This window comes from Sphingomonas sp. CFBP 13728 (assembly GCF_014841895.1).
GTDB lineage: Bacteria > Pseudomonadota > Alphaproteobacteria > Sphingomonadales > Sphingomonadaceae > Sphingomonas.
The window spans coordinates 918,561-1,370,706 of sequence record NZ_JACYUS010000001.1 but is presented as its reverse complement, the minus strand read 5'-3'; the positions used below and the strand labels follow the sequence as shown (position 1 = coordinate 1,370,706).

420 protein-coding genes, 5 tRNA genes and 1 pseudogene (2 of these 426 only partly in view) are annotated in these 452,146 nt (G+C 65.9%); 209 read left to right on the top strand and 217 right to left on the bottom strand.

Annotation, left to right across the window (positions count from 1 at the left end):
- The 3 genes from IFT67_RS06110 to IFT67_RS06100 all read left to right on the top strand — a co-directional run.
- Positions 1 to 829: the 3' portion of an ROK family protein gene (locus tag IFT67_RS06110; RefSeq protein ID WP_192145538.1), read on the top strand. 86 nt of this gene lie to the left of the window's left edge; only the last 829 of its 915 coding nucleotides appear in the window; the start codon falls outside the window, past its left edge; it ends in the stop codon at positions 827 to 829.
- A gap of 90 nt (positions 830 to 919) precedes the next feature.
- Positions 920 to 2,824 carry a putative bifunctional diguanylate cyclase/phosphodiesterase gene (locus IFT67_RS06105; protein WP_192145536.1) on the top strand — a complete coding sequence of 635 codons (1,905 nt, stop codon included), beginning with the start codon at positions 920 to 922 and terminating at the stop codon, positions 2,822 to 2,824.
- Positions 2,824 to 4,710, top strand: coding sequence for a sensor histidine kinase (locus IFT67_RS06100; RefSeq protein ID WP_244647182.1), 1,887 nt, complete (start codon positions 2,824 to 2,826; stop codon positions 4,708 to 4,710). The genes IFT67_RS06105 and IFT67_RS06100 overlap by 1 nt, the downstream gene beginning before the upstream one ends.
- A 35-nt stretch (positions 4,711 to 4,745) precedes the next feature.
- Here the strand turns inward: IFT67_RS06100 and dinB are convergent, their stop codons facing one another.
- On the bottom strand, positions 4,746 to 5,828 hold the full coding sequence (gene dinB, locus IFT67_RS06095; protein ID WP_107961528.1) for a DNA polymerase IV: 1,083 nt from the start codon (positions 5,826 to 5,828) through the stop codon (positions 4,746 to 4,748).
- A gap of 100 nt (positions 5,829 to 5,928) precedes the next feature.
- On the opposite strand from dinB, the gene IFT67_RS06090 reads away from it, so the two are divergent.
- Positions 5,929 to 7,353 carry a phospholipase D-like domain-containing protein gene (locus IFT67_RS06090; protein WP_192145534.1) on the top strand — a complete coding sequence of 475 codons (1,425 nt, stop codon included), beginning with the start codon at positions 5,929 to 5,931 and terminating at the stop codon, positions 7,351 to 7,353.
- A 58-nt stretch (positions 7,354 to 7,411) separates the two neighbouring features.
- Here IFT67_RS06090 and ctrA read toward each other — a convergent pair whose 3' ends face one another.
- From ctrA to IFT67_RS06070, 4 genes are all read right to left on the bottom strand, one after another.
- A complete protein-coding gene (ctrA, locus tag IFT67_RS06085; RefSeq protein WP_093398904.1) occupies positions 7,412 to 8,113 on the bottom strand; it encodes a response regulator transcription factor CtrA in 702 nt (233 codons plus the stop codon).
- A 152-nt stretch (positions 8,114 to 8,265) separates the two neighbouring features.
- Positions 8,266 to 9,357: an AI-2E family transporter gene (locus IFT67_RS06080; protein ID WP_192145532.1), complete on the bottom strand. Its 1,092-nt coding sequence runs from the start codon at positions 9,355 to 9,357 to the stop codon at positions 8,266 to 8,268.
- A 389-nt stretch (positions 9,358 to 9,746) separates the two neighbouring features.
- Entirely contained in the window at positions 9,747 to 11,465 is a 1,719-nt protein-coding gene (mqo, locus tag IFT67_RS06075) for a malate dehydrogenase (quinone) (RefSeq protein ID WP_192145530.1), read from the bottom strand.
- A 248-nt stretch (positions 11,466 to 11,713) separates the two neighbouring features.
- Entirely contained in the window at positions 11,714 to 12,619 is a 906-nt protein-coding gene (locus IFT67_RS06070; protein WP_192145528.1) for a LysR family transcriptional regulator, read from the bottom strand.
- A gap of 260 nt (positions 12,620 to 12,879) precedes the next feature.
- On the opposite strand from IFT67_RS06070, the gene IFT67_RS06065 reads away from it, so the two are divergent.
- The 3 genes from IFT67_RS06065 to IFT67_RS06055 all read left to right on the top strand — a co-directional run bounded on the left by IFT67_RS06065 (position 12,880) and on the right by IFT67_RS06055 (position 14,946).
- On the top strand, positions 12,880 to 13,599 hold the full coding sequence (locus IFT67_RS06065; protein WP_192145527.1) for a pirin family protein: 720 nt from the start codon (positions 12,880 to 12,882) through the stop codon (positions 13,597 to 13,599).
- Positions 13,600 to 13,716: 117 nt separating this feature from the next.
- On the top strand, positions 13,717 to 14,319 hold the full coding sequence (gene wrbA / locus IFT67_RS06060; RefSeq protein ID WP_192145525.1) for an NAD(P)H:quinone oxidoreductase: 603 nt from the start codon (positions 13,717 to 13,719) through the stop codon (positions 14,317 to 14,319).
- Positions 14,320 to 14,430: 111 nt separating this feature from the next.
- The gene (locus IFT67_RS06055; RefSeq protein ID WP_192145524.1) at positions 14,431 to 14,946 is read left to right on the top strand and encodes a YciE/YciF ferroxidase family protein; all 516 of its coding nucleotides are present in this window, start codon (positions 14,431 to 14,433) and stop codon (positions 14,944 to 14,946) included.
- Between the two features lie 63 nt (positions 14,947 to 15,009).
- Here IFT67_RS06055 and IFT67_RS06050 read toward each other — a convergent pair whose 3' ends face one another.
- A complete protein-coding gene (locus tag IFT67_RS06050; RefSeq protein WP_192145523.1) occupies positions 15,010 to 15,390 on the bottom strand; it encodes a hypothetical protein in 381 nt (126 codons plus the stop codon).
- A 117-nt stretch (positions 15,391 to 15,507) separates the two neighbouring features.
- A complete protein-coding gene (locus IFT67_RS06045) occupies positions 15,508 to 16,182 on the bottom strand; it encodes an OmpW/AlkL family protein (RefSeq protein WP_192146528.1) in 675 nt (224 codons plus the stop codon).
- A 166-nt stretch (positions 16,183 to 16,348) separates the two neighbouring features.
- On the opposite strand from IFT67_RS06045, the gene hemN reads away from it, so the two are divergent.
- Complete coding sequence (gene hemN / locus IFT67_RS06040) at positions 16,349 to 17,671, top strand: oxygen-independent coproporphyrinogen III oxidase (RefSeq protein ID WP_192145522.1); 1,323 nt, start codon at positions 16,349 to 16,351, stop codon at positions 17,669 to 17,671.
- Positions 17,661 to 18,362 carry a Crp/Fnr family transcriptional regulator gene (locus tag IFT67_RS06035; RefSeq protein ID WP_192145521.1) on the top strand — a complete coding sequence of 234 codons (702 nt, stop codon included), beginning with the start codon at positions 17,661 to 17,663 and terminating at the stop codon, positions 18,360 to 18,362. Before hemN ends, IFT67_RS06035 begins: the two co-directional genes overlap by 11 nt.
- On the opposite strand, the gene IFT67_RS06030 is transcribed toward IFT67_RS06035, so the two are convergent.
- Together IFT67_RS06030 and cydD are read right to left on the bottom strand one after the other, a co-directional pair.
- Positions 18,359 to 19,957, bottom strand: a complete 1,599-nt coding sequence (locus tag IFT67_RS06030; RefSeq protein ID WP_192145520.1) for an ATP-binding cassette domain-containing protein — start codon at positions 19,955 to 19,957, stop codon at positions 18,359 to 18,361. The genes IFT67_RS06035 and IFT67_RS06030 overlap by 4 nt on opposite strands.
- The gene (gene cydD / locus IFT67_RS06025; RefSeq protein ID WP_244647181.1) at positions 19,954 to 21,636 is read right to left on the bottom strand and encodes a thiol reductant ABC exporter subunit CydD; all 1,683 of its coding nucleotides are present in this window, start codon (positions 21,634 to 21,636) and stop codon (positions 19,954 to 19,956) included. Before cydD ends, IFT67_RS06030 begins: the two co-directional genes overlap by 4 nt.
- Positions 21,637 to 21,760: 124 nt before the next feature.
- On the opposite strand from cydD, the gene IFT67_RS06020 reads away from it, so the two are divergent.
- The 4 genes from IFT67_RS06020 to IFT67_RS06005 all read left to right on the top strand — a co-directional run bounded on the left by IFT67_RS06020 (position 21,761) and on the right by IFT67_RS06005 (position 25,401).
- Positions 21,761 to 23,344: a cytochrome ubiquinol oxidase subunit I gene (locus IFT67_RS06020; protein ID WP_192145519.1), complete on the top strand. Its 1,584-nt coding sequence runs from the start codon at positions 21,761 to 21,763 to the stop codon at positions 23,342 to 23,344.
- A 16-nt stretch (positions 23,345 to 23,360) separates the two neighbouring features.
- Positions 23,361 to 24,500 (top strand): cytochrome d ubiquinol oxidase subunit II, encoded by a 1,140-nt coding sequence (gene cydB / locus IFT67_RS06015; RefSeq protein WP_192145518.1) that lies wholly within the window; start codon positions 23,361 to 23,363, stop codon positions 24,498 to 24,500.
- 13 nt (positions 24,501 to 24,513) lie between these two features.
- Positions 24,514 to 24,618, top strand: a complete 105-nt coding sequence (gene cydX / locus IFT67_RS06010) for a cytochrome bd-I oxidase subunit CydX (RefSeq protein ID WP_107961542.1) — start codon at positions 24,514 to 24,516, stop codon at positions 24,616 to 24,618.
- 72 nt (positions 24,619 to 24,690) lie between these two features.
- Complete coding sequence (locus IFT67_RS06005) at positions 24,691 to 25,401, top strand: Crp/Fnr family transcriptional regulator (RefSeq protein WP_192145516.1); 711 nt, start codon at positions 24,691 to 24,693, stop codon at positions 25,399 to 25,401.
- A gap of 4 nt (positions 25,402 to 25,405) precedes the next feature.
- Here the strand turns inward: IFT67_RS06005 and IFT67_RS06000 are convergent, their stop codons facing one another.
- Positions 25,406 to 25,990, bottom strand: coding sequence for a hypothetical protein (locus IFT67_RS06000; protein ID WP_244647180.1), 585 nt, complete (start codon positions 25,988 to 25,990; stop codon positions 25,406 to 25,408).
- On the opposite strand from IFT67_RS06000, the gene ubiM reads away from it, so the two are divergent.
- Positions 25,990 to 27,231: a 5-demethoxyubiquinol-8 5-hydroxylase UbiM gene (gene ubiM, locus IFT67_RS05995; RefSeq protein WP_244647179.1), complete on the top strand. Its 1,242-nt coding sequence runs from the start codon at positions 25,990 to 25,992 to the stop codon at positions 27,229 to 27,231. The genes IFT67_RS06000 and ubiM overlap by 1 nt on opposite strands.
- A 72-nt stretch (positions 27,232 to 27,303) precedes the next feature.
- Positions 27,304 to 28,062: a sterol desaturase family protein gene (locus tag IFT67_RS05990; protein ID WP_192145514.1), complete on the top strand. Its 759-nt coding sequence runs from the start codon at positions 27,304 to 27,306 to the stop codon at positions 28,060 to 28,062.
- Positions 28,063 to 28,068: 6 nt separating this feature from the next.
- On the opposite strand, the gene IFT67_RS05985 is transcribed toward IFT67_RS05990, so the two are convergent.
- The 4 genes from IFT67_RS05985 to IFT67_RS05970 all read right to left on the bottom strand — a co-directional run bounded on the left by IFT67_RS05985 (position 28,069) and on the right by IFT67_RS05970 (position 33,583).
- Positions 28,069 to 30,225: a histidine kinase dimerization/phosphoacceptor domain -containing protein gene (locus IFT67_RS05985; protein ID WP_192145512.1), complete on the bottom strand. Its 2,157-nt coding sequence runs from the start codon at positions 30,223 to 30,225 to the stop codon at positions 28,069 to 28,071.
- A 169-nt stretch (positions 30,226 to 30,394) separates the two neighbouring features.
- On the bottom strand, positions 30,395 to 31,963 hold the full coding sequence (locus IFT67_RS05980) for a phospholipase D-like domain-containing protein (RefSeq protein ID WP_192145510.1): 1,569 nt from the start codon (positions 31,961 to 31,963) through the stop codon (positions 30,395 to 30,397).
- Between the two features lie 52 nt (positions 31,964 to 32,015).
- A complete protein-coding gene (locus tag IFT67_RS05975; protein ID WP_192145508.1) occupies positions 32,016 to 32,501 on the bottom strand; it encodes a heme-degrading domain-containing protein in 486 nt (161 codons plus the stop codon).
- The gene (locus IFT67_RS05970) at positions 32,498 to 33,583 is read right to left on the bottom strand and encodes an oxidoreductase (protein WP_192145506.1); all 1,086 of its coding nucleotides are present in this window, start codon (positions 33,581 to 33,583) and stop codon (positions 32,498 to 32,500) included. Before IFT67_RS05970 ends, IFT67_RS05975 begins: the two co-directional genes overlap by 4 nt.
- A gap of 422 nt (positions 33,584 to 34,005) precedes the next feature.
- Between IFT67_RS05970 and IFT67_RS05965 the strand changes: the two genes are divergently transcribed.
- On the top strand, positions 34,006 to 35,862 hold the full coding sequence (locus IFT67_RS05965) for a putative bifunctional diguanylate cyclase/phosphodiesterase (RefSeq protein WP_342450566.1): 1,857 nt from the start codon (positions 34,006 to 34,008) through the stop codon (positions 35,860 to 35,862).
- On the opposite strand, the gene IFT67_RS05960 is transcribed toward IFT67_RS05965, so the two are convergent.
- The 3 genes from IFT67_RS05960 to IFT67_RS05950 form a co-directional block, all read right to left on the bottom strand.
- Positions 35,828 to 36,442 (bottom strand): helix-turn-helix domain-containing protein, encoded by a 615-nt coding sequence (locus IFT67_RS05960; protein ID WP_192145504.1) that lies wholly within the window; start codon positions 36,440 to 36,442, stop codon positions 35,828 to 35,830. The genes IFT67_RS05965 and IFT67_RS05960 overlap by 35 nt on opposite strands.
- 116 nt (positions 36,443 to 36,558) lie before the next feature.
- Positions 36,559 to 37,161, bottom strand: a complete 603-nt coding sequence (locus IFT67_RS05955; RefSeq protein WP_244647277.1) for a response regulator — start codon at positions 37,159 to 37,161, stop codon at positions 36,559 to 36,561.
- A 104-nt stretch (positions 37,162 to 37,265) separates the two neighbouring features.
- On the bottom strand, positions 37,266 to 37,892 hold the full coding sequence (locus IFT67_RS05950; protein ID WP_192145500.1) for a M17 family peptidase N-terminal domain-containing protein: 627 nt from the start codon (positions 37,890 to 37,892) through the stop codon (positions 37,266 to 37,268).
- Positions 37,893 to 38,195: 303 nt separating this feature from the next.
- Between IFT67_RS05950 and IFT67_RS05945 the strand changes: the two genes are divergently transcribed.
- Positions 38,196 to 41,162, top strand: a complete 2,967-nt coding sequence (locus IFT67_RS05945; RefSeq protein WP_244647178.1) for a sensor histidine kinase — start codon at positions 38,196 to 38,198, stop codon at positions 41,160 to 41,162.
- Between the two features lie 47 nt (positions 41,163 to 41,209).
- Here IFT67_RS05945 and IFT67_RS05940 read toward each other — a convergent pair whose 3' ends face one another.
- Positions 41,210 to 42,052, bottom strand: a complete 843-nt coding sequence (locus IFT67_RS05940; protein WP_197982983.1) for an alpha/beta fold hydrolase — start codon at positions 42,050 to 42,052, stop codon at positions 41,210 to 41,212.
- 380 nt (positions 42,053 to 42,432) lie between these two features.
- Between IFT67_RS05940 and IFT67_RS05935 the strand changes: the two genes are divergently transcribed.
- Positions 42,433 to 43,038, top strand: a complete 606-nt coding sequence (locus IFT67_RS05935; RefSeq protein ID WP_244647177.1) for a TMEM175 family protein — start codon at positions 42,433 to 42,435, stop codon at positions 43,036 to 43,038.
- 20 nt (positions 43,039 to 43,058) lie between these two features.
- Here the strand turns inward: IFT67_RS05935 and IFT67_RS05930 are convergent, their stop codons facing one another.
- The 6 genes from IFT67_RS05930 to IFT67_RS05905 all read right to left on the bottom strand — a co-directional run bounded on the left by IFT67_RS05930 (position 43,059) and on the right by IFT67_RS05905 (position 49,136).
- Entirely contained in the window at positions 43,059 to 45,422 is a 2,364-nt protein-coding gene (locus tag IFT67_RS05930) for a TonB-dependent receptor (RefSeq protein WP_192145496.1), read from the bottom strand.
- Positions 45,319 to 46,293, bottom strand: coding sequence for a FecR family protein (locus IFT67_RS05925; protein WP_192145494.1), 975 nt, complete (start codon positions 46,291 to 46,293; stop codon positions 45,319 to 45,321). Before IFT67_RS05925 ends, IFT67_RS05930 begins: the two co-directional genes overlap by 104 nt.
- An 81-nt stretch (positions 46,294 to 46,374) precedes the next feature.
- A complete protein-coding gene (locus tag IFT67_RS05920) occupies positions 46,375 to 46,875 on the bottom strand; it encodes an RNA polymerase sigma factor (RefSeq protein WP_342450565.1) in 501 nt (166 codons plus the stop codon).
- An 82-nt stretch (positions 46,876 to 46,957) separates the two neighbouring features.
- Positions 46,958 to 47,140: a hypothetical protein gene (locus IFT67_RS05915; RefSeq protein WP_192145492.1), complete on the bottom strand. Its 183-nt coding sequence runs from the start codon at positions 47,138 to 47,140 to the stop codon at positions 46,958 to 46,960.
- Positions 47,137 to 48,327 (bottom strand): glycosyltransferase, encoded by a 1,191-nt coding sequence (locus IFT67_RS05910; protein ID WP_192145490.1) that lies wholly within the window; start codon positions 48,325 to 48,327, stop codon positions 47,137 to 47,139. The genes IFT67_RS05915 and IFT67_RS05910 overlap by 4 nt, the downstream gene beginning before the upstream one ends.
- Entirely contained in the window at positions 48,324 to 49,136 is an 813-nt protein-coding gene (locus IFT67_RS05905) for a DUF2334 domain-containing protein (protein ID WP_192145488.1), read from the bottom strand. Before IFT67_RS05905 ends, IFT67_RS05910 begins: the two co-directional genes overlap by 4 nt.
- 235 nt (positions 49,137 to 49,371) lie before the next feature.
- Between IFT67_RS05905 and IFT67_RS20555 the strand changes: the two genes are divergently transcribed.
- From IFT67_RS20555 to IFT67_RS05885, 5 genes are all read left to right on the top strand, one after another.
- Positions 49,372 to 50,292 (top strand): hypothetical protein, encoded by a 921-nt coding sequence (locus tag IFT67_RS20555; protein WP_244647176.1) that lies wholly within the window; start codon positions 49,372 to 49,374, stop codon positions 50,290 to 50,292.
- Entirely contained in the window at positions 50,289 to 50,804 is a 516-nt protein-coding gene (locus IFT67_RS20550) for a DUF2141 domain-containing protein (RefSeq protein WP_446740795.1), read from the top strand. Before IFT67_RS20555 ends, IFT67_RS20550 begins: the two co-directional genes overlap by 4 nt.
- 209 nt (positions 50,805 to 51,013) lie before the next feature.
- A complete protein-coding gene (locus IFT67_RS05895) occupies positions 51,014 to 51,931 on the top strand; it encodes an endonuclease/exonuclease/phosphatase family protein (RefSeq protein ID WP_192145486.1) in 918 nt (305 codons plus the stop codon).
- Between the two features lie 152 nt (positions 51,932 to 52,083).
- The gene (locus IFT67_RS05890) at positions 52,084 to 54,204 is read left to right on the top strand and encodes a TonB-dependent receptor (protein WP_192146512.1); all 2,121 of its coding nucleotides are present in this window, start codon (positions 52,084 to 52,086) and stop codon (positions 54,202 to 54,204) included.
- A gap of 1 nt (position 54,205) precedes the next feature.
- Positions 54,206 to 55,282 carry a PepSY-associated TM helix domain-containing protein gene (locus IFT67_RS05885; protein WP_192145484.1) on the top strand — a complete coding sequence of 359 codons (1,077 nt, stop codon included), beginning with the start codon at positions 54,206 to 54,208 and terminating at the stop codon, positions 55,280 to 55,282.
- Positions 55,283 to 55,339: 57 nt separating this feature from the next.
- Here the strand turns inward: IFT67_RS05885 and IFT67_RS05880 are convergent, their stop codons facing one another.
- The 9 genes from IFT67_RS05880 to IFT67_RS05840 all read right to left on the bottom strand — a co-directional run bounded on the left by IFT67_RS05880 (position 55,340) and on the right by IFT67_RS05840 (position 73,449).
- On the bottom strand, positions 55,340 to 58,093 hold the full coding sequence (locus IFT67_RS05880) for a DUF5695 domain-containing protein (protein ID WP_192145482.1): 2,754 nt from the start codon (positions 58,091 to 58,093) through the stop codon (positions 55,340 to 55,342).
- A gap of 513 nt (positions 58,094 to 58,606) precedes the next feature.
- Positions 58,607 to 58,906, bottom strand: coding sequence for a hypothetical protein (locus IFT67_RS05875; protein ID WP_192145480.1), 300 nt, complete (start codon positions 58,904 to 58,906; stop codon positions 58,607 to 58,609).
- Positions 58,833 to 59,765 (bottom strand): hypothetical protein, encoded by a 933-nt coding sequence (locus tag IFT67_RS05870; protein WP_192145478.1) that lies wholly within the window; start codon positions 59,763 to 59,765, stop codon positions 58,833 to 58,835. The genes IFT67_RS05875 and IFT67_RS05870 overlap by 74 nt, the downstream gene beginning before the upstream one ends.
- A 532-nt stretch (positions 59,766 to 60,297) precedes the next feature.
- Positions 60,298 to 62,211, bottom strand: a complete 1,914-nt coding sequence (locus tag IFT67_RS05865; protein WP_192145476.1) for an alpha-L-fucosidase — start codon at positions 62,209 to 62,211, stop codon at positions 60,298 to 60,300.
- A gap of 19 nt (positions 62,212 to 62,230) precedes the next feature.
- Positions 62,231 to 64,546 (bottom strand): GH92 family glycosyl hydrolase, encoded by a 2,316-nt coding sequence (locus IFT67_RS05860; protein ID WP_192145474.1) that lies wholly within the window; start codon positions 64,544 to 64,546, stop codon positions 62,231 to 62,233.
- Entirely contained in the window at positions 64,543 to 65,973 is a 1,431-nt protein-coding gene (locus IFT67_RS05855; protein WP_192146510.1) for a glycoside hydrolase family 125 protein, read from the bottom strand. The genes IFT67_RS05860 and IFT67_RS05855 overlap by 4 nt, the downstream gene beginning before the upstream one ends.
- Positions 65,974 to 65,984: 11 nt before the next feature.
- Positions 65,985 to 68,519: a glycoside hydrolase family 3 C-terminal domain-containing protein gene (locus tag IFT67_RS05850; RefSeq protein ID WP_192145472.1), complete on the bottom strand. Its 2,535-nt coding sequence runs from the start codon at positions 68,517 to 68,519 to the stop codon at positions 65,985 to 65,987.
- Entirely contained in the window at positions 68,516 to 71,101 is a 2,586-nt protein-coding gene (locus IFT67_RS05845) for a beta-mannosidase (RefSeq protein WP_192145470.1), read from the bottom strand. Before IFT67_RS05845 ends, IFT67_RS05850 begins: the two co-directional genes overlap by 4 nt.
- Entirely contained in the window at positions 71,101 to 73,449 is a 2,349-nt protein-coding gene (locus IFT67_RS05840; protein ID WP_244647174.1) for a beta-N-acetylhexosaminidase, read from the bottom strand. Before IFT67_RS05840 ends, IFT67_RS05845 begins: the two co-directional genes overlap by 1 nt.
- Before the next feature lie 250 nt (positions 73,450 to 73,699).
- Here IFT67_RS05840 and IFT67_RS05835 point away from each other — a divergent pair, with 250 nt between their 5' ends.
- Complete coding sequence (locus IFT67_RS05835) at positions 73,700 to 74,437, top strand: GntR family transcriptional regulator (protein WP_107961565.1); 738 nt, start codon at positions 73,700 to 73,702, stop codon at positions 74,435 to 74,437.
- 19 nt (positions 74,438 to 74,456) lie between these two features.
- Complete coding sequence (gene galA / locus IFT67_RS05830; RefSeq protein WP_192145468.1) at positions 74,457 to 77,369, top strand: beta-galactosidase GalA; 2,913 nt, start codon at positions 74,457 to 74,459, stop codon at positions 77,367 to 77,369.
- Positions 77,370 to 77,527: 158 nt separating this feature from the next.
- Here the strand turns inward: galA and nagE are convergent, their stop codons facing one another.
- From nagE to IFT67_RS05800, 6 genes are all read right to left on the bottom strand, one after another.
- Complete coding sequence (gene nagE, locus IFT67_RS05825; protein ID WP_192145466.1) at positions 77,528 to 79,231, bottom strand: N-acetylglucosamine-specific PTS transporter subunit IIBC; 1,704 nt, start codon at positions 79,229 to 79,231, stop codon at positions 77,528 to 77,530.
- Positions 79,228 to 81,723, bottom strand: a complete 2,496-nt coding sequence (gene ptsP, locus IFT67_RS05820; RefSeq protein ID WP_197982908.1) for a phosphoenolpyruvate--protein phosphotransferase — start codon at positions 81,721 to 81,723, stop codon at positions 79,228 to 79,230. The genes nagE and ptsP overlap by 4 nt, the downstream gene beginning before the upstream one ends.
- Before the next feature lie 52 nt (positions 81,724 to 81,775).
- Positions 81,776 to 82,918, bottom strand: coding sequence for an N-acetylglucosamine-6-phosphate deacetylase (gene nagA / locus IFT67_RS05815; protein WP_192145464.1), 1,143 nt, complete (start codon positions 82,916 to 82,918; stop codon positions 81,776 to 81,778).
- Positions 82,915 to 83,931 carry an SIS domain-containing protein gene (locus IFT67_RS05810; protein ID WP_244647173.1) on the bottom strand — a complete coding sequence of 339 codons (1,017 nt, stop codon included), beginning with the start codon at positions 83,929 to 83,931 and terminating at the stop codon, positions 82,915 to 82,917. The genes nagA and IFT67_RS05810 overlap by 4 nt, the downstream gene beginning before the upstream one ends.
- A gap of 156 nt (positions 83,932 to 84,087) precedes the next feature.
- Positions 84,088 to 84,897 carry a copper homeostasis protein CutC gene (locus IFT67_RS05805; RefSeq protein WP_342450564.1) on the bottom strand — a complete coding sequence of 270 codons (810 nt, stop codon included), beginning with the start codon at positions 84,895 to 84,897 and terminating at the stop codon, positions 84,088 to 84,090.
- A gap of 26 nt (positions 84,898 to 84,923) precedes the next feature.
- Entirely contained in the window at positions 84,924 to 85,916 is a 993-nt protein-coding gene (locus IFT67_RS05800) for a glycosylasparaginase (protein WP_446740794.1), read from the bottom strand.
- A gap of 270 nt (positions 85,917 to 86,186) precedes the next feature.
- Here IFT67_RS05800 and IFT67_RS05795 point away from each other — a divergent pair, with 270 nt between their 5' ends.
- The gene (locus IFT67_RS05795) at positions 86,187 to 89,318 is read left to right on the top strand and encodes a TonB-dependent receptor domain-containing protein (protein ID WP_244647172.1); all 3,132 of its coding nucleotides are present in this window, start codon (positions 86,187 to 86,189) and stop codon (positions 89,316 to 89,318) included.
- A gap of 149 nt (positions 89,319 to 89,467) precedes the next feature.
- On the opposite strand, the gene IFT67_RS05790 is transcribed toward IFT67_RS05795, so the two are convergent.
- The 7 genes from IFT67_RS05790 to rhmD form a co-directional block, all read right to left on the bottom strand.
- A complete protein-coding gene (locus IFT67_RS05790; RefSeq protein WP_192145458.1) occupies positions 89,468 to 91,057 on the bottom strand; it encodes an MGH1-like glycoside hydrolase domain-containing protein in 1,590 nt (529 codons plus the stop codon).
- Positions 91,057 to 92,646 carry a glycoside hydrolase family 43 protein gene (locus IFT67_RS05785; RefSeq protein WP_192145456.1) on the bottom strand — a complete coding sequence of 530 codons (1,590 nt, stop codon included), beginning with the start codon at positions 92,644 to 92,646 and terminating at the stop codon, positions 91,057 to 91,059. Before IFT67_RS05785 ends, IFT67_RS05790 begins: the two co-directional genes overlap by 1 nt.
- The gene (rhaT, locus tag IFT67_RS05780) at positions 92,643 to 93,755 is read right to left on the bottom strand and encodes an L-rhamnose/proton symporter RhaT (protein WP_192145454.1); all 1,113 of its coding nucleotides are present in this window, start codon (positions 93,753 to 93,755) and stop codon (positions 92,643 to 92,645) included. The genes IFT67_RS05785 and rhaT overlap by 4 nt, the downstream gene beginning before the upstream one ends.
- Positions 93,752 to 94,684, bottom strand: a complete 933-nt coding sequence (locus tag IFT67_RS05775) for an amidohydrolase family protein (RefSeq protein ID WP_192145452.1) — start codon at positions 94,682 to 94,684, stop codon at positions 93,752 to 93,754. The genes rhaT and IFT67_RS05775 overlap by 4 nt, the downstream gene beginning before the upstream one ends.
- A gap of 76 nt (positions 94,685 to 94,760) precedes the next feature.
- Entirely contained in the window at positions 94,761 to 95,522 is a 762-nt protein-coding gene (locus IFT67_RS05770) for an SDR family NAD(P)-dependent oxidoreductase (RefSeq protein WP_192145450.1), read from the bottom strand.
- Positions 95,519 to 96,376, bottom strand: coding sequence for a 2,4-didehydro-3-deoxy-L-rhamnonate hydrolase (locus IFT67_RS05765; protein ID WP_192145448.1), 858 nt, complete (start codon positions 96,374 to 96,376; stop codon positions 95,519 to 95,521). Before IFT67_RS05765 ends, IFT67_RS05770 begins: the two co-directional genes overlap by 4 nt.
- 10 nt (positions 96,377 to 96,386) lie before the next feature.
- Positions 96,387 to 97,571, bottom strand: coding sequence for an L-rhamnonate dehydratase (rhmD, locus tag IFT67_RS05760; RefSeq protein ID WP_192145446.1), 1,185 nt, complete (start codon positions 97,569 to 97,571; stop codon positions 96,387 to 96,389).
- 127 nt (positions 97,572 to 97,698) lie between these two features.
- Between rhmD and IFT67_RS05755 the strand changes: the two genes are divergently transcribed.
- The 5 genes from IFT67_RS05755 (at position 97,699) to IFT67_RS05735 (ending at position 105,530) form a co-directional block, all read left to right on the top strand.
- A complete protein-coding gene (locus tag IFT67_RS05755) occupies positions 97,699 to 98,514 on the top strand; it encodes an IclR family transcriptional regulator (RefSeq protein WP_192145444.1) in 816 nt (271 codons plus the stop codon).
- Positions 98,515 to 98,526: 12 nt separating this feature from the next.
- Entirely contained in the window at positions 98,527 to 99,291 is a 765-nt protein-coding gene (gene lra1 / locus IFT67_RS05750; protein ID WP_192145442.1) for an L-rhamnose 1-dehydrogenase Lra1, read from the top strand.
- 2 nt (positions 99,292 to 99,293) lie between these two features.
- Positions 99,294 to 100,439, top strand: coding sequence for an FMN-dependent L-lactate dehydrogenase LldD (gene lldD / locus IFT67_RS05745; RefSeq protein ID WP_192145440.1), 1,146 nt, complete (start codon positions 99,294 to 99,296; stop codon positions 100,437 to 100,439).
- A gap of 306 nt (positions 100,440 to 100,745) precedes the next feature.
- Positions 100,746 to 103,895 (top strand): TonB-dependent receptor domain-containing protein, encoded by a 3,150-nt coding sequence (locus IFT67_RS05740; protein WP_244647171.1) that lies wholly within the window; start codon positions 100,746 to 100,748, stop codon positions 103,893 to 103,895.
- A 69-nt stretch (positions 103,896 to 103,964) separates the two neighbouring features.
- Positions 103,965 to 105,530, top strand: a complete 1,566-nt coding sequence (locus IFT67_RS05735; RefSeq protein WP_192145438.1) for a rhamnogalacturonidase — start codon at positions 103,965 to 103,967, stop codon at positions 105,528 to 105,530.
- Here IFT67_RS05735 and IFT67_RS05730 read toward each other — a convergent pair.
- Together IFT67_RS05730 and IFT67_RS05725 are read right to left on the bottom strand one after the other, a co-directional pair.
- On the bottom strand, positions 105,527 to 106,660 hold the full coding sequence (locus tag IFT67_RS05730; protein ID WP_192145436.1) for an endo-1,4-beta-xylanase: 1,134 nt from the start codon (positions 106,658 to 106,660) through the stop codon (positions 105,527 to 105,529). The two genes, IFT67_RS05735 and IFT67_RS05730, sit on opposite strands and share 4 nt — an antisense overlap.
- Positions 106,661 to 106,833: 173 nt before the next feature.
- Complete coding sequence (locus IFT67_RS05725; protein WP_192145434.1) at positions 106,834 to 107,670, bottom strand: helix-turn-helix transcriptional regulator; 837 nt, start codon at positions 107,668 to 107,670, stop codon at positions 106,834 to 106,836.
- Positions 107,671 to 107,764: 94 nt separating this feature from the next.
- Here IFT67_RS05725 and IFT67_RS05720 point away from each other — a divergent pair, with 94 nt between their 5' ends.
- From IFT67_RS05720 to IFT67_RS05700, 5 genes are all read left to right on the top strand, one after another.
- Complete coding sequence (locus tag IFT67_RS05720; RefSeq protein ID WP_192145432.1) at positions 107,765 to 108,667, top strand: SDR family oxidoreductase; 903 nt, start codon at positions 107,765 to 107,767, stop codon at positions 108,665 to 108,667.
- Positions 108,668 to 108,870: 203 nt separating this feature from the next.
- The gene (locus tag IFT67_RS05715) at positions 108,871 to 111,372 is read left to right on the top strand and encodes a PAS domain-containing hybrid sensor histidine kinase/response regulator (protein WP_192145430.1); all 2,502 of its coding nucleotides are present in this window, start codon (positions 108,871 to 108,873) and stop codon (positions 111,370 to 111,372) included.
- A 136-nt stretch (positions 111,373 to 111,508) separates the two neighbouring features.
- Positions 111,509 to 112,189: a haloacid dehalogenase type II gene (locus tag IFT67_RS05710; RefSeq protein ID WP_192145428.1), complete on the top strand. Its 681-nt coding sequence runs from the start codon at positions 111,509 to 111,511 to the stop codon at positions 112,187 to 112,189.
- Between the two features lie 76 nt (positions 112,190 to 112,265).
- The gene (locus IFT67_RS05705) at positions 112,266 to 112,586 is read left to right on the top strand and encodes a hypothetical protein (protein ID WP_181321057.1); all 321 of its coding nucleotides are present in this window, start codon (positions 112,266 to 112,268) and stop codon (positions 112,584 to 112,586) included.
- Between the two features lie 89 nt (positions 112,587 to 112,675).
- Positions 112,676 to 113,236 carry a YkgJ family cysteine cluster protein gene (locus tag IFT67_RS05700; RefSeq protein ID WP_192145426.1) on the top strand — a complete coding sequence of 187 codons (561 nt, stop codon included), beginning with the start codon at positions 112,676 to 112,678 and terminating at the stop codon, positions 113,234 to 113,236.
- A gap of 127 nt (positions 113,237 to 113,363) precedes the next feature.
- Here the strand turns inward: IFT67_RS05700 and IFT67_RS05695 are convergent, their stop codons facing one another.
- Complete coding sequence (locus IFT67_RS05695) at positions 113,364 to 114,098, bottom strand: SDR family NAD(P)-dependent oxidoreductase (protein ID WP_192145424.1); 735 nt, start codon at positions 114,096 to 114,098, stop codon at positions 113,364 to 113,366.
- Positions 114,099 to 114,185: 87 nt separating this feature from the next.
- Here IFT67_RS05695 and IFT67_RS05690 point away from each other — a divergent pair, with 87 nt between their 5' ends.
- Positions 114,186 to 114,560 carry a winged helix-turn-helix transcriptional regulator gene (locus IFT67_RS05690; protein WP_192145422.1) on the top strand — a complete coding sequence of 125 codons (375 nt, stop codon included), beginning with the start codon at positions 114,186 to 114,188 and terminating at the stop codon, positions 114,558 to 114,560.
- Positions 114,561 to 114,578: 18 nt separating this feature from the next.
- Here IFT67_RS05690 and IFT67_RS05685 read toward each other — a convergent pair whose 3' ends face one another.
- Both IFT67_RS05685 and IFT67_RS05680 read right to left on the bottom strand, forming a co-directional pair.
- Positions 114,579 to 115,535: a bifunctional methionine sulfoxide reductase B/A protein gene (locus tag IFT67_RS05685; protein ID WP_192145420.1), complete on the bottom strand. Its 957-nt coding sequence runs from the start codon at positions 115,533 to 115,535 to the stop codon at positions 114,579 to 114,581.
- Between the two features lie 73 nt (positions 115,536 to 115,608).
- Complete coding sequence (locus IFT67_RS05680; protein ID WP_192146498.1) at positions 115,609 to 117,075, bottom strand: PAS domain S-box protein; 1,467 nt, start codon at positions 117,073 to 117,075, stop codon at positions 115,609 to 115,611.
- Positions 117,076 to 117,255: 180 nt separating this feature from the next.
- On the opposite strand from IFT67_RS05680, the gene IFT67_RS05675 reads away from it, so the two are divergent.
- The 3 genes from IFT67_RS05675 (at position 117,256) to IFT67_RS05665 (ending at position 118,564) form a co-directional block, all read left to right on the top strand.
- Positions 117,256 to 117,525, top strand: a complete 270-nt coding sequence (locus IFT67_RS05675; RefSeq protein WP_093400148.1) for a GlsB/YeaQ/YmgE family stress response membrane protein — start codon at positions 117,256 to 117,258, stop codon at positions 117,523 to 117,525.
- Between the two features lie 68 nt (positions 117,526 to 117,593).
- Complete coding sequence (locus tag IFT67_RS05670) at positions 117,594 to 117,905, top strand: hypothetical protein (RefSeq protein WP_192145418.1); 312 nt, start codon at positions 117,594 to 117,596, stop codon at positions 117,903 to 117,905.
- Between the two features lie 23 nt (positions 117,906 to 117,928).
- Positions 117,929 to 118,564: a hypothetical protein gene (locus IFT67_RS05665; RefSeq protein WP_192145416.1), complete on the top strand. Its 636-nt coding sequence runs from the start codon at positions 117,929 to 117,931 to the stop codon at positions 118,562 to 118,564.
- Positions 118,565 to 118,627: 63 nt separating this feature from the next.
- Here the strand turns inward: IFT67_RS05665 and IFT67_RS05660 are convergent, their stop codons facing one another.
- The 4 genes from IFT67_RS05660 to IFT67_RS05645 all read right to left on the bottom strand — a co-directional run bounded on the left by IFT67_RS05660 (position 118,628) and on the right by IFT67_RS05645 (position 121,252).
- Positions 118,628 to 118,882, bottom strand: coding sequence for a hypothetical protein (locus tag IFT67_RS05660; protein ID WP_192145414.1), 255 nt, complete (start codon positions 118,880 to 118,882; stop codon positions 118,628 to 118,630).
- 71 nt (positions 118,883 to 118,953) lie between these two features.
- Positions 118,954 to 119,457 carry a ferritin-like domain-containing protein gene (locus IFT67_RS05655; protein WP_060525249.1) on the bottom strand — a complete coding sequence of 168 codons (504 nt, stop codon included), beginning with the start codon at positions 119,455 to 119,457 and terminating at the stop codon, positions 118,954 to 118,956.
- Positions 119,458 to 119,540: 83 nt separating this feature from the next.
- Complete coding sequence (locus IFT67_RS05650) at positions 119,541 to 119,999, bottom strand: hypothetical protein (RefSeq protein WP_192145413.1); 459 nt, start codon at positions 119,997 to 119,999, stop codon at positions 119,541 to 119,543.
- Positions 120,000 to 120,079: 80 nt separating this feature from the next.
- Entirely contained in the window at positions 120,080 to 121,252 is a 1,173-nt protein-coding gene (locus IFT67_RS05645) for a zinc-dependent alcohol dehydrogenase (RefSeq protein WP_093400153.1), read from the bottom strand.
- 320 nt (positions 121,253 to 121,572) lie between these two features.
- On the opposite strand from IFT67_RS05645, the gene IFT67_RS05640 reads away from it, so the two are divergent.
- Positions 121,573 to 121,710, top strand: a complete 138-nt coding sequence (locus tag IFT67_RS05640; protein WP_192145411.1) for a hypothetical protein — start codon at positions 121,573 to 121,575, stop codon at positions 121,708 to 121,710.
- A 231-nt stretch (positions 121,711 to 121,941) separates the two neighbouring features.
- On the opposite strand, the gene IFT67_RS05635 is transcribed toward IFT67_RS05640, so the two are convergent.
- Together IFT67_RS05635 and IFT67_RS05630 are read right to left on the bottom strand one after the other, a co-directional pair.
- Positions 121,942 to 122,190: a hypothetical protein gene (locus tag IFT67_RS05635; RefSeq protein WP_192145409.1), complete on the bottom strand. Its 249-nt coding sequence runs from the start codon at positions 122,188 to 122,190 to the stop codon at positions 121,942 to 121,944.
- Positions 122,187 to 122,483: a hypothetical protein gene (locus IFT67_RS05630; protein ID WP_446740793.1), complete on the bottom strand. Its 297-nt coding sequence runs from the start codon at positions 122,481 to 122,483 to the stop codon at positions 122,187 to 122,189. The genes IFT67_RS05635 and IFT67_RS05630 overlap by 4 nt, the downstream gene beginning before the upstream one ends.
- A gap of 182 nt (positions 122,484 to 122,665) precedes the next feature.
- Between IFT67_RS05630 and IFT67_RS05625 the strand changes: the two genes are divergently transcribed.
- Positions 122,666 to 122,821, top strand: a complete 156-nt coding sequence (locus IFT67_RS05625; RefSeq protein ID WP_181321059.1) for a hypothetical protein — start codon at positions 122,666 to 122,668, stop codon at positions 122,819 to 122,821.
- 16 nt (positions 122,822 to 122,837) lie between these two features.
- Here IFT67_RS05625 and IFT67_RS05620 read toward each other — a convergent pair whose 3' ends face one another.
- The 3 genes from IFT67_RS05620 to IFT67_RS05610 all read right to left on the bottom strand — a co-directional run bounded on the left by IFT67_RS05620 (position 122,838) and on the right by IFT67_RS05610 (position 124,110).
- Positions 122,838 to 123,485, bottom strand: a complete 648-nt coding sequence (locus IFT67_RS05620; protein ID WP_192145404.1) for an SOS response-associated peptidase family protein — start codon at positions 123,483 to 123,485, stop codon at positions 122,838 to 122,840.
- A gap of 3 nt (positions 123,486 to 123,488) precedes the next feature.
- A complete protein-coding gene (locus tag IFT67_RS05615) occupies positions 123,489 to 123,824 on the bottom strand; it encodes a hypothetical protein (RefSeq protein ID WP_192145402.1) in 336 nt (111 codons plus the stop codon).
- Between the two features lie 85 nt (positions 123,825 to 123,909).
- A complete protein-coding gene (locus tag IFT67_RS05610) occupies positions 123,910 to 124,110 on the bottom strand; it encodes a DUF5818 domain-containing protein (protein ID WP_107961601.1) in 201 nt (66 codons plus the stop codon).
- Positions 124,111 to 124,377: 267 nt separating this feature from the next.
- Between IFT67_RS05610 and IFT67_RS05605 the strand changes: the two genes are divergently transcribed.
- Genes IFT67_RS05605 through IFT67_RS05595 form a run of 3 tightly spaced genes read left to right on the top strand, consistent with a single transcriptional unit; the run spans position 124,378 to position 128,619 of the window.
- The gene (locus IFT67_RS05605; RefSeq protein ID WP_342450563.1) at positions 124,378 to 125,034 is read left to right on the top strand and encodes an ABC transporter ATP-binding protein; all 657 of its coding nucleotides are present in this window, start codon (positions 124,378 to 124,380) and stop codon (positions 125,032 to 125,034) included.
- Complete coding sequence (locus IFT67_RS05600) at positions 125,027 to 127,552, top strand: FtsX-like permease family protein (RefSeq protein ID WP_192145400.1); 2,526 nt, start codon at positions 125,027 to 125,029, stop codon at positions 127,550 to 127,552. Before IFT67_RS05605 ends, IFT67_RS05600 begins: the two co-directional genes overlap by 8 nt.
- Complete coding sequence (locus tag IFT67_RS05595; RefSeq protein ID WP_192145398.1) at positions 127,552 to 128,619, top strand: lipocalin-like domain-containing protein; 1,068 nt, start codon at positions 127,552 to 127,554, stop codon at positions 128,617 to 128,619. The genes IFT67_RS05600 and IFT67_RS05595 overlap by 1 nt, the downstream gene beginning before the upstream one ends.
- A gap of 94 nt (positions 128,620 to 128,713) precedes the next feature.
- On the opposite strand, the gene IFT67_RS05590 is transcribed toward IFT67_RS05595, so the two are convergent.
- The 5 genes from IFT67_RS05590 to IFT67_RS05570 form a co-directional block, all read right to left on the bottom strand.
- Positions 128,714 to 132,304 carry a M1 family aminopeptidase gene (locus tag IFT67_RS05590; protein WP_192145396.1) on the bottom strand — a complete coding sequence of 1,197 codons (3,591 nt, stop codon included), beginning with the start codon at positions 132,302 to 132,304 and terminating at the stop codon, positions 128,714 to 128,716.
- Positions 132,305 to 132,306: 2 nt separating this feature from the next.
- Positions 132,307 to 133,218, bottom strand: coding sequence for an ABC transporter ATP-binding protein (locus IFT67_RS05585; protein ID WP_192145394.1), 912 nt, complete (start codon positions 133,216 to 133,218; stop codon positions 132,307 to 132,309).
- Between the two features lie 135 nt (positions 133,219 to 133,353).
- Positions 133,354 to 134,250 carry a glycoside hydrolase family protein gene (locus IFT67_RS05580; RefSeq protein ID WP_192145392.1) on the bottom strand — a complete coding sequence of 299 codons (897 nt, stop codon included), beginning with the start codon at positions 134,248 to 134,250 and terminating at the stop codon, positions 133,354 to 133,356.
- Positions 134,247 to 135,014, bottom strand: a complete 768-nt coding sequence (locus tag IFT67_RS05575) for an SDR family NAD(P)-dependent oxidoreductase (protein WP_446740804.1) — start codon at positions 135,012 to 135,014, stop codon at positions 134,247 to 134,249. Before IFT67_RS05575 ends, IFT67_RS05580 begins: the two co-directional genes overlap by 4 nt.
- A gap of 118 nt (positions 135,015 to 135,132) precedes the next feature.
- On the bottom strand, positions 135,133 to 135,516 hold the full coding sequence (locus IFT67_RS05570) for a winged helix-turn-helix transcriptional regulator (protein ID WP_192145388.1): 384 nt from the start codon (positions 135,514 to 135,516) through the stop codon (positions 135,133 to 135,135).
- A gap of 90 nt (positions 135,517 to 135,606) precedes the next feature.
- On the opposite strand from IFT67_RS05570, the gene IFT67_RS05565 reads away from it, so the two are divergent.
- A complete protein-coding gene (locus tag IFT67_RS05565; RefSeq protein WP_192145386.1) occupies positions 135,607 to 136,470 on the top strand; it encodes an SDR family oxidoreductase in 864 nt (287 codons plus the stop codon).
- Between the two features lie 159 nt (positions 136,471 to 136,629).
- On the opposite strand, the gene IFT67_RS05560 is transcribed toward IFT67_RS05565, so the two are convergent.
- The gene (locus IFT67_RS05560; protein WP_192145384.1) at positions 136,630 to 138,117 is read right to left on the bottom strand and encodes a deoxyribodipyrimidine photo-lyase; all 1,488 of its coding nucleotides are present in this window, start codon (positions 138,115 to 138,117) and stop codon (positions 136,630 to 136,632) included.
- Positions 138,118 to 138,317: 200 nt separating this feature from the next.
- Here IFT67_RS05560 and IFT67_RS05555 point away from each other — a divergent pair, with 200 nt between their 5' ends.
- A complete protein-coding gene (locus tag IFT67_RS05555) occupies positions 138,318 to 138,515 on the top strand; it encodes a hypothetical protein (RefSeq protein ID WP_192145383.1) in 198 nt (65 codons plus the stop codon).
- 6 nt (positions 138,516 to 138,521) lie between these two features.
- Positions 138,522 to 138,779 (top strand): hypothetical protein, encoded by a 258-nt coding sequence (locus IFT67_RS05550; RefSeq protein WP_107961612.1) that lies wholly within the window; start codon positions 138,522 to 138,524, stop codon positions 138,777 to 138,779.
- 86 nt (positions 138,780 to 138,865) lie between these two features.
- Here IFT67_RS05550 and IFT67_RS05545 read toward each other — a convergent pair whose 3' ends face one another.
- The 10 genes from IFT67_RS05545 to IFT67_RS05500 form a co-directional block, all read right to left on the bottom strand.
- Positions 138,866 to 139,741 (bottom strand): SDR family oxidoreductase, encoded by an 876-nt coding sequence (locus IFT67_RS05545; RefSeq protein WP_192145381.1) that lies wholly within the window; start codon positions 139,739 to 139,741, stop codon positions 138,866 to 138,868.
- A gap of 184 nt (positions 139,742 to 139,925) precedes the next feature.
- Complete coding sequence (locus IFT67_RS05540; RefSeq protein ID WP_446740792.1) at positions 139,926 to 140,756, bottom strand: EAL domain-containing protein; 831 nt, start codon at positions 140,754 to 140,756, stop codon at positions 139,926 to 139,928.
- Complete coding sequence (locus IFT67_RS05535; RefSeq protein ID WP_244647271.1) at positions 140,753 to 141,925, bottom strand: AMP-binding protein; 1,173 nt, start codon at positions 141,923 to 141,925, stop codon at positions 140,753 to 140,755. Before IFT67_RS05535 ends, IFT67_RS05540 begins: the two co-directional genes overlap by 4 nt.
- A 2-nt stretch (positions 141,926 to 141,927) precedes the next feature.
- Entirely contained in the window at positions 141,928 to 143,217 is a 1,290-nt protein-coding gene (locus IFT67_RS05530) for a sensor domain-containing diguanylate cyclase (protein WP_192145377.1), read from the bottom strand.
- A gap of 10 nt (positions 143,218 to 143,227) precedes the next feature.
- Positions 143,228 to 143,542 carry a PAS domain-containing protein gene (locus tag IFT67_RS05525; RefSeq protein WP_244647170.1) on the bottom strand — a complete coding sequence of 105 codons (315 nt, stop codon included), beginning with the start codon at positions 143,540 to 143,542 and terminating at the stop codon, positions 143,228 to 143,230.
- A gap of 348 nt (positions 143,543 to 143,890) precedes the next feature.
- The gene (locus tag IFT67_RS05520; RefSeq protein ID WP_192145370.1) at positions 143,891 to 144,361 is read right to left on the bottom strand and encodes a PaaI family thioesterase; all 471 of its coding nucleotides are present in this window, start codon (positions 144,359 to 144,361) and stop codon (positions 143,891 to 143,893) included.
- Positions 144,362 to 144,404: 43 nt separating this feature from the next.
- Positions 144,405 to 145,370, bottom strand: a complete 966-nt coding sequence (locus IFT67_RS05515) for an aldo/keto reductase (protein ID WP_192145368.1) — start codon at positions 145,368 to 145,370, stop codon at positions 144,405 to 144,407.
- A 93-nt stretch (positions 145,371 to 145,463) separates the two neighbouring features.
- Complete coding sequence (locus tag IFT67_RS05510; protein ID WP_192145365.1) at positions 145,464 to 146,327, bottom strand: alpha/beta fold hydrolase; 864 nt, start codon at positions 146,325 to 146,327, stop codon at positions 145,464 to 145,466.
- 29 nt (positions 146,328 to 146,356) lie between these two features.
- Positions 146,357 to 147,358, bottom strand: coding sequence for an NADP-dependent oxidoreductase (locus IFT67_RS05505; RefSeq protein ID WP_192145363.1), 1,002 nt, complete (start codon positions 147,356 to 147,358; stop codon positions 146,357 to 146,359).
- A 53-nt stretch (positions 147,359 to 147,411) separates the two neighbouring features.
- The gene (locus IFT67_RS05500) at positions 147,412 to 148,188 is read right to left on the bottom strand and encodes an SDR family NAD(P)-dependent oxidoreductase (protein WP_192145361.1); all 777 of its coding nucleotides are present in this window, start codon (positions 148,186 to 148,188) and stop codon (positions 147,412 to 147,414) included.
- Between the two features lie 71 nt (positions 148,189 to 148,259).
- Between IFT67_RS05500 and IFT67_RS05495 the strand changes: the two genes are divergently transcribed.
- The 3 genes from IFT67_RS05495 to IFT67_RS05485 all read left to right on the top strand — a co-directional run bounded on the left by IFT67_RS05495 (position 148,260) and on the right by IFT67_RS05485 (position 152,462).
- Positions 148,260 to 148,835 (top strand): TetR/AcrR family transcriptional regulator, encoded by a 576-nt coding sequence (locus tag IFT67_RS05495; protein WP_197982907.1) that lies wholly within the window; start codon positions 148,260 to 148,262, stop codon positions 148,833 to 148,835.
- Between the two features lie 19 nt (positions 148,836 to 148,854).
- Positions 148,855 to 149,124 (top strand): hypothetical protein, encoded by a 270-nt coding sequence (locus tag IFT67_RS05490; RefSeq protein WP_192145359.1) that lies wholly within the window; start codon positions 148,855 to 148,857, stop codon positions 149,122 to 149,124.
- Between the two features lie 275 nt (positions 149,125 to 149,399).
- Positions 149,400 to 152,462, top strand: a complete 3,063-nt coding sequence (locus IFT67_RS05485; RefSeq protein ID WP_192145357.1) for a TonB-dependent receptor domain-containing protein — start codon at positions 149,400 to 149,402, stop codon at positions 152,460 to 152,462.
- A gap of 165 nt (positions 152,463 to 152,627) precedes the next feature.
- On the opposite strand, the gene clpA is transcribed toward IFT67_RS05485, so the two are convergent.
- Positions 152,628 to 154,946, bottom strand: a complete 2,319-nt coding sequence (gene clpA, locus IFT67_RS05480) for an ATP-dependent Clp protease ATP-binding subunit ClpA (RefSeq protein WP_107961623.1) — start codon at positions 154,944 to 154,946, stop codon at positions 152,628 to 152,630.
- Between the two features lie 143 nt (positions 154,947 to 155,089).
- On the bottom strand, positions 155,090 to 155,284 hold the full coding sequence (locus IFT67_RS05475) for a DUF1192 domain-containing protein (protein WP_056060574.1): 195 nt from the start codon (positions 155,282 to 155,284) through the stop codon (positions 155,090 to 155,092).
- Positions 155,285 to 155,407: 123 nt separating this feature from the next.
- On the opposite strand from IFT67_RS05475, the gene IFT67_RS05470 reads away from it, so the two are divergent.
- The 7 genes from IFT67_RS05470 (at position 155,408) to IFT67_RS05440 (ending at position 162,618) form a co-directional block, all read left to right on the top strand.
- Entirely contained in the window at positions 155,408 to 156,388 is a 981-nt protein-coding gene (locus tag IFT67_RS05470) for an NAD(P)H-quinone oxidoreductase (protein ID WP_192145355.1), read from the top strand.
- Positions 156,389 to 156,740: 352 nt separating this feature from the next.
- Positions 156,741 to 157,625 carry a UDP-2,3-diacylglucosamine diphosphatase gene (locus IFT67_RS05465; protein ID WP_107961626.1) on the top strand — a complete coding sequence of 295 codons (885 nt, stop codon included), beginning with the start codon at positions 156,741 to 156,743 and terminating at the stop codon, positions 157,623 to 157,625.
- 163 nt (positions 157,626 to 157,788) lie between these two features.
- A complete protein-coding gene (locus IFT67_RS05460) occupies positions 157,789 to 158,811 on the top strand; it encodes a glycosyltransferase family 4 protein (RefSeq protein WP_192145353.1) in 1,023 nt (340 codons plus the stop codon).
- A gap of 99 nt (positions 158,812 to 158,910) precedes the next feature.
- Positions 158,911 to 159,588: a DUF1013 domain-containing protein gene (locus IFT67_RS05455; RefSeq protein ID WP_107961628.1), complete on the top strand. Its 678-nt coding sequence runs from the start codon at positions 158,911 to 158,913 to the stop codon at positions 159,586 to 159,588.
- A gap of 302 nt (positions 159,589 to 159,890) precedes the next feature.
- Positions 159,891 to 160,955: an MBL fold metallo-hydrolase gene (locus IFT67_RS05450; protein WP_192145351.1), complete on the top strand. Its 1,065-nt coding sequence runs from the start codon at positions 159,891 to 159,893 to the stop codon at positions 160,953 to 160,955.
- A 34-nt stretch (positions 160,956 to 160,989) separates the two neighbouring features.
- Positions 160,990 to 161,859: a dienelactone hydrolase family protein gene (locus tag IFT67_RS05445; RefSeq protein ID WP_192145349.1), complete on the top strand. Its 870-nt coding sequence runs from the start codon at positions 160,990 to 160,992 to the stop codon at positions 161,857 to 161,859.
- 144 nt (positions 161,860 to 162,003) lie between these two features.
- Positions 162,004 to 162,618, top strand: a complete 615-nt coding sequence (locus tag IFT67_RS05440; protein ID WP_192145347.1) for a glutathione S-transferase N-terminal domain-containing protein — start codon at positions 162,004 to 162,006, stop codon at positions 162,616 to 162,618.
- Between the two features lie 498 nt (positions 162,619 to 163,116).
- On the opposite strand, the gene IFT67_RS05435 is transcribed toward IFT67_RS05440, so the two are convergent.
- The 3 genes from IFT67_RS05435 to IFT67_RS05425 all read right to left on the bottom strand — a co-directional run bounded on the left by IFT67_RS05435 (position 163,117) and on the right by IFT67_RS05425 (position 165,970).
- Positions 163,117 to 163,644 (bottom strand): thioredoxin family protein, encoded by a 528-nt coding sequence (locus IFT67_RS05435; protein ID WP_446740791.1) that lies wholly within the window; start codon positions 163,642 to 163,644, stop codon positions 163,117 to 163,119.
- Positions 163,641 to 165,329 carry a DEAD/DEAH box helicase gene (locus tag IFT67_RS05430; RefSeq protein WP_192145343.1) on the bottom strand — a complete coding sequence of 563 codons (1,689 nt, stop codon included), beginning with the start codon at positions 165,327 to 165,329 and terminating at the stop codon, positions 163,641 to 163,643. Before IFT67_RS05430 ends, IFT67_RS05435 begins: the two co-directional genes overlap by 4 nt.
- A 272-nt stretch (positions 165,330 to 165,601) precedes the next feature.
- Positions 165,602 to 165,970, bottom strand: a complete 369-nt coding sequence (locus IFT67_RS05425) for a hypothetical protein (RefSeq protein WP_244647169.1) — start codon at positions 165,968 to 165,970, stop codon at positions 165,602 to 165,604.
- 187 nt (positions 165,971 to 166,157) lie between these two features.
- Here IFT67_RS05425 and IFT67_RS05420 point away from each other — a divergent pair, with 187 nt between their 5' ends.
- From IFT67_RS05420 to zwf, 4 genes are all read left to right on the top strand, one after another.
- Complete coding sequence (locus IFT67_RS05420) at positions 166,158 to 167,630, top strand: FAD-binding oxidoreductase (protein WP_244647168.1); 1,473 nt, start codon at positions 166,158 to 166,160, stop codon at positions 167,628 to 167,630.
- Between the two features lie 62 nt (positions 167,631 to 167,692).
- Positions 167,693 to 168,478, top strand: a complete 786-nt coding sequence (locus IFT67_RS05415; RefSeq protein ID WP_107952090.1) for a SapC family protein — start codon at positions 167,693 to 167,695, stop codon at positions 168,476 to 168,478.
- 244 nt (positions 168,479 to 168,722) lie between these two features.
- Complete coding sequence (locus IFT67_RS05410) at positions 168,723 to 170,270, top strand: cation:proton antiporter domain-containing protein (RefSeq protein ID WP_192145340.1); 1,548 nt, start codon at positions 168,723 to 168,725, stop codon at positions 170,268 to 170,270.
- Between the two features lie 83 nt (positions 170,271 to 170,353).
- Entirely contained in the window at positions 170,354 to 171,853 is a 1,500-nt protein-coding gene (gene zwf / locus IFT67_RS05405) for a glucose-6-phosphate dehydrogenase (RefSeq protein ID WP_342450562.1), read from the top strand.
- A gap of 119 nt (positions 171,854 to 171,972) precedes the next feature.
- On the opposite strand, the gene IFT67_RS05400 is transcribed toward zwf, so the two are convergent.
- Positions 171,973 to 172,260 carry a hypothetical protein gene (locus tag IFT67_RS05400; protein WP_056047554.1) on the bottom strand — a complete coding sequence of 96 codons (288 nt, stop codon included), beginning with the start codon at positions 172,258 to 172,260 and terminating at the stop codon, positions 171,973 to 171,975.
- Positions 172,261 to 172,288: 28 nt separating this feature from the next.
- Positions 172,289 to 172,519, bottom strand: coding sequence for a hypothetical protein (locus tag IFT67_RS05395; protein WP_056047557.1), 231 nt, complete (start codon positions 172,517 to 172,519; stop codon positions 172,289 to 172,291).
- Positions 172,520 to 172,638: 119 nt separating this feature from the next.
- On the opposite strand from IFT67_RS05395, the gene IFT67_RS05390 reads away from it, so the two are divergent.
- Positions 172,639 to 173,700, top strand: coding sequence for an SDR family oxidoreductase (locus tag IFT67_RS05390; protein WP_192145336.1), 1,062 nt, complete (start codon positions 172,639 to 172,641; stop codon positions 173,698 to 173,700).
- A gap of 170 nt (positions 173,701 to 173,870) precedes the next feature.
- On the opposite strand, the gene IFT67_RS05385 is transcribed toward IFT67_RS05390, so the two are convergent.
- Positions 173,871 to 176,258, bottom strand: a complete 2,388-nt coding sequence (locus tag IFT67_RS05385; RefSeq protein ID WP_192145334.1) for a hypothetical protein — start codon at positions 176,256 to 176,258, stop codon at positions 173,871 to 173,873.
- A gap of 328 nt (positions 176,259 to 176,586) precedes the next feature.
- Here IFT67_RS05385 and IFT67_RS05380 point away from each other — a divergent pair, with 328 nt between their 5' ends.
- The gene (locus tag IFT67_RS05380; protein WP_192145332.1) at positions 176,587 to 177,906 is read left to right on the top strand and encodes a hypothetical protein; all 1,320 of its coding nucleotides are present in this window, start codon (positions 176,587 to 176,589) and stop codon (positions 177,904 to 177,906) included.
- A gap of 303 nt (positions 177,907 to 178,209) precedes the next feature.
- Here the strand turns inward: IFT67_RS05380 and rplL are convergent, their stop codons facing one another.
- Both rplL and rplJ read right to left on the bottom strand, forming a co-directional pair.
- Positions 178,210 to 178,584: a 50S ribosomal protein L7/L12 gene (gene rplL / locus IFT67_RS05375; protein ID WP_056047577.1), complete on the bottom strand. Its 375-nt coding sequence runs from the start codon at positions 178,582 to 178,584 to the stop codon at positions 178,210 to 178,212.
- Positions 178,585 to 178,648: 64 nt separating this feature from the next.
- Positions 178,649 to 179,164 carry a 50S ribosomal protein L10 gene (rplJ, locus tag IFT67_RS05370; protein WP_055879768.1) on the bottom strand — a complete coding sequence of 172 codons (516 nt, stop codon included), beginning with the start codon at positions 179,162 to 179,164 and terminating at the stop codon, positions 178,649 to 178,651.
- Between the two features lie 467 nt (positions 179,165 to 179,631).
- Between rplJ and IFT67_RS05365 the strand changes: the two genes are divergently transcribed.
- Both IFT67_RS05365 and IFT67_RS05360 read left to right on the top strand, forming a co-directional pair.
- Positions 179,632 to 179,898, top strand: coding sequence for a hypothetical protein (locus IFT67_RS05365; protein WP_192145330.1), 267 nt, complete (start codon positions 179,632 to 179,634; stop codon positions 179,896 to 179,898).
- Positions 179,895 to 181,142 (top strand): hypothetical protein, encoded by a 1,248-nt coding sequence (locus IFT67_RS05360; protein ID WP_192145328.1) that lies wholly within the window; start codon positions 179,895 to 179,897, stop codon positions 181,140 to 181,142. The genes IFT67_RS05365 and IFT67_RS05360 overlap by 4 nt, the downstream gene beginning before the upstream one ends.
- A gap of 256 nt (positions 181,143 to 181,398) precedes the next feature.
- On the opposite strand, the gene rplA is transcribed toward IFT67_RS05360, so the two are convergent.
- The 4 genes from rplA to IFT67_RS05340 all read right to left on the bottom strand — a co-directional run bounded on the left by rplA (position 181,399) and on the right by IFT67_RS05340 (position 184,190).
- Entirely contained in the window at positions 181,399 to 182,091 is a 693-nt protein-coding gene (gene rplA / locus IFT67_RS05355) for a 50S ribosomal protein L1 (protein ID WP_056047582.1), read from the bottom strand.
- 4 nt (positions 182,092 to 182,095) lie between these two features.
- Positions 182,096 to 182,527 carry a 50S ribosomal protein L11 gene (rplK, locus tag IFT67_RS05350; RefSeq protein WP_192145326.1) on the bottom strand — a complete coding sequence of 144 codons (432 nt, stop codon included), beginning with the start codon at positions 182,525 to 182,527 and terminating at the stop codon, positions 182,096 to 182,098.
- A 195-nt stretch (positions 182,528 to 182,722) separates the two neighbouring features.
- Complete coding sequence (locus tag IFT67_RS05345; RefSeq protein WP_192145324.1) at positions 182,723 to 182,911, bottom strand: DUF1508 domain-containing protein; 189 nt, start codon at positions 182,909 to 182,911, stop codon at positions 182,723 to 182,725.
- 88 nt (positions 182,912 to 182,999) lie between these two features.
- Complete coding sequence (locus IFT67_RS05340; RefSeq protein ID WP_192145322.1) at positions 183,000 to 184,190, bottom strand: EAL domain-containing protein; 1,191 nt, start codon at positions 184,188 to 184,190, stop codon at positions 183,000 to 183,002.
- 640 nt (positions 184,191 to 184,830) lie between these two features.
- On the opposite strand from IFT67_RS05340, the gene IFT67_RS05335 reads away from it, so the two are divergent.
- From IFT67_RS05335 to IFT67_RS05315, 5 genes are all read left to right on the top strand, one after another.
- Positions 184,831 to 185,484 carry a carbonic anhydrase gene (locus IFT67_RS05335; RefSeq protein ID WP_107961644.1) on the top strand — a complete coding sequence of 218 codons (654 nt, stop codon included), beginning with the start codon at positions 184,831 to 184,833 and terminating at the stop codon, positions 185,482 to 185,484.
- A gap of 256 nt (positions 185,485 to 185,740) precedes the next feature.
- On the top strand, positions 185,741 to 186,688 hold the full coding sequence (locus IFT67_RS05330; RefSeq protein WP_192145320.1) for a hypothetical protein: 948 nt from the start codon (positions 185,741 to 185,743) through the stop codon (positions 186,686 to 186,688).
- A gap of 99 nt (positions 186,689 to 186,787) precedes the next feature.
- Positions 186,788 to 187,567 carry a hypothetical protein gene (locus tag IFT67_RS05325; protein ID WP_192145318.1) on the top strand — a complete coding sequence of 260 codons (780 nt, stop codon included), beginning with the start codon at positions 186,788 to 186,790 and terminating at the stop codon, positions 187,565 to 187,567.
- Between the two features lies 1 nt (position 187,568).
- Entirely contained in the window at positions 187,569 to 188,726 is a 1,158-nt protein-coding gene (locus tag IFT67_RS05320) for a M48 family metallopeptidase (protein WP_192145316.1), read from the top strand.
- An 11-nt stretch (positions 188,727 to 188,737) separates the two neighbouring features.
- On the top strand, positions 188,738 to 189,331 hold the full coding sequence (locus tag IFT67_RS05315; protein ID WP_192145314.1) for a hypothetical protein: 594 nt from the start codon (positions 188,738 to 188,740) through the stop codon (positions 189,329 to 189,331).
- A 296-nt stretch (positions 189,332 to 189,627) separates the two neighbouring features.
- Here the strand turns inward: IFT67_RS05315 and nusG are convergent, their stop codons facing one another.
- The 3 genes from nusG to IFT67_RS05300 form a co-directional block, all read right to left on the bottom strand.
- Positions 189,628 to 190,164, bottom strand: a complete 537-nt coding sequence (nusG, locus tag IFT67_RS05310; protein ID WP_055872668.1) for a transcription termination/antitermination protein NusG — start codon at positions 190,162 to 190,164, stop codon at positions 189,628 to 189,630.
- 13 nt (positions 190,165 to 190,177) lie between these two features.
- Entirely contained in the window at positions 190,178 to 190,375 is a 198-nt protein-coding gene (gene secE, locus IFT67_RS05305; RefSeq protein ID WP_056047594.1) for a preprotein translocase subunit SecE, read from the bottom strand.
- 540 nt (positions 190,376 to 190,915) lie between these two features.
- Positions 190,916 to 190,992: transfer RNA gene (locus IFT67_RS05300), tRNA-Trp, on the bottom strand.
- Positions 190,993 to 191,160: 168 nt separating this feature from the next.
- On the opposite strand from IFT67_RS05300, the gene IFT67_RS05295 reads away from it, so the two are divergent.
- The 6 genes from IFT67_RS05295 (at position 191,161) to IFT67_RS05270 (ending at position 197,773) form a co-directional block, all read left to right on the top strand.
- A complete protein-coding gene (locus IFT67_RS05295; protein WP_244647167.1) occupies positions 191,161 to 192,174 on the top strand; it encodes an alpha/beta fold hydrolase in 1,014 nt (337 codons plus the stop codon).
- Between the two features lie 410 nt (positions 192,175 to 192,584).
- On the top strand, positions 192,585 to 192,956 hold the full coding sequence (gene rpsL / locus IFT67_RS05290) for a 30S ribosomal protein S12 (RefSeq protein WP_010164594.1): 372 nt from the start codon (positions 192,585 to 192,587) through the stop codon (positions 192,954 to 192,956).
- Between the two features lie 53 nt (positions 192,957 to 193,009).
- Positions 193,010 to 193,480, top strand: coding sequence for a 30S ribosomal protein S7 (rpsG, locus tag IFT67_RS05285; protein WP_031393769.1), 471 nt, complete (start codon positions 193,010 to 193,012; stop codon positions 193,478 to 193,480).
- Positions 193,481 to 193,627: 147 nt separating this feature from the next.
- Positions 193,628 to 195,724, top strand: a complete 2,097-nt coding sequence (gene fusA, locus IFT67_RS05280; RefSeq protein ID WP_056047600.1) for an elongation factor G — start codon at positions 193,628 to 193,630, stop codon at positions 195,722 to 195,724.
- A 213-nt stretch (positions 195,725 to 195,937) separates the two neighbouring features.
- A complete protein-coding gene (tuf, locus tag IFT67_RS05275) occupies positions 195,938 to 197,131 on the top strand; it encodes an elongation factor Tu (protein ID WP_031393767.1) in 1,194 nt (397 codons plus the stop codon).
- A gap of 342 nt (positions 197,132 to 197,473) precedes the next feature.
- Positions 197,474 to 197,773: a hypothetical protein gene (locus IFT67_RS05270; RefSeq protein WP_192145312.1), complete on the top strand. Its 300-nt coding sequence runs from the start codon at positions 197,474 to 197,476 to the stop codon at positions 197,771 to 197,773.
- Between the two features lie 103 nt (positions 197,774 to 197,876).
- Here the strand turns inward: IFT67_RS05270 and IFT67_RS05265 are convergent, their stop codons facing one another.
- The gene (locus tag IFT67_RS05265) at positions 197,877 to 198,194 is read right to left on the bottom strand and encodes an endonuclease domain-containing protein (protein ID WP_244647268.1); all 318 of its coding nucleotides are present in this window, start codon (positions 198,192 to 198,194) and stop codon (positions 197,877 to 197,879) included.
- Between the two features lie 266 nt (positions 198,195 to 198,460).
- Between IFT67_RS05265 and rpsJ the strand changes: the two genes are divergently transcribed.
- The 26 genes from rpsJ (at position 198,461) to IFT67_RS05135 (ending at position 214,990) form a co-directional block, all read left to right on the top strand.
- Positions 198,461 to 198,769 (top strand): 30S ribosomal protein S10, encoded by a 309-nt coding sequence (rpsJ, locus tag IFT67_RS05260; RefSeq protein WP_007406109.1) that lies wholly within the window; start codon positions 198,461 to 198,463, stop codon positions 198,767 to 198,769.
- 287 nt (positions 198,770 to 199,056) lie between these two features.
- Positions 199,057 to 199,803 carry a 50S ribosomal protein L3 gene (rplC, locus tag IFT67_RS05255; protein ID WP_056060507.1) on the top strand — a complete coding sequence of 249 codons (747 nt, stop codon included), beginning with the start codon at positions 199,057 to 199,059 and terminating at the stop codon, positions 199,801 to 199,803.
- A 2-nt stretch (positions 199,804 to 199,805) separates the two neighbouring features.
- Entirely contained in the window at positions 199,806 to 200,432 is a 627-nt protein-coding gene (gene rplD / locus IFT67_RS05250; RefSeq protein WP_056047616.1) for a 50S ribosomal protein L4, read from the top strand.
- Positions 200,425 to 200,739 (top strand): 50S ribosomal protein L23, encoded by a 315-nt coding sequence (locus tag IFT67_RS05245; RefSeq protein ID WP_056047618.1) that lies wholly within the window; start codon positions 200,425 to 200,427, stop codon positions 200,737 to 200,739. Before rplD ends, IFT67_RS05245 begins: the two co-directional genes overlap by 8 nt.
- Positions 200,740 to 200,743: 4 nt before the next feature.
- A complete protein-coding gene (rplB, locus tag IFT67_RS05240) occupies positions 200,744 to 201,583 on the top strand; it encodes a 50S ribosomal protein L2 (RefSeq protein WP_055872649.1) in 840 nt (279 codons plus the stop codon).
- Position 201,584: 1 nt separating this feature from the next.
- The gene (gene rpsS / locus IFT67_RS05235; RefSeq protein ID WP_031393761.1) at positions 201,585 to 201,860 is read left to right on the top strand and encodes a 30S ribosomal protein S19; all 276 of its coding nucleotides are present in this window, start codon (positions 201,585 to 201,587) and stop codon (positions 201,858 to 201,860) included.
- Positions 201,860 to 202,237, top strand: coding sequence for a 50S ribosomal protein L22 (rplV, locus tag IFT67_RS05230; protein ID WP_056047621.1), 378 nt, complete (start codon positions 201,860 to 201,862; stop codon positions 202,235 to 202,237). Before rpsS ends, rplV begins: the two co-directional genes overlap by 1 nt.
- The gene (rpsC, locus tag IFT67_RS05225; protein ID WP_055872646.1) at positions 202,237 to 202,944 is read left to right on the top strand and encodes a 30S ribosomal protein S3; all 708 of its coding nucleotides are present in this window, start codon (positions 202,237 to 202,239) and stop codon (positions 202,942 to 202,944) included. Before rplV ends, rpsC begins: the two co-directional genes overlap by 1 nt.
- A gap of 15 nt (positions 202,945 to 202,959) precedes the next feature.
- A complete protein-coding gene (gene rplP / locus IFT67_RS05220) occupies positions 202,960 to 203,394 on the top strand; it encodes a 50S ribosomal protein L16 (protein ID WP_031393758.1) in 435 nt (144 codons plus the stop codon).
- A gap of 4 nt (positions 203,395 to 203,398) precedes the next feature.
- Positions 203,399 to 203,605, top strand: a complete 207-nt coding sequence (gene rpmC / locus IFT67_RS05215) for a 50S ribosomal protein L29 (RefSeq protein ID WP_192145308.1) — start codon at positions 203,399 to 203,401, stop codon at positions 203,603 to 203,605.
- A 10-nt stretch (positions 203,606 to 203,615) separates the two neighbouring features.
- Positions 203,616 to 203,888, top strand: coding sequence for a 30S ribosomal protein S17 (rpsQ, locus tag IFT67_RS05210; protein ID WP_031393756.1), 273 nt, complete (start codon positions 203,616 to 203,618; stop codon positions 203,886 to 203,888).
- A gap of 163 nt (positions 203,889 to 204,051) precedes the next feature.
- Complete coding sequence (rplN, locus tag IFT67_RS05205; RefSeq protein ID WP_031393755.1) at positions 204,052 to 204,420, top strand: 50S ribosomal protein L14; 369 nt, start codon at positions 204,052 to 204,054, stop codon at positions 204,418 to 204,420.
- Positions 204,420 to 204,737 (top strand): 50S ribosomal protein L24, encoded by a 318-nt coding sequence (gene rplX / locus IFT67_RS05200; RefSeq protein ID WP_056047623.1) that lies wholly within the window; start codon positions 204,420 to 204,422, stop codon positions 204,735 to 204,737. Before rplN ends, rplX begins: the two co-directional genes overlap by 1 nt.
- Before the next feature lie 49 nt (positions 204,738 to 204,786).
- Positions 204,787 to 205,350, top strand: coding sequence for a 50S ribosomal protein L5 (gene rplE, locus IFT67_RS05195; protein WP_082441396.1), 564 nt, complete (start codon positions 204,787 to 204,789; stop codon positions 205,348 to 205,350).
- Between the two features lie 128 nt (positions 205,351 to 205,478).
- A complete protein-coding gene (gene rpsN, locus IFT67_RS05190; RefSeq protein ID WP_056015537.1) occupies positions 205,479 to 205,784 on the top strand; it encodes a 30S ribosomal protein S14 in 306 nt (101 codons plus the stop codon).
- 10 nt (positions 205,785 to 205,794) lie between these two features.
- Positions 205,795 to 206,190 (top strand): 30S ribosomal protein S8, encoded by a 396-nt coding sequence (gene rpsH, locus IFT67_RS05185; RefSeq protein WP_031393751.1) that lies wholly within the window; start codon positions 205,795 to 205,797, stop codon positions 206,188 to 206,190.
- Positions 206,190 to 206,723 carry a 50S ribosomal protein L6 gene (rplF, locus tag IFT67_RS05180; RefSeq protein WP_056047628.1) on the top strand — a complete coding sequence of 178 codons (534 nt, stop codon included), beginning with the start codon at positions 206,190 to 206,192 and terminating at the stop codon, positions 206,721 to 206,723. Before rpsH ends, rplF begins: the two co-directional genes overlap by 1 nt.
- On the top strand, positions 206,723 to 207,079 hold the full coding sequence (gene rplR / locus IFT67_RS05175) for a 50S ribosomal protein L18 (protein WP_031393749.1): 357 nt from the start codon (positions 206,723 to 206,725) through the stop codon (positions 207,077 to 207,079). The genes rplF and rplR overlap by 1 nt, the downstream gene beginning before the upstream one ends.
- A gap of 3 nt (positions 207,080 to 207,082) precedes the next feature.
- Entirely contained in the window at positions 207,083 to 207,877 is a 795-nt protein-coding gene (gene rpsE, locus IFT67_RS05170; protein WP_060524133.1) for a 30S ribosomal protein S5, read from the top strand.
- 6 nt (positions 207,878 to 207,883) lie between these two features.
- Complete coding sequence (rpmD, locus tag IFT67_RS05165; protein ID WP_055872633.1) at positions 207,884 to 208,060, top strand: 50S ribosomal protein L30; 177 nt, start codon at positions 207,884 to 207,886, stop codon at positions 208,058 to 208,060.
- Positions 208,061 to 208,168: 108 nt separating this feature from the next.
- Positions 208,169 to 208,711 (top strand): 50S ribosomal protein L15, encoded by a 543-nt coding sequence (gene rplO / locus IFT67_RS05160; RefSeq protein ID WP_192145306.1) that lies wholly within the window; start codon positions 208,169 to 208,171, stop codon positions 208,709 to 208,711.
- A gap of 303 nt (positions 208,712 to 209,014) precedes the next feature.
- Positions 209,015 to 210,379 (top strand): preprotein translocase subunit SecY, encoded by a 1,365-nt coding sequence (gene secY / locus IFT67_RS05155; RefSeq protein WP_055872627.1) that lies wholly within the window; start codon positions 209,015 to 209,017, stop codon positions 210,377 to 210,379.
- Between the two features lie 52 nt (positions 210,380 to 210,431).
- Positions 210,432 to 211,082: an adenylate kinase gene (locus IFT67_RS05150; RefSeq protein WP_192145304.1), complete on the top strand. Its 651-nt coding sequence runs from the start codon at positions 210,432 to 210,434 to the stop codon at positions 211,080 to 211,082.
- Between the two features lie 440 nt (positions 211,083 to 211,522).
- Positions 211,523 to 212,215, top strand: a complete 693-nt coding sequence (locus tag IFT67_RS05145) for a winged helix-turn-helix domain-containing protein (protein WP_274602674.1) — start codon at positions 211,523 to 211,525, stop codon at positions 212,213 to 212,215.
- Entirely contained in the window at positions 212,212 to 213,558 is a 1,347-nt protein-coding gene (locus tag IFT67_RS05140) for a sensor histidine kinase (RefSeq protein ID WP_056486867.1), read from the top strand. The genes IFT67_RS05145 and IFT67_RS05140 overlap by 4 nt, the downstream gene beginning before the upstream one ends.
- Before the next feature lie 172 nt (positions 213,559 to 213,730).
- Entirely contained in the window at positions 213,731 to 214,990 is a 1,260-nt protein-coding gene (locus tag IFT67_RS05135; RefSeq protein ID WP_192145300.1) for an MFS transporter, read from the top strand.
- Between the two features lie 33 nt (positions 214,991 to 215,023).
- Here IFT67_RS05135 and rsmD read toward each other — a convergent pair whose 3' ends face one another.
- Both rsmD and IFT67_RS05125 read right to left on the bottom strand, forming a co-directional pair.
- Positions 215,024 to 215,566 carry a 16S rRNA (guanine(966)-N(2))-methyltransferase RsmD gene (gene rsmD / locus IFT67_RS05130; protein WP_192145299.1) on the bottom strand — a complete coding sequence of 181 codons (543 nt, stop codon included), beginning with the start codon at positions 215,564 to 215,566 and terminating at the stop codon, positions 215,024 to 215,026.
- Complete coding sequence (locus tag IFT67_RS05125) at positions 215,566 to 217,146, bottom strand: pseudouridine synthase (RefSeq protein ID WP_192145297.1); 1,581 nt, start codon at positions 217,144 to 217,146, stop codon at positions 215,566 to 215,568. Before IFT67_RS05125 ends, rsmD begins: the two co-directional genes overlap by 1 nt.
- Positions 217,147 to 217,266: 120 nt before the next feature.
- On the opposite strand from IFT67_RS05125, the gene IFT67_RS05120 reads away from it, so the two are divergent.
- Both IFT67_RS05120 and IFT67_RS05115 read left to right on the top strand, forming a co-directional pair.
- Positions 217,267 to 217,698: a response regulator gene (locus IFT67_RS05120; protein ID WP_056060487.1), complete on the top strand. Its 432-nt coding sequence runs from the start codon at positions 217,267 to 217,269 to the stop codon at positions 217,696 to 217,698.
- An 87-nt stretch (positions 217,699 to 217,785) separates the two neighbouring features.
- On the top strand, positions 217,786 to 219,117 hold the full coding sequence (locus tag IFT67_RS05115; RefSeq protein WP_107961655.1) for an AmpG family muropeptide MFS transporter: 1,332 nt from the start codon (positions 217,786 to 217,788) through the stop codon (positions 219,115 to 219,117).
- 7 nt (positions 219,118 to 219,124) lie between these two features.
- Here IFT67_RS05115 and IFT67_RS05110 read toward each other — a convergent pair whose 3' ends face one another.
- From IFT67_RS05110 to IFT67_RS05065, 10 genes are all read right to left on the bottom strand, one after another.
- Positions 219,125 to 219,601: a DUF6628 family protein gene (locus tag IFT67_RS05110; protein WP_244186687.1), complete on the bottom strand. Its 477-nt coding sequence runs from the start codon at positions 219,599 to 219,601 to the stop codon at positions 219,125 to 219,127.
- A gap of 68 nt (positions 219,602 to 219,669) precedes the next feature.
- Entirely contained in the window at positions 219,670 to 220,989 is a 1,320-nt protein-coding gene (locus IFT67_RS05105; protein ID WP_192145295.1) for a bifunctional folylpolyglutamate synthase/dihydrofolate synthase, read from the bottom strand.
- A gap of 122 nt (positions 220,990 to 221,111) precedes the next feature.
- A complete protein-coding gene (gene accD, locus IFT67_RS05100; RefSeq protein ID WP_056486848.1) occupies positions 221,112 to 221,963 on the bottom strand; it encodes an acetyl-CoA carboxylase, carboxyltransferase subunit beta in 852 nt (283 codons plus the stop codon).
- Entirely contained in the window at positions 221,960 to 222,772 is an 813-nt protein-coding gene (gene trpA, locus IFT67_RS05095) for a tryptophan synthase subunit alpha (protein ID WP_192145293.1), read from the bottom strand. Before trpA ends, accD begins: the two co-directional genes overlap by 4 nt.
- A 124-nt stretch (positions 222,773 to 222,896) precedes the next feature.
- Positions 222,897 to 224,138 carry a tryptophan synthase subunit beta gene (gene trpB, locus IFT67_RS05090; protein WP_132898051.1) on the bottom strand — a complete coding sequence of 414 codons (1,242 nt, stop codon included), beginning with the start codon at positions 224,136 to 224,138 and terminating at the stop codon, positions 222,897 to 222,899.
- A 162-nt stretch (positions 224,139 to 224,300) separates the two neighbouring features.
- On the bottom strand, positions 224,301 to 224,936 hold the full coding sequence (locus IFT67_RS05085) for a phosphoribosylanthranilate isomerase (RefSeq protein WP_192145291.1): 636 nt from the start codon (positions 224,934 to 224,936) through the stop codon (positions 224,301 to 224,303).
- A 63-nt stretch (positions 224,937 to 224,999) separates the two neighbouring features.
- Positions 225,000 to 225,674, bottom strand: a complete 675-nt coding sequence (pyrF, locus tag IFT67_RS05080) for an orotidine-5'-phosphate decarboxylase (protein ID WP_192145289.1) — start codon at positions 225,672 to 225,674, stop codon at positions 225,000 to 225,002.
- Positions 225,674 to 226,036, bottom strand: a complete 363-nt coding sequence (locus IFT67_RS05075) for a lipopolysaccharide assembly protein LapA domain-containing protein (protein ID WP_192145287.1) — start codon at positions 226,034 to 226,036, stop codon at positions 225,674 to 225,676. Before IFT67_RS05075 ends, pyrF begins: the two co-directional genes overlap by 1 nt.
- A gap of 105 nt (positions 226,037 to 226,141) precedes the next feature.
- Positions 226,142 to 228,430 carry a patatin-like protein gene (locus IFT67_RS05070; RefSeq protein ID WP_192145285.1) on the bottom strand — a complete coding sequence of 763 codons (2,289 nt, stop codon included), beginning with the start codon at positions 228,428 to 228,430 and terminating at the stop codon, positions 226,142 to 226,144.
- 36 nt (positions 228,431 to 228,466) lie between these two features.
- Complete coding sequence (locus tag IFT67_RS05065; RefSeq protein ID WP_192145283.1) at positions 228,467 to 229,162, bottom strand: endonuclease/exonuclease/phosphatase family protein; 696 nt, start codon at positions 229,160 to 229,162, stop codon at positions 228,467 to 228,469.
- Between the two features lie 174 nt (positions 229,163 to 229,336).
- Here IFT67_RS05065 and IFT67_RS05060 point away from each other — a divergent pair, with 174 nt between their 5' ends.
- A complete protein-coding gene (locus tag IFT67_RS05060) occupies positions 229,337 to 230,779 on the top strand; it encodes a L,D-transpeptidase family protein (RefSeq protein ID WP_342450561.1) in 1,443 nt (480 codons plus the stop codon).
- Between the two features lie 37 nt (positions 230,780 to 230,816).
- Here IFT67_RS05060 and IFT67_RS05055 read toward each other — a convergent pair whose 3' ends face one another.
- The 5 genes from IFT67_RS05055 to rpsA all read right to left on the bottom strand — a co-directional run bounded on the left by IFT67_RS05055 (position 230,817) and on the right by rpsA (position 235,097).
- The gene (locus IFT67_RS05055; protein ID WP_244647166.1) at positions 230,817 to 231,188 is read right to left on the bottom strand and encodes a DUF4112 domain-containing protein; all 372 of its coding nucleotides are present in this window, start codon (positions 231,186 to 231,188) and stop codon (positions 230,817 to 230,819) included.
- A gap of 59 nt (positions 231,189 to 231,247) precedes the next feature.
- Positions 231,248 to 232,720, bottom strand: coding sequence for an ABC transporter substrate-binding protein (locus IFT67_RS05050; protein ID WP_244647165.1), 1,473 nt, complete (start codon positions 232,718 to 232,720; stop codon positions 231,248 to 231,250).
- Between the two features lie 29 nt (positions 232,721 to 232,749).
- Positions 232,750 to 232,833: transfer RNA gene (locus tag IFT67_RS05045), tRNA-Leu, on the bottom strand.
- A 106-nt stretch (positions 232,834 to 232,939) separates the two neighbouring features.
- Positions 232,940 to 233,218, bottom strand: a complete 279-nt coding sequence (locus tag IFT67_RS05040) for an integration host factor subunit beta (protein ID WP_056060417.1) — start codon at positions 233,216 to 233,218, stop codon at positions 232,940 to 232,942.
- A 160-nt stretch (positions 233,219 to 233,378) separates the two neighbouring features.
- The gene (gene rpsA / locus IFT67_RS05035; RefSeq protein WP_056060414.1) at positions 233,379 to 235,097 is read right to left on the bottom strand and encodes a 30S ribosomal protein S1; all 1,719 of its coding nucleotides are present in this window, start codon (positions 235,095 to 235,097) and stop codon (positions 233,379 to 233,381) included.
- A gap of 275 nt (positions 235,098 to 235,372) precedes the next feature.
- Here rpsA and IFT67_RS05030 point away from each other — a divergent pair, with 275 nt between their 5' ends.
- Complete coding sequence (locus IFT67_RS05030) at positions 235,373 to 235,630, top strand: SemiSWEET family transporter (protein WP_056486791.1); 258 nt, start codon at positions 235,373 to 235,375, stop codon at positions 235,628 to 235,630.
- A gap of 289 nt (positions 235,631 to 235,919) precedes the next feature.
- Here the strand turns inward: IFT67_RS05030 and cmk are convergent, their stop codons facing one another.
- Both cmk and aroA read right to left on the bottom strand, forming a co-directional pair.
- On the bottom strand, positions 235,920 to 236,558 hold the full coding sequence (gene cmk / locus IFT67_RS05025) for a (d)CMP kinase (RefSeq protein ID WP_056051420.1): 639 nt from the start codon (positions 236,556 to 236,558) through the stop codon (positions 235,920 to 235,922).
- Between the two features lies 1 nt (position 236,559).
- Positions 236,560 to 237,894, bottom strand: coding sequence for a 3-phosphoshikimate 1-carboxyvinyltransferase (aroA, locus tag IFT67_RS05020; protein WP_192145279.1), 1,335 nt, complete (start codon positions 237,892 to 237,894; stop codon positions 236,560 to 236,562).
- Positions 237,895 to 237,993: 99 nt separating this feature from the next.
- Between aroA and IFT67_RS05015 the strand changes: the two genes are divergently transcribed.
- Together IFT67_RS05015 and IFT67_RS05010 are read left to right on the top strand one after the other, a co-directional pair.
- Positions 237,994 to 238,320, top strand: a complete 327-nt coding sequence (locus IFT67_RS05015) for a TIGR02300 family protein (protein ID WP_031395784.1) — start codon at positions 237,994 to 237,996, stop codon at positions 238,318 to 238,320.
- 82 nt (positions 238,321 to 238,402) lie between these two features.
- Positions 238,403 to 238,478 (top strand) — tRNA-Ala (locus tag IFT67_RS05010).
- A 46-nt stretch (positions 238,479 to 238,524) separates the two neighbouring features.
- On the opposite strand, the gene IFT67_RS05005 is transcribed toward IFT67_RS05010, so the two are convergent.
- The gene (locus tag IFT67_RS05005) at positions 238,525 to 239,418 is read right to left on the bottom strand and encodes a LysR family transcriptional regulator (protein WP_192145277.1); all 894 of its coding nucleotides are present in this window, start codon (positions 239,416 to 239,418) and stop codon (positions 238,525 to 238,527) included.
- A 108-nt stretch (positions 239,419 to 239,526) separates the two neighbouring features.
- On the opposite strand from IFT67_RS05005, the gene IFT67_RS05000 reads away from it, so the two are divergent.
- The 5 genes from IFT67_RS05000 (at position 239,527) to IFT67_RS04980 (ending at position 245,392) form a co-directional block, all read left to right on the top strand.
- A complete protein-coding gene (locus tag IFT67_RS05000) occupies positions 239,527 to 240,693 on the top strand; it encodes an isovaleryl-CoA dehydrogenase (protein WP_192145275.1) in 1,167 nt (388 codons plus the stop codon).
- Between the two features lie 154 nt (positions 240,694 to 240,847).
- Positions 240,848 to 242,449 (top strand): carboxyl transferase domain-containing protein, encoded by a 1,602-nt coding sequence (locus IFT67_RS04995; RefSeq protein WP_192145273.1) that lies wholly within the window; start codon positions 240,848 to 240,850, stop codon positions 242,447 to 242,449.
- A 4-nt stretch (positions 242,450 to 242,453) separates the two neighbouring features.
- Positions 242,454 to 242,936: a nuclear transport factor 2 family protein gene (locus IFT67_RS04990; RefSeq protein ID WP_192145271.1), complete on the top strand. Its 483-nt coding sequence runs from the start codon at positions 242,454 to 242,456 to the stop codon at positions 242,934 to 242,936.
- Positions 242,937 to 243,095: 159 nt separating this feature from the next.
- Positions 243,096 to 244,934 (top strand): acetyl/propionyl/methylcrotonyl-CoA carboxylase subunit alpha, encoded by a 1,839-nt coding sequence (locus IFT67_RS04985; protein WP_192145269.1) that lies wholly within the window; start codon positions 243,096 to 243,098, stop codon positions 244,932 to 244,934.
- Positions 244,934 to 245,392 (top strand): MaoC family dehydratase, encoded by a 459-nt coding sequence (locus IFT67_RS04980; protein ID WP_192145267.1) that lies wholly within the window; start codon positions 244,934 to 244,936, stop codon positions 245,390 to 245,392. Before IFT67_RS04985 ends, IFT67_RS04980 begins: the two co-directional genes overlap by 1 nt.
- An 18-nt stretch (positions 245,393 to 245,410) precedes the next feature.
- On the opposite strand, the gene IFT67_RS04975 is transcribed toward IFT67_RS04980, so the two are convergent.
- Entirely contained in the window at positions 245,411 to 246,778 is a 1,368-nt protein-coding gene (locus tag IFT67_RS04975) for a sensor histidine kinase (protein ID WP_244647164.1), read from the bottom strand.
- Positions 246,775 to 247,443 carry a response regulator gene (locus IFT67_RS04970; RefSeq protein WP_192145265.1) on the bottom strand — a complete coding sequence of 223 codons (669 nt, stop codon included), beginning with the start codon at positions 247,441 to 247,443 and terminating at the stop codon, positions 246,775 to 246,777. The genes IFT67_RS04975 and IFT67_RS04970 overlap by 4 nt, the downstream gene beginning before the upstream one ends.
- Before the next feature lie 112 nt (positions 247,444 to 247,555).
- On the opposite strand from IFT67_RS04970, the gene IFT67_RS20400 reads away from it, so the two are divergent.
- On the top strand, positions 247,556 to 248,221 hold the full coding sequence (locus IFT67_RS20400; RefSeq protein ID WP_197982904.1) for a hypothetical protein: 666 nt from the start codon (positions 247,556 to 247,558) through the stop codon (positions 248,219 to 248,221).
- Between the two features lie 35 nt (positions 248,222 to 248,256).
- On the opposite strand, the gene IFT67_RS04960 is transcribed toward IFT67_RS20400, so the two are convergent.
- From IFT67_RS04960 to IFT67_RS04940, 5 genes are all read right to left on the bottom strand, one after another.
- Complete coding sequence (locus IFT67_RS04960) at positions 248,257 to 248,478, bottom strand: hypothetical protein (protein ID WP_192145263.1); 222 nt, start codon at positions 248,476 to 248,478, stop codon at positions 248,257 to 248,259.
- A complete protein-coding gene (locus tag IFT67_RS04955; RefSeq protein ID WP_192145261.1) occupies positions 248,475 to 249,608 on the bottom strand; it encodes a PepSY-associated TM helix domain-containing protein in 1,134 nt (377 codons plus the stop codon). The genes IFT67_RS04960 and IFT67_RS04955 overlap by 4 nt, the downstream gene beginning before the upstream one ends.
- 241 nt (positions 249,609 to 249,849) lie before the next feature.
- Positions 249,850 to 250,743, bottom strand: coding sequence for an SDR family oxidoreductase (locus tag IFT67_RS04950; protein WP_192145259.1), 894 nt, complete (start codon positions 250,741 to 250,743; stop codon positions 249,850 to 249,852).
- Positions 250,744 to 250,802: 59 nt separating this feature from the next.
- Entirely contained in the window at positions 250,803 to 252,422 is a 1,620-nt protein-coding gene (locus tag IFT67_RS04945) for an OFA family MFS transporter (RefSeq protein ID WP_192145257.1), read from the bottom strand.
- Positions 252,423 to 252,466: 44 nt separating this feature from the next.
- A complete protein-coding gene (locus IFT67_RS04940; RefSeq protein WP_197982903.1) occupies positions 252,467 to 253,141 on the bottom strand; it encodes a fumarylacetoacetate hydrolase family protein in 675 nt (224 codons plus the stop codon).
- A gap of 107 nt (positions 253,142 to 253,248) precedes the next feature.
- Here IFT67_RS04940 and IFT67_RS04935 point away from each other — a divergent pair, with 107 nt between their 5' ends.
- A complete protein-coding gene (locus IFT67_RS04935) occupies positions 253,249 to 254,343 on the top strand; it encodes a catalase family protein (RefSeq protein ID WP_192145253.1) in 1,095 nt (364 codons plus the stop codon).
- A 1-nt stretch (position 254,344) separates the two neighbouring features.
- Positions 254,345 to 255,130 carry a metallophosphoesterase family protein gene (locus IFT67_RS04930; RefSeq protein WP_192145251.1) on the top strand — a complete coding sequence of 262 codons (786 nt, stop codon included), beginning with the start codon at positions 254,345 to 254,347 and terminating at the stop codon, positions 255,128 to 255,130.
- Positions 255,131 to 255,176: 46 nt separating this feature from the next.
- Here IFT67_RS04930 and IFT67_RS04925 read toward each other — a convergent pair whose 3' ends face one another.
- The 4 genes from IFT67_RS04925 to rpoB all read right to left on the bottom strand — a co-directional run bounded on the left by IFT67_RS04925 (position 255,177) and on the right by rpoB (position 266,394).
- Positions 255,177 to 255,965, bottom strand: a complete 789-nt coding sequence (locus IFT67_RS04925; protein WP_192145249.1) for a hypothetical protein — start codon at positions 255,963 to 255,965, stop codon at positions 255,177 to 255,179.
- Between the two features lie 235 nt (positions 255,966 to 256,200).
- The gene (locus tag IFT67_RS04920; protein WP_192145247.1) at positions 256,201 to 257,385 is read right to left on the bottom strand and encodes a glycosyltransferase family 87 protein; all 1,185 of its coding nucleotides are present in this window, start codon (positions 257,383 to 257,385) and stop codon (positions 256,201 to 256,203) included.
- Positions 257,386 to 257,790: 405 nt separating this feature from the next.
- A complete protein-coding gene (rpoC, locus tag IFT67_RS04915; protein WP_056060318.1) occupies positions 257,791 to 262,077 on the bottom strand; it encodes a DNA-directed RNA polymerase subunit beta' in 4,287 nt (1,428 codons plus the stop codon).
- 162 nt (positions 262,078 to 262,239) lie between these two features.
- Entirely contained in the window at positions 262,240 to 266,394 is a 4,155-nt protein-coding gene (gene rpoB, locus IFT67_RS04910) for a DNA-directed RNA polymerase subunit beta (protein ID WP_060526672.1), read from the bottom strand.
- 377 nt (positions 266,395 to 266,771) lie between these two features.
- On the opposite strand from rpoB, the gene IFT67_RS04905 reads away from it, so the two are divergent.
- Entirely contained in the window at positions 266,772 to 267,254 is a 483-nt protein-coding gene (locus tag IFT67_RS04905) for a hemerythrin domain-containing protein (protein WP_192145245.1), read from the top strand.
- A gap of 205 nt (positions 267,255 to 267,459) precedes the next feature.
- On the opposite strand, the gene IFT67_RS04900 is transcribed toward IFT67_RS04905, so the two are convergent.
- Complete coding sequence (locus IFT67_RS04900; protein WP_244647163.1) at positions 267,460 to 268,206, bottom strand: M15 family metallopeptidase; 747 nt, start codon at positions 268,204 to 268,206, stop codon at positions 267,460 to 267,462.
- Between the two features lie 48 nt (positions 268,207 to 268,254).
- Between IFT67_RS04900 and IFT67_RS04895 the strand changes: the two genes are divergently transcribed.
- The 4 genes from IFT67_RS04895 to IFT67_RS04880 all read left to right on the top strand — a co-directional run bounded on the left by IFT67_RS04895 (position 268,255) and on the right by IFT67_RS04880 (position 271,255).
- Positions 268,255 to 268,974, top strand: coding sequence for an RluA family pseudouridine synthase (locus IFT67_RS04895; RefSeq protein WP_192145240.1), 720 nt, complete (start codon positions 268,255 to 268,257; stop codon positions 268,972 to 268,974).
- 19 nt (positions 268,975 to 268,993) lie between these two features.
- Positions 268,994 to 269,419 carry an alternative ribosome rescue aminoacyl-tRNA hydrolase ArfB gene (gene arfB, locus IFT67_RS04890; RefSeq protein WP_192145238.1) on the top strand — a complete coding sequence of 142 codons (426 nt, stop codon included), beginning with the start codon at positions 268,994 to 268,996 and terminating at the stop codon, positions 269,417 to 269,419.
- Positions 269,420 to 269,584: 165 nt separating this feature from the next.
- A complete protein-coding gene (gene msrC / locus IFT67_RS04885) occupies positions 269,585 to 270,067 on the top strand; it encodes a free L-methionine (R)-S-oxide reductase MsrC (RefSeq protein WP_192145236.1) in 483 nt (160 codons plus the stop codon).
- 126 nt (positions 270,068 to 270,193) lie between these two features.
- Entirely contained in the window at positions 270,194 to 271,255 is a 1,062-nt protein-coding gene (locus tag IFT67_RS04880; protein ID WP_244647162.1) for an RcnB family protein, read from the top strand.
- Between the two features lies 1 nt (position 271,256).
- Here the strand turns inward: IFT67_RS04880 and IFT67_RS04875 are convergent, their stop codons facing one another.
- The 5 genes from IFT67_RS04875 to IFT67_RS04855 all read right to left on the bottom strand — a co-directional run bounded on the left by IFT67_RS04875 (position 271,257) and on the right by IFT67_RS04855 (position 276,608).
- Entirely contained in the window at positions 271,257 to 272,699 is a 1,443-nt protein-coding gene (locus IFT67_RS04875) for a hypothetical protein (RefSeq protein ID WP_192145234.1), read from the bottom strand.
- A gap of 427 nt (positions 272,700 to 273,126) precedes the next feature.
- Positions 273,127 to 274,521 carry a dihydrolipoyl dehydrogenase gene (gene lpdA, locus IFT67_RS04870; protein ID WP_192145232.1) on the bottom strand — a complete coding sequence of 465 codons (1,395 nt, stop codon included), beginning with the start codon at positions 274,519 to 274,521 and terminating at the stop codon, positions 273,127 to 273,129.
- Positions 274,522 to 274,539: 18 nt separating this feature from the next.
- On the bottom strand, positions 274,540 to 274,881 hold the full coding sequence (locus IFT67_RS04865) for an acyl-CoA thioesterase (RefSeq protein WP_056052938.1): 342 nt from the start codon (positions 274,879 to 274,881) through the stop codon (positions 274,540 to 274,542).
- A gap of 44 nt (positions 274,882 to 274,925) precedes the next feature.
- Positions 274,926 to 275,138 carry a hypothetical protein gene (locus IFT67_RS04860; protein WP_056052935.1) on the bottom strand — a complete coding sequence of 71 codons (213 nt, stop codon included), beginning with the start codon at positions 275,136 to 275,138 and terminating at the stop codon, positions 274,926 to 274,928.
- Between the two features lie 117 nt (positions 275,139 to 275,255).
- A complete protein-coding gene (locus IFT67_RS04855; RefSeq protein ID WP_192145230.1) occupies positions 275,256 to 276,608 on the bottom strand; it encodes a pyruvate dehydrogenase complex dihydrolipoamide acetyltransferase in 1,353 nt (450 codons plus the stop codon).
- A gap of 122 nt (positions 276,609 to 276,730) precedes the next feature.
- Here IFT67_RS04855 and IFT67_RS04850 point away from each other — a divergent pair, with 122 nt between their 5' ends.
- Entirely contained in the window at positions 276,731 to 277,186 is a 456-nt protein-coding gene (locus IFT67_RS04850) for a universal stress protein (protein ID WP_107961690.1), read from the top strand.
- A 50-nt stretch (positions 277,187 to 277,236) separates the two neighbouring features.
- Here IFT67_RS04850 and IFT67_RS04845 read toward each other — a convergent pair whose 3' ends face one another.
- Positions 277,237 to 277,908 (bottom strand): PAS domain-containing protein, encoded by a 672-nt coding sequence (locus IFT67_RS04845; RefSeq protein WP_192145228.1) that lies wholly within the window; start codon positions 277,906 to 277,908, stop codon positions 277,237 to 277,239.
- Between the two features lie 189 nt (positions 277,909 to 278,097).
- Here IFT67_RS04845 and IFT67_RS04840 point away from each other — a divergent pair, with 189 nt between their 5' ends.
- The gene (locus tag IFT67_RS04840) at positions 278,098 to 279,381 is read left to right on the top strand and encodes a M20/M25/M40 family metallo-hydrolase (protein WP_192145226.1); all 1,284 of its coding nucleotides are present in this window, start codon (positions 278,098 to 278,100) and stop codon (positions 279,379 to 279,381) included.
- A 31-nt stretch (positions 279,382 to 279,412) separates the two neighbouring features.
- Here the strand turns inward: IFT67_RS04840 and IFT67_RS04835 are convergent, their stop codons facing one another.
- A complete protein-coding gene (locus tag IFT67_RS04835; protein ID WP_192145224.1) occupies positions 279,413 to 281,770 on the bottom strand; it encodes an EAL domain-containing protein in 2,358 nt (785 codons plus the stop codon).
- Positions 281,771 to 281,916: 146 nt separating this feature from the next.
- The gene (locus tag IFT67_RS04830) at positions 281,917 to 283,674 is read right to left on the bottom strand and encodes a fatty acyl-AMP ligase (protein WP_192145222.1); all 1,758 of its coding nucleotides are present in this window, start codon (positions 283,672 to 283,674) and stop codon (positions 281,917 to 281,919) included.
- A gap of 106 nt (positions 283,675 to 283,780) precedes the next feature.
- Between IFT67_RS04830 and IFT67_RS04825 the strand changes: the two genes are divergently transcribed.
- The 5 genes and pseudogenes from IFT67_RS04825 to IFT67_RS20920 all read left to right on the top strand — a co-directional run.
- Complete coding sequence (locus IFT67_RS04825; RefSeq protein WP_342450560.1) at positions 283,781 to 284,407, top strand: regulatory protein RecX; 627 nt, start codon at positions 283,781 to 283,783, stop codon at positions 284,405 to 284,407.
- 163 nt (positions 284,408 to 284,570) lie between these two features.
- Positions 284,571 to 285,122, top strand: coding sequence for a cold-shock protein (locus tag IFT67_RS04820; RefSeq protein ID WP_244647265.1), 552 nt, complete (start codon positions 284,571 to 284,573; stop codon positions 285,120 to 285,122).
- The gene (locus IFT67_RS04815) at positions 285,119 to 285,619 is read left to right on the top strand and encodes a DUF192 domain-containing protein (protein WP_192145220.1); all 501 of its coding nucleotides are present in this window, start codon (positions 285,119 to 285,121) and stop codon (positions 285,617 to 285,619) included. The genes IFT67_RS04820 and IFT67_RS04815 overlap by 4 nt, the downstream gene beginning before the upstream one ends.
- A 443-nt stretch (positions 285,620 to 286,062) precedes the next feature.
- A complete protein-coding gene (locus IFT67_RS04810) occupies positions 286,063 to 286,455 on the top strand; it encodes an NADH:ubiquinone oxidoreductase subunit NDUFA12 (RefSeq protein ID WP_056060269.1) in 393 nt (130 codons plus the stop codon).
- Positions 286,456 to 286,457: 2 nt separating this feature from the next.
- Positions 286,458 to 286,886, top strand: a pseudogene (locus tag IFT67_RS20920) (DUF2155 domain-containing protein); the annotation flags it as partial.
- Positions 286,887 to 286,921: 35 nt separating this feature from the next.
- Here IFT67_RS20920 and aat read toward each other — a convergent pair.
- The 4 genes from aat to IFT67_RS04785 form a co-directional block, all read right to left on the bottom strand.
- Complete coding sequence (gene aat, locus IFT67_RS04800) at positions 286,922 to 287,650, bottom strand: leucyl/phenylalanyl-tRNA--protein transferase (protein ID WP_192145218.1); 729 nt, start codon at positions 287,648 to 287,650, stop codon at positions 286,922 to 286,924.
- The gene (locus IFT67_RS04795; protein ID WP_192145217.1) at positions 287,647 to 288,369 is read right to left on the bottom strand and encodes a ParA family protein; all 723 of its coding nucleotides are present in this window, start codon (positions 288,367 to 288,369) and stop codon (positions 287,647 to 287,649) included. The genes aat and IFT67_RS04795 overlap by 4 nt, the downstream gene beginning before the upstream one ends.
- A 109-nt stretch (positions 288,370 to 288,478) precedes the next feature.
- Complete coding sequence (locus IFT67_RS04790; RefSeq protein ID WP_107962197.1) at positions 288,479 to 288,862, bottom strand: hypothetical protein; 384 nt, start codon at positions 288,860 to 288,862, stop codon at positions 288,479 to 288,481.
- Positions 288,863 to 289,006: 144 nt separating this feature from the next.
- Complete coding sequence (locus tag IFT67_RS04785; protein ID WP_181321065.1) at positions 289,007 to 289,177, bottom strand: hypothetical protein; 171 nt, start codon at positions 289,175 to 289,177, stop codon at positions 289,007 to 289,009.
- Positions 289,178 to 289,365: 188 nt separating this feature from the next.
- Here IFT67_RS04785 and IFT67_RS04780 point away from each other — a divergent pair, with 188 nt between their 5' ends.
- The 20 genes from IFT67_RS04780 to IFT67_RS04685 all read left to right on the top strand — a co-directional run bounded on the left by IFT67_RS04780 (position 289,366) and on the right by IFT67_RS04685 (position 313,549).
- Complete coding sequence (locus IFT67_RS04780) at positions 289,366 to 290,334, top strand: cysteine synthase A (protein WP_192145216.1); 969 nt, start codon at positions 289,366 to 289,368, stop codon at positions 290,332 to 290,334.
- Between the two features lie 59 nt (positions 290,335 to 290,393).
- Positions 290,394 to 290,663, top strand: coding sequence for a hypothetical protein (locus IFT67_RS04775; RefSeq protein WP_244647161.1), 270 nt, complete (start codon positions 290,394 to 290,396; stop codon positions 290,661 to 290,663).
- A 353-nt stretch (positions 290,664 to 291,016) separates the two neighbouring features.
- Complete coding sequence (locus IFT67_RS04770; RefSeq protein WP_342450559.1) at positions 291,017 to 291,544, top strand: division/cell wall cluster transcriptional repressor MraZ; 528 nt, start codon at positions 291,017 to 291,019, stop codon at positions 291,542 to 291,544.
- Positions 291,541 to 292,491, top strand: coding sequence for a 16S rRNA (cytosine(1402)-N(4))-methyltransferase RsmH (rsmH, locus tag IFT67_RS04765; RefSeq protein WP_192145215.1), 951 nt, complete (start codon positions 291,541 to 291,543; stop codon positions 292,489 to 292,491). Before IFT67_RS04770 ends, rsmH begins: the two co-directional genes overlap by 4 nt.
- Complete coding sequence (locus IFT67_RS04760; RefSeq protein WP_192145214.1) at positions 292,488 to 293,177, top strand: hypothetical protein; 690 nt, start codon at positions 292,488 to 292,490, stop codon at positions 293,175 to 293,177. The genes rsmH and IFT67_RS04760 overlap by 4 nt, the downstream gene beginning before the upstream one ends.
- Complete coding sequence (locus tag IFT67_RS04755; RefSeq protein ID WP_192145213.1) at positions 293,174 to 294,892, top strand: penicillin-binding transpeptidase domain-containing protein; 1,719 nt, start codon at positions 293,174 to 293,176, stop codon at positions 294,890 to 294,892. Before IFT67_RS04760 ends, IFT67_RS04755 begins: the two co-directional genes overlap by 4 nt.
- 10 nt (positions 294,893 to 294,902) lie before the next feature.
- On the top strand, positions 294,903 to 296,318 hold the full coding sequence (locus IFT67_RS04750) for a UDP-N-acetylmuramoyl-L-alanyl-D-glutamate--2,6-diaminopimelate ligase (RefSeq protein WP_192145212.1): 1,416 nt from the start codon (positions 294,903 to 294,905) through the stop codon (positions 296,316 to 296,318).
- A 133-nt stretch (positions 296,319 to 296,451) separates the two neighbouring features.
- Positions 296,452 to 297,843 carry a UDP-N-acetylmuramoyl-tripeptide--D-alanyl-D-alanine ligase gene (locus IFT67_RS04745; RefSeq protein ID WP_192145211.1) on the top strand — a complete coding sequence of 464 codons (1,392 nt, stop codon included), beginning with the start codon at positions 296,452 to 296,454 and terminating at the stop codon, positions 297,841 to 297,843.
- Positions 297,844 to 298,914 carry a phospho-N-acetylmuramoyl-pentapeptide-transferase gene (gene mraY, locus IFT67_RS04740; protein WP_056051331.1) on the top strand — a complete coding sequence of 357 codons (1,071 nt, stop codon included), beginning with the start codon at positions 297,844 to 297,846 and terminating at the stop codon, positions 298,912 to 298,914.
- Positions 298,911 to 300,287 (top strand): UDP-N-acetylmuramoyl-L-alanine--D-glutamate ligase, encoded by a 1,377-nt coding sequence (gene murD / locus IFT67_RS04735; protein WP_192145210.1) that lies wholly within the window; start codon positions 298,911 to 298,913, stop codon positions 300,285 to 300,287. Before mraY ends, murD begins: the two co-directional genes overlap by 4 nt.
- A gap of 71 nt (positions 300,288 to 300,358) precedes the next feature.
- The gene (locus tag IFT67_RS04730; RefSeq protein ID WP_060526809.1) at positions 300,359 to 301,540 is read left to right on the top strand and encodes an FtsW/RodA/SpoVE family cell cycle protein; all 1,182 of its coding nucleotides are present in this window, start codon (positions 300,359 to 300,361) and stop codon (positions 301,538 to 301,540) included.
- Positions 301,537 to 302,679: an undecaprenyldiphospho-muramoylpentapeptide beta-N-acetylglucosaminyltransferase gene (murG, locus tag IFT67_RS04725; protein WP_056486645.1), complete on the top strand. Its 1,143-nt coding sequence runs from the start codon at positions 301,537 to 301,539 to the stop codon at positions 302,677 to 302,679. Before IFT67_RS04730 ends, murG begins: the two co-directional genes overlap by 4 nt.
- Positions 302,676 to 304,094 (top strand): UDP-N-acetylmuramate--L-alanine ligase, encoded by a 1,419-nt coding sequence (murC, locus tag IFT67_RS04720; protein WP_192145209.1) that lies wholly within the window; start codon positions 302,676 to 302,678, stop codon positions 304,092 to 304,094. Before murG ends, murC begins: the two co-directional genes overlap by 4 nt.
- Positions 304,095 to 304,144: 50 nt before the next feature.
- On the top strand, positions 304,145 to 305,104 hold the full coding sequence (gene murB, locus IFT67_RS04715; protein WP_192146476.1) for a UDP-N-acetylmuramate dehydrogenase: 960 nt from the start codon (positions 304,145 to 304,147) through the stop codon (positions 305,102 to 305,104).
- Positions 305,071 to 306,054: a D-alanine--D-alanine ligase gene (locus IFT67_RS04710; RefSeq protein ID WP_192145208.1), complete on the top strand. Its 984-nt coding sequence runs from the start codon at positions 305,071 to 305,073 to the stop codon at positions 306,052 to 306,054. The genes murB and IFT67_RS04710 overlap by 34 nt, the downstream gene beginning before the upstream one ends.
- Positions 306,051 to 307,025, top strand: coding sequence for a cell division protein FtsQ/DivIB (locus IFT67_RS04705; RefSeq protein ID WP_107952166.1), 975 nt, complete (start codon positions 306,051 to 306,053; stop codon positions 307,023 to 307,025). Before IFT67_RS04710 ends, IFT67_RS04705 begins: the two co-directional genes overlap by 4 nt.
- Before the next feature lies 1 nt (position 307,026).
- Positions 307,027 to 308,289 carry a cell division protein FtsA gene (ftsA, locus tag IFT67_RS04700; RefSeq protein ID WP_056051322.1) on the top strand — a complete coding sequence of 421 codons (1,263 nt, stop codon included), beginning with the start codon at positions 307,027 to 307,029 and terminating at the stop codon, positions 308,287 to 308,289.
- Positions 308,290 to 308,402: 113 nt separating this feature from the next.
- Positions 308,403 to 309,980: a cell division protein FtsZ gene (gene ftsZ / locus IFT67_RS04695; protein WP_192145207.1), complete on the top strand. Its 1,578-nt coding sequence runs from the start codon at positions 308,403 to 308,405 to the stop codon at positions 309,978 to 309,980.
- Between the two features lie 234 nt (positions 309,981 to 310,214).
- Positions 310,215 to 312,386: a tetratricopeptide repeat protein gene (locus IFT67_RS20540; protein ID WP_192145206.1), complete on the top strand. Its 2,172-nt coding sequence runs from the start codon at positions 310,215 to 310,217 to the stop codon at positions 312,384 to 312,386.
- A complete protein-coding gene (locus tag IFT67_RS04685) occupies positions 312,383 to 313,549 on the top strand; it encodes a deoxyguanosinetriphosphate triphosphohydrolase (RefSeq protein WP_192145205.1) in 1,167 nt (388 codons plus the stop codon). Before IFT67_RS20540 ends, IFT67_RS04685 begins: the two co-directional genes overlap by 4 nt.
- 105 nt (positions 313,550 to 313,654) lie before the next feature.
- Here the strand turns inward: IFT67_RS04685 and IFT67_RS04680 are convergent, their stop codons facing one another.
- Positions 313,655 to 313,948, bottom strand: a complete 294-nt coding sequence (locus IFT67_RS04680) for a hypothetical protein (protein WP_192145204.1) — start codon at positions 313,946 to 313,948, stop codon at positions 313,655 to 313,657.
- Between the two features lie 237 nt (positions 313,949 to 314,185).
- On the opposite strand from IFT67_RS04680, the gene argS reads away from it, so the two are divergent.
- Together argS and IFT67_RS04670 are read left to right on the top strand one after the other, a co-directional pair.
- Positions 314,186 to 315,910 carry an arginine--tRNA ligase gene (gene argS / locus IFT67_RS04675; protein WP_192145203.1) on the top strand — a complete coding sequence of 575 codons (1,725 nt, stop codon included), beginning with the start codon at positions 314,186 to 314,188 and terminating at the stop codon, positions 315,908 to 315,910.
- On the top strand, positions 315,910 to 316,629 hold the full coding sequence (locus IFT67_RS04670; RefSeq protein ID WP_107961713.1) for an SPOR domain-containing protein: 720 nt from the start codon (positions 315,910 to 315,912) through the stop codon (positions 316,627 to 316,629). Before argS ends, IFT67_RS04670 begins: the two co-directional genes overlap by 1 nt.
- Positions 316,630 to 316,855: 226 nt before the next feature.
- On the opposite strand, the gene IFT67_RS04665 is transcribed toward IFT67_RS04670, so the two are convergent.
- Positions 316,856 to 317,128, bottom strand: coding sequence for a hypothetical protein (locus IFT67_RS04665; protein WP_235529827.1), 273 nt, complete (start codon positions 317,126 to 317,128; stop codon positions 316,856 to 316,858).
- 228 nt (positions 317,129 to 317,356) lie between these two features.
- Between IFT67_RS04665 and IFT67_RS04660 the strand changes: the two genes are divergently transcribed.
- The 3 genes from IFT67_RS04660 to IFT67_RS04650 are packed head-to-tail and all read left to right on the top strand — an operon-like array spanning position 317,357 to position 320,266.
- Entirely contained in the window at positions 317,357 to 319,588 is a 2,232-nt protein-coding gene (locus IFT67_RS04660; protein WP_192145202.1) for a ribonuclease R family protein, read from the top strand.
- A gap of 50 nt (positions 319,589 to 319,638) precedes the next feature.
- Positions 319,639 to 319,935: a hypothetical protein gene (locus tag IFT67_RS04655; RefSeq protein ID WP_121884445.1), complete on the top strand. Its 297-nt coding sequence runs from the start codon at positions 319,639 to 319,641 to the stop codon at positions 319,933 to 319,935.
- Between the two features lie 31 nt (positions 319,936 to 319,966).
- Positions 319,967 to 320,266 carry a hypothetical protein gene (locus tag IFT67_RS04650; RefSeq protein ID WP_192145201.1) on the top strand — a complete coding sequence of 100 codons (300 nt, stop codon included), beginning with the start codon at positions 319,967 to 319,969 and terminating at the stop codon, positions 320,264 to 320,266.
- On the opposite strand, the gene IFT67_RS04645 is transcribed toward IFT67_RS04650, so the two are convergent.
- The gene (locus IFT67_RS04645) at positions 320,267 to 321,424 is read right to left on the bottom strand and encodes a saccharopine dehydrogenase family protein (protein WP_192145200.1); all 1,158 of its coding nucleotides are present in this window, start codon (positions 321,422 to 321,424) and stop codon (positions 320,267 to 320,269) included.
- 108 nt (positions 321,425 to 321,532) lie between these two features.
- Between IFT67_RS04645 and IFT67_RS04640 the strand changes: the two genes are divergently transcribed.
- Positions 321,533 to 321,871: a TfoX/Sxy family protein gene (locus IFT67_RS04640; RefSeq protein WP_121904653.1), complete on the top strand. Its 339-nt coding sequence runs from the start codon at positions 321,533 to 321,535 to the stop codon at positions 321,869 to 321,871.
- Here the strand turns inward: IFT67_RS04640 and IFT67_RS04635 are convergent.
- Complete coding sequence (locus IFT67_RS04635) at positions 321,868 to 323,643, bottom strand: ABC transporter transmembrane domain-containing protein (protein ID WP_192145199.1); 1,776 nt, start codon at positions 323,641 to 323,643, stop codon at positions 321,868 to 321,870. The two genes, IFT67_RS04640 and IFT67_RS04635, sit on opposite strands and share 4 nt — an antisense overlap.
- 162 nt (positions 323,644 to 323,805) lie before the next feature.
- Here IFT67_RS04635 and IFT67_RS04630 point away from each other — a divergent pair, with 162 nt between their 5' ends.
- Positions 323,806 to 325,038, top strand: a complete 1,233-nt coding sequence (locus IFT67_RS04630; RefSeq protein ID WP_192146474.1) for a polyhydroxyalkanoate depolymerase — start codon at positions 323,806 to 323,808, stop codon at positions 325,036 to 325,038.
- A gap of 39 nt (positions 325,039 to 325,077) precedes the next feature.
- Here the strand turns inward: IFT67_RS04630 and IFT67_RS04625 are convergent, their stop codons facing one another.
- From IFT67_RS04625 to IFT67_RS04615, 3 genes are all read right to left on the bottom strand, one after another.
- A complete protein-coding gene (locus IFT67_RS04625) occupies positions 325,078 to 325,560 on the bottom strand; it encodes a pyridoxamine 5'-phosphate oxidase family protein (RefSeq protein ID WP_192145198.1) in 483 nt (160 codons plus the stop codon).
- Between the two features lie 399 nt (positions 325,561 to 325,959).
- Positions 325,960 to 327,138 carry an acetyl-CoA C-acyltransferase gene (locus IFT67_RS04620; protein ID WP_192145197.1) on the bottom strand — a complete coding sequence of 393 codons (1,179 nt, stop codon included), beginning with the start codon at positions 327,136 to 327,138 and terminating at the stop codon, positions 325,960 to 325,962.
- A gap of 133 nt (positions 327,139 to 327,271) precedes the next feature.
- Complete coding sequence (locus tag IFT67_RS04615) at positions 327,272 to 327,706, bottom strand: MaoC family dehydratase (protein WP_192146472.1); 435 nt, start codon at positions 327,704 to 327,706, stop codon at positions 327,272 to 327,274.
- Positions 327,707 to 327,863: 157 nt separating this feature from the next.
- Between IFT67_RS04615 and putA the strand changes: the two genes are divergently transcribed.
- The gene (gene putA / locus IFT67_RS04610; RefSeq protein ID WP_244647260.1) at positions 327,864 to 330,911 is read left to right on the top strand and encodes a bifunctional proline dehydrogenase/L-glutamate gamma-semialdehyde dehydrogenase PutA; all 3,048 of its coding nucleotides are present in this window, start codon (positions 327,864 to 327,866) and stop codon (positions 330,909 to 330,911) included.
- A gap of 263 nt (positions 330,912 to 331,174) precedes the next feature.
- Here putA and IFT67_RS04605 read toward each other — a convergent pair whose 3' ends face one another.
- Both IFT67_RS04605 and IFT67_RS04600 read right to left on the bottom strand, forming a co-directional pair.
- Positions 331,175 to 332,350: a mechanosensitive ion channel family protein gene (locus IFT67_RS04605; protein WP_192145195.1), complete on the bottom strand. Its 1,176-nt coding sequence runs from the start codon at positions 332,348 to 332,350 to the stop codon at positions 331,175 to 331,177.
- 11 nt (positions 332,351 to 332,361) lie between these two features.
- On the bottom strand, positions 332,362 to 333,318 hold the full coding sequence (locus tag IFT67_RS04600; RefSeq protein WP_060526812.1) for a DNA topoisomerase IB: 957 nt from the start codon (positions 333,316 to 333,318) through the stop codon (positions 332,362 to 332,364).
- A gap of 182 nt (positions 333,319 to 333,500) precedes the next feature.
- Here IFT67_RS04600 and IFT67_RS04595 point away from each other — a divergent pair, with 182 nt between their 5' ends.
- Positions 333,501 to 334,064, top strand: a complete 564-nt coding sequence (locus IFT67_RS04595) for a type 1 glutamine amidotransferase domain-containing protein (protein WP_107961722.1) — start codon at positions 333,501 to 333,503, stop codon at positions 334,062 to 334,064.
- Between the two features lie 20 nt (positions 334,065 to 334,084).
- Here the strand turns inward: IFT67_RS04595 and IFT67_RS04590 are convergent, their stop codons facing one another.
- Positions 334,085 to 335,419, bottom strand: coding sequence for a putative O-glycosylation ligase, exosortase A system-associated (locus tag IFT67_RS04590; protein WP_192145194.1), 1,335 nt, complete (start codon positions 335,417 to 335,419; stop codon positions 334,085 to 334,087).
- A complete protein-coding gene (locus tag IFT67_RS04585) occupies positions 335,412 to 335,567 on the bottom strand; it encodes a hypothetical protein (RefSeq protein WP_181321067.1) in 156 nt (51 codons plus the stop codon). The genes IFT67_RS04590 and IFT67_RS04585 overlap by 8 nt, the downstream gene beginning before the upstream one ends.
- 96 nt (positions 335,568 to 335,663) lie before the next feature.
- Between IFT67_RS04585 and IFT67_RS04580 the strand changes: the two genes are divergently transcribed.
- The 3 genes from IFT67_RS04580 (at position 335,664) to IFT67_RS04570 (ending at position 339,520) form a co-directional block, all read left to right on the top strand.
- Positions 335,664 to 336,872: a TIGR04063 family PEP-CTERM/XrtA system glycosyltransferase gene (locus IFT67_RS04580; protein WP_192145193.1), complete on the top strand. Its 1,209-nt coding sequence runs from the start codon at positions 335,664 to 335,666 to the stop codon at positions 336,870 to 336,872.
- Positions 336,872 to 337,669, top strand: a complete 798-nt coding sequence (locus IFT67_RS04575; protein WP_192145192.1) for a hypothetical protein — start codon at positions 336,872 to 336,874, stop codon at positions 337,667 to 337,669. Before IFT67_RS04580 ends, IFT67_RS04575 begins: the two co-directional genes overlap by 1 nt.
- Positions 337,670 to 337,951: 282 nt before the next feature.
- Positions 337,952 to 339,520: a spinster family MFS transporter gene (locus IFT67_RS04570; RefSeq protein WP_192145191.1), complete on the top strand. Its 1,569-nt coding sequence runs from the start codon at positions 337,952 to 337,954 to the stop codon at positions 339,518 to 339,520.
- Positions 339,521 to 339,768: 248 nt separating this feature from the next.
- Here the strand turns inward: IFT67_RS04570 and IFT67_RS04565 are convergent, their stop codons facing one another.
- Entirely contained in the window at positions 339,769 to 340,305 is a 537-nt protein-coding gene (locus IFT67_RS04565) for a superoxide dismutase family protein (protein ID WP_192145190.1), read from the bottom strand.
- A gap of 43 nt (positions 340,306 to 340,348) precedes the next feature.
- On the bottom strand, positions 340,349 to 340,906 hold the full coding sequence (gene thpR, locus IFT67_RS04560) for an RNA 2',3'-cyclic phosphodiesterase (RefSeq protein ID WP_192145189.1): 558 nt from the start codon (positions 340,904 to 340,906) through the stop codon (positions 340,349 to 340,351).
- Between the two features lie 122 nt (positions 340,907 to 341,028).
- Between thpR and IFT67_RS04555 the strand changes: the two genes are divergently transcribed.
- The 4 genes from IFT67_RS04555 to IFT67_RS04540 all read left to right on the top strand — a co-directional run bounded on the left by IFT67_RS04555 (position 341,029) and on the right by IFT67_RS04540 (position 343,817).
- Positions 341,029 to 341,778, top strand: a complete 750-nt coding sequence (locus tag IFT67_RS04555) for a Bax inhibitor-1/YccA family protein (protein ID WP_056052897.1) — start codon at positions 341,029 to 341,031, stop codon at positions 341,776 to 341,778.
- Between the two features lie 88 nt (positions 341,779 to 341,866).
- Positions 341,867 to 342,646: a transglutaminase-like domain-containing protein gene (locus IFT67_RS04550; protein ID WP_192145188.1), complete on the top strand. Its 780-nt coding sequence runs from the start codon at positions 341,867 to 341,869 to the stop codon at positions 342,644 to 342,646.
- 80 nt (positions 342,647 to 342,726) lie between these two features.
- Positions 342,727 to 343,026, top strand: coding sequence for a hypothetical protein (locus IFT67_RS04545; protein WP_056051272.1), 300 nt, complete (start codon positions 342,727 to 342,729; stop codon positions 343,024 to 343,026).
- Positions 343,027 to 343,262: 236 nt separating this feature from the next.
- Entirely contained in the window at positions 343,263 to 343,817 is a 555-nt protein-coding gene (locus IFT67_RS04540; protein ID WP_056065323.1) for a hypothetical protein, read from the top strand.
- Between the two features lie 163 nt (positions 343,818 to 343,980).
- Here IFT67_RS04540 and IFT67_RS04535 read toward each other — a convergent pair whose 3' ends face one another.
- The 11 genes from IFT67_RS04535 to IFT67_RS04485 form a co-directional block, all read right to left on the bottom strand.
- Complete coding sequence (locus tag IFT67_RS04535; protein WP_192145187.1) at positions 343,981 to 344,709, bottom strand: extensin-like domain-containing protein; 729 nt, start codon at positions 344,707 to 344,709, stop codon at positions 343,981 to 343,983.
- A 1-nt stretch (position 344,710) separates the two neighbouring features.
- Complete coding sequence (locus IFT67_RS04530) at positions 344,711 to 345,472, bottom strand: NUDIX hydrolase (RefSeq protein WP_192145186.1); 762 nt, start codon at positions 345,470 to 345,472, stop codon at positions 344,711 to 344,713.
- Between the two features lie 202 nt (positions 345,473 to 345,674).
- The gene (locus tag IFT67_RS04525; RefSeq protein WP_244647159.1) at positions 345,675 to 346,646 is read right to left on the bottom strand and encodes an FAD:protein FMN transferase; all 972 of its coding nucleotides are present in this window, start codon (positions 346,644 to 346,646) and stop codon (positions 345,675 to 345,677) included.
- A 25-nt stretch (positions 346,647 to 346,671) separates the two neighbouring features.
- The gene (locus IFT67_RS04520) at positions 346,672 to 347,511 is read right to left on the bottom strand and encodes a DUF4198 domain-containing protein (protein ID WP_192145185.1); all 840 of its coding nucleotides are present in this window, start codon (positions 347,509 to 347,511) and stop codon (positions 346,672 to 346,674) included.
- A gap of 10 nt (positions 347,512 to 347,521) precedes the next feature.
- Positions 347,522 to 348,016, bottom strand: a complete 495-nt coding sequence (locus IFT67_RS04515) for a DUF2271 domain-containing protein (protein WP_192145184.1) — start codon at positions 348,014 to 348,016, stop codon at positions 347,522 to 347,524.
- A gap of 11 nt (positions 348,017 to 348,027) precedes the next feature.
- Positions 348,028 to 348,699, bottom strand: coding sequence for a PepSY-associated TM helix domain-containing protein (locus IFT67_RS04510; RefSeq protein WP_342450555.1), 672 nt, complete (start codon positions 348,697 to 348,699; stop codon positions 348,028 to 348,030).
- Between the two features lie 76 nt (positions 348,700 to 348,775).
- Positions 348,776 to 350,746, bottom strand: a complete 1,971-nt coding sequence (locus tag IFT67_RS04505) for a lanthionine synthetase LanC family protein (RefSeq protein WP_192145183.1) — start codon at positions 350,744 to 350,746, stop codon at positions 348,776 to 348,778.
- Positions 350,743 to 351,888: a phosphotransferase family protein gene (locus tag IFT67_RS04500; RefSeq protein WP_192145182.1), complete on the bottom strand. Its 1,146-nt coding sequence runs from the start codon at positions 351,886 to 351,888 to the stop codon at positions 350,743 to 350,745. Before IFT67_RS04500 ends, IFT67_RS04505 begins: the two co-directional genes overlap by 4 nt.
- A 112-nt stretch (positions 351,889 to 352,000) precedes the next feature.
- Positions 352,001 to 352,903, bottom strand: coding sequence for a hypothetical protein (locus IFT67_RS04495; RefSeq protein ID WP_192145181.1), 903 nt, complete (start codon positions 352,901 to 352,903; stop codon positions 352,001 to 352,003).
- Positions 352,904 to 353,381: 478 nt separating this feature from the next.
- Positions 353,382 to 353,456, bottom strand: a tRNA-Glu gene (locus IFT67_RS04490).
- Between the two features lie 82 nt (positions 353,457 to 353,538).
- Positions 353,539 to 354,912 (bottom strand): class II 3-deoxy-7-phosphoheptulonate synthase, encoded by a 1,374-nt coding sequence (locus IFT67_RS04485; RefSeq protein ID WP_056486578.1) that lies wholly within the window; start codon positions 354,910 to 354,912, stop codon positions 353,539 to 353,541.
- Positions 354,913 to 355,093: 181 nt separating this feature from the next.
- Between IFT67_RS04485 and IFT67_RS04480 the strand changes: the two genes are divergently transcribed.
- The gene (locus IFT67_RS04480; RefSeq protein WP_192146641.1) at positions 355,094 to 355,249 is read left to right on the top strand and encodes a hypothetical protein; all 156 of its coding nucleotides are present in this window, start codon (positions 355,094 to 355,096) and stop codon (positions 355,247 to 355,249) included.
- On the opposite strand, the gene IFT67_RS04475 is transcribed toward IFT67_RS04480, so the two are convergent.
- A complete protein-coding gene (locus tag IFT67_RS04475; RefSeq protein ID WP_192145180.1) occupies positions 355,243 to 356,181 on the bottom strand; it encodes a D-2-hydroxyacid dehydrogenase in 939 nt (312 codons plus the stop codon). The genes IFT67_RS04480 and IFT67_RS04475 overlap by 7 nt on opposite strands.
- 30 nt (positions 356,182 to 356,211) lie before the next feature.
- Positions 356,212 to 357,660, bottom strand: a complete 1,449-nt coding sequence (gene cysS, locus IFT67_RS04470; RefSeq protein ID WP_192145179.1) for a cysteine--tRNA ligase — start codon at positions 357,658 to 357,660, stop codon at positions 356,212 to 356,214.
- A 209-nt stretch (positions 357,661 to 357,869) separates the two neighbouring features.
- Between cysS and rpsU the strand changes: the two genes are divergently transcribed.
- From rpsU to IFT67_RS04455, 3 genes are all read left to right on the top strand, one after another.
- On the top strand, positions 357,870 to 358,076 hold the full coding sequence (rpsU, locus tag IFT67_RS04465) for a 30S ribosomal protein S21 (RefSeq protein WP_055878578.1): 207 nt from the start codon (positions 357,870 to 357,872) through the stop codon (positions 358,074 to 358,076).
- A gap of 129 nt (positions 358,077 to 358,205) precedes the next feature.
- A complete protein-coding gene (locus IFT67_RS04460; protein ID WP_192145178.1) occupies positions 358,206 to 358,778 on the top strand; it encodes an FKBP-type peptidyl-prolyl cis-trans isomerase in 573 nt (190 codons plus the stop codon).
- Positions 358,779 to 358,931: 153 nt separating this feature from the next.
- Entirely contained in the window at positions 358,932 to 359,087 is a 156-nt protein-coding gene (locus tag IFT67_RS04455; protein WP_192145177.1) for a hypothetical protein, read from the top strand.
- A 134-nt stretch (positions 359,088 to 359,221) separates the two neighbouring features.
- On the opposite strand, the gene IFT67_RS04450 is transcribed toward IFT67_RS04455, so the two are convergent.
- Entirely contained in the window at positions 359,222 to 359,455 is a 234-nt protein-coding gene (locus IFT67_RS04450; protein WP_192145176.1) for a hypothetical protein, read from the bottom strand.
- 196 nt (positions 359,456 to 359,651) lie between these two features.
- Positions 359,652 to 360,431 (bottom strand): metallophosphoesterase family protein, encoded by a 780-nt coding sequence (locus IFT67_RS04445; RefSeq protein ID WP_192145175.1) that lies wholly within the window; start codon positions 360,429 to 360,431, stop codon positions 359,652 to 359,654.
- 182 nt (positions 360,432 to 360,613) lie between these two features.
- Between IFT67_RS04445 and IFT67_RS04440 the strand changes: the two genes are divergently transcribed.
- Entirely contained in the window at positions 360,614 to 361,612 is a 999-nt protein-coding gene (locus tag IFT67_RS04440) for a M48 family metallopeptidase (RefSeq protein ID WP_192145174.1), read from the top strand.
- Between the two features lie 3 nt (positions 361,613 to 361,615).
- Here IFT67_RS04440 and wecC read toward each other — a convergent pair whose 3' ends face one another.
- Together wecC and wecB are read right to left on the bottom strand one after the other, a co-directional pair.
- Complete coding sequence (gene wecC, locus IFT67_RS04435; protein ID WP_192145173.1) at positions 361,616 to 362,887, bottom strand: UDP-N-acetyl-D-mannosamine dehydrogenase; 1,272 nt, start codon at positions 362,885 to 362,887, stop codon at positions 361,616 to 361,618.
- Entirely contained in the window at positions 362,877 to 364,010 is a 1,134-nt protein-coding gene (wecB, locus tag IFT67_RS04430; protein ID WP_192145172.1) for a non-hydrolyzing UDP-N-acetylglucosamine 2-epimerase, read from the bottom strand. The genes wecC and wecB overlap by 11 nt, the downstream gene beginning before the upstream one ends.
- 147 nt (positions 364,011 to 364,157) lie before the next feature.
- On the opposite strand from wecB, the gene galU reads away from it, so the two are divergent.
- On the top strand, positions 364,158 to 365,030 hold the full coding sequence (gene galU, locus IFT67_RS04425) for a UTP--glucose-1-phosphate uridylyltransferase GalU (RefSeq protein WP_192145171.1): 873 nt from the start codon (positions 364,158 to 364,160) through the stop codon (positions 365,028 to 365,030).
- A gap of 19 nt (positions 365,031 to 365,049) precedes the next feature.
- On the opposite strand, the gene IFT67_RS04420 is transcribed toward galU, so the two are convergent.
- The 7 genes from IFT67_RS04420 to IFT67_RS04390 all read right to left on the bottom strand — a co-directional run bounded on the left by IFT67_RS04420 (position 365,050) and on the right by IFT67_RS04390 (position 371,609).
- Positions 365,050 to 365,814: a HesA/MoeB/ThiF family protein gene (locus IFT67_RS04420; protein WP_192145170.1), complete on the bottom strand. Its 765-nt coding sequence runs from the start codon at positions 365,812 to 365,814 to the stop codon at positions 365,050 to 365,052.
- Complete coding sequence (locus tag IFT67_RS04415) at positions 365,811 to 366,239, bottom strand: hypothetical protein (RefSeq protein ID WP_192145169.1); 429 nt, start codon at positions 366,237 to 366,239, stop codon at positions 365,811 to 365,813. Before IFT67_RS04415 ends, IFT67_RS04420 begins: the two co-directional genes overlap by 4 nt.
- Positions 366,236 to 366,673 carry a dUTP diphosphatase gene (dut, locus tag IFT67_RS04410; RefSeq protein ID WP_192145168.1) on the bottom strand — a complete coding sequence of 146 codons (438 nt, stop codon included), beginning with the start codon at positions 366,671 to 366,673 and terminating at the stop codon, positions 366,236 to 366,238. Before dut ends, IFT67_RS04415 begins: the two co-directional genes overlap by 4 nt.
- Positions 366,670 to 367,857 carry a bifunctional phosphopantothenoylcysteine decarboxylase/phosphopantothenate--cysteine ligase CoaBC gene (gene coaBC / locus IFT67_RS04405; protein WP_192145167.1) on the bottom strand — a complete coding sequence of 396 codons (1,188 nt, stop codon included), beginning with the start codon at positions 367,855 to 367,857 and terminating at the stop codon, positions 366,670 to 366,672. Before coaBC ends, dut begins: the two co-directional genes overlap by 4 nt.
- Before the next feature lie 9 nt (positions 367,858 to 367,866).
- Positions 367,867 to 369,012, bottom strand: coding sequence for a hypothetical protein (locus IFT67_RS04400; protein WP_192145166.1), 1,146 nt, complete (start codon positions 369,010 to 369,012; stop codon positions 367,867 to 367,869).
- A gap of 4 nt (positions 369,013 to 369,016) precedes the next feature.
- On the bottom strand, positions 369,017 to 370,549 hold the full coding sequence (ubiB, locus tag IFT67_RS04395) for a 2-polyprenylphenol 6-hydroxylase (RefSeq protein WP_192145165.1): 1,533 nt from the start codon (positions 370,547 to 370,549) through the stop codon (positions 369,017 to 369,019).
- 295 nt (positions 370,550 to 370,844) lie between these two features.
- Positions 370,845 to 371,609, bottom strand: coding sequence for a class I SAM-dependent methyltransferase (locus IFT67_RS04390; protein WP_056051226.1), 765 nt, complete (start codon positions 371,607 to 371,609; stop codon positions 370,845 to 370,847).
- A gap of 56 nt (positions 371,610 to 371,665) precedes the next feature.
- Between IFT67_RS04390 and mutM the strand changes: the two genes are divergently transcribed.
- The 3 genes from mutM (at position 371,666) to dnaA (ending at position 374,808) form a co-directional block, all read left to right on the top strand.
- Positions 371,666 to 372,481, top strand: a complete 816-nt coding sequence (gene mutM, locus IFT67_RS04385; protein WP_192145164.1) for a bifunctional DNA-formamidopyrimidine glycosylase/DNA-(apurinic or apyrimidinic site) lyase — start codon at positions 371,666 to 371,668, stop codon at positions 372,479 to 372,481.
- 107 nt (positions 372,482 to 372,588) lie between these two features.
- The gene (gene rpsT, locus IFT67_RS04380; RefSeq protein ID WP_031394736.1) at positions 372,589 to 372,852 is read left to right on the top strand and encodes a 30S ribosomal protein S20; all 264 of its coding nucleotides are present in this window, start codon (positions 372,589 to 372,591) and stop codon (positions 372,850 to 372,852) included.
- A 468-nt stretch (positions 372,853 to 373,320) separates the two neighbouring features.
- Positions 373,321 to 374,808: a chromosomal replication initiator protein DnaA gene (gene dnaA / locus IFT67_RS04375; protein WP_192146466.1), complete on the top strand. Its 1,488-nt coding sequence runs from the start codon at positions 373,321 to 373,323 to the stop codon at positions 374,806 to 374,808.
- Positions 374,809 to 375,031: 223 nt separating this feature from the next.
- Here the strand turns inward: dnaA and trpS are convergent, their stop codons facing one another.
- From trpS to secB, 3 genes are read right to left on the bottom strand one after another with little or no spacing between them, the layout of a single operon-like run.
- Entirely contained in the window at positions 375,032 to 376,039 is a 1,008-nt protein-coding gene (gene trpS / locus IFT67_RS04370; protein ID WP_133030443.1) for a tryptophan--tRNA ligase, read from the bottom strand.
- A gap of 8 nt (positions 376,040 to 376,047) precedes the next feature.
- Positions 376,048 to 377,613, bottom strand: coding sequence for a murein biosynthesis integral membrane protein MurJ (murJ, locus tag IFT67_RS04365; RefSeq protein ID WP_192145163.1), 1,566 nt, complete (start codon positions 377,611 to 377,613; stop codon positions 376,048 to 376,050).
- A gap of 25 nt (positions 377,614 to 377,638) precedes the next feature.
- Entirely contained in the window at positions 377,639 to 378,151 is a 513-nt protein-coding gene (gene secB, locus IFT67_RS04360) for a protein-export chaperone SecB (protein ID WP_107961756.1), read from the bottom strand.
- A gap of 168 nt (positions 378,152 to 378,319) precedes the next feature.
- Between secB and IFT67_RS04355 the strand changes: the two genes are divergently transcribed.
- The 3 genes from IFT67_RS04355 to IFT67_RS04345 are packed head-to-tail and all read left to right on the top strand — an operon-like array spanning position 378,320 to position 380,974.
- Positions 378,320 to 378,967, top strand: a complete 648-nt coding sequence (locus IFT67_RS04355; RefSeq protein WP_192145162.1) for a Tim44/TimA family putative adaptor protein — start codon at positions 378,320 to 378,322, stop codon at positions 378,965 to 378,967.
- Positions 378,967 to 380,355: a murein transglycosylase A gene (gene mltA / locus IFT67_RS04350; protein ID WP_524539093.1), complete on the top strand. Its 1,389-nt coding sequence runs from the start codon at positions 378,967 to 378,969 to the stop codon at positions 380,353 to 380,355. The genes IFT67_RS04355 and mltA overlap by 1 nt, the downstream gene beginning before the upstream one ends.
- A complete protein-coding gene (locus IFT67_RS04345; protein ID WP_192145161.1) occupies positions 380,330 to 380,974 on the top strand; it encodes a Smr/MutS family protein in 645 nt (214 codons plus the stop codon). Before mltA ends, IFT67_RS04345 begins: the two co-directional genes overlap by 26 nt.
- A gap of 44 nt (positions 380,975 to 381,018) precedes the next feature.
- Here IFT67_RS04345 and dapE read toward each other — a convergent pair whose 3' ends face one another.
- From dapE to IFT67_RS04300, 9 genes are all read right to left on the bottom strand, one after another.
- On the bottom strand, positions 381,019 to 382,143 hold the full coding sequence (dapE, locus tag IFT67_RS04340) for a succinyl-diaminopimelate desuccinylase (RefSeq protein WP_192145160.1): 1,125 nt from the start codon (positions 382,141 to 382,143) through the stop codon (positions 381,019 to 381,021).
- Positions 382,140 to 382,811, bottom strand: coding sequence for a glutathione S-transferase family protein (locus tag IFT67_RS04335; protein WP_192145159.1), 672 nt, complete (start codon positions 382,809 to 382,811; stop codon positions 382,140 to 382,142). The genes dapE and IFT67_RS04335 overlap by 4 nt, the downstream gene beginning before the upstream one ends.
- Before the next feature lie 72 nt (positions 382,812 to 382,883).
- Entirely contained in the window at positions 382,884 to 384,314 is a 1,431-nt protein-coding gene (locus tag IFT67_RS04330) for a S41 family peptidase (RefSeq protein ID WP_244647158.1), read from the bottom strand.
- Positions 384,315 to 384,450: 136 nt separating this feature from the next.
- A complete protein-coding gene (gene yihA, locus IFT67_RS04325) occupies positions 384,451 to 385,068 on the bottom strand; it encodes a ribosome biogenesis GTP-binding protein YihA/YsxC (RefSeq protein WP_056052878.1) in 618 nt (205 codons plus the stop codon).
- A 59-nt stretch (positions 385,069 to 385,127) separates the two neighbouring features.
- Positions 385,128 to 386,834, bottom strand: a complete 1,707-nt coding sequence (gene yidC / locus IFT67_RS04320) for a membrane protein insertase YidC (RefSeq protein ID WP_192145158.1) — start codon at positions 386,832 to 386,834, stop codon at positions 385,128 to 385,130.
- On the bottom strand, positions 386,831 to 387,076 hold the full coding sequence (yidD, locus tag IFT67_RS04315) for a membrane protein insertion efficiency factor YidD (protein ID WP_056486507.1): 246 nt from the start codon (positions 387,074 to 387,076) through the stop codon (positions 386,831 to 386,833). Before yidD ends, yidC begins: the two co-directional genes overlap by 4 nt.
- A gap of 180 nt (positions 387,077 to 387,256) precedes the next feature.
- Positions 387,257 to 387,616: a ribonuclease P protein component gene (gene rnpA, locus IFT67_RS04310; RefSeq protein WP_244647157.1), complete on the bottom strand. Its 360-nt coding sequence runs from the start codon at positions 387,614 to 387,616 to the stop codon at positions 387,257 to 387,259.
- 56 nt (positions 387,617 to 387,672) lie between these two features.
- Positions 387,673 to 387,807, bottom strand: a complete 135-nt coding sequence (rpmH, locus tag IFT67_RS04305; protein WP_031393806.1) for a 50S ribosomal protein L34 — start codon at positions 387,805 to 387,807, stop codon at positions 387,673 to 387,675.
- A gap of 87 nt (positions 387,808 to 387,894) precedes the next feature.
- Positions 387,895 to 388,197, bottom strand: coding sequence for a hypothetical protein (locus tag IFT67_RS04300; protein WP_342450554.1), 303 nt, complete (start codon positions 388,195 to 388,197; stop codon positions 387,895 to 387,897).
- A 145-nt stretch (positions 388,198 to 388,342) separates the two neighbouring features.
- On the opposite strand from IFT67_RS04300, the gene IFT67_RS04295 reads away from it, so the two are divergent.
- The 3 genes from IFT67_RS04295 to IFT67_RS04285 all read left to right on the top strand — a co-directional run bounded on the left by IFT67_RS04295 (position 388,343) and on the right by IFT67_RS04285 (position 390,752).
- Positions 388,343 to 389,851, top strand: coding sequence for a YifB family Mg chelatase-like AAA ATPase (locus IFT67_RS04295; protein ID WP_192145156.1), 1,509 nt, complete (start codon positions 388,343 to 388,345; stop codon positions 389,849 to 389,851).
- A 57-nt stretch (positions 389,852 to 389,908) separates the two neighbouring features.
- Positions 389,909 to 389,993 (top strand) — tRNA-Leu (locus IFT67_RS04290).
- Between the two features lie 87 nt (positions 389,994 to 390,080).
- Entirely contained in the window at positions 390,081 to 390,752 is a 672-nt protein-coding gene (locus IFT67_RS04285; protein ID WP_192145155.1) for a cell wall hydrolase, read from the top strand.
- Positions 390,753 to 390,761: 9 nt separating this feature from the next.
- Here IFT67_RS04285 and IFT67_RS04280 read toward each other — a convergent pair whose 3' ends face one another.
- Positions 390,762 to 391,349 carry a DUF1989 domain-containing protein gene (locus IFT67_RS04280; RefSeq protein ID WP_192145154.1) on the bottom strand — a complete coding sequence of 196 codons (588 nt, stop codon included), beginning with the start codon at positions 391,347 to 391,349 and terminating at the stop codon, positions 390,762 to 390,764.
- On the bottom strand, positions 391,342 to 392,028 hold the full coding sequence (gntA, locus tag IFT67_RS04275) for a guanitoxin biosynthesis heme-dependent pre-guanitoxin N-hydroxylase GntA (protein ID WP_192145153.1): 687 nt from the start codon (positions 392,026 to 392,028) through the stop codon (positions 391,342 to 391,344). Before gntA ends, IFT67_RS04280 begins: the two co-directional genes overlap by 8 nt.
- Positions 392,029 to 392,159: 131 nt before the next feature.
- Here gntA and IFT67_RS04270 point away from each other — a divergent pair, with 131 nt between their 5' ends.
- From IFT67_RS04270 to IFT67_RS04255, 4 genes are all read left to right on the top strand, one after another.
- A complete protein-coding gene (locus IFT67_RS04270; protein ID WP_192145152.1) occupies positions 392,160 to 392,876 on the top strand; it encodes a Crp/Fnr family transcriptional regulator in 717 nt (238 codons plus the stop codon).
- A gap of 47 nt (positions 392,877 to 392,923) precedes the next feature.
- The gene (locus IFT67_RS04265) at positions 392,924 to 393,106 is read left to right on the top strand and encodes a hypothetical protein (protein ID WP_192145151.1); all 183 of its coding nucleotides are present in this window, start codon (positions 392,924 to 392,926) and stop codon (positions 393,104 to 393,106) included.
- Positions 393,107 to 393,212: 106 nt separating this feature from the next.
- A complete protein-coding gene (locus IFT67_RS04260; RefSeq protein WP_342450553.1) occupies positions 393,213 to 395,345 on the top strand; it encodes a M3 family metallopeptidase in 2,133 nt (710 codons plus the stop codon).
- Positions 395,345 to 396,634, top strand: a complete 1,290-nt coding sequence (locus IFT67_RS04255) for an MFS transporter (protein ID WP_107952251.1) — start codon at positions 395,345 to 395,347, stop codon at positions 396,632 to 396,634. Before IFT67_RS04260 ends, IFT67_RS04255 begins: the two co-directional genes overlap by 1 nt.
- 121 nt (positions 396,635 to 396,755) lie before the next feature.
- Here the strand turns inward: IFT67_RS04255 and IFT67_RS04250 are convergent, their stop codons facing one another.
- The 5 genes from IFT67_RS04250 to IFT67_RS04230 form a co-directional block, all read right to left on the bottom strand.
- Positions 396,756 to 398,108 carry a sensor histidine kinase gene (locus IFT67_RS04250; protein ID WP_244647156.1) on the bottom strand — a complete coding sequence of 451 codons (1,353 nt, stop codon included), beginning with the start codon at positions 398,106 to 398,108 and terminating at the stop codon, positions 396,756 to 396,758.
- A gap of 10 nt (positions 398,109 to 398,118) precedes the next feature.
- A complete protein-coding gene (locus tag IFT67_RS04245; protein ID WP_107952252.1) occupies positions 398,119 to 398,838 on the bottom strand; it encodes a response regulator in 720 nt (239 codons plus the stop codon).
- Between the two features lie 67 nt (positions 398,839 to 398,905).
- On the bottom strand, positions 398,906 to 399,409 hold the full coding sequence (locus IFT67_RS04240) for an EF-hand domain-containing protein (protein ID WP_192145150.1): 504 nt from the start codon (positions 399,407 to 399,409) through the stop codon (positions 398,906 to 398,908).
- Positions 399,410 to 399,535: 126 nt separating this feature from the next.
- Complete coding sequence (locus IFT67_RS04235) at positions 399,536 to 400,312, bottom strand: thioesterase family protein (RefSeq protein WP_192145149.1); 777 nt, start codon at positions 400,310 to 400,312, stop codon at positions 399,536 to 399,538.
- Positions 400,309 to 401,886, bottom strand: a complete 1,578-nt coding sequence (locus IFT67_RS04230) for a class I adenylate-forming enzyme family protein (RefSeq protein WP_192145148.1) — start codon at positions 401,884 to 401,886, stop codon at positions 400,309 to 400,311. Before IFT67_RS04230 ends, IFT67_RS04235 begins: the two co-directional genes overlap by 4 nt.
- Before the next feature lie 74 nt (positions 401,887 to 401,960).
- On the opposite strand from IFT67_RS04230, the gene IFT67_RS04225 reads away from it, so the two are divergent.
- Positions 401,961 to 402,575: a glutathione S-transferase family protein gene (locus IFT67_RS04225; RefSeq protein ID WP_192145147.1), complete on the top strand. Its 615-nt coding sequence runs from the start codon at positions 401,961 to 401,963 to the stop codon at positions 402,573 to 402,575.
- Positions 402,572 to 403,369 carry an SDR family NAD(P)-dependent oxidoreductase gene (locus tag IFT67_RS04220; RefSeq protein WP_192145146.1) on the top strand — a complete coding sequence of 266 codons (798 nt, stop codon included), beginning with the start codon at positions 402,572 to 402,574 and terminating at the stop codon, positions 403,367 to 403,369. Before IFT67_RS04225 ends, IFT67_RS04220 begins: the two co-directional genes overlap by 4 nt.
- A 152-nt stretch (positions 403,370 to 403,521) precedes the next feature.
- Here the strand turns inward: IFT67_RS04220 and IFT67_RS04215 are convergent, their stop codons facing one another.
- Positions 403,522 to 404,217 carry a glutathione binding-like protein gene (locus tag IFT67_RS04215; RefSeq protein ID WP_192145145.1) on the bottom strand — a complete coding sequence of 232 codons (696 nt, stop codon included), beginning with the start codon at positions 404,215 to 404,217 and terminating at the stop codon, positions 403,522 to 403,524.
- Between the two features lie 448 nt (positions 404,218 to 404,665).
- Between IFT67_RS04215 and IFT67_RS04210 the strand changes: the two genes are divergently transcribed.
- Positions 404,666 to 405,967, top strand: coding sequence for a spinster family MFS transporter (locus IFT67_RS04210; RefSeq protein WP_192145144.1), 1,302 nt, complete (start codon positions 404,666 to 404,668; stop codon positions 405,965 to 405,967).
- A gap of 30 nt (positions 405,968 to 405,997) precedes the next feature.
- On the opposite strand, the gene IFT67_RS04205 is transcribed toward IFT67_RS04210, so the two are convergent.
- Together IFT67_RS04205 and IFT67_RS04200 are read right to left on the bottom strand one after the other, a co-directional pair.
- Positions 405,998 to 406,399, bottom strand: coding sequence for a hypothetical protein (locus IFT67_RS04205; RefSeq protein ID WP_192145143.1), 402 nt, complete (start codon positions 406,397 to 406,399; stop codon positions 405,998 to 406,000).
- A 96-nt stretch (positions 406,400 to 406,495) separates the two neighbouring features.
- The gene (locus IFT67_RS04200) at positions 406,496 to 407,740 is read right to left on the bottom strand and encodes a TetR/AcrR family transcriptional regulator (protein ID WP_192145142.1); all 1,245 of its coding nucleotides are present in this window, start codon (positions 407,738 to 407,740) and stop codon (positions 406,496 to 406,498) included.
- 156 nt (positions 407,741 to 407,896) lie between these two features.
- Here IFT67_RS04200 and IFT67_RS04195 point away from each other — a divergent pair, with 156 nt between their 5' ends.
- The 6 genes from IFT67_RS04195 (at position 407,897) to IFT67_RS04170 (ending at position 413,872) form a co-directional block, all read left to right on the top strand.
- On the top strand, positions 407,897 to 409,180 hold the full coding sequence (locus IFT67_RS04195; RefSeq protein WP_192145141.1) for an acyl-CoA dehydrogenase family protein: 1,284 nt from the start codon (positions 407,897 to 407,899) through the stop codon (positions 409,178 to 409,180).
- Positions 409,181 to 409,309: 129 nt separating this feature from the next.
- Positions 409,310 to 410,392: a Zn-dependent alcohol dehydrogenase gene (locus IFT67_RS04190; protein WP_192145140.1), complete on the top strand. Its 1,083-nt coding sequence runs from the start codon at positions 409,310 to 409,312 to the stop codon at positions 410,390 to 410,392.
- On the top strand, positions 410,389 to 411,453 hold the full coding sequence (locus IFT67_RS04185; RefSeq protein WP_192145139.1) for a phosphotransferase family protein: 1,065 nt from the start codon (positions 410,389 to 410,391) through the stop codon (positions 411,451 to 411,453). Before IFT67_RS04190 ends, IFT67_RS04185 begins: the two co-directional genes overlap by 4 nt.
- Before the next feature lie 125 nt (positions 411,454 to 411,578).
- Entirely contained in the window at positions 411,579 to 412,343 is a 765-nt protein-coding gene (locus tag IFT67_RS04180) for an SDR family oxidoreductase (RefSeq protein ID WP_192145138.1), read from the top strand.
- 15 nt (positions 412,344 to 412,358) lie between these two features.
- The gene (locus IFT67_RS04175; protein WP_192145137.1) at positions 412,359 to 413,156 is read left to right on the top strand and encodes an SDR family NAD(P)-dependent oxidoreductase; all 798 of its coding nucleotides are present in this window, start codon (positions 412,359 to 412,361) and stop codon (positions 413,154 to 413,156) included.
- Positions 413,157 to 413,257: 101 nt separating this feature from the next.
- Positions 413,258 to 413,872 carry a superoxide dismutase gene (locus IFT67_RS04170; RefSeq protein WP_192145136.1) on the top strand — a complete coding sequence of 205 codons (615 nt, stop codon included), beginning with the start codon at positions 413,258 to 413,260 and terminating at the stop codon, positions 413,870 to 413,872.
- A 121-nt stretch (positions 413,873 to 413,993) separates the two neighbouring features.
- Here the strand turns inward: IFT67_RS04170 and IFT67_RS04165 are convergent, their stop codons facing one another.
- The 4 genes from IFT67_RS04165 to IFT67_RS04150 form a co-directional block, all read right to left on the bottom strand.
- Entirely contained in the window at positions 413,994 to 414,611 is a 618-nt protein-coding gene (locus tag IFT67_RS04165) for a septation protein A (RefSeq protein ID WP_342450552.1), read from the bottom strand.
- A gap of 181 nt (positions 414,612 to 414,792) precedes the next feature.
- Positions 414,793 to 415,728 (bottom strand): signal recognition particle-docking protein FtsY, encoded by a 936-nt coding sequence (gene ftsY, locus IFT67_RS04160; RefSeq protein WP_056051078.1) that lies wholly within the window; start codon positions 415,726 to 415,728, stop codon positions 414,793 to 414,795.
- Complete coding sequence (mtaB, locus tag IFT67_RS04155) at positions 415,725 to 416,972, bottom strand: tRNA (N(6)-L-threonylcarbamoyladenosine(37)-C(2))-methylthiotransferase MtaB (RefSeq protein WP_192145134.1); 1,248 nt, start codon at positions 416,970 to 416,972, stop codon at positions 415,725 to 415,727. Before mtaB ends, ftsY begins: the two co-directional genes overlap by 4 nt.
- 329 nt (positions 416,973 to 417,301) lie before the next feature.
- Positions 417,302 to 418,873, bottom strand: a complete 1,572-nt coding sequence (locus tag IFT67_RS04150; protein WP_192145133.1) for a putative bifunctional diguanylate cyclase/phosphodiesterase — start codon at positions 418,871 to 418,873, stop codon at positions 417,302 to 417,304.
- 420 nt (positions 418,874 to 419,293) lie between these two features.
- On the opposite strand from IFT67_RS04150, the gene ffh reads away from it, so the two are divergent.
- The 4 genes from ffh (at position 419,294) to rimM (ending at position 422,178) form a co-directional block, all read left to right on the top strand.
- Positions 419,294 to 420,835 (top strand): signal recognition particle protein, encoded by a 1,542-nt coding sequence (gene ffh / locus IFT67_RS04145; protein ID WP_192145132.1) that lies wholly within the window; start codon positions 419,294 to 419,296, stop codon positions 420,833 to 420,835.
- A 69-nt stretch (positions 420,836 to 420,904) separates the two neighbouring features.
- Positions 420,905 to 421,351: a 30S ribosomal protein S16 gene (gene rpsP, locus IFT67_RS04140; protein ID WP_187504196.1), complete on the top strand. Its 447-nt coding sequence runs from the start codon at positions 420,905 to 420,907 to the stop codon at positions 421,349 to 421,351.
- Positions 421,352 to 421,520: 169 nt separating this feature from the next.
- Positions 421,521 to 421,700, top strand: coding sequence for a hypothetical protein (locus IFT67_RS04135; protein WP_192146640.1), 180 nt, complete (start codon positions 421,521 to 421,523; stop codon positions 421,698 to 421,700).
- Positions 421,678 to 422,178, top strand: coding sequence for a ribosome maturation factor RimM (gene rimM / locus IFT67_RS04130; protein ID WP_192145131.1), 501 nt, complete (start codon positions 421,678 to 421,680; stop codon positions 422,176 to 422,178). Before IFT67_RS04135 ends, rimM begins: the two co-directional genes overlap by 23 nt.
- Positions 422,179 to 422,205: 27 nt before the next feature.
- Here rimM and IFT67_RS04125 read toward each other — a convergent pair whose 3' ends face one another.
- Positions 422,206 to 423,111 carry an NAD(P)/FAD-dependent oxidoreductase gene (locus IFT67_RS04125; RefSeq protein ID WP_192146454.1) on the bottom strand — a complete coding sequence of 302 codons (906 nt, stop codon included), beginning with the start codon at positions 423,109 to 423,111 and terminating at the stop codon, positions 422,206 to 422,208.
- 108 nt (positions 423,112 to 423,219) lie between these two features.
- Here IFT67_RS04125 and trmD point away from each other — a divergent pair, with 108 nt between their 5' ends.
- On the top strand, positions 423,220 to 423,951 hold the full coding sequence (gene trmD / locus IFT67_RS04120; RefSeq protein ID WP_056052865.1) for a tRNA (guanosine(37)-N1)-methyltransferase TrmD: 732 nt from the start codon (positions 423,220 to 423,222) through the stop codon (positions 423,949 to 423,951).
- On the top strand, positions 423,948 to 424,340 hold the full coding sequence (gene rplS / locus IFT67_RS04115; protein WP_031395442.1) for a 50S ribosomal protein L19: 393 nt from the start codon (positions 423,948 to 423,950) through the stop codon (positions 424,338 to 424,340). The genes trmD and rplS overlap by 4 nt, the downstream gene beginning before the upstream one ends.
- A gap of 989 nt (positions 424,341 to 425,329) precedes the next feature.
- Here rplS and IFT67_RS04110 read toward each other — a convergent pair.
- From IFT67_RS04110 to IFT67_RS04085, 6 genes are all read right to left on the bottom strand, one after another.
- A complete protein-coding gene (locus IFT67_RS04110) occupies positions 425,330 to 425,869 on the bottom strand; it encodes a pseudouridine synthase (protein WP_192145130.1) in 540 nt (179 codons plus the stop codon).
- Positions 425,870 to 425,934: 65 nt separating this feature from the next.
- Entirely contained in the window at positions 425,935 to 426,993 is a 1,059-nt protein-coding gene (locus IFT67_RS04105; RefSeq protein ID WP_192145129.1) for a hypothetical protein, read from the bottom strand.
- Between the two features lie 233 nt (positions 426,994 to 427,226).
- Positions 427,227 to 429,254 carry an RNA polymerase sigma factor RpoD gene (gene rpoD, locus IFT67_RS04100; protein ID WP_056051057.1) on the bottom strand — a complete coding sequence of 676 codons (2,028 nt, stop codon included), beginning with the start codon at positions 429,252 to 429,254 and terminating at the stop codon, positions 427,227 to 427,229.
- A complete protein-coding gene (gene dnaG / locus IFT67_RS04095) occupies positions 429,254 to 431,116 on the bottom strand; it encodes a DNA primase (protein WP_192145128.1) in 1,863 nt (620 codons plus the stop codon). The genes rpoD and dnaG overlap by 1 nt, the downstream gene beginning before the upstream one ends.
- Positions 431,107 to 431,589 carry an endonuclease domain-containing protein gene (locus IFT67_RS04090; RefSeq protein WP_192145127.1) on the bottom strand — a complete coding sequence of 161 codons (483 nt, stop codon included), beginning with the start codon at positions 431,587 to 431,589 and terminating at the stop codon, positions 431,107 to 431,109. Before IFT67_RS04090 ends, dnaG begins: the two co-directional genes overlap by 10 nt.
- Positions 431,590 to 431,654: 65 nt before the next feature.
- Positions 431,655 to 432,107 (bottom strand): GatB/YqeY domain-containing protein, encoded by a 453-nt coding sequence (locus IFT67_RS04085; RefSeq protein WP_107952276.1) that lies wholly within the window; start codon positions 432,105 to 432,107, stop codon positions 431,655 to 431,657.
- 140 nt (positions 432,108 to 432,247) lie between these two features.
- On the opposite strand from IFT67_RS04085, the gene IFT67_RS04080 reads away from it, so the two are divergent.
- From IFT67_RS04080 to IFT67_RS04060, 5 genes are all read left to right on the top strand, one after another.
- Positions 432,248 to 433,564, top strand: coding sequence for a carbamoyl phosphate synthase small subunit (locus IFT67_RS04080; RefSeq protein ID WP_192145126.1), 1,317 nt, complete (start codon positions 432,248 to 432,250; stop codon positions 433,562 to 433,564).
- A gap of 101 nt (positions 433,565 to 433,665) precedes the next feature.
- Entirely contained in the window at positions 433,666 to 434,298 is a 633-nt protein-coding gene (locus IFT67_RS04075; RefSeq protein WP_192145125.1) for a hypothetical protein, read from the top strand.
- Complete coding sequence (gene carB / locus IFT67_RS04070) at positions 434,298 to 437,630, top strand: carbamoyl-phosphate synthase large subunit (protein WP_192145124.1); 3,333 nt, start codon at positions 434,298 to 434,300, stop codon at positions 437,628 to 437,630. Before IFT67_RS04075 ends, carB begins: the two co-directional genes overlap by 1 nt.
- Before the next feature lie 75 nt (positions 437,631 to 437,705).
- Positions 437,706 to 438,182, top strand: coding sequence for a transcription elongation factor GreA (gene greA, locus IFT67_RS04065; RefSeq protein ID WP_056052861.1), 477 nt, complete (start codon positions 437,706 to 437,708; stop codon positions 438,180 to 438,182).
- A gap of 5 nt (positions 438,183 to 438,187) precedes the next feature.
- On the top strand, positions 438,188 to 438,838 hold the full coding sequence (locus tag IFT67_RS04060) for a rhomboid family intramembrane serine protease (protein ID WP_056051044.1): 651 nt from the start codon (positions 438,188 to 438,190) through the stop codon (positions 438,836 to 438,838).
- Between the two features lie 465 nt (positions 438,839 to 439,303).
- On the opposite strand, the gene IFT67_RS04055 is transcribed toward IFT67_RS04060, so the two are convergent.
- The 5 genes from IFT67_RS04055 to IFT67_RS04035 form a co-directional block, all read right to left on the bottom strand.
- Complete coding sequence (locus IFT67_RS04055) at positions 439,304 to 439,531, bottom strand: DUF4170 domain-containing protein (protein WP_192145123.1); 228 nt, start codon at positions 439,529 to 439,531, stop codon at positions 439,304 to 439,306.
- Between the two features lie 64 nt (positions 439,532 to 439,595).
- The gene (locus tag IFT67_RS04050) at positions 439,596 to 440,075 is read right to left on the bottom strand and encodes a PLP-dependent aminotransferase family protein (protein ID WP_192145122.1); all 480 of its coding nucleotides are present in this window, start codon (positions 440,073 to 440,075) and stop codon (positions 439,596 to 439,598) included.
- Between the two features lie 104 nt (positions 440,076 to 440,179).
- Entirely contained in the window at positions 440,180 to 440,452 is a 273-nt protein-coding gene (locus IFT67_RS04045) for a phosphatase (RefSeq protein WP_192145121.1), read from the bottom strand.
- Positions 440,449 to 440,802, bottom strand: a complete 354-nt coding sequence (locus IFT67_RS04040) for a phage holin family protein (RefSeq protein WP_244647155.1) — start codon at positions 440,800 to 440,802, stop codon at positions 440,449 to 440,451. The genes IFT67_RS04045 and IFT67_RS04040 overlap by 4 nt, the downstream gene beginning before the upstream one ends.
- Positions 440,803 to 440,806: 4 nt before the next feature.
- Positions 440,807 to 441,295, bottom strand: a complete 489-nt coding sequence (locus IFT67_RS04035) for a hypothetical protein (RefSeq protein WP_192145119.1) — start codon at positions 441,293 to 441,295, stop codon at positions 440,807 to 440,809.
- Between the two features lie 175 nt (positions 441,296 to 441,470).
- Here IFT67_RS04035 and eno point away from each other — a divergent pair, with 175 nt between their 5' ends.
- Positions 441,471 to 442,751, top strand: coding sequence for a phosphopyruvate hydratase (gene eno, locus IFT67_RS04030; RefSeq protein ID WP_121884554.1), 1,281 nt, complete (start codon positions 441,471 to 441,473; stop codon positions 442,749 to 442,751).
- A 193-nt stretch (positions 442,752 to 442,944) separates the two neighbouring features.
- Complete coding sequence (locus tag IFT67_RS04025; protein WP_235518634.1) at positions 442,945 to 443,229, top strand: FtsB family cell division protein; 285 nt, start codon at positions 442,945 to 442,947, stop codon at positions 443,227 to 443,229.
- A 97-nt stretch (positions 443,230 to 443,326) separates the two neighbouring features.
- Here the strand turns inward: IFT67_RS04025 and IFT67_RS04020 are convergent, their stop codons facing one another.
- On the bottom strand, positions 443,327 to 444,151 hold the full coding sequence (locus IFT67_RS04020; RefSeq protein WP_192145118.1) for an alpha/beta fold hydrolase: 825 nt from the start codon (positions 444,149 to 444,151) through the stop codon (positions 443,327 to 443,329).
- Positions 444,152 to 444,276: 125 nt separating this feature from the next.
- Between IFT67_RS04020 and IFT67_RS04015 the strand changes: the two genes are divergently transcribed.
- The gene (locus IFT67_RS04015) at positions 444,277 to 446,016 is read left to right on the top strand and encodes a DUF885 domain-containing protein (RefSeq protein WP_192145117.1); all 1,740 of its coding nucleotides are present in this window, start codon (positions 444,277 to 444,279) and stop codon (positions 446,014 to 446,016) included.
- A 345-nt stretch (positions 446,017 to 446,361) separates the two neighbouring features.
- Here IFT67_RS04015 and IFT67_RS04010 read toward each other — a convergent pair whose 3' ends face one another.
- Positions 446,362 to 447,777, bottom strand: coding sequence for an MFS transporter (locus IFT67_RS04010; RefSeq protein WP_192145116.1), 1,416 nt, complete (start codon positions 447,775 to 447,777; stop codon positions 446,362 to 446,364).
- Between the two features lie 58 nt (positions 447,778 to 447,835).
- On the opposite strand from IFT67_RS04010, the gene IFT67_RS04005 reads away from it, so the two are divergent.
- Positions 447,836 to 449,965: a prolyl oligopeptidase family serine peptidase gene (locus IFT67_RS04005; protein WP_192145115.1), complete on the top strand. Its 2,130-nt coding sequence runs from the start codon at positions 447,836 to 447,838 to the stop codon at positions 449,963 to 449,965.
- A gap of 135 nt (positions 449,966 to 450,100) precedes the next feature.
- On the opposite strand, the gene IFT67_RS04000 is transcribed toward IFT67_RS04005, so the two are convergent.
- Together IFT67_RS04000 and IFT67_RS03995 are read right to left on the bottom strand one after the other, a co-directional pair.
- A complete protein-coding gene (locus IFT67_RS04000) occupies positions 450,101 to 450,643 on the bottom strand; it encodes a glycine zipper 2TM domain-containing protein (protein WP_107961800.1) in 543 nt (180 codons plus the stop codon).
- A gap of 77 nt (positions 450,644 to 450,720) precedes the next feature.
- The gene (locus IFT67_RS03995) at positions 450,721 to 451,014 is read right to left on the bottom strand and encodes a hypothetical protein (protein WP_107961801.1); all 294 of its coding nucleotides are present in this window, start codon (positions 451,012 to 451,014) and stop codon (positions 450,721 to 450,723) included.
- A 345-nt stretch (positions 451,015 to 451,359) separates the two neighbouring features.
- On the opposite strand from IFT67_RS03995, the gene IFT67_RS03990 reads away from it, so the two are divergent.
- Positions 451,360 to 452,146, top strand: partial view of a metallophosphoesterase gene (locus IFT67_RS03990; RefSeq protein WP_244647154.1) — the 5' portion only. It continues 272 nt past the right edge of the window; 787 of the gene's 1,059 nt are visible here — the first part of the coding sequence; it begins with the start codon at positions 451,360 to 451,362; its stop codon lies beyond the right edge, outside the window.

Genomic DNA, 452,146 nt, shown 5'->3' with positions numbered 1-452,146 from the left:
AGAAACCGTACGCATTCCCACGACCCGGCCCGACGAGACGCTTGCTGCGATCGAGGCGGTGCTCGATCGCTGGAGCGGGTTCGTGGCGATCGGTATCGCCAGTTTCGGTCCGGTTTCGATCGATCGTCACTCGCATGATTACGGCCACATCACGTCGACGCCGAAGCCCGGCTGGGCAGGAACCGACATCGCCGGCCGCCTGCAGCGGCGCTACGGCGTACCCACCGGCTTCCACAGCGATGTCGTCGGGGCCGCGCTGGCCGAGGCGTTCTGGGGCGCTGCAAAGGGCCTGCCCGATATCGCCTATGTCACCGTCGGCACCGGTGTCGGTGCCGGCATGATCGCGGGCAACCGTCCGGTCGACGGGCTGACGCATTCCGAACTCGGCCATATCCGCCCCGCGCGGTTCCACGGCGATGACTGGATCGGGAATTGCCCGTTCCACGGCGCCTGCATCGAAGGGCTGGTCGCTGGCCCGGCGATCGCCGCGCGGATCGGCTTCCCCGCCGACCAAGCACCGGCGGACCATCCCGTCTGGGACGGTGTCGCCGACGCGCTCGGCCAGCTCTGTCATACGTTGGTGCTGACCGGGATACCCCGTCGGATCGTCATGGGCGGCGGCGTGATGGGCGCGTCGCATCTGTTCCCGCGGGTGCGGGCGGCGATGACGCGCAGCCTCGGCGGCTATATCACGCTGCCCGAGGTAGCGCTGACCGACACGTTCATCGTGCCGCCCGCGCTTGGCAACAATGCCGGCCCGCTCGGCGCAATCGTGCTGGGTGCTCAGGCACTTGGCCATCAACTCGAAACGTCGTTTACAGCGTCTTAACCGTAACCCACTAGCCCTTGCTGCAATAGCGAGCAGCACAGGGCGTCACCGCGAACCGTGGATGCAGTGCCCACAAGGAGCGGTTTTTGGATGCGTATTCTCATCGTGGACGACGAGCCGGCGATGCACGACAGCTACCGGCGCAGCTTCGCCGGGCAGCGGTCGGACAGCGACGAGGCGCTGGGTGCGATGGCGGCGGAACTGTTCGGTGAGAATACGCCTGTCGGGGAGGGGCTGCCTGATTTCGCGCTGACGCACTGCTGGCAGGGGCTCGATGCGGTCGATGCGGTCGACCGGGCGCATGCGGATGGCGACCCGTTCGCGGTCGCGTTCATCGACATCCGCATGCCGCCCGGCATCGACGGTCGCGAGACCGCCCAGCGCCTTCGCGCGCTCGATCCCGAGATCAACCTCGTCATCGTCACCGGCTATTCCGACTTCTCGCCGGTAGAGATCAGCAAGGTCGCAGGCCCTGCGGACAAGATCTTCTACATCGCCAAGCCGTTCGAGGTCGCCGAGATCACGCAGACCGCGACCGCGCTCGCGAAACGCTGGGAAGTCGATCGCGAACTGAAATCCGCGCGCGAAACGCTCGCGTCGCAGGTGGTCCAGCTGCAGGAACAGGGCGCCGAACTTGCCGCGAACGAGAGTCGCGCGATCCACATCGCGACTCACGACTCGCTGACCGATGCGCCCAATCGGCTCGCCTTCCTGCGCGCGCTGGCCGAGCGGACCCGGACCAAGGGGCTGTTCGCGACGGTGATGGTGGATCTCGATCGCTTCAAGCTGGTCAACGACACGCTCGGGCATCTCGCGGGCGACGCGCTCATCCGCGAGGTCTGCGGCATCCTTGGCCGGTCGTCGCCCGAACAGGCGCTCGTCGCCCGGCTCGGCGGCGACGAATTCGGCATCCTGTTCGAAACGACGGGCGAGGCGGACGCAGTGATGGCGTGCGAACGGGTCGTCGCGGCGTGCTCGGTCAGTCTCCAGGTGTTCGGCAATTCGGTCCAGGGCGGCGCGTCTGCGGGGCTCGTCGTCAGCGAAGGTGGGCAGGGCCGCGATCCGGTCGACGTCATGCGTCGCTCCGATCTCGCGCTCAACGACGCAAAGCGCGGTGGCCGCGGGATCGTCCGGTTGTTCGACGAAAGCATGGACGAGGGGATCCGCTTCCGTCGTCGTGTCGAAGGGGGGCTGAGCCAGGCGATCGCCAAGGGGGAGTTGAGCCTGGTCTATCAGCCGATCGTCTCGCGCGACGTGGTCGAGGTGGTCGGGTTCGAGGCGCTGGTCCGCTGGAATACGCCCGAATACGGGCAGATGAGCCCGGCGACCTTCATTCCGATCGCGGAGGAATCGAACCTCATCCACGAACTCGGCGATTGGGTACTCGGTCAGGCGCTGGAGGTGCTGAAGCAATGGCCAGGCCAGTATGTCTCGGTCAATTTCTCGCCCCGCCAGTTTCGTCGCCACAATTTCGTCGGGCACATCATGAAGTGCGTCCAGCGCGCCGGAATCGCGCCTGCACGGTTGCAGATCGAGATCACCGAGACGGCGATCTTCGATGATGCCGAGCGCGCGGCGGAGACGCTCTACAAGCTGCGCCAGATGGGTTTCCGGATCGCGCTCGACGATTTCGGGACGGGCTATTCGAGCCTCTACAACATCCGCAAGTTCGCGCTCGACTGCCTGAAGATCGACCGTTCTTTCATCGACGGCATGGGCCGCGAACGCGAAAGCGCCGCCATCGTCCATTCGATCATCCACCTAGGCCGCGCCCTCGGCTTGGGTGTGATCGCGGAAGGCGTCGAGACCGAGGCACAGGTTCAGGCATTGCGTCTCGCCGGTGCGAGCCATCTCCAGGGCTATTATTTTTCGCGCCCCGTCTCCTCTGCGATCGCGCTCGAAATGGCCAATGCGCGGTTCATGGGCGGCGAGGATGACACCGCGGGAGATGCGGCGGTGGTGCCACGCAAGCTGGGCGGCGGGGCGCTCGGCTGATGCCGACCATCGGGAGGGGGCGTCTTCCCGCGACGCTCGGTCTTCAGTTCGGCCGCATGCGAAGCCGCACGTCGCTCGGTGCAAAGCTCGTGTTGATCATGACCGTGGTCGGCCTCGTCGCGGCGGTCGCGGTCACGCTTTTGCTGGCAACGATCATCACGCCCAGTTTCACGAAGCTCGAAGACAAGGCAATCGCCGCGCATGTCGAGCGCACCCGTGCTGCGCTGTCCGAATACGCCGCCGAGCTGGAAAGCGCGGTGCGCGACTATGGCGACTGGAGCGACAGCTACGATTACATGGCGCATCCTTACACGCGGTTCGAACGCGAGAGGTTTTCACCGGAGGCGATGCGCAGCATCGACGTTCAGGGCATGGCGTATGTTGCGCCTGACGGCCGTATCGTCATCGCTCGCTGGCGTGATCCGACCAGCGGCGCCGAACGTACCGGCATGCGCGAGCAGCTGACCGCGATGATCGGCCAGACCGATCTTGCGCGCGTCCTTAGAGGGCGCAGTTCTGGGCGGTTCTTTGCGAAAATCGGCGGCAGCGTCGCGGCGATCGGCGTGGCGCAGGTTCGGCGCTCGGACGGCACCGGCTCGGCACGTGGCTACGTACTGATGGCACGGGTCATCACGGCAGGACAGATTTCGGACCTGCTCGGGCTCGACGCGACGATCGACCTGAACACGCACGGTGGTAGCGAGGCCGTCGCTCTCAGCACGCCCAAGATGATGATCGCGGTGCCGATGATGGGTCCGAACGGCCAAGCCATTGCCCGCACGCAGTTCAGCGTACCGCGCGACGTGTTGCTGCTGGGGCGCCGGATGCTGCTCCTCGCGGTCGCCGGTTCGACGGTGCTGCTGCTTCTGATGCTCGTCATGCTGCGACGGATGATCGATCGATCGGTGCTTCGGCCGCTCCACCGGGTGGAGGGACACATGCAGCGCGTCCGCGTGTCTGGTTCGCTCGCGCTGCTCGAAGAGGACGGCCGGCGCGACGAGATCGGCTCGCTCGGACGAAGCTTCAATGCGATGCTGCGCCAGTTGAAGGATCTGCGCGAACGGATCGAGGTGCAGTCGTTCGATCTCGGGCGCAGCGAAAGCGCGGTCGCGGTCATGCACAACGTCCGCAACGCGCTGAACCCGATCAGCACGATACTGAGCCAGGGCATTGCGCAACGGTCGCCGATCGACCGTGCCACGCTCGACCGGGCAATCGCCGAACTGGCACGGGGCGACGTGCCGGCCGTGCGCCGCGAAAAGCTCGCCGCGTTCGTGACCGCGGCGATCGAGGCTGAGGTCGCCAGTCGCGAGGCAACCCGCCGCGAACTCACGATCGGCCGCGAGGCGATGGCCCACGTCCTCGAAATCATCGGCCAACAGCAGAGTGCCGCGCACGAGCGCCCCAAGCTCGAGGTGTGCGACGTCACCGACATCATCGCCCGCAACGCGACGATAGCCCGCTATTCGCAAGATGCCTCGATCGCGTTCAGCTTTCCGGCGGGGCCGACCATGGTGTTGGCAAGTCGGATCATCCTGAGCCAGGTCATCGGCAATCTGTTCGGCAACGCGGTCGAATCGATCGTCGCGCGGGGGCTAGGCAGCGGATCGATCATCACGTCGATCACGAACGCGGAGGGCCGCGTGACGATCCTGGTTCGCGATGACGGAGAGGGGTTCTCGCCTGAAAGTGCGGCGATGCTGTTCCAACGCGGCTTCTCGACGCGCGCTCACAAATCGGGTGGGCTGGGGCTCCACTGGTGCGCGAATTCGATGAACGCGATGAAAGGATCGCTGCGGCTTGAAAGCGACGGGCCGGGGTTGGGTGCGGTCGCGCTGCTCACGCTGCATGCCGGCGATACGCCACCACTGATAGCCGCATCGTAGGAGCTTCTCCGAAGCGATCGCCTACGCAAAAGTCTTCAAAGCAAGCTCGGCTGCACTTCGTCGTCTTCGCCCATTATTCCCGACAGCGTGAGGCCCAGCAGTCGAACCCCGTCGGGTACCGGCAGTTGTGCCATCAGTAGGTCGAGTCCGGCGGCAAGGAAGGCCGCCTTGTCCGTCACGGCAGACGCCGAGGACCGCGCGCGCGTGATCGTGCGGAAGTCGGCGTGGCGCAGCTTCAGCGTGATCGTCCGGCCGCGCGTACCGTGTCGTTCGATCCGGACCCACGCGGCGTCTGCGACCCGGTCGAGTGCTGCGCGCAGGTCTTCGGGATCGCTGAGGTTGGTTTCGAACGTGCGTTCGGCACCGACCGACTTGGCGGCGCGATCGACGCGCACCGGACGATGGTCGATACCGCGCGCCGCGCCGTACAGATAGTCCGCATAGCTGCCGAAATGCGCCTGGAGAAACGTGAGGCTTTGGGCGAACAGATCGGCTCCCGTGAGGATGCCGAGCCGCTCCATCTTCTGCGCGGTGACCGGGCCGACGCCGTGGAACCGCTTCACCGGCAACGACTGCACGAACGCCGCGCCACGCTTCGGCGTGATGATGCAGATTCCGTCGGGCTTGTTCTGATCCGATGCGAGCTTGGCGATGAACTTGTTGTAGCTCACCCCCGCCGACGCGGTCAGGCCGGTATCCGCCTTGATCCTGGCGCGGATCTCCTCGGCGATCGCCGCCGCGGTGCCCAAGCCCCGAATGTCCTCGGTCACGTCGAGATACGCCTCGTCGAGCGACAAGGGTTCGATCAACGTGGTGTAATCCGCGAAGATCGCACGGATCTGGTCTGATACGCCGCGGTAGACGTCGAACCGCGGGGGCACGAACACCAGGTCGGGGCAGCGTCGGATCGCGGTGACCGACGGCATCGCGCTGCGGACGCCGAACGCGCGGGCCTCATAGCTGGCCGCCGCCACCACGCCGCGCGCCCGCGATCCCCCGACCGCGACCGGCCTGCCTCTGAGCGAGGGATCGTCACGCTGTTCGACCGACGCGTAGAAGGCATCCATATCGACATGGATCACCTTGCGCTGCACCGGGGGCTGGGTAGGGGGAAGCATCGAAGCGTTAGATAGGCGCACGGGCGGCGGCGATACAGGGCGTCCACGCAACCAATTGCGCCGCCGCGCATAGTGCCGACGTGCAGACGAAGGGACGTGAATGCAGGTCGGGACGGAATGCTGGCGGATCGAACGCGCCGACCAGATGGCGGTGATCGTCGATGCCGCGGACTATTTCCGCACCGCACGCGTCGCGATGCTGGGCGCCAAGCGCCGCATCCTGCTGATCGGGTGGGACTTCGACGCGCGTATCTCGCTGGAGCCGGGCGTGGACCGTCCGGGCGAGCCCAAGACACTGGGCGGCTTCATGCACTGGCTGGTCGAGCGCGAACCCGAGCTCGAGATCTTCGTGCTGCGCTGGGATACCGGTGCGATCAAGTCGCTGTTCCGCGGGTCGACGCTGTTCACGATGCTCAAATGGATGCGACACAAGCGCATCCATACGAAGCTCGACGGGCACCATCCCACTGCGGCGTCGCATCACCAGAAGATCGTCATCATCGACGATGCGCTGGCATTTTGCGGCGGGATCGACATGACCGGCGATCGCTGGGACACGCGCGAACACCGCGACGGCGATCCGCATCGCGTCCAGCCCTCGGGCAAGCCGTACAAGCCATGGCATGACGCGATCAGCGCGGTGGAGGGACCTGTCGCCCACGCGCTGGGCGAACTGTTCCGCCGCCGGTGGCATCTGGCTGGTGGCATGAAGATGGCACCCGGCGTACCCGGCGGGCGGAGTTGGCCAGAGGGGCTGCCGGTCGACTTCCACAATGTCGACGTTGCGATCGCGCGCAGCGAACCCGAAATGTCCGACCAGGAGCCGGTGTACGAGAGCGAGGCGCTGTTTCTCGGTCAGATCGCGCGGGCGAAGAAATATCTGTACATCGAGAGCCAGTATTTCGCGTCACGCAAGATCGCGGAAGCCGTCGCGAGGCGTCTCGACGAGGCGAATGGCCCGGAAATCGTCATCATCAATCCGACGACCGCGCAGGGGTGGCTGGAGCCGCTGGCGATGGACACCGCGCGGGCGCGGCTGATGGAGGCGCTGCACCGCCGCGACACGCACAAGCGGCTGCGCATGTATCATCCGTACACCGCGGGCGGCGCGCCGATCTATTGCCACGCCAAGATTCTGATCGCCGACGACGACGTGTTCCGCCTGGGTTCGTCGAACATGAACAACCGGTCGCTGCGGCTCGATACCGAATGCGATCTCGCGATCCGTGCAACCGACACGGCGACGTCGAAAGGCATCGCGACGATCCGCGACGGACTGATCGCGGAGCATCTCGGCGTCGAACCGCAGGTGGTGACCGATCTCGTCGCGGAGACGGGATCGCTGATCCAGACGATCGAGCGATTGCGCGGCAAGGGGAAGACGTTGCGCTGTTACGAAGTGCCCGATCTCACCGCGGTCGAGGAATGGCTGGCCGACAACGAGGTGCTCGATCCCGAAGGTCCTCAGGAAATGTTCGAGTCGCTCAGCAAGCGTGGGCTGTTCCGGCGGTGGCGGCGCAAATAGGAAAGGCCGCGGCACCCCCCGGTACCGCGGCCTCAAGCGCTCCCGAAAAACAGGGGAGTTACGCGACCTGGGCTTCGAGCGCCTCGTCGGGTTCGCGCAGGACGTAGCCTCGACCCCAGACCGTCTCGATGTAATTCTCGCCATCGCACGCCAGGCTGAGCTTCTTGCGCAGCTTGCAGATGAACACGTCGATGATCTTCAGTTCGGGCTCGTCCATCCCGCCGTAAAGGTGGTTGAGGAACATTTCCTTGGTCAAGGTCGTGCCCTTGCGGAGCGAGAGCAGCTCCAGCATCGCATATTCCTTGCCGGTCAGGTGGACGCGGCTGCCATCGACTTCGACCGTCTTCGCGTCGAGATTGACCGCCAGCTTGCCGGTACGGATGACCGACTGGCTATGGCCCTTCGAGCGGCGGACGACGGCGTGGATGCGTGCGACCAGTTCTTCGCGGTGGAACGGCTTGGTGACGTAGTCGTCGGCGCCGAAGCCGAAGCTCCGCACCTTCGAGTCCATCTCGTTCACGCCCGACAGGATCAGTACCGGCGTCGACACCCGCGCGACCCGCAAGCGCTTGAGCACATCGTAGCCGTGCATATCGGGCAGGTTCAGATCGAGCAGGATGATGTCGTAATCATACAGCTTGCCCAGATCGAGGCCTTCTTCCCCGAGATCGGTGATGTAGACGTTGAACCCTTCGGTCGTCAGCATCAGCTCGATAGCCTTGGCCGTGGTCGGCTCGTCCTCGATCAGCAGCACCCGCATGCGTCGTCCCCTTATCGCGAGACCGCCCGACACCCCATGTCAGCCGCTCGACTTCGATTCATTAACCACACAACATCTGAAGGCAAAAGGTTAATTTCGAACTAAGGTTGGTACCCGGGTGCCTCCCGATTGCTGCTGACCGCTTGTTTTTCTTACAAATCATCCGCCGGCGGACGTGGTGTGAGATCGGGTCCCAATAATGTTCGGTGTACGGTTCGCGGGATATCCTCACCAAGAACTTCGCGCAGATACAGGCTGCGGACGAGAGTGAAGATCACCACCAGCAGCGCCGCCGAGAAGAATAAGCCGAACAGTCCGAAGATCGTACCGATGCCGATGATCGCGAACACAGTGATCGCGGGCGGGATCGAGATCACGCGGTTCTGCACGTACGGCGTGATGAAATTGGTCTGGACGAGCCGCACGACCGCATAGGTGACGAGCGTGCCGACGATCGACGAGGTCCCCTGCGTCGCCGCGAGCCCGAGCGCGGGGATCATCGCCGCGGTCGGGCCGATGTACGGAATGAACTCGGACAACCCGGCGAGCAGCCCGAGCGCGGCGGCGCTGGGGACGCCCGACAACCACAACCCGATCCCGACCAGGAATCCCATCGTCGTCATCAGGATCAGCGACGAGCCGAGCCACAGCCGCAACGTCGAGCCGACGTCGAATAGCGCATCCTCGACCGCGGCACGCTTCGAGCGCGGGATCAGCAACAGGAAGCCGCGCTCGTACACCTTGGGATCGGCAGCGAAGAACAGCGCGCCGACCAGCAGCAACAGGCAGTTGAGCACGAGTTCGCCCGCGCCCGTCACGAGTCCGCCGACGTCTTGCGCGACCTTCGACCCGGCATAGGCCTGCTGCACGGCGTCGACGAGTTTCGCGCCGACCGCGCTTTGCGAGAGATACGCGGCGAGTTGGTCGAGCAGCGCCGGCGTCTGCGCGATCAGGACGTTGACCTGGCTGCGGAACTGCACGCCGAACAGCCAGACCAGGAACGCGATGATGCCGAGCACGGTGGCGATGCCGAGGCCTAGCGCCGGCTTGCGTGGAACACGGAGATGGTCGCGGTAGAGATCGGCGATCGCGTGGATGACGATCGCGCCGAGCATCGACCCGAAGGCGAGGATGAGCAGGTCGCCCGCCTTGTAGAGCGCGGCGACGACCGCGACGATCACGATCGTGAGTACGACGCGGCGAATGAAGCGCGAATCGTCCGAGTCGGGGGCGAGGCGGTTCATGTGGATACGAGCCGCGCGAGGGGCGTCGTACGAGGCAAAACCGAGTGAAGTATAGAAAGTGTAGACGCTGGGAGAGTATGTACACATCGCGTTCGATCGCTGGACGCGGGCATCTCGCCGTCGGTTTGGCGTTGCAGGGTTTGGAAGGTCGGATCGCTCATCGGTCGACCGTGGCAGATCGTCACGGCGTAGGACAGCCGTTCCAAGGACTTAAGCTATGTTCCGGAAGTGACGGGCGCTGATCCTCCCCCGCCAGGGGGAGATGGCTGGCGCTTGGCAGACGGAGGGGGAGGTTGGCGACGACCTCGGCTCCGTGTCCTCCCCCTCCGTCACCTTCGGCGACACCTCCCCCTGGCGGGGGAGGATCGTGAAGCGACGTCTGGCCTGGCTTACAGCGCGAGGTCGGGGCTGCGGTCTGGCTTTACGCGCATGGCCGCGGGGCGTGGGCTGGCTGCTACGCCGACCGTGGGCGACGGGATCGCGAGTTGCAGCGTGTCCGCGGTCGAGGCCCAATGTTCGGCGAGGACGTCGGGGGTCTCGTTGAGCATCACGCCGTAGGTCGGCACGATCTCGCGGATCTTCGCCTGCCAGCCGGCGGTCGCCAGATGGTTCGGGAACACCTTCTTCAACAGGTTGAGCATGATCGACGGCGCGGTCGAGGCGCCCGGCGAGGCGCCGAGCAGCGCGGCGATCGAGCCGTCCTTCGACGCGACGATCTCGGTGCCGAGCCGCAGCACGCCGCCCTTTTCGGGATCGCGCTTGATGATCTGGACGCGCTGGCCCGCCTGCCACAGGCGCCAGTCGGCGTCCTTCGCACCCGGGAAATACTCGCGCAGGGCATCCATCCGGTCGCTGTCCGACATGATGAGCTGGCCTGCGAGATATTCGACGAGGTCGAAATCATCCCAGCCAACCGCCAGCATCGGCCGGAAATTGTCGAGCGTGACCGACGCCGGAAGATCGAAATACGAGCCTTCCTTGAGGAACTTGGTCGAGAAGGTCGCGAACGGGCCGAACAACAGCGCCTGTTTGCCGTCGAGGAACCGCGTGTCGAGATGCGGCACGGACATCGGCGGGGAGCCGACCGCCGCCTTGCCGTAGACCTTGGCGAGATGGCGGTGCGTGATTTCGGGCTTGTCCGCGACCAGGAACGAGCCGCCGACCGGGAAGCCGGCATAATCGTCGGCCTCGGGGATGCCCGACTTCTGGAGGATCGGCAGCGCGCCGCCGCCGGCGCCTGCGAACACGAAGCGTGCCTTGATCACCTGCTTCTCGTCGGTCTTCATGTCGCGCGCGGTGACGCGCCAGCGCGCCTTCTTGCCGCCGATCGTCTCGCGTTCGAGCGAGCGGACCTCGTGGCCCGTGGTCAGCGTGAAATTGTCCTGCTTGGCGAGCGAGCCGATGTACTGGCGCGTGACCTCGCCCCAGTCGCAATCGGTGCCGAGCGGCGAGCGCGTCGCGGCGAGCTTGGTGCCGGGCGCGCGGCCCTCCATCATCACCGGCACCCACTGCGAGATCTGCTTCGGGTCGGTGGTGAATTCCATGCCGGAGAACAGCGGGCTCGCCTGGAGCGCGGCGTGGCGCTTTTGCAGGAAGGCGACGTTGGCATCGCCCCACACCAGATTCATGTGCGGCGTCGAATTGATGAACGAGCGCGGGTTGGCGAGGATGCCGGTATCGACCTGGTGGCTCAGGAACTGACGCGTGACCTGGAACTGCTCGTTGATCTCGACCGCCTTGGCGATCTCGACCTTGCCGTCAGCCTTGTTGACCGGCGTGTAGTTGAGTTCGCACAGCGCGGAGTGGCCAGTGCCGGCGTTGTTCCAGCCGTTCGAGCTCTCGTCGGCGACCTTGTCGAGGCGCTCGACCATCTCGATCGTCCAGGTCGGCTCGAGCTCGCGCAGGAGGACGGCGAGCGTCGCGCTCATGATGCCGCCGCCGATCAGCAGGACGTCGACCGTCCGCTCGGTGGTCGCGGCGTCGGCGTGCGCTATCGGCAGCGCGGCTGCACCGCCGGCGACGATCGCCGAGCCGAGCAGGTTGCGCCGGGTCACGCCGGTCTTGGATACTGGGGAGATCGTGTCGTTAGCGTCAAACCGCATGGTCATGCCTATTCGTTTCGGCATGGTCCGCTGTCCCGACACAGGCCGAAGACGACGAGAATCCATAACCGGATTATCGGGTCAGCCACGCGGAAAACACGGAATCGATACACGAACTACCGACTGAGCGCGGCCGCTGCTCAAAGTCCTCATCCCGGTATCGGGTGTCGTTGGGATCGCGCTGGGTTGCAAACTCGAGCGTCTATCCAGCCTCTTACATGGCATCCGTCCCGGTTTTGCGCAAGGTCGTCGCGTCAGGCTTGCCCTGCGTTCGGATCGCGGAGGCGTGCGGCGAGGAAGTCTATCAGGGCCTCGACGCGCGCCGGGCGGAGGGGGCTTGGCGGGGTGAGGAGGTGGAGTCCGATCTTCGCGGGTGCCCAGTCCTCCAGGATGATGACGAGCTCGCCGGACGCGATATGCCGGTCGACGATGAAGTCGGGCAGGCGCGCGATGCCGAGGCCGGCGATCAGCGCGGGGACGATCGCCTCGCCGCTGTTGGCGGTGAGCTGGCCCTGTAGCCGCACCGAGACGTCGGCGCCGCCGGGGCCGTGGAAGCGCCACGGGCCGACGACGTTCGAATAGCCGATCAATTGATGCTCGCCGAGCTGTGCCGGGTGCGTCGGGGTGCCGTGCTTGGCGAGGTAACTCGGTGCGGCGACGGTGTGCGCCTGGATGCTGCACAGGCGGCGGGCGCGGAGCGAGCTGTCGGGAAGCTCGGCGATCCGCAGCGCGACGTCGAACCCTTCCGCGACGATGTCGACGCGCGCGTCGGACAGGTGGAAATCGACCTCGATGCCGGGATGCGCGACGAGGAACTCGGCGAGGATGGGGGCGACGTTGGTGACGCCGAAGCTCATCGGTGCGGCGAGGCGGACGCGGCCGGTATGCGCGCTGGCGGCGTCGTGTGCGGACTCCTCGGCGGCGCGGGCTTCGGCGAGGATGCGCGCGGCGTGCTCGGCGAGCGGCTTGCCGGCTTCGGTGAGCGCGAGGCGGCGCGAGGTGCGGTGGAAGAGCGACTGGCCGAGATGCGCTTCGAGGCGGGTGATCGCCTTCGACACGGTCGCCTTGCTGAGCCCGACCGCATCGGCGGCGGCGCTGAACGAGCGGTGCTCGACGACGCTGGCGAAGATCGCCCAGGCTTCGAGATCGGGCAGGCGCATGTGAGGGTCTCCGATACTAGAGCCGTACTGGATTTACCTCCCCGGCGGAGGCCGGGGCCCAGTTGGAAAGGTGGTCGTAACGAAGGACTGCGCTTCGTTATCGACGTTCCGCAACTGGGCCCCGGCCTTCGCCGGGGAGGTGCACTCTATGGGTTCTTTATCTAGAGCTCACGTTAGCCACCGAAACGATCGGTTTCCAGCGTTTCTATTTACGTCATGATCGCAGCACTTATCTTGGGTTCAACCAGTGGAGACATATCATGACGACCACGACCCTTTCCAAAGTCGAACGCCGCCCCTTCGAGAGCCTCGGCTATGCCGATCATGGCTGGCTGAATGCGCGGCATCATTTCTCGTTCGCGAACTATTACGATCCCGCCCGAATGGGCTGGGGCGCGATCCGCGTGTGGAACGACGACCAGATCGCCGCGAACTCAGGCTTCCCGCCGCATCCGCATCAGGACATGGAGATCATTACCTATGTCCGGTCTGGCGCGATCACGCATCAGGATTCGCTCGGCAACAAGGGCCGTACCGAGGCTGGCGACGTGCAGGTGATGAGCGCGGGCACCGGCGTGCGGCATGCCGAGTATAATCTGGAGCCCGAGACGACGACGATCTTCCAGATCTGGATCGAGCCTTCGCGTAAGGGTGGTTCGCCGAGCTGGGGTGCCAAGCCGTTTCCGAAGGGCGAGCGCTCGGGGCAGTTCGTGACGCTGGCCAGCGGGTTCGAGGGTGATGGCGATGCGTTGCCGATCCGGGCGAATGCGCGGGTGCTGGCGGCGACGCTAAAGGCTGGCGACAGCGTCGACTATGCGGTCGGCGAGGGACGCCACGTGTACCTCGTGCCGGCGACCGGTGCGATCACGATCGGCGACGACGCCTTTGCCGCACGCGACGGAGCGGCGCTGACGGGCGGCCAGACGGTGACGATCACGGCTCAAGAGGACGCCGAGATCGTTCTGGTAGACTCGGAGTAAAACTCCCCTCCCGCTTGCGGGAGGGGTCGGGGGAGGGGCTTCCTCCCGCGATCCCGCCCGGAACTGCCCTCCCCTAACCCCTCCCGCAAGCGGGAGGGGAACTCGAAGGAAACACATATGACCAAGGTTCTCGTGCTCTATTACTCGTCCTACGGCCATATCGAGCAGATGGCGGATGCCGTCGCCGAGGGCGCGCGTGCCGGTGGGGCCGAGGTGGACATCCGTCGCGTCGCAGAAACCGCACCGCAGGCGGTGATCGAGGCGGCGCACTTCAAGACCGACACTGCGCATGCCGAGATCGAGGGCCCCGCCGCGCTCGAGCAGTATGACGCGATCATCGTCGGTGCGCCGACCCGCTTCGGCCGGATGCCCGCGCAGATGGCGCAGTTCTGGGACACGACCGGTGGCCAGTGGTTCTCCGGCGCGCTGATCGGCAAGGTCGGCGGTGCGTTCACCTCGACCGCGAGCCAGCATGGCGGCCAGGAAACGACGTTGTTCTCGATCATCACCAACCTGCTGCACCACGGCATGACGATCGTCGGGCTCGACTATGGCTTTCAGGCGCAGATGGGCGTCGACACGGTCAAGGGCGGCTCGCCCTACGGCGCCACGACGATCTCGGACGGCGACGGCAGCCGCCAGCCGAGCAAGGACGAGCTCGACGGTGCGCGCTACCAGGGCAAGCGGATCGCCGAGACCGCGGCCAAGCTGAGCGCATAACCGGCTTCGCTCCGGTGGTGGCCGGCCCGACGAAACTTACCCCAGGGTAGGACGTTGCGCCACCACCGGAGCAGTTCGCTTCGCGTGCATCAGCTATGCGAGGATATGATCATGGGCCTGTTTTCCAAGGACATCGCGACGTTCGAAGACCTGTTCCTGCACCAGTTGCAGGACGTGTATTATGCCGAGCACCAGATCACCAAAACACTGCCGAAGATGACCGACAAGGCGACCGCGCCGGGTCTGAAGGCCGGGTTCGAGACGCACCTGCGCGAGACCGAGGGCCAGATCGTTCGACTCGAGCGGATCTTCGAACTGCTCGGCGAGAAAGCCAAGGCCGTGACCTGCCCGGCGATCGACGGGATCATCAAGGAAGCCAACGAAGTCGCGGGCGAGATCGCCGACAAGGCGGTCCTTGATGCGGCGCTGATCGCGTCGGCGCAGGCGGTCGAGCATTACGAGATCACGCGCTATGGCACGCTGATCGCGTGGGCGAACCAGCTTGGTCGCAGCGAGATCGCGGCGATCCTCAAGGAAACGCTCGACGAGGAATATGCGACCGACGACAAGCTGACCGCGATGGCGACGTCGAAGGTCAATCCGAAGGCCGAGGCGGTTACCGCCTGAGCCTTTCGCGACGTAACCAAAAAAAAGGGCCGGCGATCATGCGATCGCCGGCCCGTTTTTCGTTCAGGCCTTCTTGCGCGCGCGCTTGGGCGCGGCGGCGGCGGCGACGTCCTCTTCCTCGTCCGGCGCATCCTCACCGGCTTCGGTCAGCGCCTCGCCGAGCGCCTTCAGCTTGTCCTGCGACTTGTCGGCCTTGTCGGCGATCTTGGTGGTCGCGGTGCCGAGGCGGTGGAGCAGCGCGTGAACGCGGTCGGCGTCGGGTTCGCCCTTCTCGAGCTGCTTGCGCAACGATCCGAGATCGCGAAGGATACCCTTTGCGCCCGGCGTGTCGAGATCGGCGAGCGCGGCCTCCCAATCCTCGATCATGTCGGCACCCTTGTCCGGCTTGGTCGCGTCGAGCCCGCGATTGATCGCGTTCATCGTTCCTGCAAATTTAACGGCCATTTCCATCCTCTCCATGACGCCTTCTGGCACCCGACCAACGCCGCGGATTGGTGGAAATGTCCTCCCGATATGGGTATCTGCCGGTAAAGTAACGCAGGATACCGTCGCGACTACGGGCTATAGTCGGATGCCCAGGCCGACCCCGAAGACCAGCGGATCGACGCCGAGCTTCACGCACTGCGTGCCCGCAGCAGCGGTGTCGAGGCGAACGGTCGTGTCGATATCGATGTATTTGACGTCGAGGTTGAGGAAGACCTTCGGCGTGATATCGATATCGACGCCGGCCTGCGCAGCCCAGCCGAAGCTGTCCTTCATGCGGACCCGCGTGGAACCGACTGCGGCCTGAAGGCCGTGCGACGCCTTCTCGTTCCAGAAGACCGTGTAGTTGAGCCCCGCGCCGACATAGGGCCGGATGTGGCCGGTCGGCGCGAAGTGATATTGCGCGGTCAGCGTCGGCGGCAATACCCAGGTGCTGGCGAGCTTGCCGATGCTGCCGGTCGTGCCGCTCGTCCCGCTCGCCTTGTGCTTGGTGGTCGAGGCGATCAGTTCGAAGCCGATGTGATCGGTCGCCATGTAGGTCGCGTCGATCTCGGGCATGCCGCTGTCGTTCACCTTGACCTTCTCGCCGGGGAAGGCGGGAAGGATGCTGCCGGATTTCTCGTTGGGTGCCACGACGATCGCACGGACGCGCAACAGCACGTCGCCGGCACGGATGCCGACGCGCGGCGCCGCTTCAACGGGCGCGGCCTGCGCCTGCGCCATCGCGGGGAGCGCGAATGTGCCTGCCGCCATGGCCAGCACTGTGGCTGCACGCTGCGTGATGCTCGTCATATCAATCGTCCTCGTCGTGGTGGGACACCGAATAGGCGCGCACGACGACCGCGCCCTTGACGGCGAACAAGGCGCGGATTGATCGCGGTCAAAGGCAGCGTGATCGCGCGCGCGCATCGCCGTCGGCATGTGGCGCTATCACCCAGAGCTGCTCGCGCGCGCCGTACCGCGCTATACGAGCTATCCGACCGCGGCCGAGTTCGGCGACGACGTCGGCCATGCCGACATGGCGGAGGCGGTGGACGGGGTTGCGGCGGACGCACGCGTGTCGTTGTACCTGCACATCCCGTATTGCCACGCGATCTGCTGGTATTGCGGGTGCAACACCGGGGCGGCCAACCGCGGCGCGCGGCTCGACGCGTATCTGGCGCGGTTGCACGAGGAGATCGACCTGCTCGCCGCGCGGCTCGGCGGACGCGGCAGGATCGGACGGATCGCGTTCGGCGGAGGCAGCCCCAACGCGGTCTCGCCGGACGCGTTCGTGGCGCTCGCGCATCGTCTCCGCGACGCCTTTGCCTGCGACGACGCGACATGGTCGGTCGAACTCGATCCGCGCGGCTTCGATGTCGACTGGGCGCGTGCGATCGCAGCGACGGGCGTGACTCGGGCGAGCCTGGGCGTGCAGACGTTCGACGCGGGATTGCAGGCGAGGATCGGGCGGGTCCAGCCGACCGCGGACATCCGCCGCGCCGTCGACCTCCTGCGGCATGCGGGCGTGGATTCGATCAATTTCGACCTGATGTACGGGTTGCCCGGGCAGGACGAGGCGGCGCTGGCGGCGACGCTCGACACCGCGGTGGCGATGGCGCCGGAGCGGCTGGCGGTGTTCGGCTATGCGCACGTGCCGCAGATGATCCCGCGCCAGCGACGGATCGACGCGCGTGCCTTGCCCGATGCGGAAACCCGGTTCGCGCAGGCGGCGCAGGCGCATGCCCGGCTGACGGGCACCGGCTATCGGGCGATCGGGTTCGATCATTTCGCGGTGCCGGGGGATGCGCTCGCACGGGCCGCGGCGGCCGGCACGCTGCGCCGCAATTTCCAGGGCTTCACCGAGGATCGGGCGGATGTGCTGATCGGGCTAGGCGCGAGCGCGATCAGCCAGTTCCCCGACCGGCTGCTGCAAAACGAGAAGAACGCCGGGCGCTGGCATGCGGCCATCGGGCAAGGGAGGTTCGCGATAGCGCGGGGGCTCCGGCGGACCGACGAGGACCGGGTTCGCGGCGATGCGATCGAGGCGATCCTGTGCAGCGGCGGCGCGAACCTGTCCGACGTGCCCGATCTGGCGGCGGTCGATGCGCGGCTGGGTGCATTCGCGGCGCGCGGGTTGCTGCGGCGGCAGGATACGCGGCTGGAACTGGCGGCGGGCGCGGTGCCGTATGCGCGGGCGATCGCGGCGACGCTCGACGCGTATCGCACGGGAGATCCCGGTCGGTTCAGCAATGCCGTCTGAGCCCGCCTCCGCGATCCCGGCGCGGTGTGCGGCGTGCGCGGCGCGCGATCTGTCGCTGTGCGCAGGGCTGGCGGACGGTGAACTCTCCGCGCTCAACGCGATCGGTCGGCGACGGATACTGCCGGCGGGTCAGGTGGTGAGTTGGGCGGGCGATGCCGCGGAGGTATGCGCCAATCTGGTGTCGGGGGTGCTGAAGGTCGTGCGCGAGGAGCCGGACGGGCGCACCCAGATCGTCGGGCTGCTGTTTCCGGGCGATTTCGTCGGCGAACTGTTCGTGCGGCAGGGGGCCGACACGATCGCGGTGCTCGCCGAGGCGGAGCTGTGCGTCTACCCGCGCGAGGCGCTGGAGCGGACGCTGGCGCAGTATCGGGGGACGGAACGGCTGTTGCTGCGACGGACGCTGGCGACGCTGGCGGCGGCACGGCGCGCGCTGCCGATGCTGGCCCATGCGCGGGCCGATGCCCGGCTGGCGGCGTTCCTGCTCGACATGGCACGGCGCGCGGGCGTGCAGGATGGCGGCGTGGTGATGCTGCCGCTGTCGCGTGGCGAGATCGCCGAGGCGCTGGGGCTCGCGATCGAAACGGTGAGCCGGCACATGACCGCTTTCCGCGACGAGGGGCTGATCGCGCTGTCGGGCCTACGCGGCGTGACGCTGCTCGATCGCGCGGCGCTGGAGCGACTGGTCGGCTAGCGTGCGCCGGCCTGGCGGATCGCCAATCGCCGGGTGCAGAGCGCGAGTAGCGCGGGGCGGTGGCTGACGAGGATCAGGCCCTGTCCGGTCCGGGCGATCCGCGCGCCGAGCCGCGCGACCACCCGCGCCAGCGTCGCCGCATCGAGGCCTTCGCCGGGCTCGTCGAGCAGCAGCCACGACGCGTGCGCGACATAGGCGCGGGCGAGCGACAATCGCCGCCGCTCGCCACCCGAGAGCCGCGCGCCATCGTCGTCGAGCCAGGTATCGAAGCCCTGTGGCAACGCGCGGACCACATCGTCGAGCGCAGCATCGGCCAGCGCGCTCCATAGCCGCGCATCGTCGGCAGCAGGATCGGCGAGCATGAGATTGTCGCGGATCGTGCCGGCGATCAGCGCGGCGTCCTGCGGTGCCCAGGCGAACGTCGCGCGCAGCGTCGCGGGGGCGAGATCGGCGATGTCGATGCCGTCCAGCATCGCGCGTCCGCGCGCGATCGGGCGCAGGCCGAGCAGCATCTCGACCAGCGTCGTCTTGCCGATCCCCGATACGCCGGTCAGCGCGATCCGGTCGCCGGGCGATACGGTGCCGCCATCGATCGTCAGTGTGGGGTCGGGCGTTTGCAAAGGCGCGACGGGCAGGGGCGCTGCCGCCGCGAAGATATCCTCCAGCCGGGTCTCGGCCTCGCGCAATCGCCCGCGTTCGGCGAGTGCGCGAAGCACCGGCGCCGCCGCGTCGATCGTCATCGCCGCCGCCAGCGCCGCGAGCGCGGCGATCGGCGCGCCGGCACCAGTGGCGGTCGCCAGCGTCAACGCAAGCGCGGAGGCCAGGCCGATCGTCGCCGCGTGGAGCAGCTCGATCCGAACCGCCACGCCGGCTTGCGCGATGTGCGCCGCGGCGAGGATGTCGCCCGCAGCGTCGATCCGGGCCGCCGCCCGATCCTCCAGCCCGTAGCAGCGGAGTTCGGCCGCGGCCTCGGCCAGCATCGCCACCTCCTCGCGCAGCAGGCCGGTCGCGCGCTGGACGCGGCGGCCCTGCGCCTCGAGCCGGTGCGCGAGCAGGAGCCCGAGCGACAGCGCACCGCCGAGGCAGGTGAGCGTCGCGAGTGCCGCCGCCCAGCCGGCGAGCAGGATCAGCGCGGTACCCGACACGATCGCCGCACCGACGCCCCATGGTCCGGACAGGCGGACGAAGCGCAGCTCGATCGCGTCGACGTCGCCGATCAGTCGCGCGGTCGCCTCGCCGCGACCGAGTGCCAGCGCGCGGTCGGGCGGGGCTGCGGCGATCGCGCGGAACAACGCGGGGCGCAGGCGGGCGAGCGCACCGAACGCGGCGGCATGCCCCGCCAGTCGCTCGCCGTAGCGTGCGCCGGTCCGGACGATCGCGAGCAACCGGATGCCCGCCGACGGCAGCATGAAATTGAACGCCTGCGCCACCGCGATGCCGCCCGCGCCCGCGATCGCCGCGGCGGTGATGAACCAGCCCGACAGGCCGAGCAGCAGGATCGACGCGGCGGCGACCAGCGCGGCGCAGGTCGCGGCCTGACGCAGCCGGCGGCGTTCGGCACGGCGTTCGCGAGCGAGGAGATCTGACAGCGTCATGCGGCGTCTCCCAGATGCACCGTGCGCGTTGCGATCGCGGCGAGCGCGGCGCTGTGCGTGGCGATCAACGTCGTCCGGCCCGTCATCGCACGCGCGATGGTGGCGATCAGCGCGGCTTCGGCATCGGCATCGAGATGCGCGGTCGGCTCGTCGAGCAGCAGGAACGGCGCAGGCTTCAGCAGAGCACGGGCGAGCGACAGCCGCCGTCGCTCGCCGCCCGACAGTCCGCCGCCTCGCGCGTCGAGCGGTGTGTCGAGCCCCGCATCGAGCCCCGCATCGAGCCCGCGCGCACGGTGCGCGAGCATCGGGCCGAGCCCCGCTGCCTCGACCGCTGCGTGCAGCGCTGCCTCGGTCGCGGTCGGATGTGCGAGCAGCAGGTTCTCGCGGATCGTGCCGGGGATCAGCAGGGGATGCTGGCCCGCCCAGCTCGCGCGGCCCGCCAGCGTGTCGAGCGGTTCGCCGTCGAGCGTGATGCTGCCCGCGGTGAGCGGCGCCAGCCCCAGCAGGAGGTGCAGCACGCTGGTCTTGCCGCTGCCCGACGGGCCGAGCAGCGCGACCGTCTCGCCCGGTACGATCGTCAACGACAGGCCGGATACCGCCGGGTGATCGGACCCTGGATAGCGGATCGATACGTCGCGCAGCGTCAGCGTGCCGCTGGTCGATCCGATCGGCGCGCGAGAAACCGGTTCCGGCATCGCCATCAGCGCATCCGCGGCGGTCTCGGCGGCCTGCTTGTCGTGATAGGCGGCGGCGAGGCGGCGCATCGGCGCGTAGAATTCGGGGGCCAGCGCCAGCACGAAGAACGCCTGGCCGAGCGTCAGCGTCTCGGGTGCGGTGAACGGCAACAGCCCGAGCAGCGCGAACCCGCAATAGACCGCGACCAGCGCGACCGACAGCGCGGCGAAGAACTCCAGCGAAGCCGACGACAGGAACGCGACGCGCAGCACGCGGATCGTCCGCCGTGCGAGATCGTCCGCGGCGGTGCCGATCGCGACCGCCTCGCGGTCCTCGGCGCGGAAGGCGAGCACCACGGGCAGCGCGCGGATCCGGTCGGCGAACCGTCCCGAAAGGCGTGCGAGCGCGGCGAACTGGCGGCGTGATTCCTCCGCCGCGGCACCGCCCGCAAGCGCCATCGCGGCGATGAAGGGAATCAACGTCAGCGCCAGGATCGCGGTCGCGACCCAGCTTGCGCAGGCGGTGGCGAGAAGCACGATAAAGGGCGCGATCGAACTCGCCCGACGCGCGGGGAGGAAGCGCGCGACATGGCCTTCGAGCGCCTCCACCGCATCGACCGCGAGATGCGCGAAGCCGCCGTCGCCGATCGGCCTGTCGGGCGCACGGTGAAGCGCCGCGGCGACGACGAGACCGCGCTGGCGGTGCTTCGCCGCAGCTGCACCGCGTGCGCCGACCTGGATCGCCGCCATCGCCAGGCACCCGCGTGCCGCACCCGCCGCGATGGCGAGCAGCGCCCAGGGCACGACCGCCGCGACGCCGTGCGGCACCGCCACCACGCCGCCGGCCAGCGCACCCGCAAAGCCGATCGCCGCCGCCGTATCGAGCAGCAGCAATCCCGCCGCGCCGCGCTCGCGACCCGCCCCGCCGTGCTCGCGACCCGCTGCCGTACGCAGCCAGCGGGTGCGTGCGCGCGCGTGGATCTTGTCCTGTACCATCGTCGTCATGACCGCGTCCGTCGGACGGCATGCCCGGAGCGTCTTTGACCGCGGTCAATGTCGGTCGCGCCGCACGCCCCTAGCGACGGGGGATGACGGGGCCCGGGGTGGCACTGTCCCAAGGAGAATCGCCATGGATCCGGGGGTCGTCGACCTGTCGCGGCTGCAATTCGCGTTGACCGCTTTGTATCATTTCCTGTTCGTGCCGCTGACGCTCGGACTGTCGACGATGCTGGTCATCATGGAAGCGGTCTATGTGATGACCAACCGCCGGATCTGGCGGACCACGACGCGGTTCTGGGGCAAGATCTTCGGGATCAACTTCGTGCTGGGCGTCGCCACCGGGCTGACCATGGAGTTCCAGTTCGGCACCAACTGGTCGTATTTCTCGCATTATGTCGGCGACATCTTCGGCGCGCCGCTCGCGATCGAGGGGCTGATGGCGTTCTTCCTCGAAGCGACGATGGTCGGGCTGATGTTCTTCGGCTGGGACCGGCTGTCGAAGCTGGGGCATCTGCTCGTCACCTGCATGGTCGCGCTGGGCACCAATCTGTCCGCTCTGTGGATCCTGGTCGCCAACGGCTGGATGCAGAACCCGGTGGGTGCCGCCTTCAATCCCGAGACGATGCGGATGGAGGTGACCGATTTCGGCGCGGTGCTGTTCAATCCGGTCGCGCAGGCCAAGTTCGTCCACACCGTCAGCGCCGGCTATGTCTGCGCATCGGTGGTGGTGCTGGGCGTGTCGGCGTTCTGGCTGCTCAAGGGGCGGTTCGTGCCGGTCGCGCGGCGATCGATGACGGTGGCGGCGGCGTTCGGTCTTGCCGCATCGCTGTCGGTGGTCGTGCTGGGCGACGAGAGCGGCTATGCGCTGACCGACAACCAGAAGATGAAGCTCGCCGCGATCGAGGCAGTCTGGCACACCGAGCCGGGGCAGTCGGGGCTGACGCTGTTCGGCCTGCCCGACACGCTGACGCACAGCACGCGCTACAAGGTCGAGATCCCGTGGGTGCTCGGGCTGATCGCGACGCGCAGCCTGGACGGTACCGTCACCGGCATGTCCGAACTGGTGCTGAAGGCGCAGGAACGGATCGAATCTGGCGTCATCGCCTATGATGCGGTTCAGCATCTGAAGGTCGCGCCGACCGACATCGCCCAGCGGGCGCGGTTCGAGGCGCATCGCAGCGATCTCGGCTATGCGCTGCTGCTCAAGCGGCACATCGCCGACCCGCGCGCCGCGACGCCGCAGCAGATCGAGGCGGCGGCGTGGGATACGGTGCCCGATGTCGGGCTGTTGTTCTGGAGCTTCCGGATCATGGCGTTCATCGGTTTCGCGATGATCGCGCTGTTCGCGACCGCGTTCGTCCTGTGCACGTTGCGCAAGCATACGACCTCGCGGCGGTTCCTGATGCTGGCGGTCGCGGCGCTGCCGTTGCCGTGGGTGGCGATCGAGCTTGGCTGGGTGGTCGCGGAACTGGGGCGCCAGCCCTGGGCGATCGAAGGCGTGCTGCCGACGTTCCTGGCGACCAGTTCGCTGTCGCGCGCCGCTTTGTGGACGACGATCACGGGGTTCACGCTGATCTACGGAGTGCTGGCGGTGATCGAGGTGCGGCTGATCCTCGCCGCGATCCGGCATGGGCCGGAGCAGCCTGACGACCAGCCGACGGAGACGACGGTCGCCGCCACTCGCCCCCCCGGCGTCATTCCCACACCCGCCTGATCAGGAAGGACATATCATGTTCGATTACGAGATATTGCGGCTGATCTGGTGGGCGCTGCTGGGCGTGCTGCTGATCGGCTTCGCGCTGACCGACGGGTTCGACCTGGGGGTCGCGGCGCTGCTGCCGTTCGTCGCGCGAAACGACCCCGAGCGCCGGATGGTGATCAACGCGATCGGCCCGACCTGGGAGGGCAACCAGGTCTGGTTCATCCTCGGCGGCGGCGCGATCTTCGCGGCATGGCCGTTCGTCTATGCGGTCAGCTTCTCGGGCTTTTACCTCGCGATGTTCCTCGTGCTGGCGGCACTGATCCTGCGGCCGGTCGGGTTCAAATACCGCTCGAAGCGGCCCGATCCGGCATGGCGCGCGCGCTGGGACTGGGCGTTGTTCGTCGGCGGCTTCGTACCGGCGCTGGTGTTCGGCGTCGCGGTCGGCAACGTCTTGCTCGGTGCGCCTTTCCGCCTCGATGGCGATCTGCGCTCGTTCTACGAGGGATCGTTGCTCGGGCTGTTCACGCCGTTCGCGTTGCTCTGCGGGCTGTTGTCGGTGACGATGCTGGTGCTGCACGGCGCGGCGTGGCTGACGATCAAGGTCGAGCACGGACCGGTCCACGATCGCGCGCGCACGTTCGGCACGGTCGCGGCGATCGCCTCGATCGTGCTGTTCGCAATCGGTTTCGTGTTCGTCCGCTGGGGCGGGATCGGCTACCGGATCGTCGGCACGGTCGACCCGGCCGGACCGTCCAACCCGCTGCGGACCACTGTTGAGCAGGTCGGCGGCGCGTGGCTCGACAATTTCGCCGCGCATCCGTGGATGATGGTGTTGCCGGTGCTCGGGTTCGTCGGCGCAGGGCTGGCGTTGCTCGGCATCCGTTCGGGGCGCGAGGCGCTCGCTTTCTCGGGCTCGTCGGTGTCGACGGTCGGGATCGTCGCGACGGTGGGCTGTTCGATGTTCCCGTTCATCCTGCCGTCGAGCATCGATGCGCATTCCAGCCTGCTGGTGTGGAACGCATCGTCGACACACAAGACGCTCGGCCTGATGCTGTTCGTGACCGCGGTGCTGCTGCCCATCGTGCTCGCCTACACCGCCTGGGCCTACAAGGTGATGTTCGGCCGGGTCACCGCCGAAGACGTCCGCACCAATCCCGACTTCTACTAGATAGGACACGACGATGTGGTATTTTTCCTGGGTATTGGGCCTCGGTCTCGCGGTCGGTTTCGGCATTCTCAACGGTATCTGGCATGAATTTCACTTGCCCGTAGAAGATGATAGCTGAAAACGGCGTGCAATGACCGGTAATAGGGCGGGAAAGGGCGACAGATCTTCCCGCCTGCTCTACATCAAGTGGATGGGTCCAACCGACATCTGTACCGAGTGTGCGGTGCGCGACAGTGCGTTGTGCGGCAGCCTCGACGATCGCGAACTGCTGACGCTCAACACGCTGGGCCGGCGTCGGCGGATCGTGTCGGGCCAGACGGTCGCCTGGGCGGGCGAGGACGGTGTGATCTGCGGCAACGTGCTGTCGGGCGTGCTCAAGCTGGTCGCCGCGACGTCGGACGGGCGCGAACAGATCGTCGGGCTGCTGTATCCCGCCGAATTCTTTGGCCAGCCCTATGCGGGGCCGACCGACTTCACGCTCGTCGCGCTGACCGATGCCGAGCTCTGCGTGTTCCCACGCGCCGGGTTCGAGCGCGTGCTGGAGGACCATCAGCGGATGGAGCGGTTGCTGCTCCAGCGCACGATGGAGTCGCTCAGCGATGCGCGCGGGCGGATGCTGGCATTGGCGCGCAAGTCCGCAGGCGAGAAGGTCGCGGGCTTCCTGCTCGACATGGCGACGCGGGCGGGGGAGGCGGGGTGTCGCGCCACGCCCGGCGGCCCGGTGACGTTCGACCTGCCGATGACGCGCGGCCAGATCGCCGACGTGCTCGGCATGACGATCGAGACGGTCAGCCGGCAACTCACCAAGATGAAGACGGCGGGCATCATTGCCTTGCCGGGAACGCGCGCGGTGACGATCAGCGACCGTGCCGCGCTCGCCGCCCGTGCCGAAGCCGCCTGAGCCGTCAGCCCTCGCGGCGGACCGACAGGCTGTCGATCAGCATCGTCCGGGCGTTTCGGGTCAGTCGGTGGCCCGCCGAGGCGAGGATCGCGAGCTGCTCGAAATCGATCGCGTGACGACAGCCGGTGAAGAAACCGCGCAACATGTAACCGAGCGCATCCGCCGTCGGCCGCCGGTCGGAGGCGACGGCAGGACCGAGCATGTCGATCAGTTCCTGCGCCGCGGTGGCGTCGTTCATGCACCGGATGCGGATATGATCGAGCAGCGCGGCGCCCAGCGCATCGTCGGCATCCTTGAGCAGCATCGCCTCGAGAGAGGGCTCGCCGCGTGCCGCGATCTCCGCCAGTGCGCCGCAAAGCGCCGCAAGCTCGTAACGCGGGGGCAGCGCGGGCAGGCCATCGCCCACCGCCTCGAGCCGGTCGCACAGTTCGGCGCGCCTGCGCTGCGCACCGATCAGGCGGACCAGGTCGATCTCGTGGATCACCTGCCAGCGCCGCGCGAACGGCACGACGTTTCCGGCAAGCCGCTCATGGTCCATCACCGCCTTCTCCTTGTCATGCGGGATGCGCGGGCCGGGCGGTATCGGCATTGACCGGCGTCAAAGCCCCTGTCTTCGTCACGGCTATGCGGTGCGACATGGAATGCGAAGTGATCGTGGTGGGCGGCGGGCCCGCGGGGCTGGCCTGTGCGCTAGGGCTCGCGGACAGCGGGCTCGCGGTGATCGTGGTGGAGCGACAGCCGATCGCGGCGCTGGCCGATCCGGCGGTCGACGGACGGGCGATCGCGCTGACGCACCGGTCGGTGGATATCCTGCGCGCGCTCGGGGCATGGGCTTTGATCGATCCGGCGGTGGTGTCGCCGTTGCGGCGCGCGTGCGTGCTCGACGGCCGGTCCGATTTCACGCTCGCATTCGATCCCCCGAACGACCGGTTGAGCGAGGACCGGCTCGGCCAGCTCGTCGCCAATCATCATATCCGCCGGGCCTTGTTCGCGGCGGCGACATCCGGAGAGACGGCGGCGGTCACGTCGAAGCTGACGATCCTCGCGGAAAGTGCGGTTTGCGACGTCGTGGCGGATCGAGCGGGAACGGCGGTCACGCTGAGCGACGGGCGCGTGCTGCGGGGACGGTTGCTGGTTGCGGCGGATTCGCGCTTTTCAGGCGTTCGCGACCGTCTCGGAATCGGCGCAACGGTGAACCGTCTCGGGCGGTCGATGCTGGTCGTGGACGTGACGCATGAATGCGATCATCGCGGGATCGCGACCGAATGGTTCGGATACGACCAGACGATCGCGCTGCTGCCGCTGGTCGGGCGCCGATCGTCGGTGGTGCTGACGTTGCCGGAGGACGCGATCGCACGACTTGCGGGGCTGGAGCCGGCGGCGCTGGCGGCCGAACTGACGCGACGATCCGCCGGCAAGCTCGGCACGATGCACGTCGCCGGGCGCGCGCACGTCTATCCGCTCGCGACGGTGTGGAGCCATCATTTCGCCGCGACCCGCGCTGCGCTGATCGGCGATGCGGCGGTCGGGATGCACCCGGTGACCGCACATGGCTTCAACCTGGGATTGCGCAGCGCGGCGTCGCTCGCCAGCCTCGTATCGCACGCGGCCGGGAGCGGACGCGATATCGGGGCCTCGTCGCTCCTGCGCCGGTACGAAGTCGCGCACCGGATCGCCGCGGCACCGGCGTTTGCCGCGACCGGCCTCATCGTCGGTCTGTACACCGACGACCGGATGCCCGCGCGCGTGGCGCGCCCCGCGATCCTGCGCGCCGCCGCCCGCCTGTCGCCGATACGCGCGGGCGTTTCGCGGATGCTGATGCGGCACTGAGCGTCGCATCCGGCAGTCCTCGATTGACCGCCGTCAAACCCGTGCGCCGACGTGCTCGCTAGACGCTGAGGCATGAAGACGCTCTCCACGACGCTGCGGTTCTGGGATCGCACGCACCAGCTAGGCCGCATGGGCCTGCGCGATCTGTTCCTCGCGTATTTCACGCACTACGCGGTCATCGTCTATCTGGTGCTGGCGGGAGCGAGCATCGCCGCGTTCGCGCGGTGGCCGGCGCCGCTCGTGCCGACATTGGCGATCGTCTTGCTGGTCGCGGTCGCCTATCCGCTGGTCTGGTACGTGCTTCACCGCTGGGTGCTGCACAGCCGCTGGATGTTCAAGGTTCCCGCGCTGGCGGGTATCTGGAAACGCATCCACTATGATCATCACATGGACCCTGACCGGCTCGAGATCCTGTTCGGCGCGCTCCACACCACGCTGCCGACATTGCCGCTGGTCGCGGCCTTGCCGGGCTGGCTGATCGGCGGGACGGGCGGCGCGCTGATCGGGTTCGCGACCGGACTGCTCTACACCGCGTTCTACGAGTTCGCGCACTGCGTCCAGCATCTCGGGTGGAAGCCGCGCAACCGCTGGCTCGCGACGATGAAGCGGCGTCACATGGAACATCATTTCCATGACGAGGACGGCAATTTCGGGATCACCAGCTTCGTCTGGGACCGGCTGTTCGGCACGCTCTACACGCGCACTCAGCGTCCGGCGAAGAGCGCGACCGTCTTCAATCTCGGCTACACCGACGCGGTTGCCGCACGCTATCCGGCGGTCGCGAACCGATCCCGTTCGATGCCGCACCGGCCCGGTCGCAGGCGATCGTAGGCGGCGTCATTCGTCGGCGATCGGTGCCGTCACGGTAACCCGCAGGCCGGGATCGTTGTCGGTCTCCTCGATCGTCCCGGCCAGCCGCTTGACCATCGACGATAGCATCCGCGAGCCGAACCCGGCTCCCGTGCCCGTTTTGCCCGCGCCGCGATCGGACACCACCAGCCGAAAGCGGTTGCGGTGCTGTTCGAGTTCGATCGTGATCGGCCCGGAGCCGCCCGCATAGGCGTATTTGTTGGCGTTGATGACCAGCTCGGTCAGGATCAGCCCGACGTTGACCGCGCGCTCGGTCGAGATGAGCACGGGCGCGAGATCGAGCTGGATCGCGTCGCCCCAGGAACGGTCCATCGACGATTTGATCTCCGCACACAGGTCGCCGATGTAGCGCGCGAGGTCGATCGCCTGGAGGTGCTCGTCCGAATGGAGCCGGCGATGGACCATCGCGACCGCGGACAGCCGGCGCTGCGCCTCCGCCAGATGCGCGGTCAACACCTCGTCGCCGACCGCCTTGCCCTGCAATCCGAGGAACGCGGAGACCAGCTGGAGGCTGTTCTGCACGCGGTGATGGACCTCCTTGATGAGGTAGTCCTTTTGCAGCAGCAGGCTTTCGTTGTCGGCGATCGTCGCGGTCAGTTCGCGGTTCACCTCGAACAGGCGGCGGTTCTGGCGCGCCTCGAACATCGTCCGCCGAAGCCGGCTCGCCGCCTCGATCTCGAACAGCGTCCACGGCGCGGACCGACCGCGCACCGCCTCGCTCCAGCTCTCGAACGACGCGCGCGGGCTCAGCGTCGCGGCCGGATCGGCGGGCACGTCCTTGTGCGGATTGCCCGCCCAGTTCACCACCTCGATCTGCTCGGCGCGAAACCAGATCAGGATGGTCGGTTCGTCGGTCGACATGGTCACCGCGAGAACGCCGCTCGCGAGATCCTGATAGGCGACCGCATCGGGAAGCTGCTCGGACAGACGGTCGGTCGAGAAGGGCAGCGTCCTCGCGCGCTCGCCGACATACGCGGCGACCGCCAGCACGTCGGCATGGCGCGGCGAGCGGCCGGCGACGTACAGCTCGCCCCCGCGGACGGCGGCAAAGCTGTCCGCGCCGAGCATCCGGCACATGTCGTCGCCCGCGGTGGCGAAGAACCCGGCGAGCGAGATGTCGCTGCCGAGCCGCAGCACGACGGCATCCTCCGCAGAGCGCAACCGGATGCGCTCGCGGTAGAGTTCGGCATCCTCCTTCGCCCTGATCTGTCGCGACAGGCTGCCCGCCAGCGCGCGGCACGCCATCCGGACGTGGAGGGGCAGGAACCGCGTGGTCGGATGATGGCAGGCGATCAGCCCCCACAACCGGCCATCGCGGACGATCGAGATCGAGGCGGACGCGGTGACGCCCATGTTCTTCAGATATTGCAGGTGGATCGGCGACACGCTGCGCAGCCCGACATCGCTCAGGTCGAGCGAGGCGGCGGCCTGCGGGCGGATCGGGGCGGGCTCGTAGCCGGCATCGGGGATGATCCGGACCCGGTTGCGGACATACAGCGCCCGCGCCTGGCTGGGGATGTCGGAGGCGGGGAAATGCTGGTTGAGGAAACTGTTCGCCGCCGGATCGCGATCCTCGGCGACGACGACACCGGCATCGTCGTCGAGGAAGCGATACACCATGACGCGGTCGAACCCGGTCAGGTTGCGGAAGGCGCGCGCCGCACGTTCGCAGAGTTCGCGGAGCCCGAACGCCTGCTCGAAGGTGGCGGCGGCTTCCTCCATCGCGGACAGGACGTCGATCGACGACGGCATCGAGGCGGGCGCGGGTTCGAGTTCGACGATCAGCTTTCCGAGCGACCGATGCGCTATCGCGACGAAGGTCTGCGCGATCCCCTGGACGTCGTTCAGTGCAACCGTCGACCCGGTCGGGCGGGCATCGAGCTTGTCGGTCACGGCCTGCCGGAGCAGTTCGCCCAGCGGCCTGCCGAGCCAGTCGCGGGCCAGCGACGTCTCGATATCGCCGGCGCCCGCAACGATCGTCAGATCGGGAAGGCTGGCGACCAGCAGGAGGCCATGGGGCTGTATCGATCCGGGGATGTGGATCGGTTCGCGGTCGCATGCGTCGATACCGGACGACGAAGACGACGGGCCGTGCCCCGGCGCGACGATAGCGGAGCTTGGCATCCATGATCCGATCCGCGGGAGGGTAGGCTAACGACCCGGAACCCCGCGTTGTTACGGCCGCGATACAACGTCCGAATGCCGCCGTCTGTCAAATACATGCATAATGATCGGCCCGAAATGGACGTAAGAGACAGGGGGAGCGTCGCCGTCCGGGTACCGGCGCCGATCGCTATTTCTTGTTGAGACGGGTCCAGAGCATCGTGCCGACCAACGCGATGCCGGCGGCGGTCCCGCCTACCGCGACCGCGGCCATGACCGGCGACACGGTGCCGTCGGCGCGGTGCAGGTGGGGACGCAGGTTCTTCAGCAGGGGCTTGCGGCCCGCCAGCCCCTCGAACATCTCGCCGGGACCTTCCGGATCGAGGATCTTGTTGTCCGCCAGCCATTCGCGCACGGAATCGAGTTCGGGCACCTCATAGGGACGCAGCGACCGGCCATCGCCGCGCAGTCGCTCGATCGTCTCGATGATCGAACCCGTCTCCGCGATCATCGTCGCGATCGTGTCCGGATCGCTGTCGAGGTGTTCGGCGAGCAGGTCGTTGCGGATGCTGGCGATCGTATCGCGCTCGCCCGCGTTGCGGGTCCGTCCGGCGTCGATCACGACGTCGCACTCGCTGTCGAGCCGGAGCGAGCGGTTGTTGAAGTTGGACGATCCGACTCGCAGCACCTCGTCGTCGACCACCGTCACCTTGGCATGGACGTAGATCGGCTGCCCACCCGCGGTGAACGGGTGATACAGGCGCAGGCGCTTGTGCGGGTCCTGTTCGTGCAGCGCCTCGACCAGCCGCGCGCGTGCCGAATCCATCGCGATCGGCTCCAGCCAGCCCTCTGCGGTGGTCGGGTGGACGATGACGAACTCGGGACCGTCGGGTTCGCGCAGCCGCTTGCCGATCGCTTCGGCCACCTTGCGCGAGGCGAAATACTGGCTCTCGGCGTAGAAGAAGCGCTTCGTACGGGCGATCAGGTCGACGTACAGCGCCTCGATATCGTGGCGCGGCTCCTGTTCGGCCATTTCGGGAATGGTCAGCGCGATGCCGACTTCGACATCGGTGAAATCCGCGGTCACATGCTCGGGCCAGCAATCGGCGCCACCCGATACCGACTCCAGCGCACCGCCGCCCGAGACCTCCCAGCGGCCGCGGCACATGTCGCCCAGCGCGCGGGCGACGGGGCCTTGCAACATCGTCGTCGCGTCGTGCCACGGGCCATAGACCGTGCCGTCCGGCTCGATCCGGCGCGGCTCGTCATCGGCATGGTCGCGCGTGTCCCAGCGATCGACGGTCATGTCGATCCCGCCGCAGAACGCGACGTCGTCGTCGATCACGACCACTTTCTGGTGATGCGATCCGGCGGGGGGATGATGCCCGTCGAGCCGGAGATGGACCTGCGGATCCTTGATCCACCTGGCGATGCGCAACAGCGTCTGGCCGTGGAACAGCGTCTTGATCGCGCCGGTATCCCAGCGGAGGATATGGATGTTGAGACCGGGCGTACGCTTCGCCAGCCAGCTGATGAACGCGCCGACGCGTTCCGGACCGCCATCGTCGACGTCGCCGCCGAACCGGATGCGCGCGTCGAAATCCCAGCCGACGAGCAGGATCTGCGTCTTGGCCTTCATCATCGCGGCGCGGGCGGCTTTGAAATAATCGTCGGCATCGACGATGACCGTCGCCCGTTCGGCATCTTCGATGCGCCAGCAGTTGCGACCGGGCTCGAGCAGGGTGTCGTGTTTCGTCATCCCGCACGCCATCGCAGGCTTGGCCGGATCAGCCAAGCGCGGGCCGCCGCTTTTACCGATCGATCTCGAACGCGTCGGGGTCCTTGCCGGTAGCCGCGCACACGCTGCGGACCACGAGCATGTGGTCGTCGATCTGCGGCAAGCCCGATACCGCGATGCAGCCGATCACGCCGCAGCCGGCCAGCGTGATCGGGAACGCCCCGCCATGCGCTGCGAAATCGAGCAGGGGCAGGCCGTAGCGTTCCAGCAGCGACGATCCCTTCGCCGCCATGTCCAGCCCGACGCCGTAGCTGGACCGATGATAGCGTTCGACGACGTTGCGCTTGCGGCGCGCCCATTCGGCATTGTCGGGGACCGATCCCGGCAACGCGGCGAAGAACAGCGGACGGTGGAAGAGGCGGATGTCGATCACGATCGGCGCGCGGGTGGCGCGGCCCTGGTCCGCGATCCAGCTCCCCAGTGACCAGGCGGTCTCTTCGTCGAACCGATCGAAGACCAGCGTACGCTCCTGGTGCGCGATCATTTCGACGGGCGTCATGCGCGCCGCTCCTCGTCGGTCAGCGACAGTGCGACCGACGCCTGCGCCAGCGACGACTGCACCGCCGCCTCGACGATCGCCATCACCCATAGCGCCTCGATCGGTGGCACGGGATTGGCGGCCGTGCCGTTTATCGCATCGGCGATGCCGCTATAATAGCGACGCTGATCGCCGGGGAGGGTGGCAACCTCGCGGGGCGGGGCGGTGCCGTCGTAGAAGACCAGCGGATCGGGATCGTCACCCCAGCCCGGCGCACCCGGCACCATGCCCGCCAGCAATTGCGCCTCCTGACGGTCGATCGCGTGCTTGACGATGCTGCCGGCGTCGCCGTGCACCGTGAAGCGGTGCGTGCCGCCGCCGACGAGCATGCCGGCGTGGAGCACGACCCGCCGTTCGCCGTAGGACAGCACGACATGCGCCCAGTCGTCGGCGACCGCCCCGCTACGCTGTTTCGCCAGCGACGCCTGGACGCGGTCCGGCAGGCCGAACAACTGCACTGCCTGGTCGACGAGATGCGGCCCTAGATCGAACCAGATTCCGCCACCCGCGACGTCGTGCTCTCGCCAGCGATCGCGCACCGCGGGCCGGAACCGGTCGAAATGCGATTCGAAATGACTGACGGTGCCGATCAGGCCGTCCTCGATCGCGCGCCGCACCCCGAGGAAATCGCTGTCCCAGCGGCGGTTGTGGAAGACCGACAGGATCACGCCGCGGTGCTCCGCCAGAGCGACCAGTGCGCGCGCTTCCGCCAGATCGAGCGTGAACGGCTTGTCGATCACGACGTGCTTGCCGGCCTCGATCGCGGCGCGGGCAAGGGGCGCATGGGTGTCGTTGGGGGTGGCGATGACGACCAGATCGATGTCGTCGGCCGTCAGCATTGCCGCAGGATCGGCATACACCACCGCATCGGGGAGATCGGCGTTCACCTTGGCCGCATCACGCGACACGACCGCGCAGAGAGACAGTCCGGGTACTGCCCCGATCAGCGGCGCGTGGAACGTCTTGCCCGAAAATCCATAGCCGATCAGGCCGACGCGGACCTGCCGTGCTGGAGTGTTCGGATTGCTGTTTGCCAACGCCATGGTCGTCTCCTCGAGCCCGCCCATACGACTGCGATGGGGGGGCAGGGAAGCGTTTGGGGGAAGGCTGTCTCGTATGGCGGCCCAGCAGATGCTGGCCGATATGCGATTTGGCTCGCCTTCGTCGCGATGAAGAACGGCAGGCGACGGGCGTTCGTGGTATCGACTTGTTTTAAAATATGCCGTCATTTATCCGACGTGCGGAGTATTAAATCTGCAAAGAGGCGGACAAATTACGATGTCGAATTGGTTTTATAATGACCCAATCTGAATTCAACTATCTGGCGACGCTGTATTATATAAGATTTCCGATGATTATTCTTCGATGGCTCGACGCGATCGAAAAAATATCAATGAATCTGCAATAACTTCGGTCATATCACGGCGCGATGGAATCGTATTCTGATACCCCACGAGCGACGGATGTGAACGCCTCCACGAGCGTTTTGCTCAAGCTGCAGAATACGATTCTTGAGATGATCGCCACCGGGGTTGCGTTGATACCGACCTGCGGGCGCCTCTGCGAAGAGGTCGAGACGTTGCTTCCGGGCGTGACCTGTTCGGTTCTGTCCGTCGATGCAGCCGGCTTGCTCCACCCGCTGGCTGGCCCCAGTCTTCCCGAAGTCTATTCGAACGCACTGGATGGCCTCGGCATTGGTCCGGTCGCCGGCTCTTGCGGCACCGCAGCCTTTCTGGGGGTGGATGTTGCGGTCACCGACATCGAAACCGACGACCGCTGGGCCGAATTCAAGCATCTGGCGCTGCCCCACGGGCTGCTTGCCTGCTGGTCGAGCCCGATCGTCAACGCGCAGGGTGCCACGGTCGGCACGTTCGCGTTCTACTACCGCGAACGGCGGGGTCCGACGGCGTTCGAGCGGGACGTGGTGCGCAACTCGGTGCGCCTGTGTCTCATTGCGATCGACCGCCACCAGCGCGTCGTCGAACACGAGCGGCGCGCATTCACCGATGCACTTACCGGCCTGCCCAATCGCGCCGCGTTCAATGCCGCGCTGCTCGACCTCGATTGCAACGCGCCGGGTAGCTGGGCGATCTTCGTGCTCGACCTCGACAATCTGAAGACCGTCAACGACACGTTCGGGCACCATGCGGGCGACTGCCTGTTGCAGATCGCGGGCGACCGGATCGCGGCGGCGATGCTCCCCGGGCGGACATACCGGATCGGCGGCGATGAGTTCGGGATGGTCATCGATCGACCCGATGCATTACGGAACCTCGACCGAACGGCAGAGAGCATACTCGATGCACTGGCGGTGTCCGCCAACTGCGGAGGCCATGTCGTCGTGCCGCGCGCGACGATCGGCGGCGCCGTCCTGTCGAACGACGATCCGGTGGTCGATCGCGTACGCCAGAATGCCGACTTCGCACTATATCATGCCAAGGAGACGGGGCGCGGCGGCTTCGTGCGCTACTGGCCGGGTCTCGGTTCGACGATGACGCGGCGACTGGGGGCGATCCGTGACGTCAACGCGGCGCTGCGCGAGCACCGGATCGAGGCGTATTACCAGCCGATCTTCCGCCTCGACACACGCGAGGTCGTCGGGCTCGAGGCGCTGTGTCGCATGCGGATCGGCAACGCGGTCGTCTCGGCGGCATCCTTCCACGAGGCGACCACGGACGCGCACGTCGCGACGGCGTTGACGGCGCGCATGTTGGCGCTGGTCGCGGCCGACCTGCGCGCGTGGCTCGACATGGGAATCCCGTTCCAGCACGTCGGGATCAACGTCTCGTCCGCGGATCTCAGCGGGGGGGCGATCGAGCGCGTACTGACGTCGGCATTCGAGCGGGAGGGCGTGTCGCTGGAACACGTGATCCTCGAAGTGACCGAAACGGTGTACATGGGCGACGGCGATCAGGCGGTGCAGACTGCGATCAGGGCGCTTCGCGACCGGGGTATCCGCGTGGCGCTGGACGATTTCGGCACCGGCTTTGCCTCGCTGACGCATCTGCTCACCGTGCCGGTCGACGTGATCAAGATCGACAAGACCTTCATCGATCATCTCACGCCCGAAAGCGTAAGCATGACGATCGTCGAAGGCCTGATCCGCATCGCCGAACGGATGAACATCCGGATCGTCGCGGAAGGTGTGGAATCGGAGGAACAGGCGGCGATGCTTCAGGCGGCGGGCTGCGTGCTCGGCCAGGGCTTCCTCTATGCGCCCGCGCTCGATCGCCGGAAGATCACCGCGCTGCTGCTGGACCGGGCGCAGTACGCTACCGCGTCCAACGCTACGAACACCGCCGCCGCTGCTCGTCGGCGGTAACGCCCGTCCCGTGCGTGGCGGCGATCGCGCCCGTGCCGGCGGTTTGCCAGGTGCGGCGCCAGATCAGCGGGGTCACGCCCACCACGCGGCGGAACAGTCGGGTGAGGTGCGCCTGGTCGCTCAGCCCGCAGGCATAGGCGATCTGGCTGAGCGTATCGTCGGTCCGCAGCATCAGCGTCTGCGCACGGCGGACGCGCTGGAGGATGAGGAACGCGTGCGGCGTTTCGCCGGTCGTCGCCTTGAAGGCGCGACAGAAATGGCCCGCGCTGAGCCGTGCGACCTGCGCCAGCGCATCGACGCCGATCGTGCTGCCCAGCCGCTCCTCGATATACAGCACGACGCCGCGCAATTGCCACGCCGCCAGCCCGCCTTTCACCGGCTCGGCTTGCGGTGGCGGAGTGTCGGGCGCGAACATCGCCGCGAGCCGCTCCAGATAATGCCGTGCCATGTGAGGATCGCGGTCCAGCGCGCTGACCGCGTTCGCCACCAGGCTGGCGGCGGTGGTCGGCCCGAAATGGGACCGGCCGGCATGGGACACGGCAGGCTGGGACGCTGTCGCCGAAAGGGGAATATGCAGCATCGCCTGGGTCTCCATCGCAGCCTGTACGATCGAGCATAGCGGATGCGGGCCGGTCGCCTGCGCCCCGGGCGGGGCGGTCGGTCACCCCCCTTTCGTGTGGCGCGACGTGCGCCGGGTTAGAGCTCGATGATGCCGCGCTTCGCTGCGATCGTCACCGCGTGCGTGCGATCCGAGGCGCCGAGCTTGGCAAAGATCAGCTTCATATGGCCTTTCACGGTTTCCTCGGTGACCGCGAGCCGGGCGGCGATCTGCTTGTTCGAATTGCCCGACGCGGCCAGCGACAACACGCCGATCTCGCGCTCGGTCAGCGCATCCTCGATGACGTGGAAGGCGATGCTGGACGCGACCTGCGCGTTGAGGTGCTTGCCACCGGCCTGGACCGAGCGGATCGTGTCGAGCAGTTCCTTGCGGAGCGTGTTCTTCAGCAGATAGCCCGCAGCACCGGCACGCAACGCCCGCAGTGCCTGCGCGTCGCCCGAATAGGTGGTGAGCACGACGATGCGCGCCTGCGGCCAGTGGCTGCGCATGACCGCGATGGTGTCGACGCCGCCGATCCCCGGCATCTGCAGGTCCATGAGCACGACGTCGGGCAGATGCGTCGGATAGAGCGCCAGCGCCTGTTCGCCCGATTCCGCTTCCGCGACGAGTTCGAGATCCGCCTGCGTTTCAATCACGGCCTTCACGCCTTCGCGCAGGAAGGGATGATCGTCGACGATCATGATGCGGATCGGGGGGGAGGGCGGCAACGGGCACTCGCGCAATGGCAGGACGTCGGGCGGATACCCTGCGCCGCGTCCGGCGGACAAGGCAAGGGGCCGCTCCATCAGCGCATCGCCAATCGGTCGAACGCCGCGCAAAACGCGTCGACCCTGTCGTCGAACCGCGCGCCGCCGACGCAGAACACCCAGCGTGACAGCGTCGCTGGCCGGCGATCCGCCAGCGCGTCGAACAGGCCCGCGAGCATCGCTTCAGGAGTGCCGTCGAGCATGGTGGGCAGCAGCCCGCTGTCGAGCAGGCTCGGCGCGAACGCGGCGGAGGCGGCGTCGAGGCGGATCGTCTCGCGCACCGCGGTCGCGACCGCCGGACGCATCGCCGCCGGCGTCCAGGCCGTCGGGTCGCCCAGGCCGATCGCGAGTATCGTCGCCGCATGGATCGGCGGGGCAGGCGCCGACAGCGTCAGCACCTCGCCCGGTCCCGCCCGGAAGATGCCGTCCGCCCGCAGCCGCGTGATCGCGCCGCCGAGTGCGGCGTCGAGATGTCCCAGCCCGCCGCCGGGTCGGCCGCCGGGTCCGCCGCCGGGTCGATCCTGGCCGATCTCGTGGGTGAAGACGCCGACGCTCGCAACCGACACCTCCGCGCTCACCGCATCGCGTGGCGCCACCTCGATGCGGACGCCGCACCACAGCCCGATCGTCGCCGCGTCGTCGGCACCGCCGTTACTCGCCGGCATCCTGTTCTCCCGTCGATCGGGGACCGACCTGGATAGTCCCGTACCACGATGTCGGGATGAATCGCGTGGACGGGACTGACCGATTTTGAACAATCGCGCGGTCGGTGACGAGAATACGCAATACGCGGCGAATGGATCAGGCTACGGCTGTCGGCACTTGCATTTGTTCGTTCCGCAGGCGCAACGTAAATCATCATGACCCTGCCGAGCGAAGTCTTCACGATCGTGCGATCCGGCTTTCTGCGCGCCATGCGTGGACGTGGACGTGGACGTGGACGTGGAGGCAAGGGTAAGCGAGCGGTGATGCGCACGCTGTTCGCGATCCTCTGCTGGGTCGTGATGGCGAGCGGTGCCTCGGCGCTGGATCCGGCGCGGACGATCGCGCAACTACGCCATTCGCGCTGGACACTCGGCGATGGCGCTCCGGGTAACATCCGCGCGATCGCGCAGGGCCGTGACGGCTATCTCTGGCTCGGGACCGCGACCGGTATTTATCGGTTCGACGGCATCACCTTCGAACGGATCGTGCCGGTCGACCAGGATCGGTATCGGTCGCCTCAGATCACCGCGTTGCTGGCGGCGCGCAACGGCGACATCTGGGTCGGCTACGACTTTGGCGGTATCTCCGTGGTTCGCGGCGGCGTGTTGAGCGATGCCAACCCATGGCCCGCGGTGGGGGGCGTGACGACCATCGTCGAGGGGCGCGACGGCGCGATCTGGGTCGCCGGCAGTTCGGTGGACACGATGAGCCTCGCTCGCCTGTCGGCGGGCCGGTGGACGAAGTTCGGTGCCGGACAGGGCGTGCCCGAACGCGGCGTGGGCGACCTCCTGAGCACGGCCGGCGGCATCTACCTCTCGCATGCGTCCCGACTTCTGCGGCTGACGCCGGGGGGCTCGCGCTTCGAGGATGCGGGAGCTGGCAGCGGCGGCGTGCCGGACGATGCGTACGTCGCGCTCGCGCAGGACCGTCGCGGGACGATATGGCGTCGTACCGGTACCCTGGTCGAGGCGGTCGAGCGCGATCCGCGCCGCTATCGCATCGGCCGCGCGACGACGCCCTATGTCCTCGAACGGTCGCTGTTCGACCGCGACGGCAATCTCTGGATCACCGGACAGGATGCCGGGCTGGGGCGAATATCCGCGTCGGCCTTGCAGCACCCCGGCACATCCGGCAGCGTCGCATCGTTCATCGAAAGCCAGGGTCTGACCGCGGCGCTGACGCTGGCGGTGCTGGAGGATCGCGAGGGCAATATCTGGGTCGGCACGGAATCCGGGTTAGACCGGTTTTCACCCAGCAACATCGTCCAGCCGCGACAGACCGAGGCGATCGTTTCGGGCTTCGTCGGCGGCGCCGGCGGCGGCGGGGCGCAGAACCTGTTCATTGCCGGACTTTCCGGGGTCTATCGCATCGGCAGGTCCGGCGTCCCGGCGCTGATCTTCGCCAAGCCCGATATCGGCGTGATGTGCGGCGATGGCCGTCGCCTGCTGGTGATCGGGATGGAGGGCAAATACCTGCTCGACCTCGATCATGCGGGCAATGTCGCCAGGGCGACGCCGGTCGCGGGGCCGTTGTCGATCACCTGCGCGATGGACACGCACGGCGTGTTCTGGACCGGGATCGACACGCTCTACCGCCTCGTCGGACGGCGGTTGCTGCCATATGGCGCGCCCGCCGGCACGCCGAAGGGAACGGTCCACCGTATCCGGTCGGACGGCGCCGGGGGCGTGGTGTTCGGGCGTATCGGGCAGGGTGTTTCCCGCCTTCGCCAGGGCGTCGAAACGTTGCTCTGGCGCAGCCGGGATCAGGTGACCGGCAGGACCACGACATGGCTACCGGTCCGCCAGGGTTTGCTGGTGGTCGGCGATCAGGGACTGGCATTGTACGACGGTACGCGCCTCGTCTCGTTGCGCGATCGGACCTACCCGTTCCTCGCCGGATTGACCGGACTGCTCCAGACCGCGGACGGATCGACCTGGGTGATCGGCGCAAACGGGATCGTCCGGATGCCGACATCGTCGCTCGATGCGGCGTTCGCGCACCCCGGCCTGCCGATCCCGCACGAACGGTTCGGCTATCAGGAGGATTTCCGGGCGCGCTCCAACATGGTCGAGGCGAACGATATCGGGCAGGACGCGGCCGGACGGCTATGGTTCGCCACCAACCGTGGATTGACGATGATCGATCCCGCCAGGCTATTCCGAAACCGGTTGCCGCCGGCGGTGCAGATCCGGTCGCTGGTCGCCGGTGGCGTGGACCGGCCGGCGACGGACACGACGATCGCGCTTCCGCCCGGCACCAACCATGTCCAGATCCGCTATACCGCGCTCAGCCTGACCAACGCCGTCGCCAACCGGTTCCGCTATCGGATGGCGGGCATTGACCCCGACTGGATCGACGCGGGCGAGGCTCGCGAAGCACTGTATACCAACCTCGGCCCCGGCGAATACCGGTTCCAGGTGATCGCCGCGAACAACGATGGCGTCTGGAACCGACGCGGCGCGACGCTGACGTTCGAGATCGCCCCGCGCTTCTACCAGACGCATGCGTTCGCGGCCGCCTGCATCGTGGTCGCCGGGACGCTGGTGTGGCTGCTGTATCGGCGCCGGCTGCGGATCGTTGCGGAGCGGACGCGGGCGCGGTTCGAGACGCAGATCGCGGAGCGCGAGCGGATCGCCCGCGAACTCCACGACACGCTGTTGCAGGGGTTCCAGGGGCTGATGCTGCGCTTCCAGTCGGTGGTCGAGCAACTGCCGCAGGGGGATCGCGCACGGATCAGCCTTGAGAGCGCGCTGGAACGCGCCGACGATGTGCTGCTCGACGGCCGCGACCGGGTCCGGTTCCTGCGCGAGACCATGGAGCCGGTTGCGCTGCCCGCGTTGCTGACCGCCATCGCGGACGACACCGTTGCGCCACCGCTGACCTGGGATCTGGATGTCGAGGGTGTCCTGCAGCCGGTCTGCGCACCGGTAGCGGACGAGATCGCGCAGATCGTCCGCGAAGCGCTCGCAAACGCAGTGCGCCATGCCCAGGCGGATCGCCTGGTGATCGCGATCCGATCGAGCGCCGACAGGCTCGTGATCACCGTGACGGACGACGGTATCGGTATCCCGCGAGACGTCCGCGAGACGGGGCATCGCCCTGGACATTACGGACTGATCGGGATGCGCGAACGCGCCACCGCGATGGGTGGAACGCTCGCGATCCAGTCCGACATCGGGTCCGGCACCGAGATCAGGGTGACGGTCCCGGCGCGTATCGCCTATCGCTGAGCGGGAGGATGACGATCGTCACCCTCCCGCCGATCACGCCGTAGCGCTCAGCCCTTCACGAACGCGAGCATATCCGGGTTGATGACGTCGGCATGCGTCGTCAGCATCCCGTGTGGAAAGCCCTTGTAGATCTTGAGCGTGGCGTTCTTCAGGAGTTTGGCCTGAAGCAGCGCGGCATTGGCGAACGGCACGATCTGGTCGTCGTCGCCCTGCAGCACGAGCGTCGGGACGGTAATCGCCTTCAGATCCGCGGTCTGGTCGGTTTCGGAGAACGCCTTGATCCCCTCGTAATGTGCGAGCGCGCCGCCCATCATGCCCTGGCGCCACCAATTGTCGACCACCCCCTGCGACAGCTTTTCGGTGGGGCGGTTGAAGCCGTAGAACGGCCCCGACGCGAGATCGATATAGAATTGCGCACGGTTGTCGGCGAGCGCCTTGCGCAGGCCGTCGAACACCGAAATCGGCAAACCGCCGGGATTCCCCGCGGTCTTGAGCATCAGCGGCGGTACCGAGCTGACCAAGACGACCTTGGCGACGCGGCCCTGCGGCTGGCCGAACTTCGCGACATAGCGCGCGACTTCGCCGCCGCCGGTCGAGTGACCGATATGCACCGCGCTCTTGAGGTCGAGATGCTCGACCACCGCGGAGGCATCGGCGGCGTAATGGTCCATGTCGTTGCCGGTATCGACCTGCGACGACCGGCCGTGACCGCGGCGATCATGCGCGACCACGCGGTAGCCCTCGGCAAGGAAGAACAGCATCTGCGTGTCCCAGTCGTCCGACGACAGCGGCCAGCCGTGATGGAACACGATCGGCTGCGCATCCTTCGGACCCCAGTCCTTGTAGAAGATGTCGGTGCCGTCCTTGGTCTTGATGAATCCGCTGCTCATGCTGAATACTCCGTGGGGTTTGGGGGCGAGGGGGGAGGCGAACGTCATGGCCGGCAGCATCAGCGCGGCGGCGGCCGTTGCGGCGGCTGCGGTCGAGGCGATGACGACGGCACGCCTGGACAGGTCGGGTATGGTGTTCGGCATATCTTTGTCCCCGATGATGGCGGTCGTGGCCGCACGACGCTGCTGAGACGCCGTGCGTGCGCGGTGGCAGCCTCGGCGGTCACGCTCTGATGCGCGTCCGGCAGCGCGGATTCTTGGCGAACCGGAACGGAATTTGCGCAGGACCGACATATTGCGCGCGAGCGGCCCGGCTCGCGCTGGGATTGCGGAAAACGCCCTGATAGGTCGCTCGCGGGCAATCAGACCGGGGAAAAGCGATGAGCGGGCGTCACATGGGACCGGCACGGCTCGAGGCGTTCACCGACGGCGTGGTGGCGATCATCATCACGATCATGGTGCTCGAGTTGAAGGTGCCCGAAACCGGCGACCTGCGGGGTCTGGCCGGCAGCGCGCCGGTGCTGCTCGCCTATCTGCTGAGCTTCGTGAACGTGGGGCTGTACTGGAACAATCATCACCACATGTTCTCCGCGGTCGAACGGATCGACGGGCGCGTGCTGTGGGCCAACCTGTTCCTGTTGTTCTGGCTCAGCCTGGTGCCGTTCGTGATCCGCTGGCTCGACGAAAGCCAGTTCGCGGCCGGCGCCACGGCGGCGTACGGGATCGTCCTGGGGCTGGCCGCGGTCGGTTATTCGCTCACCGAACGCGCGATCATCGCGTGCAACGGCAAACAGTCTGCGGTGGCGCGCGCGATCGGATCGGACTGGAAAGGCTGGAGCAGCATTGCGTTCTACGCAGCGGCCGTGCCCTTGGCGTTCGCGAGCCGGTGGATCGCGATCGCGCTGTACGTCGCCGTCATCGCGCTGTGGCTGATCCCCGATCGCCGGATCGTTCGAACGGTCGACGACCTCGCCAGAACGCCGTGAACGGCCGGCATCGAGGCGGTTCATAGGCCGATCGCGAGCCGCAGCGTGATCGCGCGCGGGCGGATCGGGACGGTCTGCGTCGTCGTCGCGAGCGTGAACGGGTTGCCGAAACCGAAACTGTTGCCGCGTCCGTCGAGCAGGTTGTCGATGTCGACCGACCAGTGGCGCCGGCCGTCGTCGAGCGTCGCGCCGACGCCGATCGTCGCGTAATCGCCGGCGGGGCGGTCGAGTGCCGGGTCGAAGCTCAGCCGGGTCTGGCCGATGTAGCGTGCCGTGACATAGCCGCTCGCAGGCAGGTCGATCAGCGAGAACCGCCGCGTCAGCCCGAGCCGCGCGGAATAATCGGGGACCACCGGCAAGCGCCGATCGTTCACATCGACCTGACCCTTGGCCGGCGCGGTGAGGCGCGCGCGCTGGATCGTGGTGCCGAAGTCGATCGTGGCGCGCCCGGCGTCGAACCGCCCGCCGAACTCCACACCGTAATTGGTGGCATTCCCTGCATCAACCGTCCCAAACAACCCATCCGAGCCGACCACGTCGCTGCGCAGATGTTCCCAGAACGACCCGAAGATCGCACCGCTGAGACTGAGGCGATCGTCGAGGCCACGGATGCGCCAACCGAATTCGAGGCTCTGCAGTTCGTCGCCGGGAATCCGCTGCTCGGTGGTGGCGATGGCGCGCGTGACGCCGGCCGGCCGGATCGCGCTGGCATAGCGCAACCAGAGCAGCCCGGTATCGTCGCGGTGCCAGCTGAGCGTGGCGCTTGGGGTGACGCCCAGCTTGGTCGCGTTCTGCTCGTTCGGTCCTTGCTGCTCGATATCGTTGACGGTGACGAAGCCGCGCAGGCCGAGCTTGAAATCGAGCGCGGGGGACAGCCGTTGCGTGCCTTCTGCGAACACTGCGGCCTCGAATACCGCTTCCCTGTCGTCGCGCGCGATGACGGTCGCGCCGTTCGACTTGAAGCGTCCATTGAGGCGGGTGGTCGCGTCGAGCACCGACGCGCCGACGATCCAGGGATGACGTGCAGTCGGATCGCTCAGACGGATTTCCTGCGTCACCAGATCGATCGATCGATCCTCGACATAGGCGACCGGCGCGATAGTACCGAGTGCCGCCGCCATGCTGCTGGCGTCGTAGGTGCTGCCGAAAATATGCGAGACGATCGTGGTCGTCGATTGCACGTCCAGGCTGCCGACCGGGCCGTGAATGTCGAGCGTACCTGAAACGAAATCATTGTCTTGCGGTTCGGCGATCGCGGTCGTGCGCGACAGGCCCTTCGTCGCATACTGGCTGTCGCGCGCGTCGATCCACTGGCCGATGCCGCTGGCGGTCGCGGTCCAGCCGTTACCGATCGCCCAGCGCAGTGCCGCGCGGACGCCGGGGCGCGCGGTACGGTTTACGTCTGACTTTCCGCGTCCGGTGTCGTCGATCCAGCCGGGCATCGTCTCGGTCCAGACCGATGCCCGGAGCGCGAGACGTCCGGCCACGATCGGCACGTTGACGGTGCCGTCGAACGCACCGCCGACCGCGCCGTTGTTGATCCCGGTCGCCTCGGCTGCGACGGTGCCCGAGACGTGATCGAGGTCGGGCGCGGTGGTGACGATGCGGATGACGCCGCCGAGTGCGCCGGTGCCGTACAGCGTGCCCTGCGGCCCGCGGAGGATCTCGATGCGATCGATGTCGACCATGCGGAGATCGGGATCGGGCGACGAATAGCCGATCCGCGCATCGTCGATATACAGGCTGACGAGCGACTGGCTGGTGCCGTTGAAGGCGCTGTCCGCGACGCCGCGCAGGAACACGCGGTCGCGGCCGGGGCCCAGATTGGTCGAAAACGCACCGTCGGTGGTCGCGAGCAGGTCGACCAGGCCGCGTTTGCCGGCGAGGCGGTCGAGCGCGTGGGTACCGACGATCGTGATCGACACGGGCAGGTCGGACAGGCGTTCGTCGCGCTTGCTGGCGGTGACGATTATGTCGGCGCCTTCCGCGGTCGGGGGCGGGGTGGGACGCGTCCCGGAGGCGCGCAATCGAGCGGTGCGGCGCGGCTCGGGTTCGATCCGCCAGGTCGTCGCATCGACGCGGATCGCGCGGAGGTGGGTTCCCGACAACAGGCGTTTCAGCGCCTGCGCGACATCCGATGCGTCGATCCTCCGCGTCTGCGTAGCGGGCAGCGTGCCGGCCATGCCGATCGAGATGCCGGTCTGGCGCGCCAGCGCATCCAGCGCGGTGCGGAGCGACCCCGCCGGGATGACGATGGCGGCCGATTTGGCGCCTGTCGACCTAGCGGCGGCCGGACCGCTCCAGATGCACGACGCCATCAGCGCGACGCAGGCGTAGCGGCAAGACCGCGCGAAGCTGATCGAGAAGCCGCGAGCCGTCGCCAATCGTCAAAACCCCGGAAAAATGCAGCCCTGCGGCGGACGGATCGACCACCAGCGGCGCCCCCGCATACCGCGATATGTCGGCAGCAACCAGCGACAACGGCGCGCCGTCATAGCTCAGCCTGCCGTCGCTCCAGTCGGCGACCGACGCTGGGGCAATAGACCGCCGCTCGGCGACTCCGGCGGACGGATCGATGTCGAGACGCTGGCCTGCGACGAGCGTCGTCGGCGCGCTGCCGTCGGGGTCGTGGGGCGCGACGCTGACGCTGCCCTCGGCCACCGCGATCGAGACTTTCCCCTGCGCGTTGGTGACCGCGAAACGCGTGCCGACGTCGCGGATGTCGTAGGCCCCGGCGCGGACGATCAAAATGCGCGACGGATCGTGACGGACCGAGAAGCTCGCCGCGCCGTCCGCGAGTTCGATAAACGGGGTCTTGCCGCCCGTCACCGACACGCGCGACCCGCGATCGAGCTGCATCGCGCTGCCGTCGGCGAGTGTCACCGCACGCGTATCGCCAGCGCTGGTGGCGTAGGTCTGCGCCGTATCGGTGACGGTCGGTCCGACCAGCAGAAACGCGAGACCGGCGGCGAGTGCGCTACCAGTTCCTGCCGCAGCCCATCGCCATCGGTTCGGGCGGGATACCGGTACAGCGTCGGTCGCGTCGTCGTCGTTGGCGGGCAGCAGCGCGCCGATCGCAGGGGCTGCCGCGCCGATCTCGGCATCGAGCAGCGCGATCGAATCATAGGCGGCGCGGTGCAACGGATCGGCGGCCAGCCAGTCGCCAAAGCCCGCCCAGTCCATGTCGGACGCATCGATCCGCGCATGCCAGGTGGCTGCGGCGGCGATCGGGTCCTGCGTCGTTGCGTCCATCATCGCGCCCTCGTTTCGAGCGAATGCCCCCCGCTCACATCATAGACGCCGCCGCTCGGATGGCACCGCAGTTCGCCGTGATACTCAATCATCGAGCGCCTTTCTCAAATGGCGCAGCGCGACTGCGATGTGCTTTTCGACCGCGCTGCGGCTGATAGCGAATTCGGCCGCGACCTCGGCATGCGACAGGCCATCGATCTTGTGGCGGCGGAACACGCGCATCGCGCCCTCGGGTGGTCCGGCCAGCGCCGCGGCCAGGTGCCCGATGCGTTCGCGGCTGGCGACTGCGTCGAAGGCGGAGGGCGCATCGTCGACCGCCTCGGCGCCCGCGATCGATATCGTTGCCTCGACATAGCCAGCGTCGCGTCGGACGCGGCGGCCGTTGGCGCGAACGCGGTCGAGCACGATGTTCATGCCGATCCGGTGCAGATACGCGAGTGGGTTGGCGATCGGGCCTGCGATAGGCGCATCGGTTGGCCGGCCGATATGCAGCCAGATCTCCTGCACGACGTCTTCGGCTTCCGCGACGCTGCCGGTCCGCCCGGCGAAAAACCGGACGAGTTGCGGGCGGTTCGCCGCGAGCACTGCGGACAGACCGGCAGGCTGGGGACTGTCGATGTCGGCTACGGCGAGGCTCCAGGACGCGGGGGCCGCAGCAGATACCGGGTCACGTCGTTCTTGTCGTTATCAAATCCCAACTCCGGTGCAGGAGACGCCAGCCGAGGATCACGCCGATGGCGATGAGCAGGAGCACGCCAGCCACGAACGACAGGTAGAATAACGGTTCGCGCCACGGCGACGCGACGGTCTCGGAGCGAGCCATTTCAAGCGGACGTGCGATCGCGATCATCGGCTGCTCTCCAGTCGACGCATCGGCGTCGGCAGTCCGTCTCCGTAGAGCGCCAGCAACGCGTCGAAATGATCGTCCATCGTCCGAACCGGGCGATCCGGTCGGCCGGCACCCTGCGCGGCGATCGTCTCCGCCACGCGCAGTATCGCGTCGGCAGCGGCTTGTGCATCGCCCGACGCGTACACCGCGCCGTCGTTGGCACGCGCCAGGTCGGCCGCACCGCCGCGATCCGGCGCGATCAACGTCAGGCCGGATGCGATCGCCTCGGCGGCGACGAAGCAGAACGTCTCCGCCTCGCAGCCGTGGATCAGCGCGTCGGCGCTCGCCATCAGCCGTGCCAGCGCGCCCCGCTCCCGGATCGGATCGAGCAGGCGGACGTGCGGGTTGTCGCCGATCGCATCGATCACCCGACGCTGGCGTCCGCCACCACCGATGATCAGCAACCCGACCGGTGCGTGAGTCCCCGCGATCGCCGCCGCCTGCGCGACCATGGCCCAGCGCTTCTCGGGGGCGTGGCGGCCGACGCCGATCAGCAGCAGCGCATCCTCGCCGAGGCCGCACAACGCCAGCATCTCGCGGCGCAGGCCGGCATCGCGCAGTCGTGGCGAGAACTGGCCGGGCTCGACCCCCATCGGATCGGTCATCACTTTCCGCAGCCCGCCGTCGCGTAGCCGCTGCGTCAGACTGTCGCTGGCGCTGACGATATGGTCGAACTGTGCGTCGAGCCGGCGAAGGTGACGCCAGTACCAGTCGAACGCGCGGTCGATGACCTGCGTCGAGGCGACGTTGCCGAACCAGCGATAGGCATAGGCGGAGAGCGGGTCGGCATGCGCGATCAGCGACAGCCGCGCGCGCGATCCCGAGCGCGTCCGCCAGTCCGCGACCATCGACGCGCTGCGCCACGGCGAGGAGACCTCGACGACATCGGCATCCTCCTCGTCGAGCATCGCATGAAGCGCCTCGCGGTCGGCGAAATAGCGGTAGGACCGGTCGAGCGGGAAGCGCGGCGAGCGCAGCCAGCGGACACGCGCGTTGGGACCGCGCTGTTCCTCGCGGTCCTCTTCGCCCGGCGCGATGACGACGATCTCGTGGCCGCGTCCGGCGAGCGCGACCAGCTTGCGGTCGATATAGGTGCGGACGCCGCCACCGGTCGGGGTGTAGAACGCGCACACGTCGACGATCTTCATGCCGCCACCTGCTCGGTCACGAGATCCGCGTACCGCGAAACGGTACGGCGTTCGGCGAGCGTCCGCAGCGTGCGGTCGATGCTCGTCAGCAGCGAATCCTTGGTGACGTCGCCCGGATGGACCGCGACGCGCATCGTCGGCATCCAGTCGGGCATCGCGCGTGCCACCGCGGCGACCGCGAGCGAACTCGCGGTGCGCGCAGGCGTCCGGCTCGCCCAGGTGACGACCGGGCCGCGCGCGACGATCGCGCCGGTGCGGGGCTGCCAGACGCGGAAATGATCCTCGGCGAGCGCGAAGTCGCAGGCTTTCAGTGCGGCGTGCGCACCCGGACCATATAGCCATGCGGGGGCGATGAACCCCGCTACCTCACGCCCGATCGCCTGTTCGACCATGTCGCGACCCGCGCGCATGCGATGCTCGGCCTCGGCCGCGTCGAGCCCGAGGAACTCGCCTTCGCCCGCGGTCATGTACTTTGCCTTCAACGCGCTCGCGGCGCCGCGATGATCGCTCGCATCGCGGTGGAACCAGCCGTGGAGGAACATCTCGACCCCGGCCTCCGCCCATTCGCGGAGGCGGCGGCCAAAGGCGGGATCGCGGTCGAGCCGCGCCGCGCCCCAGTGATCGGGCACCACCAGCATCGCGAAGCGCGGACCGCCAAGGATCGCCTCGATCCGCTCGGCCAGCATCGCGATCGGTATGGCGAACGCCGGCGACACGTCGTGGATCGAGACGATCAGCCGCTTGTCCGGCGCGATGCCCGCGCGTGGGGCCCGTTCGCCCAAAACCGTGCCGTGTTCGAAATTCACCATGATCTCGCTCTCGTCGTGGACTCGCTGATGATGCGACGGCGCCGCATGGGTCGGGCCGCAGTCTGACCCCATCCTGCACCGAAATTATTTCATGAGCGCGTCGTCGGACGGCTGCGGTTCGCTGCAAGGGGCGGCGTCCTCTCGACATGACGACCTCCCGCCAGCCCGTCCCCGCTCCGGCCAGCATCGGCTGGCGGCAACCTTCCAGTTTTAGCAGTCCCGAGAGGATCATCGCATGAACCAGCCGCTGGCGCTGACGCGTGCGGAGATATTCCCACCGCTGACTCCGACGATCGTCCGCAAGACCTTCCTCGCCCGCTGGCTCGCGCCCTTGCTGTCCGCGGCGATCCTGGTCGCGGCCTTGTGGCAATTGCGCAGCCTCGACGTGGCCGCCACGCTGCATCTGGTGCCGCGCTCGCCGCTGTTCTGGACGATCTTCGCGGCCGGCTATCTGGTCACGCCGTTCAGCGAATGGGTGATCTACCGGCGGCTGTGGCAGCTCCCCGCCAGCGGCATCCTCGCGCTGTTGCGCAAGCGGATCAGCAACGAGATCGTGCTCGGCTATTCGGGCGAGCTGTATTTCTACGGCTGGGCGCGGAAACACGCGACGATGGTGGGCACCCCGTTCGGCGCGATCAAGGACGTCTCGATCCTGTCCGCGGTGGTCGCCAACGTCTGCACGCTCGGGCTAGCCCTGGTCAGCTGGCAGGCGCTCGGCGCGCTGCACTTCGGCACCGACGCCAAGGTGATGACCGTGTCGGCCGCGAGCATGGCGATCCCGTCGATCGTCACGCTGGTAATGCGCAAGACGCTGCTGACGCTGCCGCGACCCGAGCTGGGCCGGATCGCGGTCATCCATTCCCTGCGGATCGTCGCGACCACCTTGTTCGCAGCACTCCTCTGGGCGGCGGTGATGCCGGCCGCGCCGCTCGCGTGGTGGCTGGCGCTGGCGACGTTGCGGCTCCTCGTGTCGCGGCTGCCGTTGCTGCCGAACAAGGACATCGTGTTCGCCGGGCTGGTCGCATTCACCGTCGGGCGGACGTCCGACGTGACCGCGGTGCTGACGATGATCGCCGGGTTGTGGCTCGTCACGCATCTGCTGCTCGGTGCCGCGCTGACCGCCGTCGAACTCGTTACCATGGAGCGTACCAAGTGATCCTGCTCGCCCTTTCCCTTGCCACTACCCCTGCCGTCACGCCGCCCTCGACCCCGCGGCTCGGGACGGTCGAAGCGCGCTGTCGGCCGCATGAGGCGGGCCCGGCGCTGATCGTTGACATCGACGGGTTGAAGGACCGCGCCGGCGTGCTGCGCGCTGAACTCTATCCCGCGCGCGACGGCGATTTCCTCGCCGACGACAACGTCCTGATCGGGCAGGGCAAGACATTCCGGCGCAGCGTGATCACGGTGCCCGCGACCGGCGCGGTCTCGCTGTGCCTGCGCGTTCCCGGACCCGGCACCTATGCGCTCAGCGTCGTCCATGCGCGCGACGGCGGCCACGGCTTCAGCCTGCTCCACGACGGCATCGGCTTTGCGAGCAATCCCAAGCTCGGCCATTCCAAACCGCGCGCGGAGCAGGCGATGGTCGCGGTGGGTGCGGGCATCACGACCACGCACGTCGTGATGAACTATCGCAGCGGATTGTTCTCGTTTGCGCCGCTCAAACGGTAATCTTTCGGAGCCTCGGAATACGCCTGCGGACGACCGTCAACGGCGGCTAGCACGTAGGAAAACAAGGGAAACTCAACATGATGGTACGGTATCTCGGTGCAGCACTGGCCGTAGCAGCGTCGATCCATACCCCTGCGACGGCCGCCGCTTCCTTGGCCCGCCCCGGAGCGCGTGACGTAGCTCGAGACGCAGCGCGCGACGTGACCCTGATGACCTATAACGTTCATGGCCTGCCGTGGCCGATCGCCGACGATCGGTCGGCGGATCTCGCGGCGATCGGCACCAGGCTGAAGTCGATGCGCAACGCAGGCGATCAGCCCGGCATCGTCGTGTTGCAGGAAGCGTTCGTCGCCAACGCCAAGGCGATCGGCCGCACCGCAGGCTATCGCTATGCGGCGTTCGGCCCCGGCGAGGACGCGGCACCGGTACCGCGCACCGACGACGGGTTCGTCGCGGACGGCAGTCGCATGGTCGGCGAGCGGCTTGGCAAGCATGTCGACAGCGGCCTCGCGATCTTCTCCGACTATCCGATCTTGGCGGTCCGTCGCATCGCTTATCCGGTGTGCGCCGGCTATGACTGCCTAGCCAACAAGGGCGCGGTCGCGGCGCTGATCGCAGTGCCCGGCGTCGCGACGCCGATCGTCGTGGTCGACACGCATCTGAACAGCAACGGCGCATCTGGCGCGGGATCGCCGCGTGCCACCTACGCCTATCGCCGCCAGCTCGATCTGCTTGCCGGCTTCATCGCCTCGCTTGGCGCTGGCGACCGCCCGATCCTGGTCGCAGGCGATTTCAACGTCGGCCAGGACCTCGCGCGCAGGACGCATTTCGACCTGCGCATGCTGGGCGGCGGCGCCGCGTTGCAGACCGTGATCGGGGCCTGCCGGATCGCCCCGAAATGCCCGGTCGCAGAGCCCGCCGAGATGGCTATTTCGCTCGGCCGCGCGAAGGACTGGATGCTGTACCGTCCATCCTCGACCGTCGGGATTCGTCCGATCGGCCTGGCCGCGCCGTTCGGCCGCGCGGGGAACGGCTCGATGCTGTCCGATCACGTCGGCGTATCGGTACGCTACCGGATCGACGGGGGGACGCCGCTTCGTTCGTCCGCGCTGATGGCGAGCCGATGATTCCAGCGACGATGCGCCGAACGGACGTCCAAACCCTCCGAAGCGAATGCGAACGATTTGCAATAAAAACTGTATACGGCTAGCTCGCCCGATATTCGGGGGATGACATGCGATACGGACGTTGGAATCTACTGGTGTTGCCTTTGGTCGGTATGACGTTGCCGGCGTGGGCGCAAGATGTGCGTATCGATCCTTCTGCGGCCGACACGCGTGACCGTGCCGAAGCCGCTTCCGATGATGATAGCCCTGCGGATATCGTCGTCAGCGCGACGCGCAGCATCCTGCCACCGAACGCGCTGCCACTGACGATCGACGTGATCGACCGTGCGGCTCTGGATCAGCAGGTCGCGATCGGTGGTTCGGTGGTCGATGCGGTCTCGAACCTGACGGCGTCCTTCTCGCCGACGCGACAGAAGCTCTCGGGCGCGGGCGAGACGTTGCGTGGTCGCTCGCCGCTGTACGCGATCAACGGCATTCCGCAGTCGACCCCGCTGCGTGACGGATCGCGCGACGGGTTCACGATCGATCCGTTCTTCATCGATCGGGTCGAGCTGATCTACGGCTCGAACGCGTTGCAGGGGATCGGCGGCACCGGCGGGATCGTCAACCAAGTGACCGTGCAGCCGCCACGGACCGAGGGTCTGTCGGGTCGCGCCCTCGTGCAGGGAACGACCGACACCGGGTTCAACGGCGACGGCAATGGCGGCAAGGTCGCCGCGCTGCTAGCGTGGAAATCAGGGCGTTTCGACGTCATGGCCGGCGGTGCGTACGACAAGCGCGGCGCGTTCTACGACGGGCACGGCAACCGCGTCGGTACCGACCTGACGCAGGGCGAGACGCAGGACTCGCGGAGTTGGTCGGCGTTCGCACGCGCCGGCTATGCCCTGACCGACACCGCACGGGTCGACCTGATCGCCAATCGGTTCGAGTTGAAGGGTGGTGGCAATTATATCGCCAGCACGGGCGATGTCGTCATCAACCGACCGACGACATCGGTGCGGGGCACGCCGCCGGGCGTCCCTGCGACCAACCGGACCGAAAGCATCGCGCTGTCCCTTACCGACCCCGATCTGTGGGGCGGCAACCTCGTGACCCAGGTCTTCTTCAACCGATCGCGCGATACGTTCGGCGGCGAGGTCAAGCCGATCGCGACGTTCCAGCTCGTGAAGGGCGGCACGCTCTTCGACCAGTCGCAGAACCGCTCGCGCAAATATGGCGGCAAATTCAGCTATGAGCGCGCTGTCCCCGGCTTCGAGGCCCTGACCGCGACGCTCGGCTTCGATGCGCTGTACGATCGGACCGAGCAACGGCTGATCGCCACCAACCGCGTCTGGGTGCCACCAGCCGATTTCCGCAGCCTCGCGCCATTCGGCCAGGTCAACCTCGCGCTGTTCGACAAGGTCGTCCGCCTCGCTGGCGGCGCGCGATACGAGAACGTGAAGATCGTCATCGACGACTACACCACGCTCGCCTCCTATGGCAGCCACGCGGTGGCGGGCGGCAGTCCGAGCTTCAGCAAGGCGCTGTTCAACGGCGGCGTCATCGTCGAGCCGATCCCCGGTATTCGCGCCTATGGCAGTTATGCGCAGGGCTTCACCGTACCCGACGTCGGCCGCATCTCACGCGCGATCGGCCGCGACGGCGTCGATCTCGACACCTATGTCGACATCGCGCCGATCGTGTCGAACAACCGCGAGCTCGGCGTCGAAGTGAAGCGCGGACCGATGAACGCGAGCGCGACCTATTTCTGGTCGACCAGCACGCGCGGACAGGTGCTGGTGTTCGTCGGCGGCGCGTATGAAGCACAACGCCAGCGCGTCGAGATCCAGGGCATCGAGGTAAATCTGGAAGCCCGCATGCCCATCCCGGGACTGACGCTGTCGACCGGCTTCGCGCATTTGATCGGGCGCACGGATTCGGATGACGACGGCAAGGTCGACATCGACCTCGACGGCGCGAACATCTCACCCGACCGGCTGAACCTCGCCGCCAGCTACGCGCGCGGCAAGGTGTCGGCACGGTTGCAGCAGCAATTCTTTCTCTCGCGCAAATACGAGGGGTTGCCCGCCGCGAACGATTTCGGCGGGTACAACGTCACCGACGCCAGCGTGCGCTATCAGTTGCCGGTCGGCGCGGTGACGCTGAGCGCGCAGAACATCTTCGACCATTTCTACATCGATTATTACAGCGACACGGTACGCCCGACCGACAACGAGCATTTCTTCGCCGGACGCGGGCGTAATTTCACGCTTGGCTGGGACGTTCGGTTCTAGGATGGCGCTGCTCGATACGCTGCATCGATGGGCTGGCGGTTTTGTCGGGCTGGTCCTCGCCCTGCTTGGGCTGACGGGGGCGATCCTGGTGCACCGCGATGCGTGGATCATGCTCCCACATGCGGGCGACGCGCAGATCCAGAGCACGCATGTCCTCGCCGCGACCACCGAACGGCTGATGAGCAATCCGGAAACGCGACCCCAGAGCATTACCTTCGCGAACGCCAATCTCGGCCTCGATCGGCTCGATTTCGGCAAGGGGGCGGGGGCCTATACCGATCAGGCCGGCACGATCGTCAGCCAGTGGCAGACGCAATGGGCGCGGCCGGAATTGTGGCTGTTCGACCTGCATCATCACCTGTTCTCGGGCGATACCGGCGAGACGATCATCGGTATCGCTGGCGTGGCGGGGCTGTTCTTCGTGATCACGGGCACGATCCTTTGGTGGCGGACCCGCAAGACGTTCGCGTTTCGCCCGTTGCCCAAGCGGCTCAGCCGGCCCGCGATCGTGCGGCATCACCGTGATCTCGGGATCGTCGCCGCGCCCTTGCTGATCCTCTCGCTGCTGACGGGCGCGACATTGGTGTTCCGGCCGATCAGCGCGGTGTTCCTGGGGCCGGGCGCACCGGCGACGATCGACACCGCGTTGCAGGCGCCGAAGGGGCCGAAGGTCGCGCTTGCCGACCACCTCGACTGGCGGGGCATGATCGTCACGGCGCGCGCGCGCTTTCCCGATGCCGAACTGCGCAGCCTGTCGCTGCCGCGCAAGGAAAGCGGGCTCGTCACGATCCGCATGAAGCGCCCGCAGGAATGGCTGCCGAACGGACGCACGACCTTGTGGTTCGCCGCCGATGACGGCCGTTTGATCGGTGCGCGCGATGCAGCGTCGCTGTCGAATGTCGTGGCCGCGTACAACATCCTGTATCCGCTGCACGCGGCCAAGGTCGGCGGGCTCGGTTACCGCCTCGTGATGACGCTGTCGGGCTTGACGCTGGGGTTGCTCGGCACGTTGAGCGTCTGGAGCTTCTGGTTCAAACGACCACGTCCGGCGAAGGTGCGCCGGAGCGTTCGACCCTGACGATTGCTACAGCGCCGCGTTTCAAGGCAGTCCTGCACAGCATCGGCGCGATCCCGGTCAGTTCGGCTGAAGACGGACATCCTTTGCTTCGAAGGACAAGGGTATGGTGTATTCGCCCCGCTCCAACGTCGCGCCCGGAAGAGCGTAGGAACGTCCTCCCGCCGTCGTCGTTTCGAGCGACAGCCTTGCCGAGGGCGTCGTCGCCGAGGCCGGGTCCAGCGTCAGCCGGACGGCACCGGTGGCCGTGTCATACGCCGCCTTGGCGATCTTGCCGGCGGTCAGCGTGATCCACAGGCCGGCGGGGGCAACGAACAGGCGGCTGCGGGCGCCGTCCTTCGGCGCGATCGAAACGACGGTGCCGGAAGCTTGGCTCACGTTGCCGCCGAAGCCCAGCCAGCCGAATGTCGGATCCTTGACGAGATAGCTCGCGGCGGTGACGGCGTGGCCGTAGAAGCCCATGCCGTAATCGCCGCTGTAAGGGTCCCATTTCATCATGTCGGGCGCGGAATGGAACGCCGCCGACGAGAAGCCCTGCCGGTCGATATTGGTGATGCCGCCCATCATACCGCCATACGCGACCCGTAGCAGTCGCAGGTCCGACGGATCGGCCCGGTAAGCATCGAGCAACGGCACGGCGTTGAGCGTCGATCCGTAGTGATGGATCTGGCGCTCGATCCGCGGGTATTTGCCGCCGTACAGGAAATCCCAATAGCGACGGGCATTGCCGTTATAGCCCCAGCTGGGGATCGTCGGATCGTACGCCAGGATCACCTGCTTGGTCTCGTCGGCCTGCGGCTGGTATCCGAAATAACGCATCCAGGCATAGACTTCGGGCTGGCCGGTCGAATCCCAGGCCATCTCGCTGCCGAAGGGATAGGTCAGCGTGCGCCAGTGATCAGCGCGGCCCTTCATCAGGCGCTCCATCTCGGTCGCTTCGGTGGTCAGCCCCTCGTGCTTCAGGTCCTTCAGGATGTCGACGAACACGTCGCCCTCCATCAGTCCGAACTGCGTGTAATAGGGCGCATCGCGCATCATTGCGACGGTGGTCTGGTAAGCGTGGTCGAGATACCAACGCCATGGGTGCGCGGTGACCATGCCGGGATGGTTGCGCGCGACACGGTAGAGCACCCAGTGGCCGATCGCGACGTGCGGGTAATTATACGCGCGGCCGAGGTCGCCGGCGTCCCTCTTCGACCAGGACGTCCAGCTCTTCCAGTTGGTCGCGGCGTCGTAATAGCCGGGATGTGCCGCAGGATCGTAATAGAAGATGCTCTTACGGACTGCGCCCGCATGCTCGCCGTCGGGCACCTGGAGCCGGCCTTGAACGGTCTCGTCGACCAGCCGCTGGAGCTTGGCGACCTCCGCTGCGTCGGGATTGTCGAGTTGCTTGGCCATCGCGGCGACCCAGCTGCCGCCGCCGCCTTCGTCGCTCATGCCCGAAATCCACACGCGCGGATCCTGCGTGACGATCTTGTCGGCTTCCCGGTCATAGGTGAGGATCGCGGGGTTGCGGCCGAACGGGTCGGCCTTGTTCTCATACCATTGCTGAGTGGTCGAGAACCGTCCGAGGTCCGCCATCGTCTGGTCGAGTGGCTTGGTGATGAAATAGCTGACGGTCTGGACGCTGCCATCGGCATAGGTGATCGCCAGGCTCGCGCGGCCCCAACCGCTGCTGCGCACCGCATAGCGCGCCCAGCCCTTGGCTCCCGCCGCCCTGGACGCGGTCAGCGCACCGGCGGGCAGGCTCTCGACCTTGGCGATGCGCTGCGGCGTGCGGAGGAACAGCGACGCCTCCTGATCGGTCGGCACCACGTAACCGGGAATGCCGACCGCGACGGGGCGCTTGTTGGCGACCAGCGTATCCTCGATCGCGGCGATCGACGGCGACGTGACGAAGCGCACGCCGATCGTGCGGCTCGTGCCCGGCGCCATCGTGAAGCTGGTGGGCGTGTTCCACTGCTCGCCGGCCTTGGCCCATTCCTTGTCGGCGAAACCCTTGCTGGCGATCGTCCAGTCGTAGAATCCCTCCGACGTCTGCCCGCGCGGGCTGCGATCGGTGAAGACGTCGGTTTCACCAGAGCGGCGCGCTTCCACGATCGGGCGATAGGCCTCGAGCGGGGTGCCCTTTTCGGGGAGCACCAGCAGGGCAGGGCCCTTGCCGTTCAGCCGCGTGACCTGAAGATAGCCGGCATCGCGGCCGATATAGGGGTCGACGAAACTCGCCTGCGCATGCGCCTGTTCGAGGTTGCGGTCCGAAATGATGTTGTCGAAGATCATCGGCAGGCCGAGGCCGCCGATCTCGACCGGCTGGGGGGCGGTGTTGATCAGCGTGAAGCGCAGCGCGAGCACGCCGTGGTCGTTGACCCAGCGGCGCTCGATCCTGATCGGGCTGGCACCCAGCGATGCGGTAATGTCGGCTGCGGCCAGCACGGACCCGCCCGCGGGCAGGAGCCGGACCGGCTGGCGCCGGTGTGCGGAGGCGAAGTCGGTCCACGCGCCGCCAGGCGTGCGCACTCGCAGGTTGATGTCGCCGATATGGACATAGCCGTCGCCGGCCCGCTCGGCTTCGCGTGCGCCGGGGGTGAAATCGAACGTCGCATCGCCGGTCGGTGATAGCCGCGACAGCGTCTGCGTGTCCGACCGCAGCGCCAGATCGAAGCTCGGCGTGCGGATCGGCGTCTCGGCGATCGGCGGGTAGACTCGCTTGGCCGGCTGCTGCTCCTGCGCGAGCGCGGCCCGGGGCGTCGGGATCGCCATCGACGTGCCAGCCAGCAGCAGGGCGGCAGCGGTAAAGCGGCAGATGCGCGTCATGATCGGGCTCGGTGTATTGGAGTGGTAGGAGCGGGGGTAAATGCCTCGACGGCACGAGCCGTGCCCGGTGTATTGCAAAGCAATTCCGTCGCTGGTGCAGGGCGATAAACGCCGGTGGCGTCGGGCCGCATCACTATGTCGCGATACGATTGCCGACGCAGAATTGACCTGGATGTCGTCAGTCGGAACCTTAAGCCGTAAGGACGCCGACACGTACCGCGTTCGTCAGTCACGAAGATCGCGCCAATCTGACGGTGCTTTCCCTGTCAGCCATCACCCGCCGCTTCTGTCGGCTGTCACGTCGATCGTGGTCGGTTCGGTATGGACTTTGCCGATCACCGGAAGCCTCCAAGGATTGTGCGAGCGCCTCGTCGTGCTGCGTCGACGTACGCTCAAACTGCCCACGGCAAAGACAGGTGTCAACAAAAATTATACAGTATATTATCTAGGTTCGGCCGAACGGATTGGCGGACGCGTTTTGGGACCCCGCTACCAGCGCCGCTTGTTTTTAGCTTATCGCAGGCTTGCCGCGTCGCCATAGGCATAGACGGTGCTGACCGCGCCCTTGTAATCTGCAACACGACCCGAGCCGTTGATCGTCAGTTCCTGCAACAGCGGGACATTCTTGACCAACGGGATCGAGATTTCACCGAACGCTTCCTTCACTTCGAAGGCTGGCGAACGGAACGACGGGATGGCGTTGTAGAACGCGTATCCAGCCTGCGTGGTCGGGTCCAGATCATAGGACAGCGTCTCCCGGCGATACTCGCCACCTAGCGAGAACGCGATCGGGCCACCCGGCAGCTCGAACAACTGGCTGATCGCCCGACATGTAGCCGGTACCCTGGAACTGCGTCGCCTTGCCGGTCGCAACGGTCGAAACGGTCAGATACTGCCTTGCAGCCTGGCTGATCGAACCGTCGCCGAACGGGTTGAGTGGAACGCACGCCGCAACATCGGCTGCGAGAACCGCGGCGTTGCCGGCCCTCTCGGTGCCAGCGTAACGCGAGTCGACCTGCGAACGGCAGACGATCTGGCCCGCTGCATTTCGAGCGGTGTCGTTGGCGAGCAGGAAGCGCTGACGATTGATGTTGCCCTGAATGACGTTCCGCTCGCGGTGCTCGCCATAGTTGCCGGACAGTTCGTAATGCCAATCGCCGTTGAAATCGCCGCGGATACCGACGACGAGACGGTAGGTTTCACGACGGATATTCTCGTCGCGGATGCCGAGATCGACATAGTTGCGGCGCGAGGACAAACGGTACGTTCCCGCCGCGATCTGTGCCACCGATGCATTGCGCAAGGCGATGCCCGCGGCCGTCGTGCCGAACGCTGCGCCGGTGTTGGGATTGACCCCGGAGTTCACGGCGGCGGTCAGCTGCGACGCGAGTGTCGCGCGTGCGCTTGTCGAGAGGTAGGGGTTGTCGAGGCGGATGCCCTCGCGGTTGACCGGACCGTTGCCCGTCGGGTTGGCCAGCACGTACGAGCGATCGCTGAACCCGGCGATGGCAATGCCGTCCGACAGGGTCTGGCCCTGCGAGAAGAACGGTCCGCTCTGCGAGCCGCGTGCTTCTGACCGGACATACTTGGCTTCGATGAACGGAACGAAGGCAGGGCTGACTTCGAAATGGCCGATGAGGTTAGCCGCGTACCGGTTGAGTTCCGGCGACAATACGAGAACCGGCCTTCGCGTCCGATATAGCCGTTGCCGCCCGTGAAGCTGCCATTCGGTCCAAGACCGATACGCGTGCCCGTCTGCGGAGCGAGCGCGCCGCCCGGCTGGAACAGATAGGCGCAGGTAAACGAGCTACCCGCCGAGTCCACGCCGCATGGTGCGGTCGCGGTGTTGGCATAGCGGATGCCGACTTGTCCGCCGGTCGAGATCGTCGTGGAGCGGATGTCACGCACGAAGACGTGATCGGGAATGCTGTCCGACCCGTTGACCGAGCCGGCCGGATCGGTGTCGACAACCACGAACGCGTCGTTCTGGCGCAGGTTCGGACGACCCGGCGCATAGTAATCCTGCTGATGCGCATATTCGAGATTGACCGCGATATTGCCGCGTCCATCGGCAAAGTTCTTGCCGGCTACCGCCAACAGATACTGATTGCCGGCCGCTCGTCGAGTTCTGCGAGTCGACCGTGCTGTGCAGCTGCGCCGTATCGCCAACGCCGCAGGTTCGGACGGCCACCCGAAGGTGGTTGTCATCCTCTTCTGCGGAAGACGGCCAGTCCTGCAATGGCGAGCCGCAGCGCTGGAACGGCTGTTTCTGCGAACGACCAGCGCACCAGACGCGCGACCACGGGTTTGGCAAAGGCAATGCGCTGCGCGGCGAGCGCATAGGCGATGTTGGGCAATTCGCTGCTGGCGATCTCGCGCCACGTCTTGCCATCGGCACTGACTTCGATGCGGTAGGCTTTGGGGGGAGCCGTCTGCGCCATGACTGCGCGCGACGGGGTCAGGACGAACCCGGCAAGCGTTTCGGTGGTGCCCAGGTCGACCGTGACAGATGCGGGTGCGTCTGGCGTGGGGGCGGGGATCACCCAGGAGGTGGCGGTATCGTCGTCCAGCATCGCTTCCGCGCCCGGTGCCGAAGCGGTGACGATAGACCACCGCGCGGAAGACACGATGCCGGTATCGGCCATGACCACTGGCGCGACGGGAGCTGGTGTGACCTGACAGAACAGTGCGACATCGCTGATCGCGGGGCAGGCGGTGCCTTCGAGGATCCGCAGGCGAAGGCGGCGGGCGGCGATCGGTTTGTTTAGGCGGACGATGCGCTGGGGGCCGATACCCGAATGCTCGGCGAGTTTGCGCCATTGTCCGTCGATCTCGGCGTCGATCGCGAACCGGGTCACGCGGATGCCGAGCGGAAGATATTCACGGAGGCGGATGAGGTCGAACGCGCGGCCCGGCGGGAGGTCTAGCGTCAGTGTCGGCGTGATGACGGCGTCGGGCGTCGACCAGTAGGTGTCGCGGTTGCCGTCGAGCGCCGCGCTTGCCGCATAGGTCTTCCCGCGGACGTGGCTGGCCGATGCGACCGCACCCTTGGCGAGGTTGGTAGCGAAGGTCGCGGCCTGCGCCGTGCCGAACGACTTCAGCGTCTCGACGTCGATGTCGGCGAGGCGACCGCGACGGTCGGGTGGCAGGTTGAGGTTGAGGTTGGTGCCGCGACCGACCGACTCGTCGTGGAGCTTGATCAGGCGGGCGGGCGTCTTGACCTTCGAATCCTCGTCGGCGTGATAGAACCAGCCGGGCCGGATCGAGACGTCGGTTTCCGCTGGCCACCAGAGCGGTGCGCCGCGCACGCCGGAATTGCCCTCGGACTGGACATAGGGATGGTTCGGCATGGTCGGCCAGCACGGATCGCCGGCGACGCCGTCCTCGTTACCGACCCAGCGCAGGTCCGCGCCGAGCGGGTCGAAGGTGCAGGCCATCGGCTGATGCTCGTGGACCAGCGCGACGATCGAGGGCCAGTTATAGTATTTCGGCGCCTCGATCTTCCGCGTGTCGCGCGCGCCGCCGTAATAGCCGTCGCCGCCGTTCGCGCCGTCGAACCAGAATTCGAACAGCGTGCCGTAACGCGTGCAGAGCTCGACCACCTGCTTGCGGAAATACTCGACATAGGCGGGGCGGCCATATTCGGCGTGATTGCGATCCCAGGGCGAGAGATACAGGCCGAAATCGAGGCCGGCGCGACGGGTGGCGCGTTCCATCTCGCCGACGATGTCGCCCTTGCCGTCCTTGTAGGGGCTGTTGCGGATGCAGTGTTCGGTCAGCATCGTCGGCCAGAGGCAGAAGCCGTCATGATGCTTGGCGGTCAGGATGATGCCGCGCATGCCGCCTGCCTTGGCCGCGGCGACGATCTGGTCGGGCGAGAAGTCGGTCGGGTTGAAGAGCTTCGGATCCTCGTCGCCATAGCCCCATTCGCGATCGGTGAAGGTGTTGATCGAGAAATGGACGAACGCGTATTGCTCACGCGCGTGCCAAGCGAGTTGGCGCTTCGAGGGTGTCGCACCCCAGGGTTTCGGCGCGGTGTCGCGGCCGGCACCGATCGCGGGCGTGGCGGTGGCGGCTATACCCGAGGCGAGCAGCAGGCGGCGGGAAACTTCGGTCATCATCGTCTCCGGGAGAGGCTCAGGCAGCGGGCTGGCCGAACGAGGGCGGTCGGTCGGCGAGCTTGGCGCCGAATGCAGGGTTCGGCGTGGCGGACATCGTGAAGCGGAGCGTGCCGCCGGCCGCGAGATCGGCATGCGATATCCAGCTTTTCGTCCACGGTTTGCCGTTCCACTGGACCGCCGCGACATAGGGCGTGTCGGCGCGGTTGCCGGGGGCGTCGATCACCAGTCGGCGACCGTTGCCGACCGACACCTCGGCGCGCGTGAACAAGGGCGAGCCGAACACGTACACCGCCTCGACCGGATCGACCGGATAGAGGCCGAGTGCGGAGAACACGAACCACGCACTCATCTGGCCGCAGTCGTCGTTGCCGATGATCCCGTCAGGATCGTTGCGGTACATCTCAGTGCACAGCCGCCGGACCATCGCCTGAGTCTTCCACGCCGCGCCGACATAGGCATAGAGATAGGCGGCATGCTGGTCGGGCTCGTTGCCGTGCGCATATTGGCCGACCAGCCCGGCTATGTCCGGCGGTGCGTTCGCCGGCAGCGTCGAGGGTGCCGCGAACAGCGTATCGAGCTTGCTCTCGAACGCGGAAGGGCCACCGAAATGCGCGATCTGGCCGTGGATGTCGTGCTGGTTGAGGAAGGTCGCCTGCCAGCCGTTCGCCTCGGTATAATCGCGCCACCAGGGTTTGGGCATATGACCGAGCTGGATCGGGTCATAGGGCTTCCACCAGGAGCCGTCGGCAAACCGCGGGCGTGCGAAACCGATACTGGCATCCAGTACGTTCTTCCAGTTGTGAGACCTTTTCAGCAACCTGGCGGCGTCTTCGGTCGCGCCGGCCGCGCGTGCCAGATGCGACGAGGCCCAATCGTCATACGCATATTCCTGCGTGCGGCTGACGCTCTCGAAGACCTTGTCCGCAGGGACGTAGCCAAGGCGGTCGTAAAGGTCGCGGCCCAGGCTGTTGTCCAGGTCGGGCGCGGCGAAGTCGAAGCTGCGGCGGCGGATCGCGGGCCAGGCGGCGGCATAGTCGGCCGGAATGCCCTTTGCTTGCGCCTCGGCGAGGGGAACGACGCCGTGCCAGCCGATCATCGTGCCGGTCTCCTTGCCCTGGAGCGGCCAGACCAGCGGGCCATAGCGCGACTGGATGGTCTGCCGGATCAGGTCGTCAACCAGGCTCTTGGTCCGCGCCGGCTGGATCAGTGCGAGCAGGGGGTGCAGCGCGCGATACGTGTCCCATAGCGACCAGCTGCTGTACGCGGCGCCTCCCTTCGGCACGACATGCACCGCGCCGTCCATCCCGAGATAGCGGCCATCGACGTCCGAGAAGAGCGTCGGCGCCAGCTGCGCATGGTACAGCGCGGAGGCCATGATGGTGCGCTGGTCGTCGGTGCCGCCCTGCACGCGAACCTTGTCGAGCGCCTCGGCCCAGCGCGCGGTGGCGGCGGCCCGGGTGCGGTCGAAATCCCAGTGCGGTGCCTCCGCCGAGAGGTTCGCGCGTGCGCCGGCGATGTCCACGCCCGAGATGCCGCAGCGGATCAGCACCGGCGCGGCACCGGCATCGTCATAGTGCAGCGCGACCTTGAGCCGCTTGCCCTTCACTCCGGTGGTGCCTGCGGGCTGTGCGGTATCGCCGTCGCCGTAGAACATGATCCGGTCGGGCCTGCGCGAGAACTGCATCGCGAAATGGATACGGCGCCCCTTGGCCCAGCGGAACACCCGGCGGCTGCCGATCAGCGTACCGTCGGCGTCAAACGCCAGCGATGCCTCGTCGACCAGCGGTTGCGTGTCGGAGGTGTCGAGGATCAGATGCGACAGATCGACCAGGATATGCCCTGGCCCCTTGGGAAAGCTGTGGCGGTGCCAGCCGGTGCGATCGGTCACGGTCAGTTCGGCGCGCACCCCCGATTCGAGCGAGACGCGGTAGTAGCCGGGCTCGGCATGTTCGTCGGTGAAGCGCTGGCGGTATCCGGCGTCGGGATCATCGAGCGGGCCGGGTATCAGCTTCACTGGGCCATTGGTCGGCACGACCAGGATGTCGAGCATGTCTCCGATCCCAGTGCCGGACAGATGCGTGTGACTGAACCCCATGATCGACGTGTCGGTGCGATGATAGCCCGAGCACGCATCCCAGCGCTCGACGTCGGTATCGGGGCTGAGCTGAACCATCCCGGACGGCAATGTCGCTCCCGGATAGGTATGGCCGTGCCCGCCGGTGCCGATGAACAGGTTCGCGCGGGTCTCGGGCGCACGTTTCGCAGCCGGCAAAGTGGTGGCGATCAAGCCGAGCGAGGCACTGCCGAGCAGGGTGCGGCGGGTCAGGATCATAAGGCGCTACTCAGCAAAGCGGGGCGGGTGTCGGCGAGACGGACGACCAGTTCCCCGAACAGCCCGTTGGCCCAGGCGAACCAGGAGCGCGTGAACTTGGCGGGATCGTCTTTGTCGAACGCCTCGTGGATGAAACCGGTGTCGGCATCGGTGTCGCGCAGCATCCGCAGGCACGCGCGGACGGTCGCATCGTCGGCGCCCGCCAGCGCACGGACGATCAGCGACATCGGCCAGATCTGGCCGAGCCCGACATGCGGTCCGCCGATCCCCTCGACCTTGGTGCCCTTGAAGAAATAGGGGTTGGCGTCGCTCCAGGCAGCTTGCGCGGTGCGGCGCCAGAGCGGATCGGTGGCGGGGACGCAGCCCATATACGCGAGGGCGGAAAGCGACGGCACGTTGGCGTCGTCCATGAAGACCGCGTTGCCGAAGCCGTCGACCTCGTATGCCCAGACCTCGCTGCCGTCGCGCAGGCGCATCCGGCCGTGTGCGACGAGCGCCGCCTCGACTTCGTTCGCGAGCGCGGTCGCATCGGCGGCGAGCGCGGTGTCGTGACGCGCTTCGTTCGCAACGACCGCGAGTTCGCGCAGGGTGGTGACCGCGAACAGGTTTGACGGGATCAGATAGGGGTAAACGCAGGCATCGTCCGAGGGGCGGAAGCCGCATTGGATCAGGCCGTTGGGTTTGGCGGGGTTGCCCCAGCCTTCCAGCGCCATCGTCTCGGTGTTGCGGTTCGAGGATCGCAGGAAGCTGTAGGGGCCGCGACCGTCCTTGCGCTGTTGCTCGCGGTAGGTGCGGATGCTCGCGCGGGCGGCCTCGGCCCAGGTCGCGTCGAACGGCGTCGCGTCACGCGTCGCCTGCCAATATCCGTAGGCGAGGCGCATCGGATAGCAGAGCGAGTCGATTTCCCATTTGCGCTCCGCGACGCCGGGTTTCATCTCGGTCTGGTCCTTCAGCGCCCAGCTGAGGTTGGTCTTCGCCGTCGGGCTTTCCATGAACGCGTTGGCGTAGGGGTCGATCAGGATCGAGCGCGACTGGCGCGCGATGAGCCCGCGGAAGAGCGTGCGTAGCGCCGGGTCTTCGCGGACGAGATGAAGGTACGGGCGAAGCTGCGCTGAGCTATCGCGGAGCCACAGGCAGGGGATGTCGCCGGTGATGACGAACGCGTCGGGGGCACCGCCTATGGTCGACATGCGGACGGTGGTGTCGAGCGTGTTCGGATAGCAGTTGCCGAACATCCAGCGGAGCTTCGGGTCGCCGATCCGGGCGGAGACGCGCGCGATCTCGCGTTCGACCGAACGGCTGGTGAAGTTGCGGTCGGCGAGCGCGGGGCGCTTGCTGGGGAGCGAGGGGCGGGCGGCGAAGGCGGGCGTCCCGACGAGCGCGAGGCCACCGGCGACGCCGCCCGCCATGACCGTGCGGCGATCCATGGTCGACGCGCTCACTTGGGCAACTCCACCGTCGCGCCAGTGATCGTGAGGTCGCTCCACTGGCCGGCACCATCGCCGGGTTGGCCGCCGCCGATATAGAGGCGGTAGGCGCCGGGGACGATCGTCCGCGTGCCGTCGCGCGCGACGCTGCTCATCGATCGGGGATCGATCGTGATCGGCACGGTACGCGACTGGCCGGGCTTCAGCGCGACGCGGCCGAAGCCGACGAGCTGGCGCTGGAGGACGGGTGTGGTCGGGCCACCGGCCTTGGCGGCGGGCGCTACGAGGTAGGCCTGGACGACTTCTTCGCCGGCGCGATTGCCGGCGTTCGAGAGCTTGGCGGTGACGGTCAGCGGCTGTCCGGCGGCGACGCTGAGGGCTGGCTTCTTCGTCGCGTAGGCGAAGTTGGTGTAGCTCAGACCGTGGCCGAAGCCCCAGAGCGGCGTGCCGGTGAAGTAGCGATAGGTGCGCTCCTTCATCGTGTAGTCGGTGAACGCGGGCAGGTCGGCGGTGGTCTTGTAGAAGGTGACGGGGAGGCGGCCCGACGGGTTGTTGAGTCCGGCTAGCGTCTCGGCGATCGCGGTGCCGCCGGCCTGGCCCGGATACCAGGCGGCGAGGATCGCATCGGCCGATGCCGGATCGACCGCGACCGCACTGCCGCTGGTGAGGACGAGGACGATGGGCTTGCCGGTCGCCTTCAGTGCTTCGAGCAGGCGGACCTGTGCTGGAGGCAGGCCGATGTCGGTGCGGTCGCCGCCGACGAAGCCGGGGACGCTGACCGAGAGTGCTTCGCCTTCGAGATCGGGCGACAGGCCCATGACGGCGACGATCACGTCGGCATCGCGCGCGGTTGCGACGGCCTGGGCGAGCAACGGCTCTCCGGGGGGGCTCCAGAGCAGGCGGACGCCTTCGTCGTCGCTGCGGTGATCGAGTTCGAGGCGGAACGGGACGGGCTTGCCGTCGCTGGTCAACGTGACCTCGACGCGGCCCTTCTTGACCTCGCCCGCCGAGAGCTGGCGATCACCGATCCAGAGCCGGACCGCGTCGTGTGTCGAGCAATCCTTCCAGCAGGCGGGGACGTCGACGACCAGCGGATAGGTACCGGCGGCGGGGGGCGTCAAGGTCCCGGTCCAGCGCACGCCGAAGGTCTTGCCGAGGCCGGGGGCGGGGCTCGCGCGGTTGTGGTCGATGTCGATGTGGCGATCGGTGCGCGTCAGGGTCGGCGCGCCGACGCCGGCTTGGGCGGCGAAATACTCGGTCTTCAGGCCGCCCGCGAAAACGGTCTCGGGGACTGGCACGGCCGCGCCGTCGGCTAGCGACGAGCCTTGCGCATAGCGGACGTTGGCGGTGCCGAACTGCTTGCGGATGCCCTCCAGCGGGGTGACGGGCGCGACCGCGGTGCCGTGGTAATTGCCTTGCAGCACGCCGAGATCGTCGGCGTCCGCGCCGATCACCGCGATCCGGCTGCCGAGTTTCAACGGCAGGCGGTTGGCGTCGTTCTTGAGCAAGACGATCGATTTCCGTGCCGCGTCGAGCGCAAGCGCACGGTGCGCCGGGGTGTCGACCTGGTCGGTGCCGATGCTGCGCCACGGATTGGCCGCGCCGAATACGGTGCCGAGCGCGCGGCGCGCTTCGAGCGAACGGATCAGCGCGGTGTCGACCTCGGCTTCGGTGACGAGGCCTTGGCGGACGGCGGCCGGGAGGGCGGCGTAGGCGCTGCCGCAATTGAGGTCGGTGCCCCCCCGTATCGCGGCGGCGGCGGCGCCCGCGGCGTCGAGGCGGTAATGGTGGTAGAGGCTGATGTTCGACACCGCGTCGCAGTCCGACACGGTGAAGCCCTTGAACCCCCAGTCGCGCCGCAGACGGTCGATCATCAACGCCGATGATGCGCAGGCTGGGACGCCGTGGATCGAGTTGTACGCGCACATCAGCGACTGCGCCTTGCCCTCGGTGACGGCGAGCCGGAACGCGGGGAAGTAGGTCGCCTCCAGGTCATAGGGGCTGGGATCGACGTCGAAGCTGTCGCGCCCGGCTTCGGGCCCGCTGTGCACCGCGAAATGCTTGGGGGTGGCGATGACCTTGGGATGGAGCGGGTCGGGGCCCTGCAACCCGCCGATGAACGCGACGCCGAGGCGGCCGGTCAGATACGGGTCCTCGCCATAAGTTTCCTGGCCACGGCCCCAGCGTGGATCGCGGAAGATGTTGATGTTGGGCGACCAGATCGTCAGCCCCTCGTAGATCTTGCGGTTCGCGCCGACGTCCTGCGCGTTGAAGCGTGCGCGGGCCTCGGTCGCGACGACGTCGCCGATCTTAGCAACCAGCGCGGTATCCCAGGTCGCGGCCATGCCGATCGCCTGCGGGAAGACGGTGGCGTGGCCGTTGCGCGCGAGGCCGTGGAGCCCCTCGTTCCACCAGTCGTAGGCGGGCAGGCCGGCTTTCGGATCGGCAGGCACGGTGCTCTGCAACTGCGCCGCTTTCTGTTCGAGCGACATTTGCGCGACGGCAGTGGCCACCGGATCGGCGGATGCGAGCAAGAGCCAGATCATCGGGCGAGGGTCCTCAGGGTAAGTGCTTTTCGCAACGTGGCGGCGGAGGCGTCGGAGACGACATGGATGGTGACGCTCTCGCCCGGCAACAGGTCGAAGCCGTCGTCGGAGGGTTGCGCGGCGACCGCGCCGAAATCGAGCATGACCGCGCGGGCCAGGTTGGCCGCGGTGATCTTCACGTCGGTGCCGGTCCAGCGAACGCTGAGGCCGGGGTCGGGATACGCCATGTCCTTGGGCAAGGCGCGCTCGATGATCGCCCGGCTCGTGCCGCCGTTATCGAGCTGCAGATCGGCGACCGCGTAGCTGCCGGTCGGCGCGGCGGTCCCGAACAGCGCGTCGTCGGAGAGCGTCGCCACCAGCCTCGATGAGAGCGGCTCGAGCATCAGCGCGGCGGTGGTGTCCTTCAACACCTTGCCGTCCACCGTCATCGTCCGCACCCGCCAGCGGGAGTCGACCAGCGTCGTCGCGTCGGAGATCAGCGAGATACGCGTCGCGCCGTCCTTCCGCTCGGCGACGATCGCTTGCGGCGCGAAGAACCGCCGGGCGGCGTAGTTGAGCAGCTTCCACCGGCCGGCATGATCGATGCTCGCCCAGCTGATCGAGGGCCAGACGTCGTTGAGTTGCCAGTAAAGCGAGCCCATCGTGACCGGGCGACAGGCGCGGTGATGCGAGGCGGCGATGCGGATTGCCTCGGCCTGGTTGACCTGCGTCAGGTAGACGAGATCGGCGAAGTCGTGCGCGGGGCGCAACCGATCGCGCAGGTACATCATCAGCCGCTCATTGCCTTCGCCGGCGAGGAACTTCTGGTGCGCCTTCATCACCGGGCTGTCCGCCGTGAGCGCGCCCTTGCCGGCGAATTCGCGGATCGTCGACAGGTCCGGCATCGACTGGAAGCCATATTCGGACATGAAGCGTGGGCAGCTGTCGAGATAGTTCTCGACCGGCTTGGATCCCGACCACACGTCCCAGAAATGGCGGTCGCCGTCCTTGTCGGTGTCGACGGGACCCTCGTAATTGGTCGAGGGCGAGCCCGGCCAATAGGGCGTGCCGGGGGCGTTGCGCGTCACGGCTTCGCGCAGGACGCGGTCGAACAGCACGGCCATGCCGGCGCCGATGCGCTCCTGCTCGTCGGCGCCGACCGCCTTCTTGAACGCTTTCCGGTCGGACCAGTTTTCCCAGCCCGACAGAACCTCGTTGCCACCGGCCCACAGCACGACGGAGGGATGCGATCCGATCCGCGCGACCTGTTCCTCGGCTTCGATCCGGACGTTCTCGCGGAAGGCGGCGTCGGGCGGCGTGACGCTGCCGCCGAACATGAAGTCCTGCCACACCATCAGTCCCATTCGGTCGGCGATGTCGTAGAACGCGTCGTCGAGATAGGTCCCGCCGCCCCAGATGCGGACCATGTTCATGTTGGCGTCGCGCGCGCCTTTCAGGATGGTCTCCATATAGTCAGGCGTGACGCGTGCCGGGAAACTGTCGAACGGGATGATGTTCGCGCCCTTGGCGAAGATCGGCGTGCCGTTGACCTTGAACCCGAAGCTGCCATCCTTGCGGATCAGCTCGACCGTGCGCAGGCCGATCCGCTTCGTCACGCTGTCCTCGGGCGTCGGCTCCGCGCCGCCCAGCGAGGCGGTGACGGTGTAGAGCGGCTGCGCACCGTAGCCGACCGGCTGCCAACGCTTGGGATCGGCGATCGCCAGCGGGATCGAGACCGCATTGTTGCCTTTAATGAGCGTCACCGTCCGGTCGACCGAGACCGTCTTGCCATCCGGTCCGGTGACCGCCGCGCGGATCGTCGCGACACCGGGCGTCTCGACGGCGATGTCGAGCTTGGCGGACAGCCGCGCCTCGGTCGGCGTCAGTGCTTCCTGGTCGACGCGGAGCATGTCGATCCGCGCGTCGTCCCAGATCTCCAGCCGGACCGGCCGCCAGATACCGGTGTTGACGATGCGGGGACCCCAATCCCAGCCGTAATTGTATTTGGGTTTGCGGATGTAGGGCGAGGTCTGCTTGCCCTTCGGCTCGTCGCCGAACGCGCTGTCATATTCGCCGGGGAGTGGGTTCTTTTCGGCGAGTACCATCGGCTGGAGCGTGCGGATCGGCGAGGCGATCGTCACCAGCACCTCGTTGCGCCCGACCTTCAGCACGGGCTGCGCATCCACGCGCCAGCGCCGGTGCGCGTTGTCGGTGGTCAGCAGCACCGTGCCATTGACGCTGACCGTCGCGAACGTGTCGAGCCCGTCGAACACGAGGTCGAGGTGATTGCGCTGGAGCATCGCCGGGGTGACGTCGAACACCCGGCGGAACTGCCATTTGGTCAGCCCGGCCCACTGGATCGCCGCCTCGTTGGTGCCCTTGAACGGATCGGGCACGCGGTGCGCCGCGATCAGGTCCTGTTGCACCGATCCGGGGACGGCCGCCGGCAGCCACTTGGCCTCGCGCTTGTGCGCGGCGGCCGCGGCGGTGTCGGTCGGATCGATCCGCACCTGCCACGCGCCGTCGAGCGGCACGACGGTCTTTGGCGAGGCGACCGCTGGCGTGGCGAGCGCGATCAGGGGAAGGACGAACCAGCGACGCATCAGCGCGTCTCCGCCAGCTGCATCCGCTCGACCGCGTAGAACGGATCGGACGTCGGCGAGGTGAACTGGAGGCATATATCGCGGTCGCCGGTCATCGCGGGTAATATACCCTTCACGCTGAACCGCGTCGGGGCGGACTTCGGATCGGGCAACGGGAAAGTGCCTGCGACCACCGGTTTCGCGTCCTTGATGGTGCAGCCGACCAGTACGATCAGCTCGCCGTGCGGAGTGACGTTGTAATGCTGGCGGACCGCTTTGAAATCGTGCGCGAGGCCGTAGTGACGCGGCAGTCGCGCGATATCGATCGTGAAGCTACGGGCGACGTCCATCGGTGCCGCGGGGTAGGCGGTGCAGGTGTCGAACAGGTTGATGTTGAACACCGGTGCGTTCGCCTGCGCCTCCGACGTCAGCGGTACGCGGAGGCCGAGCGCGCCCTTCGGACAGGCGATCATGTCGGAGGCAGTGCGGTTCAGCAGCGCCTCGCGGCCGGTGTCGAACAGCCGCGGTTCGGCGGTCGGCTGGCCGCTTGCGTCGAACGCCGCGGCGCGGATCTGCACGCCGGGTTTCAGCGACAGGGGCGCGGTATAGGCGTTGGAGCGCGCCGTCGGGGTCTTGCCGTCGAGCGTGTAGCGGATCGCGCCATAGCCAGCCTGCGTGGCGAGCACGACCTTCGCGCGGTTGGTGCGCAGCGCATCGCCGCGCGTGCCGTCGAGCGTATAGCCAACCGCGAACGCACTGTCCGCGACTTCCAGCCCCGATCTGCGCCAGCGCCGGATCTGCGGCTGGACGCGGTCGAGGAAGCTCGCATAGTCGCGCTTGTCCTTGCCCGACCAGGTGATCTCGGCGAGCGCGGCGGCACGCGGGAAGATCAGGTGCTGCATTTGATACGGCGTGACGATGTACTCGGCCCATGAATTGCCCTGCGCGCCAAGGACGTGGTGCGCCTTGTCCGGCGCGATCCCCGCGGGCATCGGCTCATACTTGTACACGTCGGCAAGCGTCTGGATCGACAGGCGGCCGGGCGGCTCGTCGCGGCGGTCGCTTTGCAGGCTGTCGAAATAGAGGATCGGCGCAGGGGTCAGCACGACGTCGTGTCCCTGGTTGGCGGCGTCCACCGCGCCCTTCTCGCCGCGCCACGACATCACCGAGGCCGACGGTGGCAGGCCGCCTTCGAGGATCTCGTCCCAGCCGATCAGGCGGCGCTTCTTGCTCGCGAGATATTCGCCGAACTGGTCGATCATCCAGCTTTGCAGGCCGTTCTCGTCCTTGATGCCGAGCTTGGCCATCTGCGCCTGGACCTCGGGGCTGCGTTCCCACTGGTCCTTGACCGCCTCGTCGCCGCCGAGATGGATATAGGTGCCGGGGAACACCGCCATCACTTCGTCGAGGACCGTCTTGACGAAGGCGATGCCCTTGGGCGCGGGGTTGAAGAGATAGGGGTTCACGCCCCATTCGTTGCTGACCTGCGGCGTGTCGCCGATCACGCCGAGTTCGGGATAGGCCGCGACGAGCGCCTGTGCGTGGCCCGGCAGGTCGATCTCGGGGACGATGACGATACTGCGCTCGGCGGCGTAGGCGACCAGTTTGCGCAGTTCGTCCTGCGTGTAGAAGCCGCCGACGCGCGTGCCGGGTTTCTCGCCGGTCGATGGCCCGGTGCGGACGCTGCCGATCTCGGTGAGCTTGGGATACGCCTTCACCTCGAACCGCCAGCCCTGGTCGTCGGTAAGGTGCAGGTGGAGCGTGTTGAGCTTCACCGACGCCATCTGGTCGACGATCGCGTAGATCGACGGCAGCGACTGGAAGTGCCGCGCGGTATCGACCATCAGCCCGCGCCAGGCGAAGCGGGGGGCGTCGTCGATCATCGTCGCGGCGATCCGGACCGGCTGGCCGAACGCGTGATCGGGGCTGGCGAGCTGCGCCAGCGTCATCGCGCCGTAGAGCAGCCCGGCATCGCCCGACGCCGCGATCTTCACGCCCGTTGCGTCGCCCGATCCGACAACCGTGAGGCGGTACGCTTCCGCGCCCTTGATCGAGGAATCGCGAACGAAGCGGATCGCGCCGCTCGCCGAGGTCTGGAGCGTAAGGCCGCGTTCGGTCTTCACATGGGCGATCAACAGGCGGGCAGCGGCGGCGGCACCCGTGTCGGTCGGGTCGGCGGTGATCCCGGTGCCGTTCGCGATCGTGAAGCTGCCGGCGGCAGGCGTAACTTGCGACGGTTGCGGGACCAGCGGTGCGCGGGCCTGCGCATAAGCCTCGACCGAGGTGAGCGCGGCGGCGCAGATGGCAAAGGGAAGCATCGTCGACGCGACGAGCAAGCGCCCGAGATTACGGTTCGCGGCTGCACGCATGTTGACTGCTCCCTGTATCGGCTCCTGATGGCCGCTGGTCGAGGAATGTAACCAATATAGGTCCATACACAACCCCGTGTTTTGCGTCCGTATCGGGCCAACGGCTTTGGGATTGTTTCGCGAAGACGGTTTGGAACGTACCAATATGGCCCTTGGATTTAGTCTGGTTGCCGAGCACGCGGTCCTTGGCTACGCTACCACGAAGGACGCGGCGTGGCTCGCTTTGAGCTGCCGGTCGGAGGGGGAATACATGGCGTTTTCCGATGAAATCGGACGCTTTCGCAAGGGAAATCCATCGCCGCTCTACCTCCAGTTGCAGGAACTGATCCGCAACGCGATCGGCGAGAAGCTGTTGGTACAAGGCAATGCGATCCCGGCCGAGCGCGATCTCGCGATCGAGTACGACGTATCGCGGATCACCGTGCGCAAAGCTATCGGCGGACTGGTCGAGGAGGGGCTTCTCACGCGCCGGCGCGGCGCGGGGACGTTCGTCGCCGGGCGCGTCGAGAAGAGCTTCTCGAAGCTGTCGTCGTTCAGCGAGGACATGGCGGCACGGGGGCGGACGTCGAGCAGCAGCTGGATCTCGCGCTCGGCGGGGCAGGTGAACCCGGAGGAAGCGATGGCGCTGGGGTTGTCGCCGGGGGCGGCGGTGTTCCGCTTCAACCGCATCCGCTATGCCGACGAAGAAGCGATGGCGCTCGAATTCTCGACCATCGCGGGATATTGCCTGCCATCGGTCGAGGTCGTCGATGACTCGCTGTATGCGGCACTGGAGAACGCCGGCAGCCGGCCGGTACGCGCGCTGCAACGCCTGCGCGCGGTGCCGTTCGGGGGCGAGCATGCGCGGATGCTGGGCGTCGACGCGGGCCATGCCGGTCTGCTGATCGAGCGCCGCGGGTTCCTGCGCGATGGCCGGGCCGCGGAGTTCACGCGCTCCTATTACCGCGGCGATGCGTACGACTTCGTCGCCGAACTCGCCGATATCTGACCTTTACCGAGAGTACCCGATGAACCGACGTGAGCTTCTTGTTGGCACGGCGGGCGCCGGTGCCTCTCTGGTCGTGGGGCCGATCGAGGCCGGGTTCGCGGCTAGCGGTAAAGCGCAGGGATCGGCCGGTGCGCTGCCGATGCCGCAGCCGACGCGGACCTTGCCGTCGCGCGCGCTGGTGCAGGACCCGTCGCGCACGCTGATCGAGCGCGGCTGGCTGTTCCACGAGGGCGACGTGATCGCGCCCGCGCCCGAAGGCCACAACGCGACGTATCTGAGCGTGAAGGCGGGTAACGCACTTGGCGCCGCGGCGATGGCGTATGACGGTTCCGACTGGCAGTCGGTTCGCCTGCCGCATGACTGGGCCTCCGCGCAGCCGTTCGTGAAGACCGCAAACATCTCGCAAGGCTATCGGGCGAGGGGCATCGGCTGGTACCGGCGGACGCTACGGCTCGATCCGGCCGACCGTGGCAAGACGATCGGGCTGCAGTTCGACGGGATCGCGACCAACGCGACGGTCTGGGTCAACGGCAGCGTCGTCGCGCACAACTGGTCGGCGTATAACAGCGTCGAGATCGACCTGACGCCGTTCGCGCGGTTCGGCGACGACCTCAACGTCATTGCGGTTCGCGTCGACGCGCAGGCGATGGAGGGCTGGTGGTACGAAGGCGCGGGTATCTATCGGCACGCGTGGCTGATCCGCCGTGCGCCGGTGGCGATCGTGACCGACGGCGTGCACTGCGATCCGAGGCGCGCCGCGAATGGCGCGTGGAGTGTGCCGGTCGAAGTGAAGCTCGGCAGCATCGATCGCGCGTCGGTCGGCGTGACGGTGGACGTCGCGCTGCTCGATCCCGACGGCAAGCGCGTGGCGGTGGCGCAGGCGGCTGCGACGGTCCTGCCGTTGGAGCGCGCGACTGCGGTATTGACGCTGGCCGTGCCTGCACCGCGCATCTGGTCGATCGAGACGCCGACGCTCTATACCGTCGTGACGCATGTCCTTCGCGACGGCGCGATCGTCGACGAGCGGCGCATCCCGGTCGGCTTTCGAACGATCCGGTTCGATGCGGACCGTGGCTTCCTGCTCAACGACAAGTCGGTGAAGCTGAAGGGCGTGTGCCTGCACCAGGATCACGCCGGCGTCGGGACCGCGATCCCCGACGCGCTGCTGCGCTGGCGGCTGGAGCGGCTGAAGGCGATGGGCTGCAACGCGATCCGCTGTTCGCACAACGCGCCGGCCGCCGAACTGCTCGACCTGTGCGACGAGATGGGCTTCGTCGTGATGGACGAGAACCGCCAGTTCAATCCCGCGCCCGATTACATGGCGCAGCTCGAATGGATGGTCCGCCGCGATCGCAACCACCCGAGCGTCATCCTGTGGTCGGTGTTCAACGAGGAGCCGATGCAGGGCACCGAGGCGGGCGTCGAGATGCTCCGGCGAATGGCGCACGCGGCGCATGCGCTCGACGACAGCCGGCCGGTGACGGGGGCGATGAACGGCGCGTTCTTCGATCCGATCAACGTGTCGAGCATTTTCGACGTGGTCGGCTTCAACTATTACCAGGGCGACTACGACCGGTTCCACCAGCTCAACCCGACCAAGCCGATGACGAGCTCGGAGGATACCAGCGCCTACGAAACGCGCGGCGCCTTCGCGAGCGATCCGGCCGCGCATGTCCAGTCGTCCTACGACGTCGAGGCGGCGAGCTGGGGCGATACGCACCGCGCGACGTGGAAGAAGATCGTCGACCGCCCGTTCGTCGCGGGCGGGTTCGTGTGGACCGGGTTCGATTATCACGGCGAACCGACGCCGCACGAATGGCCGACTATCTCCAGTTTCTTCGGCATCCTCGACCTGTGCGGGTTCCCGAAGACTGCGTTCGACATTCACCGTGCGCACTGGGTCGATGACGTGCCGGTCGTCAGTTTGACGCCGCACTGGACTTGGCCGGGACGCGAGGGGCAGCCGGTCGTGGTGCTGGTGATGAGCAATGCCGAGCGCGTCGAGTTGCGGTTGAACGGGCGGAAGGTCGGCGAGCAGGCGGTCGACCGGATCATGGGCAACGAGTTCAGCGTGCCCTATGCGCCGGGACGGATCGAAGTTGTCGCGATGCGGGGCGGCAAGGTCGTCGCTACCGCCGCGCACGAGACCGTCGGCAAGGCGGTTGTTTTGCGGCTTACTCCGGCGCGGACCGTGATGGCGGGCGACGACGAGGATACGCAGCCGGTGACGATCGATGCGATCGATGCGGCCGGACGGCATGTTCCGACCGCGAACCTGCCGACGCAGTTCTCGGTCGAGGGCGCGGCGATCATCGGGGTCGGCAATGGCGATCCGAACAGCCATGAGCCGGAGAAGGGCGATGCGCGGTCGTTGTTCAACGGGCTGGCGCAGGTCATCGTACAGGCGGGGACGGGGCGAGGGCGGATCGTGATGACCGCGACCGCGCCGGGATTGAAGCCGGCGCGTCTGGTTATCGACCGGGCAACGATCGCGCCGCGCGCGCAGGTGGCCGCGACCTATGGTGGGCAGGCGATCCGGGAGTGGCGTCGCTCGCCGGCGTTCGTCGCGCGGCCGGATCCTGCGCTGGCGCCGATCGATGGGGATAATAACAGCTGGGCGTTCGTGCGGAGCGGCACGCCGGTGCAGGCTGTGGCGGAGGGTCGTTGGCGGCTTTACCGGGCTAGCGTGACGCCGTGGCGGCGGATCGGTGCGGAGGGCGGCACGATCCGCTTTGCCGCGATCGCGGGGAAGGCCGAGCTGTGGGTCGACGGTCGGCGGCTTGCGTCGAAGACTGGCGCCGAGGGGGGGCCGCTGGAGGCGGCGTTGCCCGCGGGCGGTGGCGTGCGCCAGATCGTGCTGGTGGTGGAAGCGGCCGCGGACGGGGTTTCTGGTATCGTCGGGCCGGTGTCGCTGGAACCGCGAGCGCGCTAAGGCAGTCGGCCGATCCGTGATTTTGCGATCCTCCCCCGCAAGGGGGAGGTGTCGCCGAAGGTGACGGAGGGGGAGGACGCGCAACAGGCGTTTCCCTTTCCTCCCCCTCCGTCTGGCAAGTGCCAGCCACCTCCCCCTGGCGGGGGAGGATCAGCGGGTTACCGGGCCAGCTCGGTCAGGACCGCGTCGGTCGCCAGCACATGAAGCTGGCCTGGCGCGGGTCGGGCGATCGCGCGGATACCGAGCTTTGCCAGCGCCGCATCGTCTGCCAGCGCTATATCGCTCAGCTGGACGCGTAGTCGGCCAGTATGGCGGCTGGCGCCAAGGACATTCGCCGCTCCGCCGAGTGCACTTTCCGTTATGGATGAAAGGGCGATCGAGTCCGACACTACGGGCGCTTCAGGCTTGATCGCCACATCACCACCCAGCGCCAGCGCATCGCGAATTTCCATCGAGACGACATCGGCGATCGGCCCGAGCACGACCTGAAGCGCGGAGTTCGACGGGCGCAGGATACCGCGTGCCCCGAGTGCCTTCAGCGCGGCATCGTCGACCGCCGACTGGTCCACGACGATCAACCGCAACCGCGTCGTGCAGGCGCTCACCGTGGTCAGGTTCGCTCCGCCGCCGAGCGCCTGCGCGAACGCTGCACCGCGCCCGCCTGCCGCGGTAGGCGCCACGGCAGCGACGGTTTCGGCTTCGCGCCCCGGCGTCGCGAGGTCGAACTTGCGGATAAAGAAGCGGAACAGCCCGTAATACAGCACGAAATACACCGCACCGACCGGCAGCAGGACGAGCGGTCGCGTCGCCTTGCCGAAGTTCAGCACGTAATCGAGCAGCCCCGCCGAGAAGCCGAAGCCCATCTTGACGCCGAGCAGGTCCATCAGCGCCATCGACAGGCCGGTCAGCACCGCGTGCACCGCGTACAGCACGGGCGCGAGGAACATGAAGCTGAACTCGATCGGCTCGGTAACGCCGGTCAGCGCCGAGGTGAGCGCGAGGCTGAGCAGCATGCCGCCGACCGCTTTCCGGCGCTCGGGCTTCGCGGAATGGTACATGGCGAGGCACGCGGCGGGCAGGCCGAACATCATCACCGGGAAGAAGCCGGCCATGAAGATCCCGGCCGACGGATCGCCTGCAAAGAAGCGGCGCAGATCGCCCGAGGTGCCGTGGTAATCGCCCGCGACGAACCAGACGATGTTGTTGAGCAGGTGATGCAGCCCGGTGACGAGCAGCAGGCGGTTGAGCAACCCGAACACGAACACGCCGATCGCACCGCTGCCGGTGATCGCGACGCTCAATTGGTCGACGCCCTGGCTCAGTAGCGAGAAGCCGAAGCCGAATACCGCTGCGAGTACGAGGCCCGCCACGCCGCTGACGATCGGCACGAACCGTCGGCCGCCGAAGAAGGCGAGATATTCTGGCAGCTTGATCGTCGAATAGCGATTGTAGAGCGTCCCGCCGGCTAGTCCCGACAGGATGCCGATCGGCACGTCGAGCCGCGCCATCGCCTTGGCTTTCCACGCTGCGATGGCAAGGTCGGCGGAGACGCCGGTCAGCCCTGCGGACACGTCGGGCGCGACGGTGATCAGGACTTTGCCCGCTTCGGTCGCGACCAGGAAGCAGACGACGCCGGCGAGACACGCGGCACCGTTGCCGTCGCGGGCGAACCCGGTGGCGACGCCGATCGCGAACAATAGGCCGAGATGCGAGAAGATCGCGTCGCCCGCCGCGGTGATGAAGGCGATGTCGAGCAGGTCGGGCTGGCCGAGGCGGAGCAGCAGGCCGGCGATCGGCAGCACCGCGATCGGCAGCATCAGCGCGCGGCCGAGCGGCTGGAGGGCTTCGAGGATCGATTTCATGCGGTGAACTCCCGGGCGAGCGAGCGGACGTCGGCGGCAGACCCGCATTGCAGCGCGGCGGTGGCATGCGCGCGGCACGCCTCCATCGTCAGCGTGGCGACCAGCGCCTTGATCTCGGGCACCAGCGCCGGTGCGGACGAGAGTTCGGTGACGCCGAGCCCGATCAGGATGGGGACGGCGAGCGGGTCGGACGCGAGCCCGCCACACACACCCGTCCAGCGGCCATGCACCGCGCCGCCCTTGCAGGTCTGCGCGATCAGCCGGAGGACGGCGGGGTGCAGCCCGTCGATCCCGCTCGCGACGGCGGCGTTGCCGCGGTCCATCGCCAGCGTGTACTGCGTGAGGTCGTTGGTACCGACCGACAGAAAATCGGCCTCCGCAGCAATCAGGTCGGCGGTGACGGCGGCGGCGGGCGTCTCGATCATCACGCCGACTGGGACGCGGTCGACGATGCCGATCTCGGCGGCGACGCGGTCTACCACCGCGCGGACGGCGCGCAGTTCGTCGAGGCTGGCGATCATCGGCACCATGATCCGGCATCGCCCGGCGGGCTTTACCGACAGGATCGCGCGAACCTGGTCCTCCAGGATCTGCGGGTGCGCAAGGCCGACGCGGATGCCGCGCAAGCCAAGCGCGGGGTTCTCTTCAGGCGCCATCGGCAGATACGGCGCGGGCTTGTCGCCGCCGATGTCGAGCAGGCGGACGATCAGCGGGCGGCCGTCGAGCGCGTCGGCGATCGCCTGATAATCGGCGGTCTGTTCGGCGACCGTCGGGGCGGCATCGCGTTCGAGGAACAGGAATTCGGTGCGCAGCAGGCCCGAGCCTTCCGCGCCGTTCTCGACCGCGAGATGCGCATCGCCGAGCGCGCCGAGATTGGCGAAGGCCTCGATCCGGGTACCGTCGGCCATGCGGCAGGGTTCGCTCGCCCGCGCGAGCGCTTCGGTGCGGCGGACCTGCGCCTGGACGATCCGCACCTGCGTGGCGACCAGCGTGTCGGCGTCGGGATCGATCCGCAACAGGCCTTCGCTGGCGTCGAGGATGACGGGCGTGTCGTCGGTGACGGCGTTCAACGGCGACCCGATCGCGACCAGCGCGGGGAGGCCCATCGTCGCGGCGAGGATCGCGACGTGCGAGGTCGGGCCGCCGCGCTCGACGCAGAAACCGACGATGTTCGCGCGGTCGAGCGACAGGACGTGCGACGGCAGCAGGTCGTCCGCGAGCAGGATCGTGTCGGGCGGGAACGACAGTGGTGTGGTCTCAACGCCGGCGATCAGCGCGAGCAACTGGCGTTCGAGATCGAGCATGTCATCGGCACGCTCGGCGAGCCGCGGATCGGTGCTGGTGCGCAACGCGTCGGCCTGTGGGCGGATCGAGCCGCGCCAAGCATGACCCGCGCTCTCGCCGCGGGCGATGCCGCTGCGCGTCGTCTCGTGGAGCATCGGGTCGTCGAGCATCGCCGCATGCGCCTCGACGATCGCGCGTTCGGGGCCGGTTGCGCTGCGAGCGCGGTCCGTGAACCGGGTCGAGAGCGTGGTGACGGCCGCATCGAAGCGAGCCTCTTCGACGGCGATGCCTTCGCCCTGTTCGGAGACGACCATGTCGGCGGGGCGGAACCAGCGTGCCCGGCCGATTGCCAGGCCGGGTGCCGCGGTGACGCCGGTCAGCGCGCCGTCGACTGCGGGGCGGGCTGGCGAGGGCGCGACGACTGGCGCGCGGGCGGGGGCTTCGGCGGGCTCGTCCATGCCGCTATCGATCAGGTCGCAGATCGCGGCGAGTGCGGTGGCAGCATCGGCGCCTGCTGCGGTAACCACGATCGTATCGTCGCGGCGGATCGCCAAGGCTAGCAGGGCGATCGGGCTGCGGACGTTGGCGGTCTTGTCGCCGCATGCGAGCGTCACGTCGGCGTCGAAGCGCTTGGCGGTCGCGGCAAGGCGCGCGGCCGGGCGGGCGTGGATGCCGTGAGGGAGCGGAACGACGACCGTGCGTGCGTGCGTCGCGCCGTCTTGGCTCGTCTCGCGGCGCGCGACCGCATCGCTGGGTTCGAGGGTCATCAAAGGATCGCCGACCGCAACCAGTTCGCTGGAGACGGCGTGGACGATCCTGAACCGGTCGGGGTTCACGATAACGATCGGCGTGACGACCGCGCGAGCCTCGCGCACCAGCAGGTCGAGGTCGAAGCGGATCAGCGGTGCACCGCGCTCGACCGTGTCGCCGACCGCGACGCACGGGCTGAACCCGCGTCCGCCGAGCGCGACCGTGTCGAGACCGATGTGGATCAGGATCTCCGCACCCTCGGGCGTGGCGAGCGTGATCGCGTGGCCGCTCGGCAACAGCGTCAGCACGGTGCCGGCGCTAGGGGCGTAGAGACAGTCGCCGGTCGGATCGATCGCGACGCCGTCACCCAGCATCTTCTCCGAGAACACCGCGTCGGGCACTTCGTCGATCGGCGTTGCCCAGCCCTGCATCGGCGCGGTCAGGAGGATGGAGGCCATGGGTGCGTTCTCGATACCAAAAGGGAGGGGCGCAAAAGCAGGGTGGAGGCGGTCAGGCCGCGCTTGCCCCGCCGATCCATGTGCCGACCGGATGCAGGTCGCGGGTGAGCACGACCCAGTCGGCGGTGCAGCCGACCTGCAACGTGCCGCGCTCCTGCGACAGCCGCAGGAACGCCGCCGGATAGGTCGCTGCCATCGCTGCTGCGATTTCGGGCGCGACGCCGAGCCGGTCGACGGTGTTGCGGACCGCGCCGGCCATGTCGAGATCGGAGCCTGCCAGCGTGCCGTCGGCGCCGACGCAGCGGCCGCCCTCGACGTGGATCTCGCGGCCTTGCAGCACGAACGACTTCTCGGCCGCGCCGACGCACGGCATCGCGTCGGATACCAGCATGAACCGGTCGTGCGGCCGTGCGCGCAACGCGATCCGCAGCACCGCGTCGTCGACATGGAAGCCGTCGACGATGATCCCGCAATATACCGTCTGGTCGTCGAGCACCGCGCCGACCACGCCCGGGGCGCGGTGGACCAGCGGCGACATCGCGTTGAACAGATGCGTCACGCCGGTGATCCCGGCGGCGATCCCGGCGCTCGCGGTGACGTGATCCGCGTCGCTATGGCCGATGCTGATGAGCACGCCGGCGGCGGTCAGCGTTGCGATCTGTGCCTCGGTAACGCGCTCGGGGGCGAGCGTCACCATGACCCGGCCGAGGCGGGGGCGGGTCAGCAGCGCGAGCAGGTCGTCGTCGAGATCCTGGAAGCGCGTCGGGTCGTGAATGCCCTTGCGTGCCGGGCTGATCACCGGGCCCTCGATATGGATGCCGAGCACGCCGGGGACACCCGCGAGGATCGCCGCGTCGACCGCGTCGAGCGCTTGCGCGATCACGTCGGGCGTGTCGCTGATCAGCGTCGGCAGGAACGCGGTGGTCCCGAACGGGCGATGCGCCGCGCCGATCGCGGCGATGCCCTCGACCGTGGGCGTATCGTTGAACAGCACGCCGCCGCCGCCGTTGACCTGCGTATCGACGAAGCCCGGCATTAGCCAGCCGCCGTAGAGGTCGATCGCGTGATCCACGGCCTGATCGGACGTCGCGTCGCCGATCTGCGTAATCCGACCGTCCTGGACGACGATCGTCGCTTCGTGAAGGACGCCGGTCGAGGCCGCGATATGGCCGTTGGAGAAACGGTAGGTCGTCATAGTGTGCGCGTCACTTTGCTCAGATGCGAGGGTGCGTCGGGGTTGAAGCCACGCGCGAGCGAGAGCGCGTTGACCATGCGGTAGAAGCTCTGGATCATCAGGATCGGCTCGATCGCCGGATGTGCCGCGAGCGCGGGCAGGACCGTGTCGTCATGACTACCATCCAGCGCGGCGTCGGCAAGCAGGACGCGCGCGCCACGGTTCGCGAACTCGCGCGCAGCCTCGCGGACGCCATCGCCCGCAACATCCGAGGTGGCCAGCGCGAGCAGCGGAAAGCCGTCGTCGACGAGTTGCATCGGCCCGTGGCGAACCTCGGCCGAGCTGAACGATTCGGCGTGCAGCGCGCAGGTTTCCTTCATCTTCAACGCGGCTTCGTTGGCGATGCCGAAGCCGATCCCGCGCGCGATCACGAACAGGTTGGTCGCGGTGCGCAGCGGCTCGACCGCAGCCGACCAGTCGAGTGTCCAGGCGCGCGCGAGGTCGGCGGGCAGCGCGGCGACCGCGTCACGCAGCCCGTCGTCGTCGGCCCATTCGGCGGTGAGCGCGGCCAGCGCGGCGAGCGAACAGATATAGGACTTGGTCGCGGCAACCGATTTTTCCGGGCCGGCATGCAGCGGTATCAGGGTATCGGCAGCCTCTGCGAGCGGCGAGGTCTCGTCGTTGACCAGCGCCACGACGTGCGCGCCGGCGGCCTTTTGCGCGGCGACCGTCGCGAGCAGATCGGGGCTGCGGCCGCTTTGCGAAACCGCGATGCACAAGGTGTTCCGCGCGCCGAGCGGCGCGTCATACAGCGACACGACCGAGGGGGCCGCGGCGGCCACGGGTATGCCCGTCTTCGTCCAGATCAGGTATTTGCCGTAGACCGCCGCATGATCGGACGATCCGCGCGCGCAGGTCACGACGACCGCGGGCGGCATGGCGCGCAGTCGGGCGCCAAGCGCTGCGAAAGCCGCCGCATTCGCAGACAGCATCCGCTGTACGGCGTCGCTGGATTCCGCGGCCTCGCGAAACATCAATGTTGCGTCTTCGGCGATGGAAGAGGGGGCCAGAGAAGAGGAAGCAGTTTCATGCATGGCAGCGGCTCGCTTCGATTATCGTGCGGGTGTCGTGCGGGCAGGGAGCGAGCGGCCCCCCGACCAAGACCAGTTCGAGTAAGTTATGAATTGGTATTATTCAAGCGTCAGATGACCGGCCATCATGCGCGCCAGCCGGTCGACCGTATCTCGATCGGTCACGCCGCGTTCGACGGCGGCAAAGCCAAACCGCAGATCCGCCGGGTCCGGCGCGGTCTCCGAGGCAACGCGGCACGACGCGTGGACTTCGTGGACGCCGGATTTGAGGATGGCGGGTAGCGTGGCGGGCGAGACTCCGCTGCCGGCCAGGATGACGATCCGCCCTGCCGCCCGTCGATGCAGGTTGCCCAACATCGCGACGCCGTCGACCGCTTTGGGAACGCCGCCCGATGTCAGGATCCGGTCGAAGCCGAGCGATACGGCGGCTTCGAGCGCGGCGGGCAGGTCCGCGCACAGATCGAACGCACGGTGCAGCGTCAGCGAAAGCGGATGGCCGCGTGCCGTACCCAGCGCGCGCGCGTGCGCGATCCATGCGGCCAGCACCGGAAGGTCCAGCTGGTGCGTGGCATCGAGCGCACCGATCACGATTCCCGCCAGCCCGGCCTCGGCGGCGGTGCGGATATCGTCCGCGATCAGGGCCTGCTCGCGGCGGGAATATACGAACCCGCCTTCCCGCGGGCGGGCCAGCAAGTGGACGGGCAGGGCAGGGGTGCCCGTTCTTCCCGCAGTCGCCGACACGGCCGCGCGGATCAGCGACGCGGGCGGGGTAAGGCCGCCGACCGCGAGCGCCGCGCAGAGTTCGATACGGCCCGCACCCCCCGCGATCGCCGTATCGATACCATGGAGATCTTCGACGCAGACCTCGAGCATCGGCGTCGCGTTGGGGAGAATGCCGTCCCCGCTCACGCCCGCCCCGCTTACGCCCACACCAATCATGCCTTGAACAGCGAGTTGGCTTTCAGCACCGTCGTCGTGCCGCGCGCGTCGGTGACGGCATAGGTAAAGCCGGGCAACAGGCAGAACGCGCCGACATTGCCCTTCGTGTCGAGCGCGAGAAATCCGACCTGGACGCCGCGAATGGCGTCGCCGCGGAGGTGGGCGATATGGCGGACGACCTCTTCGCACGCCTGCTGCGGCGACGCGCCACCGCGCATCGACGCGACGACGCGCGCGGACCCTGCGACTCGCGTCACCTCCTCGCCGACTCCCGTCGACGTGGCGCCGCCGACTCCTGCCTCGACGTACAGGCCCGATCCGACCTGCGGCGAATCGCCGACACGGCCGCGCATCTTGAACGCCATGCCTGACGTCGTGCACGCGCCTGCCATGCGACCGTCCGCGGTGCGCGCGAGCAGGCCGATCGTGTCGTGATCGAGTGCGCCGCCGGGCGTGCGCGTGACGCGGTTCTCGCTATTGGCTTCGGGTTGGTATTTCGCGGTCTTCAGCCAGTCTCGCCACGCCTTCTCCGACTCGGGCGTGAGCAGCGATCGTTGCGGGAACCCCTGGTCGCGCGCGAACCGCGTCGCGCCCTCGCCGACGAGGAAGGTGTGCGGCGTTCGCTCCATTACCCGTCGCGCGACCGAGATCGCATGCACCGTGTTCTCCAGCGCCGCGACCGCGCCGACGCCGCCCGCGTCGTCCATGATGACGGCATCGAGCGTCACATGGCCATCGCGGTCCGGATATCCCGAATAGCCGACGCTATGATTGCTGGGGTCGGCTTCGGGGACCATCGCGCCAGCCTCGACCGCGTCGATCAGCGAGCCGCCCTTGGCCAGGCGGGTGAATGCTGCTGCGTTGGCGGCGGCGCCGAAATCCCATGTCGACAGGACGACCGCGCCAGAGGCCGCGGAGTCGGGCGCCGTTCCTGCACCCATCGTGTTCGCCGCCGCGCTCCGCGCGGTCACGAATGGTATCGTTCCCATGCTGCCCAAGCCTGCCAGCAACCATCTGCGCGTGTTCGCCATGTGATCCCCCATCGCCTCCCTTCCAGCGTGATCCGCTATCCGGTTGAGATGCTCAGGCTATCGCAGGATAAGTCGCCCCGCCAGTCGTGACGCCGATTTGAAACATTTTATCGCAAATGTTCCATAAAGGTATTGTTTAGGCATTGACTGAAATCCCGATTTGACGAAACCTGTTAGCGCAACCCGACACAACGCCAGTGCGCGATCGGGCATTGAAAAGGGGTAGGTATGCACTTCGGCCATTCTGTTTCGCGGATCGCACTCGTCGGTTCTCTCGTCTTTTCGGCCTTACCCGCGCTGGCGCAGGACTTGTCCGCGACGACGCAGGATGCACCCGCGACGGCGCAGGATGCACCGGCCGTGACGCCCGCGCAGGCAGCGGCGACGACCCCCGCCGACGCCAAGGTCCAGGCCGATGCGACGACCGCGACCGCAGCCGCCGATCAGACCAGCCGGGATGCCCAGTCGAGCGATGCCCAGTCGAGCGGTGCGATCGTCGTGACCGGATCGCGCATCCAGCGGCCGAACACGACATCCGCAGCGCCGATCACCTCGGTCACCGCGCAGGACATCCGCGCACAGGCCGCAGTCAACGTCGAGGACGTACTGAACCGCCTTCCGCAGATCGCGCCGGACAGCCAGCAGACCTATAACGACTCCGACGGTCGCCAGCGCATCAAGCTGCGCAGCCTCGGGTTCGAGCGTACGCTGGTGCTGATCGACGGCAAGCGCCTCGGCACGCAAAACGGGCAGGACGTCGGCATCATTCCGCCGTCGCTGCTCGAGCGCGTCGACGTGCTGACCGGCGGCGCCTCGTCGGTCTATGGTTCGGACGCGGTCGCCGGTGTCGTCAACTTCGTCCTGAAGAAGGATTTCGAAGGGCTTCAGATCGACGGCAACTACAATCTCTACAATCACAACAACAAGGACACGGTCGTGTCGTCGCTGGCGCGCGCATCGGGCTTCAGCAGCCCGCGCGGCCTGACCAACGATGGTGGCCGGGTCGACGTCACGGTGACGGCGGGCAAGAAGCTGTTCGACGGCGCGCTGCGGATCAACGGGTTCGTCAACTACAAGCATACCGATCCGGTATTGCTGTCGGAGCGCTCGAACTCGGGGTGCTACCTGACGCAGACCACGCTGAACGCGCCGCTGTCGTGCGGTCTGACGCCAAGCAGCTCGACCAGTGGGCTCATCACGCCGCAGAGCGGTGCGAACGCCAACGCGCAATACGTCAACAACCCCAACGGCACGCGGACGTTCGTTCCGTTCGGTCCGGGCGCGGGCAACGCCTCGAACTATTTCAGCAACTACGCGTATCAGCGTCCGTCAGAGCGCGTGAACGCCGGCGGCTTCGTCAGCCTCGACATCGCACCGGACGCCGAGCTGTACGCATCGGGCATCTGGTTCCGCGACAAGTCGTACAACAACTACCCGGCGATCGCGGGCGGCGGCGTCCAGGTGAACTGCGACAACCCGTTCCTGTCGGGGTCGCAGGCGACCGCGATCTGCGGCGCCGCGGCTGGTACGGCTACGACGGCGCCCATCGACCTTCGCTATCGTCTGGGCGAGGGCAATGATCAGCCCGACACCTATCTGAACACCGGCGTGCGCCTTACCGGCGGTCTTCGTGGCAAGGCCGGCGACGCGTGGACCTACGATGTCGGCGGCGTCTATGCCCGCAACCGTCAGGATTACACGCCGAGCTTCGTCAACGCGACCAACCTGCAGAACGCGATCAACGTCGGCGGCACGCGCGCCGCACCGACCTGTGCCACGACCACGGATGCCGCCTGCGTCCCGTTCGACGCGTTCAGCGCCGGCAACACCAATCCGGCGCTCATCGACTACCTGTATGACCGAGGGACATCGGTCACCACGGGCACGCTGTACGACGTCCAGGCTAACGTCACCGGCGACCTCGGCAAATACGGCATCACTTCACCGTTCGCGGAGCAGGGCGTGGCGATCGCGCTGGGGACGGAGTACCGCAAGGATACGCTCAAATCGACCGCTGACAGCGTGTATCGCGCAGGCCTCGGCGGCAACGACACGTACCTGAAGCAGGACGTCTGGGAGGCCAACGTCGAAGTGCAGGTGCCGCTCGTCCAGCACAAGCGCTTCGCCGATCTGCTGCAGGCCAACGGTGGCTACCGTGTCTCGAAGTACAGCAGCAATCCGAGCACGTTCAACACCTGGAAGATCGAGGGCATATACGCGCCGGTCAGCGACCTGACGTTCCGCGCCTCGTTCAACAAGGCACAGCGCGCACCGACGGTGACCGAAATTCGCCAGGCGACGAACGTCGAGTTCGCACGCGGCGGATCGGGTACGATCAACGATTTCTGCGCGCCGACCGTCACCAGCAACCCCAATGGCGGTGTGACGTACGGCACGCCGATCGCCTCGCGCGACGTATGCCGCGCGACCGGCCTGTCCGACGCGCTTTACGGCAGCCCGACGCTGATCTGCCCGGGTGACGCGTCGACCGGTGCGACCGGATGTACGGTACGCTCGGGTGGCTTCACCGCCGATCCCGAAACCGCCTACACGCAGACCTATGGCCTGATCGTGAAGCCGCGGTTCGTGCGCGGGCTGGTCTTCTCGGTCGATCGCTACAAGATCAAGATCGACGACTCGCTCGGCTATAATGATTTCAGCTATTACACCGATGGCTGTCAGCGTTCGAACGGCGACGCGTTCTTCTGTCAGGGCATCGTCCGCAACCCGGGCACGGGCACGCTCTATTCGCCGGCTGGCACCAACCCTTCCACCGGCTTCATCCGCCAGGGCACGACCAACTTCTACAAGTCGATCGCGCGCGGTTATGATTTCCAGGCACAGTACACGCTCGATCTCGCCAGCGCGGGCAAGATCGATTGGAGCTTCAACGGCTCGCTGACGACGTTTGCAGGGGGGCAGGACTCGCCGCTCCAGCCGACCCGCAACTGCGCCGGCTACTACGGCAATGGCTGCGGCCAGCTGATCCCGAAATGGTCGCATGGCCTGCGCGCAACCTACACGACGCTCGACCGCGGCTTCAGCGCCTCGTTCAACTGGCGCTATGTCGGATCGCTGACCAACGCGGACAATTCGGGTGATCCGGCGATCGGCGGCACCGATGCGCGCGCGCGGACCAGCTACTTCCGCGTCTCGCCCAAGAGCTATTTCGACCTCGCGCTCAACTTCGCGATCGACAAGGCGTTTTCGCTGCGCCTGATCGCGAACAATCTGCTCGACAAGAGCGCCCCGATCGTTCCGGACTCGTACAACGTCGCCCTCGCGCGTACGAACACGATCCCGCAGCGCTACGACTCGCTGGGCCGCAGCCTGTCAGTCGGTGCGACCGTCAAGTTCTGATCGGATAGCGCATAAAGGCTCGCCGTTCGCGGCGGGCCGTTTTTATGGAGGCCACTTACGCGGTAGCAAAATGGCCGATCCGCGCCAGCGCCCGTACGTATTTGCGGCCATACGGCAAGGTCGGCTTGGCCTCTGACGCGGGGTGGATACTAAAAGTTTTCGCGTATCCGGTTGAATGGGTAGTCTGTATTCGCCGCTAGATCCATATGAACCGGCGATCGATTGGCTACGGACAGGCGTATTCTTTGGAGGCCTGGCTCGATACCCCGTAATGCTGTGGGGTTGCCATTCCTGTCGGTCGTCAACCGGACTGCACCGTCGTCGATGCGCGCAACTCTCGTGCCGTCCAGCGTCAGCGTGGCGCCTTGGGCGCTATAGTGGATCGTCGCGATCCGCCCGTCGTCGGTCCGGCGGCTCAGCATCGTGCCCTTTGCCGCGGGATGTTTCGGGCGGATGTTCCAGTGAATCGTGTCCGCGTCCTCGTGAAAACCGACCAGCCGCCAGGTATAATCGACCATCACCAGCGCGGCGGGGGAATAGCCGGGTGCGTCTTCCTGCGTGAAGCGGCCGGTCAGCGGATCGAGTTGCTGGCGCATCGACGCGTCCGCCTGGATCGCGTCGCACCACGCGGTCATCATCGTCCCGAATTCGGCAGAGCGACCGTAATGATCGAACCACCGCCCCGCACGTAATGCGGTGAGGGCTTGCGACGCGCCGCCCCAGCTGTTGGCGGGGATCGGCCGGACGAAGCTGGGGTCATCGAGCGCGATCGACGGTAGCGGGATGGGGCTCCAGAACGCCTTGGGGTTGCCGAGCTGCTGCTGCCAGATTCGGTCGAACATCGGCTGGTCGACGACATGCTCGCCGCATACCCGGCTGATGACGTCGCCGCGCACGCGGACGAACCGGTCCTGCGGATCGCGGTCGTAAAAGGCGGAGTCCGCCGCGTCGTACAGGCGCGCCAGGATCAGGCGACGGATCGCCTCCGCGCGTTCGTCCCAGCGGGCTGCTTCGTCGGCGTGTCCCAGCGCGCGCGCCATCGCGGCCAGCGCGCGGCGCGCGCCGAATACGGTCGCCGACAGGTCCGGGCAAAGACGCGGCAACGACGCGATCGGGTGATGCGTGGCGGCGTCCTTGTTCGGGCATTGGTTCGGCATCCCGGCCCAGCGCGGGCTGTTGTCGTGGCCCGTGTCATAGGTGCAGAACCCCTCGATCAGGCCCGTGCCGCGCGTGTTGCGATGACGCACGAGCCAATCGTCCCATGCCGAACAGGCGCGATAGGCTTGGGCGAGCAGGGCCTCGTCGCCGGTGGCGCGCGCGAGTTCCCAGGCGGTGGCGGCGATCGGCACGACCATCTGAATCTGGCCGAAGCTCGTTTCCGTGATCTTGTTGTTCGCCGGCAACTGGCCATTGGCGCGTTGCAGGTCGAAGAACGTCGTGTGGCTGTTGCGCGCGACGTCGGGACGCCAGTGACGATAGACGAGTGCTTCGTGCGGTCCGCATTCCTGCCAGATGCCCTGATAGGTCGCGCCTTCGATCAGCACCGGGGCACTGACATAGGGCATGGTCCGGACATTGGCGGCGAGCACAGCCAGCGCCTTGTCGTAGGTCGCTTGCCAGCGTGTGTTCGCGGTCTTGAAGACCGGTGTTTCGGGCGGCGTGGCGGAGATGGCGGCGCGGGACAGGGCGAGCGTCGCGACGGCGGCGGTCGTCCCGGCGAGGAAGTGGCGGCGGTCCATCAGGATCTCCCGGCAGGAATGGGCGTATCGACCACCACGCGGTCGACGTCGATCGATCCGCCCGGCCTGTCGCGGGTGAAGGTGAACAGCGCGGGGCGCGACCCTTTCCACCAGGAGAAGCGCGCGAGCGGTGTCGGCATGCCGATCGATACGAAGGTCTTGCCGTCGAGGCTGTAGCTGTAGGCGACGCGCTGGTCAGCAGTGACGTCGGCGCGCAGGTCGATGCGGGGGCCGGTGAGCACGGGGCCGGCGGTCTCCACACCTTCGTGTGCGAGCGTTACGCGCGTCTTGCCCGCCGCGCGGACGAGGCCGATCCAGCTCGGGCGAACGCCGAACAGAGACAGCCCGGCGCGTTGCCCGTCAACTATCCGGCGTGGATCGAGGCGCGCGGTGATCCGGCTCGATGGGCCTTGCAGGATCTGGGTGAGCGTATTGCGGGCGGTGACGAGATGCTCGGCGGGTAACGCGGTCAGGCGCAGGAAGCCGGGACGCGCGCGGAGGCTCCAGCCGCGGTCGTCGGGATTGTGGTTCCATTCCCATTGCGGACCCAGCGTACTGGTGGAGAACTCGTCGGAGGCTTGCAGGCGGTACGGCGCGAGACTGTTCCGCGTGTCCGGGACCGCGTGGCGATCGACCGGCTGGCCGGCGCTGGAGCCAGGTATAGGCGCGCCGATCAGCGGCCAGCCGTCGATCCAGCGCAGCGGTTCGAGATAGCTGATCCGGCCGAATGCGCCGGTCGAGTTGAAGTGCACGAACCAGCCTTGCCCGGACGATGTCTCGACCCAGCCGCCCTGATGCGGTCCTTCCAGCTTAGTCGTGCCCTGGCGCAGCACCACGCGCTGTTCGTAAGGGCCGCGAATGTCGCGGGCGCGCAAGGCGACCTGCGCACCCTTCTCGACCCCGCCGAACGGCGCGAGGATGTAATACCAGCCGTCACGCTTGTAGAGTTTGGGGCCTTCGAGGATGGGGAGGTTGACCTTGTCCTCGACGATCGTCGTGCCGGCATCGAGGACGCGGGTGCCGTCCGCGCTCATCCGGTGAAGGATCAACGGGCCCGCGCCGTGGCGCGAATGAATCAGCCAGGCAGTGCCGTCATCGTCCCAGAACGGGCACGGGTCCTCCAGCATCGGCTGGTCGATCACCTTGACGGGCGTGCTCCACGGGCCGCCTGCACGCGTGGCGGTGGCCATGAAGATGCCCTCGTCGGGGGTCGCCCAATAGACGTAGAAGCGTCCGGCGCGATGGCGGATCGAGGGTGCCCAGACGCCGCCGGCATAGCGCGTGCCGCCGACCGGCTTCGAGATCGCGTCGGTCAGCGTGTGGGGGCCGGGCATGTCGTATTCGGGCGCGAACGGCAGGCGCGGCAGGACGTGGCCGAGGATGCGCCAATGCACCAGATCGCGCGAATGCAGGATCGGTATCCCGGGCGAAAAGTGGAAGCTCGACGCGACGAGGTAATAGTCCTCGCCGACGCGGATGACGTCTGGATCGGAATAGTCCGCGAAGATCACCGGATTGGTATAGGTCGCAGGTGCCGCGCTTATTGCTGGAACCGCGGCGAGCGCCAGGACGAGTGCGAGACGCGTCATGCGGCGAGCCTGTTGCCGTAGCCGATGATGACGGTCGCCAGCACCAGCAGCGCGACGCCGCCCCAGACGGTCGCGCGGACCCGTGGTGCTGCGTCCCGCCACTCGCGAAACGCGAAGCCCCAGAGCGTGCCGAAGATGATGATCGAGGCCATGTGCAGCGTCCAGGACGAGAAGCCGAACCGCCCCATCTGGCTTTCGCCCATCGTGTAGAAGAAGAACTGGAAATACCAGGCGAGACCGGCGACCGCGCAGAGCAGGAAGTTTGCGACGAGCGGCGTTCGGCCCCCGTCGACGTCGGGAGCGACGTCGGTGCCGATGTCGCTGCCGGCGTTGCTGATCCGGCTTGCGCGTCCGATCCACTGGCCGGCGCTGCGATTGCGCGCGATCAGGATCGTGCACCAGATGCCGTTGGTGACGAGGCCGCCGAACATGACCAGGCAGAGCACCGGAAGGCCCGTCCAGAGTGGACCGGTACCGGCGGCGGCGGACAGCACGCGGACCGGTTCGCCCGCGGCCAGCCCGAACGCGAAGCAGGACGACATGATTCCCGAGAAGATCGCGACGCCGATCCCCTTGCGGAAGTCGAACTCGGCGACCGCGGCGCGCTTCGCCTCGACCGACAGCGCTGCATCCTTGCGCGCGCCCGCCAGCGCGACGACCACGATCCCGAGCAGGGTCACGCCGAGACCGAGCAGGACGATGAGTCCGCTGGTCGTGTCGAGCAGTTTCGCCGCGAAATCACCCTGGAACAGCGGTGGGATCAGCGTGCCGAAGACGGTGCACAGCCCCAGCACGACCGCCATGCCGAGCGACAGCCCGAGATAGCGCATCGTCAAACCATAGGTGAGGCCACCGAAACCCCAGAGCATGCCGAACACGATCGGCCACAGGATCGCGCGGCGGGGCGCCGCCGCCAGCACACCCAGCAGATCCTCGGTCTGCAACGCGGCGAACAGCCAGGGCGCGATCAACCACGAGACGATCCCGCCGGTCAGCCAGTAGATCTCCCACGACCAGCGCTTCACGCCGCGATAGGGGACGTAGAAACTCGCCGACGCGAGCCCGCCAAGCCAATGGAAACCGACGCCGAGCAGCGGGTTGGGAGTCATCGGACGTCTCCGTCGAAAGCGGGGGCGAGGTCGAGCCCGAGGCGGTAGAGGCGGTTCGCGTTGCCCGCGAACAGTGCGCGGCGTTCGTCTTCGGACAGGTCCGCTACCGAATCGTGGAGCATCGCCAGCGTATCGTCGAACGAAGCGAACAGCCGGTCGGTCGGGAAATCGCTCGCCATCATCGCGCGGTCGGTGCCGAACAGGTCGATCGCGCGGCGGACACGGTCACGCGCTGCGCGGGCGTCCCAGGGGCGGAGCGCGAAACCGAGGCCGGACAGCTTGATCGCCACGTGCGGCAACCGGGCCAGCGCGCGCAGGCCGTCGCGCCAGTCGGTTTCGCCGTCGACGCCCATGCCGGCATGATTGAGGAATACCGGGATGTCGGGGTGCCGTTCGATCATTTTGGCAAGCGTCGCGAACTGGCCGGGATAGGCTTGCAGGTCGAACGACAGGTCGTGATCGGCAAGGCGCGCGAAGCCGTGTTGCCAGCGCTCGTCGGTCGTCATGTCTCGGGGCGTGTAGGTCCGGTTCGGATCGGGATGCCAGTTGACGATCTGGCGGACGCCGCGGACCGCCGGGCGGTCGGCCTGTGCGGCGAGTTGCGCGTCGATATCGGGTGCATCGAGCGCGGCGAAGGCGACGATCGCGGTCGGCAAGGATTGCGTTGCAACGGCGGCCTGCACCCAGTCGGTCTCCGCGATCGCCTGAGACGGCGCCGCACCAGCCTCGACATGAACCGCGCCGACGACGTTCCAGCGCGCAGCCTCGTCCAGATAGTCCGCTGGACCGTAATCGTGCGCGATCGGCGAGACGTTGCCGTTCGGGCCATCGTCCGCGAAAGGCGGCGTCAGCCACGCATAGTCCAGCCGACCCGGCTGCCAGAAATGGACATGGGCATCGACGAACGGGACGGGATCGATCACGGCCATGCCGCTATCCTCTCTGGAACGGGCGGCCCCGGTTTTTACCGGTGACCGTAAGACGTGGGTCGTGGTCGGCGGAGCGTCAGAAGGTCGTGCGGCCCCCCGACGTGTCGAACGTGGACGCGGTGGTGAAGCTGCATTCGTCCGAGGCCATGAAACAGATCATCGCCGCGGATTCGTCGACTTCGCCGAGCCGCCCCATCGGGATCTTGCCGCGCATGTAATCGACCTGACTCTGCGGCAGTTGCTCGAGGATCGGGCTTTCGAAGGTTGCCGGCGTGATCGCGTTGGCGACGATCCCGCCGGGGCCGCCCTTGCCCGCGAGTTCCTTGCCGAGCGACTTGGTGAAGCCGATCACCGCCGCCTTCGACGCGGAATAGGCAGACGCGTTGGGGTTGCCTTCCTTGCCCGCGACCGATGCGACGTTGACGATCCGGCCATAGCCGTTCGCCAGCAGCAGCGGCACGACCGCGCGGTTGCAATAGAACAGCCCGTTGACGTTGATGTCGATCACGCGCTGCCAGCTGTCGATGGGATAGTCGTGCACGGGGGCGGTGGCGCCGGTTATGCCCGCCGCGCAGATCAGGATGTCGACCGAACCAAGGGCTGCATGCGTGGCCGTCGCCGCAGCCTCGACCGCCCCGGCATCGGCCACGTCGAGCGCCTCGACATGCGTTGCGCCGATCTCCGCCCCCGCGCTCGCGAGCTTGTCCGCATCGAGATCCCACAGCGCGACCCGGCCACCTTCCGCGACGATCCGCGCCGCGACCGCCTTGCCCAGACCCGACGCGCCGCCCGTGACGATCGCCGTCCGACCGGCAAAGCGGCCCGCGTACAGGCTCATGCGGTCACCGCATCGCGTGGATGCTGCCACGCCACGACCATCTGCGTCTGCTCGCCGAGTCCGTCGATCGCCAGGTGCATCGTGTCACCGGCCTTCAGGAAGATCGATGTGGGTTTCTTGCCCTCGCCGACACCGGGCGGGGTGCCGGTGATGAGCAGATCGCCGGGCTCCAGCGTGACGTATTCGCTGACGTACGAAATCAGTTCGTCGATCGCGAAGATCATCGTCTTGGTGTTGCCGGTCTGCATCCGCTCGCCGTTGACGTCGAGCGCCATCGCCAGGTCTTGCGGATCGCCGATCTCGTCGGGTGTCACCAGCCAGGGGCCGGCCGGGCAGAAGGTGTCGTGCCCCTTGCCCTTGGACCATTGCGAGCCGCGCTGCTTCTGGTTGAAGCGCTCGGACACGTCGTTGACGAGGACGTAGCCGGCGACATGATCCATCGCATCGGCCTTGTCGACGTAGCAGCAGGTCTTGCCGATCACGACGCCCAGTTCGACCTCCCAATCGCTATGCGTCGAGTCCTTCGGCAGCATCACCGGATCGTTCGGACCGGACAGGCTCGACAGCGGCTTCATGAACATCATCGGTTCGGTCGGGATCGGCAGGCCCGATTCGATCGCGTGATCGCGGTAGTTGAGGCCGATCGCGACGATTTTGCCGATCCCCGCAACAGGCACGCCGTAGCGCGGCGCGTTCTCGACCAGAGGCAGCGCTGCGGGGTCGATATCGGCAACGCCAGCGATCGCGTCGACGGTCAGGTCGGGTATCATCGCGGACAGGTCGCGGATGCGGCCGTCTGCGTCGATCATTCCCGGTTTTTCGGCACCCTTCGGGCCGTGGCGGCAGAGCTTCATGACGATATCCTCAGTGCGTGTAGGGGCGGTGGAGCGGAATGTCGGGGTTCAGCGCGACGCCGAAGCCCGGTTTGTCGAGCGCGCTGGCCTTGATCCGGCCATTGATCGGCACCGGCTCGCCGAGCAGTTGCGGCGCGAACATCGGCACGACCTCGGTAGGGCCGGGATGCATCATCAGGAACTCCGCGAACGGCGAATTGTGGCGCGTGATGACGAAGTGATAGCTGTAGACCGACGAGCCGTGCGGCACGACCATCTTGCCGCGCGCATCGGCCATCGCGCTGATCTTGAGCAGTTCGGTGATCCCGCCGCACCAGCCGACATCCGGCTGGATGATGTCGCAGCACTCCATCTCCATCAGCATGCGAAAGCCCCAGCGGGTCGCCTCATGCTCGCCGGTCGTCACCAGCATGCCCTTGGGGACGTTGCGCTTGAGTTCGGCATAGCCCCAGTAATCGTCGGGGCTGATCGCTTCCTCGATCCATTTCAGGCCGTGCTCGTGACAGGCGATGGCGAGGCGCGTGGCGTAATCGACGTCGAGCGCCATCCAGCAATCGTACATCAGCCAGAAGTCGGGTCCGCATTTCTCGCGCATCTCGGCGAGCAGTTCGACGTTCTTCCTGAGGCCCTCAAGCCCCTCGGCGGGTCCGTGATGCAGCGGCAGCTTGCCACCGATGAACCCCAGCTCCTTGGCGATATCGGGTCGCGCGCCGGTCGCATAGAATTGCAGTTCGTCGCGGACCGGGCCGCCGAGCAACTGGTGGACGGGCTCGTCGCGCAGCTTGCCGATCAGGTCCCACAGCGCGAGGTCGACCCCGGAAATGGCGTTGATGACCAGCCCCTTGCGGCCGTAATATTGCGTCGAGAAATACATCTGGTCCCAGATCTTCTCGGTCTCGGCGGGGTTTCGTCCTTCGAGGAAGCGCGCGAGATGCTTCTCGACGATGTAGCAGGCGGGCTCGCCGCCGGTCGTCACTGCGAAGCCGATCGTGCCATCCTCCGCCTCGATCTCGACGACCAGCGTGCCCAGCACGTTGATCCCGAAACTCTGCCGCGACTGGCGATATTCGGGATAGCGCGCCATCGGCGTGGCGATGTGGTCGTCGATCCAGTGGCCGGCGCCCTGATCGTGATAATCCGCGCCGCCACCACGCACGGTGAAAGCGCGAACATGCTTGATGCGGGACAGACCCATGCGGTTCCTCTCTTTCCTGCTTTCGCGAAAAGGCAGATACGTCGTTCCATCATGCGGTACGAGTTTTCACTCGAATGCTTGCCAGCCGCTACGCTATCTTCCATATTATGGGAATGGATGTTATTAAATGAGAAATGATCCGTCAAATGCTTCTTCGCAACAGGCGCAACCGGATGCCGCCGCTCGGGCGTCGTTGGGAAGCCAGACCTTGTTGCGCGGCCTCGACGTGATCGAGGCGGTGGTCGATGGTCCGGTGACGCTGGCGGACCTCGCGAGCCGGCTCGGGCTGACGCGATCGACCGCGCACCGGCTGGCGACCGCGCTGATCGAGCGCCGCTACATTACCTTCACGCCGCGTCTCGGATATCTGTCGGGGCCCAAGCTGCTCGAGCTGGGTTTTGCCGCACAACGCCAAACCGATATCGTCCAGGTCGCGCGCCCGCATCTCGAAAGCCTCGCCGCGTCGACCGAGGACACCGTGCACATCGGCGTGCGCGACCGGGACCGCGCGCTCTATCTCGACAAGATTCCCGGGCGGCGCCGGGTCGAGATCAGCAGCCGGGTGGGGGACCGCCAGCCGCTGACCGCGACCGGGCTCGGCAAGGCGCTGTTGCTCGACGACGCGCCGGAAGGCTGGGCAGCAATGGTGGCGGAGGATCGCGGCAGCGGCGCGCGACCGATCGATTTCCCGACCTGGCAGGCGCGGATGCAGGGCTATGTCGCGGGTGGCCATGCCTATGACCTCGAGGAGAACGAGGATCTGATCCGCTGCGTCGCGGCGCCGGTGCGCGACGCGAGCGGCCGGATCGTCGGCGCGATCAGCGTGTCCAGCGCGGCGCAATATATGGACGATGAGCGGATGGCAGGTCTGACCGACGAGGTGCGTGGAACCGCACAGGCGATCAGCCTCGATCTCGGCTGGTCCGAACCCGAACCCAAATAAGGACAGGACGCGATGGGAATGCTCGACGGCAAGACGCTATTGGTGACGGGGGCATCGGCGGGGATCGGTCGCGCGGTCGCGATCGGCGCGGCGCGACACGGCGCCGACGTCGTGATCAATTTCGCGCGCGACGAGGCAGGGGCCGCGGGGGCGGTGGCCGAGATCGAAGCGCTGGGCCGGCGCGCGATCGCGGTACAGGGCGATGTCGCGGATCCTGCGACCGCCAGGGATTTCATCGTGCGCGCGGTCGATGCGTTCGGAAAGGTCGACGTATTCGTCAACAACGCCGGAATTTGTCCGTTCCACGCGTTCCTGGACATGCCGGTCGAGACGTTCGAGCGGACGATGCGCGTCAATCTGCACGGTGCGTATTTCATGGTCCAGGCGGCGGCGAACCAGATGGTGGCGCAGGGACGGGGCGGCGCGATCGTCGCGGTGTCGTCGATTTCGGCGCTGGTCGGCGGCGAATACCAGACGCATTACACACCTACCAAGGCCGGGCTGCATTCTCTCATGCAGTCGACCGCGATCGCGCTGGGGCGGTACGGTATCCGTTGTAACTCTGTTCTTCCGGGCACCATCCTGACCGACATCAACAAGGACGATCTGGCCGACGCCGACAAGCGCGCGCGGATGGCCGCGCGCGTCCCTCTCGGCCGGTTGGGCGAGCCCGACGATCTGGTCGGCCCGGTCGTGTTCCTCGCGTCGGATCTCGCACGCTATGTCACCGGTGCATCGTTGCTGGTCGACGGTGGCGCGTTCGTGAACCTTCAATAGCAATGGGTGAGGCCGCTTCCACGCTGGATTTTCGCGAACGGGCGCGACGACGGCTGCCGCATTTCCTGTTCGAATATATTGATGGCGGTTCCTACGCGGAGACGACGCTGCGCCGAAACGCGGCGGATCTCGAAAAGGTCATGTTGCGACAGCGGGTGTTGCGCGACATCGGCACGATCGATCCGTCCACGACGCTGTTTGGTCAGCGGATGGCGCTGCCGGTCGCCCTCGCGCCGATCGGGCTGGCGGGGATGAACGCGCGCCGCGGTGAAGTGCAGGCGGCGCGTGCAGCGGCTGCGGCAGGCGTGCCATTCTGCCTGTCGACCGTATCCGCCTGCCCGATCGACGAAGTCGCGCGCGCTAGCGAACGGCCGTTCTGGTTCCAGCTCTACATGATCCGCGACCGCGGTTTCATGAAGGATCTCATCCAGCAGGCGAAGGCGGCAAGGTGTTCGGCGCTGGTGTTCACCGTCGACATGCCGGTGCCGGGATCGCGCTATCGCGACTATCGATCGGGGCTGGCCGGATCGGCGGGCAGGGCCGGCGCGCTACGTCGGATGTGGCAGGCGGCAAGGCGACCGCATTGGGCGTGGGACGTCGGCGTCCGCGGTCGTCCGCATCAACTGGGCAACATCGCGCCGCTGCTCGGCGACAGCACGGGGCTGGAGGATTTCTTCGCGTGGATGCGCGGTAATTTCGATCCGACCGTGACGTGGCGCGATCTCGATTTCATCCGCCAGAACTGGGACGGGCCGCTCATCATCAAGGGCATTCTCGACGCGGACGACGCACGCGAGGCCGCCGAACTGGGCGCGGACGGTATCGTCGTCTCCAATCACGGCGGTCGCCAGCTCGACGGCGTGCCATCGACCGCGATGGCGCTGCCGCCGATAGCGGCGGCGGTCGAGGATCGGCTGACCGTGCTGGTCGACGGCGGCGTGCGGACCGGGCTGGATGTCGTGCGGATGCTTGCGCTCGGTGCCAGAGGCGTGATGCTCGGGCGAGCCTGGGCGTTCGCCTTGGCTGCGGACGGCGAAGCCGGCGTCGCGCGGATGCTGGCGCTGGTCGAAGCGGAGATGCGGGTCGCTATGGCCCTGACCGGCTGCACCGATCTGACCAAGATCACGCCCGACATCCTGGTTCGCTAGTCGCGTCGCACAGGTAGCGGCCACCCATCGCCCCCTATCTACGCGCATGCGATGCCGTGGCGGTATCGAACCGCTCCACTCAGTCGGCCGAAGCGGAGATGGAATTTCGCTCATTTCCTCACCTCGTCGTACCGGCTTGACTCGGTAAATCTCACAAGATAGATATCAGTCTCAATATACGGGATTTATTGGTCAAGCGGTGATATCGCTACCATCGGATCGCGACAGAGCGGGCTACCCGCCGGGACAATGGGACGACAACGACACCGGTCGCGCTGCGCCGGGCGTCTTTAGGGGAGGATTGCGATGCATTTGACTATTGCCCGCCGCCGGCTGCTTGGTGGTACCGTTCTCTCGGCGCTCGCCGGAATCATGCTTTCCGCACCCGCGAGCGCCCAGACGGCGCCGCAACCAGGCGCCGGCGACCCTGCCGCTCCGGTCTCCCAGTCCGCGGATGCTGTTCCCGCTGCCGCGGCCGATCTGCCGCAAACAGGCGCGGCGAGCGCGGGCAATGAGGACATCGTCGTGACCGGCTCGCGCATCGCCCGAAACGGGTTCGATGCGTCGACCCCCGTCAGCGTCGTCGGTGCCGAGGACATCAAGCTGTCGGGCAACGTGAACATCGAAAAGACGTTGTCGCAGATCCCGCAGGCGGTCGGCTCGCAGCTCGGCAGCGCCACCTCGAACACCGTTCCGGGCGGCTTTGCCGACGTCAATCTGCGCGGCTTCGGTTCGCAGCGGAACCTGGTGCTGGTCAATGGTCGCCGTTTCGCGATCTATGGGCCGGAACAGGTGGTCGATCTGAATACGATCCCGTCAACGCTGGTGCAGCGTACCGAAATCGTCACCGGCGGTTCGTCCGCGGTCTACGGTTCGGACGCCATCACCGGTGTCGTCAACTTCATCATCCGCGACGATTTCGAAGGCGTCGAAGCGCGCGCGCAGCTCAACATGGACCGCGCGACCGGTACCCCGGTGTACAACGCCGATCTGACGCTGGGCGGCAACTTCGCGGAGAACCGCGGCAACCTCGTGGTATCGGGCAACTACCTCAAGCGCGGCGCGATCACGCGCGGCGATCGCGGCAGTTTCGCGTTCGATTCACTCAATGACGGTTGCGTCGTGCGCGGTACGAGCAGTCCGGACCGCGCCGGTACGCCCTTCACGTCGGTCGGCACGAACGGCTGCGTTGCTGCGGGCGGCGAACTCGGGTTCGTTCGCGGTGGTAGCGGCGACATTCCCAACGGCCGCTTTTCCGGGATACCGGCGGCGGGTGGCTCCAATGCAGCGCTGAATGCCGCTTACGCCGCCGCCGGCCTCGGCGCGCTGGGTTCGCGCGGGTTCACGTTCAACGGTGGCGGCACCGCCGCGCGCCCGGCGCTCACCCCGCAGGACGATTTCAATCTTGGGCCGGACAACTACCTGATCCAGCCGCAGGAACGGTGGATGATCAACAGCTTCGGTCATTACGACTTCAACGATCATATCACCGGCTATACCGAGCTTCACTACAGCAACAACGAGGTGAACGCGCGACTGGCGCCGACCAACGTCGGCGTGCCGACGCTGTTCAACGTCAATAATCCCTATCTCACGCCCGCACTGCAGGGCGTCCTCCAGCAACTCGATCTTGCCGAGACGGGCACGACCACCGTGACCAGCGGCACGGCGACGCGCACGACGACGCGCGGCGACGGGTTGGCGGTACTGACCGCGGGCCGCCGCTATTCGGAGGTCGGCCCCCGCCTTGCCAGCGAACGACGCAACGTCTTCCGCGGTGCATGGGGCCTGCGCGGCGATCTCGGCAGCGTCTCCGACACCGTTCTGACCGACCTGAAGTACGACGTCTATTACACCTATGCGCGCAGCGAGGACACGTTGCTGCTCCAGAACGCGATCTCGCGCAGCCGCCTTCAGGCCAGCCTGTTGTCCGCTGGCGGCGCCGCGCCGGTGTGCAACATCTTCGGCGCCAACGTCTCCGAGGCGTGCGCGTCGGCGATCCGCATCGGCGCGACCAATTCGACGGTCGCGACGCAGCAGGTCGCGCAGGGCAATCTGACGGGCACGTTGTTCAAGCTGCCGGCGGGGCCGGTCGGATTCTCCTATGGCTATGAATGGCGCAAGACGAGCGCACAGTTCACGCCGGATTCGTTCCTGTCGTCGGGCGATGTCGCAGGCTTCAACCCGGGCCTGCCGACGCGCGGTTCGACCACCGTCAAGGAGGTGTTCGGCGAAGTCCGCGTACCGCTGATCCACAACACGCCGTTCATCGAAAGCCTCGTCGCCAATGGCGCGTTCCGGTATTCGAAGTACAACCTGTCGGGTGTGGGCGGGCAGTGGACTTATCTCGGCGGCGCCGACTGGCGGGTGAACCGCGATATCGCCTTCCGCGGCCAGTATCAGCGCGCGATCCGTGCGCCGAGCGTCGCCGAACTGTTCGGTGGCACGACGCGCGTCGTCGGGGCTGCGACCGATCCCTGTTCGAACCGCGGCGCGGTGGCGCAGCAGACCGCGGCGGTCCGCGCGATCTGTGCTGCGACCGGCGTTCCCGCCGCGCAGATCTTCACGGGAAGCGTGCAGCCCAACAACATCATTCCAGCCGATTTCGGCGGCAACGCAAACCTCGGCGCGGAGAAATCGGACACCTACACGCTCGGGGTCGTCGTCACGCCCGCCGCGATGCCGCGGCTGTTCCTCAGCGTCGATTACTTCAACGTCGGACTGAAGGGTGCGATCTCGTCGCTCGGTGGTGGCCTGCAGAACACGCTCAACCTGTGTTACAACGTCATCCAGGACGCGAGCAGCGAGTTCTGCCGGGCGATCAGGCGCAACCCGTCCTCGGGTGAGATCAACGATCCGTTCGTGGCGCAGGTGCTCAACGCGAACACCGGTGAACTGAAGACATCGGGGATCGATTTCGCCGCGCGCTATGCCTTCAACCTGGGCTTTGGCCTGCCGGGCCTAGGCACCAGCAGCCGTGTCGAGATCGGCACCAACTATACTTGGCTGGCACAGTTCGACTCGGTCCCCGTCGCGGCCTTGCCCGCACTCGAAAACAAGTGCGCCGGATCGTTCGGCACCACGTGCGGACAACCGCTGCCGCGGTGGCGCGGTACGTCGCGCGTGACGTGGACGACCGGCGATTTCGGCCTGTCGCTGCGGCATCGCTATATCGGTCCGGTAACCAACGATCGCTACGTCGTGCCGCTGCGACAGGGATCGGCGTCGACGCCGACGCTCGACAGCCTCGTCTATCCGAAGCTCGGGGCGGAGAATTATTTCGACCTGTCCTTCACGGCCGCGCTCCTGAAGAACATCGAGCTGTTCGGCGGCGCGAACAACCTGTTCAACAACAAGCCCCCGATCACGACGCAGGGGCCGAACGCCAACACCTTCTCGTCGACCTACGACGTGCTCGGTACCGAGTTCTTCCTCGGCGCGTCGCTCAAGTTCTAGATGTCCCCTCCTAGAGGCGCAGGTCTCGTACCTGCGCCTCCTTTTTCTCAGTTTTCCGGGAAGAGCCCTATGTTCGCCACTCCGCTTGATCGTCGCGCGCTGATCGTCGGCAGCGCCGCACTGTCGGCGATGGCCGCCGTGCCGGCCTTCGCGGCGGGGGAGGGGTGGACCAGCGTTCGCCGCTACGGTGCGAAGGGCAATGGCATCGCGATCGACTCCGATGCGATCAACCGTGCGATCGACAGCGTCGCGACCAAAGGCGGCGGTACCGTCTACATCCCGCCCGGTACCTATGCCTGCTACACCATTAGGCTGAAAAGCACGGTCACGCTCTACATCGAAAACGGCGCGACGTTGCTCGCCGCGGCGCCGACGACGACACGCGGCTACGACCATGCCGAGCCGATCGATCCGGCCATCGCCGGTTTCCAGGACTTCGGTCACAGCCACTGGCGCAACAGCCTGATCTGGGGCGAGGGGCTTCACGATATCGCGATCCTCGGCGGTGGCCTGATCTGGGGCAAGGGCCTCGGACGAGGGGACGGCAAGGACAATTGGCTGTCGGACCCGACCGGTCCCGGCACCGCGAACAAGGCGATCGGCCTCAAGAATTGCCACGGCGTCACGCTGCGTGATTTCCGCATGCTGGAGGGCGGCTGGTTCGCGATCCTCGCGACCGGCGTCGACAATATGACGATCGACAATTTGCTGATCGACACCAACCGCGACGGCATGGACATCGATTGTTGCCGCAACGTCCGCGTCAGCAATTGCACCGTCAACGCGCCGTGGGACGACGCGATCTGCCCGAAGAGCAGCTTCGCGCTCGGCGAGGCGCGGATCACGGAGAACGTGACGATCTCCGGTTGCGTCGTGATGGGTAATTATCAGGTCGGGTCGGTGCTCGACGGCAGCTGGCGCCGGATGCCGCCGGCGTTCGCGCCGAAGATCCACGGCCGTATCAAGTGCGGCACCGAGAGCAATGGCGGGTTCCGCAACATCACGGTCACCAACTGCATTTTCGAGGACAGCCGCGGTCTCGCGTTCGAGACGGTCGACGGTGGCGTGATCGAGGATATCGCGGTCTCGAACATGACGATGCGAGGGATCGTCGATGCGCCGATCTTCCTGCGGCTGGGCAAGCGGATGCGCGGTCCTGCGGGTCGCCCGATCGGCAGCCTGAAGCGCGTGATGATCGATAATGTCGTAAGTTCGGGCGCGAACATGCTGCCTTCGGTCATCGCAGGGCTTGCGGATCATCCGATCGAGGACATCGCGATCTCGGACAGCCATTTCCACCATGTCGGCGGCGCGCCCGCCAGCATGGCGACGCTGCGCCCGCCCGAAGCCGAGCTCGGTTACCCCGAAGCGACGATGTTCGGCGACCTTCCCGCGACCGGCTTTTTCGCGCGCCACGTGCGCGGACTGTCGATGCGCGGCGTGGAAGTGACCACCGCAGCGCCCGATCCGCGACCCGCGATCCGACTGGACGATGTCGTCGAGGCCGATTTCGCCGGCATGCGGCTGCCCGCGGGCGTCGGCTATTCGCTCGACAAGGTGCGCGCCTTCTCCAGCGTCGACGCGCGCGGGCGCAGCGATCGCCGTATCGAGGGGCCGTTCACCGGTACCGTCTAGGCGAACGTCGCCTTTCGTGGCGCGGCTGCAGCGAACGCCGCGGCGATCGCGTCGCGCATCGGCTTGGGCGCGAACGCCGCGTCATACGGTAGCGGGCGCTTTGGCAGTCCATCCGGGCGCGGCCGCAACTCCTGCAGCCAGCTGTACCGATCGCTCAGCCCCCAGCACATCACCGTCCTGCACTGCGGATAGGACAGCATGAGATCGAGATACGCGCGGGTATGCGCAGCCACCTGACGATCGCGCAGGCCGATGGCGCTCGGCAGAGGATTGTCGTGGACGTCGAGTTCGGTGACGAGCAGGTCCAGCCCCATTCCCGTCACCTCGTCGAGAAAACGGCGCCACGCCGTTTCGTCCAGGGCGCCGAGGCCCGTCGGCGCCTCGCTGTATTTGCTGCCGAGATGGCTTTGCACACCGAGTGCGGTGATGGGCGTCCCGCGTTTCACGAGCCCTTCCAGCAGTCGTAGCACCGCGTCGCGGTGTCGGCCGTCGTACGACTGCCAACTCATGAAGTCGTTGTAGACGAGCTGCGCGCGCGGTGCCGCCGCTCTTGCAGTGTGGAAGGCAAGATCGATCGCCGCTTCGGCACCGAGATGTTTCGACAATGCGGTCTCGTGCAACAGCCCCGTGTCGGGATCGACAGCCTCGTTCACGACGTCGAAGCTGTCGACCGCAGGGGCATAGCGCCGGACGACGGTATCGACATGATCGACCAGCAGGCGCACCGCCTCGGCTTTGGGGTTCGCGCCGTAATCGTGCGTCCGAGTCCATTCCGGCATCCAGCGTTCGAATTGCCAGAGCAACGTATGACCGCGGACCCCGAGGCCGGCCCGCCGCGCCCATGCGACGATCGCATCCGCTGCACGAAAATCGAAGTTGCGGGCATCGGGCCGTAGCGCGACCCATTTCATGGCGTTTTCGGGAACGACCAGGCCGCATTGTGCGGCGTTCAGGGCGCGGTACGCGGGGTTCGCAAAATTCGAGCCGCCCATCGTGCTGCCGAAGCGGATACCCTTCGCGCGCGCCAGGGCGGCCAGCGACGGGGTGGACATCGCGTCGAGACGCGCCGAGCCGTAAGTCAGTGCCAAGGCCGCTCCGCCCAGTATCATCGCCCGTCGATCGACTGTCATCGCTGCTCCTGACTGCCGCCGCGCTACGTCGCGACGATCATTGCTATGCTTGCCAGCCGGCTTATCACTTGCGCACCCAGGCGTTCAACGCGGCCATCAGCCATTTGACCCATCGGGATTATGCGCAACCTGGACGGAGGTTCCGGAGCACGACGGCACCGATGCGCGCTCGTTCAACGATCTAGATCTTCGACCAGCGCGCGCAGGCGTTCGGCGGATGCGGGGGAGGCTGGATTGTAGATGATCATGCCCAGTTCGGGGCGCCCCTCCACGGTGAACGACGAGAACTCCATTTCGAGCAGTCCGGCATCGGGGTGATGGATCCGCTTCACTCCCTCGCCGTGCGAGACGACGTCGTTGTCCCGCCAGAATGCTTCGAATTCGGGACTAATCCGGCTCAGTTCGGCAACCAGCCGAGCGGCCTCCGCACTGGTACCGGCACCCGCGCGAGCCACATCCGCACGGAAGGCGCCGACCACGAACCGGCCTATGGCCTCCCAGTCCGCATTTCTTGCACGCACGCGATCGTTGCCGAACATGAGGCGCAGGATATTGCGCCCTTCGCGCGGCAGTTTGGAATAGTCGGTCAGCATCAGCGCGGCCGCCCGGTTCCAGCCGACCACGTCCCACAGCGCCGTCTTGATGATTGCCGGGCTGAGCGGCATGCCGTCGAGCGTCCGTTGCAGGCGCGGACTGATACCGTCGACCGCTCGGTAGCGTGCTTCCGGCGGCCGGCCGAGACCCAGCATGTACAGATGCTCGCGCTCGGGCTCGGTCAGCATCAGCCCCTTCGCGATGCGGTCGAGCACGTCTGCGGATGGCGCCCCGCCGCGGCCCTGTTCCAGCCAGGTATACCAGGTCGGGCTGATGTTCGCCCGGCTCGCCACCTCCTCGCGCCGCAATCCGGGGGTCCGTCGCCGCCCGCCCACGAAGCCGAATGCCACCGGGTCGAGGCGGGTGCGGCGATCGCGAAGATAGGTGCCGAGCGGGTTGGTCGTCTGGCCGGCCATGATCGATCCTGTTGGTCGTTATACCTCGATAAGGTCACTATTTTAACATGACGCACCGACGCGTGAAATGCCGATCTCAACCAAGGAGATCTCCATGCGCGTATTCTTGACTGGTGCGACGGGTTTCATCGGCTCTCGCATCCTCCCCGAACTTATCGCGGCCGGTCATCAGGTCGTCGGTAATACCCGATCCGACGCCGGTGCCCGCCGACTCGAGGCGGCTGGTGCGGAGGTGCACCGCGGCGACCTCGACGATCCTGTGGGGTTGGCGGGGGGAGCGGAGGGGGCCGATGCTGTTATCCATACCGCTTTCGATCATGACTTCTCGCGCTTCGTGGAAGCCTGCGAGAAGGATGGACGCGTCATCCGCGCGCTCGGGGACGTGCTCGCGGCGTCGAATCGCCCTCTCATCATCACCTCGGGGGTCGCGCTGGGCACGCCGGCGCCGGGTCAGGCCGCACGCGAGGACGTCTTCAACCGCGACGATCCGATCCCTCGCGTCGCGAGCGAACTGGCCGGCGAAGCCGTTGGCGCGCGCGGCGTCTCGGTCGCCGTCGTCCGCCTGCCGCAAGTCCATGATCCGGTGAAGCAGGGCCTGATTTCGCCACTGATCGATCTCGCGCGGGAGAAGCGCGTGTCGCCCTATGTCGACGAGGGCCACAACCGCTGGTGCGCTGCCGCGGTCGAGGATGTCGCCCGCCTCTATGTCCTCGCGCTCGAGCAGCACGTACCGGGCGCGCGGTGGCATGCGGTGGCCGAGGAGGCGATCCCTATGCGTTCGATCGCCGAGGCGGTGGGGGTAGGGCTGGACGTTCCCGTCGTCTCGATGACGCAGGGGGAGGCCGCAGAGCATTTCGGGTGGATGGCACGGTTCGCCAGCCTCGATATGCCCGCCTCGAGCGCGATCACGCGCGAACGACTCGGCTGGCGACCAGCCGGCCCGACGCTGCTTGATGACCTCGGGCGGATGGACTATTCGGCGGTCTCCCCGGCCTGAACCACTGCCGCCCGGGGCGCGCGGCAGATAAGGTGAGCCAGCGCGAGAGAACCGGCGTCGCCTCGGCGCCGCTCTCTCGCGCCTTCCCCGTCACCCGAATGTCGGCGCAGGCACTCATACGCGTCGACGGCGGCGTCGTGCTCTCGATAAAAGGCCTTTCGCGTAGGGGCTTAGCGGGTAAAAGGCGCACTATTGCTTCAACGATGCGTGAGTGCGCAGCCCTGACTTTCCTGACGACAGAACAGCTCGACGCGGACAATGCGCGTCTGCGCGCACGGGTTGCCGAGCTGGAGACCCGCCAGAACGCGCTTGCCAGCGGCGCGGCGCGGCAACGGGCGATCTTCGAAAGCACGACCGATATCGCCATGGTCATCACCGATCCGGCCGGGATCATCACCGACTGGAACCCGGGCGCGGAGCGGGTGATGGGCTGGACTGCGGCCGAGATGATCGGTCGCGACGCGGAACGTTTCTTTACGCCTGAGGACCGGGCCAGCGGTCGCATCGATCAGGAAATGAAACTGGCGTTGCAAGACGGGCGTGCCTCGGACGAGCGTTGGCATCTGCGCAAGAGCGGCCAGCGTTTCTGGGCCTCGGGCGAGCTGTTACCGTTGCACGACGGTGGTCACGAGCATCTGGGCTTCGTCAAGATCCTGCGCGACCGCACCGATGCCCATGTCGCGGGTGCTGCGCTGAAGCAGGTCAAGGAGCGCTTCCAGACCGTTCTCGAAACGGTCGATTCCGCGTTCGCGATCATCGAGGTCAAGTTCGATGGCGACGATCGACCGGTCGACTACCGCTTCATCGAAGCCAATCCCGCGTTCGAACGACAGTCGGGCGCCGACCTTCGCGGGAAATGGGTCACCGAACACGCCCCGGACCTGGAGCGGTTCTGGTTCGAGACCTACGGCCGGGTGGCGAAAACGCGCGAGCCCGCCAATTTCGAAAGCTATGCGGAAGGGTTCGGTCGCTGGTTCGAGGTGCGCGCGGTCCCGGTGGGCAATCCCGAAGACCTTCAGATCGCGATCCTGTTCAACGATGTCACCGAACGTCGCGAAGCCGAGCAGCGGTTGCGTGCCAGCGAGGCATTGGCGCGCGAGAACGTCGAGCGTGTGCAGCTCGCGTTGGCGGCGGGTGCGATCATCGGCACCTGGCACTGGGATCTGCCCAGCGACCAGTTCGCGATCGACGAGGGGTTTGCCAACGCCTTCGGCATCGATCCGGCCTTGGGTCGAGAAGGCATACCGCTCGCCCAGATCGTCGCGACCGTCCATCCGGACGATCAGGAGGGATTGGCGAACGCGATCAACGACGTGATCGCGCGCGGGGGCTCCTATGCCCATCAATACCGGGTCCGCCGTGTCGATGGGCATTATTACTGGATAGAGGCGAACGGCCGTGTCGATCATGGGCCCGATGGCACCCCGCTCAGGTTTCCGGGCGTCCTGATCGACGTGGAGGCGCGGCGCACCGTCGAGGCCGAGCGTGACACCGCGATCGCGGCGTTGCGGTCCCTCAACGAGCATCTCGAGCAGCGCGTCGCCGATCGTACGGGTGAGCTCGTGCGGGCCGAGGATGCGTTGCGCCAGTCGCAGAAGGTCGAGGCGATCGGCCAGCTTACCGGCGGTGTCGCGCATGATTTCAACAACCTGCTGACGGTGATACGCGGATCGGTGGATCTTCTTCGCCGGCCGGGTATCTCGGACGAGCGTCGCGAGCGCTATATCGATGCGATCTCGGATACGGCGGATCGCGCGGCCAAGCTGACCGGGCAATTGCTCGCCTTCGCGCGCCGACAGTCGCTGACCCCCGAGGTCTTCGATGCCGCCGCCAGCGTGCGGACGATCAGCGACATGGTGCGGACCCTGACCGGCTCCCGGATCCAGGTCACGGTGCTGCTGCGAGCCGAACCATGCCATATCGATGCCGATCGCAGCCAGTTCGACACCGCGATCGTCAACATGGCCGTCAACGCCCGCGACGCGATGAAGGGGAGCGGCGAGCTGACGATATCGGTCGGCGAGACCGCCGAGATGCCCGCCATCCGATCGCATCCGGCGGTGTCCGGTGCGTTCGTCACGGTGTGCCTGGCAGACAGCGGCCCCGGTATTCCCGCCGACCGGATCGACCAGATCTTCGAACCTTTCTTCACCACCAAGGGCGTGGGCGAGGGGACCGGGCTGGGATTGAGCCAGGTGTTCGGCTTCACCAAACAGTCGGGCGGGGACATCTTCGTCGAAAGCATCGAAGGCGAGGGGGCGACCTTCACGATGTACCTGCCTCGCGTGGATCAGGTGTCGGGCGCCGTAACGGAGGCTGGCGACACGTCGTTGCTGCTCGGCGAGGGCGCCTGCGTTCTGGTGGTCGAGGACAATGCGGAAGTCGGGATGTTCGCGACGCAGGCTTTGGCAGAGTTGGGATACGACACCGTCCTGGCGATGAACGGCGATCGGGCGCTGGCCGAACTGGCATCCGGCGCAGATCGGTTCGACGTCGTGTTCTCCGATGTAATGATGCCCGGTATGTCCGGTGTGGAACTCGGCCAGGAGATCGCCCGCCTCTATCCGACGCTGCCGGTCATGCTGACCAGCGGCTACAGCGAGGTTCTCGCGCAGAGCGGTGCGCACGGGTTCGATCTGCTGCACAAGCCGTATTCCATCGATGCGTTGTCCCGGGCCCTGAGGAAGGTGTCGCGACCTCGGTGACGCGGGCAGGAGCCTGTTCGTCGACGCGAGGCACGACCCGCGGTGAGCCGGACCTGCGGGCGGAGACACGGAAACATCGGTCCATCCCCGAGTTGGTTCGGCTCGTGCATCATGCTTCGCCCGGAAGGCCTCGTTTATGACCAGACGCCCGTTGATCGTATTCGACGTCAACGAGACGTTGCTCGACATCGACAGCCTCGAACCGCTGTTCGCCGATATCTTCGCGGCCCCGGCGCGCATGCGCGAATGGTTCGCTCAGCTGATCCTGTATTCGCAGTCGCTTTCGCTCGCGGGACCTTATGTTCCATTCGGAACGCTGGGAGGCGGTGTGCTGCGGATGCTCGGTCAGGTTCACGGCGTCGCGGTGACCGACGACCATGTCCGCGAGCTTGGCAGGCTGATCGCGGACATGCCCGTGCATGTGGACGTTGCCGCGGGCCTGACATTGCTCAGGGATGCCGGGTTTTCGTTGGTCACGCTCACAAACTCGCCCAAGGGTGTCGGGCCGGACGCGCTCGACAAGGCAGGGCTGGGATCGATGTTCGAACGGCGTTTCACGGTGGATACCGTGCGAGGGTTCAAGCCGGCGCCTGCAACCTATCGCCACGTCGCCGATGCGATGGCGGCGGTTCCGCGCGATACGTGGCTGATGGCGGCGCATATATGGGACACGATCGGCGCGCAGTCGTTCGGGTGGAACGCGGCACTGATCACGCGCGGCGTGAACGCGCCGCTGCCGATCGACGGTGTTCCGCAGCCTACGCTCATCGCCCGCGACGTCGAGGATGCGGCGCAGGCGATCGTGTCCCGACCGTAGCGTCGCCGCAAGGCTTCCCGGCAGGACGAGACCGGAACGCGTGGATTGGCACGACAAGCGTGCTATGGCCGCGCGCATGTCGAACATCCGCAGCAATACCGGTACCGTCGAGGTCGACGGCATCTCCTACGACTGGCAACTCCAGCGCGAGCCGCAATGGTCCGATGCCGAAGGCTGGAAGGGCATGATGGTGTCCCTGCGCGAGAAGGATACCCAGCGGGAGGCGGTGCTGGAATTTCCTGCGCCCAAACGCCTGTTGAAGGGATTGCCGCGTGGGCGGCTCCAGATCGACGATCCGACCATATCCCGTGGCGTCAGGGCAGCGTTGCTCGCGGGATGGGAGCCGATGTCACGTGGCAAGCCGATGATCTTCACGGTAGACGCCGAAGGGAATTAGGGTTTCCGCCCCCGCGTGGAAATCAAGACGTCGCCGGGTTCGCCGTGCCGACCTGTTCCAAGTCCCCAACAAAGGACCGCCCGAAGCGGATGCACACCGACACCGACCTGGAAACCACGCTCCTGGGGCCGGTCCTGGCGGATCGCGCATGCGGCGATTGCACGGTGTGCTGCACCGAACTCACGGTCGATACGCCCGATTTCGCCAAACCGGCGGGAACACCCTGTATCCACCTCTCGGGACAAGGGTGCGGTATTCACGCCGTCCGTCCCCGCATTTGCCGGACCTGGTTCTGCGCGTGGCGACGGATCGCCAGCCTGCCCGATGACGCTAGACCGGATCAGTCGGGCCTTCTCGTGTCGATCAACTTCGTCAAGGCGCCGCAGAACTGCTTCGAAGGCGTCTCGATCAATGTCCGCGTGCTTGCCGGCAGCAACGCGATCGAGAACGGCCTGGCTGCAACGGTACTCGACAGCGTGTGCGATCAGCTGATCCCCGTCTGGTTCAGCGACGGATCGAAGAAAATGCTGATGCATCCCGATAACGATGTCGCTCGCCTCGTCCTCTCGGGCGACGCCGCGCCGCACCATCTGCGCGACGAAGTAGCCGCATGGCGCGAACGCTACGGTGTGTTCGCCGCCAATGGCTAGATAAGCGGAAAGACGGGAGACTCGTCACCAGACCGGCGCCGCGCGAGGCGGTCGTTCTGCAATCGCCGACGTCGTTTTCGAAGGGGGATTGCAAGCCACGCGACGTCGCCCTGCAACCCCCAATCACTCAGATCTGCGCGACGCCGCCGTCGACGAACATCTCGCTGCCGGTCATGAAGCTGCTGTCCGCGGACGCCAGGAAGGCGGCAGCGGCGGCGATCTCGGCGGGTTCGCCGACCCGGCCGATCGGGGTGCCCGCGCCCATTTCCGTCATCGCATCCTCGCCGACCACCTCCAGCGCGAGTTCGGTCTTGGTCGGTCCCGGCGACAGCACGTTGATGCGGATGCCGGTGCCGCGGAGATCGAGCGCCCAGCTGCGCGCGAAATTGCGGATCGCCGCCTTGGTCGCGCTGTAGACGCTGAACCGCGGCGTTCCCATCACGCTCGTGCTGGAGCCGGTGAGGATGATCGAGCCGCCCGCGCGCATCAGCGGCAGCGCCTTCTGCACGGTGAATACCAGGCCCTTCACGTTGACGTCGAACGTCCGGTCGTAATGCTCGGGTGTGATCTCGCCGAGCGGGACGAGCTCGCCGGTGCCGGCATTGGCAAACAGGATGTCGAGCGAACCGCGCTCCGTCCTGACCGTCTCGAACAGGTGATCGAGATCCGCCATGTCGGAGACCGAGCCGCTGATCGCGCGGGCATTCTCGCCGAGTTCGACGAGCGCCGCGTCGAGTGCAGCCTGGCGCCGCCCGAAGATGTAGACGAATGCGCCCTCGTCGATGAAGCGCTTGGCCGATGCGAGGCCGATCCCGGTGCCGCCGCCGGTCACGATCGCCGTCTTGCCGTTCAATCTGTCCATCTGATGTCTCCGTGTTTGCCAAGACTGCTAGCTGGTGGTGTGCACACCCATCGACAAGTATCCACCTTTTGGTTAGTACCTCCTAGCATGACTTTGCCACCTCCGACCGACGGCTTCACCTGCGGCCTCGACGTGACGCTCCGCATCATCGCCGGCAAGTGGAAGCCGCTGATCCTGTATTTCCTGTTGCAGCAGCCCAATCGCTACGGCGAACTCAAGCGCTCGGTACGCGGCGTCAGCGACAAGATGCTGATCCAGCAGTTGAAGGAACTGGAGGCGGACGCGGTGCTCACGCGGACCGATCACCACGAGGTCCCGCCGCGGGTCGACTACACGCTGACGCCGATGGGGCGGAGCCTTGCCGAGGCGCTGGCGCCGCTGTGTACCTGGGGGACCGAGAACATGGCGGAGGTCACGCGGGTATTCGCCGAGCGCGATGGCTGGCAGCGCGAGGCGGGCTGACCCACACTCGCGCCGCGCTCAGGCCGCCTCCGCGCGGCGTGGCAGTTTCCAGTTCGGGCGGACGAAATGGCAGGTATAGCCGTTCGGCTTGCGCTCGAGATAATCCTGATGTTCGGGCTCGGCCTCCCAGAAATCGCCGACCGGGGAGAGTTCGGTCACGACCTTGCCCGGCCATAGCCCCGATGCCTCGACGTCGGCGATCGTGTCCTGCGCCACCGCCTTCTGGTCGTCGTCGGTGTAGAAGATCGCCGAGCGATAGCTGGCGCCGCGATCGTTGCCCTGCCGGTTGGCCGTCGTCGGATCGTGTATCTGGAAGAAGAATTCGAGCAGCGTGCGAAAGTCGGTGCGCCCCGGATCGAAGACGATTTCGATCGCCTCGGCATGGTTGCCGTGACGGCGGTACGTCGCGTTGGCGATCTCGCCGCCGGAATAGCCGACGCGCGTCGAGACGACTCCGGGCAGCGCGCGGATCAGGTCCTGCATGCCCCAGAAGCAGCCACCGGCGAGCACCGCGCGCTCGGTGCTGGCGGGAAACTCCTCGACCTGATCGAGATACGCGGCATAGCCTTGCGCCGCCATCTCGCCGCGCGGGACGAACCGCAACGCTGCCGAATTAATGCAGTAGCGCAATCCGCCGCGGCCGCGTGGGCCGTCCTTGAAGACATGCCCCAGATGGCTGTCGCCGTGCGCCGAGCGGACCTCCGTGCGCGGGATGAGCATCGACCAGTCGCGCTTCGACCTGACGTTCGCAGGCTCGATCGGTCGGGTGAAGCTCGGCCAGCCACAGCCAGACTCGTATTTGTCAGCGCTCGCGAACAGCGGCTCACCCGAGACGATGTCGACATAGATGCCCGCGTCCTTGGTGTGCAGCAACGCGCCGGAGCCGGGACGCTCGGTCGCGTTCTCCTGCGTCACCCGGTATTGTTCGGGCGTCAGCGCGGCGACGGCGTCTTCGGTCTTGCGGTAATCGGTCATGGCAGCACTCCGTTGACCGGAATGTGGTAAGCCTGCCGCGTGCTGTCGAGGTGGTGCGCAGGCGGCGTTCGTATCAGGCGCCCACCCCGCGTTCGTGTGCCCAGACGATCGCGGCGCTGCGCCGGTTGACGCCGATCTTCGCATACAGACGCGCGACGTGGTTGCGGACGGTGTTGCGCGACAGGCCGAGCCGGTCCGAGATCGCCGCATCGTCGAGGTCCTGGCAGATCAGCTCCAGCACCTCGCGCTCGCGCTTGCTGAGATCGGCCGCGGGTGTCGCGGACCCGGTAGCGCCGCGCGGGTTCCGCAAGGTCGCCAGCTTGTCCATGATCGACCGGCTGAGCCAGTTGGCGTCCTTCATCACCGCATCGATCGCCTCGACCAGTTCCAGCTCGCCGCGCCGCCGTGCCGAGATGTCCTGGTAAAGCCACAGCACGCACGGCGCGCCGTCGACGCTGATCCGTTCGGCGGACACGAGGCAGTCGAGCGCCTCGCCGGCCTTGTGCAGCAACTGCACGTCGCGGCTGCGGAAGCCGCGATGCTCGCCGATCTCGGTTTCGAGCTGCTGGCGCTGCGCGGCATCGTTCCAGAGCTGCAGGTCGTCGGCGATGCGGCCGATCACCGCGCGGTCCGTGTAGCCGGTCAGCGCCTTGAACGCCGCGTTGACTTGGACGATGCGGTTGTCGCCGCCTTCGGTCACGACCATCGCGACCGGCGCCATCTCGAACACCGAAGCGAAGTGGCGCTCGCTCGCCTTCAGCGCATGTTCGGCACGCCGCCGCGGTTCGAGATCGGCGAAGGTGAACAACAGGCAATCCTGATTGGCGACCTCGATCGGCTGGCCCGCGAGGATGACCAGCGTCTTCTCGCCGTCGGCGAGCGGTAGTTCCGCCTCGAGCTGCGGGATCGTCTTGCCCGCCGCGACGCAGTCCTTGACGAACGCCTTGCGGTCGACCTCCGCGAGAAAGTCGAAATCGAACAGCGTCTTGCCGACGATCTGGTCGCGCGCATAACCAGACAGGTCGAGGAAACCCTGGTTGACGAGCACATAGCGCTGGTCGGCGACGCGGATGATCAGCGCGGGGGCGGGGTTGGCGTGGAACATCGCCTCGAACCGATCCTCCGCGTCGAACCGTTCGGAGACGTCGTTGATGACGAGCCCCAGGCAATCGGGCTCGCCGCCATCCTCGTCCATGACGATGTCGCGCACCTGGTGGACCCAGCGCGGTTCGTCGGCATCGACCGGCGCGACCTCGACGATCAGGTCGGGGAAGCTCTGCCCCGCGAGCAGCCGCATCAGCGGATAGTCCCGCCGCGGCAGCTTGCGACGATCCCGGTAACGCAGGCTGAACCGCGTCGCATAGTCGTCCGCGGTCTGCCCGAGATCCTCGACCGCCCGCACCCCGTGCATTTTCAGCGCGGCCGGGTTGGCGCTCAGGATGATCCCGGTCGGATCCATCAGGATCACGCCTTCGAGCAGCCCGGTCATCAGCTGTTCGAGATGGTGCAGGGTGGGGGCGTGAAGCGGTTTGGCGGGCATCTTGGTCATCCCGGTTCAGCGCCGTGAAGCGCTTCGGGTTCCGGTCGGGCCGGCATAAATCTACCAATAGCCCCGGTACTTGCGCACCAATTCCGAATTCGTCGAAAAGCGCGCGAACTGAACGGATCGGGCATCGAGACTGTTGAGGCACCTGTACCATTATCGAACAGGAGCCTCATCATGAACCTCATCATCCTTCTCGTCGTCGGCGGACTCATCGGCTGGGTCGCCAGCATGATCATGCGGACCGATGCGCAGCAGGGCGTCTTCCTCAACGTCGTCGTCGGCATCGTCGGTGCGCTGCTCGCCGGCTTCCTGATCACGCCGCTGATCGGTGGCGCATCGATCATGGACGGCGCGCTCAACATCCAGTCGATCCTCATTTCGCTGGTCGGCGCGGTGATCCTGCTCGCGATCGTCAACATGTTTCGTCGCGGTACGGTGCGCTGAGCGAACGGGAGGGCACGCTCGCGTCGCCCTCCCACACCCCGGAAAATACAGACACTTAGGAGAGTGCAATGACCGTTCGAGTTATCCTGGCATGCGGCGCGATGCTGCTGGCCTCCGGCGCCGTCGCGCAGACCGCGACGCATACCGGCGCGCACAACCCCGCGGTCAAGGCGAGTGCCGCGGCGCACGTCGCCGCCCCCGCCAGCGGTGCCAATTCCTTCTCGGAAGACCAGGCCCGCGGTCGGCTGACCAAGGCCGGCTATCGCTCGATCTCGCGCTTGGCGAAGGACAAGGACGGCGTCTGGCGGGGCACGGGCACCCGCGCCGGCAAGACCGTCCATGTCGGGCTCGACTACAAGGGCAACGTCTCGTCGCGCTGAATCCATTCGATAGGAGAGATACCATGACCAAGACCATCACCCGCCTGTTCGACGACTATTCGGACGCGACCGCGGCGCTGCACGACCTCGAACGCCTGGGCGTGCCGCATGATTCCATCAGCATCGTCGCCAACAACGCGGACGGCGCGCATGGCGACGCGGCCACGTCGCTCGGCGACGTCAACGATCACGGCGACGTCAGCCGTGGCGTCTCGACCGGTGCTGCGGTCGGTGGCGTCGGCGGCCTGCTGGCAGGGCTCGGCCTGCTCGCGATCCCCGGTCTCGGTCCGATCGTTGCGGCCGGGTGGCTGGCATCGACCGTCGTTGGCGTAGGCATCGGTGCTGCCGGTGGGGCTGCGACGGGAACGATCGTCGGCGCCCTGAAGGATGCCGGCCACTCCGACGACGAGGCTCACGTCTATTCGGAAGGCGTCCGCCGTGGCGGCACGCTGCTCAGTGCGCGGGTCGACGATAGCTTGGCAACCGAGGCCGAAGCGGTGCTGGACCGCAACCGGTCGGTAGACGCGTCGACGCGTGGCAGCGCCTATCGTCAGGACGGTTGGTCGTCGTTCGACGACACCGCCCCTGCCTACAGCCGCGACGAAGTGGCCGCCGAGCGTGACCGCTATCGGTCCACACCGACGTCGACGACCTACTGATACGACGACACCGCCGACCTGCCAAACAGGTCGGCGGTGTCTTTCGCATCGCGAGGACGACGTCTAGACCGGGCTGGGCGAGTCCTTGTGCTCTTCGCGCAGGAAGGTGAGCAGTTCCTCGATCTCGTCCGGGCCGTAGCGCAGCGACATGTCGTCGATCTCGATCTCGACGGAAGACCGATCGGTCCTGGACCAATCCTCCAGGATTTCGGCGCAATCCGACAGGCTGCCACGCGCGACGACTTCCCGCGCCGAGCCCTCGTCTTGGTCAGCCGTTCGATAGATCGTAGCCGGTTCGCTCAAGGGATAGGTCGTCATGATCTCCGCTTCCGTCCTCTGCCTGCATCGCATCAACGCCCGCCGACGTGATGCCAGCGGGCGATCGAGAGTCATTCGTCTTCGGCGTCGATGTTGACGGTCGTCTCGGCGAGCTTCGTCATATATTCGTCGCCACCGTAGATGTCCTTGGTGGCCGCGCTGAGCTTCTTGTGGTCGTCCTTGAGCCCCAGCGCCTTGGCGTACGCCGTCGCCGTGCCGAACCCGGCGATCCCGTAATGCGTCATCCGCTGATATTGTGCGATGATCATCACATCGAGCAGCGGACCCTTTTCCGGACCTTCCTCGAGAACATGCTTGGTGGCTTCGGCGACGAGGCCTTCCATGCCCTTGCAATGCTCCTTCGAGACCTTCTCGTCGTTCGACGCGATCAGGTCCTTGAGCAGGTCGGTATGCGTCTCGATATCCGCCTGCGACTTGGTCAGCATGTCCTTCAGCGACGCGTCGCTCGCCTTCGACGTGATCTTCTTAAGGACCTTCTTCATCTGGTCGTTCGCGGACCACAGATCCTTGAGCTCGTCGGTGTAGATTTCCTGGAGATCTTCGGGTGCAGACATGGGATCATCCTCTTGATGTCGCCGGGCGGGATGCGCGGCGGCTGATTTTAAATTTCGGGAATGCGGATCGAAGCGTGGCGACCTCAGCCGGCGCCGGGCTGCTTCTGCTCTTCCTCGTACCGGGCATCGGTGCCGATCTTGCCGTTGGCCTCGGCCTCGGCGATGCCCGACGTCTTGACGACCTCGATCGTGCGACATTCGGCAGTAATCGCATGCGGTACGCGATCGGCATCAGGGTCGGCGGCGATCGTCGTGCCGTCACCGCCGCCCGATCCTGCCACGCCGTTCGCCGCGCTGCCGCGGTCCTCGCCGGCCTGCCCGCCACCGTGATAGGCGATGTCGGTCTGGCCGCCATGTGCCATGAAACCGGTGTTCGTCTCGGTCTTGCCGGCATGCGGATTGGGATAGGAGCCGCCGCCGCTTTCGCCGCCCTCGCTGCGGCCGTGAACATCATCGTGGCCGCTCGGGGAGTCCGAGACGCCGTCCGGTGCGCCCTTGCTCGCAGGGTTGCCGGGAACGGGGGTATGAACCTTGTCACTCATCGGTACGTCCTTCTGAATGTAGCGGATCAAAACAAACCGGCCCGGTCCGCTCATCGGGAGCAGACCGGGCCGGGAAGGGGTTACGGCCGCAGCACGACCTTGATGACGCCGTCCTGCTTGTCGCGGAACTTCTGGTACATCTCAGGCGCATCCTCAAGGCTGGCCGGGTGCGTCACGACGAAGCTCGGGTCGATGTCGCCCGCCTCGATCCGGGCGAGCAGTGGCTTGGTGTAGGCTTGGACGTGCGTCTGGCCGGTCTTGATCGTCAGCCCCTTGTTCATCATCGCGCCGATCGGGATCTTGTCGCCCATCCCGACATAGACGCCGGGGATCGACACCGTGCCGCCCATCCGGCAGCTCATGATCGCCTCGCGCAACACGTGCACGCGGTCGGTCGCGAGGAACGTCGCCGCCTTCACCTTGTCGATCACCGCATCCATCGCGCCATGACCCGAAGCCTCTGCGCCGACCGCATCGATGCAGCTGTCGGGGCCACGGCCCTTGGTGCGGAACTGGAGTTCGTCATAGACGCTGTCGACCTCGGCGAAGTTGATCGTCTCCGCACCACCCGCCTCGGCCATCGCCAGACGCTCGGGCACCTCGTCGATCGCGATCACGCGGCCCGCACCGAGCATCAGCGCCGAGCGGATCGCGAACTGGCCGACCGGACCGCAGCCCCAGATCGCCACGGTATCGCCCGGCTCGATCTGCGCATTCTCGGCGGCCATGTAACCGGTCGGGAAGATGTCGGAGAGGAACAGCGCCTGCTCGTCGGTGACGCTGTCGGGCACCTTGATCGGGCCGATATCCGCCATCGGCACGCGCAGATACTCGGCCTGGCCGCCGCAATAACCGCCCAGCATGTGGCTGAACCCGAACAGGCCGGCGGGCGAATGGCCCATTGCCTTGATCGCCATCTCGGAATTCGGATTGGTCCGCTCGCACGCCGAGAACAGCCCCTTGCGACAGAAGAAACAATCACCGCAGCTGATCGTGAATGGCACCACGACACGGTCGCCGATCTTCAGGTTGGTGACTTCGGAGCCGAGCGCGACGACGACGCCCATGTTCTCGTGGCCAAGGATGTCGCCCGCCTGCATCGTCGGCTGGTAGCCGTCGAGTAGATGCAGATCAGATCCGCAGATCGCGCAGGCCGTAACCTTGATGATCGCATCGCGCGGATGCTTGATCTCGGGATCGGCAACAGTATCGACGCGGACGTCGCCTTTGCCATGCCAAACGAGTGCGCGCATCGAAGCTTCTCCATTGTTGGTGTAACTAATAAATCTGTGAAAATCGCGGATTTATGCAATACGTCGCCAAGTATGAAATTGGCACTGATCAACAAAAAGGTGAAAACCATGTCGAAATGGTTAGCGTGCAGCATTCGAAACCGTGAGTATTGTCACAGGGCTTGAGGGCGTGTTGGAGGGTATAGCGATCAGGGCGGCGTCATCGTTCCTGCACAAGCAAGAATATCCGTCATTTATATTTTATGCTGATTTCAATCAGTGGCGACTGAGTTGATCGATAATATACCGATCTGAAAAACTTCAGACTTCATAGATACTTAATGCGGCAGCGCTTCGGCGACCTCATTACGGTTGCGATATTGATGGTGTCTGGCTCGACGAGCGATGCGGTGAGGATCTTCGGTCTGTTGAGCTATCGCGACCTGGAGTTCCGCGAATTGTGGCTCAATGCGAATTGACAGGTAGGGCGGGTTTCTGCCGAGGCCGGTCATCGACACGGTCGAGAGGCCTGGCCCGCTTGGAGTAGCGGTAGTCGCACGCGGAAAATCGTGGGTTTCGCGCTGCCTGCCGGGGCCTCGTTCGGTGCCGACATGAAGCCCCGGATTTGCCGGAAGTAGTGCGGGAATATCGGTGGCTACCGGGGGGGACAAGGCTGGAGCCTTCAACTGACGCCCCCGGCTCCGGCCGCTTTAGCTGACGCCTTGCTTTCTGGCTCCCACGATCATTTTCCGCGCGATCTGGCGTACGGCGTCGTCGTCCTTCGTGTCGTCGGCCGCCGGATCGCCGAGGTGATCGAGGCTCTGTTCCATGAAGTCGAGCAGGCCGCTGTGGCGATCCTCGACATACTCCATCAGCTTGAACAGCAGATGCTCGGTGGCGATCTCGCGTCGACGAGCCTGCGTCGCAGTATCCGGCGTTGCAGTATCCGGCGTGGTCACTTGGCCACCTGTTCCGACGCATCGAACTCGGCGAATGCCGCGCGTACTTCATCGGCTTTCGCATCGTCGGCGACGTCGACGGTCACGACGACCTTGCCGTTGAGTTCGGCGTCGTCGCGCGCCTCGGGGCTGGGCTCGCCGGCCTTGTTGTCGGACCCGTCTTCGGCCACGCCCGCGGTGTTCTCATTGCCATCCGCCGCGATGACAACCTTCGCGCGGTCGATCTCGAACTGTTGTACCAGGCGCTCGACGGTCATTTCCGCGTCGCGCCGTGTGTCGAACTTTGCCGTCAATTTCATGATGCTAACCCTCAAGCCGGCATGGCTCGACAGGACAACCGCTCAGATCGCGGCTGGTGCCATGCGTCGTCCCGGTTTCGGCCGTCGTCCTCTTCGCACCAATTGACGTGGCGCGAAAATCGCAACATTCTGCGGGCGAAGCAATCGTCCAAAACCGAGTTCACGGGGCTGCATCGGTGCCACAACGCACGCTTGAGCCTGATCAACGCCTCCGCGAGCATCTCGAAGATGCGCTGGCCGAAGCCGACAGCCTGGGGTGGACTGTGGTCGCAGCGCTCATCTCCGAGGCGCTCGATGCACTCGGGCCCCCCGCGACCGCGCGGATCGGGTAGGTCCATCACCGATCGGTCAGGCGGCCTCACGCGTCGGGAATACCGGGCCACGCACGGTCATCGCGCCCGCCGGATACGGACGCTGTAGCGCGAGGGCATCATCGTAGCTGCCGGTCAGCCAGCGTTCCTGGTCGTCGGGGCGGAGGATCGTGATCATCGCCTTCGGATGGATCGGCGCGACGAGCGCGTTCGTGTCGCACGTCACCATGGCGAAATAGCGCTGATCGCCGACCTGACGCCAGAAGCCGGCGACCGCGAACACCGGCTGGTCGGTAACCGCGAACCACATCTCGCCCTTGATCGGCTTCTTGCCGTCGCCGAGATCGGTCGGCTGGCGCGCCCATTCGCAGAATTCGGTCAGCGGAATGAGGCACCGGTTCGCCGGATCGGTGACGAGCGAACGCCATTGCGGAAGGTGAAGGCTGCGCACGTTCGTCTGCGCGACCTTGCGACCGGCCTGCCTCGCCTGACCGGCCAGGACGTCCCACTCCATCACGTCGAGCCCGCGACGCCCGCCATCGTTGCGCACGACATAGGCCCGGCCGAACGGACGCAGTTCCTTCGAATCGAACCGGTTGTCCATCGGCTTCGTCGTCAGCCAGTCCGCACCGAAGCGCTCGGTGATAGTCTCCGGTTCGCCGTCGAACCGAGCGCGATTACACATCGATCAGGATCCGAGGCCACGACGCTTGATCTCGCCGAGCAGTGCTTCGGCGACGGGATGGCCGACTTCGCCACCGGATTGCGCATAGGCGTTCGTGAGGTCCACATCGGACGCGGTGTTGAGCAGGTCGCGGACCTCGGCGCTGAACATGTCGACTTCGCCCGCAGCGGCATCTGCCGCCTCGTCGCTGGTGACGGCGGGCTCGTCGCCCGGCGCGGGCGCATGCGCCATCACGGCATCCTGTTTGAACAGGTCGAACGCATCGGCGGCTTCGCTGCGTTCTTCGAGAGCGATTTCGAGCCGCGTGAACAGGTCGAGCGGGGAGGCTGTGTTTTCCATCGCGCGAGCCTAAGCGCGGTTCGGCGCCCTACGCAATACGGCACCGTCTCAGACCGGTAGCCGGCGTTTCCCGGCCGATAGCGGTTCACGCTGGCGAGACACCGTCGGCGTTGACGAGGTCGGGGCCGACGAGCGTGCCGATCAGGCGCACGCGTTTTTCGACGAGATCGACGGGCGTGCGGTGCAGCTCGAGTTCGAACCGGCCACCGGCGTCGCGACGCAGATAGAATGCGCCGCCATCGCGGACGAGCAGCCCGACCTCGTTGATCCTAGTACCGACGTCCATCTTCCGTTCCCGCCTCGTCATCGTCTCGATTTCGTGAAGCCTCTGCCACGAGCCCGGTCGCGCCTACAGCGGTTTTCGCTGATAAGATCGTGGAGCGGGAGATTTGCGGGAACAGAAGGCGACGGCCGGTTGTACCATCTTGCGTGGTCGATCAGACGGCGGACCGCAGGAGTATCCATGAGCGCGCGCGAGATTTCTTCTGGTGAGACCGACGGGGCCAGGGTCCCTTTCGACACGCCCCTTCTGGACACGGCCCCTCTCCTCGACGTGCGGGCGCTGACCAAGTCGGTGCCGGGCCCGCGGCGCCTGTTTCGAAACCTCGATCTGGCGGTTCACGGCGGCGAACTCGTGGCGATCATCGGCGAGTCCGGGGTCGGCAAATCGACGTTGCTCAACATCCTCGCCGGCCTCGACGATGCGGATGGCGGCAGCGTCGCGATCGATGGCGTCGACCTGGCCGCGCTCGACGAAACCGCGCGCACCAGGCTTCGCCGGGAACGGATCGGCTTCGTGTTCCAGGCCTTCCACATCCTGCCCTATCTGACCTTGCGCCAGAACGTCGCGCTGCCGCTCGCGCTGGTATCGCCGGACGCAGCAGCCGCCGATCGCCGCGCCGAGGATATGCTCGATGCCGTCGGCCTGGGCGGGCGAGGCGATGGCTATGCCCGCGATCTTTCGGGGGGCGAACTGCAACGCGTCGCGATCGCGCGCGCGCTGGTGCACCGGCCCGCGCTGATCCTGGCGGACGAGCCGACCGGGAACCTCGATCCGGAGACCGCGGCGCGCGTGCTGGCGCTGTTTGCCGACGCGGTGCGGGGGCATGGCGCGGCCGGCGTGATGGTGACGCATTCGGAGGCGAGTGCCGCGATGGCGGACCGCGTGCTGACGCTCGGGGCGGAAGGGTTGGTCGACCGGCGTGGCTGATCGGGCCGGGGGATTTTCGGGCAGGCTTGCGCTGCGCTGGCTGATCGGTGGCGAGTGGCGCTTCCATCCCGCGCGCTTCCTGATGACCGCGGTGTCGATCGCGGTCGGCGTCGCGCTGGGCTTTGCCGTCCACCTCGTCAACGGGTCCGCGCTGGCCTCGTTCGACGGGGCGATGCGCGGGATCAGCGGCGCCGCCGAACTGTCGATCCGCGCGACCAGTCCGCTCGGCTTCGACGAACGCGTCTACCCGCGGGTGGCGACCGCGGATGGCGTCGCCGACACCAGTCCGGTCGTCAGCCTGGATGCGCGGATCGGCGGCGTTCGCGTCACGCTGCTGGGGGTCGACGTGATCCGCGCCGCGGCGGTGACTCCGTCGCTGATCGGCTTGCGTGCCTCCGGGCCGGATACGCAGAACGATGCCGTCTTCGACGAGGCCGCGCTGTTCCTCTCGCGCCGTGCGCTGATGCAAACCGGAGCACGGGTAGGATCGACGGTCACGGTCGTCGCGAACGGCCGGACGGTGCCGTTGCGGATCGCGGGTACGTTGCCCGCCACCGACGATGCGACGATCGGCGTGATCGACATCGCCGCGGCGCAATGGCGGTTCGGCAGGCTGGGCCGGATCGACCGGCTCGACCTCGCGCTGTCCGATCGTGCCGTAGCCGAGCCGGCGCTGCGCGCGCTGCTGCCGGCGGACGCCGTGCTCTCCACCCCCGAGAAGCAGAATGCGCAGGGCGACGCCCTGTCGCGTGCCTATCGCGTCAACCTCGATATGCTGGCGCTGGTCGCGCTGCTGACGGGCGGCTTCCTGGTGTATTCCGCGCAATCGCTGTCGGTGGTGCGTCGTCAGCGTGCGTTCGCGCTGTTGCGGACGCTGGGCATGCCGCGCGGTGGCGTGATGGCGGCGGTCGTCGTCGAAGGCGTCGCGATCGGCGTGGTTGGGTCGGCGGTCGGATTGCTGGCGGGCTACGGCCTGGCATGGGCGGCGCTGCACTGGTTCGGCGGCGATCTCGGCGCGGGGTATTTCGCAGGGGGCCATTCGCAGGTCGTGTTCCAACCGCTGGCCGCGATGGTCTTTTTCGCCCTCGGCCTGCTCGCGGCGTGCCTGGGGAGCGCGTTGCCCGCGCGCGTCGCGGCACGCGCCGCACCGGCGGCCGCGCTCAAGAACGTCGGCGACGTAATCGATCCCCGGCAGCGGATCGCGTGGTGGCCGGCCGCAGCCTTGCTCGTCGCAGGCGGCGGCGCGGCGGTCTTGCCCGCGGTCCGCGGGCTGCCGCTGTTCGGCTTTGCGGGGATGGCGCTGATGCTCGCGGGGGGCGTGGCGGGCGTGCCGTGGTTCGCGCGGACGTTGCTCGCGCCGCTCGCTCGTCGCGGCGCAGCGAACGTCCCGCGCCTGCTGGCCGTGCGCCATCTGCACGGCGCACCCGGCGAAGCGGCCACCGCGTTGTGCGGGATCGTCGCCTCGACCGCGCTGATGATCGCGATGGCGACGATGGTGACAAGCTTCCGGGGCGCGGTCGACGACTGGCTGGGCGACGTGCTCGGTGCCGATCTGTATGCGCGGACGACGGCGGGGGCGTCGTTCGATCCGGCAACGCGCACGAGGCTGGCCGCGACGCCCGGGATCGCACGCGTCGCCTTCAGCCGGCAGCTGCCGCTGACGATCGCCGCCGATCGCCCCCCGGTCAGCCTGATCGCGCGGCCCGAGCGCAACGGCCGCGATCCCCTGCTGGTGCTGATCGATCGTGCGCCGAGCGTGCCGGCCGGCACGTTGCCGGTCTGGGTGTCCGAGCCCGCTCAGCGTCTCTACGGCTGGGAGCCGGGCGACACGATCGCGTTGCCTATCGCCGGCCGAACGCGCTTTTTCGTCGCCGGCGTCTGGCGCGATTACGGCCGGCAGGCGGGCGCCGTGCTGATCGACGAGGCGGATTATCAGCGCCTGACCGGCGACGAGGGGCGCGACGAAATATCGGTGATGGTGACGCCCGGACAGGACGCCGATCGCGTTGCCGCGGGCCTGACCGCGCGGCTTCCCACAGCGCTGCGCGATCAGGTCGAGATCACCCGGCCGGCAACCTTGCGAAAGCTCGCGCTCACGCTGTTCGATCGCAGCTTTGCCGTCACCTACCTGCTCGAGGCGGTGGCGATCCTGGTCGGGCTGGCGGGTGTCGCGGCGACCATGTCCGCGCAGACGATCGCGCGCGAACGCGAATTCGGCATGCTCCGGCACCTTGGCCTGACCCGCCGCCAGCTAATGTCGATGCTGGCGACGGAGGGCGCGATCGTCGGATTGACGGGAGCGCTTGCGGGCATCGGCCTGGGGCTGGTGCTGGCACAGGTGCTGATCCACGTCATCAACCCGCAGTCGTTCAACTGGACGATGACGACGCGCATCCCGGTCGGCACGCTGTTCGGCGTGGCCGCGGCGCTGACCGGTGCGGCGGCATTGACCGCGGTGCTGGCAGGGCGACGCGCGACGGCGCGCAGCGCGATCACGTCGGTTCGGGAGGATTGGTGATGCGGCGAACGTTGATGATGGCCGGCTTGCTGGCCGCGGTCGCCGTGGCGGCACCCGCGGCCACGCCGTATCCGCAGGTGAAGCCGGGCATCCTACTGCGCTTTCCCGGCGACCACGGTGCGCATCCAGCGTTCCGGACCGAATGGTGGTACGTGACCGGCTGGCTGAAAACCGCGGATGGCAAGGATCTCGGTTTCCAGGTGACCTTCTTCCGCACGCGGCCCCCCGTCGATTCCGCAAACCCGAGCCGGTTCGCGGCGCGGCAGGTGCTTTTCGCGCACGCCGCGCTGTCCGACCCGGCGACCGGGCGCCTGCTCCACGGCGAGCGCGCCACGCGGCAGGGCTTTGGTCTGGCATCGGCGCGGACCGACGACGCGGACGTGGCGATCCGCGACTGGCAGCTTCGCCGTGGCGCGGACGGGCGCTGGCGCACGCGCGTGACGGCGGACGGCTTTCAACTCGCGCTCGCCTTCCAGCCGACCCAGCCGCCGCTGCCGCAGGGGCAGGGCGGCTATAGCCGGAAGGGGCCGCGCCCCGAGGAGGCGAGCTATTATTACTCGATCCCGCATCTGCGCGTCGCGGGCACCGTCACGCGCGCCGGCCGGCCCGTCGCGGTCACCGGCGAAGCATGGCTCGACCGCGAATGGTCGTCGAACTACCTCGCCCCGGCCGCGCAAGGCTGGGACTGGACCGGCCTCAATTTCGACGATGGCTCCGCGCTGATGGCGTTCAGGATACGGCGCAAGGGCGGCGGCACGTTATGGGCGGGCGGCGCGCTACGCCGTGCCGATGGGCGAACGATGGTACTCGGACCTGGCGACGTGGCCTTCCGGCCGGTCGCGACATGGCGGAGCCGCGCGACCGGTGCCGTCTATCCGGTCATGCAGGATCTCAGCATCAGGGTCGGCGGCAAGATCACGACCCGCCGGCTGACGCCGATGTTCGCCGCGCAGGAACTCGACGCACGGCGAAGCGGACTGCCCGTCTATTGGGAAGGTGCGGTGCGGACGCCCGGAGGCCGCGGCTATCTGGAGTTGACCGGATACGACAAGGCGCTGGCGATGTAGCTCGGCAATCGCGCGCGCAGGCGTGATCAATGCGCGCGCTCGCCAAGCTCCGCCATCTCGCCGTCCGCGGTATCGTTCGGGAAGCGAACCGCGATCATCTGTCCGTGACGGCAACGACATTGTCGTCGCTGTTGCGATCTACGTACAGCGTATAGGGATCGATACCGGCAAATGCCGGGCGACGCTTGGAGACGATCCGTACGGTCTGCATACCCGACACGATCGGTCGGCGCTCCTTGAGGATCACGTCCTTCGCGGCAAAGCTGCCGAGGCCGGGGCGCTGGTCGAACAGACCGACATCGATATCGTCCTTCAGCGGCGCGGCTTTCTCCACCCCGGCGCCGTTCGCATAGACCTTGCCCGCGTTGAGCGTGAGCATGGTTTCGTAGGTGCCGTCCGCCAGTTTGCGGGTCGTCGCGGCCGATGCTTTCAGATCGTACACGGTGATGCGATCGAGCAGGTCGAGCACGAGTTGGCGTTCGGCCGGATTGCGCGCGAGCGACAGGAAGCCGTCGACGAGATCGAGCGAGCGGGGATAGGGCGCGCCCTTGAACCGGTAGCGGTTGAGCAGGTCGCGGAGCATCGCGTTGACGCGGTCCTCGCCCAGCCGATCCTGCAACAGGTACACCGCGAGCGAGCCCTTGCGGTAATGGATGTATCCCTGGTTCTCGACGCGATCGAGCGGGACTTCCTCGACGACCTCGCCGCCGCGCGAGCGCAGATACGAGTCGAGTTCGTATTTCAGGAAGCGGCGGATCTTGTCGTCGCCATATTCGTGCTTCATCACCATCAGCGCGGAATATTGCGCCATCGTTTCGATGAGCATCGATCCGCCCTGCATATCCGCGCCGATCAGTTGATGGCCCCAATATTGATGGCCGAGTTCGTGCGCGGTGACGTAGCTGACATAGTCGATCGTGTCGGGATTGCGGGTATCGGCGATGAAGCCGATGCGTTCGGAATAGGGGATCGTACCGGCAAAGGCCTGCGCGAAGCTCTGGTAGCCGGGAAACTCGATGATCCGCGCGTAGTCGAACTGATAGGGCCCGAAATTGGCGCGGTAATAGGCGAGCGAGCGCTGCATCGCGTCGAGCATGCGATCGACGTTGAACGGGTGCTGCGGATCGTAGAACACCGTCAGGGCCGTGCCGTCGGCGCGTCGCGATTTTTCCGCATAGGCGGCGGACTGGACCGAGAAGAACGCGAGGATCGGTGCGCGCGAGACGAAGCGCGCGGTGCGACGTCCGCCGGCCGTGCTGTCGGCCACCTTGTCGCCGGGCGCGATCGGCGTCTGGCCTGCGATCGTCGACACGGTGATGTCGGAATGCACCCAGGGCGCGTTGACGATCAAGTTGCGAGCCTGTGCCGACCGGTCCTCCAGCTTGGCGGGACGCAGTTCGGGGGTGAGACCGTATTTGCGGCGCTTGGCGCGGTCCTGCAGCAGGCCGTTCTTGTCCATCCCGAACCGTGGCGCGAATTCGCCGTTGTTGAGGAAGGTCCCGTTTCCGACGAGACGGGTATCGTCGTTGTTGGCGACGAGCCCGCGCTGCCAGCGGTCCGTGCGGAACGTCATGGTTCCCCTGGCGCCTGGTGCCATCGGACGTGCGAAGCGGTAGATGCGGTATTGCAGGTCCGCGTCGTTCATCACGACCGTCGCACCGGGTACCGTCACCGCGCGCAGGTGAGTCAGGTCGTCCATCATGCGGACGTGAAGATCGCGAAGCGGCGCGCCGGTGTCGTTGACGAACGCGTAGGTACCGCTCGCCACCATCCGCCGCTGTTCGGGGTACAACGCTACGCTCACGCGCATGTCGGTGATGGAAGGCTGTTTCAGTGCGAGGTATTTGAGGTATTTCTTCTCGTAGAGCGCCTGTCGCGCCTCGCCTTCCTGTTTCGTCCGATAGACGTTCACGACATCCATGTCGTGATACAGGAACGCGCCCGTTGCTGCCGTGACGCACAGCGCCACCGCCATGATCGCGCCGGGCACCCCGAGCAGCCGACGGGGCAGATGCACCAGCCGTGCCTTGAGCCGGGTCTCGGTCCCGCGGCGCCACAGCAGGTGCGCGATCACGCCGAGCGCAACCGCGACACCGCCCCAGTACAGCCTGAGCCACCAGCCGGCAGGACCGCCGATCTGGTCGCCGTTCATGTCGGACAGCTGCGTGTTACCCGTGCTGCCATATTGGTAGAGCGGGTGCTCGAAACCGATATTGCTGAGCGTGATCGTGGCCACGAGGTAGACGACCATCACCGCCCAACCGACATATTTGTTGGGACTGATGGCCTGGATGAACACGGCCAGGATCGCGAGCAGCAGCACGTCCACCGTCATCGGCAGCAGGTACCAGAGCAGGTAATGACCGAGCGCGAGATCGGTCTGGCCGCGCGCGAGCTGGACGATGCATGCGGTGATCACCGATACGAGCAACGTCGCGAACAGCACCAGCGTCACCGCCAGCACCTTGGGCACCAGATACGCCCAGTTCGGCAGCGAGGTCGCATCGACGATCTCGTGCATGCCGCGTTCGCGGTCCCGCCAGACGAGTTCGCCCGAATAATAGATCGCGATGATCAGCGGGATGATGCTGAAACTACCCTGCAGCGTGCCGATCACCGCGAAGGTCAGCTGGCGGATCGGCGCACCGAACATCTCGTTGGCGAACAGCAGGCCGCCAAGCGAATTGAACAGCCCGATGAGCAGCAGCACGAGGAACGCCGGGCTGCGGAATACCAGCGCCATCTCGAATTTGCAGCGGGACAGCATTCGCGCCCAGGCGGCATCTTGCGGACGTGCCGCGGGCAGGCGGTCGACGATCAGCGGTGGCGTGGCAGCGAGCCGCGCCGCGGTACGCGCCTGCTTGCGCAGCTTGCGCTTCGACACGCCCCGTTCGGCAAAGCTGAACCGGGCATAGGCGATCCCGACCGCTACCAGTCCGATGGCGATCGCAATCGCCCGGTTGGCCAGCAGCACGCCGGTGAACGGCGGCATGCCGCCATTGGCTTCGCTCGCGGTCCAATAGCGCGTCGTCGTACCGAACGCGCCAAACCCGAACAGCTCGAAATAGGCGCCGGTCGCCCGCCATTCGGGCTTTGCGCGCAGTACCGCGTTGATCGCCAGATACAGCATCAGGAACACGACGACGCCGAGATAGCTGTACATCATCGACCGCGTCGCCGTCGCGACCGCGAAGAAGATCGCCGACGTCAGGAAGACGTTGGGCAGGGCCAGCAGGAAATACGCATAGGCATAATCCTTCAGCCGGTTCGGACCGAGCGTCTCCGAATCGATCCAGGGCATCAGCGAACCGAGCCAGATCGCAAGCGGGATCGCGGCGAAGGCGAGCGCGGCGGCACCGAACGCGCCGAGGAAGCGCGCGATCAGATAGTCGAACTTGCTGACCCGCGTGGATCGTACCATCGGGCCGAACCCGCTCTCGTCGTCCCGCACGATCACGTTGGCGACGAACGCGGTCGTCACGAACATGAAGAACAGCGACATGATCAGATGCACCTGCGCGATCGCGACGGGTGCGTTCTTGTGAATGTTGGCGCCGCTGCCGATCTGGATCTGCTCCACCGTCATCGACCCGAAGGTCAGCAGGAAGAACAGGATCGCAACCACCCAGAACACGGGGTTGCGCAACTGATAGCGCAGCTCGAACCGGGCGATCTGGCCGAACACGACTATGCTGCCACGGTCGAGGAAACGGGTTCGCTTGCCGGCACCCGTCGCGATCGCGCCAGCGTGGAGAAATAGACGTCCTCCAGTCCGCCTGCGGCCGCGGTGAAACCGTCGCCGGGATCGTCGGGGGACAGGATGTGGATGATCGTGCGACCCGCGAACAACCGCGTCGAGATAATCTCGTAGCGCAGCCGGCATTCGTCGAGTTCGTCGCGCCCGATCGTCTTCGCCCACACCGCGCCGCGAGTCTTCGCGATCAAATCGAGGGGCGCGCCCTCCAGCTGGATTCGTCCGGCGGCCAGCACCGCCATGCGCGGGCACAGGTCCGACACGTCCTCGACGATATGCGTCGACAGGATCACGACGACGTTTTCGCCGATCTCGGCAAGCAGGTTGAGAAACCGGTTGCGCTCTTCGGGATCCAGCCCGGCGGTCGGTTCGTCGACGATGATGAGTTCGGGGTTGCCGATCAGCGCCTGCGCGATGCCGAAACGCTGTCGCATGCCGCCTGAAAACCCGGCGATCGCCTTCTTGCGGACCGCCCAGAGATTGGTCTGTTCGAGCAACGTCTCGACGGTTTCCTTGCGCTCCTGCGCCGATGCCACGCCCTTCAGCACCGCCATGTGATCGAGCATGTCATACGCGGACACACGCGGGTAGACGCCGAAATCCTGCGGCAGATACCCGAGCCGCTCGCGCAACGCCTCGGGTTTCGCAATCACGTCGATATCGCCGAAGCGGATCGTGCCCTCGGTCGGCGTCTGCAACGTGGCGACGGTCCGCATCAGCGTCGACTTGCCCGCCCCATTCGGCCCCAGCAGCCCGAACATTCCCTTGGGAACGTGCAGCGTCACCGCATCGAGTGCCCTCGTCCCGTTGGCGTAGACGTGCGTGACGTTTTCGAGATCGAGCATGAGCACCTCTTCCGGTTCGGGAAGCAGTGTACGCGGTGTATTGCTTGAGTAAAGCGCTTATCGATCCAAATCCGCGTATGAATCCGGTGCCCGTACCGAGCGTCCCGGCGCGGCGCGTACGGCTGGCCGTATGTCCTATCCGCCGTACCGGCTGACGAGTGCCCGGCGGAGCATCCGGTCCTCCAGCGAGTAATACAGCGCTATCCGGTTTCCGTCCGCGACCGTCGACGCGGCGAAAGCGATGTCCGTCGCCTCTCGGCTGAGGGCTGGGGGCGGTACCAGCAGCGGCTCGAGACCACGCCCCGTCACGCGCGCCAAATCGGGGCTGAAGCTGATCCAGCCGATCCGCCAGCGTGCGTCGTGCGTCGCCCCGTTGTAGAACATCACCGGGTCGTGGCCGTCGGCCTGCCAGATCGGCCCCGTCGAAAGATGCCAGTTATCCCAGCTATCGTCGCGTATGCCAAAGGGATCGGGCAGCACGGTCCACGGACCTTTCGGCGTCGGCCCGCCTGCCATGCCAATTCGCGAGGCGCCGTCCGCGGCATATTCGTAGAACAGCCGCCAATCGCCGGATGAGGTCTGGGCGAGCGTCGCTTCCTTGATATTGCCCTCGCCGGGAGGCGCCTTGAGGATCAGGTCTTCCTTGACCAGCGCGGTCAGGTCGCGCCCGGCGGCAAGTATCATGCAGCCCTGGCTGCGTGCCGCATCGACGCCGGTATAATAGACGAGATATTCGTGGCCGGTCACCAGGACGGTCGGATCTTCGCATCCGCCCATGTCCTGCATGCCGGGGCCCGGGGAGATCGCGAGGCCCGGATCCATCACGAACGTCAGCCCGTCGCGGCTTTCTCCGCGTGCGATGATACCCGTCGGGTCATGCGGCCCGAGTGGATGCGGTACGCCGCGCACCATGATCCGGTACAGATCGCCTTCCTGCCACACGAACGGGCTCATCAGATCCATGTCGTCGACCACCGACGCGGACGAGATGGTGACGGTGTCGAGTTGCTCGACCGCGTAGGTGACCGTCATGCGCCCTGCGCCACGGTCAGCGATAGCGCGCCATCGATCGTCACGGTGGTACCGGTGATATAGTCCGCCGCGGGTGACAGCAGGAACGTGACGAGTGCGGCAACCTCGTCGGGGCGTCCGGCCCGCTTCCACGGGATCGCCGCTTCCTTTGCCGCCAGTTCCGCTGGATGATCGAGCGCGGACTGGTTCATCGGCGTCAGGATCATGCCCGGCGCGACGCCGTTTACCGCGATACCCTTGGGCGCCAGTTCCAGCGCCAACGTCGCGGTCAGTTGCGACAGGCCACCCTTGGCGGAGTCATAGTCGACGCCACCGGGGCGGGGCGCCCGTTCGTGGATCGAAGAAATGTTGACGATCCGGCCTTTCGCATCCTGCGCTTCCAGCGCACGCACCAGCCGCCGGCACGTCAGGAACGGCCCGTAGAGATCGGAGCGGATCACGCGGTCGAACTGCGCAAGCGGCATGTCGACGAGCATCACGCCGCTCATGTTGAGACCTGCGGAATTGACCAGCAGGCTGACCGTGCCGAAACTGTCCTCGGCCTTGGCGAACAACCGTTCGACCGCGGCTTCGTCGCCGACGTCCACCTGCACCGCGATCGCGCGACCCGGTCTGCCGATCGAGGCGCAAACCGCCTGCGCCGCCGCCTCGTCCTTGAAATAGGTTATCACGACGCGCGCACCAGCCTCACCCAGCGCCTTGGCGCACGCAGCGCCGATGCCGGACTCGCCGCCGGTAACGATTGCGATTTGATCGTCGAACATGGTCATCGTAACTGAACCGGTCAGGCAGGGCGGAGTTTCATGAATTCGCTGCCATCAAACTACCGTGGCGGGATATCGGGCACGCCTCGCACGGCCGGGGCGCGGACGTTCACGGCCGTCAGTCGTTCACCCGACCGCTGGCAAGCACAGGCAGATTGTCCTCGATCCAGTCCGCCAGCGCCTGCACCAGCACCGCGGCCTGCTTGCCCTGTTCGGTCAGCGCATAGTCGACGCGGGGTGGTACGACCGGAAAGCTTCGGCGATGCACCAGCCCGTCCCCCTCCAGTTGCTTGAGCGTCTGCGAGAGCATGCGTTCGCTGACGCCGGCGACCCTGCGGCGCAGATCGCTGAACCGGAGTGTGCCGGGTAGCAGCGCGATCAGCGTCAGCGTCCCCCAGCTGCTCGTCACGTGCTTCAGGATTTCGCGCGACGGACAGCGCGGCGCGAATACGTCGCCGCGCTCCATGCGATCGGCGAGGCGGAGGGGTGGATCGCCGGACATTTCAAAACTTACCTTTTTGTGCGTACTTCTCTTGCGTAAGTTAGTCGCTTACGTGGCGGGCATCAACACTGCAAAATTGGAGAACGCCTTATGTACGCCGTAACGGGAGCTTCCGGTCAGCTTGGCCGCCTGGTAATCGACGCGCTTCTCCGGACGGTCGCGCCTTCCGAGGTGGTGGCGCTGGTGCGAAATCCGTCCAAGCTGGCCGATCTCGCGGCACGGGGCGTCGTCGTGCGTGCGTTCGACTATGATGCGCCCGCCACGCTCGTGCCCGCGCTCGCCGGGGTCGATCGCCTGCTGCTGATCTCGTCGAGCGAAGTCGGATCGCGCGAGGCACAGCACGGTGCGGTGATCGCCGCCGCCAGGACGGCAGGCGTCGGCTACATCGCGTACACCAGCATCCTTCATGCGGACGCCAATCCGATGAACCTTGCGATCGAGCACCGCGCTACCGAGGCCGCGATCGCGGCCAGCGGCCTGCCGCACGCGTTCCTGCGCAATGGGTGGTACACCGAGAACTACGTCATGTCCGTGGCGCCTGCGATCGAACATGGTGCGCTGATCGGTAGCGCGGGTGATGGTCGGGTCTCGAGCGCGAGCCGCGAGGACTATGCCGATGCCGCTGCTTCGGTCCTGGTCGACGGCTCGGTCGAAACGCGGATCTTCGAACTTGCCGGAGACGATGCCTACACGCTCACCGAGTTCGCTGTCGCGATCGGTGACATCGCCGGGCGGCCGGTGATCTACAAGGATTTGCCACAGGACGACTATCGTGGAGTTCTGGAGGGCGCCGGCCTCCCGGCACCGATCGCCGATATGCTCGCGGAAAGCGATGCGAAGGCGGCACAAGGCTCGCTGTTCGACGACGGTCGTGCGCTCAGTACGCTGATCCGCCGCCCGACGACGCCGTGGCGGACGACGCTCGCCGCCGCGATGAAGGGCAGCCAGGACTGACGGTCGTCGACAAACAACGTCGGCCGGATCGCCCCCGGCTGGAACGCGCGCGGGAACGTCGACGATCGTCGTTCCCGCGGCGACTTCGACGGGGCGTGATCGAAGCCGGACTTGGCAACGCACCCGATATCTCGATGTCGCCCATCCGCCGTACCGCAGTCAGCTGGCTGGCTGATCCGACAGATACAACTCGACGGGTAGTCGTGGTGCAGCGCCCGGCTCGGGCCTTGCGCGCGCGGCTGCCGCTTCGATCCATTCGGGCCCCCCAGGACGGCGGCGGGTCGACCCGTCGGAGCGCGTCGGCACCTTGCCGTAGATCGCGGGTCCCTCGTTGCCGGGCGACCCGCCGCCGAAGGATGCGGCGATGTTGCCATAGGTCGAGGGATCACGGCCATCGAGGCTCAGTCGGTCATTGAGGTAACAGGCGGTGGCCCACGCCGTTTTGGGATCGGGCGTCATCGCGATGATCCGTTTGCCCCAGTACATGCGGAGATTGTTGTGCATCCATCCATCGATCAGGAACTGGCGCTGGCAGGCGTTCCAGGTTTCGTCGCGAGTCTCGCCGCGCAGTAGCGCTTCGAGCGTTTCGAGGTCCGGCCGTTCGTCCGATGAATGTGCTTCGAGCGTTTCGCGTGCCCATCCCGAAATCCGGTCGTACTGCTCGGGCGCGGGCAAGGCGCGTGCCTGATAGTGGAACCACTCGCGCCACGTCAGCAGCTCGTCGGCAAACTTCTCCTTGGCATTGATGGGGGCCGCCGCCGCCTCGACCGTAGCCATGATCTCACGCGGCCCGATCACGCCGAAATGCAGATACGGCGACAGCATGCTGGCGCCTTCGGGGCGGGTCGCATCGTTGCGAACCGTCGCATAGATCGGCAACACGTCGTCCATCAGCCGCTCTAGCATCGAAAGCGCGCCGTCGCGGCCGAGGGGAAACAGCGGGCTCAGCGTGAGCGAGTGATCGATCGCCGCGTTCCCGATCAGGCGATCGATATCGGCATCGGTACGATCTTCGAGCCGATCCGAGGCAAAGGGCAGGGGCCCATCATACGCCGCTGCTGCCGGGTGGAGATCGTCCGCCGCGCTCCAGTCCTCCCGCAGGGGCTGATGCCGCCGCCGAAATCCGGTGGTCGAGCCGATGTCGTCGCCAAGCACGGCAGGCGGCACTAGGCAGGCTGCGTTGACGGCGATTACGGCGCGATCGGTGCGCGCTGCGAACCGTTCCGACTGCCAGCGCGCGACGAAGGTCGGCTGGTCCTCGACGATCACGGCCGCGCTGTCGGCGGCCAGGCGGTAGACGAGTCCTTTTTCACGGGCATCCGCCTGTTCGACGTGCTGGACACACGCCAACCCGCGCTGCCGACATTCGCGTGCGAGGTCGCGGCTTGCCCCCAGGATGAATCGGTGGAGACGATCCGATGCGTATGGATAATCCTCACGTAGTCCGTGATAGACGAGCACGGGCAGGCCGAGGTCGTGGGCGAGGCAGATCGCGGCGTCGATCACGGGATTGTCGCGCGCGCGCAACGCCTGCTGGAGCCAGCACAGGACGTAGCGGCCGTCGGTCCGTACGCTGCACGCGTTCAGGGAACGAACGCGGGGGGCTTCGGACCAATTGGCCCAAGCGTTGGGGAGGGACGATGTCATAGCGCCCCAACCATCGGCATGCCCTCCCGATCCCGCAGCATGTATCGATCGTCGTGTCCGGGGCGCCACCGTCGAAATCGAGGCGCCTTCGACGGCAGCAAGCCGTAGCCATCCTCTTGTCCGGAAGTCGGTCCGGACGGCGCGCGCGCGCTGTCGTGCGGTCCCTGTCGTGCGACGTGCGATGCTGCTATCGATTGCCGATGCTGAACCTACGAACGAAACGTCGCGTCGCAACGGGAGACCGGGCTTCTGCGCGGCTTGCTGAGATACAGGCGTCGGTCTCGGCGCTTGTCGACGATGATTTGCTCGATCTCGCGGATATCTTCAAAAGCACCGCGCCGACACCGTTGTGGGATATCGCACAGGCTGAAATGACTCGGCGCGACCTGAAGCTATGACCGTTCGTGGTTGACGATTACGCGCATGGCCAGCGCGATGGCCTGCGGCTCGCTTTATCGATCCTGGCAGCGGAGGAGGCTAAATGGGCGGCCTTGCTCGGTGAAAGCTCCTCGTGGCGGACCAACGCTACCCGGGAGGTGCGGCACAAGACGTTGCAGGTGGCGCAGGCACGGTTGCAGACCGCGCTGAACCGGATGAGCCGGAAGAATGCCCCTGAAGCCGAGGCCGAGATCGCATTGGCCCTGACGAAGCTGGGACTGTGATCCACCGACTAGCTACCGATCCATGTCTCAAGGCACTCGCATCTCCGCATTTTTGAAACAGCACGCAGACCGCAACGGTTCTTTGGTCAGTTGATCGGCACGCCGCCGGTCACCGCGATCACCGCGCCGGTCATGTAACTTCCCTCCGACGAGGCAAGCAGGACATAGGCAGGGGCGAGCTCGGCAGGCTGTCCTGCGCGGCCCAGTGGCGTATCCTGACCTAGCGTCTCCAGTTCTTCCGGCGATTTCGCGATCGGCTGGATCGGTGTCCAGATCGGGCCGGGCGCGACCGCATTGACGCGAATACCCTTCGCGACGAGCAGGTTGGACAGCCCGACCGTCATGCTGGAGATCGCACCTTTGGTCGCCGCATAGACGATCATGCTCTTGGTCGCGACCTTGGCCTGTTCACTGGTGGTGTTCACGATGGCGGACCCCGGCTTCATATGCGGCGCCGCGGCCTTGGCGAGACGGATCATCGCGAACACGTTGGTGGCGAACGCGCGCTCCATCTCGTCGTCGTCGATGCTGTCGAGATCCTCGTTCATGGTCTGCGCCGCGGCGTTGTTGACCAGAATGTCGAGCCCACCAAGCTCCGCGACGGTACTCTCGACCAGAGCGAGGCAGTGGCCCCGGTCGCTTATGTCGCCCGGCAACAGAACGCAGCGCTGCCCTGCTTTCTCGACCCAGACACGCGTATCTTCGGCGTCGGCCTGCTCGACCGCGAGGTAGGAGATCGCGACATTCGCACCCTCTCGCGCATAAGCGATCGCAACTGCCTTGCCGATGCCCGAGTCTCCGCCGGTGATGAGCGCGACCTTGCCCTTCAACAGGCCTTTGCCGACATAGCTGTCCTCGCCGTGATCGGGTTTCGTCCTCATGTTCGCGACAAGGCCGGGGCTCGGCTGTTGCGGCTCGCCGGGGAAGCTGGTCGGCTGGCTGTTGCGTGGGTCGTCAGTCATCCGGAAATCCTGCCTGTTCTGGTCATCGACCGAACGGTCCGCGTTCCATTAAGTGCCGCTCGTTTCCGGAGTCGGCGATCGAGCCGTGGCACCATCGTGCACCGAGGTGGCCGATGTCGGTACGACGGGCAGGTGACTTGCCGGTGGTTGCTCGCACCAACCGCTTGATGCGCGCCGCGGCGTCCTATCGATTTGCCGCCGTGGTCACCGTGCCCGCGGACAATGCGGGCGTCGGCAGGACGTCGATCGCGGGACGCGCGAACAGGTATCCTTGGCAAAGGCGGACACCGATCTCGCGCAATGCCCGCAGTTCCGCCGCGGTCTCGATCCCCTCCGCGATGCAGCGGATGCCGAGTTCGTCGGCCATGCGAACCACGCCCGCGACGATCGTCCTGCGGGCTGCCGAGCCGTCGATCCCGCGGATCAGCGCCATATCGAGCTTGAGCATGTCCGGGCGCAGGTCCGCGAGCAGGCCGAGCCCGGCATAGCCCGCGCCGAAGTCGTCGATCGCGGTGGTGAACCCGCGCGCCTGATAGGATTCGATGATATGCCGGACGTGGACGACGTCGACCATCCGCTCGTTCTCGGTAAACTCGAACATCAGCCGCCCGGGGTCGAACCCGACGCGGCGGGCGGCGGCCAGCGACGCACGGATGCACGCGTTCGGCTCGTACACCGCGTTGGGCATGAAATTGATCGACAGTTTCGCATCGCCATCGGGCGCGAACAGTGCGCCGGCCAGTTCGATCGCCTTTACCCGGCACGCCTGGTCGAACTTGTAGATCATGTCGGGCTCGATGCTGGACAGCACTTCGCCGGCCGATTGACCGTCCGCTCCCCGCACGAGCGCTTCATAGGCGAACACGGATCCGGTTTCGATATCGACGATCGGCTGGAACGCCATCGTGATCGCGCTCCTGAGCGGCGAGCCCGTCCGGCAGCCCCGGCACGCCTGCGCAAGGGACAGCGGTGTGGCGCGCGCCGTGTCGGCCGCGGTGATGGGTGCGTGCATCATGTCCAGTCTTCCAGTTTTCCCATCGCGTTGCGCGGCAAGGCCGGTCCGAAGCGATACGTCTTGGGACGTTCGGGATCGGTCAGGCGCGCGGCGGCGACCTGTTCGATCCGCGCGGAGATCTGCACGGGATCGCTATCCTTGTCGGGAACGACGAACGCCTTCAGGCGTCCGTTCGCGTGTAGCCTGACCGCGACGTCCGCGGCGCCGTCGATCGTTCGCAGGACGCGCGCGACGCGCTCCGGCCAGACGTTGTGGCCCGCGACCTGGACCGCGCCGTCTCGCCGGCCGATCGGCCGGATCGCGCGATCGCCGATACGCTCGATATGATCCGGCAGGTCGCACAGCCGCCCATCGCGGTCCACGAGGCGCCAGTCGTCGTCACCGTTCGGGGCCAACCCCCAGCGTGGCAGAAGATCGTACGCGGACGCGGGCAGATCGCGCATCGCGATCCCGCCGGTCTCCGACGAGCCGTATATATCCACGAGCCGCGCGAGGCCCGCCGCCGCCAGTCCCGCCGCGACGTCGTCGTCGAGCGACCCGGCCGAACTGACGCCGACGACGTCGTCCGGAAAGCGGCGGATCATGCGCAACAGCACTTGCCACTGATCGGGTACGGCGACGACCAGATCGCCCGCGGCCAACGCGAGTGGTGCGCCGATCGAGCGCGCGACGACCGGCACGCCCAGCGTTGCGGGCAACAATGCGGTCCAGATGATCCCGTACAGGTGATGCGCCGGCACCAGCGCGACCACCCGGCGTCGCCCGTCGAACCGTGCTGCAAGGACCGCAGCCTCGGCGAGGAGATCGGTGATCGCATGAATGCAGGGCCGCGGGCGGCCGGTCGAGCCAGAGGTGGCGACCGTCATCCGCCCGTTTCCCCCAGCATCCTCCGCATGTGCCTGCATGATCCAGTCGACCCACGCGCCCACCGTTCGCGGCGGATCGTCGCTCAGCAGACTGTCGTCGAGGTCGAACGCTTCGGCCAGCGCCCCCAGCGCACCAAGCTGCTCGATCGAATCCAGGCCCAGTCCTTGGTCGCCGATCTGAGTCGAGTCGGGCCAATCCCCCTTCACGGCGTCGGAATGGGGCGTATCGCGCAGGCGGCGCACTTCGGCGGCGACGACGGCGCACGCGATGCGGTGCGCGGCCGCACGCTGCAATTTCGGCATGGTCACGCGGCGGAGGCTTGGTGATGACAGACCTGGTTTCGTCCTGCCTGCTTCGCGACATACAGCCGCTTGTCGGCCAGCGCGATGAGCGCATCGATCGAACCGTCGGCTTCGTCCAGCGACGCGCAGCCCAGGCTGGCGGTTACGGTCAACTGCCCGCGCGGCGTTTCCACCTCGAGCGCAGCGATCGCCGTGCGCATCTCCTCGGCGAGCGTCATCGCTTGGTCATTGTCGTAGCGCGGCAGCAGGGCACCGAACTCCTCTCCCCCCAGCCGGGCGAAGATCCCCCGCGGCGGCAGCAGCGCGGTACAGACCTCCGCCACCCGACAGAGCAGGATGTCGCCGACCGGATGGCCGTGCGTGTCGTTGACCGATTTGAAGTGATCGAGATCGAGAACGATCAGCGACAGCGACTGCCGCAGTTCGCGCCAATGCGCCTGCTCGCGCTCCATCACCTGGCCGAAGTGCCGGCGGTTCGCCGCGCCCGTCAGGTGATCGCACGTCAGCAGTCGGCGTACGTCCTCCGCGGCTTCCTCGCGTCGCGGTACGTCGCGCAGGATGACCGAAAAACCCGACGCGCGGCGTTCATCGCCCTCGGAGCGCGCGACGACCAGCCGTTGGCACCAGTAGCGCTCGCCGTCCGCGCGTTGTTGCCATCCCTCCTGGAGATGCCACCCGTCGCGTCCCGCGATCACCAGTTGCTCTTCGAGCCTCAGGTCGCCGCCGGTCGCTTCGGTATGCAGCAGTTCGGTCAGATCGCGGCCGAGCACCTCTGCGCAGTCATGCCCGGTCTGGCGGGTGAAGCAGGGGTCGGCCGATTCGATCCTGCCATTCTGCGCGATCGTCAGCGCGGCATAGTCGTTGACGCCGTCCAGCAGCGTCGCGAACCAGGTATCCGCCTGGCGCAGCCGTTCCTCCTGGACCACCTGCTGGCTGATATCCGACAGCGTCGCCATCAGCCGGTCGGGACCCAGTTTCATCAGCGTGCACGCCAGTACCTTGGGCGGGGCCGTGCGTCGGCGTGATCCGAGATCGACGAAGATACGGTGCCCGTCGCAGATGCGGCCGGTGGACGGCGCATAGGAAGCGACGATGCTGCGCAGCTCGGGCGCGTGCTGCTCCAACGCCGCAAACAGGTTGCCGGGATCGCGCGCGCCGGCGAGCGGCAACAGGTGCTGCATCGCATGCGGGTTCATCAGTGCGATCTCGCCGGCGATGTCGCATTCGATCAGCCCGACGGGGCAGGCGTACAGGAATTCGAGAAGCTGTTCCTCGCTGGAAATATCGCTCATGATCGCGGTCTCACCGTTCGATGAGGATGTAGCGGCGCGGCGTTCCGGGGGCCGCCAGCAGGCGCAGCCGCACTCTCGTCGGACGCATCCGCAGCGTCAGGACATAGGGTATGATGTCGTCGATCTCGGGCTCGTCCTCGAACCGCTGGGCGACCATGAAATTGTTCATGCACTGCGCAACCGCATCGAAGAACGGCACGCCGATGACCGTGGCGGGGTCGAGCCCGGACATGCGCGCCTCAGTCGCGTTATAGGACTGCACGATCGTATCCGCTTCGAAGCCAACCACCCCGAACGGCAGGGCATCGCGTTCGTCGACGCTCATCGTATCAAGGTCGCTCAACGCAACCGCTTCAAAACTGGCTTCTTTTTGCGACACACCCATGTCTCCCTTGCAACGGCGCTATGCCTCCGGTTGCGTTAAGCATCACCTAACATCGTGCATTGGGAGCGACGGAGTCCGTCGACGGTCGCTCGGCGAGCGCCGGCGACCGAGACTTTGGCATCTGCGTACGGCCCTTCGGGGTGGGCGATACGTTGCGGCCCGCAGACGCTACCTGCACCGGACATCGGTACAACGAACGAGCGCCGGGTTCAAAGAGGCCGCGAACGTCGGGGGCGTTGGGTGGAGGGCAGATGACTGGTCCGGAGCGTCATCCGGACATGACGCTCGTCAGCCCGTCGTCGCCGTGCGTTCGATCGGGAAGATCAGCAGCGTCGAGGTTGCCGTTGCGCACAGGCGGCCGTTGCGATCCGTGAGCCTGGCTTCGGAAAAGGCGGTGCGGCGGCCGATCGAGACGATCCGGCCCTCGGCGCGGACCGGGCCGCTCATGTCGTTCAACGGGCGATGATAGGCGACCTTCAGTTCGAGCGTGGTGTAGCCTTGCTCGGCGGTCAGTTTGGAATGCACCGCGCACCCGCACGCGCTGTCGAGCAGCGTCGCCGCATAGCCGCCATGCACCGAGCCGATCGGGTTGTAGACGCTGCGGTCCGGGCTCCCCTCGAACACCGCGCGGCCTTCCTCGACCTCGACCAACGTGAACCCCAGCGTCACGTTGATCGGCGGCGGCGTGTTCTCGGCGATGATCGCGTGGAGCTGCTCCAGGCCCGACAGGCCGGATGCGTTGTTCTTGATGATATCCATGATGCGTCCTTGCGGTCGAGGCGGCCGGTGGGGCGGGGCGGAATCAAACCTGGCGGGCAGGCGCCTGCGAAGTCGCGCTGACCGCGTCGAGGCGGCGGGACTGTTCGTCGGTCAGGACGACGTCGAGCGCACCGAGGTTGCTGGTCAGTTGCGCCATCGACCGCGGCCCGATCATCGGCACCGCGCCGTGGCTTCCGGCCCAGGCGATCGCGACCTGGTCGGGGCTCGCCTGCAGCTCGTCGGCGATCGCGATCACGGTGTCGATGATCGCGGTACGTTGCGCGGTGTCCTCCGCCTGGAAGACCTTGCCGCCGAACCCTTCGGCGCGGCCGGTCTCGCCCTTGCGGTACTTGCCGGTTAGCACGCCGCCGCCGAGCGGCGACCAGGTGACGACGCCGAGCCCCAGCCCGCGCGAGGCGGGGAACAGGTCGGCCTCGGGATCGCGGTGGACGAGGCTGTGCTCGAACTGCGCGGCTGCGATCGGCAGCGCACGCGTCAGGTCCGCGATCGTCGCGGCCTGCGCAAGGCGCCACGCCGGGAAGTTCGACAGGCCTGCGTAGAGGATCTTGCCGGCCCGCGCGAGGTCGTCGAAGCCGCGGACGATCTCGTCGGTCGCGGTCACGTCGTCGGGATGGTGGACCCAGTACAGGTCGATGCGGTCGGTCTTGAGACGCTTCAGGCTCGCTTCGACTGAGGCGATCATCGCCTTGCGGCTGTTGCCGGTGACGAGCCGGTTGGCATTGGGGGCGGCGCCGTTGCTGAATTTCGAGGCGAGCACGAAATCCTCGCGCCGCCCCGCCAGCGCCTTGCCGATGATCTCTTCGGATTGGCCGAATTGATAGACGTCCGCGGTATCGAGGAAATTGCCGCCCGCATCGGCATAGGCGTCGAGGATCGCGGTGCTGGTCTCCGCATCGGCGCCATGGCCCCAGCCGGTGCCGAAGTTGCCGGTCCCGAGTGCGATCTGCGACACGGTCAGGCCAGTGCGGCCGAAGGGTATGTAGTCCATGATCTATACCTTCTTGGAGGGGCGATGACTCTTGAAGAGCGATGAGTCTTGGAGGGCGATGGGTCTTGAAGGGCGATGACTGGGGGAGGGGGCTCAGGCGGCCAGAAACGCACGCACGCGCTGCACGAAGTCCTCGTGATACTGGAAGATGCCGCCATGGCCCGCGTCTGGGTACAGGACCAGTTCGGCCCCCGGGATGCGGCGCGCCATGTCGGCGGAGTTCTCGCTCGGCACCATGATGTCGCGATCGCCGTTCGCGACCAGGACAGGCTTGGCGATGCTCCCGAGATCCTGCGCGGGCTGGCGACCCCATGCCGTGATCGCCTTCAACTGGCGCAGAAACACTTTCGGGGTGATCGGCGCATCGCGGTCGATCTTGCGCGCCTTCAACCGAAGCAGGAACGCCTTCGCCGCCTGCCGACCGTTCGCGGTCGAGGTGAAGAAGAGATAGGTTTTCGGATCCTTCAGCGTCAGCAGGCCCTTGATCATGAGCGGCCACGCGACCGCACCGACCCGCGCGATGCCTCTGCCGCCTGCCGGCCCGGTACCCGCGAGCACCAGCTTGCGGACCAGGTCGGGGCGGGTGAGCGTGATCTGTTGCGCGACGAAACCGCCGAGCGAGACGCCGATCAGGTCGACCGCGTCGAGCCCGAGGCTGGCGACGACCGCGACGATGTCCTCGGCCATCGCCGCGATCGTCGTCGGTGCGTCGCCACCCGACTTGCCGACGCCGCGGTAATCCAGCGCGTAGACCGGCCGATCCCGCGCCAGACCATCGACGATCCGGGGATCGAAATCGTCGAGATTGGCGACCCAATGATTGAGCAGGACGACCGGGACGCCCTGCGCCGGGCCAAGCCGACGATAGGCGAACGTCGTTCCCGCCGCCTCGATGGTCAGCGTCGGCGTTTCGATCCAGGTTTCCGTGGCACGGATATGCGAAGCGGGTTGTGACATGACAGCTACCTTTGCTCGGGAGATCGCGATCAGCGGATGCTGACGACGACCTTGCCCTTCGCGCGGCCGGTATCGATGTAGGCCATCGCATCGTTCAGTTCGGCGAAGGGGAAGACGCGGTCGACGACAGGCCGGATCTCGCCGCCCTCGATCAGCGTGCCGATGGTCGCCAGCTGCTCGCCGCTCGCCTGCATGAACAGGAACGAATAGCTGATTTCGCGGCGTCTGGCCTTGGCGCGGATACCTGCGCTGAGCAGCCGCATCACCAGACGCAGCCCCCAGTTCAGCCCCTGCTGTCGCGCAAACGCCGGATCGGGCGGCCCCGAGATCGAGATCAGCTTGCCGCCGGGCTTGAGCGTATCGAGCGACTTGGCGAGCGTCTTCCCGTCGAGGCTGTTGAGCGCCACGTCGTAGCCGGACACCAGCTCGGCGAAATCCTGCGTCCTGTAATCGATGACCGTGTCCGCACCGAGATCGCGAACCAGGTCGAGGTTGCTCGTTCCCGCAGTCGTCGCGACGTGCAGACCCAGGTGTTTCGCAAGCTGGATGGCGAATGTCCCGACACCGCCCGATCCGGCGTGGATCAACACCTTCTGCCCGCGCTTCAGTTTGGCGCGCTCGACCAGCACCTGCCACGCGGTGAGGCCGACTAGCGGGATCGACGCGGCCTCCTCCATCGACAGGTTCACGGGCTTCAGCGCGACATCGGCCTGATCCACCGCGATGAGTTCGGCAAACGTGCCGATCCGTCCCTGGCGCGGGCTACCATAGACCGCATCGCCGACCGCGAACCGCGTAACGTTGGCACCGACCAGCTTCACGATCCCGGCGAAATCCGCCCCCAGGACGAAGGGTGGCTTGTACGGCAGGACGAGCTTGAACTCGCCGTTGCGGATCTTCGAATCGATGACGTTGAGCGCGGCGGCGTGGATCTCGACCAGCACGTCGTCCGGCCCGACGACCGGGTCCGGCCTGTCGCCGAGGCGCAGTCGATTGGTCTTGCCATAGGCATCGAGGATATAGGCTTTCATGATGCTTCCCTCTGGAGGCGTCGGGGACTGCGCCCGGCGTGGAGTGCGTCGGATCAGGCGGCGGCGTAGCGATCCGCGCGTAGAAGCTGGGCGAACCGCGGCACCATCGCCTTGCGCGCGTCGTCGAACGCATCCCAGAGTTCGCCCTCGTGCAGCGTCGGGATCGTCACGCCTTCGCGACGATCGAAACCGACGAGCGCCGCATCGACCAGTTCGTTGACGTCCATCATTCCCGACAGATCGGCACCGACCATTCCGGCGCGACCCCATAATTCGGTGCCGGTTGCGGCCGGCAACACGGCCTGGACGTAGACGCCCTTGGGGCCCAGTTCGAGCGCGAGGCCCTGCGACAGGAACAGCACGAACGCCTTGGTCGCGCCGTACACGCTCATGCCGAACTCCGGTGCGAGCCCGACGACCGAGCCCAGGTTGACGATCGACCCCGTGCCCGCCGCCACCAGACGCGGCGCGATCGCATGCGCGAGCCGGACGACCGCCGTCGTGTTGAGCGCGACGTTGCCGCGGACGGCCTCCGCGGACTGATCGACGAAGCTCCCGCCGAGCCCGGCACCCGCGTTGTTGATCAGGATCTCGATCTTCGCATCGTCACGCAACCGTGCCTCGACCGCGGCGATGTCGGCCTCGCGGGTCAGGTCCGCGGTCAGGATATCGACCGCCACCTCGGCCGCGAGCTGTGCCGCAAGCGCTTCGAGCCGCGCGGTGTCGCGGGCGACGAGCACGAGGTCGTGGCCGCGACGGGCGAAACGATCGGCATAGGTCGCGCCGATGCCGGTGGAGGCGCCGGTGATGAGAACGGTCGGAGGGGTCATGGGATTGCTCTCTTTCGGTCGCTGCTTATATACATGACGAACATCATGATTGCTCAAATATGATGGCTATCATGAAACTGTCAATGCCGATCCAGGAGTTTTTCGCCATGAAGGTCAGTCGCGAGCAGATGTCGGCGAACCGCACCCGCATCCTCGATGCCGCCAGCACGCTGTTCCGAGACCGCGGGTTCGACGCCGTTACCGTGTCGGAGGTGATGAAGGCGGCAGGTCTGACGCATGGCGGATTCTACGGTCACTTCGCGTCGAAGGACGATCTGATCGCGCAGACGGTCACGCATGCGCTGACCCCGTCCGACGCCGTTAGCGGTGACCTGAACGCCTATCTCGACGCGTATCTATCACCTCATCACCGCGATCGCGCCGCGACCGGCTGTCCGACCGCTGGCTTTGCCAGCCCGTTACGCCATCAATCGCCAGAGGCGCGTGCCGCCATGACGAAGGGGTTGTCCTCCCAGATCGACCGCCTTGCCCAAGCTGTGCCGGGAGCGGACTCCGCGGAGAAGCGACGCGCGGCGATCGGGACGTGGGCGGCGATGGTAGGGGCGGTCATCCTCGCACGCGCCGTCGATGATCCCGTGTTGTCCGACGACGTGTTGAAGCAGACACGCGCCTGGATCGAAGGCTGAAAGCGAAGACCGGGCATCGATGTCGGTGAAGCCCGTCTACGTGGAGGCGTTGCCGCATCGATCTGCCCGTGAATTTTTATTGCGCGGCGGCCACCGTATCGGCCGACTTGCGGCGGACGGTCGCCTCGAAACCTGGCCGTGCGCGGTGGTGGGCTGTCTTCCCGACGGGGATCATCTTCAACGCGGATTTGCCGTTCGACCGCCGCGTTTGCTCGCGTCGGCTACGATGGATGATCCGCAAGTATCCGCAAATGCGCGCCTCAACCATTTGATGGACGACGATTTTTAGAGGTCGGCTGCCGTCGTGGACTGAGCGACGCTCCCATGGAACTTCAAGCAATTTTGCGTCGCCGCGTGACGGTCGCGGATGCCCGATGGCTGCCGTCCGGACACGGTATCGACCCTATCAGGGGGAGAACTGGAGGGGTACCTTTCTGAAATATTATGTCGACAATGTATTTGATAGGTATTGTTTGGGTATTGACTGGCACTGTGATCTGACCAAGTCTGTCGTTCGAGCCGACTAAAGCGCCAGACGCGGTCGGTGACAAAAAGGGGTGCTAAATGATCTTTGACCAGACCGTGTCTCGTATTGCGCTTTCGGGGGCGCTGCTGTTTTACGCGATGCCTGCGATGGCGCAGGATCCCGCCGCCGGCGCCCAAACGCCAGCACAGGCCAAGGTCGAGGCGGATGCGCAGACTGCTCTCGCCTCGCCGGATGCCGCACCCGCGACGAACGACATGATCGTCGTCACCGGTTCCCGCATCCAGCGTCCGAACATGACGTCGGCCGCGCCGATCACGTCGATCACCGCGCAGGACATTCGTGCCCAGGCGCCGACCAATATCGAGGACGTGCTCAACCGCCTGCCGCAGATCTCGCCTGACGCGCAGCAGACCTATCAGGATTCGGATGGTCGTCAGCGCATCAAGCTGCGCAGCCTGGGGTTCGAGCGCACGCTGACGCTGATCGACGGCAAGCGCCTCGGTACGCAGAATGGCGCGGACGTCGGTATCATCCCGCCGTCGCTCCTCGAGCGGGTCGACGTGCTGACCGGCGGCGCCTCGTCGGTCTATGGCTCGGACGCGGTCGCCGGCGTGGTCAACTTCATCCTCAAGAAGGATTTCGAGGGGCTCCAGATCGACGGCAACTATAATTTCTACAATCATGACAACAAGGACACGATCGTCTCGCCGCTGGCGCGCGCGAACGCGTTCGGCAGCCCACGCGGAATGACCAACGACGGCGGCCGCGCCGACATCACCGTGACCGCAGGCAGGAAACTGTTCGACGGCAAGCTCCGCCTGTCGGGCTTCGTCAACTACCGCCACACCGACGCGGTCGATTACGACGCGCGCTCCAGCTCCGCCTGCCAGCTCATCCAGACCGGCAAGGACGGCCCGCTGTCCTGCTCGCTGTCGACCTATTCGCGCAGCGGCTACGTCTCGCCGCGCTCGGGTGCGAACAACGGTGCTGCCTACGTCAACGATCCGAGCGGTACGCGCACCTTCGTCCCCTACGGCGTCGGTGCGGGCAACGCGGCCAACCCGTATGACGGCTATTCCTATCAGCGCGCGTCGGAACGGTGGAACGCCGGCGGCTTCGTCAGTGCCGATCTGACGTCCGATATCGAAGTCTATGGTTCGGGCATCTGGTTTCGCGACAAGTCCGAGAACGTCTATCCGGCGCGGATCTACAGCTACACCGTCTATGGCGATCAGCCGTATCAGGTGAACTGCAACAATCCGTATCTGTCCGGTTCGCAGGCGACCGCGATCTGCGGCGGCGCAGCCGGCACCAACACGAAGGCGCCGATCGAACTCCGCTATCGCTTCAACGATCTCGCCGACATTCCCGATATCTATATCAACAGCGGCGTCCGCGCGACCGGCGGCTTCCGCGGCAAGGTCGGCGATGCGTGGACCTGGGATGTCGGCGGCGTCTATTCGCGCAACCAGCAGGTGGCGAACTACGGCAATCTGCCCGATTACGACCGCGTCAACCAGTCGCTCGATGTCGTCAACGTCAACGGCGTACCGACCTGTGCCAGCGGCGTCGCGGGCTGCGTGCCGTTCAATGCCTTTGCCGCCAACACCCCCGGCCAGCCGGTCGCGAACTGGCTGTTCACCGCGCCGGGCGGCAGCACCAAGGGTGTCGGCACGCTCTGGGACGGCCTGATCTCCGTGACCGGCGATCTCGGCAAATACGGCGTCACCTCGCCGCTCGCGAACCAGGGCGTCGCGATCGCGCTAGGTGCCGAATACCGCCACGACAACTACACGTCGACCGCCGACTCCTTCTACCGCGACCTGAACGGCGGCAGCGATCTCGACATCTCGCAGAGCGTCTGGGAGTCGAACATCGAGGTACAGGCGCCGCTGATCGAGGAGCGTCCCTTCGCGCATCTGTTGCAGGCCAATGGCGGCTACCGCGTGTCGAAATACAGCAGCAATCCCAAGACCTTCAACACCTGGAAGATCGAGGGCATCTACGCACCGGTCAGCGACCTGACCTTCCGAGCCTCGTACAACAAGGCGCAGCGCGCGCCGACGGTGATCGAGATCGGCCAGTCGCGGAACATCAGCTATGGTCTGCAGGGTGGCTCGCAGAACGATTTCTGCGCGCCGACCGTGACGACCAACCCTGCGACCGGCGCGGTGACATACGGCACGCCGGTCGCATCGCGCGACGTCTGCCGCGCGACCGGACTGTCCGATGCGCTCTATGGCAGCCCGACGCTGTTGTGCGCACAGGGTGACGGCAACCAGTGCACCGTCCAGTCGGGTGGATTCACCGCCGACCCGGAGAGCGCCTACACGCTGACCTACGGCCTGGTGGTGAAGCCCAGCTTCATCCGCGGGCTCGTCTTCTCGGTCGATCGCTATCAGATCAGAATCGACAACTCGCTCGGGTATAACGATTACACCTACTACACCGATGGCTGCCAGCGCTCGAACGGCGATCCGTTCTTCTGCTCGGGCATCGTCCGCCAGCCGGGGACGGGCATTCTCTACGCCCCCGCCAGCAGCAATCCGACCAGCGGTTTCATCCGCCAGGGCACCACGAACTACTACAAGTCGATTGCGCGCGGCATCGATTTCCAGGCGCAATACACGCTCGGCCTCGGCGGCGCGGGCAAGGTCGACTGGAACTTCAACGGATCGCTGACCACCTTCGCGGGCAGCCAGGATTCGCCGCTCCAGCCCAAGCGCAATTGTGCCGGCTATTACGGGAATGGGTGCAGCCAGTTGCTGCCGAAATGGTCGCACGGTCTGCGCACGACCTATACGACCGGCGATGGCATCTTCAGCACGTCGTTCAACTGGCGCTATGTCGGTTCGCTGACGCACGCCGATAATTCGGGCGACGAGGCGATCGGCGGCACGCCGGAGCGGGCTCGGACGACGTTCTATCACATCGCGCCGGCCAGCTATTTCGACCTGGCGTTCACCTTTGCGATCGCAAAGGACTTCTCGCTGCGGTTCATCGCCAACAACCTGCTCGACAAGACGCCTCCGATCCTCGCGAACTCGTACGACATCAGCCTCGCGCGGAGCAACACGATCCCCGCGCGCTACGACTCGCTCGGCCGCAACCTTGCGATCGGCGCGACCGTCCGGTTCTGATCCGGATCGACGACTATCGGGCCCGTCACCAGACGGGCCCGACACGCCGCATCATGGACGAGAATTGCAAGACCGCGGACCTTCACGTCCGTGAGCGACCCACAAAAAAGCCTGCCGCTGGAACGCTCCAGCGGCAGGCTTTTCTAAACACCCGTCGTGTAAAGGCTACTCAGCCTCGACCGTCTCGGTCTTGCCCTTCTTCTTGGGCTTCTTCGGTGCGGCAGGCTCGATCGCGAACGACAGCGCGCCGTCCTTCATCTTCACCGTCACCTCACCACCGTGGACCAGCTTGCCGAACAACAATTCCTCGGCAAGCGGCTGCTTGATCTTCTCCTGGATCAGGCGGCCCATCGGCCGTGCGCCGTACAGCTTGTCATAGCCCTTGGTCGTGAGCCACGCCTTCGACTCGTCGTCGAGGACGATGTGCACGCCGCGGTCCGCCAGCTGAAGTTCGAGCTGGAGGATGAACTTGTCCACCACCCGCGCCACCACTTCGGTCGGGAGGTAGCCGAACGGCACCACCGCATCGAGACGGTTGCGGAATTCCGGCGTGAACATCTTCGTCACGGCCACCTCGTCCTCGCCTTCGCGCGACAGGTTGCCGAAGCCGACCGTCTCGCGCGCCATGTCGCTGGCGCCCGCATTCGTCGTCATGATCAGGATGACGTTGCGGAAATCGACCGACTTGCCATGCTGGTCGGTGAGCCGCCCGTTATCCATCACCTGCAACAGGATGTTGAACAGGTCCGGATGCGCCTTCTCGATCTCGTCGAGCAGAAGCACGCAATGCGGGTTCTGGTCGATCGCATCGGTCAGCAAACCACCCTGGTCGAACCCGACATAGCCCGGCGGCGCACCGATCAGACGACTGACCGAATGCCGCTCCATATATTCGGACATGTCGAACCGCTGGAGCGGAATGCCGAGGATCGTCGACAGCTGCTTGGCGACTTCGGTCTTGCCGACACCGGTAGGCCCGGTGAACAGATAGTTGCCGATCGGCTTCTCCGGCTCGCGCAAGCCAGCGCGAGCGAGCTTGATCGCCGACGACAGCTTTTCGATTGCCGCATTCTGCCCGAACACCACGCGCTTCAGATCCGTTTCGAGCGTAGCCAGAGCCAGCTTGTCGTCGGTCGAAACCGACTTCGGCGGGATGCGTGCCATCGTCGCGATGACCTGCTCGATCTCCTTCGGCGTGATCGTCTTCTTGCGCTTGTTCGGCGGCACCAGCATCTGCATCGCACCGACCTCGTCGATCACGTCGATCGCCTTGTCCGGCAGCTTGCGGTCGTTGATGTACCGCGCCGACAGCTCGACCGCCGACTTGATCGCGTCGGGCGTGTACTTGACGTTGTGGTGATCCTCGAACGCGCTCCGTAGGCCCGCAAGGATCTTAATGGTATCCTCGATCGTCGGCTCGTTCACGTCGATCTTCTGGAAGCGCCGCAGCAGAGCGCGGTCCTTCTCGAAGTGATTGCGGAACTCCTTGTACGTGGTCGAGCCGATGCACCGGATGGTGCCACCCGACAAAGCCGGCTTGAGCAGGTTCGACGCATCCATGGCGCCGCCACTCGTCGCGCCCGCACCGATCACGGTGTGGATCTCGTCGATGAACAATACTGCATCCGGCAGCTTCTCGAGCTCGTTGACGACCGCCTTCAAGCGCTCCTCGAAGTCGCCACGATAGCGCGTCCCCGCCAGCAACGCGCCCATGTCGAGCGAATAGATAACGGCAGGCAACAGCACGTCGGGCACGTCGCCCTCGACGATCTTCCGCGCAAGGCCTTCTGCGATCGCGGTCTTGCCGACGCCCGGATCACCGACATAGAGCGGGTTGTTCTTCGACCGGCGGCACAGGATCTGGATCGTGCGATCCACCTCCGGCCCGCGCCCGATCAGGGGATCGACCTTGCCGTTCTTGGCCTTCTCGTTGAGGTCGACCGTGAATTGCTTGAGCGCGCTTTCCGTCTTGCCCTTCTCCTGTCCCTTGGCCGGCTTCTCGTCGTCCGCACCCTTTGGCGTGGATGCTTCGGTCGCCTGCTGCCCGCCCTTGCCGACACCGTGGCTGATGAAGCTGACCGCATCGAGGCGGCTCATGTCCTGCTGTTGCAGGAAATAGACGGCATAGCTCTCGCGCTCGCTGAACAAGGCGACGAGCACGTTGGCACCGGTCACTTCGTCGCGGCCCGATGACTGGACGTGCAGGATCGCGCGCTGGACGACGCGCTGGAACCCGCTGGTGGGCGAGGGATCGGTCGCCGCATCGACCTTCAGCGCATCAAGTTCGCTGTCGAGGTAGTGCGAGACGGTATTCTTCAGATCGCCGATCTCGACGTTGCACGCGGTCATGACCTTCGACGCATGTTCGTCGTCGATCAGCGCGAGCAGCAGATGCTCCAGCGTCGCATATTCGTGACGCCGGGACGATGCCGCCTCGAGCGCCTTGTGCAGCGTGGTCTCGAGGGCGGGTGCAAATGATGGCATTTACAATACTCCTGTCGGGCCGCGAGAACGCGAGCCCTTTGCCACTATGTCGGAATTGATATCGGTCGCATCAAGCACTTGAACCCGGCCCCGTCCGTTCCTGCGCTGCCTAAATGCGACGCTTGTGGAGGCGGGCAGCGCGATCACCGCCTGAAGAGGTCGTCGGCGCTGGCGCGGTGACTGACCGCGCGGTCCTTCTTCAGCTGGCAGCGCGCGATCTCGCCCTGCAGCACGGTGATCCGCGCATCGAGCTCGGCGACCGACAACGGATCGAGGTCCTGTCGCACTAGCGCGTCGAGCAGATCGTCGGGACGGGAGGGGGTGTCGTCCGGTTCCATAGTTTCTGTAACGTTGACCCGCACCAGAGTGATGTCAATAAGGCGCGGAAATCTAAAGGGACGTGACGAGCGATGACCGCGATACCCGAAAACCAATCCAGTAACTTACGTGTACCCGACGTCATGAAGGCGATCGATCCGGAACAGCCCGGCGGTCCCGAAGTGCTGGTCCTCGTCGACCGTCCCGTGCCCCAGCCGGGGCAGGGTGAGGTGCTGGTCAAGGTGGCGGCCGCCGGGGTCAATCGACCCGAGGTGATGCAGCGCCAGGGCAAGTATCCGCCCCCGCCGGGTGCCCCCTCGATCCTCGGCATGGAGATCTCCGGCACGATCGTCGCGGTCGGCGAAGGCGTCGGCGACGAACAGATCGGCCAGCTTGTCTGCGCATTGATCTCTGGCGGTGCGTATGCGGAATACGCGGTCGCGCCGTTCGGCCAGTGCTTGCCCGTCCCCGAGGCGCTGACGATGGTCGAGGCGGCGGCGATGCCCGAGACGCTCTTCACCGTCTGGACCAACCTGTTCGAGCGCGCCTACGCGATGGAGGGGGACACCGTCCTCGTCCACGGCGGCACCAGCGGCATCGGCACGATGGCGATCGGGCTGTGCAACGTCTTTGGCATCGACATTATCGTCACCGCCGGCTCGAAGGCAAAGTGCGAAGCTGCTCTGAGCCTCGGCGCAACGCACGCGATCGACTACAAGTCGGAGGATTTCGTCGAGCGCGTCAAGCAGATCACCGGCGGCAAGGGCGTCGCCGCGGTGCTAGACATGGTCGGCGGCGACTACGTCCCGCGCAACCTGCAATGCCTCGCGGAGGACGGCCGCCACGTGTCGATCGCGGTCCAGGGCGGCATGATGGCGACGGTCCCCCTGTTCGAGATCATGCGCCGCCGCCTGACGCTGACCGGCTCCACGCTCCGCCCGCGCGACACCGCATTCAAGTCGCTGGTCGCGGACGAACTCGCCCGCACCGTCTGGCCGCACGTCGAGGCCGGCAAGCTGAAACCAGTGATCGACCGCGTGTTCGCCTTCGCAGATGCACCGGCAGCACACACGCGGATGGAAGCGGGCGACCACGTCGGGAAGATCGTGCTGACGATGGAGTGAGGTGAGGGGGCAAACGCCTACCACTCGCAGCATTGCACCACCCCGGCGGAGGCCGGGGTCCAGGGGGGGACGCTCAGTAAGGACGCGGTGCGCTTCGTTATTGCCACCTCTCCAACTGGGCCCCGGCCTCCGCCGGGGTGGTGGCCTCAAAGCGCTACCCGACCCAAAACTTGTTCTCCCGCGAAGGCGGGAGCCCAGTCTGGATCCCCGCCTTCGCGGGGAAACATGCTGACCTTGTTTCAGCTATAAGCACGACAGATCCGCTGACTTGGAACAGTCACCAGACTGCGACCACCGTGTAACAATACTCGCCTAATACTCGCGGCAAGGATAGTTTTGCGGGGGCAGGCTCATGAACGCCATCACGACGTTTTCGCCATCTAGCTTCGTTGGCGCCGACATCACCGATATCGCCGACTTCATCCACTCCCGGCCCGCCGTACCCGAGCCGGTCGTCGAACGCCGCCAGTATCGCACGATCTGGATCTCCGACGTCCATCTCGGCACGCGCGGCTGCAACGCCGGGATGCTCAACGATTTCCTCGATCACGTCGACAGCGAGACGATGTACCTCGTCGGCGACATGATCGACGGCTGGCGGCTCAAGAAGAAATTCTACTGGCCCGCCGCGCACAACGACGTGATCTGGCGCCTGCTCAAGCGCGCCAAGCGCGGCACCCGCGTCGTCTACATTCCCGGCAACCACGACGAGGTGTTCCGCCAATATTCTGGCCTCGACCTGGGCGGCATCTCGATCCGCCGCAACGCGATCCACGAGACGGCGGACGGTCGTCGCCTGCTGGTCCTCCACGGCGACGAGTTCGACGCGATCACGCTCGCACACCGCTGGATCGCGCACATCGGCGACGCCGCCTACACGATGCTGATGGGCCTCAACCGGTGGGTCAACGGCGCGCGCCGCCGCATGGGCATGCCCTATTGGTCGCTATCGAAGCACGCGAAAGCCAAGGTCAAGAACGCGGTCGCCTTCATCTCGCACTTCGAGGAAGTCGTCGCGCACGCGGCCGGCGTCCGCGGCGTCGAAGGCGTCGTCTGTGGGCACATCCACACCGCCGAGATGCGCGAGATCGCCGGCATCGCCTATTACAACGACGGCGACTGGGTCGAAGGCTGCACCGCCTTGGTCGAGCATTTCGACGGCCGCATGGAACTCCTCCACTGGGGCGACGAAATCGCCGCCCGCGAGAAGGACAAGGTCATATCCATGGCCGCCTGACCTCTAACCCTCTCCCCGATGGGGAGAGGGCAAGCCGCGTCAGCGGCGCGGGTGAGGACAAGTCCACAACGCGAGTGAAAGCGTGCCCTCACCCTCCCACCCGGCTGCGCCGGCCGGACCCCTCCCTCTCCCCATGGGAGAGGGGCAAAACGGAGAAGACACGATGCGTATCGCAATCGTCACGGACGCCTGGAGCCCACAAATCAACGGCGTCGTCCGCACCCTCCAGTCGGTCCAGCGCGAACTCGAATCCATCGGCCACGAGGTCCTGGTAGTCTCCCCCGAACGCTTCGCCTCGATGCCCTGCCCGACCTATCCTGAGATCCGCCTAGCCTTCGCCCGCTCGGGTGCCGTCGGCCGCATGCTCGCAGCCTTCGGTGCCGACGCGATCCATCTCGCCACCGAAGGGCCCGTCTGCCTCGCCGCCCGCAACTGGTGCCTCGCCCGCGCGCTCCCGTTCACCAGCGCGTATCACACGCAGTTCCCCGACTATATCGCCGCCCGCACCGGCGCGAACCCCGACTGGATCTGGCGCTACATCCGCTGGTTCCACCGCCCAGCGCAATCGATCCTGGTCTCCACGCCGTCGGTTGCCGCCACGCTCGCCAAGCAAGGTCTGCATCAGGTCCGAGAATGGGGCAGGGGCGTCGACTTCGTGCAGTTCGGCCTCGACGGTGCGCGCGATCCCGAGATGACGGCGCTACGTGGCCCGATCCTCCTCTATGTCGGGCGCGTCGCGGTCGAGAAGAACATCGAGGCATTCCTGTCCTCCGCATATCCCGGCACGAAGGTCGTCGTCGGCGACGGCCCCGCCCGCGCGACTTTAGCCCGCCGCTTCCCCAACGCCGTGTTCCTAGGCCAGCGCTCCGGCCTCGACCTCGCCGCCGCCTATCGCACAGCAGACGTCCTCGTCTTCCCAAGCCGCACCGACACGTTCGGCCTCGTCATGATCGAAGCACTGGCCTGCGGAACCCCAGTCGCGGCGTACCCGGTCACCGGCCCGATCGACGTGCTCGACGACCGGGTCGGCGCGATGCACGAGGACCTCGACACTGCGATCGCCACCGCGCTCACCCGCGACCGCGTCACCTGCGCCGCCTATGCCGCGCGCTACAGCTGGCCCGCCAGCGCACGCCAGTTCCTTCACGCGCTCGTCCCCCTCGAAGGAAAGCTCATGGCCGCCTGAGCTTGTTCGCTTGCCTGTTGCCCCCGCGCGCACTAAGTCTCTCTCATGTCAGGCCGCTCCGAAAGGGGCGGCCCTTTCTATTTTTACGGAGTTTCCGCCGTGGCCCAGCCGCTCATGCCCCACGCGACCGCCGCCTGGATGGTCGACAATACCGCGCTCAGCTTCGAGCAGATCGCGGACTTCTGCGGCCTGCACATCCTCGAGATCCAGGCGATCGCCGACGACACCACCTCGACCAAGCTCACCGGTCGCGATCCCGTACGCGCCCATGAGGTCACGCAGGACGAGATCGACAAGGGTGCCGCCGATCCCGACTACCAGCTCAAGATGATCAAGGGCCCCGAGCAGGTCCGCCGCACCAAGGGGCCGCGCTACACGCCGGTCTCGAAGCGCCAGGACAAGCCCGACGGCATCTCGTGGATCATCCGCAATCACCCGGAGATCACCGACGGCGCGATCTCGCTGCTGATCGGCACCACCCGCACGACGATCGCCGCGATCCGCGACCGCAGCCACTGGAACATCGCTAACATCACGCCGAAGGACCCGGTCACGCTCGGCCTGACTTCGCAGCGCGAGCTCGACGCAGCCGTGGCGAAGGCGGCGAAGGCAGCCGGCATGGAAGCCCCGACCGACACCCGCCTCGAAGGCGATCGCGAAGTCCTGCTCCAGCAGCTCCGCGCCGAGCGCACCCAGGCAGCCGCGGACGCACAGTTCGTGGCAGAAGGCGGCGTCCTCCCCGTCAAGCCGCTCTTCGACGACCCCTTCAAGCGCTGATCGTCTTTCCCGGTATTGTCGGTAAAAAGATAAAGAGGGGCGGTGCCGAAAGGTGCCGCCCTTTTTCGTGTGGAACACGGCGCCATCCCGTCGCACCTCCCCGGCGAAGGCCGGGGCCCAGTTGGGGGGACGGTCATGGCTATGACGGCGCACCGTTACTTCAACCTTTCCAACTGGACCCCGGCCTACGCCGGGGAGGTGGCTTCAGGCATATCAGTTACCGACCCGAGTGCGGGTTCTGGCTGACAGCTGATGAGCCAATGCCGCTGGCCTACAAACCGACCAGTTGCTAACCGCAACGGATGGTAACCGCACCCGATACCAATTTCGCGCCGACCAGTCACAAAGGGCTGACCTACCCGTTTGGTGGCGCAGAACCTGAAGTAGGCGGCACGATGCAGGTCGCCCCCGGCATAGGCTGGGTCCGCCTCCACATCCCTGGCCCCTTACGCCACGTAAACTGCTGGCTCCTCACCGACACCGACGGCGAAGCGTTGGTCGACACCGGCATGAACACCGCGGCCGCGCGCGACGCGTGGAAAGCCATCTTCAGCGGCCCCAAAGCCAACACCCGCATCACGCAAATGATCGGCACCCACTTCCACCCAGATCATATCGGCCTAGCCGGCTGGATGTGCGATCACCATTCCGCCCCCATCATCATGACCCGAGCCGAATGGCTGACCGCGCGCATGCTCGCCGCCGATGCTCGCGACTCCGTCCCCCACGAAATGCTCGCCTTCTGGCAGGCTGCCGGCTGGGACGCCGCACAGATCGACCACGCCACCGGCAAGGGCTGGGCCGGCTTCCGTAAGATCATCACGCCGCTCCCGCTAAGCTACACCCGCATCGAAGACGGCGACACGCTCACCATCGGCACGCGAGATTGGCGTGTCGTCACCGGCTCCGGCCACTCCCCCGAACACGCGTGCCTGTACGACGAAGCCGGCGGCATCCTCATCGCCGGCGACCAGGTCCTCCCGCGCATCAGCCCCAACGTCTCGCTCGGGGTCACCGAACCCAATGCCGACCCCTTGGGCGAATGGTTCGCCTCGATCGCCAAGCTCAAGACGCTGCCCGCCGACCTGCTCGTCCTCCCCGGCCACGGCGACCCGTTCACCGGCCTCCACACCCGCCTCGACGCGATGGACCGCGAGCACCGCGAACGGCTCGACGAACTGGCCGTCTTCCTCGCCGAGCCCCGCCGCGCCGTCGACTGTTTCGGCCGCCTGTTCCGCCGGGCGATCGGGCAGGACGTGCTCGGCATGGCGACCGGCGAAGCTCTAGCCCATCTCCGCCGCCTCGAAGTCGAAGGCCGAGCGATCCGCGAGACGCACGATGGCGTATGGTGGTGGCGCGCGGGCTGAGTTAGCATGCGGCCAAATTCAAGAGGATAGCCCCATGTGCGACGAGCATACCGCAGACGATAACGAAGCCTATCTGGCCGGAGTCTCGCGCCGCCAGTTCGGCATGATGACCGGCGCGATGGGGCTGACGATGTTGCTCCCAGCCCCCGCGAATGCCGCGGTCATCAAGGGCCGCGACGTCTCGATCGCAACGCCCGACGGCAAGGCCGACGCCTATTTCGTCGCGCCTGCGACCGGTAAGCACCCCGGCGTGCTGGTCTGGCCCGACATCATGGGCCTGCGCCCCGCCTTCCGCCAGATGGCCGACCGCCTCGCGCAATCGGGCTATGCGGTGCTCGTCGTCAACCAGTTCTACCGCTCGACCAAGGCACCGTTCCTGAAACCCGGCGAATCCTACGACCAACCCGAAGTCAAAAGCCGCATCGCCCCATTCCGCGAAGCCCTCACGTCCGAAGGGACGGTTCGCGACGCGAAAGCCTTCACCGCCTTCCTCGACGCGCAACCGCAGGTCGATCGCAAGCGCGGCATGGCTACCACCGGCTATTGCATGGGCGGCCCGATGGTGATGCGCACCGCCGCAGCGGTCGCGAACCGCATCCGCGCAGGCGCGACGTTCCACGGCGGCGGCTTCGTCACCGACAAGTCCGACAGCCCGCACCTCCTGATCCCGCAGATGAAAGCGCAATACCTCATCGTGATCGCCGCCAACGACGACGCCCGCGCGCCGACCGAGAAGGACACGCTCCGCACCGCGTTTGCCGCAGCGAAACTCCCAGCCGAGATCGAGGTCTACGAAGGCACGATGCACGGTTGGTGCCCGCCCGACTCGAAGGTCTACAATCCGGCCCAGGCGGACAAGGCCTGGGCGCGCATGCTCGCGCTGTTCGACAAGGCGTTGGTGTAACGGAGGCTAGAAACCGAGCCCGGTATTCCGCTTCCTTGTTCTCCCGCCTTTGCGGGAGAACAACCTTGCTTCGCCAACAGCCCGCTTGACCGTGTCCCCGCTCCATGAGACCATCGTTCACGATCCGTTCTCAAGGAGAGTCGCGTGGCCCTGACCCTGTACACCAACCCGATGTCGCGCGGTCGCATCGCGCGCTGGATGCTCGAAGAGATCGGCGCCGCGTACGAGACGGTCGTGCTCGGCTACGACACGACGATGAAGGCCGAGGCGTATCGCGCGATCAACCCGATGGCCAAGGTCCCCGCGCTGGTCCACAACGGCAAGACCATCACCGAATGCGCTGCGATCTGCGCTTATCTCGCCGAGACCTTCCCGGACGCTGAGCTCGCCCCACGCGACGAAGAGCGCGCCGACTATTATCGCTGGCTGTTCTACGCCGCCGGTCCCGTTGAATCTGCGATTACCAACCGCTCGCTCGGCGTCGTCACCACGGATGCGCAACAGCGCATGGTCGGTTATGGCAGCTTTGATGCCGTCGTCGACGTGCTTGAACGCGCCATATCCGCGCATCCCTACATCGCCGGCGACCGCTTTACCGCAGCCGACGTGTATGTCGGGTCGCAGATCCTGTTCGGTCTGCAATTTGGCTATTTACCCAAGCGCGATGCGTTTGCAGCCTACGCCGCCCGCCTGATCGAACGTCCGGCATACAAGCGCGCTGGAGAGCTGGACGACGCACTCATCGCAGCTGCAGCCTGAAGTCGACCAACGGCGTGTGATCGGTCATACCTGACCTCGTCATCCTGACGAAAGTCAGGATCCAGAGTCACGAAGGCGAGCTGTCGGTACCCTGGATCCTGACTTTCGTCAGGCTGACGGCGGGTATTGGGCCGGCACAGTGTGTTGAAATTAGCTTTATGGGAGAACCGGTTGCGTTGGCAGCCTAATGGCGCGCACCGGATCGACATCAAACGGGCAGGAGGCGCTGGATGCTCTCGGCTAGAAAAAGGGGCCAACTCACGAACACGACCGGTAGCAAGGGCCCGTACAAACCTTGCCCTCACCCTTCCCACGGCCAAGTGGCCGCGGGCCCCTTCCCTCTCCCGTAGGGGAGAGGGAGAGACGCGAAGGCGGCGATAGGTGAGGGCACTTCACCGATTGCAATCGTGGACCCTAAATTCGCTAGCTAGGCGACTGACTAGCGACGCCCATTTCAAACTAAACCAGTATGCAGCCAGCCGACTCACAAAACTCAGATCAGGCTGCCCACTTCGCCAGCCAATCGGCCAAGGCCTGAGGCCCCATCGACCGAGCATCAGCCAGTTCGGTCTCATGCCCGGCATTCAACAGCTTGTTGGTCCGCGGATCGACCACCAGCACCGCGGGCACGCCCTTCAGGCGGCCCTTGATCCCGTAACCCGCCGCGATCTGCCCGTTCTTGTCGAAGCGACCGATGTCGACCGTCACCACCACGAACTTGCTGTCGACGAAGCGCTTCATCTCGGGCAGGTCGATCGTCCCCGCGAGCAGGCGGCAGTCGAGGCACCAGTTGCCGCCTAGATCGATCAGCAACCGCTTGTGCGTCTTCAGTGCCCGCGCACGGGCGGCGGCAACCTGCGCATTGGCGTTCGCCGACTCGTTATACGGCAGCGGCAACGGCTGTGGCAGCTTGTCGAAGCTCGTCGTGTTGACGTGCGGCGCCACGACTTTCGCGCGGGGCGCAGCGGGGGCGGCCACGGCGGTTGCGAGCAAGGTAAGCGCGGCGAGACGGCGTATCGACATCATTCATATCCTCCGATCACGGCATTCAGGAAGCTCGGGAATGGTCCGTTCCAGCCATCCACCGGCGTTTCGGCGATCGGTTGGCGGCGACCACCGGTTGGATCCGCAGGGATGCGCTCCGTCCGTGGCGTCCGTGGCGGCTCGACCTTCGCGGCTTCCGAACGAACAGCTTGCGTGCGAACTGGTTCCGACCGCGCAGGCTCCGACCGAACGGGCGCCGCGCGAACCGGTTCGACATACGCCGGTTCGACCTGCACCGGCTCGACCCGTGCCGGCTCCGCAACGCGCGGCTTCACCGCGGGCACGGGCTCGTCGATCGGCGTCCGCTCCCAGCGCGGACGCTTGGCCGCCGCAACCGGCTCGGCCGCAGCCAGCACCTCGGCGACGATCGCCGGGGCCACCGTATCCGCCCGCAGCACCCGCCGCGTACGTGGCCGATCCGACTCCTCGGCAGCCGCCGCCGCAACCGGCACTGGCGTAAACGTCGCGGACCGCGCGCCACGACGCGGCCGTGCGCGCCGCGCCGTGCCATCGTCTTCGGTCGCAGCAGTAACTGCCGCCGTCTTCGGCTCGGCAACCTTCAACCGCTCGATCGTCTGCCCGGTAAGCTTCTCGATATTGACGATATTCTCGGCATCGTCGGGCGCGACGAACGTGTACGCCGTCCCCGTCGCCCCGGCGCGGCCCGTCCGCCCGATCCGGTGGACATAGTCGTCGGGATGCCAAGGCGCGTCATAGTTGAACACCGTCGACACACCCTTGATGTCGAGCCCGCGCGCTGCGACGTCAGACGCGACCAGGATCGTCACCGCGCCCGACTTGAACAGCTCGAGTTCGGCCAGCCGCTGCGGCTGTTCCATGTCGCCGTGAATCTCACCCGACTTGTAGCCCGCCTGCTTCAGCACCTTGTTGAGGTCGCGCACCGTCGTCTTGCGGTTGCAGAAGATGATCGCGTTGGTGACCTCTTCCTGCGCGAGGATGCGACGCAGCGTATCGCGCTTGGCGGTCTGGCTCGGCACAGGCACGAGATACTGCTTGATGTTGAGGTTGGTCGACGCCGGGCGCGATACCTCGATCGTCTTGGGATTGGTCAGGAACTTGTCCGCCAGCTTCTTGATCGGCGGCGGCATCGTTGCCGAGAACAGCAACGTCTGGCGCTGCTTCGGCAGCTTGGTGCAGATTTCCTCGATGTCGGGGATGAAGCCCATGTCGAGCATCCGATCCGCCTCGTCGATCACCAGCATCGAACAGCCGTTGAGCATGATCTTGCCGCGCCCGAACAGGTCCATCAGCCGGCCCGGCGTCGCGATCAGGACGTCGACGCCCTTCTCCAGCGCGGCGAGCTGGTCGCCCATCGACACGCCGCCGATCAGCAGCGCCATCGAGAGGTTCGAATTGACGCCGTATTTCTCGAAATTCTCCGCCACCTGCGCGGCGAGTTCGCGCGTCGGCTCGAGGATCAGCGAGCGCGGCATCCGCGCGCGGCTACGCCCATGCGCGAGAATGTCGATCATCGGCAGCACGAACGACGCGGTCTTGCCGGTGCCCGTCTGGGCGATGCCGATGATGTCGCGCATCATCAGCACGGACGGGATCGCACCGGCCTGGATCGGGGTCGGCTCGGTATAGCCGGAGTCGGTGACTGCCTTGAGCAGTTCGTCGGAGAGGCCGAGATCGGCAAAACTCATGCAAATGTCCGGTAAATGGAGGGTGAAATGCACTGCCCTCAAGCGTTCCGGCGCTCGCCGATTTGGCGACAAATGTCAAGGAAACGCGGTGAATCGAGGGTGGGGACCGGGCGACGGGCGGCGTATTTCCGCAAAAACCCCCGTCATCCTGACGAAAGTCAGGATCCAGAGCCAAGCAGCGTACCGTCAGTTACTCTGGATCCTGACTTTCGTCAGGATGGCGGAGCTAGGTGAGACTGCGTTCGCCACACACGCGACTGGCCGGCCCCCCGCTACTTCTTCGCCCGCAAGCTCTTGAACCCTTCGATCTCGCAACGCGCACCCGATCGCATCCGGATCGCATCGCGGTCCTTGCAGATCATCCCGTCCGGGCCCGGCCGCAGATAGAACCCCGAATAATAATCGAGCGGCTTGCAGTCTCCGTCGAGCCGCGCGCGCAACCGCGTCGTGTCGTCCATCACCAGGTCGACCGCGCCATCCTTGTTGAGCATGGCGCCGGCGATCTCGTCGACCGCGATGCATTTGGGGCCCTTATGCTCCTTCCACTCAGTCGGCGGCGCGTAGGTACGAACGGGGGCTCGGCTCATCCGGGGCACGCGGATGATGATGCGTTCGTGGATCGAGACCTGCGCGATCTGCATACCATCAAGCTCGAATCCCGAAGACTGCCCGGGTGACGGTACATCACGCAACGCCACAGCAAAGGGACCCGCGAGCGCGAGCAGGGTGGCGGGTATCGCGGGGTGAATCATGGTGTCTGGATCATGCTGACGTAATCGTTAGCGCCTATCGTTGAACGCGCGATGAATTTTGTCTAGCGCCGCGTACATGGCCGAAATTCAGTCAGCAATCCTGACGCCTTCGCAGGCGGCAATGCTCGAATCGCTCTCCTCGCATCTCGACGCGAAGGCGATCGTCACCGACCCCGCCGACATCGATCCCTGGTTGCACGACTGGCGCGGCCGGTTTCACGGCGCCGCGCCCGCGATGGTCGCACCGGCCTCGACCGCGGAGGTGGCGCTGATCGTCGCGGCGGCCGCCGAGCACCGCGTGCCGCTGGTCGCGCAAGGCGGCAACACCTCGATGGTCGGCGGCGCGACCGCCCCCACCGACGGCAGAGCGCTGATCCTGTCGCTGCGCCGCATGAACACTATCCGCAGCCTCGACATCGACGCCGGGCTTGCGATCGCCGAGGCCGGCGTAATCCTCGCCGACCTCGACGGCGCTGCGCAAGGGGAGGGCTGGCGCTTCCCGCTGACGCTCGGCGCACGCGGCACGGCGACGATCGGTGGCCTCGTCTCGACCAACGCCGGTGGCACGCAGGTGCTCAAGTTCGGCACGATGCGCGGCCTCGTCGCGGGCGTCGAGGCGGTGCTCGCCGATGGCAGCATCTACGACGGCCTGTCCGCGCTCAAGAAAGACAACCGCGGCTACGACCTCGACCAGCTCTTCATCGGCGCGGAGGGCACGCTGGCGATCGTCACCGCCGCCACGCTCCACCTGGCCCCCGCAATCGCAGCGCGTGGCACGGCGTGGGTCGGCATCGGCTCGCCCCACGCCGCGCTGAAACTCCTGCGGACGATGCAGGCCAAGACCGACGCGATCGAGAGCTTCGAGATTCTCCCCGCCGAGTCGCTCGACGCCGCCATCGCGCATCTCCCGAACGCCCGCGCGCCGCTCGCCGGCCGCCACCCCTGGCACCTCCTGATCGAGGCGACCTCGGCCATCACTGAAGGCGAGTCCCCGTCCGCGTTGCTCGAACGCCTGCTCGGCAAAGCCCTCGAAGACGGCGCGATCGAAGATGCGACGATCGCCACCAGCGAAGCCCAGTCCACCGCATTCTGGCTCCTACGCGACTCGCTCTCCGCCGCCGAACGCGCGCTCGGCCCCGCGACGCAGCACGACATTTCGATTCCCGTCGAGACGATGCCGCGCTTCATGATCGAGGCGGCGGCGGCGTGCGATGCGCGCTTCCCCGGCACGCACGCGAGCGGCTTCGGCCATCTCGGCGACGGCAACGTCCATTTTCATGTCCGCGCCGCGCCCGGCACCGACCCCGCGTACTGGTATGGCGAGAACGCGCCGGTGGTCACCCGCTTCGTCGGCGACCTCGTCGTTGCGGCCGGTGGTTCGATCTCAGCGGAGCACGGCATCGGCCAGATGAAGCGCGACGAACTCGAACGCCTCTCGTCGCCCGCACGGATGACAGCACTCCGCGCGATCAAGTCCGCGCTCGATCCGCTCGGCATCCTCAACCCCGGCAAGCTCGTCACACTTGCACGCCCGCTCGGCGCACCATAGAGCCTCGCCCCAATCGGTGGCATGAGCCACCGGCATTTCGACCGACCGATCCGGAGAGTAACATGGCCAGCACCGCCCAGCTTCCGCTTTTCTATAATGGCCTCGAGCCGCTTTCGAGCGACACGCACGCGAACTACAAGGTCCGCCCGCAGGACAGCGCCCCGTTCCTGGTCGGCCAGCACGCGATCCCGATCACCGTCGACGAGTTTCCGCTGGTCCAGCGTCACATGCCGATCGTGTTCTCGGTCGGTGACGACGCGATCCCGCTCGCGCTGATGGGCTTGAACGAGGGCGTCAACGTGTTCGTCGGCGAAGACGGCAAGCTGACTGAGAACACGTTCTACGTGCCCGCCTATGTCCGCCGCTACCCGTACATGCTCGCGCGCCTGCACCCGGAAGCACAGGAGCTGTCGCTCTGCTTCGACCCCACCTCGCAGGCGATCGGTGATTTCGAGGACGGCGATGCGCTGTTCGAGAACGGCCAGCCGACCGAGCTGACCAAGAACATCCTCGGCTTCAACGAGTCGTTCGAACAGGCCGGCGCGCGTACGCAGAACTTCATGAACGAGCTGCGCGAGCTCGAGCTGCTGATGGACGGCGAAGTCACGATCCAGCCCGACGGCGCCGACCAGCCGTTCGTCTATCGCGGCTTCCAGATGATCAACGAGGAAAAGCTGATCGACCTGCGCGGCGATGCGCTGCGCAAGATGAGCAAGTCGGGCATGCTGCCGTTGCTGTACGCGCACCTGTTCTCGCTGTCGCTGATGCGCGACATCTTCGCACGCCAGGCGCAGCTCGGCATGACCCCGCAGCAGCAGATGCCGGCACCGGCGCAGTTCAACGTCTGATAGCGAAACCGGGAGGTCGCGAAAATTATTTGGGGTGCGGTGCAGCAGGGGTTGAACCAAAACGGCGCTCACCCATTTAGGTCCTGTACGGCATCGTGTCCCCCCCTTTCGCGGCGCCGTACGGGACGCTTCTAGCGTCCCTCCTCCCTGAACCTAGGCCACTCCGTGCAACACGCACGGGGTGGTTTTTTTTGGCCTTCGCGATGTGTCGGGCCCGTCCGCTCCTCCCACCCGTTGCGTGCCCGTGGAATTATTCGAAAGTCTCGACGTCATCCTGCTCGCCGCGCTGGTCCTGCTGGTCCTGGCGCGCAAATTGAACGTGCCGTACCCCACCTTGCTGGCGGTAGCCGGGATCGCCTTTGCGGCGCTGCCGTTCGCGCCGAAGATCACGGTAGAGCCGCATCTGGCGCTGGCCTTGTTCATCGCACCCGCGCTGCTCCACGCCGCGTATCACACCAGCCCGCGCGCCTTGCGGCGACACTGGTTCCCACTGCTGAGCCTCGCCGTGTTCGCGGTACTCGTCACTGCTGCAGCGGTCGCACTGGTCGGCGTGACGCTAGGTGGGCTGCCGCTCGCCGCCGCGTTCGCCTTGGGAGCGATCGTCGCACCGCCCGACGCCGCCGCATCGGAAGCGGTTCTCGGCGAAGTCGGCATCCCGCGCCGCGGCCTGTTGTTGCTGCAGGGCGAGAGCCTTCTCAACGACGCCACGGCACTGTTGTTGTTCGGCCTCGCGGTGGCCTTCGCGACGCATTCGGACACGCCAGTGACGCCGCTCGCGCTCGCCGCCGCGGTCCCGGGCGGGATCGTTCTCGGCGTCATCGCCTCGTGGCTGTACCTCCGCGTGACGCCCCTGTTCGCGCGGACGCTAGGCGCGAGCCTCGCCGATTTCGCGGTGACGTTCGGGATCTGGCTGCTGGCCGAGCGGCTGCATATCTCGCCGGTGCTCGCGGTCGTGACGTTCGGGATGATCGTGTCGCAGCGCCGCCCGATCGGCCAGCCCGCGCGCGACCGGTTGCAGGGCGCAGCGGTGTGGTCGTCGGCGGTACTCGTCCTCAACATCATCGCGTTCGCGCTGATGGGGCTGCAATCGCGCGACGTGCTGGTCGGTCTGCCCGCCGCCGAGCGCTGGCCCGCGATCGGGTTCGCCGCCGCGGTGCTGGCGACCGTGCTCGTCACGCGCATCGCGTGGGTGTTCTTCGTGCGGTTCGTCGAGGGCGTGATCGCCAACCGCTACGCACCGTCCTGGCTGCCCAAGCCGCCCCCCTGGAATGCGTCGATCATCCTGTCCTGGTCGGGCATGCGTGGCCTCCTGACGCTCGCGACCGCGTTCGCGCTGCCGCGATCGGTGCCGGGCCGCGACCTGATCGTACTCGCGGCGTTCGCCGTCGTGATCGGCACGCTGGTGCTGCAAGGGCTCACGCTCGGCCCCCTAATCCGCCGTCTCGACCTCGGCGAGGATACCGGGCTGGCCGACGAGATCGCCCCCGCGCGCAAGCGACTGATCGATGCAGGGCTAGCGGTACTGCCCGCGCGCGAAGGTGCGGCGGCGGACGCGTTGCGCTTCCGTTACGGCGCGGCGGGCAAGGTCACCGCCGAAGCGGACGATCCGCAAGCGACCTCGGAATTCGACGAACTCCACCTCGAGATGATCGCCTGCCAGCGCGTCGTGCTCCACGAAATGCGCAATAAGGGCGAGGTGGCCGAGGACGTCTATCGCCGCCTCCAGGAGGAACTCGACTGGGCGGAGGTCGACGCGCGCGCGTTCGGGGACAACATCCTCACGGCGACCTGAGAGCGCGCGCGGAACATCGGCACGCGCTACGCTGTTTGAGAGAACCACCGCAGAAAGGGTCGATGCATGTCCGAGGCGAATTCGTGAGCAAGTCCGTGAAGCCCGCCCCGCCGACGACGCTCGTGATCTTCGGTGCCTTCGGTGACCTGACGCGCCGCCTGCTGATGCCGGCGCTGATCAACATGACCCGGCTAGGGCTGGTCGGTAACGATTTCCACGTGCTCGGTGTCGGTATCGATGAAGGCAACGATCAGTCGTTGCGCGAGGCGCTCGGCACGTTCGACGCGAAGGGCGGCGAGGGGGCCGGCGAAAAAGGCGACGCGTGGGCGCGGCTCAAGGACCGAGTCGGCTATCTCCAGGGCGATTTCACGAAAGACGAGGTTTACGAACAACTAAAGGGACGCGTGAACGGCAACGTCGCGTTCTACTTCGCGGTGCCCGCGAAGTTCTTCGGCACGATCGTAGACAAGCTCGCCGACCACGGCTTGATGGCAGAGACGCCGCATGGCTTTCGCCGGATCGCGATCGAGAAGCCGTTCGGCCACGACCTCGCCTCCGCCCGCGATCTCAACGCACGCATCCTCGCCCGCGTGTCCGAGGCGCAAATCTACCGGATCGACCATTTCCTCGGCAAGGAGACCGTCCAGAACATCATGACCGCGCGGTTCGCGAACATGATGATCGAGCGCGTCTGGAATTCGGACTGCATCGCGCACGTCCAGATTACCGCCGCCGAGACGGTCGACGTCGGCACCCGCGGCAAATTCTACGACGGCACCGGTGCGCTCCGCGACATGGTCCCCAACCACCTGTTCCAGCTGCTCGCGATGGTCGCGATGGAGCCGCCCGCGAGCTTCGACGCAGAGGCGATCCGCAACGAAAAGGGCAAGGTGCTCAAAGCCGTCCGCGTCTATTCGCCCGGCAAGGCAAAGCGCAACGGCGTCCGCGGTCAGTATACCGCGGGAAAAGTGAAGGGGGTGGATGTCCCCGCCTACACCGCCTCGCCCGACGTCGCGCCGGACAGCCGGACCGAGACCTATGTCGCGCTGAAGCTGATGGTCGACACGTGGCGCTGGGCGGGCGTGCCGTTCTACCTGCGCACCGGCAAGGCGATGACCTGTCGCGACACCGAGATCGCGATCACCTTCAAGCCGGTCCCGTTCGCGTCGTTCCCCGGTGCCGCCGCCGACATGCTGCCGCCCAACCGGTTGATCATCCAGATCCAGCCCGACGAGGGGCTGAGTATGGACATCAACATCAAGCGTCCCGGTCTCGAAGTCGCGACCGCACCGATCGCGCTCGATTTCCGCTATGCCGACGAATTCGATATCGGTCACCTGACCGGCTACGAATCGCTGATCTACGACCTGTTCGTCGGCGACCAGACGCTGTTCCAACGGGCGGATGCGATCGAGGCGGGCTGGGCCGCGGTGCAACCGTTCCTCGACCTCTGGGCGCATGACGCCGGCATGCCGGAACTCTACGAGGCGGGCACGCTTGGTCCGGCCGCGGCGGATGCGCTGCTGGCACACGACGACCACACCTGGCACGAACTTGCCCCGGCAGGGCAGACGGTGCCGTAACTCATCCCTCACTGTTCTCCCGCGAAAGCGGGAGCCCAGGGTCTCGAACGATGGTGCTCGTGACCCTGGACCCCCGCCTCCGCGGGGGAACAGCATTGGTCGGGACCATCAATGAGCGCTCAAACCCGCTCGGTCAGCTCGATCTCGCCCTCGACCTCCATCTCGTCCTCGTCGCCCATCTCGTCCATGTCGGGCATCGTGAAGTCGGCCTTCCAGTCGTAGACTTTCTCGACCCCGCCCTGCACCCAGACGCGCACCGCGCCCGAGGTGATCTCGCCGCCCATCGCGCCGACGAAATCCGCCACCAGCGAATCCGCCGCATCCTCGTGATCGGTCGCTCCCGGAATCGTCGCGGCGGTCATTTCCTCATCGAGTTCGATGATCTGCGCCCAATATTGCTTCGCCATGTGTCGCTCCTGCGTAGATGAAAGGCCGTCAGCCGGCAGTGATTATGGGATGATCCTCGCGCAGCCGGTCCGCCAGCCGCTCGACCGCGTCGACCTCGCTCGCGCTGCCCGACGGGGTCACCGCCCAGTTGCAATGCGCGTGCGTCGCCAGGCTGTAGACCTTCACGTCGCCGACGATCAGCCGCCACCGTCGCCGGTCGCCGCTATTGTACCGGACGAGGTTGGTGACGAACAGGCTCTGGAGATCCGATGCGGTCATCCGCGCCCCATAGCGACAATCGCCCGCCCGCCGCCACCGCAAACGGCCCGCGGCGGATCCCATCCAAATTACGGCGCGTTTGGGATCGGAAGAGATCATCTAGATTATGGGAATTGCACATGGCCAAGACGGCACTGGTAGTGGGAACGAGCGGGATCGTCGGCAGCGCGACCGCCGCGGCGTTGGTGAAGGCGGGCTGGACCGTCCACGGTCTCGCGCGGCGCCCGACCGAGCAGGACGGCGTTCAGCCCGTCGCAGCGGACCTCCAGGATCCCGCCAGCCTCGAAAAGGCACTCACCGGTCTCAAGCCCGATGCTGTCTTCATCGCCACCTGGTCGCGCCAGGACAGCGAGGCGGAGAACATCCGCGTCAACGGCGGCATGGTCCGCAACCTGCTAGGCGCGTTGTCGCCAGCAGGCAGCGTCGGCCACGTGGCGCTGGTGACGGGCCTGAAGCATTACCTCGGACCGTTCGAAGCGTACGGCAAGGGCGTCCTCCCGCAGACCCCGTTCCGCGAGGAGCAGGGCCGTCTCGACGTCGAGAACTTCTATTACGCGCAGGAAGACGCCGTGTTCGAGGCTGCCGAGCGCGAAGGCTTCGGCTGGAGCGTCCACCGCCCGCACACGATCATAGGCAAGGCGGTCGGCAACGCGATGAATATGGGCACCACGCTGGCGGTCTACGCGACCTTGTGCCGCGAAACCGGCCGCCCGTTCCGCTTTCCCGGCTCGGCGGCGCAGTGGAACGGCCTGACCGACATGACCAGCGCGACGATGCTCGCCGATCACCTGATCTGGGCGGCGACCACGCCCGAGGCGCGCAACGAGGCGTTCAACGTCGTCAACGGCGACGTCTTTCGCTGGAGCTGGATGTGGGGCCGCATCGCCGAATGGTTCGGGATCGAGCCGGCCCCGTTCGACGGCACCATCCTGACGCTCGACGAGCAGATGAAGGACGATGCGGGCATCTGGCGCGAGATCGCGGCGCGCGAAGGTCTGGCGGAAGCCGACCTGTCGCGCCTCGCCTCGCCGTGGCACACCGACGCCGATCTCGGCCGCCCGATCGAGGTGGTGACGGACATGGGCAAGAGCCGGCGGCTCGGGTTCAAGGAATACCAGCCGACCGACGACGCGTTCTTCGACCTGTTCGCGGAACTGCGGGCGGATCGCTTGATCCCGTAAGTCTTGGGGCGGGCTGGAACCCAATCTTGCAATCCTCCCCCGCCAGGGGGAGGTGGCTGGCCCTTGCCAGACGGAGGGGGAGGTAAGGGCAACCACCGTTGCGTGTTCCTCCCCCTCCGTCACCTTCGGTGCCACCTCCCCCTTGCGGGGGAGGAATTCAAGGGGGGAAGTCAGCTTTTCACCGCCACCGTCGCCATTACCGCCGAGTCATCCCGAAGCTTCAGATACAGCGCACCGCCCACCGGCTTGGGCACGGTCAGCGAAGCCCCGGTAAACCCCTCCGGAACCCGCACCGCGTCCGCGAAACCCGCATTCGCCGCCACCGAATCGATCAGGAACAGGTCGCTCCCGGCCAGCGTACACACGTCCTTGCATGTCACCCCAGCCAGCGCCGGCACGCGCACCAGGCTCGTCAACGGCACCCAGTCGCCCGCAACGCCGTCCTGCACCAGCCGCCACCTCAGCGGCCCATGCGCGGACACGCCCAGCGCCTTGCCCGGCTCGACCGAAACGACCGCGATCCGCTCGTCCTGCACGGTCAGCTCGCGCCCCGACGCGACGCTCGTCGTCGGCCCACCGGCAACCGCGCCGATCTCGACACTGTCCCCCGCCGCGAACCGCGTCGTCCCTTCGGCACGCAGCGAGAAGGTGATCCGGGCATCCTGCGCGATCGCCGTATCAGCCGCCAGCACGACCGGCAGGCCAGGGGAGGGGGGCGCCACCACGCTCTTGGCGATCAGTGTAGCCTTGGGCCGCGCCGCCGCGACGGTGAACTTCACCGACCGCTTCCGCCCATCGGTCAGCGTCACGAGCGCGGTCTTCACCTGACCAGTGGCAAAGGCCGGCGCCGTATCCGCGGTCAGCCCCAGCAGATCGCCCTTGTCCGCGCGCACTACGTCGCCCGGCTTGAACGCGACCCCGTCGACGGTCATCGACGCGACCAGATCGAGCCGGGTTCCCGCCAGCGTCCCCGCCGTATCGCCCGCATACAGCGTAAGGCCATCGATCCGCCCCGCCTCGGCAAGCGCGGTCAGCGCGATCTTCTCCGGCGCCTCGACCCCGTATTGCTTGACCAGCAGCGTCAACTTCCCCGGCGCGGTCTTCGCAAGCGGCAGCGTCAGCCCGATCCGGTCGCCATTCGTCGTCCACGCCAGCGGCACCTCGCCCGAGGCTCCAACCAGCGTCACCGCCTCGACGCAACTCGGCGTCGGCCCTGCGAGCGCCACCGAATTGTCGCGCCCAACGACCAAATTCTCAGGATCGGTATCGACCATTGTCCACCCGCCGGCACGCGGCACCTGCAACCGAAACCGCGGCCCGTCGAACGGCGTGAAGCCCCAGCGCCCGTGCAACGTCGCATCGGTCACGCTGCTCAAGCCCGCGGTCTGCATGCCGACCTGATCGAGCACATAGCCGCCCCTCTCGGCATCGGCCTGAACGGGCAACTCCACCACGCCCCCCTGCGAAGTCGTCACCCGCAAGCTCATGTCGTGCGCGAACTTGGTCGCATAGATCAGCGGTGCGCCCTCGACCGGCAGCACCAGATCGGGCTTTGCCGCACAGACCAGCCGGTCCGCCTCCGCCCGCCGCATCGTCGGCGTCTGCGGCGCACCCGTCTCGATCACCGGCATCGCCACGACCATCACCGACTTCGGGCTGGCGAACGACGGCGCCGCGTTCAGCAGCAGTGCCAGCCGATCGTCATTCGCCCGCGCCAGTGCCGGAATATACCGGAACTGCGTCGTCTGGAACGCGCCGAAGATCTTCGCCAGATCGCGCACCACGCCGATATACGGGCTGTAATAGCCAAGCCCGCCCTCCGGCGTCGCGCTCAGTTGCAGCGCCAGATCGGTCGGTGCCCCCACCAGAGTATCCGCCAGCGTCGAACTCTGCCCATCCGCCAGCACCAGCGAATCGCGGCTTTGCGTCAGGCAGGAGGCTTGCAGATCCGCCGCGAGATCGAGGCACTCCGCCTTCAGCTTGATCGCCAGGCTGCGCGACAACAGTGGCGAGACCGCCTCGATCCGCTCCGGCCGCGTCCGCTCCAGCGCATGGATCCCGTCGAGAAACGCATCGAGCCGCGCCCGATCGAGCGACGCCTGGTCGAGATCCTGCACCGCGCGCACGAACGCCCCCGGCTGCTTGCGCACCGCCGACACGACGGCATCGAACCCGCCGCTTTCGGGCACCAGGAACACCACCAGTTGCCGCGCGCCCTCCGGTACCGTCAACGCCAGCGCGTTCTTTTTCGCCTTCCACGTCTCGGCCTTGAAGAACCACGATTTCGGCGGCGGCTCGGTCGCGCCGCGCAGGAACGCCGCGACCAGCAGATAGCGTGCGCCGTCGTCCTTCTTGCCGACGGCCAGATCCGCCGCGATCGAGACGCGGTCGCCGGTCGCCAGCCTCGGCACCTGCGCGATCGGCAACGTCGTCGTCCCATGCGTCACGCCGACCCGCAGGCTGGGCCCGGTCAGGTCGAACGGTGCCGGATCGGCGCGCGCAGCCAAGGGCACCAGCGCGGCAGCCAGCGCGCAGAACGGAAGAAATCGAAGCATCATCACAGGCGATCTCGTCGTCGGAAGCATCACAGATGGCCTGAACCGGTGTCGACAATAGGGCAAGGTAGACGAGTCGGTGCGACACGCGCGCATCCCTGCGGTCCGGTCCGCCGCCGACGATGCGACAGCAATGGTAACCGCGAGAAGACCGGAGATATCGAGTTCGTGTCGGAAACGGTAGAGCGCTGCCGATATCTGGGAAGTTCAACGCCGGTCACGTTTCACCGCTGCCCAGGCGCGCCTCGTCGCATCGCGGGTTGCCGTCGGACGTCGTTCAGCCTCCCCCGCGCACAACGCCGCGACGACCGCGCGCAGGGGATTTTCGACGATGACGACCGATCGCGGGGCGCTTGCCGCCCTGCTCGCCACCATGATCTTGCCGGTTTCGGTAGCGAGCCCGGCGATGGCGCAGACCGAGCAGACCGCCCCGGTCCAAGGCCTGGAGGGGTTGGTGACACCCGCCCCGCAAACGGATGCAACGGTTCCGATTCCCGATGCGCCGAAGATCGTCCTGCCGACCGAGACGGCGGCCCCCCGCCGCGCATCCCGCCCGCCCGCTACGGAAAAGGCCGCTACCGATAAGGCCGCCACCGAACGCTCGGCTGCGCGCAACGAACCGGCAACACGCCAAACCCGCACCTCGACCGAGCCGACGCGCTCGCCCGCACCCACCGAGCCCGTACCGGTAGCGACGCCTGAGCCGGCATCGCCTCCGCCGCCAGCCGCGACCTCGTCGACGGAGGCCGCCCCGCAGGCTGCCACCTCGCAACCTTCTCCAACGCCGACGCCGACGCCGGTCACGACACAGCCAACGGTAACCGCCCCCGAGACGGGCAGGGCGATGCCGCTCTGGCTTTCGCTCGCAGTGATCGTCGTTGTCCTGGCCGCGCTCTGGCTGCTCCGCCGCAAGCCCCGCGGCCATCGGCGGGACGGCGTAGAGGTCGAAACCGCCGTCGAGCCCACACCGGAACCGTCAGCACCCGAACCGGCCACCGCTTCGGTCATCGCCCCCAGCGTCGCCACAGACACAGCTAGATCCGTCGAGCCGCTAGCGGTGCCGGTTGCCGCCGCAATCCTTCCGTCCGCGGCAGCAGCACCAAAATTTCTCGAACCTCGCGCAAAAGCACCGCCGCCGCCGCAGGCCGCTCCCCGGGCGCGCGTCACCTGCGATCTTCGTCCGCTACGCGCCGGTCTCAACCTCCTGAGCGCCACGGTCGAGTGTGAGCTGGTCGTCACCAACACCGGCACCGTGCCCGCCGACGCGATCCGCACCGGTGTCGCGCTCCTCACCGCGCATGCCGGTCAGGACACCGATCTCGCGCAGTTCACCGCCGCCCCGATCAGTCGTCCGGCGACGCCGCCGTTCGCGCTGGCACCCGGCGAGACCCGCACGATCCGCACCGTCGTCGCGATCGCCCGCGATGCGATCCGGACGATGACCGCCGCCAATCGGCCGATGTTCGTCCCCGTCGTCGCCACCAACATCCTCTATGCGACCGCCGGTGAAGACGCTCAAACCGCTCGCGCGTGGGTCGTCGGGATCGAACGCGTCGACTCCGCCAAGCTCGCCCCGTTCTGGTTGGACGCCCCTGCTCGCATGTTCACGACGGTCGCAGCCCGACCGCACGCGGCGACGTTCGAACGCTAGATCGAAGGGTGGGGGGCGAGATGTCGCCGGCCCGCCATATTCGTGCTGAACAGCCCCGGTAACTTCGCAGAAGCGTATCGAGCGCTCGTATCGAAGCACAGGTTCCGCTGAACAACGTCGTTGCGCGTGAATTCAACATAACCAGACACGAAAAAAGGGCGACCCCATTTCTGGGGCCGCCCTTTTTCTTAGCTGCGGCCAGCAGGGGTAAAGCCCCCGCTTCGTCGGTCGGTGCAAGCACCGCCGGCCGGCCTTGCTGGAAAGACGATTTAGCCTGCGCTAAATCGTCTTTCCAGCTGCGGCTTACTTAACCTCAACCGTAGCGCCAGCTGCTTCGAGCTGAGCCTTGATCTTGGCTGCCTCGTCCTTCGACACGCCTTCCTTGACGGCCTTGGGAGCCGACTCGACCAGCGTCTTGGCTTCGGTCAGGCCGAGCGCGGTGATCGCGCGGACTTCCTTGATGACGTTAATCTTCTTGCCACCGTCGCCGGTCAGGATGACGTCGAATTCGGTCTGCTCTTCTGCTGCAGGAGCAGCTGCGCCGCCGCCTGCTGCCGGTGCTGCGACCGCTGCTGCGGCCGAAACGCCCCACTTCTCTTCGAGCAGCTTCGAAAGCTCAGCTGCTTCGAGAACGGTCAGTTCGCTCAGGCTCTCAACGAGCGCGTTCAGGTCTGCCATGATAAATCTCCATCTCGGGGCATCGGCCCCATCAGTTCAAAAAGGTAACGAAAGGCCTGCAAGATCAGGCGGCTTCCTTCTCCGCGTAGGCGGAAAGCACGCGCGCGAGCTGCGCTGCCGGAGCCTGCGTGATCGTTGCCAGCTTCGTGGCGGGTGCCACGATGAGGCCAACGATCTTGGCACGCAGTTCGTCCAGCGAGGGCAGCGTTGCGAGCGCCTTCACACCGTCGACGTCGAGGGTCGTCGCGCCCATCGCCCCACCCACGATTTCGAACTTGTCGTTCGTCTTCGCGAATTCCACGACCACCTTGGCGGCCGCGACGGGATCGATGGAGCTGGCCAGACCGACCGGACCCGTGAGCATGTCGCCCAGCGAGCTGTAGTCGGTGCCGTCCATTGCGATCTTGGCAAGCTTGTTCTTCGAGACCTTGTAGGTCGCGCCGGCGTCGCGCATCTTGTTCCGCAGCACAGTGGACTGTGCGACGGTCAGGCCGAGGTTGCGCGTGACAACGACGACGCCGACCTCGGAAAAGGTGCGGTTCAGCTCGGCTACGGCCGCGGTCTTTTGATCACGATCCATGCCATTCTCCACGTTTTACGAGTTCACCGCTTGCGCAGTGGACCCGGTTACTAACCGGAGGCGCAGACAAACCCGCGCTTCCGGGGTGTCTCGTCGATGGGGCATGGGAGAGGGGCGGCGCGCAGATGGGCCGACAAAATCTCATTCCCCGTCTAGGTGGGAGATTAAGCACCGGCAAACCCTGTGCACCCACTGTCTCGGACGGAGTTCGACGAGCAAGCCCGCCGAACGAGGGTGCGCCTTAGCGGAATATGCGGGGGAGTCAACGGATATGCGTGGCCTCGATCCGCGCTACCCGATGAGGCGGACAGTTTGCGCCGAAATGGTTGGGCACGTCCTTTGAAAGCACAGGTGCCGCCAAAACGGATACTGTATTTCCCTCTGCAGACTTGATCAGGAGTATTGGTTGTCCTCCGAATATCCTTCTCCAGTGGAGTGCGAGTATATCGGTAGCTGGGGGGGCGGACATGTTCGGACTGATACTCAAACATTATCTGAACTACACGGCGCAGGATCCCGTACAAGTCGCGGTATTGGACAAGTTCGCGACATTGATGGGTATTGTTTCGGTCGATCCGTCATCCGCCGCTGCTTCATGGCCACGCGCCGATATCGTTCCTCTCGCGCGGCGTGATGTCGAGTCGCAATTCGGTGGCGGTCTGCTTGAAGCCTATGTCTGCACGTTGCGCACGACAGACTACCAAGCCGAGTTTCCGGCCGGCGGTGGGCGGTGAAAAAGGCATATCTTTTCGGGGTGCTCTCGCTGAGCGCGTGTGCGCATCCAGAGGATCGTCGCTGGGCGGCACTGGTTGCCAGCCCGATGGGTGCGAAGATACCGAGCCCGAAGGGGCCGGATGCCGAGCACCCGAAAGTGACGGTATACTCCTTCGCGACGCCGGTGGAAGCGCGGCCGTCGACGCGGTTGCGCGATCTCGCTGGGGAGGGACAAGCAGCGTATATCGCCCAGATGAGTGTCGCGGACGACGCGTCTACCCTGCGGAAGAAGCTGGCTGCGCCGATCGCCGGCGAGCGGGGCCTCGGACCGACTATTCTTCCGGCCTTCGATCGAACGCTCGTCGTCTCGGTGCAAAAACCGCTTGGTGCGGGTGTCGGCGACCGCCTGATATCGACGGTCGTGACGATCGTGCCCGTCGCGGACGCATTCGAATTTGCCGGCTACACCGTCGTCGCGACCGACAACCAGGTTCAGGACATCGCGAAGCTCTCGACGACCAGCGACGCATCGCTCGATGTCAGCGTGGCGCCGCCGATCAAGGCACTCGGCGATGTCGGCATAGCCGGCAAGGCATCGCGCAGCCACACGACGACCGCCGATATCGTACAGCAATACGAGAAGCTGAACGTCGATATAGAGCCGAAGACGATGACGATCATCCGGGAAAGCGAGCGGGGCCTCGACGTCGTTGGCAACACGATCATCAATCTGACGATCGTTCCCAAGCAACCGGCAAACGGCGCGGTCGCCATGCAGGTCTTTCTTGCCGTCGGGCAGGACCTTGTTGCGAAGGGCGCGTTGCGCTCGGCCAAGACCGCATCGATCGATCTGGAAGATACCTATCTGTCGCAAAGATGCGCGCTGAAAGCGTCCGTCACGATGCGGTATCTCCTGCGGCACATCGTCTCCGGCAGCGAATATTACACCGAAGGCAAGCAGACGGTCGCGCTGATCAAGGACAAGACCGAGACCACCATCCATACGTTGATCCGCAAGGACGAAACCCAACCCCCCTTATGGCGGATCGTCGCGGCCAATGGCCACGGCCTCAGTGTGAAGCCGGTGTTGGGTACACCGCATATCCTGGTGTTCGACAATTACGCTTCGGCCCAGCAATTCGCCGGTTGGCTCGACCAAAATCGTGCAGGCAGGATCGGCAAGGACGGTGTGCTTTTGCAGGTCGATGCCGCCGCCATCACGTCCAAACCCAGCGTCATGCCCTATGCGGTGGAATGCGCGTAATCGTTCGTTCGCGATAGTGTCGTGCTCTCCGATCGGATGATTTCTTACGTGTCGGAAGAGGCGATGTGCATGGCGAACTCGCTTAATCGAGCGCCGTCCGAAGCTTCACGCAAAAGGGCCGGGATCGCTCCCGGCCCTTTCTGTCTCTAAGCGGCAGGACGGGAGTATATCCCGTCCCCGTCGGTCGCGGTTGCCCGCGCCGGCCGCGCTTTCGCCGTCTCGTGACCAGCTTTCGCTAACCCCGTGCGGCTCGGGCTTACGCGCCTGCAACCTCGGTCGTGTCGACCTTGATGCCCGCACCCATGGTCGACGAGATCGCGACCTTCTGGACATACTTGCCCTTGGCGCCGGTCGGCTTGGCCTTGACCACTGCGTCGACCAGTGCGTCGAAGTTCGCGCGCAGGTCTTCCGCCGGGAACGACGCCTTGCCGATGCCCGAATGGATGATGCCGGCCTTTTCGACGCGGTATTCGATCTGGCCGCCCTTGGCTGCCTGAACGGCCGCCGCGACGTTCATCGTCACCGTGCCGAGCTTCGGGTTCGGCATCAGGCCCTTGGGACCCAGCACCTTACCGAGGCGACCGACGATGCCCATCATGTCCGGGGTCGCGATGCAGCGATCGAAATCGATCGTGCCACCCTGGATGATCTCCATCAGGTCTTCGGCGCCGACGACGTCTGCGCCTGCTGCGAGGGCTTCCTCAGCCTTCGCGCCGCGGGCGAACACGCCGACGCGGACGGTCTTGCCGGTGCCCTTGGGCAGCGTGACGACGCCGCGGACCATCTGGTCTGCGTGACGCGGATCGACGCCCAGGTTCAGCGCGACTTCGATCGTCTCGTCGAACTTCGACGTGGCGCCCGACCGTGCGAGACCGATGGCCTCGTCGATGCCGTGCAGCTTGACGAGGTCGACCGTGACGGCCTTCTGCTTCTTGCTCAGCTTAGCCATGATATCAGCCCTCCACCACTTCGAGGCCCATTGCGCGGGCGCTGCCTTCGATGATCTTCGTCGCAGCGTCGATATCGTTGGCGTTGAGGTCCTTCATCTTCGTCGTGGCGATCTCGCTCAGCTGCGAGCGCTTGATCGTGCCGGCGACGACCTTGCCCGGCTCCTTCGAACCCGACTTGAGCCCAGCGGCCTCCTTGATCAGGTACGAGGCAGGCGGGGTCTTGGTCTCGAACGAGAACGAGCGATCCGCATAGACCGTGATGACGGTCGGGATCGGCATGCCCTTCTTCAGTTCGCTCGTGCCGGCGTTGAACGCCTTGCAGAACTCCATGATGTTCACGCCGCGCTGACCCAGCGCAGGCCCGATCGGCGGCGCGGGCTTTGCGTCGCCTGCAGGAACCTGCAGCTTGATGTATCCGGTAATCTTTTTAGCCATGTCACTCTCTTTATGTGAGCCTAGCGGTGATGGCGGCTGCCTCTCGGCAACCTCCCGCAATTCCAACAGTGAAGGTGGAAGCCGGCGCGCATAGCGTAAAAGCGCGAACGCGGCAACATGAGTCCGCGGGTCGTATCGGCCCGGTATCGGAAGGGGTATCGGCTGCCGCAGTTAGGCTGGTGCCGGCGGTGCGGCCTATTCGAACACGTCGACCGGCCAGGCGATCTGCCTCGCCGCGGCGTAGCACGCTGCGCGCGACGGATAGCCATCCGAATAGCTGATGAGAGTGCCGTTCTCGTGAAACAGCAGCCACGCCCAGTCACCGGTCAGCACGGGGGGAGGCTTGAGGTCGAGCTCGTCGACCTTGCGGATTTCCAGTTTCATGACGAGTGTTTCCGGTCGTCGAAGATCGGTGTCGGAAGGCAGCGCCGTGTTGCCGGTGGATTTTGCGAGGGCGCGGCCGAACCGACCGTCAGGCGGCATGGTGCGACGTGATCGATTGGTACGGTACGGGCTTGCCCCAGTAGAAGCCCTGGCCGCAATCGGCGCCCAGCAGTTCGGCCAGTCCGAGATCCTGTTCGGTCTCGATGCCTTCGATCACGGTTCCGATGTGCCTGCTCCTGCAATAATCGATGATCTCCTTCAGCAGCGACCGGGGAAATTCGCCTTTGCTGCATTTCCGGAAGATCTTGCGGTCGATCTTCACTTCCGAGACGGGCAGGTCGGCGATGCGATCGAAATTGGTCGCCCCCTTGCCGAAATCGTCGAGCGAGATCGGCACGCCCATCCGCCGCAGTTCGTGCATGTTGCTGAGGAGGTTGCCGTCGAGTCCCGAATAGGTGATCTCGGTCAGCTCGATCCCGATCATCCCGGTGGCGACCTGATGTCGTCGCAGCAGGATCGGGATCGCGGCGATGAAGTCGGGATGGGCGAGAACCGCGGCGCTGCAATTGGCCGCGATGGGCACCGGCCGCCCGTCCTTCGTCAGCGCGCCCAGCAGTCGCGCCGCAGCTTCCACCGCGAGCAACGTCGCGGCGATCTCCAGCGACAGGATCGTCGATGGCGCGAATATGTGTTCGGGGTTGAGCGACGGACGGTTCCGCAGCCTGGTCAGCGTTTCATATCCCGCGACGCTGCCGGTGCGCAGGTCGCGCTTGACGTGGAACTCATGCGTCAGGTTGGGGAGCAGGCGGCCCTGCTGGATCAGCCACGACAGGAAATGCCGATCGCCCGTGTCGCCGTCGTGATCGTGCCTAACGATCCCGGGCAGTCGATCGGCGATGCTCTGCGCGGTGTAGGGCGCATCGAGCGTATCGACATGCGCGATGTCCGACTGCTCTGCCGCGACCATCGCATCCTGGAAATGAAACCCGGCCCGCAGCACGGTAAGTGCTCCGTCGTAATGATGTTCGTCCAGCAACGCGATGATCGCGTGCCGGTTGGCGATCGATACGTCCGGGTTGACGATGACGAGATCCGGCTGGAACGCGACCCCGGCTCTTTCCTCGCTTGCCATGCCGATCCACGCGACCTTGTGGCCCATCGCTTCGAGCTGGCGATGGACGATGTTGCAGCGCTCGCCCTCATGGTCGAGAAATAGAATCCGATGTCCGAAAGAGATCGGAGTCGAACGAGGCTCTTCCTGCGGCAGTTCTCGTCTCATGATGTTTGTCGATTGCATCGATCACTTTCCACCGGCGAAGTTTTTCACGAGAACGCGTACGGGCAAAAACGGCACGATGCTTTCGCTCGGCAAGAGTATCGGCAACGGCAATTTTGGTGGTCGCTATCACTACATTGGCGATAGCCTGAGAAGGGGCTGAGCCACAGAAGTTAGCGAAATGTAAACCGATCTGGTTAACGCCGGATAGAGGTAAACGCGGTATCGTAGCCAAGCCACGGCCACCCCGCGTAACTCTATGAAAACATTCAAGTGCAACCTATGTTAGGTCGCCAAAATCAATATTTTACAATTAAATTTTTCCGAGTGTTACAGGGTGAATTGGCCCTAGGTGTGCCTCTCCAGTGCTGCAAAGGATCTGTCTGAGGCAGTCCACTGATCAATGGCATCACCCACTGACGCCGAGCTCGCGAATCAGCTTTGCGACGGCCGTACGAGATCTGATCGTCACGCACGTGCACCGGGTCTCGCCGGACACCGCCCGACCTGCGAAAAGCGCGCCTAATCGCCACGGGTCATCGCGCATTCGACCCCGATCGACCCGCGGTGCAGGAACCCGCAAGGTATTGAAGAGGTTTCACAGCCATGGCCCGTTGGGCCGTTTTCCGGGAGAACTACAACAATGACTGACTTTTCCGACCTCGTGGATGGCTATCAGCGGTTTCACACGTCTGATTGGCGTCGCGAGCGTGAGCGCTGGACGCAGCTTGCAGGCGAGCAAAAGCCCCGCGTGATGGTGATCGCCTGCTCGGACAGCCGAGTCGAGCCTGCACAGATTTTCGATACCTTGCCCGGCGAGATCTTCGTCGTCCGCAACGTTGCCGCGCTGGTCCCGCCCTGTGAGTCGGGTGATGGCGGCTATCACGGCGTCTCGGCCGCGGTCGAATTCGCAGTGACGCAGCTCAAGGTCGAGGAAATCGTCGTCCTCGGTCATGGCAGCTGCGGTGGCTGCAAGGCGTCGCTCGCACGCACCTTCGAGAAGACCGAAGACGGCGCGGACGGTCGCTTCATCGGCGATTGGGTCGGCCTGCTCGACGACGCACGCGACAAGGTCGAGAGCGAGTATGACGATCTCACCAGCCGCGAAGCCTATCGCGCGATGGAGCAGGAAGGCGTGAAGACGTCGATCCGCAACCTCCGCACCTTCCCGTTCGTCCGCAAGGCCGAGGAAGCAGGCGAGCTCAAGATCCAGGGCGCGGTCTTCGCGATCGACGACGGATCGCTCGTCGTGCTCGACGAGTCCGGCAAGTTCGAGGCTGCCAAGCCCCGCATGTAATGCGGTGATCCATAGAAAGGCGGCGCGATCATCACGGTCGCGCCGCTTTTTTCATGCCCGCAAGGTCGGGATCCATCACACGACATTCTCGCGTCCCGACGCAGCGCTCCGGTCAGGCACCGCCACCAGCCCGAGATTTCGGAGCGACTGCGCAAAGCCGCTGCACCACCGGTCACGCTCATCCTGCACGAGGCCACCCTGCACGAGGCGAAGAACCGGCCTTGCAATGTAGGATATCCAGGCAGACCCCCGCGCAATGGCGCGCACTTCAACCCCCGACGTGTTCACCCGACGCCAGGCCGCGCAGAACGCCGCGTTCCTCGCCAGCCTTCGCCGCACCGGCAACGCGCGAGAAGCCGCCCGCGCGCTCGGCTATAACCGTTCCACCTTCACCAAGCGCCGCGCCGTCCACCCCGCCTTCGCGGCCAGATGGGACGCTGCCCTGGCGTTCGCATCCGCCGCCCTAAATCTCCCCTCCCGTCCACGGGAGGGGGCGGGGGAGGGGAGTGCCCCAAACACCACCGTCTCAAACAAATCTCCCACCACGACAAGAACCGCCAACGGCCGCCTCCAGCTTCGTCGCCCCACCGCCAACCGCCTCGACCACGCCGCCGAGCAAGCCTTCCTCTCCGCGCTCTCCGCCACCGCCAACATCCGCCTCTCGGCCGCCGCCGCCGGGTTCAGCCACTCCGCCTTCTACGCCCGCCGCAAGGCCAGCCCCGCCTTTGCCCGCGAGATGCGTCTGGCAAAGGCGGCAGGCTACGAAACCGTCGAGTCCGCGCTGATCGCCGGCTCGCTATCCGGCTCGCACGACCACGACGAATGGCGCCATAATGCTCCCCCACCGATCCCGCCGATGACCGCGGACCAGGCGCTTCAGCTTCTCCACCTGCACAACCGGACGGTCCACCTCCAGCAGGAGCCACCGCACATCAAACGCCGCCGCGGCGAGTCGTCCGAAGCGCACAGCTACCGCCTGTCGGCGATGTACGAAGCCCGCCAAGCCCTGGATCGCGAAGCCTTCGACATCGCCGAAGCCGCCCGCCGCGAACGCGGCGAACCCACACTCATGAATCCCGATCCCCCAAGACTCCCGGCGCTCGATCAGGTCACCGGCTGGAGCAAGGCCGACCCGACCAAGGTATCGCACCACCCGGACACGGCGCTGTTCGACGGCTGGCAACTGGAAGATTGGGACGACTGAACGCGTCCATTCTCGACCTAATTTATCCATCCCGTGCGGGTTTTTCCGGGTTAGCATCGCCCCGATCGGATGGGGGCATCCGATGATACCGGGGGGATCATGTTCAAATCATACCGTACGCTGCTCGCGGTGCTGTTCGCGTCGCTGACGCTTGCCACGACCGCCCACGCGCAGGAAAAGACCGGCATCAAGCCAGGTTTCTCGTTGAAGCCCGGCACCGCGCGGATCGTCCTCATGCGGCCGTCGATCCGGGTCGGCGCGCAGTCGACCGGCGGCATGTACGAGCCGAACGCCGACTGGACCGATCAGGCGAAGGAGAACATCGCCACCGCGCTCGCCAAGGCGCAGACCGGCCTGGGCAACAGTGTCGTCGGGTATGTCGAGCCGCTCGGTACGGGTTCGGCGAAGGTCGCGGAGTATCAGGAACTGTTCGGCGCGGTCGCGTCGTCGGTGATCGAGTATCAGTTCTTCAAGGGCAACCGGCTGCCGACCAAGAAGCGCAAGGACCAGTTCGAATGGGGGCTCGGCCCCGACGTCCGCACGCTCCCCGGGCTGGAAGCGGCCGACTACGCGCTGTTCATCACAACGGAGGATCATTTCGGTTCGACCGGCCGGAAGGTGCTGCAGCTCTTCGCGGCGATGGCGCGCGTCCCAGTCACGGCAGGCGTTCACACGGGTTTCGCCGGGCTCGTCGACCTGCGGACAGGCGAGTTGGTCTGGTTGAATGCAGACAGGCAGATGGGCGGCGATGTCCGTGATGCCGAAGGCGCCGACAAGCGCGTGCGGCAATTGCTGGAGGGCTTCCCGGGAAAGCCGGTAGAAGCTCCGGCGGCGGTGACTGCCGTTGCAGCCGCTCCCGCCATCGCTTCGGCACACTAGGATGCGAACGCTGACAAGCGCATTGCTGCTCGGCGCGGTGATGTCGACCGCCGCGCTTGCTGCCGACAAGCGTCCCCCGCTACCTACGTACACACAGGCCTATACGCCAACGACGGTCGACGAACGTGGGGCTTGGATGGAGGCAGACGAAGACGAACGGCGCCTTCGTGAGTCCCGGTCAGTTATCAGGGATCCGGCCCTCAACGCGTATGTTCGCAGCGTACTCTGCCGTACCGTTGGCGAGGACCGCTGCAAGTCGGTGCGGATCTACATCGACGAAATTCCGGCGTTCAACGCGACTATGAGTCCGAACGGGACGTTGACGATCTGGTCGGGGCTATTGCTTCGCGTTCGGAATGAAGCCGAACTCGGCTCTATCCTGGGCCATGAGTTTGGTCATTTCGAACTTCGGCATTCGCTGATGGATTTTAAGAACCGGCGGAGTGGGAGCGACCTGATGGCTTGGGCCTCCATCCTCGTTCGGAACAGTAGCAATATTCGCTACGACACCATCGGCGGATTCTACGCATTCGACCGTGCGCAGGAACGCGAAGCCGACATGATGGGCTTCCAGTATCTTACGCGCTCGCGCTACCCATCGTCCGCTTCGGCGGATGTCTGGGATCATCTTATGGGCGAGGCCGATGCTACTGCGATCGGTCGCAAGGGCAGGGCACAGCAGAAATACGTTGCTGGCTTTTTTGCAACGCATCCAACCAACCTCGCTCGCGCCACGTATCTGCGCGCCGCGTCGATCGAGGCGCATGACGTAAAGCCTCCGGTCGTCGATACGCACCAGGCGGCGATGGCGAAGTGGCTGCCGGTCTTCCTCAACGACCAGATCAAGCTCAACGACTTCGGTGGCAGCGAATATCTGCTCGCTTACCTCGCCGAGGGTAGCGGCTGGACGACGCCATTGCTGTGCGCGCGCGGCGATCTCTATCGCGAGCGTGGCAATCCCCGCGACCTCGTCAGTGCCGCGCAATTCTACCAGGAGGCGATCGGCAAGGGCGACGCGCTGCCCGAGGCGTATCGCGGCCTCGGCCTGGCGCTGCTCCGCAGCCAGCAGGTTGCCGAAGGCCAGGCCGCGCTGGCGACGTATCTCCGCCTCAAGCCGGCCGCGACCGACGCCGCGCTCATCGCCACGCTGATCTCGTAAGGAGGACAACCATGTCCAAGAAACTCGCCCTGCTCGCCGCGGTCGCATCGCTGTCGTTCGCGGCCCCCGTCGCGGCCGGCAACAAGCTTATCCCAGCCGGCCAGCGCATCGCCGTCGCCAAGTCGGCGATGACGGTGCAGCCGGGGGCGGAGTGGAACAAGCTCTCGGAGCGCCCCGGTCGCAATGCCGAAACCTGGACGCAGGACGGTGACGAACTGAACGATCTGAGCTTCTATGGCGGCATAGAATCCGGCAGGCCGCTGTTCCGCGAGGTCGACAAGAAGAACAGGCCGTTGCCGAAGGTCTCTGCAACGATGCTGATCACCGACATCCCGGTGCTGCTCGAAAACAGCTACCGGATCGCGCGCGACGCATCGTCGATGGCGATCGACACGATCGCGCCGATCCAGTTCGCCGGCAACAAGGGCGTGCGTTTCACCTACACCTTCGCGAAACAGAACGAGACGCTGCAACGGCGCGGTGAAGCACGCGGCGCGGTGATCGGCGGCAAACTGTATCTGGTGACGTACGAGGCGCCGAGCTTGTATTACTACGACCGTAGCGCGGCAGCTGCCCGCGTGGTGGCGGACAGCGTTCGGTTTTGAGGACGCGCTTGTAAGCGAGGGCGGCAAGGGTCCGAACGCGTTTCTCGGATCGTATGGCGCCTTTTTTTTCGTCAGCCTGACGAAAGTCAGGATCCAGAGCCAAGCAGCTCAGCGTTCCGTAACTTGAATCCTGACTTTCGTCAGGATGACGGAGCGGGAGATGGCTCTCGTGGGAGGCGCGCCCGCCTAAAACGCGACGCGGGAGTAAATCCCGCGTCGTCGGCCGGGCAGTTGGCCCGCCGGCCGGGCGGGCGTCGTCTCGGGATCAGCGAGTGCTGATCCCGTGCGACTTGGCCTTACTTGCTGCGCTCGACCTGCTCGAATTCGAGCTCCACAGGCGTCGCACGCCCGAAGATCGACACCGAAACCTTGACGCGGCTGCGGTCGAAGTCGAGTTCTTCCACAAGCCCGTTGAAGGTCGCGAACGGACCGTCGAGGACCTTGACCTGATCGCCGATCTCGTAGTCGACCTTGACCTTCTGCTTGGGCGCAGCGGCGGCTTCTTCCTTGCTGTTCAGCATCCGCGTGGCTTCCGCCTCGCTGATCGCCTGCGGCTTGCCCATGCTGCCGAGGAAGCCGGTGACCTTGGGCGTGTTCTTCACTAGGTGATACACGTCGTCGTTCATGTTCAGCTTGGCGAGCACGTAGCCAGGCATGAACTTGCGCTCGACCGCGATCTTCTTGCCGCGACGGGCTTCCGTCGTAGTTTCGGTCGGGACTTCGATCTGCTCGACGAGCTGTTCGAGACCCATCCGGGTCGCCTCGGCCATGATCGAGTCGCGGACCTTGCCCTCGAAGCCCGAATAGGCGTGAATGATGTACCAGCGCGCCATGACGGAACCTTGCTTACTGAGCGAGTTTGAGGAGGGCGGAGACGATCGCTTGCAGGATCGAGTCGACGCCCAGGAAGAACAGCGCGAGGATCGTCGTCATGATCACCACCATCACGCCGGTCATGACCGTCTCGCGACGCGTCGGCCACGTGACCTTCGCGGTCTCGTTGCGGACCTGCTGGATGAATTCGAGGGGGGACGTCTTCGCCACGATGTTCTTCGAACCCGCTGATTGAGAAACTGAGATGCGAGACATAGACCCACTAGTCGCTCCCTGTGAAGGGCAGCGGCGGCAGGTCCGTCCTCGCTGTCGGAAGCGCGGCAGATAGCTTCCGCCCGTGGTGAAAGCAAGTGCGCGGCAGGAGAGGGGCGGGCGCCATGCGGAAAGCAGCACGGCGGTGGCCGGGAGAAGTGGCGGGGGAGAGTGCTTGGGTCACTCGATCCCCCGCACGATCGTCTTGCCGGTGCCGGTTTGACCGGCGGCTCCGCTCCCACGGTTTCTATTTATCGTTCGGCTTGACGACGGCAACCGAGGTGTACGCCGAACGCAGACGAAAAAAAAGGCCGGTACAAGACCGGCCGTAAAAGTTTTTAGGAGAGGATGCCTGAAAGGCCTGAGTGTTGTGCATCGCAGCAGATGATTTCTCAAGTGCGCAATATGCATCAAGGAATGCATTTTTTGCAATCGCAATGGGCGCACGAAAGCGGCGCGTGCAATCGCCGCGATTTTTACCGGAAATTTTAAAGGGGGTGGCAGGAGTGCTCGGATTCGAACCGAGGGCCTTCGGTTTTGGAGACCGACGCTCTAACCAACTGAGCTACACTCCTACACGGACGCGCCCCTTACCCAGCGTTTTCGGGAAGGGCAAGCGTCTCGCGTGCAATTCGTCTCGCGAGCATCCCCGCAACCATCATCGTAAGGATGATGCGTTGCACGGTGCATGGTTTGCCCGTTAACCTTAAGCCGTCTCGTTGGATGTAGGAAAGCGTAATCGTATGAAGGCGGGATTGATGATGCTGGCGCTGCCGGTCGCGGCGTTGCTCATGGGGGCGGGGCCGGTGCCGCAGGTGCCGGACCTCGGGCCGCAGCTCGAACGCTTCACCTATCCGTGGCCCGTCCAGACGATGGAAGTCGATATCGTCGGCAGCCCTGCGCAGATGGCGTTCATGGATATCGCGCCGCAGCGCCCCAATGGCCGCACGGTCGTCCTGCTCCACGGCAAGAACTTTTGCGGCGCGACCTGGGGCAGCACCGCGCGGGCGCTGAGCGAGGTCGGCTACCGGGTAATCGTCCCAGATCAGATCGGCTTCTGCAAATCGTCCAAGCCTCGCGCGGCGCAGTATAGCTTCGAGATGCTCGCGACGTTCACCAAGCGGCTGCTCGAATCGCGCGGCATCACGCGGGCGACGATCGTCGGGCATTCGATGGGCGGCATGCTCGCGATGCGGTACGCCATTCTTTACCCGGCGTCGGTCGAGAAGCTGGTGCTCGTCAATCCGCTCGGCCTGAAGGATCGCGGCGAGGAGGGCGTGCCCTATACCGATGTCGATACGCTCTGGGCGAACGAGAAGAAGACGAGCTACGCGTCGATCAAGGCGTACCAGCTCGAGAATTATTACCACGGCGTGTGGAAGCCGTCGTATGATCGCTGGGTCTGGATGCAGGCTGGCATGTATCAGGGGGCGGGGCGCGACACAGTGGCGCTCGCGCAGGCCAAGACCAGCGAGATGATCAAGACGCAATCGGTCGCGCATGAGCTGTACCGGATCACGCCTTCGACCACCTTGATCATCGGCACGCTGGACAAGACCGCGTTCGGTCGCGCGCAGGCGCCCGCGAACTTGCGCAAGTTCCTCGAACCGGTGCCGATGGTGGCGCCGCGGGCGGTGAAGCAGATGCCGCATGCGAACCTGGTGATGCTCGAGGGGCTGGGGCACTCGCCGCAGGTCGAGGATCCTGCGCGATTCGAGAAGACTTTGCTTGCCGTGCTCGGGGCGCGTTCGCGGTAAAGCGGGTCGGGCGGTCCTCCCCCGCCAGGGGGAGGTGGCTGGCCCTTGCCAGGCGGAGGGGGAGGAAGGGGTAACGATCGTTGCGTGTTCCTCCCCCTCCGTCACCTGCGGTGCCACCTCCCCCTGGCGGGGGAGGATTAGAAAGGGCGGCCGGACTTACGTGAGGCATTGTCTCCGCCCACGAAGCCAATCCTTCGCCACCGCCATCCGATTCCAACCCGTTGACCGCAACCGACTCCTGACCTATAGGCGCGGCCTGTTCTTCGGGAGTGTTTCCCGCCGGGCATGCTTGAACATTGCTGGATGCATTCCAGGACCTGAGGGGCGCTCCCGCGTTCCTATGGTCCTTTTTGTATTCTCAGGCGCCTCATGGCTCCAGCAAAGTAACCACTTGAAAGGTGAAGGCTTCAATGCCGACGATCAACCAGCTGGTCCGCAAGGGCCGCGATCCGCAGAAGGCCAAGTCGAAGGTCCCTGCGATGGAAGCAAATCCGCAGAAGCGTGGCGTTTGCACGCGCGTCTACACGACGACCCCGAAGAAGCCGAACTCGGCTCTGCGCAAGGTGGCCAAGGTTCGCCTGACCAACCAGCGCGAAGTCATCAGCTACATCCCGGGCGAGGGCCACAATCTTCAGGAGCATTCGGTTGTCCTGATCCGTGGCGGTCGTGTCCGCGATCTTCCCGGTGTTCGCTACCACGTCCTGCGCGGCGTGCTCGATACACAGGGTGTGAAGGACCGGCGTCAGTCGCGTTCCAAGTACGGCGCCAAGCGTCCGAAGTAAGCCGATCGCTCATATTTGCGATCATCAAGGCTGAAGTTTAGAAGGAATACAAAATGGCACGTCGTCGTCGTCCCGAAAAGCGGGTCATCCTGCCTGATCCCAAGTTCGGGGATGAGGTTCTGTCGAAGTTCATGAACAGCGTCATGCTGGACGGCAAGAAGTCCGTCGCAGAGCTGATCGTGTACGGTGCATTCGAAACCGTCGAGAGCCGCGCCAAGCGCGATCCGATCGGCGTTTTCCACGATGCGCTGAACAACGTGAAGCCGGGCATCGAAGTCCGTTCGCGCCGCGTCGGTGGTGCAACGTACCAGGTGCCGGTCGAGGTTCGTCCCGAGCGTGCACAGGCGCTGGCGATTCGTTGGCTGATCGGTGCGGCGCGTTCGCGCAGCGAGAACACGATGGCCGCACGGCTGTCGGGTGAGCTGATGGATGCCGCCAACAACCGTGGCAACGCGGTCAAGAAGCGTGAAGATACGCACCGGATGGCGGAAGCCAACCGTGCATTCTCGCACTACCGCTGGTAACAGCGGGCTTCCTGCCGCTGGTAACAGCGGGCTTTGAAGCCTAGCATTGCTATCCGTGTGACGGGCGGTCTTTCGCCTGTCATGCAAACACCTATATATTGGGGAGCCGGCACGTTCGGCTCCCCATATCCTTAAGGAAGCACGATCATGGCCCGCAGCCATCCGCTCGACCGTTACCGCAACATCGGCATCATGGCGCACATCGACGCCGGTAAGACGACGACGACCGAGCGCATCCTCTATTACACCGGCAAGTCCTACAAGATCGGCGAAGTGCACGAAGGCACCGCGACGATGGATTGGATGGAGCAGGAGCAGGAGCGCGGGATCACGATCACGTCGGCTGCGACCACCTGCAAGTGGCGCGCCGAAGAAGGTAAGGGCGAAGAGCACCTTATCAACATCATCGATACGCCTGGCCACGTCGACTTCACGATCGAAGTCGAGCGTTCGCTCCGCGTGCTCGATGGCGCGGTCGCATGCTTCGACGGCGTTGCCGGCGTCGAGCCGCAGTCCGAGACCGTGTGGCGTCAGGCCGACAAGTACGGCGTGCCGCGCATGTGCTTCGTCAACAAGCTCGATCGCACCGGCGCCGATTTCTACTTCTGCGTGAACTCGATCATCGATCGTCTCGGTGCACGTCCAGCTGTGCTGTATCTTCCGATCGGCATGGAAGGTGGCTTCAAGGGCCTCGTCGATCTCGTCGAGAACCGTGCGATCATCTGGCTCGAAGAGAGCCTGGGTGCGAAGTTCGAATATGCCGAAATCCCTGAGGATTTGGTCGAGAAGGCCGCGAAGTATCGCAGCGAGCTGATCGAGATGGCCGTCGAGCAGGACGATGCCCTCATGGAGGCGTATCTCGAAGGCAACGAGCCGAGCGTCGCCGACCTTAAGAAGCTGATCCGCAAGGGTACGCTGAGCATGGCGTTCGTCCCCGTCGTTTGCGGTTCGGCGTTCAAGAACAAGGGCGTTCAGCCCCTGCTCGACGCTGTCGTCGACTATCTGCCTTCGCCGCTCGACGTTCCCGCGATCCAGGGTCTGAAGCTCGACGGCGTGACGCCGGACGAGCGTCCTTCGTCGGACGACGTTCCGTTTTCGGCGCTGGCGTTCAAGATCATGAACGATCCGTTCGTCGGCACGCTGACCTTCGCCCGCATCTACTCGGGCAAGCTGGAGACCGCATCGCAGGTCACCAACTCGGTCAAGGACAAGAAGGAAAAGGTCGGTCGCATGCTGCTTATGCATGCGAACAGCCGTGAGGACATCCAGGAGGCTTTCGCCGGCGACATCGTCGCTCTCGCGGGTCTCAAGGATACCACGACCGGTGACACGCTCTGCGCGATGAACGCACCGATCATTCTCGAGCGGATGGAATTCCCCGAGCCCGTGATCGAGCTTTCGGTGGAGCCGAAGACCAAGGCCGACCAGGAGAAGATGGGCGTCGCGCTCAATCGTCTCGCACGCGAGGATCCTTCGTTCCGCGTGTCGTCGGACCCCGAGTCGGGCCAGACCATCATCAAGGGCATGGGCGAGCTCCATCTCGAGATCCTGGTCGATCGCATGAAGCGTGAGTTCAAGGTCGAGGCGAATGTCGGCGCTCCTCAGGTCGCGTATCGCGAGTATCTGAAGAAGCCGGTCGACGTCGACTACACGCACAAGAAGCAGTCGGGTGGTACCGGCCAGTTCGGTCGCGTGAAGGTCAAGGTCACGCCAGGCGAGCGCGGTTCGGGCATCACGTTCAAGGACGAGATCAAGGGCGGCAACATTCCGAAGGAATACCTGCCTGCGATCGAGAAGGGCTTCCGCGAAACCGCTGCTTCGGGTTCGCTGGTCGGCTTCCCGATCATCGATTTCGAGATCGTGCTGTATGACGGCGCGTATCACGACGTCGACTCGTCGGCTCTGGCGTTCGAAATCTGTGCACGTGGCGCGATGCGTGAAGTCGCACAGAAGTCGGGCATCACGCTGCTTGAGCCGGTCATGAAGGTCGAGGTCGTCACCCCGGAGGATTACCTGGGCGACGTCATCGGCGACATGAACAGCCGTCGTGGCCAGATCCAGGGCACCGACAGCCGCGGCAACGCGCAGACGGTCGAGGCGATGGTCCCGCTGGCCAACATGTTCGGCTACGTGAACTCGCTCCGCTCGTTCACGCAGGGTCGCGCGCAGTACTCGATGCAGTTCTCGCACTATGACGAAGTGCCGCAGAACGTTGCTGACGAGGTGAAGGCTAAGCTGGCGTAAGCCCGAGGCGCGCTGAGCCAGGTTTTCCTGGCTCGGAGATGCCGAACGGCCGGCCGGCTTCGGTCAGCGACCGAAGTTCGACGACGCGGAATTTACTTCCGCGTCGGCCTCTCCCCAAGCAGGGGCTGGCGCAACGCTTTAACAGCCGCTATTGGGCCGCGTTCGCGCGGTTCCCGGGGTGGCACCGGAATACGAATCAGAAGGTAGGAAACAATGGCCAAGGCAAAATTTGAGCGGAACAAGCCGCATCTCAACATCGGCACCATCGGTCACGTCGATCATGGCAAGACGTCGCTCACCGCTGCGATCACGAAGGTTCTGGCAGAGACGACCGGCGGTACCGCTGTCGACTTCGCCAACATCGACAAGGCTCCCGAGGAGCGCGAGCGCGGCATCACGATCTCGACCGCACACGTCGAGTACGAGACGGCCAACCGTCACTACGCGCACGTCGATTGCCCGGGCCACGCCGATTATGTGAAGAACATGATCACCGGTGCAGCCCAGATGGACGGCGCGATCCTCGTCGTTTCGGCGACCGATGGCCCGATGCCACAGACCCGTGAGCACATCCTGCTCGCACGCCAGGTTGGCGTGCCTGCCATGGTCGTGTTCATGAACAAGGTCGATCTGGTCGACGACGAGGAAATCCTCGAGCTGGTCGAGATGGAAATCCGCGAGCTGCTCAGCTCGTACGACTTCCCGGGCGACGACATCCCCGTCATCAAGGGTTCGGCTACCTGCGCACTGTCGGGTTCGAACCAGAAGCTCGGCGCCGATGCCGTCACCGAGCTGATGCAGGCTGTCGACGACTACATCCCGCAGCCAGAGCGTCCGCTCGACAAGCCGTTCATGATGCCGATCGAGGACGTGTTCTCGATCTCGGGTCGTGGTACGGTCGTCACCGGCCGCGTCGAGACCGGCATCGTCAAGGTTGGCGAGGAAGTCGAGATCGTCGGCATTCACCCGACCGTCCGCAAGACCACGGTCACGGGCGTCGAGATGTTCCGCAAGCTGCTCGACCAGGGCCAGGCTGGCGATAACGTCGGCGCGCTGATCCGCGGCGTTGCACGTGACGAAGTCGAGCGTGGCCAGGTGCTCTGCAAGCCAGGCACGATCAAGCCGCACACCGACTTCAACTCGGAAGTGTACGTGCTGTCGAAGGAAGAGGGTGGCCGTCACACGCCGTTCTTCGCCAACTACCGCCCGCAGTTCTACTTCCGTACGACGGACGTGACCGGCACCGTCGAGCTGCCTGAGGGCACCGAGATGGTCATGCCAGGCGACAACGTGTCGCTCGGCATCAAGCTGATCGCACCGATCGCCATGGACGTGGGCCAGCGCTTCACGATCCGCGAAGGCGGCCGTACCGTCGGTGCAGGCGTCGTCAGCCAGATCGACAAGTAAGCATCGCCTCCTTCGGGAGTTGATCGAAAAGAGCCCGGCTTCTCGCGAGAGAGGCCGGGCTTTTTCGTGTTTGGGGAAGGAGGGTGAAAGTTAGTTCGGCAAGCTTGTCGAGGTGGTCCGCTTGCGCCCACAACCAGACATTAAGCTTCCCGTTACGGGAGGTGAAACAAACGGGGGCGTCGAGTGGACCTTTTAGGAAAAACCACTGCGCTAGCGGCCATCATTGCGCTATCGCCGGGCTGCTCGCCCAAATGGCCCTCCGAGCGTTTTCCCCCTGAACTGGAGGTAAAGCGGACACTGTTCGTGGGCGGTCAGCGAGGGCTTCAAGAAACCTGCGAGGCCATGATCGTCGAGATTACGGACAGGTCTGCTAGTCGCACGTTCCGACTGAGAACGTCTAAGAATGGGATCAAGGCAGTGCTGCCCGCTGACTGGAAGAGTACACCTATAGCTGCCGGTGAAGAGCCAGCGTTCTACGAGGGCGCGTTCGGCGGCTGCAACAATAGCGGCGGCGTACCGCTTGGAGATCTACCGGGTTGGCTGAAGCGCCCCGGCGCCTTCTACAAGGTTATCAACGGCGGCGAAGGCGTTGCGATCATCGTCCCACGAAGCAAGTTGGCTGGCTTTTATTACGTTGGCTGACGAGGAAGGGGTAACGTCCGCTTCCTCTCTTCAACTCATCCATCCAGCTTTTGGCTCAATCCTCCCCCGCTAGGGGGAGGAGGCGTGGAGGGGGAGGGGGCGATTAGCTCTCGATGATGGTTCGGCGTCGGAGTGCGATGGACATGATCTGGCGAACGACGTCGTCGAGGTTCGCTAGCATTTCGCGGACTGGGTAGTGGCGAGCGTGGATATTTTGGGCGACTAGCCAGGCGTCGCGGATTGCGTCTCGTTCAGGGCGGTTGCCGTGGTTGTGGGCTTCGCCGTCTACTTCGACTGCGAGTCGTGCCGGGGCGCAGTAGAAGTCTAGGACGTAGGGGCCTGCTGCATGCTGCTTTCGGAAACGTAGGCCTTCTTCGTTAGCTCTCAGCGCCAGCCAGAGCGCTATCTCTGGCGGAGTCATCTGCTTTCGCAGGCGCTTGGCGTTGGTGTGACCTTGTAGGGATCCTTCGAGCCGCATCGCTTGCCTCCCCCTCCGTCACGCTTCGCGTGCCACCTCCCCCTGGCGGGGGAGGATCGATGGGTAGCATGTGTCGGGCGAGTTGAGCCGGAAAACCCTCAACCCCCAGTTGCATTTCGCCCGACTCTCCCGTAATGGCCCGCCTTCGGTTTAAACATCAACCAGCAAGAGCCCGGAAACGGGCCCGCTCTTTCGCATCGGTAGGGACTATGGACAGCAATATCCGCATTCGTCTGAAGGCGTTCGATCACCGTGTGCTCGATCAGGCCACTGGCGACATCGCCGACACCGCACGCCGCACCGGCGCGCTCATCCGCGGTCCGATTCCCCTTCCGACGCGCATCGAAAAGTTCACCGTGAACCGCGGCCCGCACATCGACAAGAAGTCGCGCGAGCAGTTCGAGGTGCGCACGTACAAGCGTATGCTGGATATCGTCCAGCCGACGCCGCAGACGGTCGATGCGCTGATGAAGCTGGACCTCGCAGCAGGGGTGGACGTAGAGATCAAGCTGGCCTAAGGGCTGGCGCGGCGCGGTCGACCAGCAATGGTCCCGCGCCGCTCTACATTGGGATACCGCCGTCGGTGAAAACCGACGGGGCAGCGTCCCCCGTCGCGCTTCCGCACTCGCGGAAGCACCAGCCCGGGACGGGGGCACGTTTCGTATTACCGGGTTGAACCGACTCCATTCAGGGCTTTTGCCGGGGATGGGGTCAGGTGGACGCATCATGGAGCTCGCTCCGGACATGGTCTGCAAGCCCCCGAGGAATAGTCCGACGGGGCCTCTGTCTAGGAAGGGACAAGATCATGCGTACTGGCGTGATCGCGAAGAAGATGGGGATGACCCGCCTGTTCCAGGAAGATGGTCGGCACGTGCCGGTCACCGTTCTGGCACTCGAAGGCAATCAGGTCGTTTCCGTTCGCGAAATGGATCGTGACGGCTACACTGCCGTCCAGCTTGGTGCAGGTGTCGCCAAGTCGAAGAATGTCGCAAAGCCGCAGCGCGGCCATTTCGGCAAGGCCGAAGTGGAGCCCAAGGCTGTCGTCCATGAGTTCCGTGTGAACGCAGACGGCCTGCTCGACGTCGGCGCCGAGATCTCGGCCGACCACTACGTCGCAGGCCAGATCGTCGATATCCAGGGCAAGACCCAGGGTAAGGGCTTCCAGGGCGGCATGAAGCGTTGGGGCTTCGGCGGTCTGCGGGCAACCCACGGCGTGTCGGTCTCGCACCGTTCGCTCGGTTCGACCGGTCAGCGCCAGGATCCGGGCAAGGTCTTCAAGAACAAGAAGATGGCCGGCCACATGGGCGACAAGTATCGCACCCAGCAGAACCTCGAGATCGTATCGACGGACGTCGAGCGTGGTCTCCTGTTCGTCAAGGGTTCGGTTCCTGGCTCCAAGGGCGGCTGGCTCTTCGTCAAGGACTCGGTGAAGGTCGCGCGCCACGCCGACGCACCGTTCCCCGCCGGTCTCAAGACGGCAAACAGCAACACCGCAGCAGACACGCCGGCCGAAACGACCGACGCACCTGCAGCCGACGGCCAGGAGGGCTGAGCGTGAAGATCAAGGTTTCATCTTTCGCCGGCACTGACGCAGCGGACATCGAGCTCAACGACGAGGTCTTCGGCCTCGATCCGCGCGCCGACATCCTGCACCGTGTCGTCACCTGGCAGCTCGAGAAGCGTCGCGAGACGGCTCGTGGCACCCGTGAGCGCGCAGACGTCGCACGCACCGGCAAGAAGTTCGGTCGCCAGAAGGGCGGCGGTACGGCTCGTCACGGCGATCGTCGCGCACCTGTGTTCATCGGTGGTGGTAAGGCACACGGCGCACGCGTCCGTGACTTCAACCCGTCGCTGAACAAGAAGGTTCGTTCGCTCGGCCTGCGGATGGCTCTCAGCAGCCACGCCAAGGCGGGTTCGCTGGTCATCATGGACAGCTTGGCTGTCGAGGGTGGCAAGACCAAGACGCTGCAAGGCGATCTCGCAAAGCTCGGCTTCGGCAAGCGTGCGCTCGTCATCGACGGCGACATGGTCGACACCAGCTTCGCATTCGCTGCGGGCAACCTGTACGAAGTGAACGTGATGCCGGCAGCCGGCGCGAACGTTTACGACATCCTGAAGCATGACACGCTGGTGCTGACGCGCGCCGCTGTCGAAAAGCTGGAGGCGCGCTTCCATGGCTAAGAAGCAGAAGGCGGGCATCGATAATCGTCATTACGACGTTATCCTCGCCCCGCACATCACCGAGAAGACGACGACCCTGTCGGAGTTCAACGCGGTTGTGTTCAAGGTATCGAACGATGCCACGAAGCCCGAGATCAAGGCGGCCGTTGAGGCGCTGTTCGACGTGAACGTCGTCGGCGTGAACACGCTCGTCCAGAAGGGCAAGACCAAGAAGTGGAAGGGCACGAACTACTCGCGCTCCGACATGAAAAAGGCAATCGTGACGTTGAAGGACGGTCAGTCCATCGACGTGACGACGGGGATCTGAGGCCATGGCACTCAAGCATTATAATCCGACATCGCCGGCACGCCGCGGTCTCATCCTGGTCGACAAGTCGTCGCTCTGGAAGGGTCGCCCCGTCAAGGCGCTGACCGAAGGTAAGCACAAGACCGGCGGTCGCAACAACAAAGGCCATGTGACCTCGCGCGGCATCGCCGGCGGTCACAAGCAGAAGTACCGCTACATCGACTTCAAGCGTCGCAAGTGGGACGTCGAAGGCACCGTCGAGCGGATCGAGTATGATCCCAACCGCACCGCGTTCATCGCCCTGGTCAAGTACCCGGACGAGGAACTCGCCTACATCCTGGCGCCACAGCGTCTGGCCGTCGGCGACAAGGTCCTCGCGGCCAAGAAGACCGACGTGAAGCCAGGCAATGCCATGGAACTCGGTCAGATGCCGGTCGGCACCATCGTCCACAACGTGGAGATGAAGCCGATGAAGGGTGGCCAGATCGCCCGTTCGGCCGGCACGTACGTGCAGGTCGTCGGTCGCGACAAGGGCATGGTGATGGTCCGCCTGAACTCGGGCGAGCAGCGCTACATCCGCAGCGATTGCATGGCGACGGTTGGCGCGGTCTCGAACCCCGACAACCAGAACCAGAACCTGGGCAAGGCAGGCCGTTCGCGCTGGATGGGTATCCGTCCTCTGACGCGCGGCGTCGCCAAGAACCCGGTCGACCATCCGCACGGCGGTGGTGAAGGCCGTACCTCGGGTGGCCGTCATCCGGTTACGCCTTGGGGCAAGCCGACGAAGGGTGCGCGCACGCGTCATAACAAGTCGACCGACAAGATGATCATCCGGTCGCGTCATTCGACGAAGAGGAAGGGCTAACATGGCTCGTTCAGTCTGGAAGGGCCCTTTCGTGGACCTTCATCTGCTCAAGAAGGCAGAAACCGCCCAGGATACCAACGCGCGTTCGCCGATCAAGACCTGGTCACGTCGCTCGACGATCCTGCCGTCGTTCGTGGGTCTCACGTTCAACGTCTATAACGGCCGCAAGTTCGTGCCCGTCTCGGTCAACGAAGACATGGTCGGCATGAAGCTCGGTGAGTTCGCGCCCACGCGCTACTTCCCCGGCCACTCCGCCGACAAGAAGGGCAAGCGCTGATGTCTAAGCAAGTCAGCCCGCGCAAGGTCGCGGACAACGAGGCGCTTTCGGTCGGTACGCAGATCCGTGGTTCCGCGCAGAAGCTCGGCCTCGTGGCTGCGCTGATCCGTGGCAAGAAGGTCGGCGATGCGATGAACATCCTCGCCTTCTCGACCAAGGGCATGGCGATCGAAGCGCGCAAGGTGCTGGCCTCGGCCATCGCCAACGCCGAGAACAACCATAACCTCGACGTCGACGCACTCGTCGTCGCCGAGGCTTCGGTCGGCAAGTCGATCACGATGAAGCGCTTCGCTACCCGCGGCCGCGGCAAGTCGACCCGCATTCTCAAGCCATTCAGCCGTCTGCGCATCGTCGTGCGCGAGCAGGAAGAAGCATAATGGGTCAGAAGAGCAACCCCATCGGTCTGCGTCTGCAGATCAACCGTACCTGGGATAGCCGCTGGTACGCCGAAGGCGCCGACTATGGTCGGCTCCTGCTCGAGGATCTCAAGATCCGCGCATTCATCATGAAGACGCTGCCGCAGGCCGCGATCTCCAAGGTGGTCATCGAGCGTCCGGCCAAGCTGGCCCGCATCTCCATCTTCGCTGCACGCCCCGGCGTGATCATCGGCAAGAAGGGTGCGGACATCGAGAAGCTGCGTTCGACGATCGGCAAGATGACGTCGTCGACCGTGTCGCTGAACATCGTCGAGATCCGCAAGCCGGAAGTCGATGCGCGCCTCGTCGCGCAGGGCATCGCCGATCAGCTCGAGCGTCGTATCGCCTTCCGTCGCGCTATGAAGCGTGCGGTCCAGTCGGCGATGCGTCTCGGTGCCGAGGGCATCCGGGTGAACTGCGGTGGCCGTCTTGGCGGCGCCGAGATCGCACGGTCGGAGAGCTATCGTGAGGGTCGGGTTCCGTTGCACACGCTGCGCGCGAACATCGATTATGCCGAGGCTACGGCGCACACGTCCTACGGCGTTTGCGGCGTGAAGGTCTGGGTCTTCAAGGGCGAGATTCTCGGCAACGATCCGACGTCGTACGACCGCATCATGATGGAGGCTCAGACCTCCGGCGTGCGGCCGCAGCGCGACGATCGTCGCTAAGGGGCAGGAACAGACATGCTGCAACCAAAAAAGACCAAGTTCCGGAAGGCCTTCAAGGGCAAGATTTCGGGCGACGCCAAGAGTGGCTTCTCGCTCAATTTCGGCTCCTACGGCCTCAAGGCGATGGAACCCGACCGGATTACCGCACGCCAGATCGAGGCGGCCCGCCGCGCGATTACGCGTCACATGAAGCGCCAGGGGCGTTTGTGGATCCGCATTTTCCCAGACCTTCCGGTCTCGGGAAAGCCAGCCGAAGTCCGCATGGGTAAGGGCAAGGGCGCGCCGGAATACTGGGCCGCTCGCGTCAAGCCGGGTCGGATCCTGTTCGAGCTCGATGGCGTCGACGGCAAGATCGCCGCCGAGGCGTTCGAGCGGGCGGCCATGAAGCTGCCGATCAAGGTAAAGGTCGTTGCCCGCCTGGGCGACACCTCGCATCTGGGAGGCGAGTAAGATCATGGCTCGTATCGACGACATGAAGACCAAGAGCGACGACCAGTTGTCGGAGTCGCTTGGCGAACTGAAGCGCGAGCAGTTCAACCTGCGCTTCCAGGCCGCCACGAACCAGCTCGAAAAGCCGAGCCGCGTTCGTGAGGTCCGCCGCGACATCGCTCGCATCAAGACCCTGCAGGCTCAGCGCACCAGCGCTGATGCCGCGAAGTAAGGAACGTATCATGCCGAAGCGCGTGCTGACCGGTCTGGTCGTGTCCGACAAGGGCGACAAGACGGTGGTCGTGAACGTCGAGCGTAAGGTGAAGCACCCGCTCTACGGGAAGATCATCCGTCGCTCGAAGAAGTATCATGCTCATGACGAGAGCAACGAGTTCAAGCAGGGCGAGACCGTGCGGATCGAAGAGACCGCACCGATCTCCAAGCTGAAGACCTGGAAGGTGATCGAGCGGGTCAACACCCACGCGACGCCGGAGCGGGCTTCGGCCGAGGGCTGAATCAAACACGAGGGCAGGGGGGCAACTCCCTGCGCTCTTGTTTTCGTAAACGGGAACGGCTAAGCGGCCGCTCCTCCCCGCTGCGGTTCGTCCGTGGCGGGGTGATTTTTTAGGCGGGGTTCGGTCGGTATCGACCCCAGAGACAGAGAAGGGATACGGATCCATGATCCAGATGCAGTCCAATCTCGACGTCGCTGACAACAGCGGCGCGAAGCGGGTGCAGTGCATCAAGGTGCTTGGGGGTTCCAAGCGTCGTGTTGCAGGCGTTGGCGACATCATCGTCGTCAGCATCAAGGAAGCGCAGCCACGTGGCCGTGTGAAGAAGGGCGACGTTCACCGCGCGGTGATCGTGCGTACCGCCAAGGATATCCGCCGTGCAGACGGTACGGTCATCCGCTTCGACGGCAATGCCGCGGTGCTGGTCAACAAGAACGAGGAGCCGATCGGCACTCGTATCTTCGGCCCAGTCGTTCGCGAGCTGCGCGGCAAGAAGCACATGAAGATCATCAGCCTCGCGCCGGAGGTGCTGTAATGGCGTCGCAGCGTATCAAGAAGGGTGACAAGGTCATCGTCCTGTCCGGCAAGGACAAGGGCAAGACCGGTGAAGTCACCGTCTCCATGCCGAAGACCGACAAGGTCGTCGTATCGGGCGTCAACATCGCCGTGCGCCACACCAAGCCGACTCAGGGTGACCCGCAGGGTGGCCTGATCCGCAAGGAAGCACCGATGCACGTTTCGAAGGTCGCGCACGTGACCGCCGACGGCAAGCCGACCCGCGTCCGCTTCGAGGAGCAGGACGGCAAGAAGGTCCGCGTCGCCGTCAAGACCGGGGAGAAGATCAATGGTTGATCAGAACACTGGCGAGCAGGCCGGCACCGAGGCCGTCTATGTTGCGCGCATGCGCAAGCTGTACGACGAGACGATCATCAAGGCGATGACCGAGAAGTTCGGTTACAAGAACGTCATGGAGATCCCGCGGCTCGACAAGATCGTGCTGAACATGGGCGTCGGCGAAGCCACGCAGGACAAGAAGAAGGTCGACCAGGCCGCTTCCGAAATGGAGCTGATCGCCGGCCAGAAGCCTGTCGTGACGAAGGCCAAGAAGTCGATCGCGCAGTTCAAGCTGCGTGAGGGCATGCCGATCGGCGTGAAGGTCACCCTTCGCCGCGAGCGCATGTACGAGTTTCTTGACCGTTTCATCACGATCGCTCTTCCCCGCGTCCGCGATTTCCGCGGCCTCAACCCGAAGAGCTTCGATGGCCGTGGCAACTATGCCTGCGGTATCAAGGAGCAGATCGTGTTCCCAGAAATCAGCTATGACCGGGTCGACAAGGTCCGCGGCATGGATGTGATCGTAACGACGACCGCAAAGACCGACGACGAGGCTCGCGAGCTTTTGCGTCTGTTCGGTTTCCCGTTCCCGATCGAAGACGACGCTGCCGACGAGAAGAAGGCAGCTTAATCTAAGTCCCCCTTCCGCTTGCGGGAGGGGTCAGGGGAGGGGCCTCGCGCCTAATAGGCGTTGGTCCTTCCCTCCCCCAACCCCTCCCGCAAGCGGGAGGGGAGCTAGCAAAGAAAGAACTTAAGTCGATGGCGAAACTGAGTTCAGTCAACAAGAACGAGCGCCGCAAGCGCATGGTCAAGCAGTATGCCCCGAAGTACGCGGCACTGAAGGCGATCGCAGCGGACAAGACGCTCGACGATGGTGAGCGTCTGATCGCTCGCCTCAAGATGGCGGCACTGCCGCGCAACGCGAACCCGACCCGCATCCGTAACCGGTGCGAGCTGACCGGTCGCCCGCGCGCCTATTACCGCAAGTTCCGGCTCTGCCGTATTCAGCTGCGCGATCTGGCCAACAAGGGCCTCATCCCCGGCGTCACGAAGTCGAGCTGGTAAGGACTAAATCATGGCAGTGACCGATCCCCTGGGTGATTTGCTCACCCGTATCCGTAATGGCCAGCGCGCGAAGAAGGACTCTGTCCTCACGCCGGCGTCGAAGCTGCGCGTCCGCGTGCTCGACGTTCTGCAGCGCGAGGGCTATATCCGTGGCTACAGCGAAGAGCAGATGGGCCCCGCGGCCGGCCTTCGCATCGAGCTGAAGTATTTCGAGGGCCAGCCTGCGATCAAGCATGTCGCGCGCGTCTCGAAGCCCGGCCGTCGCGTCTATTCCGGCTCGCAGGAACTCCCGCGCGTCCGTAACGGCCTCGGCATCACCATCGTCTCGACGCCCCGCGGCGTGCTGTCGGATTCCGAAGCGCGTGAGCAGAACGTCGGCGGCGAAGTCCTCGCGGAGGTGTTCTGATGAGCCGCATTGGTAAGAAGCCGGTCACCGTACCGGCGGGCATCACGCCGACCATCGAGAACAAGCAGCTGACGATGAAGGGCCCCAAGGGTACCCTCAAGATGCCGCTTCGCGACGAGATCAGCTACACGATCGAAGACGGCGGCATTTCGGTGCAGCCGGCCAACGACACCAAGCGCGCGCGCGCGTTCTGGGGCATGCAGCGGACCATGGTGCAGAACCTGGTCACCGGCGTGTCGGAAGGCTTCACCAAGAAGCTGCTGATCACCGGCGTCGGCTATCGTGCCGCAGCGCAGGGTCGCAACCTCAAGCTGCAGCTCGGCTACAGCCACGACGTCAACATCGACGTGCCGGAGGGGATCGAAGTCAAGACCCCCGACAACACGACGATCGAGATCTCGGGTTCGGACAAGCAGATGGTCGGTCAGCTGGCCGCGGAAATTCGTCAGTGGCGCAAGCCCGAGCCTTACAAGGGCAAGGGTATCAAGTACGACGGCGAGTTCATCTTCCGCAAGGAAGGGAAGAAGAAGTAATGACCAAGGGACTTTCTCTTTTCGCCAAGCGGCGTCGCCGCAACCGTACCGCGCTCCGCGCACGTGCAGGCACCCGTCCGCGGTTGTCGGTGCATCGCTCGGGCAAGCACATCTATGCCCAGGTGATCGACGATGCCGCCGGCACGACGGTCGCATCGGCCTCGACGCTGGAGAAGGACGTGCGCGGCACGTCCGGCGCCAACATCGACGCGGCGACTTCGGTCGGCAAGCGCGTCGCCGAGGCTGCCAAGGCAGCGGGCGTGACCCAGGTCGTGTTCGATCGCGGCGGCTTCCTCTACCACGGTCGCGTGAAGGCTCTTGCCGATGCCGCGCGCGAAGCCGGATTGGAGTTCTAAGACATGGCTGACGAAAACAACACGCCGGCAGTAATCGCTCCCGAGACGACCGCACAGGACGTCACGGCTCAGAACGTTCCGCAGAGCACTGGCTACCAGGGCAACAACGGTGGCGGTCGCGGTCGCGGCGGTCCCGGTGGCGGCGGCGGCGGTGGTCGTGGTGGCCCCGGTGGCAACCGCAGCGGTGGCCCAGGCGGCAACCGCGGTGGTCGCGACGGCGGTCGCGGTCGCGACAATCGTGGCGGTCGTCCCGGTGCGGACGATGGCGGCGAAGAGCTGATCGAGAAGCTGGTCCACATCAACCGCGTCTCGAAGACGGTCAAGGGCGGTAAGCGCTTCGGCTTCGCAGCACTCGTCGTCGTCGGCGACGGCAAGGGTCGTGCAGGCTTCGGTCATGGCAAGGCACGCGAAGTGCCGGAAGCCATCTCGAAGGCGACGGCTGCTGCCAAGAAGAAGATGGTTCGCGTTCCGTTGAAGGACGGTCGCACGCTGCATCATGACGGCAACGGTCACTTCGGTGCCGGCAAGGTCACGCTGCGGTCGGCGCCCCAGGGTACGGGCATCATCGCCGGTGGCCCGATGCGCGCAGTCTTCGAATCGCTGGGCGTTGCGGACGTTGTGACCAAGTCGGTCGGCACGTCGAACCCCTACAACATGATCCGCGCCACGTTCGAGGCCCTTGGTGAGCAGACCTCGCCCAAGGCCGTCGCACAGCGTCGCGGCAAGAAGATCGCCGACCTGCTCGGCCATGGTGGTTCGAAGACCGCCGAGGCCGATGCAGCTGCGATCACGGAGTAAGCGATCATGGCAACCATCAAGATCACGCAGACCGGTTCGCCGATCCGCCGCGAGAAGGATCAGCGCGCAACGCTGATCGGTCTCGGTCTCAACAAGATGCACAAGACCCGCGAGCTGGAAGACAGCCCAGAGGTCCGCGGCATGATCCGCAAGGTGCAGCACATGGTATCCGTCGAAGGCTGAGCCTTCACGCTACCTAGTGACAAATACGGGGAAGGGGGCTAACGGCCCCCTTTCTTATTACAGATTCTATCCAACCAGCGCGTAACAAGCGAAAGCGAGTGCATTATCATGAAGCTCAACGAACTCCGCGATAACGAAGGTGCCCGTAAGTCCAAGATGCGCGTCGGACGCGGCATCGGCTCGGGCAAGGGCAAGACCGCAGGCCGCGGCCAGAAGGGCCAGAAGAGCCGCGAGGGCGTCTCCATCGCCGGCTTCGAAGGCGGCCAGATGCCACTGCACATGCGTCTGCCTAAGCGCGGCTTCAACAACATCTTCCGCAAGGACTTCGCAGAGGTCAACCTCGGCGCGATCCAGCTCGCGGTCGACGCCGGCAAGATCGAGGCCAACGCCACGCTCGACCATGATGCGCTGAAGGTCGCTGGCCTGGCACGCGGCGGCAAGGACGGCGTCCGCCTCCTCGCCAAGGGCGAGCTGACCACGGTCCTCTCGTTCACCGTCGACGGCGCGTCGAAGGGCGCGATCGAAGCGGTCGAGAAGATCGGCGGCAAGGTCGAGGTGATCCACTTCGTCCCCGCAGCCGAAAAGGCTGCCGCCAAGAAGGGCGTGAAGTACAAGGAGCGTGCGGCGCACAAGGCGTCGTTCAAGGCTTAAGCCGGACTGAAGGGGGCGGGTGCTTATGCGCCCGCCCCCTTTTTATTTACCTGACTTGGCGTCTTCCCGTCGCCCACTTCTGACCTGCCGCCGTTCAGCGATTTCCCTTCCTCCGTTCGCCCTGAGCGAAGTCGAAGGGTACGTCACTTGGGGCGATGTCCTTCGACTTCGCTCAGGACGAACGGGGCATGGGGCGACCGGAAGTAGCCTTAGCCATTAGACAAGCGCGCCCGTGCGCCTATATGAGCGGCGGGGGCGGTCACAACGCATCCCGCCTTCTTTGTTTCCAGGACGATCACACGCATGGCATCCGCAGCCGACCAGATGGCGCAAAGCATCAGCCTTTCGAAATTCGCGAAGGCGACCGACCTCAAGAAGCGGTTGTGGTTCACGATCGGTGCGCTGATCATTTTCCGCCTGCTCAGCTATGTCCCGCTGCCGGGTGTCGACCCGACCGCGCTCGGCCTGCTTTCGCAGCAGACGCAGGGCGGCGTGCTCGATTTCTTCAACACCTTCTCGGGTGGCTCGCTCAGCCGCATGTCGCTGATCGCGCTCGGCGTGATGCCCTACATCACCGCCTCGATCGTGGTGCAGCTCGCGACCTCGCTGTCGCCGACGCTCGCCGCTATCAAGAAGGACGGTGAATCGGGTCGCAAGCGCCTCAACCAGTACACGCGCTACGGCACCGTCGGCCTGACCGCGGTGCAGGGCTATTTCATCGCCGTCGGCCTTGAGACGCTCGGCGCCGCACAGGGCATCCAGGCGGTCATCGAGCCCGGCATGATGTTCCGTGTCGCCGCGGTCATCTCGCTGATCGGCGGTACGATGTTCCTGATGTGGCTCGGCGAGCAGATCACGAGCCGCGGCATCGGCAACGGTGTCTCGCTGATCATCATGGCCGGCATCGTCGCGCATCTGCCTGTCACGCTCGTCAACCTGCTCGAAGGCGGTCGCTCGGGTTCGCTCGATCCGATCAAGCTGATCGGCATCGTCGTCGCAGTGGTCGTGCTGATCCTCTTCATCTGCTTCATGGAGCGCGCGCAGCGCCGCATCCTGATCCAGTATCCCAAGCGCCAGACGCAGCGCGGCATGCAGGCCGATCGCAGCCATCTGCCGCTCAAGATCAACACCGCCGGCGTCATCCCGCCGATCTTCGCGTCGTCGCTGCTGCTGATGCCGCTGACGATTTCGCAGTTCGCCGGTCAGCGCGTCGCGGGTGAGTCGAAGTGGGGTGATTTCATCATCACGCTGAACCAGTATCTGCAGCACGGCTCGCCCGTGTACATGCTGCTGTACGGCGCCGGCATTATCTTCTTCTCGTTCTTCTACACCGCGGTCGTCTTCAACCCCGAGGAAACCGCCGACAACCTGAAGCGCAACGGCGGGTTCATCCCCGGCATCCGTCCGGGCAAGAACACCGAGAATTACTTCGATTACGTGCTGACGCGCATCACCGTGATCGGTGCGGCGTATCTGACGATCATCTGCCTGTTGCCCGAGTATCTGGTGACCGCGTTGCAGATCCCGTTCTACCTTGGTGGCACCAGCCTGCTGATCGTCGTCAACGTGACTATGGACACGGTGACCCAGATCCAGTCGCATTTGCTGGCGCACCAGTATGGCGACCTGATCAAGAAGGCGAAGCTCAAGGGCAATCGACTTCGTTAAGCCGCGGGTCTAACGCGGTAAAAATCCTGCACGAACGAGGGGAGTGCGTTTCGTGAATATCATCCTTCTTGGACCGCCCGGCGCGGGCAAGGGCACGCAAGCCGCCACGCTCGTCAACGAGCGCGGCATGGTCCAGCTTTCGACCGGCGACATGCTGCGCGCAGCGGTTGCCGCCGGAACGCCGGTCGGCCTCCAGGCGAAATCCGTGATGGAGTCCGGCGGTCTCGTGTCTGACGAGATCGTTTCGGGCATCATCGGCGAGCGTCTCGACCAGCCGGACACGGCCAACGGCGTCATCTTCGACGGCTATCCGCGCACCGCCGCGCAGGCCGAAGCGCTCGACGGTCTGCTCGCCGATCGTGGTCGTACGCTCGACTACGTCATCGAACTGGGCGTCGACGAAGCCGCGCTGATCGACCGCGTCGTCGGCCGCTACACGTGCGCGAAGTGCGGTACGGGCTATCACGATCGCTACAAGAAGCCGGTCGTTGCCGGCGTCTGCGACGTCTGCGGCTCGACGGAGTTCAAGCGCCGTCCCGACGACAACGCTGAGACGGTCCACAACCGCATGGCCGAATACCGCGCGAAGACGGCACCGATCCTGCCGATCTATGACGCCCGAGGCCTGGTCAACCGGGTCGACGGCATGGCCGACATCGCGCACGTCGGCTCGGCGATCGCTGCGATTCTAGACGCTAAGTAAGGGCGCGCCCCGGGGGACATGACGCCGGGTGCGGCGGATCGCGCATGGATCGGCCGCACCCTCATCCGTCATCCCGGCGAACGCCGGGACCCACGGATACGGCGGACCCTGTGATGGCGCGCGCCCACTACCCCCTCCGCAACCATGGGTCCCGGCGTCCGCCGGGATGACGGGGGGGCATCGGGTGCCCGCGTCTTGAAGTGCCTTATTGAACAACATCAACATGACGAAATTGTCACCCCTCGGTCATCGCCCTGACCCCCGCCCGATCCTAGAACGAACACGTGGCCAGCAACGGCCGCATGAGTTTCCAGAGATCGGTGCCCGTCACTCCCGGGGGTACCGTGGGGGCCGGCGGGAAGGGTTCTTTCCGCCGGCCTTTCCGTTTATAAGGGCAGGAGATGGTGACCGAAATCGGTGGCAGGGAAGGTGATACCGCGTTGAGCCGCAAGATCCTGATCGTCGAGGACGACGCCTCAACATCCGCCTATCTTGCCAAGGGCTTGGCTGAGGCCGGCCATGCAATCGAAGCCTGTGCAGACGGCCGCGACGGCCTGTTCCTCGCCAGCGAAGGCATCTTCGACCTCATTATCGCGGACCGCATGTTGCCGGGCCTGGATGGCCTGTCGATGGTCAGCGCGATTCGCGCGGCTGGCATCGCCACGCCGGTTCTGATCCTGTCCGCGCTCGCCGCCGTCGACGACCGCGTCGATGGCCTCAAGGCCGGCGCCGACGATTATCTGTGCAAGCCCTTCTCGTTCGCCGAGCTCTCCGCACGGATCGAGGCCATGCTACGCCGCTCCGATCGTGCCGCGACAGAGCCGCAAAAGACGAAGCTGTCCGTCGGTGACCTTGAAATCGACCTGCTCGCCCGTGCCGTCTCGCGCGCTGGTCGCTCGATTCCGCTCGGCGCGCGCGAATTCAATTTGCTCGAGTTCCTTGCCCGTCACGCCGGCCAGGTCGTGACCCGCACGATGATGCTCGAGAAGATCTGGAACTACCATTTCGACCCGGGCTCGAACGTCGTCGACGTGCACATCGGTCGCCTCCGCCGCAAGCTCGAGGAAGGCTTCTCGACGCCGATCCTCCACACGGTCCGCGGCGCAGGCTACCGGCTCGCCGTAGAAGGGTGATTCGCCTTTCGGTAACAGCCCGAATCGCGCTGCTCTCGATCGCCCTGGCGCTGATCTCCAACCTCGCGCTGGTCGGCTTCGTCTGGAAGACCACCAGCGCGGATGCGATCGACGCGATCCGGCGCGAGACCACCGAACAATCGGAAGCCTTGCGCGCGGTCTGGCGTAACGGGGGCCTCCCCGCGATCCGCCAGGCGATCGACAGCGCGGTCGTCCCCGGCGACGTCTCGCTCGTGCTTGCGGTGGTCGACCCGAAGGGCAGGGCAGTTGTCGGCATCGCCCCGGAACGCCTCGCCGTCCCGCTTCGCATCACGCAGTTCCGGATTGCGCGACTTGGTGCCGACGAACTGTGGTCGGCGCGCGAGACTGGGTACGCGCTCCATCCACTCGGCAGCTACTGGCTACTGACCGGCCGCAATCTCGACCTGATCGCCGCGGAGGAACGCGCAATCGAACGCGCGCTCGCGGTTGCCGTGTTCCTGTCGCTCGCGCTGGGCGTGGTCGGCGGGCTCGTCCTGACGCGCTACGTCAGCCGCCGGCTCGACGGCATCGCGAAGGCGATCGAGGCGGCCGGCGAAGGCGACCTGTCTCGCCGCGTCGACATGATCGCGGGCGGGGGTGACGCGTTCGACCGCCTTGCCGCCCGCCTCAACGTCATGCTGGGCAAGCTCGAAGGCGTGATGGCCGAACTGCGGATCGTCACCGACAGCCTAGCGCACGACCTCCGCTCCCCGCTTGCGCGGCTGCGGACCAAGACCGAGCAGGCGGTGCTGATCGCCGATCCCGACGCTCGGGAAGCGGCGCTGGGCGGCCTCTTGGTCGAAACCGACCTGGTGATGCGGATGCTGACGATGGTGATCGAGATCAGCCGCTCGGGCTCGGTCTCGCGCGACCGCTTCATCGAGGTCTCGCCGGCGAACCTGCTGGAGGAGATCGGCGAACTCTACGCGCCCGTCGCGGAGGATGCCGGCCTCGTTTTCACGATCGCGATCGACGACCGCCCTCCGCCGATGAAGCTGCACCGTGAACTCATCAGCCAGGCAATCACCAACCTCATCGACAACGCGCTCCGCCACGGCGCCGGCGGTGGCGAGGTGACGCTGAGGATCGTCCACCGCACCGATGGCGTGGCGATCCAAGTCGAGGACCGCGGCCCCGGCATCGCCGCCTCCGACCGCGCCCAGGCGCTGAAGCGCTTCGGCCGCCTCGACAGCGCCCGATCGACGCCCGGTGCTGGCCTCGGCATGGCCCTGATCGAAGCCGTCGCGCGCCTGCACGACGGCCATTTCGAACTCGCCGACAACGCCCCCGGCCTCGTCGCACGCATAGTCCTCCCAGTCTGATCCTCCCCGGCAAGGGGGAGGTGGCTGGCGCTTGCCAGACGGAGGGGGAGGAAAGGGTAACCTCGGTTGCGTGTCCTCCCCCTCCGTCGCTACGCGCCACCTCCCCCTGGCGGGGGAGGATTGCAAGCCGCAATCGGTTGACCGGAACCGCCTCCCCGGCGAGACCGTGTCCATGACGACGCTTGCCTCCCACCGCCGCATCCTCGCCGCCAGCCTGGTCGGCACCGCGGTCGAGTTCTACGATTTCTATATCTACGCGACCGCCGCGGCACTGGTGTTCGGGCCGCTGTTCTTTTCGGGCCAGTCCGCGTCGGCGCAGTTGCTGTTGAGCTATGCGACGTTCGGCCTCGCCTTCGTCGCCCGCCCTGTCGGAGCGATCGTGTTCGGGCACTTCGGTGATCGCATCGGGCGCAAGTCCACCTTAGTCGCGTCGCTGTTGCTGATGGGCGGATCGACCGTCGGCATCGCGTTCCTGCCGACTTACGCGCAGGTGGGCTGGATCGCCCCCGCGCTGTTGTGCCTGATGCGGCTGGGGCAGGGGCTCGGGCTTGGCGGCGAATGGGGCGGGGCGGCGTTGCTCGCGGTCGAGAATGCGCCGCCGCACCGCAAGAACACCTGGGGGATGTTCCCGCCGCTTGGTGCCCCGGTTGGCTTCCTCGCCGCCAACGGACTGTTCCTGGTCATCGGGCTAGTGCTCGACGAAGCGCAGTTCATCGCCTGGGGCTGGCGCATCCCGTTCCTGCTTAGCGCGATTCTCGTCGGACTTGGCCTGTGGGTGCGGCTGAAGCTGACCGAGACTTCCGCCTTCCTGGAAGCGGAGGCTACCGAGGCACTCCCCAAGGTACCGATCGCAACGCTTCTCACGCAGCACCTCCGCGCGACGCTGGCTGGCACGTTCGGCGTCATCGCATGCTTCGCGCTGTTCTACCTCGCGACCGCGTTCGCGCTTGGCTACGGCACCAAGACGCTCGGCTATTCGCGCGAGGCGTTCCTCGGTGTCGAACTCGTCGCGATCTGGTTCCTGGCAGGCGGCGTTATCGTGGCCAGCGTTCTAGCGGACCGTCATTCCGCGGCACGGATGCTCGCGATCGGATTTGCCGGGTGCATCGGCGTCGGCGCGCTGATGGGGCCGATGCTGGGCTCGGGATCGCTGTTCACGGTGTGGCTGTGGCTGTCGGGCGCGCTGTTCGTGATGGGGTTCGCCTACGGCCCGCTCGGTGGCTGGCTGCCGAGCCTGTTTCCGGCGGGGGTGCGCTACACCGGCGTGTCGATGACGTTCAACCTTGGCGGCGTGCTTGGCGGTGCGCTTGCGCCGATCGTCGCGGAGGCACTGGCCCCGCATGGGTTGTGGCTGGTCGGCGGGTATCTGATGGCGGCCGGGGTGCTGAGCCTTGGCGGGCTGCTGATCCTCGGCCGCACGACCGACAAATAGAATGCTCTCCCGCCTCTGCGGGAGAGCATGCCTTTACGCCGACACTGGCCGCAAGAGCGTCAGCCGCGCCTTACCGTGCACGCGCGTGGCGTCGACCTCGAAGCCGGGCAGTTCGACGACTTCGGCCTTCGCCGTCTCCAGGCTGATCCAAGTCGCCGACCCGACCCAACCCAGCCGCGACAGCTTGTCGAGCGCGACCAGTCCGGCCCCGGTGTTGTAGGGCGGATCCATCAGGATCACGTCGAGCGGCGCCGGTGCGGGCCCGAGCGCCATCACCGACGTCGCGCGGACATCACCGCGGATTTCCAGCTTGGCGAGGTTCGCCTTCAGCGCGTCGACCGCCAGCTTGTCCGATTCGACGAACATGCACGTCGCCGCGCCGCGTGAGAGTGCCTCGATGCCGAGCGCGCCCGAGCCTGCGAACAGATCGGCGACCGCCAACCCTTCGAAGCTCCCGACGCGGCTCGTCAGCATCGAGAACAACGTCTCGCGCATCCGGTCGGCGGTGGGACGGGTGGTGTCACCCTTGGGCGCGGCGATCTGACGGCCGCGGTACAGTCCTGCGATGATCCGCATCAGCGCTTCCCTCCACGTGGTGCACGGGGCGGATGACCGCGCCCTCCCGACGGACCCTTGCCAGGCGCTGCGGGACGACTGCCTCGTTCAGGCCGCGCCGGACCCTCCGATCGCACGGGCCGTGGCTCGGCACCCGGACGCCCGCTGGCACTCCGCGCCGCGCGTTTGTCGAGCGAGCTACGTCCCCGCGAATCGTCGGCTTGCGGACGGAAGCCCCGCGGTTGCTCCTGACGCTGCACGGTAGCGCCCGCGCCGACGCGCGACGGCGCAGCGCGCTCCCGCGGTGGCTTGGCGGCGCGGAAATGCTTGATCTTGGGGCTCGTGCTCAGTTCCTCGCCGCGATCCGCACGCTCTTGGCGCACATAGGGCTTGGACATCTCGCCACTCGTCGGCCGGGCGTGATGCGTTCCCGTCGGCCGAGCGGCATTCCGCGCGTCCGGCCGCGCCCAGGGATCATTGACGTCGCCGCGTTGCATCGCCGCGGTCGGACGGATCCGCTCCGGACGTGCCGGTCGCGAAGGCCGATCGGTCGGTACCGCGCCACTAGAAAAGCCAGAGCTTGCAGGTGCCGCATACGGACTGCGAACCGGCGTACGCGCACCAACAGCAGGCCGCGCACCCGAAACCGGACGCGCACCCGGCGCCGGCCGTGCCGCCGGAGCAGGCCGCGGCGCGTTGCTGCCACGCTGGCTAGACCGCGCGCCGATTCCTGCCCCGGCACCGGCGCTCGCACTGATACCGATGTTCGCCCGTGCACCCGGACCCTCGGGTCGACCCTTCGCCAGTTCCTTCTGGAACGCGACGACGTCATGCTGCAGCACCTCGCCGATCTGCCCCGGCGGCAGGTCGCCCAGTACGAACGGACCGTAACGTGTCCGGATCAGCCGCGAGACCTGCAACCCGAGATGTTCCAGCACGCGGCGGACTTCACGGTTCTTGCCCTCGGTCAGGATCATCTCGATCCAGACGTTCGCGCCAGTGCGACGCTCGATATTCGCGTTGATCGAGCCGTAGCGCACGCCTTCGATCTCGATACCCTCGATCAGTTCCTCGAGCTGCGGCTGCGTGATGTTGCCGTAAGCGCGCGCGCGATAGGCACGCTCTACGCCGGTCGCGGGCAGTTCGAGCTGGCGCTTGAGCCCACCATCGGTGGTCATCAGCAACAGCCCCTCGGTGTTGAGATCGAGGCGACCGACCGGCACCAGCCGCGGCAATTCGCGGGGCAGGCGGTCGTAGATCGTCGTGCGTCCGGCCGGATCGCGCTCGGTGACGAGCAGCCCGGTCGGCTTGTGATACAGGAACAGCCGCGCCGAACTGGGTGCCTCGACCGGGTCGCCATCGACCGTCACGCCGTTGAGGTTGCGCAGGATGGTCGCAGGCGTGTCGAGAATGCTGCCGTTGAGCGCGACGCGGCCTTCGGCGATCATCCGCTCGATATCGCGGCGCGAGGCGATCCCGGCGCGCGCGAGCAGCTTGGCGATACGGTCGCCCTTGATCGGTGCGGCCGGCGTTTCGGGGGAGGTTGCGGGCGCGTCGTTCGACGGGCTGGCAGTCGGGTTATCGTCTTTTGAAGTCGTCATGGCGCGGCTGATACTATGGATCGGCGTCCAGCGCGAAAATATTTGCGACCGTTCGTGCGGCGGTGCGTTAGAACTCGCGAGCGTAACGACCTCTCGTTCGCGTCCGGGGGCCTGTCGGCAATGTTGTTCGGGAAGAAGAAGCGGCAGATTGTCCGGCTTTTGGTGGTCGAAGACGAACCGCTGGTCGCGTTCGACACCGAATATTTCCTGACCGATGCGAAGTTCACGATCGTCGCGACGATCGACCGGGTCGCTGAGGCCTTGCCGATCCTGGCGAGCGACACGGTGATCGATCTGGTGCTGGTCGACGTGAACCTCGCGGACGGTTCGGGCATCGATGTCGCACGCGCGGCACAGGCCCGTGGCGTGCCGGTGATGTTCGTGACGGGAAGCTGCCCGGTCGAAGCGACCACGCTCGCCGCCGGCTGCATGGCCAAGCCGTACATGCCGCGCGACCTGATCGCGGCGATCGAGGCGATCGAGGCTATGCTTGGCGGTGGTAAGCCGACGCGCGTGCCGTCTGGCTTCACGTTGTTTCCGCGGACGGCGTGACGTTTCCCCACGCTCCATCGCCTGACGGGTAGCGCATCCGCGATTTCCCGTTAGGGTCCGCGCGAGCGAGTGGGGAGCGTAAGTGCGATGAACGGAACCGTAGGCAAGCGCTGGAGCGACGGCTTCCGGCCGTATGCGGAGAAGGCGCCGCTGGGAGCATTGGCGCTCGGCATATCCTCGGGCTTTCCGTATGCGATGATCGGCGCGACGCTGACGACGCGGCTCGCGGCTAGTGGTATCGACAAGAAGACGGTGACGGCGTTCAGCCTCGCCTTCCTTGTCTACAATCTGAAGTTCCTGTGGGCGTGGGTGGTCGATGGCGTCCGGCTGCCGATCATCGGGAGACTGGGCCAACGCGTTTCGTGGTTGATCGTGACCGCCGCGCTTGTCGTCGCGGCGGTGATCAATCTTGCCTTGGTCGATCCTGCCGCGAGCATTGCAGCGACAGCAACCGCGGCGATCCTGGTCGGCGCGGCTGGGGCAACCTTCGACGTCGTGATCGACGCATTCCGGATCGAGACGCTCGAACCTCGCCAACTGGGCGTCGGGTCGGGAATGAGCCAATATGGCTGGCGGATCGGCTCGGCGGGTTCGGGGGCGTTGGCACTGGTCGTTGCCGAGCGCGCCGGGTGGAACGCGGCCTATCTGGCGTGCGTCGTCTTTGCATTGCCCGCGGTCTTGGCGGGTTTGGTGCTGGGCGAGCCCGAACGCCGCCGTCCGCCGATCGAACGCCGCGGTCTCGCGGAGGGCTTTCGCGCGATATGGGGGCCGTTCGTCCAGTTCTTCTCGCGCGAAGGGGCGTTCATCGTCCTCGCCTTCATCCTGATTTTCAAGGTCGGCGACACGCTCGCCAATCTGACGCTGCGGCTGCTGTTCGACGACCTCGGTTTCACCGGCGACGAGATCGCGTTCTACGATGTCGGGATCGGCTTCATCGCCTATCTGGTGGGCATCTTCATCGGTGGCATCCTGTACGCGCGGATGGGTATGAAGCGATCGGTGCTGCTGTCGCTGGTGCTGATGGGCGTCTCGAACCTGTCGTTCGCGGCGCTGGCGGCGGCTGGGCACTCGAACTTCGGCATGGCGGCAGCGATCGGCTTCGAGAACGCGTCGAGCGGTTTTGGCGGCGTCGTCGTGATCGCGTACTTTTCGGCGCTGTGCGATCTGCGCTTCACCGCGGCGCAGTTCGCGCTGATCTCGGCGGCGGCAAGTATCGTCGGACGGATCGTCACCGGCACCACTGCCGGTGCCTTGATCGAGGCATTCGGCTATGTCGATTTCTATCTACTGACGACCGCCCTCGCGCTGCCGGGCATCGTCCTGTTCTGGTGGATGAGTCGGTCGGGGATGATCGACCGTTCGATCGGCAGCGCGGGCGTCGAGGGTGAAGGCGACGCCCGCGCCGGTGATCCGGTCTAGCCCATCGCTACACCGTGATCGGGCGTCCCTCGTCGGCAAACGCCGCTGCGACCGCGGCAGCGCTGGCGAGGACGCCGTCGATGCGACGGACGCCGAGCAAGTCGGCCATAAGATAGCGTGCGATCTCGGGCGCAGTTTCGACGCGCGCGAGCACCGACAGCATCGCCGATTCCGCCGGGGTCATCCGCGCGCAGCAGCACGGGGCGATCGCGATCGTGCCCGCCGAAGTACCGGCAAGGTCAGCCATCAGTGCCCTCAGCAGGACCAGCGGGCGACGGAAGCCTTGCCCGAACGCAGTGAACATCGTGTGCGATGCGCGGGCGTCGGCGAGGCCGTGTGCGCCCATCCGCCGCATCGCGAACAAGGCGATTCGCGCGTTTTCACAAGGCGGTAGCGCATGGGGCAGCAGCGAGGTCGCGCTGGCGATGGTCTGTGTCGAGGCGGCCGTCGAGTTGGTCGTCGAATTGGGGCGGGTATCGGTCATTCACGCGACTCCGTGGTGGTGCCCACAAAGTCGCCCGTTGGTTATTGATAGTCAATAGCAATAAGAACTTAGTCCGGCGGTTGGTCGTTTGCGGCGAGCACTTCACCGGCAAGGTAGAGCGAGCCGGCGATCAGCACGAGTTGCGGCTGGTCGGTTTGTGCGGCGATCGAGCCTAGCGCCTCACTGGGCGTGGCGGCTGTTCCGGCGGTCTTTGCGAACGATCGGGCGAGCGTCGCAAGTTCCTCGGGCGCGTGATGGGCGTGGCCGGGGACGGGGATGGCGATGACGTGGCCGACCGATGGCGATAGGATGCGGATCACGGCGTCCGCGTCCTTGTTCGCGAGCATGCCGAGGACCAGCGTCACCGGGCGGCCCTTGGCGAGCGTCCTCAGCGCACGCGCGACCGGTTGCGCGGCGTTGGGGTTATGTGCGCCGTCGAGCCACAATTCGCTGCCCTCGGGCAATCGCGCGAGCAGCGGGCCATCCGACAATCGCTGCATGCGCCCGGGCCAGTGCGCCCAGTCCGCGGCGGCGCGCATCGCGGCTTCGGGAATGTGCAGCGCGCCTTGGTGACGAAGCATCGCGATCGCGAGCGCGAGGTTGCGAGACTGGTGCGCGCCGACGAGCCGGGGGCGGTTGGTAACGACCGAAAAGCCGGTATCCTCGTAGCGGACGGTCGATCGCGCAGTTTCACTGGTCCAGGCGGTGCCGCGGGTGAACACCGGTGCGCCAACGGCATCGGCGACGGCGGCGATCTTAGCGCGGAGGGCCTTGGGATAGTCCATCGTGACGAGCGGCACGCCGGGCTTGGCGATGCCCGCCTTCTCGCCGGCGATCTCCAGCAGCGTATCGCCGAGGAACGACTGGTGATCGATGCCGAGCGCAGCGATGCCGGTGACGACTGGGGTGGGGATGACGTTGGTCGCGTCGAGCCTGCCGCCGAGCCCGACTTCGACGATCGTCGCAGCGGCGGGCGTGCGCGCGAAGGCAAGGAACGCGGCGGCGGTGGTGACTTCGAAGAAGCTCGCCTGGAGGTCGGCGGCTTGGTCGAGCACTTCCGACAGCAAGGCGGCAAGCAGGTCGTCGTCGATCAGCTTGCCCGCGACGCGGATGCGTTCGTTGAAGCGGACGAGGTGCGGCGAGGAATAGACATGGACGCTGTGCCCGGCAGCCTCGATCGCGGCGCGCAGGAACGCGCAGGTCGAGCCTTTGCCGTTGGTGCCGGCGACGTGGAACACCGGGGGGAGCAAAAGGTGCGGGTCGCCGAGGCGGCTCAGCAGCGCGGTGATGCGCTCGAGGCCGAGAATATCCGCGCCGGGCGACAATGCGGTCAATCGGTCGAGCTGCGCCTGAACTGCGGGCGAGGAAGAAACGGCGTGGTCGGGCATTCTTCTAGGCTCCCTCTCCCCTCCGGGGAGAGGGCTGGGGTGAGGGGCTATACCGGGGCGCGGCGCTGCTGGGCTGCCCCTCACCCCGACCCTCTCCCCGAAGGGGAGAGGGAGTAGGTTCGTTACGCGGCCTCGCGCGCGCTGAGATACCCGATCACCGTACCGAGCTGCTCGCGCAGGTCCTTCCGGTGCACGACCATGTCGATCATCCCGTGCTCGAGATAATATTCGCTCGTCTGGAAATCCTCGGGCAGCTTCTCGCGGATCGTGCTCTCGATCACGCGGCGACCAGTGAACGCCAGCGTCGCCTTGGGCTCCGCGATCTGGACGTCGCCGAGCATCGCATACGCCGCCATCACGCCACCCGAGGTCGGGTCGGTGAGCACGACGATGTACGGCAGCCCGGCATCGTGCAGCATCTGGATCGCGACCGTACTGCGCGGCATCTGCATCAGGCTGAGGATGCCCTCCTGCATGCGCGCGCCACCGCTCGCGGTGAAGATCACGTAGGGAACCCGGTCCTCGATCGCCGCCTCGACGCCGCGAACGAACGCCTCGCCGACGGCCAAGCCCATCGAGCCGCCCATGAAGCCGAAATCCTGCACGCCGACGACGACGCGGTGGCCGTCGATCGCGCCGCGTGCGTTGATCAGCGCGTCCTGCTCGCTGTTGTCGGTCCGTGCCGCCTTGAGGCGATCAGTATACCGCTTCTGGTCACGGAACTTGAGCGGATCCTCGGGGACCTTCGGCGCCGGCAGTTCCGAACAGCTACCCTCGTCGAACAGCTGCGCGAAGCGGATCTTCGGCCCGATGCGGTCGTGGTGATCGCATTTGGGGCAGACATACAGGTTGTCCTCGAGCTCTTTGGTGAAGACCATCTGCCCGCAGCCCTTGCACTTGTGCCAGAGATTCTCGGGCGTCTCGCGCTTCGCGACGAAGGGCAGGACGTTGCGGACGCTGTTGAGCCAGCTCATGCGGGGACCTTTCGTGCGCTCGCGACGGCGTCGGCGAGAGACTTGATATAGGCGCGGACCGGTTCGGCGGCAGCTGCACCGTGCTGCGCGACCAGCTCGACGATCGCCGAGCCGACGACGACGCCGTCCGCAACGCGTGCGACATTGGCGGCCTGCTCAGGCGTGCGGATGCCGAAGCCGACCGCAATCGGGATGTCGGTCTGTGCCTTGAGGCGAGCGACGGCATCCTCGATCGAGGATTGCTGCGCCTGCTGGAGCCCAGTGATGCCCGCGACCGAGACGTAATAGAGGAACCCGCTCGCGCCATCGAGCACGGTCGGCAGGCGGGCAGCATCGGTGGTGGGGGTGGCGAGGCGGATCAGGTCGATCCCGGCGGCACGCAACTGAGGGCCGAGCGCATCGTCTTCCTCGGGCGGCACGTCGACGCAGATCACGCCGTCAACACCAGCGTTGGCAGCCGCCTGCGCGAACCAGTCGGCGCCACGCCGGAGCATCGGGTTGCCATAGCCCATCAGGACCAGCGGCACGTCCGGATGCCGCGCGCGGAAGGCGGTGGCGGTCGCAAGGATGTCCGCGGTGCGCGTCCCTTGCGCAAGGCTGCGGATGTTTGCGGCCTGGATCGCGGGGCCGTCGGCCATCGGATCGGTGAACGGCATGCCGAGCTCGATCGCATCCGCCCCGCCCGCGACGAGCGCGTCAAGAATCGGGCCGGTAGCCTCGGTGGTCGGATCACCCGCGGTGACGAACGCAACGAGCGCAGCGCGACCGGCGGCGGCGGTGCGCGCGAAGGTGCTGGCGAGGCGGCTCACAGCTCCCCTCCCGCTTGCGGGAGGGGTTGGGGGAGGGGCTGACATAGCCACGTATCGAATGTCCGGGGAGCGAACAGGCCCTCCCCCGACCCCTCCCGCAAGCGGGAGGGGAGCAGAAGCGAAGTCATATCGCCACCCCGAGTGCTTCGGCGACGGTAAAGATGTCCTTGTCGCCGCGGCCACACAGGTTCGCCAGGATGATCTGGTCCTGCCGCATCTCGCGCGCCTTCTTCGTCACCGTGGCGATCGCGTGGCTTGGCTCCAACGCGGGGATAATGCCTTCGGTCCGGCACAGCAACTGGAACGCGTCGAGCGCCTCCGTGTCGGTGGCGCTGTCATACTGGACGCGGCCGATGTCGCGCAGCCAAGCATGCTCGGGGCCGATGCCCGGATAATCCAAGCCGGCCGAGATCGAATGAGCCTCGGTGATCTGGCCGTCCTCGTCCTGCAACAGATAGGTCTTGTTGCCGTGGAGCACGCCGGGGAACCCGCCCGCGAGGCTCGCCGCATGCTGCTTGTCGAGCCCGTGACCCGCTGCCTCGACGCCGAGCATCTGCACGTCGGCATCGTCGAGGAACGGGTGGAACAGCCCGATCGCGTTCGAGCCGCCACCGATCGCCGCGACCAGCATGTCGGGCAGGCGACCGACGCGCGCGAGCATCTGCGCCCGCGCCTCGGTGCCGATCACACTCTGGAAATCGCGCACCATCTCGGGATACGGATGCGGGCCCGCAGCGGTGCCGATGATGTAGAAGGTGTCGTGGACGTTGGCGACCCAGTCGCGCATGCCCTCGTTCATCGCGTCCTTGAGCGTGTGCGCGCCCGACGTGACCGGGCGGACTTCGGCGCCGAGCAGCTTCATGCGGAACACGTTGGGGGCCTGACGCTCGACGTCCTTGGCGCCCATGTAGATCACGCAGGGCAGGCCGAAGCGCGCGCAGACCGTGGCGGTGGCGACGCCGTGCTGGCCCGCGCCGGTCTCGGCGATGATCCGCGTCTTGCCCATTCGCATCGCGAGCAGGATCTGACCGATGCAATTGTTGATCTTGTGCGCGCCGGTGTGGTTCAGCTCGTCGCGCTTGAACCAGACCTGCGCGCCCATCCCCTCGGGAGCAGACTCGCGCAAAGCTTCCGTAAGGCGCTCAGCGTAATAGAGCGGGCTCGGGCGGCCGACATAATGCTCGAGCAGATCGTCGAACTGCGCCTTGAAGGCGGGGTCGGCCTTGGCAGCCCGGTACGCTTCGTCGAGTTCGAGGACGAGTGGCATCAGCGTTTCGGCGACATAGCGACCGCCGAAGTCGCCGAAATGGCCGCGCTCGTCGGGCTGGGCGCGGTAGGAGTTGGGGGCGAGGGTGGGAGCGTTCATGCAGGGGCGTTTAGCACTTCGTAAATCGCTGTCACCCCTTCCGTTTCCGCTAAAGACCACCCCGGCGGAGGCCGGGGCCCCATTGGGAAAGGCTTTTTGGAGAGTCGGATGCTCCGTTACCTCGACCTTTCCAATTGGGCCCCGGCCTTCGCCGGGGTGGTGCTAGCGCGCGGCGACCGCTTTCAGGAACGCCGCGATTTTGGCTTCGTCCTTCGCGCCAGGCTCGTTTTCGACGCCGGACGAGACATCGACCAATTCCGCCCCTGTCCGCCGGATCGCTTCCGCGACATTCGCCGGATCGAGCCCGCCCGACAGCGCCCAGGGCAGCGGATGCTTGAACCCGTCGAGCAGGTCCCAATCGAACCGTAACCCCATCCCGCCGGGTAACGCGGCCGAGTCCGGAGTCTTCGCGTCGTACAGTATTCGGTCGGCGACCCCGACGAACCCGTGCGCCGCATCCAGATCGCCGCGCGTGCGAACCGCCACCGCGACCCAGGTCTCGATCCCGAACTTCGCGCGGATCGCGGCGGCGCGTGGCGGTGTTACCTTGTGGAGTTGGAGCACGTCGAGCGCGGCCGACCCTACCGCCTGTTCGAGCATGTCGTCCTCTGGATCGACGAACACGCCGACCTTGGCGACATGGCCCGGTACGCGTGCGGCAAGTTCGGCCGCCTTCGCAAACGTCACGTGGCGGGGCGAGGCGGGAAAGAAGACGAACCCGACATGACTCGCCCCGTGCCGGATCGCAGCGTCGAGCGTGGCGAGCGTGGAGAGGCCGCAGATCTTGGCGGTAGTCATGCTGGTTCCTTCGGCAGCAACACGTCCCGTCCTCCTGACTTTCGTCAGGACGACGGCGGCCGTTCAGAGCGTCGCGGCCATCGCGCGGGCGGCGGTGTCGGGGTCCTCGGCCTGCGTGATCGGGCGACCGACCACCAGGATCGAGGCGCCGGCGTCCATCGCCTGGCGCGGCGTGACGACGCGCTTCTGGTCGCCGATCTGGCCATCGGGAAGGCGCACGCCGGGGACGACGAAGAACCCCTTCGGCCAGATCGCCTTGGCTGCCGCGACTTCGGCACCCGAGCATACGATACCGTCGACGCCTGCCTCGCAGGCAAGCTCGGTCAGGCGCGTGACCTGATCGTGCGCGCTGCCGACTACGCCGGTCGCCGCGAGATCGGACGCGTCCAGGCTCGTCAGCATCGTGACCGCGATGACCTTGGTGCCGATCGGTGCCGCTGCCTTGGCATCCTCCAGCATCGCGCGACCGCCGCTGGCATGGACCGTCAGGATCGCTGGTTCGAGCGCACCCAAGGCCTGCACCGCCTTGGCGACCGTGTTCGGAATGTCGTGCAGCTTCAGGTCGAGGAAGATCGGCAGGCCGAATTCCGCCATCGCGTGCACGCCGGGCTGGCCATGCGCGGAAAAGAATTCGAGGCCGAGCTTGATCCCGCCGACATGATGGCGAACGCGGGTAGCGATGGCCTTGGCGCGGGCGAGGTCGGGCGTGTCGAGCGCGACGAAGATACGGTTGGTCATCAGGCGACGCTCGGCGGAATGGTGGTTGGTGTAACGGTGGGCGGCGTCACGATTGCGGGGGTCTCCGCCGGCACCGCGACCGCCGGCACCGCAACTACTGTCTCGGGCCGCGGCGTACGCAGGTCCGCCAGCGAACGCTCGCACGTCGCGAGGCGCTGACGCAGCCGCCACCGGATCGCGTGATTGTAGATCATCGTCGGGACGAACCCGATCAGGAACGTCACCAGCAGCAGCAGCGGCAGGTTCACGTCGGCGATCAGCCCACCCCAGAGCTGGATCTGCACCGCGTTCCAGTTGCTGATGGTGAACACTGCGGCGATGAACGCCAGCAGGCACCAGAACAGGATTTTCAGGAACTGCATGTGGCCACCTCTATCGCGTCCCTCGGTGCCGAAGCACCGATGGGGACCCGAGAGCTACCGCCAGATCGCCCGTTTGGCCAGTCTTCTGCCGAAGAAGTGCGGCTGTCAGCCGATTTCGGTACGCAACTGCGCGATCAGCGGCAGTATCGTGGTCAGCCTCGGCTCCTCCTCGTCGAGAATCGCCAGGAACGCGGAACGCTTGATCGCGGCAACGCGGCCGGGCTTCATCCGCACCGTCTGCGGCAAGGTCGAGACGGTGATGTCGATCATCCGCTCGGCCCCGTGGAGGCGCCCCCAGAGGTAATCATTCTCGCGGTAGGCGCGACTAAAGAACGCGCCGAACGTCCCGAACTGGATGCCCTTTAGCGTCGTCTCGGCTCCACCCGAGCGGATCGAGGTCGCATCGTCGGGCGCGATCCGGTCGACCTTGATCGGGTCGAACTCGTCGAGGCCTTCGCCTTGCAGCAGCGGCAGGGTCGCCGTGTCGAAATACGGGAAGCCGAGATAGGCGAGCAACAGCGTCCGCCGTGCAGGCTTCGCGAGTGCGGCGAACGCCTCCGCCAGCCGCAGGTCGGTTTCCGCATCGAGCCGGTCCAGATCGAACGTCCGGCCGAGCGTTTCCAGTACGGCGGTGGCGTCGCCTCTCATGCCGCGCACCGCGTCGTGCAGCCCGACGTGCATCTCGCCCCGCAGACGATCGAGGTAGGGCGACAGCGACTCGTAGATCGCGTCGCGCATCGGCCCTAGCTCGAGCTCGTCGGCGGCCGTCTCCACCTCCGACAGGCGCCGCGCCATCAGCCGCAGTCGTCGGATGCGAAAGCCGATGTCGAAGGTTCGCAGGAACGCGATCGACGCAGCGCTTGCCCCGCCCGCGTGCCCCGAGCCAAGCAGGTCGGCGCCTGATGTTGCGACGTGCGCGACGATCGCCGCGCGGATCTGTGCCAGCCGCCGGGGCCGGTGGTGCTCTCCGGCATCGAACAACAGCAACGCCAGCGTTTCGATCACCGCGCTGCGTTTCAGATGGCCGTACGCGACGAAGCCATAGCCCGAACTGACAGCGGCGGCCTTCTGCGCGCGACGCCGCCATGCGATCAGTCGCGGCGCGGTCGGCCGGTCGAGGAACAGCGTGTGACCGAACAGCGATTCGACGTCCGCCTCCACCTCGGGGCGGATCGCGGTCAGGATCCCGCGCATCCGGTCGATCCGCGCCGAGCGTTCGGCGATCGCCTCCAGATTGTCGCGGATCGGCTGCTGGCGGGGAATGTCGCTGATCGCGCCGATGATCGTCTGGAAGAACCCCGGCGTGCCCTCGCCGCGATTGAGCCGGAGCTTGATGCCGGGAGAGGGGTCTATGTAGATGAAGCGCCGATCGATCTGACGGCGTGCAGGGCGTTCCTTCAGCGCATCCAGCGCCGGTCGGAACGGCGCGTTGGCGAGCACCGAGCCGTCGATCAGCACGGCGGTCTCGGCGGCGTTGGCAGCGGTATGGCGGGGCAGGACGCGCGCAAGGAAGTCGCGGCGTTCGGGCCAGGCGATCTTGCGATCCTTCAGCACCCCGTCGAGTTCGGCCACCGTGAACGGCGGGAACGCGCCGGGGAAACTCGACGTCGCCCGCGCCGCAAAGGCGAGTTCGCCGGCAGGCGCCAGGGTGTCGCAAACGCCGCCATTATCCGTGAAATCGACGACCAGGCGGTGTTCGGTCTCGACCACTTCGGGTGGGGAGTTGAGCTGCAACCGTTCCGGATGGCCCGAAAAATCCGTCACCGTCACGAACAGGTCGAGCGGCTGGCCCGGCGGCAACAGCCGCGGTCCGCGTTCGCTCGCCGCCATCGCATCGAACGCGTCGAGCAGCAGGTTGGTGAAGGTCTTCCCCCCGAACGGCGGCTCGAACCAGCGCGATCGGATGAAGTGCGACAGCTTGGTGCGCACCTCCTCGCGCGTCGGCTCGTCGAGCGCCTCGACCTTGTCCGTGCTGCGCCCTGCCGCCATCCACGCCAGCGGCATCGCCCAGGCCTTCGAGAATCGCGACTTGGGTGCCGCCTCGGTATCGATCAGCGCCTCGACGTCCGCCGACGTCATCCAGAGGTCGGTCAGCGGATCGAGGCTCTGCCCGGTCGCGATCGCCTGCGCGAGGAAGATGCCGTTGATCCCACCCGCACTAGCGCCCGCGATGATGTCGGCGAGCACGCGCACGCGGATCGACGCATGCTCTTCGATCTCCTGGAGCAGCGCGTGATAGACGCCCTCGCTGCCGCCCTTCGGGGTTTCACCGTCGTGGAACGCGCGGCTCGCGCAGACCAGCCGCCAGATTTCCTTGGTGATGCCGTGCATGTAGACTGCCAGGCTGATCCCGCCATAGCAGACGAGCGCGAGGCGGAGTTCTTTCTCGCGCATTCTAGATCCTCGTCCCGTCTGCTCGTCGGTGTTCGATTATACGGGCTCCAGCATAGCCCAGATCGGCAGATGATCCGAAGCCTTCCGCGCCGCCGGGCTCGCATGCACGCCGCATTCGACGATTCTCAAGTCGCGCGATACCATGATGCGGTCGAGCCGTGCGACCGCGCGGCGCGAATGAAAACTCGCGCCGGTTTCGGCAAACGCATAGTCGCGTCCGAAATCGCGCAAGCAGCCGGCACCCGCGCTCCATTCGTTCAGGTCGCCCATCAGCACGGTCGGGTGACGATGCGCGCAGGTATCGACATGGTTCAGGATCGCCGCCGCCTGCTTGCGCCGCCAAAGCCCTGACAGATCCAGGTGCATGCCGAGTACGCGGATCGTATCCTCCGCGAACCGCACGTCGGCCATTACCGCGCCGCGCGGTTCGAGTGCCGGCAGATGGATCGCCTCGCCGTCGATGACCTTTGCAGACTTGCGGACGAGGATGACGTTGCCGTGCCAGCCCATGCTCAGCGACCGCAGGCCGAAATCGACCGGCACCCAGTCGCTATGCTCCTCGAGCAGATGGTGCGGCAGGACGCAGGCCTTCGCGCCGAACCGCCGATCGGCCTCCTGCAACGCGATCACGTCCGCATCGATCTCGCGCAGCACCTCGACCACGCGCTCGGGGTTACGCCGTCGATCGAGCCCGATGCCCTTGTGGATATTGTAGCTGGCGACCTTGATCATGCGTGCGGCGTATAACGCGACGGGCGCGATCCGGGTTGCAGAATGAGGCTCACGGACCGAAAAAGCGCCCGCCCCAGGCTTTATCTCGCAGCAGGATGCGCGGGGTGGAGCAGGGGCCGGCGTACTGCGTTGTGCATTCTAGGCCACAGGTCAGGTCATTGGGGGGAAATTTTGGTGCGTATTGTTTCGATCGGTGCATCGCTGCTGGCGATGACGGCTGCGCTTTCGGGCTGCGAGGTCAAGACGACGACCGCTGCGAACCAGCAGGTCCCTGCGGCGGCCGCGAAGCCGGCAGGCTGGACGAAGACGACCGCCGAGCAGTTGCGCAAGGCGATCGCGGCGCGTGGTGCCCATGGTCTGGACCGGATGAGTTTCGATGCGAGCGCGCAACCCGGTGCTGACGACGCGGCGCTGACCAAGGCGGCGATCGCCTACGGCACGGCTTTGGCGCAAGGCGCGACGGACCCCGCCAAGCTGTTCGACGTGTACACCGTTCCCCGATCGAAGGTGGATGTCGCGCAAGGGCTGGCCGCCGCGCTTCAGGCCGGGGATATCGGCAAGTGGCTGTCGAGCCTCGCGCCGCAGGACGACAATTACGCGCGGCTGTCGAAGGCCTATCTCGCATTGCCCAAGCAGGAGCAGCCGGCGAGTGAGGTCATTCCGGACAATGGCGAGGCGATCAAGCCGGGTCAGGCCGACCCTCGCGTACCCGCGATCGCACAGCAGCTCGTCGCGTTCGATTATCTCGATCGTGCGGCGGCGCAGGGCGATCGGCTGACCCCTGCGATGATCCTCGCGATCAAGAAGATGCAGGCGGATTACGGGATCAAGCCCGATGGCATGATCGGCACCGCGGCGCTGGGCATCCTGAACTTGTCCGATGCCGACCGTGCGCGCGCGATCGCGGTCAACATGGAGCGGCTTCGCTGGCTCGATCGCAATGCGCCGGGAACGCGGATCGACGTCAACCTCGCCGCCGCCCGCCTGAGCTACTGGCGTGACGGCAAGCTGGTCGACAGCCGCAAGGTCGTCGTCGGCGAGCCCGACAAGGAAACGCCGCAGCTCGGTTCGCCGATCTTCCGCCTCGTCGCCAACCCGACCTGGACGGTGCCGCGGTCGGTCGAGAAGAAGGAGATGGCGGGCAAGGGTGCCGCCTATCTTCGCGCCAACAATCTGGCGTGGAAGGATGGTTGGCTCGTCCAGCAGTCGGGCCCCAAGAACTCGCTCGGCCTCGTCAAGTTCGACATGACGAACGATCACGCGATCTACCTCCACGATACGCCCGCCAAGCAGTTGTTCGCCGAAATTCAGCGCCAGCGCAGCCATGGCTGCGTTCGCGTCGAGGATGCGCTCGGGTTCGCCGAGATGCTGGCCAAGGACCAGGGCGTCACCGACCAGTGGCACCAGGCGCGGGCGACCGGCAAGGAGACGTTCGTGAAGCTGCCGAAGGAAATTCCGGTCAGGCTGCTATACCAGACGGTGCTGTTCGACGATGCGGGCGAACCGGTGATCCGCGCCGATCCCTATGGCTGGAACGACCGGGTCGCCGTAGCGCTCGGCCTCGGTTCGAGCGCGACCTACAAGCCGACTGCGCGCGACGCCGACGTCGGTCCGTAAATCGGTCGATCGATCGAGGAGGGGAGGGCCGGCGGCCTTACCCCTCCAGCGTGGTGGTCGACGGATAGTGCTTGTCGAGATGGCGCTTGATGATCCGCAGGTTGCGCGTGTTCGAGCGGAAGAAGAAGTCCGGGATCGCCCCGACGAACGGGATCATCCCGAATGCCCAGTCGATGCCGATATTACCGAACATCCGCGCCATCTGGATCTTCGACATGCCGATATTGCGGGCTTCCCATGCCATCCACGTGCCGACCGCGGCGGCGATCGTGCTGCCGGCGAACGGTATGATGTCGAGTATGACGTCCATGCCGACCTTGCGGTTGGTTCCAGGGATGACGAACAGTCCCTCCATCACGCGCTCCATCGCTTCGACGCGGCGGCGGACCGACAAGGCGTCGCGGCCCATGGGCAGGGCATCGAAGTTGATGCCGGGCGTTATGCGAGTTGCGCGTGGGTTCATGACTTCTAATTGGTGTCGGCGCGCAACCGGTTCAACGGGTGCCACGCGCGACTATTGGCCTGCCACTGGCGAAGCCGGGCGGCGACCAGCGACCAGCGCAACGGGCGGGCCAGCGGAATGAACGCTACGTCCTCGTTCATCGCCGCGTCGGCGGCCGCGATCCGCACGCCGCGTTCCGCCAGCGTCGGCGCTTCGCGCGCGGCTTCGAGCGCGGCCTGCGCGGCATCGCCACACGTCACGCAGGCGGTGGCGAGATACCAGCGCGCACTGTCGTAGGGCGCGACCGCATCGACCAGCTTCAGGTCCGCGGCATCGTCGATCCCGACGCGCATGGGCGTGATGCCGATCGCCATCAGCGAGGCGGCGACCTGCGCGTACAGCAACGTCGCACCCGGCCCGTCGGGGAGCGCGATCCGCACCGTGATCGGCCCGCCTGTCCACGCCGCCACCCGCCGTCGCGCGGCGACGCGGCGTTCGTCCTGCGTCAACAGCGTCCAGGCGGGGACCTGCGGCAAGGATGCGGAGTCGAGGATGTCGGGCAGGATTCGGTCGGCGGGATCCCATGCGGACGCGATCGCCGTCGTCAGCGCGGTCCGGTCGATCGCCTCCGATACCGCCGCGCGGTTGCCGGCATCGGCGAGGAAGCCGTCGCGGCGCACGATCGCCAGCCCGAACAGGCCGACCGCAGGGTCGACGCGTACGCTCGCCGGCGCCACGTCCGCGGTCGCCAGCAACGGCCAGTCGACGAAACTGCCGCCGCTGACCAGATCGGAGTCGCGATTGGCAAAGCGCGCGATGGCGCGGGCGGCGCGCTCGCCGATCAGCCGCACGTCCTCCTGCGGCCGCGCTTCGCGCTGATCGTCGGGATCGGCCTGGCCTGGATCGAACGCCGGACGCAACAGCGGCGCGCGCCCGCGCTGCGCGATCCGGAACGGCCCGGTACCTCCCGAGGGTCGAAGTCGGAGCAAGGCGAGTTCGGGTTGCGCGAACAGCTTGAGCAGATCCGGGCGGGGGCGCGACAGCCGCACCTCGATGACCTGAGGGGTCATCACGACGATCTCGTCGATCGCGGTCAGGAATGGCGCCAGCGGATTGCGCGAATCATGGTGGCTGCCCCCCGAACCGATCGCGCCGCCGATCTGGCGCTGGAGCATGGCGACGACCTGCTCGGCGGTGACTGGCGTGCCATCGCCCCAATCGCCCTCGCACAGGCGGAAGATGTAGCTCATGCCGTTGTCGATCACGATCCAACGCTCGGCGATGCCCGGCTCGATCTGACCCGCGGCATCGAACCGGACGAGTCCTTGCGCGGTGGAATCCATCATCAGGCGGGCAGGGGTGTCGAGCGCGACGCGGCTGGCGTCGGCGAGGTGTGGTGCGGACCCGATCGCGCTGACGATCACCGCACCGGTATCGGGCCGTCGATCGCATCCGGCCAGCATCGTGGAGCCTGCCAGCATCAGGCTGCCGGCGAGCATCAATCGACGCGTACGCCGGGCAACTCGAATGGTGCGGACGGCGGGACTCGAACCCGCACTCCTAGGGAGGGAGATTTTAAGTCTCCTGCGTCTACCGGTTTCGCCACGTCCGCACACGGGCCCAACAAGACGAGGTCGCGCGCAGGGTCAACCCATCTTGCTCGAAGCGTCGTATATTCTCTGCCCCGACGCGCGCGCCGCGTTCGGGGTTGGTACCGCTCACACGTTGAGGCGCGAGCGCATTTCCTTGCCGGGCTTGAAATACGGCACGCGCTTGGCCTCGACCTCGACGACTTCGCCGGTACGCGGGTTGCGACCCGTCCGGGCATCGCGTGCGCGCGTGGAGAATGCGCCGAAACCGCGCAGTTCGACCCGGCCGTCGGCGGCCAGTCGCTTCGATATCTCGTCGAAGAAGGTGCTGACGATCAGCTCCACTTCGTTAGGCTGTAGGTCCGGATGCGCCTCAGCGATCTTAAGGACCAGTTCAGATCGGATCATTCGAGCCCCCGCCCATCTAAAGCGCTTACTAATTGATACAAGTCAATCTGCGAGTCATTAGCACCAATTCGGGGACAGTCAAAAACCAAAAGCACTCAGACAAGAAAAAGCCCGGCATGTTCGAGACATGCCGGGCCAAATCTTCGTTAAGCCGTTGAGCTTACTTCTTCTCGGCGTCCGTACGAGCCTTGAGAGCCTCGCCCAGGATGTTGCCGAGAGTCGCGCCCGAGTCCGACGAACCATACTGCGCGACAGCCTGCTTCTCTTCCGAGATCTGCATAGCCTTGATCGAGAAGGTCGGCTTCTTCGAACGATCGAAGCCGGTGACCATCGCGTCGAACTTCTGGCCGACCTGGAAACGCTCCGGACGCTGCTCGTCGCGATCGCGACCCAGATCCGTGCGCTTGATAAAGCCGGTCGCGCCATCGTCGCCCTGCTGCACTTCGAGGCCCGCGTCGCGGACTTCGAGAACGGTCACGGTGACGATCGCGTTCTTGTTCAGCTTGTCGCCTGCTGCTGCGATGCCGCCGGCCGATGGCCCGCCGCGCTCGAGCTGCTTCATGCCGAGCGAGATACGCTCCTTCTCGGCGTCGATGTCGAGCACGACGGCCTCGACGGTCTCACCCTTGCGATGCAGGTTGAGCGCGTCTTCGCCCGAAACACCCCATGCGATGTCGGACATGTGGACCATGCCGTCGACGTCGTTGTCGAGGCCGATGAACAGACCGAACTCGGTCGCGTTCTTGACTTCGCCTTCGACAGTCGAACCGATCGGATGAGCGGCAGCGAAGGCCTCCCAAGGATTGGCCTGAGCCTGCTTGAGGCCGAGCGAGATGCGACGCTTCTCGGAATCGACTTCGAGGACCATGACGTCGACTTCCTGCGAGGTCGACACGATCTTGCCCGGATGGACGTTCTTCTTGGTCCAGGACATTTCCGACACGTGGACGAGGCCTTCGATGCCCGCTTCCAGCTCGACGAACGCACCATATTCGGTGATGTTCGTGACGCGGCCGGTGAGCTTCGCGCCGACCGGGTACTTGACCATCGCGCCATCCCAAGGATCGCTCTCCAGCTGCTTCATGCCGAGGCTGATGCGCTGGGTGTCCTTGTTGATGCGGATGATCTGCACCTTGACGGTGTCGCCGATGTTCAGGACTTCGCTCGGGTGACCGACGCGCTTGTAGCTGAGATCGGTGACGTGCAGCAGGCCATCGATGCCGCCGAGATCAACGAACGCACCGTAATCGGTGATGTTCTTGACGACGCCGTCGATGATCTGGCCCTCGGCCAGGCTGAGGATCAGGCCCGAACGCTGTTCTGCGCGCGTCTCTTCGAGAACGGCGCGACGCGACACGACGATGTTGCCGCGCTTGCGGTCCATCTTCAGGATCTGGAACGGCTGGGGGATGTCCATCAGCGGGGTGACATCGCGCACGGGGCGGATATCGACCTGCGAACCGGGCAGGAACGCGACGGCGCCGTTCAGGTCGACGGTGAAGCCACCCTTCACGCGGCCGAAGATCACGCCTTCGACGCGGGTCGTCTTGGAGAATTCGGTTTCCAGCTTGTCCCATGCCGCTTCGCGACGGGCGCGATCGCGGCTGAGCATCGCTTCGCCGTGGACGTTCTCGACGCGGTCGACATAGACTTCGACTTCGTCGCCGACCTTGAGGTCAGCCTTCTGGCCCGGCGCTGCGAATTCGCGAAGCGGCACGCGGCCTTCCGACTTCAAGCCGACGTCGATGACGGCCATGTCGTTCTCGATGCCGGTCACGGTGCCATGCACCACGCGGCCCTCGAAGCTGTCGGCGTCGCCGAGCGTTTCGTTCAGCATCGCCGCGAAATCGTCGCGGGTCGGCATTACCTGGGTTGCCATAGAATTCAGTAATCCTAGTCTGTTTCCGGCCAAGCGGTTGGGTCCGCTGGTCTTGGCCTTCGTTGCCGCGACGACCGAATGTCGGCACGGCATCCGGACGGCACGAAGCGCAGAGGACGTAGACGCTGAATGCGAAAACGGCGCGTGAGACTCGAGGGTCTCCGCGCCTTCCTCCACGAGCATCGCTCGCCGGACGGTTCCGTATAGCCGAAACCGGGTCTCGGAGCAAGTTCGCCGCTGCTTCGTTAGGGGCCGCTCACAACAGGAGCGAAGATTTGAACGAACGCGGCATTCTCGTGCTGGGCTGGGTCGCCACCGTGACGGCGATCGTGATGTACCTGTCATACATCGACCAGATCATGCTGAACCTTGCGGGTCAGAAAGGATCGGTGGTCCAGCCGTTCGCGACGATGGTAAATTGCGCGCTTTGGGTCGGGTATGGGTTTTTGAAGGACAAGCGGGACTGGCCGATCGTCGTGGCGAACTTTCCGGGGGTGGTGTTCGGGGCGGTGGCGCTGGTTACTGCGCTTTAGAAGAGCGTCGGTCACGGCGCTGTCGGCGGCGGGGCTTGGGGACATAACGGAAGGCGCCCCCCGCTTCCTTGTTCTCCCGCGAAGGCGGGAGCCCAGCCTGGATCCCCGCCTTCGCGGGGAAACAATATTGGGTCGCAATAGCTCACCCCAACAGAGCAACCACCCCGGCGAAGGCCGGGGCCCAATTGGGGGACGATGCTAACTGAGGACTGCGCTTCGTTACTGCTGACGTTCCAATTGGGCCCCGGCCTTCGCCGGGGTGGTGCACTCGCTCGGGTGTGAGGAAGCCCTAAACCGAAGCCGCCTTCTTCGCCCGCTGCGCCTCGACCAACGCAACCGCCCTCTGAACCGAAGCCTCGATCGACAAAAAGCTCGTATCCAGCAACGCAGCATCCGCCGCCATCACCAGCGGCGCAGTAGACCGCCCACTATCCCGAGCATCCCGCGCCCGGATATCCGCCAGAACCCGATCCTTGCTCGCAGTCCCACCCCGAGCCTGCAACTCCGCATGCCGCCGCTGCGCCCGGATATTCGGCGTGGCCTTCACGAACAGCTTCGCATCCGCATCCGGCGCGATCACCGTGCCGATGTCGCGCCCGTCGAGAATCGCGCCACCCTCCTGCGCCGCAAACCGCTTCTGCCGGTGCAGCAGCGCCGCGCGGACCAGCGGATGCGCCGACACCACCGACGCGAGCGCGCCGATATCGTCATCACGCAACGCCGGATCGCTCAACAGCGCATCGCTGAAATCGCACGCCGCGACCGCGTCGGCCTCGGTCTCCGGATCGAGCCCCATCCGCGCCACGCTCAACGCGACCGCGCGGTACAGCAGCCCGGTATCGAGATACGGCAGCTTGTAATGCTTGGCCAAGGCACGCGCGATGGTGCCCTTGCCCGATGCCGCCGGACCGTCGACTGCGATGATCATCTTAATTCCCCCGGCCGGTAAGCGCATCGAGCGACCGGAAGAACACGGGATAGCTCGTCGCCACCGGCGATACATCGTCAATCGTGACGGGCTCGCGGCTCCCAAGTCCAGCCACGACCATGCTCATTGCGATGCGGTGGTCGAGTTTCGAGGCGATCCGAGCGCCACCGCGAATCGCCGCGCCGCCCGACCCGGTGATCGCCATGCCGTCCTCGAATTCATCGCAAGGTACGCCGCAGGCTTCGAGCGCGATCCGCATCGTCGTGATCCGGTCCGATTCCTTGACGCGCAACTCATGAGCGCCGCGCGCGACGGTCGTGCCGGTCGCGAAGGCCGCCGCCACGAACAGCACCGGATATTCGTCGATCATGCTCGGCGCGAGATCGGCCGGCACTTCGATCGCGGTCAGGGGCGCGTGGCGGACGCGCAGATCGGCGACCGGCTCGCCACCGACAGTGCGCGGGTCGAGCTCGGTAATATCCGCGCCCATCATCCGCAGCGCGGTGACGATCCCGATGCGCGTCGGGTTCAGCCCGACGTTACGCACGACGATATCCGACCCCGGCACGATCGACGCAGCCACCAGCCAGAACGCCGACGACGACGGATCGCCCGGCACCACGATATCCTGCGGCTTCAACTCCGCTTCGCCGGTGATCGAGATGATGCGGCCGCGGTTCGTTTCCTCGACGGTCAGCTTCGCACCGAACCCGGTCAGCATCCGCTCGCTATGATCGCGCGTCGCGACTGGCTCGATCACGCGCGTGATCCCCGGCGTGTTGAGCCCAGCGAGCAAAATCGCGGACTTCACCTGTGCCGACGCGACCGGCAGCGTGTATTCGATCGGCACCGCCGGGCACATCCCGCGCACCATCAGCGGCAGCCGCCCGCCCGGCGAAGACGTGATGTCCGCCCCCATCTGCGAAAGCGGCTCGATCACGCGCCCCATCGGTCGCCCCGACAGCGACGCGTCGCCCGTAAAGGTGCAGGTGATCGGATGGCTCGACACGAGGCCCATCAGCAACCGTGTCGACGTGCCAGAATTGCCCATCTCCAGCGCGGTCTCGGGCTGGAGCAACCCGCCCACGCCAACACCGTCGACCGTCCAGATCCCGTCCTCACCACGTTCGATCGTCGCGCCCATCGCGCGCATCGCCGCCGCGGTAGCGAGCACGTCCTCGCCCTCCAGCAGCCCCTCGATTCGGCTGGTACCGACCGCCAAGCTCGCGAACATCAGTGCGCGGTGACTGATAGACTTGTCGCCTGGGACCGCGATCGAGCCGGTCAGTGGACCGCGCGCGACGACGTCCATCGAAGTGGGGAGGGGGTGTGCCATGGGGCCGGGCTTTTGACAGTGGCCTTGCGCTATGGCAAGGCGCGCCCACTTTGCGAGGGTATCCCCCCGCAATCCATTCATCCGAAAGGTTCTATCGGCATGATCAAGCCGGAATGGGGCACGAAGCGTTCGTGCCCGAAATGCGCGACGCGTTTCTACGACCTCGAAAAAGCCGACCCCGTGACCTGCATCGAATGCGGGTATGCGTGGGAGCCCGAGCCCATCCTGAAGTCGAAGCAGCCGCTGCCGTTCGAGGTCGCCAAGCCCGACACCAAGAAGCCCGACGCGGATCTCGAGGGTGACGAGGAAGAGGACATCGCCTCGATCACCGGCGAGGACGAAGAGCCGTCGGCCGACGACGAAGTCGATCTCGGCGGCGACGACGACCTCGGCGTCGAGACGCCGCAGGACGAGCACGAGCGTTAAGTGCAATAAATTTGGCAGGCGGCATTTACGCCGCTTGCCAACCCGGGCGGGTCCGGTTAGTGACCCGCCTCCCAACGGGAATGGGGCCGTAGCTCAGCTGGGAGAGCGTTCGCATGGCATGCGAAAGGTCAGGGGTTCGATCCCCCTCGGCTCCACCATTCCTCCGTTGATGACCGGTCCGCCGGTACCGCTTTTTATATAGCGTCAGTCGAGATCGTCGGCACCGGCCCCCGCCGTGTGCAGATCCCTGAACGTCTTCTCGATCGCCGCGACCATGACGCTTCCCTCGATCCGCGAGGCGGAGTCGTTCGCCACCAGCACGCCTACGCGCCGTGTCGGATCGAAGCCCGTCAACCGAATCATCGCGATGCCCTCGCTTGCAAAACTCAGCGGCATGACCGTCATCCCGAGCCCTGCACGGACATAGGTCAGTGCGCGGTCGTCGCTGACGGTGCGGGCGGCCATGAACGGTCGCACGCCGCGCGCGGTGAAGAAGCGGCTCGTCTCGGCCAGCGCTTCGCAGTGGCGGCGGACGATCATCGTTTCCTCCGCGACGTCGGCGACCGCGAGCGTGGCGCGTCCGGCCAGCCGGTGGTCGTTCGCCACCGCGACTGCGAAGCCTTCCTCGAACAGCACGCGACCGCGCGCATCGTCGCCGATCGCGCCGAGCATCACGTCGATCCGTCCGCGATCGAGCAGCGCGACGAGTTCGCTGCTCCGTCCCTCGACGACTTCGAGGCGTTCGGTGGTGGACGCGCGTCGCGCCCGACTTAGCGCGGCGGCTATCCAGGATGGCGGCAACGTCGTCGCGATCCCGAGGCGCACGAGCTTGGTCGGAGCCGTGTCCTGCAAATCCCGCTCGGCAGCGGCAAACTCGGCTTCGATCCGACGCGCATGCACCGCGAACCGCGTGCCCGAGGGCGTGAGTTCGATCCGCCGGTTGGTCCGCAGGAACAGCGTCTGCCCGAGCGACGCCTCCAGCTTGGCGATCCCGACCGACAGCGTCGGCTGCGAAATCCGGCACTGCGCGGCGGCACGCGTGAAATTGCCCTGGTCCACGACCGCCAGGAAATAGCGCAACACATAGCGTTCGATCATAGCGGTACGACCATAGACACGATCTATCGCATGTGTTCGGTCGTATCAATTTCTCTTGGACGTCGCGACCGAGTATCACGCCGACAACACAAGGTCTGGAGAGGCTGCATGATACCCGATTTCGATTTCGCGCTCGGCGAATCCGCGGACATGATCCGCGAGAGCACGCACCGCTTCGCCACCGACAAGATCGCGCCGCTGGCGGCGAAGATCGACGCCGACGACTGGTTTCCGCGCGAGCTGTGGCCGGCGATGGGCGAACTTGGCCTGCACGGCATCACCGTCGAAGAAGAATATGGCGGCCTCGGTCTCGGCTATCTCGAACACGTCGTCGCGGTCGAGGAAGTCTCGCGCGCATCCGCGTCGATCGGGCTCAGCTACGGCGCGCATTCGAACCTGTGCGTCAACCAGATCCGCCGCTGGGGCAATCCCGAGCAGAAGGCGAAGTACCTGCCCAAGCTCGTGTCGGGCGAGCATGTCGGCAGCCTCGCCATGTCCGAGGCGGGCGCCGGCTCCGACGTCGTCTCGATGAAGCTCAAGGCGGTGAAGACCGACACCGGCTACGTCCTCAACGGCACGAAGTTCTGGATCACCAACGCGGCCTATGCCGACACTCTGGTCGTCTATGCGAAGACCGGTGAGGGTTCGCGGGGGATCACCGCGTTCCTGATCGAGAAGGACATGCCGGGCTTCGCGATCGGCCAGAAGATCGACAAGATGGGGATGCGTGGCTCGCCGACCGCCGAACTCGTCTTCACCGATTGCGAAGTGCCGTTCGAGAACGTCATGGGCCCCGAGAATGGCGGCGTCGGCGTGCTGATGTCGGGCCTCGACTACGAGCGCGCGGTGCTGGCCGGCATCCAGCTCGGCATCATGCAGGCGTGCCTCGACGTCGTGATCCCGTACGTCCGCGAGCGGAAGCAGTTCGGGACGGCGATCGGCCAGTTCCAGCTAATCCAGGCGAAGGTCGCCGACATGTACGTCGCGCTGAGTTCGGCGCGCGCGTATGTCTACGCGGTGGCGAAGTCGTGCGATGCGGGCAAGACGACGCGGTTCGATGCGGCGGGCGCGATCCTGCTCGCGAGCGAGAGCGCGGTGAAAGTGTCGCTCGAATCGATCCAGGCGCTCGGCGGGGCAGGCTACACCAAGGACTGGCCGGTCGAGCGGTTCATGCGGGATGCGAAGTTGCTCGACATCGGCGCTGGGACGAACGAGATTCGCCGCATGCTGATCGGCAGAGAACTCATCGGGGCCGCCCCCAAGGTGGCGCAGTGAACACTGCACTGAACCCCTCTCCCTGCAGGGGAGAGGGAGGGGCCCGCACGGCGCAGCCGGGTGGGAGGGTGAGGGCACGCGCGCACCTCGAACGTGCCCTCACCCTCCCGTCGCTGCGCTCCTCCTTCCCTCTCCCCCAAGGGGAGAGGGGCAAGTGAGGGCGGCCGTCCTGACCTCCGCGCTATCCCCCGACAGCGAAACCTTCCGCGCGAACGCGACCCACAACCGCGCGCTCGCCGAAACCCTCCGCGAAGACGTCGCCCGCACAGCCCTCGGCGGCAACGCCAAGTCCCGCGAGCGCCACACCTCGCGCGGCAAGCTCCTCCCACGCGACCGCGTCGAACGGCTGCTCGACCCCGGCTCGCCCTTCCTCGAAATCGGCCAGCTTGTCGCCAACGGCCTGTACGAGGACGAAGTCCCCGGCGCCGGCCTGATCATCGGCATAGGCCGCGTTTCCGGTCGTCAGTGCATGATCGTCTGCAACGACGCGACCGTGAAGGGTGGCACCTACTACCCGCTCACCGTCAAGAAACACCTCCGCGCGCAGGAGATCGCGCAGGAGAACCGGCTCCCCTGCATCTACCTCGTCGACAGCGGCGGCGCGAACCTGCCGCACCAGGCGGAAGTCTTCCCCGACCGCGATCATTTCGGCCGGATATTCTTCAATCAGGCCAACATGTCAGCGCTCGGCATCCCGCAGATCGCCTGCGTCATGGGCAGCTGCACCGCGGGTGGCGCGTACGTGCCCGCGATGTCCGACGAGACGATCATCGTCCGCGGGCAGGGGACGATCTTCCTCGCCGGCCCACCGCTGGTGAAGGCCGCGACCGGCGAGGTCATCTCGGCCGAGGAACTGGGCGGCGCCGACACGCATGGCCGCCGCTCGGGCGTGGTCGATCACGTCGCCGAGAATGACGAGCACGCGCTGACGATCGTCCGCGACATCGTCTCGACGCTGCAACCGCAGGCGCAGACCGCGGTGAACCTCCAGCAGCCCAAGCCGCCAAAGTTCGCTCCCGAAGAACTGTACGGCATCGTCCCAAGCGACGTCCGCGCGCCCTACGACGTCCACGAGGTCATCGCGCGCCTCGTCGACGGCAGCGAGTTCCACGAGTTCAAGGCGCTCTATGGCACCTCGCTCGTCTGCGGCTTCGCGCATATCTGGGGCATCCCCGTCGCGATCCTCGCCAACAACGGCGTGCTGTTCAGTGAAAGCGCACAGAAGGGCGCGCATTTCATCGAGCTCGCCTGCCAGCGCCGCATCCCGCTGCTGTTCCTCCAGAACATCTCCGGCTTCATGGTCGGCGGCAAATACGAGGCGGAGGGCATCGCCAAGCACGGCGCCAAGCTCGTCACCGCCGTCGCCACCGCGACCGTTCCGAAGATCACGGTATTGATCGGCGGCAGCTTCGGCGCGGGCAATTACGGCATGTGCGGCCGCGCCTATTCGCCGCGCTTCCTGTTCACCTGGCCCAACAGCCGGATCAGCGTGATGGGCGGCGAGCAGGCAGCGTCGGTCCTCGCCACCGTCCACCGCGACGCGGAAAGCTGGACGCCCGAGCAGGCCGAGGCCTTCAAGGCGCCCGTCCGCCAGAAATACGAGGACGAGGGCAACCCCTGGTACGCCACCGCGCGTCTCTGGGACGACGGCATCATCGATCCCGCCCAAACGCGAGACGTGCTTGGCCTGGCCTTCGCCGCGACGCTCAACGCTCCCATCCCCGAACGCCCCGCGTTCGGCGTGTTCAGGATGTAACCCGATGATCCTGCTGTCACTTCTCCTCGCCGCTGGTCAGATCACCCCGGTCCAACCGATCGTCAAAGGCACCGGCCTGCCGCCCGCGGCAATGACCGAAGAGGCCGGCGTCATGGTCCCGATCGACGCGCTCTTCGCCGCGCTAGCCGCCCGCGACGGGCAGGCCATCCTCGCCCAGGTCCGCCCAGACGGCGGCGCCACCGTCGCCGAGGAAAAGCCCGACGGCACGCGCTCGGTCCGCCGCACCAGCTGGACCGAGTTCGCCGCATCGATCAAACCCGGCCCCGAACGCTACGCCGAGCGCCTGACCGATCCCGCGGTCGACATCGACGGCGACATCGCGATGGTCTGGTCGCCCTACGTCTTCACGATCGACGGCAAGGTCTCGCATTGCGGCACCGATCATTTCGACATGGTCCGCGAAGCCGGCCGCTGGAAGATCGCCAACCTCACTTGGTCGAAGCGCACCACCGGCTGCGCGAACTGACATGGCCTGTCCTACACCGCCCGCATCGGCCTATGCCGAGATCGCCATGCTGAAACAGCCGATCCCGTCCGCCGAAACCCGACCCTGCGCCGCCGTTTCCAACACGAAGTATACATCGCGTGGGCGTCTACACTTTCTATACTTCACTCGGCTGAACCGATGATCGAATCGCTCCTGATCGCCAATCGCGGCGAGATCGCCTGCCGCATCATCCGCACCGCACGCGGCCTCGGGATCCGCACGATCGCGGTCTATTCGGACGCCGACGCGAACGCGCTCCACGTCCGCCAGGCCGACGAAGCCGTGCACATCGGCGCTTCTCCGGCGCGCGAAAGCTACCTCGTCGGCGACCGCATCATTGCCGCCGCGCTCGACACCGGGGCCGAGGCTATCCACCCCGGCTACGGCTTCCTGTCGGAGAACGCCGACTTCGCCCAAGCCGTGCTCGACGCCGGCCTGATCTGGGTCGGCCCCAACCCCGACAGCATCCGCGCGATGGGCCTCAAGGATGCCGCGAAACAGCGCATGATCGCCGCCGGCGTGCCCGTCACCCCCGGCTATCTCGGTGAGGACCAATCGCCCGAACGTCTGAAGGCAGAGGCCGACGCGATCGGCTATCCCGTGCTCATCAAGGCGGTCGCGGGCGGCGGCGGCAAGGGCATGCGCCGCGTCGATACGGCGGCCGAGTTCGCCGACTCCCTCGTCTCGTGCCAGCGCGAGGCGGCCTCGTCATTCGGCAACACCGACGTCCTGATCGAGAAATACATCCTCTCGCCGCGCCATATAGAAGTGCAGGTCTTCGGCGACAGCCACTGCAATGTCGTCCATTTGTTCGAACGCGACTGCTCGCTCCAGCGCCGCCACCAGAAGGTGATCGAGGAAGCTCCCGCACCCGGCATGGACGAAGCGACCCGCGAGGCCATCTGTGCCGCTGCGGTAAAGGCCGCCAAGGCGGTCGATTACGTCGGCGCCGGCACGATCGAGTTCATCGCCGACGCCAGCGAAGGCCTCCGCGCCGACCGCATCTGGTTCATGGAAATGAACACGCGACTCCAGGTCGAGCATCCGGTCACCGAAGAGATCACCGGCCAGGACCTCGTCGAATGGCAACTCCGCGTCGCGTCCGGCGAGCGCTTGCCCAAGCGGCAGGACGAACTGGCGATCGACGGCTGGGCGATGGAAGCGCGGCTCTATGCGGAAGATCCCGCCAAGGGGTTCCTGCCGTCGATCGGCACGCTCGAACGCTTCGACCTCGGCACCTCAGCGCGCGTCGATACCGGGGTAGAGCAGGGCGCTGAAATCTCGCCCTTCTACGACCCGATGATCGCCAAGGTCATCGCCTGGGGCGAAGACCGCGAGACCGCGCGCGAAGCCTTGGCGTATGCACTCGACGGCGCGGTCGTCTGGCCGGTGCGCTCCAACGCCGGGTTCCTCGTCGAGGCGCTCGACCATCCCGACTTCGTGGCGGGCACGCTCGATACCGGGCTGATCGCCCGCGAAGGCGACGCGCTCATGCCGCCGACCCATCCGACCGAAGAGGCGTTGGCCGACGCCGCCGGCGCTCTCGTATCCGCCGATCCGATCGCCGGCTTCCGCCTAAATGCCGCCCCCCGCCGCAGCGCGACGTTCCTGCTGGACGGCGAACCGGTCGAGGTCGAATTCGACGGGCAGGCCGAAACGACGTCGGCGTTCGAAGACGTCCTGATCTCCGAAGCCGGCCAGACCTGGCAGCTCAAGTCGTGGCGTGCGTCAGGTGTCGCTGCGGGCGGAGCAGCCGACGGCGCGATCCTGTCGCCAATGCCGGGCCGGATCATCGCGGTCGACGTGACAGCGGGCGATACCGTCGCGAAGGGCCAGAAGCTCGTCACGCTCGAGGCGATGAAGATGGAACACTCCCTGACCGCGCCGTTCGACGGCATAGTCGCGGACCTCAACGCAATCGAGGGCGGGCAGGTGACCGAGGGCACCATGCTCGTCCGCATCGAGAAGGATTCCTGATGGCCGGCCGCTATTTCGACGACTGGAGCATCGGCGACCGGATCGAGCACGAGATCCGCCGCACGGTGACCGAGACGGACAACCTCCTGTTCTCGACGATGACGCACAACCCGCAGCCCCTCCACCTCGATATCGAGGCGGCGAAGGCGAGCGAGTTCGGACGGATCCTCGTCAACGGCACCTTCACCTTCGCGCTCATGGTCGGGCTGTCGGTCGGCGAGACGACGCTCGGCACGCTCGTCGCCAACCTCGGCTACGACAAGCTGGTGCATCCGAAGCCTGTGTTCATCGGTGACACGATGCGCTGCGAAACCGAAGTGACCGAGCTGAAGCCCAGCAAGTCCCGCCCGAACGCAGGCATCGTCACCTTCACGCACCGGCTGATCAACCAGCGCGACGAGATCGTCTGTCAATGTCTGCGCACCGCCCTGATCGAGCGGCGCGTAGCGGCAGGATAGCGGGTAAAGGTCTCCCGTTCAGCTCCGGACAGGTAAGATCAGGCACGCGACCAGACCGCCAAGCTCGGCGGACCGGCCGAGCGTGAGTTTACCGCCGTTCAACTCGGCTAGCTCGCGCGCGATGGACAGGCCGAAGCCGTGCCCACCCTCGCTCTCGTCGAGGCGGCGGCCCGGCAGGAGCGCTTGTTCTACCCCGATCTCGTTCAGACCAGGTCCGTCATCGGCAATGGCGAGGGAGACGAAAGCGCCCTCCGCCACCGCGGTCAGCGCGATAGCGGTCGATGCATGGCGCCAGGCGTTGTCGAGCAGATTGCCGATCATCTCGTCCAGATCCTGCGGATCGATCGCGACCGTCGTCTCGTCGGCGACAGCAATCTCGATCCGGAGCGGCCGCTCGGCGTGGATACGGCGCAACACGGCGACGATGTCGGTAATCGCGGGGGCGAGCGCGGTCTGCACGCGCGCTCCGCTGCCGGCAGCGTCGGCGCGAGCGCGGCCCAGATGGTGGCGTATCCGACGATCTATCTGGTCGACCATGTCGCGAACGTCGTCGTCCGCTTTCGCCTCTGCAAGCTTCAGCGAAAGCGCGGCAAGGGGGGTCTTCAGGCCATGCGCCAGATTGGCGACATGCTGGCGGGCATGCGCGAGCCCGGCAGCGTTCTGGTCGATCAGCGCGTTCAGTTCGGTGACGAGAGGTTGTAGTTCGCCGGGCTGGTCGGCGGGGACGTGACGTTCGGTGCCGGCGCGTACCGCGGCGAGCGAGAGGCGCAGATCGCGCAGCGGTCTGAACCCGATCCGCAACTGCAAGAGCGTGGCGAGTGCCAGGCCGACCCCAAGCAGCGCGAGCGAGCCAAGCAGCGGGATCATCGCTTCACGGAGCGGCGCCTCGACGATCCGACGCGGGCCGAACGCGGCTATCGTCACGGGGCCGATCCGGGTCGTCACCGTCAGCGTTCGCGAATGGAGCCGTTCACCACGCATTCCGCGGCCTTCGCCGGGACGTGGGCCATTATTGTCGCGCCGACCGTCAAGACGTGGTGGCCCCGGCGCGATCTGGCCCGGCGCGATCCGGAGCGGCATGGCGGTGCTCCGCCAGCTGCCAGCGGGTCCTTCGACCTGCCAAGCCCACCCCGAACCGAGCTGGTCGAAACCGGGCAGGTTGACGATGCGCGTCCGGTCGAGGGTCGCATCCGGGCGGACCGCGCGTGCGAGCACCGACACCTGCGCATCGAGCCGGTCGTCGAGGCCGTGCATCACGAACCGTTCGAGGACATGGCCGATCGTCACGCCTGCGAATATCAGCGCAAGCAGCGTCGAGATCGCCGAGATCGCGAGCATGCGTCCGAACAGCGATCGGGGAATGACAGAGCGGCGGCGCATCGTCATGGCGCCGTATCCGCGGTCAGGCGATACCCACGACCGCGTACCGTCTCGATCATCTGCGGACCGATCTTCCGCCGCAGCCGGCCGATGATGACCTCGATCGAGTTCGAGTCGACGTCTGCATCGCCTTCGTAGACGCGCTCGATCAGGTCGGCGCGCTCGATCACTACTTCCCGTCTCAACATCAGCGCGGAGAGGACGCGCCATTCGAAGGCGGTGAGTTTCAGCGGCAGGCCGTTCAGCTCGAACGTGCCGAGTTGCGCATCGAACGTCAGCGGTCCGCAGGTGACTCGCGACGCGGCATGGCCGGCGGCGCGACGGACCAGTGCGCGAAGTCGCATGACGACCTCCTCGACGCGGAACGGCTTTACGACATAGTCGTCCGCGCCGGCCTTGAAGCCCTCGACCTTTTCCGACCAGCCGTCGCGGGCGGTGAGGATCAGGACGGGGAGGTCGCGTCCCGCCGCGCGCCAGTCGCGCAAGACCGACAGGCCGTCGCGCTTGGGCAGGCCGAGGTCGAGCACTGCCGCGTCGTACAGTTCGGTCGCGCCCAGATGCCCGCCGTCCTCGCCGTTGCTGGCGACGTCCACCGCGAAATGCTCGGCACGCAACGCCCGCGCCAGCCCGTCGGCGATCGCCGCATCGTCCTCGACCAATAATACCCGCATGCGTTTGTCCCTATCCCTGAGACCCCAACGGAATCTGAACGGCTTGGTTCAGCGGGCGTCGGCAGCGCGGGCCTAGACGGTGATTCGTCAACCAACGAGAGGAACGACCCAAGTGACCGACCATTCCCATACCGCCCCGAAGACGCGCTTCGACTTCCGCCGCAACCGTCTTGCGCTCGCCGCGGCCGGCCTGCTCGTCGTCGGTGGTGCAGCCGGTGCCGTCACGGTCGCCGCAACGCGCCCGAGCGTGACGATGGCACCCGCCACGCCGATCGCGATCCGCTCGCTCCAATCCGACGGGATCGTCACGATCCGCGGGCGGGTCGCCGAAAAATACGGCAACAAGTTCGTGATGGCGGATAGCACCGGCCGCGCGCTGGTCGATCTCGGACGTGACGGCGAGGGCGGCAATCTGGTTGCGGCCGGTCAGCCGGTGACGATCCAGGGCCGGTTCGAGGATGGCTTCGTCCACGCCTCGTTCCTGGTCGCGCCCGGCGGCAAGGTGACGGCGCTCGGCCCGGTCGGGGGCCCGCGGCATGGCCCGCATGGGCCTGGCCGCGATGGTCCTGATGGTCCCGGCCGAGATGGGCCAGATCGTGATGGCCCCGGCCGCGATGGTCCTGGCGGTCCGGATCGCGGTCCGGGTGCTCCCCCGCCGCCGTCAGCCGGTATAGCACCGCCTCCGTCGACGGCGAATGGTGCAATCGCTCCGGCGCCAGTTGCTCCAGCGGGGACGCCGGCGACTGCACCCGCCCGGCAGGCCACGCCAGCGACCTGACATCAGCGCGGGGCCGGTATCATGCCGGCCCCGCGTTATCGGCGTATCGGTGCGGTCCGGAGCTGTTGGCGGCGCAGCACTGGTTCGGGCGGGCGGACCCAGTAACGGCCGGTCACGACCAGCGGCAGCGCGAGCAGCAGGCCTGCGCCGACATCCCAGACGCCGTCACCGATCAGGCCTGCCGCGAGCCCCGCGACGGTCGACACGCCGAGCAGGATCGGCAACGCGAAGATCTGGCCGTTGGTCTTGTGGGTCATGCGATTTCTCCCGCCATCACGACTTCGCGGACGCGCTGGTCGCTCGGACCACCGCGACGACGCAGCCAAAGATACAGCCCGCTGCCGAGCACGATGATCGTCAATATGTCGAAGAGCGCCCAGACGATCTTCATCGCGAGGCCGCCGTAGTTCCCGAAATGCAGCGGCTGCGCGAGCAGCATCGCCTGCATGTACCACGGCATCGGCACGACCGCGTCGAGCCGTCCGGTCGCGGCATCGACGAAGCCGGGCAGCAACATCTTCGACGTCAGCGGCGTCGCGCCCTTCAGGAAGACGGCGTAATGATGATGGCTGCTGAAGACGACGCCGGGGAAGGCGATGAACTGCGGCTTCATCTCGGGTGCCTCGCGCTGCACGGCGTCGAGCGCGGCCTGGACCGAGGCGCGCTGGGCGGGCAATGGTGTCCGTGCCTCGCTGGCGATGATCTCGGCGAGGCCGTTCGCCTTCCAGATACCGGTGATCGGCACGACGAAGGTGTTGATCGTGCCCGTCACGCCAACGACGCTCGCCCAGGCGAGCGTGACGATGCCGAGCAGATTATGGCGATCGAGCCAGCCGAGCCGCTTGCTGCGCCCGCGGCGTAATGTGCCGAACTCGAGCTTGGCCATGAACGGGGCGTAGAGCACGACGCCCGAGACGATCGCGGCGAAGAACAGCAGGCCCATCACGCCCAGGAAGATTTCCGCCCAGAAGCCGAGGAACATGTCGGTGTGGAGCTTCAGGATGAACGCCATCACGCCAGGGACATAAGGGGGCATCTTGGAACCGGTGCGCGCGTCGAACGCGAGGAAATGCATCGCTGCGGGGGCGGCATCGGCCGTCGGGCCGGTCGTCACGTAGACGATGGGGCGCTCGTCGTCGAAGCTGACGTAGAGCGGAATTTCGCCAGGGGCGGCCTTCGCCGCTCTGGCCAGAATGGCATCGAGCGACAGCGATGGCGTGGTTGCTGGCAGCGTCGCCATCGGCGCTGGCGGGTCGAGCCAGCCGTCGATTTCCTCGTCGAAGATCAGCGGCAGGCCGGTCACGCAGAGCATCAGCAGGAACGCGGTGCAGATCAGGCTCGTCCATTTGTGGACGAGATACCAGGTCTTGATCGTGCCGCGGGTCATGCGCGGGGCGCGGTCTTGCCGAGGGGTATGATTTGCTGGGCGGTCACCAGCGCACAGGTACAGATTTGATAACGATGTGCAATAGCGGGATTGAGCGGGCCTCTTAGCTATCCTCCCCCGTCAGGGGGAGGTGGCACCGAAGGTGTCGGAGGGGGAGGAACGCGCAACGACCGTGATCCTTGCCTCCCCCTCCGTCTGGCAAGGGCCAGCCACCTCCCCCTGGCGGGGGAGGATTAGAGGGTCAGGCTACCCCAGCGCCGCCGGTAACGCCGTAGACTTCACCCGTGATATAGCTGCCCTCCTGCGAGGCCAGCAGCACATATACCGGCGCGATCTCCACAGGCTGGCCCGGACGGCCGAAATGGCTCTTCGATCCGAACGTCTCGACCGACTCCTGCGGCTGGCCACCGCTGGGCTGCAACACCGTCCAGAACGGCCCCGGCGCGACGACGTTGGCGCGGATGCCCTTCTCGATCAGCTGCTTGGCGAGACCCTTGGTATACGCGACGATAGCCGCCTTGGTGGTCGCATAATCGAGCAGATTGTCCGACGGATCATAGCCCTGCACCGACGCTGTCGTGACCACCGCCGCGCCGACGGGGAGATGCGGGACGGCTGCTCGCACGAACCAGTGCAAGGCATAGACGTTGGTCTTCATCGTCTGGTCGAAATCGTCGGTCGAGATGTCGGCCACGGTCGGCCGCGTCTGCTGGCGCCCGGCGTTGACGACCAGCACGTCGAGGCCGCCGAACGCATCCACCGTCTGCTGGACTGCGGCGCGACAGAACGACTCGTCCTTCACGTCGCCCGGCAGCGCGAGGGCCTTGCGCCCCTCAGCCTCGATCAGCGCGACGACTTCCTTCGCATCGGCCTCTTCGGCGGGGAGATAGACGATCGCGACATCGGCGCCTTCGCGCGCATAGGCGATCGCCGCGGCACGGCCGATGCCGCTGTCGCCGCCGGTGATGAGCGCTTTGCGCCCCGCCAGCTTGCCCGAGCCCGTGTAGCTGGTCTCGCCGTGATCGGGCTTCGGGTCCATCTTCGACGCGATCCCCGGTGCTTCCTGCGGCTGTTGCGGGAAGGGGGGCTGCGGATATTGCGTACGCGGATCCTGTATCGTGAGCCGGTCGGCCATGGGGTGCTCCTGTGTCGAATGAACAGGGGCAACCCATGCCGGCGCGGATAGGTTGCGTCCTATTTGAGCAGGATCAACGCCTTCGACAGCGTCATGTAGATCCCCCAGAGGATCGGCAGCCCGACTGCCAGCCATGCGAACACGACGATCGGCGAGGTTCCGGTTGCCGCAGCAGCCGTACCGCCGGCCACCGTTTCGACCGCGATCGGCCGGTCATCCGCCGCCATGTGGAACTTGGCAGCTACCGGCCGGACGAACAGGTTCGCGACGAACCCCGCAACTAGCATCGCCGCCAGCACCAGAAAGATCGGCGGGTAGATATCGCTGCGAGGCACGCCCGCCGCGATCGCTCGGTCACGCATGTTCGCGACGAGTAATGGCCCGACCACGCCCGCGGTCGACCAGGCGGTCAGCAACCGGCCGTGGATCGCGCCGACATACTTGGTCCCGAACAGATCGGCGAGATACGCAGGCGCCGTCGCGAACCCGCCGCCGTACATCGAGGCGAGGATGCAGAAGACCAGGATGAACAGGCCCAGCGTGGTGCCCGCCAGCGCCGGCGCGGCGAAACCGTAGAGCACCGCGCCTGCCGCGAGGATCGTCGCGAACAAGGGTTTGCGGCCGATCCGATCGGACAACCAGGCCCAGAAGAACCGCCCACCGATGTTGAACAGGCTGATAGCCCCGACGAAGCCTGCGCCGACCGCCGCCGCCGACTTCTTCTGGTCGTCGTCGAACGCGGTGAACAACACCGAGGGGGCGTCGATCAGGCGGCCGCCGAACAGCTCCTGCAACATCGGCGAGGCGATACCGATGATCCCGATCGAGGCGGAGACGTTGAAGAACAGCACCAGCCACACCAGCCAGAATTGCGGCGTGCGGTGCGCATCCGACAGTGCCACGTTGAAGCGGCTGATCGAGGCCTTGGCACTCGTCGGCGCGGTCCAGCCGGCGGGCGCCCAGCCCTCGGCGGGGACGCGGTAGCCGATCGCGCCGGCCATCATGAACACGAAGTAGACGCAGGCCAGTACCAGGAACGTCTGCCACACGCCGACGCCTGCGGGGCTAGCGAAATGCTTCATCAACAGGTCGGCGAGCGGTCCGCCGATCATCGCGCCGCCGCCAAAGCCCATGATCGCCATGCCGGTCGCCATCCCGCGCCGGTCGGGAAACCATTTGATCAGCGTCGAAACGGGCGAGATGTAGCCGAGGCCAAGCCCGATCCCGCCGATCACGCCCGAGCCGAGCCAGATCAGCCAGAGCTGATGCGTGGAAATGCCGATCGCGGCGATACCCATGCCGCCACACCAGCAGAACGCGGCGACCACACCGGCTTTCCGGGGGCCGGCGCGTTCGAGCCAGCCGCCCCAGATCGCCGCGGCGGCGCCGAGTACGACGAAGAACAGCGTGTACGTCCAGACGAGGTCGCTGACCCGCCAGTCGCAGGTCGTGGTGGTCAGCGCGCCGAGCAGCGAGAGATTGGGGCAGGCGACCGGATCGGTGATCCCGATCGCGCGCGACAGCGGCAACCAGAACACGCTGAACCCGTACGCCATGCCGATGCACAGGTGGATCGCGAGTGCGCAGGGCGGCACCAGCCAGCGATTGAAGCCGGGTGCGGCGACGGTTCGGGCCCTGCTGAGAAAGCCCTCCGCGCCCAGGTCTCTCGTGTCCGGCATGCAACCCCCTGTTTAGTATCGTTTATGCGCCTGACGATGGGCGATCACGCGGCGAATGTCACCTCCAGTGTTTCGAACCCGTCGATCGTCGCGCGCACGGTCTGCCCGCGCTGGATCGGTCCGACACCGGCGGGGGTACCGGTGAAGATCAAATCGCCCGGCGCCAGCTCGACGAAGGTGGACAGCGTCGCGATGATCTCGGGCACGCTCCAGATCATCATCGACAGGTCGCCGGACTGACGTGTCTCGCCGTCGATCGCGAGTGCGATGCTGCCCTTGGTTGCGGGCACGCCCGGCGTGAGCGCGCCGATGGGGGCGGAGCGATCGAAGCCCTTCGCCATGTCCCACGGGCGCCCGGCATTCTTCGCCGCCGCCTGGAGGTCGCGGCGCGTCAGGTCGATGCCGATGCCAGCCCCGAAGATCGTCGCAGCGGCGTCCTCGACCGCAATATCCTTGCCGCCCTTACCAAGCGCGATCACCAACTCGACTTCGTGATGCAGGTCTTCGGTCTTGGGCGGGAAGGGTAGCGTGCTGCCGTTCGCAACGACCGCGTCGGCGGGTTTCGAGAAGAAGAACGGTTCCTGTCGGTCGGGGTCGGAGCCCATCTCGTGGGCGTGGTCGGCATAGTTCTGGCCGACGCAGAAGATGCGGCGAACGGGAAAGCGGTCGGTGGTGCCGGCGATCGCGACGGTCGGCGCGGTGACGTGTGGGATGTGCATGATGGCTCCTTTGGCGGCCTTCATCACGCGTTGGCGCCCGGTTTGCAACGAAAGCGGAACGTCCGCCGGGGCAACGGGTTACCGATGCGTACCCCGAGGAGATATGCATGCCCAGCAACCCGCCCGTCCGTTTCGATCCGTCCGTGGAGACGATCGCGTCCGACGAGCAGGATACGTTGCAGGGCCTCAAGGACTCGTTCCAGGATATTCTGGAGACCACGTCGCAGGATTACGGCCACGCGGTCCGCTCGGTGCATGCCAAGGCGCACGGCATCGCGCGCGGGACATTCACGATCGCCGATAATCTCCCGCCCGAACTCGCACAGGGTATCTTTGCGACGCCCGGCGCGCACGAGGCGATCATCCGCATCTCGACCAACGCGGGCGATATTCTCGACGACAGCATCAGCCTGCCGCGCGGTCTCGCGCTGAAGATCCTGGACGTCGACGGCGCGCGGCTGCCGGGGTCGGAAGGCGATACGACGCAGGACTTCATCATGGTCAACGGCCCGGCGTTTGCCGCGCCCGATGCCAAGTCGTTCGCCAAGAACCTCAAACTCCTGTCGAAGACGACCGATCGGTTCGAGGGCGTGAAGAAGGCGATGTCGGCGACCTTCCGCGTGGTCGAGTCGGCGCTCGAAGCGGTCGGCGCTCAGTCCACGACGCTGTCCCGGCTCGGCGGCGCAAAGCCCGTCCATCCGCTCGGCGAGACCTATTATTCGCAGACGCCATTCCGCCACGGCGACTATATCGCGAAGGTCGCGCTGTTCCCTGTTTCGCCCGGGATCACGCGTCTGACGGGCGACACCGTGAACGTCTCGGCACGGCCGGATGCCTTGCGCGAAGTCGTCGGCGAAGAGATGATCGAGCATGGCGGCACCTGGGAATTCCGCGTCCAGCTCAACACGGACCTTGATGCGATGCCGATCGAGGATGCCTCCGCGGTCTGGGGCGAGGAGCAGAGCCCGTTCGTGACCGTCGCATCGCTGGAAATCCCGCCGCAGCTTTCGTGGGAGCACGGGGTGACGGATCGGACCGATGACGCGCTGTCGTACAGCATCTGGCACGGCATCACCGCGCATCAGCCGCTCGGTGGCGTGAATCGCGCGCGCAAGGAAACGTACAAGCAGTCGGCGGACTTCCGTGGTCAGTTCAACGGATGCCCGATGCACGAGCCCGCCAAGCTGTCCGAAATTGTCTGAGATGATAGAAACGGGGCGCGCCGGCTTGAAGCTGTTCCACGTCAGCGACGTGCATTTCGGCGCGGAGGACCCGGCGGCGATCGCCTGGTTCTCCGAGCGTGTCGCGGAGGAAAAGCCCGACGCGGTCATCATGACCGGCGACTTGACGATGCGTGCGACGAAGGACGAGTTCCAGCAGGGCGGCGACTGGCTGCGGTCGCTCGGCGTGCCGGTGACGCTCGAGGTCGGCAATCACGACATCCCCTATTACTGGGATCCATTCCGCCGGCTGTTCGCGCCGTACCAGCGCTACGCAGCGGTCGAGCAGATGATCGAGAAGCCGTTGGAGCTTCCCGGCGTGACCGTCGTTCCGCTCAAGACGACGGCGCGGGCGCAGTGGCGCTGGAACTGGTCGAAGGGCCGCGTCAGCCCCGGATCGCTCAAGCGCGCGCTGGCGATGATCGCGGACGTGCCGAAGGGCAATCTGATCCTCATCGGTGCGCATCACCCGCTGATCGAGGGCGGCACCATGGGCACGGCGAAGACACGTCATGGCGACGAGGCACTGACGGCACTGGCTGAGGCCGGCGCGCACGCGGTGTTGTCGGGCCACGTCCACGACCCGTTCGACGTGCCGGTCGAGCGGGCCGGGCGGATCATCCGCATGATCGGTGCTGGCACGCTATCGAAGCGGACGCGTGGCAGCCCGCCTGCGTTCAACGAGATCCGCGTCGAGGGGGGGCAGTTCGAGACGTTGGCGCGGACGCTGTCGGACGAGGCCAAGCACTCGATTACGAGCGAGATCTGACCGAGGCTTTTATCCTCCCCCTGGCGGGGGAGGATCACAAGCCTGCCTAGTCCGGTGCTTTCCCGGAATTGAACTCGATATCGATCTCCACCCAACCGCCGAGGATCTGCTTCCCGCCGACGCGCGGTGGACGGACGCGGAACTGCCACGCAGCCTGCCGCATGGCGCGGGCCAGCCCCGAACCGACCGGCGACTCGCTCAGCGCACGGCAATTCTCGACCTGATAGTTCGCGATCATCCGGCAGGCGATCTTCGCCCAGCTGTTCGGCGGCGGGGCGCTTTTCAGATAGCCGTTGAGCTCGGCATCGGTCGGTCGGCGATACCATTCGACCTTGTACAACCGCTCGCCACCCGGGCCTTCGCCAGGACCATAGGCCGAACCACTGTCCTTACCCTTGCCCGACCCGCTACCACCGTCCCCGCCGGCAAGCTGGTCGTCGGGGTGCGACGGCATCTTCGAGATATCGGCCGCATCGAACATCTCCATCCCGCCAAGCATCTTGATCGGCAACGGTGGTGGCGATGTCGGTGGGGCAGGAGGCGCCTGTGCGGACGGGACCCTCGGTGCCGCGCGCTGCGGCGAACCACCGCTCGCACGCTTCTGCTTGGTCGGCGACGGCGTACGCTTCTGGGGCGTAGGCGCAGTTTGATCCGGGGCAATCTGGAACGTGACCGGCTCGCGGCGCTCCTCAGGCTTGACGACGGCGGAAGGCGCCAGTCGCAACAGCAACAGCAGAATGAAGAAATGCGCGATGACGGTCAGCATGAAGGCGCCGCTGCGCCGCCGCGTCGAACCGCGCGTCTCGATAGACGAAGGATGGTACGCCGACCGCATCGGCTGTTCGCCTAGCCGTGGTACGCGTCGCCCGCAACCGCCCGCAGACCCATGACGAAGAGTTCGTCAGCTACAATAACCGGACTCTTGCCTCGAACCGTTCGTACGAGATCGGGGCGCGGGGCGGGACGCAATTAAGCGGGCGCCAAGGTCAGTTGATATGCTTTTCTGTATGCGCGTACGTATGACGAACTCAGGCTTGCAACGGAGGTCTGGCTCGACGGTCGTCGTTCGATCAAGACGCCGGCTGCGCCGTAAAACGGGCGGCCCGTACACATGCAGCGAATACGGTAATCAGTAAAAATGGGGCAACGGGCACGCCGAAGTGCAGGGCAAGATTCCTTGCTCCGATCGGTAGCAGATAGGCCGCGACGAGAATGGCCTTCTCCCATGACAGAAAGCCGCGCCGCAGCCCTTCAGTGAATAGCCATGCGAGCGGGAACGCTAGGATCGTCAGATCGTAGTCGAGAAAGAAGGGGCTCATCAATGTCGAGGCAGCAACGCACAACGCCGCGTGGGCATTCGGTGAGGCGTTTCGCTGCCTTACACTGCCACCAAGAGCAAAAGCTGCCCCAATCGCGATCAGCCCCTGTCCCGCATAGGCCAACGTAGCCCCGCCACCCAGAACCTTTACGGCGGCAAACGCGCTGACCATTTTTCCAGGCTCGACCAAGCCCGCTTCCATGATGTCCCGAGCGGTCTGCCCGCCGGAAAGGAAGCCTGACCACGCACCCGCGCCCAGAACTAGCCACGAGACTACGCAGAACAGTAGCGCTGCCACGGTCCCGGCGATCGCGACCCGCCACCGCCCACTGGCAAGGACGAGCACCGGAATAGCAAAGGCCATTTGCGGCTTGATCACGAGCAGACCAAGCAAGGTGCCGGCGATCCAGGGACGACGGTCGAGCAGCCATAGACCACCACCGAGGAGCGCTCCGGTCAGAAAGCCATTCTGGCCATGGCCAGCGTTGATGAGGACGGCCGGGAACGCGAGTATCGTCATCGTTGCCCCGCGCGCGGCAACGGGTTGCGTGACAAGCCAATGATGAACGACGATCCCATAGGCAAGACCGGTCGACACGATCCACAGCGCTAGCGATATAAAATACGGCGCAAGGCCTAGTGGCATGCACAGCAACAGGAAGGGCGGAGGATATAGGAAAGACGACAGGCCGGGGTCGACCGGCATCGCGGCCACTTCCACTGCATAGATCCGGGCCAGATCGTAGGCAGCGGCCGCCTGGTGGTTTAGTGCTAGTTGTGATGCGGACCAAAAGGCGAGGAAGTCGGTGCCTAACGGCTTTCCCATGCGATCAATGCCCTGCTGAGATGTCAGGATCATACCGATCGCAACAATGGCCGACATTAGTAGCATGATCCTGCGATATCCGATCAAGCGCGTTCGCGTGAGCCAGTTCATCTCTCGTAGTGCGTCAATTGCGGAGGAAACGAATTGCAAGATATGGCCCCACATTGCTTGGTGTAGCGCCGAAGCCTTCGTTGGTCGCGCTCCGCTGGGAATGTTAGGTGGTGGTGGTTAAACAGCGATTAGCGATCACGTGAATACCGATCAACGCAGCTAATTGACCCTCAGCGACGCACGGTCTTCCAACAGCTCGGCCAGGAATGCGCGTTCGACACTACCGTCTGTGCAATAGAGCCGTTGTCCGCCATCGACCTTGCTATGCCCAGATACCGTTCCGCACCATGATCTACTGTATCTTGCCACTGCGTCCTCACGCCCCAAAACGAAAAAGGCCGCCGCCCGGTGTCCCGGACGGCGGCCTTTCCCTTAGTCAGCGCCGAAGGCGTCTGACGAAACCGATTACTCGGTCTCGTTCAGATACTCGCCGGCATCCGCGTCGGTGCCGGTGCCCGAGGTGACGACCGCTGCGAGCGGATCCTCACCCGTGCCGCCTGCATCACGCGGCGAGCGCGCGAGTTCGGCGGCGTGCTCGTCGGCAGCCGACATCGGTGCCACGATCGACACCTCCGCCATCTTGCGCTGCTGGACGCGCATCGCAGCGTCGCGGCTGTTGGCCACGACACGCAGGCGGTTGAGGCCTGCACCGGTGCCTGCCGGGATGAGCCGGCCGACGATCACGTTCTCCTTCAGGCCCATCAGCATGTCCTGCTTACCCTGGACCGCTGCCTCGGTGAGGACGCGGGTGGTCTCCTGGAACGATGCCGCCGAGATGAAGCTGCGGGTCTGCAGCGACGCCTTGGTGATGCCGAGCAGAATGGGCTTGCCCTGTGCGCGGGTCTGCTTCTTCTCGAGCTTCTCGTTGGTCGCGTCCATTTCCTCGCGATCGACCTGCTCGCCCTTCAGCAGCGTGGTGTCGCCGCCGTCGGTGATCTCGACCTTCTGCAGCATCTGACGAACGATCGTCTCGATGTGCTTGTCGTTGATCTTCACGCCCTGGAGACGATAGACCTCCTGGATTTCCGACACGAGATACTCGGCGAGGGGTTCGATACCCATCGTCTCGAGAATGTCGTGCGGATCGGGCGAGCCGCCGATCAGGTTATCGCCGCGCTTGACGTAATCGCCTTCCTGGACGTCGATCACCTTCGACTTCGGCACCAGATACTCGACGACGTCGCCGCCATCCTCAGGCTGGATGCCGATCTTGCGCTTCGCCTTGTAGTCCTTGCCGAACACGACACGGCCCGAGATCTTGGCGATGATCGCCGAGTCCTTGGGGATGCGTGCCTCGAACAGCTCGGCAACACGCGGCAGACCACCGGTGATGTCGCGCGTCTTGGCGCTCTCGCGGCTGACACGGGCCACGACGTCGCCGCCGAACACCTGTGCGCCATCCTCGACCGACAAGGTCGCGCCGATCGCCAGCATGTAACGACCGGTCTCGCCCGACGTCTCGTCGAGCAGGGTCATGCGCGGACGCAGATCCTCCTTCGACTTGGTCGCCGCACGATATTCGATCACGACGCGCTGGGCGATACCCGTGGCTTCGTCGGTCTGCTCGGTGAGCGTCTTGCCCTCGATCAGGTCGACATACTTGATCGTGCCCGGGTTCTCCGTGATCACCGGCATGGTGAACGGATCCCACTCGGCCATCCGATCGCCGCGCGACACGATGTGACCATCGTCGAACAGCACGTACGCACCGTAGGGGATGCGGTCGACCGAGAGCTCGCGGCCGTCCATGTCGACGATCGCGATTTCACCCGAGCGGCTGAGCACCACGCGACGGCCACGCTGGTCGACGATGATACGCAGATCGCGGAACTGCACCGTACCGTCGGCATGCGCCTCGAGGTTCGATGTTTCGTTGAGCTGCGCCGCACCACCGATGTGGAACGTACGCATCGTCAGCTGCGTGCCCGGCTCACCGATCGACTGCGCGGCGATGACGCCGACAGCTTCACCGATGTTAACCGGCGTACCGCGGGCGAGATCGCGCCCGTAGCACTTGCCGCAGACGCCGATCTTCGATTCGCAGACCAGCGGGCTGCGAATCTTGCACGACTGCGTACCGAGGCCTTCGATCGTCGTGATCATCGGCTCGTCGAGCAGCGTGCCCGACGGGATGACGACCTTGCCGGTCTTCGGATCGACGATGTCCTCCGCGGTCGTACGACCGAGGATGCGCTCGCCGAGGCTTGCGATCGTCGAACCACCCTGAAGAATGGCCTTCATCTCCAGAGCGCGCGTGGTGCCGCAATCCGGTTCGATGATGACGCAATCCTGCGACACGTCGACCAGACGACGCGTCAGGTAACCCGAGTTCGCCGTCTTCAACGCCGTATCCGCGAGGCCCTTGCGAGCGCCGTGGGTCGAGTTGAAGTATTCGAGGACGGTCAGGCCTTCCTTGAAGTTCGAGATGATCGGCGTTTCGATGATCTCGCCCGATGGCTTGGCCATCAGGCCGCGCATGCCGGCAAGCTGCTTGATCTGCGCCTGCGAACCACGAGCACCCGAGTGGGCCATCATGTAGATCGAGTTGATCGGCTTTTCACGGCCGGTCTCCTCGTCGACCTTCACCGCACGGATCTCGTCCATCATGGCGTTCGCGACCTGGTCGCCGCAACGACTCCAGGCGTCGATCACCTTGTTGTACTTCTCCTGCTGCGTGATCAGGCCGTCCTGATACTGCTGCTCGAAGTCCTTCACGAGCGCCTTGGTGTCGTCGACCAGACCAACCTTGGCGTCCGGAATGATCATGTCGTCCTTGCCGAACGAGATGCCGGCGCGGAATGCGTGGCGGAAGCCGAGCGACATGATCGCGTCGGCGAACAGCACGGTCTCCTTCTGGCCGGTGTGACGATAGACCTCGTCGATCACGTCGCCCACGTCCTTCTTGGTGAGGAGGCGGTTGACGGTGTCGAACGGCACCTTGTGGCTATGCGGCAGGCACTCGCCCAGCAGCATGCGGCCCGGGGTCGTCTCGTACCGCTTGAGGTACTGCTTGCCCTTCTCGTCGGTCTGCGGAACGCGGCTGATGACCTTGGTGTGCAGCGTGACCGCCTGAGCGTTCAGCGCCTGGTGCACTTCGGCCATGTCACCGAGCAGCATCCCCTGGCCCGGCTCGTTCTCCTTCATCATCGACAGATAATAGAGGCCGAGGACCATGTCCTGCGACGGAACGATGATCGGCTTGCCGTTGGCAGGCGACAGGATGTTGTTCGTCGACATCATCAGGACGCGTGCTTCGAGCTGGGCCTCGAGGCTCAGCGGGACGTGCACGGCCATCTGATCGCCGTCGAAATCGGCGTTGAACGCGGAGCAGACCAGCGGGTGAAGCTGGATCGCCTTGCCCTCGATCAGAACCGGCTCGAATGCCTGGATGCCGAGACGGTGAAGCGTCGGCGCACGGTTCAGCATGACCGGATGCTCGCGGATCACCTCGTCCAGGATATCCCAGACTTCCTTGCGCTCCTTCTCGACCCACTTCTTCGCCTGCTTCAGGGTCATCGACAGACCCTTCGCATCGAGACGTGCGTAGATGAACGGCTTGAACAGCTCGAGCGCCATCTTCTTCGGCAGGCCGCACTGGTGTAGCTTTAGCTCAGGCCCGGTCACGATGACCGAACGACCCGAATAGTCGACGCGCTTGCCGAGCAGATTCTGACGGAAGCGGCCCTGCTTGCCCTTGAGCATGTCGGACAGCGACTTCAGCGGACGCTTGTTGGCACCCGTGATCGTGCGACCGCGGCGACCGTTATCGAACAGTGCGTCGACGGCCTCCTGGAGCATGCGCTTCTCGTTGCGGACGATGATGTCCGGCGCACGAAGCTCCATCAGGCGCTTCAGGCGGTTGTTGCGGTTGATCACGCGGCGATACAGATCGTTCAGATCCGACGTCGCGAAACGACCACCGTCCAGCGGCACCAGCGGGCGCAGCTCGGGCGGGATGACCGGAACGACTTCGAGGATCATCCACTCGGGGCGATTGCCCGAATCGATGAAGCTCTCGACGACCTTCAGGCGCTTGATGATCTTCTTGGGCTTCAGCTCGGACTTGGTGACCGCGAGCTCTTCGAGCAGCGCGGTGCGCTCACCGACGAGATCGAGCGATTCGAGCATGATGCGGACCGCTTCGGCGCCAATACCGGCCGAGAACGCGTCCTCGCCATACTGGTCCTGCGCGTCGAGGAGCTCGTCCTCGGTCATCAGCTGGTACTTCTCGAGCGGGGTCAGGCCCGGCTCGATCACGATGTACGCCTCGAAGTACAGCACGCGCTCGAGCTGCTTGAGCTGCATGTCGAGCAGCAGGCCGATGCGCGACGGCAGCGACTTCAGGAACCAGATATGCGCGACCGGGGCGGCGAGCTCGATATGGCCCATCCGCTCGCGGCGGACCTTCGAGACGGTAACCTCGACGCCGCACTTCTCGCAGACGATGCCCTTGTACTTCATGCGCTTGTACTTGCCGCACAGGCACTCGTAATCCTTGATCGGACCGAAGATGCGCGCGCAGAACAGGCCGTCACGCTCGGGCTTGAACGTGCGATAGTTGATGGTCTCGGGCTTCTTGATCTCGCCGAACGACCACGAACGAATCTTGTCCGGGGACGCGATGCCGATCTGGATCTGGTCGAACGTCTCGGTCTTGGCGACCGGATTGGCGAAGGGGGTCATCTCGTTCATATATTGATCCTTCCAACTCCCCTCCCGCAAGCGGGAGGGGAAGGGGCCCAAGCTCTCGCTTGGGAAGGGGTGGGCACCCGGTTCGATCTTGGCGCTCCATCACTGGCCGGGAGCCCACCCCCGACCCCTCCCGCGAGCGGGAGGGAAGCTAAATCAACCGCGTTACTCCGCCGCGATCTGGATGCCGTCGCTGTCGAAGCCGGGCTCCGACTGCTTCAGGTCCACATTCAGGCCGAGCGAGCGCATTTCCTTGACGAGCACGTTGAAGCTCTCCGGGATGCCGGCCTCGAACGTGTCGTCGCCCTTGACGATCGCCTCGTAGACCTTGGTGCGGCCGACCACGTCGTCCGACTTCACCGTCAGCATTTCCTGCAAGGTATACGCCGCGCCGTAGGCCTGGAGTGCCCAGACCTCCATCTCGCCGAAGCGCTGCCCACCGAACTGCGCCTTACCACCCAGCGGCTGCTGCGTGACGAGCGAGTACGGCCCGATCGACCGTGCGTGGATCTTGTCGTCGACCAGATGGTGGAGCTTCAGCATGTAGATGTAGCCCACCGTCACCTTGCGATCGAACTGATCGCCGGTGCGGCCGTCGAACAGGTCCGACTGACCCGACGTGTCGAGGCCCGCCAGCGCCAGCATCGCCGAGACATCGGCTTCGCGGGCACCATCGAACACCGGCGTCGCCATCGGCACGCCGCCCTTCAGGTTCTTGGCCAGCTCGACGATCTCGTCACCCGTGCGGGCGTCGATCTCGGCGTGATACTGCTCGCCGTACACCGTCTTGAGGCGATCGCGGACCGCCTCCGGCATCGCACCCGGCTTGGCGTCCGGATTCTCTTCGCGCCACGTCTCGAGAGCCGCGGTGATCGACTGGCCCAGGCCACGTGCGGCCCAGCCCAGATGCGTCTCGAAGATCTGCCCGACGTTCATGCGCGACGGCACGCCCAGCGGGTTGAGCACGATATCGACCGGCGTACCATCGGCGAGGAACGGCATGTCCTCCGCCGGCAGGATGCGGCTGATGACGCCCTTGTTGCCGTGACGGCCGGCCATCTTGTCGCCCGGCTGCAGCTTGCGCTTCACCGCGACGAACACCTTGACCATCTTCAGCACGCCCGGCGACAGCTCGTCACCACGCTCCAGCTTCTCGCGGCGATCGTGGAACTTGTCCGTGATCAGCTTGGCCGCATCGTCATACTGGATCTTGACCGCTTCCAGATCGCTCTGGACCTTGTCGTCGGCGACCGCGAACTTCCACCACTCGTGGCGGTCGACGCTGTCGAGCAGATCCATGTCGATCACGACGCCCTTCTTGACACCCTTCGGCGCCGAGGTGGCGGTCTGGTCGAGCAGCATCTCGCGAAGACGCGACCACGTCGCACGGTTCAGGATCGAACGCTCGTCGTCCGAATCCTTCTTCAGGCGCTCGATCTCCTCGCGCTCGATCGCCATCGCGCGCTCGTCCTTGTCGATGCCGTGACGGTTGAAGACGCGAACGTCGACGACCGTACCCGACACGCCCGGCGGCAGGCGAAGCGACGTATCGCGCACGTCGCTGGCCTTCTCGCCGAAGATCGCACGGAGAAGCTTCTCCTCCGGCGTCATCGGCGACTCACCCTTCGGCGTGATCTTACCGGCGAGGATATCGCCCGGCTCGACCTCTGCACCGATGTAGACGATGCCCGCCTCGTCGAGGTTGCGAAGCGCTTCCTCGCCGACGTTCGGGATGTCGCGCGTGATGTCCTCAGGCCCAAGCTTGGTGTCGCGAGCCATGACCTCGAACTCGTCGATATGGATCGACGTGAACACGTCGTCCTTCACGATCCGCTCGGAGATCAGGATCGAATCCTCGTAGTTGTAGCCGTTCCACGGCATGAACGCGACGAGGCTGTTGCGACCCAGCGCCAGCTCGCCGAACTCGGTCGACGGGCCGTCGGCGAGCACGTCGCCCGCACGAACCGCATCGCCCACCTTCACCAGCGGACGCTGGTTGATGCAGGTCGACTGGTTCGAACGCTGGAACTTCATCAGCGTGTAGATATCGACGCCCGACTTGCCGGCATCGATCTCGCCGGTCGCCCGGATCACGATACGCGCCGCGTCGACCTGGTCGACGATGCCCGCACGCTTGGCCGAGATCGCGGCGCCCGAGTCACGCGCCACGGTCTCTTCCATGCCGGTGCCGACGAACGGCGCCTCGGCCTGGACGAGCGGCACGGCCTGACGCTGCATGTTCGAGCCCATCAGTGCGCGGTTGGCGTCATCGTTTTCCAGGAACGGAATGAGCGATGCGGCGACCGAGACGAGCTGCTTGGGGCTGACGTCCATCAACGTGATGTTGTCGGGCAGTGCCATCAGGAATTCGCCAGCCTGACGCGACGACACCAGTTCCTCGACGAAGCCGTTCGACGAATCGAGCTCGGCGTTGGCCTGCGCGATCGTGTGCTTGGCCTCTTCCATAGCCGACAGGTACACGACGTCGTCGGTCACCTTGTGGTCGACGACCTTGCGGTACGGAGTCTCGATGAAGCCGTACTTGTTGACGCGCGAGAAGCTGGCGAGCGAGTTGATCAGACCGATGTTCGGGCCTTCCGGCGTCTCGATCGGGCAGATGCGGCCGTAATGCGTCGGATGAACGTCGCGGACTTCGAAGCCGGCGCGCTCACGCGTCAGACCGCCTGGTCCAAGTGCCGACACGCGACGCTTGTGGGTGACTTCCGACAGCGGGTTGGTTTGATCCATGAACTGCGACAGCTGCGACGAGCCGAAGAATTCACGAACCGCGGCAACCGCAGGCTTCGCGTTGATCAGGTCGTTCGGCATGACCGTCGAGACGTCGACCGACGACATGCGCTCCTTCACGGCACGCTCCATGCGGAGCAGGCCGACGCGGTACTGGTTCTCGAGCAGCTCACCGACCGAACGGACACGACGGTTACCGAGGTTGTCGATATCGTCGATTTCGCCCTTGCCGTCCTTGAGGTTCACGAGCGTCTTGATGACCTCGAGAATGTCCTCGGTGCGCAGCGTCGTCACGGTGTCCTCGACGTCGAGGTCGAGACGCATGTTGAGCTTGACGCGGCCGACAGCCGACAGGTCGTAGCGATCCGGATCAAAGAACAGACCCGAGAACAATGCCTCGGCCGTCTCCAGCGTCGGCGGCTCGCCGGGGCGCATCACGCGGTAGATGTCGCTGAGGGCCTGCTCGCGCTCTTCGGCCTTGTCGACCTTGAGCGTGTTGCGGATCCACGGACCCGTCGCGACGTGATCGATGTCGAGCAGGTCGAGACGCTCGATGCCTGCCTGGTCGAGCAGTTCGAGGTTCTCGGACGTAACTTCGTCACCGGCTTCGATGTAGATGCGGCCGGTCGACTCGTCGATGAGGTCGTATGCCGAATAGCGGCCGAAGATTTCCTCGGTCGGGATCAGCAGGTCGGTCAGGCCGTCCTTGAACGCCTTGTTCGCAGCGCGTGGGCTGATCTTCTGGCCGTTCGGGAACACGACTTCGCCGGTCTTCGCATCGACGATGTCGAACATCGGCTTCTGGCCACGCCAGTTCTCGACCTGGAACGGAACGATCCAGCCACCCTGGCCGCGGACGAACGTCACGCGGTTGTAGAAATAGTTGAGGATCTCTTCCGACGTCATGCCGAGCGCGTAGAGCAGCGCCGTGACGGGCAGCTTGCGCTTGCGATCGATGCGGACGTTGACGATGTCCTTCGCGTCGAACTCGAAATCGAGCCACGAACCGCGATACGGAATCACGCGTGCCGCGAACAGATACTTGCCCGATGCGTGCGTCTTGCCGCGATCGTGATCGAACAGCACGCCCGGCGAACGGTGCATCTGCGAAACGATGACGCGCTCGGTGCCGTTGATGAAGAACGTGCCGTTCTCGGTCATGAGCGGCATGTCGCCCATGTACACGTCCTGCTCCTTGATATCGATGACCGACTTGGCCTCGGTATCGGGATCGACCTCGAACGCGGTCAGACGCAGCGTGACGCGCATCGGCGCGGCGTAGGTGATCCCGCGCTGGCGGCATTCCTCGACGTCGAACTTCGGCGGCTCAAGCACGTAGTCGTCGAAATCGAGATAGGCGGTGCCGGCGAAATCCTGGATCGGGAACACGCTGCGCAGCGTCTTCTCGAGACCCGAGACGTGGCCGATCGACTTGTCGGAGCGCAGGAACTGCTCGTAGCTCTCGCGCTGGACTTCGATCAGGTTCGGCATCTGCACGACTTCGTGGATGTTGCCGAAAACCTTGCGGATACGGCGCTTTGCAGTGCCGTGTTCGATCGCCTTGGAAGCCATAGGTTTTGTTTCGCCCTATAAAAACTGACGGATCAGTCGTAATTTCGTGCTTGGGAACCCCCAAGCGGGACGCACGTTCACGCAAAAAGGCCGCGCGCATCAGGTGCGGCGGCTCTCAGCGTATGAAACCTCGGTATCCAATACGATCGACACGCTGCGCGACGGCATGTCATTTCCCGGATGCTGTGGTGAGATGCGGATATAGGCGCGCCGTGGCGTCATGTCAAAGGGTGGACGCGATACGGTCGTTTCGACACGGCCGCACTGCCCGAAATACTATAGCGTCAGCCTTGGTCGACGCTATTTGCGTCCGCATCAGGATGTAACGCGTATTTCTAACATCACCGGATGCCATTCGCTGGGGAGTAGGCGACGTCATGAACGATAGGATCGCAGTGCGGACAGCGTCCGACCAGGACCGTGCGAACTGGACCCGGCTGATCGACGATCACGAGAAGATCGCCGGGCAGTGCGCCGAACTCGTCGGCCTGGCGCGACAGTCGAAAACGCAGAGCGCGCTCGCCTCGCGCAAACTGATCGAACTTGCCGTTACAGTTGCCGATCACCTCGGCGTCGAGGACGAGGTCATTGATCGCACCGTCGTGGCGATGGAAGCGCATTGCTCGGCCGATACCATCGCGATGATGGAAGAGGACCTCGACATCCTCCGCTCGGACTGGAAGGCGTTCATCGGCCGCTGGCTGCCGACGATCTCGCCTAAAGACTGGGCCGCGTTCGGGGTTCAGGCGGAGTCGATGCTCGATAGATTGTCGCATCAGGTGAAGCTGGAGACGGAGTTGCTGTACGATCATGCGCTGCGTGATGGCGTCGTGCGCCCGGGCGGCCTTGTGCTGCACTGAGGAGGGCGGGGCAGCCAGCCGGATCGTTGCTCCCGTTCTCCTCCCCAAAAGACCTACCACCCCGGCGGAGGCCGGGGCCCAGTTGGAAAGGTGGCAATAACGAAGCGTTGCCCGTCGTCAGCACCGTTCCCCAACTGGGCCCCGGCCTCCGCCGGGGTGGTAGTGCTTTCTGGGATACGCAGCCCCGATCAAACTGGTCTTTCTTCTACCGCCGCTTCTTTTTCGACGGTACGACCACCACCGGCGCCACCGGCACCGGCGGTTGCACGGTAACCTTCACCACCAGCGGCAAAACCCCCGGATCCGCCGGATACTCCCGCCGAGCCCGCGCAAACACGAACCGGGCCTTTGCCGCCCCAGGCGCACTCTCGCTTGCCCCGACCCAGCGCCAGTGCCACGGCTCCCACTTCACATGCTGCTTGTTCCCACCGGGAAAGCTTTGCTCGAACCCGAACCGCGGGGCGTTCAACCGCAGCCAGCGCGCCGCAGGCGTAGCGGCCATGCACGCCTCGGCGTCAGGACACCCGTTCGCCGGACGCACCGCGAAGTCCAGCGCATAGCCGGTCGAATGCTCGCTATACCCCGGCGGCGCGACCGAGATCGCGCGATCGGCCGGGCTGCCAGTCTCGCCGCGACAGAACACGCTGCGTTGGCGCGCGATCGACCGCTGGCACGACAGCGCACGAAGCTGACCCATCACCGAAGGATCGCCCTGCGCCGCCGCGAACAGCCGCAACAGGTCGGACAATATGTCGGCGCGCACTACGCACGGATTGCCCACCGAATACTCGGACGGCAGCGTCACCAGCTCGGTCTCGGGCGCATCGCCATATGGCAGATGTCCGAACGCACGACCGTCGGGCGCGATGGCGGCACTCTGTCCCTCGCACAATTGTGCTTCCGCGATCGTGGGGGCGAACAGGAGCGCGAGGGCCAGCGTGCGGTGCAACATTGACGCAAGCTCTGGCACGCAGGCGCTAATGATGGCAAGGGCGGCGCCATGCATGGTGAACGCGTACTCTTCCTCGACGGCGAGGCCCTGGTGATCGACAAGCCCGCAGGGCTGCCGGTCGATCCGCCCCGCGATGGCTCGCTGAGCCTCGAAAATCATCTCGAAAGCCTGAAGTTCGGCTTCCAGCGCTGGCCGAAGGCGGTGCACCGGCTCGACCGCGACACGAGCGGCTGCCTCTTATTGTCGCGCAACCCCAAGGCACACGCTCGGTTGCAGCAGGCGTTCGAGCAGGGCCTCGTCTCGAAACGCTACGTCGCGCTGCTCGACGGCGTGGTCGAAGGCACGTCGGGATTGATCGAGATGGCGCTGGGTAAAGTCAGCACGGCCGAGACCGGCTGGCGGATGGTCGAGGACCCCGACGGCAAGAAGTCGCGCACCAAGTGGCGTGTGCTGGAGATCAAGGACGGCCGCTCGCTGGTCGAATTCCTCCCCGAGACCGGCCGCACGCATCAGATCCGCGTCCACGCCGCGAGCGGCCTCGGTGCGCCGGTGGTCGGCGACGGCGTGTACGGCAAGGCCGACGGGCTCGGCATGATGCTCCACGCGCAGCGACTGATCGTCCCGCGCCCGGGCAAGCCCGACGTGCTCGCCGAAGCGCCGCTGCCCGAGCGCTTCGCCAAGGCCGGTTTCGCCGATGAGGCTGCCGCGGTTGCCGACGTCGCTCCGACTGCCGACGCGGTAACGACGCCCGACTCCACCGACGGCTGATAGCCGAGGGCAGGGGCTGATGGTCGCGATCCCGATCACCCGATCGATCTCGATCGACGACAGCGAACTGATCGAGAGCACGACGCGCTCGAGCGGTCCCGGCGGTCAGCACGTCAATACCACCGACAGCGCGGTGATCCTGCGCTTCGACGTCGGCCTTTCGCCCGGTCTGCCGCTCGCGGTGAAGAACCGCATCGCCGTGCTTGCCGGATCGCGACTGACCCGCGACGGTGTGCTGGTGCTGCGCAGCGAGGGTTCGCGATCGCAGTTGCTCAACCGCCAGGAAGTCCGCGAACGCCTCGTCGCGCTGATCAAGGAAGCGACGATCGTCCCCAAGGCACGCCGCGCGACCAAGCCGTCGAAAGCAGCGAAGGCGCGGCGGGTCGACACGAAGAAGGTGCGCAGCGGCGTGAAGGCGGGTCGAGGGAAAGTCCGCGACGATTGAGCGATTCATGGTCAGGTGCCATCCCTCCGCCCCGTCACCCCAGCAAAAGCTGGGGCATCCTTGAGGAACGGACCGCCGGCGCCAACATGGAGATCCCAGCTTTCGCTGGGATGACGGATTTTGGAGCGTGCTAGTTCCATCAAGGCGCCGACCAAGGAAGACACCATGTACCAGTTCGATATCTCCGCCGGCACGAAGGCCGATCTCTACCGCGACCTGCTCGCCGCGCTCGATGCGCTAACGACGGACGAAGCCGATCCGATCGCCAATATGGCGAATGCGGCGGCGCTGGTGTGGGAATATCTCCCCGACCTCAACTGGGCGGGGTTCTACCGGCTGGTGGAAGGTGAGCTCGTCCTCGGGCCATTCCAGGGCAAGGTCGCGTGCATCCGCATCCCGGTCGGCAAGGGCGTCTGCGGTGCCGCCGCCGCGACGCTGAAGACGCAACTGGTCGAGGACGTGCATGCGTTCCCGGGACACATCGCCTGCGACGCGGCAAGCCGGTCGGAGCTGGTGGTGCCGGTGACGAGGGATGGCGCGCTGATTGCGGTGCTCGATCTCGACAGCCCGGAGCCTGCGCGGTTCGATGCCGAGGATGCGGCAGGCTGCGAGGCGCTGGCGAGGTTGCTCGGCCAGCGGCTCGGCTAGCACCGGTCCGACGCGCCCCGTTTCGGGACAGCACGCCTTCTGGCGACTCCATCGTGCGCTTGGTAAGCAACACCTCAAGATATCCGGCGTTTGCGCTGGATCGGGTGGCAAACCAGGGAGACGGACATGCGGATGCTTTTGATCGCGGGCGCGGGCGCGGGGCTGGCGTTGGCAGGCGGCGTGGCAGAAGCGCAGCGCCCGACCCCGGGTGCGAGCTATCCTGCTCCCGGCATCGCGATGCAGGCGCCGATGGCCCGCCCGAACCGCCCCGGTCCGATCGCCGCGCGCGCACCTGTCGTGCGGGCTCCGACGCGACCGGTCAACGCTCAGCGTACGTCGCGCTGGGGCAGCAAGATCGGCGGTCGCTGGTGGGGTGGTGCGAACGCCCCGGGCGGCTGGGCCGGGTATCGTCGCCCGCACCGCGGCTGGGCCGTGCCGGGCTATTGGAACACGCCGCGCTTCTACGTCGGCGACTGGTCGAACTACGGTCTCGCACAGCCACCCCAAGGCTATAACTGGGCGCGCTACTACGACGACGCCGTGCTGATCGACTCGCGCGGTTCGGTCTACGACACCGCAAGCGACATCGACTGGGATCGCGCCGGGGGTGGCGACTACGCGGCGATCAGTCCGCACGACTATGCGGCTAACGACTCGGTCTATGCGGGTCCCGACGAGCGTGGGTACGCCGCGCCTTACGAGGATCGCCCTGCACCGCGTCGCGACAACGGTCTGGGTGGCGCTGCGATCGGTGCAGTGGCCGGCGGCGTCGCTGGCAACGTCATCGGCGGGCGTGGCAATCGTCTCGGCGGAACGCTGATCGGTGCAGGTGTCGGCGCCGCGGCCGGCTATGCGATCGACAAGAGCGAAGACCGCGGTCGGCGCGCACCGCCGCCTCCTGGATATGGCGCGGGATATGCGCCGCCTGCATACGCCAGCGATTATCCGCCACCAGTGCCAGCCTACGGCGCCGGCGATCAGCAACCGCGCGGGTATACCGTAGCGCCGGGCGGTACCTGGACGTCGCCTGATGGCGCGACGACGGTGATGACGACTAGCGGCGGCGCGTATCCGGCCGGCTCGACGACGGTGGTGGTGCAGTCCGTGCCCGTTACTACGACCACCACCACGACCGAATATTATGACGCAGTACCGTCTCCGCGGAGGAAAGTGCGGCGCCGCCGGTGATTCAGCCGAGCATCCCGGCATAGGTCTGCGGCGGCTGGGGCAACAGCACGCGCGCTGCAATGCCGCCGCCGACTACGATAACGAGTGCCCCTGCGCCGACCACGAGTATCTTGCGCGGCATGGGACGGTCGGCGAGTAGGACGCTCGCCACCGCGGTCGCGATCATTGGCCACAGATGGTAGCGCAAGTCAGACGCGATGCTCAGGGCTGCGAAGCTCGCCTCGAGCGCAATCGCGGACACGAGCAATGCGATGGCGAGATCGCGGGCCGGATCGCGCGGGCGCGCGAGGCTCGCGAGGCTCGCGAGGCTCGCGGCAAGCGCGGTGATGGCGACAACGATCCACGCGATCGGCCATCCGAGCGGCGTCTCGACGACCACTGCCGTCAGCGCTTCCCAACTCCGGGCTGCGGCACCGGGGTCGGCCAAGCCTAGCGTATTCGGTTCGGACGCGGCGGGCGGCGCCGCGCTCGGCCAGTGGAACGGGACCAGCCAGCGATCGGTGGAGTTCAGATGCGCGAAGCGGTGCCCGGCATAGGCGATCGGATGATGCAGCGCTGCGGATGCCAGCGTGACATAAAGCGTCGCGGTCGGCAGTGCGCGCAGACGCTCCATCGTCGTCGCGCAATGCGCGTCGTCGCCGAGCGGATCCCAAAAGAACGGCTTGGCGCAACGGCGGGCGATCACGGTTGTCGCTTCCGACCGGGTGAGGCCGGTGGTGTCGCTGCCCGGTGCCCGTGCGGCGATGCCGGCAAGGTCGTAGAGCGCCTGCGTTGCCTCGACGCCGCTTGGTTGTGCGCGGAGCATCTGGTGGTTCACTATCGGTGCGACGGCGAGCACGAGCACCACCGCGACAAGCCCAGTGACAAGTTTCGCGAGCGGGTGCGTCGGGCGCGGGGCAAGCGTCACGAGCAGCGGAACGACGATGAAGACGGCGTTGGCGCGGACCAGCACGGCGTAGGCGAGCAGCAGCGCGACCGGCACGCACATCGCGCGGGGAAGCGGACGGCGCGCAAGACGCCACCAGCCGATGATGCCAACCGCCCCGAGCAGCGCACCGGCGAGTTGCGCGTCCTTGAGGACGACGCCCTGCCAGCCGAGAAAGGGTGGGAGCAGGCCGATCGCAAGGATCGCGACGGCGCTGCGGGGCCGCCCGACCCGGGCTAGCGCGGCGGCGATCAGGCCAAGGCCCAGCCAGTAGGTGAGAAGTTGCAGAACGAGCATCGGTCTCGCGCCGGAGCCGAGCGGCGCGATCAGCGACCAGACGCGCGCCATAGCGGGGGGGTGCCAATCGTCGTACACGCCCGACAGGACTTGCTGGTATTGCGTGACGGTGTCGTACATCGCGGTGCCCGGCCAGAAGATCGCGAGCGAGGCGATGCACAGCGCGGCCGCGCCGATGGCGATATGGCGCTGCGTGAGGCGGGCGGCAGGTTCGATCGGCATTTGCGGGTCCTGCACCGTTGACTTGGAGGGCTACGAAATCCTGCTGGCAAGACCTCTCGGCTGGCGCGACCTTTCGATGCGGCATGCGCGAGGGTCAAGAGATATAGGGCCGAAACGGGATGGTTTGCCCGGATCGGTCGGCCGGTCGGGTATCGCGACCGTCGGAATGCCGTGTCCGACAAGAAACGTACGCCCCATGCGCCTAGTCACCCTGACGAAGGTCGGGATCCAGAGCCACCAGTAGCTGCGGGCTGTACCCTGGGTCGGACGGCGAAGGTCGCGGCATCGTGCTCGTATTTCCCGCTAGGGGAGGTGGCGCCGAAGGTGTCGGGGGGGGGGGGAGGGCACAGGCGAAACGTTATCGCCTCCGCCCCCTTCCGTCAGGCTAAAGCCTGCCACCTCCCCTTTGCGGGGGAGGATCGATTGCTCAGTAGTGGATCGCCCGGCCATAGGCGGCGAGGACGCTCTCGTGCATCATCTCCGACAGCGTCGGATGCGCGAAGACAGTTTCCATCAGTTCGGCTTCGGTCGTCTCAAGCTGGCGCGCGACGACATAGCCCTGGATCAGCTCGGTGACCTCCGCGCCGACCATGTGCGCGCCGAGCAGTTCGCCGGTCTTCGCATCGAACACCGTCTTCACGAAGCCCTCGGCCTCGCCGAGCGCGATCGCCTTGCCGTTGCCGATGAAGGGGAATTTGCCGACCTTCAGCTCGTAGCCCGCTTCCTTCGCCTTCGCCTCGGTCATGCCGACCGACGCGACCTGTGGGCGCGAATAGGTGCAGCCGGGGATGTTGGCCTTGTCCATCTGGTGCGGCGAACTGCCGGCGATCTTCTCGACCGCGATGATGCCCTCATGGCTCGCCTTGTGCGCGAGCCACGGCGCGCCGGTGACGTCGCCGATCGCCCAGATCCCGTCGACGTTGGTGCGGCCATAGCCATCTGTCTTGATGTGGCCGCGATCGGTCTCGACGCCGAGCGCCTCCAGCCCGATATTCTCGGTGTTGGGGACGATGCCGATCGCGATGATCGCGTGGCTGAAGGTCTCTTCCGAAACCTTGCCGTCCTTTGCCTTGATCTTCGCCGTGACGCCGTTCGCCGAGGGCGCGAGACCTTCGAGGCCGGTCTGGGTCAGCAGCTTGATGCCCTGCTTCGACAGCGCCTTATCCATGAACGCGGAGACTTCCTCGTCCTCGACGGGGAGGATGCGCGGGAGCATCTCGACGATCGTCACGTCGGCGCCCATGTCGTTGTAGAAGCTGGCGAACTCGACGCCGATCGCGCCCGAGCCGATGACGAGCAGCTTGGTCGGCATCTCGGTCGGCACCATCGCGTGGCGGTAGGTCCAGATCCGCTCGCCGTCAGCCTTGGCGAACGGCAGGTCGCGCGCGCGGGCGCCGGTTGCGACGATGATGTTCTTGGCTTCCAGCTCGACGGTCTTGTCGCCCTGCTTGACGCTCAACTTGCCCTTAGCCGTGACGGTGCCGACGCCCTCGACGACAGTCACCTTGTTCTTCTTCATCAGGCCCTTCACGCCCGCATTCAGCTGTCCCGCAACCTTGCGCGAACGATCGACGATCTTGGCGAGATCGAAGCCGACATTGTCCGCCTTGAGCCCGTAGCTCTCGGCGTTCTGCATGTAATGATAAATTTCCGACGTGCGGAGCAGCGCCTTGGTCGGGATGCAACCCCAGTTGAGGCAGATGCCGCCCAGCCGCTCGCGCTCGACGATCGCGACCTTCAGGCCGAGTTGCGACGCACGGATCGCGGCGACGTAGCCGCCGGGGCCCGAGCCGAGGATGACGAGATCATAGGTATCAGCCACGGTAGAGTCCTTTGAAAATCAGTTGGTTTCGGGCGGCACGGGCCGCGGTTTGCGATCGTCGCCGACCGCCACGAAGATGAAGCGAGCCTGGGTCACCTTGCAGCTGTCGTTGCTGTGGCGCGCGCGGCGCCAGGCCTCGACCTCGATCGTCATCGAGGTGCGGCCGACCGCGCTCAGGTCGGCATAAACCGAGACTTCGTCACCGACGACGACCGGCATGTGGAATTTCATCGCGTCCGCTGCGATCGTGACGGCACGGCCGCCGCTGCGCCGGGACGCAACCGAGCCGGCCGCAAGATCCATCTGGCCCATCAGCCAGCCGCCGAAGATGTCGCCATACGGGTTGGCGTCGGCGGGCATCGCGGTCACGCGGATCGTCGGGGCCTTGTTGGGAGGCAGGTCGGTCACGCTTCACTCCTGCGGGTCGTTTGGTCGAGACGGCGGGCGCGGCGCAGCGGTCCCACGCCCATCAGCATGGTCGCCACCATCGCCGCGGCACCGCACGACCAGATCACGTCCTGCCCGAGAGGGTAGGACCATGCCGCCGCCCAGGTGATCGCGATTGCGACGACGAGGCCTGCGAGGATGTGCAGGATCTCGATGGTCGTCTTCTTCATGTCGAACACCCCCCTAAACCGTTCGCGCCGAGCGCAGTCGAGGTACATGAGTCTCATGCCCTTCGACTTCGCACAGGGCGAACGGAGTGGGGGAGGTGAAAGTCCATGTCCGTCAGACTACGCCAGCATGCCCAGCGGGTTCTCGACGAGATGCTTGAACGCCTTCATGAACTGCGCGCCATCGGCACCGTCGATCGCGCGGTGATCGAAGCTGCCGGTCGCCGACATGACGGTCGCCACGGTCAGTTCGTCGCCGACGACGTACGGACGCTTCTCGCCCGCGCCGACCGCGAGGATCATCGCCTGCGGTGGGTTGATGACCGCATCGAACTGCGTGATGCCGAACATGCCCATGTTGCTGATCGAAGCGGTACCGCCCTGATATTCCTCGGGCTTCAGCTTGCCGTCGCGGGCGCGGGCGGCGAGGTCCTTCATCTGCGTCGAGATCGACGACAGCGAGGCGGTATCGGCACCGACGATGATCGGCGTGATCAGCCCCGACGGCGTGCTGACCGCGACCGAGATGTCGGCCCGCTGGAAGGTGATCAACTGGTCGGGCGTGAACATAACGTTGCAGGTCGGCACCTGCATCAGGGCGACGGCCTGCGCCTTGATCAGCAGGTCGTTGACCGACAGCTTCACGCCGCGCGATTCGAGGCTCTTGTTCAGCTCGCCGCGCAGCTTGAGCAGCGCGTCGAGGCGGATGTTCACGGTCAGATAGATATGCGGGACGGTCTGCTTCGACTCGGTCAGGCGCCGTGCGATGGTCTTGCGCACGTTGCTGAGCTTGGTCGCCTCGTGCGGAATATCCGGCACCGCTGCAGGCTTCGCGGCAGTAGCCGGAGCAGCGGACGCCGTCGGCGCAGAGGCTTCGGTCTTCGCAGCAGCCGGAGCCGCACCCGGCTTGGCGCTGTCGACGTCGGCCTTGACGATCCGCCCCTTCGGCCCCGAACCGGACACGGCGCCGAGATCGATCCCCTTGTCGGCAGCCAGGCGACGCGCGAGCGGGCTCGCCTTGACGCGGTCACCGCTGGCAGCGGGCTTGGCCGCGCCAGCATCATCGGGACGACCGTGATCCTCAGCTGACGCCTCGGTCCGCTCGACCGGCTTGGACTCGCTGCCGGTGTCGTTCGGATCTTTGGGGTCGGGCTTGGCTTCCGATTCCTTCGCGGCCGGCTCGGGCGTCTCGCTCTTGGTCGGCGTAGACGAGACCGACGACGCGTCCTCGCCCTCTTCGGCGATGATCGCGATGACGGTCCCGACCTTCACATTGTCGGTACCCTCCGCCACAAGGATCTTGACCACTGTGCCTTCGTCGACGGCTTCGAACTCCATTGTCGCCTTGTCGGTCTCGATCTCGGCCATCAGGTCGCCGGATTTCACGACGTCGCCCTCCTTGATCAACCATTTGGCGAGGGTACCCTCCTCCATGGTCGGGGACAGGGCAGGCATCTTGATCTCGATCGACATGGATTTCCCCAGGGCGTGACGTAACGGCATGCCTACTCGCGCCCTCGTCCGCTCGGGTCAACCCCGGCGCACTTGCGTATCGACCCGCCTCGGCCCAATTACCGGCAATAACGGGGGCGAAAATGCGCATTTATCTGGTGGTTATCGACGATAGTCCGGAAGCTGGCATCGCGTTGCGGTTCGCGGCCCGGCGTGCGGTAAAGACCGGCGGCGGCGTGGAGATCCTCACCGTTATCCCGCCGCAGGAGTTCATCGCGTTCGGCGGCGTCCAGGCGACGATCGAGGAGGAAGCGCGGTTGCACGCCGAGGGGTTGGTCGCCGGTGCCGCGGGTACGCTGATCGAGGAATCGGGACTTCGGCCGTCGATCACGGTGCGTGAAGGCGAGGCCGCCAAGATCATCCGCGAGATGATCGAGGCGAACCCCGATATCGCGGCGCTGGTGCTCGGGGCTGCGGCAAGCGGGGCACCGGGCGAACTGATCGCGCATTTCGCGGGCACAGACGCGGGCGCGCTACCCGTTCCGGTCATGATCATTCCCGGATCGCTGACCCGCGAGGCGATCGACAGGCTCAGCTAGCGATCGGCTTGGATAGCAACGGGCTGCCAACTACAGTCTGGATATAGCGTTTAGCTGACTTCCATTACGGGCTGAGTTGCGAGCAGTCGTTCGATACCGTCGATGCCGGTCTGGGTGAGTTGCAGCGCGTCGAGATCGGCGTGAGGCGGCTCGATCAGCGATCGGGTCTGGAGTACCCGGATCCACCGGCCGAGCGTCGTGCGAGACATGCTCAAGGCGTCGGCGACCATGTCGATACTGGCGATCCGGCCTTCGGCTTCGGCAACGTACACGATCAGCAGCGTCGTCCAGGCGTGATCGGCGAACAGATCTGAGCCAAGCGTTTCGTCGCGCGCGCGCATGACCCCCAGCAAGCTCTTTGCGCGTTGCCAGAGGCGGTAGGGCATGTCCGCGGGGTCGATGACGTCGACCGCGGTAGGGATGGTCGAGAGCGTGCCGACGAGATGACCCGTCTGACCGCTGCCGAGTCGCGACACCTGAACCTCCAGCGTCAGGCTATCGCCCTCGCCACCGATATAGCGCTTCCTGATTTTCGCGGAATTTCCGTTGGGTTGAAGCGCAATGACCTGCGAACGGTTACGGGCAAGATCATCGGGGTGGGTGATGGCGAGATAGGACAGCCCGACCAACTGTTTCTGGGTGCGCTGCAACAATGTCGCGACCGTTTCGTCTACCGCCTGGATAACGCCGTCACCGTTCGAAATAGAGTGGCCAATGATCATCGTCGTTCCTGCAGCCCCACGAACATCTTTACCAACCACGCCAAAATTTCTGCAACATGGATTATGCAGTTTCGTTTCAAGCCATTGGTAGGACGTACGAATAGTTGCTGGCGTGCTAAATATCGGTCGATTGTAAAAATATCATGATCGCGGCTTGAGCCGCGGGTCGGTTCGATCCAAGATCGTGGAATGTCCATCCTTGTCGCTCCGCTGCTACTTGCAGCCGTCGCCGCGTATCCTGCTCCATCTCCGGCACGACTGGAGGCCGATGTCACAACGATGGTCGGTTTCGGCACTCGTCATACCGCGTCGACCACGACCGATCCGAAGCGCGGCATCGGTGCCGCCCGGACCTGGGCCGCTGACCGGTTCAACGCGATTTCGGCAACCTGTGGCGGATGCATCACCGTCGACCGCATCTCGCGGCGCTTCACCGGACCGCGCGCACCGACCGGTGTCGTCGTCGAGGACGTGCTCGGTATCCAGAAGGGCCGCAATCCGAACCGCGTCGTGATCGTCGGCGCGCATATCGACAGCCGTGTCACCGACGTGATGAACGTGACGTCGGATGCGCCCGGCGCGAATGACAATGCGTCGGGCGTCGCGCTGGTGCTGGAGGCCGCACGAGTGCTGTCGCAGCGCCAGTTCGACGCGACGATCGTCTACGCGGTGTTCTCCGGCGAGGAGCAGGGCTTGTGGGGTGCCGAACTGCTCGCCGACACCGCCAAGGCTCGCGGCTGGCAGGTCTCGGCGATGCTCAACAACGATATCGTCGGCAACACGGTCGGGCAGGGCGGCGTGCGCGTCGCTGACAAGATTCGCGTGTTTTCGGAAGGCATTCGCGCATCGGAGGATCTCGTCGCGCAGCAGGGGCGCCGGGCGGAGGGCGGCGAGGACGACGGTCCCAGCCGCGCCTTGGCGAAGGCGATCGACGGAATCGCGCGCGGTATTCCCGGTGGACTAGATGTGATGCTCGATCGCCGGCCGGACCGGTTCGGACGCGGCGGCGATCACGAGCCGTTCCTGAAGCTCGGCTATCCCGCCGTACGCTTCTCGGTCGCGGCAGAAAATTGGGACCACCAGCACCAGGATCTGCGCACCGAGAAAGGCGTGGTCTACGGCGATACGATCGCCGGCATGGACTTCCCGTACCTTGCGAAGGTGACCGCGATCAACGTCGCGACGCTGTCGCGGATCGCCAGCGCACCCGCGGCGCCCGAGGACGTGTCGATCGCAGGGGCATTATCCCGTGACACGACGGTGAAGTGGACGGCCGTACCGGGCGCTGCCGGCTACCGCGTGCGGTGGCGTCGCAACGATGCGCAGAGCTGGACCGAGACCCGCGATGTCACGGGGGCCGGGACGGTTTTGACGCAGGTTCCGGTCGACGACAATTTCGTCGGCGTGTCCGCGCTTTCAGCTGCGGGGGCGGAAAGTCTCGTGAGCTTCGCCGGGCGCGAAGGGCGACGTTGAATGTCGCGTCCGTCGGGCTGTTCGCGGTCGATCAGGCAGCGGCGGACGCTCTCCAGCGCCGGTTGGCGAGCGCGCGCGCTTCCTCCACGGGCAGGGGGCGGCCAAAGTAGAAGCCCTGGACCTTGGTGCAGCCGAACTCCTGAACCATGCGGTGTTCGGCCTCGGTCTCCACGCCCTCTGCCGTCGTCGCCATGTCGAGGCTTTTCGCCAGCGCGATGACCGCGTGGACGATCGCAACCGCCTCGCGCATCCCCTTGGCGGCATCGCGAACGAAGCTGCGGTCGATCTTGATCGACGAAAAACGCGTGCGGCTGAGATAGCCGAGTGAAGAATAGCCGGTCCCGAAATCGTCGAGACTGAGGCGGACGCCGAGATCGAGCAGGCGTTCGAGCACCTTCGTCGCGCCAAGCCCCTCGTGCATGAAGACGCTTTCCGTGACCTCGAGCTCGAGGCGTTCGGCCGATAGCCCGGTGTTTGCCAGCGCGGACGTGACGGTGGTCACGAAGCTCGGATTCTGGAGCTGATTGGCGGAGATGTTCACCGCGATGCGAATGTCCGACGGCCATTTGGCCGCTTCCTCGCACGCTGTACGCAATACCCAGGCTCCGATAGGAGCGATCAGGCGCGCATCCTCGGCGAGCGGAATGAACTTGCTCGGTGCAATGGTGCCGTACGCCGTGCTGACCCATCGCAGCAACGCCTCGAAGCCCAACAGGGCGCCGGTGCCGGCGTCGACGACCGGCTGGTATTCGAGATGCATTTCGCCATTCTCGACGGCGGTGCGCAGCGCCAGTTCCAGCACCCGGCGCTCCTCGGCCTTGACGTGAAGTTCGGGCTCGTACGTCCGGTACACGCCGCGCCCGGCGTCCTTGGCACGGTACAGCGCTAAGTCGGCGGAGCGCACGAGCATCTCGGCGGTACGACCGTCACGCGGGCCTACCGCGATGCCGACGCTGACCCCAATGTACAACGTATGTGCGTCGATTTCGTAGGAATGGGACAGCGACTCGATGACTCGCTGCGCCAGGCCTTCGATCGCGACGGTGTCGCTCGCATCGCGGACGATCACCGCGAACTCGTCGCCGCCGAGCCGGCCGCACAGATGATCGTCGTCCATCAACTGGGCCAGGCGTTCAGAAACCTGGCCCAGCAAGCGGTCGCCGATCGGGTGACCGAGCGTGTCGTTGACCGCCTTGAAGCGATCGAGATCGAGCATCATGAACGCATAGCGGCCGCCCCAGATGTCCGCCTCCGCCATCGTCTTCACGAGCGTCTCGTTGATCATCAAGCGGTTGGGCAGGCCGGTGAGCGTATCGAACCGGGCCATGCGGTTGATCTTATCCGCGGATGCGCGCTGTTCGGTTACGTCGGAGCACACACCACGAAAACCCACAAATTCGCCGTCGTCGCCAAAGCGGGGCGAGGCCGCGAGTTCCCACCAGCGATCCTCGCCACCGATCTGCACCAGCAGCCGCAAATCGCGAAAGCTCTGCCGCATCTTCATCTTTTCGGCGAGCGTGCGCAGGCCGGCCGTGAAGTCGCCCGTATCCCAGCTTGGCCCCGCCAGCACCTGCAGGAACGGCATGCCCTCCAGGCCCCGCGCATCGAGCCCACAGGCGAACGCAAAGCGTGACGACGCCCGGACGATCCGTCGTGCGACATCGGTTTCCCAGAGCCAGTCGGCGCCGGTTTCCTCGAACTCGCGCAGCAACAGGCTGACCGTCTGGTCGCGTTCGTCGAGTGCGATCTCGGCAGCGCGGATCAGGACGAGCGTCCGCGCGCGGCTGACGCAGACGATCATCAACATCAGCGTGAAGCCGAAAATGCCCACCGCGGCTGCGCTGGCGCCGGCCATCGCCAGTTGGACGACCATCGCCGTGCCGAGATACCCGAGGAAGATCAGCGTCGCGAGCGCGAGCGGCGCCATCGCGAACGCCGCCGCGATCATCAAGACCGCAAGCGTTATGCCGAGGCCCGCGGTCGTTCCCGACGGTGCGTGGGTACAGAACAGCACGGGCACGATCGACCATGTAAGACCGAGCGCGAGCCCCTCCCATCCGGTGTTCCGGACGTCGCGGACGCTGGCATAGCTATCGCCGCGATGATTCGTCGCGAGCCGACGAAATCCGACGACCAGTGCAACCGTGAGAATCGAGACGGCCCAGCCGACGATCTGCCAGGTAGGGACGAAGCCACGCACCAGAAAGGCCGTGGTCAACGTCGCGCAGATGTTCGCGACCAGCACGAACAACGCCAACCTGCGCCCCGCAAAGAGCTGCGCGGCACGGATACGGCTCCATTCGAGATGATCCACGCCGCCGCGCAATCCAAGCAACGTCGGCGTATCAACCGTGAACCGGCGTGATGGAGAGGGTGATCTGATGTTCACGGGATCAGTGTAAAACAACCTGGTTAGCAGATCGTTGGTAATCCACCGAATTGGATGTAATTAACACCCGGCATGATGCTAAGTACTGGACGACACCTACTTTGTCGGCACGAACTTTTTCAGTGCCGGTCCGAGTCGCGATGGTTTCACGCTGCAATGTCATACGGCTTTATATCGCCGCTGAGGTACAGATTACGCGCTTTCGCACGGCTGAGCTTGCCTGACGACGTGCGCGGCAAGGTGCGCGGCGGGATCAGTTCGATCAGGCAGTTCATGCCCGTCACCGAACGGACGCGCTCGCGGATCTCGTCGCGCAGGCGCAGGCGTTCGGCTTCGTCGGAGCTGCGGCACTGGACCAATACGGCGGGGGTTTCCTCGCCGCCGGGCGTCGTGATCGCGAACGCGGCGATGTCGCCCGCCTTGAAGCCGGGAAGCTGTTCCACTGCCCATTCGATGTCCTGCGGCCAGTGGTTCTTGCCGTTGACGATGATCATGTCCTTGGCGCGGCCGACGATGTAGATGTAGCCGTCCGACATATAGCCCATGTCGCCGGTATCGAGCCAACCGCCGGACATGCACGCCTCGGTCGCGGCGTCGTCACGGAAATAGCCGACCATCACCGACTTGCCCTTGCACCAGACCTTGCCGATCGCGCGCTCGGGAAGCGGCGTGCCGTCCTCTTCGCGGATCTCGATCTGCATGTCGCGGACCGGCTTGCCGCAGTTGACGATTGCCCGGTAGCGCTGCGGACGGTCCCCGCCGCGGCTACCACCTGAGAGCTGGGTTTCCTCGACGAGTTCGACTCGGATGCCTTCGCCCGGCGGCATCAGCGATACCGCTAGCGTCGCCTCGGCAAGGCCGTAGCTCGGCAGGAACGCACTCGCCTTGAAGCCGGCATCGGCAAAGGCATCGACGAACGACTGCATCACGTCGGGGCGGATCATGTCGGCACCGTTGCCCGCGACACGCCAGCGCGACAGGTCGAAGCGGTCGCTCGCCTTGGTCTGCGAGGACATGCGGCGCGCGCAGATATCGTAGCCGAAGGTCGGCGAATAGCTGAGCGTCGTGCCTTCGTTGCGGCTGATGAGATCGAGCCACGCGAGCGGACGGCGCGCGAAATCCTCGGTCTTGAGGTAATCGGTCGAGACCTGGTTGGCGATCGGCGACAGGAAGCAGCCGACCAGCCCCATGTCGTGATACCAGGGCAGCCACGAGACGCAGCGATCGGTGTCGCAGACCTCCATGCCATGGCTGTGCGCGGCGAGGTTGTTGAGCAGCGCGGCGTGCGTGATGACGACGCCGTGCGGAAAGCGCGTCGAGCCGCTCGAATATTGGAGGTACGCGATGTCGTCGGGCTTGGCTTGGGGCAGCGTCGCGGCCGGTGTCTCGCGCACGGCGAACTCGGACCAGTCGATCCCGACGGTACCCGACAGGCGCGCGGCCTCGCCGGCCATCTGTGCCAGTTCGGGCGGGAAGATCAGCATCTTCGGATCGCAGCTCGCAAGCTGGACGCGGAGCTGTTCGATGTACGAATCGCGGCCGCCGAACGAGGTTGGCAGCGGCAGCGGCACGGGCCATGCGCCGGCATAGACGACGCCGAAGAACAATGCGGCGAACTCGGGACCGGTCTCCGCGACCAGCGCGATGCGATCGGCAGGCGCGACGCCGGCGGCGATCAGGCGATCCGCCATCGCACGCGCGTCGGTGCGGAGTTGCGAATAGGGGTAGGGCTGCGACAAAGTGCCGCGGGCGTCGTGAAAATTAAGTCCGCGGTTACCGCTTGCGGCGTAATCGAGCGCTTCGCCCAAGGTGCCGAAATCGGCGAAGCGGCGCGGCAGGGCGTCCTGGGTCGGCGTCGCGGTGATCGCGGTCTGGCCGTCCTTCTGAAGCGTCTCGGTCGTCATCGCAGTTCCTGTCTCTGGCGTCTTGCCCGGCATGGCGGCTGAGCGCACCTCGCCTATTTCTAGTCTAGCCGTTCAACTTCGGGTGTCAGTGTGGCACAATGATGGCGTGTCCGACGATGACGACCCCGATCGCGCGACAGGGCGCCCCAAAACCCGCGGTAAAGAGCGGTCCGCCGGCCGTGGCAACACGCGCAAGGCCGACCGCGCGCCGCCAAAGCCGATCGATGCCGCCGCGCTGGAGCGGATGGCGCTGCGCTATGTCGAGCGGTTCGCGACCACGCGGGGGCGGCTCACCGATTATCTGATGCGCAAGATCCGCGAGCGGGGTTGGGATGGTGGCTCTGCCGCGGCGTTGGCCGAGCCCGGCGAGCTCGCGCAACGGATGGCCGATCTGGGTTATGTCGACGACCGTGCGTTCGCCGAGCAACGTGCTGCTGCGATGCAGCGCCGAGGGCTGGGCGCGCGGCGTGTCGCGGGAGCCTTCCGCGAGGCCGGAATCGATGATGGCGATGCGGAATCGGTCGCGCCTGCGATTGCCGATCGTGCGGTCGAATCTGCACTCGCCTTTGCCCGGCGGAAGCGAATCGGACCGTACGGCAACGGCGAGGCGGACAGGAAACTTCAGGAAAAACAGCTCGCCGCGATGCTGCGCGCCGGTCACCGGTTCGACCTGGCGCGCAAAATTGTTGCTGCACCGCCGTCCGATACGCCGGAATTGGTGGATTTCGATTGAGTTCGGCAACGGATTCGTTGCGGTAGCGACGAAGCGTGCTATCTCGGCGTTCAGGGGTGTGACAATGCGTAACGACACGCAACAGGATGCGGACATGATAGTCGCGGCGGTATCGCCGGCCGTAGCGATGGCGACGCCGATGGTGGGGCCGATAGCGACGCCTATGGTGGTGCCGATCGCTGCGACCGTCGCGAACGGTGAAGACGTGCGCGCGATCGGTGGCGTCATCAAATGGTTCGACGTGACCCGGGGCTTCGGATTCGCGGTCGCGGACGACGAGGACGTGGGCGATATCCTCGTACATTTCTCCGTGCTGCAATCGCATGGCCGTCGCAGCCTTCCCGAGGGTGCGCGCGTCGAGACGCTGTCGGTCCAGCGCGGTCGCGGCTTTCAGGCGCGCGAGATCGTGTCGATCGACATGACCAACGCGGTCGAGGAGGTCGTGCGCGCCGTGTCCTCGCCCGATCGGGTCGATCCGATTGCGATGATCGACGCGGCGGGACCGTTCGAGGCGGCATCGGTGAAGTGGTTCAACCGGTTGAAGGGTTACGGCTTTCTGGTACGGAGTGCCGATGGCAGCGACATCTTCGTCCATATGGAAACGCTGCGCCGCGCCGGAATCGAGACGGTCGAACCCGACCAGCCGCTCCGCGCGCGCGTGGTCGAAGGGCGCAAGGGACCGCTTGCCGTCGCGGTCGAAGAGGATCCTGGATGAATCTGGTTGCGAAGGCCGTGTTGGCCGCGGTGCTGGCGCTGGGCGTCGGCGCCGGGGGTGTCGCGTACATGAATAGCAGCGCCGACACCGAAGCGGCGAAGGACGGCACGCTTGGGCTGGCGATCAAGAGCGCGAACGGGGCGCATGCGTTCCGGGTCGAGAGCGCGAAGACGGAGGCCGAGCAGGCGCGCGGACTGATGTTCCGCACCGACCTGAAGCCCGATCGCGGGATGCTGTTCTGGCCGTATCCCGCCACCGGCGGCAAGCCGGTGGAGGCGAACTTCTGGATGAAGAACACGCCGAGTTCGCTGGATATCATCTACATCCGTAGCGACGGGACGATCGCGCGGATCGCGGAGAATGCCGTGCCGTTTTCGGAAGTGCCGATACCGTCGGGCGAGCCGGTCGGAGCCGTACTGGAACTGATGGGCGGACGGGCTGCGGAACTGGGGATCGCCGAGGGTGATCTGGTGACGTGGGACAAGGCGGCGAAGTAGGCGGGGGCGGTTTGTCGTACGTCTAACAATGTCATCCCACCGCGCGATATCGTTGAAGCAATTACACCGCCCCGGCGAAGGCCGGGGTCCAGTTGGGGGACGTCGCCAACTGATGCCGCGCTCCGTTACCGCGGCTTTTCCAACTGGGCCCCGGCCTTCGCCGGGGTGGTGGCCTTGCTTGAAGCGTCCTCTAAAAGTTGCGGGTCGGTGAGGGCTAACCCTTCCAAGTAGAAAAGACTGTTTCCCCGCGAAGGCGGGGACCCAGACTGGGCTCCCGCCTTCGCGGGAGAACAAGGAAGCGGGAACCGTTGCAGGCAAGGGTCCCTAATCACAACGGCGAACCTCCACGATCCTCCCCCCAGCAAGGGAAGGATTGAGAGTAGGGGCGGCCTTCCCCCATCATCATGGTTGAAGCCCGCCGCCAGTCGGGTTAAGCGCCAGCCATGGGCTTTCTCGCATCGACTTTCACGTGGTGGAACGGCGCCACCCTCGGCACCAAATTCGGCTTGCGCAGCATGGCGAAGAAGGGCGAGGACGCGCTTGGCAACGTCTATTACGAAGGCGGCAAGGACACCGCCGGCAACCCGCGCCGCTGGGTGATCTACCAGGGCGCGACCGACGCGAGCCGCGTGCCGCCCGCGTGGTTCAGCTGGCTGCATCACCAGGTCGACGATGTGCCCGATCGCGCATTGCCGCCGATCCGTGCGTGGCAGAAGCCGGCCGTGCCGAACATGACGGGTACGGCGCTCGCCTATCGTCCTGCCGGTGCGCTCGAAAAAGGTGGCCATCGTGCCGCTGCGACGGGCGATTACGAAGCCTGGACGCCCGAAGGGTGATCATGCGCTGGCTCGCCGCGGCCGTGTTGGTCGTGGCGTTGGCGGTGGGCGGCTGGTTCGGATACCGCGCGCTCACCTCGCCTGCGGCGCCGGTTGCCACGGTTCAGCAGGACCTCCCCGGTCCGGATGAGGCCGGCAATTCGTCGATCGAGACGATCGAGACCGGTACGGCGGCGATCGCCAATGGCGGCACCCCGATGGTGCAGCGGGTTGCCGTGCTGGGCCTGCTCAACAAGCGTAACGGCGAAACCCATGACGTGACGCTCAAGCCCGGCCAGTCGACCCGGATGGGCGACGTCGTGCTGCGCCTCCGCGCGTGCGAGCAGACCGCGCCGTGGGAACAGGAGCAGCTGACCGGCGCCTTCGTGCAGGTGCTGGTGCGTGGTGTCGACACGCATTGGCGTCGGTCGTTCTCGGGCTGGTTGTACAAGGAACGCCCCGCGCTGAACGCGGTCCAGCACCCGATCTACGACGTCTGGACCAAGAGCTGTGCGATGACCTTCCCGGAGACCGGCCCCGATACTGCGCCGCCCGCGGAGGCCTTGCCGGCCAAGCGATCGAGTGCGCGGAAATCGCCCGCGGATGCGACGCCCGCCGCGGCCGACGCGCCGAGCGCGCCTTCGAGTGAAGCGCCCAGCAACGCGACGTAATCCGCGCGGTCGATCTCGATCGCGCCGAGCGAGGCGAGATGCGAGGTCTGGAACTGGCAGTCGAGCAGTGTGAAGCCGCCGGTCCGCAGGCGCGCGACGAGGTGCGCTAGTGCGACCTTGGAGGCGTCGGTGGCGCGGCTCACCATGCTTTCGCCGAAGAACGCGCGGCCCAGCGCGAGGCCGTAGAGCCCGCCGACCAGCTTGCCGCCGTCCCAGCATTCGACCGAATGCGCGAACCCCATTGCGTGGAGCGTCTGGAAGACGCGCTCGATGCCGTCGTTGATCCACGTCTCGGGGCGTCCCTCGACACTCTCCGCGCAGAGCTGCACGACACGCTCGAACGCGGTGTCGACGGTGACCTGAAACCGGTCTGCGGCGATCGTCTTCCTGAGCGAGCGGGAGAGCTGGAACCCGTCGAGCGGCAGGACGGCGCGGCGGCGCGGTTCGACCCAATACACGCTGGCGGCGTCGCGACTGTCCGCCATCGGGAATACGCCGACCGAATAGGCGCCCAGCACCAGTTGTGGGTCCAGGATGTCGCTCATGCGGCTAGCCGGTGTTCGATCCGACGCCAGAGATCGGCGAACGCCTGCGCGGCGGTCGAGCGGGGGGCGAACGCACCGACCGGCGCGCGCTTGACCGCCATCGATTCGATCCCGCTCGCCATCGGGATGACCGGCCAGTCGGGGTGACGGGACAGCGCCTCGGCGTGCAGCGCGCGACGTTTGTCGACCATCACGTGGACGGGGAGCAACGGCGTGCGACCGCCGAGATGCTGGACGACCGCGTCGTACGCTCTGGTCGAGAGCGGGGAGGGGATGACGGGGATGACGATCAGGTCGGCGGCGCGCATGACCTGGTCCGCGGTCTCGGTCAGCCCCGGCGGGCAGTCGAGGATCACGCGGTCGTAGCTGGCGAGTTCGGACAGCAGCTTGGCGAGCCGCTTCTTCTTGTCCAACTCATGGAACAGCTGGTCGAGACCGCGCAGCGACGCGTCGGCAGCGATCAGGTCGAGATGTGGGTAGGCGGTCGGCCGCGCCTGTTTGGCGACCGCGATGTCCTTCGAGAACATCGCCTGCGCCTGGTCGGTCTTGGCTCCGACTCCATGGGGTCCGCCGAGTACCCAGGTCGAGGCGGCCTGCGGGTCGAGATCCCAGAGCAGCGTGCGGCGCGCGGACAATGTCGCGGCGCACCAGGCCAGGTTCACCGAAAGCGTCGTCTTCCCGACGCCGCCCTTGAGGCTGTAGATCGCAACGGTTGCCATCGGCCTAGCGTGCCGGTCTGCGGCGATCAGGGCAAGAGTGCGCGGCGCAAAGAAAAACGGCCGGCGGATGATCCGCCGGCCGTTTTAGAACAAACAAGACGTCGAAGACTTACGCGTGGCAGGTCTGGGCGGACTTGCCGGGCGCGGTCAGCGTGACGTTGGTCTCGCTGCCGGTCATCGACCAGCCGCCCTCGGCGGTCTTCGGCGCACCGGCAACGTCCGACTTCAGCGTCGTTGCGGGGCCATCCTTTTTGGTCTTGACGACGGCCTGCTTGTCGCCCTGGAAGAACGTCACGAACAGCAGGCTGTTGTCCTTGCAACGCAGCGTTGCCTCGGACTTGATCGCGGGCGGCAGCTCGACCGGCGCGGCGTTGGCGAGCGTATTCGCCATCGGATCGGGATTGCTATCCAGCACCTCGGGCGAAGCGGGCTTGGAGTTGCAGGCTGCCAGCACGAGCAGCGCGGCGACGGCGGTCATGGGGAGGATTTTCATAGCGGCCATCGCTTCGCGCATGCAGCATTGGGCGTCAAGGTTTATGGTTTACGCTACGGCCCGATCGCGATGAACGGGGGAGCCGATCCTCATGGGCCGGGACGCCGTCTGCCGCCGTTCCGATATCCGCTGCCGGTGCGTATCTCACTCGCGGCCCGGGCTATTGCGATCCATCAGCCCGCCCTGCGGATAGAGCCGGGCCTCGACCAGCGCGAGCGGCGTCGCGATGTGCGCCGCGATCAGCGTGTCCCCAGCGGCTTCCATGACGTCCGAAGCCTCCTTCAGGAGGGCCTGGGCACGCAGATAGTTTTTCACGATATCCTTCTCCTGCTTCCGAGTCGGTCGGCTAACATAGATCATATCATCTATATTTCCGGGACGCGGTGCAATGGGATGCCGCCGCGGAGTTTTCGGTCGTGGTAATGCCCGTGAGGGCACACCGATTTAACGGCGCAAACTTTCGCTCGCTTGCTCCTGGGGGAGTGCCGCGCCACATAGCGGGCATGCACACGATACCTGATACGCTCGCCCTCATCGGCAATACTCCGCTCGTCCGCTTGAAGGGGCCGAGCGATGCGACCGGCTGCGATATCTTCGGCAAGTGCGAATATGCGAACCCCGGTGCATCGGTGAAGGACCGCGCGGCGCTGTTCATCGTCGAGGATGCGGAGCAGCGCGGGTTGCTCCAGCCGGGCGGGACGATCGTCGAGGGCACCGCGGGCAATACCGGGATCGGCCTCGCGCTGGTCGCCAACGCCAAGGGCTACAAGACGATCATCGTCATGCCCGAGACGCAAAGTCGCGAGAAGATGGACACGCTGCGCGCGCTCGGTGCCGAACTGGTGCTGGTGCCGGCCGCGGCATTCTCGTCGCCATGCCATTTTGTCCACACGTCGCGGCGGATCGCCGAGGAGACACCCGGCGCGATCTGGGCGAACCAGTTCGACAACACCGCCAATCGCCGTGCGCATATCGTCGGAACCGCCGAGGAGATCTGGTCGCAGATGGGCGGGCGGATCGACGGCTTCACCTGCGCGGCGGGAACCGGCGGCACGATCGCGGGGGTCGGGCTGGGGCTCAAGGCGAAGGACGAGAGCGTCTGCATCGCACTCAGCGATCCACACGGTGCTGCGCTGTATAATTACTACGCGCACGGCGAGTTGAAGGCGGAAGGATCTTCGGTCGCCGAGGGGATCGGGCAGGGGCGTATCACCGCCAATCTGGAGGGTGCACCGATCGATACGCAGTTCCGGATTTCGGATCAGGAAGGCTATGCCTGGGTCCGGCGACTGCTCGACGAGGAGGGGCTCTGTCTCGGGCTGTCGTCCGGGATCAACGTCGCCGGTGCAGTGGCGCTGGCCAAGCACCTGGGGCCCGGCAAGCGGATCGCGACCATCCTGTGCGACACCGGATTCCGCTATCTTTCGACGCTGTACGATCCCGAATGGCGCCAGGCGAAGGGTCTGGCTTGAGCGGTCCGGTTCCCGAGAATCGACAGAAGCGCGGCAGTCGGGTATCGAGGTGGGGCAAGATGAAGTTACCGCACGAACCTTCCCAGACGATGCAGCGCATCAAGGTCGGCATGATCGGCCTCGCCGCGGTCGTGCTGCTGATCGGGCTTGCGAGCGCGATCATCGGTTCGACCAATCGCGAACGGCCGGTCGCGACCGCGGGTACCGCGCAAGCCGACGTGGTGGCGAACATGGGCGTTTCGAACGTCATCGAAGCCGCCGGTGCGGGTGAACCGCTAGCGGAGATGGGCGTGGCGCCGAGCGCCAACGCGCAGGCACCCGCACAGTAATCACCAGCGCAACGCTGCAATTCTCGCTCGCCTCCCTTCAGGGAGGGGTGAGCGTCGTGCTCCATCCAAGTGTGCCGAGCCTCAGCTTCGGCCGGCGGCGGGACGAGCGCTTCTCGTAGCCCATCCCCGAAATTCCCCAGCACTGATGACCGCTCGCTGCCGGTCACATCCAATTCGCCCGCAAATCCCCCCGATCTGAGCGTCGAAACCGGCGTCAAATCCGTCCAATCCCCAAAAATCCCGTTGCGTCCCCGAAGCGCTATGGTAGATGGAGGTTAATACAGGGGCAATTTCACCGTTCGCTGAAAGCGCGGCCGGAGCGCGACGAGGGTCGTGTTTCGAAACGGTGAAGCGTGTGCGTCATTTCGAAGGGTTTTGGCGTGTCGGTGCGGGGTCGCTATCAAGGAGACGGTATCGGCCTTGTCGACGACAAGGGCCGGGTAGCCATCCCCTCGGCACTCCGCACCACGCTCTCGGCAAATGCGCCCAAGGCGAACGGCAAGGACGGCGGGACCATCATCATCGGCGCGCATCAGAAAAATCGCTGCCTGGTCGCGTATGATCCCGGTTACGTCGACATCCTCGCCGAGCGTCTCGATCGCCGCGAATCCGAGAACACGTCCGAGAACGGCGAGTATGACTACAACATCAAGCGCGCCGCCGCATCCGGCGAAGCGGTGCCGTTCGACGGCTCCGGTCGCTTCATCATGCCCGCGTTCCCGCGCTTCTATGCGGGCATCAAGGGCCACGCGTTCTTCTACGGCGTGCTCGATTATATCGAGATCTGGGACCCCGCGACGCTGATCGCCACCGACGGTATGCCCCCCGTCGTCAAGGAGATGGCGCGCTTCTACATGGCCGAGAAGGGGGTTCAGCTGTGAGTTCTCCCGACGCTCCGCACATCCCCGTTCTGCTCGACGAAGTCCTCGCTGCGCTTTCCCCTGAGCCCGGCGAGACGATGGTCGACGGCACGTTCGGCGCGGGCGGCTATACGCTGGCGTTGCTCAAGTCGGGCGCGCGGATCGTCGCGTTCGACCGCGATCCAGACGCGATCGCCAATGGTCGCGCGATGGAAGACGCCGAAGAAGGCCTGACGCTGATCGCCGCGGACTTCTCGGCGATGGCGTCCGAACTGGAATCGCGTGGCCTCGCACCGGTCGATGGCGTGACGCTCGATATCGGCGTGTCGTCGATGCAGCTCGACCAAGCCGAGCGCGGTTTCTCGTTCCAGTCGGACGGACCGCTCGACATGCGGATGGCGCAGGCCGGCATGTCGGCGGCGGACTTCGTCAACGAGGCGGACGAGAACGAGATCGCCGACGTGCTGTATCAATATGGCGACGAGCCCAAGTCGCGGCGTGTCGCGCGCGCGATCGTCGCGGCGCGCCCGCTGACTCGGACCGGCGAGCTGGCGCACATCGTCCGCCGCGCGCTCGGCTACAAGGCACACGACAAGAAGGACCCCGCGACCCGGGCGTTCCAGGCGATCCGCATCCATGTGAACCGTGAGCTTGGCGAACTCGCTGACGGGTTGCTGGCGGCCGAACGCGTGCTGAAGCCCGGTGGCCGGCTCGCGATCGTGACGTTCCACAGCCTCGAGGACCGGATGGTGAAGCGCTTTCTGCGCACGCGGTCCGGTGGGTCGCCTTCAGGTTCGCGTCATCTTCCGCAGGTGAAAGCCGTTGCGGAACCTAGTTTTTCTCATGTCGGCCGCGGTGTTCGCGCCGGCGAGGCCGAGATCGCACGCAACCCGCGCGCGCGCTCGGCGACATTACGGACGGCGCGGCGGACCTCCGCGCAACCTTGGACGGAAGAGGTGACGACATGACGGCGGCGTATCGGATGAAGGGTGTGGGCTGGTTCGGGGGCTGCGTGGCCGTCGTGCTCGGTTTCTACCTCGTGTCGCTGCAGGTCGCCGCCGAGCGCAAGAAGCTGGAGGCGGTCAATGGTCAGATCCGCTCCGCGCAGCGCGACATCCGCGCGCTGGAAACTGAGTTCGACACGCGCGGCAATCTGGCGCAGCTCGAGCGCTGGAATGGCGACACGCTGGCACTGTCGGCGCCGACCGCGGGCCAGTTCGTCGTGAGCGAGGCCGCGCTCGCGGCGCTCGACGTCAACAGCCTGCGCGCGGACGGAGTCCAGACCGCCGCGCTGCTCGTGCCGTCGGGGGCGGGGTCCGTCGTCTCCACGTCGATCGTGCCGGTTACCGCTGCTCCTGCCGTGGTGAAGCTTGCTCCGGTGCAGATGGCGCAGGTTAGCGCACCGCGCGCGATGAATGTCGCGATCCAGGCCGCGTCGAAGACCGCGCTCAAGCCGGTCGTGATCCGCGCGTCGGTATCGACGCCGCGGTCCGCCGAAGCAGCGCTCGCCCGCGCCGCCAAGACTGAACGCCTCGCCGCTGTCGCCAAGGTCCGGCCGCAGGCGGTCGCGATGCTCGACCGGAAGCTGCTGTCAGACACGACGCTGGGTGACATCATGAGCGGCGCCCGCTCCGAGAGCCGTAAGCGGCGGTGACCGCCTTGGTCGCCCGGCCCGTATCGCAGCAACGTAGCGCCAACCAGCGTCATGCACTGGTGGCGACGGCGCACACGCGCCTGATGATGCTGATGTTCCTGTTCGGAGCAGCGGTGCTGGTGGTGGTCGGGCGGCTCGGGATGCTGGCGGTGCAGGCGTCGCTCGCCGATCCGCAGGCGCGCTCGGCGGCGATCGCGGCGCGTGGCGACATCGTCGATCGCAATGGCGCGCCGCTCGCGCGGACGATCGATGCCTGGACGATCGCGGTGCACCCGAAGAAGCTGATCGGCGATCCGACCGAGATCGCCAGCAAGCTCGCCGCGCTGATGCCCGAGGCGGGTGACCAGGCGCATTATTATGCGCTGCTGACGTCGGGCAAGAGCTTCATCTATCTCCAGCGGCGCGCGTCGCCGGCGCTGGTCGAGCAGGTCAACGCGATCGGCGAACCCGCGATCGTGTTCGACCGCGATACGCAGCGGCTGTATCCCCAGTCGACGATGGCGGCGCATGCGCTCGGCTTCCTGTCGACCGCGGGCCACGGCATGAGCGGGATGGAGCGCGTGCTCGACGAGCGGCTGACCAACCCGGCGCTGAACGGCACGCCGGTCGCGCTGTCGCTCGACAACCGCGTCCAGGCGGCGATGGAGAGCGAACTCGGCCGCGCGATGACCACGTTTTCCGCGCGAGGGGCTGGCGGTATCGTCCTCGACGTGGCGACCGGCGAGGTGATCGCGATGGTCTCGCTGCCGACCTTCAACCCCAACCGCGTCGGAATGTCGGGCAGCGAACAGCTTCGCAACATCACGACGCAGAGCGTGTTCGAGCTCGGCTCGACGTTCAAGCCGATCACGATGGCGACGGCGATGGATACCGGCGTGGTGACGTCGTTCGCGCGGCGCTTCGATGCGACGCATCCGCTCCAGGTCGGGCGCTTCACGATCCATGACGAGCGCGGCGATCCGAAGCGCTGGCTGAACATGGCCGAGACGCTGATCTATTCGTCCAACATCGCCACCGCACGTGTTGCCGACGAGGTCGGGCCCGCGAAGATGCAGGCGATGTTCAAGAAATTGGGCTTCGATACCAAGCCCGATATCGAACTGCGCGAGAAAGGCCGTCCGTTGTGGCCGAAATACTGGGCGCGGACGACGACGATGACCACCGCCTATGGCCACGGCATCGCGGTGACTCCGCTGCATCTGGCGAGCGCGTATGCGGCGCTGGTCAATGGCGGGATCTGGCGGCCGGCGACGTTGCTGAAGGTCGTGCCGGGGCATGCGGTTGCCGGTCGTCGCGTCATCAGCGAGCAGACCAGTGCGCGAATGCGGCAGATGCTGCGGCTGATCGTGCAGCGCGGCACGGGCCGCAAGGGCGATGCGCCGGGCTATCGCGTCGGCGGCAAGACCGGGACGGCCGAGGCCGCGGTCTCTGGTGGCTACGATCATTCGCGCAACGTGGCGACCTTTGCCGCGGCCTTCCCGATGGATGCACCGCGCTATGTCGTCTTGGCGATGCTCGATTCGCCGCTCGGGACGAAGGAAACCGCCGGGTGGAAGACTGCGGCGTGGAACACGGCGCCGGTGGTCGGCCGGACGATCTCGCGCGTCGGCGCGATCCTGGGCGTGGTGCCCGACGCACACCGCGACATCGACGAGTCTGACATCTTGCCGACTTTATGGCAGGACCCGTCGCGTACACAGCCGACCGGGCAATGAGGACTATTGCATGAAACTCGCAGCGCTGACCGACGGGACGGAAGAGGCGCAGGTGACGGGGTTCGCGATCGATCACCGCAAGGTCGCGCCGGGCACGGTGTTCGGCGCGTTCGAAGGCGCGCGCGTCAACGGTGAGGATTTCATCGAGGACGCGATCCGCTCCGGCGCGATCGCGGTGGTCGCACGGCCGGGGCTGACGGTCGAGGGCGCCACCTACATCGCCGACGACAACCCCCGCGAGCGGTTCGCGCAACTGGCCGCGAAGTTCTTCGCGCCGTTTCCCGAGACGTCGGTGGCGATTACCGGGACCAACGGGAAGACGTCGTGCGTCGAGATGACCCGCCAGCTCTGGCGGATGGCGGGGTTTCATGCGGCTTCGATCGGCACGCTGGGCGTCACGACCGCCGACGAGCGTGTGACGACCGGGCTGACGACGCCCGACGTGGTGACGTTCCTGTCGAACGTCGCTGGTCTCGCACGTGAAGGCGTCACGCATCTGGCGTTCGAGGCATCGAGCCACGGGCTGACGCAGTACCGCACGGAGGGGCTGAAGGTGGCTGCCGCGGCGTTCACCAACTTGAGCCGCGATCATCTCGACTATCACGGCGACATGGCGGCGTACTTCACCGCCAAGATCCGGTTGTTCTCCGAGGTGCTGTCGACGGACGGTGCGGCGGTGGTGTGGGCGGATGATCCGCAATCGGCGCGGGTGATCGACCTGGCACGCGAACGCGGCAACCGGCTGGTGACGGTCGGAACGCAGGGCGAGACGCTGCGGCTCGTCGGCCGCGATCCGACTTTGCTCGGGCAGGGGCTGACGATCGAGGCGGAGGGGCAGACGTACAAGGTGACCCTGCCCTTGATCGGCGCATACCAGGCGGCGAATGCGCTGGTATCTGCTGGGCTGGTGATTGCGACCGGTGGCGATGTGGCCGGGACGATCGCGAACCTCGCGCGGTTGCAACCGGTCCGCGGGCGGCTGGAGCGGGCGGTGATCGCGAAGTCGGGTGCGCCGGTGTACGTGGATTACGCGCACACCCCCGACGCTCTCGAAGCCGCAATCGCCGCGCTCAAGCCTCATGCTGGCGGCAAGCTGATCGTGGTGTTCGGGGCAGGCGGCGACCGCGACACCGGCAAGCGCGAGACCATGGGCCAAGTCGCGGTGCAACACGCCGACCGCGTTATCGTGACCGACGACAACCCGCGGACCGAGGACGCGAGGGCTATCCGGTGCGATGTGCTGAAGGGCGCGCGGGGGGCTGAGGAAATCGGCGACCGGCGCGCGGCAATTGGAGCTGCTGTGCGGGAGGCTGGGCCCGAGGATATCGTGCTGATCGCGGGGAAGGGGCATGAGCAGGGGCAGATCGTTGGCGACATGGTCCTGCCGTTCGACGACGTGACCGTCGCGCGGGAGTGCGCGGCGTGAGGGCGACTATCTTCTTCCCCCCTCCCGCTAGCGGGAGGGGCCGGGGGTGGGCTCGCGGGTTCGGCAAGCGCTGCGCTCCGTTGATGGCGCGCGCCCACCCCCCGACCCCCTCCCGCTTGCGGGAGGGGGGGCAGTGAGTCTGTGGACTTCGACCGAGATCGCAGCGGCTACCGGTGGTGTGGCGTCTGGTGACTTCGCCGTCAGTGGCGTCGCGTTCGACTCGCGGGAGGTTGGCCCCGGCGACCTCTTTATTGCGATGAAGGGTGAGGCCAGCGACGGGCACCTGTTCCTCGACCAAGCCTTCGCACAAGGCGCGGCGGGGGCGATCGTGTCCGAACCTTGCGAGCACCCGCACGTTCTCGTCGCCGACAGTTTCGCTGCGCTGAACGCGCTTGGGCGGGCGAGCCGCGCGCGTACCTCCGCCAAGATCATCGGGGTCACCGGCTCCGTGGGCAAGACCAGCGCCAAGGAGGCGCTGTTCGCCTGCCTCGACCGCGCATCTCCCGGCGAGGTGCATCGCTCGGTCAAGAGCTACAACAACCACACCGGTGTCCCGCTCAGCCTCGCCCGCATGCCCCGCGACGCGAAGTTCGGCGTGTTCGAGATGGGGATGAACCACGCCGGCGAACTCGCCGAGCTGACCCAGCTCGTGCGGCCGCACATCGCGATGATTACTGCGATCGCGCCTGCGCATACCGCGTTCTTTCCTGCTGAAAGCGCGATCGCCGATGCCAAGGGGGAGATCTTTGCCGGGCTCGAACCGGACGGGACCGCGATCGTGCCCTACGACAGCCCGCACCGCGATCGGCTGCTCGGCCATGCCGCGCCGCACGCCGATCATATTGTGACGTTCGGCAGCGAGAAGGGCGCCGATGTCCGCGCGATCGAGGCGATGCGGCTGCCGACTGGCGGGACGTTCGTCACTGCGCGGATGGGGCAGGGGGCCGAGCACGAACTGAGCTTCACGATCGCGCAGCCGGGCGCGCATTGGGTGTCTAATGCGCTGGGCGTGCTTGCATGCGTGCAGGCGGCCGGGGGCGATCTCGGGCTGGCTGGACTCGCGCTGGCCGAACTTGGTGGGCTACAAGGCCGTGGTGCGCGGTCGCTGGTGACCGTCGGCGAAGGCCAGGCGCTGGTGATCGACGAGAGCTACAACGCCAACCCTGCATCGATGCGCGCGACGCTAAGCGTCCTCGGCCACGAACCCGGCCGCCACGTCGCGGTACTCGGCGAGATGCGCGAACTGGGCGAGGGCTCGGACGACTATCACGCGGCTCTGGCCGAGCCCATTCTCGCCGCGCGCGTCGAAATGGCGCTGCTCGTCGGTGAAGCGATGGCGCCGTTAGCGCAGGTGCTTGAGGGACAGATCGAAACCGTCCATGTGGGCGACGCTGCGGCCGCGCTCGCGTCGTTACGGACGATCCTGGCGCCCGGCGATGTCGTGCTCGTCAAGGGATCGAACGGGGTGGGCCTCGCGCGCGTCGTAGCGGGTCTCCAGGCTGGCCTCAAAGGCGGGATTAACTGAATGTTGTACTGGCTCGCCGAGCATCTGGGGTTTCCCGGCCTGCTGAACCTCATCCGCTATCAGACGGTGCGGACCGGGGGCGCGGTCGCGACCGCCTTGATCATCGGCCTGATCATCGGGCCGAAGTTCATCGGCTGGTTGCGCGTGCGGCAGGGCAAGGGCCAGCCGATCCGCGCGGACGGCCCGCAGTCGCATCTGTCGAAGCGCGGCACGCCGACGATGGGCGGGCTGATGATCCTGACCTCGATGTGCCTCGCGATCTTCCTGTGGATGGACCTGAGCAATCCGTATGTGTGGGCGTGCCTGTTCGTGACGCTCGGCTTCGGCACGATCGGGTTCCTCGACGACTATGACAAGGTCCGCAAGGCGAGCACCGCGGGGATCAGCGGGCGCACGCGGTTGCTGCTCGAGTTCATCATCGCCGGTGTCGCCGCGACGATCATCATGTCGCAGAACGGTCCGCATCTGTATCTGCCGTTCACGTCGCGCATGTATCTGGATCTGGGCTGGTTCTTCCCGGTGTTCGCGGCGTTCACGATCGTGTCGTTCGGTAATGCGGTGAACCTCACGGATGGGCTCGACGGGCTGGCGACGATGCCGGTGATCATCGCCAGCGTCGCGTTCATGGTGATCGTGTACTTGGTCGGGAACGTTAAGTTCGCCGATTACCTCGGTATTCCGCACGTACCTCGCGCGGGTGAATTGGCGATATTCTGCGGGGCGATCGTCGGCGCGGGGCTCGCGTTCCTGTGGTTCAATGCGCCGCCCGCCGCGGTGTTCATGGGCGATACCGGTTCGCTGGCCTTGGGCGGCGCGCTAGGGACGATCGCGGTCGTCGCGCATCACGAGATCGTGCTGGGGATCATTGGCGGGCTGTTCGTGATCGAGGCGCTGTCGGTGATCATCCAGGTGTTCTTCTACAAGCGCACCGGCAAGCGCGTGTTCCGGATGGCGCCGATCCACCATCATTTCGAGCAGCTTGGCTGGGCCGAGGCGACGGTGGTGATCCGCTTCTGGATCATTGCGTTGGTGCTGGCGCTGGTCGGCCTTTCGACGTTGAAGCTGCGGTGATTGTTGCCGAGGCTTGGCGCGGGAAACGCTATGCGGTGCTGGGGTTGGCGCGGTCTGGGGCTGCGACTGTGCGGGCGTTGGTGGCTGGCGGGGCGAGCGTTGTCGCGTGGGATTCCGACGAGGCGAAGCGTGATGTCTTCACTCCCTCTCCCCTCCGGGGAGAGGGGCGGGGTGAGGGGCAGCCCAGCAGTGTTGCGTCTGGAACAGCCCCTCACCCAACCCTCTCCCCGGAGGGGAGAGGGCTTTTAGAAGTCGCGCCGCTTGACGATCTCTCGGGTTTCGATGCGCTCGTGGTGTCGCCGGGGGTGCCGTTGAACACGCACCCGCTCGCCGCCGCGGCGCGCGTGGCCGATGTGCCAGTCATCGGCGACATCGAACTCTTCGCACAGGCCCGCGCAGACTTCCCCCCGCACAAGGTCGTCGGCATTACCGGCACCAACGGCAAGTCCACCACCACCGCGCTCGTCCACCACATCCTCGAGACCGCCGGCATCCCCACGCTGATGGGTGGCAATATCGGCCTGCCGATCCTCGAACAGGAAGAGCTCCCCGAGGGGGGCGTCTATGTGCTCGAACTGTCGAGCTACCAGATCGACCTGACGCAGACGCTCGATTGCGACGTCGCGGTGTTGCTCAATATCACGCCGGATCATCTCGACCGGTACGATGGCTTCGAAGGCTATGCGGCCTCGAAGGCGCGGCTGTTCGCGATGCAGTCGGCCGAGCATGACGCGGTTATCGGCATCGGCGACGCGCCGTCCGCCGAGATCGCGCGCGGGCTGTCGGCGAAGGGCGAGCACCTCACCAAGATTGCACCCGGCGTGTGCATGGATCAGAGCAGCTGGCCGACGCTCCAGGGCCCGCACAACGCCCAGAACGCACTCGCCGCTATCGCCGTGGTCAAGGCGCTGGGCGTGAGCGAGGTCGATATCGACCGTGGCCTCACGAGTTTCACCGGCCTGCCCCACCGTATGGAGCAGATCGCCTCATATGGCGGCGTTGCCTATGTCGACGACAGCAAGGCGACCAATCCCGAGAGCACTGCGCCGGCTTTGGCTGCGTTCGACCGGGTTCACTGGATCGTCGGTGGGCGCGCGAAGGGCGACGACCTCGACGCCTGCAAGCCCGCCTTCGGTCACGTCGTCCACGCCTACACGATCGGCGAGGCTGGCCCGAAGTTCGCCGAGATTTTGAAAGATTCTATGCCCGTCGATAACGTCGGCACGCTCGACGCCGCCGTCCGCACTGCCGCCGCAAACGCCAAGCCGGGCGACACTGTTTTGTTATCCCCAGCCTGTGCTAGCTTCGACCAGTTTCGCGATTACGAAGCACGCGGGGCCGCGTTCCGCGCGGCGGTGGAGTCGCTGGCATGACCGATATCCGCGCTGGAAGGATCGACGTTAGGGGCGATATGGGCACACCGAAGACCAGCATCGTCGCCAAGATGAAGCGGCGCGGCGGGCGGGGCGATCAGTCGCCACTCGGCACGTGGTTCTGGGATATCGACCGGATGCTGCTGCTGCTGACGCTGTTCCTGATTGCGATCGGGCTGATCGCGGTCGCCGCCGCGTCGCCGGCGAGCGCGGTCCGCTATTCGGGCGAGCACCACAAGATCGCGCCGCTTTATTACTTTTGGCGGCAGCTGATGTGGGTCGGCGTGTCGCTCCCCGTGTTGTTCGGCGTGTCGATGATGCCCGTGTCGATGGCGCGACGGATGGCGATCGGCGGGTGCGCGCTGTTCGTGCTGATGCTGATGGTGACTCCGTTCATCGGGGTCGAGGCGAACGGTGCACGCCGCTGGCTCGGCGTCGGGTTCGCGCAGTTCCAGCCTTCGGAGTTCCTGAAGCCGCTGTTCATCGTCACCGTCGCGTGGCTGTTGTCGCTGCGTGCGAAGGATGCCGAGCTGCCGACCGTGCTGATCACCGGCGCGATGACTGCGGGCGTCGCGGTGCTGCTGATGCTGCAACCCGATTTCGGCCAGACGATCATCTTCTGCTCGGTGTGGATGGCGCTGCTGATGATCGCGGGGACGCCGGCCAAGGTGATGCTCGGCCTTGTTGCGATGGCGCCGGCGGGGCTGATTGCTGCCTATGTATTCTACGGCGTGGCGCGGTCGCGGATCGATGCGTTCCTATTTCCGGGTGTCGAGGGCGAGGGCGCAGGCGACCATTTCCAGACGAATGCCGCACATAACACGCTGACCGCGGGTGGCTGGACCGGGACCGGGCCGGGCGCAGGCGCGGCGAAGTTCGGGCTGCCCGAGGCGCATACCGACTATATCTTCTCGGTGATCGGCGAGGAATTCGGCCTGATCGCGTGCTCGGTGATCGCGGTGATCTTCCTGGCGATCGTCGTCCGCGTGTTCGTCAAGTTGCTGGACGAGCAGGACGAATTCAAGCTGCTGGCCTCCGCGGGGCTCGCGACTCAGTTCGGCGCGCAGGCGTTGGTCAGCATGGCGGTGAACACGGGGCTCGCGCCGTCGAAGGGTATGACGCTGCCGTTCATCAGCTATGGCGGGTCGTCGATGATCGCGTTGTCGGTCGGCATGGGGTTGCTGCTGGCGTTTACCCGGCGCAATCCGTTTCTCACGCGGAGCCCCTATGTCGTCCGCTGGAGTGGTGAATGAGTAAGCATTACGTCCTCGCAGCCGGTGGGACCGGGGGACACATGGTTCCGGCAGCGGCGCTCGCGGCCGAACTGACGAAGCGCGGCCACCGCGTCGCGCTGGTCAGCGACGCGCGCGGCGTGCGCTTTCCGGGGCTGTTCGAGGATATCCAGACGCATGTCCTGCCGGCTGGGCGCTTTACCGGCGGGCCGCTTGGTTGGGCGAGAGCGACGCGGGAGATGTGGCGCGGGCGGGCGATGGCGCGCGAGCTGTACCGGACGTTCAAGCCTGCCGCGGTGATCGGCTTTGGTGGCTATCCTGCGTTGCCGGCGTTGCTGGCGGCGTTCGCGGACAAGATCCCGACTGCGGTGCATGAGCAGAACGCGGTGCTGGGGCGCGTGAACCGGTTCGTCGCGGGGCGCGTGGACGCGATCGCGACCTCGTCCGAACCGACCGAGCGCCTCGCGCCCAAGCTGCTGGGCAAGGCGCATCTGGTCGGCAACCCGGTGCGCGAGGCGGTGCTGGCGCTGCGCTCGCGGCCCTATCCGTTGCTGGAGGAGGACGGGATCTTCCGCGTGCTCGTGACCGGCGGCAGCCAGGGGGCGAGCATCCTGTCTCAGGTCGTGCCTGACGGACTGGCGATGCTGCCGGTGACGTTCCGGCGGCGGTTGCAGGTGACTCACCAAGCGCGGATCGAGGATATCGACGCGGTGCGCGCCAAGTATGCCGAGCATCATATTCCGGCCGAGCTGGCGACGTATCTGCCCGATATGCCCGAGCAACTGGCCTGGGCGCATCTGGTGATCGCGCGCGCGGGCGCTTCGACGATTTCGGAACTGACCGCGGCGGGGCGTCCGGCAATCCTGGTGCCGCTGCCGGGTGCGACCGACGATCACCAGACCGTGAACGCGCGCGAGATCACGCGGGCGGGCGGCGCGCGGACGATCGCGCAGGGAGACTTTACCGCCGTGGAACTGGCCAAGCAGATGCAAAAACTCGGGCTCGATCCGGCGGCGTTGCAGAATGCGGCGGGGCGTGCGCGCAGTTGCGGGCGACCGAATGCGGCGAGCGATCTGGCCGATCTGGTCGAGAGCCTCGATGCGCCATTGTCGCGGATTCCGGTCGGTGCGCCCTCCAAGCCCAAGGCGCAGTTCGCATGAAGGGCGTCGCAACGGATATCGGCACGATCCATTTCGTCGGCATCGGCGGGATCGGCATGTCGGGCATCGCCGAGGTGATGAAGAATCTCGGCTACCGCGTGCAGGGCTCGGACGTGGCCGAGGGCTATGTCGTGCAGGGGTTGCGCGACAAGGGCATTCCGGTGGCGATCGGCCATGCCGCGTCGAACATCGGCGATGCGGCCGTGGTGGTCGTGTCGACCGCGATCGTGCGCTCGAACCCCGAGGTCGAGGCGGCGCTGAACGCGCGCGTGCCGGTGGTGCGGCGGGCGGAGATGCTCGCCGAGTTGATGCGGCTGAAGTCGACCGTCGCGGTCGCCGGCACGCATGGGAAGACCACGACGACGTCGATGGTGGCGGCGTTGCTCGACGCGGGCGGGGTCGATCCGACGGTCATCAATGGCGGGATCATCAACTCGTACGGTTCGAACGCGCGGCTGGGCGCGAGCGACTGGATGGTCGTGGAGGCGGACGAGAGCGACGGCAGCTTCCTGCGGCTCGACGGGACGATCGCGGTGGTTACCAACATCGATCCCGAGCATCTCGATCATTACGGCTCGTTCGAGGCTGTGAAGGATGCGTTCGTCGAGTTCGTCGAGAACGTGCCGTTTTATGGTGCGGCGCTGCTGTGCCTCGATCATCCGGAGGTGCAGGGGATCCTGCCGCGGGTGCGTGATCGGCGGGTCGTGACGTACGGTTTCTCGGCGCAGGCGGACGTGCGCGGCGTGGAGGTCACGCCGATCCCGGGCGGCAACCGCTTCGATTGCGTGGTGCGCGAACGGGATGGCGCGACGCGGACGATCGTGGGAATCGAGATGCCGATGCCGGGGCGGCACAACGTCCAGAATGCGCTGGCGGCGATTGGGGTGGCGCTGGAGCTCGGGATTGCGGATGCGACGATCCAGCAGGGGTTCGCCAAGTTCGGCGGGGTGAAGCGGCGGTTTACCAAGGTCGGCGAAGTGGCGGGCGTGACGATCATCGATGATTACGGGCATCACCCGGTCGAGATTCGCGCCGTGCTGGCGGCGGCACGTGAGGGCGTGAAGGGTCGCGTGATCGCGGTCGTGCAGCCGCATCGGTATTCCCGACTTGGTAATCTGATGGAGGATTTCCAGACTGCGTTCAACGACGCGGATCGCGTGCTGGTGACGCCGGTCTATGCTGCGGGCGAGGCGCCTGTGGAGGGCGTCGATGCGGCGGCTCTGGTCGAGGGGTTGAGGCGGCGCGGGCACCGGTTCGCGGGTGTGGTTGCTGACGCTGACGCGCTGGCGGTGGAACTAGCGGCGACGATCGAGGCTGACGACATGGTTGTTTGTCTGGGGGCTGGCGACATCACGAAATGGGCGGCCGGGCTGGCGGATGCGATCGCCGCCGAGCGCGCGAAGGTGCTGGCGTGAGTGGCGCGTCGCAAATCCTCCCCGGTACGGGGAGGGGGACCATGCAGGGCATGGTGGAGGGGGGCGTCCACGAGCGTAACGCTTCTGGCAGAGCCCCCTCCACCGCCTTTGGCGGTCCCCCTCCCCGTGCCGGGGAGGATCTGCGTGGTACTCTGACGGCTAATGGCAGTCTGGCGGACTTTATCTGGTTTCGTACCGGTGGCCCGGCGGAGTGGCTGGTGCGGCCTGCGGATGTCGAGGATCTGGCGCAGTTGCTGAAGACCCTCGACCCCTCGACTTCAGTGCTGCCGGTTGGCGTAGGATCGAACCTGATCGTGCGCGATGGCGGCGTGCCGGGGGTCGTTGTGCGATTGCCTAAGGCAATGGCCAAGGTGTCGGTGCAGGATGGTCGCGTTCGTGCGGGGGCGGGGGCGATGGGGATCACCGTTGCCAGTGCCGCGCGGGATGCTGGGATTGCCGGGCTTGAGTTTCTGCGTGGGATACCGGGTACTGTCGGCGGAGCGGTTCGGATGAACGCGGGTGCTTATGGTCGCGATGTCAGCGATATTCTGGTCGAGGCTACCGTTGTTACGCGCGACGGCTCGGTCGAGACTTGGTCCGCTGAGAAGCTCGGGTTCACCTATCGTCATTCGGACCTGCCCGCGGGAGCCGTCGTGGTCGAAGCGGTGTTCTCCGGCACGCCCGGCGAGCCTGCCGTGATCGGTGCGGAGATGGACCGGATCGCGGCCGAGCGCGAAGCGTCTCAGCCTCTCCGTTCGCGGACCGGGGGCTCGACGTTCAAGAATCCCGAGGGGCACAAGGCTTGGGCGTTGATCGACGCGGCCGGGTGTCGGGGGCTGACTCGCGGCGATGCGCAGGTCAGCGAGAAGCATTGTAATTTCCTGCTGAACCTCGGGTCCGCGTCGAGCGCGGAGATCGAGGCGCTGGGTGAAGAGGTACGGGACAAGGTGAAAGCGCATTCGGGAGTGACGTTGGAATGGGAAATCCAGCGGGTCGGGGTCGCGAAGTGAGCGCGCCGCTTCACATTGCGGTTCTGATGGGCGGCTGGTCGGCGGAGCGTGAGGTTTCGCTGATGTCGGGTAATGGCTGTGCGGACGCGCTTGAGTCGCTCGGGCACCGGGTTACGCGGATCGATATGGGGCGGGATGTTGCTGCCAAGCTGGCCGAGGCTCAGCCCGACCTCGTGTTCAATGCGCTGCATGGGACGCCGGGGGAAGACGGCTCGGTGCAGGGGCTGCTCGACCTGATGGGTCTGCGCTACACGCACTCCGGCCTCGCGACGTCGGTGATCGCGATCGACAAGGTGCTGACCAAGCTGCTCCTCGTTCCCGCGGGCGTGCCGATGCCGGGTGGGCGGATCGTCAAGTCCGCCGACCTGTTCGAGAGCGATCCGATGGCGCGGCCGTACGTGCTGAAGCCGGTCAACGAGGGCTCGTCGGTCGGGGTGGCGATCGTCACCGATAGCGGCAATTACGGCAATCCGATCGCGCGGGACAGCGTCGGGCCGTGGGGCGAGTTCGAGGAATTGCTGGCCGAGCCGTATATCCGCGGGCGCGAGCTGACGACGGCGGTGCTCGGCGGCAAGGCACTTGGCGTGACCGAGTTGAAGCCCAAGAGCGGCTGGTATGATTACGACGCGAAATACACCGACGGGATGACCGTTCACGTCTGCCCGGCGGAGATCCCCGACGAGATCACCGATGCCTGCAAGAGCCTCGCGCTCGAAGCGCACCGGTTGCTCGGCTGCAAGGGCGCGTCGCGGTCCGATTTCCGCTGGGATGACGAGCGCGGCGTCGACGGGCTGTTCCTGCTCGAGGTGAATACGCAGCCGGGGATGACGCCGCTGAGCCTCGTTCCCGAGCAGGCACGGCATATCGGCATGAGCTATGCCGAGCTGGTCCAGGCGATCGTCGACGAAGCGCTTCAGGACCATCCCCCTAGTAAAAACGGGGCGCCATGAGCCGCACGATCAAGCGCGGTCCGCCGCCCAAGCGGCCCGCCCCGCGCCGGAAGGTCGCGGTCAAGAAGGTGTCGGTGATGGACCGGCTGGTCGGGATGCTCCCGGTCAGTGAGGATACGCTCCGGAAAATCGCGACCTGGTCGATCCTGGGCGCGGGCGGGGCTGTGGCGATCGCGGCGGCGACGTGGGTCGGCATCCCGGGGATGATCGGCGCGGCGGTGGCCGAGGGTGCCGGGCGCGCGGGGTTCAAGGTCGAGCAGATCGAGGTGACGGGCCTCAAGCGGATGGACCGGATGTCGGTCTATGCGGTCGCGCTGGAGGACAAGCAGAATCAGACGTCGATGCTGTCGGTCGACCTTGAGGCGGTGCGGCAGAAGCTGTTACGCTACGGCTGGATCGCGGATGCGCACGTCTCGCGGCGGCTGCCGAATACGATGCTGGTCGATATCGTCGAGCGCACGCCCGCCGCGGTGTGGCAGGACAATGGCCAGCTGACGCTGATCGATTCGTCGGGTGTGCTGCTGGAGCCGGTGCAGCCGGATGCGATCCCGAACCTGCCGCTGGTGATCGGGCCGGGCGCGGATCGGCAGGAGGCGTCGTACCAGACGCTGCTCGCCGCCGCGCCCGCGCTTAAGCCGCGCGTGAAGGCGGCGACCTGGGTCGGCAATCGGCGCTGGGACCTGACGTTCGAGAGCGGCGAGACTTTGGCGCTGCCCGAAGACGGTGCGCCGCGCGCTCTGGTGAAGTTCGCCGAACTGGATGGAGCGCGGCCGTTGCTGGGGCGTGGGTGGATCCGGTTCGACATGCGCGATCCGACCAAGCTGGTCGCGCGCAAGCCGGGCGCGAGCCTGGCGCACAGTGTCGACGTGCCGGCACCTGCCAGCGCGGGGGCGAGCGCACCGGCAGCGGGCGAAACTACGAATACTCCGTCGCAAACGGCGGGCGCGAACGTAACGGGCGGGGAGGGATGACATGGCAAAGGTGGCACCGGAAGGGCTGATCACGGCGCTCGATATCGGGTCGTCGAAGGTTTCGGCGATGATCGCGCAGAAGGGGGACGGCGGCGAGCTGATCGTGCTCGGCACCGGCCAGCGCGAGAGCCGCGGCGTCAAGCGCGGCTATATCGCCGATATGGCAACGACCGAGGCGGCAGTGCGCGAGGCGGTCGAGCAGGCCGAGCGGATCGCCGGCATCAACATCGAGAATGTCTGGGTCGGGTTCTCGGCCGGCGGGCTTGTGTCCGACGTCGCCGAAGTCGAGTTCGAGCTGGGCGGCCACCGGGTCGAGCAGCAGGATATCGATGCGTTGCTCGCCGCCGGGCGCAACTCGATCGATCCGCAGGGCCGCATGGTGCTCCACGCGCAGCCCGCGCTCTATACGCTCGACGGGCTGACCGGGGTGAAGACGCCGCTCGGTTTGCATGCCGATCGGCTCGGCGTGCACATCCATGTCGTCGCCGCGGACGGTTCGCCGGTGCGCAACCTCGATCTGTGCGTGCGGTCGGCGCATCTCGAGGTGAAGTCGATCATCGCCTCGCCGGTCGCGACGGGTCTCGCGTGCCTCAGCGACGAAGAGCGCGAGCTTGGCGTCGCGCTGGTCGAGATGGGGGCGGGGATCACCAACGTGTCGCTGTTCGCCGGCGGCATGCTGGTCGGGCTGACCTCGATCCCGATCGGCGCGCAGGACATTACGGACGACATCGCCAGCGCATTCGGCACGCGGCGTCAGAACGCCGAGCGGATGAAGTGCTTCCACGGCTCGGCCAATGCGAGCCCGCGCGATAATCACGACATGATCCCGGTCATGCCGATCTCCGCGGAGGACGGCGCGGGCGAAGGCGCGCAGATCACCAAGGCGCAGCTGATCGGCGTGATCCGCCAGCGGCTCGAGCATCAGATGGGCGAAGTGCGCAATGCGCTCACCAAGCTGAAGTTCGAGGGGCCGGTCGGGCGTCAGGTCGTGCTGACCGGCGGTGGTGCCGAGCTGAAGGGCATCGCCGACTATGCGCAACAGGCGCTCGGACGGTCGGTGCGGATCGGTCGACCGCGTGGCCTGACCGCGCTGCCGGAAGCGCATGGCGGACCGGCTTTTGCAACGCTAGCGGGGTTGGCCTTCTATGCGGCGACCAACCCAATCGACCTTCGCGGGCTCGCGCCGCAGCGGACGACGGTGCATCGGCCAAAGGGTATGGGCATGATGCGCAAGTTGATTCAGGCGGCACGCGCGAATTATTAAGAGTTTCGAGGGCGCTGGCGTTATTTCGGCTGGAACAGGCCGTGACGTTGGTGCACACAGATTAATCAGGGGCCCGGCCGTAGCGTATCTACCGGGTTGTGCGGAGAACGGCGATGAGCATCGAATTCCTTAGTCCCGAAGTGGACGATCTGGCCCCCCGCATCGCGGTGATCGGCGTCGGCGGCGCGGGCGGCAACGCGATCGCCAACATGATGCGGGCCGACGTCCAGGGCGTCGACTTCCTCGTGGCGAACACCGACGCGCAGGCGTTGAAGCAGTCCACCGCACCGCAGCGGATCCAGCTCGGCACCAAGATCACGCAAGGTCTCGGTGCCGGCTCACGTCCCGAGATCGGTCGTGCCGCCGCCGAAGAGACGATCGATCAGCTCGCCAAGATGCTCGAAGGCGCGCACATGTGCTTCATCACCGCCGGCATGGGCGGCGGCACGGGTACGGGCGCGGCACCGGTCATCGCCAAAGCGGCGCGCGACATGGGCATCCTGACCGTCGGCGTCGTGACCAAGCCGTTCGCATTCGAGGGTAATCGTCGCGCCAAGTCGGCCGAGGGCGGAATCGACGAGCTGCAGAAGTACGTCGACACGCTGATCGTCATCCCGAACCAGAATCTGTTCCTCATCGCCAACGCGAACACGACCTTCAAGGAAGCGTTCACGATGGCGGACGAGGTGCTCCAGCAGGGCGTCCGCAGCATCACCGACCTGATGGTGATGCCGGGCCTCATCAACCTCGATTTCGCCGACGTCCGCTCGGTGATGCAGGAGATGGGCAAGGCGATGATGGGCACCGGCGAGGCGAGCGGCGACAACCGCGCGCTCGAAGCCGCGCAGAAGGCGATCTCGAACCCGCTGCTCGAAGGCGTCAGCATGCGCGGCGCGAAGGGCGTCATCATCTCGATCACCGGCGGCGACGACATGCGCCTGCTCGAAGTCGACGAAGCCGCGAATCATATCCGCGACCTGGTCGATCCCGATGCGAACATCATCTGGGGTTCGGCATTCAACCAGGAGCTCGAAGGCAAGATCCGCGTCTCGGTCGTCGCGACCGGGATCGACGCCGATGCGCGTCCGCCGGAAGTCGCGCCCGAGCCGACCCGCTCGTTCAGCTTCGGATCGCGCAAGACGGATGAGAACACCTCGTTCCGTCCGAGCGAGCCTGCCGCTTCGTCGGCCGCGCCTGTTGCTTCGTCCGCCGACGAAGAGCCGCTCGACCTGAACGCGTCGTCGGAAGTCGAGCCGTCGGCGTCTAAGTCGGATGACGAGCTGGTGCTCGGTGCCGAGACGATGGTGCCGCAGGCCGCGCCTGCGCCGGTTGCTCCTGCACCGCAGCCTGCGCCCGCGCCGCGCACGTATGGCGACGAGCCTTACGGTCGTGGTCCGATCGCGCGTCCGGCTTCGGCATCGTCGGTGCCGCCCGCTCGCGCACCGATCGCGCCGGTTGTTCCGGTGCCGACGCCGGCAGCGGACGAGGGTGGTGCGCGTCGCCGCTGGCTCGCTCCGGGTGCCGAGGCTGCCCCCGAGGCGGTTCCGGCCGCACCGCGCGTAAAGCTCGGCGGTACGCTGTTCGAGCGCATGTCGAATGCGGCACGCGGAGCAGCGAAGGAAGACGGCGAAGCGGCCCCTCAGGATCCGCTCGATATCCCCCGCTTCCTGCATCGCCAGAACAACCAGTAAGTCGGGAACATCTCGACTTATCAATATCTTGCACGATCCAGCCCTGACCTCCCCTCTTCCATTCCGAGAGGGGGATGCGCCAGAGGCGGCGAAGGGTGAGGGCACGCCAGGCAGGGCTTTCGCGCTTGCGTACGCAAAACCCTGCATTCGTCGCCGCCCCAGCCCAGTTCGCCGCGCGCATGCGTGCGAGACATTGCCGGTTCGGTCGGGCTGGCGTCTAGACAGTTGAACCTCATGACCCGGTCCTCCCATCATCTCCTGACCGCCGCGCTGGCACTCGTGCTCGCGGCCGTGCCAGCCGCCGCGTCCGCGCAAGCCGTCGTGCAGGCGATCCCCGGCACCACCGACGCGGACAAGCTCGGCGACGTGATGCGCCAGCTCGCGAGCAACCCGCGCAACATCGACGCGCTGATCAAGGCCGGCGACCTGTCGATGGGCCTCGGCGATCTCAGCGGTGCGGCCGCGCTGTTCGCGCGCGCGGAAAAGGTGAACCCGCGCGATGGTCGGGCGAAGGCGGGGATGGCGTCGATCCTCGTCCGGTCCGAGCGTCCCGGCGAAGCGCTCCGCTATTATGCGCAGGCGGAGGGCCTCGGCTTGGACCCGCGCAACTTCGCCGCAGATCGTGGGCTCGCCTATGATTTGATTGGCCAGCAGGACCGGGCGCAGCGCGACTACCGCGTGGCACTCCGCGATGCGCCCGACGACGAGACGACGCGGCGCTATGCGCTGTCGCTCGGTATCTCGGGCAAGCCTGAGCTCGCGGTTCAGCAGCTCAATCCGCTCCTGCTCAAGAGCGATCGCGGCGCATGGCGATCCCGCGCGTTCATCCTCGCGATGAACGGCGACGTCGCCGGCGCGGAGAAGATCGCCACCACGATGATGCCCGCAGGCACCGCGCAAGGCCTGCAACCCTTCTTCCAGCGCCTGCCCAACCTGCCGGCAAGCGATCGTGCGTTCGCGGTGCATTTCGGCGAAGTCCACGCAACGCCGGCGCGTCTCGCGGATGCACGCATGGCGCCGCCACTGGGCATGCTCGCCGCAGACCCCACCGCGCCGGTCATGATGGCAGCCGTCACACCGCAACCTGCGGTCACGGCCAAGACCGGCAAGAAGGACAAGCGCGATCGTCGCTCGAACCGCGACCGTGTCCAGATGGCCGCGGTGACGCGACCGTCCTCAACACCAGTACCTGTAACAACGTCGGCACCGGTCCCGCCGGTCGCCACTCCATCGCGTACGTTGACGACGGTCCCCGCGCCCAGCACCTACGCCGCCCCCGTCCAGCTCGCAGCAGCGCCGATGCAAATGGTCCAGCCATTGCCGGCCCGCACGGTGCAGCCTGTGCCGCAGCCAAGCTATTCCGCGCCGACCGTGACGCTTCCGGGCGCGCGTACCAACCCGGCCGCGGAAACGAACTCCGTTGTCTCAGCGACCATTCAACCGAGCGCGTCGCCGGTTGTCCGTACGGTCCCGACGCCGTCGCCAGCAGGAACTCTCCCCCCACGCGTGGCCACGCAGATGGCTTCGATCCCGGTAGGGCAAACACGCGCCGATCCGACCCGTGCGGCGAATACGCTCGCTGCATCGGCAGCGGCGGCGCCGTCGGTTTCGCCGCTACCAACTCCGATACAGCAGGCGCCCGTTCAGCAGGTCGCCCCAACGCAGAGTGCCAACGCCGAGACGCCGACACCCGGCTTCACCAGTTCGTCTACGCCCGCACCGGTAGCCGCGACCTTGCCACCACGGACTCACGCAGTCGCCGCTAGTGAGGACTCGATCCTCGCGCGGATCGTCGCGGGTCTGTCGATTCCCGCGTCCGAGCTCGACGTCGCGCCGATGCATCCCGCGCCGGTCGTGACGCCCGCCACCATTCCGGTCTCGGATGATTCCGAGCGCGTGCTCGCCGAGGCGAAGGCCAAGACCGAACGCGACGCAGCGGCCAAGGCGGTCGCTGCCAAGACGCTGGCCGCGGACAAGCTCGCCGCCGACAAGAAGGCGGCGCTCGACAAGAAGGCCGCGGCGAAAAAGGCGATCGCCGACAAGAAGGCGCTTGCCGAGAAAAAGGCCGCCGCCGCCGAGAAGCTCGCCGCCGACAAGGCTGCAGCTGAAGAGAAGCGGATCGCGCGTGCCAATCCCGCGCGGACCTGGGTGCAGGTGTCGACCGGCGCGACCGAGGGCGATCTGCCCAAGGCGTGGAAGAAGGCGAAGGCCAAGGCCCCGACCGTGTTCGGCGCTCGCGGCGGCTGGACCGCGCCGTGGAAGGCGACCAACCGCGTGCTCGCCGGCCCGTTCAAGACCGATGCCGAGGCGCGGACTTTCGTCAATCAGCTTGCCAAGGAAGGCGTCTCGACGTTCACCTTCACCAGCGATCCGGGCGAGATCATCACGAAGTTGCCGGCCAAGTGAGTTACCGCGCGCCCTGGGCATCGGACCCGGCGCGCAGCAAAGGACGGCTTCACGAGGAACAGAACGGGTCCGTCCGTGGTCCACGCGATGCCTTCCAGCGCGACCGCGACCGGATCATCCACTCGATCAGCTTCCGTCGCCTGCGCCACAAGACGCAGGTGTTCATGGCGCCAGACGGCGACCATTTCCGCGTTCGTCTGACGCACAGCCTGGAAGTCGCGCAGATCGGCCGGACGATCGCGCGGACGCTGGCGCTGAACGAGGACCTGACCGAGGCGCTTTGTCTCGCGCACGATATCGGTCATCCGCCGTTCGGCCATGCCGGCGAGGATGCGCTGAAGGCGGCGCTGACCGGCCAAGGCGGCTTCGATCACAACGGCCACACGCTGCGCACGCTGATGACGATCGAGCGGCCCTATCCGTTATGGAACGGGCTGAACCTGACATGGGAAACGCTCGAAGGTCTCGCCAAGCATAATGGACCGGTCCGGCATCCGGGATGGGCTCTGGCCGCGGCGGATGCCGAGTTCGGCCTCGCGCTGACCAGCTTTTCGTCGCTGGAAGCACAGGTCGCGGCGATCGCCGACGATATCGCCTACGACAATCACGATATCGACGATGGCCTGCGTGCCGGACTGCTGACGCTCGACCAGATGCTCGCGGTGCCGCTGGTCGCGCGCGGCTGGGACGACGTGCGGCGGCGCTTCCCCGATATCGAGCCGAAGCGCCTGGTCGGCGAACTCGTCCGCACGCAGATCGGGACGATGGTCAACGATCTGATCGCTGAAACCCGCCAGCGGGTCGCGACGAGCGGCGTCACCAGCGTCGACGACGTCCGCGATGCTGGCCAGTGCCTGGTCGGCTTCTCGCCAGAGATGCGCGAGGCGGAGCGCGACCTGAAGCGCTTCATGTACGCCAATCTCTATCACCACCCGCGCCAGCTTGCCGCGGCGGATGCGGCACATGGGATCGTCGCCGGCCTGTTCGCGGTCTATCGCAACGATCCGATGACCATGCCCGAGGAATGGCGCGACCGCCTGCCTGCGGACGATCCCGATCGCAGCCGGCACATCGCCGACTTCATCGCCGGCATGACCGACCGCTACGCGGTGTCGCGCTACCGCGAACTGGTCGGCCCGATAGACTTGCCTGAGGGGTTTTAGGTCGTGGCGTCCGGATGACGGGCGTCGAGACTAACCCGAGCCGAACGAAAAACGGCGGCCGGACCGAGGTCCGACCGCCGTTTTCGTTATCTTTGTAGTCGTAGTTTAGCGCGCGACAGCAGCGACCCCGCCTGCTGCACCGGTAGCTTCGGCGGTCTTGAACGCGACCGGGACGCCGGCCGACACGCCCGACACACGGTCGCCGCGGACGATCAGATGGAAAGCCTGGCCCGACGGATAGCGGCGACCGTCGATCACCTGACGACCACCCTGCTGGGTCGACGTGTAAACATAGGTGCTGCCCTCATGAACGAAGCTCTGCTTGCTCTCGGCGGCCATGCCGATGGTCGACGTGAGGGCGGCCGCTGCTGCTGCGATGATCTTGATGGTGTTGCGCATGATCGTGTCTCCCGCGTGTTGCGTTGAGCCGGATCAGGTCCTGTCCCAACTCTCGATACGAGAAATATTGCAGTGCAGCATAAACGGCAATTGCAAAGCAGACTGTCGCGATTGCAGCTTATGCAACGGCGGATCATCGGACGCCCGAGCAGGCGGATCAGCGCGACGCGGGATAAAAATTGAGCGTCGCGCTGCGATGGGCTAAAGCGCCCGCTTCCTTACGATACCGGAATTACCATGACGCTCTACGCCCGTTTCGCCGCGCATATCGATGCGGCGCTCGACACCCTGACCGAAGCGGGAACGCTGCCGGCTGGGCTCGACCGCAAGAACGTCACGGTCGAGCCGCCGCGCGACACGAGCCACGGTGATCTTGCAACCAACGCTGCGATGGTCCTCGCCAAGCCCGCCAAGACCAATCCGCGCGTGCTGGCCGATGCACTGGTCGTCGAACTGTCGAAGCTCGAGGACGTCGCCTCGGCGAGCGTCGCGGGCCCCGGCTTCATCAACATGAAACTCACGGACGACGCCTGGCGCGCCGAACTGGCCGCGATCCCCGAGGCGGGCGCGGATTATGGCCGCTCGAAGCAGGGTGACGGGATCACCGTCAACATCGAGTATGTCTCGGCAAACCCGACCGGTCCGATGCACATGGGCCATTGCCGTGGCGCAGTCGTCGGCGACGCACTCGCCAGCCTGCTCGAATTTGCCGGGCACAAGGTGATCCGCGAATATTACGTCAACGATGCCGGTGGTCAGGTCGACGTGCTCGCGCGCTCCGTCCACCTCCGCTACCGCGAGGCGCTCGGCGAGACCGTCGAGATCCCCGAGGGCCTGTACCCGGGCGACTATCTCGTCCCCGTCGGCCAGTCGCTCGCGAAGGAGTTCGGCGACCGCTATGTCGGCGCGCCCGAGAGCGAATGGCTGGTCATCTTCCGCACGCAGGCAGTCGCTGCGATGATGGTGATGATCCGTGCCGATCTGGCCTTGCTCGGGATCGAGCACGAGGTGTTCGCGTCGGAGGCAGAACTTCAGGCTGCGAAGAAGCCTGAGGCAGCCGAGGCGGAATTGCGGTCGCGCGATCTGGTCTATGACGGCGTGCTCGAAGCGCCGAAGGGCGAGACGCCCGACGATTGGGAGCCGGTCGAGCTGCCGCTATTCCGCTCGTCGCAGTTCGGCGACGACCAGGATCGCCCGATCAAGAAGTCGAACGGGTCGTGGACCTATTTCGGCGCCGATCTCGCCTATCATTTCCAGAAGAGCCAGAGCGCCGATCAGCTGATCGATATCTGGGGCGCGGATCATGGCGGCACGGTCAAGCGGATCGTCGCGGCAGTGGCGGCGCTGACCGGCGGCAAGACGCGGTTCGACGTCAAGCTCGTCCAAATGGTCCGGCTGCTGCGCAACGGCGAGCCGGTCAAGATGTCGAAGCGGTCGGGCAATTTCGTCACGTTGGCCGATGTCGTGCGCGAGGTCGGCAAGGATGTCGTGCGCTTCACGATGCTGACTCGCCGGTCCGATGCGCAGATGGATTTCGACTTCGCCAAGGTGGTCGAGGCGTCGAAGGACAACCCGGTTTTCTACGTCCAGTACGCGCACGCCCGCATCGCATCGCTGCATCGGCGTGCGGAAGAGGCGGGAATCACGCCTATTTCTGCGGATTTGTCCCGGCTTGATACGGACGAACTGGCGCTCGTACAGCTTGCGGCGCAGTTCCCCCGGCTCGTCGAGATCGCCTCGACCGCGCGCGAACCGCATAGAATTGCGTTCTATCTCTATGACTTGGCGGCTGCGTTCCATGCGCTGTGGAATGTCGGAAACGACCGTCCCGACCGTCGTTTCCTGGTGATCGAGGATCCACAGGCGACCGCGGCACGGCTTTTCTTGGCGTCCGCTATAGGGCAGATTATTCATAACGGCCTCGCCATCATGGGTGTCGAAGCGGTTTCGGAGATGAAGTGATGGCCGAAGATATGGATCTGCGCGAGGAAGACCGGCTCCCCTGGCTCGAAACCGTCGAGCCGGACGAGCAGGAAACCGTTGGCATCGGCCGCGTCATTGCGCTCGTCGTGCTCGGTCTCGCGGTGCTCGCGGCGATCATCTTCGGCATCTACAAGCTGCAACAGCGCGCCCCGACCGGCGACGGCCAGATGATCGCCGCGCAGGAAGGCGACTATAAGGTCAAGCCCGACGACGCCGGCGGCCTGAAGGTCAAGGGTGAGGGCGACTCGGCGATCGCGACCAGTGCGGGCAAGTCGGGCAACGGCGCGATCGATCTTCGCGGCGTGCCGGAAGCGCCGGTCGACGGCAAGCGTGCGGTCGCGGCCAAGGCTGACGACGCAGCGGGCCGCAACGCCGTCGCACAGGTTCCTGCATCGGGGGGGCGGCTGGTCGCCACGGCACCGCTGTCAGCGTCGAAGCCGAGTGGCGCTGGCGCGGCTACCGGCGGTTCGCTGGTCCAGCTCGGTGCGTATCCGAGCGAAGCAGTCGCCAACGCGGCCTGGACGAACTTCTCGAAGCGGTTCGCGTATGTCGGTGCGCTCGGCAAGTCGGTCCAGCCGGTCGCGACGGGTGGCCGAACTCTGTATCGTCTGCGCGTGAACGCGGGCAGCGCGAACCAGGCGGCGGATATCTGTGGCCGGCTGCGGGTCGCTGGCGAGACTTGCTTCGTCGCCAGCTAAGAGCTGTGGCGATCGGCGGGTGCTTACTGTTTGCCGCAGACCTTGGCTGAACGCCGGTTGTCATAGATCTATTTGTTGCGCGCGGTTCAGTGGCGTGATGACACTGCCAAGGTGCGACCGACCTCGCGCACGGCGCTCTGCTTGAGGTTGTGCGCGTCGCGCTACGGTCGCGCGACGCTATCGCACAGTCGATCATCTTTGCCGGGCTTGGCGACCCGCTAGGGCATCACACCACGCGACGATGCTTTCCACCGTATTTGCGGCCGATATAATCGCCGATCTGTGCGACTTCGGTGGCTGCGGCGAGCGCGCCGTTCATCTGGCAAGGGAGTGGATCGCTATCGTGATTGGCGACCCGGGCCTGAACCTTGTCGCACAACTCCTCGATATCCGCGCGCGAGAGAACGTTCTTCTCTCGCAGCAGGCAGATGAGGCTTTGCAGGATGACGAGGTTTTTGTCCTCGGGGTCCGCTTCGAGCTTCAGGGGCGTTGCCATCATGCCTCTCCTTCAATGTTTTCAGTAGACTATGCCCATCTGGACCCGTTGCAAGCCCTAAAGCCAAAAATGGCGTACCGGTTGCTCGAAACTGGAGGACTGTCCTCCTGGTCGGCAGGCGTTTCGAGCATCAATCCCGTACCGGATAAGTTATCTGCCATTCCTTCCGGATGCTGTCGGTCCGAGTGAAGCCGGGGTGACGGAACGGGTTGGCGTGCTTATCTGTGTGCGATGTACAAACCAAAAGCCGGTCTTCCGACGCGCGAGCAGATCCTCGACTTCATCGCCACGTCCGACGTGCCCGCGGGCAAACGCGAGATCGCCAAGGGCTTCGGGCTCAGCGCGCAGGACAAGATCGGGCTGAAGGCTTTGCTCAAGGACATGGCCGACGAGGGGTTGATCGACAGCGCTCCAGGCCGCGCGTTCCACAAGATGGGTGGCATTCCGAAGGTGACGGTGCTGCGGATCGCCGATGTCGATGACGGCGGCAACGTCTGGGCGGTCCCGGAGCGCTGGGAGGCGGAAGGCGTGCCGCCGCCGCGTCTGCGCGTGCGCGAACGGAAACGCGGGGCGCTGGGCGTTGGCGAGCGGATCCTCGCGCGCACCGAGGAGGCCGGGAACGGCTGGATCGCGCATCCGATGAAGGTGCTCGCGCCGGCGTCCGAGCAGGTCCTGGGCGTGTTGCGCGAAGAGGCCGGGCGGCTCTGGCTGACGGGCGTCGACAAGCGCGAGCGGCGTGAGTTCGCCGTCGCGGACGCAGGCGGCGCGGCGCCGGGCGATCTGGTGTTGGCGGAACTCGCGGGGAAACCACCCAAGATCGCGGCACGCGTCGTGTCGAAGCTTGGCGATCCGTTTGCGGCGCGCAGTTTCTCGCTGATCGCGATCCACAAGCTCGGTATTCCGGACGTGTTCTCGGAGGAGGCGCTCGACGAGGCGGAGCGGGTGTCGAAGCTTCCGTTGGGTGAGGGGCGTGAGGATCTGCGCGATTTGCCGATCGTCGCGATCGATCCCGAGGATGCGCGCGATCACGACGATGCGGTCTGGGCGGAGGCGGATGACGATCCCTCTAACGCCGGCGGCTGGAAGGCGATCGTCGCGATCGCGGACGTCAGTTTCTATGTGCGGCCGAAGTCCGAGGTCGACCGCGAGGCGCGGCGGCGCGGGAACTCAGTGTATTTCCCCGACCGCGTCGTGCCGATGCTGCCCGAGATCCTATCGGCGGAGGTGTGTTCGCTGAAGGAAGGCGCGGACCGCGCGGCGCTCGCGTGCCATCTGCGGATCGGCAAGGACGGTTCGCTCAAGTCGTGGCGGTTCACGCGCGCGGTGGTGCGGATCGCGGCGAACCTGGCGTATGAGGAAGCGCAGGCGATCATCGACGCCGCATCGCCGGTGGTGGACGAGCGTGGCGATATGCTGGCCGTCTTGCAGCCCCTCTGGGCCTGTTGGCATGCGCTGGCCAAGGCGCGGGATGCGCGGGCGCCACTCGATCTCGATTTGCCGGAGCGTCGCGTGGTGCTCGACGAGCAGGGGCGGATCATGTCGGTGTCGCCGCGCGAACGGCTCGACGCGCACCGGTTGATCGAGGACTACATGATCGCCGCCAACGTTGCCGCCGCCAAGGCGCTGGAGGCGAAGAAGGCGCCGGTCATGTACCGCATCCACGAGCCGCCGAGCCGCGAGAAACTGGCGGCGTTGAAGGAGTATCTCGAGACGTTCGACGTGCCGTTCGCGCTCGGGCAGGTCGTCCGTCCCGCCACGTTCAACCATATCATCGAACGCATCGGCGACGCGGATTTCCGTCCTCAGGTGATGGAGCAGATCCTTCGCACGCAGACCCAGGCCTATTATGCGCCCGGCAATCACGGGCATTTCGGGCTTAGTCTCGGCAGCTACGCGCATTTCACCTCGCCGATTCGGCGTTATGCCGATCTGCTCGTCCATAGGTCGCTGGTGTCCGCCTATGGGCTCGGCGAGGGCGGGTTGCCGGCGGACGATGCGGTCAACATGGAGTCGGTCGGCGAGATCATCAGCCGGCTCGAGCGCCGCGCGATGGAGGCCGAGCGCGATACCACCGATCGCTATGTCGCGGCGTTCCTGTCGGAGCGCGTCGGCCAGGTGATGGACGTGCGGATCACCGGCGTGACCAATTTCGGCTTCTTCGCGACGGTCGAGGGGATCGGTGGCGACGGCCTGATGCCGGTGCGCGATCTCGGCGGCGAATATTTCCGCTTCGACGAGGGCGCGCGGACGCTGACCGGCGAGCATAGCGGCGATGTCTTCGCGCAGGGGCAGACACTGGAGTTGCGGCTGGCAGAGGCGAACCCGGTGTCGGGTGCCCTCCGCTTCGAAATGCCCGAGGGAAAGGGGGCCGCACAGCCTCCACGGGGCGGCCGCAAGCCGGTGCGCGAGATCAAGCGACGTGGTCGCCCGGCGAACATCCGCCACCAAGGCAAGCGGCGTTAGGATTTGCGCAAACCCCCCGCGCTATGCGAGATCGGCGCGGGGGGAAGAGTATGAGGGGACTTATTCTAGGCCGATCGCGTCGACGGATCGTCAAGGATTTCGTTGCGGCACGGGCCACGTCGGCTGATCGTGCGATCCCCTATGTCGCGAACGACGCGCGGATATTTCGCCAACTTCGAGTCTATGGCGCGATCGTCGACGACGGGGCCGGGCGCTATCATCTCGATGCGCGAAAGCTCGGCGCATTTCGCGCTTCGGTGCGACTTCGAGCCGCAGCGATCGTCGGGGTATCGGGCGTCGCTGCAAGCGTTGCGGCGGCGGCGACGGTCTTCGCGCTTGCCGAATAAGCTCTCACCGGTAAATCCGAGCTCATCGGGCATGCCGATGGCGTTGCGTCCGCATCGGATCCGCGGAGTCATCCCGGCGCTGTTTCTGGCGCGACACGCGACCGGACCCGACGATGCGATCGCCTTCCTACCGCGTGATGCTCGCGAGCAGGCGACGTTCGATCGGCTGCGCGCCAACGGCATCGTCCGCGAAACCGCGCCAGGTCGCTTCTATTTCGATCTCGACGCGCATTATGCTTCTGTCGAGCGACGCCGACGTCTCGCCGTGCCGATCGCGATCATCGTGTCGGTGCTGATCGCCTGGATCGCCACGCGGTTCTTTCGCGGTTGATCACCCGACCGTGAAGGTCAGCCCCGCCTTCGCCACCAGCCGATCGCGCAACTTCGCTCCCATCAGCGCGCCCGGCGTCCAGATCCCGCCATCGCCCTGCACGTCCTGGACTAGGCACAACGCCGCCTCGGCGATCATCTTGCTGGTCGAGCCATAGCCGGGATCACGGTCGCCGGTAACGACCGCGTCGATCCGCTCGCCGTCGGGCATGATGCCCGCGAACAGCAGATCGTAATGGCCGGCGTCGCGCTCCTCCTTCGACGGGCCTTCGCCGGGTTTCGGCCCCTTGTCGCCCGAGAACGGGTTGAACTTGGCGATCGCCTCCGCCGCGACCTTGCCGATATCGCCGAGGCCGGCGACCATCATCTCGTCATAGACGAAGTCCGCGCCATAGGCCTTGCCGAGCAGGAAATTGGTGCGGTGGACGTTCTTGGTATTGATCGGCGCCATCACGAACGGCGCAACCCAGGCCGAGAGGGTCGTGTCGTATTCGGGGAGCAGCCCGGTCGGCTGGTGCGGCCCCTGGAAGCCGGGGGTCAGCGCGAACGGGCTGGTCAGCAGTTTGATGATGCCGGGATCGCGCGCTGCGGCGGCGAGCGTCGCCTTTAGGCTGGCCGCGGTGCCGCCGGAGAACGTGCCCTGCATTTTGCGCACGCGACCTTTCACTCGGGGAGCGGGGGCGCCGTATTTTGCCTTCGCCGCATCCTGCAATGTCAGCACGCCGACATCGAATGGGATCGAGTCGAACCCGCAGGAGAACACGATGCGCGCACCGGTCCGCGTCGCTTCGCCTTCGTGCGCGTCGATCATGTGGCGCATCCAGGCTGGCTCGCCGCACAGGTCTACATAGCCTGTGCCGGTCGCGGCGCACGCGGCGACGAGGTTGGAGCCGTACAGCTGGTACGGTCCGACCGTAGAGATGACGACGGTGGCGCGTTCGGCCATGGCGCGGAGGCTGGCGGGATCGTCGGAGTCGGCAGCGATCAACGCCGTCTCGGCAGGCGCGCCGATCAGGTCGCGGACATCTTGCAGCTTCGACAGCGAACGCCCCGCCATCGCCCACCTGACGCCGGTGGGATAGGTCTGGACGAGATACTCCGCCACGAGTCGCCCGGTGAACCCGGTCGCGCCGTAGATGACGATGTCGAAGTCGCGCATATCCATCTCCTGTTTTGCAGAGTTTGCGCGCGCGGGCATGGCATCGCAAGTGAAACGCCGTCGTCGGCATGGCTCGCCAAGGCGGCGCCGATCTGCGAGGATCGCTTGATGGCATCCGATCGCAAGACCGTCGCGTTCATCGTCGACCAGCTCGCCGCGGCGGGGGAGGTCTCGGCAAAGCCGATGTTCGGCGAATACGGCGTCTATTGCGATGGCAGGATGGTCGCGCTGATCTGCGACGACCAGCTGTTCGTGAAGCCGACCCCGGGTGGCCGCGCGTTCGCGGGGGCGATCGACGAGGCGCCGCCTTATCCGGGCGCGAAACCTTGCCTGCTGGTCGACGCGGATCGCTGGGACGATGCGGAGTGGCTGGCCGAACTCGTCCGCATCTCGACCGCGGAATTGCCGATGCCGAAACCGAAAAAGCCCAAGCCCAAGAAGGTCTAGGCTGCCTCGTTGAACTGCAGGCTGGCGAGCCGCGCGTAGAGCCCGCTGTTGGTCATCAGCGACGCGTGCGAGCCTTCCTCGACGATCTGACCATCGCTCATCACGATGATTCGCTCGGCCGCGCGCACGGTAGCGAGGCGGTGCGCGATGACCAGTGTGGTACGGTTCGCCATGAGCCGCTCAAGCGCTTCCTGCACGAGCCGCTCACTCTCGGCATCGAGCGCACTGGTGGCCTCGTCGAGCAAGAGGATAGGCGCATCGCGGAGCAGCGCGCGGGCGATCGTCACGCGCTGGCGCTGGCCACCGGACAGCCGTGCGCCGCCTTCGCCGAGGAACGTGTCGAGGCCCTCGGGTAGTTTGCGGAGGAATTCGGCGGCGTTGGCGGCTTCGGCGGCGGCCCAGAGCTTGTCGTCGGTCGCGGACCAGTCGCCGTAGCGGAGATTGTCGCGCGCCGAGGCGCCGAAGATGATCGTCTCCTGTGGGACCATCGCGATGCGGGCGCGGACTTCCGCCGGAGCGGCGTCGCGCAGGTCGATGCCGTCGAGCGTCACGCGGCCGGCGTCGGGGTCGTAGAAGCGCTGGACCAGCTGGAAGAGAGTAGTCTTGCCGGCGCCCGAAGGACCGACGACGGCGACCGTCTCGCCCGGCTTCACCTCGAGCGAGAAGCCGTTGAGCGCGGCGACGTCGCGGCGCGTCGGGTAGTGGAACTGCACGCCTTCGAATGCGAGCGCGCCGCGTGGCGGTTGGGGCAGGGCGACCGGGTTGGCGGGCGCGGCGATCTCGGGCTTTTCGCGGAGCAACTCGGACAGGCGTCCGGCCGCACCGGCGCCGCGCAACAGGTCGCCGTACACTTCGGTCAGCGCGCCGAACGCGCCTGCGACGATGCCGCCGGTCAGGACGAACGCGGCGATCGCGCCACCGCTGATGCGGCCGGCGGCTACGTCGATCGCACCTTCCCACAGGACCAATGTGATCGATCCGAAAACGAGGCCGATGACGATCGCGGTCATCACCGCACGCAGCATGATCCGCGCGCGAGCCGCGGCGAAGGTCGCGCTGACCGCGTCGGAGAAGCGGATCGCCTCGCGGTCTTCCTGCCCAAATGCCTGCACGACCTTCATCGCGCCGAGCGTCTCGGTGGCGATCGAGCCGACATCGGCGACGCGGTCCTGCGAGGTGCGCGAGTAGTTGCGCACGCGTTTGCCGAGCAGCGCGATCGGCAGGATGATCAGCGGGATGCCGATCATCAGCATGCCCGCGAGCTTGGGCGAGATCGCGAACAGGTAGATCAGCCCGCCGATGCCGGTGAAGGTGTTGCGCAGCGCTATCGACACCGTGCTGCCGACGACCTGTTCGATCAGCGCCGTATCCGAGGTCAGGCGCGAGGCGATCTCGGACGGGCGGTTCTCCTCGAAGAAGCGCGGTGTCAGGCGGAGGAGGTGGCGCTGCACGTTGGTGCGAATGTCTGCGACGACGCGCTCGCCAAGCCACGAGACGTAGTAGAAGCGCACCGCGGTTGCGAGTGCGAGCACCACGACGATCATCAGCAAATAGTGGAACGAGTTGGCGACCGACCCCCCCGCACCGGGGCCGAAGCCGCGGTCGATCACGCGCTTGAATCCGTAGGGAATGCCGATCGTCGCGGCCGACGTCATCATCAGCGCGAGCCCCGCGAACGCGATCTGGCGAGGATAATGGGAGGCGTGACGCCACACCATCGCGAGATCGCCGATCCGGCGGGACGTCTTCTCTTCGGGTATCGGCTTGGCCATGCGCGGTGCCTAGCAGTGGCGGGGGTGGCGCTCAACGAGAACCGGGCGTCGCCGAGAGCGGTGATCGGGTCGCGCGGCACCGAGCGGCGGTCGATCGCGCGTTGCACTGCGGCAAAATTGCGTTACCACCGTGCAAAGCCCGATGAGGCGAGAGGATACCGCATGCTCTACGATGCCTATGAATTCCAGCGTTCGATGATGGCCGGCGCCAGCAAGATGGCGAGCTTCGGCGCGGATATGCTCAACAATCCGGCAAACCCGTTCGCCTATTTGGGCGGCGGCACGGTGGTCGCGTCGGCGCTCGAAGTGTTCGCACACGCGAATGCGACGCGAGGGAAGCCAGCGTTCGGGCTCGACACGACGACGATCGGCGGCCGCGAGGTCGCAGTGCGCGAGGAGATCGTGCTGCGGAAGGACTTCGGGCAGTTGAAGCGCTTCGTGCGCGAGGGCGTCGAGGGCGGTCCGAAGCTGCTGATCGTCGCACCGATGTCCGGCCATTACGCGACCTTGCTGCGCGGGACGGTCGAGCGGATGCTGCCGTTTGCCGACGTCTACATCACCGACTGGCGCGATGCGCGCAGCGTGCCGCTGTCGGCAGGGCGGTTCGATCTCGACGATTACATCGATTATCTGATCGAATATCTGGAGACGATCGGCGCGAACGAAGGGCAGGGGGGCACGCACATGCTGGCCGTCTGCCAACCCTCGGTCCCCTGTTACGCCGCCGTCGCTTTGATGAGTGCGGACAAGAACCCGTGCCGTCCGAAGACGCTGACGATGATGGGCGGTCCCGTCGACACGCGCGAAGCCCCGACCGCGGTGAACACGCTGGCGACCGAGCGGCCGCATGCGTGGTTCGAGCAGAACGTCATCGCGACCGTCCCGGGCAATTATCCGGGTGCGGGGCGGAAGGTGTATCCCGGCTTCCTGCAGCTTGCCGGGTTCATGTCGATGAATCTCGGCAACCACATGGTCTCGCATTGGGAGATGTATAAGCATCTCGTCCAGGGCGACGGCGAGAGCGCGTCGCAGAGCCAGGATTTCTACGAGGAATACCGGTCGGTCTGCGACATGACCGCGGAATTCTATCTCCAGACGATCGACGTCGTGTTCCAGAACCATGCGCTGCCGCGGGGGATCATGACGCATCGGGGGCGGCCGGTCGATCCGGCGGCGATCACCGATATCGGTCTGCTCGCGGTCGAGGGCGAGCGCGACGATATTTCGGGGTTGGGGCAGACCAAGGCAGCGCTGACGCTGGCAACCGCGCTACCCGACGAGAAGAAGCGCTACCTTATGGCGGAAGGTGCTGGCCATTACGGCATCTTCAACGGTACGCGCTGGCGAGAGAAGATCGCGCCGGTAGTGGAAGAGTTTATCACCGCGAACGGGTAAGAAAAATGGGCAGCCCAGTACGGGCTGCCCATAACTGGCTCAGGCGATCGAGTTGACCACCGCGTGGCTGCTCGACTCGTCCGAATGGATCGTGCCGCCGAACAGCATCTTGAGGCGGCCGCCGATCGAGATGTCGGTTTCCCAAAGCTCGGCGCTGTCGATGTCGAAGCGCAGCAGCGTCAGGTTGGGGTCTTCCTTGCCGCCCGGAAACCATGCTTCGACCTGGTTGTTCCAGAGCTTGTCGATCTGCGTGCGGTCGTTCGACGTCGAGACGTCGCCGGCCATGCACGCGAAGAAATCATGGCCCTTGCCGACGAACTGCGCCATCGCCGCGCCACCCTTGGCGATACGGTTGTCGCGGCCGGCGAAGAAGAACAGCGTGTTGGGCTGATCGTCGTCGATCTGCGCGGTCATCGGCTCGGAATGCTCGCCGTCATTGAGGCCGATCATCACGAACGGGCTGGCCTTCAGCTTCTCGATGAACTTCGCTGCGACTTCCTGCGGGGTATCCTTGTCGGCCATCGTCATTCTCCTATTGGCTTGGATTGCCACTGAGAACGGGCGGGGCGGAGGTTGGTTGCGCGGGGGCGGCTGATCGCCGCGTGCGATGTTGCTTGGTGAAAGCGTGTGGAGGGCGCCATGATGGCGACGGCAGTAGTTCTGCTGCCGAACAAGAAAGGTAAGGTGTATGCAACTTGCCGATCTGTGCCTCATCCTCGGCATGCTCTTCGCCTTCGCGACATTAGTCGTGAAGATCATCGAAGTGTCACGCAAAGGCTAGGTGCACGGGAGGGGCTCGATCTAGCAGTCGAGTCCCAAACGTATTGAGCCCCGGCCGCTAGCACGACCGAGGCTCAGACAAGAAGGCGGTGTATGCAACGCCGGTATAGTACATGCGCTACACCCGCGTGGATTTCAAGTTCACAGCACTTCGAACAACCCGGCTGCGCCCATGCCGCCGCCAACGCACATCGTGACCACGACATACTTTGCGCCGCGACGCTTGCCTTCGATCAGCGCGTGGCCCGTCGCGCGGGCGCCGGTCATGCCGTAGGGGTGGCCGATCGAGATCGCGCCGCCGCTGACGTTGAGCAGCTCGTCGGGAATGCCGAGGTTGTCGCGACAGTACAGGACCTGCACAGCGAACGCCTCGTTCAGTTCCCACAGGCCGATATCGTCCATCTTGAGGCCGAAGCGGTTGAGCAGCTTGGGGATTGCCACGACCGGGCCGATGCCCATCTCGTCAGGCTCGGTGCCGCCGACCGCCATGCCGACATAGCGACCGAGTGGCTGGAGACCGCGCTGCGAGGCGATCTTCTCTTCCATCAGTACCGACGACGACGAGCCATCCGACAGCTGCGATGCGTTGCCCGCGGTGATCGTGAAGTCGGGGCCCATCACTGGCTTCAGCGACTGGAGCCCCTCCAGCGTGGTGTCGGCGCGGTTGCCCTCGTCCTTGGTGATCGTCACGTCCTTGTACGTGACTTCCTTCGTCTCCTTGTTGACGATCGCCATGTTGGCGTCGACGGGGACGATCTCCGCGTCGAAATAGCCAGCGGCCTGCGCGGCGGCAGTGCGTTGCTGCGACTGAAGCGCGTACGCGTCCATCGCGTCGCGACTGATGCCGTAGCGTTTGGCGACGACCTCGGCGGTCTGCAGCATCGGCATGTAGACGTCCTTGTGCATCGCGATCAGCTGGGGATCGGGGGCGACGCGCATCTGCGGGGTCTGGACGAGGCTGATGCTCTCGACACCGCCGCCGATCGTGATGTCCATGTTGTCGGTGATGATCTGCTTGGCCGCGGTGGCGATCGCCATCAGGCCGGAGGCGCACTGGCGGTCGACCGACATGCCCGAGACGGTGACGGGGAGGCCGGCGCGCAGCAACGACGTGCGGGCGATGTTGCCGGCTTGGTGGCCCTGCTGGAGCGCGCAGCCGAAGACGACGTCGTCGACTTCCGCCCCGTCGATGCCGGCGCGCTCGACCGCGGCCTTGATCGAATGCGAGGCGAGCGTGGGGGCGGGGGTGTTGTTGAAGCCGCCGCGATAGGCGCGGCCGATGGGGGTGCGGGCGGTGGAGACGATGACGGCTGAACGCATGGGTATATCCTTATTTGCTCCCTTCCCGCTTGCGGGAGGGGTTGGGGGAGGGGGGGGGCAGAGTGGCCGGCGCAATCGCGGCTATTTCGGACCCTCCCCTGACCACTCCCGCAAGCGGGAGGGGAATTAGTAGTCAAACGAAGACCTGGCTGATCCATTCGGCGATCAGGGCGGGCTTTTCCTGGCCTTCGATCTCGACGGAAAACGCGTTGGTCTGCTGCCACTGGCCGGGTCGCTTCTCGTCGAACGAGAGCAGCTTGAACCGACCACGCACTTTCGAGCCCGACCGGACCGGCGTGAGGAAGCGGACCGAGTTGCCGCCGTAGTTGACGCCCATCTTCGCGCCCTCGATCGCGGGCGCGTCCGGCACTTTCGACGACAGCAAGGGCATCAGCGACAGCGTCAGGAAGCCGTGCGCGATCGTGCCGCCGAACGGGGTCTGTGCGGCGCGGACCGGATCGATGTGGATGAACTGGTGGTCGCCGGTCGCATCGGCGAACTTGTCGATCATGGCCTGCGTGACCTCGACCCAGTCGGAAACCGTCTCGGTGCCGATGCGCTGTTGCATCTGCGCGGTGGTGATCGTCGCCACGGCATTCCCCTCAAAGCTCATTTGGCGCTAAGCGCTGGAATGTCTCTAGGCGTACAGGCGAGCGGATCGCAAGCCTCACCCAACCGGAAGCTGGAAAATGTCGACTGCCGTAACGTCCCATGCCCGCGATATCATGGCGAATCTGTACCGCGCGAGCGAACCCGATGTTCTAAAACCGTTACTGGACCGCGCCGCGCTCGATTCGGATTCGCGTGAACGCGTGATGGGGCATGCGCTGGGCCTGCTCGCGGATCTGCGGGCGGCGCAGAGCAAGGGGTGGGTGAACCAGTTCCTCCAGGAATATCGGCTGAATTCGTCGGAAGGCGTCGCGTTGCTGTCGTTGGCGGAGGCGTTCCTGCGCGTGCCCGATCCCGAGACCGCGGATCTGCTGATCGCGGACAAGCTGGGCGATGCCGATTGGCGTGCGCATGCGGGCAAGTCGAATTCGAAGCTCGTCAATTCGGCGACCTGGGGGCTGGTAGTCGGCCGCGTGCTGGTCGGCGAGGGATCGACCGGGCCGCTGCGTCGCCTGATCAGCCGCGCGGGCGAGCCGTTCGTGCGGCAGGCGGTCGGCGCGGCGATGAAGATGATGGGCGAGATCTTCGTGATGGGCCGCACCATCGACGAGGCGATGAAGCGGATGCGCCGGCCGGAGAACAAGGGCTTCACCGCGAGCTTCGACATGCTCGGCGAGGCGGCGCGGACGCATGCCGATGCGCAGCGATACTTCCAGGCATATGTCGGCGCGGTCGATGCGGTCGGGCGCGATCCGGCGGCGGGGCACTCGATCTCGGTCAAGCTGTCGGCGCTGCATCCGCGGTACGAGGTGGCGCGGTGGAGCGAGTGCGTGCCCGCGCTGACCGAGATGCTGGAGGCGCTGGCGGTCCAGGCGGCTTCGAAGGGCATCGCGCTGACCGTCGATGCGGAGGAATCCGAAAGGTTGGAGATGAGCCTCGACATCATCGGCATCGTCGCTGGGCTGCCGTCGCTGAAGGGCTGGGACGGGTTCGGCATGGCGGTGCAGGCGTATGGCAAGCGCGCGCGGCCGGTGATCGAATGGGCGAACGGGCTGGACCGCGTGATGAACGTGCGGCTGGTGAAGGGCGCGTATTGGGATAGCGAGATCAAGCGCACGCAGGTCGAGGGGCTGGCGGACTATCCGCTGTTCACGCGCAAGGCGGCGACCGACGTGTCGTATTTGGCCGTGGCGAAGGACATGCTGGCCGCGGAGAATATCCGGCCGGCGTTCGCGAGCCACAATGCGCTGACGGTCGCGACGATCATGGAATGGGCGGGCAACTCGCGCGCGTTCGAGTTCCAGCGGCTGCACGGGATGGGCGACGGGCTGTACGAGCGGCTGGTGCAGGAGAATGGCTATCATTGCCGGGTGTATGCGCCGGTTGGTGGGCACCGTGATCTGCTCGCGTATCTGGTTCGGCGGTTGTTGGAGAATGGGGCGAATTCTAGCTTCGTGCATCAGTTGGCGGACGAGCGGCTGACCGAGGCTGAGATCTTGGCGGATCCGGTGGCAAAGATCGCTGCGGTCGGGGGGAAGCGGCATCCTAGCATTCCGTTGCCGGTGGATTTGTTCGGGGCTGGGGGGCACCGGAATTCTGCCGGGTTGGATTTGAGTGATGTGGGAACGCTGGAGGCGGTGGTTGCTGCGGTGAACGCGCCGTTGTCGCCTCACATCCACCCCGGCGAAGGCTGGGGCCCAATTGGGGGCGGCGGATTGGCTGAGGACGGCGAGTCGTCACGACAGACCTCCCAATTGGACCCCGGCCTTCGCCGGGGGGGTACAGAAGGGCTTGGCGGGGGTGCCGTTGCGGCTGCCATTACGCGTGCGCATGCGGCGTTCCCCGGTTGGTCGACCACGCTGGTCGACGAGCGGGCCGCTTGCCTCGAACGCCTAGCCGACTTGCTCGAGAAGCATCGCGACGAACTCATGGCGATCTGCGTGCAGGAGGCGTTCAAGACGATTGGCGATGCGATCGGCGAGGTGCGCGAGGCTGCCGATTTCTGTCGGTATTATGCGCAGCAGGCGCGGCTGAACCTGCATCCGATCGAGCTGCCGGGGCCGACGGGCGAGCGGAACACGCTGCATATCGAGGGTCGCGGTGTCTGGGCGACGATCGCGCCGTGGAACTTCCCGCTGGCGATCTTCCTCGGGCAGACGGTGGCGGCGCTCGTCACCGGCAACACCGTGGTCGCCAAGCCTGCACCGCAGACTCCGCGGATCGCGGCGCGTGCGGTTGAACTTGCGCATGAGGCTGGCGTGCCGGTCGATGCGCTGGTGCTCGTGACCGGTGGTCCGGAGGTTGGCGCGGCGCTGACCGCGGACGTGCGGATCCAGGGTGTCGCGTTCACCGGGTCGACCGCGACGTCGCGGAAGATCGCGCGGTCGTTGCTCGACGACGAGACGCGGCCGATCGTGCCGTTGATCGCGGAGACCGGCGGGATCAATGCTATGATCGTCGATTCTACCGCGCTGCCGGAGCAGGTGGTGGCGGACGTTATCGCGTCGTCGTTCCGGTCTGCGGGACAGCGTTGCTCGGCGTTGCGCTTGCTGCTGGTGCAGGAAGATATCGCGGACGGCGTGATCGAGATGCTGTCGGGGGCGATGGAGACGCTGCGGATCGGGCGGTCGGGCGATCCGGCGACCGATGTCGGGCCGGTGATCGACCAGGCCGCGTATGACCGGCTGATGGCGTATCGCGAGAGCGTGAAGGCTAAGATCGTCAAGACGCTCGACGCGCCGGCGGATGGGCTGTTCGTGCCGCCGACTTTGGTGCGTATCGGCGCGATCGAGGATTTGAACCAGGAGTGGTTCGGGCCGATCCTGCATGTCGCGACGTGGGAGGCGGGGAAGCTCAGCGAGACGATCGCTCGGGTCAACGCCAAGGGGTATGGCCTGACGATGGGCCTGCACAGCCGCATCGCGCGGGCGGCTGAGGTGATCGAGGCCGAGGCTGCGGTGGGGAATCTGTATATCAACCGGTCGATGATCGGCGCGGTCGTGGGGTCTCAGCCTTTTGGGGGTGAGGGGTTGTCTGGGACAGGGCCTAAGGCTGGTGGGCCGCGGTATTTGTACCGGTTCTGTGCGGAGCGGGCGGTTTCGGTGGATACGACGAGTGCTGGGGGGAATGCGACTTTGTTGTCGTTGGATGAGGGCGGGATTTAGTCTCTCCTCAACCGAACCCCACATCCGCACGGGTTAAGTAGAGAGCACCCCCCCGGCGGAGGCCGGGGTCCAATTGGTAAACGGTGCTGACGACCGTTGAGCTTCGTTACTCCTACCTTGCCAATTGGGCCCCGGCCTTCGCCGGGGTGGTGTAAGGAATCAGGACGTAGGGGACCGCGTACTGTTCTCCCGCGGAAGCGGGAGCCCAGGGTTCCAAGGTATGGTGTTTGTGATCCTTGACCCCTGCTTTCGCAGGGGAACCGTTAGTCGCGCACGGCTTCCGCGTCCGATCTTCGCACCTCGGGATACGGCATCACCACCGATCCATCGGGCGCCGCCATCATATTCACCTGCGTCGGGAAGGCAATCTCGATCTTTTCGTCGTTGAAGCGCTTCAGGATTGCGATGCCGACCGCCGTGCGGCCGTCGTAGAAGCTCGCATAATCCGGCCCCTTGCTGTCGAACTGGACCTCGAAATCGAGGCTCGACGCGCCGAAGCCGGTGAAGCCGGCCCGCGTGAAGATCTTGTCGTTGGCTTCGACGATTTCCTTCAGCATCGCGGGGATGCGCGAGCAGACTTCGGGGGGCGTGGAGTAGGTGACGCCGATGACGAACTTCGCGCGGCGGTGGTTGCGCTGCGTGTTGTTGAGGATCTCCTTGTTGAGGAGGTTCTTGTTCGAGATCACGCGCTCTTCGCCGTCGATGCCGCGGATGCGCGTGGATTTGAGGCCGATTGCCTCGACGCTGCCAGAGGCTGTGTCGTAGCTGATCGAGTCGCCGCGGCGGAACGGGCGGTCGAAGATGATCGCGAGCGCGGCGAACAGGTCGGCGAAGATGCCCTGTGCCGCCAGCCCGATCGCGATGCCGCCGACGCCCAGACCCGCGACGAGGCCGGTGACGTTGACGCCGAGATTGTCGAGCACCACCACCAGCGCGACCGCGAACACCACGAAGGTGACGAGCAGGCGGATCAGGCCCATCGCCGACAGCAGCGCTTCGCCTGAATAATGTTCGGACTGCGTGCGGTGCTCGATCGCGCCGAGGATGATCTCGCGGACCCAGACGGCGGCCTGGAACACCGCGGCGACGGTGAAGAGGAAGTTGATCGTCGTCGCGACTTCGCCGGGGGCGGCGGAATAGCCGGCGACCAGCTTGGCAGCGAGCATGACGATGAAGAAATTGCCGGTGCGCGCGATCGCCTTGCCGACCACGATGCCCCAGCCGTTGAGTGCGCGCGGGCGTTCGCAGAGCTTGCTGCCGAAGCGGCGCGCGGTGTGGAGCGCGACGACGATCACCGCGCCGATTCCGAATGCAATCAGGATCTGGAGCCAATAGGCTTGCACCCACGCGAAGCTGGCGGTGACGAAGCCCTGCGCCTGGTCGCCGACGTCGCCCGCGTCGAAGATCGGTTGCTTGGCGGCGGCAGTGGTATTGGTCATGGAAATACTCGTCAGGCCGCTTTTGCCAGTGTCGCAACAGCGGGCGTGCCGGCTTCGAGGAAGGTGATCAGGCCACATTCCTCGCGGCTCATGTAGCGCTTGGCGCGGGGGAGGCGGAGCGCCTTGCGGAAGGTCGACTGACCGGTTTTCACAAGCGCGATCAGCGACGGGTGGACGTAGCTTTTGCGCGCGATCGCGTGGGTGTTGCCGAGCCGCGCGACGACGGGTTCGAGCATCGTCTTGAGGCTCAGGTCGCGCTCGGCCGACGCGAGCGCCTCGAACGCGGCAACGCTGGCGGCCCAGGTGCGAAAATTCTTGGCGGTGAAATCGGTGCCGGTGACGTCGCGGATGTAGCAGTTGACGTCGGTTGAGGTGACCGGGTGCGCGACGCCGGCATCGTCGAGCCAGGCGAACAGATGCTGTTCGTCGAGGTCCTGGCACTTCTTGACGAAGCTGCTGAGCGATCGGTCGGTGATCTTCAGCGTCCGCATCTTGCCGGACTTGCCCTTGTACTGGAGTTTCAGGGTCGAGCCCTTCACTTCGCCGTGGCGTTTGCGCAGCGTGGTGGCGCCGAAGCTCTCGTTCGCCTCGGCATAGGCTTCGTTGCCGATGCGGATGTGGCCGCCGTCGAGTAGGCGGATGACCGCGGCGACCGCGCGTTCGCGGGTCAGCGAGCGTTTGCGGAGATCGGCCTCGACCGCCTTGCGGATCTTGGGGAGGGCGTGGCCGAAATCGGCGCAGCGTTCGTACTTGGCGGCCTCCTGCGCTTCGCGAAAACCCAAGTGATAGCGGTATTGTTTGCGCCCTTTCTCGTCCCAGCCGACCGCCTGGATATGGCCGTTGGGCTTTGGGCAGAACCAAGCGTCGCGGTAGGCGGGGGGCAGACCGACCGCGTTCAGCCGGTCGATCTCATCGCGGTCGGTGATGCGCTCGCCCTTCGCATCCCAATAGCCCCAGCCGTTCCGCATCTTCTTGCGGGTGATGCCGGGCTTAGAGTCATCGGAATACACGATCTTGGTGGGCAATGCGGTGGTCCCTTGGGGGCGTCTGATTCTGACTATCTCTGCAAATGTTCGGGAAGGCGCATCGTTCCGGAACGAGGCGGGCTGCGCTTGGTTGAGGGGGCACGGGATTTCACTGGAGACATGACATGGCCGATCTTTCCCAAGCTCGCGTATTGATGCTCGCTGCCGATGGTTTCGAGACCGTCGAACTGTTCGAACCGCGCAAAGCGCTGGAGGCGGCGGGCGCGAAGGTTACGCTGGCGTCGATCAAGACCGACCCGATCCAGGGCATGAAGGGCGATATCAACAAGGCCGAGACGGCGACGCCCGACCTGACGCTCGACGAGGTCGATACCGACGATTACGATGCGCTGGTGCTGCCGGGCGGCGTCGCCAATCCGGACACGATGCGCCAGCAGGAGCGCGCGATCGAGATCATCACCGAGTTCATGGAGGACGGCAAGATCATCGCCGCGATCTGCCATGCGCCGTGGCTGCTGGCCGAGGCGGACGTGATCGACGGCCGCCGCGTGACGAGCTTCCCGTCGATCCGCACGGACCTGGAGAATGCGGGGGCGGACGTGGTGGACGAGGAGGTCGTGGTCGACGGCAACCTGATCACGAGCCGCAAGCCGGACGATATCCCCGCGTTCAACAAGGCGATCATCGCCGCGCTCGAGGAAGAGCTGGCCGACGAGCCGGTCGACTGACGCTTCCCGCCCCCCTCTCGTTAGCGGGAGGGGGGTACTCGGCGCATCGGGCGGAAGGTCTGTTCGCTGCGTTTGCGGGCGAGATAGGTGTCGAGCCCGATCTGCGCGCCGATCAGCATGTAGACGAACGGCTGGAACGCGATGCCGACGAACGCCGCACCGAACAAATAGATGATCTGCGCGGTCTGGAGCGCTCCGGCGAGCGGCCCGGCCCAGGCGAATTCGCTAGCCGGGTCGGCATGGCGTCGGCGCAGAAGCTCCATGCGGAAGATGCCGATCACGTTGATCGAGAGCCAAAGCGCGAGCCCGAAATAGCCCTGCTCGCCAAGCATCTCGAAATAGGCGCTGTGGAAGGCGCGCGCCTTGTCGGTCTCGACGCGCGGGCCGGTGCCGGGACCTTCGGACTTGAGATCGAGGCGGATGTGATTGCCGCGATACGCCTCGAAACCGCCGCCGAACGGGTGTGTCTTCGCGTATTCGATCGTCCACTGCCACACCGCCAGCCGCGTCGACGCGGATTCGTCCGCGTCGTAGGTCTTGATCGTGTTCATCCGGTCGGTGAACGCCGAGGGCAGGAACGGGACCGCGGCGAGGCCGAGTGCCGTGACCGCGGCCAGATACAGCGCCTTGCGCTTGACCGCGCGCACCGACAGCAGCGCGAGCAGAACGATGCAGACCAGGCCTGTCCGTGTCGACGTGCCGACCGGGATCAGCAGGCAGGCGAACACCAGCGCGAGGCAGAAGCCCTTCACGCGCCAGTCTGGCTTGAAGATCGTGCCGCAGGTGGCGAACCAGACGATGATCGGGATGATCGCGACGGCGACCGCGCTGATCGTGCTGCCCTCGTACAGCCCAGAATTATTGTCGACCATGAGGTTCAACTGACCGTAGCCGCCGCCACCGCTGGCGATCGTCTTGATGCCGCCGACGATGATGATCGACGAGGCCGAGAGGATCATGAACAGCAGCAGCGATTCGATCCGCAGCCGCGTGCGCAGCGTCAGCGGGAGGAAGGCGGCGAAGATCAGCGTCTTCCAGACCCAGTCCCATTTCTCCTTCGCCTCGACCGGGAAGTCGGCGCCGAGCGTGGTCGCCCAGCAATAGAGCATCAGCAGCACGATCAGCACCTGCCGCGCGCCGACCCGCGTGTCGCGCTTGTCGTCCGCGAGCACCCATCCGCCCACCGCCAGCGCCACCGCGATCAGCGAGATCGGCACGGTGTTGAGCAGCAGATAGGTCAGCCGCTGCGGCGAGACGATGTCGATATAGACGTAGACGAGCACGAGCAGGAACGGCCGCTTGAACCCCATCACGAAGAACGCGATCAGGAACGCGATGAACGACAGATCACGCATCGCGTCGAGGCACCTTGCCGGTCGCGCGCGGCTTTTCGGGCGGGTCGTGCGGGCTCGGCTCGCGATCGAGGTCGGGGCGCTTGAGCAGCAGGAACGCGGCGAGCATCATCAGCCCGTGGCTGAGGCCGAGCGCAAGGTTGTCGATCATGGGTGCGGCCTCCTTTCCCGAGCGGGTGTCATGGAATGTCCGTACCCATAGTCGGTTGACGCGCCGTTAAGCGATATGTGGCAGACGACCTCCCAGATGCGTATCCTTCACATTCTTGATCACGGCCTGCCGCTGCAAAGTGGCTATACGTTCCGCACGCGGGCGATCCTCAAGGCGCAGGAGGCACTCGGCTGGACCGTCGCGGCGGTGACCGGCCCGCGGCACGGGATCGCGCCTGCGTCGGTGGAGTCGGTCGACGGGCTGACCTTCCACCGCACCGACGCGGGAGTGAAGTCGGGACCGGTCGGCGAAGTCGTCGGGATCGCGGCGTTCGCCAAGCGGATCGAGGCGGCGGTCGATGCCTTCAAGCCCGACATTCTCCACGCGCATTCGCCGGTGATCGACGCGCTCGCCGCGCTGATCGTCGCGCGGAAACGCAAGCTGCCCTTGGTGTACGAGATCCGGGCGTTCTGGGAGGATGCGGCTGTCGGCAACGGTACGGGCACCGCGACGTCGCTGCGCTACCGGGCGACGCGCGCGCTGGAGACGTGGGCGGTGCGGCGTGCCGATGCGGTGGCGGTGATCTGCGAAGGCTTGCGCGGCGACCTGATCGCGCGGGGGATCGCAGCGGACAAGATCATGGTGTCGCCCAACGGCGTCGACCTCGACCTGTTCGGTAATGCACCGCCGCGCGACGATGCGCTGGGGGCTGAGCTCGGGCTCGATGGTGCGGATGTCGTAGGGTTCATCGGTAGCTTCTACGATTACGAGGGGCTCGACGACCTGATCGCGGCGATGCCTGCGCTGGTGGCATTGCGGCCCAAGGCGCGACTGTTGATGGTCGGCGGGGGGCCGATGGAGGCGGCGTTGCGCGCGCAGGCAGAGGCGTCGTTGGTGGCGGATGCGATCGCCTTCGTCGGCCGTGTGCCGCATCAGGAGGTCGAGCGCTATTACGGGCTGGTCGACATCCTCGCCTATCCACGCAAGCGCATGCGGCTGACCGATCTCGTCACGCCGTTGAAGCCGCTGGAGGCGATGGCGCAGGGGCGGCTGGTGGCGGCGTCGGATGTCGGCGGGCACCGTGAGCTGATCCGCGATGGCGATACCGGCACGCTGTTCCCCCCCGACGATCCGCAGGCGATCGCGGATGCGCTGGCGGGGATGTTCGCGGACCGCTCGGGCTGGGACGAACGGCGCGCGCGCGGTCGTGCGTTCGTCAAGGAAGAGCGTAACTGGTCGTCAAACATTCGCCGCTATGATCCTCTTTATGGACGGCTGATCGCGGCCGCCGCACGGGAAAATTGATGGTCGCGCATATCCGCCAGAACCTGATCCGGGCGCTGCCCTTGTACGGCGCGGTGACTGGCGGCGTACTGATGGCGGTGATCGTCGCGGTGCTGCCGGCCGAGACACTCGAGAGCCTGGTGTGGACGACGGGCGTCGCTGCCCTGGTGCCCGCCGCGTCGCCGCCGCTCGGGATGACGGCGCGGGTGTTGCTGGCGCTGGGTAGCGGACTGCTGGTTGGGGCACTGCTCTGGTCGTCGCTGTTCCTGCTGTTTGGGCCGGGCGGGATGCTCGCTAAGCGCACGCCGCGCGAAGACGGCATGCCGGTCATCCGTCGCGCCGACGCGCATCCCGATGCGCCGCCGCGCAAGCCGATGTCGGCGGCCGATCTCGGTACGCCGATGATGGAAGTGGGGGTTGGCGCGGCGCGAGACGAACGTGGTATCCCGGTCGATCTCGACCTGCCACTTGCCGCATTCGATCCAAAGGCGATCCGGCCGGTGCCGATGGAGCCGGTGCGGCCGGTATCGCCGCTCGCGCAGCCGCAGCCCACGATGGTCGCACCGGTGATTGAGGCTTCGCCGACGGCCGAACCGGCGACGTTCGTGACCGCGCCTGCGCCGCAACCGGTCCAGCCGCCGTCCGTCGAGGTGCCGGCCGTCGAGACGCCCGAGGTGATGCCGGAGGTCAGCGCGCCGACACCGATCGCCCGGCCGCCGCGTGCGCCGGCCGAGCCGACCACGCCACCGACGATCGAGACGTTGTTGCAACGGCTGGAGCAGGGTGCGCTGCGTCGCGGGCGTATCGGCTCGCACTGAGGCTTCAGCGTCTCGCTCGCCCAACAGCCAGCCTCCCCGGCGGAGGCCGGGTCCAGTTGAGGGACGTCGCTGATTGGCGACATACTTCCGTTACCGCGACCTTTCCAACGGGGCCCCGGCCTCCGCCGGGGAGGGGCGTTGGAGATGAGAGCCGTCATATGAGCCAATAGCGAGAACTCGTCCCTGAACCTCTATCCAACAACGTACCTGACCCCGCCGAAAGCGCTTCGTCTCGTCTTTGCTTCCTGATACCCATAGCTCGAAAACATCGAGGAGGGGTCAATGGCGAACGCCGAAACCACAGCTGGCGAACCGGAGAAAGGTGCCACCCGCTACGCCTGGTACGTGCTGTCGGTGCTGTTTCTCGTCTATGTCCTGAATTTCGTCGACCGGCAGATCATCTCGATCCTGGCGGAGGACATCAAGCGCGACCTGGGGCTGAAGGACCAGGATCTCGGGTTCCTGTACGGCACCGCGTTCGGGGTGTTCTATTCGCTGTTCGGCATTCCGCTGGGGCGGCTCGCCGACAATTGGCACCGCGTCAGGCTGATGACGATCGGACTGTCGCTGTGGTCCGTGATGACCGCGCTGTCGGGGTTTTCGAAGACCGGCGGGCACCTTGCCGCGGCGCGGATCGGGGTGGGGATCGGCGAGGCGACGGCGAGTCCGTCGGCCTATTCGATCATCTCCGATTATTTCCCGAAGCGGCTGCGGGCGACCGCGTTGTCGATCTATTCCGCCGGGTTGTACGTGGGCGGCGGCTGTTCGTTGTTCATCGGCGGGCTGATCGTGCAGGGCTGGAACAAGGCCTATCCCGGTGGCGGACCGCTCGGGCTGGTCGGCTGGCAGGCGGCGTTCATGGCGGTCGGCGTGCCGGGGCTGTTGCTGGCGGTGTGGATCGCGACGTTGAAGGAGCCGATCCGCGGGCTGGTCGAGGGCCTGCCCGAACCGGAGAAGCATCCGGCGCCGTTCCGCGCGTTCGGGGCCGAGCTGGTGACGATCGTGCCGCCGCTGACCTTGATCGGTGCCGCCATGGGCGGGGCGCGGGCGCTCGGGTATAATCTGGTTGCGCTTGCAGTCGTGGTCGCGGCGGTATCTGGGCTGGTGGCGGCGGGCGAGCCGTGGCCGCAATGGGTGGCGATCGGGATCGGCGTGTATGCGGTGTTCTCCTGGGCGTCGGCGCTGAAGCGGCGCGATCCGCCGACCTTTGCGCTGATCGTCGGCACGCCGGCGTTCCTGTGCACGGTGGTAGCCTACGGGCTGAACGCGTTCCTGAGCTATGCCGCGAGTTTCTGGGCGGCGCCCTATGCGTTGCGCGAACTGGGCGCGACGCCGGCGTCGGCGGGGTTCATGATCGGCAGCCTCGGCGCGACCGCCGGCTTTCTCGGGCTGACGATCGGCGGCGTGGTGTCGGATCGGTTGCGGCAGCGCAATCCGGCGGGACGGTTGTGGGTGGTGATCTTCGGGGCGGTGGTGCCGGTGCCGTTCCTGATCCTCGCCTTCACCGCGTCGTCGCCGACCGCGTTTTATGCGGGGATCTTCCTGGCGCAGTTGACCGCATCGTGTGCGCTGGGGGCGGCGGCGGCGACCACGCAGGACATGGTCTTGCCGCGGATGCGGGGGACGGCGACGGCGACGTTCTTCATCGGGACGACGCTGATCGGACTGGCGCTCGGGCCGTACATGGCGGGGCGGGTGTCGACGCTGACCGGGAGCCTGTCGATCGGGATGCTGTCGTTGCTGGTGGTGACGCCGATCACCTTGGCGTGTGCGGTGGCGGCGTACCGGCTGGCGCCGGGAGCGGAGGCTACGCGGGAGGCCAGGGCGCGGGCGGCGGGGGAGGGGATTTGACCGCTCCTGGCGAACCTATCCCGGCCACTCTCTTGCGTTCGTGTTGAGCGAAGTCGCGGCACCTACGCTTGGGGCAGGCCCTTCGACTTCGCTCAGGGCGAACGGGGGGGCAGGTCGGTGCGCAAAACATGTGCTTCGATACGAGCCCTCGATACGCCGCCTTCGGCGACTATTCGATCTCTACTTGGCACGAACGGACGTTGCGCAGGCGAATGTGCCCCTCCTGAAAATTAGGAGGGGCCACGCACTTACCCCGCCTGGAACACACCGCAGGCGATCCGCCCGCCGCTGTTGCCAGCCGGGTCGGTCATCAGGTCGTCGGGACCTGCGTGCACCACGAACGCCGAGCCGTCGGTGTCCATCAGGCCCGCCATCGTAGCGCCCGGGATCGTGATGCCGATCGTGCCGCGTCCATCGGTGCCGATGATCAGGTTGGGCAGGTCGCCTTCATGCGGGCCCTGCGGGTTCATGCTGCCGTGCTTCATGCCGGTCGGGTTCCAGTGGCCGCCCGCGGTCGTGAAGTCGGGGGCGTCGCAGCGGCCGACCATGTGGATGTGCGCGCCGTGCGTGCCGGGGGGCATCGCCTTGGCGTCGAGCGTGAAGCGGAGCCCGCCCGCGACTTCGGTGGCGGTGGCGCGGCCGACGTCGGTGCCGGTCGCGGTCTGGAGCATCGCCGTCGCGCGCTGGCCGCCCGCCACCGGCGTACCGGTATCCATGCCGCCCTTTTCGCAGGCGGTCAGCCCGATCGTCGCCGCGCCGAGCAGTGCCAGTGTCGCAATCCGCATAGTGTCTCTCCCTGTTGTCTATTGGCGAACCCTTCGCCGTGGCTCAGGTTCCACCCCCGCTATCGAGCGGCCAGCGCGCGACGGGTTCGTACGTCGCGCCGTCGCGGCCGAGATGGCTCTGGTACAGCACGAGATGGGGTAGCGGGAAGGGCGCGCTCGACAGTGCGGCATGCGTCGCGAGCCAGCCCTCAATCGCGAACCCGACGCCCGCGGACCGTGCCAGCCGCGCGACGGTGATGTGTGGGAGATAGGCGCGATGTTCGGGGGGGAGGCCGGCGCGAACGCACGCCTGGTCGACCTTGCGGTGGAGCGCGGCGAGCGCTTCGTGAGGCGTCACGCCGGCCCAGAGCGTATCGATCCGCCCGCGCTTCTCGAAGCGGCCGACTCCGGTGAGCGACACTCGTGGTACTGGCGCGACGATCTGGCTCAAAGCGACCGCGACGTCCTCCGCGACCGGTCGTTCGACCTCGCCGATGAAGCGCAACGTCACGTGCAGCTGTTCCTCGTCCTGCCAGCGGGCGGCGGGGACGCCCTCCATTATGTCGAGCAAGCTCTGACGGATAGCGGGCGGCGGGCGGAGGGCGACGAAAAGGCGGATCATGGATTGCGGCAGGTTAACCGCGAACCACCATGCCGATGCAACCACTCTGCTTGAAAAGCGTCCTGTAAAAGACGATATTCATCGTAACCGGCACCATGCCGGACAAAGGAGCTGATTTCACAATGGCTAATTGGTCTGACCCCCGGCCCCGCGCCGCGCCGTTCGGAACGACGGCCACGGGCCAGCGTACCGAGGCCTATGACGCTGGTCTCCGGTCGTACATGCTGTCCGTGTATAACTACATGGGCTCGGCTGTCCTGCTGACGGGCATCGTCGCGATGCTGTTCGCATGGGGCGGCGCAGAGTCGCCTGCCGCACAGGTGTTCATGAGCGGTGGCATCCTGAAGTACGTCATCATGTTCTCGCCGCTCGCGATCGTGTTCGGCATGAGCTACGGCCAGAACAAGATGTCGACCGGCACGATGCAGATGCTCTTCTGGGGCTTTGCCGTCCTGATGGGCCTGTCGATGTCGACGATCTTCCTGGTCTATAGCGGTACGTCGATCGCGGGTGCGTTCTTCGCTACCGCCGCCGGTTTCGCTGGTCTCAGCCTGTACGGCTACACCACCAAGCGCGACCTGTCGGCGTTCGGGACGTTCCTGATCATCGGTGTCGTCGGCCTGCTGGTCGCGAGCCTGATCAACATGTTCCTGCAGTCGGGCGTCATGCAGCTGGTCATCAGCGGCGTCGGCGTGTTGCTGTTCGCGGGCCTAACCGCCTACGACACGCAGCGTACCAAGAGCCTGTATGCGCAGGTCGCCGGCACGGACATGGTCGGCAAGGTCGTTATCATGTCGGCGCTGAGCCTGTACCTCGACTTCATCAACATGTTCATGTTCGTGCTGCGTCTGTTTGGTAGCAGCCGCAACTAACTCCCGCTAAGGGTGTGACGAACGCAGGGCTCGGCGGGACACCGCCGGGCCCTTTTCTTTTGGCCTCGGGACAGGAATGGGACGCGCAATGCGGCTCTCGATCGACGTGCGTCTGGATTACGGGATTGCGGGGGATGCCGATGTTCTCCTCCAAATCGAGGCGGCGGCGATGGCCGACCAGACGATCGAGTCCGAGTCCCTCACCCTGTGGTCCGACAGTCCGATCCGGGCGGTGCGCGGCGAAGATGGAATCGGCCAGCGTTGCTGGTCGCGCGGGCATGCGCGGTTCACGGCCGAGTATAAGGCGATCGTCGCGGTGAAGCGCGAGCGCGTGCAGCTCGAGCTGTACCCGGCGACGCCGCCGCGGATGCTCGATGGCGAACTGACGCCGTATCTGATGCCGAGCCGCTATTGTCCGTCGGACCGCTTCGAGGGCTTCGTCGCGCGCGAGTTCGGGGGGCTGGAAGGCGGTCCGCTCGCGGCGGCGCTGACCGAGTGGGTGTACCAGTCGCTCGACTACCGCTGTGGATCGAGCAGCGGCGAGACGACCGCGCTCGATACGTTTGCTTCCAGGTCTGGGGTGTGTCGGGACTATTCGCATCTGCTGGTGTCGCTCGCGCGGGCGGGCGGGATCCCGGCTCGGTGCGTGTCGGCCTATGCACCGGGTGTCGATCCGCCCGACTTCCATGCGGTCGCGGAGCTGTGGCTGGCAGGCGACTGGCGGTTGATCGATGCGACGAAGATGGCGACGTGCAGCGATATCGCGCGGGTCTGCGTCGGGCGCGATGCGACCGATATCGCGTTCATGACGGTGTTCGGGCAGGCGTATCTGTGGGAGCAGACGGTGAAGGTGACACCGCTGGATTGAGCCGTTCCGCGGAGCCCCTCGCGGGAAACAAAGCGCACTTCGACCGTTGGTCATCGCCAAGATTAAAAAGGGACGTCGCAATGACTGACATAGACAAGAGCGCACTGGATAGCCTGTCCGTAGCGCCCGACGACAAGGATGCCGAGGGCAAGAGTTCGGGTCGCGATCCGCGCCAGGAAGCGGGCCAGGACAAGTCGATCGGCAAGCGCCTGCAGAAGAATCCCGACAGCGCCGACGCGCGTCTCGACAACGGGCTCGACGAGTCGATGGACGGCAGCGATCCGATTTCGGCAACGCAGCCGGGGTCTGGTACCGAGCCGGCGAAGTCGTCGGGTTATGACGAGGATGCCGAGCGGGCGTTGCGCGAAAAGCAGGCGTAACCCTCGCATCTGCTCAACGAACGGGCGTCGGTCGGCAAAGACCGGCGCTTTTTTGTTGCCCAAACGCCTCGCAAGACGATCAAATCGCTTAGTTTCGTTCGGTTCGTCGCAGCCTTGTTGCAGCGCAACAGCTTTCATGGTCGCTTGGTGTTACGGAAAGATGACGCGCGATAGGGTCGTTGTTAACCATCCGAGCGCATAGTCTGCCGGTTCCTTGACGAGAGCGGGGTGACGACATGGCTTCCAGAATGAAACCGGCACAGGGGTCGATGACCCTCGCCGAGATGAAGGAATTCGCGGCTTTTCCGAGTTCGACGCAGCGGTATATCCGGCGTTCGCTCGATGTAGGCCTGGACCGCGAGGACGCGATGCAGCGCTGGTCGCGCGACGTGGTCGAGGCGGCAAGCATCCGGGCGCAGGCGCGGCTGTACAACAACCTCCCCGATCTGCGCGCGATGGTGCCGGACGACAGCGGGCTCGACGCGATCGAGCCGTTCCTGGCGCCGTTGATGACGCTGGTTGCGTTCGACCTGGGGCAGGGGCGGCTGACGAGTTTCTCGGCGTTGCGGTTCCTGTACGAGCGGTTGATCGGGGCGGAGGTCCGGCCGTGGCTGCCGTCGGCGTTCTGCGCGGCGGCGGCGCTGCCGCATCTGCATCCGGAACTGCGGCGGAAGCTGCTCCAGTCGATCAGTGAGGCGGCGGCGACCGCGTCGGGCTGGTCGAACCGGCAGCCGGCGTTCTTCCCGTACTGGGTCGAGAAGGTGGATTCGGGGACGACCTTGGCGAGCTGAAATCTCGCGGGTAGCGAGGCGGACTGTCAGGGCGTTATCCACCCCGGCGAAGGCCGGGGCCCAATTGGAGAGGTCGCAGTAACGATGCGCACCCCTTCGTTTAGCCAGGTCTCCCAATTGGACCCCGGCCTTCGCCGGGGGGGGGGTAACGAGGGGGATCGGATCACCGACACGCACGCCATCCCATCGACCCACGGTTCGCCTGGTCGAGATGCAGGTGGTCGGCGTGCGCGGCGTTGTAGTCGGGGGACAGCGTCGTCGCGAACAGCTGGCATGCGCCGTCACGGACTTCGCGGAGGAATGCGGCTTTGGGATCGTCGCCTTTCCAGTCTCGCGCAACGGTGATGCGGGTGCCGTCGGTCAGGCGGAAACCGGCGATGTCGACCGCGTCGGCAGTGGAGTGTTCGCTCCAGTTGCTCGAATGGCTGCCGGCGATACGGCGGCAACTATAGCTGCCGAAATGATCGATCGTCGCGACGCGTGTGCCGAAGTGCCGTTCGGCGGCAGGCTGGACGATGTCCCATTCCCACATCGCCAGCGCCGCGGCGACCGGACAGGCGACGCCCAACCCGGCAGGTGCGAAGGCAATTTTTCGAGCACCGCCGGTCAGGCGCACGCCGTCTGCATAGCCGCATTGCCCCTCGCCTTTGCGCGGCGGCAGGACGGTGTAGCGGACGCCGGCGCGGTCGAGCAGCGCGCGGCATTGCGGAAAATCCTCGGTCAGCGCGGTGAGCTTGCGGCCCGTGAACAGGCCGATCGGCTGGCCGAGATCGAGCGGCGCCCAAGGGACGTCCTGCGGCCGTCCACGCAGGCTAGCCCACAGCATCAGCGCGAGCGTCGCGATGACGACCAGCGCCACCAGCCACCCGATCGTCCTTCGGACCGCGCGCATGTCAGCCGCGCACCGCGTCCGACATCGGCTCCGACGTTATCGGATAACCGAGGTCGTCGGGGATGCAGAGATGCTCGACGCCGTCGCGTATCTCGGTCCACGGCGTGACGGTGCGGATGGGATGCGCGCGGGCGTCAGCGCTCGCGGCACTGAAATCCGTGAACTGCGCGAGGCGTTCGAGATTGCGGCGGGTCGGGAAGATGATCGTCGCGCGTCCGGCATCGGTCTCGGCGAGAATGTGCGCCGCGGTGGCCCAGAACAGACGGACGTTTTCGGTCTCGTCGACCCGCGGGGCGGGGGCGTCGGCGGGCAGACGGGCGAGATAGAAACGCGTGTCGAAGATGCGCGCATGGGCGTGTGCTGGCCGCCAGCGGGCGAAATACTCGAGCGTTTCGAGGTCGAGGGATGTGCCTGCGTCCGCCAATGCTTCGCCGAACGCGGTGCCGGCGTGAAGGGCGGCGCGCAACTGCTCGAAGGCATGGATGGAGGGCATCGGGGACAGGCCGATCGGCAGGCCGGCCTCCTCTATCGTCTCGCGGATCGCGGCGATGCGCGCGGCGGTTTCGTCGTCGGGGTGGCCGAGCAGAGCCGCCAGCGCATGGTCGCCGGGATCGACGCGGCCGCCGGGGAATACCAAGGCGCCGCCCGCGAACGCCATCGCCTTGGCACGCTCGACCATCAGCAGTTCCGGGGGGCCGGCTGGCGTGTCGCGGAAGATGACGAGCGTCGCGGCGGGGATGGCGGGGGGGAGCGCGTCGGTCATTGGCTTTGGTAACGCACGAGGGCTGGATCGGGTAGCGTCGTGGGGTGGAGCGGGCATGCTCTTGCGTCCCAACTTTGCGAAGGCTGGTCTCGTGCAGGCTTGATCGCTGCGCCGACGGAAATGCTCACCCTCGGAAAGTTCATGATCGTATCGTGAGGCTTGCCGATATGGGTTCCCGCCTCCGCGGGAATGACAGTGGTGGTCAGTCTTCGAGCATCGCCGACAGGGCAGGCGACAGGTACTCCTGCGCGGTGCCGTCGATCTCGGTGACGAGGCGGGCGGCGATGCCGTTGGCGTTGGCGAGGTCGAGGCCGTCCGGCCCCAGCACGGTGAGTGCGGTTGCCCAAGCGTCGGCGTCGAGCGCGGTCTCGTGGATGACGCTGGCGGAGACGACGGCAGTGTCGATCGGACGTCCGGTGCGGGGATTTAGCGTGTGCGCGCCGCGGCGGTAGTCGCCGGAGGTCGCTACTGCTTGGCCGTGCAGCGCGATCCGAAGCGGGGGGAGTGTCAGCCCTGGGGGGCTCTCGAGGTCGACCCACCAGGGATCGCCGTCCGGCTTGATCCCGCGACCGACGAGTTCGCCGCCGATCTCGACCAGTGCGTTCGGGATGCCGGCGTCGTGCAAGAGGTCGGCGACGGCGTCGACCGCGTGGCCCTTGCCGATCCCCGACAGGTCGAGCGCGGTACCGCCGGGTTGGCGGAGGTGTGCGCCGGTGGGGGCGAACGAGAGCCGGGACCAACCCGATGTCGCGCGCGCCGTCTCGATTTCGGGTGTGCTCGGGGGGCAAGCGACGGGGACGGGGCCGAAACCCCAGGCATCGACGAGCTTGCCGATCGCCGGATCGAACGCGCCACCGGTTATCTCGGCGATCGCGAGGCCGCGCGTCATGACGTGTGCGAAGTCGGGTGGGAGCGTCGTCCAGGTGCCGCTAGGCGACCGGTTGAAGCGGGACAGGAGCGAGTCCGGTGCCCAGTGGCTCATCTCCGCGACGAGCCCGGCCAGCCGCGCGACGATCGCGGCGCGGATCGACGACGGATCGGTGCCGGCGGGCGCAGCGAAGCGCACGCTCCACGACGTCCCCATGGTCTCGCCGTGGAGATCGAGCACCACCGCCGACGGATCGCGCGCGCCGAACGCCGCGGCGTTGATCGTCAGAGGCAGCGCGATCCTCATGCCGCCAAACTCACACCCGGACGCCTCAGGGCGTGAGGACTTCGAGCGTCGTGACGTAGCTCATTCGCCGCTCGGTCGCGCGCGGGGTGGTTGCCTTGGCGTCGGTCAGCGTCGCATTGAGCCAGTACATCCCGGCGGTCGGCCACGAAACGCTCAACACGCCGTCCGCCCCGGTGGTCAGCTCGCGTCCGCCCTCATCGTTGCGGTAGCGCTTGCCGCCGGGAATCACCGTGACCTTCAGGCCGGACGCGGGCTTGCCGTCGACCAGGAAGCGGAACTTGGCGGTCTCGCCCGCGACCAGTTCGTCGGGATGCGTGATCGGCGCGAACTCGAGGCCCTTGCCGGTCGTCTTGAAGACGGTGGTGGTCGGCGCGCCCGCGGTTACGAAGATCTCGTTGCGACCCGATACCTCGGTAACCTTCACGTCGGTCGCGTTGGCGGGGATGTCGGCGACGGTCAGCGGGGCGGGGGCGTTCGGCTGGGGCGGACCGCGACGACCGCCGAGACGTTTCTCGACGCCGTCGACCTTGAAGCTGCCCATGACGGCGGACATCTGCGTGCCGATCTTCCACGTGCCGGGTTTGTCGAGCTTCACGTCGAATACCGAGCGATAGCGGCCGGTCGCGCCGTTCTGCAATGCGCCTTCGCTGCCGTCGGGCTGCCAGACCTTCATGCCGTCGAGGCGGAGCGGCTGGTGATCGAAGAAGAACAGGTCGTTCGAGACCGCGGCGTCGACCGTCACCCAGCCATCAGTCCCCGAGAACACCGTGGCCGAGGGCAACAGCCACATGCGGTGCGCCGATAGTGCGGCGGGGATCGACAACAGCGCGGCGGCGGCCATCAGGCGTGCAACAAAAGGCTTCATGATGCGATCCTTAGCGGGCGGAGATGGCGACGGCGCCGAGCTCGGTCTTGCCCGTGGTGCGGGCTCCGGCGGTAAGCGGTACGGACACGAGCTCGCGGCCGCCGGTCTCGCGCGCAGCCTCGACGTTGAGGACATACTGGCCGGGCTTAACGTCGGCGGGCAGCGGGATGGTGTACTGGCCCGGCGCACGCGTCGCGCCGCTGACGCCGTCGGCGGGCATCGTCATGCTGCGGCCGCCCTTGCGCCACCATGCGCGCAGGTCCGCGAGCCATTTGGTGCCGGGATCGTTGCCGCGCTTCTTCAGATCGTACCAGACCGCCAGCGTGCGCGGCGCGCCGCCGCCGACCGGATCGAGCCAGACCGCGACATACGGCTTGTGATATTCCGCGACGCTCAGCCGGGGGATGGTGATCGTGACGGTGCCCGCGGGCGCGGCGCTGGCGGGCAACGACAGCGCAGGCGCGGTGATCGCCCCGCCAAACAACAGCAACGCGGTAGGACGCATGGCAGAACCCCTCAATGGACGAACAGGATGGCAAGCAGGACGGGAATGGCAAGCCCGGCGGCGACGATCGGCCAGGTCGTCGGCCGATGGCGCGCGTGAAGCTGCAACAGGAGCAGTCCGGTCAGCGTGAACAGGATGCAGGCGCCGGCGAAGATGTCGATGAACCACGCCCAGGCCGCGCCCGCATTGCGCCCCTTGTGGAGGTCGTTCAGGTACGAGATCCAGCCGCGGTCGGTTGTTTCCGCGGTGATGCGTCCGGTCGCGCGCTCGATGCTGACCCAGGCGTCGCCACCCGGGCGTGGCAGCGCGACATAGGCGTCGGTGTCGGACCACTCGACCGACTTGCCCGCGGGATCGAGGCCGACCGTGGCCGCAACGCTTTTCGCGACGGGTGCGGGTAGAGGCGTGTCTGGCGTGTGCGGTGCGGTCAGCATGCGGCGAAGCGATGGGAGCAGCATGCCGCTTTTCTCGACGACCACCGGCTTGGCACCGATCGATGCCGCATGATTGAGTGTGATGCCGGTGATCGCGAACAGCAGCATTGCGGTCAGCGACAAGGCCGCGCTGATCCAGTGCCAGTTGTGCAACTGCTTGAGCCACCAGCTCCGCCATTTGCGTTTGCGCTTGATGGCCGCCGCTGATGTTGCGGACGCTTGGGACGCGAGAGATTGGGGCGACTTCACCGCCACCGCCTATCGGCTCGTGAAACGCAGATCAAGGCTATTGAGAATAGTTAGCAGAAAAGTAACTCGGTTGATCTTACGCTGCGAGTGCCGTCGGAATACGCGGGGTTGCAGGCGGTGTCAGTAGCAGGACGGAGGGCGTCGCTTTGGGATCGTAGGCGCGGAGGTAGAAATGCCCCGTGCCTGCCAGCCCCAGCATCAGGCTCGGCGACTCGCTGGCGCCCGGCGTTCCCGATGGCCAGGGGCGGGCGGGTGTGGCGTAGGTATCGATACCGTGTCGGGCGATCTCATCGACGAGCGTTCGCGCCTCGGCATCGCCGCTGGCCTGGGCCCAGCTCAGGAACAGCTCGGCATCACCCGCCGCGCCGTGGCAGAGCGAGTAGTTGCAGCTGGTGCGGGCGAGCTGGCCGATCACCGATCGCGCAGTGATCCGCAACGCGGACTGGATCGCCGGCCGCATCGTCGCGTCACTGGTCAGTTCGAAGGCGCGGATGCGGGCGAGGCCGATACCGACTGCACCGTGGCACCATGCGGCGGGGGCGACACCGAGCGGCTTGTCCGCGTCGTGGCTGCGCAGATCGGGCCATTGATCGCTCGGGGTGTCGAACCAGCTATCCTCATAGGCGAACGCCGCGCGCCCCGCCGCTCCGAACCGATCGTCGCCGGACACGGCGGCAAGTTCGAGCAAGGCCCAGCCGACGCCGCCGGCACCGTGCGACAACCCGGTCAAATTGGGGCGGCGTTGCGCACGGAAGTCGGCCACCAGATCGTCCGCCAAGCCGGAGAGATCGACCAGTTCGGCCATCTCGCCCATCGCGTTCCAGGACAGGCCGCGGTCGCTGCGTTCCGAGGCGTCGAGCAACCGTTCCCCGGCGACGATCGCGGCTTCGGTCAGCGATGGCGCGGCGTGCGCGGCGCCCAGCGCGAGCAGCACGGGGATCGTCCCTGCATTACCGGACATCACGTCGATCGCGACGCGACCCTCAGGGCACAGCGCGACGGCGCGGTGGACCATCGCCAGACCTTGTGCGTGCAGATCCTCGCGATCGAGCGCGGCTCCGGCTTCCATCGCGGCGTAGCCGATGCCGAGAAAGCCCGTGTAGAACCCGCGGTGCAGGGCGTCGGCGCGCAGGCCTGCCTCCGCGATCTTGCGAGCCAGCGTTTCGGCGAACACGGGAGCCCCGAACCCGCTCTCGGTGCGCGAGGCGGCGAGTGCCTGCGCGACCAGTCGGCTGCGCGCCATGCCGAAGCTCTCGCGGTTGCCCGGATCCTCGGCAAAGCCCAGTCCCGGCGCCAATTGCCTCGCGAACAGCGGCACCGGCGCGTCCAGATACGCGGCGAAGGCCGGGTAGCTCGCGAGGAGGACCGTCGATACCGCGGGGAACAGGTGCTGGGCCACGTAGAGCACCGCATTGTCGCGGCGGACGTAGTCGGCGCTGCGGACGACGATCTTGAAATCGAACGGTATGCGGTAGCGGTTGAGCAGCGTGGTCAGTCCGGCGACCAGGTCGACCGCGCCGCCGATCCGGACGTTCCAGTAGAAGCGGACGATCGGCGCAAGATCGTTCACGTCGCGAAACGCTTCGCCGAACGCGTAGTAGAAGCCGGCCTGCGCGGTGGTCGAGCCGCCCGCGATCTGCACCGCCAGCGGACTTCCCCTGCGCATCGGCATCACACCGTCGACGGCGAGGAACTGGCCGGGCGCGAACCGGCGCGTGCGGCCATGGCGCATGGCGATCACGCTGCCGTTGGTGTCGCTGCCGCTGAAGATCCAGCCCTGCTCGGCGCGCGATCGGCTGGTATTGGCGCGTTCGAGTGCCGCCGTCAGGTCGACCGGCTCTGGTGCAATGGCGGCGGCATCGTCCTGCGGGAACACGCGGGCATAGGCGTGCTCGTACACCACGGGCATCAACGCGGTCGCCAGCGCGCCTTCGGTCGCGGGGCCGCTCAGGCGCCCCACCGGACTGTCGTCGAGCAGGATCGCGCCGTCGTCGCCGATCCGCAGTGCCGCGACGAACGCGCCGAGGTCGATCGCCGTGCCGGTCACGCCGCGATCGCCTGGTGGCGTGCATCTGGTGCGGAGTCGACGATACCGAGCAATTCCTCCGCTACCCGGCCCGGATCGGCGAGAATGTTGAGTGCGGTCTGCGCGAGCAGGATCGCGGTGGGATCGGTCGCCTGGCTCCACGCGCTGCGTTCGAACGCGGTGACCATCATCCGCGCGGCCATCATGCCGATGCACCGCGTCAGGAAATCCGCGGCGTCGTCGCGATAGGCGGCGCTGGCGGTGATGTACGCGGTCCAGAATGCTGCGATCGCAGGCTGGACGGTCGCGAGCGGCACGGTGGCACCCGCGAACAGCGCGGCGGGATCCGTTCCGGCGGGCATCGAGCCGATCCAGAAGGCGAGGTAGGATTGGAGCATGCTGCCGACGTCCCAGGCTGCGTCGCCGATATCGGCCAGCTCCCAGTCGATGACGTACAAACGTCGGTCGGCCAGCGCGTCGCCCTTGGGCGCGAGCAGGCAATTCTCCCAGCGCATGTCGGTATGGATCAGCGTATCGCGCTTCCACCCGTCGCGCAGCGCGCCGAGCATCGCACGCGCGCCTGGCGCGGCGAGCAGGATGTCGACCAGCGCCGAGGCGGCCGGGCTCCGTCGCATGCTGCTCACGTCCGCTTCGCCGTGAAGGCGCAGGATCCAGGGCGATTGTTGCGGAAACAGCGCGGCTTGCGGCGCGCCTTCGACGAAACGGATCGCGTGGTAGGCGGATAATGCCATCCCCAGCCGTGCGGCGAGATCGACCGGACAGGTTCCGAGCTTCTTATGCACGGCGGTCAGCGTCTCGCTGTTCGGGATGAGATCGTTGATGAGTATGCCCTGCTCGGCATCGTAGAGTCGGAAACGTGGCAGCAGATCGCGCAACGGGCGCAGGCGCTCGTCGCCGAACGCGCCGCGATAGACCTCCGCTTCCCGCGCGATCGTCTCGCGCGTGCCGGGTTCGCTCTCGATCGCCTGCTTGATGAAATAGGCCGGGCCGTTCCGCTGCTTGAGCATCACGAACCGGTTGCGGCTGCGGCTCATGGTCAGGACCATGCCGCCATCGACGATCCCGGCGCGGTCGATCAGGCCCTTGCCGGTCAGATACCGTACGAGATTGCGGGTGACGATCGGGTCCATGCGGCCTGCCATATGCGAGGAAAAGTGCGAAGAACCGCCGACCCGCGAGGGGCCGGCGGCTTCGACGATCGATCAGAAGGTGCAGCCCGCCGACCCGCGAGGGGCCGGCGGCTTCGACGATCGATCAGAAGGTGCAGCCCGCCGACCACATCACGTGCTTGCAATCGAGTTCGACCTCGGCGACCTGCGGCTGGCCGGCAAAGGTGCAGCCCGCCGTCCACATGACGTGCTTGCAGTCCGTCGTCGCGACGCTCTCGTCGGGAACGGCCAGCAGCGTGCAGGCCAAGGTCGTCAGGACATGTCCGCAATCCGCGACCGATTCGGTAGCCTGGAACGTGCACCCGGCAGTCCACAACACATCCTTGCAGCCGGGCTCCGCATCGGCCGAACCGGTCTGCTCGGCGCCCAGCGTACAGGCCAGCGTCGTCAGCACGTTGCCGCAGTCGACCGCCGCGGCGGGTTGCGTCGCGCCCATCGTGCAGACCGTCTTTGCCGCCAATTGCACGCATTCGACGGCGCCCTGCTGCTGGCCTGCAAAGGTGCAGCCTGCCGTCCACATGACGTGCTTGCAGTCCGTAGCTTGCAGGCCGCCGCCTGCGCCGGCCGGGATCGGCGCGCACCAGGTCGGTCGTGCGGTGACCAGCGTGACGCACATGGCATCGCCCGCCGCGGGACCCTGAGCCTTCAGCGTACAGGCGAGGGTGGTGAGCACGTTGCCGCAATCCGCACCATAGCCGCTGGCAGCGCCCTTCTGCTGTGCGCCAAGCGTACAGGCGAGCGTGGTCAGTACATTCCCGCACTCTGCCGCGACGGCTTGCGGCCCGCCGAAGGTGCATCCTGCGGTCCACATCACGTCCTTGCATCCGGGGGCGCTGGCGCGAGCGCCGAGACCGGCGACAACCGCGTCTGCACCGATCGTGCAGACGATCGTACCCGCCAGTATCGCGCAACCGACATTGACCGGGCTCCCGCCGCCATGGCGTTGCTGAACGAGCCCCCCGAGATAGTTCTGAGCATAACCAGTCATAGCGCCTTCTCCTTGTTGCCGGATGATCCGGAGCGATCAGGCGATCATGCGGGCATCCGCCCCGAACACAGGTCGCCGCAGTCGGCGGCACGTGAAGGTGCGCCGAGTGATGAACCTCGAAATACTTTCGAGTATATGTGATCAGTAAAGGCTGGGACCGTGAAGCGGTTGGCGGCCGAATGCTATTCGATCATCGCCTGAGACAAGGGGCTTATCCCAAAACCCCGCCTGCCACGCAGCAATGATCTTGTTCGGGATATGCGACAACTGGGGATTGGCCCGAAACGGAGGGTGTCGAGCGGACTATATCCATATCAGAGGAAGCGCATGACTTGCCGATATTGTCGCATCGTCGGCCCGATGCGGACGCGAGTAAACGCGGCGACAAACGAGGACCGTCGATCGGCACCAGAGTTTGGCGATGTGGGAGGTGCAGCGCAGCGGCGATCGGATCGATGCGGCTTGCTGGCTGGGAAGCTGGTGACCCCTACGAGAATCGAACTCGTGCTTACGCCGTGAGAGGGCGTCGTCCTAACCGCTAGACGAAGGGGCCGTTAGCAGATGCGGGCGTCTACGGAAGGCGGCGGCAGGCGTCAAGACGCTTGCCGCACTTTCCTGAGGCGCCCGCATATTTATCAGGCGGCGACCTTCTTGCGCTCGGCCATTTCCTCGTTGAGCATCTCGGCCAGCAGGAAGGCGAGTTCGAGGCTCTGGCTGGCGTTGAGGCGCGGGTCGCAGTGCGTGTGGTAGCGATCGGCAAGGCTCTGCTCGGTCACGTCGACCGCGCCGCCGGTGCACTCGGTCACGTTCTGCCCGGTCATCTCGGCATGGATGCCGCCCGCGTGCGTGCCTTCCGCGCGGTGGACCGCGAAGAAGCCGCGGACTTCGGCGAGGATGCGGTCGAACGGTCGCGTCTTGTAGCCGTTGGCGGCCTTGACGACGTTGCCGTGCATCGGGTCGCAGCTCCAGACCACCGGATGGCCTTCCCGGGTCACAGCGCGGACGAGGCGGGGCAGGTTCGCCTCGATCTTGTCATAGCCGTAGCGCGTGATCAGCGTCATCCGGCCGGGGACTCGGCCAGGGTTGAGCGTGTCGAGCATCCGCAAGAGCGCGTCGGGCTCCAGGCTCGGGCCGCACTTGATGCCGATCGGGTTGCCGATGCCGCGGAGGTATTCGACGTGGCTGGAGCCCTCGAACCGCGTGCGATCCCCGATCCAGAGGAAATGCGCGCTGGTGTCGTACCAGTCGCCGGTCAGCGAATCCTGCCGGGTCAGCGCCTGCTCGTACTGGAGCAGCAGCGCCTCGTGGCTGGTGTAGAAATGCGTCTGCGCGAGCTGCGGCACGGTCTCGGGATCGATCCCACAGGCGGCCATGAACTCAAGCGCTTCGCCGATCCGGTCCGCGGTCTCGGCGTATTTCTTCGACCAGGGGCTGCGACCCATGAAGTCGTGCGTCCAGCGGTGAACCTGATGCAGGTTCGCGTAGCCGCCCTGTGCGAATGCACGCAGCAGGTTGAGCGTCGCCGCCGACTGCGAATAGGCGCGGATCATCCGCTGAGGGTCGGGCGCGCGCGATTCCGCGGTGAAGGCGATATCGTTGACGTTGTCGCCGCGGTACGACGGCAGCTCGACGCCGCCGATCGTCTCGGTATCGGTCGAGCGCGGCTTGGCGAACTGACCCGCCATGCGGCCAAGCTTCACGACCGGGAGCTTCGATGCGAAGGTAAGTACAACGGCCATCTGGAGAATGACGCGGAACGTGTCGCGGATGTTGTTCGCGCTATGCTCGGCAAAGGACTCGGCGCAGTCGCCGCCCTGCAGCAGGAACGCCTTGCCGGCTGCGACTTCGGCGAGCGACGCGGTCAGGTTGCGGGCTTCACCGGCGAAGACGAGCGGCGGAAAGGTCGCGAGCTGGTCGGTCGCGGCGGTCAGCGCTGCTGCGTCGGGATAAGTGGGGAGCTGCCGCGCTTCGTGACGTGTCCAGCTGTCGGGGGCCCAGTTCGCGGCCATATCATGTCGTCCGATTGGTGAATTGTGACGATGGCAATGCGCGAAAACGCCTTTTTGCGCAACGAAGTAAAGCTTGAAGGCGCTGCGATCAGTATTGGCAGGCCGGTCCGGTCATTTCCGTTCTAAAAAAATTATGGCGTCATCACTGTCCATTTGGCATGGGCAACAGATGGACATGCCCATGCGTATCATCATCGCGTTTTCGATCATCGCCGGCGGAATGGTGATTGCCGTACCGGTCCTGATCATCACCGCGCGCCGTCGCCGCGCCGACAAGCTGCGCCGCCGCGGCATCAAGAGCTACAATCGCAGCTCAGGGGCTACCAACGGTCAATAGCCTGCGTCGAGGTCGGCGACGTTCTTCATCGGCGTCCCTGCGAGGAAGGCTCCGAGATTTTCCAGGAATAGCGCTGCCCCCCGCTTGAACATCGTCGTCTGGCTGCGGCCGGAAAGATGCATAGTGACGATGGCGTTGGGCGCCGACCATAGCGGATGCTCGGCAGGAAGCGGTTCCGGGTTGGTCGGATCGAGGACTGCGCCGGCGATAATGGCATCGGTCAGCGCGGCGATCAGCGCGTCGTCGTCAATCATGTCGCCGCGGGCGATATTGATGAGCCATGCCGACGGCTTCATCGCCGCGAGTTCATCGCGGCCGATCATCGCGTGGGTGGCGCCGGTCGAGGGCGCGGCGAGGATAACCCAGTCGAAATCGTCGAGACGGTCGCGCCACGCGTCGGGTGTAATCGTGCCCTCGCGGCCGGTGCGCGTGACCCCGGTGACGTCGACGCCGAACGCAGCCAGCCGGTCGCCGATCATGCGGCCGATCGTGCCGTAGCCGATGACGAGCGCCTTGGTGCCAGCCAGTTCGACCTTGCCCGGCGCATCCTTGAGCCATTCGTGGCGATCCTGCGCGCGCACGACGGTGTCGAAGCGCTTGGCGGCGACCAGCACGCCCATCACCGCATATTCGGCGACGGCAACGGCGTTGATACCGGCGCCGTTGGTCAGCGTGACGTCATTGTCGCGCAACGTCTCCAGCGGAAACGCATCGAGCCCGGCATAGATCGTCGAAACCCATTTGAGATTGGGCCCGGCCTTGCGGATCGCGTCTGCGACCAACTCGGTCGGCTGCATCTCGACCCACGCGATGTCCGCATCGGCGATCATCGCGTTGGCCTCCTCCGGCTTGGCGAACCAGACGGCTTCGAGGTCCGCAGGCAGATGCGGTTCGAGGAGAGGGCGGGCGGCGGCGGGGAGGACGGCTTTCATCCGAGGAACATCGTTCGGCCGCCCACCAAGTCAAGGCGTGCCAGTCGCCTCGACCGGGATCTTCCAGTCCCATCCGAGCGAATCGCCATCCATCACCTCGACGCCGGCGGCCGCCAGCTCGTCGCGGATCGTATCGGATCGCTCGAAATCCTTCGCAGCCCGTGCGTCGCGTCGGGCGGCAAGGTGTTCGGCGATGGTCGCTTCGTTGATCGTCGCCGATACGGGTCGGATGCGCAGGTCCTCCCGACGGATCGTCGCGAGATCGAGCCCGAGCACAGCATCGAAATCGATGAGTGCCGCGATGCGGTCCGCCGGCGCGACACGCTTGTCCGCCAGCAGTTCGTCGAGGATCGGGAGCGCGCGCGGCGTGCCCAGATCGTCCGAGATCGCCGCATCCAGCCGTTCACGATAGGCGAAGGCGCTACCCGAGGGGCCGCCCGGCTGCCGCGCCCGCAGCGTCTCGACGGTCATCGCGAGCCGTTTCAAGCGCGTCTGTGCCGCCGCCAGATTCTCCCACGAGAATTCCAGCTCGCTACGGTACTGCGCCTGGAGGCACATCAGGCGGTAGGCGAGCGGGTGGAAGCCACGGTCGACCAGCGTCTGGAGCGTGGTGAACGCGCCGCCCGATTTCGACATCTTGCCCGAGCGCTCGACCAGGAAATTATTGTGCATCCAGATGTTCGCACCGGTATCCGCGCAGTCGCAATGCGCCTGGTTCTGCGCGATCTCGTTGGGGTGGTGGATCTCGCGGTGATCGATCCCGCCGGTGTGGATGTCGAAATGCTCGCCCAGATACTGCTTGCTCATCACCGAGCATTCGAGATGCCAGCCGGGCGCGCCGCGGCCCCAGGGTGAATCCCATTCCATCTGGCGGTTGTCGCCGGGCGCGGACGTGCGCCAGATCGCGAAGTCCTGCGGATGGCGCTTGCCCTCGACCGGATCGATACGGCTCTCGCCCGCATCGTCCTGCGAACGGGCGAGGCGGCCGTAGTCGGGAACGGTCGAGGTGTCGAAGTACAGGCCGTCCGCGAGCTGGTAGCAATGCTTGTCGGCGATCGCCTTGCCGAACGCGATCATGCCTTCGACGTGATCGGTGGCGAGCGGAAATTTGCTTGGTGGGCGGATGTTGAGGTCGTCGAGGTTGCGTTTGAAGGCATCGGTATAGTGCTTGGCGATCGCCCAGATATCCTGACCGCTAGCGCGCGCCGCGGCCTCCATCTTGTCGTCGCCGACGTCGGCATCGGAGGTCAGGTGCCCGACATCGGTGATGTTGATGATGTGGGTGAGCGGATAGCCCTTCCACGTCAGCACGCGGCTCAGCGTATCGGTGAAGACGTACGCGCGCAGATTGCCGATATGCGCGTAATTGTAGACCGTCGGGCCGCAGGAATAGATGCCGACATCGGTCGGATCGATCGGCTTGAACGTCTCGATCTGTCGTGTGAGGCTGTTATATAGCGTAAGGGGAGTGCGGGTCATGCGCCGCTCTTAGCGACGCCGGAGCGGTCTCGCAAAGATACTCCAGGTGTCCGCGAGACCTGCGGGCCCATTGCGACTGGTCTGCGCGACGCGTGGCGTCGCAACGTCAGCCTTGAAACGCATGCCCTCCCCTGATAGGGGGCCCAGTTCATGCGGCGCGGACCTATTCGCGACGGCAAAAATCTATTCGACCGGAGCTTAACGGGTTTATGCAGATCATCGTACGCGACAATAACGTCGACCAGGCACTCCGCGCGCTCAAGAAGAAGCTGCAGCGCGAAGGCGTGTATCGCGAGATGAAGTTGCGCCGGCACTATGAGAAGCCGTCCGAGAAGCGTGCGCGCGAGCGTGCAGCAGCGATCCGTCGCTCGCGCAAGCTCGATCGCAAGCGCGCAGAGCGCGACGGCGCACGGTAAGATTTGGTCGGCCACGCCCGGCGAACGGGTAGGCCGATAGGTTCGGGGGTGTCGTGATCGGCACCCCTATTTGCTTTCCAACGGCACGCGCGGCGCTCCGGCGTGACCAGATGACCGGGGCCTGATCCGATGTCGACCGTCACCGCAGTGCCGCTGCAGCCTACGAAGCGCAGCTACCTCGTCTATCTCTGGGTGGGGATCGCGCTGGCGCTGATCGCCGCCGTCGCGCTGGCACGTCAGGGCGACGATCCCCTGGCACGCAATGCGCGGGCAAAGGGTGTCGTCGTGACGGCGTCCGGTCTGCAGTACAAGGTGATCGCGCCCGGCAAGCCCGGCGCAGCGAAGCCGACCGATGCAGACGTGGCGCTGGTGAACTACGAGGGCAAGCTGCTGAACGGCACGACCTTCGACAAGTCGCAGCAGCCGACGCCGATGCCCGTGACGGGTGTCGTGCCTGGGTTCTCCGAGGCATTGAAGCTGATGCCGAAGGGTTCGAAGTATCGCTTCTGGATGAAGCCGTCGCTTGGCTATGGCGACAAGGCGACGGGGCCGATCCCGGCGAACTCAACCCTGGTGTTCGACGTCGAGCTGCTCGACTTCCTGCCGCAGAGCGTCGTGCAGCAGATGCAGGCGCAGGCCCAGATGGGGCGCGGCGCGCCGGGTGCTATGCCGGGCGGCGCTCCGGGTCAGCAGCAGCCCTAATCGGGTGCGCGAGCGATACGGGGAACTTGGTCGCTCGTATCGCTTAATAGTCGAGACGTGCAAAACGCGCCCGCGGTTCGCTGCTGGCGCGTTTTTTTGCGTTTATGGTGTCTGGCAAGGTCTATCCTCGGGGCGGATCGGTGGCGCAGCCCTGTGGCGCGTAACGGTCTCGTCATGCTGCTGGCGGTCGGTGCGCGGCAGCACTGCACGATGGCGCTCAATCCGGACAGTCGTCAGAATGTCGGAGGGGAGTGTCTGTTCGATTGGTGGCTGGCGCGGCGCTGTTGCCGTGCAGCATCGGAAGGCTGAGTCCTCCCGCGACTACGCGGCATTCGTGCCGGTGCTCGGCGAGTCGCAGAAGCTCGAACTTCTGTGAGCCTTATACAGCAGGCAAAAAAATAGCGGCCCGAAGACCGCTATTTCTCGAACTAAAGTCGTAAGACTTAGTTGCTGTCCGAATCGTCGTCGTTGTCAGCAACGATAACGATACCGGCGATAACTGCAGCTGCCGCGAGAACCGCAACGATGATGCCGCCGCCAGCGAGCTCGTTCTTGTCAGCCGAAACCGAACCCGAGCGAACCGACTTAGCAACCGACAGGCTGGCCGGTGCTGCCATGGCCGGAGCAACTGCCATCGTGGCTGCTGCTGCGGTCAGGAGATACTTCCCAAGACGCATAATAAACTCCCTTTGTGCTCGTCAGCTTGGCATTGGCATGAAACCACCACCAAGGCAACCGAGGTCTAGAAAACCGCGCAAAGTGTTCCGCGCTGTTGCCGCGGCGCAACACGCGCCGCTGCCCGTTCGTTATAGCGATCTGCAATCACGGGAGAAGTGGCAGTTTGCCGACTGTAAGATATTCCCGGCAGGCCGGTCAGTGCGCTTCCGGCACGGAGGCGGTCTGCAGCGTCCAGGTCTCGGTCCCCTCGAGTCCGAGCGCCGTCAGCCGACCGGACGAATAGGCGCCGGTGTCGATACCGATCCGGTGGCTGCGTCGCTCGATCTCGTCGGTCATCGTGTGCCCGTGGACGACGATCTTCTCCAGCGCGGACCGGTGATCGAGGAACGGGTCGCGGATCCAGCGCAGGTCCGAGGTTCGCTGCAGGTCGAGTGGCGTATCGGGGCGTACGCCGGCGTGGACGAAGGCATAATCGCCGATCACGATCATGTCCTCGAACGCCCGCAGGAATTCCTGATGCTCGTCGGGTACGAGTTGCTCGATGCGCCGCGAGAACGCCTCGTAATCGAGCTGGTCGTATTCGGCGGCGTCCATGCCGTAGCTCAGGATGGTTTCACGCCCGCCGATCCGACAGAACAGCCGGAGCGCCTTGGGTTCGCCGTCGAGCGCGCCGAGGAATATCTCTTCGTGATTGCCCAGCAGGAAGCGAACGTCGGACCGTGTCGCGTCGAGTCCCCGAAGGCGATCGATGACGGCGGCGGAGGCCGGCCCACGGTCGACGATATCGCCGAGGAAGATGAGCGTCGTTTCCGCCGGCCCCCGGGCAATCTCATCGGCTTCGATCAGGCCGATCAACTGGTCGAGCAGGTCGGCGCAGCCATGAATATCGCCGACCGCATAAACGCGTCGACCGGCGGGGATGGCCGGGAGGTTAGCCTTGGCAACGCTGCGGGACTTGAAAAGCTTTGAAATCATGCTGCTATCGATGGGGAGGAAAACATGTACGGGGCCTGATCGAAGGTGTGGTCGCTTAAGGCGTAACGCAACCCGTCGCAACGCATCCCCCGATCACGTGTACGATAGAGCGCACTCGGGGCACGGCCATACGGCATGACGCGGGGGTCGGCGATGGCTAAGGGGTAGCTATGTCGATGCCCATGACCCTCCGCCTGTTGCCGCTTCTGATGCTCGCGGCGACGTCGCCCGCGGATGCCGTACCTGCGGACGATGCCCCCCGGCCTGCGTTCTTCGAGGCATTGCGCGCCGCCGATCTGCGGCTTGCGACGATCGCCTACCGCCTGACGACGGCGAACGCCGCGCTTTGCGACCAGCTCCAGCCGCAGATCGGCATGCCGATCCACGCGCTCACGCAATATGCGCCTGCCGCGCGCAAGGTCGCCGCGACGACGTTCCGATTCGGCGCGACGATCGGCGTCGAGGCGGTCGTTGCCGGTGCTCCCGCGGATCGCGCCGGGGTTCGCGCGAACGATTCGATCGTGGAAATCGATGGCAAAGCCCAGCCTGCTCTACCGGCTACGGACGCGCCGGAGAATGCGGGGGCAAGAGATGCGGCGGAAGCGGCAATCGCGAATGCTCCGGTTGCGCAGCCGGTGCGGATGACCTTGCTGCGGGACGGGCAGCGCGTTCCGGTCGCGATCAAGCCCGTCGTCGGATGTCGATCGCGGTTCGAGATTCTGCTCGGCAGCGGGCTGGATGCCAGCGCGGACGGATCGGTCGTGCAGATCGGCGAGAAGTTCTTCGAAGGCTATAGCGATGCGGAGATCGCGGTGATCGTCTCGCACGAACTGTCGCACAACATCTTGCGCCACCGTGCGCGGCTCGACGCGGTGAAGATCAATCGCGGGATGCTGGCGGAGTTCGGGCGCAACGGCCGGTTGATCCGCGAGACCGAGGACCAGGCCGACCTGCTCGGCATCTACCTTCTCGCCAACGCCGGCTACGACCCGATGTCCGCGCCGAAATTTTGGCGCGAGAAGGGGGGCGACATCGACGGCGGGCTGTTCCGCAGCCGCACGCACGGATCGTCCAAGGCGCGTGCCGAGGCGCTCGAAGCCGCCGCGCGCGACATTGCGGCGACGCCGACGCGGCCGATCGTTCCGCCCGTGCTCGCGACCCGGAACGTGCCGCTTCGCTGACGCCTAGAAGACGGGGCGGGGCTGATCCGGCCAGATGCCGCGCGTATCGAGCACCGTCTTGTCGGCGCGCTCCTCCAGCGGGATCGACTTGAAGACATCGTGATCGACCAGCACGACCATGATCGGGCACGTTTCGATCGCGGTGTCGACGTCGATCAGCGTCGCGCCGGTGCCGGCGAACGCCGTGGGCAGGGTCTTCGCATAGGGCTCGACGATCCGCACGCGGTCGCCGAAACGCTGGGCCACGGCGTGCGCGACCTTCAACGCCGGGCTTTCGCGGAAATCGTCGATGTTCGCCTTGAAGGCGAGGCCGAGGCAGGCGACCGGGGCATCCGGCGTCGCCTCGACCAGGGCGGCGACCTGCGCGATGACGTGGTCGGTCTTGCCGTCGTTCACTTCGCGCGCGGTGCGGATCAACGGGGTCTGATCGGGCGCGGCGTGAACCAGGAACCACGGATCGACCGCGATACAGTGGCCGCCGACGCCGGGGCCGGGCTGCAGGATGTTGACGCGCGGATGACGGTTGGCAAGGCGGATCACCTCCCACACGTCGACCCCCATCGTGTCGGCGATCAGCGACAATTCGTTGGCGAAGGCGATGTTCACGTCGCGAAACGCGTTCTCGGTAAGCTTGGTCATCTCCGCTGCGCGCGCGGTGGTCGTGACGCAGGCCCCGCGGACGAAGCGTCGGTAGAAGGTCAGCGCTTTCCGCGCGCACCGCGGGGTGATCCCGCCGATCACGCGGTCGTTGTCGATCAGTTCGACGAGGATCCGACCGGGCAACACACGCTCCGGACAATAGGCGATGGCGATGTCCGCCTGCTCGCCCGCGCGGCCGGGAACGCGGATATCGGGGCGGAGCTTGGCCAGGACGTCGCGGACCTGTTCGGTGGTGCCGACTGGTGAGGTCGATTCGAGGATGATCGTGTCGCCGGGCTTGAGTACGGTTGCGATCGTCGACGCGGCTTGCAGGACATAGCCGATGTCGGGTGCGTGGTTCTCGTCGAACGGAGTGGGTACGGCGATCACGAACACGTCGGCGGGTTCGATCGTCGTCGAGGCGCGGAGCGTACCGCGCGCCACCACGCCCGAGACGAGACCGTCGAGATCGACCTCCTCGATATGGACGCGGCCCGAATTGACTGTCTCGACGACCGAGTCGGTGACGTCGACGCCGAGCACGCGCGCACCCGTCCGCGCGATGATCGCGGCGGTAGGCAGGCCGATATAGCCGAGGCCCATGACGACGACGGAGAGTTCGGTATCAGACAGCATGCTGGGCGAATCCCTTGGCGATGATTTCGGCGATCCTGGCGGCCGCATGGCCATCCCCGAACGGGTTGTGCGCACGCGCCATAGCCGCATAGGCGGTTCTGTCGTCGAGCAGCGTGAAGATTTCGGAAACGATGCGGTCTTCGTCGGTGCCGATCAGCTTCGCGGTGCCGGCGGCGATGCCCTCGGGGCGTTCGGTCGTTTCGCGCATGACCAGCACGGGCTTGCCGAGTGCGGGTGCTTCCTCCTGCACGCCGCCCGAATCGGTTAGCACGATCTCAGCCATGCCGAGCGCGCGGACGAAGTGCGGGTAGTCGAGCGGCTCGATCCGCGCGACGTTTGCGCGGTCGCCGAGGATGTCATCCATTACCGAGACGACGTTCGGATTGGGATGGACCGGGAACAGCACGGCGACGTCGTCGCGCTCTGCAATCCGGCCGATAGCGCGCGCGATGGCGGCCATGCCGTCGCCGAAATTCTCCCGCCGGTGCGTCGTGACGAGGATGATGCGCTTGCCCGCGAACCGCACGACGATCTCGTCGAGACCAGCGGCGAGCGACGGATCGGCAGCCACGCGGTCGGCGGTCCAGTGGAGTGCGTCGATCACGGTATTGCCGGTAACGTGGACCGTGTCCGCCGCGATCGTCTCGCGGCGCAGCGCGTCCGCCGCGGTTTCCGTGGGGGCAAAGTGTAGCGCGGCGATCGGCGCGACGATGCGGCGGTTCACTTCCTCCGGCCAGGGCTGGTAGATGTCGCCCGATCGAAGCCCCGCCTCGACATGCGCGACCGGCACCTTGCGATAATAGGCGGCGAGCGCACCGGTCATCGCGGTCGCGGTATCGCCTTGCACCATGACGAGATCCGGCCGTTCCGCGTCCACGACTTCGCCGAGCCCGACCAGCAGGCGCGCGGTAAGCCGGTCGAGCGTCTGGCCGGGCTCCATCAGGTCGAGATCGATGTCGGGCGCGAGATCCGCAATCGCGAGAACCTGGTCGAGCAATCCGCGATGCTGCGCCGTGACGCAGGTGCGCACAACAAGGCCTGGCGTTTCGGCCAAGGCGCGAATGACGGGGAAGAGTTTGATCGCTTCGGGACGCGTGCCGAATATGACGAGGATCTTTGACATGGAACCTCTGTAGCCCAGCGCGTTTAAAGAGGCGCTAACCGGCTGCGACGTTTCGCCGATCGGGCAGCCCGATTTGCACGGACCCGTAACGACCGGTAAATGGTGCAGTGCAACCAAAGACCTCGAAGACAACACTGGGAGCTCCGAATGACCATAAAGCCACTGCGCAAGGCCGTCTTTCCGGTCGCTGGCCTCGGCACCCGCTTCCTGCCCGCCACCAAGGCGATGCCGAAGGAAATGCTGACCGTCGTCGACAAGCCGCTGATCCAATATGCGGTCGAAGAGGCGCTCGAGGCCGGGATCGAGCAGATCATTTTCGTGACAGGTCGCGGCAAGGGCGCGCTCGAGGATCATTTCGATATCTCGTACGAACTCGAAGACACGATGCGTGCACGCGGCAAGTCGCTGGATGCGATCAGCCATATCCGCATGAAGCCCGGTTCGCCGGTATATGTCCGCCAGCAGGAGCCATTGGGCCTCGGCCATGCGGTATGGTGCGCACGCGAGATCGTCGGCGACGAGCCGTTCGCGGTGCTGCTGCCGGACGAGCTGATGGTCGGCAAGCCCGGCTTCATGAAGCAGATGGTCGAGGCGTATAACCAGGTCGGCGGCAACGTGATCGGCGCGCTCGAAGTCGCCGATTCCGAGACCGACAAATACGGCATCATCTCACCCGGCGCGATCGATGGCCGGCTGACCGAGGTGAAGGCTCTCGTCGAGAAGCCCAAGCAGGGCACGGCGCCGTCGAACCTGATGATCCCGGGCCGCTATATCCTCCAGCCCGACGTGATGCGCATTCTCGAGAACCAGGAAAAGGGTGCGGGCGGCGAGATCCAGCTGACCGACGCGATGGCGCAGCTGATCGGCAACCAGCCGTTCCACGGCTTCACGTTCGACGGCCAGCGCTATGATTGCGGCGACAAGGCCGGATACATCCAGGCGAACCTAGCGATCGCGCTGTCGCGTGCCGACATCGGTCCGGCCGTCCGCGAGTTCGCGAAGGGCCTGCTGGCGGGCTGAAGCGGCCGTAGTTCCAGGATTACGCCGCGCCTGCAGTACCGCAGGCGCGGCACCCTGGATCCTTTGGCAGGCGGATCGAGCGGAAGCGCAGCGCGAGCAGATCCACCAGCAGCAATTTGCCGGCGGGATCGTCGCCGAACGGCGCGATCGCGCGGAGGACTTCGAGCGCGGCGAGACTGCCGAGGACACCCGTGACTGGCCCCAACACGCCGTCCTCTGCGCAGCTGGTCTCGGCGCGTTCCGGGTCTTCGCCGACGAAACAGCGATAACACGGCTTGTCCGCTTCCCAGCCGCGATACGTCGCGAGCTGCCCTTCGAACTGACCGACCGCGGCCGAGACGAGCGGGATTTTTGCGGCATATGCGGCGTCGGCGACGCAGAACCGCGTCGCGAAGTTGTCGCAGCCGTCGAGCACGACATCGGCGCCCGCGAGCAGGCCCGTAACGTTCGAAACGTCGATCCGAACGCGGCGCGTGTCGACCGCAACGTACGGGTTGATCCGCTGCACCGCAGCCGCCGCCGCCTCGACCTTGGCGATACCGGTATCCGCGGTGGTGAAGATCGTCTGGCGCTGCAGGTTCGACGGCTCGACACTGTCGTCGTCGATCAGGATCAGCCGGCCGACGCCTGCTGCCCCAAGATACTGGATCGCGGGCGAGCCGATCCCGCCTGCGCCGACGATTGCGACGGTCGCTGCCTTCAGCCGCGCCTGGCCGCTACCGCCGAATTCCTTGAGGACGATATGGCGCGCATACCGGGTGAGTTCGTCGTCGGAGAGGATCATGCGCCCCAGGCGAACGTCAGGCTGGTGCGGTACCAGGTGTCGGAGTCCGTATCGACCACGTCGATCGAATCGCGCGCGCCGAGGATCACGCCGGCGGCATATTGCTCGACCGTCGGGCAGTCGATCGCGCGCGGCGTGACGCGGCGGACGCGACCATCGGGGGTCATCAACACGGCAAGATCGAGCGTCAGGCTCCAGCCCTGCATCGTCCTGATCGCCTTGACGCACCGCCCGGCCATCACTTCGCCGTGCACATAGGCGGACGTGTTCGCGAGCGTGCTCGCCTGCTTGCGGATGCGCAGGACGGGCAGCGCGGTCCAGTCCTGCGGTGGCATTCCGGCGGTCGCCACGGTCGACGGCACTAGGATCGGCGGCGGGGCGATCGGCGCAACGGCCTGGGCCAGAAGGAGAAGTGCGGCGATCATCGGCCGGTCGATCCGAACCCACCGATGCCGCGCGACGTCTCGCCCAGCGTGCCGACTTCGGCGAGCGTCGCGCGCAGGACGACCGCGGGGACGAGCTGCGCGATACGGTCGCCCCGCGCGATCTCGAAGGGGTCCTGGCCGAGGTTGGCGAGGATGACCTTCACCTCGCCGCGATAGTCGCTGTCGATCGTGCCGGGCGTGTTGAGGCAGGTGACGCCGTGCTTCAGCGCGAGGCCGGAGCGGGGGCGGACCTGGACCTCATGCCCGACGGGAATGGCGATCGCAAAGCCGGTCGCGACGGCGGCGCGAGCGCCGGGCGCTAGCGTCAGCGCTTCGGCGGCGACGACGTCCATCCCGGCGGCACCCTCGGTCGCATAGGCAGGCAGCGGCAGGCCCTCGCCGTGCGGCAGGCGCTTCAGTTCGATACGGATCATGACGCCGCTTCTAGCGCATCGGCGATGCGGTCCGCCAGTCGTGCGGCGACCGCGTCCTTGGGCAGGCGCTCCCAGCTCTCGACGCCGGCTTCGGTGACGAGGTGGACGCTGTTGTCCGCGCCGCCCATGACGTCACCCGAGACGTCGTTGGCGACGATCCAGTCCGCGGTCTTGCGCACGCGCTTGGCGACGGCGTGCTCGAGTACGCGCTCGGTCTCGGCGGCGAACCCGATCAGCAGGCGAGGACGGTGCGGGCTGCGCGCCAGGGTCGCGAGAATGTCGGGATTCTCTGCGAGCGTCAGCGTCGGCGTGGCATCGCCCTTCTTGATCTTCTGCGGGACGGATTCGACGTGCCAGTCCGCGACCGCGGCGACCATGACGGCGGCGTCGGCGGGCAGCCCGCGGTCGACTGCGTCCGCCATCTCGCGCGCGGTCTCGACATCGACCCGGTCGACGCCGTGCGGAGTCGGCAGCGTCACGGGGCCGGCGACGAGCGTCACGCGTGCGCCGAGCCGTGCCAGCGCCGCGGCGATCGCGAAGCCCTGTTTGCCTGACGAGCGGTTGGCGATGTAGCGGACCGGATCGATCGGCTCGTGCGTCGGGCCGGCGGTGACAAGGACGTGGCGGCCCGCCAAGCGCTTTGGCGGGCCGGGGGCGAGCATCGCTTCGATCGCCGCGACGATCGCGGGCGGCTCGGGTAGGCGGCCGGGGCCGTATTCGCCGCACGCCATTATGCCTTCGTCGGGCGTCATCACCGTCACGCCGTCGGCACGAAGCTGCGCCACGTTGCGGACTGTCGCGGCATGGCCCCACATGCGGACGTTCATCGCCGGCGCGACCAGCACCGGTGTGTCGGTCGCGAGCAGCAGCGTCGTCGCGAGGTCGTCCGCGAGGCCTGCCGTCATCCGCGCCATCAGGTCGGCGGTGGCGGGCGCGACGACGATCAGGTCGGCCTCGCGGCTGAGCTGGATATGGCCCATCTCGGCCTCGTCCTTGAGGTCCCAGAGCGTCGTGTAGACCTTGTCCTCGCTCAGGGCTGCGAGCGTCATCGGCGTGACGAAATGATGCGCGGCCTCGGTCATTACGCACCGCACTGCGTACCCGCGCGTCTTGAGCAGGCGGATCAGCTCGGCGGCCTTGTAGGCGGCGATCCCGCCGCCGACGATCAGGAGGATGCGTTTCATGCTGCTACCCTAACGGATAATGCGCTTCACGGTAATGCGCCGGGTATCGAGCGCCGCGGCGAACAGGTCGCGCAATCCGTCGACCGCGAACACCAGCCCGACCAGCAGCACCGGCGTGGTCATCAGCGCCCAGTAGAAATTGTCGCTCCGCGCGAACAGCGAGATCAGCGCGGCATAGGCGGCGAACACGACGAGCGCGCGCGTCGCGATCGCATTGCGCCACGCGAGCCAGCCGAACAGCGCGGTGCCGAGGATCAGCGAGGCGAGCCACTGCGGCAGGAGGTCAAGCCCCGACGAGATCGTCGCCAGCCTGACGTAGAACCCGAACCCCTCGAGCCCGCTCCACCCCTGCGATACGCGGTCGAGCGGACCGCTGACCAGCGACACCGCGTGTGCATGGGCGGCAAGCACCAGGGCGAAGACCCCAATCGCCCCGAGCCAGCCGAGCGTCTCGCGCCGCTCGCCCTCGCCCCATGCGAACACCGCCATGATCGCGACGTACAGCAACGCCGTCTCGCGGATCAGCATCGCCGACAGGCCGAACGCGACTGCGGGCAGCCAGTGGCCGGGGCGGCGCAACGCGAGGGACAGTGCGATCAGCGGACCTGCCCAAACTTCGTGGAAAACTACCGAGCTGGAGTCGAGGTTCACGTAGAGACCGGCGACCACCAACAGGCCCGCCGCGCCGAGCGGAACGACGCCTGCCGTTTCCGGACGAAGCCGCGCGACCCAGGCCAGGACCGTGCCAACGCACAACGCCAGCAGCAGCAGGTTGACCAATATTGAGGGCAAGGTCGCCTCGACAACGGCCAACGTAGGCAGTCTAACTGCGAAAAACGGTTTCAGCGGGTAATGGCCTATGCGCTGCGATTCGGCCGCGACGGCGTAATAGGGTGATCCGCTGCGGACGCCGGCAACGATCGTTTCGTACAGCAGCAGGTCGGTCTGCCCTGGTGGCGGGCCATCGGATGCGACCGAGGTTGATGCGGCGCCTCCGTCGATGCTCGGTCGCGGGCCCGGCGAGGCGATCGCGCTGAGGCAGGCCGCCAGGAATACCAGGAACAGCACAAGCCCGATCCGCGCCTGCGCCGACGGCATGCCCACGAACCGGGTCGCGCGGGTCGTCCACAACGGAGCGCCGCGCCGCGTCTTCATGCCCTCAACCAAACAGCAGCGTCGTCGCGACCCCGGCGGCGGCGGCGAGTACGGCGACGAGGCCGTAGCGCCAGCCGCCACCGATCCGGATCACTTCGATCTCGCGCAGCGGCATCGTCGGCGGTGCTCCACCGGGGGCGGGGTAATGCGCCTCGATCCGACGGACCAGCTCGGGGAGTCGTGTCAGCGTCTGGAAATCCGCGATCAGGCGGTCAGCGATCATCGCCTCGGGCCCTAGTTCGCCGCGGATCCAGTCCCGGACGAACGGTTCGGCGGCTTCCCACAGGTTGATGTCGGGGTTGAGGCTGGTCGCGACGCCCTCGACCATCACCATCGTCTTCTGCAGCAGCAGCAGGTGCGGCTGCGTCACCATGTCGAAATCGCGCGTGATCGAGAACAGACTGTCGAGCATCATGCCGATCGACATGTCCTTGACCGGCAGGCCGCGCATCGGTTCGCCGACCGCGCGTAGGGCCGTCGCGAACTCGGCGACGTCGTGATGCGCGGGGACGTAGCCTGCCTCGAAATGGATCTCGGCGACGCGTTTGTAGTTGCCGGTGATCAGGCCGTAGAGGATCTCTGCGAGCCAGACCCGCGCGCGGCGGTCGATCCGGCCCATGATGCCGAAGTCGATCGCGGCGATGCGGTTGCCGGGGAGCGCGAACAGGTTTCCCTGGTGCATGTCGGCGTGAAAGAACCCGTCGGCGATCGCCTGGCGGAGGAACGCGCGGACCAGCGTCTGCGCGAGCGCGGGGAGGTCGTAGCCGGCGGTGACGAGTGCGGGTCGGTCGGACAGCTTGATGCCGTCGATCCACTCGATCGTCATGACCTTCGCGGTCGATCGCGCCCAGTCGATCGCAGGGATGACGAAATCGGGCTCGGCGGTCATGCCTTCCGCGAGTTCGGAGGCGGACGCGGCTTCGCGGCGGAAGTTGAGTTCGCGTAAGGTCCAGCGCTTGAACGTCTCGATCGTGAGGCGGGGGCGGAGGCGCATCGCCTCGGGGCTGAGCGCCTCGAGTTGCGCTGCGGCCCAGCTGTAGGTGTCGATCGCGCGCGCGAAATCGTCCTCGACGCCGGGGCGGAGGATTTTCACCGCGACCTGGCGGCCATCCGTCGTAACGGCGCGGTGGACCTGCGCGATCGATGCGGCGCCGACCGGGATCGGTTCGATGCGCGAGAACAGCGTTTCCAGCGGCTTGCCGAAGCTTGCTAGCATCGCCGCCTCGATCGTCTCGTAGGGGACCGGGGAGAGCTGGTCCTGCAACCTCAGCAGGTCATGCGCGGCGTCCTCGCCGACGAGATCCGGCCGCGTGGCGAGCGTCTGGCCCAGCTTGATCGCCGCCGGCCCGATCGCCTGGAACGCATCGGCATAGCGCGGCACGGCCGGCACGCGCGCTCCGAACCGCGCGATCCGTGCGAGGCGGCGGACGGGCGCGGGCGTGTTCGGGTCGCGCTCGATGCCCCGCAGTGCGCCGTGACGGGCGAGAATGCGGCCCCATTTGAGGAGGCGCCAGACGTGGGTGGTGGAGGCAGTCACTGGGCGAGGGCGCCTTGAGAAGGGTTTTGTTCGCGCGAAGGCGCGAAGGCGCGAAGAGAAGAGATTGGTTCACGCGGAGACGCGGAGCCGCGGAGAGAAAGAAGAAGTGGTTCGCGCGGAAGCGCATAGGCGCGGAGCTGTTGTTCTTCGCCGCGGATGCGGCTTTTCATCATTGGCGAAAGGCTGACATAGCGCTGATGCGCAAGAGCCTTGGCGCCTTTGGGCCCACTTACTCTCCGCGTCTCCGCGTCTCCGCGTGAACCACTCTTCGCGCCTTCGCTCCTTCGCGTGATCACTAGATCTTCCACCCGCTGTGGATCGCTACCAGTCCGCCCAGCAGCGGCTCGACCTTCGTCTGCACGAAGCCCGCGTCCGCGATCATGCCCTTGAACTTGGGCATGTCGGGGAAGCGGCGGATCGATTCGATCAGGTAGCGGTAGCTGTCGGCGTCCTGCGCCAGAAGCTGGCCGAGCTTCGGGACCATCTTGTGCGAGTACGCGTCGTAAACCTCGGCGAACCCGGGCCACACGGTTGTCGAGAATTCGAGGCAGTAGAAGCGTCCGCCGCGGCGCAGGACGCGGTGCGCCTCGCGCAACGCCTTCGGGATATCGGTCACGTTCCGGATACCGAACGCGATCGTGTACGCGTCGAAGAACTTGTCGGGGAAGGTCAGCGTTTCCGCATTGGCTTCGGTCCAGACCAGGCCGTCGATCCCGCGCTTCTGGGCGCGCTGCATGCCGACTTCGAGCATCTGCGGGTTGATGTCGGCGACCGTGATCGACGCGCCCGATGGCTCCATGCGGAAGGCGATGTCGCCGGTGCCGCCGGCCATGTCTAGGATCTGCTCGCCCTCGCGCGGTTTCACGCGGCGGACGAAGCGGTCCTTCCACAGGCGGTGCATGCCGCCCGACATCGCATCGTTCATCAGGTCGTATTTGCCTGCGACGTTCGAGAAGACGCCGCCGACGCGGGCGGTCTTCTCGGTGGCGGGGATGTCTTCGTAGCCGAAGGAGACGGTATCGGGCGTGAGTGCGGGCGCGGGCGCGATCAAGTCGTTCATATCCTGCGCTCTAGCCGCGCCTTGTGGCGCGAGCAAACGCAACCTAGCTGCAAACCGTGCCAGAATTACCAGAAGTCGAAACCACCGTGCGCGGGCTGGAGCCCGTGCTGAAGGGCCAGCGCCTGACGTCGGTCGAGCCGCGTCGCGCCGACCTGCGCAAAGCGATCCCGGTCGACCTGCGCCAACGGATGACGGGGGCGACCGTGACGCATTTGGGCCGTCGCGCGAAATACGGGCTGATCGATACCGATCGGGGCGATACGCTCGTCTTCCATCTCGGCATGTCGGGGCGCTGGCGAGTCGATCCGAGCGAATTGCTCGCGCACGATCACCTGCTAATCGGCACCGCGGCGGGGCGGACGGTCGCGCTCAACGATCCGCGGCGATTCGGCTTTCTCGATCTTTGGGCGACCGAGGACATCGCCAATTACCCGCCGTTCCTCAGCATGGGGCCGGAGCCGCTCGGGCCCGACCTGACCGCTGCGTATCTCCTGGAGATGCTCGAAGGGCGGGGGGCGTCGATCAAGGCGATGCTGCTCGATCAGCGAATCGTCGCGGGTCTTGGCAACATCTATGTGTGCGAGGCGCTACACATGGCGAAGATCGCGCCGTCACGAGCGGCGGGGCGTATCTCGCTGTTTCGACTCGAGCGACTCGTCGAGGCGATTCGGACGGTGCTGACGGCAGCGATCCTGGCGGGCGGGTCTTCGCTCCGGGACTACGTCCGGCCGGACGGCGAACTCGGCTATTTCTCTAAGCAATGGCGCGTCTATGGGCGTGAAGGCGAGGCGTGCGAATGTGGCGCTACCGTGAAGCGGCGGACGGAGGGCGGGCGCTCGACGTTCTGGTGTCCGAAGTGCCAACGCGGTTGAGCCTATCAGTTGACGGGCCAGCACAAAGTGGGTAGGGCCGCGGCTTCGAGAGGGCGTAGGAGCAATCCGGCGCCCCTTTTTATTCATTCGAACATCCAGAGGGCTTCATGGCGAACACGCCGCAGGCGAAAAAGCGTATCCGTCGCAACGACCGTCGCGCGGAAGTGAACGGCAACCGTGTCGGTCGTATCCGTACCTTCATCAAGAAGGTCGAGGCCGCACTGGCTTCGGGCGACAAGGGCGCAGCGACGACCGCACTGGCCGCGGCACAGCCTGAGCTTCAGCGTGGCGTCGCCAAGGGCGTGCTGCACAAGAACACCGCGAGCCGCAAGTTCGCGCGTCTGACCAAGGCCGTGACCGGGCTCGCCTAAGCGAACCGTCATTGCTGAGTAGATCACCCGTCGGGAATTCCCGGCGGGTTTTTTGCGTGTGCGAACGGAACCGATCGGGAGTCTGCATAACCCCAGGATTCCCCGCGATTCGAGTATGCACAGATCAAGTCAGTCGATGACCAGATTCACAAAAAATGCGTAAAGACAGCCACTTATAAAAATATCGACGCATTTCCGGGGCTTGGTCAAGTCAAGCCGGTTTATTTCGAAAATGTGACGTGTCCGGGCCTTGCTCAACGCGCCGATCGCTTCATAACTGGCCCGGCAGCGACGATGCTCACGACCGTGAATCACGGGGGCACGCATCGGCGCTTCATGAATAGGGCGAAGATGCCGGATGACCGTTGTGGGTCGTCGCGGGGGATCATTTTCTGTCGGAACTAAATCACCAGCGCGAGCGTCGCGCGGGGTCGGAGAAGTGTGCGCGTGGCGAACTGGCAAGGATCGATGGCGCACGTGACCGAGGCCGAAAAGGCCTGGGCCCGCGTGCGTACGTCCTTGCGCGAGTCTGCCGGCGTGCGCCTGTTCGAACAGTGGTTGAAGCCGATCGAGCTGATCCCGGGGGACGATCGCGACACGATCCGCCTCGCGTTGCCGTCGGCGTTCATGACGAACTGGGTGCGCAATCATTACGCCGACCGGCTCGTGCTCGAATTCAAGCAGATCCTGCCGCACGTCCGCACCGTGCAGATCGAGACCCGAGCGCCGGGCCGCGCGCCGGTGGTGCTCGCAATCGAACCGGCCGCGCCCGTGCCCGCGACGCCCGCACCTGTCGCGAATCCCGTGCCGTCCGAGACCAGGTCGGTTGCGGAGCCTGCGCAGGTTTCGATGAAGTTCGGCGTCGATCCGTCGCTGAAGCCGGCGCCGGCGGTTCCCGTCGCTGCGCCGGTGGCCATGGGCGTGCCGGCCGAACGGCCGCCGCTCGATCCGCGCTATACGTTTGCGCGATTCGTCGTCGATCCGTCCAACAAGGTGGCGTTCAACGCCGCCAAGGTGCTCGCCGAGCCGGGCCCGGTCCGGTTCAGCCCGTTGTTCCTCCACAGCGGCACGGGGCAGGGCAAGACCCACCTCATGCACGCGATCGGCCACGCGTTCCTCGAGCATAACCCGCACGCGATCGTGCTGTGCATGTCGGCCGAGCGCTTCATGTACGATTTCGTCGCGTCGATGCGCGCACGCGACACGCATGCGTTCAAGCAGCGGCTGCGCGGTGCCGACCTACTGCTGATTGATGACCTTCAGTTCATCGCCGGCAAGGATGCGACGCAGGAAGAATTCTTCCATACGGTCAACGAGATCATGGCAGCGGGCAAGCGGCTGGTGATCTCGGCCGATCGCTGCCCGCAGGCGCTGGAAGGCGTCGAGGCGCGGATCGTCAGCCGCATGTCGGTTGGCCTGGTCGCGGATATCAAGGCGCCCGACCTGATGCTGCGCCGGACGATCCTCGACCGGAAACTCGTCGACCTGCCCGACATGCGCGTGCCGACCGACGTGCTCGATCTGCTCGCGAGCCGCATCCACGCGAACATCCGCGAGCTCGAAGGCGCGCTGAACCGGGTGGTGGCGTATGCGCAGCTGACCGGTGATACGATCGATCTCGACTTCGCAGTGGCGACGTTGGGTGAGGTGCTGCGCGGCGCGCAGAAGCGCGTGACGATCGACGAGATCCAGAAGCTGGTGTCCGCGCATTTCGAGCTGAAGCCGCTCGACCTGATTTCCGCGCGGCGCGCGCGGGCTGTTGCGCGGCCGCGGCAGATCGCGATGTACTTGGCAAAGCGGCTGACGACGCGGTCGCTGCCGGAGATCGGCCGGAAGTTCGGTGGCCGCGATCACTCGACGGTGATCCATGCGGTGCGCAAGATCGAGGAACTGCGCGACTCGGACCGCGATATCGATGCTGCGGTCCGCGTGCTGATGCGCGAGCTGGAAGGCTAGGCTAGCCCGTACTTCCTTGTTCTCCCGCGAAGGCGGGAGCCCAGTCTGGACCCCCGCCTTCGCGGGGGAACAAGCTAGTGCGGGCGATATCGCGGCATGTGGCCGCGTGACCCGGCACACCAAAAATTCCCCCGTCATCCTGACGAAAGTCAGGATCCAGAGTTACGGACGGTTGCTTATTTGGCTCTGGATCCTGACTTTCGTCAGGATGACGGAATAGGGGTTAAACCTGCAACCCCATCGCGTCCTGCGTCTGTTTGAGCACCGGTGCCGCCAGCGCACGCGCCTTCTCCGCGCCCGCCTGCAATACCGCCGTCACCGCGCTGCGATCATCGAGCAACCGCACCATCTCGTCACGGATCGGCCCTAGCTTAGCCACGGCCAGGTCCGCCAGCGCAGGCTTGAACGCGCCGAAGCCCTTGCCACCGAACTCGCCGAGCACCGTCGCCACGTCGCTATCCGCCAGCGCCGCGTAGATCGTCAGCAGGTTGCGCGCTTCCGCCCGGTCGCCAAGTTCCTCTACGGTCGCGGGCAGCACGTCGGGATCGGTCTTCGCCTTGCGGAACTTGTCCGCGATCGTGTCGTCGCTGTCGATCAGCTTCACCACCGACTGCTCGGACGGGTTCGACTTCGACATCTTCGCGCTCGCATCGCGCAGGCTCATAATCCGCGGCGCCGCCTTGCTGATCAGCGGGGCGGGGAGCGTGAACAGGTCGACGCCGTAATCGCCGTTGAACTTCGTCGCGATGTCGCGCGCGAGTTCGAGATGCTGCTTCTGGTCCTCACCGACCGGCACGTGCGTCGCGTTGTAGAGCAGCACATCGGCCGCCATCAGCACTGGATAATCGTACAGCCCGACACTTGCGCCTTCGCGGTTCTTGCCTGCCTTGTCCTTGAACTGCGTCATCCGGTTGAGCCAGCCGACCCGCGCGACGGTGTTGAGCAGCCACGCCATCTCGCTGTGCGCCGGCACGCGCGCTTGGTTGAACAGGATCGACTTCGCCGGATCGATCCCCGCTGCGATCATCGTCGCAGCGACCTCGATCGTGTGCGACGAGAGCTCGGCGGGCGCGATCCATTCGGTCGGCGCATGAAGGTCGGCGATGAAGAACATCGACTCGCCGCCCTGTGCGGCGACATCGTCCTGCAGCGTCACCCACTGCTTCACCGCCCCCAGGTAATTGCCGAGATGGAGATTACCGGTGGGCTTGATGCCGGAAAGGACGCGCATGTAGAAACCTATCTGGAACGACGCAGAAGCGTGGAGATGTCGCCCAGCCGGAACGCGCCGGTGAGCAATGTCGCGATCGCATAGACGACGCCGCCGGTCGCGACCAGCACCAGCATCGCCCCCCAGCGCTCGACGCTGGTGCCCGTCACGAACGGCTGGAACAGGCTATTCAGGAAATACATCACGACGCCCATGATGAGCGCGGCGACGAGCAGCCGCCATGTCCGACGACGGAGCCGGGCATCGGGCGTGAAGTGCCCGCGGCGGACGAGCGTGCGGTACAGCATCGCGACGTTCACCGTGCTGGCGATCGCGGTGGCGAGCGGCGGGCCCATGTGACCGAGTGGCTTGATGAAGGCGAGGTTGAGGACGAGGTTCACGACCATCGACATCGTCGCATAGCGGACCGGCGTGCGCGTGTCGGAGCGCGCGTAATAGCCGGGCGTCAGCACCTTCACGAGTATGTACGACGGCAGGCCTACCGAAAACGCGGCGAGCGCCTGCGCGGTCAGCACGCTGTCCTCGAGCGCGAACTTGCCGTGCTGGAACAGTGCACCGACGATCGGCACGCCGCACACAATCAGCGCGACCGTCGCGGGCAGCGTAAGGAACAGCGCGAGCTCCATGCCGCGGTTCTGCGTCGCCATCGCCTCCGCATCCTCGCCGCGGCCAAGCTGGCGCGAGATCGTTGGCAGCAACACCGTGCCAAGCCCGATCCCGATCAGCCCGAGCGGGAGCTGGTTCAGTCGGTCGGCGAAATAGATGTACGAGACCGACCCCGCCGGCAGCAGTGCGGCAGCAAGCGCGGTCGAGACGACGAGGTTGATCTGCACTGCCCCGGCGCCGGCGGCTGCGGGCCAGATCAGCGACATGAGCTTCTTCACGTCGGGGTTGAGCTGCGGACGCTTCAGCCGGAGCTTCACGCCTGAGGCGCGACACGCCCAGATCAGCCACAGAAGCTGCAACGCGCCCGACACCGTCACCGCGATCGCCTGGTTGCGCGCGGTCAGCAACGGCTGGTGTTCATGGAACAGCAGCAGCGCCGCGATCAGCGTCGCGTTGAGCAGGATCGGTGCGGCCGCATTGATCCAGAATTTGTGCAGCGAATTGAGGATGCCGCCGAGCAGTGACACCAGACTGATCAGCAGCAGATAGGGCAGGGTGATCCGCGAGAGGTGGACGACATAGTCGAACCGCTCCGCGCTCGCACCGTTGAATCCGAAGGTCAGCAGCCACGTCATCGGCCACGCCGCGAGTTCGAAGATCGCGGTCATCAGGATCAGCGTCGGCAGCAGCACCGACAGCGCGTCCTCGGCGAACGCGATCCCGTCGGGCAGCCCGCGGCCATCCTTGTCGCCGACCTTCCGATTGAACATCGGGATGAACGCGGCGGAGAACGCGCCCTCCGCGAAGAGCGCGCGGAACATATTGGGGAGGCGGAACGCGATCAGGAACGCGTCGGACGCGAACCCGGCGCCGACGAACCGCGCGAACAGCGAGTCGCGCACCAGCCCCAGGACGCGGCTGGCGAGCGTCAGCCCGCCGACCGATCCCAGCGCCTTAGTCAGGTTCATCTAAGCGCGCTCCGCCCCCGGTCGATCAGGCCTGGCCGAAATCGCCGACGTTGGGCTGGATGCCAGCCTGCTCGGACTGCTGGATATAGAGCTGCGAGAAGTCGATCGGCTCGAGCAACAGCGGCGGGAAGCCACCGTCACGGACGGCATCCGACAGCACGCGACGCGCGAACGGGAACAGCAGGCGCGGGGCCTCGCCGAGCAGGAACGGCTGGACATGCTCGGCCGGGATGTTGCGCAGCCCGAACAGGCCCGCGTACGAAAGGTCGACGATGAACGCGACCTGGCCATCGCTCTCGGCGCGGACGTCGATCTTGAGCACGACCTCATGCACTTCGTCGCCGACCTGCGCCGCGCCGATGTTGAACTGAACGTCGATCGCCGGGGGCGTCTGGTTCTGGTAGACGGCGGGGGCATTGGGGTTCTCGAACGACAGGTCCTTGACGTATTGCGAGATCAGCCCGGCAGCGGGGATCGTGTCTTCACCGTTCGCCAGAGCCTGGTCTGGCGTGGTGAAGCCGTTGTCCTGATCATCCATTCGTCGTGTCCTTAGAAGATAAGCGCGGAAATGGGACCGAAGCGGCACGCTTGCGCGTTCATATCGGTCAGGGCGCTGCGAGTAGCAGTGCCGACGGGGCGTTTCAACGGCCCCGGGTTTGAATAAACGCAGCTTTGGCCTATGTTAGCCCGAAGATCGGAGGCACGGTTGTTTTACGTAGTTCTTCTCGCGATGGTTGCAGGCTTCTTGGCGATGCGACTCTACAGCGTGCTCGGCAAGCGAACGGGGCATGAACAGCCCCTGCCGCGGGCAGCCGAGGACCGCCCCGCGATCGCCGCCGTTCCGCGAACGGTTGACGCTACCACGCCCGAGCCGCGCGAGATCGCTAGCCGCAACATCGAGCCGCGCGCCGAAGCCGGCCTGCGTTCGATCGTCGCCGCCGAATCCGGGTTCGACGTCAACCAGTTCCTCGAAGGTGCGCAGGCGGCCTACCGCATGGTCTTGGAGGCGTTCTGGAAGGGCGACGAGGAACAGCTCGGCTATCTTGCGGAAGACGACGTTCGTGCAGCGTTTGGCGAAGCGATCGCGGCGCGGGTTGCGGCTGGTGAGGTTCTGGACAACCGTCTCGTGTCGATCGAGCGCGCGGTCATTTCCGATGCGAGCGTGTCGGGTCGCGATGCACGGATCACCGTCAGGTTCGATGCAGACATCGCCGCAGTGACGCGCGATGGCGACGGCGTCGTGCTGGCCGGGTCATTGACCGACGCCGTCGAGACGCATGACGTCTGGACATTCGCACGGACGCTGAAAAGCAGCGATCCGAACTGGAAGCTCGCCGACACCGACGAGGCGTGATCGTGCGATCCAAGGGGGCCGGGGCCGGGGCCGGGGCCAGCGCGCTGGCGCTGTCGATTTTGCTGAGCGCGTGCGTCGGCGGTGTCGCGCCACCGCGATCGGGGCCGGTGCCGGTCGACGATAACCGGGGATCCGATCGCGAACCCGCGCGTGAGCCCGTACGCGTTCATCCCTCGCGCGACACCGGCGCATCCCCGAACATCCGCGGCATTCAGATGCCGGCGCGCATCGTCGGTGCGGTGCCGGTCTTGCCGATTCCAGTCATCGCCCCCGTAACGCCGACGAATGCGGCAACCGCAGGCGTCGTTGCCGGCCCGGTGGTTGCCAGCTTGCCGATCGACGACGCTCAGGCGCAGTCCGCGCTGGCGGCCTTCGTGACGAGTTGCCCGTCGCTCGTTCGGCGTAACGACGCGTCGGGTCTCACCCGCGGCGCCGACTGGCAGCCGGCCTGTGCCGCCGCGGTTTCGGTGCCACGCGGCGGGGCACGCAATTTCTTCGCGCAATGGTTCGAGGCGGCGCAGGTCGGCGACGGCAAGGCGTTCGCGACGGGCTATTTCGAGCCGGAGATCGCCGGTTCGCTGGAACGGCGCGACGGTTATGCGCCGATCTATGGCCGCCCGAACGACCTGATCGATGTCGATCTCGGTGCGTTCTCGACCGCGCTGAAGGGCAAGAAGGTTCGCGGTCGCGTCGATCGCAGCAACTTGGTGCCCTATTACGATCGGACCGCGATCGAGCAGGGTGCGATATCGGGACGGGCGCCGATCCTCGCCTGGGCGCGCGACCCGATCGAGCTGTTCTTCCTCCAGATCCAGGGGTCGGGGCGGTTGCGACTGCCCGACGGCGAGATCCTGCGCGTCGGCTATGCTACCCAGAACGGGCGCGATTATACCGGCATCGGCGCGCTGATGAAGTCGCGGGGCCTGCTCCAGCCCGGACAGACCTCGATGCAGGGTATCGTCGCGTGGCTCCATGCGCACCCGGCCGAAGGGCAGGCGATCATGCGCGAGAACAAGAGCTTCGTGTTCTTCCGCGAACTCGAGGGCGCGCCGCTGGGGGCACTCGGCCTTCCGGTCACCGGTCAGGTGAGCGCCGCGGCGGACGTCAAGTTCGTGCCGCTTGGCGCGCCCGTGTTCCTGTCGCTCGATCGGCAGGACGCGAGTGGCTTGTGGATCGCGCAGGATACCGGCGGCGCGATCAAGGGCAGCAATCGGTTCGATACGTTCTGGGGCGCCGGCCCTGCGGCAGAGTCGACCGCAGGCGGAATGGCCGGGCGTGGCACCGCGTTCCTGTTCCTGCCAATCGGCACGGTTCAGCGTCTGAACGGCCAGCGGGTCAACGGTCAGATAGATGGGGCGCAAGATGGCGGGCCGATCCCTCAACCCTGACCCCCTCACTCCCGAGGAGGCGCAACTCTGGGCGCGCGTCATGGCGAGCGTCCGGCCGATGCGCGTGGTCGCGGTTCGCATCCCGGACCGGGCGCCGCCGCTACCGCCCCCGCCCAAGCCGCTTATCGGGCCAAACGGTAAGGTCATACCGCCTCCGCCCGCGCCGATGGGCAAGGTGAAGCCGTTGATCCGCACGGTCGTCACGCCCTTCGCCAGCCGGCCGAGCGCGAAACCGACGGTGGTGTCGCGGCCGGTCGCCAAGCCGATCACGGCCAACACGCTCGACGGCGGCTGGGACAAGAGGCTGACGCGCGGCGTGGTCAGTCCCGACAGCTCGATCGATCTGCACGGGCATACGCTGGCATCGGCGCATGCGTTGCTCGACGTCGGGCTCGGGCGGGCGATCGCGCGAGGGGACCGTGTGCTGCTGCTGGTGACGGGCAAGCCGCCGCGGCCGGAAAGCGAACGCCCGCACGCACGTGGCGCGATCCGGTCGGCAGTGGCGGACTGGCTGGCGGGCTCGCGGCATGCCGATTCGATCGCGGCGGTCCGTGGCGCGCATCCGAGGCACGGCGGGCAGGGTGCGCTGTACATCGTCCTTAGGCGCGGACGGGACTAGCTAGGTTTTGATTTTTCCTCCTCCGGCAGAGGAGGAAAGAAGGCTCAGCCGAGTGCGCGCGCGATCACGTCTTCGTAGATATCCGTCAGCGTCAGCAGGTCAGCCACCGCGACCGCCTCATCGACCTTGTGCATGGTTGCGTTGATCAGGCCGAACTCGACCACTGGGCAGAGTTTCGACAGGAAGCGCGCATCGGAGGTTCCCCCGGTCGTCGACAGTTCCGGGGTGACTCCGGTGGCGCCGACGATCGCGGCCGACAATAGCGTCGAGAACGCACCCGGCTCGGTAAGAAACGCTTCGCCCGATACCTTGCCCTTCACGACCGCGCCCGGCGCATGACGCTCGGCGATCGCGCGGATATGCTCGATCAGGTCCGTCCCGCGGTGTTGGTCGTTGAACCGGACGCTGAGGCGTGCCGAGGCCTTGGCGGGGATGACGTTGTGTGCGGGATTGCCGACCGCGATGTCGGTGACTTCGATGTTCGACGGCTGGAACCAGTCAGTCCCCTCGTCGAGTACCACGGTCTCGATCTCGGCGAGGATCGCGATCAGGCGCGGGATCGGATTGTCGGCGAGATGCGGATAGGCGACGTGACCCTGGCGCCCCGGCACGTCGATCCAGATGTTGACCGAGCCGCGCCGTCCGATCTTCATCATGTCGCCGAGCCGCGCGGTCGAGGTGGGTTCGCCGACCAGGCACAGGTCGGGAACGATCCCACGCGCGGCCATCCGCTCCATCAGCGCGACGGTGCCGTAGGTTGCGGGGCCTTCTTCGTCGCCGGTGATAATGAGCGATAACGTCCCGGCATCGCTGCGGCTTGCGGCTGCGACGAAGGCGGCGACCGCGCCCTTCATGTCGACCGCGCCGCGTCCGTAGAGCAATCCGTCGCGGACCTCGCCGGACCAGGGCGAGCCGGTCCAGCCTTCGCCGGGGGGGACGACGTCGACATGGCCGGCAAACGCCAGATGTCGCGGTCCATCGCCGCATACGGCGAGCAGATTCTCGACCGGGCCGTCGGGCGCCTCGCCGACGACGAACCGATCGACCGCAAAGCCAAGCGGGGCGAGCGCCGACTCCAGGATATCGAATACCGTACCGCGCGCGGGCGTGACGCTATCCGCGCGGAGCAACGCCTGGGTCAGCGCGACCGGATCGATCGGCGCGCTCATGCAGGCGTCGGCACCGGCTGCTCGAATTGTTCGAGGACCCATTCCTCTTCCTGCGCGGCGGCGATCCAGTCCTGCATGAACGGATGTTCGAACATCGCCTGCATGTAGCCTGCCGCAAAACGCGCGATCGGCAGCTGGTACGTGACGATCCGCGTGACGAGCGGCGCGAACATGATGTCCGCCGCGCCGAACTGGCCGAACAGGAAATCGCCGTCTCCACCGAATCGTGCGCGCGCCTGGGCCCAGATCTCCATGACGCGCTGCAGCTCGACGAGCACGTCGTCGTCCGGCGTGCGCGCCGGGAAGACCTGGCGCACGTTCATGCTGTGTTTGCGCCGCAGCGCGGCGAAGCTCGAATGCATTTCGGCCGCCATCGACCGTGCCATCGCGCGCGCTGCGTTGTCCTCGGGCCAGAAGCGGTCGCGTCCGACCTTGTCGGCGAGGTAGTCGACGATCGCGAGACTGTCCCAGACCACCGCGTCGCCGTCCCACAGGATCGGGACCTTGCCAGACGATGGCGCGAATTCGTCGCCCGAGCGGCGCTTTTCCCAGTCGGCGTCGTACATCGGCACGACGACTTCTTCGAACGGCAGCCCCGACTGCTTGCACGCGAGCCAGCCGCGCAGCGACCAGGAGGAATAGGCCTTGTTGCCGATGATCAGTTTCATGCGCGCGGTGCTAGGCGAGGGGGCGACAAGAGGCAATCGTCCCGCTCGCTGATGGGGCCAGAGAGGAGCGTATCAGAACAGGCCGGGGACCTCGCGCTGCGCCGTGCCGGGACGATCGGGCATCAGCAGGTCGCGTCGCGTGTCGGAGGTACGCAACGCGCGCGCGCTGGCGTCGCCGGTGATCGGCGTACAACTGCGCCCGGCGAGGAAGTTCAGCGCCTGACGCGTCGAGGACTCGAGCGGATCGCCGAGCTGGTAGCCGATATCGTCCGACGCCTGGCACGACGCCTCGACCTTGGTCGCCAGCCCGTCATAGTAATCGCCCTGGCGTGCGGCATTCTGCGTCGCCAGTGCGATCACGCGCAGACGATCGTCGCAGGATTCCCTGTCGAGTGCGATCTGGCCGACCGGCTTGCCGTATGTGTTGGTGCCGATCAGCCCGGCGTTGGTATGCAGGTACGGCGTGAACGCGTTGATGACGAGTTCGCTCGCGGACGCGGTGCCGCCCGTACCGATGAATGCGATTCGCGTCGGCGCGATCGATTCGGGCTGGGGTGCAAAGAACCGCGTCAGGTTGTTCGCGGCCTTTTCGGTGCGGAACGTGACGTAGTCGAACACCTCGGACGTCGACCGGGCACCGCCGAGTAGGTCGCCGAGATACTCGGCGGTCTCGATCAGGCCGCCACCATTGTAGCGTAGATCGACGATGACCTGCGTCACGCCTTTCGCCCGGAAATCGGCAAACGCGGCCTTCAGCGGTGCATAGGCAGTCCGAATGAACGTCCGCAGGTTCAGATAGCCGACGCGGCGTCCGCCATCGTCGATGATCTTGGCGCCATAGCGGCTCGAAACCGGCAACAGCGCGAAGTCGGTCTTGGCGACCGTGACGACGCGCGAGCCCGCCGCATCGTTGACGCGAAAAGCCCGCGACGTGCCGGCCGTGTCGGGGCCAAGCGCCGTGGACAATCCTGCGGTACCCTCTGCGGCGACGATCGCGCTCACGGTTCGCAAGCTGCCGGACGAGGTGCCGATCGCGATGATTTCCGTACCGCGGTCGATCCCGGCGGCAAGACCGGGGGCACCTTCGAACGCTTCTGCGGCAAACAGCCGCTGGCCAGTCTGATCCAGCGCGAACCGCAGACCGAAGCCCGCGGTCGCACCCGAATTGTTATACGCGTTCTCTTCCTTGATCGACGTCAGATAGGTGAAATACCGGTCCTTGCGCTGTGCCCGCGCGGTCGCCGTCAGCGCATCGATATAGTCGTCGACCGTGGTGTAGGCCGCCGGGCTCAGCGCGGCGGGAAGCGTGTCCGGGAACAGATACCATTCGCGCAACTGCGCTGCGGCCCAATCCTGGCGCTCGCGAAGCGAGCATCCCGTGCTGGCGGTCGGGGTAGGGGTGACCGTCGTACCACCGCCGGTCGTGCTCGACCCGCTATCGCTACCGCCACACCCCGACAGTAGCGCCACCGCCGCCAGCATCGTCCCGAAACGCATCTGCATCGATCACTCTCCCCGTTGGGGCGAGGCTATGAAATTCGGACCGCGGTGTCAGCCGGAAACAACGGGTCGGTCCGATGTCGATGGATTTCGCGCGGGTGCCTGATCGAGCGCATGATGCCGCCCGATACCGGTTCGTTCAGCTGACCGCTTCGACCACCGCCGCGCGGAGTTCGGGAATGCCCATGCCGTATTCGCTCGAGGTCACGAGGATGTCGGGATGCGCGGCCGGACGCTTGCGCGCCTCGATCGCCGTGCGCTCGGTGACCTCGACCAGTTCGGACGCCTTGATCTTGTCCGCCTTAGTCAGGACCATGCGGTAGCTGACCGCGGCCTTGTCGAGCATCTCGAGGATCTCGCGGTCGACGTCCTTGATGCCGTGGCGCGAGTCGATCAGCACGAGTGCCCGCTTGAGAACGTCACGCCCGCGCAGGAAGTCGTTGATCAGGAAGCGCCATTTCTTGACGACGTCCTTGGGCGCCTTGGCGAACCCGTAGCCCGGCATGTCGACCAGCCGGAACGCGAGAGGGGCGCCGACGTCGAAGAAGTTCAGCTCCTGCGTGCGGCCCGGCGTGTTCGACGTGCGCGCCATCGAGTTGCGCCCGGTGAGCGCGTTCAACAGCGACGACTTGCCGACGTTCGAGCGACCGGCGAACGCCACTTCCGGCACCGACGCGTCGGGCAGGAATTCGAGCGTTGGCGCCGACTTCAGGAAGCCGACATGCCCCGCGAACAGTTTCCGCGCATGCTCCAGCATCTCGGGGGTGAACGGCGCGTCGGTCTGCTCAAGATCCGGACCTAAATTAGGGACGTCGTTCACTTGGTCACCGGCACTTTCAGGCCCGGATGGCGGGCGTACAACAGCTTCTGCTGGATGATGGTCAGGCAGTTCGACGTGATCCAGTACACCTGGAGGCCGACCGCGAACGGCGCCATCACGAACATCAGCACCCATGGCAGCAGCTTGAAGACCTGCTTCTGCGTGTCGTCCATCGGCGTCGGGTTCAGCTTGAACTGGAAGTACATGCTGATGCCCAGGATGATCGGCACGATACCGATCGCGATCATGTGCGGCGGCGTGAACGGCAGCAGGCCGAACAGGTTGAGCGGCGTCAGCGGATCGGGCGCGGACAGATCCTTAATCCACGCGACGAACGGCTGGTGACGCATCTCGATCGTCAGCATCAGCACCTTGTACAGCGCATACATGATCGGGATCTGGAGCAGCGTCGGTGCGCAACCGGCGAGCGGGTTGACGCCCTCGGTCTTGTAGAGCGCCATGACCTCCTGCTGCATGCGGACCTTGTCGTCCTTATGCTTCTCCTGGATCGCCTTCATCTTCGGCTGGACCGCGCGCATCGCGGCCATCGACTTGAACTGGCGCTGCGCGATCGGGAACAGCAGGCCGCGGATCGTCACGGTCAGCAAGATGATCGCGACGCCGAAGTTGCCGACCATGCGGAACAGCCAGTCGAGATAGTAGAAGATCGGCTTTTCGACGATGCGGAACCAGCCCCAGTCGATCGCGTAGTCGAGCTTGGCCACGCCCTGCTGATCGGTGTAGCGGTCGAGCAGGCGGACTTCCTTGGCGCCAGCGAAGAAACGCGACGTCTGGGTGATCGCCTGGCCCGGCGCGACCTGCTTGGGCTGGAGCGCGTAGTCTGCCTGGTACGCCTTGTTGGCGCCCGCGCGGAACTGGCCGTCGAACGCCTGGCCCTGGTCGGGGACGAGCGCGGTCAGCCAGTATTTGTCGGTGAAGCCGAGCCAGCCGCCGGTCGTGGTGAACTTCTGCGCGGCTTCGTCGATGTCCTTGTAGTTCGGACGGTAATGCGCGCCGCCATTGTCGACCGACATCGGCCCGACATGGATCGTCATCGACGACGGATCCTTCGAGATGCCGACGCGGTTGACGAGGCCGTAGGTCGCGACGGGTACGGGCGCGGTGCCGGCGTTGAGGACGGTCTGGCGGACCGTGAACATGTAGTCCTGGTCGACCGCGATCTGGATGCGGAAGCGCTGCCCGGTCGCGTTGGTCGCGTCGAGCGTGACCGGTGTGGTCGGCGTCAGCGTGGTCGCGCCCGAAGGCGTCCAGACGGCGTCGGCGGCGGGCGGGGCCAGGCCCTGCGCACGCCAGCCGAAGCTCGCGAAATACGCGTCGGGTGCGCCGGCGGGCGAGAGCAGGCGGATCGGCGGCGAGTTCTTCGCGACGGTCTCGTCATAGCCCTTGAGCACGAGATCGTCGATCCGTGCGCCCTTCAGGTTGATCGAACCGGAAACACGGGGGGTCTCGATGCGGATGCGCGGGGTGCTAGCGATCACCGCGTTGCGATCGCCGATCGCGGCGGCACCGTCCGCGGCGGGATCGGCTGCGGGGTTTGCGACGGCCTTGGTCTTGCCGCCCTCGATCCGCGTGACCGGCGGATTCGCGGTCGGGAAGAACTTGCCCTGGATCAGCGGCCATCCGAACAGGATCAGCGCCGCGATCACCGCGAACAGCACGAAATTCTGCTTGTCGTCTTTCACAGGGCGGCGTCTTTCAGTTTCTTGTCGATATCAGGGACCGGATCGGGGCCGTACCCGCCCCACGGATGGCACCGCGCAATACGCTTCGCCGCCAACCAGCCCCCCTTGAGCGCGCCATAGCGCCCAACGGCCTCGATTGCATAGGCGGAACACGAAGGATCGTAGCGGCAACTCGACGGCAGGACGAGCGAGGGCCCGAGTTGCCAGCCGCGTGCGATGAGGATGAGCAGGCGGGCTAGCATGTCAAAACCGACGTCCGCCCACGCCGTAAGAGTGTTTCCCCGCGAAAGCGGGGACCCAGACTGGGCTCCCGCCTTCGTGGGAGAACAAGAAGCGGCGAGAGGCGTACCGACTAAGATCGACCACCCCGGCGAAGGCCGGAGCCCAATTGGGGAGCGTCGGTAACAAGCCACAGCGCTTCATCAAGGCCGCTTTCCCAATTGGGCCCCGGCCTTCGCCGGGGTGGCAGCCTTCGCATGGCTGGGAGAGTTCGCCGGGGTGGTGTCGGAAGTCGACTGAGGCGTCACCTTGCGGAACGCCTTGCCAAGCTCGGTCCGCAACAGCGCGTAATCCCGCTCGACCCCGCCGTTACGACCGATCAACACATGATCGGCGCCCGCCACGCCGCGTTCCGCCAACAGCTCGCGCGCCAACGCCCGCAACCGCCGTTTCATGCGGTTCCGGACGACGGCGTTGCCGATCTTCTTGGTGACGGTGAAGCCGATTCGCATCGTCTCGTCACCGTCATCGCGGGGGCGCATGAGCAGGACGAATCCCGGCATCGGTGCGCGCTTCCCCGCATTCGCCGCGAGAAAATCGCGGCGCTTGTCGAGGATAGTTAGGCCGACAGCTTCTTGCGACCGCGGGCGCGGCGTGCGTGGATCACTGCCCGGCCGCCGACCGTCGCCATCCGTGCGCGGAAGCCGTGACGGCGTGCGCGTACCAGGTTGCTCGGCTGAAAGGTCCGCTTCATTGGTCATTCCCTAGGTCATCAAATAGAAAACGGCCGCCACGGGGACGGCCTTGATGGCTGGGCGCTTACGGAAAGGGCTGCGGTAAGTCAATTCGCACCCGTCGTAACGGTCGTGTTTTTGGCAGCCTTGGCACGCTCGTGCCGTCGCATCGCGCTCTGCCGCCGCATCATTCGATCGACGAACTGCCCGGTCCGTGGCCAACGTCGCTTCAGCCGCGCCCATTTGAGTCGCGCCCAGCGCGAATTGCGCAGGACGAGAACCATGCCGCCCGCGAACAGGAAAATACCCGCAGGCCCCGGCAGAGGCGCGAGCAAGGGTGCGCTCAGGATCAACACTATCCCGAGCACCAACTGGCTGAAGCGGAGGACGGGGGAGCGGACTGCTTTCACGGAAGGCATGTGGGTCCGGTGTATTAGGTTCACAAGACGGCGCGATCGGAGAGTTCCGGGCCGTGCGTTCTTGCAGACCCCTTACTTGCAGACATGGCAAATCGGGTATGAATAAGGCGTGACGTCGTGTCGCGGGGGAGCGGGCATGGCGGCGATCGTAGCGACGGTGGCGTATCTCGGGCTGGAGGCACGCGCCGTCGAGGTGCAAGTCCAACTGATCCCAGGACTTCCTGCGTTCAACGTCGTGGGCTTAGCCGACAAGGCGGTCGGCGAAAGTCGCGAACGCGTGCGTGGAGCGATCGCCGGGATGGGGCTGTCGCTGCCGCCGAAACGCATCGCAGTGAACCTGTCGCCCGCCGATCTTCCGAAAGAAGGATCGCATTTCGATCTTCCTATCGCGCTGGCATTGCTCGCGGCGATGGGCGTGGTCGATGCCGAAGCGCTGGCGGATTATGTGATCGTCGGCGAGCTTGGCCTCGATGCACGGATCACCGCATCGCCGGGCGTGTTGCTGGCGGCACTCCATGCGTCGGAAGTGGGGAAGGGGTTGGTCTGCCCCGCCGCGCAAGGGTCGGAAGCGGCATGGGCGGGCGAGATCGAGGTTATCGCCGCACCCGACCTGCTGTCATTGCTCAATCACTTCAAGGGCCACGGCCTGCTCAGCCCACCCAAGCCCGGCATCGCCGAGCACGCTGATCACGGTCCGGACCTGCGGCAGGTGAAGGGGCAGGAAACCGCGAAGCGCGCGCTGGAGATCGCTGCTGCCGGATCGCATAATCTGCTGATGGTTGGGCCCCCTGGCTCGGGCAAGTCGCTGATGGCTTCGTGCCTGCCCGGCATCCTGCCACCGCTCGACCCCGCCGAAGCACTCGAAGTGTCGATGGTCCAATCGGTGGCCGGCACGCTGACCGGCGGGCGCCTGACCCGCACGCGTCCGTTTCGTGCTCCACACCATTCTGCGTCTATGGCGGCACTTACCGGGGGCGGGCTGAAGGTGAAGCCGGGGGAGGTCAGCCTCGCGCATCTTGGCGTGCTCTTCCTCGACGAACTCCCGGAGTTCCAGCGCGCCGTCCTCGATTCGTTGCGCCAACCGCTGGAGACGGGCACGGTAAGTGTCGCCCGTGCCAACGCGCACGTCACCTTTCCTGCGCGGGTACAGTTGATCGCCGCGATGAACCCGTGTCGGTGCGGCCACCTCGGCGACGCGAGCCTGGCCTGCGCGCGAGCCCCGAAATGCGCAGCGGACTATCAGGCGAAGGTGTCCGGCCCGTTGCTGGACCGAATCGACCTGCACATCGACGTCCAGGCGGTCAGCGCCGCCGACCTGATTCTCCCGCCGCCGACCGAGGGCTCGGCCGAGGTTTCCGCTCGCGTTTCAGCCGCCCGGGCGATCCAGACCGAGCGATACCGCGACCACCCGGTACGCACGAACGCAGAGGCGGATGGCGCGCTGCTCGACGCCGTCGCCACGCCCGACGAACCCGGCCGCAAGCTGCTGGCCCAAGCCGCCGAAGCGATGCGCCTGACCGCGCGCGGCTACACGCGCATCCTCCGCGTCGCCCGCACCATCGCCGATCTCGCGGGCAGCGATACCGTCGGTCGTATCCACATTGCCGAAGCGCTAAGCTACCGCCGCCAGCCGCCCCGCAATTAAAGGCGCAACTAAACCTGCTTGCGGCGGACGAAAGCTTCGTCTAGCCAACCCGCCGCTGCCCCTGTGGCGAAATTGGTAGACGCGACCGACTCAAAATCGGTTGCCGCAAGGCATGCTGGTTCGATTCCGGCCAGGGGCACCATCTCTTTCCAGCGATCACGCGTCGACCCTCGGGGCGAGCAACACGGTGATCGTTTCCTTGCGAAAATTTCGCCGGTAAGGACGCGGGATGGCGAAGCGACCGGCCCGATATGTCTCATCGCGGCGGCGCAATCGATCCGGGCTTAGGCCATCGTCGGAGCATTGGCTTCTCCTGCTCGGCGCAGTGGTCGCGTTCGCGGCGATCTTCGGGTCGCTGACCGATCTGCCCTGGCCGACCGAAACCACCACGGATCACCGCAAGCCCCGGCTGACGATGGCGCAGGCGCGCGCGTCCAATGCGCTGGTCCCGATCGTTGCCGACAAACGCAAGCGCGCGGAGCCGTTCCGGTTTCGCGGTGGTCCTGCGGCGCGCCTCCAGGCGACCGAATGCCTCGCCACCGTCGCGCTCTATGAAGCCGGTACCGATCGCGACGGACAGCGCGCGGTCATCCAGGTCGTGCTCAACCGGGTCGGCGCGCGTGGCTTCCCCAAGACGGTCTGCGGGGTCGTCTATCAAGGTGCGAACCGCAAGACCGGGTGCCAGTTCTCGTTCACCTGCGACGGATCGCAGACACGACGGCCCGAGCATGAGGGCTGGGAGCAGGCGCGACACGCGGCACGGCGGGCGATGAACGGCTATGTCTATGCACCGGTCGGCCGCGCGACGCATTACCATACCGACTGGCTAGTGCCGTACTGGCGCAGTTCGCTCGTCAAGGTGGCGACCGTCGAGTCGCACATCTTCTACCAGCGCCGTTAGCCAGTCCGTTCAGTCGATCCGGTACTGGATCGGCTTGAAGCTGCCGCCATTGGATTGCAGCGCCGAACACGCGGTCATGCCGATGACGAGGTCCATCGCAGCGCGGAAGACGATCGTGTCGCCGGCCTTGCTCAGCGGCGGTTCAACCGTGAACGTGCCCGTTTCGCCATTGATCGGCACGTTCATGAAGCAGTTGAACGCGACCGGGATCTGGTCCGGCTCGATGTCCCAAGGCGCGAGTGCCTCGGCGAGATTGCCGAAGCAGCCGCGATGCGGGTCGGTGTCGCCATAAATGATCGAGAACGTTTCCTTCGAACACGGCGTCAGCAGGAAATCATGCCGTCCGACATCGTCCGAGACGATCTCCAGCATCACGTTGCTGCGGTTCGAATAGAGCAGGTCGCCCGTCGTCAGGTACAGCCGACTCGCATAATCGAGCGTTCGCCCGGACGAGATCGCCTCGCGAATGTCGGCACGGTTATAGGCGAGTAAGTCCGATACTTGGCGGCCTTCCGGATCGATCACGGTGAGCGTCTGCCCCTTGTCGAGCGTGAAACCGGCCCCCGAACGCGGCGGGATCGTCTTGATGTTAGCCACGGGCTTCGCCTCGCTTGAAAGGGCATTTCCAGGATTCGTCGACGACGCGCCCGCTATATTGTCGCGCTTCGCTCGACTCGCCGTGGCGCGCCAGCATCGGGTTCATCGAGCCGGCATATTCGAGGTCGCGCGCGAGGATCGACGACCGCAACTTGTCGTAGCGCTGCTGGTCGCGCAGCACTTCGAACTGGTCGTGCAGGTTGAACACCATCGCCGGCGATTCGAACTTTCGCGCCGGACGGCTCGCATTGGGATGAAGGCCGACGACGAAGAATGCCTCGCCCGCAAAGCTCAACGAGAAATGCGGATCGTCGGGATCGCTGCTGACCGACGGGTCGGGGCGGTAGCCGAGCCATTCGTCCTTGTCGCTAAGTGACTGAGCGCGGGCCCAAAGATGTGCCTCGAACTCCTCTTCCGACAGCAAAGCAGGCGCTTCGAACACTATGATTAGCGTCCGGAAGATCGCGCGATCCTCACGGTATTTGCGGACGGTCTCGCCGAGTGCGGGAGAAATTCTCATGTCATCCCAAGCGGATCGCACGTCGCGGGCGACGAGAATGTCCATCTGTCCCTTGGCGAGCGCCGATTTTGCGCCGACGCAGGGGAATTGCGGCGCCCGCACGGTCTCGATGAACTTGCGCGCGAGCGGGTGGTCGTTCTGGAAGATTGGCTGATACATGGTCGGGGAGGAACCCGCGAACCGCGGCAATGTTTCGCGCCCGACATAACCTTTGATATTGATCAGTACGAATCCCGATCTGTTCTTCTATCGCCAAGGGCGGTACGAGGCCGGTTGATGAAGGGGTGTCGATGATCTCGGAAAAATTCCTCATGGGCCGTGGTCGCCATGAGTTGAGCAACGAAGAAAAGCAGGTGCTGGAGGACGGCGTTCAATCCGTCCGGCATGTCGCTGCGCGCAAGCAGATCGTGCGCGCCGGCGACCTGATCGAGACGAGCACGCTGCTCGTCGAGGGGTTCGTCTGCCGCTACATGGACGACCGCGAAGGCCAGCGTCAGCTCGTCGCGGTGCACGTGCCGGGTGATTTCGTCGATCTCCATGCTTTTCCGATGAAGCGGCTCGATCACGACATCGCCACGCTCGGGCCGGTCAAGATCGCGTGCTTCGAACATCGTACGTTGCAGTCGATCACCGAGCGCTATCCGCACCTGACGCAGAAGCTGTGGTTCAGCACGCTGCTCGATGCGGCTATGCACCGCGAGTGGATCTTCCGGCTGGGGCGGCTCGGCGCGGAAGGCCGGGTCGCACATCTATTCTGCGAACTGAACGCGCGGCTGGAGATGGTCGGGATGGCGGCGGAGGGGCGCTATATGCTGCCGATGACGCAGCCCGATCTGGCCGAGGCGAGCGGGCTGACCGGGGTGCACGTCAACCGCGTGCTGCGAGCGCTGCGCGAGAAGAATCTGCTGACGTTCAAGGCAGGCGAAGTAAATATCCTGGATCGTAAAGCACTTGCAGCCGTTGCTGAGTTCGAACCACAATATCTGTACGGTTCCAGAGGCGCCTGACTGCGATGGGCAGTACGCCGACGGAGCCGTGAACCGGGAGCGTAGCCATGTTGAAGCCCGAAACCATCGCGGGCGTAGCGTCGGCGGAGAATGGCGTGGTCACGCTCGATGGGCCCGACGGACTCGCCATCGCGATGACTCCGGAGGCCGCGGCGGAGACCGGTCGCAGACTGATCGTGGCCGCGGAGCGCGCGGCCATGCAGTCGACCGACGAACTGCCGCTGGAGTAGGCGGCGCGCCTGCTCGAAAGGAGCGGGCAGGGGCCAAATGACCCGCACGGGTTCCTCCGTCTGACTTTATCACTATGCTACCCGGGACATTGACCGGGAGATCCATGTGCAGTTTCTATACCTCGCCGCCAGCGCCGTTGCGTTAATGGCGTCTACGTCGATCGTCGCGCAGACTGGTGCGACGTCCACGACACCCGCCGCGAACCCGTTGCTGGCCGACTGGACCGGTCCGCTGGGCGGAGTGCCGCCGTGGGACAAGGTTCGCCCCGAGCTGTTCCCGCAGGCGTTCGAGACGACGCTGGCCGAGCGGACCGCGGAGTACCGCAGAATCGCCGACAATCCCGCCAAGCCGACCTTCGCCAACACGATCGTGCCGATGCAGTTGGCCGGCAAGCGCTACGGCCAGGTGATGACGCTGTTTGGCGTGATGACCGGCAACATGAACACGCCGGCCTATCAGAAGCTCGATCGCGAATGGTCGCCCAAATTCTCCGCGGCGTCGGATGCGATCACGTTCGACAAGCCGCTGTTCGCGCGGATCCAGGCGATCTACGCAGGCCGCAATTCGAGCGGGTTGAATGCGCAGCAGATCCGCCTCGTGACGCGGATCTACGATAGCTATGTACGCCAGGGCGCCAAGCTGACCGACGCGCAGAAGGCGCAGCTTTCGCAGTATAATCAGCAGCTTGCGACTGCGTTCTCGACCTTCGGCGAGAAGCTGCTCGCCGACGAGAGCAAGGCCATCTCGGTCACCGACGAGGCACAACTCGCCGGCTTGCCCGACAGCGTGAAGGCGGTGGCCAAGGCCGCTGCGACCGAGCGGAAGCTGCCGGGCTTCGCGATCGTCAATACGCGGTCCGCGGTCGATCCCGTGCTGACCTACGCGACCGACCGTGCACTCCGCGAGAAGGTGTGGCGCGCGTTCGTCAATCGCGGCGACAATGGCGATGCGAACGACACCAACGCGACGATCGCGCAGATCGTGAAGCTGCGTGCCGACCGCGCGCACCTGCTCGGGTTCAAGACGCATGCCGACTGGCGAATGCAGGACACGATGGCGAAGACGCCCGCCGCGGCGATGGACCTGATGATGCGGGTCTGGCCCGCCGCGAAGGCACGCGTAGCCGAGGAAGTCGCGGACATGCAGAAGGTCGCCGGCACCTCGCTGACGATCGAGCCATGGGATTACCGCTTCTACCAGGAGAAGGTGCGCAAAGCCCGGTACGACCTGGATCAGGCGCAGCTGAAGCCGTATTTCGAGCTCGGCAACATCATCCAGGGTTCGCTCTACGCCGCCAACCGGCTGTACGGGCTGGACTTCAAGGAGATCACCGGCACCGTTCCGGTGTTCGAGCCGAACATGCGCGTGTGGAGCGTCACCGACAAGAACGGCAAGGACGTCGGGCTGTTCTACCGCGACGATTTCGCGCGGACCGGCAAGCGATCGGGGGCTTGGGCGAACACGTATCGTGGGCAGCGGGGCCTAGCGCCGGCGCAGCTGGTGCTCTCGTCGAACAACAACAACTTCGCCAAGGGCGCGCCCGGCGAGCCGATCCTGATCAGCCTCGACGATGCGCAGACGCTGTTCCACGAGTTCGGCCACGCGATCCACGCGATGCTCCAGAACGTCTATTATCCGGGGCTCGCCGGCACGCCGCGCGACTTCGTCGAATATCCGAGCCAGGTGAACGAGCATTGGCTGCTGACCCGCGACGTGCTCGACAAATACGCGCGGCATTACCAGACCAAGGCGGCGATGCCGCAGGCGTTGCTCGACAAGATCGAGCAGTCGAGCAAGTTCAACGAAGGCTTCAAGACCGCGGAATACCTGTCGTCGGCGATCGTCGACATGAAGATCCATACCGTGCCCGACGGCGTCATCGACCCCGACAAGTTCGAGGCCGCGACGCTCGCCGAGATCGGCATGCCGAAGCAGCTGGTGATGCGTCACCGCGTGCCGCAGTTCCAGCACCTGTTCGCGTCGGACAGCTATTCGGCGGGCTATTACAGCTATCTCTGGTCGGAGACGATGGATGCCGACACCTTCGCGGCATTCGAAGAGGCGGGCAGCCCGTGGGACAAGCCGACGGCGGACAGGTTCGCCAAGATCCTGTTGTCGACCGGCAACGAGACCGACCGCGCCGAGGCGTATCGCGCGTTCCGGGGACGTGATCCGGACGTGAACGCGCTGCTCAAGAAGCGCGGCTTTCCGACACAAGCTCCGCAGGGGACGAAGTAATGGCACCCGATCAGAAAACGCGCCTCAAGGCGATCATCGGTGGATCGACCGGCAACCTGGTCGAATGGTTCGACTGGTACGTCTATTCCGCCTTCACATTGTATTTCGCGCCGCATTTCTTCCCGTCGACCGATCGCACCGCGCAGTTGCTCAGCACGGCGGCGGTCTTCGCGGTCGGCTTCCTGATGCGGCCGATCGGCGCGTGGATCATGGGCATCTACGCCGATCGGCACGGACGCAAGGCGGGGCTGACGGTGTCGGTCACGCTGATGTGTGCCGGCTCGCTGATTATCGCGTGTACGCCGGGCTATGAAACGATCGGCGTCTTCGCGCCGACGATGCTGGTGATCGCGCGGCTGATGCAGGGGCTGTCGGTCGGTGGCGAATACGGCGCGTCGGCGACGTATCTGACCGAGATGGCGGGCAAGAACCGCCGCGGGTTCTTCTCGTCGTTCCAGTACGTCACGCTGATCTCGGGCCAGCTGCTCGCGATCTGCGTGCTGCTGATCCTGCAGTCGACGATGAGCGAGGCGGCGCTCGATTCCTGGGGCTGGCGCATCCCGTTCGCGATCGGCGCGGTGCTCGCCGTGGTCGTGTTCTACATCCGTCGTGGCCTTGCCGAGACGCAGAGCTTCGAGAATGCCAAGGCCGATGCGGGCGACGGCAAGCCCAAGTCGGGCTTCATCCAGTTGATCACCAAGCATCCGCGCGAGACGATCACGGTGATGCTGCTGACCGCGGGCGGTACGCTCGCCTTCTACGCCTACTCGATCTACATGCAGAAGTTCCTGGTCAACACCAGCGGGTTCAGCCGCGAAGTGGCGAGCCAGATCAACGCCGCGACGCTGTTCGTGTTCATGCTGTTGCAGCCGATCGCGGGCGGGCTTTCGGACAAGATCGGGCGGAAACCGCTGATGGTCGGGTTCGGTATTGCCGGCGTGCTGTTCACCTATCCGATCTTCGCTGCGCTGGAGACCGCGACCAACCCGATCTATGCCGGGTTGCTGGTGATGGCGGCGCTGGTGATCGTGACGGGCTACACGTCGATCAACGCAGTCGTGAAGGCGGAGCTGTTCCCGGCGCATATCCGCGCACTGGGCGTCGCCTTGCCCTATGCGCTGGCGAATACGCTGTTCGGCGGGACCGCGGAATTCGTCGCGCTGAAATTTAAGGGCGCGGGATTCGAACGCGGCTTCTACTGGTATGTGACGGCGATGATCGCGGTGTCGCTGGTCGTGTATCTGCGGATGAAGGACACGCGGACGAACAGTCAGATCGTCGAGGATTAAACTTACTGCTCCCTCTCCCTTTCGGGGAGAGGGCTGGGGTGAGGGGCTGTTCCAAGCGAACCGCTGCTTGGCTGCCCCTCATCCCGACCCTCTCCCGGAGGGGAGAGGGGGGGCAGTTTAGCTAGCGCGGGAGTTCGATGATTGCGTCGAGCCCACCAGCTGCGCGATTGACCAGCCGGATCTCGCCACCAGCCTCCCGCACGATCGCGCGGGCCAGCGCCAAGCCCAACCCAATCCCCCCGGTTTCCCGGTTCCGCGAACTCTCCAACCGCGTAAACGCGTCGAACACGTCGCCCATCCGATCCTCCGGGATACCGGGGCCCTGGTCCGCTACGACGATCGCCACGGTCTTCGCCCCCGCCTCGACACGCACTTCCGCCGACACGCCGTATTTGATCGCATTCTCGATCAGATTGCGGACCGCGCGGCGGATCAGCGAGGGGCGCAGATGCATCCGCAACCGCTCCGTCTCGACGAAGCTGACATCGCTGCCGATATCGCGGAAATCCTCGACCACCGCATCGACCAGCGCCGCAAGGTCGACGTCGGTCAGCGGTTCGCTTGGCCGCCCGAGCCGTGCCAGCGACAGGATGTCGTCGAGCGTCCGGTTCATCTCCGCCACCGTATCGATCATCCGTGCTCGGTCGGTATCGTCCTCCACCGATTCGATGCGGACCCGCAAAGCCGCCAGCGGCGTGCGCAGATCATGGCCGATCGCGCCGAGCATCCGGTCCTTCTCGTCGAGCATCCCCGTCACGCGCAGCCGCAGTGCATTGAAGGCGGTGATCAGCGCGGCGACGTCGTCGGGGCCTTCGGCGGGCATCGGCGTGCCGGGCTCGCCGGGCCGGAAGCGTTCCGCCGCGAAGCGCAGGTTGCGCAAGGGGCGCGAGAGCCGCCGAACGATCCAGAGCACGGGGAGCAGCACGATGATGTAGAGGATCGCGGTCTGGGTCAGCAACGCGATCAGCAGGCGCGACCCCGGTTGCGGCCATGGCGCAGTGACCGTCAGCCAGCCGCGCCCCGGCTGTTCGACCGCGATCAACAGCGCGGTGCCATCGCGATCGCCCCGGCGGTTGCGTGCACCGTGACGGTCGTCGTCGTCATAGTCGCGGTCCGACGGCGGACGCAGGCCGGTGTCGATCCGGCCGACCCGCACGCCCTGCTCTGCAAGCTGGCGGCGCAGTTCGACCGCGACTTCGGGGTGACGTTCGTACGCGGCCTGCGGGATCGGATCCGCAGCGACGCGGCGCACTCTCCCGCGATCGGGAGTCAGCGGCCGTCCGGCATGCGCCTCCCGGTCGAGCGCATCGGCGATCCGCGTGGCCACCGGACGTGTCGCCTGCGCGAGACGAAACTCCATGCGATCGCGCAGGATCAGCCCGAAGTTGATGACCTGCGCGACGAACAGCGCGAGCGCGATTAGCAGCGCCATCTGGCCGGCGAGGCTGCGCGGCCAGGGTTTGAACCGCGTCATACGGACCGGATCACAGGCGGGTGACTTCGGCCGCCAGCGTATAGCCGCCGCCCCAGACCGTCTTGATCAGCTCGGGCGTCTTCGCATCCGCCTCGATCTTCCGGCGCAACCGGCTGATCTGGTTGTCGATCGCGCGGTCGAACGCCGCCGCCTCGCGCCCCTGCGTCAGGTCGAGCAACTGGTCGCGGGTCAGGACCTGGCGCGGGCGCGTGACGAGCGCGAGCAGCAGGTTGTACTCCCCGGTCGACAGCGGCACCGACACGCCCTCGCGGTCGATCAGCGCACGCTCGCCCGATTTCAGCACCCAGCCAGCGAACCCGTAGGAGCTGCTCTCCGGCGCATGCTGGCGCGATCCGCCCGCCGTCGCGCGGCGCAAGATCACCTTCACGCGCGTCGCGAGTTCGCGCGGCGAGAACGGCTTCACGACGTAATCGTCCGCGCCCATTTCGAGACCGACGATCCGGTCGGTCTCCTCCGCGCGCGCGGTCAGCAGGATCACCGGCACGTCGCTGGTCGCGGCGATGTGGCGGCACAGCGACAGCCCGTCCTCGCCCGGCATCATGATGTCGAGGATGACGAGATCGATCGCATACGCCGTCAGCCGCGTCCGCGCCGCCTCCGCGTCGCCTGCCTGCGTGACGCGAAACCCCTGCTTGGTGAGGTACACGGCCAGCGGCTCGCGGATCGAGCGCTCGTCGTCGACGAGCAGCAGGTGCGGCATATCTCCCATCGGGGCAGTGTCTAGCATGGCGGCTGTCCAGGGGAAGCATCGACGCCCGATGCTCCCCTCCTCCAAATTATTGAGCAGGCGCGGGCGGGGTCACGCCGTTGCGGCGTTCGCGCCGGTCGACGTGGCGCATCTCGGCGGCGTTGGCGCGCTCGGTCGCGTCCATCGTGCCGTCGTGATTGGCATCCATCCGGTCGAACCGCTTGAGCGCGCGCGCCTCGAACTCTTCGCGCGTCACGCTGCCGTCGCCGTTCGGATCCATCCGCCGACCCGTGCCGTCATGCTTGCGACCGCCCGGCGGCGGCACGGGGACGTCGCGACCGCTGGCCACCACCCGGTCGTGCAGCGCCTCGCGGTACGCGCGCATCTCGCCGGCGGTGATCCGGCCGTCATGGTCGGTATCCATCTGCGCGAAGCGGGCGTCGGCCTGCGCGATCGCTTCCGCGCGGGTGGCGACGCCGTCTTGGTTCGCATCCTGGCGCATCGGCGGTCGCGGAGTGGTAGGCGTTTGCGCGCTAGCGGCGGACGTGATCGCGCTGGCGGCGAGCATCAGGGTGAGTACGGTCTTGCGCATGTCGGTCTCCAGCGGAGTGGGACGAATTCCCATCGAATGACCGTCGTTCTAAACCCCGGTTGTCGCAGGGTTTTGCCGCCCGTCCACCAATGTGTCGCAAGATATGTCAGGGGCGTGCTAGTCGGACTAGGCGAAGATCGCGACGCTCTGCATCTGTTCGGCGACCGGTGTGCCGTCCGCGTTCCAGATCGCCATCTGCTGGCTCGAACTGCCCTCGCGTACGTAATCGGTGGTCGCGCGGAGCAGCCACCAGCCATCGCGCGTCACCGGCTGCGGACCGAGAATGTTGAGCAGCCACGTCATCGAACTGAGCGGGGCGGGGCCGCCGAGCAGTTTCAGCGCGGATGGCGGCAGGCAATCCGCGACCGCGACGAGCTCGACCATCGGATCGAGCCCGTCACGCTCGGCCAGCCGCACCCAGCGCAGCCATTCGGCCGGCCCGACACTCTCGTCGCGACGATCGAGCAGGTCGAAGTTCCGTGAGAACGCCACCGCGCTGGTCCCGCGAAACGTCCGCGTATCGGGCTCCGGCATCGGAAAGTCGGGCGCGCTGCCGGTCTGGTGATCCACGCGTGACGCGACCGCGCCCATGAACACGAACGTCGCGCGCAGCCCGAGCCCGGCCTCGCTCTCGACATCCGCCTGGACGAACGCGGCGTTGCGCCCGCGCCGCAACAGGGTGGCACGGATCACAATGTCGCCGGAGAGGGGCCCGATAAACGACACCTGCGCGGATCGGAGCGGCGGCAGATCGATGTCCGATTTCTGCGCGGCATGCAGCGCGAGTGCGGCGGAGAAGCCCCCATAAGCGGTGCGGCCCTGCAACCAGTTCTCGGGCACCGTCCCGCGCCAGCCGCCCTCGATCGGCTCGAGCGCGTCGATCGCCTGTTTCAGACTGGTCATGCGGCGGCCGCTCCCAGCCTGTCGCGAAGTTCGCGCTTGAGCACCTTGCCGATCGCGCTGCGGGGTAGCTCGTCGGCGACATGGAGCGCGGAGAGGCGTTGCGTCTTGCCGAGCTGGCCGTTCACCCAGGCGAGGATCACGGGGGCATCCTCGATTACGCCATCGCGTCGCACGTAGAAGCCTACCGGCGTCTCACCCCATGCCTCGGATGACACGCCGATCACCGCGCAATCCGCCACCGCCGGGTGCTGCGCCATTACCGCTTCCAGATCCGATGGATAGATGTTGAACCCGCCCGAGATGATCAGGTCCTTCTTCCGATCCATCAGCGTCAGGAAACCGTCCTCGTCGAACCGTCCGACGTCGCCGTGGCGGATGTAGCGGTTGCCGTCGGCGTCATGCCATTCGGCGTCGCGCGTCGCCGCCGATCGGCCGTGATAGCCGTTCATCATCGCCGGGCTGCGGCCGACGACCTCGCCCATCTCGCCGGGCGCGACCTCGACGCCGTCATCGTCGATCAGGCGAATTTCGTGCCCCGGCATCGGCTGGCCGACGGTGTGGAGCTTGGTCGGGCTCGCCGTCGCGTTCAGCGCACAACTCGCGCCGCCTTCGGTCATGCCGTAGAATTCGACGAGCACGCCCGGCCAGCGCGCGACGACGTCGGCCTTCAACGCCGCGGAGAACGGCGCGCTGGTGCTGGTCTTGAAGCGAAATGCCGACAGGTTGAAGCTGTCGAAGTCGGGCAGCGCCATGATCCGCTGATACTGCACCGGGACCAGCATCGTATGCGTCGCGCGGTATCGCTGCGCGAGTTCGAGATAGGCGCGCGCATCGAACTTGCCCATCAGCACGACGGTGCCGCCCCAGCCGAGCGTCGGCAGGAAGCTGACCAGCGTCGTGTTCGAATAGAGCGGCGTGGCGATCATCGTGACCGCGGTGTCGAACCCCGCCGCCGTGTTGCGGGAGACGTGCGCCCAGCGCATCGCGTGGCTCTGGACGATGCCCTTGGGGGTACCGGTCGTGCCGGACGAGTAGATGATGTTGAACGGGTCTTCGGGGCCGATTGGGACGGGGGTTGGCCTGGTCTCTGGAGGCGTGAGCCACGCCTCAAAAGATTGTTCTCCCGCGAAGGCGGGAGCGCAGCCTGGGCCCCCGCATTCGCGGGAGAACAACACTATGCGAGCCGTTAGGAGCTGCCCTTCCAACGCCCGCGCATTTTCCGCATCGAGGAACACCAACGGCGCGCCGCTATCCGCAATCATCGCCGCGATCGCCGCCGGCGTTGCGGACGGTGCGATCGGCGTCGCGACGCACCCCGCGCGTACCGTACCAAGGAATGCCGCCGCATAGTCGGTCGTCGGCGCCGCGACGATCGCCACCGCGCTCCCCGGCACAACCCCGTCGCGCTGCAATGCCGCCGCCACCCGGTCCATCATCGCGTCGAGCGTTCGATAGTCGATGCTGCCCTGCGCGTCGGCAACGGCTGTCCTATCGCCGCGTTCCAGCGCATGCGCACGGATCAAATCGGGGAGGGTGGCAAAGCCCGTGGCGAGCATGTCTGCAGCGGTCGTCATGCGACGCATCGCTAGGCGAACGCGTCCGGCAATGCCATACGGTATATTCGAAAACAGATGCCAAGGGGACGCTCTTGCTGTTCTACGATAGCGCATTGCCAGCGCCCAACCCGCGCCGCGTCCGCATCTTCCTGGCGGAAAAGCACATCCGCGTGCCGATGGCGCAGATCTCGATTCCAAAGGCGGAACACCGGTCGGACGCCTTCCTGTCGGTCAATTCGCTCGGCCAGACGCCGGCCCTGGCGTTCGACGATGGTCGCGTGCTGACCGAGAGCGTCGCGATCTGCCGGTATTTCGAAGTCCTCCATCCCGATCCCCCGCTGTTCGGCCACGGCGCGCACAATATCGCCGAGATCGACATGTGGACGCGGCGGATCGAACTGCGGTTGATGACGCCGTTGTCGATGGTGTGGCTGCACACGCATCCCTGGACCCCGCGGATCGTCCAGCCGCAATATACCGAGTTCGGCGGGAGCCAGCGTCAGCGCGTGCTGGCGGCGATGGCGGAGTTCGATCACGCGCTCGATGGCCGCGACTGGCTCGACGGCGAGCGCTACACGATGGCCGATATCGTCTTGCTGACCACGGTCGACTTCGCGCGGTTCGTCGGCGTGCACATGCCGGACGACCTCACGCACCTCAAGGCCTGGCATGCTCGCGCCTCCGCCCGTCCGAGTGCACAGGCATGAGCGCCAGCATCGAAGGCGCCGTCGCGATCGTCACCGGCGGTGGTACCGGGATCGGCGCGGCGGTCGTGCGGCGACTGGCGGCGCGCGGCGTTCGCTGCGTCATCAACTATGCGACCAGCCGCGACGACGCCGAGGCGCTCGCCGCGGAAGTGGGGCAGGGCGCGATCGCGGTGCAGGCCGACATCGTCGAGGACGCCGCCTGCCGCATGCTTGCCGGGGCAGCGACCGACGCGTTCGGGCGGATCGATTTCCTCGTCAACAACGCCGGCCGGACGAAGTTCGCGGCCCATGAGGATCTCGATGCGCTCGACGCGGAGGACTTCGTCGACATCTACCGGCTCAATACGGTCGCGCCGTTCCAGATGGTCCGCGCGTGCGTACCCGCGTTGCGCGCAAGTCCGTTCGGGGCGGTCGTCAACGTGGCCAGCGTCGCGGGCGTGTTCGGAATGGGCTCTTCGGTCGCCTACGCCGCTTCGAAAGGCGGGCTCGTGACGGTGACCAAAAGCCTCGCGCGTGTCCTGGCGCCCGAGATCCGCGTCAACGCGGTCGCGCCGGGCTATGTCGCGACCGGCTGGTACGAGAAGCGCCTCGGCGATGAAGGATTCGCCAAGCTCAACGCGAAGGTCGCGGCGTCGGTGCCGATGGGGTTCGCCACCGGGCCCGACGATGTCGCGGGGCCGATCGAGATGCTGCTCGACCCGATGAGCCGAGCGATGACGGGCGAGGTGCTGTTGCTGGATGGCGGCGGGCATCTGGATGTCGCGCTGTCGCGGAGACCGGGACGCGAGGAGTGAAGTAGCAGTGATGGAGCCAAGCCGCCATCGAGCAACATCGGATTGAACCCCGGCCTTCGCCGGGGCGGTGCTCGAGATGAGCAAGGAAGCATGCCTGGGCGGGATCAAGGGAGCGCGTAAACAGCGCTCCCCAAGCCATCCCGCCACGCCTCCTACCGCGTCGCCGCAGTCTGTCCGAACAGCATCTTCTTCGCCGCGTCGGTCATCGGCACGCTCGTATCGTGGATCGCCTTGCCCTTCTCATACGCGGAGATCGTCGCCGGCCGCGCCGCGATCGCCTCGAACCAGCGCTTCAAATTCGGGAAATCCTCGAGCCGCTGACCCTGCGCTTCATGCGGCACGATCCACGGATACGCCGCCATGTCCGCGATCGAATAGTCGCCTGCAATGAAGTCGCGCCCCTCAAGCCGGCGGTCGAGCACGCCGTACAGGCGGTTGGTTTCCTTCACGTACCGGTCGATCGCGTACGGAATCTTCTCGGGTGCATAGCGGTTGAAATGGTGGTTCTGCCCGAGCATCGGGCCAAGCCCGCCCATCTGCCACATCAGCCACTGCGTCACGTCGGTCCGGCCCCGCAAATCCCTGCCGCCGAACTTGCCCGTCTTTTCGGCCAGATACAGCAGGATCGCGCCCGATTCGAAGATCGCGATCGGCTCGCCGCCGTCGGTCGGCGCGTGATCGACGATCGCCGGCATCCGGTTGTTCGGCGCGATCTTGAGGAAGTCGGCGGCGAACTGCTCGCCGGTACCGATGTTAATCGGCTTGATCGTGTAGTCGAGCCCGGCTTCTTCAAGAAACAGCGTGATCTTGTGGCCGTTCGGCGTGGGCCAGTAAAACAGGTCGATCATCGGAATGCTCCAGCGATTGTGTCGCTCGGCAGATGGGGCAGGGGGGCGTCGTCGGCAAGCGAGCTGCGCGCCCGGGATTCGATCTCGGCGGATGCGGTAGGGAAAAGATGCTTTGCAACGCCGCGAATCTATGCGAGAGGGCCGCATACCCGGTATTCAGATTGCCCGGACGCTTACTCCACCGACGATGGGGAGACGAGCCCGGCCACGACGTTGGAGAGGGGATAAGGCGGAAGAGCGACCCGAACGAGGACGCATCTTCCGCCGTCCTTCTCACGAAACACCGGTCGTATCGCCAAAATCGCAAGCCTCTGCTTCTCGGGTGTATTTCCGCTTGTCACAGCTACGCATCGGGTCGCCGCAAGTCGGCACGAAATTCAGCTTTAGCTTGTCTGGTACGCCTGGTTTGCCCTAGCGTAAGGCCTGTTTCGACTTCGAGGTATTGCCGATGGCCGCAGCGTATCAGTCCCATCCCGAGATCGCCGACACGCTGGCGATGAAGCGACGGGGCCTGACGCTCGCGCTGCTCACCTTCACCTATTTCTTCAGCTACATGGACCGCCAAATCCTCGCGATCCTGCTCGAGCGGATCAAGGCGGACCTGCTGCTGACCGATACGCAGCTCGGTTTGCTCTCCGGATTGGTGTTCGCGATCTTCTACGCGACGCTCGGTATCCCGGTCGCGCGACTCGCGGATCGGACCAGTCGGCGCAACATCATCGCCGCCAGCCTGACGATCTGGAGCGCGATGACCGCGCTATGCGGGCTCGCACAGAACTTCACGCAGTTGATGCTGTTCCGGATCGGCGTCGGCATCGGCGAGGCGGGATCGAGCCCGCCCAGCCATTCGATCATCGCCGATCTCTACCCGCCCGAGAAACGCGCGAGTGCGATGGCGGTGTATTCGCTCGGCGTCGTGCTCGGCGCAGGCTTCGGCACGCTGATCGGCGGGGTCGTCGCGCACTCGTACGGCTGGCGGATCGCGATGATGACCGTCGGTCTGCCGGGGATCGCGCTGGCCATCCTGGTGCGCCTGTTCATGGTCGAGCCGCGCCGTGGGCTGTCCGACGCCGCCCGCTCGGTGGCGACGCCGATGCCGAGCGTCGCGCAAGGGTTCGCGTCGATGTGGGCGAGTGCCCCCGCGCGGCATCTGGTGGTCGGCGTCACGCTGACGTCGATGATCGGTTACGCGCTGACCGGCTGGGGGCCGAGCTACATCCAGCGTTCGCTTGGCATCTCGATGCTCGACATCTCGCGCTATATCGCGCTGCCGGGGGCGCTGTTCGGCGCGATCTCTGCGCTCGCAGGCGGCAAGATCGCGGACGTGCTCGCAAAACGTCACGGGCTGCACGTCCAGGCTTGGGTCGTCCTCGTGATGAAGGGCCTGTCGCTCCCGTTCGCGCTCGCCTTCTACCTGATCGATGCGCCGGCGATCGCGATCGGCAGCTATTTCGTCTCGCTGATCTTCGCCAATTCGTATCTGGGGCCGAGCTTCGCGCTGATTCAGCACCTCGCCCCGTTGCAGATCCGCGCGATGTGGGCGGCGATCACGCTGCTGGTGATCAACCTGGTCGGGCTAGGGCTCGGGCCGACGCTGGTCGGGTGGCTCAGCGATCTGCTCAAGCCCGGGTTCGGCGCGGATTCGCTGCGCTACGCGCTGATCATCATCGTGCTGATGACCCCCTGGGCGCTGTTCCACTATTGGCGCGCAGGCGTCCTGCTCAAGCGCGTGGAGGATGCGGCGGCATAGTGCCCCCTTTCGCCGTTATCCTGACTTTCGTCAGGCTGACGGAGGGGAGGTTGCATCCGGGTGGACCGGAGCCTCCGCCAGCATCCAGGCCAGTGCCGACTCGCGGTCATCGAACACCGCCATGTCGTCGCGCACCGACGCGATCCGCTTCACCTGCAATCGCGCCAGCTTGCCCTCGGTATACAGTGCCACCTTGCGCGACTTGAGCGGCATCGAAACCGCCACGCGTTGCAGCATCGCGATCACCTCTTGAGGCTGGATCGCGGATTTCGAGAAATTGCAGAGCAGTACGTGGCGCTTGCCCGTCGCCAGCACGGGCCGTCCCTCACGCTCCAGGTCGCGCAGGAAGTTCTCGACATGCTCGATCGTCCAGAAGCCCGACGCGTCGACCTCGATGATGCCCGTCTCAAGATCGGTCGTGATGGTGTGCATGCAGCCTCCGTGGAGGCTCCGGACTGGCGACCAGCCGTTAACGCGGCGTAACCAACTCGATCCGGCTTCGATCGCACGCCAGTCCGAGGCGATCGGTCAGCCCTGCGCCATCCGATCATCGAACAGCCCGAACATCAGCGTCGAGGCGTACATCGCGATCGCCCGCTCGCGCGGCATGGTTGAGGCCCATTTTCGCATGTCGAACGCGGCGTTCTGGAGTGCCATCAACGCCTGTGCGGCGATCAGCGCATCGACCGCGCGGATCGAGCCTTCGCCGATGCCGTCCATCATCATGCCCGCATAGCGTCGCGCGATGCCGTTCGAGCGATCGACCATCGCGTTGCGCACGCCGACCGGCAGGCCGCTCAGCGCGGTGGTGCGGAGCAACGGCCCGCGCTCGGCGAACTGCACGTCGAGCAGCGTAGCGACGGTGCTCGACAATTTGTGCCAGTAACTTCCGCCCTCGGCCTCGCCGCGGCTCTGCGCATCGGCGATCGTGTCGAAGCTGCGGCGGTAGCACGCGATGACGAGGTCGTCCTTCGCATCGAGATGGTGGTAGAAGCTGCCCTTGGTCACGTTCAGCTCGGACGCGATCTTCTGCACCGAGGCGCCGCGATAGCCGAGCTCGTTGATCAGGCGCGTCGCGGCGAGCAGGAACGCCTCGCGCCCCGGCTCCGCCTCGTCATGGCTGAGATCGAGCAGGGTAGGGGACCATTTGGCGTTCTTGCCGGCGATGCCGTGTGCGAACACGTCCATCAGCCGTTCCTCGACACGGCCATATTGATCGGGCTCGTACCGCGTCAGCCAGATCGGCAGCCAGAACGTATTCTCGAGCAGCACATGCGCGCGTGCGCCATTGAGATCGGTCTGCGCACGCGACGAAGTCGGCCCCCACAACAGCCGCGTGCGGCGGAACACCTCGCGCCAGCCCGCCATCAGGCGGCCGCGCATCGGCTCTTCGGTCGCGCGCAGATCGGAAAGGACGGCGAACGCCTTCTCCTCGCCGCGCTGGATCCGCCCGAGCCGGTCCATGTTGAGCGCGAGATAGCGCCGAACGCGTTCCTCCGGCGTTGCTTCTTCGGCCGCGACGTCGAGCATCGCGATCAGCGATTCGAGCGTGTTCTCGAACGCCGCCGCCGCGAGGTCTTCCTTGCGCTTGAAATAATAGGTAACGCTCGTCGTGTTGAGCCCGACGCGCCGAGCCACGTCCGCGAACGTCATGCCCTTGGCACTCTGTTCGTTGATCGCTTCTGCCGCCGCGGCGAGGATCGCGTCACGCTTCGCACGGAAGCGCTTGGTCCCCTGTTCGCTCTCGTCGCTGGCCTCTGCCGGAACCTTCATCGAAACACCCTAACAGCTTCGATTTGAAGATACAGTGCTTTTTAGGCGGTTTCAGGGCGGACTTGAAAACATGCTTTCCGTACTGCCGCGTACGCTTTACCGAATGTGCGGTATGGTCTAACTCGCCTCCAAAGCGACGACGAACGGAGAGCCCGCATGGATTTCACGCTGAGCGAACGAGAGACGTATTTCCGGGATCGGGTCCGGGATTTCATCAACCAGAATATCCGCCCGCGGCAGGCTGATTACGACACGCAAGCCCATGAAGGTGAGCGCTGGAAGGTCATTCCGGTGATCGAGGAGATGAAGGAGAAGGCCAAGGCGGCCGGGCTCTGGAATTTCTTCATGCCGCCGCATTCGGGCCAGACGCATGTAGACGATTCGTTCGCGTTCGAAGGCACGCAGCTGACCAATCTCGAATATGCGTTATGTGCGGAAGAGATGGGCAAGGTCGGCTGGGCGAGCGAGTGCTTCAACTGTTCAGCACCCGATACCGGCAACATGGAGGTGTTTCACCGCTATGGCACGCGCGACCAGAAGGAGACGTGGCTCGGGCCGTTGATGCGCGGCGAGATCCGCTCGGCGTTCCTGATGACCGAGCCCGCGGTGGCGTCGTCGGATGCGACCAATATCGAGACGTCGATGGTGCGCGATGGCGATCATTACGTCATCAACGGGACTAAGTGGTGGTCGTCGGGCGTCGGCGATCCGCGCTGCAAGATCGCGATCGTGATGGGCAAGACGTCGTTCGAGGGATCGCGGCACCAGCAGCAGAGCCAGATTCTCGTGCCGATGGATACGCCCGGCGTGACGATCAAGCGGATGCTGTCGGTGTATGGCTATGACCACGCGCCTCATGGGCATGGCGAAGTCGTACTGGAGAACGTCCGCGTGCCGGTGGAGAACGTGCTGCTCGGCGAAGGGCGCGGGTTCGAGATCGCGCAGGGGCGGCTTGGGCCGGGTCGTATCCATCACTGCATGCGCACCATCGGTGTTGCGGAAACTGCGATCGAGGCGATGGCGCGGCGACTGCTCGACCGGGTCGCGTTCGGCAAGCGGATCGCAGACTTCTCGGTCTGGGAGGAGCGCATCGCCACCGCGCGGATCGACATCGAGATGACTCGTTTGCTCTGCCTCAAGGCTGCCGACATGATGGACAAGGCGGGCAACAAGTCCGCGCAGATCGAGATCTCGATGATCAAGGTCGCTGCGCCGAACATGGCGTTGCGGATCCTCGACGATGCGATCCAGGCGCATGGCGGCGGCGGCGTGTCTGGCGATTTTCGGTTGGCGCACGACTGGGCGGCGATGCGGACGCTGCGGTTCGCGGACGGTCCGGACGAGGTCCACAACCGCTCGATCGCGCGGAACGAGTTCGGGAAATACGGCGACTTCCGCAAGGGTGGCGTGTCCAGCGGGGATGTCGGGGCGAGCCGGTAAGCCCATCCTTCCCGTTCGTCCTGAGCGAAGTCGAAGGACCGGCTCGCTTGGGGCAATGTCCTTCGACTGCGCTCAGGACGAACGGAATTTTTGATTGTCCGCCCGCCAATTTTCGGAGCCTGACTACCCATGAAAGCCGCAGTCCTTTTCGAAGCCAACACCCCGCTCAGCATCGAGGATGTCACCGTCTCGAAGCCGACCGCGCACGAGGTGCTGATCCGCACGGTCGCGGTCGGCGTGTGCCGGTCCGACCTGCATTTCGTAGATGGCGCCTATCCGCATGCTATGCCGACTATCCCGGGGCACGAGGCTTGCGGCGTGGTCGAGGCGGTCGGTGACGAAGTGCGCGGCGTGAAGGTCGGCGACCATGTCGTGACGTGCCTCTCGGCCTTCTGCGGTCAGTGCGAGTTCTGCGTCACCGGCCGGATGTCGCTGTGCATCGATGCCAGCGTGCGCCGTCCCAAGGGCGCCGCACCGCGGCTCATGCTCGGCGATCGGCCGATCGCGCAGATGCTGAACCTCAGCGCCTACGCGGAAATGATGCTGGTCCACGAACACGCGTGCGTGGCGATCGACCGGGACATGCCGATGGACCGCGCGGCATTGCTCGGCTGCGCGATTACCACCGGGGCAGGGGCGGTGTTCAACACTACGGATGTGACGCCGGGCGAGACGGTATGCGTGGTCGGCTGCGGCGGTATCGGGCTCGCGGCGGTCAACGCGGCCAAGATTGCAGGCGCTGGGAAGATCATCGCGCTCGATCCGGTCCCCGAGAAGCGCGCGATGGCGGAGAAGCTTGGCGCGACGCACAGTATCGATGCATTGTCCGAGACCGCAGCGGACGAGGTTGTCGCGATTACCAAGGGCGGCGTGCATCATGCGATCGAGGCGGTCGGGCGTGCGCAATCGGCGGCGACAGCGGTCAAGGTCCTGCGTCGCGGGGGCACCGCGACGATCCTCGGGATGATGCCGCTCGGCGAGAAGGTCGGGCTGTCGGCAATGGACCTGCTGTCGGGCAAGCGGTTGCAGGGCGGCTTCATGGGCTCGAACCGCTTCCCGGTCGACATCCCGCGGCTGGTCGATTTCTACATGCGCGGGTTGCTCGATCTCGACACGATCATCGCCGACCGGATGCCGCTGGAGCGGATCAACGACGCGTTCGACGAACTCCGCCGCGGCGACACGACCCGTAGCGTGATCACTTTCTCATGAGCGACGCATCGACCAGCATGGTCGGCACGATCGAAGTCGGGGAGCGTGACAAGCTCGACCTCGACAAGCTTGGCGCGTGGATGACCGCCAACGTGCCCGGCTATGCGGGGCCGCTGACCTACGCGAAGTTCGCCGGCGGCCAGTCGAACCCGACCTACCGCCTCGACACGCCGGAGCGCGCCTACGTGTTGCGCCGGAAACCGTTCGGCCCGATCCTGCCGAGCGCACACGCCGTCGACCGCGAATACCGCGTCATCGCGGGTCTCCATCCCAACGGCTTCCCGGTGCCTCGACCCTATGGTCTCTGCGAGGACGCGGCGGTCATCGGTTCGGCGTTCTACGTCATGGAGATGGTTGAAGGCCGGACGATCTGGGACGGCGCGATGCCGGGTGCGACTCCGCCTGAGCGCACCGCGCATTACGAGGCGATGGTCGACACGCTCGCCGCGCTCCACAACACCGATTACGCGGCGGCGGGGCTCGGCGAGTACGGCAAGCCCGGCAATTATTTCGAGCGCCAGGTCAGCCGCTGGACCAAACAATATCGCGCGGCCGAGACCGAGCATATGGAGTCGGTTGAGCGCCTGATAGAGTGGCTGCCTCGCACATTGCCCGAGCAGACCCGGACATCGATTGTCCACGGCGACTACCGCATCGACAACATGATCTTCGCGCCGTCCGAGCCCAAGGTCATCGCGGTGCTCGACTGGGAGTTGTCGACGCTGGGCGATCCGCTGGCGGACTTCTCGTATCTGCTGATGAGCTGGGTGACCGAACCCGAAGGGCGCTCGGGCGTGCTCGGAATGACTGGGCCGGAGACGGGCATCCCGACGATCGAGCAGGTGGTCGAACGCTATTGCGCCGCCACCGGCCGCAACGGCGTGCCTGATCTGAACTGGTATTTCGCATACAACCTCTTCCGCCTGACCGGCATCGTCCAGGGCATCAAGAAGCGCATCATCGACGGCACTGCGTCGAGTGCGCAGGCGGAGAAGACGGTCGCCAAGATCCACGGTCTGGCGGACGCTGCCTGGGGATTCGCGGTGAAGGCGGGGGCTTAGTTCATCCCCCTCCCGCATGCGGGAGGGGCTAGGGGTGGGTTCGCGCTCACCACATCGTACGCCGTTTGTGGAGGCCGGGCGCCCACCCCCGACCCCTCCCGCATGCGGGAGGGGAGCAGTAGAAGATGTCGCAATCTGACCTGACCGGCATGGTCGCCATTGTTACTGGATCGTCGCGGGGCATCGGCCTCGCCTCCGCACGCGAACTCGCCGAGCACGGCGCGAAGGTCGTCATCTCCAGTCGCAAGCAGGAAGCGTGCGACGCCATCGCTGCCGAACTTAACGCCAGACACGGCGACGGCACCGCGATCGCCATCGCCGCAAACATCTCCGACAAGCCTGGGCTTCAGCACCTCGTCGACCAGACCCGCGCTCAGTTCGGCCAGATCGACATCCTCGTCTGCAACGCCGCTTCGAACCCTTATTACGGGCCCCAAGCCGGCATCGCCGACGACCAGTTTCGCAAGATCCTCGACAACAATATCGTCTCCAACCACTGGCTGATCCAGATGGTCACGCCCGAGATGCTCGAGCGCCGCAGCGGCAGCATAATCATCATATCCTCGATCGGCGGCCTGCGCGGCTCGCCGGTGATCGGCGCCTATTGCATCAGCAAGGCCGCCGACATGCAACTCGCGCGCAACCTCGCGGTCGAGTTCGGCCCGTCCAACGTCCGCGTGAACTGCATCGCCCCCGGCCTGATCAAGACCGACTTCGCGCGCGCCTTGTGGGAAGACCCGCAGCGGATTGAGGCAGCGAACACCAGCGTGCCGCTCCGCCGGATCGGCGAGCCGGAAGAAATCGCGGGCGCGGTCGTTTTCCTGGCGTCCTCGGCAAGCAACTTCATGACGGGCCAGACGATGGTCATCGACGGCGGCGTCACGATCTAACCGAAGGACCATGCGATGCGCTTCACGGACAAATCCATCATCGTCACCGGCGCAGGCTCCGGCATAGGCCGTGCCGCCGCGCTCCTGTTTGCAGCGGAAGGGGGCAAGGTCATCGTCGCCGACAAGACCGAAGGTGCGGACGAGACCGCGCACCTGATCACGCAAGCCGGCGGCACGGCGAAGGCGATCCGCATCGACGCCGGGCTCGAAGAGGACGTGATCCGTACCATTGCGCTCGCCTGCGACAGCTTCGGCGGACTCGACGTGATGTTCGCCAACGCGGGGATCTCGGGCGGCATGGCCAACCTGTTCGACACCGACGTCGCACTGATCACCGAGGTATTGCGCGTCAACCTGATCGGCCCATTCCTCGCGATCAAGCATGCCGCCCCGCGGATCGCCGAGCGAGGGAAGGGAGCGATCGTCCTCACTGCCAGCGTCGCGGGCATCCGCTCGGGCGCCGGCTCGCCCGCCTATTCTGCCTCGAAGGCCGGCGTCATCAACCTCGCTGCCGTCTCGGCGCAACAACTCACCGGCTCGAACGTCCGCGTCAATGCGATCTGTCCCGGCCTGACCGAGACCGGGATGACCAAGCCCGTCTTCGACTACGCACGCGAGGCGAATAAGATGGACCGCGTCGGCCGCCTCAACCCTCTCCACCGCGGCGCGCAGCCCGAGGAGCTCGCCAAGGTCGCGCTGTTTCTCGCGTCCGACGACGCCAGCTACGTCAACGGCCAGGCGATCGCTGTCGACGGCGGCCTCTCGTCCAGCCATCCCGTGACACGGCAGGAATACGGCAAGACCGCCGCCTGATCCCGCTCGCGAAGACGCGGGGTACGCTTGCGTAACGACTTCGTGGGGAGCATTTGGAGCCTGCGGGCGTTGAGCGTCCAACCCCATAAAGGAGAACCCCCATGGCTTTCGAACTCCCACCGCTGCCCTACGCTTACGATGCGCTCGAGCCGGTGATCGACCAGGAAACGATGAAGTTTCATCACGACAAGCATCATGCGGCGTACACTGCGAAGCTGAACGAAGGCGTCGAGAAGGACTCCGCGCTGGCCGGCAAGTCGATCGAGGACATCCTCGGCATGATCTCGTCGCAGCCGCCGCTGGTCCGCAACAATGGCGGCGGTTTCTGGAACCACGACTTCTTCTGGAAGACGATGGCGGCCAAGACCGGCCAGGCACCGTCGGGTAAGCTCGCCGAGGCGATCGATCGCGACTTCGGCAGCCTCGACAAGCTCAAGGAAGAGTTCAACACCAAGGGTGCGGGGCAGTTCGGCTCGGGCTGGGCGTGGCTGATCGCGGATGCGAGCGGCAAGCTGAAGGTCACGAGCACGCCGAACCAGGACAACCCGCTGATGGACGACGCGAAGGAGCCGGGTACGCCACTGCTCGGTAACGACGTGTGGGAGCACGCGTATTACCTGACGTACAAGAACGATCGTCCGGGCTATCTGAAGGCCTGGTGGGACATCGTGAACTGGGACGTCGTCGGCGAGCGCTACGCTAAGGTCGCTGGCTAACCTGAATTCCCCTCCCGCTTGCGGGAGGGGCTAGGGGAGGGTGCAACGTACGTATCGGCGTCCAGTCAGTGAGGCGCGCCCCTCCCCCGACCCCTCCCGTGAACGGGAGGGGAGTAGCAGATTACCCTTCGGGCGGCAGGTCGGTGACGGCTTTGTCGCCCGTTTGCAATCCGTGCTTGAGCAGCATCGGGATGTTCGCGAACGCGAAGAGCAGCGTCAGCGGGATCGCACCCCAGAGCTTGAAGCCGACCCAGAAATCCCAGGTCGTGTTGCGCCATACCGCCTCGTTCAGCACCGCCATGAAGACGAAGAACATGGCCCAGTTGCGCGTCAGCTTGCGCCAGCCATCGGCGGACAGACCGGGGTAAGCGGTGGCGAGCAGCGACTGGAGCAGCGGGCGCCCGGTGACGAGCCCGAACGTCAGGATCGCCGCGAACATCGCGTAGATGATCGTCGGCTTCATTTGAATGAAGCGCTGATCGTGGAAATAGATCGTCAGCCCGCCGAACACGACGATCAGCGCGCCCGACAGCCACAGCATCGGCGAGATGTGGCCGGTCTTAACCTTCGACACGATCATCGCGGCGATCGTCGCGATGATGAACGCGGTGGTCGCGGCGACGACGCGGACGATCGGCAGGCCGGGTGTCAGGAAGTTCACCGCGAAGAAGATCGCGAGCGGGCCGTAGTCGACTGCCATGCGAAGGCCGGGGGATAGGGGGGGCTTGGTTGGGGTCACTGGGTTTTCGCTTCCTGGGGGCGGGTGCGTGCGGGCATGTACCTCGATACAGGCTCTCGACAAGCTCGATCCTTACTCGGCACGAACGGGGTGGTTCGGCAGGGCGCTTATCAGCCCATGCCGTTCGTCCCGAGTAGCCGTCGAGCTTGTCGAGACGGCGTATCGAAGGACAGTTCCGGGATTACTTCCGGACGCTCTCCACGCCCGCGATGATCCGGCTCACCTCGTTCGCATCGAATGGGCGGAGGTCCGTCATGCCCTCGCCAATACCGATCGCGTGGATAGGCAGGCCGTATTTCTCGGCCGCCGCGACCAGCACACCGCCGCGCGCGGTGCCGTCGAGCTTGGTCATCACGAGACCGGTGACGCCCGCCACCTCCTTGAAGACCTCGATCTGCTGGAGCGCGTTCTGGCCGGTGGTGGCGTCGAGCACCAAGACGATGTCGTGCGGACTCTCCGGGTTGATACGGCCGAGGACGCGGCGAATTTTTGCCAGTTCGTCCATCAACTCGCGCTTGTTCTGGAGGCGGCCGGCGGTGTCGACGATCAGCACGTCGATGCCGGTCTCGGTCGCCTTCTTGACTGCATCCCAAACTACGCCCGCCGCGTCGCCGCCTTCGGGGCCGGTGACGATCGGCACGCCGACGCGCTCGGCCCAGGTGCGGAGCTGGCCGATCGCGGCGGCGCGGAAGGTGTCGCCAGCGGCGAGCATCACACCGTAGTCCTGCTCCATCAACAGATGCGCGAGTTTGGCGATGGTGGTGGTCTTGCCCGAGCCGTTGACGCCGATGACGAGGATCACCTGCGGGCGCGGGAAGGCGTCGATCTCGATCGGTTTCGCGACCGTGGCGAGGACCTTCTCGACTTCTTCCGCGACGATCACGCGGATGCCGAGTTCCTCCATGTTGCGCTCGAAGCTGCCTTCGGACAGGCGGCGGCGGATGCGGCCGGCGGTCTCGGGGCCGAGATCGGACGCGATCAGCGCTTCCTCGATGTCGTCCAGCGTCGAATCGTCGAGCCGCGCGCCGCCGAGGCCGGCGAGGTTGCCGACCAGCCGGTCGGAGGTGCGCTTGAAGCCGCCGATCAGCTTGTCGTGCCAGGTTGGGGTGGTGCTCATGATGGTTCTCGTGTTGCGCTGAGGCGGTCGGACGTGGCGCCGGTGATCGTGATGCGGACGATGTCGCCGGGTATGGCGGGTTCGTCCAGCAGGACTTCTGCGAAATTGCCGATATGCCCGCGGTCGCCGGGGCGTTCGACGAGCAGATCCTGCGATGTGCCCACCAGCGTTTGCAGCCAGTTCGCTCGCGCGGTTTCGCCAGCCTCGCGGAGGAGGGCGGCGCGGTGGCGGCGGATCTCGGGTTCGACCTGCGGCATGCGCGCGGCGGGGGTGCCGGCGCGCGGCGAGTAGGGGAAGATGTGCGGGTGGACGATGTGGCAGTCGTCGATCAGCGCGCGCGTGTTGGCGAACATCGCCGCGTCCTCGGTCGGGAAGCCGGCGATCAGGTCCGCGCCGATCGCGATGTCGGGGCGGGCGGTCTTGAGACGATTGACCAGCGCGACACTTTCGGCGCGCGAATGGCGGCGCTTCATGCGCTTGAGGATCATGTCGTCGCCGGCCTGGAGCGAGAGATGGACGTGCGGCATGATCCGCGCTTCGGTTGTCAGTAGCGCAAAGAGGCGGTCGTCGATCTCGATGCCGTCCAGCGAGGAGAGACGCAGGCGTTCGAGTTTGGGGACGTGATGCAGGATGCGTTCGACGAGATGGCCGAGTGTTGGGGCGCCGGGGAGGTCGGGGCCGTAGCTGGTCAGGTCTACGCCGGTGAGGACGATCTCGCGGTGGCCTGCGTCGACGAGGCCGGCGATCCGGTCGACGACCGCGCCGGCGGGGACCGAGCGGCTGGGGCCGCGGCCGAACGGGATCGCGCAGAAGGTGCAGCGGTGGTCGCAACCGTTCTGCACTTCGACGAACGCGCGGGCGTGGGCGGAGAAGCTGGCGGCAAGGTGCGGCGCGGTCTCGCGGACCTGCATGATGTCGGAGACAACCACTGCGTCATCCGTCTGCCAGGCCGAAGAGGTCAGCTTGTCTGCATTGCCGATGACGCGGTCGACCTCGGGCATCGCCGCGAAGCGGGCAGGATCGATCTGCGCGGCGCATCCGGTGACGACGATCTGTGCCTCGGGGCGGTCGCGCTTCGCGCGGCGGATGGCGACGCGCGTTGCCTTCACCGCGGCGTTGGTGACCGCGCAACTGTTGACCACGACCATGTCCCGCCCGGCAACGAGCGCGCGGATGGTCTCGCTTTCGGCGATGTTGAGGCGGCAGCCGAGGCTGATGACCTCTGGCTGCGGGGCAGATGGCATGCGGCGCGATTTAGGAGGGGCGGGGGGGGAAGTCCACGCTTTGCGTTCCCGGAGTACCGCGTCCGTCTGCGGTCTCCTGCGGATGCAGGAGCCAGGGTACCACCCGCAGCGCTGCCTGGTCCTTGGCTCCCGCCTTCGCGGGAAAACTAGCGTAATGGAGGCGCTCCTCATCCATCAGACACCACCCCGGCGAAGGCCGGGGCCCAATTGGGGAACGTTGCTAACTACGGATTACCCGCGGTTATTGCGACCTTTCCAATTGGGCCCCGGCCTTCGCCGGGGTGGTCGTGAGTTGGGATAGGCCACCCAAGAATAAGCGTGTATTGCAATCACCCCGCCAGCCGCGGTGCAATCCCCCGCGGCGGTGGCACGCTCCGGTCGGGCCGCTGCGCCAGCAATCGTTTCTCGGCCAGCAACCGCCGGATCTGCGCAGCGCCCAGCGGTCGCCCGTACAGATACCCCTGACCCTTCGCGCAGCCGATCGCGCGGAGGCGTTCTTCGATCGCGGCGTCCTCGATGCCTTCCGCGGTCGTCGGCAAGTTGAGACTGTCGCCAAGACGCACGATCGTGTTGACGATCGCCATGCTCTCCGGATTGTCGAGGATCGACGAAACGAAGCTCTTGTCGATCTTGATACGGTCGAACGGCAGCGCCCGCAGATGCGCCAAGCTCGAATAGCCGGTGCCGAAATCGTCGAGTGCGAGGCGGATGCCCTGGTTTTTCAGGCTCCCCACGATCGACTGCGCGAGGGGAAGATTGTCGAACAGCGCGCTCTCGGTGATCTCGATCTCGAGCCGGTTGGCGGGAAAGCCCGTCTCTACCAGCGTCTTGATGATCTTCTGCGCGAGCCACGCGTCGCGTAGCTGGAGCGGGGAGACGTTGACGGACAGCGTGAGCCCAGCGTCCCAGTCCCGCGCCGCGGTGAACGCCTGGTGCATGATCGACAGCGAGAGGTCGCCGATCAGGCCGATCTCCTCGGCGATGGGGATGAACACGTCCGGCGCGATCGTCCCCCTGATGGGATGCTCCCAGCGCGCCAGGACCTCGAAACCGGTGATGAGGCCGGTCGTAAGGTCGACCTGCTGCTCGAAATACGGGACGATCTCCTGCGCGGGAATTGCGTGGCGCAGGCCCGCTTCGAGTTCGCCGCGTAGTTGGAGTGATCGCTCCATCGACCGATCGAACCAGGCATGGCGGCCGCGTCCGGCGGTCTTGGCAGCATGGAGCGCGATGTCGGCATTACGCAGGAGCGCGTCGACCGAGGCGCAATCGACGTCCGACCTGGCGATACCGATCGACACGCTCATGTGAATGTCGACGCCATCCGCGCGAAACGGCAGCGCGAGACCGGCGATCATGCGCTCGGCGATCCGATCGGCCACGTTCTTGTGCGCCGAGTCGAACGCGAAGGTGCAGGCGAATTCGTCTGCGCCGAGCCGTGCGAGCAGGCTGGCACCGGGTGCGATCGCGGCGATCGTCTCGGCGACATAGACGAGCAGCAGGTCGCCGACCGCATAGCCGTGCAGGTCGTTGACGCCCTTGAAGTGATCGATGTCGATCGTCAGCATGGCCATCGCCTTGCCGCGGCGGCGGGCGCTGGCGAACAGGGTCGCGCCGTCTTCGGACAGGCTGCGGCGATTGAGGAGCCCGGTCAGCGGATCGCGCTGTGCCAGAGCCTCGGCGCGATGACCCGCGTCGATCAGCGTGCTCAACTCCGCCGCCAAGGCGCGATACCGGAACCAGCCGAACAGGATCAGCGCGATGTTGAGCAGCATCGCCGCGACCAGCGTCCGGTCGAACACCTCGGTACTGCTGTGGAAATGCGCGACCGACTTGACGAGTACCGTGCCGCCGGTGCCGACGAACAAAAGGGTAGCGGCGCCCGTAACGGCGCCGGTCATGAATTCCCGACTTATATTGCGGGGCGCGCGCGGCGCCGCCGACTTTGCGGTCATGGTATAGCCTGTCCGGTCTTCGATTGGTCTGCGGTGTGCCATGCGACAGGTGTAAGATATGTTAAGAAGCCGTTTAGGCGGGACGGAACGTGGCCTGCGCGCGCCTGATTGATCTGCATCACGATAATAGTATTTTCCGCAATCGCGCTGAGCAGTCTGGACGCTGCTTTCGCCGGAGAACAAGGAGGCGCCTGCTCGATAAGGCCGGCTCCGAGCCCATCTTGCATCCCCACCCACATTCCAGTAAGGGGCGCATCACGTTCCGTTACGGGGCGCATTGGACGAGCATCCAAGGATGCACGCTGGCCGGCGAGGTTTCGCCCGCCGGCGCTTTTGCGTTGTGTTGCGGTGATTTGGAGTATTTCGATGTTCGAAAGCCTGAGCGATCGACTTGGCGGCGTCTTCGACCGCCTTCGCGGCCGGGGTGCGCTGACCGAAGCGGACGTGCGCGCGGCGATGCGCGAGGTGCGTGTCGCGCTGCTCGAAGCCGACGTCGCGCTGCCCGTCGCGCGCGAGTTCGTCGAGAAGGCGACCGAGAAGGCGATCGGCCAGAACGTCCTGCGCTCGGTCACGCCGGGGCAGCAGGTCGTCAAGATCGTCAGCGATGCGCTGGTCGAGATGCTCGGTTCGGATGCCGTAGAGCTCGAGCTCGGCGTGACGCCGCCGGCCGTCATCATGATGGTCGGCCTGCAGGGTTCGGGCAAGACGACCACCACCGCCAAGATCGCCAAGCGTCTGGCGGCGGGGCAGGCCAATTTCGGCCAAGCCGGTCGCGAGCGCAAGAAGGTGCTGATGGCGTCGCTCGACGTCAATCGCCCGAACGCGCAGGAACAGCTGGCGACGCTCGGCACGCAGATCGACGTCGCGACGCTGCCGATCGTGCAGGGACAGCAGCCGGTCGATATCGCCCGTCGCGCGATGCAGGCGGCCAAGCTCCAGGGCTATGATGTCCTGATGCTCGATACCGCGGGTCGACTCCATGTCGACCAGGCGTTGATGGACGAGATGAAGGCGGTCGCCGACGTCGCGAACCCGGCCGAGATCCTGCTGGTCGTCGACTCGCTGACCGGCCAGGACGCGGTCAACGTCGCGCAGAACTTCAGCGACCAGGTACCGCTGACGGGTATCGTGCTGACCCGCATGGACGGCGATGCCCGCGGCGGCGCGGCGCTGTCGATGCGCGCGGTCACCGGCAAGCCGATCAAGTTCGCAGGCACGGGCGAGAAGCTCGATGCGCTCGAGGCGTTCCATCCGGAGCGCGTTGCCGGGCGCATCCTCGGCATGGGCGACGTCGTCAGCCTGGTCGAACGCGCCGCGGAGTCGATCCAGGCCGAAGACGCCGAGCGCATGGCCGCCAAGATGGCCAAGGGTCAGTTCGACATGAACGACCTGCGTGCCCAGCTGGCGCAGATGCAGCGGATGGGCGGGCTCGGTGCGCTGGCGGGGATGATCCCCGGCATGAAGAAGGCGCAGGGCGCGGTCGCGTCGGTCGGTGGCGAAAAGGTGCTGGTGCACATGGACGCGATGATCGGATCGATGACGATCAAGGAGCGCAACAAGCCCGAACTGATCAACGCCAAGCGCAAGATCCGCATCGCCAAGGGCTCCGGGACGACCGTCCAGGAGGTCAACAAGCTGCTCAAGATGCACCTCGAAATGTCGACCGCCATGAAGAAGATCAAGAAGATGGGCGGCATGAAGGGCATGATGGCGATGCTCGGCAAGGGCGGCCTAGGTGGCGGTCTTGGCGGGATCGGCAACGCGATCGGCGGGCCGCAGATGGGCGACATGCTCAACAAGGCTGGCACGGGTGGCCTACCGGGCGGTGGTGGCGGTCTGCCGGGGCTTGGTGGCCCCAAGATGCCGCAGATGCCTGCCGGTTTCGACGATTTTCTGAAGAAGAAATAACTCTCCTTATCCAACCACGACACCTCGGCTTTCGCTCGGGGATCTATCTAGAAAACGAAGGAAAATATCATGGCAATCAACATTCGCCTCGCGCGCGGTGGCTCCAAGAAGCGTCCTTACTACAAGATCGTCGTTGCCGATGCGCGTTCGCCGCGTGATGGCCGCTTCATCGAGAAGATCGGCAACTACAACCCGCTCCTCGCCAAGGACAACGAGCAGCGCGTGCAGCTCGACGCCGACCGCGCGAAGCATTGGCTGAGCGTCGGCGCGCAGCCGACCGACCGCGTCGCGCGCTTCCTCGACCAGGCTGGCGTGCTCGAGCGTTCGGCGCGCAACAACCCGAACAAGGGCAAGCCTGGCGAAAAGGCCACCGAGCGCGCTGAAGAGCGTGCGACCAAGGCGGCCGAAGCTGCCGAGGCTGAGGCCGCTGCAAAGGCGGCGCCTGCTACGGGTAGCAACGAAGAGACCGAGCAGGTCGCTGCTGCTGAAATCGAAGACGCAACGAGCGCTTCGTAAGATCCGGGGGCGGTCGGTATTGTATCGGCCGCCCTTGTTCCAAGCCCGTCATCCCAGCGAACGCTGGGATCCAGAGCCAGGGACGACAACGTTCTTGGCTCTGGATCCTGGGTCGAGCCCAGGATGACGACAAGGGTAGCGGACCTGCTCCGCACCCGATCGGCGCATCATGCGTTCTCCAGTCGGTAACCCCGAACAGGAGCGCATGATGGCCCCCGAATCCGACCCCCGCACAGCCCCCCCACCCGAGGACATCGAAGATGCCACCAACCAAGGCGTCTCCGCCGACGACCCCGCCGAAGGCTCCGACGACACCCCTGGCCGCGATGAAGGTTCCGCGCAAGGCTGACGTGACGCTCGCCGTCGTCATCGGTGCGCACGGCATCGGTGGCGAAGTGCGACTGAAGGTCTTCGCCGAGAATTTCGGCAGCTATAAGAGCTTCAACGACGGTGCGCTGTCGCTGAAGTCCGCGCGCAACGGCAACAACGGCATGATCGCGCGCTTTGCCGAGGTCGCCGATCGCAATGCTGCCGAGGCGATGCGCGGGACCGAACTGACGGTGCCGCGGTCCTCGTTGCCGCCGCTGGAAGACGGCGAATATTATCACACGGATGTGATCGGGCTCGATGTCGTCTCGACCGATGGCGAGGCGATCGGACGGGTCGTTGCGATCGATAATTTCGGTGCGGGTGACGTGATCGAGATCGAGCGGCCGTCCGTGGACGACAAGCCCGGCAAGCGGTTCATGATACCGATGCGACCCGAGGCCGTGCCTGAATGGGATGCCGACCGGCTTATCGTCGAGGCTTCGTTCGCGGCTGAGTGAGCCTTGTTATCCCAAGTTGAGTAGCGATTACCGCCGAAGTGGTCGCTGTTCGGCGAGCATGTTGCGGATGGTGGTAGCGGCGACGCCGGCTTCCCCCATTGCGTGGCTGATCTGGTCGAGACCCTTTACGACGTCGCCCGCTGCGAACAGGCCGGGGATCGAGGTTCGCTGGTGCGAGTCGACTTCCAGGCATCCGTCCTCGGATGCGCGTGCGCCTGCCGCGACGGCCAGTTCCGAACGGATGACCGATCCGAGCGCTGGATAGATGCTGTCGAACGACAACCGTCCCTCGACCGTGTCCAAAGCCAATTTGTCTTCCTCGATCGCGTAGTTGCCGCAGGGGCCTCCGACGCGGACGATCCCGGCTTCGTCTAGCGCCGCTTCGCATGCCGGATCGAGATCGTGGCCGCCCTCGGGCGCGATCAGCGTTACGTCCTTGGTATAGCCGCGCAGGAATAGTGCCTCGCGCATGCCGTGGTCGCCGGTGCCGATTATACCGACGCGCTTGTCGGTGACTTCGTAGCCGTCGCAGATCGGGCAGTAGCGGAGGAGGCCGGCTTCGAGCGCTTCGTCGTGGATGGCGTCGGGCAGGTTTGGACGGTTGTTCACGACTCCGGTGGCGAGCAGTACGCTCCGGGCTCGCGCACGGCGATCGCCGAGCCGTACGGTGAAGCCGTCGTCGTCGACTTCGATCGCGTCGACCCGCACACCCTCGCGGACCGCACCATAATTCTCAGCCTGCGCCAGCATCCGGGCGAGCAGGTCCGTGCCGCGGATGCCTTCGGGATAGCCGGCATGGTTGTGCGTGCACGGGATCAGCGCGGCGCGGCTGCTGCCGCAATCGAACAGGCGGATAGAGAGGTGGAAGCGCGCGAGATAGATGGCTGCGGTCAGCCCCGCCGGGCCGGCGCCGATGATGATGCAATCGTCCATCCGCCGCGAGCGTTTCGCCAGCGTAATTGTTCCACTGCGGCGATCCGTATAGGTGCTGGACGCATTCGGCGCCGCACACTGGCGCAAACGCATAGAGAATTGGACGCTGTGACTTTCGCTGCCACGATATTGACGCTGTATCCGGAGATGTTTCCGGGGCCGCTGGGGACGTCGCTCGCGGGCCGGGCGCTGGGGGAGGGGCGGTGGTCCTGCTCGCCGGTGCAGATCCGGGACTTTGCGACGGACAAGCACAAGTCGGTGGATGACACGCCGGCGGGGGGCGGGGCCGGGATGGTGCTCCGTGCCGACGTCGTAGCCTCGGCGATCGACAGTGTGGCCGACGGGCGGCCGGTGCTGGCGATGACTCCTCGGGGGAAGCCTCTTACCCAGGAGCGGGTTCGGGAGCTTGCGCAGGGCCCCGGCGTCACCATTCTCTGCGGCCGGTTCGAGGGGTTCGACGAACGGCTGTTCGAGGCGCGGGAGATCGAGGAGGTCTCGATCGGCGACTACATCCTGTCGGGCGGCGAGATGGGCGCGCTGGTGCTGCTCGATGCTTGCATTCGGCTGCTGCCCGGCGTAATGGGCGCGGCTTCTAGTGGGGATGACGAGAGCTTCGAAACGGGGCTGCTCGAATATCCGCATTATACCCGACCTCAATCATGGGAAGGGCGCACGATCCCGCAGGTGCTGCGATCGGGGGATCATGCGAAGATCGCTGCATGGCGCAAACGCCGTGCGGAGATCGATACACGGTCACGGCGACCGGACCTTTGGGAGCGCCATGAGGGCGTTCGGGTCCAGTCGCCCTCTGGCGCGCAGCGACACGAGGACGAGACATGAACCTGTTGCAGACGATCGAAGCCGAGAACATCGCGAAGTTCCTGGCCAACAAGACGATCCCCGATTTCCGCCCCGGCGACACGCTGAAGGTCGGCGTGAAGGTCGTCGAAGGCGAGCGCACGCGTATTCAGAACTACGAGGGCGTGTGCATCGCGCGCTCGAACAAGGGCATGGGCTCGAACTTCACCGTGCGGAAGATGAGCTTCGGCGAGGGCGTCGAGCGCGTCTTCCCGCTCTACTCGCCGAACGTCGATTCGATCGAAGTCGTCCGCAAGGGCGCCGTGCGTCGCGCCAAGCTGTATTACCTGCGTGGCCGCACCGGCAAGGCAGCGCGTATCGCCGAGCGCCGCGACATGCGCCCTGCCAAGGGCACCGCAGCCGCCGAGTAATCGGGGACTGTTCGAGTTGAAGAAGGGCGCGGGGGCGATGGTCCCCGCGTCCTTTTTCGTTGTGCGCGGGGTAGGGACTGGTTGGCGCGGTAAGGTGTTGGAAGTGCTGCCGTTTGCTGGTGTCTCGCGTTTATGCTGCAGCACGGAAGTATAGGAAGTGTAGACGCTGGGAAGCATTTTCGATGTGGGGGTGGCGTCGAGGTGTGGGGGCGGTGTCGCGGTGATGAGGGTGGGCGCGGGCATCTGGTGACGGTGCGCTTCTCCGGGCGTGTAGGACAGGCGATTAGCCGCCGGCTAGCGGTGGTCGTGGTGCCTGCACGCTTCGTCTGTCCATCGGGGGGTGGGAGGCAGTTATCCGGTCGGACAGGGACGCGCGGTGCTTCGCAGGCCGACTTGCGCTTCCTTGTTCTCCCGCGAAGGCGGGAGCCCAGTCTGGGTCCCCGCCTTCGCGGGGAAACACGTCTTGCTGGCGGATTGGGATGGCTGCTCGTTTGAGGCGTGAGGGGCTTTGCCACGCTGAGCACGCTCGCGTGGACATGCCCCACCCCGACCCTCCCCTGAAGGGGAGGGAGTTTGGGCTCCTGCGCTGCCATCGCCATCATCTCCATCGCAATCATGCAACCTCGGCGCGTCACGCAACGCGTCGTCATCCCCGCGCAGGCGGGGATCCATATCCTCGGGGGCCGGTGATCATGGTGCGAGGCCAGCCAGTCTGGGTTCCCGCCTCCGCGGGAATGACGAGGCTAGGGCGAGCGTGACGTAACCCCCGCCGCCCCGTCATCCTGACGAAAGTCAGGACCCAGGATCACGAACGCCGCGCTGCTTGGCTCTGGGTCCTGACTTTCGTCAGGATGACGGCGTGGGTGGGGAGGCCTTCCGCTTGCAATCGCCAACGCTGCCGTCTGGAGGACGTATTTATGGGGCGTGCGAGCCTCAGGGGCCCACAGACCACCGCCAGCCGTCCTCGACCACCCGTCAGGCGTCAGGCCTCAGGCGTCGCGCCACGCGCCGGGCTCCAGGCCCGCCACGGTCCAGTCGCCGATGCTCCACCGGACCAGTCGCAGCGTGGGGTGGTCGATCGCGGCGGTCATGCGGCGGACTTGCCGGTTGCGGCCTTCGCGGATCGTTATCTTCAGCCAGCAATCGGGGATACTCGCGCGGACCCGGATCGGCGGCACGCGCGGCCAGAGGTCGGGCGCGGCGATCCGCTCGACGTCGGCGCGGGCAGGGCCGTCCTTCAGCAGGACGCCGTCCCGCAACCGATCGAGCGCGTCCTCGCCGGCATCGCCCTCGACCTGCACGAGATAGGTCTTGGCCAGCTTGAACTTCGGGTCCGCGATCCGCGCCTGGAGGCGACCGTCGTCGGTCAGCAGCAACAGCCCTTCGCTATCGCGGTCGAGCCGCCCCGCCGGATAGACGCCCGGCACATCGACGAACTGCGACAGCGTCGCGCGCGGGGTCGGGCTGTTCACGTCGGTGAACTGGCTGAGGACGTCGTACGGTTTGTTGAACAGGATTACCCGAGGCATGAACTTCCTTGGTGCTATGCCAGTGTTGGGGTCGAGTGGCGGTATCGACTTAGCGGAGGCGTTGACTAACCATCTTCATGATCCATTGCCTCAACCTGATCGCCGCCAGCCCCGGCAATTTTTGGGAAGCCATTATTCCATTCTGAAAGCCAAAAATAGTGAGAGCCACGTACCGGCTTCTCGTCCGGAAACCTTGCTACTCGTGTGGTCAATGCCTCTGAAAATTGCGGAATATTTTGATCACAGCATACGGGAATTAGGGTTTCAAAGGCGTTCCCGAGCGAAACAACTGAACGATCTAAAAAGCGTACAAGATCCTGCCGTTCGAGTTTGCTTGTACGGTGTTCGACCTCGATCGTTGGCGCGATAACCTCGCCCAACGCAGACAGCTCGTAGTCCTGAAATTTTACTGCCTGACCGATTGATGGATGCTCGAGCGAGTTTCTCCAATCAACGACGGCTCGTAAATAATCTAAAACTTCCATTATTCCCGAAAGTTGTTCCTGTTGGTCAGAAAAAACATTTTCAAACTCACGTTTTAATGCCTGCGACCAACCCTCTTTTGGGTTGGTCTTCGGATAGAACATTTGAGCGATGCGTATTGTTGAAGTGCGTACGTTGGCGAGATGTCCGACGCATTGATTGGCTCTTCCTCTGAGGTTTTGCGTCTTCGGGAGCCTGCTTATATCTAGCTTTCGTCGCTCAATATTTTCGCGGATTTCGGCTTCGCTCCGAGATAGTTCTCGTATCGTATCGGAGATTTCGCCCAAATCGAGCGCGACTGACAAGGCTTCTAAAAAAGCAGCTTCTCGATCGAAGCCCTTGGGGAGGTGTGTCGCATCTTTAAAGAGCGTCATTGCCATACCGACGGTCTGCTGCACAAATTCGGTGGTGGCTCCGTATTCCAGCTCTACTCGCTGCACGATCCGAGGAATCGCTGGGTTAAGCCGGTCGGGATCAATCTGATCTGCAAAAACCATTGACGATATGCCAGTCTCTCCTAGCATATAGAGCCGATTTTGCTTCTCGCACCCTAAAACTGCTATGTTGTTACCGCACTGATCAGGCGCTTTCGCGCTCCCCGCGCTCTCACGGAAAAGGTCAATCGGTCTCTTACCAGCCACCTTACCGCTCCTAATTTATGCCCCATCACGCATTTTAGCGGCGATGATATTTAGTAACACACCGTAATCCAAGCTATGGCGTAGCCACCTTCTTCAAACATTAGGCCGAGTTAAGCGCAAAGCGATTTGTCTGTCACAAGATGACATTTTTATTCAAGATTAGCATGCCGTAATAGAAACGGGCCGCGGTGTTTCCACCGCGGCCCGTTCGTTCGATCAGCCATCCGCAACCCTTACTGGTCGAGGAAGCTCCGCATCTTCCGGCTACGCGACGGATGCTTCAGCTTCCGCAGCGCCTTCGCCTCGATCTGGCGGATGCGCTCGCGGGTCACCGAGAACTGCTGGCCGACTTCCTCGAGCGTGTGATCGGTGTTCATGCCGATGCCGAAGCGCATGCGGAGCACGCGTTCCTCGCGCGGGGTGAGCGACGCCAGCACGCGCGTGACCGTCTCCTTGAGGTTCGCCTGGATCGCGGCATCCACCGGGATGATCGCGTTCTTGTCCTCGATGAAGTCGCCGAGATGCGAATCCTCCTCGTCGCCGATCGGCGTTTCGAGGCTGATCGGCTCCTTGGCGATCTTCATCACCTTGCGCACCTTCTCCAGCGGCATGGAGAGGCGCTCGGCCATCTCCTCCGGGGTCGGTTCGCGGCCCTGCTCGTGGAGGAACTGACGGCTGGTGCGGACCAGCTTGTTGATCGTCTCGATCATGTGGACCGGGATGCGGATGGTCCGCGCCTGGTCGGCGATCGAGCGCGTGATCGCTTGGCGGATCCACCACGTCGCATAGGTGCTGAACTTGTAGCCGCGGCGATACTCGAACTTGTCGACCGCCTTCATCAGGCCGATATTGCCCTCCTGGATGAGATCCAGGAACTGCAGGCCGCGGTTCGTGTATTTCTTGGCGATCGAGATCACCAGCCGCAGGTTCGCCTCGACCATCTCCTTCTTGGCGATGCGCGCCTCGCGCTCGCCCTTCTGGACCATGTTGACGATCCGGCGGAACTCGGTGAGCGCCATGCCGGTCTGCTGCGTGATGTCGGCGATCTCGGCGCGGATGCGCTCGACCGCCTCGCCCTCGTTGGCGACGAACGCGGTCCACTTCTTGTCGACCTTGTTGACCGTCGTCAGCCAGTTCTCGTCGATCTCGTGACCGATATAGCGATCGAGGAAGTCCTTGCGCGGCACCTTGTGGCGCTCGGCAAGGCGCAGCATCTGGCCGCCCAGCGCGGTCAGGCGACGATTATAGGCATAGAGCTGATCGACCAGATATTCGATCTTGGCGTTGTGAAACTGGACGCTCTCGACCTCGGCGGTGAGTTCCTCGCGCAGCTTCTGATACTTGCGCTCGTCGGCCGCGGAGAAATCGCCGCCGATGCCCATCGCGTCGACGCGGCTCTGCTGGATCTTGCTGAACTTCTTGTAGAGCGCGGTGATGCTGGCAAATCGCTCGAGCGCGATCGGCTTGAGCTGTTCTTCCATCTGCGCGAGGCTGAGGGTGTTGTCCTCCTCCTCGTCGTCCGATGCGCGCGGGGCACGGCGCTCGCCGTCCTCGTCCTCGTCGGCGGACGGCTCTTCGGGCTCGGCCTCTTCCTTGAACGAAGGGCCGGCGTTCTTCTCGCTGATCTCGCCGTCGTCGGCTTCGCCGTCCTCGGCCATCGCTTCGGGGGCGGGGTCCTTCGACAGCATCGCATCGAGATCCATGATCTCGCGCAGCTGCATCGTGCCCTCGTTCAGCGCGGTCGACCAGTCGATGATCGCGTTGAAGGTGATCGGCGATTCGCACAGGCCGAGGATCATCGTGTCGCGACCTGCCTCAATGCGCTTGGCGATCGCGATCTCGCCCTCGCGGCTGAGCAGCTCGACCGCGCCCATCTCGCGCAGGTACATGCGGACCGGATCGTCGGTGCGATCGATCGTCTCTTTCTTCTTCTCGATCGCGGGGCCTGTGTCGGCATCCGCGTCGGCGGCCTCCGGCTCGTCCTCGTCGTCCTTGGCGGGCTCGGTCTCGCCGTCCTCGCCGGCTTCGTCGTTCTCGACGATGTTGATGCCCATCTCGCTCAGCGCGGCGCTGATGTCCTCGATCTGGTCGGACGACATCTCGCCCTGCGGCAGCGCTTCGTTGAGCTGCTCATAGGTGATGTAGCCGCGCTTCTTGGCGCGCGCGATGACCTTCTTGATCGACGCATCGTTCATGTCGATCAGCGGCGCATCGCCGGTTTCGTTCGTCTCGGCGGGTTCCGCCATGTTCGCCTTAGCCATCAATCGCCCTCGGTACCCAACGCTCGGGCGTCTTCGTTCGACTGTACAAGATTTGCAAGTCGGACTTCCAACGCCTGTTTCTCTCTTACCATAGCCACTTGTCGTTCGAACGCATCTTCGGTGAAGTGCGTCTGCATCGCCGCGGTCGCCTGCTTGAGTGCCGCGTCTACCTCAGGGCGGGCGACCATGATCGCGATCGCCTCGTCGAGGTCGGCACGGACGCGGGCTGGATCGGCCGTGGTCTGCGTGAACGAATAGGGCATCGTATCGGCTCTCAACAGGTCACTCGCGACTGAATTGAAACCGGACCTCGCCAATATGGTGAGCAAGCGCCCGCTATCAAGCTTCTGGTCCTCAAGTGCAACATCTACGACCGCTTCGAACAATCGTCCGAGCGCGCCGTCGATCATTTGGAGGGAGCCGAGCACCTCCATGTGACGCGCAATCTCGACCGGGTGGCGGATCAGGCCGGCGAGCACCGCCTTCGCCAGGACGCGGTCGATGCCGGTGGCGAGGAAGGCCTTCGCGTCTTCGGTCACCGGTGCGGCGGGGGGCTTCCAGCCGCCTTTCGGTCGCTCGCCTCTGGGCACGAAGGGGGCGCGGACCGGTTTGAAATGCTCGTAGAAGCGGTTCTTGAACTCGGCGTGGTATTGCTGCTTCACCGAGGGGTCGGCGATGCCCTCTGCGAGTTCGTGGAGGCGGCGCTTGAGACCGGCGCGCTGTTCGGGGGTGTCAAGCGCCTCGGCGGCGACTTCGGACGCCCAGAGCCGGTCGACGAGCTGTTCGGGGGTCTTCAGCAACGCCTCGAACGCGGCGGGGCCGCCGGCGCGGACGAGGTCGTCGGGGTCCTGACCTTGTGGGAGCGTGACGAAGGCGAGGCTGCGGCCGGGCGCAAGTAGCGGGAGCGCGCGGTGCGCGGCGCGGAGGGATGCCTTCTGGCCGGCGCCGTCGCCGTCGAAGCAGAGCAGGGGGACATCGACCATCCGCCACAACCGTTCGAGCTGCGCTTCGGTGAGCGCGGTGCCCAGTGGCGCGACCGCTTCGCCGAAGCCGGCCTGGGCGAGCGCGATAACGTCCATATAGCCCTCGACCACCAGCACGCGGCCGGACTTGCGCGAGGCGGGGGCGGCCTTGTCGAGATTGTAGAGTGTGCGGCCCTTGTCGAAGAGCGGGGTATCGGGGGAGTTGAGATACTTTGGCTCGCCGCCGTCGAGCACGCGCCCGCCGAACGCGATCGTCCGCCCGCGGGGGTCGCGGATCGGGATCATCAGCCGACCGCGGAACCGGTCGTACGGGTCCTTGCCCTCGACCGAGATGAGCATGCCGGACTCGACCAGCATCGGGTCGCCGTAGTCCTTCAGCGCGGTCTTGAGCTTGCCGCGGCTGTCGGGGGCGAACCCCATGCCGAACGCACGCGCCGTCTCGGGTCTGATCCCGCGGCGGTCGAGCAGCGCGCGCGCTTCGGTGCCTGGGAGGCCGTTGAGTTGCTCGGTGAACCAGTCGGCGGCGTCGAACATGACCTCGTGCAGGCCCTTGGCGCGCTCGGCCTTGGCGGCGGACTGGCGGTCCATCGCGGGCATGTCCATTCCGGCGGCCTGGGCGAGCTCCTTGACCGCGTCCATGAAGGGGAGGCCACGCTGGTCGGTCATCCACTTGATCGCGTCACCGTGCGCGGAGCAACCGAAGCAGTGGTAGAAGCCCTTGTCGTCGTTGACGTAGAAGGAGGGCGTCTTCTCGTTGTGGAACGGGCAGCAGCCCTTGTGCTCGCGCCCGGCCTTGGTGAGCTTGGTGGTCTTGCCGACGAGCGCCGAGAGCGAGGTGCGGGCGCGGAGTTCGTCGAGGAATTGCGGGGTTAGCGCCATGGGGTGACTTTGGTGGGGGTGTTTGCGGCACTGCCCTCCCCCGACCCCTCCCGCAGGCGGGAGGGGAGCAGAAGAGGGGCGGCGTTCGCGGCGAGCGGAACAGAGTCCCCCTTCCGCTTGCGGGAGGGGTTAGGGGAGGGGCGTTCCGCAAGCACGCGCCCGATCTCGGCCACTACGCCCTCCATCCGCTCCAGCACGTCGTTGTTCCAGAACCGGATCACACGGTAGCCTTGCTGTTCGATGAAGTGCGTCCGCTGAGCGTCATCGTCGGAGTGCCAGTCATGCTGCCCGCCGTCGACCTCGATTACGAGCCTCGTTCCGCGGGAAACGAAGTCGCAAATGAACGGGCCGATCGGGACCTGACGATTGAACCTGACGCCCGAAGTCCGACGCGCCGCGAGGTGTTGCCATAGCGCGCTTTCGGCACGCGTCGGGTTGCCGCGGAGGTCTCGGATGCGGGTGCGTTGTTCCAATGCTCCGTCTCCTTTGTGGCGCTGCCCTCCCCCGACCCCTCCCGCGAGCGGGAGGGGAGCAGAATTTACGACAGCGCTGCCTTTACCAGGCCGCTCGCTTTGCTCATGTCCAGCTCGCTCGCGTGGCGCGCTTTAAGCTCAGCCATCACGCGGCCCATGTCCTTCATGCCGGTCGCGCCGAGTTCCGCCTTGATCGCCTCGATCGCCGCCGACGTTTCCGCTTCGCTCATCTGCTGCGGCAGGAAGCGTTCGATCACCGCGACCTCCGCCGTCTCCGCATCGGCGAGCTCCTGGCGACCACCCTTCGAGAACATCTCGATCGACTCGCGGCGCTGCTTGACCATCTTCTGGAGCACTTCGACCACCAGTGCGTCGTCGCTTTCCGGCGCCTTTCCGGTGCGCGCCTCGATGTCGCGGTTCTTGATCGCGGCCTGGATCAACGAGATAGCGTTGCGGCTCTGCTTGTCGCCGGCCTTCATGGCGGTCAGCTGCGCAGCCTTGATGTCGTCGCGAATCATGTACTGGTCTTTCAGGCGGTTCGGGATAGCCCGACGGGATAGCGCGTCCGCCGTCCGTTTAACAGATTGACGCTGCGGCACGCCGGCCTTAGCGGACACCACTTAGCGACATCGTCAACGTAAAGAGAGTGCCCAGCCTGATGGCCGACGCCCAGCCTATAGCCATGCCTGCCGGTGCAACAGGCGTCCTCGTCCTCGCCAATGGCGACGTGATCTGGGGTCGCGGGTTCGGCGCAGAGGGCAGTGCGGTCGGCGAAGTGTGCTTCCACACCGCGATGACCGGCTATCAGGAGGTGCTGACCGACCCGTCCTTCGCCGGGCAGATGATCTGCTTCACCTTCCCGCACATCGGCAATGTCGGCGCGAACCCCGACGACGTCGAGGCGGACGACCCGCACGCGCTCGGCATCATCGTCCGTGAGGACGTGACGCAGCCGTCGAGTTTTCGCGCGGTCGAGGGGCTCGACGGCTGGATGAAGCGGCATGCGCGGATCGGCCTTTCGGGGGTCGACACGCGCGCGCTGACGCGGCGGATCCGGGTGGCGGGGGCGCCTAATGGCGTGATCGCGCACTCGGCTAGCGGCGAGTTCGACGTGGCGGCGCTGCTGGCGATGGCGCGCGCGTGGCCGGGGCTGGAGGGGATGGACCTCGCCAAGGACGTGTCGACCGAATTGCATTATGGCTGGGGTGAGGATGCGCCCGGCGGTGTCTGGAAACTAGGCTTCGGCTATTCTTCTTCCCCCCTCCCGCAAGCGGGAGGGGCCGGGGGTGGGCTCCCGGCTTCCTTGACAGACAACGGTGCAGTCGAGCACTCCTCGACCGTCCCCCCGGAAGGTGAGCGCGAGCCCACCCCTCAATCCCCTCCCGCAAGCGGGAGGGGAAGCCAGAAGCCCCACGTCGTCGCGATCGATTATGGCTCGAAGCGCAACATCTTCCGCAACCTCGTCGAGGCAGGCGCCAAGGTTTCCGTCGTCTCCGCCACCGCCAGCTTCGACGACGTGATGGCGCTCGCCCCCGACGGGATCTTCCTGTCGAACGGCCCCGGCGATCCCGCCGCGACCGCCGAATACGCCGTCCCGGTAATCCGCCAGCTGCTCGATACGGGCAAGCCGCTGTTCGGCATCTGCCTCGGCCACCAGTTGCTCGGCCTCGCGGTCGGCGCGACCACGACCAAGATGTTCCAGGGCCACCGCGGCGCCAACCACCCGGTCAAGCGCCTGTCCGACGGCGCGGTCGAGATCACCAGCATGAACCACGGCTTCGCGGTCGAGCGCGAGAGCCTGCCGGCCAACGTCCGCGAGACGCATGTGTCGCTGTTCGACGGATCGAACGCGGGGCTGGAACTGACCGACAAGCCGGCGTTCTCCGTGCAGTATCACCCCGAGGCGAGCCCGGGGCCGCAAGATAGTCTATATCTGTTTGACCGGTTCGTAAGTGGGTTGGGAGCGGCAAAATGACTAGTCCTCCGTCTGAGTACCTTGCAGGTGCCGCCGTCCTGTCTCTCAGGAACATAAAGGCGGCAGATCTTCCGAAGGGTCGAGACGAGCTAAGCTCCTTGTTGAGCAATGACTACAAAGTTTCCTTTGATGCCCATGCCGTTGATCTAATTCTCCGCCAATTATCAAAGTGGAAAATGGCGAACATCGTTGACGATGAATATGCCGGTGAGCTTATCCAGTTGGGAAGAGCCCGGTCCGACGAAGCGTGGGACGAGGCGGACTCGGTAATTCTTGGCAGGGCTTGGGAGGGCGGGGGCGGCTGGTTCGATAGAGTTTTCCGTAATGAAAAATTCTGGTCAGCGGTTGAGCACGAATTAACCGACAATTTGGGTGCGCCCATAGTCACTGAGCCCGTCAATGACCCTGTTCCAGCCTCCGATAGAATTGTAACTATCTCTCATAACTCGCCTGAGGGAACGTTAATCGTAAGTGCAATAAATACCGCGCTTCTAGATTTAGACCAAAACAACTTGATAGCTGCAGAAGCTGGTGGAGAGCGAGAGAGATTAGTTGCCGAAGGTAAGGCCTCTATTGAGCTTTTGAAAGGCGAGCGGATAAAGCGTGGAGCTTTGATTGAGGTCGTCTGGAAGTTCCTTAAAGAAATTATGTCGAAATTTAAGGAAAAGTCGATTGATTGGGGTGTCGATAAATCCGTCGCCATTCTGGAAAAAATGTTGGATCTTCTGAACTAATGCCAAAACGCACCGACATCTCCTCGATCCTCGTCATCGGCGCAGGACCCATTGTCATCGGCCAGGCGTGCGAGTTCGATTATTCGGGCACGCAGGCGATCAAGGCGTTGAAGGAGGAGGGCTATCGTATCGTCCTCGTCAATTCGAACCCCGCCACGATCATGACCGATCCCGAGCTGGCCGACGCGACCTATGTCGAGCCGATCACGCCTGCGATCGTCGCCAAGATCATCGAGAAGGAGCGCCCGGACGCGATCCTGCCGACGATGGGCGGGCAGACCGCGCTGAATACCGCGCTCGCGCTGTTCCATGACGGGACGCTGGAAAAGTTCGGCGTGACGATGATCGGGGCGGATGCCGATGCGATCGACATGGCGGAGGACCGGCTGAAGTTCCGCGATGCGATGGACCGGATCGGGTTGGAAAGCGCGCGCTCGGCGATCGCACACACTGTCGAGGAAGCGCTCGAAGGCCTTGAGAAGACGGGGCTTCCGTCGATCATCCGGCCGAGCTTCACGATGGGCGGCTCGGGCGGCGGCATCGCGTACAACCGCGAGGAATTCATCGCGATCGTCCGCAACGGGCTCGATCTGTCGCCGACCACCGAGGTGCTGATCGAGGAATCGCTGCTCGGCTGGAAAGAATACGAGATGGAGGTGGTGCGCGATCGCAACGACAACGCGATCATCATCTGCTCGATCGAGAATGTCGATCCGATGGGCGTCCACACCGGCGACTCGATCACGGTCGCGCCGGCGCTGACGCTGACCGACAAGGAATACCAGATCATGCGCAACGCATCGATCGCGGTGTTGCGCGAAATCGGTGTCGAGACAGGCGGTTCGAACGTCCAGTTCGCAGTGAATCCGAAGGACGGCCGGCTGGTCGTCATCGAGATGAACCCGCGGGTTTCGCGGTCTTCGGCGCTGGCGTCGAAGGCGACCGGCTTTCCGATCGCGAAGGTCGCGGCGAAGCTGGCGGTCGGCTATACGCTCGACGAGATCGAGAACGACATCACCGGCGCTACGCCTGCCGCGTTCGAGCCGACGATCGATTACGTCGTGACCAAGATCCCGCGGTTCGCGTTCGAGAAGTTCAAGGGCGCGTCGAACACGCTTGGCACCGCGATGAAGTCGGTCGGCGAGGTGATGGCGATCGGTCGCAACATCCACGAGTCGATGCAGAAGGCGTTGCGCGGGCTTGAGACGGGCTTGTCGGGCTTCAACCAGGTCGATCATCTGGTCGGCGCGCCGCGTGCGGAGATCGAGGCGGCGCTGGCCGTCGCGACGCCGGACCGGTTGCTGGTCGCGGCGCAGGCTTTGCGCGAAGGCTTCACGGTTGCCGAGGTGCATGCGATCGCCAAGTATGATCCGTGGTTCCTGGAGCGGATCGCCGAGATCATCGCGGCGGAGGCCGAGGTGATGAAGGACGGGCTGCCGATCGATGCAGCCGGCATGCGGCGCCTGAAGAGCATGGGGTTCAGCGACAAGCGGCTTGCGTGGCTGGCGCTGCAATCCGCCAATCTGCGCGGGATGAACCGCGGGATCGCGCGCGGTTCGGGGCTGATCCACGAGGTCGTCAAGGCGATGACCGGCGGCGTGACCGAGGAGGAGGTGCGCCAGCATCGCCTGAAGCTCGGCGTGCGGCCGGTGTTCAAGCGGATCGATACGTGCGCGGCCGAATTCGATGCGAAGACGCCGTATATGTATTCGACCTACGAGGCGCCGAGCTTCGGCGAGCCCGAGAACGAGTCCGAGCCGACCGATCGGAAGAAAATCGTCATTCTCGGCGGCGGGCCGAACCGGATCGGGCAGGGGATCGAGTTCGATTATTGCTGCTGCCATGCGTGCTTCGCGCTCGCGGATGCGGGCTATGAGACGATCATGGTCAACTGCAACCCGGAGACGGTGTCGACCGATTACGACACGTCGGACCGGCTGTATTTCGAGCCGCTGACCGCCGAGGACGTGCTGGAGATCCTGCATGTCGAGCAGCAGAACGGCACTTTGGTGGGCGTGATCGTGCAGTTCGGCGGGCAAACGCCGCTGAACCTCGCGCGGGCGCTCGAGGCGGCGGGTATTCCGATCCTGGGGACGACGCCGGACGCGATCGATCTGGCGGAAGATCGCGAGCGGTTCGCGGCGCTGATCACCAAGCTCGGGCTGTTGCAGCCGGCCAATGGCCTGGCGCGGAGCCGGGACGAGGCGGTCGCGGCGGCGGAGCGGATCGGGTATCCGGTGCTGATGCGGCCTTCCTATGTGCTCGGCGGGCGGGCGATGGAAATCGTCGACACGATCGGGCAGCTCGAGCATTACATCGCAACTGCGGTGCAGGTGTCGGGCGACTCGCCGGTGCTGATCGACCAGTATCTGCGCGATGCGATCGAGGTCGATGTCGACGCGATCTGCGACGGCACCGACGTGGTGGTCGCGGGTGTGTTGCAGCATATCGAGGAGGCGGGCGTCCATTCGGGCGACTCTGCGTGCTCGATCCCGCCTTACTCGCTGTCGGCGGAGATCATCGCGGAGATCGAGCGGCAGACGGTGGCGCTCGCACATGCCTTGTCGGTGGTCGGCCTGATGAACATCCAGTTCGCGGTGAAGGACGGGCTGGTCTACCTCATCGAGGTCAACCCGCGCGCGTCGCGCACCGTGCCGTTCGTCGCCAAGGCGATCGGTGCGCCGATCGCCAAGATCGCCGCGCGCGTGATGGCGGGCGAGAAGCTGGTCAATTTGCCGAAGATCGACCGGCATATCGACTATTATGCGGTGAAAGAGGCGGTGTTTCCCTTCAACAAGTTCCCCGGCGTCGATCCGGTGCTGTCACCGGAAATGAAGTCGACCGGCGAAGTCATGGGAATCGATCCCGATTTCACGATCGCATTCGCCAAGGCTCAGCTTGGCGCGGGGACGATCCTGCCGACCAAGGGCAATGTCTTCGTCAGCGTGAAGGACGGCGACAAGGCGATGATCGTCGAGGCGGTGAAGGCGCTGGTCGACACCGGCTTCTCGATCGTCGCGACCGGCGGGACCGCGGATCATCTCGCACTTGCCGGTTTGCCGGTCGAGAAGGTCAACAAGGTGGCCCAGGGCCGGCCGCATATCGTCGACCGGATCAAGGACGGCGATATCGCGCTGATCTTCAACACCACCGAGGGGTGGCAGAGCCTGAAGGACTCGCAGCCGATCCGGGCTTCCGCGCTGGGACAACGCATTCCGTACTTCACGACTGCGCCCGCTTCGCTCGAGGCGGCGAAGGCGATCGCCAAGCTTTCGACGCACAGCCTTGAAGTACGGCCGCTGCAATCCTATTATTCGCAGTCGCACGACTGATCCCGACATGAGAATGATGTGTGGGCGGGGCTGGTACAGGGCCTCGCGCGGGGAAATGGATTTGGGGACGAGATGATGGCGACCGTCGAAAAGATGCCGATGCTGCAGGAAGGCTATGAGACGCTGAGTGCGGATCTGAAGCGCCTGAAAGCCGAACGTCCGACGATCGTCGACGCGATCGAAGAGGCGCGCGCGCACGGCGACCTGAGCGAGAACGCGGAATATCATGCCGCGAAGGAGCGTCAGGGCCAGGTCGAGGCATCGATCTCGGACATCGAGGACAAGCTGTCGCGTGCGCAGATCATTGACCCGAAGGATTTGTCGGGTGACAAGGTCGTGTTCGGCGCGACGGTGACGTTGCTCGACGAGAACGACAAGCCGGTGAAGTATCAGATCGTCGGCCAGACCGAGGCTAACGCCAAGACCGGGCGGATCTCGTACAATTCGCCGCTGGGTCGCGGGCTGATCGGGCGGAAGCTCGACGAAGAGGTCGAGGTCACGGTGCCGGCCGGCGAGCGGTATTACGTCGTCTCCAAGATCGAGTTCATCTGAGCCTTATGCAATTCTTCGAGACGCGGGCGACGGCGATCATCACGATCGTGACGGTCATCGTCTCGGGATTTCTGGTGCTGAGCGGATCGCTTGGCTACTGGGCGGTGAATGCCGGGTTCATCCCGTTGCGGATGACCGATCTCGGTATTCCGAGCGAGCATATGTTCGTCGTGCCGTCCTGGGCGACGCCGCTGACCGCGACGTTGATCCATGGGGGCTGGGCGCACATTGCGTTGAACCTCGTGATGCTGGTGTATTGCGGGCAGTTCGTCGAGAAGGCGCTGGGGACGGTCGGGTTGGTCGTGCTGTACGTGCTGGGCGCGTATGCCGCGGCGGCGGGGCATTGGGCGTTCGGGCCTGAGTCTACTGCGCCTATGATTGGCGCCAGCGGTGCGATCTCGGCAGTCGTGGGGGCTTATGCGCTGTTGTATGGCGAGCGACGCGCGCAGGCGATCGGGCCGGTGCCGGCTGGGGTTGTGCATGTCGTTTGGCTGGCCGCGGCTTGGATCGGGATCCAGTTGCTGATGGGGCTGGCCGGGTTTGGGGCTTCGGTTGGTGCGAGTGGGCCGATTGCCATTGGCGCGCATATTGGTGGGTTCTTGGCGGGGCTGGTGCTGGCTCGGCCTTTGTTGCTCTGGCATTACCGGGCTGCTTGAGCCTGCCGGATCCTACCTAACGCCACTCGTACACGCACACCCCGTTCGTCCTGAGTAGCTGCTGAGCTTGTCGAAGCGGCGTATCGAAGGATGGGTTGGCGCGCGGGGCCTGTGCTTCGATACAAGCCCTCGATACGCTCCTTGCGGAGCTACTCGGTCTCTACTCAGCACGAACGGGACTGGGGAGAGGGCTACTGCCTAAGCAGCGAACTGGCGAGACCGCGGCAGCTAGCGGCCATAGTCCTGCTTGGCGTGCCCTCACCCATCGCCGCCTTTGGCGTCTCTCCCTCTCCCTGATGGGAGAGGGACGAGGGGGCCGGTTCATGCAAACTTGATCGTCAGGCACGTATTCACGAAATCGTCAGCCCAGCAAAGGCGGGGATTCATAGCCTATGTCGTCGCGATCAGATTGCTACGGTAGCCAGTATGGGTTCCCGCCTCCGCGGGAATGACCAAAGGAAGCCGTTACGCTACAGCCGCGCCCAAGTTCGGCTCGAGCATCCGGTGCAGGTGCACCACCACGAACTTCATCTCGGCGTCATCGACGGTACGCTGCGCCGCAGCACGCCATGCCTTTTCGGCGCTGGCGTAGTCGGGGAATACGCCGACGAACTCGATCTTGCTCAGATCGTTGAAATCCAGGGTGCGCGGGTCGCTGACGCGGCCGCCGAATACGAGGTGGAGCTTGCTCATGCGCTTGCTTTCCTAGGGAGGGGGTTGCCGCCTCCCTAGCGTGTTCGACCCGCGGTTTGAACCCTTAGGCTACAGGCTTTTTCGAAACCGCCTTCGCACCTGCGGTACCTGCCGTCGTGACGGCCTTGACGATACCCTCGAGCAAGCCCTTGGCCTGATCCCGGGCATTGTCCTTGGTAAGGCCGAGTTCGCCGAGTTCCGAACGGCCCGCATCTTTCGCGGCCGCAGTCGCCGCCACGAGCGTCTCGCTGAGGCGCTTGCCGACGGGGGCGAGCAGTTCCTTCTCGCGTGCAGAACGCGGAAGCAGCGCACCAGCGAGGGCGCCGACAGCGAGGCCGCCGACGAGGATGCCGAGCGGGTTGGATTCGAGGTTGTTGACGACGCGCTTGGTCTTCTCGCGCGACACTTCGAGAACCTCGGAGGCCTTGTCGCCGGCGTCGTGATAGACCTTCGATGCGGTCTCGCGGACGGTGTCGAGGCCTTCGCGCAGACGGCTCTCGGTCTCGTGGGCGGCGTCGTTGGCAGTGGTCTTTGCGTCGGTCATGGAAAATGTCCTTCTGGTGGCAAGCTGCTCGCCGTTCAATGCAATGAGGGTTCAATGCGAGCCGGGACTTCTAGGTTTCAATATGGTCACCGTGGTCGGGGCGTTCACCGCCCGCGGCGGAACAGTCCGACGATCCGGTGGCGCGCGAGGAACAGTCCGGCGACTGCGGCGAACCCCGCGGTCTGCCCCGGATTGCGCTTCACGGTTTCGACGCTGGCGCTGAGCGCGGCGGTGCCGGCATCGGCGACGTCGCGGCTGGCGTTCAGCGCGAGCTTCCGCGGATTGAGCCGGTCCTGCAACTGCCCGAGCGTCATCATGACGCGCTGACGGGCGAGGGCCGATTCGATCTCTGCGGCGGCGACTTTGGCGGATGTCATGATACGGGCTCGCTCTTCGTCTGAAGCTTCGACTTGCCGATCATCGCCAGGATCGCCGCCACTGCAAGGACGGCCACCACGACGATGGCGGTCGCCCATCCTGGCCCCACCAGCGTCGCCACCGTCAAGATCGCACCGACCAGCAGTGCGATCAGCGCGGCCAAAGCCAGCACGCCGGCGACCGCGAAGAACATCGCGGCCGACTTGTACGCACTGGCGGTCTCGCCGAACTTCGCCTTGTAGACAGCGACTTCCGCGGTCGCGAGACTCTTCGTCTCGGTCGCCAGGCGACCGACGATCGACGTGATGCTCTCGTCCTCGCCGGTCGCGAACGTCAGTGGATCGACCAAGACGTCAGACCTTCGAGTTGGCATCGACGCCCGACTGCACCAGTCGCGCGACGACAAAGCCGATAGCGGCGGCTGCACCCACCGCGATGGCCGGCGACTTCCGCACGAGTTCGCGCGCGTCGTCGAACAGCTCGTCGATGTCCTTCGCCTTCACCTGATCGGCGAAGCCCGAGACGCTGTCGGCGGCGCTGCGAGCATAGCCGCCGTACTGCGAGCCCAGCTTCTCATCGACCTGGCCGGCGGCGTCGGTCAGCAACTGTGCGACCTGCTCCAGCGCGCCGCTCGCACGTGCCTTGCCGTCCTCGGCGAAGGTGCGGACCTTGTCGGTCGCCTGCGCGGTGTACTTGTTCGCGCCATCCTTGATCGCCTGCTTGGCGTCGCCGGTCTTGGCCGAGACATCGCCGTTATCGATCGTCTTGCTGAGCTCGGTGCCGACCTCGTTCGCGGTCGTTTTCAGGTCGTTGACGGTGTCGTTTACGCTGGAGTCGGCCATGACGGTCCCTTTCAGAATTGTTACGCCCTCAACACCGTCGTTGGAGCACGGTTCCCGAACCGTCGCGCGATTGCACGACACTATTCTCGGATGTCCGCGCGATTGCCCGATATGGCGTGAGACGGTAGAGGCGGCGCGAACGACCCGGCACCGGGATTTGTAGGAGCATCGTTACGTGACCGCAATCATCGACCTTCATGCACGCCAGATCCTCGACAGCCGCGGCAATCCGACCGTCGAGGTCGACGTGCTGCTCGAAGACGGCAGCTTCGGCCGCGCCGCCGTGCCGTCGGGCGCGTCGACCGGCGCGCACGAGGCGGTCGAGCGTCGTGACGGCGACAAGACCCGTTGGGGCGGCAAGGGCGTCGATGGCGCGGTCGATGCGGTCAACGACGAGATCACCGACACCGTGCTCGGCATGGACGCGGAGGACCAGTCGGACCTCGATCGCGCGATGATAGAGCTCGACGGCACCGAGAACAAGGGCCGGCTGGGCGCGAACGCGATCCTCGGCGTCAGCCTGGCCGTCGCCAAGGCCGCGGCCGAAGCGCGCGGGTTGCCGCTGTACCGCTATGTCGGCGGCGTGCAGGCGCATCTGCTGCCGGTGCCGATGATGAACATCATCAACGGCGGCGAACATGCCGACAATCCGATCGATTTCCAGGAGTTCATGGTCGTTCCAGTCGGCGCGTCGAACATCCTCGAGGCGGTGCGTTGCGGCTCGGAGATCTTTCACACGCTGAAGAAGGGCCTGAGCGAGAAGGGCCTGTCGACCAGCGTCGGCGACGAGGGCGGCTTCGCGCCGAACATCGGCAGCACCACCGAGGCGCTCGACTTCATCATGTCGAGCATCGAGAAGGCAGGGTACAAGCCCGGCGAGGACGTGATGCTCGCGCTCGATTGCGCGGCGACCGAGTTCTACAAGAACGGCAAGTACGACATCTCGGGCGAGGGCCGGATCCTCGAAAGCGCCGAGATGGCGGAATATCTCGCGGACCTGACGCGGCGCTATCCGATCTTCTCGATCGAGGACGGCATGGGCGAGGACGATTGGGAAGGCTGGAAGACGCTGACCGACCTGATCGGCGACAAGGTCCAGCTGGTCGGCGACGATCTGTTCGTGACCAACCCGAAGCGCCTGAAGCGCGGGATCGACCAGGGTATCGCGAACTCGCTGCTGGTGAAGGTCAACCAGATCGGCACGCTGACCGAGACGCTGGAGGCGGTGTCGATGGCACAGCGGGCGAAGTATACCGCGGTGATGTCGCATCGTTCGGGCGAGACCGAGGACTCGACGATCGCCGATCTGGCGGTCGCGACCAACTGCGGTCAGATCAAGACGGGCAGCTTGGCCCGGTCGGACCGGTTGGCGAAGTACAACCAGCTGATCCGGATCGAGGAAGAGCTGGGCGATGCGGCGCGTTATGCTGGGCGCGACATTTTGATCGGGGGTTAATTGACCCACCTCCGTCATGCCGGACTTGTTCCGGCATCCACGGTCCCGCATAATCGACAGACTTGATTGCGCGGGACGGTGGACCCCGGAACAAGCCCGGGGTGACGGAGTGAATGGTAGACGAGTTGGGGCGCGAGTACCGGAGAACGACATGGCACGCGTGACGACGAAGACCAGCAAGTTGCGGAAGACGATGCGCAAGGCCGCGTGGCCGGCGCTGGGGCTGACGCTGATGGCGTTCTTCGGCGCGTATGCCGTGCTCGGGCCGAACGGGATGTTCGCGTATGGCGATTACAAGCGCCAGCTTGCGAAGCGCGAGCAGGACTATGCCGCGCTCGATCGCAAGCGCGAGGTGTTGAAGAACCGGGTGGCGCTGCTGAACCCGGATCATGCGAACCCGGATATGGTCGACGAGATGGTCCGCAAGGAACTGAACGTCGCGCATCCGGACGAGGTTATCGTCCCACTGGGGAACTGAACCCTCGTCATCCTGGACTTGATCCAGGATCCAGAGCCACTCGCGATAACGCTCGTGGCTCTGGATCCTGACTTTCGTCAGGATGACGGGCGGGGCATTACCGACCCAGGAACGTCAGCAGGTCTTTGGTGAAGCGATCGCTTTCGGTGATCGTCAGGCCGTGCGGGGCGCCGTCATATTCGACCAGCTGCGAGTCGGCGATGCCCTTGGCGGCGGCGCGGCCGGTAGCGTCGATCGGGACGGTCTTGTCGCTCGTACCGTGGACGACCAGCGTCGGTACGCGGAAGGCGGCCAGATCCTGACGGAAATCGGTGTGGCCGAATGCCTTGGCGCATTCCAGCGTTGGGTGAAGGCCCGCTTGCATCGCGAGGCTCCAAACCCAGTCGACGACTTCGTCGCTGACCGGCGAGGTGATGAATCCGACGCCGAGGAATTGCTGGAGGAAGGTCTTGAAGAACGCCGGGCGGTCGCCTTCGATACCGGCGCCGATGCTGGCCAGCGTTTCCTCGTCGACGCCGTCCGGGTTGTCGTCGGTCTTGAGCATGTACGGTACCACCGACGAGATCAGCCCGGCGGCGACCACGCCCTTGCCGTCGTAGCGGCTCATGTAGCGCGCGATCTCGCCGCCACCCATCGAGAAGCCGACGATCGTCGCGTCGGTGTTCGCGCCGGTGGCTTCCATGACGTCGGCCAGATCGTCGGTCAGCGTATCGTAATTGTAGCCGGTCCAGGGCTGGCCCGAGCGACCGAACCCGCGGCGGTCATACGCGATCGCGCGGAAGCCGGCGTTGGCGAGCGCCATCGCCTGCGCGTCCCAGCTGTCGGCGTTGAGCGGCCAGCCGTGCGTCAGGATTACCGGGCGTCCCGTGCCCCAGTCCTTGACGTAAATATCGGTACCGTCACGGGTTTTTACGTAGGGCATCAAGCTATCCAGTCTCTCTAGGGAGGTGTGCGCTCAACGGCTCATCGCGCCCACCGTTCCGCACGCTGGCGTACCAAGACTTCGACTGGCAGCATGGCGCCAGACGAATCGGAATTGGAGACAGGATGCGGATCGGACTTTTGACGACGGCGCTTGGCGCGGTCCTCGCCTTGAGCGCGTGCGGCCCTGCGCAGACGACCGCGAACACGCAGGCTCCTGCCGCGCCGACCACCGCTGCGAAGGGCGACTGGGCGGGGTTCCGCGACGGCTTCATCGACGGCTGGTTCAAGATCGATCCGGCCAACGCGGTCTATCAGGGCAAGCACGAGTATGACGGCGGCTTGGGCGACTGGAGCGCGGCGGGGCTGAAGCGACAGGCGGACTTCCTGCACAGCGCGATCGACAAGGCGGGGGCGTTCAAGGATCTGAAGCCCGCCGAGGCGTTCGAGCGCGACTATCTGGTGCAGGTCGCCAAGGGGAAGCTGTTCTGGCTGGAGGATGCCGACCAGCCGCATCACAATCCGGCGTGGTATGTGAGCGCGGGGCTCGATCCGAACACGTATATCGCGCGCAACTATGCCGATGCGCCGACCCGGATGAAGGCGCTGACCGCGTTCCTGCAGAAGATCCCGGCGGCGGCGGGGAACATCAAGGCGAACCTCAAGACGCCGATGCCGCTGAGCTACGTCAATTATGGGACGGCGGCGTTCAACGGGTTTGCCGATTATTATGCGGGCGACGCGGTGAAGGCGTTTGCGGGCGTGAAGGATGCGGCGGCGCAGAAGCAGTTGGGCGATGCGGCGCAGGCGGCGTCGAAGGCGATGCGCGATCTGGGGACGTGGACCGAGGGCCAGCGCGCGACCGCGACGCAGGATTTTGCGCTCGGGGCGGACAAGTTCTCGCGGATGGTGGCGATGACCGAGGGCGTCGATACGCCGCTCGACCAGCTCGAGTCGGCGGGCGTCGCCGACCTCAAGCGCAACCAGGCGGCGCTGGCGCAGGCGTGCGGGGTGTTCGCCAAGGGGCAGACGATCCTCGCGTGCATGGACAAGATGAACGCGAACAAGCCGGTCGGTGGCCCGGTCGCGGAGGCGCGGCGGCAGATCCCGACGTTGCGGAAGTTCGTCGTGGATCACGATCTTGTGACGATACCGGGGACGGAGCAGGCGCTGGTCGAGGAGTCGCCGCCGTACAACCGGCAGAACTCGGCGTATATCGATCCGCCGGGGCCGTTCGATAAGGGCGTGCCGTCGATCTACTACATATCGCCGCCCGATCCGAGCTGGACCAAGGCGGTGCAGGACGCGTTCGTACCGGGCAAGAACGACCTGCTGTTCACGTCGGTGCACGAGGTGATGCCAGGGCATTTCGTCCAGTTCCTGCATGCGAACCGCTCGCCGTCGCTCTTCGGGCGGCTGTTCGTGGGGTATGCGTTTGCGGAAGGCTGGGCGCATTATGCCGAGGAAATGATGTGGGAGGCGGGGCTCAACAACGGCGATCCTGAGACGCATGTCGGGCAGATCTCGAACGCGTTGCTGCGGGATTGCCGGTATCTGTCCGCGATCCGCATGCATGCGAAGGGGATGACGCAGGAGCAGTCGTTCCGGATGTTCGTCGACGAATGCTACCAGGACGAGGGGAACGCGAAGCAGCAGGCGGCGCGGGGGACGTATGATCCGGCGTATCTGAATTATACTATGGGTAAGTTGATGATCCGGAAGTTGCGTAGCGACTGGACGGCGACGCGGGGGGGAAGGAAGGCCTGGAAGGCGTTCCATGACCAGTTCCTGAGTTATGGTGGGCCGCCGATTCCTTTGGTGCGGGCTGCGATGATGGGGGAGGCTAAGGCGACGGCTGCTTTCTGAGGGGGGAGCGCAATCGGTTCCCCGTCCACCCCGGCGAAGGCCGGGGCCCAGTTGGGCGAACAGTAGTGATGAGGGACTGTCCTTCGTTATTCCGGACGTGCCAACTGGGCCCCGGCCTCCGCCGGGGTGGTAGCTCTCGGTGTTAGGGTGTCCCAAACCAAAGCATGTGTCCCCGCGAAGGCGGGGACCCAGACTGGGCACCCGCCTTCGCGAGTGAACATTCTTCTTCTGTCTGCTCCCTCTCCCCTGCGGGGAGAGGGCTGGGGTGAGGGGCCGTTCCAGGCGCAGCACTGCTTGGCTGCCCCTCACCCCGACCCTCTCCCCGGAGGGGAGAGGGAGTAGAAGTCACCGCGTCTGTTGCGCCGGCTGCACGTCCTGGGTTTCTTCGGTCGGCGGGTTGCGAATCGAGGGGCGGAGGCGGCTTAGGCTGCACAGGCCTGCCACCAGCGCCAGACCGGCGGCTACGAGCGGCGGGGTCATGCCGGCGCCTACGCCCATCGCCAGCAACGCAGCGACCAGGGTGGCGCCGGTGGTCTGGCCAACCAGTCGTACCGTCGAAACAAGGCCGCCTGCCGCTGCGGCGCGTTCGCGAGGCGCGCTGCCGATGATCAACCGCGCGTTCGGCGCCATGAACATTCCGAACCCCGATCCGCACAGGGCCATCCGCCACGCGATATCTAAATACCCTGGGTCCGCGGGCATGTAGGCGATCAGCAGCAGCGCGCATATTGACACGCCCATGCCGATCCCGCCCAGCAGCCCGGCCGGGTAGCGATCCGACAACCAGCCAGAGAGCGGCGCGACGAACATGTTGGCGAGCGGCCATGGTGCGATCGCCGCACCGACTTCCGCCGCGCTGAACCCGTAAGCGTGCGTCAGGCGGAACGGGGTCGAGAGCAGCAGCGTCATCTGCGCGATGAACGCGGTGTAGGCGCCGATCGCCGACAGCGCGAGGACGGGCCGAGCGAGCAGGTCGATCGGCAGGATCGGCTTGGTCTCGCCTTGTTCGCGCTTCACGAAGAACCAGCCGATCACCGCGCCGGTCAGGACGATCGCGGCCGAGACGATCGGACTGTCGCCGTGGACCGCGCTCTCCGCGCCGCCGATGACGAGGCCGATCATCGCTGCGCACATGACTGCGCCGAGGACGTCGAAGGGTTCGTCGTGTTTGCGCGGTTCGGGTAGCGCGCGTCCGAGCAGTAGCGACGCGATCGCGAACGGTACGGCGCTGGCGAACACCCAGGGCCAGGGGGCGATGGCGAGGACGAGGCCGCCGATCGTCGGGGCGAGTGCCGCGGAACTGGAAACGACCACCGAGTTGATCCCGAGCCCGCGGCCGAGCTGCTTGGTCGGGTAGATCGAACGGATAAGTGCCGACGAAACGCTCAATGCCGCTGCGGCACCTAGGGCCTGCGCGGCGCGGACGACGAGCAGGAACGGCAGGCTCTTGGCGAAGAAGCAGAGCAATGTCGCGATGGTGAAGAGCAGCTGACCGTACTGGTACATGCGCTTCAGGCCGATGCGGTCGCCGAGCCCGGAGAACGGGAGCAGCGCCATCGCGAGGATCAGCTGGTACACCGTGACCACAGTCACCACCGCGCTGCTGCCGACGTTCAGGTCGCGCGCGATCGTCGGCAGCGCGACGGTGGCGATGCCGCCGTCGATGATCGTCAGCGCCGTGCCCGCCGAGATCGCGGCGATGGCGACGAAGCGGCGCGGCTTGGGCAGGCCGTCGGCCGCCGATATCTGGTCCGGTTGCATTGCGGACCGCGATAGACCTCGGCATGTATCGCGCCAAGCAAATCAGGGAGATACGGTGATGCGGGTTCTGGCTTCGATGCTTGCGGCGACGATATTGAGCGGTGGCGCCGGACTTGCGGGCGGTGCCGCGCTTGCCCAAGTCGCACCGATGACCAAAACGAACACTGCCGCCGATCCGTATATCTGGCTCGAGGACAAGGATGGCGCGAAGCCGCTGGCCTGGGTCGAGGCGGAGAATGCGAAGACGCTCCCGCGGCTCCAGAACGATCCCCGCTACAAGACCTTCTACGCCGAGGCTTTGGCGATCGCGTCGGCGAAGGATCGCATCCCGATGCCGAACCAGATGTTCGGGCGGATCTATAATTTCTGGCGCGATGCCGATCATCCGCATGGGCTTTGGCGCTGGACGAGTGCTGCCGATTACGCGAGCGCCACGCCGAAATGGACGACCGCGCTCGATCTCGATGCGCTGGGCAAGGCCGAGGGCAAGCAGTGGGTGTGGAAGGGGTCTACTTGTCTTCAGCCCGAGGAGCGGCTGTGCCTCGTCGCGCTGTCGGAGGGTGGCGAGGACGCGGTGACGTATCGCGAGTTCGACCTGTCGACCGGGACGTTCGTCGAGGGCGGCTTCATGCTGCCGACGTCGAAGCAGGATGCGACCTGGGTCGACAAGGATACGCTGCTGGTCGCGCGCGACTGGGGGGCGGGGACGACGACTCAGTCGGGCTATGCGTTCGTGCTGAAGCAGGTGAAGCGCGGCCAGCCGCTGACCGCCGCGACCGAAGTGTATCGCGGCGCGGCGACCGACCAGGGGCCGACCGGGGCGGACGTGCTGACCGACGAGAAGGGCAACCGGCTGGTGGTGATCCAGCGGCGGAAGACGTTCTTCGGCGCGGACAAGCTGGTGTGGACGCCGGCGGGCACGCGGCCGCTCGCGCTGCCCGATCGGACGTTTCCGGCTGGGATGATCGACGGACAGGTGATCTTCTCGACCAGCGATCCTTGGGGCAAGATCCCCGAGGGGGCGGTTGCCTCGGCGCCGCTTGCCGAGGTGGAGAAGGGCACGATCGATCCGACGATCGTGTTCGCGCCGGGGCCGCGCCAGTCGGTCGACGGGATGGCGCTGACCAAGTCGAAGCTCTTGCTGGTGGTGTCGGACAATGTTCGTGGCCGGGCGTCGGTCTATACGCATGGGGCGGGGGGCTGGACCGCCAAGTCGATCGCGCTGCCCGACAATGCCTCGATCGATGTTGCGAGCACGACCGATCGTAGCGACGATGCGTATCTGACGGTGACCGGGTTCCTGACGCCGACCTCGCTCTATTCGCTGGATGCGGCGACGGGGGCTGCACCGAAGCCGATCAAGACTTTGCCGGCCAAGTTCGATGCGTCGAACGATGTGGTCGAGCAGTTCGAGGCGACCTCGACCGACGGGACGAAGGTGCCGTATTTCGTGGTGCACAAGAAGGGCATCGTGCTCGACGGGACGACGCCGACGATCATGACGGCGTATGGCGGTTTCCAGGTGTCGATGACGCCGAGCTATTCGGGGAGCACCGGCAAGCTGTGGCTGGAGCGGGGCGGCTCGTATGTGCTGGCGAACATCCGCGGGGGCGGCGAGTTCGGGCCAAAGTGGCACGACGCTGGGCGGAAGACGAAGCGGCAGGTAATCTACGACGACTTCGCGGCGGTGGCGAAGGACCTGTTCGCGCGGAAACTGACGAGTCCGGCCAAGCTCGGGATCTATGGCGGGTCGAATGGCGGGTTGTTGATGGGCGTCGAGTTCAACCAGCATCCGGACCTTTGGAAGGCGGTGACGATCCAGGTGCCGCTGCTCGACATGATCCGGTACGAGGGGATCGCGGCTGGAGCGTCTTGGGTCGACGAATATGGCTCGGTGACGGTGCCGGAGGAGAAGGCGTTTCTCGATACGATCTCGCCGTATCAGAACATTAAGAAGGGCGTCGCGTATCCGGAGCCGTATATCTGGACGACGACCAAGGACGACCGCGTCGGGCCGCAGCATGCGCGCAAGTTCGCGGCGCGGTTGAAGGAATATGGGCTGCCGTATCTTTACTACGAGGACACCGCGGGTGGGCATTCGGGCGATGCGGATATCGAGCAGGGGGCTCGGTTGCAGGCTTTGCAGATGACGTACTTCACGCAGAAGCTGGTGGGGGCGGCGAAGTAGGGGCGGCGGCGGCTGCCGTCTCCCGCTACTTCCTGCCGTTCTCCCGCGAACGCGGGAGCCCAGGGTCACGTACGGTATCGTTTGTGATCCTGGGCCCCCGCGTTCGCGGGGGAACAGTTAGCTCGCGGGTTGAACCTAGCGGCAGCGGACCTGGCTGTTGCTCTGCTCCACTGCACGCCCGGCGAGACCTCCCGCGGCTGCACCGAGCAGCGAGCCGACGATGCGCGAACGGCCACCGTCGATCACGTTGCCGAGGATGCCGCCGCCCGCCGCGCCGATGATCAGCCCGGTCGTGCCGTCGTTGCGCTTGCAGTAATATTTGCCGTCCTGGCCGGCATAGACGCGGTCGTTGGTCGCCAGCGTGCGCTCCTGGTAGTTCGGGCCTGCACGGTAATAGCGCGAGGGGTCGTAATTGCCTTCGTCGCGCTCGTCCGGATACGCTTCCTGATAACCACGGTCGGGTGCGGTGCGATAGCCGCCCTGCGGCACATACCCGCCGCGATTGCGGACCGACTGATAGCGATCGAATTCCTGGCGGAAGATCTGCAATTCACTGTCGAGGCGCGACTGGGCGGCGGCGAACCGCGCATCGTCGGCCTGCGACTGCGCGAGCGCGGGAGTGGCGGCGGAGAGGCAGGTAGCGGCAATCAGTGCAGCCGTACCGAGAAAACGCTTCATGATCCGGATCCTTCTAGAGTGTCACGACGATGACGGGCGGCAGCATCGCGCCACCGCCCGCCCGATATCAAGACTTATCAGCGGCAGATCTGCACGCGACGGTTGTGGCGCCATTCGGTGCGGCAGCGGCGGTTGTTGTTCCAGTTGCGACGATCGTTGTCGCGACCACGATAGCGGCGGTTGTCGTGACGATCGCCGCGGTGATCGTTGCGGCGATAATCGCGGCGATCGCCCCGGTGGTCGCCACGGTGATCGTTGTCGCGATACTGCTGACTGTGCCCGCGATCGCGCTGCGCTTCTGCGGGAGCGGCGGCACCGAGGCCGAGCGTGGCAAAGGCGAGGCCCGCGGCGATGAGATGCGTAAACTTCATGAGATGTCCTCTCGAACCCGACAATCGGGATGCGCCGTTGATACGGTTGTTTGGCGGCATCGTTCCTGAACGACATTGTCGGCTGGCGTACAGGTTCGTCGAGCGTGCGCGGATATTGCGGGCTTGGAGTTGCACGCTTGGATATCGGACGCATGGAACCCGGCGCAGGATATCGGTATGGGGGCGCACGAGGCGGGGTTTCTCGACCCTCGCCGTTCGGTGGCCCGGTCGAGAATCCGGTCGAGGACGCGAAGGCCGACGGCGCTTCATCGATGGAGACGGACGATTTTCAACCTGATATTCGCGACGCCGTGCCTGTTCGTCCTCGCGCGCTGGCTGTGGCCGTTGGCGCTGCCGTTCTGGATAAAGGCCGGCATCGGCATCGTGCTCCTGCTGGCCTCGCAATATCATTTCTGGAGTCGGCTATCGTCGGGGTCGATCTTCGCGCCGGAGTTTCCGCGGGCGATCGTCATTCTCTTCAATTGGGCGTTCGGCGCGATCGTGCTGCTGGCGGTGCTGCAGATCGTGCTCGACGTCGGTACGCTCGCGACGATGCTGGTGCGGCGTGGGTCGGTCGGGGTGCCTGACGGCGTCCGCTATGCGATCGGCGGCTTGGCGGGGCTGCTCGCCGCGATCGGCGTCGCGAATGCCGTGCGGGTCCCGCCGGTCGAGGATGTCGAGATTCTCGTGCGCGACCTGCCGCCGCAGTTCGACGGGTATCGGCTGTTGCAACTGACCGACCTGCATATCAGCCGCTTGTTTCCCGAACGCTGGACCCGCGCGGTCGTCGACCGGGCGAATGCGACCGGTGTCGACCTGATCGTCGTGACGGGGGACTTCATCGACGGATCGGTCGCGATGCGCCGCGCGGACGTGGCACCGCTGGCGGATCTTCGTGCGCCGGACGGCGTGTATGCCATTCCCGGCAACCACGAATATTTCTTCGATTACGCCGCGTGGATGCGACATCTGTCGGGGTTGGGCATCCGCATGTTGCCGAACGCGCATACCGTAGTAACGCGTGGCGACGCCGGGGTGGTGATCGCGGGCGTCACCGATCTGTCGGCCCCCGGAGCCGGACAGCCCGGCCCCGATCTCGAAGCTGCACTCGCGGGTGCGCCAGTCGACATGC

What these genes read in the sequence shown, in the direction of transcription:
- nagE (WP_192145466.1), bottom strand. Translation starts at nt 79,231, where the DNA reads ATGAAATCGATCCTCGAAGCCCTCCAGCCGCTCGGCCGCGCGCTGATG.
- IFT67_RS04945 (WP_192145257.1), bottom strand. Translation starts at nt 252,422, where the DNA reads ATGCCGGACACGAGAGACCTGGGCGCGGAGGGCTTTCTCAGCAGGGCC.
- IFT67_RS05115 (WP_107961655.1), top strand. Translation starts at nt 217,786, where the DNA reads ATGAACGGAACCGTAGGCAAGCGCTGGAGCGACGGCTTCCGGCCGTAT.
- nagA (WP_192145464.1), bottom strand. Translation starts at nt 82,918, where the DNA reads ATGACGACCTACCGTTTCTCCAACGGCCATATCGCGGCCTCGACCGGC.
- gntA (WP_192145153.1), bottom strand. Translation starts at nt 392,028, where the DNA reads ATGTATCAGCCAATCTTCCAGAACGACCACCCGCTCGCGCGCAAGTTC.
- rpsU (WP_055878578.1), top strand. Translation starts at nt 357,870, where the DNA reads ATGCAGATCATCGTACGCGACAATAACGTCGACCAGGCACTCCGCGCG.
- IFT67_RS04125 (WP_192146454.1), bottom strand. Translation starts at nt 423,111, where the DNA reads ATGGACGATTGCATCATCATCGGCGCCGGCCCGGCGGGGCTGACCGCA.
- fusA (WP_056047600.1), top strand. Translation starts at nt 193,628, where the DNA reads ATGGCCCGCAGCCATCCGCTCGACCGTTACCGCAACATCGGCATCATG.
- coaBC (WP_192145167.1), bottom strand. Translation starts at nt 367,857, where the DNA reads ATGAAACGCATCCTCCTGATCGTCGGCGGCGGGATCGCCGCCTACAAG.
- IFT67_RS04585 (WP_181321067.1), bottom strand. Translation starts at nt 335,567, where the DNA reads ATGATCGACAACCTTGCGCTCGGCCTCAGCCACGGGCTGATGATGCTC.
- IFT67_RS04335 (WP_192145159.1), bottom strand. Translation starts at nt 382,811, where the DNA reads ATGAAACTGATCATCGGCAACAAGGCCTATTCCTCCTGGTCGCTGCGC.
- rsmD (WP_192145299.1), bottom strand. Translation starts at nt 215,566, where the DNA reads ATGCGGATCATCGCAGGACTGTACCGCGGCCGTCAGATCGCCGCGCCC.
- rplX (WP_056047623.1), top strand. Translation starts at nt 204,420, where the DNA reads ATGGCGTCGCAGCGTATCAAGAAGGGTGACAAGGTCATCGTCCTGTCC.
- IFT67_RS04730 (WP_060526809.1), top strand. Translation starts at nt 300,359, where the DNA reads ATGAAGCGGCGCGGCGGGCGGGGCGATCAGTCGCCACTCGGCACGTGG.
- pyrF (WP_192145289.1), bottom strand. Translation starts at nt 225,674, where the DNA reads ATGACCAACCGTATCTTCGTCGCGCTCGACACGCCCGACCTCGCCCGC.
- IFT67_RS05770 (WP_192145450.1), bottom strand. Translation starts at nt 95,522, where the DNA reads ATGAGCCTGTACGCGGGCCGCTTTGCCGGTCGGACGGCGATCGTCACG.
- rpsG (WP_031393769.1), top strand. Translation starts at nt 193,010, where the DNA reads ATGGCACGTCGTCGTCGTCCCGAAAAGCGGGTCATCCTGCCTGATCCC.
- IFT67_RS04000 (WP_107961800.1), bottom strand. Translation starts at nt 450,643, where the DNA reads ATGAAGCGTTTTCTCGGTACGGCTGCACTGATTGCCGCTACCTGCCTC.
- IFT67_RS05365 (WP_192145330.1), top strand. Translation starts at nt 179,632, where the DNA reads ATGTTCGGACTGATACTCAAACATTATCTGAACTACACGGCGCAGGAT.
- IFT67_RS05490 (WP_192145359.1), top strand. Translation starts at nt 148,855, where the DNA reads ATGTCGGTGAAGCCCGTCTACGTGGAGGCGTTGCCGCATCGATCTGCC.
- IFT67_RS05530 (WP_192145377.1), bottom strand. Translation starts at nt 143,217, where the DNA reads ATGAGCGATATTTCCAGCGAGGAACAGCTTCTCGAATTCCTGTACGCC.
- IFT67_RS04760 (WP_192145214.1), top strand. Translation starts at nt 292,488, where the DNA reads ATGACGGCGGCGTATCGGATGAAGGGTGTGGGCTGGTTCGGGGGCTGC.
- rplA (WP_056047582.1), bottom strand. Translation starts at nt 182,091, where the DNA reads ATGGCTAAGCTGAGCAAGAAGCAGAAGGCCGTCACGGTCGACCTCGTC.
- secY (WP_055872627.1), top strand. Translation starts at nt 209,015, where the DNA reads ATGGCATCCGCAGCCGACCAGATGGCGCAAAGCATCAGCCTTTCGAAA.
- IFT67_RS20555 (WP_244647176.1), top strand. Translation starts at nt 49,372, where the DNA reads ATGAACCAGCCGCTGGCGCTGACGCGTGCGGAGATATTCCCACCGCTG.
- IFT67_RS05265 (WP_244647268.1), bottom strand. Translation starts at nt 198,194, where the DNA reads ATGACTCCGCCAGAGATAGCGCTCTGGCTGGCGCTGAGAGCTAACGAA.
- rpsN (WP_056015537.1), top strand. Translation starts at nt 205,479, where the DNA reads ATGGCGAAACTGAGTTCAGTCAACAAGAACGAGCGCCGCAAGCGCATG.
- IFT67_RS04480 (WP_192146641.1), top strand. Translation starts at nt 355,094, where the DNA reads ATGCGTATCATCATCGCGTTTTCGATCATCGCCGGCGGAATGGTGATT.
- IFT67_RS04175 (WP_192145137.1), top strand. Translation starts at nt 412,359, where the DNA reads ATGCGCTTCACGGACAAATCCATCATCGTCACCGGCGCAGGCTCCGGC.
- IFT67_RS04655 (WP_121884445.1), top strand. Translation starts at nt 319,639, where the DNA reads ATGAGGGGACTTATTCTAGGCCGATCGCGTCGACGGATCGTCAAGGAT.
- IFT67_RS04250 (WP_244647156.1), bottom strand. Translation starts at nt 398,108, where the DNA reads ATGACGCGGTTCAAACCCTGGCCGCGCAGCCTCGCCGGCCAGATGGCG.
- IFT67_RS05705 (WP_181321057.1), top strand. Translation starts at nt 112,266, where the DNA reads ATGTCGAACATCCGCAGCAATACCGGTACCGTCGAGGTCGACGGCATC.
- IFT67_RS05660 (WP_192145414.1), bottom strand. Translation starts at nt 118,882, where the DNA reads ATGACGACCTATCCCTTGAGCGAACCGGCTACGATCTATCGAACGGCT.
- IFT67_RS04495 (WP_192145181.1), bottom strand. Translation starts at nt 352,903, where the DNA reads ATGACTGGTTATGCTCAGAACTATCTCGGGGGGCTCGTTCAGCAACGC.
- IFT67_RS04295 (WP_192145156.1), top strand. Translation starts at nt 388,343, where the DNA reads ATGGCGGCGATCGTAGCGACGGTGGCGTATCTCGGGCTGGAGGCACGC.
- IFT67_RS05790 (WP_192145458.1), bottom strand. Translation starts at nt 91,057, where the DNA reads ATGGACCGCCGCCACTTCCTCGCCGGGACGACCGCCGCCGTCGCGACG.
- IFT67_RS05105 (WP_192145295.1), bottom strand. Translation starts at nt 220,989, where the DNA reads ATGCCCGACCACGCCGTTTCTTCCTCGCCCGCAGTTCAGGCGCAGCTC.
- IFT67_RS04010 (WP_192145116.1), bottom strand. Translation starts at nt 447,777, where the DNA reads ATGCAACCGGACCAGATATCGGCGGCCGACGGCCTGCCCAAGCCGCGC.
- IFT67_RS06035 (WP_192145521.1), top strand. Translation starts at nt 17,661, where the DNA reads ATGCCGTCTGAGCCCGCCTCCGCGATCCCGGCGCGGTGTGCGGCGTGC.
- IFT67_RS04200 (WP_192145142.1), bottom strand. Translation starts at nt 407,740, where the DNA reads ATGAAGGTTCCGGCAGAGGCCAGCGACGAGAGCGAACAGGGGACCAAG.
- clpA (WP_107961623.1), bottom strand. Translation starts at nt 154,946, where the DNA reads ATGCCATCATTTGCACCCGCCCTCGAGACCACGCTGCACAAGGCGCTC.
- IFT67_RS04660 (WP_192145202.1), top strand. Translation starts at nt 317,357, where the DNA reads ATGTACAAACCAAAAGCCGGTCTTCCGACGCGCGAGCAGATCCTCGAC.
- galA (WP_192145468.1), top strand. Translation starts at nt 74,457, where the DNA reads ATGAACCGACGTGAGCTTCTTGTTGGCACGGCGGGCGCCGGTGCCTCT.
- IFT67_RS04850 (WP_107961690.1), top strand. Translation starts at nt 276,731, where the DNA reads ATGCGCATTTATCTGGTGGTTATCGACGATAGTCCGGAAGCTGGCATC.
- IFT67_RS05765 (WP_192145448.1), bottom strand. Translation starts at nt 96,376, where the DNA reads ATGAAGCTCTGCCGCCACGGCCCGAAGGGTGCCGAAAAACCGGGAATG.
- rpsP (WP_187504196.1), top strand. Translation starts at nt 420,905, where the DNA reads ATGGCAATCAACATTCGCCTCGCGCGCGGTGGCTCCAAGAAGCGTCCT.
- IFT67_RS04960 (WP_192145263.1), bottom strand. Translation starts at nt 248,478, where the DNA reads ATGACCCACAAGACCAACGGCCAGATCTTCGCGTTGCCGATCCTGCTC.
- wecC (WP_192145173.1), bottom strand. Translation starts at nt 362,887, where the DNA reads ATGCTGTCTGATACCGAACTCTCCGTCGTCGTCATGGGCCTCGGCTAT.
- IFT67_RS04795 (WP_192145217.1), bottom strand. Translation starts at nt 288,369, where the DNA reads ATGGCAACCGTTGCGATCTACAGCCTCAAGGGCGGCGTCGGGAAGACG.
- IFT67_RS04050 (WP_192145122.1), bottom strand. Translation starts at nt 440,075, where the DNA reads ATGACCGACGCAAAGACCACTGCCAACGACGCCGCCCACGAGACCGAG.
- IFT67_RS05390 (WP_192145336.1), top strand. Translation starts at nt 172,639, where the DNA reads ATGGCCAAGACGGCACTGGTAGTGGGAACGAGCGGGATCGTCGGCAGC.
- IFT67_RS04590 (WP_192145194.1), bottom strand. Translation starts at nt 335,419, where the DNA reads ATGCGTGATCTGTCGTTCATCGCGTTCCTGATCGCGTTCTTCGTGATG.
- cydD (WP_244647181.1), bottom strand. Translation starts at nt 21,636, where the DNA reads ATGACGACGATGGTACAGGACAAGATCCACGCGCGCGCACGCACCCGC.
- IFT67_RS05885 (WP_192145484.1), top strand. Translation starts at nt 54,206, where the DNA reads ATGGCGCTGCTCGATACGCTGCATCGATGGGCTGGCGGTTTTGTCGGG.
- dnaA (WP_192146466.1), top strand. Translation starts at nt 373,321, where the DNA reads ATGGCGCACGTGACCGAGGCCGAAAAGGCCTGGGCCCGCGTGCGTACG.
- IFT67_RS04015 (WP_192145117.1), top strand. Translation starts at nt 444,277, where the DNA reads ATGCGGATCGGACTTTTGACGACGGCGCTTGGCGCGGTCCTCGCCTTG.
- IFT67_RS05935 (WP_244647177.1), top strand. Translation starts at nt 42,433, where the DNA reads ATGAGCGGGCGTCACATGGGACCGGCACGGCTCGAGGCGTTCACCGAC.
- IFT67_RS04640 (WP_121904653.1), top strand. Translation starts at nt 321,533, where the DNA reads ATGGCATCCGATCGCAAGACCGTCGCGTTCATCGTCGACCAGCTCGCC.
- ctrA (WP_093398904.1), bottom strand. Translation starts at nt 8,113, where the DNA reads ATGCGGGTGCTGCTGATCGAGGACGAGCCGACCACGGCCAAGGCTATC.
- IFT67_RS05795 (WP_244647172.1), top strand. Translation starts at nt 86,187, where the DNA reads ATGCACTTCGGCCATTCTGTTTCGCGGATCGCACTCGTCGGTTCTCTC.
- IFT67_RS05380 (WP_192145332.1), top strand. Translation starts at nt 176,587, where the DNA reads ATGACGACCGATCGCGGGGCGCTTGCCGCCCTGCTCGCCACCATGATC.
- IFT67_RS05650 (WP_192145413.1), bottom strand. Translation starts at nt 119,999, where the DNA reads ATGAGTGACAAGGTTCATACCCCCGTTCCCGGCAACCCTGCGAGCAAG.
- IFT67_RS04440 (WP_192145174.1), top strand. Translation starts at nt 360,614, where the DNA reads ATGACCCTCCGCCTGTTGCCGCTTCTGATGCTCGCGGCGACGTCGCCC.
- IFT67_RS05475 (WP_056060574.1), bottom strand. Translation starts at nt 155,284, where the DNA reads ATGGAACCGGACGACACCCCCTCCCGTCCCGACGATCTGCTCGACGCG.
- murG (WP_056486645.1), top strand. Translation starts at nt 301,537, where the DNA reads ATGAGTAAGCATTACGTCCTCGCAGCCGGTGGGACCGGGGGACACATG.
- IFT67_RS04255 (WP_107952251.1), top strand. Translation starts at nt 395,345, where the DNA reads ATGGCACCCGATCAGAAAACGCGCCTCAAGGCGATCATCGGTGGATCG.
- IFT67_RS05845 (WP_192145470.1), bottom strand. Translation starts at nt 71,101, where the DNA reads ATGCGTCGCTGGTTCGTCCTTCCCCTGATCGCGCTCGCCACGCCAGCG.
- IFT67_RS04925 (WP_192145249.1), bottom strand. Translation starts at nt 255,965, where the DNA reads ATGCGGTCGGCGTACCATCCTTCGTCTATCGAGACGCGCGGTTCGACG.
- IFT67_RS04525 (WP_244647159.1), bottom strand. Translation starts at nt 346,646, where the DNA reads ATGAGGATCGCGCTGCCTCTGACGATCAACGCCGCGGCGTTCGGCGCG.
- nusG (WP_055872668.1), bottom strand. Translation starts at nt 190,164, where the DNA reads ATGGCGCGCTGGTACATCATTCACGCCTATTCGGGCTTCGAGGGCAAG.
- IFT67_RS05910 (WP_192145490.1), bottom strand. Translation starts at nt 48,327, where the DNA reads ATGAAGATCGTCGACGTGTGCGCGTTCTACACCCCGACCGGTGGCGGC.
- IFT67_RS05800 (WP_446740794.1), bottom strand. Translation starts at nt 85,916, where the DNA reads ATGGGAACGATACCATTCGTGACCGCGCGGAGCGCGGCGGCGAACACG.
- IFT67_RS05655 (WP_060525249.1), bottom strand. Translation starts at nt 119,457, where the DNA reads ATGTCTGCACCCGAAGATCTCCAGGAAATCTACACCGACGAGCTCAAG.
- IFT67_RS05955 (WP_244647277.1), bottom strand. Translation starts at nt 37,161, where the DNA reads ATGATCGTCGACGATCATCCCTTCCTGCGCGAAGGCGTGAAGGCCGTG.
- dnaG (WP_192145128.1), bottom strand. Translation starts at nt 431,116, where the DNA reads ATGGCGCTAACCCCGCAATTCCTCGACGAACTCCGCGCCCGCACCTCG.
- IFT67_RS04650 (WP_192145201.1), top strand. Translation starts at nt 319,967, where the DNA reads ATGCCGATGGCGTTGCGTCCGCATCGGATCCGCGGAGTCATCCCGGCG.
- IFT67_RS05345 (WP_192145324.1), bottom strand. Translation starts at nt 182,911, where the DNA reads ATGAAACTGGAAATCCGCAAGGTCGACGAGCTCGACCTCAAGCCTCCC.
- rplF (WP_056047628.1), top strand. Translation starts at nt 206,190, where the DNA reads ATGAGCCGCATTGGTAAGAAGCCGGTCACCGTACCGGCGGGCATCACG.
- IFT67_RS05470 (WP_192145355.1), top strand. Translation starts at nt 155,408, where the DNA reads ATGAAGGCGATCGATCCGGAACAGCCCGGCGGTCCCGAAGTGCTGGTC.
- IFT67_RS04635 (WP_192145199.1), bottom strand. Translation starts at nt 323,643, where the DNA reads ATGGCCAAGCCGATACCCGAAGAGAAGACGTCCCGCCGGATCGGCGAT.
- IFT67_RS05640 (WP_192145411.1), top strand. Translation starts at nt 121,573, where the DNA reads ATGCGGCAGCGCTTCGGCGACCTCATTACGGTTGCGATATTGATGGTG.
- IFT67_RS05385 (WP_192145334.1), bottom strand. Translation starts at nt 176,258, where the DNA reads ATGATGCTTCGATTTCTTCCGTTCTGCGCGCTGGCTGCCGCGCTGGTG.
- IFT67_RS04450 (WP_192145176.1), bottom strand. Translation starts at nt 359,455, where the DNA reads ATGCGTCTTGGGAAGTATCTCCTGACCGCAGCAGCAGCCACGATGGCA.
- IFT67_RS06070 (WP_192145528.1), bottom strand. Translation starts at nt 12,619, where the DNA reads ATGCGCCTGCCCGATCTCGAAGCCTGGGCGATCTTCGCCAGCGTCGTC.
- rpsQ (WP_031393756.1), top strand. Translation starts at nt 203,616, where the DNA reads ATGCCGAAGCGCGTGCTGACCGGTCTGGTCGTGTCCGACAAGGGCGAC.
- IFT67_RS04190 (WP_192145140.1), top strand. Translation starts at nt 409,310, where the DNA reads ATGAAAGCCGCAGTCCTTTTCGAAGCCAACACCCCGCTCAGCATCGAG.
- IFT67_RS04950 (WP_192145259.1), bottom strand. Translation starts at nt 250,743, where the DNA reads ATGGCCGACCGGCTCACGATACAGGATCCGCGTACGCAATATCCGCAG.
- IFT67_RS05295 (WP_244647167.1), top strand. Translation starts at nt 191,161, where the DNA reads ATGAAGGCGGGATTGATGATGCTGGCGCTGCCGGTCGCGGCGTTGCTC.
- IFT67_RS05735 (WP_192145438.1), top strand. Translation starts at nt 103,965, where the DNA reads ATGTTCGCCACTCCGCTTGATCGTCGCGCGCTGATCGTCGGCAGCGCC.
- IFT67_RS04710 (WP_192145208.1), top strand. Translation starts at nt 305,071, where the DNA reads ATGGGAAATCCAGCGGGTCGGGGTCGCGAAGTGAGCGCGCCGCTTCAC.
- IFT67_RS04420 (WP_192145170.1), bottom strand. Translation starts at nt 365,814, where the DNA reads ATGATCCTCTCCGACGACGAACTCACCCGGTATGCGCGCCATATCGTC.
- IFT67_RS05680 (WP_192146498.1), bottom strand. Translation starts at nt 117,075, where the DNA reads ATGCCCGCCAAACCGCTTCACGCCCCCACCCTGCACCATCTCGAACAG.
- IFT67_RS04985 (WP_192145269.1), top strand. Translation starts at nt 243,096, where the DNA reads ATGATCGAATCGCTCCTGATCGCCAATCGCGGCGAGATCGCCTGCCGC.
- IFT67_RS05500 (WP_192145361.1), bottom strand. Translation starts at nt 148,188, where the DNA reads ATGACCCCTCCGACCGTTCTCATCACCGGCGCCTCCACCGGCATCGGC.
- rimM (WP_192145131.1), top strand. Translation starts at nt 421,678, where the DNA reads ATGAAGGTTCCGCGCAAGGCTGACGTGACGCTCGCCGTCGTCATCGGT.
- thpR (WP_192145189.1), bottom strand. Translation starts at nt 340,906, where the DNA reads ATGATCCGCCTTTTCGTCGCCCTCCGCCCGCCGCCCGCTATCCGTCAG.
- IFT67_RS05395 (WP_056047557.1), bottom strand. Translation starts at nt 172,519, where the DNA reads ATGACCGCATCGGATCTCCAGAGCCTGTTCGTCACCAACCTCGTCCGG.
- rpoB (WP_060526672.1), bottom strand. Translation starts at nt 266,394, where the DNA reads ATGGCTTCCAAGGCGATCGAACACGGCACTGCAAAGCGCCGTATCCGC.
- IFT67_RS05945 (WP_244647178.1), top strand. Translation starts at nt 38,196, where the DNA reads ATGCGCACGCTGTTCGCGATCCTCTGCTGGGTCGTGATGGCGAGCGGT.
- IFT67_RS06045 (WP_192146528.1), bottom strand. Translation starts at nt 16,182, where the DNA reads ATGGCGGCAGGCACATTCGCGCTCCCCGCGATGGCGCAGGCGCAGGCC.
- rplV (WP_056047621.1), top strand. Translation starts at nt 201,860, where the DNA reads ATGTCTAAGCAAGTCAGCCCGCGCAAGGTCGCGGACAACGAGGCGCTT.
- lra1 (WP_192145442.1), top strand. Translation starts at nt 98,527, where the DNA reads ATGGGAATGCTCGACGGCAAGACGCTATTGGTGACGGGGGCATCGGCG.
- IFT67_RS04575 (WP_192145192.1), top strand. Translation starts at nt 336,872, where the DNA reads ATGGTCGCGCATATCCGCCAGAACCTGATCCGGGCGCTGCCCTTGTAC.
- rpsJ (WP_007406109.1), top strand. Translation starts at nt 198,461, where the DNA reads ATGGACAGCAATATCCGCATTCGTCTGAAGGCGTTCGATCACCGTGTG.
- IFT67_RS05970 (WP_192145506.1), bottom strand. Translation starts at nt 33,583, where the DNA reads ATGGCGTTGGCAAACAGCAATCCGAACACTCCAGCACGGCAGGTCCGC.
- IFT67_RS04345 (WP_192145161.1), top strand. Translation starts at nt 380,330, where the DNA reads ATGGCGGGCCGATCCCTCAACCCTGACCCCCTCACTCCCGAGGAGGCG.
- IFT67_RS05565 (WP_192145386.1), top strand. Translation starts at nt 135,607, where the DNA reads ATGTACGCCGTAACGGGAGCTTCCGGTCAGCTTGGCCGCCTGGTAATC.
- dapE (WP_192145160.1), bottom strand. Translation starts at nt 382,143, where the DNA reads ATGAGCGCGCCGATCGATCCGGTCGCGCTGACCCAGGCGTTGCTCCGC.
- rplL (WP_056047577.1), bottom strand. Translation starts at nt 178,584, where the DNA reads ATGGCAGACCTGAACGCGCTCGTTGAGAGCCTGAGCGAACTGACCGTT.
- ffh (WP_192145132.1), top strand. Translation starts at nt 419,294, where the DNA reads ATGTTCGAAAGCCTGAGCGATCGACTTGGCGGCGTCTTCGACCGCCTT.
- IFT67_RS04475 (WP_192145180.1), bottom strand. Translation starts at nt 356,181, where the DNA reads ATGAAAGCCGTCCTCCCCGCCGCCGCCCGCCCTCTCCTCGAACCGCAT.
- IFT67_RS05775 (WP_192145452.1), bottom strand. Translation starts at nt 94,684, where the DNA reads ATGGCCGTGATCGATCCCGTCCCGTTCGTCGATGCCCATGTCCATTTC.
- IFT67_RS04520 (WP_192145185.1), bottom strand. Translation starts at nt 347,511, where the DNA reads ATGAAGCCTTTTGTTGCACGCCTGATGGCCGCCGCCGCGCTGTTGTCG.
- IFT67_RS05785 (WP_192145456.1), bottom strand. Translation starts at nt 92,646, where the DNA reads ATGACGCGTCTCGCACTCGTCCTGGCGCTCGCCGCGGTTCCAGCAATA.
- wecB (WP_192145172.1), bottom strand. Translation starts at nt 364,010, where the DNA reads ATGTCAAAGATCCTCGTCATATTCGGCACGCGTCCCGAAGCGATCAAA.
- IFT67_RS04550 (WP_192145188.1), top strand. Translation starts at nt 341,867, where the DNA reads ATGCGGCTCTCGATCGACGTGCGTCTGGATTACGGGATTGCGGGGGAT.
- rplB (WP_055872649.1), top strand. Translation starts at nt 200,744, where the DNA reads ATGGCACTCAAGCATTATAATCCGACATCGCCGGCACGCCGCGGTCTC.
- IFT67_RS04830 (WP_192145222.1), bottom strand. Translation starts at nt 283,674, where the DNA reads ATGACGACCGAGACGCTTCAGAAGGACGGCCAGACCGCGATCACCGCG.
- IFT67_RS04055 (WP_192145123.1), bottom strand. Translation starts at nt 439,531, where the DNA reads ATGAGCAAGCTCCACCTCGTATTCGGCGGCCGCGTCAGCGACCCGCGC.
- IFT67_RS04900 (WP_244647163.1), bottom strand. Translation starts at nt 268,206, where the DNA reads ATGTTGCACCGCACGCTGGCCCTCGCGCTCCTGTTCGCCCCCACGATC.
- IFT67_RS06065 (WP_192145527.1), top strand. Translation starts at nt 12,880, where the DNA reads ATGACGACCACGACCCTTTCCAAAGTCGAACGCCGCCCCTTCGAGAGC.
- IFT67_RS05865 (WP_192145476.1), bottom strand. Translation starts at nt 62,211, where the DNA reads ATGACCGAAGTTTCCCGCCGCCTGCTGCTCGCCTCGGGTATAGCCGCC.
- IFT67_RS05510 (WP_192145365.1), bottom strand. Translation starts at nt 146,327, where the DNA reads ATGTCACAACCCGCTTCGCATATCCGTGCCACGGAAACCTGGATCGAA.
- IFT67_RS05525 (WP_244647170.1), bottom strand. Translation starts at nt 143,542, where the DNA reads ATGAGCGTCGACGAACGCGATGCCCTGCCGTTCGGGGTGGTTGGCTTC.
- IFT67_RS05675 (WP_093400148.1), top strand. Translation starts at nt 117,256, where the DNA reads ATGAACCTCATCATCCTTCTCGTCGTCGGCGGACTCATCGGCTGGGTC.
- msrC (WP_192145236.1), top strand. Translation starts at nt 269,585, where the DNA reads ATGTACCAGTTCGATATCTCCGCCGGCACGAAGGCCGATCTCTACCGC.
- IFT67_RS04390 (WP_056051226.1), bottom strand. Translation starts at nt 371,609, where the DNA reads ATGAACGACTTGATCGCGCCCGCGCCCGCACTCACGCCCGATACCGTC.
- IFT67_RS05580 (WP_192145392.1), bottom strand. Translation starts at nt 134,250, where the DNA reads ATGACGGTCACCTACGCGGTCGAGCAACTCGACACCGTCACCATCTCG.
- IFT67_RS20540 (WP_192145206.1), top strand. Translation starts at nt 310,215, where the DNA reads ATGACCCGGTCCTCCCATCATCTCCTGACCGCCGCGCTGGCACTCGTG.
- IFT67_RS05725 (WP_192145434.1), bottom strand. Translation starts at nt 107,670, where the DNA reads ATGGCCGGCCAGACGACCAACCCGCTCGGCACCTATCTTCGCGATCGC.
- cysS (WP_192145179.1), bottom strand. Translation starts at nt 357,660, where the DNA reads ATGACCCGCACTCCCCTTACGCTATATAACAGCCTCACACGACAGATC.
- IFT67_RS05125 (WP_192145297.1), bottom strand. Translation starts at nt 217,146, where the DNA reads ATGACGACTTCAAAAGACGATAACCCGACTGCCAGCCCGTCGAACGAC.
- IFT67_RS04815 (WP_192145220.1), top strand. Translation starts at nt 285,119, where the DNA reads ATGAATCTGGTTGCGAAGGCCGTGTTGGCCGCGGTGCTGGCGCTGGGC.
- IFT67_RS05720 (WP_192145432.1), top strand. Translation starts at nt 107,765, where the DNA reads ATGCGCGTATTCTTGACTGGTGCGACGGGTTTCATCGGCTCTCGCATC.
- IFT67_RS04605 (WP_192145195.1), bottom strand. Translation starts at nt 332,350, where the DNA reads ATGACCAATACCACTGCCGCCGCCAAGCAACCGATCTTCGACGCGGGC.
- rplO (WP_192145306.1), top strand. Translation starts at nt 208,169, where the DNA reads ATGAAGCTCAACGAACTCCGCGATAACGAAGGTGCCCGTAAGTCCAAG.
- IFT67_RS05120 (WP_056060487.1), top strand. Translation starts at nt 217,267, where the DNA reads ATGTTGTTCGGGAAGAAGAAGCGGCAGATTGTCCGGCTTTTGGTGGTC.
- rplS (WP_031395442.1), top strand. Translation starts at nt 423,948, where the DNA reads ATGAACCTGTTGCAGACGATCGAAGCCGAGAACATCGCGAAGTTCCTG.
- IFT67_RS06030 (WP_192145520.1), bottom strand. Translation starts at nt 19,957, where the DNA reads ATGACGCTGTCAGATCTCCTCGCTCGCGAACGCCGTGCCGAACGCCGC.
- IFT67_RS05855 (WP_192146510.1), bottom strand. Translation starts at nt 65,973, where the DNA reads ATGGATCGCCGCACGGTCATGGCGGGCGGCGTCGCCGGTGGCCTCGCG.
- IFT67_RS04400 (WP_192145166.1), bottom strand. Translation starts at nt 369,012, where the DNA reads ATGAAGACGCGGCGCGGCGCTCCGTTGTGGACGACCCGCGCGACCCGG.
- rplN (WP_031393755.1), top strand. Translation starts at nt 204,052, where the DNA reads ATGATCCAGATGCAGTCCAATCTCGACGTCGCTGACAACAGCGGCGCG.
- argS (WP_192145203.1), top strand. Translation starts at nt 314,186, where the DNA reads ATGACGCTCTACGCCCGTTTCGCCGCGCATATCGATGCGGCGCTCGAC.
- IFT67_RS04680 (WP_192145204.1), bottom strand. Translation starts at nt 313,948, where the DNA reads ATGCGCAACACCATCAAGATCATCGCAGCAGCAGCGGCCGCCCTCACG.
- IFT67_RS05485 (WP_192145357.1), top strand. Translation starts at nt 149,400, where the DNA reads ATGATCTTTGACCAGACCGTGTCTCGTATTGCGCTTTCGGGGGCGCTG.
- IFT67_RS04195 (WP_192145141.1), top strand. Translation starts at nt 407,897, where the DNA reads ATGGATTTCACGCTGAGCGAACGAGAGACGTATTTCCGGGATCGGGTC.
- IFT67_RS05085 (WP_192145291.1), bottom strand. Translation starts at nt 224,936, where the DNA reads ATGACTACCGCCAAGATCTGCGGCCTCTCCACGCTCGCCACGCTCGAC.
- IFT67_RS05570 (WP_192145388.1), bottom strand. Translation starts at nt 135,516, where the DNA reads ATGTCCGGCGATCCACCCCTCCGCCTCGCCGATCGCATGGAGCGCGGC.
- IFT67_RS04285 (WP_192145155.1), top strand. Translation starts at nt 390,081, where the DNA reads ATGGCGAAGCGACCGGCCCGATATGTCTCATCGCGGCGGCGCAATCGA.
- IFT67_RS06090 (WP_192145534.1), top strand. Translation starts at nt 5,929, where the DNA reads ATGCAGGTCGGGACGGAATGCTGGCGGATCGAACGCGCCGACCAGATG.
- IFT67_RS05740 (WP_244647171.1), top strand. Translation starts at nt 100,746, where the DNA reads ATGCATTTGACTATTGCCCGCCGCCGGCTGCTTGGTGGTACCGTTCTC.
- IFT67_RS05320 (WP_192145316.1), top strand. Translation starts at nt 187,569, where the DNA reads ATGCGAACGCTGACAAGCGCATTGCTGCTCGGCGCGGTGATGTCGACC.
- IFT67_RS04025 (WP_235518634.1), top strand. Translation starts at nt 442,945, where the DNA reads ATGCGCAAGGCCGCGTGGCCGGCGCTGGGGCTGACGCTGATGGCGTTC.
- IFT67_RS05135 (WP_192145300.1), top strand. Translation starts at nt 213,731, where the DNA reads ATGACGACGCTTGCCTCCCACCGCCGCATCCTCGCCGCCAGCCTGGTC.
- IFT67_RS04150 (WP_192145133.1), bottom strand. Translation starts at nt 418,873, where the DNA reads ATGACCGGCGCCGTTACGGGCGCCGCTACCCTTTTGTTCGTCGGCACC.
- rpsS (WP_031393761.1), top strand. Translation starts at nt 201,585, where the DNA reads ATGGCTCGTTCAGTCTGGAAGGGCCCTTTCGTGGACCTTCATCTGCTC.
- IFT67_RS05940 (WP_197982983.1), bottom strand. Translation starts at nt 42,052, where the DNA reads ATGAGCAGCGGATTCATCAAGACCAAGGACGGCACCGACATCTTCTAC.
- arfB (WP_192145238.1), top strand. Translation starts at nt 268,994, where the DNA reads ATGGTCGCGATCCCGATCACCCGATCGATCTCGATCGACGACAGCGAA.
- IFT67_RS04855 (WP_192145230.1), bottom strand. Translation starts at nt 276,608, where the DNA reads ATGTCGATCGAGATCAAGATGCCTGCCCTGTCCCCGACCATGGAGGAG.
- IFT67_RS05980 (WP_192145510.1), bottom strand. Translation starts at nt 31,963, where the DNA reads ATGACGAAACACGACACCCTGCTCGAGCCCGGTCGCAACTGCTGGCGC.
- IFT67_RS04005 (WP_192145115.1), top strand. Translation starts at nt 447,836, where the DNA reads ATGCGGGTTCTGGCTTCGATGCTTGCGGCGACGATATTGAGCGGTGGC.
- IFT67_RS04555 (WP_056052897.1), top strand. Translation starts at nt 341,029, where the DNA reads ATGGCTAATTGGTCTGACCCCCGGCCCCGCGCCGCGCCGTTCGGAACG.
- wrbA (WP_192145525.1), top strand. Translation starts at nt 13,717, where the DNA reads ATGACCAAGGTTCTCGTGCTCTATTACTCGTCCTACGGCCATATCGAG.
- IFT67_RS05985 (WP_192145512.1), bottom strand. Translation starts at nt 30,225, where the DNA reads ATGCCAAGCTCCGCTATCGTCGCGCCGGGGCACGGCCCGTCGTCTTCG.
- IFT67_RS05520 (WP_192145370.1), bottom strand. Translation starts at nt 144,361, where the DNA reads ATGGATATCATCAAGAACAACGCATCCGGCCTGTCGGGCCTGGAGCAG.
- IFT67_RS05700 (WP_192145426.1), top strand. Translation starts at nt 112,676, where the DNA reads ATGCACACCGACACCGACCTGGAAACCACGCTCCTGGGGCCGGTCCTG.
- IFT67_RS04215 (WP_192145145.1), bottom strand. Translation starts at nt 404,217, where the DNA reads ATGATCGACCTGTTTTACTGGCCCACGCCGAACGGCCACAAGATCACG.
- IFT67_RS05670 (WP_192145418.1), top strand. Translation starts at nt 117,594, where the DNA reads ATGACCGTTCGAGTTATCCTGGCATGCGGCGCGATGCTGCTGGCCTCC.
- trpB (WP_132898051.1), bottom strand. Translation starts at nt 224,138, where the DNA reads ATGAACGCTCCCACCCTCGCCCCCAACTCCTACCGCGCCCAGCCCGAC.
- rpsH (WP_031393751.1), top strand. Translation starts at nt 205,795, where the DNA reads ATGGCAGTGACCGATCCCCTGGGTGATTTGCTCACCCGTATCCGTAAT.
- IFT67_RS04205 (WP_192145143.1), bottom strand. Translation starts at nt 406,399, where the DNA reads ATGCACACCATCACGACCGATCTTGAGACGGGCATCATCGAGGTCGAC.
- IFT67_RS05460 (WP_192145353.1), top strand. Translation starts at nt 157,789, where the DNA reads ATGCGTATCGCAATCGTCACGGACGCCTGGAGCCCACAAATCAACGGC.
- carB (WP_192145124.1), top strand. Translation starts at nt 434,298, where the DNA reads ATGCCAAAACGCACCGACATCTCCTCGATCCTCGTCATCGGCGCAGGA.
- IFT67_RS04865 (WP_056052938.1), bottom strand. Translation starts at nt 274,881, where the DNA reads ATGCCCGCCGACGCCAACCCGTATGGCGACATCTTCGGCGGCTGGCTG.
- IFT67_RS05055 (WP_244647166.1), bottom strand. Translation starts at nt 231,188, where the DNA reads ATGGGCCGCGACGCCTTGTCGGTCCGCCGCCGCGTCGAAGCGATGGAG.
- IFT67_RS05430 (WP_192145343.1), bottom strand. Translation starts at nt 165,329, where the DNA reads ATGAGTTTTGCCGATCTCGGCCTCTCCGACGAACTGCTCAAGGCAGTC.
- IFT67_RS05575 (WP_446740804.1), bottom strand. Translation starts at nt 135,014, where the DNA reads ATGTTCGACGATCAAATCGCAATCGTTACCGGCGGCGAGTCCGGCATC.
- IFT67_RS04630 (WP_192146474.1), top strand. Translation starts at nt 323,806, where the DNA reads ATGCTCTACGATGCCTATGAATTCCAGCGTTCGATGATGGCCGGCGCC.
- IFT67_RS05435 (WP_446740791.1), bottom strand. Translation starts at nt 163,644, where the DNA reads ATGATGTCGATACGCCGTCTCGCCGCGCTTACCTTGCTCGCAACCGCC.
- IFT67_RS03995 (WP_107961801.1), bottom strand. Translation starts at nt 451,014, where the DNA reads ATGAAGTTTACGCATCTCATCGCCGCGGGCCTCGCCTTTGCCACGCTC.
- IFT67_RS05695 (WP_192145424.1), bottom strand. Translation starts at nt 114,098, where the DNA reads ATGGACAGATTGAACGGCAAGACGGCGATCGTGACCGGCGGCGGCACC.
- IFT67_RS04170 (WP_192145136.1), top strand. Translation starts at nt 413,258, where the DNA reads ATGGCTTTCGAACTCCCACCGCTGCCCTACGCTTACGATGCGCTCGAG.
- IFT67_RS05690 (WP_192145422.1), top strand. Translation starts at nt 114,186, where the DNA reads ATGACTTTGCCACCTCCGACCGACGGCTTCACCTGCGGCCTCGACGTG.
- rpsL (WP_010164594.1), top strand. Translation starts at nt 192,585, where the DNA reads ATGCCGACGATCAACCAGCTGGTCCGCAAGGGCCGCGATCCGCAGAAG.
- IFT67_RS05925 (WP_192145494.1), bottom strand. Translation starts at nt 46,293, where the DNA reads ATGATGGACGCAACGACGCAGGACCCGATCGCCGCCGCAGCCACCTGG.
- IFT67_RS04485 (WP_056486578.1), bottom strand. Translation starts at nt 354,912, where the DNA reads ATGGCCGCGAACTGGGCCCCCGACAGCTGGACACGTCACGAAGCGCGG.
- IFT67_RS06050 (WP_192145523.1), bottom strand. Translation starts at nt 15,390, where the DNA reads ATGGCCGTTAAATTTGCAGGAACGATGAACGCGATCAATCGCGGGCTC.
- IFT67_RS05560 (WP_192145384.1), bottom strand. Translation starts at nt 138,117, where the DNA reads ATGACATCGTCCCTCCCCAACGCTTGGGCCAATTGGTCCGAAGCCCCC.
- trpS (WP_133030443.1), bottom strand. Translation starts at nt 376,039, where the DNA reads ATGCGCGTCCTTTCCGGCATCAAGCCCACCGGTAATCTCCATCTCGGC.
- putA (WP_244647260.1), top strand. Translation starts at nt 327,864, where the DNA reads ATGGCGAATCTGTACCGCGCGAGCGAACCCGATGTTCTAAAACCGTTA.
- murJ (WP_192145163.1), bottom strand. Translation starts at nt 377,613, where the DNA reads ATGAACCTGACTAAGGCGCTGGGATCGGTCGGCGGGCTGACGCTCGCC.
- rpmC (WP_192145308.1), top strand. Translation starts at nt 203,399, where the DNA reads ATGGCTCGTATCGACGACATGAAGACCAAGAGCGACGACCAGTTGTCG.
- IFT67_RS04840 (WP_192145226.1), top strand. Translation starts at nt 278,098, where the DNA reads ATGTCCATCCTTGTCGCTCCGCTGCTACTTGCAGCCGTCGCCGCGTAT.
- IFT67_RS06020 (WP_192145519.1), top strand. Translation starts at nt 21,761, where the DNA reads ATGGATCCGGGGGTCGTCGACCTGTCGCGGCTGCAATTCGCGTTGACC.
- hemN (WP_192145522.1), top strand. Translation starts at nt 16,349, where the DNA reads ATGTGGCGCTATCACCCAGAGCTGCTCGCGCGCGCCGTACCGCGCTAT.
- rnpA (WP_244647157.1), bottom strand. Translation starts at nt 387,616, where the DNA reads ATGCCGGGATTCGTCCTGCTCATGCGCCCCCGCGATGACGGTGACGAG.
- IFT67_RS04545 (WP_056051272.1), top strand. Translation starts at nt 342,727, where the DNA reads ATGACTGACATAGACAAGAGCGCACTGGATAGCCTGTCCGTAGCGCCC.
- IFT67_RS04235 (WP_192145149.1), bottom strand. Translation starts at nt 400,312, where the DNA reads ATGACCAGTCTGAAACAGGCGATCGACGCGCTCGAGCCGATCGAGGGC.
- cydB (WP_192145518.1), top strand. Translation starts at nt 23,361, where the DNA reads ATGTTCGATTACGAGATATTGCGGCTGATCTGGTGGGCGCTGCTGGGC.
- IFT67_RS05850 (WP_192145472.1), bottom strand. Translation starts at nt 68,519, where the DNA reads ATGATCTGGCTCTTGCTCGCATCCGCCGATCCGGTGGCCACTGCCGTC.
- mqo (WP_192145530.1), bottom strand. Translation starts at nt 11,465, where the DNA reads ATGACCATGCGGTTTGACGCTAACGACACGATCTCCCCAGTATCCAAG.
- tuf (WP_031393767.1), top strand. Translation starts at nt 195,938, where the DNA reads ATGGCCAAGGCAAAATTTGAGCGGAACAAGCCGCATCTCAACATCGGC.
- IFT67_RS04515 (WP_192145184.1), bottom strand. Translation starts at nt 348,016, where the DNA reads ATGCGTCCTACCGCGTTGCTGTTGTTTGGCGGGGCGATCACCGCGCCT.
- IFT67_RS04790 (WP_107962197.1), bottom strand. Translation starts at nt 288,862, where the DNA reads ATGAAAATCCTCCCCATGACCGCCGTCGCCGCGCTGCTCGTGCTGGCA.
- IFT67_RS04135 (WP_192146640.1), top strand. Translation starts at nt 421,521, where the DNA reads ATGCGTTCTCCAGTCGGTAACCCCGAACAGGAGCGCATGATGGCCCCC.
- murB (WP_192146476.1), top strand. Translation starts at nt 304,145, where the DNA reads ATGGTGGAGGGGGGCGTCCACGAGCGTAACGCTTCTGGCAGAGCCCCC.
- IFT67_RS06055 (WP_192145524.1), top strand. Translation starts at nt 14,431, where the DNA reads ATGGGCCTGTTTTCCAAGGACATCGCGACGTTCGAAGACCTGTTCCTG.
- IFT67_RS05015 (WP_031395784.1), top strand. Translation starts at nt 237,994, where the DNA reads ATGATCAAGCCGGAATGGGGCACGAAGCGTTCGTGCCCGAAATGCGCG.
- dinB (WP_107961528.1), bottom strand. Translation starts at nt 5,828, where the DNA reads ATGCTTCCCCCTACCCAGCCCCCGGTGCAGCGCAAGGTGATCCATGTC.
- IFT67_RS04705 (WP_107952166.1), top strand. Translation starts at nt 306,051, where the DNA reads ATGAGCCGCACGATCAAGCGCGGTCCGCCGCCCAAGCGGCCCGCCCCG.
- greA (WP_056052861.1), top strand. Translation starts at nt 437,706, where the DNA reads ATGGCGACCGTCGAAAAGATGCCGATGCTGCAGGAAGGCTATGAGACG.
- IFT67_RS04595 (WP_107961722.1), top strand. Translation starts at nt 333,501, where the DNA reads ATGGCCGATCTTTCCCAAGCTCGCGTATTGATGCTCGCTGCCGATGGT.
- IFT67_RS05335 (WP_107961644.1), top strand. Translation starts at nt 184,831, where the DNA reads ATGACTGACTTTTCCGACCTCGTGGATGGCTATCAGCGGTTTCACACG.
- IFT67_RS04955 (WP_192145261.1), bottom strand. Translation starts at nt 249,608, where the DNA reads ATGACCCGCGGCACGATCAAGACCTGGTATCTCGTCCACAAATGGACG.
- IFT67_RS04940 (WP_197982903.1), bottom strand. Translation starts at nt 253,141, where the DNA reads ATGCACATCCCACACGTCACCGCGCCGACCGTCGCGATCGCCGGCACC.
- IFT67_RS05730 (WP_192145436.1), bottom strand. Translation starts at nt 106,660, where the DNA reads ATGACAGTCGATCGACGGGCGATGATACTGGGCGGAGCGGCCTTGGCA.
- IFT67_RS04540 (WP_056065323.1), top strand. Translation starts at nt 343,263, where the DNA reads ATGGCTTCCAGAATGAAACCGGCACAGGGGTCGATGACCCTCGCCGAG.
- yihA (WP_056052878.1), bottom strand. Translation starts at nt 385,068, where the DNA reads ATGCTGGAGCATGCGCGGAAACTGTTCGCGGGGCATGTCGGCTTCCTG.
- rpsT (WP_031394736.1), top strand. Translation starts at nt 372,589, where the DNA reads ATGGCGAACACGCCGCAGGCGAAAAAGCGTATCCGTCGCAACGACCGT.
- IFT67_RS04530 (WP_192145186.1), bottom strand. Translation starts at nt 345,472, where the DNA reads ATGACCGACGCGCTCCCCCCCGCCATCCCCGCCGCGACGCTCGTCATC.
- IFT67_RS05535 (WP_244647271.1), bottom strand. Translation starts at nt 141,925, where the DNA reads ATGCCGAAATTGCAGCGTGCGGCCGCGCACCGCATCGCGTGCGCCGTC.
- IFT67_RS06100 (WP_244647182.1), top strand. Translation starts at nt 2,824, where the DNA reads ATGCCGACCATCGGGAGGGGGCGTCTTCCCGCGACGCTCGGTCTTCAG.
- IFT67_RS05065 (WP_192145283.1), bottom strand. Translation starts at nt 229,162, where the DNA reads ATGATCAAGGTCGCCAGCTACAATATCCACAAGGGCATCGGGCTCGAT.
- IFT67_RS05400 (WP_056047554.1), bottom strand. Translation starts at nt 172,260, where the DNA reads ATGGCGAAGCAATATTGGGCGCAGATCATCGAACTCGATGAGGAAATG.
- ftsA (WP_056051322.1), top strand. Translation starts at nt 307,027, where the DNA reads ATGGCAAAGGTGGCACCGGAAGGGCTGATCACGGCGCTCGATATCGGG.
- IFT67_RS04210 (WP_192145144.1), top strand. Translation starts at nt 404,666, where the DNA reads ATGGCCGCAGCGTATCAGTCCCATCCCGAGATCGCCGACACGCTGGCG.
- IFT67_RS04970 (WP_192145265.1), bottom strand. Translation starts at nt 247,443, where the DNA reads ATGCGGGTATTATTGGTCGAGGACGATGCGGCGATCGCCGACGGGCTG.
- IFT67_RS05540 (WP_446740792.1), bottom strand. Translation starts at nt 140,756, where the DNA reads ATGATGCACGCACCCATCACCGCGGCCGACACGGCGCGCGCCACACCG.
- rpsE (WP_060524133.1), top strand. Translation starts at nt 207,083, where the DNA reads ATGGCTGACGAAAACAACACGCCGGCAGTAATCGCTCCCGAGACGACC.
- rplC (WP_056060507.1), top strand. Translation starts at nt 199,057, where the DNA reads ATGCGTACTGGCGTGATCGCGAAGAAGATGGGGATGACCCGCCTGTTC.
- IFT67_RS04875 (WP_192145234.1), bottom strand. Translation starts at nt 272,699, where the DNA reads ATGCCGATCGAACCTGCCGCCCGCCTCACGCAGCGCCATATCGCCATC.
- IFT67_RS05325 (WP_192145318.1), top strand. Translation starts at nt 186,788, where the DNA reads ATGTTCAAATCATACCGTACGCTGCTCGCGGTGCTGTTCGCGTCGCTG.
- mtaB (WP_192145134.1), bottom strand. Translation starts at nt 416,972, where the DNA reads ATGCCATCTGCCCCGCAGCCAGAGGTCATCAGCCTCGGCTGCCGCCTC.
- IFT67_RS04060 (WP_056051044.1), top strand. Translation starts at nt 438,188, where the DNA reads ATGCAATTCTTCGAGACGCGGGCGACGGCGATCATCACGATCGTGACG.
- IFT67_RS04185 (WP_192145139.1), top strand. Translation starts at nt 410,389, where the DNA reads ATGAGCGACGCATCGACCAGCATGGTCGGCACGATCGAAGTCGGGGAG.
- aat (WP_192145218.1), bottom strand. Translation starts at nt 287,650, where the DNA reads ATGAGCGACATCCTGGACCCACAACTGGTGCTGGGCGCCTATTCGGTC.
- IFT67_RS04820 (WP_244647265.1), top strand. Translation starts at nt 284,571, where the DNA reads ATGGTGGTGCCGATCGCTGCGACCGTCGCGAACGGTGAAGACGTGCGC.
- IFT67_RS05585 (WP_192145394.1), bottom strand. Translation starts at nt 133,218, where the DNA reads ATGCTCGATCTCGAAAACGTCACGCACGTCTACGCCAACGGGACGAGG.
- IFT67_RS04080 (WP_192145126.1), top strand. Translation starts at nt 432,248, where the DNA reads ATGGCCGACGCCCAGCCTATAGCCATGCCTGCCGGTGCAACAGGCGTC.
- IFT67_RS05610 (WP_107961601.1), bottom strand. Translation starts at nt 124,110, where the DNA reads ATGGACGTCGGTACTAGGATCAACGAGGTCGGGCTGCTCGTCCGCGAT.
- dut (WP_192145168.1), bottom strand. Translation starts at nt 366,673, where the DNA reads ATGATCCGTATCGAACTGAAGCGCCTGCCGCACGGCGAGGGCCTGCCG.
- rplR (WP_031393749.1), top strand. Translation starts at nt 206,723, where the DNA reads ATGACCAAGGGACTTTCTCTTTTCGCCAAGCGGCGTCGCCGCAACCGT.
- ptsP (WP_197982908.1), bottom strand. Translation starts at nt 81,723, where the DNA reads ATGGCCTCCATCCTCCTGACCGCGCCGATGCAGGGCTGGGCAACGCCG.
- IFT67_RS04750 (WP_192145212.1), top strand. Translation starts at nt 294,903, where the DNA reads ATGAAACTCGCAGCGCTGACCGACGGGACGGAAGAGGCGCAGGTGACG.
- IFT67_RS05975 (WP_192145508.1), bottom strand. Translation starts at nt 32,501, where the DNA reads ATGACGCCCGTCGAAATGATCGCGCACCAGGAGCGTACGCTGGTCTTC.
- IFT67_RS05330 (WP_192145320.1), top strand. Translation starts at nt 185,741, where the DNA reads ATGGCGCGCACTTCAACCCCCGACGTGTTCACCCGACGCCAGGCCGCG.
- lldD (WP_192145440.1), top strand. Translation starts at nt 99,294, where the DNA reads ATGGGTGAGGCCGCTTCCACGCTGGATTTTCGCGAACGGGCGCGACGA.
- rplP (WP_031393758.1), top strand. Translation starts at nt 202,960, where the DNA reads ATGCTGCAACCAAAAAAGACCAAGTTCCGGAAGGCCTTCAAGGGCAAG.
- IFT67_RS04860 (WP_056052935.1), bottom strand. Translation starts at nt 275,138, where the DNA reads ATGAAGAAGACGACCATCGAGATCCTGCACATCCTCGCAGGCCTCGTC.
- rhaT (WP_192145454.1), bottom strand. Translation starts at nt 93,755, where the DNA reads ATGACTCCCAACCCGCTGCTCGGCGTCGGTTTCCATTGGCTTGGCGGG.
- IFT67_RS04935 (WP_192145253.1), top strand. Translation starts at nt 253,249, where the DNA reads ATGCCCAGCAACCCGCCCGTCCGTTTCGATCCGTCCGTGGAGACGATC.
- mraY (WP_056051331.1), top strand. Translation starts at nt 297,844, where the DNA reads ATGTTGTACTGGCTCGCCGAGCATCTGGGGTTTCCCGGCCTGCTGAAC.
- rplK (WP_192145326.1), bottom strand. Translation starts at nt 182,527, where the DNA reads ATGGCTAAAAAGATTACCGGATACATCAAGCTGCAGGTTCCTGCAGGC.
- IFT67_RS06080 (WP_192145532.1), bottom strand. Translation starts at nt 9,357, where the DNA reads ATGAACCGCCTCGCCCCCGACTCGGACGATTCGCGCTTCATTCGCCGC.
- galU (WP_192145171.1), top strand. Translation starts at nt 364,158, where the DNA reads ATGACCATAAAGCCACTGCGCAAGGCCGTCTTTCCGGTCGCTGGCCTC.
- IFT67_RS05645 (WP_093400153.1), bottom strand. Translation starts at nt 121,252, where the DNA reads ATGCGCGCACTCGTTTGGCATGGCAAAGGCGACGTCCGCGTCGATACT.
- IFT67_RS05425 (WP_244647169.1), bottom strand. Translation starts at nt 165,970, where the DNA reads ATGCAGATCGCGCAGGTCTCGATCCACGAACGCATCATCATCCGCGTG.
- IFT67_RS05595 (WP_192145398.1), top strand. Translation starts at nt 127,552, where the DNA reads ATGCGGCGAACGTTGATGATGGCCGGCTTGCTGGCCGCGGTCGCCGTG.
- IFT67_RS05915 (WP_192145492.1), bottom strand. Translation starts at nt 47,140, where the DNA reads ATGATCGCGATCGCACGTCCGCTTGAAATGGCTCGCTCCGAGACCGTC.
- rpsA (WP_056060414.1), bottom strand. Translation starts at nt 235,097, where the DNA reads ATGGCAACCCAGGTAATGCCGACCCGCGACGATTTCGCGGCGATGCTG.
- IFT67_RS05110 (WP_244186687.1), bottom strand. Translation starts at nt 219,601, where the DNA reads ATGACCGATACCCGCCCCAATTCGACGACCAACTCGACGGCCGCCTCG.
- IFT67_RS06105 (WP_192145536.1), top strand. Translation starts at nt 920, where the DNA reads ATGCGTATTCTCATCGTGGACGACGAGCCGGCGATGCACGACAGCTAC.
- IFT67_RS04045 (WP_192145121.1), bottom strand. Translation starts at nt 440,452, where the DNA reads ATGACATCCGCCAAAGTCGCCGCCGCAGAGATCGAATCGGCCCTCGCC.
- IFT67_RS04645 (WP_192145200.1), bottom strand. Translation starts at nt 321,424, where the DNA reads ATGCGCGACTTCGACATCGTCATCTACGGCGCGACCGGGTTCACCGGG.
- IFT67_RS04460 (WP_192145178.1), top strand. Translation starts at nt 358,206, where the DNA reads ATGTCGACCGTCACCGCAGTGCCGCTGCAGCCTACGAAGCGCAGCTAC.
- IFT67_RS05890 (WP_192146512.1), top strand. Translation starts at nt 52,084, where the DNA reads ATGACGTTGCCGGCGTGGGCGCAAGATGTGCGTATCGATCCTTCTGCG.
- IFT67_RS04920 (WP_192145247.1), bottom strand. Translation starts at nt 257,385, where the DNA reads ATGAACTGGCTCACGCGAACGCGCTTGATCGGATATCGCAGGATCATG.
- IFT67_RS05000 (WP_192145275.1), top strand. Translation starts at nt 239,527, where the DNA reads ATGATACCCGATTTCGATTTCGCGCTCGGCGAATCCGCGGACATGATC.
- IFT67_RS05755 (WP_192145444.1), top strand. Translation starts at nt 97,699, where the DNA reads ATGAGAAATGATCCGTCAAATGCTTCTTCGCAACAGGCGCAACCGGAT.
- IFT67_RS04620 (WP_192145197.1), bottom strand. Translation starts at nt 327,138, where the DNA reads ATGCGTTCAGCCGTCATCGTCTCCACCGCCCGCACCCCCATCGGCCGC.
- IFT67_RS05715 (WP_192145430.1), top strand. Translation starts at nt 108,871, where the DNA reads ATGCGTGAGTGCGCAGCCCTGACTTTCCTGACGACAGAACAGCTCGAC.
- IFT67_RS04245 (WP_107952252.1), bottom strand. Translation starts at nt 398,838, where the DNA reads ATGGGAGATATGCCGCACCTGCTGCTCGTCGACGACGAGCGCTCGATC.
- IFT67_RS05620 (WP_192145404.1), bottom strand. Translation starts at nt 123,485, where the DNA reads ATGTGTAATCGCGCTCGGTTCGACGGCGAACCGGAGACTATCACCGAG.
- IFT67_RS04180 (WP_192145138.1), top strand. Translation starts at nt 411,579, where the DNA reads ATGTCGCAATCTGACCTGACCGGCATGGTCGCCATTGTTACTGGATCG.
- IFT67_RS05545 (WP_192145381.1), bottom strand. Translation starts at nt 139,741, where the DNA reads ATGACTGACGACCCACGCAACAGCCAGCCGACCAGCTTCCCCGGCGAG.
- IFT67_RS04810 (WP_056060269.1), top strand. Translation starts at nt 286,063, where the DNA reads ATGGGCTTTCTCGCATCGACTTTCACGTGGTGGAACGGCGCCACCCTC.
- IFT67_RS04330 (WP_244647158.1), bottom strand. Translation starts at nt 384,314, where the DNA reads ATGCAGATGCGTTTCGGGACGATGCTGGCGGCGGTGGCGCTACTGTCG.
- IFT67_RS04780 (WP_192145216.1), top strand. Translation starts at nt 289,366, where the DNA reads ATGCACACGATACCTGATACGCTCGCCCTCATCGGCAATACTCCGCTC.
- IFT67_RS04415 (WP_192145169.1), bottom strand. Translation starts at nt 366,239, where the DNA reads ATGATCGCCGCACTTCTCCTTCTGGCCCAGGCCGTTGCGCCGATCGCC.
- IFT67_RS04265 (WP_192145151.1), top strand. Translation starts at nt 392,924, where the DNA reads ATGTTGAAGCCCGAAACCATCGCGGGCGTAGCGTCGGCGGAGAATGGC.
- IFT67_RS05860 (WP_192145474.1), bottom strand. Translation starts at nt 64,546, where the DNA reads ATGATCCTGACCCGCCGCACCCTGCTCGGCAGTGCCTCGCTCGGCTTG.
- IFT67_RS05465 (WP_107961626.1), top strand. Translation starts at nt 156,741, where the DNA reads ATGAACGCCATCACGACGTTTTCGCCATCTAGCTTCGTTGGCGCCGAC.
- IFT67_RS05555 (WP_192145383.1), top strand. Translation starts at nt 138,318, where the DNA reads ATGCTGAACCTACGAACGAAACGTCGCGTCGCAACGGGAGACCGGGCT.
- IFT67_RS05960 (WP_192145504.1), bottom strand. Translation starts at nt 36,442, where the DNA reads ATGCTGCATATTCCCCTTTCGGCGACAGCGTCCCAGCCTGCCGTGTCC.
- rpmH (WP_031393806.1), bottom strand. Translation starts at nt 387,807, where the DNA reads ATGAAGCGGACCTTTCAGCCGAGCAACCTGGTACGCGCACGCCGTCAC.
- IFT67_RS05450 (WP_192145351.1), top strand. Translation starts at nt 159,891, where the DNA reads ATGGTAACCGCACCCGATACCAATTTCGCGCCGACCAGTCACAAAGGG.
- rpoD (WP_056051057.1), bottom strand. Translation starts at nt 429,254, where the DNA reads ATGGCTAAGGCGAACATGGCGGAACCCGCCGAGACGAACGAAACCGGC.
- aroA (WP_192145279.1), bottom strand. Translation starts at nt 237,894, where the DNA reads ATGGCACACCCCCTCCCCACTTCGATGGACGTCGTCGCGCGCGGTCCA.
- IFT67_RS05445 (WP_192145349.1), top strand. Translation starts at nt 160,990, where the DNA reads ATGTGCGACGAGCATACCGCAGACGATAACGAAGCCTATCTGGCCGGA.
- IFT67_RS05245 (WP_056047618.1), top strand. Translation starts at nt 200,425, where the DNA reads ATGGCTAAGAAGCAGAAGGCGGGCATCGATAATCGTCATTACGACGTT.
- IFT67_RS04980 (WP_192145267.1), top strand. Translation starts at nt 244,934, where the DNA reads ATGGCCGGCCGCTATTTCGACGACTGGAGCATCGGCGACCGGATCGAG.
- yidD (WP_056486507.1), bottom strand. Translation starts at nt 387,076, where the DNA reads ATGCTAGCCCGCCTGCTCATCCTCATCGCACGCGGCTGGCAACTCGGG.
- IFT67_RS04975 (WP_244647164.1), bottom strand. Translation starts at nt 246,778, where the DNA reads ATGACGATGCGCCGCCGCTCTGTCATTCCCCGATCGCTGTTCGGACGC.
- IFT67_RS05990 (WP_192145514.1), top strand. Translation starts at nt 27,304, where the DNA reads ATGAAGACGCTCTCCACGACGCTGCGGTTCTGGGATCGCACGCACCAG.
- IFT67_RS05895 (WP_192145486.1), top strand. Translation starts at nt 51,014, where the DNA reads ATGACCTATAACGTTCATGGCCTGCCGTGGCCGATCGCCGACGATCGG.
- IFT67_RS04625 (WP_192145198.1), bottom strand. Translation starts at nt 325,560, where the DNA reads ATGGCCGACAAGGATACCCCGCAGGAAGTCGCAGCGAAGTTCATCGAG.
- IFT67_RS05810 (WP_244647173.1), bottom strand. Translation starts at nt 83,931, where the DNA reads ATGTTTCGCGAGGCCGCGGAATCCAGCGACGCCGTACAGCGGATGCTG.
- murC (WP_192145209.1), top strand. Translation starts at nt 302,676, where the DNA reads ATGAAGGGCGTCGCAACGGATATCGGCACGATCCATTTCGTCGGCATC.
- IFT67_RS04240 (WP_192145150.1), bottom strand. Translation starts at nt 399,409, where the DNA reads ATGCGCAAGACCGTACTCACCCTGATGCTCGCCGCCAGCGCGATCACG.
- cmk (WP_056051420.1), bottom strand. Translation starts at nt 236,558, where the DNA reads ATGATCATCGCAGTCGACGGTCCGGCGGCATCGGGCAAGGGCACCATC.
- IFT67_RS04580 (WP_192145193.1), top strand. Translation starts at nt 335,664, where the DNA reads ATGCGTATCCTTCACATTCTTGATCACGGCCTGCCGCTGCAAAGTGGC.
- IFT67_RS05665 (WP_192145416.1), top strand. Translation starts at nt 117,929, where the DNA reads ATGACCAAGACCATCACCCGCCTGTTCGACGACTATTCGGACGCGACC.
- IFT67_RS05505 (WP_192145363.1), bottom strand. Translation starts at nt 147,358, where the DNA reads ATGAAAGCCTATATCCTCGATGCCTATGGCAAGACCAATCGACTGCGC.
- IFT67_RS05040 (WP_056060417.1), bottom strand. Translation starts at nt 233,218, where the DNA reads ATGATCCGATCTGAACTGGTCCTTAAGATCGCTGAGGCGCATCCGGAC.
- rplE (WP_082441396.1), top strand. Translation starts at nt 204,787, where the DNA reads ATGCGCAAGCTGTACGACGAGACGATCATCAAGGCGATGACCGAGAAG.
- rpmD (WP_055872633.1), top strand. Translation starts at nt 207,884, where the DNA reads ATGGCAACCATCAAGATCACGCAGACCGGTTCGCCGATCCGCCGCGAG.
- IFT67_RS04600 (WP_060526812.1), bottom strand. Translation starts at nt 333,318, where the DNA reads ATGCGGAACGGCTGGGGCTATTGGGATGCGAAGGGCGAGCGCATCACC.
- IFT67_RS04220 (WP_192145146.1), top strand. Translation starts at nt 402,572, where the DNA reads ATGAGCGCCAGCATCGAAGGCGCCGTCGCGATCGTCACCGGCGGTGGT.
- IFT67_RS05905 (WP_192145488.1), bottom strand. Translation starts at nt 49,136, where the DNA reads ATGGTGAATTTCGAACACGGCACGGTTTTGGGCGAACGGGCCCCACGC.
- IFT67_RS05415 (WP_107952090.1), top strand. Translation starts at nt 167,693, where the DNA reads ATGGCCAGCACCGCCCAGCTTCCGCTTTTCTATAATGGCCTCGAGCCG.
- IFT67_RS04670 (WP_107961713.1), top strand. Translation starts at nt 315,910, where the DNA reads ATGGCCGAAGATATGGATCTGCGCGAGGAAGACCGGCTCCCCTGGCTC.
- IFT67_RS04990 (WP_192145271.1), top strand. Translation starts at nt 242,454, where the DNA reads ATGATCCTGCTGTCACTTCTCCTCGCCGCTGGTCAGATCACCCCGGTC.
- IFT67_RS05070 (WP_192145285.1), bottom strand. Translation starts at nt 228,430, where the DNA reads ATGCGCGAGAAAGAACTCCGCCTCGCGCTCGTCTGCTATGGCGGGATC.
- rplJ (WP_055879768.1), bottom strand. Translation starts at nt 179,164, where the DNA reads ATGGATCGTGATCAAAAGACCGCGGCCGTAGCCGAGCTGAACCGCACC.
- rpsC (WP_055872646.1), top strand. Translation starts at nt 202,237, where the DNA reads ATGGGTCAGAAGAGCAACCCCATCGGTCTGCGTCTGCAGATCAACCGT.
- IFT67_RS05710 (WP_192145428.1), top strand. Translation starts at nt 111,509, where the DNA reads ATGACCAGACGCCCGTTGATCGTATTCGACGTCAACGAGACGTTGCTC.
- IFT67_RS04905 (WP_192145245.1), top strand. Translation starts at nt 266,772, where the DNA reads ATGAACGATAGGATCGCAGTGCGGACAGCGTCCGACCAGGACCGTGCG.
- IFT67_RS04020 (WP_192145118.1), bottom strand. Translation starts at nt 444,151, where the DNA reads ATGCCCTACGTAAAAACCCGTGACGGTACCGATATTTACGTCAAGGAC.
- IFT67_RS05315 (WP_192145314.1), top strand. Translation starts at nt 188,738, where the DNA reads ATGTCCAAGAAACTCGCCCTGCTCGCCGCGGTCGCATCGCTGTCGTTC.
- IFT67_RS05950 (WP_192145500.1), bottom strand. Translation starts at nt 37,892, where the DNA reads ATGCCGGCGAGTAACGGCGGTGCCGACGACGCGGCGACGATCGGGCTG.
- IFT67_RS06000 (WP_244647180.1), bottom strand. Translation starts at nt 25,990, where the DNA reads ATGCCGATACCGCCCGGCCCGCGCATCCCGCATGACAAGGAGAAGGCG.
- IFT67_RS04535 (WP_192145187.1), bottom strand. Translation starts at nt 344,709, where the DNA reads ATGCGCGCGGTCCGAAGGACGATCGGGTGGCTGGTGGCGCTGGTCGTC.
- IFT67_RS05005 (WP_192145277.1), bottom strand. Translation starts at nt 239,418, where the DNA reads ATGATCGAACGCTATGTGTTGCGCTATTTCCTGGCGGTCGTGGACCAG.
- rhmD (WP_192145446.1), bottom strand. Translation starts at nt 97,571, where the DNA reads ATGGGTCTGTCCCGCATCAAGCATGTTCGCGCTTTCACCGTGCGTGGT.
- IFT67_RS05515 (WP_192145368.1), bottom strand. Translation starts at nt 145,370, where the DNA reads ATGGACTACATACCCTTCGGCCGCACTGGCCTGACCGTGTCGCAGATC.
- secB (WP_107961756.1), bottom strand. Translation starts at nt 378,151, where the DNA reads ATGGATGATCAGGACAACGGCTTCACCACGCCAGACCAGGCTCTGGCG.
- IFT67_RS04895 (WP_192145240.1), top strand. Translation starts at nt 268,255, where the DNA reads ATGCATGGTGAACGCGTACTCTTCCTCGACGGCGAGGCCCTGGTGATC.
- IFT67_RS04565 (WP_192145190.1), bottom strand. Translation starts at nt 340,305, where the DNA reads ATGCGGATTGCGACACTGGCACTGCTCGGCGCGGCGACGATCGGGCTG.
- IFT67_RS04110 (WP_192145130.1), bottom strand. Translation starts at nt 425,869, where the DNA reads ATGCCTCGGGTAATCCTGTTCAACAAACCGTACGACGTCCTCAGCCAG.
- IFT67_RS05495 (WP_197982907.1), top strand. Translation starts at nt 148,260, where the DNA reads ATGAAACTGTCAATGCCGATCCAGGAGTTTTTCGCCATGAAGGTCAGT.
- IFT67_RS04615 (WP_192146472.1), bottom strand. Translation starts at nt 327,706, where the DNA reads ATGCAACAGCGCATCGGCACCGAGACGGTTTCCGACTGGGTCGAGGTC.
- IFT67_RS05685 (WP_192145420.1), bottom strand. Translation starts at nt 115,535, where the DNA reads ATGACCGATTACCGCAAGACCGAAGACGCCGTCGCCGCGCTGACGCCC.
- IFT67_RS05840 (WP_244647174.1), bottom strand. Translation starts at nt 73,449, where the DNA reads ATGCGTGCAGCCGCGAACCGTAATCTCGGGCGCTTGCTCGTCGCGTCG.
- IFT67_RS05880 (WP_192145482.1), bottom strand. Translation starts at nt 58,093, where the DNA reads ATGACGCGCATCTGCCGCTTTACCGCTGCCGCCCTGCTGCTGGCTGGC.
- IFT67_RS04880 (WP_244647162.1), top strand. Translation starts at nt 270,194, where the DNA reads ATGCGGATGCTTTTGATCGCGGGCGCGGGCGCGGGGCTGGCGTTGGCA.
- IFT67_RS04085 (WP_107952276.1), bottom strand. Translation starts at nt 432,107, where the DNA reads ATGATTCGCGACGACATCAAGGCTGCGCAGCTGACCGCCATGAAGGCC.
- IFT67_RS04230 (WP_192145148.1), bottom strand. Translation starts at nt 401,886, where the DNA reads ATGACGACCGCTGCAGACATGCTCGCCACGGGCTTTGCCACCCTCCCC.
- IFT67_RS04500 (WP_192145182.1), bottom strand. Translation starts at nt 351,888, where the DNA reads ATGGCAGGCCGCATGGACCCGATCGTCACCCGCAATCTCGTACGGTAT.
- IFT67_RS05340 (WP_192145322.1), bottom strand. Translation starts at nt 184,190, where the DNA reads ATGAGACGAGAACTGCCGCAGGAAGAGCCTCGTTCGACTCCGATCTCT.
- IFT67_RS04845 (WP_192145228.1), bottom strand. Translation starts at nt 277,908, where the DNA reads ATGATCATTGGCCACTCTATTTCGAACGGTGACGGCGTTATCCAGGCG.
- IFT67_RS05615 (WP_192145402.1), bottom strand. Translation starts at nt 123,824, where the DNA reads ATGGAAAACACAGCCTCCCCGCTCGACCTGTTCACGCGGCTCGAAATC.
- ftsZ (WP_192145207.1), top strand. Translation starts at nt 308,403, where the DNA reads ATGAGCATCGAATTCCTTAGTCCCGAAGTGGACGATCTGGCCCCCCGC.
- IFT67_RS04775 (WP_244647161.1), top strand. Translation starts at nt 290,394, where the DNA reads ATGAAGTTACCGCACGAACCTTCCCAGACGATGCAGCGCATCAAGGTC.
- IFT67_RS04270 (WP_192145152.1), top strand. Translation starts at nt 392,160, where the DNA reads ATGATCTCGGAAAAATTCCTCATGGGCCGTGGTCGCCATGAGTTGAGC.
- IFT67_RS05420 (WP_244647168.1), top strand. Translation starts at nt 166,158, where the DNA reads ATGGCCGAAATTCAGTCAGCAATCCTGACGCCTTCGCAGGCGGCAATG.
- IFT67_RS04665 (WP_235529827.1), bottom strand. Translation starts at nt 317,128, where the DNA reads ATGATGGCAACGCCCCTGAAGCTCGAAGCGGACCCCGAGGACAAAAAC.
- IFT67_RS04035 (WP_192145119.1), bottom strand. Translation starts at nt 441,295, where the DNA reads ATGGCCGACTCCAGCGTAAACGACACCGTCAACGACCTGAAAACGACC.
- IFT67_RS05270 (WP_192145312.1), top strand. Translation starts at nt 197,474, where the DNA reads ATGATCGTCGAGATTACGGACAGGTCTGCTAGTCGCACGTTCCGACTG.
- IFT67_RS04445 (WP_192145175.1), bottom strand. Translation starts at nt 360,431, where the DNA reads ATGATTTCAAAGCTTTTCAAGTCCCGCAGCGTTGCCAAGGCTAACCTC.
- IFT67_RS05835 (WP_107961565.1), top strand. Translation starts at nt 73,700, where the DNA reads ATGGCGTTTTCCGATGAAATCGGACGCTTTCGCAAGGGAAATCCATCG.
- rpoC (WP_056060318.1), bottom strand. Translation starts at nt 262,077, where the DNA reads ATGAACGAGATGACCCCCTTCGCCAATCCGGTCGCCAAGACCGAGACG.
- IFT67_RS06005 (WP_192145516.1), top strand. Translation starts at nt 24,691, where the DNA reads ATGGGTCCAACCGACATCTGTACCGAGTGTGCGGTGCGCGACAGTGCG.
- accD (WP_056486848.1), bottom strand. Translation starts at nt 221,963, where the DNA reads ATGAGCTGGCTCAACAGCGTCCGCAACGTCCTGCCCTTCGTCGCGAAG.
- cydX (WP_107961542.1), top strand. Translation starts at nt 24,514, where the DNA reads ATGTGGTATTTTTCCTGGGTATTGGGCCTCGGTCTCGCGGTCGGTTTC.
- IFT67_RS05075 (WP_192145287.1), bottom strand. Translation starts at nt 226,036, where the DNA reads ATGCAGTTCCTGAAAATCCTGTTCTGGTGCCTGCTGGCGTTCATCGCC.
- IFT67_RS05050 (WP_244647165.1), bottom strand. Translation starts at nt 232,720, where the DNA reads ATGCTCGCCGGCAGCCTGATGCTGGCAGGCTCCACGATGCTGGCCGGA.
- ftsY (WP_056051078.1), bottom strand. Translation starts at nt 415,728, where the DNA reads ATGAGCACCACCCCAACCTGGCACGACAAGCTGATCGGCGGCTTCAAG.
- IFT67_RS04570 (WP_192145191.1), top strand. Translation starts at nt 337,952, where the DNA reads ATGGCGAACGCCGAAACCACAGCTGGCGAACCGGAGAAAGGTGCCACC.
- IFT67_RS04930 (WP_192145251.1), top strand. Translation starts at nt 254,345, where the DNA reads ATGATAGAAACGGGGCGCGCCGGCTTGAAGCTGTTCCACGTCAGCGAC.